Here is a 461373-nt window from a genome sequence, read left to right as displayed (position 1 = left end):
CTCTCCGAAAACGAGCGTTACAGAGACTCCTCGCAAAAGAAAGAGGAGTCGGCTGGACCTGAAGAAGAGACCGATGGCATTCCAGCCAGATTGGTCGATATTTTTGTGAAAAATACGATAGAGGGTTTGGGCCAATACATGGTTCAGGCCCAGCCTGGTAATCCTTGTGAAAAGGAAGAGGTAAAGGGAGATCTGGTTTCATCGATTGAATTATTGGATTCAAAATCGGGAATCAAATTTCACCTGACTCTTTTGTTTCCGAAAAAATCAGCCTGCACCATTTACGAAACACTGTTTGGTGAGGTCGATATGGATATGGTGTGTGGAATTGTTGGTGAGCTCAATAATATAATTGGGGGGGCGGTCAAGCCACATTTAGCAGAGATGGCCAATGTTTGCCACCTGCTGCTGCGTCCGGAAGGAGATCCATTGGTGGAAGGAACAGAACTCGAATTTCAGCTAGGGTTTCCAGATTCAAAATGGCTGGAAGCGGGAGAAATTGGACTTCCCGAAAATACAGGGCATAATTTTATGGTCCCCTTCCAACTGGATGATGGGAAACTTTTTCTGAGTGTTACCCTTCAGACTGCTTGATCCCCTTTTTTCAAACTCAATTGACGTAGCGCTTCATACAGGACAATACCCGCGGCTGTTGAAAGATTGAGCGACCGCACTCGGTCATCTGCCATAGGAATGCGTAAACAGATCCGGTCTGGCCCGTTTCGAAAATCGTCCGGGAGTCCCGATGTCTCATTTCCAAATACGAGATGAGTTCCTGCTTCAAACTTGTGGTCGTAGAGGGAGCGATCCGCCCTTTTGGTTAGCAGGACGAGCGGTGCCTCGGGTGGTTTTTTGCTTAGGTACTGTTCCAGGTTTTTATGGCGAAGGAGCGTGAGATGTTGCCAGTAATCGAGACCAGCGCGTTTGACCTGGGAATCCGAAATATCAAACCCCAGTGGGTCTACCAGGTGGAGAGGAGTTCCAGTGGCAACGCATAAACGGCCAATGTTGCCTGTGTTGGGGGGGATTTCTGGAGAGACCAGAACAATGTGAAACGAATCACCCGGAGCCTTGTTTCTCATTTCCGGCCTTAAAGTATCTGGAATAGGTGCCTGGAGGCGTATGTCACAGGGACGACTAAGTGTAATTCTTGTTGTGCGGACAGATTCGGTAGTAGTAATTCTGGTGGCGTGGAAAACTTCCGCTTCTCAAAACACCGAGAAAAACCTTAACTCGCTCGATAGTCAGCTCGTCAAGCATGGCATCAAGTTCTTCCTGGTCGACATCTTCCCAGTCCTGGCAATCCAGCGAGCGTTGAAGAGGGAATTCGGAAACACCTTCGATCTGAATGTGGTGGCTATCTTCCCGCATGATTTCCAGAATTTACACCTTGTGAAAAGGTTATTTTAATAATATATCCTCTGTTTTCCTTTTTTACAGGTGCGCATTATACACGGAATCTTTTTTTAATCGAATCTGACTCTGGATATTTTACATGTAGAAAAATGTTTTTTCCTTTTTGAATGTAATCAGAGAACGTAAATAAATTGTTTGCGGGCTTTGGTTCGGGTTGTCTATCGTTGTATCATATTTAAGTTGATACCCGAACGCTATCGGATTCTTACCAAAATAATATGAAACTTTTCTGGAAAATTGAAGGCAAAGGGTTTTTTGGGGACGTATGGTGTTTGCAGACATTTCGGAAACCTGTGAGGGTTTTTGATGAAGTTTAAAACCACTGTTGGTTTTAACAATATAAGTGGTGATGTTTTTGGTGGAATAACCGCCGGAATTGTTGCTCTGCCTCTAGCTCTGGCCTTTGGTGTCCAATCTGGACTGGGCGCGATTGCGGGTTTGTATGGCGCTATTGCGCTTGGGATCGTTGCTTCGCTATTGGGTGGGACCCCCTCCCAGATCAGTGGGCCTACGGGGCCGATGACGGTGGTCTGCAGCCTGATAGTGATCAGTGCCATTGAGCAGGCGGGTTCTCTTGAAGCGGCATTTGGCACTATTTTGGCCATATTTGTTCTGGCTGGTGTTTTCCTGCTGGTGTTCGGGTTATTGAGGCTAGGCGTTTATATTCAATATATTCCTTACCCGGTGGTTTCCGGTTTTATGTCAGGAATCGGGGTGATCATCATCATATTGCAGGTTTTCCCCTTCATGGGGCAACCCTCACCTAAATCCATCGTCAATGTTTTTAAGGAATTGCCGGCAGGCCTGTCCCAGTTAAATATTGAAGCGGTGTTGGTGGCCTCTGCCACTATCGCCATCATCTACATTTTCCCAAGAATCACGAAAGCGGTGCCCAGTGCCCTGGTGGCTTTGCTTATTATCACCTCACTTTCAACCTGGGGGGAATTCAACGTTCCCATCATTGGCGATATTCCCAGTGGTCTGCCTGATATAAAACTGGGGGAGATCCATTTTTCTGCGCTGGGGACGGGCCTTATCATCAAATTAGCCCTGACCCTGGCTCTTCTAGGAGCCATTGATTCCCTTCTCACTTCGGTGATCGCAGATAATGTTACCAAGACCAAACACAACAGCAATCAGGAATTGATCGGTCAGGGGCTTGGAAATATACTGGCTGGAGCCATTGGCGGGTTACCAGGAGCCGGGGCCACAATGCGTACCCTGGTCAATATCAATTCCGGCGGCAAAACCGGATTATCTGGTATGGTTCACGGCGCTGTCCTTTTGGCTGTTCTGCTTGGGCTCGGTCCTTACGCATCGCTGATCCCCCTGCCTGTTCTGGCGGGTATTTTGATCACAGTCGGCATTGGAATCATTGACTACAAGGGCCTCCGTCATTTGAAACAGGTGCCTCGAGCAGATGCCATTGTGATGATCCTGGTACTCGGCCTGACAGTATTTGTTGATTTGATTCAGGCCGTTGCTACTGGAATGATCCTGGCCTCGATTCTTTTTATGAAGCAGATGAGCGACCAGGTTACAGCCGAAGTGAAAATCATTCCTTTAAGAAATTTTGTTCCTGAATTCGACTGGGACGATGAAAAAATTCCTGAAAGCATTTCCAACAAAATTTATGTCAAACATTTTAATGGACCTATCTTTTTCGGATTTGCCCCAGCGTTTCAGGAAATAGCCAAAAAACTGCCTGATATCCGCGTCGTGATTTTCAGGATGAAACGGGTGCCGCACATTGACCAGACCGGTTTGTACGCTATGGAGGAAGTGATCCGGACTCTTGAAGGAAGAAAAATTGCCGTGGTGTTTTCAGGATTACAGGATCAGCCCAGGCGGATGTTGCACCGTATCAATATTATCCCGAGTCTGGTTCCTGAACATTACTGTTTTGAGTCCTTCCAGCAATGTGTGGATTGGATCGAAAGGGAACTGACCGATACCCATTTGGATGATATGGACCGTTTTTTTGATGAACTTGGTGAAAAAAGTCACAGGTTAGACCCGAGATTTAGGCTTTGATTTTTCGGGATGGAGAGGCTGTTCTGAATTATGCAAAATTCATTCTGTTTGAAAAGGCGGGAAGCGCGAAAACCCGGGCGGGAAGTGCCTTTTATGATCTGGACACAGACCGGGCTAAACTAGTAGAATAACAAGCCTTGCACCGTTGTCTTATGCGTAAAAGGGGTAATTGTCCTATAGTGTAAATAAGAATTTTTAACCATAGGAGAAATTTGTGCTGTCTTGGTTCCTGAATATGCGGATTCGAACAAAAGTATTTGCCGGCTTCACTCTGGTCACCCTGATTTTGCTGGTGGTCATTTTGGTGATTATTCAACTGGTGAAGGAAATCGAGTCCACCACGCACCGTGTTGTGGATCTTAGGTCCCCGACTGCTCAGGCAAGTTTGATGATGCTCAATGGAATGAACCATTCACTGGCATCCCTTAGAGGCTGGGTCATTCTTGGAGAAGAGCAGTTCAAAAAAGAACGCGAGGATGCCTGGAAAACACAAATTGACGCTTCCCTGAAACAATTGAATATCCTGGCAACTGAATGGACAGACCTGGAAAACATCCAGAGGCTCCAGAAAGTCGGAACTGATATTGATATGTTCCGGATGTATCAGGAAGAGATTGAAGACATTGCACAAACGGAAGAAAATACCCCGGCGCGAAAAATATTTTTCAACCAGGTGGATCCCCTGCAAAAGGTGATTGTGAGCAATTTAACCAGAATGCTCAAGCTGGAACTGAAAAATCCGCATACTGTGGAAAGGCGCGGGCTGGCTTCCTTAATGTCCGATATTGAAGCGACTACAACCCTGGCCATTGAAAAAATTGAAGAGTACCTTTTGTCTGGCTCGAATAAATTTCAGGAAGAATTCAAACACCATTGGAATAATAACAACAGGCATTATATGTACCTGGAAACCAAGGCTTCGATTCTTTCAGACGAGCAACGGGTTGCACTCAAACGGTTGAGCGAAGCGCGTTCAGAGGTGGCGCCGCTTTTTAAGAAAATTATTGCGATTCGGTCCAGTGACGACTGGAACAAGGCCAACTATAAGCTGAAGACGCAGGCTGCCCCGATTGCAGCATCAATCAATCATTTTCTAAATGAAATGGTGACCAGTCAGAATAAACTTTTAAAAAAGGAACTGGCCGCTGTTAACAAGCAGACCCATTTTTTAATAGTCATTTTGGTGGGGTGGTTCATCGTTGGGGGGTTGATTAGCGGAGTACTGGGGGCAACAATCACACGGGGAATCAGTGTGCCCCTTGAAGGTTTGAGTAGAATCATGAATGGTTTGAACAAAGGGGATTTCAGGCAGAAGCCGCTAGATGCTCTCACCAGGGATGAATTGGGAGAGCTCATTTTAAAATCCAACGCTTTGGTAGAAAAGTTAAGAGTTTTCCGTCGTCATTCTGCAAATCTCCTGTCGGGCAATCTTAAGGTTCAGGAGTTTGATCTTGAGGGAGATTTCAAAACCCTGCTTGATGGAATGGTTAAACTGGCCCGTGAAAAAGAAAACAACCCCGCCTCTGACAAGCCAGAATAAAGAGTCGACCCGGAAAATTCACAGGTTTTCCCTGTAACCGGGTACCGGGAATTGTTCCTGCCATTTAGAAACCTTTCAGGTATTTTCCCCTACGTTCCCATTGGCCTGATAGCGTTCCAAAATCACTCCTGTCTTGAGGTTACCAGGGTGGGGTGAAGCCTCCCTTCAGTTCGATTTTAAAATTCTTTTTTAAAAGTCGGTGGTATTCCTCCAGCGAATGAGCCTTTTCTGAAACAGATTTCCCATTGGCCGTGATGGTCAGGTGTTGATTCCGTAGTTGGATAAAACCATCAGTGGTGGGCATAGTGCAAAGAGTAATTCTTGTGAACAGGGACTCCGGCGAAGTGGAGTGATAATAATTTCCCGGTATGTAATCAATAGGCCGGTAGGGTGCCAGGTTGAATTCATACTGAGGTTCCCAGTTTTCCTCAATCAGGGTTTGCAAGGTCCAATGGTTCTCCGGAGTTTCTACCAGACGAATGGTGTCAGCGAATTGTTTTTCCGTTTGTTTGTTCTCAATGGGTATGGGAGCCAGTAAACCGCGTCCGCCATACCCCACGTCAACCAGCCAGTCGCGTCCATCTACATGGACACACAACACATGGTGGTTGCGAGGTTCCGGTTTCCTGTGAATCAGCACCCGGGCCATTAATCCCGTAACCTTGAACCCCAGTTCTTCAAGAATATAGGCGAACAACCCATTCAATTCATAGCAATACCCTCCCCGGTTTTGGCCGACTATTTTCTCAAACAGGTGATCAGGGTCCAGTGAAATGGAGTGTCCCAGATGAATGTCCAGGTTTTCGAAAGGGATATTCAGGCAATTCCCTACATGAAGGCCCTGGAGGGTTTCGATAGAAAGATCCAGAGAACCCTTATAGTGGATTCTTTCCAGGTAGGCATCCAGGTTTTGTGATGGGGGCATGAGAAGGGAGAGGGTTGCAACGCTGAACAGTATGAGTTTGGACTACCGTGCGTTGGAGTGACCATTAGGTTATTGGACAAAAAAACGTCTCAGCCTAACGGATTTTAATGTAAGTGGGAAGTCGGAAATAGATTTCTATTGAAGGGGGCATTTTCGTTGGATTTGGCTTATATGACGTTTGTTCCCATTTCAAGATACCCACTCCCCTCTGGAGACCTTTGAATAATCCTGATGTCAAAGCAGTGGCTGGTCTTTAGCAATTTTGACAAAAAACTCGTAATCGCGAGTGACCAGAGAGCGTGGCGATCCAGAGGTCTGGATTGCTTCGTCGTAAAGGCTCTTCGCAATGACGAACACTTTTTTTCAAAATATTCCACTTATACAAAGCTCTCTCCCCTGTGTGGGAATATGCTATCTGATCGAACCGGGATTTCATTAAAACCCGTTTGAAAAATCTGATTTTTGCACGAAACATCGTGCGTACGAAAAGACGTTTATACGGTTTTCCCTACGACTTGGAAATAAAAAAAAATCCACGAAAACCCTTAACCTCATTCTTTATGGTGGTTTTCTCTACTCCGACTAGTGTTTTTTAATTTGGCATAGGGCTTGCAGAATTTAAGTACCGAAAAGATTTGGGCCAATATGGGGGTTGCCCATTCGATCCAGGTTTTGACAAACGCTAACGCAGGTTGCTTCTTGATCGGAGGTGGAAACATGTTGTACGAGGTGCGCATAAAAGAACCTAACGGATCACTCAAAAAAGTTCTCCCTTCTCAATCCCTGTCAAAAAATTTCTGGCAAAACTTTAATGACTCCGAAAACAGGATCAGCCTGATTTCAACTGGTCAGAAATCGGTTCCAAAATGGGTAAAAAAGAATCTGGATCTTCTGTATCCGGAGACTTTTGAAATCAATTATTATTAGGGACACCTGCCAATTAATTTTTCAATAGACAGGAAGCCTGATTTCCTGTCTTGCCTCTCAGGCACTATACAGGAGCCGAAATTTTCGGCTCCTGTTTCTTTTTTGATCAAGGTTGGGTAAAGTAGGCCTGCACCCATTAGCATGCAGGTTTCTTAAATGGCACGTCCACAATCCGGAATAGTTCCTCCACCACTGTATCACAATCGCATACAGGTCTTTGAAATCCTCGACCTTCCCATGACCTCAATGACTGTGGGACAATTTTCAGTCATGATTCCGGGTCTTGGCCACCAGCTTGCACAATCGAATTCTCCAGAGGAAATGAGAGTTACTGTTGGGTTTGGTTTCATGTTCTGGACTCTGGCCTGGCATGGAATGACTCCCCGCCTGTTCAAGCCTTTTGAGACGCTGGAGTCGGGAGACAATGAAATTATAGAGGTGGAGGGAGACCTTCTGGTTCATTACACATCTTCCAGCCAGAAGCTTATCGAAGAGTTGATTCAGAAGGTGGAAAACAATCTTAAGGGGCTGGTCGACCTGGTCGTGGATCATGAGTTGCATTGGGATAAGCAATTGGATGCGGACCAAAAGATTCCTGGAGATATCTGGGTTTCCAATGATGAGGCTGAGTTTTCAAAGGGGACTTTCATGTTGCACCTGGAAATGGAACACCATCATAAGTTTTCAAAACCTCTGGTGCATTCCCTGTATTCTTTGCTGGAGGCTCGGGAAATGTCCGATCGTGTCATGATCCGGGTAATGGATATAAACGAGGATGAAAAAAAAGGGACCTATTTACAGTTGTTTCATCAGAATTCGGATAAACTCGATGCATTTTTGGAAGACTGGCTTGAACAAGACCAGCCACATGTGCTCGGAATAGGAGAGGGAGAAATTTCTGTCCGAGCCATTCGTTTTTTTGTCCCTTCCCTGGATGTTTTGACAGGGTTGAGACAGGGGGGTATTCGAATGAACCGGTTCTCCCAGACTCGGCAATGGAAGGAATAACTATTTTGAAAGGTAACTTGTGAGTGACATTGAAGAAAATCAAAGCCCGGTCCCGGAATTGAAAAAGGCGACAGAACAGGACCCGGAAAGTGCAGGCGCCTGGTTAGCTTTAGGCCATGCCTTTCTTGCCGAGCTTAAATTTGAGGAGGCCCTGCCTCCGTTTCAGAAAGCCGTGCAGCTTGAACCGGAAAATGCTCAAGCCCATTTTGGACTGGCCAAGGCTTTTGATGGATTGAAACGGTATGATGAGATGATTGACGCCTTCCAGGAAGCTTCCTATCTCGCTCCGGATTGGTCAGAATCCCATTATAATCTTGGATTGGCCTATATGCTTGTAGGCCAATATGAAGATGCTACTGATCCCCTGAAAAAAGCTGTGGAGGTCCAGCCTGATTTTGCCGAAGCACATAAAGTGCTGGGGGTTATATATTCCCTTCTGGGAGATACCGGGTTAGCTCAGAAATATTCCGAGGAAGCAGCCCGCCTGAACCCTTTGTATAAGAAATAGCGGCCTGGCTTGTGACTGATCAAGACAGGAGCTTCCGAGGTTGGCCGCGGACAGGGAAAACCCTTTAAATTTGAAGGATTAACAGTTTCTGCGCTTCTTGACTTCTTCCATCCCGATGGTTGACAGTACCCCAAAATTTAGATAAAAAGGTTTGATTCAAAAGCGATAATCCGGGATCTGGTGGTAAAGCAGTTTTACTGGTTGTTACCCTTTGGGGAAACATGCCTGTCCGCTAACCAATGCGTCTTGGACCTTGATCAATAAATACTTTCAGGAATAAAACCTGTTTTTTCAGTGGGTTTTTTATTTTCATGGCCAATCCACCCAAAGGTGTTGCGCAAACTCTTACAGATGTCCTGACCAATCTTCAACAATCGTTGAAGGACCGTACTCGGGAACTGGAGGCTGCGAAGAAAAAACTCAAGGAAGAAATGACTGCGCGTTCCGCCCTGGAAGAGCAGATCAAATCCGGTACCTTGGATGTTGGCGGGGATTTTGTTCCAAAAGGAGAGTTGGAAACAGCGGTCAACGCCCAAAAAAACCTGGAAGAACAACTTGCCAATGCGCAGGCGCGAATTGAATCCCTTTCCAAATCCGGTGGGGAAGGAGGCGGTGTTGGTGTTTCCAGCGCCGAGATGGAAAATGAGATCAATAAGCGACGGCGCGCGGAAGACCAGCTTTCCGAAAGAACAGAAAATGTTTACAAGCTCACCCGCGAATTACAAACAGAGATAGATTTAAGACGTAAGCTCGAAGATCGGTTGAAAATCCTGGCACTCAAATCCAAAACGGGTGCCTCCGACACTGAGCTCAAAGATGAAATTGAGAAGCTGGAAGAAGCCCAAAGCTCACTCAAGGCCAGCACCGAAGAAATTTACAAGGCTACGCAGGATCTGCAGTTTGAAACGGATATGCGTCGGCATCTGGAAGAGCAGTTACGCGAAGCCAGAGAACAGATCGAGCTGGCTCAACTAAGCGGGGCGGTGGAAGGCACTGCCAATACTGAAATCCAGAAGGAACTCGAGGAACTGCGTTCTCAACAGGAAGGGATTCAGCTGGAACGCGACCGGTTGGAACTGGAACTTAAACAAGTTGAACAAAAGCATCTGGAAGAAATCGAAAGTTCCCGGGAAAAGTATGAATCCGAATTGAAGGAAACCCGGTTCAAACTGGAAGCTGCGCAGAAACAGGCAGCGGAAGGTGCGGGGATCAGTGACGCAATTCAGAAAGAAGTCGAAGCTCTAAGAAAATCGGAATCAGAACTTAAAGATAAAGCGCTTGCTGATGAACAGGATTTTAAAACCAAACTTGAGGCCATAGAGAGCAGTAGCAAGCTGCAGCAGGAGGAGTTGGAAAAAACTCTGGGGGGCAAGGTTCAGGAACTGGAAAACCAGATCAACGATTTGCTGGAGGAAGGATCCAACCTGAACAAAAAAGTCGAGCTTGCTGAGTTGGAGCGAAAAGCGGCTGAAGAAAAGGTGGAAGAGATCCAGACCAGGCTTGAAGAAGCCATGACCGAATCCGCGAAAGAAGCGGGAGCGGCAGATGTACTTCGCACGGAACTGGAAGAGCTGAAGAAGGCCCAGGAAGAATGGGATGAGGAAAAGAAAAAGCTGGAGGACGAAGTTCGCGAAGAAAACGAAAAACTGCTTGTGCTGGCAAACCAGATTGAAATTGATTCAGCAGAACGTGACAAACTGAAAGCGGAGATTGAAGCAGCCAACGAGCAGGCTGAGCAGGCACTGAAGGAATCAGCAAAAAATGCGGGAGCTCTTGAAGCCCTGCAGCAGGAGGAGGAAACCTGGAAAAGAAAAGAAGAAGAATTCAAAAATGAAGTTGAAAATTATGAACGTGAGATTCGTGAACTGAACACCAAGCTTGACGAAGCCTGGAAGGAGTCAGCCAAGGGTACTGGAGCCGCTGAGGGCCTGGAAAAAGAAATCGAAAAATTGCAGCAGGATAGGGAAGCCTTTAAAACTGAAAAGGCTACCATGGAGGCCGAGATCAAGGCAATGCGTGGGCAGTTGGATGAAGCGGCCAAAGGGTCTGGTGCCGCTGATGCCCTGCAGAAGGAGCTGGATCAGGCTAACGAAAGCCTGGAAAAAATCAAGAATGAAAAAGAGGAACTTGGTAACCAGTTGAAGGAAGCAAAATCCCGACTTGAAGAAGCAATTATGGAGTCAGCTCAGGATACCGTATACGACACGGAGTTGAACCAGGAAATAGAAAAGTTGCAGAAATCCGAGGAAGCATTGAAAGGTGCTCGGGCCCAGTTGGAAGCACAGGTAGCCAGCCTGACGACAGAACTGGAGGAAACTCTAGCTGCATTAAAAGAGGCACAACAGGAATCTGCAAAGAAGACTGCGGCACCTCCGGCAGCCCCGGCCCCAACTTCGGCGACGGCACAACCGCCTGCCGGACAACCTGCTCCGGCGGCTAAACCTTCCCCTGCTGCGGGTTCCGTGGATATGGAAATCGCCAAGCTAAAACAAGTGTTGGCCAAAAATCCACGGGAAGGAAGAGCGTTGTACCAGTTGGGCATGGTTTATATCAAAGCCAAACGATACGAAGAGGCGGTTGATCCGATGAAAATGGCAGCCAAAGTAATGCCCAGAGAAGCGGAGATCCATTTTCAACTGGGGGATGTTTACTATAAATTGCAAAATTATCAGGAAGCCCTGGCACCTTTTAACCAGGCGGTAAGGATTAACCCGAAACTGGCTAAAGCCCACTATAATTTATGTATGATAAATGAACTCGTAGGCAATGAAGATGCTGCACAGAAACATTACCAGATGGCTATAAAGCTCAACCCAAATATTGAAACTGAGATGGGCGGATGAGGAGCATCGGGATCGTCTCCTCTCAGTGTTCCATTGAATTTTTTGTGAAATTCACTTAAATTAATTAGATGCGGATTGCACATAGGTCCGTTCAGGCCTGATTTTATGGAGCGGCAATGGGGGTCTTTGTAAGACGGAAAATCTCCAAAGGAAAATACATTATTCGACAGGGAACACATGGAACCAGTGCTTTTATTATTGAACGCGGTACGGTTGAAGTGTTTCAGATCGATGCCAATGGTGATAAAAAGGAATTGGCTGTCCTGAAAGAGAAAGATGTCTTTGGGGAAATGGCTCTGATCTCAGATTGTGTACGCACCGCCAATGTCCGGGCTTTGGAAGACTGTGTTGTCTCTGTTCTGACTCAGGAAATTTATAAAAAACTTCCGCCGGATAACCCTGGAATCAAACGTATTCGGTCAATCATGACCTCCCGTCTAAGCCAGATGAAAAACAAGAGTAATCCTCAAACACAAAATCCGGAAGAGCCTGCAATTTAAAATTTCCTGACCGTAATTTCAGTTTTTCCCCTCAAGATTTAATGAATCATCCTCAAGGCTTTAATGTGTGCAAACACCGTTTGCCCCGGCTCCAGTTTTAAAACCGAAAGCGATTTTTTTGTGATGGTCGCCAAAAGTGGCTGTCCGATGTCTATCATGACATTCACCGAATGATCCTCCGGTTCTCCTGCTTCAATAGCAGTCACTCGTCCTTCCAAAATATTCAGCACACTCGTCTGGATGTTGCGTGGACCGGTTACCAGACTCACATCCCGGGCCAGGACATGCAGGCGCAAGGTACTTCCAGCTTTCAGGTTTTGTTTTGGAACGTGAAGGGGTTGATCACCAAAAGTCAGCCGTGTGAGTTTGTATTCTTCTTCGTGGTCAGTGACAATGGTGTCCAGCAGGGTACCTGCAAGAGCGGGAGGCGGTTGCTGGCCCGGTGATATTTCGGCAAGCACTTCCTGAGCCTTACCCGCAGCTTGTACGCGACCGTCCTCCAGTAAAACAAGCGTGTCGACCAATTGCAGCACCTCGTCGAGTGAATGGCTGACGTAGAGAATGGGAATATTGAGTTCGCTGCGTAGTCTGGAAAGGTACGGCAGGATTTCCTGTTTGCGTGGCATATCAAGATTTGCCAGTGGTTCATCCATCATCAGGATACGCGGGCTGGTCAATAAGGCTCTCCCGATCGCCACGCGTTGTTTTTCTCCCGCCGACATATTTTTCGGAAAACGGTCGAGCAGTTTGGAAAGTCCCAACAACTCGATAATCTGATCCGGTGCAATCCGGCGTTCTGCCTGCGGGATTCTCTTGTAACCGTAAAGCAGATTGTCACGAACATTTTTATGAGGAAACAGGCGAGCGTCCTGAAAAACAAACCCGATGGGTCGTTTGTGAGGGGGCAAAAATTCTTCGCCATGTTGCCAGACAGCATCACCAAATGTAACGGACCCTGTATCCGGTTTTTCCAAACCGGAAAGGCAGCGCAACAGGGTGGTTTTGCCGCAACCCGAGGGGCCGAAGATTACGGTGACCCCATCAAGAGGAAGAGATAAATCCGTATCCAGTTGAAACCCGGGATACTGTATTTTAATTTTAGCTTTTAATTGTGTGCTCATGAGAGATGAACCGGTAACCGGCGATTCAGCGTGTAGACCATTAATAGAACAAGAAAGGAGAAAGCCAGAAGACCGGCGGACAAGGCATGTGCCTGCATGTATTCCAGGGATTCAACATGGTCGTATATGGCGATGGAGATGACCCGGGTTTCCCCCGGGATGTTGCCTCCTACCATCAGGACGACCCCGAATTCTCCCAGGGTGTGTGCAAACCCGAGAACTATGGCGGTGATGTACCCCCGCAGGGCCAGGGGAGAAGCGACGCTCATGAAAGCATCCCAAGGAGAAGCACGTAAGGTCCAGGCCGCCTCCAGAGGGGCCCGGCCAACCGATTCGAAGGCACCCTGCAAAGGTTGAACAACGAATGGTAAGGAGTACAGGGAAGAGGCAATGACAAGGCCCGTGAAAGAAAATGCCAGGGAATCACCGGTCACCGACTGGAACCATCCTCCGATGACTCCGTTGGTTCCGAGGGCGATCAGAAGATAAAACCCAAGCACCGTCGGAGGCAGTACCAGGGGAAGAGCGACAACCGCCTCTACCAGAATGCGCCATTTCTTTTTTGTGTGGGCCAGCCACCAGGCAACCGGGGTTCCGACTGCCAGCAGCAGAAGAACCGTGACCGCTGCCAGTTTCAAGGTAATGAAAACCGGTTGCCAATCGAGTGAAGTTGCTTCCATATTAAAAAAATTTGAAAAGAGTTTTAAAAAGCAGATTAACGTTATATATCATAAAATATAACGAATGGTCAAGGTCTTGTCGGGATTAAGCCAAAGGGAATCGTGTGGTCAAAAAATAAATTCGCAACGTTGTGCAAGAGGATCATTGAAAACTGGAGGTCATGGCATTAACATAGTCCGCATGGCTAAAGACTTTGAACCACTCAAAACAAGACTTCTTGTGATTGCAGACCGTCTGGATGAAGACGAGCAGGCTTATTTCCGTCCTCTTGTTGAAAACTTTTCCGGATCGGTTTCCGAATTCCAGCGCATCATGCGGGATCTGGGGAAATTCGGTGGAAAAATTGGAGACGGCAGTAAGTTTGGAATTTACCGGGAGGTTCAGAACCTCTACGACCAATGCAATCGCGAGATTTAAATGAAATAAAAGCCGCACGTCTGGTAGTTCGGGGAAAGGTTCAGGGAGTGTGGTTCCGAGCCTCAACCGAAAAGGAAGCCAACCGTCTTGGCGTTACCGGGTGGGTGCGTAATTGCCCGGACCGTACGGTCGAAATTCTTGCAGAGGGGGCAGAGCTGGAAGAGTTCATTGCCTGGTGCCGGCAGGGTCCTCCCCTGGCCGAGGTTGACGCTGTGGACATAGAGTGGACCACTCCCCGGGGTTTTGACTCCTTCGAAATCAGGTGATTCCTTGATCCAAATCCAGGAACTGGTCAAAAACTACGGCAATTTCACCGCCGTCGACGGGATTGATCTGGAAATCCCTGCCGGTCAGTTTTTCGGCTGCCTTGGCCCTAATGGCGCAGGCAAGACCACCACCATCAAAATGCTGGTGGGCATTCTCAAACCCACTCGTGGAAAAATATTTATTGGTGGCAAGAATGTCGTTGAGGATCCGGTCCAAGCCAAGGCGATGATTGGATACATACCGGATCGCCCCTTTATTTATGACAAGCTCAGTGGTTTGGAGTATCTGGCCTTTATTGCAGACATTTACGGGATGGATGCTACTGATGCTGAAAAGAAAGCCCAGCGCTTTCTGGAGTTTTTCGATCTGGGCCGACATGGCGGGGAGTTGATCGAAGGCTATTCCCACGGGATGAAACAGAAACTGGTGATATCAGGTGCTCTGTTACACGAACCAAAAGTCCTCATCGTGGATGAGCCCATAGTCGGCCTCGATCCCAAAGGCGCGCGCCAGGTGAAAGACCTGTTCACCGATGTTTGTCGCAAGGGCGCCACCATTTTCATGTCCACCCATTCCCTTGGCATTGCCCAGGCCATGTGCGACCGCATTGGAATCATCCAGCATGGAAAAATGATTGCGCTGGGGACTATGGAAGACCTGAGGCGGCAGGCCAAAAAAAACCACGAGGATCTTGAGGATTTATTTCTCGAACTCACCGGCGACACCGATCTAGAAAACCTGGTAAAAACAATGACAACTCCCTGAAAGTAGTAGCAGAGGGCAGAAAGAGAACTTGAATTAGTCTAGCTAGATAGTTAAGTATATAGTGTGTTCCATGGTTCCAAGAGGAGATACCAACGCCCACGATTTTTACATTTTAATTCACTATTCGGTGGAAAAGAATATTGAGTATTTATTGGGCGGAAAGAAACCTTTTGATTGTTTTATTAATGATCGGGGTTTGTGCGGAATCGGCCCGGACCATAGCCCACATATCAGAACTTATTCCCTTGAGTTCTCCAAGCCGGATAAGTTTTTTCTGTGATAAAGCTTCGGTCACCGTATTTTGCGGTAAAACCGCCACGCAGATTCCTCTTTCCGCTCCCAAACGAAGCAGGGTCACATCATCCGCCTCTCCAATAACCTGTGGATTGATCTGGTTCTGGTAGAAGTAACTTTCAATTTCATTTTGAATCTGACTGTGCCTGGTTAGTTGAAAAAGTGGAGCTCCGGAAAGTGAATGGGGAAAATTCTTTCTGAGATATGCAAACTTTTCAGAACCCACAGCAACAATTTTGCGCGGTCTTAAACGGTAGTTTGTGATTTTTTTGTATTTTTTATCGACTTCACGGTCACTCAGAACCATTTCCAGTTCATTCTGGTCTAATTGATAAATCAATTCATCCAGGACCCCTTCTATCACAACAACCGACACAGACTTGTCCTTTAACAAGGGGACCACGAACTCATGAATATGGGAAGAAGACAAGGAAGGTAAAACACCCACCCTTATGCGAGACCTGCGTTTTGGATTTTCCTGTTTTACAGCCAGGTTTAATTCTTCAGCCAGATTAAAAATTTTGTTGCAGTATTCAAAAACCAGCTTACCGGTGTCATTCAAAATTAACTTCCTGGCTTTTCGTTCAAACAGACGTTTATCAAAATTTTCTTCCAACAGCCTCAATTGTTCGCTTAAACCGGATGGAGTCAAATTCAGTTTTTTACCCGCTTTTTTAATAGATCCTTCTCGGGCAATAGCCCAGAAATAGTAAAGATGACGAAAGTTGGGCAGATTATACATAGACATAAATCCTTGTTTGATTAGTGAGTTTGAATCATGAATCAATATTTTTGATTTATTTGTAAGAAAAAATCAACTTAATTTAATTCAAAATTTATGGATAATGGGTTATCTGAACTTTCTGGAGGGTTTAACTCAAACTTGTTGAAGATACGAAAACCTTCTTTAGAAGACGGGCCAAAAATGTTTGAGCTGGCCCGTACCGCAGGAAATCTGGATGTTAACTCCTGTTATCACTATATTCTGCTTTCTTATAAATTCACAGATACGTGTGCAGTCGCGGTCCAGGGCGGGGAATTAGCGGGCTTTGCGACAGGGTTCCGAGATCCAAACCATCCGGAGGTCCTTTTTATCTGGCAGGTAGCGGTATCAAATAAATTTCGCAATGGTGGAATTGCCAAAGCCATGTTGAAACATATTCTCCAACGAAATTTCAATCCGTCAATTCGATTCCTTGAAGCCACTATTACTCCCTCGAATAAAGGATCACAGGCCCTTTTTCAGAGTCTGGCAAATGAGCTGAATTGCTCAGTTAATAAGGAATCCTTAATTTCAGCGTCACTTTTCCCAGAAAACGGGCATGAGCCTGAATCTCTGTTTTGCCTTGGACCGTTAGGCGATCGCTGTACAAAAAAGGAATATATTTAATGGAAATTTTTGAAGAGATTGAATCTAATGTCAGGTCCTATTGCAGGGCTTTCCCGGCAATGTTTCAAAAGGCCAAGGGTTGTTATGTTTTTGATCAAACCGGACAACCTTACCTTGATTTTTTTTCAGGAGCTGGTGCATTGAATTACGGTCACAATCCAGATCCAATGAAAGCCAGACTTCTTGATTACATTGAACAAGATGGCATCGCCCACAGTCTGGATATGGCTACGGAGGCTAAGGGAGTATTTCTCGATAAATTCAATGAAGTGATCCTTAAGCCTCGTGACATGAAATACAAGGTCCAGTTCCCTGGTCCTACAGGGACAAACTCCGTGGAGAGCTCTTTAAAGCTTGCACGGAAAATAACCGGGCGGGACAAGATTCTGTTTTTCACTCAGGCTTTCCACGGGATGACGTTGGGCTCACTTTCCATATCCGGCAATTCTTTTAAGCGGGACGGGGCAGGCCTGTCTTTGACAAACTCAATTTGTATGCCTTACGACAGTTATTTCGGGAATGATGTCGATACCATCGAATACATGGAGCGAATGTTGGAAAGTAGTGGCAGCGGAGTCGACCTTCCGGCCGCTGCCATCGTAGAAGCCGTGCAGGCGGAAGGTGGGATCAATTCCGCAAGTGGTGAATGGCTGGAGAAACTTCAGGAGCTTTGCAAAAAATACGGCATGTTGTTTATCGTGGACGACATCCAGGCCGGATGTGGCAGAACAGGAACATTTTTCAGTTTTGAAAATATGAACCTCACCCCCGATATCGTCTGTCTTTCCAAGTCCATTAGTGGATATGGCCTGCCAATGGCACTATGTCTCATTAAACCGGAGCATGATAAATGGGAGCCCGGTGAGCACAATGGAACTTTTCGGGGAAACAACCTCGCTTTTGTGACGGCTACTGAAGCGTTGAACTTTTGGAAAGACTCTGCATTTTCCCGTGAAATTCTTCGCAAGGGCGAATTAATAAAAGATCGTCTCGAAAATTTGATGGAATCTTTTCCTGAAGAAATCAGTGAAACCCGGGGCCGGGGCATGATTCAGGGGATGGTTTTCAGGGAAGACGGGCTAGGTTCTCACATTTCCTCAATCTGTTTTGAAAACTTTTTATTGGCAGAAACGTCTGGTTCGGATAGTGATGTTCTCAAGCTTTTACCCCCTCTCAATATCAATGAAGAAGATTTAAACAAGGGGTTGGATATTATTGAGGCGTCGTTGTCAGAAGTTGCGGCCAAAGCAATGGCTTAAATTGCTGGGAACTTTAACACTAGGATTAAGAATATGATCGTTCGAAAACTTGAAGAAATTACAGGTACCGACAATGAGGTTTCAGCGGAGAACTGGTCTAGCCGCAGAATCCTTTTAAAAAAAGATGGAATGGGGTTTTCCTTCCACGATACAAGGATACTTCCGGAAACAGAGACCTTTATGTGGTACCGCCACCATGTTGAAGCTGTTTATTGCATTGAGGGGGAGGGCGAGTTGGCCGACTTGACCACTGGCAAAACCCACGCCCTTGCCCCTGGAACTTTGTACGCGCTGGATGGGAATGAAAAGCATGTCCTGCGAACCAAAACGGGTATGAGGATGATTTGTGTATTCAATCCCCCTCTGAACGGAAACGAAGTTCACGATGAAGAGGGAGCGTACCCTCTGGAAGAGGTATCGGAAGAATCCAGATAGGAAAATTTTTTATGACACAGCAGGCAACACTTCAGGATAAATACCCCTCTCGAGGGGATGTTCCAGGTATTTTAGACCGTAAGGATCCCGTGATTTACGGTTCCAGTTCTTCAGGGCCGGATGCCTACTTAGATAATGAACAGTTGAGTTTTTATGAGAAGAACGGGTATCTCATTTTAGAATCCTTTTTTTTTCGAGAAGAGGTCGAAAAACTACAGGAGGAATTGAATTGCCTGAGGAGTGCTGAAGGTGTAGAAGAAAATCCGGAATATATTCTGGAGCCTTCAAGCCGGGAAGTCAGGTCTATTTTTAATATCCACCGAACGAATGAGTTATTCAGCAAACTTTCACGCGATAAACTGATATTAAAAATTGTAACCCAATTATTAAATAGCCCGGTTTATATTCATCAATCGCGAATCAATTACAAGCCGGGTTTTGACGGGAAGGAATTTTACTGGCATTCGGATTTTGAAACCTGGCACGTGGAGGACGGAATGCCGCGTATGCGGGCTATCAGTTGTTCCATCACCTTAACCGATAATAATGAATTCAACGGTCCTCTACTGCTGATTCCCGGGTCGCACCAGCAATTTATTTCCTGCGCAGGGCAAACCCCCGAAAACCATTTTAAACAATCGTTAAAAAAACAGGAATATGGTGTGCCTGATTCCAGAATTCTAAAACGCATTGCAGACCAGAACGGTATGGTCTCTTTTAAAGGTAATGCAGGCTCTGTTGTGTTTTTTGAATGTAATGTCATGCATGGGTCCAATGGAAACATTACCCCCTGGCCCCGAAGCAATATATTTTTCGTTTACAATAGTATGGAAAACACACTCGTTGAACCCTTTTGTGGTTTGAAACCCCGCCCAGACTATATTGCCAGCAGAGAGTTTTCTCCCCTGGAACCCGAATAAAACCTGAAATGCAATGGCATCGCTGTATTTTGATTTTAGCCGTTACCCTGCTTTTTGGGTGTCAGGATTCTCAACCTGGTGATAAATCAAACTCGATCGCGCAAACTACCCTGGAACAGGCCCGAGCAAAAGGGTCCCTCAGGATAGGTTACGCCAATGAAGCCCCCTACGCCTATTACGATCCGGAACAGGACCGATTAACGGGAGAAGCCCCGGAAATTGCACGCCTTGTGTTGAAGGAAATGGGAGTCAAAAATATCGAAGGGGTCCTGACAGAATTCGGAGCCCTGATTCCAGGTTTAAAGGCCCGGCGTTTCGATATCATTGCCGCTGGAATGTATATCACCCCGGAACGCTGCAGGGAGGTGGCTTTTTCAAATCCTACCTATGGAGTTGGTGGAGGGTTTATAGTTAAAAATAACAACCCTAAGAAATTACACAGTTATGAAAACGTAGCTGGACAAAATAAAGTTAAACTGGGCGTGGTGGCAGGAACGGTCGAAATAAATTATGCTAGAAAACTGGGAGTTCCTGATGACAGATTGCTGATTTTTCCTGACGCCCTCAGTGCTCTGTCGGGTGTTAAAACAGGAAGAGTCGACGCTTTCTCAGCCACCAGCCTGACAATTCAGACTTTGTTGAACAAGGCAAAAGACAAAACCATTGAACGCGCCAGACCCTTTCACGACCCGGTCATTGATGGAAAATCAATCAAAGGGTTTGGAGCATTTGCTGTGAGAAAAGAAGATCAAAATCTGCTGGAGGCACTAAACCGGGAACTGGCCAATTTTATTGGTTCGCCGGAGCATATTCGAACGGTGCATCCTTTCGGCTTCTCCAAAGGAGACCTGCCCGGAAACGTGACCGCAGATCAGGTTTGCCGTCCAGAAACCCGCCAGTTTGAATAATCGAGAATATTATTTGGAGGCTGACGGTTGTTCGATTTTTTAAACTGGATTCCCGCGTTGTTGAGTGGGTTGAAATGGACCCTGGCCTTAACTTTTGGAGGGGCCCTGATTGCCTGCGTTCTGGCATTGACAGCCGGTCTCCTGCGTCTTTCAAGAAACCCTCTGCTTTTCTGGCCAGCCGCCTGTTACATTGAAATTTTTCGCGGCACCTCGGCTCTGGTTCAACTGTTCTGGTTTTATTACGTCCTCCCCCATTTTGGATGGAATTTGACAGCGTTTGCAGCAGGTACCCTGGTTCTCGGTCTGAATATTGGCGCTTATGGGGCCGAGGTGGTTCGTGGAGCCGTTCAATCTGTACCCAAAGAACAATATGAGGCTGCAAAGGCTTTGAGTTTTACAAAAGCTCAAACCATGAGGCGGATCATATTGCCTCAGGCATTTGTGGCTATTCTGCCGCCAGCCGGAAACCTTTTAATCGAATTGTTGAAAAGCACTGCACTTGTTTCCATGATCACTTTGGCTGAACTGACCTTTAAAGGACAAATGCTGAGGGCCGCCACCCATAAATCGACGGAAATTTTTGGATTGGTATTGATAATTTATTTTATTGTTGCCCTGTTGCTTTCCCAGGGGGTCCGCAAGCTGGAACAACGCTTTTCTTATCTAAGGGACTGAGGGTGGAAGAAAAAATTTTTGATTGGCATTTTGCCTGGAATTTGATGCCCGATCTTCTGGATGCCTTGATGGTCACTGTCCTGGCAACCCTTCTGGGAATGGGGCTGGCCATGATACTGGGCCTCGTATGGGCAGTAATGCGAAAATCAAAAAACCGCGTGGTGTTTTGGTTTGCTACTATTTTTGTGGAGTTTTTTCGAAGTACACCCCTGTTAGTTCAGATCTATTTTTTGTTCTATGTGTTGCCGGATGCGGGGATCCGGTTGAGTCCTTTCCAAACTGGAGTTCTGGCTCTGGGACTCCACTATAGTGCCTACCTGGCGGAAGTGTACCGGGCAGGGATTGACAGTGTTCCGGAAGGACAATGGGAAGCGGCTCAGGCCCTTAGCCTGAGCAAGGTTCATACGTTCAGGGCTGTCATCCTGCCGCAAGCACTTCCGCCTGTTATTCCTGCGTTGGGCAATTATTTAATCGCCATGTTTAAGGACACACCCATGTTGTCTGCCATTACTGTATTGGAGCTATTGCAGACCGCCAAAATAATCGGTGCAGACACCTTTCGATATATTGAACCTCTTACCCTGGTCGGCATCCTGTTTTTAACACTCAGTCTGATATCAGCACGAATTATCCGGCAATTGGAGCACCGTTATATTCATGGATACTAAACCAGCCTGGTCAGTTGAAATGCAAAGAGTCTGCAAAAGCTATGGCAACCTATTGGTTTTGAAAAATCTGGATTTGAGGATTAAACCTTCAGAGAAAGTTGCTTTGATTGGGCCCAGTGGATCAGGAAAGTCAACCATACTCAGAATATTGATGACATTGGAAACGATAGATTCCGGACTTGTAAAGATCGAAGGCGAGAAACTTTATGATATTAAGGAAAGTGAGAAAAGGGAGCCTTTGTCTGAAAGTCAGGTTTCAAAAATCCGTTCCAAAGTGGGAATGGTGTTCCAGAGTTTCAATTTGTTTCCGCACATGACGGTTTTACGCAACGTCACGGAAGCGCCTGTGTATGTTTTAAGACAATCCCATAAAGAAGCAGAACAGCAAGCCGAAAAAATTCTGGACCTGGTAGGTTTGAAAGACAAAATCGAGGCTTACCCGGCCCAACTCTCTGGCGGGCAAAAGCAGAGGGTAGCTATTGCACGGGCTCTTGCCATGCAACCCCGGATCATGCTGTTCGACGAAATCACATCTGCATTGGATCCTGAACTGGCAGCAGAGGTTTTGAGTGTAATAAAAAACCTGGCCCGTGAAACCGATATGACAATGTTGATGGTGACTCATCAAATGCAATTTGCCCGGGAGTTTGCCAACCGCGTCATTTTTATGGAGCATGGAATCATTTTGGAGGAAGGGACTCCCGAAAAAATATTCAATCAACCCGAGGAGGAACGAACCAAAAGCTTTCTCAAAACTGTTTTGGAAACCACCTGAAAAATAATGGACTTACCCTGGAAATGAAGGCTTTAACCATATGATTACCCAGCTTTATACCCTTTGGGCGCTTTTTTTTGGAATTGCCCTGATCACAATTGGCAACGGTCTGCAGGGCACCATTCTTGGCGTTCGTGGAACGATGGAGGGGTTTTCTGTTGGAACCCTTGGCTTCATCATGTCCTCTTATTATCTGGGTTTTTTGTTGGGATCATTTTATGTACAAAAATTAATCCTGAAGGTGGGGCATATCCGGGTTTTTGCAGCTTTCGCCTCTGTGGCTTCGATTTCCATTCTGGGGCATTCCCTGATTTTTGACCCTCTGTCCTGGGGATTGTTTCGGTTGATATCCGGTTTTTCTTTTGCCGGTATTTTTGTTGTAGCTGAAAGCTGGTTAAATGATCAGAGCCAAAATGAAGACCGGGGAAAAATATTGTCCATTTATATGGCTATCAACCATGGTGGCTTTTTAATAGGCCAATTGTTTCTCAACCTGGCACACCCCGGGGGCTTTACCCATTTTATTTTAATTTCAATTTTATTGTCTTTTGCGTTGATACCCATACTGGTGACAGCGAGCCCATTCCCCTCATTTAATTCCTATCAGCCAATGAGTGTTTCGGAGCTTTATCACAACTCACCCACGGCTTTGGTGGGCGGAATTTGCGTTGGGGTTGCGCATGGATGTGTCTGGGGACTGGGCCCCGTTTATGCCTTTAAATCTGGTTTTGATGTTTATGGTGTTTCCATATTTATGGGAGTATTTTTATTGGGAGGATTTATTTTTCAGTGGCCAATTGGGATGTTGTCAGATAAGTTTGACCGACGTTCCGTTCTGTTTCGAGTCGTTTGGTCGGCGGCAATTTTTGCCCTGGCTTGTTCTTTTTTTTCCGAAACTAATTCAGATCTGTTGTTGTTTCTGATGTTTGTTTTTGGTGGTTTGTCCTTGCCTTTGTATTCTCTTTGCATTGCCCATGCAAATGATAAGCTGGACCGTTCTCAAATGGTTTCGGGAAGCAGTACCATGGTGCTGATGTATGGCTGTGGAGCTTTGTTTGGCCCGCTACTGGGTTCACTGAGCATGGAACTATTTGGGCGGATTGGCTTTTTTTATCAATTAACGTTTGTCCATATAATTTTGGGAATTTTTGTATTTGCAAGAATTAAAAAATCAGCACCCGTTCCTCTTGTAGAACAGGAAGAGTTCATTCCTGTGCCATCCACAACATCGCCCATGGTTTCTAACTTAGCTCCAAATGCTACCGATGAATCCCCTGAATCCACAAATGAATAAGTTTATTAGTTCTTTTGAAAGGAAGAGACAATGAATGAATTGACGAAACCCAAGCATCAGCCCTTCACTGAAAAACTGGTGGAGGATCATTATAAAAATCTTTCCAATAGTTATGACGACTATTTACTTTACTCCCCCCAGTTTGTCCGCCTGATGACAAAAAAAATGATCCAGATGCTGGATTTAAAAAACAATGATGTTTTTGTCGATCTGGGTGGAGGGACCGGGATGTACACAAAGGATATTCTGGAACAGGTTGACCTGAAAACGCCTGCAATCCTTGTCGATCCATTTGCAGAAATGTTGGGGCAGGCTGACTCGCATCCTCAGATTGAATGTAAACAGCACGATGGCCTGGCTTTCTCAGAGTTGAAAGGAGACTACGACAAGGTTTTGATGAAAGAAGCCGTTCATCACGTTCAGGACAAGAGCCGGTTGTTCGGGAATTTGTTTGAAAGGCTGTTACCCGGAGGGAAATTGTTGCTGGTGCATGTGCCCCCGGAACTGGACTACCCTATATTTGAAAAGGCTCTGGAAAGAGCCCGCAACTGGCATGCCGACCCGGAAGATCTGCGTCGGTCCCTTTTCGAAACGGGGTTTCAGGTGGAGCACGAGTTTATTAAGTACCCTCATTCTATTTCAAAAGAAAAATATATCAGTATGGTACGGACTGGCTATATGACCGTATTATCATCATTCAAGGATGAAGAAATCGAGGAGGGTATCAGAGAGATGGAAACTAATTTGGCAGGGAAAAGCACTCTGGAGTTTGAAGATCATTTTGACTTTATCCTTGCTTGCAAACCTGCTTAGCAAAAACACTTTTCCATTCACGTGGCCCTGGGAATCCAGATAGAATTTTTGGAGTCAGGTTATTAAAGAAACATTGGCCTTAATGGGTTCCTGAATCTGGATCCGAAGGAATGTCAAAGACTCAAAGGGACCCGGGGCTGGTTTGCCGTAAAGTCCAGTTCTCCCAGGGGAAAACTCAATGAACTCGTGAGGCATTTCCCCCCTGGACGATGCGATCACCAAATCCACTTGAGTAAAGTTTCACTTGTTAATCGAGTGAAATCTGTTCAAGAAAGCACCCGACACCATTGAAGGGTGTCGGGTACTTGAGGTTGTTTACTCAGGGAAGGAGTTCGGGGCGGTGGCGTGTTGCCAGCCTTCTCCATTCAACGTGCGAAGCATTTCTACCAGATCCTTCTTTTCCTCTTCCGTCAGTTTCAGGGGAATGATCTGGTTATCCTGGAATGGGTTTTTGACTCCACCCCGGTTGTAGTGGTTGACGACTTGCATTAAGGTCGAAAACCTTCCGTCATGCATGTAGGGTGCGGTCCGTGACACTTCCCTGAGAGTGGGTGTTTTGAATGCCCCAATGTCCTCTTTCTTTTTAGTGACATGGAACCGTCCAACGTCCAGGGTTTCTCCATCCCAACCAATTCCAATGTTGTGGAATTTTTCATCAGAAAAATTGGTTCCGAAATGACACAGGTTGCATCGCGCTTTGCCAAAGAAAAGTTTTCGCCCTCTTTTGGCTGATTCGGAAATGGCTTTTTCATCACCATCCCAGTCGAAGCGGTCAAACGGGCTGTTGCCGGAAAGAAGTGTCCTTTGAAAAGAGGCAATAGCTTTTCCAATGTTCTGAACTGAAATGTTCTCTCCAAACACCTTTTGGAACAGTTTTTTGTATCCCGGAATCTGGTTTAACTTGGCTACCAGTTCCTCGTTGCTCTGGAACCCGTGTTCTACAGGGTTGAACAAAGGTCCGACAGATTGCTCTTCCAGAGTTCCGGCGCGGCCATCCCAGAAATGGGAGTTTCCAAATCCGCGATTGATTGAAGTTGGAGCACTTCTGCCTCCCTGCTGGCGATGGATACCGGTCGAAACCGGTTGCCCATCGGTGAATGCGAGCGACGGGATATGGCAGGAAGCACAAGCGATGCTTCCATTTTTCGATAGCCGTTTGTCAAAAAAGAGCAGGTGTCCCAGGTCAATTTTTTCCCTGGTTAGAGGATTTGATTCAGGAACCTGGAAAGTGTCTTCATCTAAACCCAGAGGAAATTCCAGTTCAAATTCTTCCTCAGTTACCTTTTGTGCTTTGGGAGCGGCACCAGCTAAAAAAAATGCAATTCCTAAAAGGGTCAGGCCCAATAAGATGAGCCGTTTGCTGTTTTGATTCTCCGGTTTTTGCCTGTTTGTTTTCATGTTAAATTTTCTCCCTGTCTGGCCAATATTTGTAATGTTGATGACTCCATTATCGGACAGTCGGGTTGATAGGTCTAATCGAATATTGTTATTATCTAATAGATGAAATCTATTACACTGACCCAGCTCCAGTATGTTGTCGCAGTCGACCAGAAGCGGAATTTTGGTTTGGCTGCCCAGGCCTGTTTTGTTTCTCAACCCACTTTGAGTATGCAGATCCAGAAACTGGAGGATGACCTTGGCGTTTCCTTGTTCGACCGGTCAAAAAAACCGGTAGAGCCGACCGATATAGGAAGAAAGGTGGTTGCGCAGGCCAAGGTTGTGCTTCAGGAGGCTTTGAGGATTGAGGAATTGATCAAATCAGAAAGAGGCGAGATCCGAGGGGATTTTTTTCTTGGAATCATCCCGACTCTGGCGCCCTATTTATTGCCACTGTTTCTCGAAAAATTCATAAAAAAATATCCGTTGGTTAACCTGATTATAGAGGAACTCCAGACTCAGCAGATCATAAACCGATTAAATGATGATCAGTTGGATGCGGGACTCCTGGTAACCCCATTGAATGTTCCAGGAATAATCGAGAAGCCATTGTTTCGCGATCCATTTCTGGTTTATTTGTCACCCAAACACCCTTTACTCTCAAAAAGTAAAGTGACACATCAGGACTTGAGCCTGGAAGATGTCTGGCTGTTGAATGAAGGGCATTGTTTCCGGGAGCAGGCGATCGAAATCTGTGGAAGAGTGAAAAGCAAAAATTCAGGTAAAAAAAACCTGACCTTTGAAAGTGGAAACCTTGAAACCCTGAAACGGCTGGTCGACCAGAAATTTGGATACACCCTGCTTCCGTCATTAGCCATATTGGGAATGAGTGCTACTGAGAAAAAGAAAAAAGTACGATATTTTAAAGCTCCAATTCCGACACGTGAAGTCAGCCTGGTCTACAGTCGTTCTTTTCTTAAGAAAAGCATCATCGATGCCCTGCACAACGCAATTTCCTGCTCTATACCAACTGAGTTGACCAAAGCAAAAGCCCACGAACAGGTGATAGGAGTTTCTTCCATTAAGGGTTAAATCGAAAAGGTGTTGGGCAGGTTGGCCATGGGTGAAGTAAAGATAACGGGGAAAAAGGGTTTTTGGCTAGCCTTTCCCTTTTCCTTTTGTGCCTCGCAGCAAGGGCTTTTGTAGGGCACTCCTTCTATGGGCAAAGACCCAACGGGAGGGAGGTGCTGCTGGAGCCCGGCTTGCCAGCTTGTATTGGGCATAACTTTCCGGTTTTGGGATATTTCGCCCAAGCTTGGCAAATTCTACAATAGGAAAGTGGAATGTGTTGCCAACCGGTTCATCACCGAAGGGGTTTTCCCTTCTTAAAGCAGGATATTCCTTGGCATCGATATCCGTAAACAGGGCGTAGCACTCCTTTGAAGGGGCGTAATCGATAAGAATGGCATTGCATACAGCCTGAAGGTCGTCAATATTGGGTTTATAGTGACCACTGTTATTGGAAATATAGATTAGTTTTCCTTCGATCACCTCAAGGGTTCCTGCGCACATAACATCGGCACCGGAGAGGAATGATGAGTGGTGCATGGCTGCCCTATCGAATTTAAACCCCATTTTCTGATAAAATTTTTTGAATTCCTTACTTGCGTCGACATTACCAGCAGCAAAAATTTGACCTGCGGGATTGGCGGCATAAATGTTTTCATTTTGTTTTGCTGTTGTATAGAGCTTCTCTCTTCTTCGCACCGTGTTTTTTGCGAACGTTAATTTATAAGCGCTGCGTTGCTCCTCATTCATGTAAACAAGGCCCCACCCTGCTATTCCAGCTGTATTCCCGCGTGCTTCTTTGATCAGTTTTTTTAACATGTAATAATCCTGACCATCGTCCCCCGTTAGCTTGAGCTCGTATTCCTGAAGAAGTGTTTTCGCATATTCAGCATCATTATCAGACAATTGGACAATATCATCACCGCGCATGCCCGGCAGCCCGGGTTTATTTAATTTTTCATACCTGAAAATTCCTTTCAGACCTCGGCGCCCTGTTGCAGCGGTGAGATGTTTTTCAATGGTTTTCGCGCGGGCCTGTTCATTCTTGATTTTACCTATACAAAAAGTACCCAGGTTTTTGACGGCTTTAACGTGAGGCTTGTCGTCTTGTTCCGCCATGCCCGCTCCTGCGCAATCCGAACAGGCTGTTCTAATTTCCATTAGAATATTCTGTCGTTGTGCGACATAATATTTAGCAAAACTGTGATATTTGTCGATGAGTCGACAGATAGTGTCTACATAGGGCAAAAATTTTTTTTTCAGTTTTGACTTTAACTTTAAGGTATTAACCTTGTTGCGAAAATCCGCAGAAGACATCAAGGTGCCTGTATATTTTCCCATGTCGCCTCCGTTGCCTTTTTGTTTGAAAAGTGTGAAGTGGGCTGGATATGAAAAAGCCCGACTTTCTCAAACTTCAGACGGTTATATTGTAACCCATTGTTTATATTGGCTCAATTTGTTTCCGGCAGGTTGTGGAGGGGGTGGTCCAGGGGCTCCGGCTATTCTTAAGTGTTAATTAACGCTTTGTGAGGCTGACTTGAAATGTGAGCAGAACAGTCTGTGATATTCTTGGAAAACGGATGGATGGAAATAATGATTGATCTCAGATCGGGTTGTAAGTTGTTGTTGGCAACCTCGACCAACCAGCAGGTAAAAAACGCGGCGTTTTAAAATAAATTCCAGGCTCTTGCAGCTGATATGAAAAAAAGGACAAGGAAAATGAAAAACTCCAACCTGATATCCATAATTTTTGCGGGTGTAGCGGTTCTGGCGCTAACCAATTTAAGCGCGTTCTCAATGGGAGAAGAACCCGTTCAGCAGGTTAAAAAGGTTTCTAGTTCAAATTTACAAAAAGCGACTTTTGCCGGTGGTTGTTTCTGGTGCATGGAGACACCCTTCGAGGAGATCAATGGAGTGGGTCAGGTCATCTCAGGTTTTACGGGTGGAGAAAAGAAGAACCCTACATATAAAGAAGTGGCGCGAGGTCAAACCCGGCATCTGGAAGCGGTGCAGATCACCTATGATCCGGAAAAAGTCACTTACAAGGACCTGCTTGAAATTTTCTGGCGGAATATTGATCCTACCGATGATGGTGGTCAGTTTGTCGACCGGGGTCACCAGTACACAACAGCAATTTTTTATCATGACGATCATCAGAAAATGCTGGCCGGGGCTTCAAAAGACCGTATCATTAAAAGCGGTCGTTTTGATGGTAAAATAGTCACCCCCATTGTTAAAGTGAACGAGTTTTACCCGGCGGAAGAATATCATCAGGATTTTTTTAGGAAGAGCCCGGTTCGATATCATTCTTACCGGTATGGTTCCGGGCGCGACCAGTTCATCGACAAGCACTGGGGAGAAGACCGCGAATATAGAATCCAAAAGGCTTCATTTAAATCTCAATCTTCAGCAACGGCTGCCCGTGCAGGTCTGTCTCGGAAGAACCAGTCCTTATCCAAAACCAATGTTGAAGGTGTACCAATAAAGGTATCTACCATGAAAGATTCCTATACAAAACCGTCTGACGATGAATTGAAAAAGCGGCTGACGGATTTGCAATACAAGGTAACGCAGAAAGAAGGCACCGAGTCTCCCTTCAAAAATGAATACTGGGACAACCACGAGGCTGGCATCTACGTTGACATCGTGTCCGGTGAGCCGCTGTTCAGTTCTATCAACAAGTTTGAGTCCGGTACCGGCTGGCCTTCCTTCGACCGCCCGCTGGTGGCTGAAAATATCATTGAGAAAAAGGACTCCACCTTTTTCATGGTACGAACGGAAGTCCGTTCGAAGCACGCCGACTCACATCTCGGTCATCTGTTTGACGACGGACCCAAAAATACCACTGGCCTGCGCTATTGCATCAATTCCGCCAGTTTGAGGTTCATCCCAGTGGACAAAATGGAACAGGAAGGTTATGGCGAATATCTCTCGCTGTTTCCCAATGCAAAGAAATCGACCTGAGCGAGTCGACAAAAAAAAGAAAAAGAGTCTGAGCCTTCGGGCCCAGCCTCTTTTTTATTTGGAAGGTGATTTTTTTCCTGCGCCCAGCAAAGGAAGGTGTTTAATGCGGTGATAGGTCAGGGTCATGGCGATGCAATGTTTTATTTCCTTGATAGGAATCTCGTCATCTTCGTTAAAAATAATTGCCCGGTTTCCTTCAAAATTAAACTTGTCACAATAAAGTTCTTTAAAGGTATCTACCAGTTTTGTCTGGCAATGGAAATATAAAGCATATTGATTTGGTTTTGATTTCTTGTAATCCATTCGGAGTGTGCTGCCACTGTTCGAAATATAACTGGGTTCGCCCCATTTTAAGGTTTCTTCCAGGTTTTCTATTCCTTCGGCTTCTTGCACAGTGTCGAACACCAATTGCCGGAGGAACAGAAGTTTCGATTGAAAGGGCTCAGGATAGGATTTAAATTTTTGGTAAACGATAGAGTTTTTTATCGCTTTCATCTTTTTATCACAACAAGATTATTTCCCTTTAAGGTTGCCACTGAGGGTATGAGGCTCGTCTCCTCTTCGAACTCTAACAGTCACTGCATCGCCATTAGATTTTGTCTTAAGTAATTCACGCAAGTCGTCAATGTTGGTGATCGGGCTGCCATCCATGCTGACGATCTTATCGTCTTTTTGTATTCCCAGGCGCTTCCCGTTTGAGCTTTCCATGACAGAGGTGACCCACAGTCCGTCGTCTTCTTTCTCCTGCAGCATCACACCCAGTTTGATTCCATTGTCCTGTTCCACAACATAAGAAACCGCCCATACAAAATCGGCACTGTAGAGGGGAATTGAAACCGGGTCGACTTTCATTTCACGATCTTTCAATTCTTCAGGTGTTTGGGTGATGTGTGGCAAAACGATTGTATAGGCATGGGGCACTCTTCGAAACGCGCGCTTGGGTATTCCATAGCCATACTGGACATGAAAACCACCCGCCAGCACGACCAGTTTAAAGTCCGCATATTCCGGATTTGATAAAAACTCCGCTACCGACTGGGCCATCGATTCTTCCCACAGCACCAGCATCTGGTAAGGTTTCAGAACCTCGGGCGCATGATCCTTGTTTGCACCGAACAGGGACATCGAGTAAGCATTGTGATACGGATCAGTCAAATCGAGTGTGGGTAGTCCAGGCGTGTTCAGTCCCTCTTCCCTGAGCATTTGTTCAGTATCTGTGGAGGATTTCAATCCGATTATGGGAATTTGACTGCTTTTCATAAAATCAGTAATCGGCAGATACAGCCGGTACCCACCTCCCCAATTTTGCCTAAACAAATTGTTAAATTCTTTGTCCGGGACTTGCCCTCGGTGCCATTGGTCGAGAACAGGTTGAGCGGACCGCCGAAACATTTCCATCCCGACCGCCACCTTGCCTGGGAACCGGTCTGAAACGGCTTTCAGGATTTCAAGCTGCACACGGTGTGCTTCGATATTGTCGTGCGTTTCACCGATATAGATGACCCGGGCGGCCGCAATCGTATCCAGCATCTGTTTTTTGGAAACCAGCACACCAGTGGGAAGGTGCAGGATCTGGTTGTCCTTTAAGTCAGATAAGCTGCGGTAAGGGGAACCGCCGTTGGGGACTGCGTAATCCTCTCCCAGCGCCTGCAAAGGGAGGAACATCAAGTAATACAACAGGTAAGTGAACATTAATGGACGGATCATGGTGTCACCGGAGGCTCGTTATATTGACATTATTCTTTTGATGAAAGATAATACCCACTTCGATTTTCGATCACAGCGTGTCCCAGGGACGCCTGCCGGGTGAAGCGGGAAGAGGTTAACTCTTACAGACAGCTTCCCACATTAAAGCCCGCTATTCCATAATAAAGGAGGTTGTTGCTTTTTGCTGGAAGTCACAGTACACCAGAATCAGGTTGATAAAGCGCTGAAGGCGCTCAAGCGCCAGATGACGAAAGAAGGATTACTCAAGGAATTAAAACGTCGGCGCTTTTACGAAAAACCTTCTGTTAAGAAAAAACGGAAGCAGAAGGAAGCCAAGAAAAAACGCAAGTCCGCCATGCGGCGCGGGGGCGGCGGTATGTAATGTAAGAGGTAAAAAAGAAAACTGGAAAACGGTCGGGGCAGATTGCTCCGGCCGTTTTTTTATTTCCGTTTGCCGCAGGCTTCGTAAAAAACAATGGCTGCAGCTGCGGAGGCGTTTAAGGATTCCACCTGTCCTTGCATGGGAATCTTGATCGTTGCGTCGCAGGTTTTTTTGAGCAGAGGACGAATCCCCTTCGCCTCTCCACCCAGTACCAGAGCCAGGGGAAAATTAAATTCAAACGATCCACAATCGGTTGGGCCCTCCGGATCTAGACCGACCACCCAGTACCCGTTTTCTTTCAGTTCTTCCGCTGCTCGGACCAGATTGGTGACGGTGGCCACCGGCAGGATTTCCAATGCGCCGGAGGCGCATTTGGCGGCAGTGGCATTGAGGGGTGCTGCCCGGCGGTTGGGGATAATCGCGCCCTGCAAACCCAGCACTTCGGCTGAGCGAAGCACGGCACCGAGGTTTTGTGGGTCCTGGATCTCATCCAGGATAACCACGATGGGGTTTTTATAATGTGAAGTAGCTTCAAGCAGTTCTTCCAGATTCTGGGATCGTCGAACCGCGAAGTATCCGACCAGGTTTTGATTATTTTTATCCTTATATCGTTTCTGGAATACTGAAGGCGAGAGGGTTTCCACCGGAACGCCCTTTTTGCGAGCCAGATCCAGAATCGGATGCAGCCTGTTTTTCGGGCTTCCGGAAGCGACTACCAGTTTTTCGCAGGCGCGATTACCCGATTCCAATGCTTTGCGGACAGGGTGAAGTCCCATGATCATTTCAGTTTTGGGTGAAGCGGTCATTGAGTTATCCGTTGAAACAGGGTTTTATATTAAAATCAAAACCTTAGGTAGTCATCTCCAAGGCGACGGGGTCATTGAATATTAGCTGCCATCATTTTATACTGTATTAAGACATCCCAATATGATTTTTGGCAAGGAACGACCTATTTTTTAAGGGTTCCCGGCTTGCCGAAGGGAAAGCAATTGAATCGTTCGAGATGTCCGGTAGTAATCTGTCCGACCCCTGATCAATCATTCAAGAATTACCTTCACTGTTCCGGTTCAGGATCGGGTCTTCCACAAACCTAGCAGACTTTTGTCTGGAAGTTGAAAAAACTTTCAGGCCTTCCATGGGTTCCGTGCCCCTAATTACCCGTAAACGTTTTTATAGTGTTTTCTTTGGATTGATCGGCCTTGTCGCTATTGTAGCAGGGTTGGTGTATCTGCAATTCCGCGACCTTGAAAATTTAAAGATGTTGGTGGTTGAACAACTTCAGGAACTCACCCAACGGCAGGTCAATATAAAAACCATCAGCCTGGATTTTTCTGAAGGTGTTGGGTTGAAGTTGCACAACCTTGTATTAAGCGATCCAGCGAAACCGTCTGAAACGTTCACTGCAGTCCAGGCAGGTGTGACCATGGGGCTTTGGTCACTTTTAAATCAGAATGCCCAAATCCAGAAAGTCAGTTTTCATGGTGCCAGGCTTAAGGTCACGCGGCAAGGCAGACGTGGCTGGGCTATTGAAGGGTTAGGGGATTTTCGCACCGATACTATGAACGCTAAAGGGAAACTGGGAGAAAACTGGAAGCGTGTGCGTCGTCTGGATATTAAAGATGCAACACTGATATTTGTTGATCCCTGGATTTCTGAAAAAGCTCCTATCCGGTTGGTGGCGGAGAATGTTAATGCTTCTCTATCAAAACCCATCCTAGAATCAGCCCTGTTGTTTTCCCTTGAGGGCAATATGGATGGGCCGCATGATTTGAAATCACCCTTTAGAATAAACGGGCGTTGGCAAGAATCGGATGAAAACCCGGGAGATCCTGAATTGCAGGGCAGCCTGCAGCTGGTTGGTGGTCACATCCCTTTGTTTGGAAAGTATCTAGATAAGGTGTTTGCCATTCTTCCAACCGAAAAATCCTTGTCCACAGATTCTGAGTTCGTCTGGAATCCTGGAAAGAGCGTGAACTATCAAGGCAAAGTTTTTATTTCCCGAAACCATAAGGCTCTGTCTCCAGAACGGTTTCGATTTCCTGAATCTCCAGAGAGTGCTATCGATTTTGACGTGACCGTCAAACCGGATCTTGTTGAGTTCAATCGCCTGGACTATCGCTTTGGCGCCTTTGACTTCAAAGTCAAAGGGGCTTATGCAGGCCACTCAAAGAAAAACCCGGAGGTGAGGTTGAAAGTTTCGAGTACTCCCTTTGCTGTCGAGAGAACCCAGGAGCTATTGCCTTTTAAATTATTTTTTCCAAAAACACACACCGCATTTCAGAAACGATTTGAAAAAGGAATGCTTGAAATTCGATCGTTTGATTTTAACGGGACTCTTGACCAGTTAAATCATCTGGCCCGTCCGGAAAACCTGAAACGTCTTAGCGCGGAACTGGTTTTGAACAAGGTCGATTTTGGATCAGAACTGCCAAAACTGAAGCAGGTAACGGGCGGACTCAAGTTAATGCCGGAAAAAAATGCTATCAATATCAGTCAGGCCCAATATCAGGACTTCCTGATTTCGGGTTTATCGGGAAATGTCACATCGGTGATGAATCATCCAGTAGTGAGCTGGACTGTTGACGGGCAATTCAAACTCGAGGAGTTGAAGGGCATTCTCCGGCAGGTTATGGACACGCGGTCGTTTGAAAATCAACTTGCCTTTTTCAAGGACTTGAAAGGAGAGGGCAGTGTTCACTTGCATTTCCGGGGACCCCTTGAAGAACCGAATAAACTGGAAATCGAAGGAGCGATGCTACTCGAGAATGCTTCCTTTAAACAGGATCAACTGACCAAGCCATTTGAAAACATCAATGGCAGGATTCGATTCACTAACAGGCCGGATAATATTGTATTGAAAGAGATTAATGATGCTCCTCCCTGGGAAGTTAAGCTTGAAGGTTTTTCCGGAAATCTAGGGCCACACAAGATCGTTGACCTGGCAGGTGAGACAACGCTTGCAAAGGGAAGCCCAATACGCCGGGTTTATGGCAAAGTAAAGTTGGGGTTGCTGGAAGCGGCAGAGCTGGCATCTGATTCACTGCTGGGAAGGTTTAAATCAGTACTGGAAAATGTAAGTTTTTCCGGAGGTGAAGTGCTGGTTGATTTTCGGGGTCAGGGTGCCGAATTCAGTCTGGAGCCATCAGGGCCGCTCGGGCTTGTGGAATTGAAAAAAGTCACCATGCAACATAAATCCGGATTCCGACCTCTGATGGGTGTGTCCGGAATTTTATTTTTTGACAAGAACAAGATACGCGTAGAAACCAAAGAAGCCTGGTACGGGGATTCACCAGTAAAAATCAAGGGGCAATACCTGTTCATGAATTCCAAAAATCCGGAACTGGTCTTGCGTGCAAGTTCATCCGAGTTTAAGCCATCAGACTTCACAGACATACCCTTTCTGGAAACGCTCAGGTACGATGGATTTGCCAAAATGGAATTTATCTGGCAGAGCAATCGGCAATACAAGAAGTTTGAAAATCATGTCGACCTTTCTCAGGTCGATTACCGTTATGGAGACTGGTTGGTCAAGCCCAAGGGAGTGCCAAATAAAATAGCCATGATAGGTCGCGTGTTGCCAGATGGTGGATTGAATATAAAGGAAATGACGTTTGAACTTGAGGATAATAAGGTTTCCGGTCACGCTCGCATCGCGCAGCCATCCAACCCGCAATTCTCAGCCCATCTGGAGGCGAAGGATTTTAAAACTCTTCCCATGGCACCGTACATTCCGGCTTTGCAAAACAATTTTGGTGGGATCGTGCAAATGAGTCTTGATGGGCAGGGGAATGTGAGACGATTGGAAGATGCCTTGTACAAAGGAACCGCTACCCTGAAACAACTGGAATTTAAGCCGGAAGGTTTTTTGAAAAATTTTACGGTGGATGGGGATGTCAAGTGGACGGGAAGTAATGTTGAAATAAGTAAAGGGCGACTTGAATCGGGTAAAACCCGGACCGAATTCAATGGTCGCTATTATGCAGGCCCTGCCCCTCAACTGGAATTGAAATTGCGGGGAGACGGTGTTTACTTCAGTGAGCTGTTGCCTGAACCTGGAACACGGGAAGAACTGGAACAACCTGGCTGGTGGCGTACCTCAAAACTTTTGAGCAAGGGTTCGGGGTCTGTGGATATTGAACTGGATCGGTTCAATTTCAAAAAATGGACCCTGAAACGACTGAAGGGCAATATGTCTTTCAAGGGTAAAGTTTTTGACTTCAAGAAGCTGAGTGTTGGTCGGACGAATAGAGACCAGATTGAAGCACAGGGTACCGTTTCTTTAAAAGATCCGAAACGAATCGAGTTTGATGGGCTGGTGCTCGCAAGTAATATCAGGGCCGAAGGGTTCCTCGGCATCTTTAGTCCCATATTTGATGACAGCCTGAATGGTCAGCTCAACTGGTTCAAGGCAAAGCTGGACAGCAAGGGTAAAGATTTGAAGGAAATGTTCAGCAACTTGAATGGAGAAATAGCTTTTGATATTTCAAAAGGTGAATTGCAGACGTACCGGTTGCGCCATGGGTTGAACGAGCTGTTCGGGTTTTCGGGAAATATCACACCAAAGCAGATGAAACTTCCACCGACACCCTACGTTGATATTTTTGGGAACTTTGTATCTAAAAGAGGACAGGCGCGTACGGAAAATTTCATGTTTGAAGAGCCGGACCAGCGCATGTCGATGGTGGGTGATTTTGATATGGGGCGATTCCGAATGGACACAGTCGTGGGTGTCGCTCCCTTGCGGGAACTCGACCGGTTCCTCACCAAGATTCCATTGGTCGGTAAAATCATTACCGCAGGCGATGAACAAAGCCTGTTTAAAAACTATTACACAGTCAAAGGCAGCTTCCACAACCCGGAAGTCTACCCAATCCCCTTCACATCACTCGGCAAAAAAGTGGTTGGCATTTTCCAGGGCATAATCCAGTCTCCCACCGACCTCATTCCCGATTCGCCAACGACAACAGAGTGATTACCAATTTTTTTAACCGGTATTTTAATCCGGCGCAAATCCTTTTAATTATTTGAGCCGTTTACAAGGAGAGTTTTGCTTGCAGGTCATCGAGGTTCTATTTCGAGGAGTTACTGCGACTGGACGTTGGTGATCTGGATGGATTGCGGGGATTCGCCCCGGTGGTGAGCGACGGCGACGTGGATGGCGGCGAGGACTTCGGATTCCTCTTCAGAGCCTGCTCCCCCTGCAGTTGTTCGCGAAGAGGCTGTTGGTGCTTTTGCAGGTGGCTCCTGGTAAGGAATAAATTTTACGAGGACCTGGATCACCCCGATGAGAATGGTCAATACGGTAAAGATCACTCCCATTGCAAGGATTGAGACTTGAACTGCCTGCGCAACCATAACTTTATTCTCCTGCCGTGAGAACCATCGCAGTATGGGCGGCTCCACCAACATCACCGCCGAATAGAGACAGGAAAACTCCCGCCGCCACAGCACTGCCGATCACACCCGCTACGTTTGGTCCCATCGCGTGCATCAAAAGATAGTTCCCTTTTAACTCCTCCGCGCCAACTTTTTGCGAGACGCGTGCCGCCATCGGTACGGCAGACACACCCGCCGAACCAATCAGCGGATTGACCTTGCCCTTGGTGACGTAGTACATAAACTTTCCAAATAAAACACCGCCTGCTGTTGCAAAACAAAAGGCGATCAAACCGAGAACGATGATCTTGATCGTCTCTATGGTCAGGAATGATTCGGCGGTCATGGAAGAACCGACTGAAAGCGCCAGCAGGATTGTGACAATGTTGATCAAGTGTGTTTGCGCGGTATCACTGAGGCGCTGGGTTACACCGCTTTCGCGAAACAGGTTGCCCAGCATCAACATTCCCAGCAGTGGAGCAACACCCGGGAGCATCAAACAGCAGATGAGAGTGACCGCTATCGGGAAAATAATTTTTACATGGGGTGAGATGGGCTTGAGCTGCTCCATTTTCACCTGGCGTTCTTTTTTGGTAGTGAAGAATCGCATGATTGGCGGTTGGATCAACGGCACCAGCGACATATAAGAATAAGCTGCAACAGCGATTGGTCCGAGTAGATGTGGCGCAAGCTTGGCCGCCAGGAAAATCGAAGTCGGTCCATCTGCGCCACCAATGATGCCTATCGCGCTGGCTTCCTGCATATTGAATCCGAGAACAACCGCGCCGATGAGTGTTGTATAAACACCCAGTTGAGCAGCAGCTCCCAGTAATAATGTATAGGGATTTGCCAGCATGGGGCCGAAGTCCGTTAACGCCCCCACCCCAAGGAATATCAGAGGTGGCAGAATTTCATGCTTCACACCGAAATAGAAATGGTAAAAGAGGCCACCCACATCGGTATTGGCCAGGCCACTCATGGGAAGATTGGCCAGCATGCACCCCATACCAATCGGCAACAGGAGAAGAGGTTCAAACTCCTTATAGATGGCCAGGTAAAACAGGACACATGAAATTACCAGCATCACCGCATGCCCGCCGGTCAGGGCAGAGAAACCCGTCGATGCCGCAATTCGCGACAATGAATCTGAGAGTGTGAATTCCATTAGACGATCAAGACCAGTTCGTCACCGGTTTGAACATTGGCACCCTCCTGTACCAGGATGGCATCAATACGACCGGATACGTGAGCATGAACTTCACTTTCCATTTTCATGGATTCCAATACGATTACAGCATCGCCTTTATTGACCACTTGGCCAACCTGACATTTCAGAGCGAAGACTGATCCCGGTAATGGAGACGTGACTGCTGATCCACCACCTCCACCACTTGCAGGTGCGGCTTCCTGGGCCGTGGCGGCTGCAGGTGCTGCCGCGGGTGCAGGGGCTGCGGCAACGGCTGTTCCTGCCGGCGCAACCTGAACGTTGTAAGGTTTGCCATTGACATGGACGGTGTAGGCTGCAGGTCCCTGGGTTGCGGCAGGCGCGGGTGCCGCGGCTGGTGCTGCTGCCGGGGTTGCGCTGGACCCGTTGGATGCGGGCGCTTTTTCAGGAAGCGGCTTGCCACGTGTTTCAAAAAACTTGAGCGCCACTTTGGGAAACATGGCATAAGTCAACCGGTCCTCATCAGACGTGTGCTTATCGCCCAGTTCCTTGCAGAGGTCTTCCCACTCCGGTTCAAGCAGGTCGGCAGGCCGACAGTCGATGATTTTTTTCCCCTCGCTTACTTTTTCAAGCAGGGTCGGTTCAATTTCTGCAGGAAGTTGCCCATACTTTCCCATCACACAATCACGGGTTTCCTTGGTGATCACCTTGTAACGCTCGCCGGTCAGGATGTTCAATGTGGCTTGCGACCCTACAATCTGACTCGTAGGAGTTACGAGAGGGGGATACCCCATATCCTTGCGGACGCGCGGTACTTCAAGGAGAACATCGTCAAGCTTGTCGATCGCGTTTTGCTCCTTGAGCTGGTTTTCCATGTTGGAAATCATGCCGCCTGGAATCTGTGAATCGAGGATTTTGACATCGACGCCTTTGAAGTCGCTTTCAAATTCAGCGTAATGGGTACGTACTTCCTTAAAGTAGTCAGCGATTTCATGCAACAGGTCGAGGTCCAGACCCGTGTCGCGTTCGGTTCCCTTAAGAGCAGCCACCAGACATTCCGTGGGGTAATGAGAGGTGCCCATGGACATAGCAGAAATCGTGGTATCAACCATGTCCACTCCAGCGTCGATGGCACGCATGAAGTTCATGCCAACCAGTCCTGTGGTGGCATGCGAATGTAAATGGACTGGCAGTTTGACTGTTTCCTTAATTCCTTTGATGATGCCCGCGGTTGTTTCAGGGGTCAGCAGTCCCGCCATGTCTTTGAGGCAGATGATGTCCGACCCCATGTCTTCCAGGACTTTGGCCATCTTGATGTAGCGTTCTACCGTATGAACCGGGCTGACGGTGTAGCTGATGGTTCCCTCTACAGTCCCGCCGTACTGTTTGGCCGTTTCCATGGCTTTCCGGATGTTGCGGAAATCATTGAGTGCGTCGAAAATCCGGAAGATGTCGATACCGACATCGCAGGATTGTTTGACGAACCGCTCAACAATATCGTCTGCGTAATGACGGTAGCCCAGCAGGTTCTGCCCGCGCAGGAGCATCTGGAAAGGGGTATTGGGTGCTTTTATCTTGAGTTGACGTGCCCGGTCCCAGGGGTCCTCGTTGAGGAAACGGACACAGGCATCGAAGGTCGCGCCTCCCCACATCTCGAGTGAGAAGAATCCCACCTGATCGAGCTTGCCCGCGATGGGGAGCATGTCTTCGGTTTTCATCCGGGTGGCGAGCAGGGACTGGTGTGCATCGCGCAGGATGACATCGGTAATCTTTAGCGGGTTTGAAGCGGTCATCAGCAATATCCTTATTTTTCCGGCCCAAACCTGAAATACCTCGGAGAATGGAGCCGGGAAGATTGAATTTCTTCCAAGGGGATAGACCTTTCCAACGCCCTGTTTGGACACTCACCTTTGACCAAAACCGTTTAAAAATCAGGTCATAGGTGAAAGCCCAAACTGGGATTGGAACTGTGGAATACTATAAGATTAGACTCCCAAAATCAATTCAAATGTTAGGAAATCGGAGGTGAAGAGAGGCATACTCAATCAGCCGGTTTTTGTCCGATTTTCCACTTTTTCTTCGGAAGCGGGATTAAACAGGGTTTATAAGGCCATTCAGGGGCAGTCCCCAATTGGGGGTTATGACCTCGATTCCCAGGGATTTTCTCCGGAGGCTGTCATGAAAAAATGGGGTGGATCTGGTTTTAGAGGTTAAAGAGAGTTTCTATAGCCAAATTGGGGTTCTGGTTCTATCTTTTTTAGTTACCCTGGTTGTTTCCACATTATATACCCATGTCCACATTCCAGCAGGGCACAACGGGTATGTCCGGAAAGTGCCCCGAATTTTTGGCAAGGGCGGTAATGCGGGCTCGGTTCCCGGACCCGGTAATTGCGGGTTTTCCCTGTTTCGCAACCGGGCGACCAATATCGACATGCGCCCGGCAACTTTCCACGGAGCTTTCAAGATTCTGACGATGGACGACCTGATGGTCACCTCCCGGTCCAGATGATTGCCCAGATCGAACCGGATAAATCCAAAGAGGTGGTGGAGAACCTGGGCGGTAAGGAAGTCGCCCGCAAAATCACGCAGAAGGAGGCGGAGATTCGTGTAGAAGAAGCGCGCGTCATTGCTGAAGCGCAGAAGATCATCAACACCACATTGACCGAACAGTACCTGCAGCACGAAGCCATACAGGCACAACTCAAAATGGCCGACAGCCCGAACCACACGACGGTCTACATCCCGTCCGGCACCAACGGAATTCCCGTGGTTAAAGTTGCTAAATGAGGGGTAGGAAATTTTTTAAACAATAAGTTTGCTTGATAGCGGCACTAGCTACGTTTAAGGCAATGAGATCACAACGTGCCACCATCGGGCCAGTTTTTCCAGTGCGTGTTGGGTTCTAATGAGGGTTGGTACATGGAAACATCGCCGGATTCCAAAACCTTGGAAATTTGTTGAAAGGTTTCTGTTTGGCTTGGGAGTTCTTCTTCGACCAAATCGGGGTGATACCATTCTTCAATCTGTAGTATCTGTTGCATCGAAGGTAAAATACTAATTCTCCTCTCTTCTTCGGTGGCAAGTATTGCTTCCCTTTCTATTGCTGCCAAATAGCGGCAAAACTCAAATACTTGAGGTCTTTCATTTTCAAGTGTTATCTCCAGTTCTTGATATTTTTCTATGGGTGGTAGGAGAATTTCTTTTCTTCTTAAATTACAAATACCTTGATCATTAATAGATTCAGGATCCTCCTGGTTTATCCAGTTGTCATTTTGATAGGGTAAAAGAAACGAAATTCATCGTTTGGGTGGTTTTTTAAATAATTTTCATAGGCTTCGTGAGAAGAGTAATCGGAAGCTTTATCCCTATTATTTAATTTGCTGGAAAAATTGTAAATATGAAGGTCAGGTAACCCTGAACGTGGTGAAAAACCAAATACTTCAATTGAAAGTCCCCAATCTTCTTTGGAGAAAAAAAGTGACATTCGTGTTGCAGCAAGATAAACATAGCCATTGTCCAGCATGGGGAAAGTGTTGTTTTCCGCACATAGATCTAGAGTCTGTAGGATTTTTTCCGAAGACCAATTCATAATTTTTTCAGGGAAAAAAGGACAAAGGTTTTTATATTAAATCAAAAACCTGCACGCGAATATTATCGTAGTCGGCGACGAAAAGTTGATTGTTTGAAATTGAGAGGCCGCCAATTCTAAAAACCTGTCCGCCGCGTCGGCCGGTCTGGTTGTGAACCCACTTAACATTTAAATCCAGGTCGAGACAAAGTATCTGGCAGTTGAAGGTGTCGGAAACAAACAATCCATGATCCGGGTGATGAACCAGACTGTAGGCTTCTCCCAACGTGGCTTGGGTCGTGTCAACCGATGTCACCAGTCCTCCGTCCTTATCGAATCGTTTGAGGATGTATTCCGATCGGTCACTGACTATGAATCCACCATCATCAAGCGGACACACTGCGGTGGGATTGTCGAGGTCAGTTGCGGTGTCGTTTTCTTTTCCAAAAACTTTTTGCAACTCTCCTGATGAAGAGAACACCTGGATGCGATTCTTTTCGGTGTCGGGTACCCACACGTTGTTTTCGGAATCTACAGCAACACTGTAGGCCAGACCAATGCGGTTTTCTTCCGGTCCCGTGTTGCCAAGGGAGTTCAGGAAATGTCCGTTGGCATCGAACGCGGTAATGCGCCGGTTCCCGTTGTCAGCGACGTATACAGTCTGGTCTGGTGATACCGCAATGCCAAAAGGCGAGTTCAGTGCGCCGGGTCCGTTGCCGAACCGTCCGAAGTTTCCTTGATAAACACCTTCGGATGAGAACCGCATCACGCAATGTTTCTTATTATCGGTGGCGAGTAGTTCGCCATTTTTCAGATGCGCCGCACCGAACGGATACAAAAATCCGCTGTCGGCATGACCAAAACTCCCAACGTAATGTGAAAAAGTGGGAGCGCTTTCAGCCGTTGCCTCAGGATTCAACGCGTCATCCAGTTTTTGCAGAAGTCCGGTTAGGTTGGCCTGCCGGTAAACGGTCGCAGTTTTTTGCAGATAATTGAAATCCGATTTGGCCACCTGGTTCTGCAGTGCTTCAATTTCTTTGACCTTTTCCGGTTCCAGTTCATTTGAAATGCCTGCCAGCCGTCCCTGCAAACCGGCGTGGAACAGGCCCACTTCTTTCCATTCCTGTTTGAGTTGATGCAACTGTTGTAATTCACTTTGAACAAGTTTATTAATCGAAGAAGGCAGGTCGAGTCCGGCCAGTATAGCTTTGCCAGCATCCGTCGAAGCCAGCAGAGCGGCCCCGATGACCAGCCGGACGAGGTTGTTCATCTCGTTGACCGCGAGCGTCTGGTTCATGCGTTGCAGCAGATTGATCTGGAAATCGATCACACGCACGTTGTTGCCAATTTGCACGGGGGTGGCCTTGTCCCGCACGTCGACAGAATGCAGGCGCGTTTCAAGTTCCAGTTTCTGTTTCCGCAAATCCCCGGACTGTTTAAGGACATCAATAATCTTTTCGCTGTAGACACTCTGGTTCTGCAGAATACTTTCAAGTTTTGCACCCACGTCGCTTTCTTTTCCGGCAACCAGCCCAACAGGGTACAGCTCGCCGCCCAACAATACTCCATCAGGTTGAATCTTAATTGGGCTACCGCCGATGCGATAGGATCGAGTCAGTTCCGCAGGCGATAACTCTTCGCGATCAAATTCGAATGCGGCGATGTCCTCGGTGGAAAAGGAGGCGACCGGTGGTCCGTCGTTTTCCGTCTGCGTTTTCCATCCATCGAGAAGCCCCATGAAGATGCCCTGCATATGGGCAACAAGGTCCGGGTCTTCCTGAAATCCCAGCAGGACCTGTCCAAACAGGTTGACTGTGCCTTCATTCCATAAAGTCGACCGGAGGGTTTCTGTTACAGGTTTACAATTCGAAAATCGTTTTGCAGCCGTGTCGAGCAGTCGTGCGTGTGCCAGGAACTCGACGATCAACTGTCGCACCTGTTCGGAAATCCGGTTGCTGATGCTGTGGTTGGCCACAAACTCGGCCCAGTGTTCCTGGGCGCCGCGTTCATCCTGTAAAGTTTTGATGAGGAAGGTCTCACTCTGTTCCTTGCGCTTTAGTAATTGCACAAGAAGTTCGCCCACATCTTCAAACTCCTGTTTGATCTGGGCCATCAAGGGTATGAGAAACGGATCCTCAAGCGGTAGCAGGAGAGTTTCACGAAAAGCGTTTTCCAGTCGGGCAACCGACTCCCGGTACTCAACCATCGCAAGACGGGTGCTGCGGAACAGGGCTTTGTCCTGGCTTTTCATATTGAAAAGCTCGCGGTCAAACTCCAACGGATCTTCATTGTGATTCAGGATATTATTTTGCTCTTCCACCAACCGCCCACAGTAGCTCGGCAGAAAATCTGTCCATTCCTGAAATTGTTTAAGAAGGTGCCCGCGCCGGTTAGCGTGTATCAGCCCCAACTGAATAAGAGTGCCCAGCAGGGGTTCAGTCGATTCCACTTTGCTGGCAAGGTTCGACCAGGTGGCGGGCAGAGTTTCAGCTTCTTTTGAAAGAGGTTTTGTCGCCGTAAGGTCGAGGGTCTGTTGACACAGGTTTAAAGCGGCCTCTCTATGTCCACTGTCTTCAAGGTGATGGCTGTGTGAAAGTCTGATTTCGGCTGAATCGGGTTGTAAAGCAGAAAGGGCCTGGTAGGTTTTGTCCGAAGTGAGGGTGGGGGATTGAAACCTGTGTAGAGTGGCATCAAGAGTGAGTGCGATCACAAGCGCTCCGTCTTTCCCTGCAAGGACCAGTCCTGGCATTTTTAATGCTGCGCCGCCCTGGCCTTCGGAGAAAGCTTCAATGAAAACCCCTTCTCCGGTAAACTTCTGGATGCGGTTGTTGTTTAAATCCGCAACGTAAAGGAGTCCGCCATCATCAATAGACAAACTCAGGGGGTATTGAAATTGTCCGGGACGATCTCCCTGACTGCCAAAACTTTTTATTAGATTCCATTCACTGTCAAACTTCAGAATTCTATGATTGGCGCTGTCTGTGAGGAAAAAATTGCCGAGAGAATCTTCGTCCAGGCAGGTGGGAAACTCCAGCGCCGGACGCGGTGCCAATGCCGCGGATGTTTCATAAATGAACGCCAGCTGATCTTCGAACACAGTTGCGCGTTGTCCGGTCCAACCCAGTGAATTGCCATCCGAATCAAAAAACTGAAGACGATGGTTGTAGCGTTCCACCACCACTATGCGTCCGGTAGAATCCACCAGCACATCCCAGGGCTCATTCATCTGGCCAGGGCCTTCACCAAATTCGCCGAACGCGCCGATAAAATTTCCTTCGAGATCAAATTTCTGGACGCGGTGGTTCCATCCGTCGGCTACATAAAGATGGCCCGCCGGGTCCAGTGCAATGCCTTTGGGATATTGAAACTCGCCCGGATTTTTCCCTTTAGAGCCAAACTGAATTTTGAGGCTGTGGTTCGCATCGTAAACCTGGATACGGTGGTTGAAGTCATCCGCAATGATCAGGCCTCCATCAGGAGCCCAAGTCATTCCCGAGGGCGGAGAAGGTTTGAGACCACCTTCAACTTTACGGCAAAACGGTTCGGGCGTTTCGACCACAAACAGATCATTGAGGGATTTTAAAACTTTCTTTGCATCGTCCATTCGCTCTGGAGGAAAATCGGAAGCCGAAACTTTTTCCCGAAACGCGCCCAGAAAAGCACGTGCCTCTTTGGAGGTGGTGCTGGACGCGAATTCGCTCAAAAAGAGGGTAGCGATTTCTTCCGGCGACAGATTTTTGAGACGTTTTGAGGGATGGGTCATAGGATGGGGGCAGGCCGGTTAATTTTGCGGCGCTGACCGGTTATTTAATCATAATTCAAAATGTTATACAATCCTCAGGAAGTCTTGTTTTCCCTCTGGGTTTATCTGTTCAAGGCCCCCTGCGCCCCTAAAGTCTCCCCATTTTTATGTCGATAAAGTCAATTGAGGGTCCTTTGTCCTTAAGGAGATAAAGGCCCTCGCCAAAACTGACAATAGCCTGTATCCGGAGACCCGCAATGCCCTCGCAAGAAGTTCTTGATCTGCTCATGACCGACCAACTGGAAGAGGCTGCGTGTGTACTGGAAAATGAAAGTGGGCCGGATTCCATCCTGAGAGACCTCATATACCGGGCATTGGGTTGTGAAAAGCCGTTGGCTTCCATGACGGCAGACTTACCCGACTACGTAGTCGTCAACCCTTCATATACCTGCAACATTGGTTGCAAAATGTGCATCACGGGGTTTCACAATAAAACCGAGCTGGATCCCAATTACAAATACCTGTCGCCGGAACAATTCGAAAAAGCCAAATCCTGGGTCCGTACCGGGACTCACGTGTTCTTTGTCGGAATCGGGGAAACGCTCGACTCTCCCCATCTCTTCGATTTTCTGGATGACGTGGATGGTCCGGTAAAAGTCGTGACTACCAGTGGTGTCCCGTTAACTCGGGAAAAAATCCGGAAGATGATCGAGACTGGTGTCCAGATCCTGAATTTTTCTTTCGACGGTAAAACATCGGTTGGGCATGGCGACGGCAAGGACACCTACATCAAAAATATCTGGAGCAAGATCGACCTGGTCACCCAGGTAAAAGAGGAAATGCACAGTGAAAGCCCGGTGATGGGTCTCAACGTTACCGTGAACAGCGAAAACCTGGACGATCTTGATAACCTTTTTGCAAAAGCAAAAGAGCGCAATATCCGAGACATTCTGCTGCTTCCCATGTCTGTGGTAGAGGACAGCGGAGAGATCAGTCCCATGCTCTATGAAAAATCGTTTGGCCCGGATTTCGATCGTTGTTCTACGGAGTTCAAAAAACTGGTTGACCATTGGAACCGGAACGGGCTGCGCCTGCAGGTGAACGCCTATCCCGAATATCATGAGAAAGCTCCGGTCTGCAGTTATGTCGATAACACAATTCAGATCCATGGTCTTTCCAGTGGTCCCAACATCTGTTGTGGCAAGATTGAGATGCCATTGACGTTTTGGGACACACCGCCAGAGGATTACTGGAACTCATTTCCGTTTCGGTATTTTCGCTATCTGCATTTTGTTGGCGAGCGGGCTGGGTTGCCGCGTGAATGCCAGGATTGCTGGATCCTTGAGACACGAAAATATTACAAGTCCTGCGGTGAAGCGTTGGATACCAGACCACCAGCGATGGACCCGGTTTCTATTTATCAGGAAGGGTCGCGATTAAAACGTGAGGGCTCGTGGAAGGAAGCGGAGTCCCGCATGCAGGAAGTGTTGGAACTGAGTGATGACGATGCCTTAAAAGGCAAGGTCTATTTTCACCTCGCTGAGATTGAACTGGCACGCGCCAATGATGGAGCTGCGCTCGACAACATCCAGAAATGTATCCAGCATAATTTCGATCACAGGCGCGGTTGGGCGTATCTGTCTTTGTTGACCCGCATCACCGGTCTCCCAAAGGTCGCTAAACGACAGGACAAATTCCCTCTTTCCTATCATCCGGAAATCAAACCGGGAGGCCTCCTCGTATGAATGAAGGCCAGCGCATTGAGCAAAAAGCAATTCGAAACCTGGATCAGCTTAAGCAAAGACTGTTTGATCACATTCGTGAACATCCCGGTACCCGGGTTGCGTTTTATGGATACACGTACCAGACAGCATCTCTCGTAAACGAATTCTATTCAGTGCTTGGCGGTCGGTTTGTTCCCGTCTGCATCATTGACAACCGTAGGGCCGGAGAGCCTGGTCCTGTAAAGTCCTGTGCCGTTTTATCGTTTGAAGATGCAGAACATCTTGAACCGAAAATCGATCTGGTCGCTGTATTGATCGACAGTCCGTCCTTGACCGGGGTTTTAAGCCAGTTGGCTTTTTCGTCCTTCAAAGCAAAAGAGATACTGTTTGTTCATCGGGAAGCGCAACCCCTTGCCGAATTAGAATTCGCTGCTTTGGCCGAGGAAACGACTGAGGCACTGAACCGCCATGGCTCGGTCTGGTATACAGAGGAAAAAAACTGGTATTGCTGTTACCAATATTTGAAGCAGGCCGCTACACTGGAAGGTGATGTGGCGGAGTTTGGAGTGTTCCAGGGAGGCAGCGCTTACTTTTTTGCGAAGGCCATGCAGCACTTCGGACTCGATGAAAAATTGTTGTTTTTGTACGACACCTTCAATGGAATTCCCCAAAGCTCAGCGTTGGACCTGGTGGATGTCAACGATTTCTCAGGGAACAGTCTGGACCGTGTTAAAAATTTGCTGGGCCATTTTAACAACGTGCGATTTATTCCCGGGGACGTGACCACAACATTTCTCGCCTCAGGCGAAGGTCCATTTTGCCTGGTACATGTCGACTGCGATCAGTTTGAGGTGACACGCTTTTTGTGCGAACAGCTTTATCCGCGAATGGTTCCCGGTGGTATCCTCATGTTTCAAAATTACAGTTTTGGAGCGACCCTCGGAGAGCGTATTGCAGTCGATCATTTTTTCCAGGATAAACCCGAAGCAGTTCTTTTGGGTTATGATGGGGCAGCCTTTGTAATCAAACAATAGAGTTGTAGGAATTAAAAAGACTTATGCTTCAAACACCAGCCCAGCCCATTACCGAAAAAGAATTGCTGAACCTGATATTGAATGATCGTGTCAAGGAGGCTCTACAGGCGATCGACAATTTTGAAGAAAATGCGGACCCGTTACGAACCCTGTTGAAACAGGCGGCGCATCGCCCCAATGTGTTCCCCGAATTGACTGCGCCCTATCCAACTCATTTTGCAATCTCCCCTTCATACACCTGCAATATTGGCTGCGAGATGTGTAATGCTGGTTTTCATATCAGTCCCCAACCTTATGGCGGACGTGATTTTTTATCGCCGCAATCGTGGGAAGATATTCTGCCCTGGATTAAAGAGGCTACGCACTGGTGCTTCGTTGGTGTAGGTGAAACTCTGGACAGTCCTTACCTTAACGATTTTCTTGAGAAGGGTATGGATAAGTACACGCTTGTGACGACAAGCGGAGTGGGGTTGACGCGTCGACGACTCGGAGAATTGATGGACCGAAAGCTGGATTGCCTTCAGATATCTTTCGAAGGAAATTCCGCTGTCGGTCATGGCAGTGGAAAAGCGGAATACAGTCGGAACCTGTGGGAAAAGATTGAACTGGTGCAACAGGTAAAACAGGAGCAGGACTCAAATACTCCACACCTCGAACTGCACATCACGGTGAATCTTGAAAACCTCGAACAAATGAACGGCTTGTTTGAAAGAGCGCAGTCACTCGGTGTGGAGCATATTGTGTTGTTTCCTATGTCAATCAACCGGGATGCAAGAGGTCGTCTGGTTAAAAATGTTTACGAGGCTTCTTTCGCAGAAAACTATGAGGCCTGTCGGTCCTATCTTAACGAAGTGTCTGACCGTTGGCGGGAGAGAGGACTCAAAATTTCTTTTAATGAATATGGAAAACTGGAAGAGGCAGCGACGCCCTGCTCCTATGTCGACAATACCCTGATATTCAGCGGACTGGATGTGCCTCCCAAAGTGTGTTGCGGTAGCCTGGATTTGCCGCATATGCCCGACGGGGCAGGAGCGAAGGCATTCTGGAACTCTTTCCCTTTTCGCTACCTGCGTTATCTGATGTTTTGTCAGCCGGAACAGAGGCAGCCCCGGGACTGCCAGGAGTGCCTGGCAACCCATCCTGCACGATACTTTCAAACTATACGTGAAGAGATGGGCAGGGAGAAGGTGGAAACGGCCGCAATCTATCGTCAGTATCAGGAGGCCTCTGTAGCCCGGAAGAGTTTGAGATATGAAGAGGCGAGGTTGCAGTTTCTCCAGTTGCAGGAGAGGGATCTGCCACAGGATTTAAGAAGTGGAGTGTGGTTTCATCTTGGAGAGCTGGAAGTTATACGAGGGGAACTTGTGGCTGCGCGCGATTGTTTTGAAAATGCCATTCGCGAAAACTTTTCGCATAAAAAAGCTTTCGCTTTCCTTTATCTGGTGTATCGAATTCAGGGAGCCCCGGATTATCTGGAGAGAACACCCAGAACACCTCTCCGAATTCGATCTTAAAAAGTTTTCCGAAAAAACCGGTCTATTATTTTTTGCGTGCAATCAGCAGGCTGGTTTTCAATTCTATTTGTTCAAAATTTCCTGACCATATTATCTTTTCATTAAGTGCCTTCAGGCAATCCGGCTGGGTTTCGTAGTAATCGTGTAATGCGATAATCCCTCCCGGCATCAGAACGCTGGACCACATTTCAATATCCTGAATGACGGCAGGATAACGGTGGTCGCCATCGATGAACAACATTCCAGCTTTGTATTTTGCCCTTTCTTTTCTCCAGCGTTCAAAGCCGGAGCGCGAAGTCTGGTCCCACAATTCGACAAAGTGCGAAACACAATGTGCCTTGATTCGCTCTTGAATATCCGGGGCTGAAAAAGGATCAATACTGATTACTTTTCCGAGTTTGCTGCTTTTAACACCCTGGCCTAGTGCGATTGTAGACCGACCGTAATAGCGACCGATTTCAATCACGGTGTCCGACGGAGGCCGGGTTCGGGCCAGCCTTTCCAGATGAGCGAGTTCTCGACCGATCATCAAGCCAGGACAATTCACCGTTAAACCAGCGTCCTTGAGATGAATCGAATTTTTCCATATGGCAATTAGTTCATTGACAGGTATGATCTGGAAGTTGGCATTGAGGAAGGCGATACGGTGGCTATCCCCAAAAATGCTGAGAAGCGGCATTAAATCGACCACTTCGAAGGATTCGGAGGACTCGTCATTCTGGATCAGCAGACTGTCAAAACTGCCGGACGACACGACTTTTTTAAAATCAAATTGGGTTTCATTGGAAGTGGTTTCACTCAAGTCCAGAGAAATAATTTCCATATTTTGAGGAACGTCAAGCGAAGATGAGTTTCCGCGCAGGATTACAGTCAGTTTTTGTGAGCCGTAAACTTTAGAGATGGTGTTCAGGAAAAACTGGGTTTTAGAATGGTGCGCCGAATAGATGTAGAGCGGTTTTTGATAGTGCTCCTGATTTCCCTCGAATAGATGCAACAGGTTCATGCAGAAGTGCTCACAGATTTGGTTTCCATGGTATTGGAAGGAACTTCATCCAGAAGATATCCGGAGCCTGCGAAACGCGCTGCGGCAGGTTCGATCTTAAATTGTTCTACCTGACCCACAAAACGCAACAATCCGCGGTGAGACAGCTTGGTCAAGATGTCACTCATCTCGTTCCATTCCACACCAAGCGCGGAACGTAAATTTTCCGAAGTCATCGGCTCCCTACATTTTTTAAGAGCGGAAATTTCCCGACCTCGCAAACGAAATATTTCACCCGACATCTTGTGATAAACAAGGGTGAACGGTTGCGGGGGCATTGAAAAATCCTGAGTGAAATCGCGAGGAAACTGTTTTAATACTGCAGCATCATTGAATACTACATTGGTTCTTTTTAAATCTGGAATGTGTCGCACGATGGTTCCGGAACGATAGGCTCCGGTAAGCTCCACCAGTTTTTCTGGGCTATGGTCGGCATATAGCAGGTAGCCACCATGATGTAGCAGTTTAGAGTCCGAACGTGCTTCGTAGGCCTGATGATACTCGGTCTTGTCGTAAGGAGAGGACCCATCCAGGTAGGTATAAACGTAACCTCCGTGTTCATTCTGCTCAACTTCAATGCCAAGCTTTTTCTGATGGTAGAACAGGGGTTGATCTGGTAACAAATGGTAGACCCCGCAGTAGGCTGACAAAGCAATATTGGGTCCGTGACTGCGAATATAATCAAAGGTCAACCGGGCTTCGCCTTCGGTCTCTGTTGGGAAGCCAATAAACCACGTCATGCAGGCCATGATTCCTGCATTGGCCATGTTGTCCAGAACCTGATCCACTTCCTTCAGGTCGTTGTCCTTGTCGATGAGATCGAGTACCCGCTGGCTGGCCGACTCAAACCCGAATTGCAGGAATCGGCAGCCGCCATCTGCAAGATTCTGCATGAACTCGGGTGGAAGGTAGGCCTTCTCCATCTTGGTTTCTGCGAACCAGATAAAGGGAAGATTTTTTTCTTTAACCTGTTCGGCGACGTACTTGAGTGTTCTCGGCGGACACAGGGAGTCCCAGAAATAAAAATGACGGATGCCGGTGGTGTTGTGAATATGGACCATGTCATCGAATACCCGTTCCGGCTTTCTCAAACGGTAATTCTCACGGAAACTCTCCGAACAGAATGTGCATTTTCCGTAATAACAACCGCGGGAGGTCTGGAACGTTGCCCCCACCTCTGGCGCAGGATAATCGGTTAAAGCCATGCCGGCAAAATCCGGAGCAGGAAGTGAGCTCAAATCATTCAGTCGTTCGTGAACTGTAAACGCCCAGTTTCCTTTTTCATCTTTATAGTAAAGGTTCGACACCTCTTTAAGGTCGCTGCCGTTTTCCAGAGCGGTGGCAAGGTTGGGAAGTGCAAGGTCTCCATCTCCGACCATGACAAAATCAAAAAGCTCAAACAGACGTGGATCGCCGGTGAAAATCGCCTCATGATTTTCGATGAGGGCACCGCCAATGATGATTGGAATATGCGGTGCTTTTTCTTTGAACAATTTTGCGAGACGCATTCCTTCCCAGTAAGACACCATAAAGGGAATGCTGATTCCAATCAGGCCGGGCTTTTCTGTAAGTATAGTGTCGATGATCCCGTTTTGAAGTGCAGTGGTAATGGGATCATCCATCGGTTGCTGCAGACGGTCCATCAGCCGGTTGACGACATCCGGATTTGCCGCATTGTCGAGAGGGTGCTCCCCGAAATAGAACCTGAGAGTAGAACGCAAATCATCGTAAGCACGATTGAACTGGTCAGGTTCGTAAAACGACTCTGCATTTTTCATTATCTCCAGACCAGCTTGTGCGTTTTCCAGACACTCTCTGGGGATCGATAGTTGTTGCACCAATGACTGGTATTCTGTCGCTTCGGCAGGTTCGAGGGAGTGTTTGATGCCCAGATAATGCATGCGTTCATTCAGCCGGTCATAATGTGATGTCAGCACGTCCGTGTTCACAAGTTCGAGGAACACCTCCAGATTCACATCATGCAGGGCGGTGTCGTGGCCTTTTTCCTTTAAGCAGGATGAAAGTGCCGGCAGACTGGAATAAGGGTTCCCCGGGAAGTTACGATCCGGTGGATAAATAAGCGTCACCTTCATGCGGCCTCCCTTTCTTTTTCCATGATCTTCTCCAGGCCAGAGTCAGATAGGATTCTATTATTCTGGATCCGGCTACGGCTTTTCAACATGGATGGAAATTGCCTGATCGCGTCGAGTTTGGCTTTTAACAACAAGCCGCCTTGTCCGCGAGAAGAAAAGTAGCTGGTAGTCCGGATTTGATAACGGATGATACCCGGCAGGTGCCGGAGAAAATGTTTCAATGGCAGATTCTTCAGCATCACGAACCATTCGTTGCGGTGTGCCTGATACACATAACGGTCACTGTACCGGCCAAGTGTTGCTGAGCCAATATGGAAAACCCGTGCCTTTGGAAAATAAAAGGCCTTGTCTCCGTTAAGACGGGCTCGAAGATTCAAATCAACATCCTCGGCCAATGAGTGAAACCTTTCGTCAAACAACCCGACATCATCGAACAGGCTGCGTTTGTAAACGGCCGCGCCAGCACAAACGCCCGGAACCTCAACCTCGGTATCATATTGTCCAAAATCTATTTCACCTTCGCCACGCGACTTACCGGCGCCCCAGGCAAAGAATCCATCTCCAGCATTGCAGAACTGGTCGCGGTCATCCCGATACATCATACGAGAAGCGCCCATGCGGCAATCTGGATGCCGCTTCATACCCTCTACCAACTCACGAAGCCAGTCTTGTTCGACTTCGATGTCGTTGTTGAGTAATACAACAAAGTCGCCCTTTGCATTGCGGATGCCCTCATTGCAGGCAGGGGCGAATCCATAATTTCGATCAAGCTGGATTAGATGGACTTGTGGATAGCGTTCACGAATCAAAGCAGACGAGGCATCTTCCGATCCGTTATCAACCACAATGGTTTCAAAATCGCTGAAGCTGGATGCCAGAAGGGAGTCCAGGCACATACCGAGTAACCGCGCGCCGTTCCAGTTGGGAATAATTACCGAAACCTTCATGGCAATACCGCCTCCTTTTTGGGCCGATAACTTTTATCTGAACAAGACGTCCGGCGCCTTGCGATCATTATTTCCCGGTGGGCCATATCGCTGCCCATAAAATTAATATATTCACAAAAAGAGGGGGCGAACCAGGCTTTCAGTTCCGGCATCAGTCGGTTTTTGCTGATAAACCTTCTAAACGAAAGGGCGCGTGCTGGCAGGTGAAAATGGAACTCATCATTGGTGATGTCGGCTCGATCATGATGCATGCGCCGGAAAAGTGTTCGTTGAAATTTTAAGGTGCGAACAAAACAATCGACCATGGACAGGTTGTGGGAGTGCGCTACCGGACCTTCCGGTGTGTAGACGGTTTTAAATCCACGTTGATGCACCGCATGGGCCCAGACCTGATCCTCACCCCAGTCGATGTTCTCGTCGAAAGGAACTTCAAGTGCCAAATCGCGTCGCATGGCTGCGTTGGCGTTGGAGAAAAAGAAGGATTCCGTCATCACTCTTTTTTCCAATCGAAACATATCGTGCAAAAGCTTCCTTTCAAACGGGCTGGCCCAGTCTTTTATAGGCACTTCACGACCGCAGACTCCCGCAACGTTTTCATCTGTCTGCATGGGTTCGATGAGTTTGGCCAGCCAGGTATCGGTTTGAGGGACCGCATGTGCGCTGAGATTCACCAGATATTTTCCACGAGCCAACCGGGCACCAAGGTTGAGAGCGCTCGAATAATGAAACGATTCTTTCGATATTCCATACACCCTCACCGAATGGGAACAGGCAATGGTTACAGAATTGTCTGTAGAACCTGAATCGATGACGATGATTTCCCGCGTCGGACCTTTTTGGCGGCCGATGGCTTCAAGTGTTTGACCCAGGTATTGAGCTTCATTGAATGTCCGGATAATGATAGAAGCCTCGGGAGGCTCTTCATTGTAAAAATCCTGGATGGTTTCAGGTTGTGCTGGTGGCCTTGAGTTGCTGGTTAAGGGAGGTGCTTTTGTGTTCAACCACAAACGTAAAACAGGTGCGATACAGTCGAAAAACCAGATCAGCCCGGTGTGCCAGATGATTTCCTTTTGCGATAGTATTTTTCCGATGGACGTTTTTTCTTCTTTACCAGAGGGAGGTATTTCTATCGCCTGGTCTGAAAGTCCAAGAGCGAACAGTCGCAACAGCCCATATCCTGCACCACTCTCATTGTTGAGTGGCAGGATCACCTTCGAAGGTGCAAATGATTTCAATCGGAAAAAATGACGGAGGGCTTTTGTCAAAGTAAAGGGCCCCTCACCCCAACCAATAAAATTATTTTTTCCGGCATTGTTAAACGGAGATGAATCGGGACCGAAAAAACGGACATTGTCTTCGGAATTTCCTGCAAGGGAAGACGCACGATGGACCTCAGCTTCCCGTGCGGTACAAAAAACAATGCAGGTTCCAGGCATATGGACGGGCTCGGGTGTGAGGGTCAGGAAACCACAGCCGGTTCGGCTTCGGGTATGGTGTCAGGAATCAATTGCCAGTATTGCTTTCTTGCTTCCTGGTGGTCGGGACTCAGGTGCATGCACATTTTGAAATGCTGCAACGCTTCGTCGCGTTTGTCTTCTTCAATGCAGATCATACCGAGTCGGTAATGTGCACCGGCACCAAACATCAGGGCATCATCATAGTCGACCGCAGTTTTGTAAACGTATTCAAACTGCTCGCGCGCCTGTTGAAGTTGACCTTCCAGCACAGCCACTTTTCCGAGAACATATCTTGGGCTCAGTAATTGAGGAAATTTTTCAAGAATCATTTCTGCCTCTTCTGCTGCACCTTTGGGGTCGGATTCAAAGCGGGCATTCATCGATTTAACCAGTTTGTCGATTTCCGGCTTGTCCTGTTTCAGGATGGCGGTTTTCTCAGCTGCCAGCGATCGTTTGGGGCGAACCGTTTCCTGCACCCTTGCATCGCGGAATTCACGACTCATTAGTTGCACGGAATCCATTATTTGCTCGCTGGAATAGTTCGGGTAGCTGACCACAGTACCGCTTGATCCGTTGAAAGATTCCAGGTCATTGGTCGCCAGCCATCCATTCTCCTGAGCTTTCTTATGAAAGGTGGTGCCCGGATGAGGAACCGAGATGGAGCACTGCCAGCTTGAAATCAGATCTTCCGAGATCAGTTTTTTGCCGTAGTCGATGGTCTTGCGATCGCCTTCAGGTGTTGACCCGGAAGCCCCGATCATGAAGGTGCCGTAAATTTCTATTCCCAGCCGTTTGGCAGAGCGTAGCAATTCGTGCAGGCGATCAGCTTTGGTTTTGCGTCCAATACTCTTCCCGGTTGCCTCGTCGATGGTTTCAATGCCCAGTCGCAGTTTGTAATAACCGGCTTTTTTGATCATCTCGAGAATTTCTTCATCGATGCGTTGATGGTTAGCCATCGCTTCATAGCGCAGGTCGTTATTCCCGGAATCAATCAGTGCCTGACAAAACGACATGATGTCCTTTTTGCGGATGATGTGGGTTTCTTCGTTGAACCAGCAACCCTCCATCTCGGGATACTTGCGGCGCAGGTTTTCTATTTCGGCTACGATGCGTTGCGGGCTACGAAACCGCCAGTTCTCTTTTTCATAGTAAACCGTACCCGCTACACAGAAATCGCAGGTGTACGGGCAGCCGCGGGAAGCGTGGACTTCAATTTCGCGATATTTGGTCCAGCGGTGTCCACCACAATAGCTGTAGTCGATGCGTCGGATATCCTCGTCTTCCGGATCGGGTAGTGAATCGATGTCCAATACCTTGCGATAGCTGTTTGGATAAACACCGGAAATGGTTTTGGGGTCCAATCCATTCAGAATGTCAACCACTGCATATTCGAACTCGCCGATGCACGCATAATCCATTCCGTCTGCAATGACACTTTCCGGAAAGGCTGTCGGGTACTGGCCTGTGATGATCACCCGTGTTCCGTACTTGGCTTTCATGGCCTTTGCAATACGCAGGCTTTCTTTATAGGTCACTGTATCGACTTCGAAGATCAGCCAGTCTGGTTTTTCCTGGTCCAGATACTGAATATAATCCTCCGCCGTGAAACGCAGGTATGTGCCGTCGATCAGTTTGACGTAGTCGTCAGGGAATTCCCGTTTGAGGAGGGTGCTCAGATAGGCAAGCTCATACGGGTAATAGATGAATACCGGATAGCCCTGGAACATACTGGTCCAGCGACTTGGAAATGGACAGACGTAACGATCACCGGGAAATCTTCCCGGAGGCTGACAAACGAGGATTTTCATATCGAGTCCTGACCTGCGGGGGAATTATTCCGCCACTAAGTCCCTTTAAATTAATTATAAACAAAAGAGTCTACCCTAAAGGGTAATTCAGTATCTTTTCGGATTTTTTCAGAAAAATCTTGAGGAAAAGGGATTTTTAGAAAATTATAGGGAGCGAAGCAGGTCGCGTGCTGCCCGGTGCCCGGGATGAAACGTCAGGCACTTTCTAACCATTTGTTTTTGCTTGTTTTTTGGCGATAAGAGTGCCAGCCGGTACCATACGCTGCCCAGAATGGAGCGATCCTTGAATGATGTGGTAAAGCCCTCAAACATATTGCGGGCTTCCCTTTTTTGACCTTGCCGTTCAAGCGTTGAAGCCACGGCATAAGCCAGGCGCTCGTTTTCAGGGTCCCGACTCAGGCAATGGTGGAGAGTCTCGATTTCCGGTTTCCGGTCTTTTTCAAGTTTAGCCAGGTTGAGAGCAGCAACCACCCTTATCCAGCCCTCGCCTGAAGTCTTGCCATTTTGTTTCCAGGCGGACTGGTAAAAAGTTCTGGCAGTTTCATCATCGCCATTTTGTTCCAGTCGTTTGCCATCCAGTTCCAGTTGAGAGGCCACCAGATGAGCCAGGGTTTCGTTGGTACGGTCCCTTTTAAAATATTTATTCAGAGTTTCCAGTTCAGGCCGAATTTCAGCATCCATTTTAGCGATCGCAAGGGCAACCCGGGTACGCAACCACTCTTCTCCTGAGTGTGGACCGGTTTGGGATTCGCGCCAGATTTTTGTATACAGCTTGCGGGCTTTGCTGACTTTTCCGCATGCCACGAGGCTGTCGGCCAAAGGCAGTAAAAACGGTAAATGCCCCGGTAGGTTTTCCGCTACTGATTGAAAAGGTTCCACAGCTTCAGCATGCAGGCCTCTATGCTGGTAAATAAGGCCCTGCAGGAAAATCGCTTCTGGACAATCGCCAAAAAGCGACAATTCTTCTTCGACCAGCGCCTGGGCCCGATCTGCGTCATCAGCGTCCAGCGCCAGTTTAGCCTCCAGCAATTGAGCGTGAGGGTGATCCGGGATCAGTTTTTTCAATGACTCAAATGGAAAGTCTGTAGAAAGTCCAAACAGCGGGTTTTTAAAAAGGGAAGTCTCCAGCCCGGTGCCATATAAATCCAGGTACTCCAGAAGGTGGGCCGCGGCGGTGTCTGCTTTCCCTTCCTTATGAGCATGATTTGCAAGGGTGAGTCGCATTGCAGGATGGCCGGGTACGGTCTCGGCAAATTGATTGGGATCAAAAACAAAGGTGGACGATTGCTGTTTGCGGTCATTGGGAATGCCTTGATCATCGAACAGAGATGCGGCGCGTCTGGGTTCATGGCAAAACCGGACCAGAGGTTCGAGAACCCTGGACCAGTGAAAACCTTTTTTGACCTCCTGAATATTCCTGCGCAGTATTTCCATTTCAGCCGGATTATTCATCATCCACTCAATGGATTTCGCAAGTTCTCTCTCGTTTCCGAAAGGTACGACGCGTCCCAGTTTTTTTTGTTCAATGAGAGCACTTTGTGTGTTGCCGGGATTGGTCAGGATGGGCAGGTTGCCCCAGAGATAGTCGAGCACCCGGATGCGGAATGAAAAATGGTTTTCAATGTGATCGTAAAAGGTAGACACTCCGGCATCGGATTCTGTCAGGTACCTGTCGTGTTCTTCGTAGGGCACCCAGTCTGAAAAAATAAAAACATTTTGCTCGAACATTTTTTTCTGTTTGGAAAACTTAACCACTTCCTGGTAAGCGTCGGGTAATTTCCCCCATACCGGGTGTTTGCTTCCAGTGAAGATCAGTTTGAGTTTCGGGTATTTTCTCTTGAGCCGGGCGACTGCTTTAAGCGGTGTCATGGCATCAAACCAGTTGGCAAGCGACCCTCCCCATAACAGGATGAAATCCTCGGCACCGACATTGGGTAACTGCCCTCGAAATAACGGTTGTCCCTTCCGCGGTTCATGGTCAGGAATTCCAAAAGGAGCCACATCGATCAGCGATCGAAATTTGGGGTCGTGCTTGTAGTCGTCCGGGCGCAGGCGACCCAGCATGGTGAGTTGGCCGAGATAGAAGTCACGGCCCCGCTCAGTCGGTGCCAGAAAAAAATCGGCAGAGTTTAATAGCCGCGCGGTCCGGGAGATGGTGTTGCCGAAGCGTTCGCATTTTTCCTGTGCATGAAAAATATCAAGGGGCATCCCTTCCAGATTTTCAAAGTATTCAGGGACCAGCAGGTCTGCCGCCACCGGTTTGTTGTGTCGCTTTGCCACTGGCAATACAGACAGGGCGATGGCATAAATCGAATCGGCCCACTTTACATGGGGGGAAAGTGTCGAGGGTTTTTCGTAAATGATTTGCTTGATTGGAAAAGGTTCGTTGTGCGCCGTGACCTTGAATGGTGTGAGCAGGCGTACTTCAAAATGCCGGGACAACTCCCGGGCGACTTCCAATTGACGTACACCCAGCCCGCCGATTTTCCCTGTTACCGGTTCGGTGGCAAAAACCGCCACGCATTTTCTAGACCGGGACATTGCTTTCCTCCCAAACCGTTTGCATTTCCTGTGCGGCATAGTGGTAGGGGTTACGTCGGATACACTCTTTTAAACAGCGTTCACGTTCTTCCCCTTCAGATAACCGGGCAAGACGAAACCAGGCGCTGGCTTGCAGGGTGTCGGTTTGCATTTGACTGGTCAAAAGTTGAAACAGGTTGCGCGCCTGATCGGCTTGTCCTTCACGTTCCAGTGCAGATGCATGCGCGTAAACCAGGGCTGTATTGTCCGGGGCCTTATGACAGAAGTCCCCGAGACTGGCCGATTCCGGATTGACGATTGATCCGATGCGGGCCAGTCCCACAGCCGCCTGGGCGCGGAATCCGTCTTCATTTTTTTCCGTAGCCCCTTCCCATACCTGCAGGAAGCGTTTTCGAGCCGAAGCAGGTTCTGTGAGACGCTCATAACAGTCGGCCTGTTCCAGACGGAGGTCCCAGCGTTCAGGAGCGTCGACAATGGCATTCTGGAAATGGTCGATGGCCTTGCGGAATTCGCCGGAAGCTTTTTCTAGACGGCCAAGAACCTGTGTGGTTTCGGTGGAGGATCCGAACAGTTTGATTTCATCTTTGATCAGGAACCGTGCTTCCTCGAGTTCTCCGAGAACAATTTTTTGACCTGCCAGCATCAGGCGAATGTGTTTTAACTTTGGATGATGCGCGACCACCCACTCGAACATGGAGGCGGACTGTCGGTGCAGGCCAAAGCGGCTGCACAGTTCTCCCAGAAAAATTCGTCCATCCCGATCAGAAGGATTCAGGTTAACCAGCTTGCGGCATTCCGTGAGGGCTTTCAGTTCCCGTCCACGTGCAAGATCGGTATCCGAAATGCCCGGCATGTGACGACCCTGGGTCAGTCGTTCCATCAAGCCGCATTTTTCCATCCAGGTCAGTTTGAGTGGGTCCTGCTTGGGCGTCGTGGAATTTTTCAGGCTATATATCGGGTAACGTGCCAGCACGGTTTTAATGAGTTCGTATTCGAGGCCGGTGATTTCTTTCAGGAGTGTCGGGTCGAAGTCCGGATAGGCCTGAACCAGATAGGTTGGCTTGTGCCGGATCAATCCACCAATGATGGAATCAAAAATAGGTTCGAGTCCAGAATTCAGCCACGGGCCCATGGCGTAATAGACATAAGAGTCTGCAGCCGGGCAATCAGAATAATGATAAAGCTGGGTGAAATTGCCCCAGACGTAAAGGCGCCCCTCTTCTTTGCCTTGAAAGCGCATCAACCTCTTCAACAGTTTTCCAAGATAAGGCAGGTAAATCAGCTGTTCAAACTTCCCGTAGGTTGCGAGTGTTTCTTTGTCCTGCGGCTTCAGGTAATAGGGAAGTTGCCGTTTGACCGTGAACAATAAAGTGACGGCCCAGGCGGAAATGATCAGGGTACCCAGCCAGCCACCCAATTCAATCAATTGGGCGAGGCCAAGCCCCGTGGCTATGGTCAATATTGCGATGAGTGGCGTGTAATGGTACCGGGTGAAGGCGCGTTGGGCCATCAGTACGAACAGGGTCATTCCGGTGAGAACCGCCAGCCAGTGACCTTGCGGTGCTACGATTGCTCCTGCCAGCGCGGGAAGTCCCAGCAGCCACACCGGCAAGGTTTCGGCACCGATCAATTTTAGATCACCCAACATCCGGGGCAACATGGGGTCGCGTTGCGCGGTGCGCAGGGTGGCGATCATGCGTGACTTGATTTGTCCCAGTGATTCAACATCGAGAAATCCCCGTGCGGCATCGAAGGCTGTGGAGGCTGCGACAACCAGTCCTGCTGCCATAAAGGCGTTGAACGTAGGCTCTGCTCCCTGCTCCAGCCACATCAGAATCAGGAAAGCCGGTACGTAGACCGCGGTGGTGAGTTTTCCCACGATCATCAGTCCCCAGGCCAGGCCCGCGAATACGGCGTAGGCCGGGTCGAGCAGGGCAAGCCAGAATCCGGTCAATAAAAATGGCAGGTAACAGGGCTCAGTGTTGAAGGACTCCGCTTCCAGAGAGGGCGAAGTGAGGAAAAAGGCTGAAAGCAATCCTGCGATAAACCCTACCCAGAAATTGCCGGATAAAGTGAAGACCAGTCCATAGGTCACGATTGATGTGATGACATTATGCGCCGCAATGAAAAGCCGGACCCGCATCGGGCCTCCCTCGGGCTTGCCATAGATGCGATCGATCAACTGCAGACGCCAGATCGGGTAAAGAAAAAGGAACGCGTCTCGCTTCCACTTAAGACCGCGATGCCGGAATCGTGCGATGTAGGTGTAGGTCGCCATATCCTCGTCCAGCGGGAACCGCAAATGCGGCCAACGCAAGACAAAAACGGCGGCAGCGATCAGGATGGGGAATACGAGGTGCAGGGTATTCATGCAGTCACAATGCAGGCCGGGTGCCGACAAAAAAACAGGAGACCCGATAATTAATCAGAAGTGCTTTTTGGAACTTGCCCACTAGCTTTTTCGGATTCCGCCGGGGATATCTTGAGTACGGGAAAAATGCAGGTGGCGGAATGCCGGGATGGATTTGAAAACATTGCAGATACAGGGCTATACCCACCACAGCAGTATAAAGAACCCGGCCATGCGGGTCAACTGTTTGAAACGGTTACTCCTTCTTGCAATCTCTATCTGGATTGGCGACAATACCGCCAGTTCAATTTTTTTTAAGGATTACCATGTTACTTGAAGAGCTGAAAAAACAAACCCAGGACCTCGCCACGCGAATCGACCGCATCCGGGGGTTTCTTTGACGTCGATCAAAAACAGCAGGAAATCGCCTCTCTGGACGAGCAAATCGCCGCTCCCAACTTCTGGGATGACAACACCGTAGCCCAGAAAACTCAACAGCGTCGTTCGACATTGCGGCGCAGTGTCGAGATCTGGGAAAACCTGCATAAAGAAAACGAAGACCTCGAAACGCTGGTGACCATGTCCGAGGAGGAGGGTGACGACTCCATGCTCGACGAATGCACCGGCATGATCGAAAACCTCGAAAAAATGCTGGCCGAGGCGGAACTCAAGGCCATGCTCTCCGGAGATCAGGATTCCAACAATGCCCTGGTGTCCATCAACTCAGGCGCAGGGGGAACCGAGTCGCAGGACTGGGCCCAGATGTTGTTCCGCATGTACCTGCGCTGGGGAGAGGTGCGCGGCTACAAAACGGAAGTGCTCGACATGCAGTATGGCGAAGAGGCTGGCATCAAGAGCGCAACGGTGCATATTATTGGTGATTACGCCTACGGCTACCTGCGTTCGGAAATTGGCGTTCACCGTCTGGTTCGTATTTCCCCGTTCGATGCCAACAAACGACGACACACCTCGTTCGCTTCCGTTTTCGTTTACCCGGAAGTGGAAGACGATTTTGAAATCGACATTAAAGAAGACGATCTTAAGATCGACGTGTATCGCGCTTCGGGGCCTGGCGGGCAGGGGGTTAACACCACCGACTCTGCCGTGCGTATCACCCATAAGCCGAGCGGGATTGTGGTGCAGTGCCAGAATGAACGCTCTCAGCACAAGAACAAGGCTTCGGCCATGAAGGTGCTCAAGGCACGCCTGTTTGAAGTGGAACGTGAAAAGCAGGAAGAAGAAAAAAAGGAAATGGAGAAGCAGAAGAAAAAAATTGAATGGGGCAGTCAGATCCGCTCCTATGTTCTGCATCCTTACCGTATGGTCAAGGATCTGCGCACCGGTGTGGAAAGCGGCAACGTCGATGCGGTACTCGACGGCGACCTCGACAAGTTCATCGAGGCGTTCCTGCTGGGTGTGACCAAGGAAGGGGATTCCGGTTGAGTCCCGGGAAATTCCAACTAATAGAATGAAAACAATCCTGCAAGCCAGACTGGTCAATAATCCGTTGGGTGACCCAGGGCTTTTCGTCGAGTTTCTTTACGAAAAGCGGGCCATGCTGATCGATCTTGGAGAGATCCACCGGTTATCTCCGTCCAATTTACTCAAGGTGTCCGATGTGTTTGTCACCCACACACACATGGATCACTTTATTGGATTCGACCGCCTCCTGCGTGTGGTGTTCGGGCAGGGCAAGACCATACGCTTATACGGTCCGGTAAATTTTATCGAGAACGTTAAGGGCAAGCTCGCCGGTTTCACCTGGAACCTGGTGGATCGCTATGAAGAATCGGTCAACCTCGAAGTGACCGAGGTGCACCCGGACCGCCTGCTCAAGGCAACTTTCAGGGCGCTCGATCGTTTTGAACCATCGAATGAACACGAGGTCCCCTTTGATGGCAAAACCCTGCTCGATGAAGAAACCTTCAGGGTGGAGACGGCGATCCTGGAACACCGTGTGCCTTGTCTGGGATACGCCATGATCGAAAAACCCAGAGTCAATATTGATAAAGATAAACTCGATACGTTGAAATTGTTTCCCGGTCCCTGGCTCAGCAGGTTTAAACAGATCATTCAGGAGAACGGAGCGGCTGAAGCCGATTCGCTGGAGGTCACCATCCTCGACGAACAGGGACGGCGTAACGAGCAACGCTCGGTTGAGGAACTGAAACGCGAACTGGTGGTGACGACTGAAGGGCAAAAAATCGCCTACATTACGGACACGGTTTATAACGAGGAGAACAGTGCGCGAATCGTCGACCTCGTTCAGGGAGCCGACCGGTTTTTTTGTGAGTCACCCTTTTTAGCCGAGGAAGAAGACCGGGCGCGTGACCGTTGTCATCTGACCTCAGCGCAAGCCGGGACTCTGGCCCGCCGCGCCGCTGTGCGCAACCTGCACGTGTTTCATTTTTCTTCAAGACACACGCATCAAACCAAGCGTCTCATTCAGGAAGCCCTGGCAGCCTATCGCCAACCGCCGGTTACCACTGAATAAGTAAGCCATTTTTGTTCCCTCTTCTCCCAAGAGTGCTTTGTCTAAGGGAAAAAACTTGGCACTAAGTTTAAGTCATTGCGAGGAGCGATAGCGACGAAACAATCCAGACCACTGGATCGCCACGCTCCCTCTGGTCGCTCGCGATGACGGGTTGATGATATCAGATCGGCAGTGCTTTGATTGTCTGGTTATGCAAAGACCTTTTTCCGAAAGGCTTCTTCCTTTCACCTCTTTTGATTTTATTGGAATTACTGTGTTGGAGGTTGCCTTCCAAGATAAAGTTTTTCTGTTTCCCCTCCCCTGTTAAGGGGACGGTGCGGGAGGGGTTATGAATACAACCTCCCCTATATCCCCTCCTTTATTATTCAAGAACGCGAACAGCGATTCTTGAACAGGGGAAGAACATTGCGAATGATCAATCCATAACCACTATGGCCCTTTTCGATATCGCCATTCTCTTTGCAGCGTCCTACCTTCTGGTGATGCGGCTCCATGTGATCGTCGCCCTCGGGGAGCGTCTTGCTCTGGCCCTGTTTGCATTTTTTCTGCTCAAGGGACTCGCAATGTTTGTGCTCGTTGCCCTGGGGTCTACCGGTTTGATGGAGCAGACATTTGTCAGCGTGGTGTTTCTTGGTTTTTCCCTGGTAATCCAATTGAGCCGGTCGCGTTCCCTTGTGGATGTGGAACCCGCGAAGATAGTCATCGCTTCGCGATCCTTCAAATTGAAGGTCGCATCAGTCGTTGCCATTTTATTTGTCGCTTCCCTTGCCTCGGCACTCTGGTTTCCGGTCTCGGCACCGGATGGCATCTGGTATCAAGTCCGCGCCTGGGATTTTCTTCACGAATCGGGATTCAGCGCGACGCACACCGCCACCCAGTACCGACAATACCCGCCACTGGTCCCCTTGTTGTTTGCCTGGCTGGAGTCCGCTGACTGGTCCCTTGTGAAAGTGCTGTTTCCTCTGACGTATCTGGGGCTGGTCGTCATTATTTATTACCGGTTGCGCGAGACCACTTGCAGTGAAGAGCTGGCGGGATGGATGGCTCTGGTTTTTGCAACGACCCCGTATTTCTGGTGGCACAGTCAACTGGGCCTTCTGAATTTAATGAGCGGCGTGTTTTTTGCGCTGGGTGGATTGTACTGGTTCACGTTGGTGGCGAACTGGACGGATAGTGAAAGTGTTGAAACACCGCTGCTGCCCTGGGCTTTTGTTTCGGGGATGTCCTTCGGCGCCGCCTGCTGGGTGCGCCCGGAGTTTGTCATTTACTCAGGCATCGCGCTGGTCCTGCTCATGGAGCTGACGCATCGGTTTCCGAAGAACCAGCATCCGGATGCTGACAACGTGTTCCCCGTGTTCGCGGTTTCTGCATTGGCGTTGCCGACTCTCTGGTCCTCCGCGCTGCTGGCGGTTGTGGCCGGTGTGCACTCGACCGGCATGGCGATGATCGGCATGGTGTTCTCCGGCTGGATACTGGTGCTGCTGTGGGGTATGGGCTGGTTTCGAGGATCCGCGCGTCAATTGACAGTCCTGGTGATGGTGAGTGTGGTGGGTTTTGTCGTCCTGATGTTTACAGGGCCACAAACTTCTTTGACCCCGCTGAAAGCGTTTGCTCTCGGATTTTTCCGCACTTTCGGGTTTCAGGTGTTTTTTGCCTTTACGTTTTTACTGTGGGCTCCTGCGTTGACCGCACGATGGAGCCGGTTGGCGATGGCACAACGCTACCTGCTGTTATTGCTTGTGAGCTACCTGGTTGTCCACATGATGATGTATACCGTGCTGCCTATAAAGTCCGAGACCGCCGTGCAGTTTTTTGACAACCTGATGATCTCTCCCGGCAACGCCGTCAACAGTTCGGATACGCGCGAATACCTGGCGTGGTTTCCCCTGTTCCTGTTCTGGGTGGCCTGTCTTCCCAAAATCAAAAAGGCGTTTCGATGAGTGAGTCGGGTGACATCAAGGGATTTTTGAAAGCGGTGGTGTGGCTCAACCTCGCGACCCTGCTGGTGGTTTTTCTTGGGCCACGCCTCTGGTTCATGATTTCCCATCGAGGCATGACCCAAAGCGAGTATTCCAGAACTGCCGGTACGTATGATCTGCCTAATATTTACCGACAGTCGTTTGAACTGGCAGAAGCGATACGACTGGCAACACCAAAAGATGCCAATATATTTTTGCCGGAAGCGGGCGGACCTGCCCTGGAACCGTCGGCTTTGCTCAGGACCCTGCTGCCACGTCATCTTTTCTTTGAAAGGACAGCGGAGTATCAACGTTTTCACGGTGCAGCCCCTCTGCTGTCACGTTCCTGGCGTGTGGTGAAGGCGGATCAAAAAAAATCTTGCCGAAAAAAGGGAAGAGAACAACTCGCCGACACCGGATATTGGCTGTGCCGCATAGACCGCTAGGGCCTTGCGGTCAGCCAACGAAAAACCTTCCTACCGGAGAGGCGAAAGTGAGCATTCTCGTTCTCAGAAAGCATTAAAGTCTGATTTTGAAAAATAATTTTACACTACTGGATCTCGATCTAATAAATAAAGGTCAGGATTTTTTTCTTCAAGAAAAGTTTTAGAATAATCCCCACCAATGGTTTGCCAGTCGAAGTGGTTGAAGGAGTTTTTTGATTGATCGAAAAAGGTTTCGGCGCATCGTTGCAGAATTTTCCAAATTCCTTTGGCAGGGCCCGCCGTATTTTTTAACGTAGTGCGGGATGAAAAAATTTAACCCCGTATCAGCGCGTCGTAATCCCTGCCGCCGTAAAAAATATTGAGAATGGTGACGCTTTGATTTTTTTCATCGATTTCAAAAGCCGCGACCGCTTTTTCGTCGATGGCGACAATCCTCAGGTTTTTGCGCAGATCATCCCGCTTGTTACCCCGCAGGGGAGCGGTCCGGAGATCGAAACACTTTTCTTTTAGTCTTTCTATGTAGCGCCAGGCCACTTCGGGGAACCCGCTGGCCTCGGCGATGAAATCATAAATATTTTTAAGGTCCTGGATCGCGTCCGGGGTGAGGAAGACATCATAGCTTTTCATTTTGAGCATTCATGCGTTTCTTGTGGTGCTTTTCTATTTCTCCAAAAGCGTCTTTTATGGGCACCTGCTTACCACTTTTGGCTGAGTGTTTCAAGCGCTTGCGAATGGAAGCGATGCGTTCCTGATGTTCCTCCTCTTGTCGTTGCCACAACCGCATGGCTTCCCGAATGACTTCACTCGTAGAGCCGTAATGTCCTGCCTTCACCTGTTCTTTTATTTCATTTAACATTTCTGATGGAAGGGTGATGCTGATTTTTTCTGCTTTGTCGGTCCGCGCCATCGTCTATACCTTGTTTTTTTTATTTTAGTAGGATTTTATCCTACCAGGGTGGGAAATCACAAGCAAAACCTGAATATCGCGAATTAAGGGCCCAAAAACAGGTCGTTAAAGGTTTTAGAGTAATCCTCGCTAATGGTTTGCCAGTCAAAACGTTTGACGGAGGCCATGGCACCCTCAGAAAATGTTTGGGGTCCGCGTTGCAGGATTTTTAAAATCCCCTCTGCGATGGCATTTGGATTTTCCGGCTCGACGGTGTATCCGTTTTCTCCGTCGACGATACACTCCGGTATGCCGCCAAGCCGGGTACCGACCACCGGATTGCCGGATGCCAGGGCTTCCAGCATGACCACGGGGAATCCTTCGACCTGCCCGTTGGTGTCCTGAATTGAGGGGATGACGACCGCATCACAAACCTTGAGATAGTCGCGTACTGCTTCCTGATTTTTCTGTCCGACAAAGCGAATGCGGCTGGCCTCCTCCAGCTTTCCAGCGGCTTCTTTTAATGCGGCCTCTTCAGGACCCGATCCTACTATCACGAGAGTCGCGGCAGGGAACTGCTTCAACACCTCCGGCCAGGCTTGAAGCAGGAATCGCACGCCCTTGATGCGGCTAAGTTTGCCGACGAATAAAATGATAGGTCCCTCTTGCGGCAGGTTCAATTTCTGTTTCAGTTCAGCCGGGTCGCCGCCTTGTCGATAGTATTCAGTATGGATGCCCATGGGGGCGATGGTGGCTTTGACGGGTCGTCTCACCAGATCTTCCAGCATGCGATGATTGTTTTCGCTCACGATGTAAAGCGCATCGGTGTGTTTCAGGATGTGCCTTGCGAACCGTTTTCCCAACGGGATGCGACGGAGCAGGAAGAGTCCTGCACTGTGTACTGTTAACACGTGTTTAACATCTGGAGAATTCAGCGACCACGCGGCGACCAGTCCCTGCGGCACCATCCAGTGACTGTTGACCACATCAATGTTGAATCGCTCGACTATTCCAAGGAGGGCGCGCCGTTGGTAATAGAAAAACGACGGTACCTGTAGCCAGGCGGTCGGGTGCTCGCGCAGGTTATTGGTCATGCCCGTACCATAGGCCAGGCGCTGACTGGAGTCTGGGAAGGCGTAGCGGAAGCGGATCACCTGCATGCCGTCGAGATTCTCTTCGAGAGCAGCTCCCTCGGTGTGCGGTGCGAGTACGTGGACGTTGTGGTGTTGGGTCAGTTCGCGACCGAGGTGGTAGACAAAACGCGGCGTGAGCGGGTCGTCCGCCGATTTTGGAAAAGTTGAAGTGAAGAGCAGGATGTTTCGCATGTTACCTGAAAGGAAATTCTGTTATTTGGGTTGTTTTGCTCCCTCTCCTTTGCAAGCAGGGGGTACGGGGGAGGATGAATTAAATACCCCTCCCTGACCCTCCCCTAAAAAGGGGAGGGGAAAACCTGGAATTTCTTTGCCGAGGACATCTTTGTATAACCTGAAAATCAAAGTCCAGGGCGAGATTCTTCGCTTCATTCAGAATGACATGCATTGATTTTCTTATGTAAAAATGAGAATCGTTGGACCGAAACTACTTTTAAATTATAAACCACTGCCGGGCAGGAGCTTCCTGTAAAGCTCAATATAGTGTTGGATAACGTTGTCCCATGAATACTGATCGGCTACCTTTCGGCGCAGAGCTTCGCCCATTTGCTGACGGTCTGTTGAGTTCTCAAGTTGTCTGATCTGGTCGCTCAGGGTATCAGGATCATCGTCTATAAAAAATCCCGTCTTGTTTTCTTCGATCAATTCTGCGGCGACTCCGACCTTTGTGGAGAGCAGAGGGAGTCCGTGTGCCGCAGCTTCCAGCAGGGGCTGGCCAAAATTTTCATATTGGGACGTGTAAAGGAAGATATCGGATTCAGTGTAGAACGAAGATAACTGTTCGGGTGCGACGGAGCCCGCCCAGTGAATATTCCGGGTGACCCCGAGATTATTGGCCAGAGTTTTGAGTTCGTCGAGATACCCGCCGCGCGTCATGCTGGATGTGCTGGCCTCGCCACCGACGATGGTCAGCTGCCATTCCCGTTTCAATCGACTCGCCGCCTTAAGAATAATTTCAAGCCGACGCACACGCGCGATGCGTCCGACAAACAAAAGCTTTAAGGGACGATCTACATTTTCAAAGGTTGTGTCGATCTCAGGGAGGTCGATTCCCATCGGGATGACATGCAGTTTTGAAGGTTCAACACCGAAGCGTATTGCATCCTGATACTCAAGCTGGGAAGAGACGACTATGGCCTGTGCGCCGAGCACCGGTTTTTTTTGCATCAACGTATCGTAAATACGATAGGGCCAGCGTGAGTCGGTTGGAAGGTAATGCTTAAAGCCGAGCAGGGAGCCGTGAGTATTCAGGACAAACGGAAGTTTCCGGTTGCGGGCAAAAAAAAAGCGCGGTCGGTTTGGTAGTTTCGGTAATTGTGGCTGTGGATCAGGTCGAAGTCATCCATGTGCGAAGACATGCCTGGTGTCAGCGCGTAACGCATGAGCTTGAGAGAATAGGGTAGACGCGTGACCTGTACATTGCCGATGGTTTCCTGTGGCGGGAGATCGCGGCCAACATCCAGTGTGGAAGTCAGGACTGGTGAGTCGATCCCTTGTTGTTCCAGCCGATGGGAGATGCCCCAGGCCTGGCGTGCAGGTCCGGTGATGCAGGGCAAAAAGGATTCTATAGTGCGGAGGATCCTCAAAGGTTTTCCATCTGGGTGGGTTCAGGTTTTTTTTCGACTTCAGTCAACCGCTCTTTCAGGGTCTCGCGTTCCTTATACAGAATGCCAATGTCCTGCGTAAGAGTGCGGACCTGATTGGTGAGTGCCGAGATTCTAATCGAAAAGTGAAGGCAAATGACGACTAGAAACAACAGCCCGAAAAAGAACAGGGTAGACGTGTACAGAGTTGCCCCAACCAGTCGGGAGATGCCTTGCAACAATTCATCCGAGATGGAAAGCACCAGCATCAGGACACCGGTGACCAGCCAGGTCACGGAGTATTCTTCATTCAGGTAGCGCCTCCGGACCAGCTCGAAAACGTAAGCCAGCAGGAAGATGCAGATCAGAATTGAGATTATCTGAATTCGGGGAGGCATATCAGAAGCGTTCGGGTTTTTGTCTCACCAGGATTACAAAAATCGACAGAAGCATTTTGAATACATAGTAAACGGTTTTGGAGCCATAGTGCATCGATTTATTTTCAGGGCTTGGCCGCATCTTGACCGGAACCTCGCGAACCGTGATCCCGCATTTATTGAGCAGAATTAAAAAATCTGCGTCCGGGTAATCCGGTGGATAGAGGTCGCTGGCGGCAAGCCTCAGGGCCCTTCCGCGCAGTGCCTGGAAACCTGAAGTCGGGTCGGTCACCTTGCGGCCGGTGCAAATGGTGGCGAGCAAAGCGAACATCCACATGCCGAGCCGTCTTGGAAAGGACGGTTTGTAGTGATCAGTTTTCAGGAAACGGGACCCGACCACAACATCGACGCCACCTTTCTGGATCTCATGGATCAGCCGGGGAATCTCGCGGGCATCGTGCTGGCCATCGGCGTCCATTGAGACGGCGACCGTGATGCCCTGCTGGACGGCGTATCGAAAACCTGTCTGCAGGGCGACACCGTAGCCATTGTTATAAGGCAGCGGAATGACCTGGGCTCCATGTTCTCTTGCAACTTTGACAGTGGCATCTCGGGAGCCATCATCGATTACCAGTATCGGTATTTTGGGTGCTTCTTGACGGATCTCATCGAGGACTTTCCCGATACGGTCAGCTTCATTGAACGCAGGGATAATGATGAGTAGTTTTTCAACGGGAATGCGGCCGACGAATGAAGCTTCATCCCTGGTCTCGTTTTGAAGACCGGATGATTGGGTTTTCGATCGGGTGTCTTTTAAACCAGCTCGCATGGCCCGTCCGCAGTTTTGATTTGCCGGGTGGTCCCAGATTCTCCCGAATCAAGCGATACGGTAGCGTGGGAAATATTAGTACACCCTTACTTAAACGGCTTATTTGCTGCTAAACATTATGCCTATTTAAACAGGCAAATATTAAGGTTTTTGCCTGGGGCAACTGAATGAGAAACTGGATTCGGGTCTGCGACCCGTCTGCGTTTTCAAAAATTGATAAATTTATTGTAGAGGATTTGGTTTCAGGAAACAAACAGATGAGGCCGGGGTAGCCCGTTTCAACGGCCAGTGGAGGTGTGGGGTGAGGTTCCCAAGACTAATTAAGGGCTGATAGGCTGAGGCATTTCCTCGTTCAGAAGGGGGCTTTCCTCAATGAGGTCCGGTTTTTCTTCCACTATTTTTTCGGTTATTGGTGAAGGGTCGATATTCCCTTGCGTTTCACGCTTGAGAGTCCGGCGCAAACGCATGGACATGACCTTCAGTATGGGCATCAGAGCGTTGGGATTGCGACGTGACAGGCTGTCAAAATCATCTTTGGTCACTACGGTGACCTGACTGTCTTCAAGTGCTGTCACAGTAGCCGAGCGGGGAAGACCGTCCAGAATGCCCATCTCCCCGAAAATATCATTTCTCTTGAGAATGCCAATGACCTTATCTGCGCCGTTGTGGGTTTTTTTGGTGACTTCAAAGGTGCCGGCCTCGATGATGCAAGCGGTGTCACTGAAATTTCCTTCTGAAAAAACGACTGTCCCTTTATTAATTTTGCGAGTCGTTGTCATGGCGATTCTCCGGTCATACAATTTTTATTGTTTACACTTTAATTAGAGCAATAACTCTGCCAAATCCGTTCGAATAAGGTGCTTTTATCATAACTATATGATTTAAAAGAGTTATTTGTTGAGTAGGAATTGTTTGGTCAACCAGAAAAGTGCATTTTATCTTTAAAAATAGATAAAGTTGGGTACTTTTAGATACATTTATATTTTGTGTGAATAAAATATAACCCAAGTGTTGGCTAACTTAACCGGTAAATCAGGATCAGAGTGTTTTGAGGTCTTTATTGATGCGAAGGATCAACCTGTGCAATCTGGCGAAGCTTTTGTTGTTAAATTTGAAAAACAAGCGTGGAAGACCAGGGAATTCTCCGTTTTCTGCCCGCAGGCTGGGCCCGGTTTTCATTTCACCCTGAGTGATGATGTCCTTGAACTCCTGGCTCCATTCACGAACCTTGTCGGGTGGTGGGGTCTGGTTTAAGCGGATGATCACGGACTCTCCCAGATAGCGCATAGAGTGAAATGCCCGATAATAATCCTGCAAATATTCAACTGCCTGATGGTTGTCGTGCACGATTTCAAACAGGGTCAGGTCGTCTTCCGAGATCATTTTTTTCTTCAGGAGTTCCTGCTCGGCAAATTGCATCCAGGATTTCCAATAGGTGCCGCCTTCCGGTTCCATCAGCAGAATGGGGCGTGGTTCAGCTTTTCCGGTTTGCACCAGTGTTAGAGTTTCGTAACCTTCATCCAGGGTGCCGAATCCTCCGGGAAACAGGATAGTGGCATCGCTCTCCTTCATAAAAGAAAGCTTTCGAGTGAAGAAATAGCGGAAATGCATCAGGCGGGGATTGCCCTGAATATACGGATTGGCCTGTTGCTCAAAGGGGAGGCTGATGTTGATCCCGAAACTTTTATCCGGGCCCGCGCCCCGGTTTCCCGCTTCCATGATGCCGCCACCGGCACCTGTTATGGTCATCCATCCGGCTTTGGTGAGGAGTTTCGCTGTTTCCATAGCCATCTGGTAGCTAGGGTCCGTCTCCGGGGTTCGGGCTGAACCGAAGATCACTGCACGGCGGGTATCCTCATATCCGCAGAAAACCTTGAGGGCATAACGCATCTCCTTAAGGGAAGAGTTGATCAGTTTCATTTCACCCACATTTTCGGTTTCCAGCCCTAATTTGACTGAAGTGGTGAGAATTTCCCTGAGCAGGTCGCGGATTTCGTCACGCGGTTCGCAAAATTCGACCAACTCCTCAATCAGCTTGTCCGCTTTTGGTTGACCTACGCTATAATGGTTTTTCGATTCCGGCATTTTTTAATTGATGTGTTGGAGTGGTTAATAGAAACCGGCTTCAAGCTTACCCTGGTGGTTTTAACTCATGAGTGAAGACGACGGCAAGGAAAAAAAAGAAGAACCGATAAATACCAAGGTGTTGATGATCGCCATCATTGGCATGCTGGCGGTTGGATTTGTTGCCGTCATGTTCGTGGCAGTGCCTTCATTTTTTTTGGGTGGAGAAGGGTCCTGGAAAGAAGGTATTGTCGAAGATATCGTGATTATCCTGACACTTTTCATGTTCGTGTTCGGGTTTTACCAGAACACGAAAATGCATTGAGGCCTTTTTCAGGCAAGTTGCTTTATGGAAAAATGGGACGATGACGACGAAAAATCGCCGATCAGCCACAAGCTTCTGATCTCTCTGTTTGTCGGATTTTTCGTTTTTATTTTCATCGCGGTCCTGTTCATCATGGTGCCGTGGTTGAACTTCCAGGAAAACACAGATTGGACTTCGGTGCTGATCGACAATGCGATCATTTTAGTCATCGGCGGTGTGTTTTTCTTTGGCATGCTCATGGCAACCCGCATGCGATAGAGGTCCCTTCCCGAATTTGAAAACCCTTAACGTGTTGGAAAAAATTTATGGCAAAGAGTTGTTCATTTGATGTGGTTTCCCCGGTGGATTTCAGTGAAATCCAGAATGCCATCAACCAGGCTGAAATGGAAATCAGGCAGCGCTTCGATTTCAAGGGGAGCAAGAGTGAGTTCCAGCTTGAAGAGAAAAATCATCAACTGACTTTGATTTCCGACGACGACCATAAACTGAAATCCGTGGTCGATATCCTGAATGGAAAGCTGATCAAACGCGGCGTATCTTTGAAAGCCCTCGACTACGGCAAGGTGGAACCGGCCGCGGGCGGTACCGTACGGCAGATCGCGAAAATTCAGGACGGTATACCGCAGGAGAAGGGCAAAGAGATCGTCAAGTTCATCAAGGGGCTCAAGATCAAGGTCCAGGGCCAGGTGATGGACGACCAGGTGCGTGTTACAGGCAAGAACCGCGACGATTTGCAAGCGGTCATTGCAGAACTCAAGGCCAAGGATTTTGGCGTGGCCATCACTTTTGGAAACTATCGTTAGCTTGTTGTAAATGCCTCCGGGCGTTTGAGTTTGAAAACAACAATACCCGCCAGCGCACCGGTCAGGGCCATTCCGCAAAGACCGAGCACCACCTCGCCGATATAAAACGTCACCGCCAGATTGAACGCCAGCACTCCGAAATAAACACCGGGGCCGAGTAACGCCTGCGCCGGAACTTCGCGCCTGCCGCCATCCCGTTCCGCACTGTAACCGCCAAAGGCCTTGTCTATTCTGGTAAACAGGAACAGCACCACGGTGCCGACAAGCAGCCAACCACCAAAATTGGTTAGTGGAATATTGAAATATTCTCCAGCTTCCTGATAGGTATAGATTTTCCCCAGGAACCAGCGGTCCCCCCGAAAAGCTACCGGATCAATCACCACGTCGAGCAGCATGAAAAATACCGCACCGGTCAGGACGGTTTTGAGGGTATGGCGAACGTGTGTATTTGCGCCCCAGCGTGCGTCCCAGCCGTTCACGCGTAAAGGTGAATAGACGAACAGGCTCATGGTGTAGCTGATGTAGGTCAGGAAAGTGTATGAAAGGGAGTCCATGAACGGAACGTTGGCGACCCACAGTTCCTGGTCGCGTGTGGTTTCGATGTAGGAGTAGAAGCCGTAGGGAAAACCGTTGCGTGTTGAGGAGTATTCCGAGAGAAAAGCAACGCAATAGGCGAGAACAGTGAAAATGAGGGTTCGTCGCCTTCCCATGTGCCAGATGGCGAGGGTCAGGTAGCAGGCCAGGAACACAAACACGTAGGGCCGGAGTAAAACGGTACCGCCCAGCAGGGAAAGAAACTCCATATCAATACATCAATTCTGATTAATGAGGTGATCCTGGGTCCAGCGTACCGCATCTTCCAGGGCACGCTCGATCCCGTTTTGAGGTAGGCCGAGCTCCTGCACTGCCTTTGCAGGGGTGAAATACATATGGTGCCGGGCCATTTTGACGCCACCCAGCGGGATGGCGGGTGGTTTATGCGTCACCCAGTCGGAGATCGCCTCGCAAACCCATCCTGCCGCATAGGCAACGGCATAAGGCATCTTCACTGATGGCGCCTTGAGCCCTGTGAGGCCTGCCAGTGTGTCCAGGATTTCCTTGAGGGACATGTTGCGGTTACCCAGAATATAGCGTTCCCCTGCCGTTCCTTTGGTTTCCGCCAGTATGTGGCCGCGCGCGCAATCCCGAACGTCGATCAGGTTCAACCCTGTATCGATATATGCCGGCATCTTGCCCAACAGAAAATCCAGAATGATCTGGCCGGTCGGCGTCGGTTTGATATCGTTAGGACCGACAGGAGCACTCGGGTTTACGATGACCACCGGCAGTCCCTCGGCAGCAAACTGATGGGCTACCTGCTCCGCCTGGTACTTTGATCGTTTGTAATCGTTGACCAGCAGAGCGTCGTCAAACGGGGTGTTTTCGTCGGCCGGGGTACCATCGGGAACCAGACCAATACATCCCACCGTGCTGGTGTACACCACTCTGGGGGTTTCTGCCCTTTGGGCCGCTTGAAGAATATTTCGCGTGCCTTCTACATTAATGTCATACATAGTCTTGCTGTCCCGACTCCACAGGCTGTAATAAGCTGCTGCGTGGTACAGGCTTTCGCAGCCCTCCATGGCGGCTTCGAGAGATGGCTTATCGCGCAGGTCACCAAAAGCGAGATCGACATCGAGTCCTTCGAGGTTGCGCCGATCCGCTTCCTTGCGCAGCAGGACGCGCACCTTACGTCCATCTTGTAACAATTCGCGGGCAATGGCGGAGCCCAGAAAACCGGTGGCACCGGTAACGAGTGTGGTCATGAAGTTTGGGAGCAGGAATCTGGCATCGGGTTAAATAAGGCGGTAATGAAAAATATTTTTCCGGAGTGGGGAGTCCAATCCTAAAAAAACTGCTGGATTTTTGCCTTCGCTTTCATTGTTTTTAATTCTGCGTCACGGGCTTTTTCAAGCTCCTGCTTGAGTAGATGGTTGAGGATATCAGATTCGACATCCTTCAAAGGGACAATTTCCTTTGGCAACCGGGCTTCCATTTTCATAATGTGGTAACCCAGAGGAGTTTTGATGGGTTCACTGAACTCTCCTGCCTTTAGTCGCGGTAACCAGGCAGACATTTCAGGAAAAACGGTACGGGGGACCACATCACCCAAAAGACCATCCTTGTCTTTTGAATTGCTGTCTTCAGAGTACTCTTTTACCAGCTTTTCAAAAGAACTTCCGGACTTAAGCTTTTTGTACGCCTCATCGATTTTATTTTTCGCATCATCGAGAATCATTTTTTGGAGCTTCTCGGCCTTTTTGCGAATAGCCGGGCTGACATCCTTTCTTGCATGGGGGGGGGATGCCAATGCAGAAACGAATATATGTTTTATTGTAAACCGTTCTGGTTTTTCAAACTGTTTCAGGTTGGCTTGGTAATAACGGCTCGCGGCATCTTTAGGAAGTTTTACATTCGGTGCAATTTTTTTCCGGAGAAACTCATCGTCGATGAATTTTTTGACCAGGCTGGTTTTGAGCATATTCATATCGAGCCTTTGTACGGACAGGGCATTCAGGAACAGTTCCTTTGAGGGGAATTGGCTGGCGATCCGCTCGATTTCCTTATTCACTTTTTCGGGGTCCGCTTTGAGTCCGAGTTCTTTTCGTTTCTGGTACAGCACTTCCTGGTCGATCATCCTATTCAGAGCATCTCGGGCAAAAGCCTCTTCATCAGCAGGAGTTGGGGGAACACCCTGTTGTTTGAGTTGCATCCTGTAGGCGGCTACCTGGTTTTCAAGAAACTGTACAGGCAGGTTCACTCCGTTGACCACAGCGACCACCTGGGGAACGGATTTACCATTTATGGAAAGTGTAGATGCAGAGTCGTCGTCTGCAAGGGAAAGGTTTGTTGACAGAAGGATAGTGAATAAAACTGAAAGGCAGTATTTTTTGAAAGCCATCAAATTCTCTTTAGGTGAGTGAACGATACATTCATTATAAAAATTAAAGGGAACACTCACAAGGAAAAGGCGGGAAGTAAAAGGCAAAAAAAAACCCGGGCGGGAAATCCCGCCCGGGTTGGAAGTACGCTTTACTTAGAACTTGACATCAAACTGTACATAAGCCCAGTTCGCATCGTCGTCGTTGGTGGAGTTCGGAGGAACTGCCGCAGACGTGTTCCGTGCATTGACGAGATGGAAAGTGTCGTCAGCCCAGAAGTGCGAGTAACCAACAGAAATCGTGGTGTTTGGGTTGTACTTGTAAACTGCAGTCAGATCGAGCTCTTCACCCAGGTGGCTGTCGAGATCGCCAACTACAGTGGTGTTACCAGCAGCCAGACCACCAACCGCGCCCAGAGCTGTAACAGCCGCAGTACCATTTGCGATACCGAGGTCGTTCAGGTCATCAGCGATGTCAGTTTCTGTCCACATAGCGTGGATGTCAGCCTTCAAGGTCAAGTTAGCCATAGGCTTGATGGACATCTTGGCAGCAAGATCCTGCAAACCAAGATATGCGGTATCCGCACCGTTCGGGTTGAGATACAGATCCATGAAACCGTAGAACTTATGACCGGTGTCATACAGAGTGTCGAATGTGGAAAAGTCGTTATCAGCTACGTCATCCAGATCGGTACCAGAAAGGTGATCGTACCAGAGAGTGAATGAAGGCTTCCACATTACGTTGTTGAAGGTCTTCCCGATACGCGCACCAAACATGTATGCGCCACGATCAACACCAGAAGTTCCGCCAGCACCGTAGTTAGCCAGCTGAGTCAGGCCAGTAGCGCTAGCAGTCGTCAGACGTGCATTCAGCGGGTTAGCAGCAGTACCAGCAGCGGTGGTCAAAGCAGTTGAGAAAGCAGTTGCCGTTCCCAAAGCTCCACCGAGAGCGCCACCAGCGGCAGCAGCTACACCTTCAGCTTCACCAAACTGGTAGTAACCTTCGAGGCGATAGTCGATACCGAAGAGCTGACCAGCCTGACGTGCACCAATGGTGTAGATGTCGTTATCCATGTTCAGGCCAGAACCAGGCAGAGCTGAACCAGGAGTCAAACCACCAGCAGTCAAAAGAAGTGGTGCGTTGAAAGAGTTATCGTCGGTAGCAACAAAGTACAGAGACAGTGCGCCGCCGAGGATGCCTTTCAGGTTAGCGTGAACAACATGGTCGTTCCGGTCACAATCGTCATCAATGTCTGTGCCCGCGCCGCCACAAGTACCAAGTCCGAAAATAGCTGCACCAGGAGCTGCACCACCGAGAGCCGGAGCACCTACGTTAGCACCAACAGTTGTTGGTACCGCTGCAGTGGTTTCAGTTCCCTTGATGAACATGTAGGAAATGGTGTGCTCACCATGGTGATGATCCAGGCGGATTGCATCGTGGGTCTGTGCACCCTGGGTCCAACCGGTGTTACCGAACAGGCGGTGACCGTCGAGTACGATTTCCTGACGACCGAATTTCAGGTCAACAGGAGCGCCGAAGAAATCATTCAGGATGAAATAAGCCTGATGCAGACCTACATCGGTCACACCATCACTTGGAACTGCGGCATTACGGTCACCGTGCAATGGAGCAGGGATACCGCCAGCGGTAATACCACTACCACCAGCACCGTAAACACCACGCGCCTGCATCTGAATGAATGCGCTGGTCTTGTCATTAATCTTTGCGTTGACGTTCAACCGGATCCGGGTACTGATCATGTAAGTCGGATTGGTTACGTCATTGAAGTCGTTCTGCTCGAAAACTTCAAAGCGAGGCCGCAACTGACCACCAAAGGTGATATCAGCCGCCGCCGCATTTGCGACCATGCCACCGACCATAACTACGGACAGAGACAGTGCGGTCAAGAAATTTCTTTTCATACTTTACCTCCTCCAAATTGAGCTAATAAAGGCAGATGCAAACTCAACAATTAAAAAAAGTTAAACTCCCACTATTCAAAATTCGAAAAAAGATTGATCGAATTCATCATCGAATTTCTTTTTGCTACTTAAGCTTTTGAGAAAGCTGAACTTACGGCCACGCATATTGGGATGGCAAACAGCTTTCAAATAGTAACCTAATTTAAAACTAATTACCAACTATAAGTGAATATCGTGCTGATTTTTTTCCCCAATCCAAGATCCCCCAGACTGGCAACATGGACTGAGTGAACCCATTTTCTGGATGGGTTAGAAGCAGGCGCGATCCCATGGGCGGCCAGATAGCCACTTTGTTTTCGAGTTTCGAAAACCTTGTGGACCCCCTCCCGGTCAATCCCCAGGACCACCAGACTGCTGTTGTTCACCACGGTCATCCTGTCGACAAGACTGCCCCCGAACCTGTGATTGTGCGGGATTAACAGGAACCGTTGCTTGCCCTTATGCGACGCGGAAAGCCGCCCCCTGTAAGGCACAGCCTGTACGTCACCATCCGAGTTGTGTATCCCCGGAATCTGTTCTTTCAGAGCAACATCAATGACACGTGGGTCATGACCGTAATACTCATCCGATTTAACAAGAAGACGGCCTTTAGCAGAGTATACGCGCAGGTGATAATTACTGTCAAGGAAAATGGTTTCTAAGGCCTTGGTAGGAGTGATGTTAGCCAAGGTGAACCCATAGATGGTAACCAAAGGTCGACCTGGGATATGCGGAAGTTCCAGTTCACGGATTTCCTCATACTCGTCTCCTTTCCAGCTGTATTCAAAAATCGACGGACGGAAGGGACGGTCGTGACCGGGCTCCTGCACGAGCAACATCGGTTTCCTTTTTTCGGGCTTTATAACCCGAAAATACAGGTTCATTTCATCTTCTATAAGGGTAAACCTTTTCTTACCTTTTACCAATTCCAGTACAAACGATTGCAGCCGTTGACCTACATTGCAGGTAACGAAAATCTCATCTCTACCATTTCCATTGATGTCAGCCACATCTACGGAAATAAATTGCGAGCCTTTTTCTGGTGCCCGATAAACTGAGACCTGTTTGAACTTCTGGTCGACAAATTTATAAAATCGTACGCGGTCCGGGCTGATGAAAACATAATCTGTTTTGCCATCACCGTTTACATCCCCGGTATCCATGTCGACGATTTCAAATTCAAACTCCTGTTTGGTTGCAAACTCAAGCGGTCCATCCCCATCACCTCCAAAATCAGCCTGCACGCCTCCGGAGCGTGGTGCCTTTCTGCGTGCTTTGCGGCGGGTCTGATCGGTCCGTGCTGATTTTATGGGCGCGTCCGTCATGAGGCGTGATTGCGCAACCACATCCCCATCAACAGCGGACACCAGCCGGTAGTCCATCACAGCCTGTTTGCCAGCCCCAGTGACGCTTGGCATCAACAGGTAATCGACATCCACTTCTGACTGCAAAGCGAGCAGGTGTTCCGGCCCCGGTATCTGGTTGAACGTCACTTTGTTTTCCCGTGCCCACACTCGCAGGTCAAATGTTGGAACCTGAAAGCGAGGATGTTCGTTCAATCGTGATTCGATTTCAAGCCCAAGTTCTGCAGCATCCACCTTGCTGCCTTTAGGGGTTCGAATGGGAGACACGAGGATGGAAATTTTCCTGAAGAAACTTCTTACGGCGTCTCCCTTTTTAACGGGAACACCAGGATTATCCATTCGGGCTATAGAGTAATCCTTGCGAACTTCTACGACTTCGGCGCGTCCAAGGTCGGTCTCACGTCGCCCCAGTTTTTTCTTTGTGACCGGATGAATAATTTCATCGCCCAGCCGCATGACTTTTAAATGGTCGCCGGGTTTCAGGTCCTGCCCCAGTTTCAAATCAAGAATCAGTTGCGCTCCCTGCACATCGACCACGTACCCTTCAAGTGAAGGGAATTTGGATTCTATTTGACTGATCATGCGATCCAGGCCGGCGGCACTGTCCTGACCTAAGGCGGGTAGGGGAAAACACGAAAGGAAAAGCAAAGTTATGAAGAGAAGGGGAAGGCGGATTCGATTCATAGGTTCAAGCCTCAAGCATCTGTACGCTAACGGTTTCGCCGCTTTTGATTTCTTCCCGCTCCAGCGGGAAAACCAGGAGCCCGTTGGCGTTCATGGCCGACTTCAGTACACCCGAGCCTTGTTCTTTGGCGGGCGATACGCTGTACTCGCCGTTATCGGATTCCAGTTGGGCACTCATAAAGTGAAGTCGTTTGGTGCGTTTGGTAATAGTTTCCGTCAAACGGGCCTGCACCTGTTTCAAGGTGAGTTGACTGGCGCCCATCATTTTACGGAGAGCAGGCCTTACAAACTGTTCGAACGAAACGAATGAAGAAACGGGGTTGCCGGGCAGACCGAATACAGGACGGGGTCCGATACGGCCAAACGCCAGCGGCTTGCCAGGCTTCATGGCAACTTTCCAGAAAGACATTTCGTTCCCCAGCTTGTCCAGGCTGGCTTTGACCAGATCGTAATCACCTACCGAGACACCGCCGGAGGAAACGAGCACATCACATTTGAGCGCCCATTCGAAATGTTTCATCAAGTCTTCTTCAGTATCCTGCGCAATTCCAAGATAAACGGGATCCGCCCCGGCGGCTTTTATCTGGGCCGACAACATATAACCGTTGCTGTTGTATATGCGCGGGCCGGTAGCGTCGCCATCCAAATCAACAATTTCATCACCGGTAGAGAGCACAGCAACTGTGGGTTTTTGTGCAACGGCAATGCTGGATCTTCCGACCACCGCCAGCATCCCGATATGGGAAGGCAACAGCTGTGTGCCTTTTTCGATGACGGTTTCACCGACTCTGACATCTTCGCCGGCACGGCGGATGTTTTCTCCGATATCGGCTTTGTCGAGACACAAGATGTCGTCGCCGTCTTTTTCAGTATCTTCCTGCATGATGACGCAATCGGCTCCCCGGGGAACCGGTGCACCGGTCATGATGCGGAACGCTTCTCCCCTCTTAAGCGTTCGGTCACTTTCATAACCCGCTGCGATGCTGTCGGACATTTTCAGGCGGATCGGGTTTTCGGGTCCGGCATCTTTCACGTCCTCCGCAATGAGGGCATAGCCGTCCATTGCCGAGTTGTCGAGTGGCGGGTTGTTTCGGCCCGACACCACGTCTTCAGCCAGGATGCGGCCCAAGGCCTGCTCAAGCGAAACGCGTTCGATCCCTTTAAAATTTATTTTTCCAAGGATGCTGGCAAGCGCATCCTCTACAGTAATCATGCCCACGGATTTTCCTTATCGATAATTGATGATTGAAATGTGATTGGAGGCTGACTCCTGCAAGTGGGAGTCCGTACTATAAAGATTACACTTTTTGCTGCCGTTTTTCCCGTGCCATTTCATATTCTTCAGGCGTGTTGATATTAAGGAAGCTGGTGCGGTTTTCTTCGGGAACCTTGACCAGTTTGAAAGGCAGTTCGTTGATGATGCGGGACAGAGACAGTTCACGCCGACTCATGGCTTCGAAAAGAGGCACGATGAATTTGGGTTCGTAGATGGCGCACATGGTTTCGACCCCCAGTCCTCCTTTTTTTGTAAAACAGGTGCCGTAACGCAAAGGATCGCGTTGGCTGACAATATATTCGAGAGAGGCAGCATCGAGGAATGGCATATCGCACGCTGCGACCAGCCACGCTGCATCCGGATGGGTTCCCATCAGGGTTGCAAGGCCACCGACAGGCCCCAGGCCGTAGTGCTCGTCATTGATCCGCCCCGTATTGGGGATGTTTCCAAGCGGGGCCAGGTCCTGCTCGGGTCGGGCCGAGAGGAACACTTTGTCTGCAATTTTACCAAGGTGCTCGGCCAGTCTTTTGGGTTCTGCAATGCCATCGTAATCCAGTGAAAATTTGGGCCGGCCCATGCGCTTGCTCTGCCCGCCAATAAACACCGCGCTGTAAAGGGGGCTGGCACAGTTGAAGAAGTGCTGCTTCACAAACTGGTAAATGGGTTCGATTTCGTCGCGGTTAAACAGCGGAACGGTCAGGTTTTTTACCAGTTCATCGTTGATTACACCCTGGTGGATGATGGCCCGGATATGTGGATCATCAGCTTCAATGGGCAAATTCCCTTTGGCATCCAGAAAAACGATTTTATTAAAAGGAGACTTTTTATAGCCCTCAATCAGAATACAGTCGCATTGTTCCAGGGCGTGGGTGATGGTCCTCTTCTTGAAGGGATTATCAGCGATCACAGCGAAATGCTCGGGATCATTGATGGTGGCAATGCCGGCTCCTGCCTTCTGGCAGCGCCAGGTGTCCTTGCCCTCTTTGTCCATCCGGAAGCGATGGGCGTCGTGCTTGTAGTAACCGACACGAATCCGGTCTTCCTTGAAGCGGCGGATCATATGCTCAACGAGAGTGGTCTTCCCAACTCCGGAAAAGCCGGCAAAACAAAGGAATGGCGTTTTAAATCGTTCCCAGTATCTGTCCATAGTGATGGCCATTGTACCCCGTTGAACATATGACAAACAATATAGAAAGAGGAGGAAATAAATCTGAGGGATCGTTGAATCATTTTAATAGTGTTGAAATATTGCATAACTGTTGCAAAAATATTTATGAAACAGGTTTTTCGGCATATTTTTCTATTTTCAGCTAATGGAAAACGATAACAGCCTGAAATAACAGTCTAATCAAGGAGGTTTTGCCAAACTACTTCCAGTTGGCATGGGATTTGTAGATGGTTGCAGGTGAAGAAATGAAATGTAACCTTCTAAAGCTGGAGAATTAGAGATGCGGGTCAGGAACAATTGGAAAACAGGTTTAATTGGAATTTTGGTTGCTATTGGATTGACGGCTGGTGATGCACTGGCGGGCGGGGGTCCTTTGGCATCGGCGCCGAACGTTCCAGACCCTGTGGGCAAGCGCGGCCCGATGAAAGTAATCATGAATTTTGAAGCGAAGGAATTTACCGGTCCTATTGCGGACGGTGTTGAATACGATTTCTGGAGTTTCAATGGCACCGTTCCTGGCCCTATGGGCCGTGTGCGTGTTGGTGATACGGTGGAGTTTCATCTGGCAAATCATAAAGACAATTCGCAGGAGCACAATATCGACATCCATGCCGTGAATGGCCCGGGTGGGGGTGCTGCGGTGAACACGACCAAGCCGGGCGAGGAAAAAATATTTACCTGGAAAGCCCTTGCACCGGGGTTATTTATTTACCATTGTGCGGCGGGTTCGATCGTGGATCACATTTCTAACGGTATGTATGGCCTGATCCTGGTGGAACCGGAGGGGGGGCTGCCCAAGGTGGACCGGGAATACTATGTGTTCGAAAGCGAATTTTTTGCGAATATCAAGGACGGGAAAGCCAAATTCAGCCTGGAGAACGGACTGGCTGAGCATCCTGCGTATGTGGTGTTCAATGGGCGCAAGGGCGCTTTGATGAATGACAATGTGCTCACAGCCAAAGTTGGCGAAACCGTACGTATCTTTTTTGGCAACATCGGGCCCAACGGGATTTCATCGCTTCATATCATCGGTGAAATTTTTGACAAGGTGTATGTCGAGGGTGCGATCGGCGGAGCGGTGAACCGCAACGTGCAAACCACGGTCGTGCCCTCGGCGGGTTCCGTCATCGTCGAGTTTAAAGTCGATGTACCGGGTGATTACACACTGGTCGATCACAGTATTTTCCGTGTGGCCAAGGGTGCGATCGGAATACTGGAAGTCGAAGGAAAAGAAAATCCGAAAGTGTTCAAGGCAGGGAAATAAATTCCCGGCTTTGTTTCAGTATTTATTAAAGTAACTATTTCCTTTAGGGAATCGCGTTTGCGATTCTTTAGCGCGCCCTCCCCCCCGAGGGAACCCCGGACCGCTTGTGTGGTCCGGGGTTTTTACGTTTTAAGTTCCAGTTAAAAAACAAAGGCGAGATTCTTCCCTCCGCCGGGTTTCGTTCAGAAGGACAAGCTGTGGTTATGCGGCCTATAAAATACCGCAACCTGCTTGTCCACATGATTCAAAGCAAATAATTATCGTCTCCGGAGAATAGTTCCCAAGTCGCTATCAGGGTTTACAGCATCATTTTATATTTCTTCAAGAAAGTTCATCCAGTGCCTGAAGAAGAAAATTTGTATTTATCCTGCAATATTATTTTCTTTCATCTTGCGCCAGAGGGTGATGCGGTGGATGCCGAGCTGTTCAGCAGCGCGGGTCTGGTTCTGGTCGCATTCCCTTAGGGTTTCTATAATCTGCTTTTTGGTCAGCCGGCGGCGTGGTTTGCGCATGCGGGCGGGACCGCTGGTTTCTGTCGCCGTATGAAGTGTGCTTGGCAGGTCGGATGGTTGTAATTCCTCGTCGCCGGTTTTAACGCAGGCGTGCTCAATTGTGTTTTCCAATTCACGGATGTTGCCCGGCCAGGGATGTTCCATGAGCAATCCCAGGGCCTGGTTGGAAATCCCTTCGATTTTTTTGGTGTGCGATCCGTTCCAGGTTTTTATGAAGTGGTCGGCCAGCATGGGGATGTCTTCCCGTCGTTCCCTCAAGGGCGGCAGGTGGAGGGGGATTACGTTCAGCCTGTAAAACAGGTCTTCACGGAAACGTCCTTCCGCCACTTCTTTCTCCAGGTTTTTATGCGTGGCGACGATGATACGCAGGTTGACCTTGCGGATCATATTTTCACCCACGCGTTCAATTTCTTTTTCCTGCAGGACGCGTAAGAGTTTCACCTGTACACGCTCGTTGAGATCGCCTATTTCATCAAGGAACAGGGTGCCGCCCTCCGCTTCTTCAAATTTTCCCCGCCGGTCACGCACGGCCCCGGTAAATGCGCCTTTCACATGGCCAAATAGTTCTGACTCCAGCAGGTGGTCAGACAACGCTGAGCAATTGACCTTGACCAGCGGCATTTCGGCTCGCGGGCTTTCATAGTGGATGGCGCGCGCCACCAGTTCCTTGCCCGTGCCGCTTTCGCCAAACAGGCAGACGGTGGAATCGTATTCCGCAACGTTGCGGATGGATTGATAGAGGTCGCGCATGACCGGGCTTTTGCCGACCAGGTTGCGAAAGGAGTGGATCGATTTCAGTTCGTTGCGCAGTCTATTAAGTTCGGTGATGTCGTTTAACGATACCAGCACATGCGGTTCATCGTTAAGTGATAATGACAGGTGCCCGGCCTGGAATTCGCCCATCCGCCTTGTGCCGTCGCTTCGCATGAATGGGGAACGGAATTCCACTTTCTGGTTTTCTCCATCCTTCACTGTCATGCACAACTCGCAATTATTGATACAAAGTCCTTTGTCGAAAATGACTACGCATTTTTCCCCCAGCACCTGGTTCTTCTTATGGCCGGTTATTTTCTCAGCCGCGGCGTTAAAATGGGTGATCCTCATATCCGGGTTGTAAACAAACACAGCTTCATTAAGCAGGTCTAACACCGTGTCAAGATTATCGTGGGTCATGATTTCCATTTAGTGGGAGCTCCGTGAATATGCTTAACAAAAATTCTAGGAGAAATGGGGGTGTGTTGCAAATATATTATGCAACAAAAACCGGGGGCTTTTATTATGGCGCTTAAAGAGGGAGAAGACTGCCTGAAATTGGTAAGAGGGACAGGAGATCAGTCTAAAAAGGAGGGGTCAAGAAGATACGACCCTGTTACGTCCCTGTGATTTTGCCTGGTAAAGGCGGTCGTCTGCGAGTTTGATGTACTTTTCAATATTGGAATCCGGGGTTTCTATTTCACAGACACCGAAACTTGAGGTGATACTGATTTTGTGCCCATCAAATTCAAGGCTCATACTTTCTATGGAGGATCTCAGTTTTTCAGCGTATAACCGGGCGCCGCTGATTTCGCTTTCTACTAGAAGAACCAGGAATTCCTCTCCTCCCCAGCGGCAAACGGTGTCCATTTCCCGGGTATTGGCTTTGAGTTTGCGGGACAATTCTTTTAATACATAGTCACCGGTGTTATGCCCAAACGAGTCATTTATTTTTTTGAAATGATCGATGTCCAATATGAGGATGGAAAAAGGGCGATGATTTCGACGGAAACGAGCCCGCTCATATTCAAGCCTCTGGTAGAATCCCCGTCGATTCAGGAGCCCGGTTAAGGAATCCGAAAGAGTTGCTGTCTCCAGCTTTTCAATGAGGTCTTCTTTTTCTTTCAGCATTTGTTTTTGCTGTCGGATATCGCGGGCTATAGATGAAATACCAATAATTTTGCCTTGAGAATCATGAAAAGGGGACAGGGTCAGGGCGACTTCGATTTCCGTCCCATCTTTACGGAGTCTTTTCGTTTCGAAATTGGTCAGAACCTGTCCCCGTTTTACCGATTCAATAAGGTAGGCCGGTTCATTCTTATATTCCTCTGGAACCAGTTTGGAATAATGTTGTCCGATGATTTCTGTTTCGATGAATCCAAAAACGGTTCTGGCAGCACGATTCCATAGAGTAATCGTACCGTCGAGGAGAGTGCCAATTACAGCATCGTCTGTATTTTCAACGACAGAGGCCAGCCTGGCTTGCTCTTCCATGGCTTGTTTCAGGCTTGTGAGGTCTTTTGTAATGCCAACAAACATTCGACCCTCGTCGGTGGTTATTTCGGAAACACCCAGTTCCATGGGAAAGGTAGAGCCGTCTTTTCTCTTGCCAATGACCTCCCGCCCGATTCCGATGATTTTGGCTACTCCCGATTTCAAATAGTTTTTCAGGTACTCATCGTGTTCAGCAGAGTAGGGGGCCGGCATCAGCATTTTGACATTTTTACCAATAACGTCTTTTGATGGGTAGCCGAACATCTTTTCTGCGGCTTTGTTTATTTGCTTGATGTTCCCGGATTTATCAATCGTAATCAGGCCATCGATGATTGTGTCCAGTATGGTTTCCAGTTCCTTCTCGCGGGTGTTGAGTTTTAAAAGTGCCTGATTGCGCTCTCCTTCTGATTTTAGTTCTTTTTCGATACTTTTAAATGTGACAACTACTCCAATGACTTTGTTTTTTTTTAATATGGGGCTACTTTTGTACTCCACAGGGAGCGGGGTTCCGTCCTTCTTCCAAAAGACCTCATCGCAAATATGGTGTGCCTGTCCATCACTAAAGGCGGCATATATGGGGCAGTTTTTGCGGTCGTAGGGTGTCCCGTCAGGATATTTACTATGAATGAGAATGTGCTGGGGTTGCCCCAGTATTTCAATTACCTCATATCCTAATAGTCTGGCTGCCTGTTCATTACAAAAAGTGGTTTTCCCTTCAAGGTTCAACCCAAAAATCCCTTCATCAACTGCATTCAGGATCATCTCTACGGTTAATTCGGGAATATTTTTTGTGTCGAAACTCAAATGCAGGGCCAGAGGTTTTTGTCTAAAAAGACAATTTTATAATCAAAAAAATACTTTGTATATGATCTAATTCTAAAGAGAACAATATAGAAATCAAGCCCTTATATGTTTTTGATGAGTGAACTCATATGATGCTCCTCATCTTTTTCCAGAGGTTTTCCAGCGTACCTCGATTTTTCATAAATCTGTGTTATTTCCGAGACTCGGTTTTGTTCTTCGGGAGTCAAGGCGTCTAATTTGGAGATAAATTCCCGAGGGGTCCAGCAGGCCTCTTTAATAACCCCCTTTTTCTCCAACCTGGAAAGCATTCGGTTGTATTGGATGGTTGCCGTAGTGGCCTTCTCTTTGGAGACAAGTCGCGATTTCCTGCTTTTTTTTAAGGCCCAAATCAAAATAATCAACGTAAAAAGGCAGCCCAGAATTTTTCCAAAATTTCGTTTCAGGAAGGGCAGTATCGATTGTGGAGTGAATTGAGGGAGCGATTTGAATCCATCGAGAATATCCCGGGTTGAGTCGCCAAAATATTCAGCCATTCTGGTTTGATCCGACAGATTATATTTGACTACATACCGTTGCCAGTTAAGGCGCAGCAGGTCCATGTACAATGAAAATCGGCTGGGTGATTGGGCGGCACCCGTGGGATCCGGTGGAGTAGGATCAAATGTTACCCATCCCTTTTCAGGAAGAAAAGCCTCCACCCAGGAATGCGCATGAGTTTGCCGGACAATCATGTATTCACCCATTTCATTCCATTCCACCCCCATAAATCCATTGACGATTCTGGCGGGTATTCCTGACTGGCGCAGCAGAATGGTCAGTGCTGTAGCAAAATATTCACAATGCCCGGCTTTTCGGTGAAATAAAAACTCATCCAGGTAGGCCCTTTCGGTTTCCTTCATTTCCAGTGAATAGGTAAACCCTTTACTGAAATGGGCTAACAAGGCGTTTGCTTTTGCCTCCTCCATTTCAATATTTTTGGTAATTTCGAAAGCGAGTGACTTGATTTCAGGACTAAGCTCGGGTAGCTGCAGGTGCAATTTGCGTTGCCTGGGATCAAGGTGACCTGGAAGAGGAAACGCCACATGGGCTTTGGTAGGGCCGATATCAGCCACGGCGTAAAAACGGCGTGGCCCTTTGGTTTCGGATTCGGTTTTGAAGGAAAATGCAGAGTCCATTTCCAGCACTTTAAAGGTGCCGTCAATAGAAAGCGGTAGTCCATAGGTGAACACCACCGGGGTTTCGATATTTTCCATAAAGATTTCTTCGTGGACCACCATTTCCTCAGGTTTCATAGCGAAAAGTGTCAAAGGCCGGCCTGGCCTGTGATTGTTGGACCAGAAATTTTGAAGAGTAGACGTCCAGGTTTTGCCGTCGAAATTATTTAAAGCTACGCCGCGCCACAGGGCGGGTATTGGAGGACGAAAAGGCCTGCCGTTTTTCGAAAACTGCACCCTCAAAACCACTGTATCGTTTTGTTTCAGGAGTCCAACTTCACCGAATTCCACCCGATCGGAGAATCCGCTGATAGGCACACCGCCTTTGTTCAGGGCAACTATTCCGAGTCCCATTCTGGGGAAACTGATAAAGATAAGGGAGGTCAAGACCAGACTGAAAAGGACGAGGATAGAGGTCAACCCGAGTATGCTCGAATTGAGCCGTGCGTCAATTTGCGCTTCACGATACACCTGAGGGGGACTGCGGCTGCCGACCTGCTCTGCCATGAGGTTGTAAAAAATCAGGCTCCAGCACATCACCAGGAAAAAACCGAGAAAAAGGAAAGCGAAGGTTAAATCCTGGATAAACAAGGCTCCAATCAATAGACACACGATGGCTATCAGATGGCCATACAGAAAGTCATTGAATTCGGACTTAAACACAAACCGGGTGATAAGCACAAACACAAGAAACCCTGCCAGAAGGTTGGGTATTTCAGGGTTCAGTAAAAAATAAAGTACTGGCAGGACAATAATAGAAATGGCGATAAGGGAAAACCATGCCGGAGATTTCAGCGGGATCCTTCGTTTCCACTCCAGCCAGCAGAGGAAAACAAGAACTGCGATTACGGTTTCCCCTGTTGGGAAGGGGAACAATCCTGCTATCACAAGGCAGGTTGCCCCGAGAATGGCCATTAGATAATTAAAAAAAATGAAACAGAACCGGACCGGCATGGCGGTATCCCTTACGAACTCGGGGAAAAGTCAAGTTGCAGATACCCTCAGTTTGGCTGAGTTATCCAATGGTCACAAAAAATAAATTGAAAATCCGCAGACCTTGTTCAGGAATCTATATAAAAGGGGCTTTAAAAACGGATGGGTTCTTGATATTTTGAAGCCTGCACCGTTTGAAAAAGGATCCTCGGGTCGCGCGTTATTTTGCTTGCAGGGCAACCTGCAGGCTTTTACTATAAGGGCCGCCTGAGGTGAAATGTACCTGTTGGGGCTACCTGAAATTCGATCCCGGATTTATCCATTTTAAGCATTTCGGAGGTTGCATGCAAAAGTTTGCGTCATCATTATTTGCCTTATTAGTATTTTGCTGTATGACCGCGGGTTCTGTTCTGGCGGAGGAAATCGCTGTGATGGAAACCGCTCACGGAACAATAAAAATCAAATTTTTTCCCAAGGAAGCTCCCAACCACGTGGTGAACTTTAAAAATCTCGCCAAAAAAGGATTTTACGATGGAACCGTTTTCCATCGAGTGATCCCTGGATTCATGATCCAGGGGGGCGATCCCAACTCAAAGAGTACCGATCGTTCAAAGCATGGCACAGGAGGTCCGGGACATTCAGTGAAGGCTGAATTCAACAGCATCAAACACGAGCGTGGGATATTGTCCATGGCTCGTTCCTCGGATCCGAACAGTGCGGGATCCCAGTTTTTCATTGTGGTGAAAGACTCGTTTTTTCTTGATGGGCAATACACCGTTTTTGGCAAAGTGATAAGCGGTATGGATGTCGCAGATAAAATTGTGGCTGAACCCAGGGATGCACGGGACAACCCGCTGCGCCGGGTGGCTATCAAGTCCATTAAAATTGTAGAAAAATAATCCAATCCGGGGATTCCTATTTAACTTTCTTTTTTATAAGGGAGGCGGGAGCCCCGGATTTTTAACTTTTCCAATGAAGGAATACAGAATGGCGGAAGCAAACGCGGTAATTGAAACCGATCATGGAAACATAGAGATTAAGTTTTTCGAAGACAAGGCTCCAGGTCATGTTAAAAACTTCAAGGATCTCGCAGAAAAAGGGTTTTACGATGGAACAACTTTCCATCGGGTTATCCCTGGATTCATGATTCAGGGTGGGGACCCGAATACAAAAGAGGAAGACAAGTCCAAACACGGGTTCGGCGGTCCCGGTCATACCATCAAGGCAGAGTTTAACGATATCAAGCATACGCGTGGAATTCTTTCAATGGCCCGTTCCTCAGAACCAGACAGTGCGGGTTCCCAGTTTTTCGTCGTGGTGCAGGATTCGTTTTTTCTTGATGGGCAATACACGGTGTTTGGAGAGGTGGTATCGGGAATGGAAGTGGCGGATAAAATTGTCAACTTGCCTCGCGATGGACGTGATAACCCGGAAGACCGGGTAGAAATGAAAGTCAGAATTCTGGGTTGACCCGCGAGTTCAGGAAAGGCGTTTTAAAAATGGAAAAAGAAATCACCATCAAATTGTTTGAAATTGTCAAAACCAACCTGCCCCAGGGCCGGGAATCCACGGCAGATCAAGTAGGAGGGAATGTTGTCCGGGAGATCATTGAAGATGCGTGGGAGAAGTATGAAAAAGTGATGATCTCGTTTGACAATATTGTCAAAATGACCCGGACCTTTTCCGATGAAGCCTTCGGGAAACTGCTCGAAAATCACTCCCTTGAGGAGTTCAACCAGAAGGTCTATTTTCCCGATGCGAAAGAATCAATCGTCCAGGAACTGAATGCGGCAATGAAACTCCGGATGAAAATCATTGCCTCGGCCCGCGAGCGCGAGAAAGACGAACTCGGAATTTAGCAAGACAATCCGTACAGGTTTCGAGTTGTCCGTGGGATTTGTCCGTGGTTTGACGAGATCACTTTTCTTTCGTTTTTGCGATTTCCTTAATCACTTCCTCGCAAAACTCATCCATGGCTTCAGGACCGGAAGCGGTCACAATACGGTCAAAGTTGGATACGGGTTCGTCTGACAGTATGGCTGCAGCTTGTTCAAGGATTGGCCGGGTGTGCTTGTCAATCGCGGCAGAAACTTCCATGTTTCGGATCAAGTCAGCTTCTGCAAGACACGGGACGGAGTTGCCAATCGCACCAACAACCATTCCACTCTTGTAGCGATCGGTGAAAAGGAGCCGGACCAGCTTTTCTTTCCAGAGCGTTTTACGTGCCCCTTTCCCCCCTACGGCAATAGTGCCATGGAAAATACCCTTGACCTGACGTACCCCTTTGCCTGAGGAAACATACGCATCGCCGGTTATACCTTCGATAGCATCTACAACCAGCATATCAGGCATATGGCGTCCGTTTTTCATGCCAACAGCTTCTTTGAATTTAGTGGATGCCACCCTCACATCGGCACCTTCGGCTTGAAGCTTTTCCAACAGGGGTTCCAATTGGTCTTCGTCATAATGATCACGAGGGATGATGACCAGAATATTTTTGCCTTCCAGGCGGTTTCCAGAATCCATTGATTTCAACTCCAAAAAAATGCAACTGCTTTAAAATGGGTGGTAAGGTTCAAGTTCAGGTGTTTCCATATTACTCATGCTAAGGCATTTTGATTGTCTTATTTTAGTAAAAGACCCCTGAATGGGAAAAATATTTTTGAAATGGGCTTCAAAAATGACGGTCAGTTTAGCACAAGGGCCAAATACTGGCACTCCCTTCGGAATAGAGTTTTTAGTCAGAAATGCCTGTATTCAGGGAAGAAAGGCTTTTGCAGTTATAGAGTCCTCTAAAAAATACCAGACGTTACGCCTTGACCGTTTTTGATTAAACAATCTCAGTTCTTTTTGGATGATTTTTTTTGAATATGGATTTGTGCTCATTGCGGGAAAATTAATGTTACACTCATAAAAACAGTAATGTATCTGGTTTTAAAAAGTGATTTTACCGTAGCAATTGTGACCGTTTGTCGGGATAATTTTATGTTGACAGATGCCCCATATAGAATATAATCTGCTCTCATTTTGAAGCCTGGGATTCCGAGATTGTTTAGGCCGGACCTTTGGCCGTTAATTTAAAATTTTCCGGTGTCGAACTTAACCGTCTCTCCAATATTTTTCCCTAAGTGTTCATTAAACAGAAAGGATTGGGCAATGAAAAAAACGATGACTTTACTGGTTGCTTTGATGGCAACTCTCCTGCTGACCAACACCGCGTTTGCAGCCGCAAAATGTCCTCAAAAACGTGCCACCAAAAACGCACCAGCTAACATTGCTGGAAAAGACAACACAGCCAAGGCAAACAAGGCAAATGGTGAAAAACTGTACCAGAAAACCGCCAAGCCTATGGCCTGTCAAATGTGTCATGGTAAAACTGGTGGCGGAGACGGTAAACTGGGTAAGGCCCTGAAGCCTGCACCTCGCAACTTCGCTTGTGCTGATACCATGAAAGACGTTTCTGCCGGACAGATGTTCTGGATCATCAAGAACGGTTCCAAAGGCACCGGCATGGCTCCAATGAAATTGAAAGACAAAGAAATCTGGGATGTTGTTAAGTACATTCGTGAAGACTTGATGAAATAAGTTCTTCTACAGGATTTTTCAAGGGTGAGGCCTTCGGGCCTCGCCCTTTTTTTTTGTCTCATTGTATTTTCCTCACACCAATCTGGAATATCAATTCCATCTCATCGGCATTTGATAGCTGGTTTCGGGTGATATAATGCACCTATGAAAGCAAATAGACTTCTGCCCTGCCCGTTACCTCCTAAAAAAACAGTTTTCCTTCGAATAATTTTTTCAACCTTCCTTTTTTTTATTAGCTTTGCTTCGGCCCAGGCTGGAGAGTCATTGGGTGGTCCCGATAACCCGGTACGCATGTTGTTTGTACCCTCCGGGGAAGCTCAAGTTATTCTTGAAGGTGGCGAAGAAATCGCCGCCCTGTTGGAGCGCGAGACAGGTCTTAGTATCGAGGCCTCGGTTGCCACCAGCTACGCTGCTGTGATCGAAGCCATGGGAGCAGGGAAGGGCGATATCGGCTGGCTGCCTCCATTCAGTTATGTCCTGGCGCGGGAAAAATATGATGTCGAATTGCTGTATATCGTAGCTCATTTCGGCCGCCCGTTTTACCGCGGCCAGATCCTGGTCCGCTCAGACAGTGACATCCAGACTCTGGGAGATCTGGAGGGGAAAAGTTTCGCTTTTGTTGATCCCGCTTCCACCTCAGGCCACCTGTATCCAAAAACCCTGCTTCTGAAAAAAGGATTCAACCCGGAAAAATTTTTTAAACAATCGCGGTTTGCCGGATCCCACAATGCCGTGGTGTTGTCTGTCATGAAGGGCGAGGTCGATGCTGGAGCGACGTATGAAGGTGCGCGCGCGGCTGTGGCAAAAAGCTTCCCTGATGTCTACACAAAGCTCCGTGTGATTGCCTACACTCCGCAGATTCCCAATGACACCATTTGTGCCCGCAAGGGCCTCGACAAAAACCTAAAGGAAAAGATTCGCGCCGGTCTTCTCACCATCTCAAAATCTCCAGAAGGTGCGAAGCTCATGAAGAAAGCATACGGGATCAGCGGGTTGATCGACCTCGACGGGATGTTCGATTCAGTGCGGGAAGCCCGTCGATGGCTAAAACAACAGGACGGCAAATGAGCGAAGCTCAGGTTGTTATTAAAAACGTGTCAAAAACTTTCGATAACGGAGGGACCCAGGCACTAAAAGAATTGTCTCTGGAAATTCAGCCTGGAGAGTTCGTGGTTACACTGGGTCCCAGTGGCGCAGGCAAGTCGACCCTCCTCAGGACTCTCAACAGGTTGATCGAACCGAGCACAGGCCATATCTGGCTGGACGGTGAGGAAGTGACCGGTGCCCCACCTGCTCGACTGAGGAAAATCCGACACCACATTGGGATGATCTTCCAGGAATTCAACCTGATTGATCGGGCTTCGGTACTGACCAACGTATTGGCAGGATGCCTGGGAGATACTCCAGCACTCTGGTCCTGGGTCAACCATTTTTCTAAAGAAAACTGGCGCACCGCCTTTGATCATTTAAAGAGGCTTGGGCTTGAGGGGTTCTGGGATCAACGTGCCGACAGATTGAGCGGTGGGCAACGTCAACGGGTGGGGATTGCCAGGGCGCTGATGCAGAAACCGAAGGTCCTATTAGCAGATGAACCCGTGGCCAGCCTTGATCCTTCTTCAGCCAGGGGAATCCTGGATCATCTGAAAGACATCAACCGGCAGGATGGGGTGACGGTTATCTGCAACCTGCATCAGCCGGAACTGGCGCGAGAATATGCAGGACGTATTCTGGGCCTCCGTGATGGAGAGTTGATATTTGATGGTCCACCAGGCGAATTTAAGGATGCCCTCCTTGAACAATTGTATGGTGCCGAAACAGCGGCCTGAAGGTTCCCGGAATTTCCGTTTTGTACAGGCCATTGGTTCTGGTGTGCTGGGGGAAATAAAAACTTTATTTTTCAGGGCATTATAGCATTTAAAGAATTTTACTTGTGCCGATGCCGGGTTCATATTATATATAGGCGGCACTCCCAACAAACAGGACTCTGATGGAAAAAATCCACAAGGAAATTCTGGGCATGATGGGCAAGATCGATATCGACTGCCGCGACGAAGCGGGAGTCGTCATCATCGACCTCAAAGGCCAGATGGATGTTTACAACTCGGGTGAGCTGCAGCGGCTAGTGGATGCTTACATCGCCCGTGGTTTGTGTCGTTTTGTGGTGAATCTCGAAAAGGTCACCTATATGGACAGTTCCACCATCAGTGTTTTCCTCCATTCCCTGCAAAAAGTGCAAAAGCTGGAAGGTCGTTTTTTTCTGGCCTCCATCACCGGTGCCCCCAAGGAAGTTTTCGACATGGCCAAGCTGCATGAAGTGTTCAACGTTTACGATGACGTCGCCGATGCCATAGACGCCCACGACTCCTGATTCCCCCTTTAAATTTATGAATAGCAGTGTTATCGAAGGTGATCTTTACGATCCCAAAATAGCTTATTTCAGTATGGAGATAGGCCTCGAAACCCAAATTCCGACCTATAGCGGTGGGCTCGGTGTTCTTGCAGGCGACACGTTAAAATCCTGTGCTGACCTTGGTTTGCCAACCGTGGGGCTTACACTATTGTACCGTCAGGGCTACTTTCGCCAGGAAATTAATGCGGAGGGACGGCAAGTGGAACGCCCTGTAGAATGGGATCCCTCTGAAAAACTGATCCTGCTGCCGGAAAAAATAGTTCTGAATGAAATAGAAGGACGGGACATTCTCGTTCAGGCCTGGGTCATTCTTTATCGCGGGATACGGGGTGATCGTATTCCAATTCTGTTTCTAGATACCTGTATTGAAGGGAACCGGGACGAAGACAAAGAGCTTTGCTCATCTTTGTATTCAGGAAATCGTGAGTTTCGGCTGAAACAGGAGATTTTGCTCGGGATTGGTGGGGTCAAGTTTTTAAGGGCACTGCGGTTCCATAACATCAGAACTTTTCATATGAATGAGGGCCACTCTTCCCTGCTCACCGTAGAGCTGCTCCGGGAAAACCAGCGGGCATTGTCCGAAACCTGGGACGAAACCGCGCAATGGGATTTGGAGTCGGTTCGCAGCAACTGTGTATTCACCACCCACACACCCGTGGCTGCAGGGCACGACCGTTTTCCGTTCGATTTGGTGGAGCGTGTGTTGAAAACCGAGATCCCGCTGGATCTGTTACGCGAATTGAGCGGTGAAGACCAGTTAAACATGACCACTCTCGGTTTGAACCTGAGTCGGTTCGCCAATGGTGTGGCCAAACGGCATGGGGAAGTATCGAAAGAAATGTTTCCTTTGCACCTGATCGATTTCATCACAAACGGCATCCATACCTACACCTGGGTGCATGATCAATTTGGTAAATTATTCAACCAGCATATACCCCTTTGGCGGGAAGACCCGCGTTACCTGAGGCAGGCTGAGATTCTTCCAGAAGAAGAAGTGTGGGACGCCCACCTGGATTGTAAAAGGGAGTTGTTGGAGCATCTTCCTGAGGGGGCAGGTTTTGATCCAAATTTACTCACCCTGGGTTTTGCCAGACGGGCTGCAGCATACAAGCGGGCCAACCTGATGTTTCAGGACCCGAATCGTCTTATCAAGTTAGCGGAGGATTCACCTGGTCTCCAAATCGTATTTGCAGGCAAGGCGCATCCCAAAGATGAAGCGGGTAAAGAAATCATCCACGATATTCACGAAAAAATAGCTATCCTTCAAGGCCGCTCGAAAAAACTGAAAATAGTTTATCTGCCGGATTACACGATGGACCTCGGCTTCGCTATCACAGGTGGGGTGGATGTCTGGGTGAACAACCCGATCCGTCCGTACGAAGCTTCCGGTACCAGCGGGATGAAAGCCGTACTCAACGGTATTCCCAATCTCAGTATTCTGGACGGCTGGTGGGTAGAAGGATGCATTGAAGGGGTTACCGGGTGGGCGATAGGAGGTTTGGACCCACACTCTGAATTGCCGGATGAGGAACGGGATGTGCTGGACGCCAATGCGCTTTACGACAAACTGGAGCAGAAAGTGATCCCGACTTACTACCAGGACCGGCCTGCCTGGGTGGCTATCATGCGTCACGCTATTGCGCTCAACGCTTCTCAGTTCCACACGCAGCGTCAAATGGAGCAATATGTAACCAAGGCCTATTTCAGGCGTTAAATTGATTTCTGTAGACCGAAATTAACCATCCCCCGGTATTTCCTGATTAGCCTTTCGTGAGGCTCCCAAAGTATGCTACCTTAAACTAGGCGACTGACTTATCACTCGCCAGAAGGGGGATGCCCATGGTTAGTTCAAGGAAAGAATTCTGGAATTTCCTGGTACTGCTCCTGTTTATTGCCGGGATGTTTGAAGTGTCGGCTTTTGCTCAAGACGGCCGCAGTTTTCGGTCAGAAGACGAACAACACGCGGATCAAATCCCAAAAGAACCCGGGTGGAAAGCACCAAGCTACCGGGGTTGGGAATTACTCAGTATTCCCGGTTTGATTGCAACCTATTACGATATTGATCTGGATGGCCAGCTCGACTATGCGGTCACCCGTAAAATCATAAAAAAGGTGCCGAGTGCAAAGGTGACGATCAAGGAAGCGATCGCCATTGCCAAGGTAGATTCCCTGGCTATTTATGTGTCGCACCCGACCATCTATTTTACGAAAAAAAATCCCCTGTTTTATTGCCGGGGAATCGACTTCCGCAAAAACTGCCAGAACATCTGGGTTGATGTTGGCGAGGACGGATTGAATGGAAATGAAACGCTTTATACCCTCTCCGTGCCGAACTTCCCGGTTCGTTAATGCCTTCCCCAGCCTGTTATTAGGTTTTTTCCTGATTTCAGGAACGGCTTTCGCCCATTCCAGTTCCCCTGCAAAACCGGAGAAAGATCACGGACATCACGGCGGGAACCACCAGAGCCACGGTGAAGGTGGAATGATCATGCGCGATGGCAAGCAGTATCGCCGGGGTGCAGGGGAAACAGTCTACAAACACATGTGTGTGTTTTGCCATGGAGCAGATGGCAACGGAGGGGGAAGAGCCACAAGTTATCTCTACCCCTGGCCACGTGATTTCCGCAAGGGAATCTATAAGCATCGCAGTACACCCAGTGGGTCCCTGCCGGTCGATGAAGATATCTACCAGACCATCATGAAAGGTGTGCCGGGAACCGCAATGCCCGCCTGGAAGAGCGCCCTTTCTGAAGAAGAAGCCTGGTCGGTCATTGAATACATTAAAAAATTCTCTCCCAGATTCGAAAACGAAAAACCTAAAGAGCCGATCAAGATAAATCAGGTTCCGCCCACCACAACCGAAGCTTCGGCTCATGGAAAGAAACTATATGAGGAATTACGCTGCCAGCGCTGTCATGGCACCGACCTCAAGGGTGAAGGGCCGATGGCGAGTGACTTGTTTGATATATGGGACCATCGGGCTTTTGTCTATGACCTGACCAATCCAAATACCTATAAATGGGGTTTCAATAAAAAAGAAATTTTCATGACGCTCAGCACCGGGGTGGATGGAACACCAATGAAATCGTACCATCACCTGACCGAATCTGAACGCTGGGACCTGGCGGCATTTGTTGAATCAAAGGTTAAAAAAGACACCTTCCAGCCCGCCGAATACGAAATTGACTTGAATGTAAAAAAAATCACCAGTGAATTGGATGACGAGCCTGAGAACACCATCTGGAACGATGTGCCGATCAATGAAGTCAAGCTGGTCCCTCTCAATGCCAGAAGGGATCCGATAAACCGGGTCCAGTTACAGTCCCTGATGAATGACGAGGACATCGCATTTCGGGTTTCCTGGGATGACCCCGTCCCCAACCATACTTCGAGCCGGCATCAGGACTTTAAAGATGCTATCGCCCTGGAGTTCGCACTGGGTTCTGTGACGCTGCACACCCATGGACATAATGAACCTTTTTTTGGAATGGGGAATCGTGGTAAACCCGTCAACATCTGGCAATGGCGGGCAGATTGGCAAAAAGAAATCGAGACCAAAAAAGCCCTCGAATACGCTACAGATGAGCATATGGACATGGATGTCATGATTTTCGGGGGTGAGGTCAATCCGGTAGATTCCCTGTCTCCCTTCAGGGAGGTTCCCATTGAGGAATTGAATGCCGAGGGTTTTGGAACCCTGACACCTCAACCGAAAACCAAACAGAATATTACTGGAAAAGGGGTCTACAAGGACGGAAAATGGACTGTGGTTTTCAGACGAACTCTTGACTCCCTTAACAAGTGGGATGTGAAGTTCACTAGTGGTCATCCAATTTTGATGGGATTTGCCGTGTGGGATGGAAAGCTGCAGGACAGGAACGGTCGAAAAACCATTTCAATGTGGCAGAGACTCAATTTGCCATAAACCCTGTTCAGGGTTATGATATGGGGCATCGAGCTACGATGAGATTGAGAAGGTATCTTACCGGATCATGGAATGTTTCCATGGTCCCGTTTTTGATTGGGAGGTAGGTTAATGTCCGACGAAGAAAAAGAGCGGGCCGGAGAATCAGAAGAGGCACTGGAAGTAGCCGATGATGCTCTGGAGGAAGAGGAAATTGAGGAGGACGCTCTTACTGAAGAAGAGATGGACGAGGTCGAGGAGGTTGAGGAAGAAGCCGAAGTAGAAACCGGCGCTGTTCTCGTCTTGGGTCAGAGTGACTTTGAAACACGGGAGGCAAACCGCGGAGCGGACGACCCGAGTGACAATACATTGATGGAACCTCAATTCGTCCACCGTTTTGGGGATATGGTGTTCGTTTCAGACCGGGGCAATCACCGGGTGCTGGTATGGAACACGTTGCCAGAAGAAAACGGCGAACCTTCGAGCCTGGTGCTTGGGCAAGAGGATTTTGCGGATTGTCTGGAAAACAGAGGAATCACCACCACTCTCGATGAAATGACATCTGGTCTTGGTGATGAAAACCTCGAAGGCTTCACCATCAGTAAACCGGAAGAAGACACCCTTTCAGCTCCTGCTGGAATTTGGGTGGTCCAGAACAAACTCTATGTCTCAGACAGTGGCAACCACCGCGTGCTCTGCTGGAATGGTATTCCTGTAGATGATGGGGAGGCGCCTAACCTTGTGATGGGGCAGGATAACCTCGATTGTGGCGAGGCAAATCGCCGCGGTCTGGTTGGGTCCGGTTCCTTGTTTTTCCCATTTGGTATGTGTTCAGGGGACGACAACCGTATTTTTGTTGCGGATAAAGACAACCACCGTGTGTTGATCTGGGGCAAGCCACCTTTCAATAACGGTTGGAATGCAGACGTGTGTCTTGGGCAGACTAGTTTTGACGAGCGCGAACCCAACCGGGGTGATTTCGATCAGGTTACGCCAGAATCGCTTAGCTTCCCGACCAGTGTGTTCTTTCACGAGGAAACACAAAAACTGTTTGTGGTGGACCAGGGCAATAATCGGGTCCTGATCTGGAATAAAGTGCCGTCCGAAAACGGAGTTCCCGCAGACCTGGTTCTTGGTCAGCGTGATTTCTATTCTCGGGATGTGAATATGGGGCTGGGCAGCAGTCGGGCTAATGAAGCCAGCCTGTTTTTTCCGACCGATGTTGTTTACGGTAGAAAAGGATTATTTATCTCCGATTCAGGAAATCACCGTGTTCTGGTTTGGAAAGAATTGCCTACCGAGAATGGGCAGGCAGCGGATATTGTCATTGGCCAAAAAACATTCTTCGAAAGTAAATTCAATAGATGGGATGAGGCTACCGCTTCGACCTTGAACGATCCATATGGAATGTTTCTGGAAGAAGACCCTGAGGATGAAGAAGATCAGGGACGTCTATGGATTTGTGATCGAGGGAACTCCCGGGTTGTGGTGTGGGACGAACTTCCAGATCCTCCAGGTCATGAAGAGGAAGAAGAAGATCTGGACAACCTGCCACCCGAGGTGGAAGACAATGAGCTCCTCATGGGTTACGACGAAGATTTTGAAGATGATGACGACTTCGACGATGATGATGAGGAAGAAGACAAGGAACTTTCTTCTGCCTGATCCCATAGGATAAAAAAGGATTCAGTTAATTAAACCCGGCGGGGCTTTGGCCCTTGCCGGGTTTTTCTTTTCGTGTCTGGCTTGTTTGGAGAATCTTATTTACAAAAATTGATATGAGCGAAGGCGACAGGGGGAGGCGGCGTATTAAAAGCGGTTTCGATATCCTGCTCGCGGTAGCCGATTTTTTTTAGAGGTGTCAGGGCACCCCGGGCTTCTCCAAGAGTGATGTAGGCGACGGTATCGGGCACTCCGGTACCACTCAGTTGCTTGACCATTTCGGCAAGTCGCTTGCGTTGTTTCTTGGGCGTGCCTTGAACCGGTGGATAATCCAGTTTGAGACGGTAGGGGCTTTTGTAAGTCTGGTTCAGGGAGGCCAGAGTCTGGATCATCAACAGGTCTACATCCCAGGGGTCCAGCCTTCTGATATTGGGATGTGATTGGACCAGGTCAACTGCACTCAGAACAGGTTCCCCCAATTGGTCGGATACGAAACTCTGCTGGGGGGCAAGCGTGATGCGAGGGAAGCCAATGGCTTCTCCGATGCTTTTGAGCAAAGGGAAGTTGACCATATTGGTGTATTGTCCGCCATACAGTTTAAAGTATGGTCGGCCCACCCGATTCAATTCCTCGTAACCCAGCATGCCGTAGTCAAACCCCGTGTAACCACAGGAAGATTCTGCCAGCAGATTGTGTGCATTTTTTAAGGTGTTAAACGCCCCCGTGTTGACTGGCACCGGAATTCTGTCATCGATTTTTTCAAAATGGTTTTTTATTTCACCTGAATGGGGCAAATCGGCTATGTCCGTTTTACGTAGCGTGCGTTCCCAATGAATGTGTTCAAGAAAAGACGGCAGGGTTTTCAATTGGTCCAGGTCTTTTTCCCGGAAAGCATCTGCAAAATCATCGAAAGCCAGAGTCACTTGTGCAGGATCGAGATACGGCTGCAGGTATTCTTCTAAAAACTCTCCGTTTAATTTGACCAGCACCTTGGTGGCCAGGTCGTCCCAGATTTCATTTGAGATGATCTGATGAACCGGGGCATCAGACTCTACCTTGCCCGATTCAGCGTTTACCTGGACGAACTCAATGAGCTCCAGGTGGTCTTGAAGACGGAGTTGATTGCGGGCTCCCTTTAAAATTTCCTCAGAAAAATCACATAGGTGGTAGCGCAGTCTCGGGTAGACCCGGCCTTCGGAGTCGTGTGACTTCAGAAATGATAGAAATGATCCTGCCAGGTTCCCGTTCCCAATACCCCATTCCATGACTCCCAGTGGACCCGATATCTGGTTGCTGCAGACTGAATCATAAAACTGCTCGGCAAGCGCGTGAGCAAGACGATGGTCTCGACTGACGAAGGTTTGGAAATGATCGTGGATTCCCGGTCCTTGAATACCATAAAAAATGGTATTGGCATGGGTTTGCCAGAAATCTGCCGGTTGAAAGTCGCCAAGCGGACGGACGTTGGGTGGTGGCGGTCGCATGCGGTCTCCTGGTCAGTAAAGACCGCGCGGATTATTGATCGGTTCCTGCAGAGTTCCCGGTGGTGGAGACTCCACCTGGAATTCCGGAAAAGTCGGCTTTGTCACCGCCTTCAGCCGGTTGTTCGCGGATCAACTCTTCGTACCTGGCATGGGCTTTCATGGAGTCGTCATGGCGGCCAATGTCCTTATAGCATTTGTAAAGATTGAGCCAGGCCATGGCATCTCCGGGATTGAGTTCCGTGCCGATTTTATATTCTTTAATGGCTTTTTCAATTCGACCGACGGACGCGTAAAGGCTGCCCAGATTGACATGAGGCACTGCATATTCCGGTTCCAGTTCCATGGCGCGATTGAACGCCGAGATGGCATCGTCCACCATATTGCTGGCAGAGTAACAGCTGCCCAGGTTGCACCATGCCTGGGGATCTTTTTCGTTGAGGTCTACCACATAGCGGGCAGCGGTCAAAGCCTCATCGAAACGACCGTCGTTGAAATAAGCGGTACTCAGGGCGGATCGGAGCTCCAGGTTTTCAGGATCAAACATCAGGACCTTTTTAAGAACAGAGATTTCCTCGGTATACATCTTCATGACATCGTAGGCCGCTGCCAGGTTGGCGTATGCCATATTGTCACTCGGGTCGATCTCCAGGACTTTTTGAAATTCGCGCGCGGCACTCTCAAAAAAATCTTTGAGCATGAACGCGCCTCCCAGGTTGAAATGGACTTCTGCATCACCGGGAGAAAGTTCGGATGCCCGTGACAGAGCACGGATGGCTTCGTCTTCGTGATTCGACAGGGCATAGGCCGTTCCCAGGATCTTGTGCGCTCTCCCATGGGAACTGTCTTTCTGAATAACCTGATTCAGCAGTTTGATGGATTCATCGTAGTTTCCGCCATCAATATAAAGGGTACCGAGCTCAACCTGAAGATCGAGATTGTCCGGGTCATTACGCAATTCCTTTTTGACCTGCCGCGTTTTTTTCATAATGGCGGTCTCAAACTTGATCTGCTCCGGATCGCGAACTCCCAGATCTTCAAAAATCTCGGGATGTATTTTCATGGTGACCCAGTCCGATTTTTTCTTGCTTTCCTGATCGTCCCGGAAGCCCTCGACGTCAAAATCCTCATTTACATCAATTTCAGCCATGTGTCCTGTCCCTTTTGATGGGATTGCATCCACAACCCCGGATTTCAATAGAATAGTACGATTCTATGTTATCCCGGCACAAGGTGTCAAACCCTTAGAAGGCCTTTTAAATTATTGTGTTGTCCATTCAAAAAAAAACCGGCCTGGCTAACCGGCAAGGTTTTGGGACCATGATTTTCTTCTAGAAAAGATAGAGGCCTGTTTTCCAGAGTAGTTCTGTTTTTTACTTCCTAGAATTAACATGATTCCGAAAACAGGTTGGGCCTGAAGGCCAATTCGCCCCCCGGTTGTGTTTACCCCATCAAAAATTCATCAATTCGACAAGCGGTTATTTTCAGGTGCCCTTGTGGTGGAAATTACATAAGTGGTTGGTTTTTCTGGGGTTGTTTTGTTTTGGAAGGAGTTTTTTTATATGCCGAAAAACCAGTTGGCCAATTGTTTCTTCTGACCCAGTCATTACCTGTCCCGGTCCAGGACATGACTGATATTGATGAGGGGATGGAGAAATTTGGAGGTGATTTCGGCTTTGTTAACAGATGAGGATCGAAAGCGGCAAAATAAACAAAGCGCAAGCGAGCAAAACCGGGAAGACATACGGATCAAGTTTCAAGAAAAGAGACAAAAAACTCTTGAACAAGCGAGCCTGTCTCCGTAGAACCCACCTGGCCAAGGGAACCCCCCGCTGTGGCCTCCTCTGCCACCTCCTGGCCTCCAATAGAACAGGGTGTTGATTGGCACATGCTCCCTGATCTAGTCTGCGAAAAGGGAAAATAAGGATATTTTTGGTTTTAGGCCGGGAATTTAAACTTCTAGGGCTTCGATGAGGGATTCGTCCTGGGCCATGGCAATTACCTTGTCGCGACCGAATCTGTCGAGATAGAGAAGAAAATGTTCCCTGGAGAGGAATTTCCAGATCTTGTGGGAAGGGAAGTTTTCCTGTATCAAACCATCAAAACGTTCGTACACATCCTGCACTTCATCGCGCGGCATGCCCTTGTTGATTTCGTAGTCAAACATGATCGCCATGTCCCGTTCCGGGTCGTGGACAATTTTGTCTATGGAAAACCTGCCGGGATTGTGGAAGATCGCGGAGTCTTTTTCCAGGGTGAAAGTGGACTGACCTACTGAATGGATACTTCCTGTCCCGAGTTCACTATGGCGTAAGGTGAATTCAATCGTATCTTCTGCTTCATGGCGTTCTTCCGTTGGGAATCCAAAAAACAGGTACAGGTGGTTCCAGATGCCTGCGTTGGAGCTGTTGGCGAGCACCATCTCTTCTGTTTTCTGATCACAGCCCTTGTCGATCAAATCCAGTATTCGATCGTTTGCGCTTTCCAGCCCGAAGAACAGCATGATGAAACCTGCTTTGAAAACATCGTGAAACAGGTCCTCGGTTTCTACCGAATCGGCTTCGAACTTGAGCATGCCCAAAGCACGCATGTCGACCTCTTTTTTTAAGATGGCGCGGGACATGCGTTTGAATGCATTTGGAGAGATGGCTTCGTCCGAGAAAGTGAAGTAGCGCGTGCCGTGGCGCTTTCCAAAATAGTCGAGGTCTTCTGCCACTCGTTCTTCGTTATCCTTGCGATAGTAGGACTCATATATATGGCTGTGAGTGCAGAACGTGCATTTGCCCCAATAACAGCCCCGGCTTGCCATGTAGGGAAGTACAGGGTAGGGCATGAAATATTTGTTGAGAGGCAATTGATCAAAGTTTGGCCGAGCCAGGTTTTCATAAGAGAGTGACTCGGCTTTGGAATTATGGATGACCTGGCCATCTTTTAAGTGAACCAGGTTGGGAACGCTGTCCAGAGAGGATTTCTCCTTTACCGCTGTGACAAGCCTCTCCAGCGGGTGTTCACCTTCGAATAAAATCAGACTGTGGAAGAACTGTTCGAACAGGATTTGTTTGTTGTCCAGGATGTCGATATGTCGGGTGAAAACACTGCCCCCCACGACCACGTGCAGGTTTGGAAATCGCTCGCGCATCATGCGAGCCAGAGTCAATCCGGCGATGACCTGCCCGACGTGGATGATCGATATACCCAGCACCCCATATTCCGCCCAATTAGCGCGGTCCATGAACTTTTCTTCGAACAGGCTGAGATAAGGGTTAGCGATGCGGTCGGCAGTTGCCGTTAAAATGCCACCGAGATGCTCTTCAGGATTGCCCTGCATGAAATATGATTCCAGATCGATCCGACTCGGGAAGTGAGCGTAGGAGATCAGCTTCATCGCAATCTTAAGCGTGGTGTAGGCCTGCTTGTAAACCGGGAACTGGAAAAACATGTCTTCATCCCGGAGTGCATTCTTGGCATCCTCCACACCATCAAGTACAGAATCCAGAAACCCTCTATCGCCCAAAATTTGACGGTAGACCTTTTTCACTTCGTTTTCTTCCGGGGTATAAGCTGGGGAATCAAGGCGCTGCCGGATTTTTTCCACACACTTAAGCAGGTAATCTTTGGTGAGGAAAGTGTCGTAGGTTTCCAGATTGAAGTCGAACTGGTCTGCCTCATGTCCCATTTTTTCCAGATACCCTTTGAGCGTGGGCAATGCCAGGTAAGGCTGGCTGGGAAACCATTGAGGTGGAAAAACCAGGGCAGTTTTCATCGAGACTTTCTTTTGTTGGATTTCTATCGCTCTTTATCTTATGTGAGGGGGACGAAGACTGTCAATGTGAAGAGGCCGAATTTGGAGGGTACAAGCGAATTTTTCTAAATCATTAACCTTATGGTGGTTGCTGGTTTTTAAAGAAAAATAAGACTTATGGCAAAATACTACCAAAATTGCTTTAAGTTTGGATTTGAAAATAAAACCGGATTTTTTATTTATTATGAATATTTCCTTGAAACATGAACAAGCTGAAATAGTAATAGAAAGTCCTGCCTCCAATAATATCAACCGGATCCAGGTCAATCCATTTCGTGATGACTTATTCATTCCTGTTAGAACATGCGAGACCCGTTATCCGGTTGAATTGATAAAAAAGATACTCGAGGTAAAGGGGCCAGCTTATCTATGTGATGAAATCGTGAGGGAGGAATCTCCGGGTTATGTGCAACGCAGTTTGCATTACGATCTGCTCAGTTATGTGGATTTGAAACAATTTTCAGGAAAAAGAATACTCGACTTTGGTTGTGGGAGCGGGGCATCGACGATGATTCTTGGGAGGATGTTTCCAGATACAAAAATAGTAGGCATTGAACTGGAAGAAAGCTTATTGTCTATCGCCCGATCCAGGGCCCACCATTATGAGATGGATAGCCACATTGAATTGCTGAAGTCACCTAATGGAAACAGTTTGCCTCCGAATATAGGACGGTTTGATTATATTATTTTAAGTGCTGTGTATGAGCATTTGCTTCCATCGGAGAGAAAGAAGTTATTACCTGTTTTGTGGGATCGTTTAAAAGAAGGCGGAATTTTATTCCTGAACCAGACGCCGTACCGATGGTTCCCAGTGGAACTTCATACTACCAGTGGCTTGCCGTTTATCAATTATCTTCCCGATTCCCTGGCGCATGTATATGCCCAACGTTTTTCAAAAAGAAACCTCCAGGGAGTGGATTGGAGTACACTTTTGCGAAAAGGGATCCGCGGAGCAAGCGTTGGGGAGATTTTTAAAATTCTAAAGGAAAATAACGCGTCCCCGGTGTTATTGCAGCCGGACAAAGAGGGGAGCAGAGACCGTGTTGACCTTTGGTATGTAAAATACCGCAACTCCAAAATGGCAATTGTAAAGGTTTGCTATTATCTCTTTAAAATCATTAAGATGGTGACAGGATTGGTCCTATCGCATAACCTGTCATTGGCGATACAGAAAAAAGGTTGAAAACGTATTATTTTTAAAATGCTGATATTAATTCAGGAAAAGGGGCTTTGTAGGGCCAATTTCAATAATTAATCTCCAAGCAATAAGCTTGACACCCTGAATCCTGGCGGGATATAATTCGCAATCCTGCCAAATCGAAGTTAACGCCTTTTGTTTTATAGGGTTTATGCATTTGGTCCATCCGCATTTTTGAAGGAGAGAATACCTTGAGCGAAGAAGAGGCTAATCAGGATCCGGCGCAGGCAACCGGAGAGGAAGCTGAAGATAAAGACCAGAGTGCCCGTTCCGACGATCCTCTTTCGGATCTTTCGGAACTTGAGAGAATAAAGAAAGAACTCCAGGAGGAAAAGGAAAAGGCTGCCAAGGAACTGGAAGAGGGCGAGGAAGAGGAAGACCTTCGTGAGGTCGATTACCTCCAGAAACTCATCACCCTTTGTGTTCAGTTCGATCATCACGTTGGGATGTTTCTCATGCCGAGTTACATCGACTGTGGGCTTAAATACAATCACAAGCTTGCCGACAGCTACATGAAACATCTGGTTACCATTCAGGGTTTCCTGCGGTTGCTCGAAAAAGTTGATGGTGTGACGCGCGAAGCCGTGACTAAAGACTGCATCATCAGGTTGCGAAATGTGTTGCTGGAAATCCACAAAAACATGGTGAAGCCATTGTATAAAGAAGTCGGGCTGATGAAGAAGAAACCCAAAATGGAAAACCTGGATAACTTCAAGAACAGCTGGAACGAACGGCTTAATGAAATGCAACAGGCCTGTGACTTCGAATACCAGAAGCTGGATGTAAAAGGCCTTACCATAAATTAACTGGAGGGTACCTCTAAAAATTGTTCCTTGCCCGGTGAGCAGGTCCAGTTTGATTCGGAGTCTGCCAATTACCGGAGCAGAATTATGGGATTATTGGGGGTCCTCGTAAAACCAGTGAAATCCGTTCCCTGGGCGCGGCCAATACGGAGGTGCGGGGCCAACGGTTCTCACCAGACATAAATTGCGGAAGCGCCCGTGGGGCCTTCCGCTATTTTTTTGCCCCTGGACTTGAAGGGGTGAGGTGACTATGAGCGAAGAAAAAAATGAAGAGGTTTTGGAGGAAGCTCCCGAATCACAGGAGCTGGCGCTTAAGGACGAAGCGGGAATAGTTCCCGAAGAACGCCCGGCGTGGATGGATGTCGACCATTCCAAGCTATACGTATGGGTGGCAGATTCCGGAAATGACCGTATTCAAAAATTCGATGGTAATGGAAATTTCCTTATGGAGTTTGGTCAATCCGCCGGGACCCGTGCGCCCTATGAACCGGGCCTGTTTAAGGGGCCGTTTTCAGTGGCTGTTGACATGGAAGGAAATATCTGGGTGGCCGACACGGGTTGTCATCGTATCCAGAAATTTGATGAGGATGGTGATTTTCTCCTGGAATTTGGTACCGAAGGCTACGGGCAGGACAGGTTTTACTGGCCGGAAAATATCGTTGCTGAACCAACCGGTACAATTCTGGTAGCGGACACAGCCAACCACTGTATCAAGCGATTTGATAACGACGGCGACTTTTTAATGGGGTTCGGGTTCGCCGGAGATTTCGATGGTTTTATGAAATTTCCCACTGGCCTTTCCCTTGATGAAGAAGGCAATATTTATGTTGCTGACCGCGACAACCAGCGGGTTCAGGTTTTTAACGAAGAAGGTCAGTTCATCACCAAATTTGGTGAATACGGAACTGAGGAATCCCGTTTTAATTTCCCCAATGATGTCGCTGCCCGGCGAGATGGTACCTTGCTGGTTGCAGAAAAAAGTCAGAACCGGGTCCAGCAGTTTGACCGTGAGGGAAACTTTTTGGCTGTCCATGGAGAATTTGGGAAACGGGATGGGCAATTCAACTGCCCGATGGGAATAGTTGAAGATCCTTACGGTTTCGTATTCGTGGTCGACACTCTTAACCATCGACTTCAGAAGTTTGACCCCGAAATGGGTTTTTCCAGGAAATGGGGGACGGTCGGCGGAGAGCCGCGCCAGTTTCATAATCCGGTAGGCGTGTGTTTGTCCTGGGAACCCGATTGGGCACCGCAGGATGAAGAATAGCTCGTTTGGGTTTGATACAATATTGACCAGCAGTTTAATTTTCTAGAGGGCCATGCTTGAGATTTCATCAAAGCTTAAGAAGACGGGAAGAGTAGTAGTGTTGTTTGCTTCCCTGGTTTGTGTATTGGCGGGGCAGGTTTGGGCCGATGGATCTAAAACCGGGTTTGATCCCGGGTTCGATGGCCAGATACTCTCAATGACCAAGCCTAAGGCTGAGCTCGCGCCTTCCACCAACCCTCGTTATCAGGACAACAAGGATGGAAGCGTGCTGGATCTAGTCACTGGGGTGGTCTGGGCAAAAGAGGACTCCTATCAGCGAACCAGAGACTGGATAAACTGGAACGATGCACAGACGTACATAAAAAAACTCAATAAGCAGAAATTTGGTGGGTCATCCAGCTGGCGTCTGCCCAACAAGGAAGAGCTTGCCAGTTTATTTGATGAAAGCTCCTCTATTCCCTGGAATTATTACTGGACCACGAACGAAGTACACCTGGACCCGATATTTGGGCACAGTCATTGTTGTTATTGGTCCGAAGAAGAATATCGCAAGGAAATGGCCTGGGGTTTTAATTACATTCGAGGTCGAGCTTATATCAGCAGCAAGGGGGGCATACAAAAATCTCTCACTGCAGTACGGCCCGTGCGAGACTTGACTCCTGAAGAAAAAAACAAAGCGGATGCTCTGCTTGCGGAACTTGGCGATGCTGTCCGGGGTCCGGTGGAAAAAAAATATGAGTGACGAAAACCAGCAGCCTGATGCTTCTTCTGATGAAGAAACTTCCCTGAACTCAGATCAGTCAGAGGATGATGTCAGTAAAAACTTCCAGGAAAAAGAAGATGATCCGCTGGAACGGGCCCAGAAAGAGGGTGGTGAAGAAGCGGAGTTTGACCTTGAAGCCCAGATCGCTGAATTTCAGTACCAGATAGAGCAGGAGCCTGATAACCCGGTTCACCATTATAATCTGGGTGAAGCCCTGGAAGAGTTGGGCGAAGTCAAGGAGGCTCTTGAAGAGTACGAATTGGCGCTGATGTTGGACACGGAGAAAGACTTCCACTCCATCATCCACTTTGGAATGGGGAACCTCTACTATCACGATCTCTTGTCAGGCATTCAATCGGTGGTGGTGAAAAGTTCGGTTGGTTTGCATTCAGCGCACAAGCCAGGGGATCAGATCACAGAGGTCAATGATGATGATTACGATATCCCGCTCGGTCACTTTGAAAAGGCACTCGAGTTCCTGGATCAATTAAAAGCGGATGACGATCTGGTTGAGTACATCGCCAAAGAAACACCTGGTCAGATGGCGAACCTGTATTACAAGTGGGCGTCGGACCTTATTGACAAAGCGCGTCAAATCACCCATTACGGTAGTGAAAAAGACGATGTGAAGCGGGCCTTACGCTATTTAAAAAAGGCACTCGATATTGACCCAAACCACGCTCAGGCAGGATTGATGATCACTTATGCGAAGAAAATGCTGGCTATTGGGTGGACCATTTACGATGAATATGGATTTGAAGCCAAGCAAATAGAGGGTGAAGGCTGACCTCCTCAACCCCGAAAAAATTAAAGAGAAAGACAAATCATGGCCGATATTGAAAGACTGATTCGCGACAACCTTAGCAAGGACGGGCAGATCCTCAATCTCAAAGCAAAGTTTATTCGGGAAGTTGGGGCTCGAGAACTGGCAAAAAAAGAAGAATTGTCAAGCTTGAGGGCGCTTGATCTTTCCCAGAATGACATTGGAGACGAGGGGGTCAAGGCAATTGCAGAGTCCCCGGTATTCTCCAATCTGCGTCAATTGAACCTGAAGTCAAACCAGATAACCGATCAGGGTGCTGAATACCTGGCTAATTCGTCAATTCTCGAGAACCTGAGGTCGCTACAACTGGTAGTAAACGACTTGTCGGAAGAAGGGGAAAAAGTACTCAGAAACTCTCCTAACCTGATGAGTTTGACATCTCTGAAATTCAGGGTTTGAGCAGGGTGAAAATTCGCACAAAAACCCCCAAAAAACTCTTTGTAAAATAAGGGGTTGTGTGGGGCTGTCGGAAGGAAATTTAAACCTTGACTTAAGGCAGGGGTTTTGATATTTTCTCGAAAACCTTGAAAAGTGCTCAAGTGCAAGGTTGCACCGGCACTGCATATCTCTTAGAATGTTTGTTCATGGGAGATGGTTTTCAAAAACAGGGAATCAAAGTTCAGATTTCTGGGACTTCTTCATACGCTTGCTTTTAATAAACTTGAAAGGGGGAGCACAATGAAAAGAATTATCGGTCTGATGACTGCCTTGGCTTTTGTTGGCTTTACTGGTGTAGCCAGTGCTAACGAAACTACCTTGGCACCGGGCGAAACCTCCGAATGCGTTAAAGCCGGTTGGATCGCTTACAACACCAGCGAAACTAAGGACACGACTCTGGAATTCAACATTGGCCCGTACGCTTACAATTGGGGCAAAGTCCAGAAGGTTGAACTGGCACCAAGTGGCTTTGAGTCTAACGCGATTGCTCAAAAAACTACTTTCAAAAATAATGGCCCTGGCAACGTAATTGTGAACTGTCAGCGTCAGCGTTTTGATCGTCATGACTGGAAAATTGATGCGGGTTCCGGTAAGACCTACCAGAACGAGTATCATCTGGATCATGTTCAGCCTGATACCTATGTAGAGCCGGGGCTGGGTCTTCCGGTTGGTACCGAGCGTGGTATTTTCGGTACTCAGGGACAAAAGAGTGAAGTCGGTCGTTAATCGATTAAAGTGTTTAAGCCGGGAGGTCCCTAGGGGCCTCCCGGTTTTTTTTTGAACCTTTTTGGACCAGCCGATCTTCTAAATAAGTGTTACCTGAAAAAATTGGGGTTTGGTTCCAGGGTATTTCCAAATTAAGAAAGTGAATTGCCTGTAGTTGTCAGGCTGTTTCTTGTGGGGTCTTTTTAGGAACCTTAATTGGGTCGTTTGGAATATATGGAAAACAGATTTACGGACAATGGGAATGGTACGGTTCAGGACAATTTAACAAAACTTGTCTGGAAGAAAGAAGATTCTTTCCAGGAGTTTAAAAGGTTCATCACCTACCGGCAGGCAAACAAGTACATTGAGAAGTTGAATGAAGAATCCTTTGCTGGTTGGGATGATTGGCGGTTGCCGTCCCGTGAAGAGGCTCATTCCTTGTATATCCAGGACAAATCGCAAAAGGTGCTGGACAAATATGAAATGGAGCTTTTCATCGATCAGGTGTTTCCTGCAGGATGTGGGTGGGACACCTGGACAAGCAACAAGCGAGGGAAAATCACAGCTTACACCTACGCATTCAGCAGTGGGACGGGTGGGCACAAGGACGTAGACGATAACCTGAATTCGAGTCTTCGACCCGTTCGCGGAACGGCAGATGAAGCGGTCTTGAAATCCTTTGGGAAAATCAAACCACGAAAAGGAATGTTCGTTTCAGATCAGCGCTGACCTTATTCTAAAACCAGTGATAACACTGTGTTTTTCAGGCATTTGCGGTAAAGCTGGGGATTGATAATTAACTCCCCTGATGATATTGTGAAAAGATAAAACGGCCGCATTGCAGAGGGTTTTGAACTGTCCTGATTGGGGAAGAAAAGGGGAGTTGTGTGGTTTATTTTAATAAAACGATTTACTGGAACCTTACATGAGTGAAAAAGAATCCCGGTTCATTGCAAATAAGGATGGAACAATTACCGATAATGAAGAAGACATCGCATGGGCAAAAAAAGATTCCCGCCAGGAGCTGGGGCGGTGGCTCAACTGGGACGAGGCCGTGGCCTATCAACAGGCATGCAATGAACAAAAATACTGTGGTTACAACGACTGGCGGCTCCCCACAAAAAGTGAACTTCGTGGTTTACTGAAAAATACAGAAGTTTACTGGACAATGTTTATGAACCTGCCGCCCAAGAAGAAAAGGCAGGTTTCAGATTATCAGGCCGGAGGAGAATGGAGTTTATGGACCTCGGAGACCCGTTATGATTCTTACGCCTGGAAATGTTATTTTCCATCAATGAAAGAAGTCTGTGTCGACCAGCAGGTTTCCACAACAGGGACCTCGGTACGACTTGTACGGGATGCCTGATGATCTGCCTCAGGTTCAATAGGAGATAGGGGTAATGTCTGAAAACGAAAACCAGGAAGATACAACAGGTGAGCTGGAAGATGTAGAAGAACTCCCCGGCGACGAAGGGCTTGATCTGGATGAATCCCTGGACCTGGAAGAATGGTCAGGGGATGATGACCTTGAGGAAGAGGAAGAGGAAGGCAGCCGGTTTGATGGGCCGCAGTTTGTAGATAACGGGGATGGCACGATCAGTGATTCCCGCCGTAATTTGATGTGGCAAAAGAAAGACTCTTTTTTTAATTTTGGTTATGGGATCAACTGGTACGAGGCTAACGATTATATTGAAGAACTCAATGAAAAGAAGTTTGCAGGATTTGACGACTGGCGGTTGTGCAGCTTCGATGAAGCCCAATCCATGTTCTCGTTCTCTGTATCCAACCGGGATAAAGACGGGGCCGAAATTCATATCGACACCTTGTTTGAAGAAGGGTGTGGGCACAACACCTGGACCTACGAGGAAAAACCCGATTACTCCCAGTATGCGATGAATTATAATTTCATCACCGGAAATGAAAAATGGGAGCACAAGGATAATGAGTTTACACATGTTCGTGCTGTCCGTGATGAAGTGAAAGAAGAATGGGAGCCAGCCTGGCGGAAGCAGACGCGCAAATTTGATTAACGGAGCCTGGTTGTTACGGGACTTGTAAGAAAAGAATACGATGTCGCATTATCTGATATTAGGAAAAGACGATTGCCCGCACACGCAAAAAGCGCGGGATGATTATAAAAAAAAGTGCATTCCCTTTTTGTACGTCAATGTTGAAAAAGACCCGCGTGCCATGGAAAAACTTCTCGACTACACGGACGGGAAATACATGATACCGGTGATTGTAAATGTTGATAAAGGGGATGTGGAAATCGGTTACACCGGGGAATAGCCATACCGGGATAGACCTGAAAGGAAAATAAATGGGAGTTGCAGCCGATTTGGATCCGGGTTCCCCAGAGGAAACCCCCAAGGATCAACAGTCATTGCAAGTTACGAAAACTGCTGAAGGCGGAATTGAAAAAGTTGAAGATGAGGGCCCGAAGCGGTTTGTGGAAAAAGGCCCTCATGTGCTTCAAGACACAGAAACCCGGATTTTTTGGATGAAAAAAGATTCCTGGCTCGACAAGGGGAAATATTTCAACTGGCATGAAAGTAAGGATTACGCCATAGCCAAAAACGTGCGGAAGATTGGCGGGTTTGACGATTGGCGTCTGCCCACGCCTGAAGAAGCGGCAACCCTCTACAATGAGGAGTTTGAAAACAAAGGGAAGGGTGATATCAAAATTTTTCTTGATAAAACTTTTCCTGAGGGCACCTTTAAAATGCAATGGCTGATGGCAGATACGTCAACCAAGCGTCCCCGCTTTGATTACACCAATGGGAAGGTCATGCAGGCCGATGAATACGCCTTCGGAGCGGTTCGGTTGTGTCGGCGCGAGCCTGTGAAAAAAGACGACCGTCGGATTAAACCGGTACGGAGATAACACCTTCATGAATGAAGTGACTAGTAAAACCCGCTTTAAGGACAACGGAGACGGTACTGTAACCGATCTTGCCAGGAAGCGTATGTGGTTGAAGCAGGATTCCTGGGGGTACAAGGGAAATCGTCTCTCCTGGTGGCAATGCCAGGAGTTTTGCGATGAAATGAATAAAAAAAAATTCGCAGGGTTCAGTGATTGGCGTATCCCAAACGCGGGAGAAGCCAAGGAACTGTTTGATCCGGCTTTCAGTAATACAGACATGGAAGGCTGCGAAATTCATATAGACCCTGTATTTTCTGAAGGCTGCGGTTACACAACCTGGACTACTGAATCCCGCGGAGCTAAAGCTGCGATGGGCTATGATTATCGCTCCGATTACGAATACTGGCTGGCAAAGGAAAACGATGGGTTCCCAAGTGCCGTCAGGCTGGTGCGCACACCGGGAAAAAACAAAGCCACATTAAACCCGGAAGACCGGTTTCAGATTCATAAGAATGGGACCATCAGCGACTTTGAAAATAACCTGATGTGGAAAGCCAGTGACTCCTTTTTAGATCTTGATAAATGGGTGAGTTGGGAAGAGGCGAAGACCTATATTAAAGACTTGAACCGTGACCGATTTGCAGATTACAGCGACTGGCGAATGCCAACCAGAAAAGAAGCACAGGCAATTTACGATGCTTCCAGTCCGGTAACGGATAATTTTGGAGATACGGTGTATATCCCCAAAGTGTTTCCGCCTGGATCAGGCCAAACAACCTGGACTAAAACACTTCACAAGACCGACCCCAGTATGGCAATGCGGTTTCATTATTACAATGGCGACCACAAGTTCCATAAACGTGGTCTGAGAAGCCATGGGGTCCGGCCCGTGAGAGACTTGAAACCTGATAAGGATGAAGCATCATGAGTCGAGGTCGCCAGGGATGACTCAGGAACAACCGGTTGAGCAACCCGCTGCTGAACGTTTTGTTGAGGGTGACGATTCAACGGTAATCGACACTCGGCGGCGTTTGGTGTGGATGAAGTTTGATTCCTGGCAGATAAAGCAAAAATGGATAAACTGGAACGAAGCCAGGGAATTTTCAGATGAGATGAACAATATCCAGTTTGCTGGATATAATAACTGGCGGCTCCCGACAGCCGATGAAGTAAAAAGCCTGTTTGATAAAAAGCTGGTTAATGAAGACCACATGGGGCAAAAAGCATTTTGCTCTCCCCTGTTTCCAAAGGGGTTCGGTTTTCTTTGCTGGACCGGGGATGTGCGCTCCAAGGTGCAGGCAGTCCGGGTCGGGTTGCGCAAAGGAGGGGCGATGTACGACAATATTTTTCGTGTCTCGCGCGGGGCTGTCAGGCTGGTTCGTACCATTCAAAAAGGTCGTTAACGACAGGCTAATTTTGTAGTTTTGGATTTTGAGGGAAGATGGAAAAACGATTTGTGGATCTCGGTGATGGCACGGTAGTTGACCGGGAAGAAGGCTTGATGTGGAAACAGACCGATGGCTTCCAGGATTTAAGCACCTGGTTTGACTGGTTTGCCGCTGAAAAATACATTACCGCTCTTAACAATGAGCAGTTTGCCGGTCGGCGGGATTGGCGTATGCCTACACTGGAAGAAGCAGAAAGCTTGTTTGATGAAACCACCTCGATTCGCGACTGTGACCGTTTCGAGATATTTATTGACCCGACATTCTCCCCTGGTTGCGGACATTCTGTGTGGACCATGACCCTGAAACCGCATAATGGAGCAGTGATTTTTTATTATCGGTACGGCCATCCCAATATCAACAACCGGGATGATCCATCCAAAGATTCAGTTAGAGCCGTACGCACTTTAACTCCCGAGGAACGCAAGACCCACGGGGTCGAAGACTTGTGATCGTCTTGTCTTTCGAGCGGTGAACGGCAAAGAGACCTGAAAGGTTGCCGCAAAATTAAATACGACCTTCTGGTTTGATAAAATAAACCCTTCCGGAGAAACGCCGGGAGGAAAAACAGAAAACTATTTCGACTTGGAGACCGGGTGATGGAGTCCTATAGCATCATCAACGCATACAGCCTGATAAATCCGCAGGAAAGCCAGAATACGATTCTGACCTACCGGTTTGAAGAAGAAAACTACAAGAATAAGTATGTTCTTGAGGATTATTACGATACTAATCCATTCAACGATAACCAGTCGGCGGTTTTATCTTTTCGCAATCAGGATAATCCCGAGCACCGGATTTCATTTGTTTTTAATTTCAACCGCACACGCGGGGTGGTCCCCAACCAGAAAAAGTTGACAGAAATAGAAACCCAGATTGCGGACAATTTTGTAAAGGAAATGGCGGAAGAGCTGCTGGTGCTTTTCAAGCAACGTTATCTTGAGGCCAAAGCCTATGGGGAGAAGGAGCCTTATTCCTATCTCGTGTTTGATCCAAAGCGTTTCGTGAATTATATGGAACTGGCCCCGAAAAACGGACAGCTACTCGACTTCTCAATGGAAGATCAAAAATACTTTGCAGAAGATGCCTACAACCTCGACCCGGAAAGGGCGAACCGGAACGTTCGGTTAACTTTTTATAAACTGGACCCCAACGAGGACAAGTTACCGCCGATTTTTCATTACACGTATTATTTCAAAGAGGAAAAACGTGCAACGGAAGATGCCAAGCTTAGCCCGGAGCAGACAGAAATGATGGTCTCCCTCAATCATTACATCCCTAACCTGTTTGAAGTCCTGAAAAAACGATATAAGGAAGCCAAAAAGGTAGGGGAAATGCTGCAGGAAAGCCAGTCAGATGTGCAGGTGAATTAGGCTTCCAAATATATAGCTACTTGGGCTCCGAAGACAGGGTTCACTAAAAATGGTTTTGGAACAAAAAATAGCAACAAGTCTGAAAAGTTTTAGCGTTTCAATTAGGGTTCAGGCTGAACTCCGGTTATTACACGGCTTCTCGGCCTTAAAATAAAGGAAAAGCACCATGAGTGTTGGTGAAAAGCGTGTGAAAAAAATCCAGGCCCGGCATATTCTTGTGGCGGACAAGGAAAAAGCGGAAGAGTTAAAAAACCGAATTGTTGAAGGTGGCGAAGATTTCGCGAAAGTTGCTGAGGAGCACAGTGAATGCCCTTCTAAAAAAAGAGGGGGAGACCTTGGATGGTTCGGCAAAGGCTCCATGGTTCGTCCTTTTGAAGTAGCGGCATTCTCTGCCCAGGAAGGGGATATCGTAGGGCCTGTCAAAACTGAATTCGGTTGGCATGTCATTTATGTTTACGAAATCAAGGACGATATTGACCCGGATTCCGGACCCCCGACCGGTGACGAGGATGCTGATGAAAAAACGTTGATTCTAGTGGCGGAAAATTATGCGCATGAGTTCATGATGCTGGGGTATTCGAGCAAAAAGGTGTTGAGCCTTTTTACCAGTCCGCATTTTAAATCGGCTAATGCTGTTTATAACATCCTTGGAGAAGAGCCGATTCTGAAAGTGATTGCCCAGGTGTTTGGCCAAAAGTACGAGCCGCCACCTAAAAAAGATGAAACGGCTGAAAAAAAACCTGAATAGGGTAAGATTGGTTGTAAAAAAAACGCCCCGTCGGTATTCCGACGGGGCGTTTTCTGTTTCTGGTCGTTATTTATAAACCAACTGAGTAGACCTCAATAATATTGGATATTTCCCGAAGTTTTCTCAAGGTTTCCGAGGTTGGAGGGGTGTCGATGTTGATCACCGAGATAGCATCTCCTGAATCCAGGCGACCCAAATGGAAACCAGCGATATTGATTTTATTTTCACCCAACGCCGAACCGAGATTACCGATCACACCCGGAACATCCTTGTTTCTCAGTACCAGCATATGTTTGGTGATGAGGGCTTCGAAACTTGTGTCGTTAACTTTGACGATGCGGGGATCACCTTTCCCGAAAATACTTCCTGCTACCGTCCAGGAATTTTCTTTGGTTTCCACCGTCACCTCGATTACATTCGTATAGTCCTTAATCTCGTTGCTCTTCGTTTCCTCAACCTGGACTCCGCGTTCCTTGGCGAGAAACGGTGCGTTGACCATGTTAACTCCATCGATACTGCTTTCAAACAAGCCTTTCAGTACGGAGATGGAAATAGGCTGAACGTTTAAATCGGCCACTTCTCCACTGTACTGGATTTTGATTTTGGTAACGGCACTTTCAACGAGTTGGGAAACAATTTTTCCAAGGTCTTCCGCCAGCCCTAAAAAGGGTTTGATTTGTTTTAGAGTTTCTTCGTCAATTGATGGCATGTTGACCGCGTTCCTGATATTTCCAAACTTGAGAAAATCGACCAATTGGTCGCACACGGCAACAGCCACTTTTTCCTGGGCTTCTCCGGTGGAGGCACCCAGATGGGGGGTGCAGATGATTTCGTCAACATCCAGCAAGGGACTATTTGGATCCAGGGGTTCCTTTTCGTAAACGTCAAGCGCGGCCTGGGCGACTTTCTTTTCCTTAATAGCTTCAATCAGGGCATCGGTATCTATCAAAGGGCCGCGGGCACAGTTAACGATTCGCACCCCCGGTTTCATGATGTCGAACTGTTCTTTCCCCAGTAGGGCTTTGCCACCTTCCATTTTTGGAGTGTGCAATGAGATAAAATCAGAGCGCTTAAGCAATTCGTCGAGATCGGCCAGCTCCACGCCCAGTTTGTCAGCGCGTTCCTTGTTGATGAAGGGATCGTACCCAAGGATTTTCATGCCAAAACCTTTGGCACGTTCTGCGACAACAGCTCCGATACGGCCGAGACCGACTATGCCCAAAGTTTTCTGAAAAAGCTCCACCCCCATGAAGGTTTTGGGCGACCATTTCTTATCTTTTTTGAGTGACCACATAGCGGTCGGGACGTTGCGGGACATGCTGAGCATCAGTGCAAGCGCGTGTTCTCCGGTGGTGATGGTGTTACCATCGGGTGCATTCATTACGATAATGCCTTTTTTACCTGCCGCTTCCAGATCGATGTTGTCGACCCCGACACCCGCTCGACCAATTACCTTGAGCTTATCACTGGCTTCAATAACATCGGCCGTGACCTTGGTGGCGCTCCGTACCACCAGCCCATCGTATTCCGGGATGATTTTAATAAGCTCCTCTTTTGCCAATCCGGTTTTGACATCGACCTCAATGCCTCCCGCTTTCTTTAGAATCTCCACCCCGACGGGGGACAGGTTATCGCTCACCAATACTTTCATTCACTCAATCTCCAGATAGTTGCGGGCTTTGTGCCCGTTCAGTTTTTGTCGGACGGTATATTTTTTAGTACGCTTCCAACAGGATTTCCTGAGCTGCGGCAACGCCTTTACCCAATGCGACATCGTGCCCGAACTTTTTCAGTGCCATTTCCAGTGCGGCGATTGCAATGATGGTGTCAAAGGTGTCGACATAGCCCAAGTGGGCGATACGTACAACCTTTCCTTTCCAGTCATCCTGGCCACCGGCAAGGGTGACACCAAAATCGTCGCGCAGGCTTTTAACCAGCTTGCCTCCATCAATGCCTTCAGGAACAAAAAGACCAGTTGCGGAATCTGCCGGAGAATCTGGAGCTACCGGGGTAAGCCCCAACGCCTTTACAGCAGCCCGGGTGGCACGTGCCAAACGGTTGTGTCGCTTATGAACATTTTCAATCCCTTCTTCCTTGACGCTTTTGAGAACGCCCCGTAACCCGGTGACCAGAGAAACTGCCGGTGTGTATGCGGTGGTTTGATTAGCCAGATTCTTGCGTTCTTTTTTAAAGTCAAAATAGAAACGCGGGCATTTGGAAGATTCATTCGCTTTCCAGGCTTTTTCACTCAAAGCCACTAAAGCGAGACCAGGGGGAAGTTGTAAGGCTTTTTGCGATCCAGTAATGACAGCATCAATCCCCCACTCATCCATCGGCAGGTTGTAGACGCCGACTGCTGTAATCCCGTCAACGATAAGGAGAATGTCGTCTCGGTCGCGAGTCAGTTTTGAGATTTCTTCTATTGGATGAGCAACGGTGGTCGATGTTTCACTGGCCTGGACCAGAATTCCCTTGATGTCGGGTTCTTTATCAAGAATGGTCTTCAGGTCTTCAACTTTTGCAGCCTGTCCCCATTCCACCTTGTGCCATACCGGAACGAGACCATATGTCTCTGAAATTTTTCCCCAACGTTCACCAAATTTTCCACCGTTGATTACAAGTACTTTGTCCCCAGGAGAGAACAGGTTGGTGATGCAGCCTTCCATGCCACCTGTTCCGGTTGAAGCGAGGATCATTACATCCTGTTTTGTCTGGAACAGGTATTTAGCATCCTCTGCCGCCTCAGCGAACACCTTGCTGAATTGTGGGGTACGATGATGGATCATCGGTGCTGCCATTTCGAGGTTAACTTTTTCGGGAACGGGGGTTGGCCCTGGTGCCAGCAGATACGTCTTTTTCATGAGTGCAGGTTCCTGTTTTTTGTGTTTAATTTAAATAAAATTTGTTTTTGTTGTTTAAGCTTTGTTGATGAGTGGTCTAATCTATTTATGAAGTGGCTTTACGAATCACCACTGTATTAAAAAACTTGTCATGCCAGGCTTGTCGCCAACGGTCCCACGCCGCCCAGGAATAAGATAACCCAAGGGTGAAGGTACCGAAAAGCAGGCTGGCCCAAAATCTTGCCAACGCTGTAGCGGGCTTTATAGAAACCCCGTTTAAGTGACAAACTCTAAGCCCGAACAGTGCTTTGCCTGGGGTTCGGTCCGCGTACCCGTTGAAGCAGGTAAAATAAAGAGACCAGAGTACAGCCCCGATTCCCAGGTAACTCAGGATCAGAACAGGATAAATATCGGATGCTGAACCCGTGACAGTATCTGCGGGAACTAAAACCCGGCCTCCCCTAAAAATCCCGACAAAGGGAGAACTGACCAGAACCCCCAAAATTTCCAGAAACAGGGCATCGACGGCAAAAGCTAAATATCGGCGCCCAAAACCAGCCAGTTCCATAGAGAAAATTTGATTGGAGCCGGGGGCAGTCATTTTAAAGGGCCTCTAACAGCTCGATATTTTCCGTCCTGGCATATTCAAGGTCTTGGAAAATAAAAGCTTGCCGTAACCAGACCTTATTTATGGAGGCGCCCTTTACCAGCAGCCACAAAGGGCTAAACAATAACCACTGCCCCAATGGGAGGGTTGAAATCCGGTTTGGTGATCGTCCTGTTATATAAAAAAACAGGCCAAAAATCTATTGAATTAATAGTTAGGAAGCAAAAAACGTACAGGCGTTTCGGAAATTTTGAAGGGGAGGATGAAATTACTTGTCGTCGTCTGTGCCAAGGTCCAGATCGAGTTCCAGACCCTCAATATCCAGGTCAAGACTATCATCAGATAGGGCAGGTTCATCAGTTTGGGGCTTATCCACAGGGGAATCATCACCGCCGAGATCCAGGTCAAGGTCCAGGTCCAGATCAAGTTCTGGCCCTGAATCTTCAGAAACAGTATCGTCTCCCAGATCAAGATCAATTTCGGGCTCATCATCCAGACTAATTTCCGGGGTCAGCTCACCATCATCGTCGCCACCCAGGTCCAGATCTACAGTCGGTTCGGTGTCTTCCTGACCTAAATCCAGATCCAGCCCAGGGGATTCTTCGGGAATTTCGAGATCAATACCCATTCCATCTACATCGACATCATTGAATTCCCCGGTTCCCAGATCAAAATCAAGCGTGTCCTCGACGGCAACTTCAGGCTCGGGATCTGCTGCAGTTTCACCCATCGCGTTGGTGTCCGTTTTGGCATCAGAAAGATCAAGATCGAAATCGTCGGAACTTTCCTGTTGGTCGAAGGAATCAGCTTCTGAATAGAGGGATTCACCCAGTCCCGCATCGCCTCCAAAGGAATCGCCATCATCCAGTCCAAGCCCGCCACCTGCAGCCGCAGCATAGATAGTGAACTCTTCGTCTGGTTGTTCCGCAAAGGAAGCCCGGCTTAGCCCCCCATTACAACTGGGGCACTTTTTCGCAGGCCGGAAGAAAATGAAATTGCAACTTGGGCACTTCATGCGAATAGTATAGAGAGTTAGCGCTGTAAGGTCAAGGAAAAGAATCAATTAGAGGATAGAGTCCTGGGCTGACCAGAGCCTGTTGAGAAAAAAGATGGGATTGGCCATTTACCTGAGGTTGAAAAAAACGGAGCGGAAAACAGCTTGAATTTGAAAAGTTTCGGGCTCCGAAAATAAGTTGGTTGAATTTTTTTTGGAAATACAGAGCAAAGTATTTCGGGTGAAAAGCCGATAATAATTGACGAGACTCCTATATTTGGCTAGAATCTTTTCCATCCGACAAATGGAAAATTAAATCCGCTTGGCTGGTCCGTGTCGCGGCCTTGCCATTGGGGTATTATGCTCTCATCTGGAAGTATCAGGACCAGAGATCTTTTTCGTCGTCTTTCGTTTCGCATGGGCCGGTTGTGTTTCCCTGCATTGGAGCCGGTGAATGTGTTTCTGGAGAACTGGAAGCCGGAAGTCCGGCGCCACTTTGACCAGGCTATTCGCAGCCTGGAAAAAGACAATATTGCAGTGGCGTTGCTCAACCTGAATATGGTGTTAAGCCTGCGCCCGAACCACTTTCTGGCCCGGGTATACCGGGGGCGAATTTACCTGCGCGAACTACAATACCGGCTGGCATCTGAAGACTTTCTGAAAGCAAACAAGATCAGCCCGTTCCGCTTCACCCATTATGGTCTTTACCGTGAGTATCTCAACTCGGTTACAGAAGGGATGGGGAGCCTGGGCAATACCATGGCAAACCGTTTTCGGCAGAGTCTGCAAAATACGCCACCGGCATTAGAAATCTCACCTGACTCAGATGCTCTCGAGATTCCTGAACAAGTTGAAAGCCAGTCAGAAATTGATTGCTATTTGGAGTCTGTGAACTCGGCGGAAGAGATGGACCTGACTCAGGAAGAGGCTTTCAAGTTTCAGAATATGGGGTCGATTACTGAAGAAGAGCTGGGGGAAACAGACTGGGATGCTCTGATTCGGAAGTTGAGTACCTGACAGGATAGGTTGCCAGTCTTATATTTTTTGGAAGTTCTACTTTAAAGCATTCACTAATACTACTTTCTACTTCTCGTCTTATATAACCCTCAAATTTGTTTAAAACTCCTAATAAGTTTTCTTCTCTATCAGAAGCCCGGTGACTTCTTTGCTGCTCACTGGCGGGCTGAACAGATATCCCTGGCCTTCTTCGCAACCTATTTCAAGTAAGAACTGTTTTTGTTCTTCAGACTCGATACCTTCTGCGATAGTTTTCAACCCCAGGCTTTGACCCAATCCGACAATAGTTTTGGTGATGGCGGAGTTAGTGCCCTGGGAATAATCCCGCACAAAGGTCCGGTCGATTTTGAGGTAGTGAATAGGAAGGTTCTTCAAGTAATTTAAAGAGGAGTATCCTGTTCCGAAATCGTCAATAGCCGCCTTGATCCCGAGCTCTTCCAGTTGACGAAGTATGTCTGCGGCCAGATCCGTGTCTTTCATCAAAATAGTTTCTGTTATTTCAAGCTGCAAATAGTCCGGGCTGACGTCAAATTCATGTAGTGATTTCCGGATTTCTTTCAATAACTGCGGATGCGCGAACTGAACACCTGAGAGGTTGATGGCAATACTGACCGGGGGCAATCCAGCGTCGATCCATTCCCTTATTTGCTGGCAGGCTCTTCTTATAGTCCATGAGCCTATCTGTATAATAATCCGGGTATCTTCTGCTACAGGAATGAAAGCCACCGGCATCACCCGACCAAGCTCCGGGCTGTCCCAACGCAGAAGTCCTTCCAAGCCAACTATTTTACCTGTAGCAAGTTCAACCTTTGGCTGAAATACGAGGTCAAACTCTTCACGTTCCACCGCCTTGCGAAGATTTTTTTCGATGGCCATCCGTTCCATGGCCTTGAAATTGAGCGCTGGGGTGTAGAGTTGGAAATTGTTTTTTCCACGATCCTTCGCACGGTACAAGGCCATATCGGCATTTTTCAGCAGGGTCTTGCTGTCAGTCCCATCCTCAGGGAATGTTGAAATACCGATACTGCACCCCACAAATAATTCCTGGTTTTCAATGACAATGGCATCCAAAAACTGGTGCAGGATTTTCTGGGCAAGGATGCCTGCATCTTCAGTCGATTTTATTTCCGGAGCCACGACGATGAATTCGTCTCCACCCATGCGAGCAACCGTATCTTCCTGTCGTAAAGTGTGCTGCAGTTTTTTCGCGACATCTTTTAGCAATAAATCCCCCATGTCGTGACCCAGGGTGTCATTGATCGTTTTGAAATTATCCAGGTCGAGAAACATGATGGCGACTTTTTCGCCATTGCGACGCGCCCGCGCGAGGGAGACGGCTAGCCTGTCGTTGAGCAGGTTCCGGTTGGGGAGCCCGGTCAATGGATCGTAATAGGCCATTTGACGGATGGTGTCTTCGATATGTTTTTTCCCGGAAATGTCGGATACCCAGGTCATGATCATGGGCACTGCGTTGTTGGAATTTGTTGGCCGTATCTTGATTTCTACCGGCATGGTTTCGCCGTTTTTTTTCTTGATTTCGGCTTCTATGGAAGACTGTGATCGGGTCTGATTGAGTATAGGGGCGATGATTGTTTTAAGAGACGATTCATCGAATTTCACTAAACAGTCAAGGAGGCTCAGGTTGCTGATTTCCTCCTGGCTGTATCCAAACTGATCTATTGCAGGCGGGCTTCCTTTGATAATTTTGAAAGTATTTGCATTTACCAGAAGAACCGGGTCCTCCATGTGGTCCAGCCTTTCCAGAGGATCGATTTGATCTTCAATCATAATAGGGGCTACTGGATTACCAAGGGATCTCCTGAAGCGGGCGGACATAGTTTTCATAAGGGCCATGAGGACTTGAGGTTGCCCGGCAAAATAACGCTGGAACTGCTCTTCGTCGATTTCCAGAAGTTCGACCTGCCCAAGCGCTTCTGCACTGGCTGATCTCGGTTGATTCTCGATCAGGGCCATCTCTCCAAAAATGGATCCCGGTCCCATCACAGTGATGTCCAGTTCCTTTTTAAAAATACGGATTTCTCCTTCGAGGATGATGTACATCGTTTTGCCCTCTTCACCCTCAATGAAAAGTTTTTCTTTGGGATGGAGGAACATCTCGAGACTTTCTTCAGCCAAACGTTCCAAAGTAGCCTCGTGGAGAAAGCTGAGAATATCGATCGATTTCAATATTTGAATTTTTCTGGAGACTTCCATCGGGAATCCGATCTATATCGGTTTTCCTGTAATAAAATTTGCCAGGAAACGGGACATAAAACAACCAAACGTAGCAGATTATATCAGATTTACCCGATATTAATGGCTAAGTTTAGTCATTAAAAACAAGCTGATATTTAAATAGAAACAGGGTTTTCGGGGGCTTCTTGCGGGAAGTTAAACTAATAGATCTTCTTGTTTCGTTATAGCAAAAGAGGTTTTTGGGGAGGATTTAAAAAAAAACGATCTGAAGCTTTTGAGCAAAGCAAGAAGGTCAGGCAAAAAAAACCGGGTAAGCGCGACCTTACCCGGCAAAATAGAGAGGATACAATGAACCAGGACTGCTTGCTTGTCCTCTAATTAAGATGGAACTTATGCTGGTGGGATTCAGAAATTTTTGAATGGAGGTGGCAACATTTTTTCTGATTAAGATGCGTCCGAAAGTTTGTAGGAGTGGGAGTCGTATTCTTATGGGAACAAGAATGAAATTCAGTTGAGAGAAATCTGATTTTTCCTTGACGGATGTCAACTCCCCAGGTCTATTAAGATGAAACCTTTGCATAACATGAAGATCAAAGGCAAAGGTCAGGTTCTTCACGGAGTTTGCCCCGAACCCGCCGAAGGGAAAGGAATCTCCTTGCTTTTCCTTCTCCGAAGTAGAGCTTTTCAAAAAAAGAATATTTAGAACAAAATGTGCGTCAATGCGAGGAGCTTTTGCGACGAAACAATCCAGCCGGGCAACGCCCGGAAGGAATTAGAAACCCTATCTGGGTCTGCCCCTTTTGGGTACGAATGCTTAGGAAAAATACCTTGGCGGCGCTTCCTCTAGACACTCGCGATGACGGATTTTTTTCATAATTGATATAGGTCAGGCACTGCTTTGATGTCGGGGTTATGTAAAGGTCTCTTTAAAAAGGCGCTTATGCAAAGCTCTCTTTTAAAGTACTACCCATTTTTTTTCTACGAGTCAGGTCCCCCCTCACCGGCATCTTTGACTTTTTTGGTAGCATATCCCAAAATAGAACTTCAAAAATTTTTGGATGGATCCGGGGCTCTGGCCAAATCCAGGCAACCCCCTGCAATAAAAATTGAAAGGGATTTCCATGCATTGTCCCTCCTGTGAAGAGGACCTGAGCCTTTCCGCAACGCGTCCTAAACCCCGTCGTCTTGATTGCCCTAATTGTAAACAAGCATTGAGGTTTTACATGCCTGCACGGCAACGGGCGGTCTGGATATGTCTAGCGGTATTTTTCCTGACTACGGCAGGATTAATGGTGTTTGAGGGACTGGTCTTTTTATTTTCACAGTCAGTGATCGATGGGGAGTCGACTTCAATGATTCCCCTTTTCTTTTTGTTTTCCGGGGTCATGTTTTTTGCAGGTGGGACTTTATTTCTTTTGTTCTTTGAAAACAGCAAAGGACAGTATGTTACCCCGGATGATTCCAGAATCAATTTTTCAAGTGCTTTTTCCCAATTGCCACAAGCGCTGGCCGCAATTTTCCTGGGAGCCCTTTTGACTCTCCCGGTTTTCCTGATTTGGGGGCCCAACAAGCATTGGGCTCTTTCAGTGGCTGCCGGTTGTTCAGGACAGGAGACCCCTCCGAGTTCTTATAATGACCTGTGTCAAAACCTGGCTCGAATGGCGATCATAGCAGGCGGTAAAACCGGTTACACATTTCCTCTTGATGGAATACCCCCTCTTGCAAACGCATTAGCTACGGAAAATCTTCCCATGGTATTCCTTCTGATTGACCAGGGAGCAAATGTGAATCAGGGCAAGGTTGGAGGGTTATCCCCAATGTTTGAGGTGGTAGATGACCTCGCCATGTTTCAGTTGTTTGTCAGAAATGGTGGAAGGGTTGATGTGATGGACCATGGTGGCAGGTCTCTGCTCTGGTATGCTTCTGCACTTGGTGATTTGCAAGTGGTCAAAGAATTAATTGCCATGGGTAACCAGGTAAATCAAAGTGACCAGACTGGAACCAGCCCGTTAATGGCCGCAATATTGGAACACCACTGGGATGTTGCTGAAGAGTTGATAAAACGGGGAGCCCATATTGACCAGCGGAACAGCGAACGAAAAACGGCCTTGATGATGGTGGTCAATCGTGGCCTGATTTCTGCTGTTGAAAAACTGGTAAAGCTGGGTGCGGATATACATCTTGTCTCATTGGATTATGATAAAAACGCGCTCCATATGGCAGCAGAAGCGGGACATCGGGAAATTGCGGAAATATTGTTGAAGAATGGCGCACAAATCGATAAACCCGATAAAAACGGTGTGACTGCTTTAATGCATGCCGCAGCCAAGGGTCATTCTGGCGTTGCTGAGTTGCTGCTTTCCCGTGGTGCCGATGTAAATCTTTATGACAACGGCGGATGGAGCGCATTACACTGGAATGCCGGAACACCGCAGTCCGGAACGGAATTGACAAATCTGCTGATTCGCTACCGCGCCAATGTACACGCCAGAGGGAGCGCGCCTCCCTTGCCGGGAGAAACAGAGAGGTCGACCTGGTATCAGACGCGCAAAAATAAGCCCCGAGACTGGACCCCTCTGCATCTTGCTGCTTATAATGGACAGGATAAAATTGTGCTTGAAATTTTGCAGGCCGGAGCCGATCCAAACGCTTTGACAGGAAACCATCAATCTCCATTAAGTGTAGGTTCCCGCCCTGGAGGATTGGAGTCTGTTTTGCTTCTGCTTAACCGTGGGGCTTCGGCAAACTTTCCCGGCCAGATGGAAACTCCGCTTCATAACGCAGCTGCAAGTGGTGCATTGGATGTGGCACGGGTGTTAATCGATCACGGAGCGGATATCGAAGCAAAAAATCCACGGGGGTTGAAAGCATGGGATCTTGCTATGCTGAGTGTCGACAGCCAGGATCATCCTGTCTGGAGCGAACTGCTCAACCCTTTACAATCCCAAAATAACTAATTCAAAAAGGACACTATGAACGATTGCCCCTGCGGACAGTTTTCTCCATACACTGATTGTTGCGGCCCCTTTCTGCGCGGCATCTCCTATCCGGATACTGCGGAGGAGTTGATGCGCTCGCGGTTTTCGGCCCATGTTAAAAAAAACTGGGGATATCTTTTAAAAACTCTTTGTGCCGAAGAGAGAAAACAGGAATCGGTGAAGGACATGGACTCCGGGGCGACCTGGACCCGTCTTGAAATTAACTCGACTTCAAAAGGAGAAATCGAGGACAGCCAGGGAGAGGTCGTGTTCACGGCCCACTTCCATCAGGGGGATGACCGGGAGCAAGTTCACCACGAGACCGCCCAGTTTTTCAAGGAGAATGGGCGCTGGGTTTATACAGGGGAAAAATCAGATATTAAACCTCCTGAAAATCAGGAAGGGTTTGAGCCGGTAAAAACTTTTGTGCGGGAGCAACCAAAAGTGGGGCGCAATGACCCCTGCCATTGTGGAAGTGGCAAAAAATTTAAAAAATGTTGTGGCAAGTGAACTTTTTTATCTGGAGGGTTCACTCTCAGTTCTGATTTTTGTAGATCCGGCCCGGGGGGTAAATATTAGTGGTCTGAAAATTGATTGATCACAATTTCACCACCTGAGATAACCAGATCAGGGTATTCTAATATTTTCAAGTTGTGGATGGGGTTTCCCTTTACCGCAATTATATCTGCCATTGCCCCTGTTTGCAGGGTTCCGAGCATTGGGATTTCGAGGTGCTTACCGGCTTTTGAAGTCACCATTCGAAATATATCCAGAGAATTCATTTTAGCCAACTGCTGTAAATAGAGTAGTTCCTGCGCATCAATCCCCCACGGAATATCCGGATGAGCGATTTCCGCTCCGTATAAAATCTCGCCTCCCAGTTCTTTCCATTTCTTCGTATTGGAAACGATGCCGGAACATTTGGACAAGGTGTCGAGAGTAGAAACAATTTTCACTCTCTGTGATGCGGCCAGTTTTAACAATGTTTCAGGTATTGTATTGCAGGGCATGTGAGCCCATTCATCGACTCCGGAATTGATAGCGATTTGTGCACCCCGTTCTTCGGCCAGGTGCGCGGTAACCCTGCGTCCATTTTTGTGGGCTTCATCAACGATTGTTTTGACAATACTCTCGGATAGTAACGGCCATCCTTGCGAATGGTTTCCAGTGGAATGCGATGCATGGCCATGATCAAGAGTATGTTGTCTGGCATGTTTGTCAGTCGAATGGCCCTGATCAAGAGTATGTTGTCTGGCATGTTTGCCAGTCGAATGTCCCTGATCAAGAGTATGTTGTCTGGAATGTTTGCCAGTCGAATGGCCATGGTGCCCGTGGTGGTGGTGAGTTGACCAGGGTGCGCCGGTTTCACCACCGGGTTCCAACGCGATTTTGATGATCACCGCTCCTCCTGCGACTAGATCTCGAACAGTTTTCCGAGCCTCTTCTTCATTGGAAACGGCGACCGCGATATTTTTTGCGCCCATCAATGGGATAGGATAACCGTGTGGCGCTGTAATGATTGGTCCGGCAGTTAGAACTCGTAAGCTTCCTTTTCCACCGTAGGGCTGATGCAGGGGACCTCCCAGGTCCCGGACCGTTGTAATCCCGTGTTTTAATACTTTATCCGCTTGAACTTTGCGGTAAAGGAGATGGGCATGGAGTTCAATAAAGCCTGGCAAAATGGTGGCATCACCTAAATCAAGGATTTTTGTGTTGGAGGAAGGTGCCGCTACATTGATCCCTGTTTTTGAAATTTTCCCGTTTTCTATTAGTACGGAATTATCAGATAGGAAATCTTGTCCGTCGAAAATGCGTGCCGCTTTTAAAAGAACAGGATCGGGAGTTGTGTTGCCAGCCCACACAGTCGCAACAGTCGAAGCCAATAATGTGATTCCAAGGAAAAATAATTGGAGAAGGGTGGACATGGAGAATCTTCCTGTCATTTTTTGAAACCTCTTTTTAAAACAGCTGTTTTTGTGCAATTCAAATCAACCCTTGCAGCTCTGTGATCTTCTGAACTACAAGGGTTGAGCCTTAATATAGGTCTGACGGAATTTAAAAGTTAACCGTTACTCCGCCAAACAGCCTTCGGTCATCCCCTGGAAAAAATGTTGAAGTGTTGAAGGGATTTGGGCTGGCAATGGTCGAAAAGGTGGCAGCATATTCTTCATCCAGCAGATTGCGACCACTGACAAACAGGTCGATATTTTCATTGACGCGATACCCTGCCGTGAAACCCATTATGGCGTAATCAGGAGCTTTGAGGGTGTTGCTGAAGTCCACAAAGGCTGAACTCGCCACTTCTGCATTTGGCGCAATGTACCAGCCATTTTTATGCTCGTAACGTAATTCAGTTTGAAAAAAGTGAGGGGGTTGCCCTGCAATGGTGTTATTCCCGTATTGGACATCGCCATCAAAGTAGAAATCGCTGAAAGTGTAGGCGTTACTCCAACGCAGGCTATCACCGCCCATCAGGAGATTTTGTCCTAACATAAAATTCAGACCGACCTCGATACCCTGATGAATGGTATCGTCTGCGTTAAAGGTTGAAGCTGGTATTCCGGGACCGGTTGCGAATTGCAATAGTTCATCGTCGAGCCAGGCCCTGTAGAAAACGAGATCCCAGGACACGGGGCCGTATTGCCCGCGTGTTCCTATTTCACCGGTCCATGCACGCTGTGCATCCAGTGGAATGAAGCCCATAGTCCCGGCCTGGGTCAGGTTGATGAAATCAGGTGGCTCGTAGCTTCGGGTGATATTTGCAAAAAATTGAATTGAGTCAGAGTGTTGATACAGCAAGCCCACACGGGGATTGAATGTCGCGTAGGTTTCCGAGTCGCTCCTCGCAGGCATCAAATTGTTATCTGCCTCTCGACCGGCAACAACGATTTGACCCCCGGTGATTAAAGCCAGCTCGGGGATGACAAAGAAATGATTCTCTCCATATATAACAGCCGTTTGGGCGTATTGATCCTGATCGGATCTCAAGGCTCCCCGTTGTCCTCCAATATTTGAGAACAAAAGAGCATTTGTGTGTCCAAACTGGGTTGTGAATCCTGCTCGGAAATTGTTTTCGAATTGTCCAATGTTATAAGAGCCATACCCTTGAGCAAAGAAACCGAAATCTACACTTTCCTGGTCAATCACTCCAACAAACCGGGTGATCGGGTGGAATAGGTTTTTGTGATTTATGAAGGCCCCCACATCCACAAAGCGTCCGTTACCCAGGTCAAAGGTGGTTTTGTTCGCAAGTCTGACCGAGTTGATGTCGCGTTGCCAGTCAGAGAGGATAGCATCGGGGTTTGCTGTTTCGGGAAGAGTCAGGACTGTATTGATCGGAATTTCTCCAGGAAGTTCTTGAGAAATAATGTTGGTCGTGAAGTAAAACCGGCTTTCGACCTGGTCTGAAAGACGTAGACCAAAGTTTCCATTAAATTTGATATTTTCTTGTTCGGAATGATCTCGAAAATCATCACTTGTTGTGCCGGACAGGCTGAGAAATAAATCCGAACTCTCAAACTCATGGCCGGTTTGCAAGTGGAAGCGGAACGTATCATCCGATCCGGTTTCAAGTCGGACTTGCTGGCCTGGGTGGCTGATGCCATTTTTGGTAATCATATTGACTGTTCCCCCCAGGGCGGTCCCTCCGTACTGAAGCGAATTGCCTCCTTTGTAAACCTCGATTCGCTGTTGTGCCAGAAAATCAGATTCCTGGAAGTCACCGCTTCCATCCGCTAGATTGAAAGGGATGCCATCCTGCAATAATTTGATCCCCAGCATATGGAATCCACGGGATAACCCGGAACCCCGCATGGAAAACCTCACCTCTTCACCGAATCGTTTTTGGGCGTAAACTCCTGGAGTGAGAGCGAGAGTATCGGCAAAGCTCTGTGTGTATTTTTTCTCAAACTTCTCCTCAGCAACTATGTTGGCACCCCCGGGGGTGCTTTGGATTTCTTTTAAAGCATCCTGATTGCTGGGGACAGTTAATGTGCTTTTGATTTTTTCTTTATCTGCAATAACCTGGACTTCTTTTAATTGGATAGTCGTATTGTTTTCTGCCGCTAAAATTAAGTCGGTAGAGGCTCCCAATAATGCAACTGTGAAAACTGCAAGAACCGGTAATCTTGATAGGTTGTTCATTCTAATCTCCCTTAGAGGCAAGTTCACCAACATGACAAAATCAGGACCTGAATACGCTCAGGGTGTAAGCTGGCCGCAAAGCATTACGGTCCTTCACATTGAGCCTGCCAATGCCAACAGGCAGGCTGATTTGAAAAAGTTAATCTAAAATTGAGGAGGAATTAGAGAGCTTTGGGAGGAGGGTCTGTTGCGTCCTGAATCATAATTTCAGGAAAGAGGGGCGTGTCTGGATGAAAATATTTTTCATGCGCTGGAAATCCCATTTCGAAATAGGATACATCCCAGGCTGTGGGAAAGTTCAAAGAAAGTGAATGCGGCATTCCATTTGGCAAGGGTTTACAGCCTTGACTAATGATGCACTTGGCTGGTATTCCCCTATGCCCGAGAATGAGATGAGGGCAAAGTCCCTGCAGGGGGTTTTCATGGTGGGGGCAATGAGCCATATTGGAAGAGCCTGTATTTTGGAAGGGGTTTTCTCCCTTGTGGGCATGAGGGCTCGCCATTCCAAAACTGACTGTGGCTAGGAACCAGACAACAAGAAATAGAAATATGGTAGTGGCTTTGGTCATGCCGGGCAAAATAACAGACTCTTTTTATAGAGTCAATTGAGCGCTGGGACATTTTCAGGTCATAAATTCAATATTGTAGGAATATCTGAGTCAGATTGTGGGTATTCTTCTCCTCCCGTAGGGGCCAGGACCTTTTTCTAAAGGAGTGTGCCCATTACAAATCGGCAAAGTTTGTCATCTTCTTTTGACGATCAACATCTCGTCCCCGCCGCGTTGAAGTTCGTAGGGTACTTTAACTATTTCGACGTGCAGATTTTTTTGCTTCAGGTGATGGATCAATTTGTCCAGGTGCGGATATTTTTCCAGCATCAAGCTGAGCAAGGGGAAAATTCTCACTTCATTCCCGACCCGTATCATTTCCTTGATCGATTTTAGATGGAACTCATGGTCCAGTTGTTTTGAATAAAGAAACAGGAAATGCGAGCAAAGTACCAATTCAAAAGTTTTACCAGGAAAGTTTAATTCCGGTAAGGCTCCCTCCTTGTAGGCCAGGTCCCTTCGAACCGATTGATAGTCTTCCTGAAAGAGGTTCAAAACCTTTGTCCGGGTTTTTTTCAGGTTTTCCGGTGAACCGTGATAGTTCCACACCCAGTCGCCCGGTGACTGTTTCACCTGATCAATGATATCGTCCACAACCTCAAAAAACCGGTTCCTGATTTCGAGAGCATCGAAGCGGTAGAGCGGATCCAGAGAAATAACCGATTTATTAATTTTCGCCATTTCTGCATTGAAGCTGGCGGGTCCGTCCGCCACGCTCAGGATTGATTTCTCAATGTCGGCTTCGGTTAAATTGAACATCAATCGGTACTCTTCCAATGATCGACCAAAAGGCACGACTTCTTTGAGTTGCATAGCCATAGAGGTAAATTTTAGGGCACTCTGGACCAGAGGAGCAACAGAAAGAGTGGTTTTATGCAGACGATGAGCGATAGGCCCCGCAAAAGTTTCTTTTTTCTCGTTGTCAGAAGATTGTTGAGGAGTTGAAAACGCCGGGACCTGCGGTTAAGATTAATTCCACAGGCCATACATTAACCATCAGGATTTGTGTCTACCTTTTGATTTCAAATGCCCAAACTGTTGCTGGTTGAAGATAATGAAATGAATCGCGATATGTTGTCGCGTCGTTTGATAAGGCGCGGATTTGAAGTCGTGATGGCGGTTGATGGCAGGGAGGGAGTTGAAAAGGCAGGGTCCGAACATCCTGACCTGATCCTGATGGATATGAGCCTGCCGGTCATGGATGGCTGGACTGCCACCAGTCTGATCAAGGCAGATTCCAAGCTTGGGAGAATTCCGGTTTTGGGTTTGTCGGCCCACGCGATGTCTGGCGACGCAGAAAAAGCGCTGGCCGCCGGTTGCGACGATTACGATACGAAACCTGTAGATATCAAACGATTAATGAGTAAAATTGAAGCGTTGCTTAACAGGCAACCTGCCAGATAATTTTCGAGGTGTTTTGAAATGAGACTGTTACTGATTGCAAAGGACCTGGAGGTCGTTGCTGCCTTCAAGCCCTTGGTGTCGTGGGGGCACGAAGTCTGGGTTTGTGAATCGTTGTCTGGGGCAAAGAAAAAAATTGCCGAGACTCCTTTGGAGTTGGTGGTGGTCGATGAGGATATTTATCGGGAAAAGCCCGAACACCTTGCAGAAATGATGACTGAGTTGGGTGAGTCAGGGAACCTCCTGCCTTTGGCGACGGTTGGGTATTCTACAGGAAAGGAGTTACACAGCCTGAAACGACCCCCGAAGGAAGACGATCTGTTCGAGTTCGTGGTGAAACTGGCTCCACAGTTGGAACCGGTTGCGCTCAACAGCACTGCAGCAATGTTGCAGTGTGATGATGACGAAGAATTGTTGCATGATATCTCAGAGGTTTTTCTGGGAGATGCTCCCAATCAATTGGAGAAAATTCGCGATGGGTTTCGGCAAGACAATCTAGGGCAGGTCAGTAGTGCAGCGCATTCATTAAAAGGTGCTTCGGGTAACCTGGCTGCAGAATGTTTATATGAAGCAGCCCAGCAACTGGAACGGGCCAGTCATGATCGGGAAAGTGCCATCTCCAGAGCCTGTTTTGCCCAGGTGGAATACCAGTTTATTCGTCTCAAACGCCATCTAAAAAAAACCGTATTGGCAGACACGTAAACTTTTAATGTTTATATTCGTCTTGTAAAATTTCAGCCGGAATGGGCAAGAAATTTATTCAGATTCTGAGTTGAAAGGTATTATCTTTCGGCACTTTTGTCCGATAATATAAGTAGAGACCATTTATCAAGGCAGGACATCATGGTAGATCCCATCGGAGAAATATTAAAGATTTCACCCAAACCTCCCGTCAGCGGGGATTCCAAGCCATCGACGTTTAGTGTTGCAGATTTAACAGAATCACTGAAAGGGGATGAGGTGTCATTGAACTCCGATTCCCTCCTGGAAGCCATCCGGTCTGAGACTTCGGGGCTTGCCAACGATTTACCCGGTCTTGTGCAACAGGCCTTGATCGCTCCTCAAGCTGATGCCGCAGTTCAGCAGGAACCACTCAATTCACTCCTGTTTCGGCTGCAAAATCCTCTGGAATCCATCCTGGGTTCGGTTGACGATGTGCCGGAAGATTTGATCGTTAATATCGAAAAGGAGCTGGAAAGCTTCAAACTGGTATTCCCGAAAGTTCAGAACAGCGATCTTCTGCTGCCCCTATTGAATAAGGATGGCGCTTCAGATCGACTCCAAAGCCTCATCGGCGGCCTCACCAACCAGGTCGATAGCCTCATCGGCAACTTGCGCAATATTTAGCCCTTAGCATCATTTGGGCCAATTTCTTCTTTGTTTTTGCCCCGGTTTTGGTATAAAATCCCTGTTTCGCTATTTGTCCTGCCCGCTAAGACGGGTGTTTATCCTATTTGGAGGTTTGTTCGTTGGCCAATCATAAATCGGCGCTCAAGCGTCATCGACAAAGTTTGACCCGTTCCGCACGCAACCGTGGTTTCCGCACACAGTTAAAAACTCACACTAAAAAAGTGTATGCAGCCGTTGAAGAAAATAACGGGGAAGATGCAAAAAAGGCTCTGCACGATGCACAGAAGAGTATCGCCAAGATTGCAAGCAAAGGTGTGATCCACAAACGTGCCGCTGCCCGTAAAATTTCAAGCCTTACCCGTCGGGTCAACGCGATGAGCGCATCAGCGTAATTTTTTTAAAGATTGCGAAGTCCCTGAAAAAAGTATCCAGAATATATATTTGGTGTTAGCTTTTTTATTTGGGTAGGTGTTTAGAATGTCTGCTATTTAAACTCAGCTCGCCAGTTTTAGTACCAGTGTTTCCATAATACCAGCAGGATCTTTCCCGCTGGTTTTCAGTTCGCGGTCCGCCCAGGCGAGTGACCGCAAGCCTTCCTTCAGCTGTACTTCCGAAAAATTGCGCGTGTAACGTGCCGCTTTGTCTACGACAAAAGGTTTTTGTCCCATAGCACGGGCGATGCCAGCGCTCGGCATGTTTCTTTTCTGAAAATGTTTCACCTCCCAGATCATGCGGAATTGCCAGGCGATGGTGCCCAGTAGTTTGAGAGGTTCTTCACCGTGTTTGAGTTGGTTGCGTAATAGCGACAACGCGCGCCCTGCATTCTTTTCCTTAAGCGCGTCGGTCAGGGCGAAAACGGTTTCGAGACGGATATCACCTACAACGGTCGTGACATCTTCTTCGCTCACCTTTTTATTTTTTCCTGCATAGGTCAAGACCTTATCCAGTTCCGAGATCAGTCGCCCCGGTAGGGGGCCAATTCGTGCGACCATCCTGTCGGCGGCGGCCACACTCAGCGTATACCCTTTCTCCTTGGCGCGATCCCGTAGCCAGGGGGACAGCATACCTTCATGAGGGGGCGTGCACTCGGCTGCACCGGGCAAGGCACAAAGGGCCTTGTATACTTTCCGTTTCCGGTCCGCCTTGAGCGCAGTCATGACAAGACAGGCTTCCCGGACCGGGTTTTTGGCGTATTCCACCATCATAGCGATACCCGCATCATCCCACGATGCGCCATCAATTCCCTCAACAACGACCAGTTTGTCCCCTCCAAAGAAGGACATGGTTTTAGCAGAATTGATCCAGTCGGAAGGTTTGGAGGAAGCGCCATCGAATGCTTCAAAATTGAAATCGCGGTTGTCTTCGGTGACCAGTTGTTTGGTGAGCAGGTCGATGATTTCGGTGGCAAGGAACCGTTCGGGGCCATACAGGAAGTAAACCGGCAGGCGGTTGTCTTCCGTCAGTTTTCCCTTTAGCTCAAAGGCGTTCACGGTTTCAGATCAGAACTGGTCAATGATCAGGCTGACCAACCGGATAGAGACATCGCGGAAGGCCTCGTCGAGCGCTTCCTGTCTGTTGGCTTCGGCGTTGACCACATTGGCAGTTGGACGGTAGTCCCAGCGGGTACGCAGGTTTTCCTTCTGGAAGGTCTTTCCCTTTACCCGGTCTTTTACATCCACATTGACCCCCAGATACACCCAGTATTCAATGGCCCGGTCATTGACATCGAATGTGACAGCGCGAAGGTCGTAGAATTCGAGGATACCGTTCAGTACAAGGTGAGCTTTTTTGGGGTCGTCCACCAGCTTGAGTCGCCCGTCAGTTAGAAAGGCACGTCGAATGGTATTGGTCAGGCGCGGATGAATGGTGGGTTCACTCGACTTGTTTTTGAAAACCGGGATAGCGATGGTTTTGATATGCGGTGGCAGTGAAGAGCCGGTGCCAGACAAACGGTAACCGCAACCACTGATAATAAGCAAGCTGATCAATAGAAGGCATTTCAACAGCCGAAAACTCCAGTCAGGGATTACCACATTTCGGTGAGCCAAGTGAGTCTCCTTCATACGACGATATTGACGAGTTTCCCGGGTACCACGATGGTCTTGCGCACGGTTTTGCCTTCAACCCAGGGGAGGATCTTCTCATCTTCCATTGCTTTGGATTTCAGATCATCCTCGCTGATGGCTTTGGGTACAGTCAGTTTTTGCCGGACTTTACCATTGATCTGCACCACAATGGTGATTTCATCCGCCTGCATCAACGCTTCATTATAAACCGGCCAGGCAGCCCGGTCTGTCGTCTCAGCATATCCCAAAGCGGACCACATGTCCTCTGCAATGTGCGGAGCGAAGGGGGCCAGCAGCAAAACCAGGTTTTCCAATGCCTCTTTCACAACAGCCCGATCCTCCGGGGTGGGTTCGGATTTCGCCCATCCATCGCGGAAATTGTAAAGATGGTTGACCAGTTCCATGATCGCAGCGATCGCCGTATTGAACTGCATGCGAACCGCAGTATCGTCTGTTACGCGTTTGATGGTTATGTGTGTCATGCGCCGCAGGTCTTTTAAGGGTGGGGAAATGTCTGCATTGGCCTCTGGAAGTTCACCCGCCTCCCTGATGCTTCCCGCCAGTTCCTGGAAAATGACCCACACCCGTTTGAGAAACCGATAACATCCTTCGACCCCCTGGTCGCTCCATTCAAGGTCTTTGACAGGAGGGGCCGCGAACAGGATGAACAACCGGGCTGTGTCGGCTCCGTATTGTTCAATGATGCGGTCCGGGTCGACCACGTTTCCTTTAGACTTCGACATCTTGCTTCCGTCTTTGATAACCATTCCCTGGGTCAACAGATGGTCAAAGGGCTCGGGAGAATGCATCAACCCCATGTCGCGGAAAATGTGATGAAAAAACCTGGAGTAAAGCAGGTGAAGGATAGCGTGTTCGATGCCGCCGATGTATTGATCCACCGGCATCCAGTATCGGCTCGCCTCCGGATCAAAGGCATGCTTCTCGTCATGCGGGGATGTGTAGCGGTCGAAGTACCAGGACGAACAGATAAAAGTGTCGAGTGTGTCGGTTTCGCGCCGGGCTGCTGCGCCACATTTTGGACAGTCGACTTTGTAAAACGATTCGAGCGTGTGAAGCGGCGACTGTCCACCATCGCCGAGGTCAACATCAGTTGGCAATACTACCGGCAGTTGGTCTTCTGGAACCGGTACCGTGCCACAGGATTCGCACAAAACCATCGGTACCGGTGTCCCCCAGTAACGCTGGCGGGAAACACCCCAGTCGCGCAGACGAAAGTTGACCGTGGCTTTGCCGATGCCCTGCTGGTTGAGGTGGTCGCATACGGTTTTTCGCGCTTCCTGTCCGGCGAGCCCGTTAAAATCTCCGGATTGCACCATGGCACCATCTGAGACAAAAGCTGTTTCGAGTTCATCAGCATTGAGGTTGCCATCTGCCGGAGTGATAACCACGCGGATGGGCAATTTGTACTTTCTGGCAAATTCAAAATCACGTTGATCATGAGCGGGGACCGACATGATCGCACCAGTTCCGTAGTCCATGAGAACAAAGTTGGCTGTCCAAACCGGGACTGGATCTCCGGTGAGCGGGTTAATGGCATAAGCTCCAGTGAAGACGCCATCTTTTTCGCCGCCTTCTGCAGTGCGGTCTTTTTTCTCCATCCGCTTCATGCGTGCGACAAATTCATCAACCGCCGATTCCTGATCCGTTCTGCGCGAGAGTTGCGTGGTCAGGGGATGTTCTGGAGCCAGCACCATGAACGTTGCGCCGTAGAGGGTGTCTGGTCGAGTGGTGAACACCAGGATCGATTCATCCTGATCCTTTACTTTGAATTCAACCTCAGCACCGAAACTTTTCCCGATCCAATTGGACTGCATGGTCAGGACCTGTTCGGGCCAGGAGCCGGAAAGCTCCTTGCAACCTTCCAGCAGACGGTCGGCGTATTCGGTGATTTTGAAAAACCAGCCGTCCTGTTCGCGGTCGATGACGGGATTGTCGCAGCGCCAGCATTTACCATCCACTACCTGTTCATTGGCGAGCACCGTCTGGCAGGGTTCGCACCAGTTGACGATGGATTTTTTCCTGTAGACCAGTCCGCGTTCGTGGAACTTGAGGAAACACCACTGGTTCCAGCGGTAGTATTCCGGTGTGCAGGTCGCGGTTTCGCGGTCCCAGTCGTAACTCAACCCGAGGCGTTTGAGCTGGTCGCGCATGGTGTCGATATTGGCCAGCGTCCATTTCCAGGGGTGAGAATTATTTTTGATCGCTGCGTTTTCAGCGGGCATGCCAAACGCGTCCCATCCGATGGGATGCAGCACATTGAATCCCTGCATTCTTTTGAAGCGGGCCAGGGCGTCCCCGATGGTGTAATTACGAACGTGTCCCATGTGAATACGCCCGGACGGGTAGGGGAACATCTCTAAAAGGTAGTATTTGGGCCGGTCTTTATCTTCGCGGACGCTGAAGGATTTATTAGTATCCCAATAAGCCTGCCAGCGGGCTTCAATGTCTTTAAAATCGTACTCCTGCATGTTTCGGGGGTCCTTGGAAAAAGCGATGGGCGGATATGGACGCCTAGTTTAGCGAAATCCGTTAAGGGTTGCCAGAGATTAACGCTTTTTACAACACTCCCAGAACAGTCTTTAGGCTCAAGGTGACACATAAATTTATAGGATTGTCATTCTGATAAGCCTTCAGGCGAAGAAGAATCTCGCCTTTGTCTTTGGTTTTTGGTTTATCCTGAACCGCATGACGGAACTCACCGGATCGATACTCGTTGTCTTCTCCCTGTTCGTTGTGGCTATGCTGGCCATTGGCTGGGTCACTTCGCGTTCCACAAAATCCCCCGACCAGTTTTTTCTGGCGGACCGGTCCCTCAAGGCATGGGTCACCGCGGTATCATCGACGGCCTCTTCCGAAAGCGCCTGGGCGGTGCTGGGTACGGTGGGGCTGGCTTACAAGGAAGGGCTGTCTGCGATCTGGTTTCTGCCGGGCTGTCTACTCGGTTACTGGATTAACTGGAAATTCATTGCTGAACCGCTCCGAAAGCATTCGCACGAAACCGGCGCCATCACCATTCCCGATTACCTCGAGGCCCACTTCGGCGACAGCTCGCATCTTTTGCGCTGGGTGTCGGTCATCATCATTTTTTCCTGCATGATGGCTTATGTCGGAGCGCAGTTCACAGCGGTCGGTAAAACCTTCGATTCCATTTTTGGTGTGTCGCACACCTTGAGTATTCCCATTGGCGGAATCATCATCCTGACCTACACAATGATGGGCGGGTTCCTCGCCGTGGCCTGGACGGATTTTGTCCAGGGTCTGATTATGGTTGGGGGTCTGGTGATCTTGTCTCTGGTGGCGTTGATTGAGCTTGGCGGATTCTCCGGCATGATCACCCAGGTGAATGAGGCTAATCCTGGAACGCTTGCCCTGATGGGAGGCAAAACCCTGCCGGCGTTTCTGGGAGGCGTGGTGGGCCTGCTGGGGATTGGTCTGGGTTACCCGGGACAGCCCCACGTGCTCAACCGCTACATGGCTGCGAAAAATGAAAAGGTGATCCGTGATGGCTGGTGGATTGCCCTGGGGTGGGGTGGACTCATTTACTCTTCAGCGATCCTGCTCGGGCTTTGCGGTAACGCGCTTTTTCCGGGACTCACTGATCCAGAACACTTGTTTCCGAGGGCAGCCGAATCGCTTTTGCCCACTGCATTGACGGCCATCGTATTAACCGGCGTTTTGGCGGCGATCATGTCAACGGTCTCAGCGCAGATCATTGTGGCAGCATCCTCGGTCGCCCATGACGTTGTTGAAAAGATTTTTGGTGGTGGAGTGTCTAATGAAAAGATGCTCTTCATCAGTCGTGCCACCATAGCTGTACTGGGTGTTGGCGCGATGTTGATCGCACTGGCCAAGACTCAGGTGATTTTCTGGTTCGTATTGTTTGCCTGGTCTGGCCTCGGGGCCAGTTTCGGCCCGCTTATTTTGTTTACCTTATATTCGAAACGGGTCACGCGCCAGGGCGCCATAGCGGGGATGCTCACCGGGTTTGCGGTTACCATAATTTGGAAAGTGAGTGGGCTTTCAGAGATGCTGTATGAGTTGGTCCCAGCTTTTGCCCTGGCTTCCCTGACAATTTATTTTGTATCCGCTAAAACGGAAAACAAATGAATTCCCATGGAAAAACTGTTTGATAATATTGGCTAAAGGGTAGATTTGCCCAGCTCCATTGATAAAATATTTGAAAAATCGACATTTAGTGTATAATTTAGCGCAATAAATTTTTTAAAATTGTGAAAAAGAATAAAGTCTTACCTTAAGTCGGGGAAAATGAAACAGTTAAAACGCTTTCCAAATATTCAAACTCTGCGCAACTTGTCGTCCATGTTCAAATCCACGCACCGTGGAAAGGACAAGTTTTTTCAGGTTTTGCTTGAGCTTGCAGTCCAGACCGTTGGCGCTCGTAATGCGGCTATCCTTATGGTGGATGAAAAATCGGGTGCATTGAGTTTTTATCTGGCATCTGGTGACAAAAGTATTGAACTGAAAGAGGTCGACATTCCACCTGGTCAGGGAATTGCCGGGGCGGTTGTGGAAAGTGGAGAGCCGGTGGTGTCGAACGATGTGAGCACCGACAAACGCTGGTTTTCCCTGGCCAGTGAAAAAACCAATACCGATGTGAGGGCAATTGTTTGCCAGCCCATTTTTCTGGATGACAAGGTTATTGGAGCGGTTGAGTTACTGGATAAAGAGGACGGTACTAAATTTGATGATGATGATGTTGAGACGCTTGGTCATTTTGCCAATATCTTGTCGATGGCGTTTGGTGTCATTCGTGGCAAGGATCAACTCAAAAATCATTTTGACAAATTGCAGGAGGAATACCGGCAGCGCTATACCATTGTCGGAGAGAGCGGAGTACTCAGGCAGTGTATTTACCAGGCGCAACGGGTGTCCAATTCAAAGGCATCGGTGCTGATTTCAGGTGAGAGCGGGACGGGTAAGGAATTATTTGCGCACTTGATCCACGATCGCAGTCCACGACAATCCAAACCATTTATTTCAATCAGCTGTGGCGCACTTCCTGCTTCAATTCTCGAACGTGAGTTGTTTGGTCATGAGAAAGGCGCCTTCACCGGTGCCGATTCACGGAAGATCGGCCTGTTTGAGGCGGCCGATGGTGGCACTTTGTTTCTGGATGAAATAGGGGAAATGCCCCTCGACATGCAGGTGAAATTGCTTCGGGTTCTGCAGGAAGAATCGTTTCTGCGTCTCGGCGGTACACAACCGATTCAGGTGGATGTGCGTCTTATTTCGGCCACGAACAGGGACCTCGACAAGATGGTGCAGGAGGGTACATTCCGTCAGGACCTTTTTTACCGTATCAACGTGATCAATCTGTCCCTTCCTCCTTTGCGCGAGCGCCCGGAGGATATTCCTGATCTGGTGCATTATTTTATTCGGAAGCACAATCCGCCGGGTCAACCCAAGCCCAAACTCGCGAAGGGGTTGCTTTCGCATTTGAAAGGGTATTCCTGGCCCGGCAACATCCGCCATCTTGAAAATGCAGTTGAGCGCGCCATAGTGTTTCAGGATTCAGGGGAGTTGACGGTTGATTCGTTTCCATTTGAATCATCGGATTCCCAGATCGAAATCAATGTTGGAGCTTCCCTTAAGGAAGCGAGTGATGCGTTTCGCAAATCTTTTATAACCAACACGCTGAAATCCACTGCCGGCAACCGGACCAAGGCCGCAAAGATCCTGGATGTCCAGCGGTCCTATTTATCCCGCCTCATCAAGGAACTCGAGATAGATTGACTTTGGTTACTTCAACCCAAAGGAGGAGGACACTTGGAGTATAGCCAGCCTGAAGATTTTCTGGCCGGCAGGGACCAGGTATTCAGCCTGCCTGCTGTTTTTTACCAGTTGCAATCGGCAATGGCAGACCCCGATAAATCCTTTTCTGATTTCGGCGAGATCATCAGTCATGACCCGGGACTTTCCGCACGTTTACTGAAAGTGGTAAACAGTTCGTTTTTCGCCCTCACCTCAAAAGTCGATACCGTCAGTCACGCTCTCACTATCATTGGCCTGGACCAGATGGTCAACCTGACGATGGCAACGGCGGTGATCTACCAGTTCCGTGGTATTCCCAATACCTTGTTTAATATGGAATCGTTTTGGCGGCACAGCATTGCCACGGGCATGGCAGCGCGGACGATTGGCATGGTACGCGATGATGGAAATGTAGAACGGCTTTATCTTGCTGGCGTTCTTCACGATTTGGGCCGATTGATAATCTATATGAAAGAACCCGGATTGGCACGTGAGACATTGACGGAAAGCAAGGAGACCCAGAGCAACCTGAGCCAGATTGAAGAAAGGAAAATGGGTTTTGACCATGCGGCGGTTGGGGGTGCTTTGCTTCGTCATTGGGAAATTCCCGAGCGTCTGGTCAACGCTGTGGCCTATCACCACGATCCGGAAAGCGCGCCAAAATTTAACGAAGAAGCTGCTATTATTCATACAGCGGACTACATTGTCCACGATATGAGCCTGGCCCAAACCGAAGAATTCAGTATCCCCCGCTTGCAAAAAAATACCTGGGACCGAATCGGGGTGGACCCTAAGAAACTCGCTCCAAAAATAACCCAAATGTCGGAACAGTTTGACGAAGCTGTTAGAATGTTCCTCTGATCGTTCTTCCTTCTTACAAAGAGACCATGCACAATGACACTCATTGATGGAAAAGTAGTATCGCAAACAGTTAAGGACAGGGTAGCGGCCGAGGTGGCAGCGCTCAAAGCTGAAACCGGCAAGGTTCCTGGTCTGGCTGTTGTCCAGGTAGGAGAAGATCCTGCTTCTACCGTATATGTCCGTAATAAAAACAAAACCTGCGAGAAAATGGGTTTTAATAATTTTTCGCTTCATCTTGATGAAAACATCAGCCAGGCAGAATTGCTCGGAAAAATAAAAGATCTCAATACTCATCCGGAAGTAAACGGCATTCTGGTTCAATTGCCTCTCCCCGATGGTATCGACTCCCAAAAAGTTTTAGAAGCGCTTCATCCGGCGAAAGACGTTGATGGGTTTCATCCAGTAAATGTTGGCTATCTCGCCACAGGAGGGGCCAAGCTGGTGCCATGTACTCCGGCAGGCATCATCGAGATGCTCGACCACTATAAAATCGATATTGAAGGTAAGCATGCCGTTGTTCTTGGACGGAGCAATATAGTGGGTAAACCTATGGCGCATCTTTTACTCGGACGAAACGCTACTGTCAGCATTTGCCATTCGCGGACCAAAGACCTTCCGGCCATGGCACGTTCCGCTGATATTCTGGTTGCGGCAATTGGCAGACCCAAATTTGTTACTGCCGATATGGTGAAAGACGGCGCGGTGGTCATTGATGTCGGTATCAACCGGGTTGATGGCAAGCTGGTAGGGGATGTCGACTTCGATGCAGTCTCGAAAAAAACTTCCTATATCACCCCGGTGCCTGGTGGTGTCGGCCCCATGACCATTGCCATGCTCATGAGCAATACACTTGAAGCTTTCAAAATGGTTTCCGAAAAATAACGGCAGGATAGGAATCATGAACGACCCCTACGGCGGAACAAATCTGTTCTCGCATCCAGAAGAGCCGGATGATGAGATTGAAGAGGAACTGGAAGAAACACCCTCCGTTTACACTGTCTCCGAACTGACTGCCGCTATCAGCGGTGTGCTCGAAATGAATTTTGACTCCATCTGGCTGGAAGGAGAAATTTCCGGGCACAAAGTAGCGCAGTCCAAACATGCCTATTTCACTCTCAAGGATGACCGCTGTCAGATCCGCTGCGTCATGTTTCGCGGTTCCCGTTCGGGTCTCAAGTTTGAACCGGAAGATGGAGATCAGATTCTTTTGTCCGGACGTGTTGCCGTTTACCAGGCGCGCGGTGAATACCAGATCATCGTCGACAGCATGGAGCCACGCGGCCTCGGTGCTCTTCAAAAAGCGTTCGACCAGCTCAAAAAGAAACTGGAAGAAGAAGGGTTGTTTGCCGCCCAGCATAAAAAACCCCTGCCCCAGTTTCCCTGGAAGGTCGGGGTGATCACATCGCCCACGGGCGCGGTGATCCGCGATATCCTGAACGTTATCAAACGACGCAACCCGAAGGTCTCGGTTCTGCTAAATCCTGTCAAGGTGCAGGGCGAAGGCTCTGCCATTGAAATAGCGAAAGCGATTAAAGAGATGAACCTGCGACAGGATCTTGATTTACTCATTGTCGGACGCGGCGGTGGTTCGATTGAAGATCTATGGGCTTTCAATGAAGAGGTGGTGGCGCGGGCTATTTTTCAGTCCAGGATTCCCGTGATTTCGGCGGTGGGTCATGAGGTGGATGTGACTATTGCCGACTTTGTGGCGGACTTGCGCGCCCCTACACCATCAGCGGCGGCCGAAATCGCTGTGCCTGTGCTCGATGAAATGCTCGATTTGTTGCGCGGGCTCACTGAAAACATGATAGGCCAGATTGAGTGGCAGTTTCAGGATCGACGCGAACGACTGTTGTCGCTCATCGACCGGCGGTTTTTCCGCGAACCCGCGCGCATTCTGGAAAACCCCGCGCAACGCTTGGACGATATGTCTGCACGATTAACGCGCAGTCTTGAAACATGGTCCCTGGTTCAACGCGAAGGGTTGAATTCCAGGGTCAAGCGACTGCTCTCTGCTTCTCCTGAAAGAAAATTGATCCAGCAGCGGGCTCGTCTCGAAAACCAGGAACAATTGCTTGGTCACCTGATGATGAGCCGTGTGCGGCTTGAACGCAATCGACTCGACCTGTCGCGATTGCCGAGAAGTCTGGATTCCTGGTCACGGGTTCAACGGGAGACCTTACGGTCATTGGTAAAACGGTTGCTGTCTGCTTCGCCGGAGAGAAAACTGGCCCAGGCACGCTCGCGATTTGACAGCCAGAACCATCTGCTGGCTCACCTGATGACAGGTGGATTGAAAACAGAGCGTAATCGTTTCGATGCGATCGCCCGGCAGCTTGATTCGCTGAGTCCCTTGCAGGTGCTGGGGAGGGGTTACAGCCTCACCAGCAAGAGGGAAACGGGCAAAGTGGTATTCCGAAAGGACCAGGTTAAACCGGGGGATCGGTTGCGGATTCGCCTTTCGGATGGAGAACTGGACGCGACTGTTGAGGATGGGTAGAATGATGGATGCCTTGACCTTGTGTAAATAAAGGCCAGAAGAAACGGGAGACATTATGGCGGAAAAAAAAGACATCAAGTTTGAAAAAGCGATGGAACGGCTCGAAAAAATCGTGCAGGAGCTGGAAAAAGGCGAGCTGGACATCGACAAGTCCCTTCAGATTTTTGAAGAAGGCATCCAGATGTCGCGGGTGTGTTCTGAAAAACTGAAAGAGGCGGAACAGAAAATCGAGAAGCTCACCAAAAATGGCAAGGGTGATCTTGCTGCGGAACTGTTTCCTTCCGGAGGAACCGATGGGCAAGGCGAGTAAACGTGTCCGCGCGGATGAGTTGCTGGTAAAAAAAAACTCGTCGAATCCCGCCAACGTGCCCAGGCGTTGATTCTCGCCGGACTCGTGCGCTCGGGGCCGGATGTGGTCGATAAACCGGGACGTATGCTCGACCCGGATGAGTTGTTGCTGGTGTTGGAAGACCCGAACCCCTATGTCGGTCGTGGTGGATTAAAACTGCAGCACGCACTGGAAACGTTTGGAATAGACCCAACCGGGTTTGCCGGAATCGATATTGGTGCTTCCACCGGTGGCTTCACGGATTGCCTTTTGCAAAACGGCGCTGAAAAAATGGTGGCCGTCGATGTGGGATACAATCAGCTCGATTACCGGCTGCGACAGGATGAACGGGTTAAGGTGCTGGAACGGAAGAATGCCCGTGAGCTTAAGCCGGAAGAGGTGGGTGGGCGTACCTTCGATATCGCAGTGATCGATGTTTCGTTTATTTCGCTGAAATTGATTCTGCCGCAGGTTTTCCCCTTAATTAAAGACAACGGGCATGTGGTGGCCCTGGTCAAGCCGCAATTCGAAGTCGGGAAAAATGAAGTCGAAAAAAAAGGAGTGATCCGCGATCCGGCCAAACACTATTCGGCAGTGGTGAAAATTGCGGCCTGTGTTGAAGAGGCGCGGTGGGGTTTAAGCGATGTGACCCTGTCACCTATTGAAGGGCAAAAAGGCAATCGGGAGTTTTTCCTGCACTGCCAGGCCGAAGCGCACGGGAAACTCTGGGAACCAGGTACGCTGTGGTCAAAAGTTTCCCCCGAAAAAGAAATAGAAAACCTGGAGTGATTTCAAAATGCGTCAAAAAAGTCAAAATGTTCATTCGAAATTCACTGGCTTAAAAATAATCTTCGGTTTAATCGCTGTTTTGATTTGGGTCAATACGGCGCAGGCGGCACCTCGGTTTAAATCGCCAGGTCATGTCAAACGCTGGATGAAAACCTACTATCTGAAACCGTCTCCTGGAAAAGTTGCAACCGCAATAAGATACATGAGTGCATCCGGTGTTCTTGATAAGAAAAATGCGATATCTCCGGTCTTCGGATTTCTTTCCGGTGTATTTCAGCAGAATCCAGGTAGAGTCAATGCGATAATCCGGAGCCTTGATGGTGTGAAAGAACAACATCTGGGTGTGGTTGTTTTTGGCTTGTGGTATTCGGGGCTGGATGATGCGCGTGAACGAGTGGATAACCTGTTTTCCGCTCATCCTCAACTGGCAAAAAACTTTGCTTTCCTTACCAAAAATGATCCGCGCCCTTTGATCGAATTGCCTCTTGAAAAAGGTGAGTGGATTCTCGATGCGTTGTGGGGTCAGTTTATGGCGACGGGTTCGCCTGACCCGGTGCGTCGTGTGATTTCGACTTTGCCCTGGGGCCAGAATAAAAAAGAAATGGAAAAGTATCTGGTATCGAGCGCGGCGCGGTTTTCCCTCACTGCCAATGCGGGGCAACACCGAAAGGTAAGAGAGATCATCAAGGCTGAGCTGCCTCTCCAGTCTGACGGGGTTCAAGCGGCACTCAAAGAGATTTTAAAAAAGTCCTCCCGCAAAAAGAAAAAGTAGTTCCTTAAAGTTAAAATTTATTTTCCAAAATTATATTCCCGGGCATTTCCCCATCAATTCCGACAATTTTGCCATCTTGTAAAATATTCCATATTTTTTCATTCATGTAATTGTTTTGAGCGTAGGTCCGCCGCCACTCTGTTAAGAGTGGGTGAAGGATTTGAAGAGTGCGGTGAGGAGGCGGGGGTCGAAGTGTCCTTCCATATGGTCTTTGATTTCGGTGAGAGTTTCCACCACCTTGGCGGGTTTGCGGTAAGGCCTTTCGCAGGTCATTGAATTGAACACATCCAGAATTCTGGCAATGCGACCGTTGAGAGAGATCTTCTCATTGGTCAGGCCGAAGGGATAACCGGAGCCATCAAAGTTCTCGTGGTGTTCGGCTACCATGCGCAAAATATTTTCCGAATAACATTTCATATCGTTCAGAGTTTTGCGGCCGCTGGACGGGTGTTTGCGGATCACCGACCAGTCTTCATTGCTCAATTCTTTTTTCGATTCGAGGTGCTCTGGAAAATCTTTTTTCCCGATGTCGGAAAACAATCCACCCAGGAAAATTTCTCTCAACTCCTTTTCATTAAAATCGAGTATCTTTCCGAAATATAGACTGTACATCCCGATATTCGTGCAATGGGTTTCGATCTTGCCGTCTTTAAAGGTGATCCCGGCCAACGCAGGAAAAGGGATGGAGTTATTCTTAAACACGGGGCACAGAATATCCGGTAATTCATCCAAAGCGCGGAACATTCTGGAAGAAATTTTAAAGTCCAGATAGTCACTCAGGATTCTGCGAATGACCGGGTAGGTGCGGCGCACCAGCTCCAGTGAATTTGGATTTTCTTTTTCAATTTTTTCTCGAAGGCGGACCATGACGCACTGTCTGTAATAACGGATCAGATCGTTTTCATGTATATAAAATTCCTGGCGGTCGCCTTCCTTCATAATTTTTTGCAGGCGTGTGTAATCCCGCGGTGTGTATTCAGCGAAGGTGAGATAACTTACTTTTTTCCCCTCCCAGGATTTGTAATAGATAGTGAAACCCTCGACCCATGTTTTATCCAGAAACGTGTGGTTGATAGGCTTGAAATAATGTTCAATTGTATCTGACATAAATGCAGTGGCTCCCGGGCCATCTGTTTGGGGGGCGTAAAAACTTTTCTTTAGATTAACAGGCCACATATTTTGCCTCAATTGACAATTTCGTCAACTTTTACCAGCCTTTTCTCGACAAAATCCGGTATTTTTTTTAACATGGCGGCAGAAGCGGTCGAAGTGCCTGCAAACTTTATTTCGTTATAGTTAAGAAAGGGCGGTCCCATGTACAAACTGGTGTTGATGCGGCATGGTCAGAGTGTCTGGAATCTGGAAAACCGGTTCACCGGCTGGAAGGATGTGGATTTAACAGAACAGGGAATCGGGGAAGCACAGGCCGGAGCCAAACTGCTTAAAGAGGGTGGTTATGGTTTCGATATCGCTTATACCTCCGTCCTCAAACGTGCGATACGTACTCTGTGGATTACCCTGGATGAAATGGACCTGATGTGGATTCCGGTAATCCGGTGCTGGAAACTGAACGAACGCCATTACGGAGCTTTGCAGGGACTCAATAAAGCAGAAACTGCAGAAAAGCATGGAGCCGATCAGGTCAAGATCTGGCGGCGCAGTTACGACATCCCGCCACCTCCATTGGAGGAAGACGACGAACGCCATCCGAATAACGACCCGCGTTATGCCGAACTCAAGCCTGAGCAACGGCCCTGCACGGAGTCACTGAAAGAAACCGTGGCGCGGATGGTTCCTTACTGGTTGGAAACGATTGCGCCGGACATCAAAGCGGGCAAGCGGGTCCTCATATGTGCACACGGTAACAGTCTGCGGGCGTTGATCCAGCATCTGGATAACATCAGCGAGGCCGACATTACCGAACTCAACGTCCCGACCGGTATTCCACTGGTTTATGAACTGGATAAGAATTTAAAACCGATCAAACATTATTACCTGGGAGACCCCGAAGCTGTAGCGAAAGCCGCCGAAGCGGTCGCCAAACAGGCCCAGTCGAAAACCGGTTAAAAAAGTGAGTAATCATTCTATGTCGGCTACCTGCTTTTTTTATTTTCCGGCCTGGAATTCTTTTTCTGCTTTTTCCCAGGCTTTGTGAAAGGCGGAATAGGAATCTGAAAAACCTTTTTTCATGTGGTCCCAGGCATTACCAGCACTGTTTTTTAAACTACCATAACGTTCCGCCAAAAGGACCCTCTGCTTGCGCAGAATTTTTAGGTTTTCTCGGGATTTTTCACGAGCTGTTTCTTTCATGCTGTCCCAGTTTTTATCGATCCGTTTTTCCAATGCATCAATTCGCTGATCCATTTTGTCCAGGGCGACTTTTGATTTTTCAATCAATGCATCGCGTTGATCGGCACTGTAACCTTTTATCGCTTCCATCAATTCCTTTGTTTCCTTTTTAACATCGTCAAAAGAGGAACCGGCAAGACAGATTGATGACATACCAATGACCAGAGTTCCTGTCATCAGGAATACGAATTTTTTCATATGATTAATATTCATTGGGTTCTCTCAAAAAGTGTTAGAGCCTCTTAAATTAGGAATCCCGTTGATTATTTAAATCGGGAGACTGCTGATTTGATGGCCTGGCCTAGAGAATCCCAGGAGGTTTCAATGCCTGCCTTGATGTCTTCCCAGGCATCTTCACTGGCATTTTTGAGTTCACTCAACTTTTGTTCCACGTTTTCTTTTTTTGCTCGAAGCTGTTCAATCTCATTCTGATATTCAATTTTTAATCCGGCTTCCGCCTTTTCTGCTTTGGCTTTCAGTTTATCTAAATCAGCGGACCACTCGTCCAATTGGGCTTTTAACTTTTCCTGATAAGCTTCTTTCTGACTCATTATGTATTCCTTCCCAGACCTTTTGGAAGAGTCTGATTATTTTTTGAAATTAACTAGATAGCTATTGCGTCCCAGAGTTTTACGCAAGGACTAAAAAAGTAGATACTTTGAGACTAACATTTATTTGAGATTAATTTAAACAGGAATAATATTTTCTATGAAAGAAAGTATTCGGAAAATTTTCAGGAAAGGGGTTTGAGGGATTCACAAAATTGCTTTAGTCCCTGATTCTCCGCTTTTAAACTTTTTGCTACCAGCAAATTTATGATGGGACCCAACAAGGTGATCAGCAAACCTTCCAGCTCAATTCTAAGAACGCTGGTGACGGTGCAGTCATTTGCCGGGGTGAGGATATGAGTGGCGGTCATGTCGGTTCCCAGGGCTTTGCCCTTCCAGGTGAAATGGTTTCCGGTACTCAAGTCTGTCACCGTCCATCGTGTTTGAGGCATTCCTTCCTGTTTGATGAGGGCACTGCTTCCCAACTTGAATTCACCTGCGTCTTCGCGCTGGATATGTTTCATAGCGGATGACCATTTTGGCCATGCTTCGACATCAACGGTTACCTGCCACACCCGCTCTTTGGGAGCGTTGATTTCTATTTTATTTTCAATTAACAACATATCCCCGGATGTGTGAAAGAGATCTAAACGCCGATTGAGATATCATTCATTTTCATATTTAATTTGCAGGTCGTTGAGGCTTTTTTGGGCCATCCTGGCGAGATCTTTCCGGTTTGTGGCCTGAAACAGGCGGTGAGCACCTTTGGTATGTGAGATGGCTTTTTTCCCGTCCTCAATCTGATCGTACATCAACCCGAGTCCAAGATGCGCCTCGGCGTAGTCCGGGTTGATCTCAACAGCTTTTGAAAAACTTTGCACTGCATCGCTGGCATGACCTAAGGAGGCCTGTGTTCGACCCAGGTTGTACCAGGCTCCTGCAGCACGGGGTGACAGTTTCACAACCATCTCAAAAGCGGTCAATGCTTTTTCGGGGCGGCCCAGCATTTCAAGCAGGACACCCAGGTTCATATGCGCTTCCGCATTTCCGGGATCGTTTTTCGCCGCTGCCGCATAGGTTTTCCTCGCTTCTTCAAGCTTTCCCTCAGATTCAAGCTGTTTCCCTTTTGACAACAGGTCTTTCGCAGATTGTGTTTTTGCGGGCTTCCTTTTTGCGACAAAAGGTTTTGCTCTAGGGGGTGTTTCGGATCTTACAATCTCCGTTTTCCTGGAAGCGCCTTCTGATTTGGCTGGGGTAGCGGGCTCGATCTTTTTTGCCCTTTCAGGTTCCTGTGGGACTTTGGTTTTTCCTGGAGCAGCGGGTCCATCATTTTTTGCTATTTGAGTATCGGGTGCATTCCCTCGCGACATATCACGAGCGGAGAGTAGTCCTTTTTTGGCATCTGAAAGTGAAGGATTCAGCTCCAGTGCTTTTTCAAAAGACCGCGCGGCGAGTTCCGGATTTTTCCCTTTCAGAAAAGTAAGGCCGAGTTTGTAGTGCGCTTCGGGAAGCTCCGGTTCCAATTCAACGATGGCCTGAAACTCTTGTGCAGCTTTCACCAGCTGTTTCTGGTCCAGTAACAGGTTGCCGAGGTTATAACGGGCCAGCAGGTTTTTAGGGTTGAGTCGTACCGCTTTTGAAAAAGCTTCCACAGCGGCGCCCTTATGATCCAGTTGGCGATGAGCCAGGCCGAGGTTGTTGAAGGCGAGATCGTACTCAGGGTTGAGAGAAACTGCCTGTTGCGCGTGGTGAACGGCTTCTTCATACTGTTTAAGCATCACGTAGGCGACACTCAGGTTGTAGTGGGCCTGAGGTGAGTCAGGTGTCGATGTCACCGCGCGTTTGAGTGCGTTGGCTGCCTTTTCATGCTCACCGGATTTTCCATAGGCCTTTCCGAGTGCTTCCTGCAATCCGGGCCTTCCGGGCTCGAGGGCTTCGGCTTTTAACAGGGCTTCGAGACCGGATTCGATATTGCCCATTTGGACGAGGCTTTCCCCAAGCCCGTACCAGGCTTCCGAGGAACGAGGAAGCAGTTGCGATGCCTGATTGAATTCCCTGACAGCGTCACTGTAACGGCTGAGCAGGTGGAGTAACTTGCCAAGCTTGAGGTGGGCTGCCGGGTTTTTCGGTTCTATGCTGAGCGCTTCCTTTAAAACACTGATGGCATCCTTCTGGGAGTTGAGCGCAACATATGCATCGCTCATGTGGACACGGGCACCAACATTGTAAGGATCGGCACTGATGGCCCGGTTAAATTCGTCCAGTGCCCGTTTGTATTCACCTTTGTCGAGAAGCGTTGTACCCTTTTCGACCAATTGCCGGGCTTTTTGTTCAGATGATGCGGCAGCGAATGCGCTGGAAACCAGGAGCAAGGCAAAGCTCAACGCGATGAAGAGAGCTCGGGCGTTCATGGGGAAGGTTCTCCGAGGGAGGGTTGATGGAATGTTCTGGTTGGTTCGGGTGTGCAGGACTTTTTATTAAAGCAGATGTTGCGGGAGGAAAACGAAAAGCTGATTCAGTGATTCAGGTGAAACCATCACCTGATAAATTCAAACCTATTTTATCATTTCTTTGGCATGTTCCAACGTTGCTTTTGTGATTTTTTCTCCGCCGGACATGCGGGCAATTTCCTCCACCCGCTGGTCGTAGTCGAGTTCCTGGATGGTTGATTGTGTTCTTTTGTCGGCAACGGTTTTGTGGACCCGGAAATGAGTACCACCCAGTCCTGCAATTTGAGGAAGGTGTGTGATGCAAAATACCTGTCGGTCCTTTGAGATTTTTTTGAGCTTGGCCCCGACTTTTTCCGCCACCTTGCCGCTGATTCCTGCGTCGACTTCATCGAAGACCATCACTGGAACTTTGCTCTGCTTCTGCAAAATCGATTTCAAGGCGAGCATGACCCGGCTGATCTCACCACCTGATGCGATTTTGGCAAGAGGTTTTGGGGTTTCGCCCGGGTTGGGGGAAAACATGAACTCCAGCATTCCGAGTCCGTTTGGGTTGAGGCGGACGGGCTCTTTCCTGAATTTAACGAAGCTGTTTGGGTCGGTCGGATAATCGAACCGGACTTCAAACACGACATTTTTCATCTCAAGGTCCTTAAGCTCTTTTTCTGCTCCTTTTTTTAGTTTGGCTGCTGCCTGTTCGCGATCTTCTGCAAGTTTGCAGGCCATTTTGGCTAATACAGATTCAGCCTGCTTTAATTCCTTTTTCAGATCTCCGACTTGTTCTTCCGACAAGGACAGGCTATCCAGTTCTTCACCGATCGTTTCCCGGTATTCCAGGATGGAGGGAATATCGATTCCGTATTTTCGTTTCAAACCATTGATTTCAGCCAGCCGGTCTTCAATTTCTTCAAGGCGTTCCGGATTGAATTCGATACTTTTCAGGTAATCCCGGACTTCTTCGGCCAGGGCTTCGGCTTCATAGAAGGCATTGTTGCTGCGTTCATCCAGGCTGGACAGTTGCGGGTCTATTTCCGGCAACGGTTCGAGGTCGCGACGGATCTGTCCTAAAACTTCGAGGACAGAACCGGGAGTTTCGGACAAGGCGTTCAGTGCCTGATCCATTGCTCTGTGAAGGGTTTCTGCGTGGCGCAGTTTATTTTTCTCAGTAGAAAGTTCCTCCTCCTCATCCACGTGCAGGCCGGCGGAATCAATTTCTCCTATCTGGAATTTTAAAAGGTCCTGCCGCTGCAGGCGGTGGCTCTGGTTTTTTTCGATTTGTTTCAGTTTACTCGCGAGCCCCTGATGAAGACGGAAGGCTTCATCAAATTCGTTGCGCGATTGTTCGAGACCACCAAACCGGTCCAGAAGTTCAACGTGGGTTTCGGGATGAAACAGGGACTGGTGATCGTGTTGGCCGTGGATGTCGACGAGTCGCCGCCCAAGTTCGGTGAGTTGTGAGACCGTTACAGAGATGCCATTCAGGAATACGCGGTTCTTATCTTTTTGTGACAACACCCGGCGGACAATCAGGCGGCCTTCTTCGGGTTCAATGCCCAGGTCCTGCGCCCACGCCACGGTTTCCGGGTCGTCAATTTGGAACACCGCTTCCACCGTGGCAGAATCCTGACCAGTACGAATGCTATCCGTATCGGCGCGTCCCCCGACAACCAGATTGAGCGCTCCAATGATGATGGATTTGCCAGCTCCTGTTTCACCTGTCAACACGTTGAGACCTGGATGAAAACCTACCTCAAGCTGGTCGATAATGGCAAAATGTTTGATGCGGATTTCTTCGAGCATCGGGTCAGGGGGTGCCTGTTTCTTCCTGGATTTCCCGGATCAGTTCCTGCACATGTTTTCTTCTGGCTTCTACTTTTGGGTCCTGGGTTCTGTTGAGAGTTACTTTCATGAACCGCGCCAGAAGGGGACGAGCCTGTTGAGGACGGTCATCCTCAATATAGGCTTCTCCCAGGAAAAGCAGGTTTTCCCAGTTTTCAGGATCATAAGTCATGGCTTTCTCGAGGTACTGGATAGCGTTTTTAAGGCTGCCTCCCAGAAGTCCCGGAAGTTGAAAATAAAAACGACCTAACGCGCGGTAGGGTCCGCCTCCGTCGAGACTGGGATTCAGTTCCACTGCCCGCTTCATGTTAAATTCAAAATGGTCCAGAATTTTGAGGCTCGACCAGACTCCATTCAATTCCCCACGTTTACCAAGACAAAGGGCTTTCATAAAATAGGCTGTTCCCGCTTTAGGGTTTCGGGCAATAGCGGCATCGGCGTATTCGATGCATTTCTCGTATTCCAATTCCTGAAATTGTTCGCGAACCTTACCGGCAATTTTGTAATGAATATGGGATAGCTGGCAGTATGATTGAATATCATCCGGAGCCTTTTTGATTACCTGTAGAAACCGGACTTTGTGATATTGCAAATCGTCCAGGCTGGATTTCCCCTTATAGAGATTACAAATCATGGCTGAAGCTGGGGTATACGCTATCAGGATTGCAACTCCCGCTACGACCAATAGGGGAAGTATTTTTCGTAAATTGGGTCGCATAGAATTGTTTGCTCTTCGGAAACTTTTATTTAACAGGAGCTTACACTGGGTTGACCCAAGGTCCTATTCAAAAGTAAACTGAGTTATAATAAGAACCTAAGTTGATGTTACCTGAAATATCATCTCTTCGTAAACTGGAAAATCTCTTTCAATCTAACACACCCCATTCTATGAAACTGACACGATTCTGGCTCCCTGTGCTCATTGCCCTGACCCTGTTAACCACTCCCGCCTGGTCGATGGGAGATTCCCTTTCTCCGTTGGAAACCGTAAAGACGCTCCTCAACACGATCCAGAAGATTGAAAATGGGGACAAGCTGACAGACAAGCAGCAGACGGCCAATAAGAAGAATTCAGAAAAAGCTGTGACCATTCTTGATGTCGAACTGGTCAGCCAGAAAACTCTTGGGAAATACTGGGACAAGAGGACTGAACAGGAACAAGGGAAGTTTGTGACAATCCTTGGTGAGTTGTTTGAATGGGTGGCCTTTCCAAATTCAGCCAAGTTTTTCAGCGAATTGAAACTGGAATATGGCGAGACCAAAGAGAAAAAAGGGATCGCGACAGTTCCGCTTACGGTGACTCATAAAGAAGAGGGTGAGGTCCAGATCGATTTTGTTCTGAAAAAGAACAGCCAGCGCTGGCGGGTTGTGGACGTGGTCCTTGACGGGGTTTCCATGCGAAGCAATCTGCGCACACAATTCTACAAAGTTCTAAAGAAGAAAAACTATCCTGAACTGGTGCGGCGCATGTTGAAGAAACTTGAAGAAGCGAAAGGGTAACCTTTCACATTCCCACCTGAATAAAATCCGCGCGTTATTTTGATGTCATCTGGAAAACGCCGTCCCAATCGTCCGGCAAAACCCGTGCTTTGTCTTCCGCGCGTCTTGCAACTTTGGGACCTGATGTGAACTCTTTGCAGCGTTCAATAAAAGTTTGTGAGGGTTGGTCTCCTGGAATGATGTCGATCACCTGATGAAACGTTTCAATAGCCCGGTTCCAATCCTTTTTCCGGTAGCAAGCCAGTCCCTCATGAAACAGTTCAATTCCTTGTACTAAATTTTCGTCAAGCGTTCCCCTTTCGCCCAGGACTTCATAGATAGCAACCGGTTCAGCTTTGCCTACCACCCGGATCAGGTCGAGTTCCCGGCACTCCAGTTCTCCCTTGATGTCTTCATAAGTGAACTGGCTGATCATGATGTTGGTCCCGTAAACTTTGTTAACTCCCTCCAGGCGGGAAGCCAGATTCACCGAATCTCCCATGATGGTGTAATCCATTCGGTTGGACGAGCCCATGTTGCCAACAACCATACGGCCGGTGTTGAGTCCGATTCGAACGGTGAGCTCATCCCGGTTTTCTTCACGCCACTTTTCCCTCATGACCTTAAGGGTGGCTTGCATTTCAAGAGAAGCCCGACAGGCCAGTAAGGCGTGGTCCGGCCGGGTGATGGGGGCACCCCAGAAGGCGATGATGGCATCGCCCTCGTACTTGTCGATGATGCCTTCATGTCTTTCGATAATGCCTTCCATCGCCGACAGGTATTCGTTTAACAGTTCAACCAGTTGCTGCGGTGTGAGATGTTCTGATATTCCCGAGAAGCCTGCAACATCTGAGAAAAACGCGGTCATGCGTTTCTGGTCGCCGCCCAGGGCTAGCAGGTTGGGATCGTCTACCAGACGTTTGACAACAGTCGGGGAAAGGTACTGGCCGAATGCTCCACGAATAAACTGCTTCTGTTTGCTTTCGCGGAAATAATTGATTGCCGTCATGCTGAGGTAAACCATTGCGATTTCGAATGACGGGTACACCAGATTCAGCAGGTAGGCTCTTTCAATCAGATCATATTTTATAAACATCCCTGCGGCCTGGTTGATCAATGGAGATCCCATGAAAAACTGCAGGTTGATGAAATAGTATCCGACGAGAAAACCCACGGTCAGGAAAAACCCACCCACAGCACTTAGTCTATCGAGAAGCGGAGTGAGGATAAGGCCTAGAAGAAGGATCACCCCGAAAGTAAACGTTTTGCCCCAGGGAGGCGGTTCAAGGAATCTACTGTGAAGGATGTTGTCAATGATGGTGGCATTGATCTCAACTCCGGGGTAAACACGTTCAAAGGGTGTAGCTCTCAGATCGAAAATACCCTTGCCTGTTGCTCCAATGAGAACGATATTGCTGTCAATATCATCCGGGGAAACTTTACCTTCAAGAATGTCTGATATCGGATGGTGTGTGAAGGTTTGAGCGCGTCCGTAATAGTTGATGAGAAACCTTCCGCGATTGTCGACAGGGATTTCAAGGTCCCCTGCCACAATTTGCAGGTTATCATTTTGATCAAAATAAAATTTGGGGTTTGGTTTATTGAGGTAATTGGCAATCATGTGCAGCCAAAAGGGCGCGTAGTAATATCCTCCTGCTTTCATGATTAACGGGTAGTGCCGCATGATTCCGTCATCATCGGGAGTCAGGTTGAAATAACCCGCCTGGTAAGCCGATCTGGCGAATATGGGGAGATTATCTTCCACTGCCGGGCGAGAAAACTCTCTTTCAAGCATTTCCATGTTTTGTGGATCAGTGATTTCAAAATCCTTATAACGGAAGCGTTCAATATTTTTAAGCCCCTTGGCCATTTGTTCTCCGCTCAGGTGTTTGATGTCTTCAGGATCATGGAAGAGCATACCCAAAATGGTGTTGCCGTGATTTTTTAAAGATTCCGCAAACAGTTCATCGCCGGTTTTTTGATTTTCAAAGTTTTTACGAAGTTTGGCAGCAGCTTCCGGAGTCAGTTCCCCCGATTCCGCCTGTTGTTCAATTAGCTGGACTGCCTGGTTGTAAACATCTTCCCCACTTTCGGAGAACACCATGTCGAATCCAATGGTGTAAGCGTTATACTCGGTCAGTTTGTTGATCAACTTTGCCATGATAGAGCGTGGCCAGGGCCATCTTCCCAAAGCGTCCTGACTTTTTTCGTCGACCACGGCAATAACGACTTCTGGGCCGGGGTTTAAGGGGCCACGAGCTTTGAAGCGGAGGTCAATCATCTGTAACTCGAGGATTTCCAGTGCATATGGCTTGGTAAGGACGAGCAGGCACATCCCCAGGGTGACCAGCAACCCGGCTTTGGCTGGTGTCAGTTTTAAAAAGCTTTGCAATCGTTCTTTAATTTGCATAACCTAATGATGTCAGTTAAAAATCAGATGGTTCAGACACGATCACTCAAGAGCCAACAGGAATTTGCCGAACAGAAAACTGTGTGCAAGTTGCTTGCTCGAACGGCTCGAAAAATCACAGAATTTAGTTGAGATATTTAGTTCATATTGACTAACCATTCAACCGTCGAAACTATGAGACCCTATTCTAAAGCAATCCGCAACCGGTTTTGGTCCTTCACTGTTTTCCCGTTTCTTGTCCTGAGCTTTTTCCTGATTCAGGAAGGGGTTGCGTTAGCCCAGAAAGCGGCCACTCTGAGCAAAGTTCAGGGCAATGTGCGGGTTTTTGAGGCTGGTTCCAACCGCGGGAAAAAAGGCAGAGATGGAATGGCCCTTTTTGTCAATTCCACCATCAAGACCCTCGGTGCAAATTCCCGGGCTGATATCATTTATATCAGGGGTGATGTGGTACGTGTCATGCCGAATACGGATGTTACTCTTGGCGATACCCGCCTGGAAGAGGACAAGAGTACCACCAAACTCAAACTGGCTGCCGGAAAAATATTCAATGTGGTGAACAAACTCACCGAAGGGTCGACCTACGAGGTACAGACACGAACCGCGACGGCGGGTGTCAAAGGTACCGTCTGGTCGGCTGAGACCGCTTCTCAGGACACTTTTATGGTTAAAGAGGGAAAGGTAGAAGTCGATGCTGCTCAGCAAAAGGTGTTGGTCGCCGACTTGAAAAAGAGCACGGTTCAGGGTGGTCAACCGCCGGGTGATCCTCAGGATTTGTCACCTGAAGAAATCGCGATGTTTGATATCCTCGATGACCTGCTCGAGTCAATTAAAACGGATATAAAGGAAGAAATTCAGGAGTCGATTAAAGAAGACATTATCCAGAACGCCATTGAAAACGAAATGGACATGGATATGCACTAAACTGAAATCTGCAATCGCCAACAGTTTTCCAACCCGTCACCCTCACCAGGGGTGGCGGGTTTTTTTGTGAATTAATGAGTTGGATGGAAAAAACATTGCTTTGGGAAAGCTCCGGGGTGGAAGCTTCAACGGCCTTTATTATGGTTTCTGGCCAATCGATTTATGATGGGGTCGGTAGAGGTAATGAGGGCAAAGGCCTGATCTCGCCGGTGTTGTCTTTGTTTACCTTAAAGTCAAGGGTGGTCATCTGGCCATCGGAGAGGATAAGTGGAGTTGGTCCAGTGTCCTCCAACTGGGATGGTGAAAAAAGAGCTCCCTTGAATATGAATACATAGAATTCACATGGCCCGTTATTACAGGTGATTTTCAGAGAGCGGGTAGAGTTAGCGGGAAATGATCCCAGATTAAACTGATAGCTCCCTTCATCAAATGAAAACGAAGGTGTGATACCCGATACATTTATCGAAATTTCATTGGCTCCCATAATATATTCGTGGACAAAAAACAAGACATCGACCTGCCCCGGCTGGGAATTGGAGATAGCCGTGTCTTCGCGCAGGGCTTCATTGGTTGTGGTTTTATTGTTTTGCTTGATGTCTTCTTTCCCGCCGAACTTGAAATCCTGATCCAGTCCTTCCATGACATCGTCAATGTCCTGGGCATGAATGGGGCCAGCAAACAGAAGTAATCCAGCAACAAGTGCCGTGATCAGAATGCGAAAGAGATGTTCGAGTTGAAAAATTTCAGGTGGGTTTTTGGAAGGGTAGGCAGCACAACCTGCAAATCCAGAAGTATTTCGGGATGCCATTAATAGTCCACGGCTAATTAAAAATCTACTTTTGGAATTTAGGGTGCTACCAGTGTGCTACAAGTCGTGGAGACTGTAGATGTCATTGTTGTCGGGATAGTCCCGGTTGCCAGGGTGCAATTAATCACTCCAGACAGAGTCAAGGTGGCGTTACAGGGGCCCATTGTACAGGTAAGTGACAAACCCAGAGTAAAGTTTACTCCCGACGGGACTGTGACATTTGAGATGGGTACCGCGACAGTTCCTCCTGGGATGTTAATCCCCGCTATATTCACTGGAACGTTTGTTCCATCAACGATCAAGCTGTTCAGTGTGAACTCGTTGGTAGGAGGTCCTGCAGCAAAAGTGATATTCAGATTTCCGGTAACCGTTGGGGCATCTGCATGCGCAGCCTCGTTTTCCTGAATCTTGATGTCTTCTCGATTTTGTTCGTTGGCAGTAGCAACGTTATCCTGTTTAATATCCTGTTTGCCGCCAAAGCTGAAATCCTGATCAAGGCCTTCAATAACATCGTCAATGTCCTGTGCTGGAAGCTGGACTGGAAGAACTGTCAGCATAACTCCAAGGCCAAACAGCAAGGCGGCAGCAAGGTATTTTTTCTTTTTTAAAAGTTTCATATAGTTTTTACTTGGACGAAAAGAAAACGTATAGAGGGGTGTCTTTGTTCAACTGGTTTCCTGAAACAGGCCAACCCTAACTTCACAAACTATCACCACCTGGATAAAAAATTACATTTCAGGTGATGTGGATGGTTTGCCCTCTATTCTCAGGTCGAACAGGTGGCCGTAAAAGTCTGGGTTGAACCATTTGCAAAGGGGCCAGTAGTGACGAGAGGACATGTGATTCCTCCACCGACTGAGAAGCTCACATTACAGTTTGGGGCGGTGTTGCAGGTCAGGCTAATATATAACGGAGTATTGACCAACCCGGGGTTGATGCCTGTAACGATAGTTGCTCCGACAACTCCAGATCCCACTACGTTTAAAGTTTCACCTACGGGAAGAGTGGTGATTCCATCCGCAACAGAGTTAACCGTAATATTACTGGGGTCAATGATCGCATTGTAGGTAATAATAACATTGGTGTGCGCAGCCGCGGCATCCAACATTTCTTTGGCTACAATCTGGATATCTTCCCGGTTTTGTTCGTTTGCTACTGCCTTGTTACTTTGTTTGACTTCCTCTTTACCACCAAAACTGAAATCCTGATCAAGCCCCTGGATAACATCGTCAATGTCCTGAGCAGGGAGTTGAGTGGGCAGTATGGTGACCACAGCCCAGACGGCTGCAAGAAAAATAACAAGAAGACTGGTGTAACGGGTTTTCTGGTTTGAGCGTTTCATCATCGTTCTTTCCGGTTTTTAAGTAGGAGTGATTAGAATCGGGCTTCGAGACCGCCCATAAAGCGGTTGCTGTGGTAGTCACGAACCAGGAAGTTTGATTCATTGTTCTGGTGATGGTAATCAATCCGAGCAGTTACCTTGTTGAGCATCCCGAGGGTATCCCACAGAACCTTGCGAAACCGGAATCGGAAGTTGTGCTGTTCGTCATCACGAATAGCACCCACCGTGGTTGCGGCGAAAGTGTCATATTCACGATAGGAAAACTTATATTCTCCGTTTAACTCGATATCCATCGGGAGCACGATGCGTCCCAAAACCTTGAAGTCGTGGATGGTGCGGTCGAAACGTCCAACCGTGTCTTCATCTGAGATCTGGTATCCGGCACCAATGTAGTGGCGGCTGTTCGGGATCAGATAAATGTGGGTGAGACCGCCCCCATGCTGGTCGCCGTCACGAGCCTGATTCACGAAGTTGTCTGTGTTTTTGAAAAAGTAATGAACGCGGGTGAGACCGAATTTCTTGTGCAGGTAATTGAAGCTGGGATTGAGGTAATTAACGCCACTGAAATCATTTCCGCCGGCAATATTGCGCATATAAAAATACTGCATGTCGACAAACATATTTTCGCTAAACTTGTATTTGGGTTTGATCCCGCCCATGAATGCGATCAGGTCGTATTGACCAAGGTCGGAATAAATTGTGGCATCAATATCAATATCCCCTGCCAGGCTGAATTTGTTGTTGAACTTGTGGGTGTAATTGAACGCTGCACTACCGTTCCAACCATTGTCGGAGTCGGGGTTTGCCAGAACCGGTGGTTTGTCTGGGTTCTGTGCGACGTTATCGTCATGGAGAAACTGGGACTTCAATTGAAGCTTCCAGGATTTCCCTCCTTTATTGACTGAAACCTGCCCAAAAACATGGGTGGGTAACAGGAGCAGAGCAATCGCGACAACAAACAGGTAATTCCGGCCGGAGTTGGTTTTTTCTTTCGACATGATTGAGTTATTTTCCTCTTATACACAATATTGAAAGTGCAACTATTTTCCAGAAAAACATGCTTAAGTCAAGGTATTTCTAGCGTTTTTGTAGTGATTCCTGCTACAGCATGAGTCGGACCTTCTTTGTTTAAAAGGGATTTCGCAGTTTCGGCTTTTGAACCCTTTGGTGTATGATTAAAACCCTTTTTAAGACCTGTTTTTTGGATCGGAATGTCAATTAAATGAAGAAAATTGGAATGGTTAGCCTGGGTTGCCCCAAAAACCTGGTGGACACAGAATCGCTTTTGGGGGACCTCGCCCTCAACGGATACGAGATGACCCCGGAACAGGAGGAGGCCGAAGTCCTGATTATCAATACCTGTGGGTTTTTACAGGCTTCGGTGAAAGAGTCTATTGAGACCATTCTGGAAATGGCAGACCATAAGGAAAACGGTTCTTGCCAGAAGCTCATCGTCACCGGCTGCCTGGCGGAGCGTCATCCGGAAGAATTGCTCAAGGAAATTCCAGAAATCGACCACCTGCTCGGGACCAAACAATATCCCCTTTTAAAAACCCTGCTGAACAACAGGGATGGAAAGCGTAACCTCACGCACGAACCTGCTGTGTATTTTGAAAACTACGGACAGCGCGTCCAGACCACCCCGGATTTCACCGCCTATGTCAAAATTGCGGAAGGGTGCTCCAACCAGTGTGCCTTCTGCATTATCCCCAAACTGAGAGGGCCCATACAAAGTCGCTCACCAGAATCTATCTTGAAAGAGGTCAACCTGCTGGCACAAAATGGGGTACGCGAAATCAACCTGGTCTCACAGGACACCACGCTGTACGGTTATGACCTAAGGCTCAAGGAGGGGTTGATCGACCTGTTGGAGCAGATCAACGGAGTTGAAGGCGTCGATTGGATCCGGCTGTTCTACTGTTACCCCACAATGGTAACGGAACGCCTGATGGATGCCGTTGCCAGCCTGGAAAAAGTGGTTCCTTACATGGATATCCCTCTGCAACACACGCACGATTTTATGCTGGGCCATATGAAGAGGCAGGAACGCGAAGCGGGTGTTCGAAAAATGCTGGAACAATTGCGGAAACGTATCCCGGGTGTAGCACTGCGCACCACATTTATCACCGGGTTTCCAGGTGAGACGGATGAGCATTTTGAACACATGCACCAGTTTATTAAAGAGTTTGCATTCGATCATCTCGGTATCTTTGTTTATTCGGACGAAGAGGGCACAACCGCGTTCGACTATGCTGACCGCGTCCCCAAAGAAATAGCGGAGCAGCGGCGGGACACTCTGATGGAAACCCAGTTGGCCCTGATCAAAGATAAAAACGCGGAAAAGATTGGATCCGTCCAGCCAGTTCTGATCGAAGGGCTCGATGACGACAGCCTCCTCACCGGTCGGCTTTCCACACAGGGCCCGGATATAGACGGGCAGGTGATTGTCGAAAGCTGCGATGCGGAACCGGGAACGATTGTGCCTCTTAAAATAACCGGAACTCTTGATTACGATTTTATCGCCTCCCCCAAGGAAGAGCATGGCCCTTAAACGTGTTGGTATTCTGACCGGTGGCGGCGATTGCTCCGGGCTCAACGCGGTCATCCGGGCCGTCACACGTGCCGCAATCATTGAATACAATTGCCAGGTGATCGGCATCGAAGATGGCTTCGAAGGCCTCATCGAAAATCGGACGCAACCACTCACCATCCGGGCCACTCGAGACATCCTCCCTCTGGGCGGTACCCTGCTTGGCACCACAAACAAGGGAGATCCTTTTGCCTACCGGCAAGTGCAGGACGATGGCAGCATCGAAACCGTCGACCGCTCGCAAGACTGCGTCGATAACTTTCACAAGTTGGGACTCGATTGCCTGTTTGTGGTTGGCGGTGAAGGAACACAGGAGATCGGTTTCAAACTGCATCAGGCTGGCTGCCCGGTGATCGGGATCCCCAAGACCATCGATAACGACCTGGAGGGCACGGACTACACCTTTGGTTTCCAGACTGCTGTGCAGGTTGCGGTGGATGCACTCGACCGGTTGACGACAACAGGCAAAAGCCACGATCGGGTGATGATCCTGGAAGTGATGGGCCGTAACGCCGGATGGATTGCACTGGAGGCGGGTATTTCGGGCGGTGCCCATATCATTTTAATTCCTGAAATTCCCTACGACCTCGCCGAAGTTGAAAAGAAAATCCGACTACGTGCAGAAGGCGGTAGTCCCTTTTCAATCGTGGTGGTGGGGGAGGGGGCACGCGAAAAAGGTGGTGAACAGATTATCTCGCAAGCTGCCGCTACGCGCCTGCAAGGAGTTGCCCAATTGGGGGGAGTTGGAAACTACATCGCCAGTCGCCTCGGCCAGAATATCGACCTGGAAGTCCGCTGCACCGTACTCGGACACGTCCAACGCGGAGGCACACCGACTTCATTCGACAGATTATTAGGAACGAGACTTGGACAACGTGCGGTGGTTGCTGCGGCTGAAGGGGACTTCGGTAAACTGGTCGTCCTCAATTCCCTCGCCATTGACCTCATTCCCCTCGAAGACATCGCCGGAAAAGTCCGCACGGTACCAGCTGACCACCAGCTCGTGCGCTGCGCCGAATCTATCGGTATTTCTCTCGGCCGGTGCTAGGCCCCCGGCCAACTGGGAAACCTTTCGGACATGTGGTTCAAAACTATTGCTATCAGGTTAGCGGTTGCCCGTCGCCTCTGTGACTTGAATTAGATTTACATTTGTGCTATGGTTTTCCGATAATTTATCTCTATATCCAAAAAGGTTGCCCTAAACCATGCATGTTGAAGCCGATTCCAGCTCCCATTCTTTCAAGCGGTTTTTTAAGACCCTGTTGATCGCAGGAGTTCTCTTTACTTTTGCGGGAAGCGTCCAAGCCGAAGGCCCTGCCGTGTCCTCGATAAACGGAAAAATTGAGGGTTTTGGCGGCGCGGCCAACGACAACGCTTCGGGTGGTGGTGCGGCCAGTATTGCATTGCCTTTGCCGAAGCTGAAAAAATTTGGTGTTCAGCTTGATGCACTGGGTGGGAAGTTCAACACTCTGGAAACGGCGGCGGGTGGTCTTCATATGTTCTGGCGGGATCCCGAAAAGGGACTTCTAGGCGGCACCTACAATTACACGGATTTCGATATTGGAGTTATGCACCGGGCTGGGACCGAGGGTGAATACTATTGGGGCGACTTCACCTTTGCCGCGAATGCTGGTTGGCAAAGTGGTGACAATGTTCCCAATTCCGGTTATGGCGGGGTTAGCTTCTCCGCCTACATTACAGAATATTTTATGTTGCAGGCGGGATTCCAGCATGCCTGGGACACCAGCCTTGGATACATTGAGGCGGAGTGGCAACCCGATCTTGGCATCGCTCCCGGACTCTCAGTATTCGCCAATCTTGCCGGGGCGAAAAATGATTATGAGCATGCCATGATGGGAGTGCGTTATTATTTCGGTTCAGAAAAATCTATAATGAAGCGTCACCGCGAGGACGACCCGGCTAATAATTTGTTTTTGGGGTCCACAATTGTGGGTAGTGCATTAAGACAAATAAATATTTTGAAAGCCAAGGAAAGTTTAAGGGTTTTAAAAAATTTTTTTGAACGGTTTAAAAAAACAGGAGATACATTTCACCCGGGAACTAGTCAAGCGGGCGGTAACACTATTGTGATTTCTCAAGGAACCGGGGTGACCACTGTTACCATAACAAATCTTATCACGGGCGAAGTTGCTATCATTACCATTCCAACTGCTCCCTGAATAAACATTCCGTTAATAAGGATTGGATACGCCGGTGTGTGATAGATTCTTGGTGGTAGGAAAAGAATTAATGACCTGAATAATGTGAAGTCGCTTACAACTTTCTAGCTAAAAATATAATTTTAAAAAAAAATAAAGAAGAAGGCACTGCTTTTTTCCAAATTAGGTCAAGTCAAAATCCAGGGCGAGATTCTTCTTCGCCTGACGGCTCATCAGAATGACATGCAATGGTTTTCAGAGGCTTGAATATTTATTGATGTTTTTACAGGTTTAATCATTTTCCAAACCTAAAGACTTTAGGCAACGCTATTATCATTTCTAATGAATTGGGAATAAATGTTTGCCAGATAAATACCTGAGAAAAAACAACGACTCTATATTGTCATTCTGAGGAACCCGAAGGGTGACGAAGAATCTCGCCTCGAGGGTTTTTGTTTTAATGCCAGCCTTCACTTAAATCTCGCCAATCGGGATTTTCTGATTCAATCAACTCGACCTTCTTTTTGCGCAACCAGCCTTTGACCTGTTTTTCCCGGGCGATAGCAGACTTTACTTCATTGCTTTTTTCAAAATAAACCAGGCGTCCCATTTGGTAGCGACGGGCAAACCCTGACATGTCGCCAGACCGGTGTTCAGCTATTCGCCGTTCGAGGTTGTTTGTTACGCCAGTATATAAATTGCCCGAAGCATTGGTGAGGATGTAAACAAAGTATTCTTTCATCTAGTTTAGAAATTCAAAATCCAAGGCGAGATTCTTCTTCGCCTGACTGCTCATCAGAATGACATATGGTAGTTTTCAGGGGCTTGGAAATTTTTTGGTGTTCTTTAGAATTGTATCTTTTCTCCGATCCAAAAACCTTACGCAATGTCTTAATTTTTTCGGCCCGCCGGGTTTATTGCAAACCAATCAATAATTACTTTGAAATTCAAACAATACCAGTCTGTCATTCTGAGGAACCCGAAGGGTGACGAAGAATCTCGCCTCGAGGGTTTTTGTTTTAATGCCAGCCTTCACTTAAATCTCGCCAATCGGGATTTTCTGATTCAATCAACTCGACCTTCTTTTTGCGCAACCAGCCTTTGACCTGTTTTTCCCGGGCGATAGCAGACTTTACTTCATTGCTTTTTTCAAAATAAACCAGGCGTCCCATTTGGTAGCGACGGGCAAACCCTGACATGTCGCCAGACCGGTGTTCAGCTATTCGCCGTTCGAGGTTGTTTGTTACGCCAGTATATAAATTGCCCGAAGCATTGGTGAGGATGTAAACAAAGTATTCTTTCATCTAGTTTAGAAATTCAAAATCCAAGGCGAGATTCTTCTTCGCCTGACTGCTCATCAGAATGACATATGGTAGTTTTCAGGGGCTTGGAAATTTTTTGGTGTTCTTTAGAATTGTATCTTTTCTCCGATCCAAAAACCTTACGCAATGTCTTAATTTTTTCGGCCCGCCGGGTTTATTGCAAACCAATCAATAATTACTTTGAAATTCAAACAATACCAGTCTGTCATTCTGAGGAACCCGAAGGGTGACGAAGAATCTCGCCTCGAGGGTTTTTGTTTTAATGCCAGCCTTCACTTAAATCTCGCCAATCGGGATTTTCTGATTCAATCAACTCGACCTTCTTTTTGCGCAACCAGCCTTTGACCTGTTTTTCCCGGGCGATAGCAGACTTTACTTCATTGCTTTTTTCAAAATAAACCAGGCGTCCCATTTGGTAGCGACGGGCAAACCCTGACATGTCGCCAGACCGGTGTTCAGCTATTCGCCGTTCGAGGTTGTTTGTTACGCCAGTATATAAATTGCCCGAAGCATTGGTGAGGATGTAAACAAAGTATTCTTTCATCTAGTTTAGAAATTCAAAATCCAGGGCGAGATTCTTCTTCGCCTGACGGCTCATCAGAATGACATGCGGTAGTATTTTGTGGCTCGGAGTTTTACGATGTTTTTACGAGTTGCATTTTCCCCAGTTCAAAAACCTTACGCATTGCCAATATCTTTTTAGCCTTCAGGGTTTCGGTGTCAGCCTAAGAAATCCTAAAAATAAAAAACAAACAATACTATCCTGTCATTCTGAGCCGTAGGCGAAGAATCTCGCCTCGAAGGTTTTTTAAAGTTGTCTGAGGGTTTAGTGACTAGCCGAACGGATCCCAAATAAAAAATTAATGATGTTTTTAAAGATAAATCTTTTGAAACCAGTTTTCGCAATCCGACCACTAGTCTTAGTGGGCGCTCATCGCAAGGGTAACAGCAAAAACTTTTGCGAAGCACTTAAAAATAAATCTACCCAAGACAGTTCAAGCCAGCCAATTGCAACATCCTAGTGGTGATCCATGGCTCCGTGATCCATGTGTTCGCCGTGGCCACTATGCCCCCCGTGGCCGCCATGACCTCCATGCCCACCACTGGAAGATTTTTTGGCAAGGGCCTGGGCTTCGGTCATGCCTTCTTTCAGTACGTGCAACCGTTGCCACACACTGATGACCTTGCGTCCATTGCGATCTTCCTGGTTACCATCCCATACGGCGAAAGCGATCAGGGCGGGATCGATGCGGTCGATAAACTTGGCGTCCCATTTACTGGTTGAATCCATTTGGCGGGTGAACACGACGGTCCATTCCCCATCTTTCCATTCACCGAACCCTTCCACGTTTTGCAGTTCGGGTCGCTGTGGTGTGATGGTGCCGAACCCTTCAGAGTTGAGTTCTTCCACCTGGGTTTCAGAAGTATTGTTGAGCCGCGAGATGGGGTTTGACATGATGCCACCGAAGATGAGGGCGTCCATATCGACACCGCCGGTTGAGTACTCGGATTCTTCTGAGGCCTCCAGCGTTTCTTCGAGTCCCGCTTTCCAGTGCCAGATGTTAACCGGTTTCCCACGATTGCCCATCCCGAAAAACGGTTCGTTGTGTCCGTGCGTGTGCAGGGTCACCGCACCCAGCGCTACCTGGATGGCAACGCCATCGCGGAAAACATCGCCCCGGTTTTCGACGAAACCGTCCTTGGTAGGATCTTTCCACTTCAGGCGGAAGGCGATGGTCTCACCGTTGTTGACAGAGGCAACGTTAATGATTTCCACTGCGCCACGCCGTGCGGATAAAGGACGCAGGTGGAGGTCGATGCCTTCGACGTTGTTCCAGACCTTGCTGCCGGGTTCAGGCAGGATCTGCTGGTCGATATAATGGCTGAACAGGTCGGTTTCATAGCCGGCAACCTGATAATCATTCTGGAATTTTGAACGGACGTAATGTACCAGTGCCCAGCGGTCTTCAGCCGGCAGGTGCGAGAAAGATTCCATCGGTGTGCCGTCGAGACCCGTACTCAATGTACGGAATAATTCTTCCGGTGAATGTCCTGATTTAATGGTATTGGGCTGGGTCAGATCGTGGACGAACACGGCGTGTTTCCAGGCGTCCATCAGGGAGGAGGCGTGTTTGCCATCTCCTTTAAGAGATTCGCCGTGACAGTCGACGCATTTATGTTTGGTGAACAGGGCTTTGCCGCGTTCGATCAGTTTCGGGCTGGATGGAATGGGGTTGACCTCGACCGGCTTGCCTGCGGGTTCGTGGCGGAAGCGTGGTGAAAAACTTTTGATGAGGTTGACCAGTGCCCAGGTGTCCTGTGGCGAAAGCGCGTCTTTCCAGGCAGGCATGGAAGTGCCGGGGACACCCTTCACTATCGTGCGATAGATGTCTTCATCGCGGGGCAGGGTACCCGTGGGTGTTGACCGGAATTTGAAAATGCCTTTTCGAAAATCGCGTGGCCAGGGGTAGAGATAATCGGTTGCCGTGCCGCCGCCGTTGCCGTCTTTGCCGTGGCAGTACACGCACATATGGAGGAAGATGTTTCGACCACGAGCGAGCAGCGCCTGTCCTTTGGTCATGGGTTTGATCTTCATGCCTTCCTTATGTGCACCGCGTGTGAAAAAGGCATCATCCAGATGCAGGCCTTGAGACAGGTCGGGGCCGCTCTCTTCTTCCTGGTCGGCGGCGTACTCCGAGCCGGGGGCCTTGTTTTCAAACTCAATCATGCCTTCGGGTTTGGGCTCGAGTTTGTTGAGGTCGTGTTGGCCGGCATCTTCACTGTGTGCGGCGGCAATGTTTGGAAAAAGCAGCAGAATGGCGAGAAGAACCAGCCAAGTGTGTCCCTTTAATGAAGGAGCGTGCGGCAGCGTGATCATTTCGGGTTCCTCTATGTGCGCGGGGAAGAAAACCCCGGGTATTATTTTTTGACGTCCCGTACCATTTTGACACCCTGGTCCAGATCGCCCAATTCTTTCAGATTAAAATAGTCCTCGCGTTGACCCAGGCCAAAGTACCAGACATTGTCCAGGTTGCGTTCGTCACTGGACCAGAGGTAGTAACTCCCGCCCGAGACAAAGGGTTTTGGCAGGCCGATGGGTTCGCCGTCTTTGCTGAGGTGTGGCCGGTTTTTATCCCACAATTCGGAGAGTTCTTTCATGCTTGGAAGTCGCCAGTCGGAATGGCCTGCAAATTTTTCGTTGTTTTTTCGGTCCACGTATTCCAGGGCATCGTACCAGGTCATCCCTTTTTTGAGTTCATGAAAGGAATCGCCTTTTTGCCACATTAACTGGGATTTGTGGTCGGTAACGGTTTCGCCATCAACAGTGAATCGATCGGCAGATAAAGCTGTGCAGGGGATGGAGATGAGCATTAACAGAAACAACATAGTGAGCGGAGATCGCATGGTATTCAACTTATAGTAAGGTAAGGTTCGGATTTTCCTTTGCATTATGAATAGTATACTAAAAGCGGAAACGGCGGGCCAACCGCTTTTTACCAACTCTTTTTGCGGGAAATTGGAATGCGTGTGGTGATTCTGGGGTCAGGCACTGCCTACCCGAGTCTTGAACGTAATTCGGCTGGTGTTCTCATACAGTACGAGGGAACAAACTCAGTGGTCGATTTTGGTTATGGCAATGTGCGGCAGCTGCTGCGACTGGGCCTGACCTACCACGATATTGACCGGATATTCTTCACGCATAACCACCCCGATCATATGTGTGATCTGATTTATTTCCTGTTCAGTACACGTTATCCCCCAGAGGCAAGAACCCGGGATCTGGAAATTATTGCTGCACCCGGTTTCCGCACCTTCTTCGACGGCCTGATGAAGGCATTTGGAACCTGGCTCGTACCGGATACCTACAACATCAACATTATCGAGCAGGATGAGGAAACCTGCCTATATGATGGATTAAAAGTGACCTCACGCCGGGTAAACCATATTGAGCTCAGCCGGGGTTACCGGTTTGAAGGTAAGTCAGGGCATTCGGTCGCTATATCCGGGGATACTGATTATTGTGACGGAATCGTAGAGCTTGGACGGCAGGCGGATGTCCTGATTCTGGAATGCAGTACCCCTGACGACACCAAAGTAAAGGGACATTTGTCTCCAACCCCGGCCGCCAGGATTGCCCACGAGGCTGGATGCAAGACCCTTTGTCTCACTCATTTCTACCCTCCGATGGAAAAAATCGACCCAAAACCGGTGATTTCGGAAAAATTTAAGGGGAATCTGGTATTGGCAGACGATTTGATGGAATTTTTCTTTTCATAAAAAGGTCTTAGTTACTAGGGATTTCTGTGAATTTTGGATGAATATCTCGCAGATTCCAATAGTTTTTAAGTTTGCCAATAGTTTACGTGTTTCTTCGAGGGGGAAGGACTATGAGGAGGAGAGTTTTATCTACGGTTGTCGCATTGTTTTTGTTGTTGCCGGGTGCAGGTTCTGCCAGTGCTTTTGATTTTAATTTGCAGGGGTCATTGAAAGAGGGCGGACTTGGCCATTATGTCCCTCCACTATCCAATCCCCTGTTTAATGAGACGCCTTACATCACAACCGAGTTTAGGCCGATTTTTATCTACCATGATATTTCGGATGATTTTCTTACCGGTGGTGGCCGAATCCATGTAATTGCGGCAGAGGCACGTGTTGCCATCACCGACCGGTTGGGCATTATTGCTTCCAAAGATGGTTATTTCGATCTGGATTTTGACGGCGTATTGCAAGACGACGATGGTTTTGCCAATATTTCACTGGGTGTGAAATACGCTATTGTCAACAATCCTTCCGAAAACAGGATCGTGACTATAGGTCTCGAATATGAACCGCCTTCAGGAAACCTGATTACCAGCGGAATTCGCATGCAGGGAACGGCAGATGGGTTCCTTGATATGTTCATTTCTGCTGCTGACACCTGGGGCAAGATAGGGATTGAAGGAAACATTGGCCTTAACCTGGCGATTGACCCTGACCGCAACTCCTCTATGATTCACGCCTCGGCCCACGCGGACTATGAAATCCTGCCAGGGCTCTTCCCGCTTGCGGAGGTCAACCTGTTTTCAGTTGTGGACGACGGTGCGCGGACGCCAGTTACCTTTGAAGGTGTTGATATTGTCAACTTTGGTAGTGGTCCCACAGGTCCGGGAACAAGTGGAGCTGGCGCAAGCACTCTGATCACCATGAATGTTGGTGGTCGTTATCACATCATGGATCACATCATGGTGGGTGCTGGTTACGAGTTCCCCGTATCTTCAAACACTAATGACTTGTTTGGATGGAGAATGACATCAGATATTGTCATCTATTACTAGAGGCTGTCTGTAGTCGCAAAGACCGGAAATGTAAATAGCGACTCCCCTGGACTCAAAAGAGTTCGAAAAAAGCCCCCGAAGCCTGCTGGCTTCGGGGGTATTTTTTGTTTAATTATCTTTGGGGTGAGGGTTAGATTGATATAAAAGTTATCTCGTTTATAAAAAAGTGACCAATTCAGGATTCCGATAAGGCTTGTTTTTGGCCTGGTCAGCAAAATGTTAAGAAATTTTTTGACAGGGGGTATGGTCTAAAAACCCTTTAAAAACAGTATGTTAATTTTCATATAAAAATAAAAGATCGATTTTTTGTGGGAGAGGCGTCGTTTTTGGAACGGGTATTGCTCTAAACAGGTTGAACTTAACCGAGGAGCTAGAAACCCGATGACACCGCAAGCGATGATAAAAAAAATGTTCTGGATCGGCCTCTTTAGCTGGATGGTATCCGGTACGGCCAAAGCTCAATGTATCCATGAAATCGGTGCGGGTGGAAATGGCAGCTCCTTCACATTACTTCCAACGCCAACGCAGGGTGACTTGCTGGTTTTCGGGCTCACGGTTCTCATACTCTGGGGATTTTCCGCCTGGATGATGAACCAGTTTTTCCCGAACAGGATTGCAGGAGCAACCCCAAAAGCCGGGATACAGAACCCGGAGCTTTACGGACTCAAATCCAGGACGGATGAGGCACTTGAGCAGGTGGAAGCTGAGTACGAAGAGATGATCCTGAGCCGAATGGATCAGGTGGAAAATAATAAGGCCTCTCATCAGGAGGCGCAGGAATTTCGAAGCCAACAGGCAGCTTCGGTTTGATCGTAGCAAGCTTTAACGCTTTACCTGTAGTTCATGTTTTACCTCTGGAAGGGAACACCCCCTCAGTTCCCTTTCATACCTCCCAAAGGGTGGGGAGGGGTTTGGCAGAGCCCCTCCCCCCTCCTCCATTTTTCCTCCTGATAACAATTTAGAAATAAATCAAAGTTGCAGCCGGGCAGGGTCTATCCTTTTGGATTTCTTTTTTTGGCGTAATTAATTTCACTAATATGCCTTTTGGTGGTTTTTGTTTTTTTTCTGGAATATTCTCCCGTTCGTATATCGCGAGGGCTTTCATGAAAGACAAAATAGCCTTGCCGTAATTTCCCTTGGACCAACATACCAAGACAAGAAGTTTGTTTTACTATCGAGAACCTAGGGGGACGTTTACTTATAAAAACTCATATTGTGTAGCCCGCTCTATGGGGGGCGTGCGTTCCACTATTTTTTTGAAACTTGTAGTAGATTTATCGTTTCTCGATATTCTCTCGCTTCTGCAAGTTTGGTGAATTCAATTTCTCCATGTAAGTTTTTCACTTTTTGCTCAATTTCCTTTAATGTGATATTAAAAAATTCTTTTCTAAAGTTAACTTTATTTACGCGTTTTTCGTCAAATTCGCGATGTAAGTCGGCTTCAAGTTTTGGAGCATTTTCTGAAAATATCATAGCGTGAATATCAAAAGAAAAAGGTACCGATGCGTCTCCCAACTCTTTCACACGGTCCAGTGGGTCTAGTCTTCGTGTCATGCCTATTTTAAAGACTTCGTTTCCAAAGGACCCTAAATTAGAGATGACATAGACATGGCCGCTTTTAGTTTGTTGAGCCCTTGAAATTGCACGTTCCTTATTAGAGTGAGCTTCATTTAGTTGTTCCTCAAGCCGTTTTATTTTTTCTTCGAAAATTTTCGCTTCCTCCCCATGTGCTGTCTGCAGTTCGGCACGCGCTTTATCCAAAGCATCTTGGTATTGGGCTTCTTCTTTTTCTGCTTTTTTTTGCATGTTTTCAAATTCCCGAATTGCTTTCTGCTCCTCTCTCATTTCGGCTTTTATCCGTTTTTGTTCTTCCTTCTCATCAAATATCTTTTGTTGAAGTTCCCGGGTTAGCCTTAGCTCGGCAAGCTTTAATTTTAGGTACTTGTCTTGGATTGTGATTTTGTTGGGTTTTCCAAGTTCATTTATTATTTCGTATGATTTAATAATCCTGTTTTCCAGTTGGGAGGCATTGTTCCATTTGACTTTTAAAACTGCCGAGTCACATTCATTATTAAAGGCCCTAATCATCAACTTCATATTCCTTTTAGTCATTTTGGCCCCTTCTTTTTTACTTCCTTCTAGGGTCCATTCTGTTGAGCAGGAAATAGCAACTCCGTCTTTGATCATTTCCTTTTGTTTTGTCCTGATATTTGACATTTCAATTTTATATTCTTCAGATGTTTCAAAGTCATAATGGGGTTTGTATAGACCGAAGCTATTCATTTCAATATTGTCTTCAATCTCTAGAATGGTTCTTTGAAGCTTTTGATAGACGTCTTTCTTTTTTTCAAAATCCTCTTTAAGTTCTAGAATTCTTTTGTTGTATTGGATAGCCAGTTTTTTTCTTTTCAGAACTTCTTGGTCCATATTAATAATATTCTTGTATTTAATTTGAAGGTGGGTTGCTAACTTGGACTTTTCTCTGAGTGCACGAGAAGTTTCTTCCACCTCATTTTTTAGGCGCGAAATTATTTTTCTTCCAAAATAAATAACTAAAAAAACGGATGGAATAAGAACTAAAATAGTGATTTGAAGACCATTGCTCATAAAGAGGCCTATTTTTTTTAAGTGTTTTTGTTTTGGATCTGGGATATTTTATAGGAATTGAAATAAATAATCAAAATTTGAAAGCGAAGCGTATTTTAAAGGGATTGAATCAATCCGAGTGGGTTGTCGCCTGTCTGGTCAACTAATTTGAAGGGAAGAAAGATGTTGAGAAAACGTGTGTTTGAGATCCTGGAGGTTTCCGAGGGCGACCGGGTGAGTCGTGGTTTCGATATCTTTATCCTTACGTTGATCGTCCTCAATATATTCGCTTTGATTCTGGAAACAGTGGAACCGATCTACAGGTTGAGCCCGGTATTTTTCAAAACGTTTGAATGGGTATCGATGGTCATATTTTCCGTCGAGTATGTTTTGAGGATCTGGGTTTCGGTTGAAAACCCTGAAACTGAAGGCTCGATTAAAAGCAGGTTCAAATACATGACGTCGTTCTACGGCCTGGTGGACCTGCTGGCGATCCTTCCCTTTTATTTGCCTTTTATAGGCGGAGATTTCCGGTTTGTCCGGGCGGTTCGTTTGTTCCGTTTATTTAGGATATTAAAACTGGCGCGTTACTCTTTTGCCTTGTCAGGTTTGAAGCGGGTCCTCCATAGAAAAATGGAGGAACTGATTTGTGTCGGTTTTCTCCTGGCGTTGCTGTTGGTGATTGCCTCTTCATCCATGTACTTTCTTGAGCACGAAGTACAGCCGGGAGCCTTCTCCAGCATTCCCGCTACCATGTGGTGGGGTGTGGTGACACTCACTACGGTAGGTTACGGAGATGTTTACCCGATAACTTTCATGGGGAAAATCCTTGGAGCCATGATCGCTATTCTGGGAATTGGATTGTTCGCTTTGCCGGCCGGGTTGATTGGTGGTGCGTATCTGGAGGAACTGGAAGAACGAAGAAACAAAAAAAAGATGGCGGCAAAAACCGGAGGTCCCCGGTCTGGGGTCGATAGGGAAACCGGGATCAAGCAATGGATGTTTGATGTCCAGTTGCAAGGTGCATCATGGAAAAACTCTGTCGAGGTTATCCGGAAGTTTTTAGGGCAAAACTTTATCGAGGCTCAGATTGATAGTTCAGTGGGAGATGGGAAGAGTTTCCAATGTTGGCAGACATCCGACCATTTAATCACTATTTCGAAAATGAAAGGCGATGAAAATTTATTCTTTCTGGATTGGCGCACCCGAAACCCGGACTGGAATTTTAATTTTTGCAGGGATAATTTGTTAGATCTATTGAATGTAGTCGATTACGCAGAAACTCTGATGTCTCGTGGTGCGTTAAAATGAACGGAGTTGCTGATACAGCTGTTTTTGTGTCTGCCGTTATTATAATTAGAATTGCCGGAAGGGTTGCTTTGTGAGGCAGAAAATCAGGAACTGCGGATGGTGTTGAGGCGGTCCTGATATTTTTTGTTGGAAGGATTGATCTTGACTGCTTGCTGAAGAGATTCTATGGCGGATTTTCTATCTTTTATCTGTAATTGAGCTTCTGCCAGTTGGAAGAACGTTTCGCCCTGAAAAGGATTGACCTGTCCGGATTTTTTCAATGCCGCAACGGCCTCTTCCCATTTATTTTGATCCCGGTAGAGAAGCCCAAGATGAAAATGGGTGAGCATGCCGTTGGGATTCAGGCCGAGACTTTGGTTTAGCAGGTTTTCAGCTTTGTTGAGGTCCCCGCTTTTACGATAAGTGTCCGCAAGGTTATTCAGGTAGAGTGTGTTTTGTGGTTCCAGTTTTAATGCCACTTGATATGCTTTTACAGCTTCGTCTAAACGGTTTTGATGTTTGTACAGGTTGGCCAGATTGTTGTGTGCTTTGGAGTCGTTGTCTTCAGGTGTGAGTGCTATCGCTTGTTCCCAAAGCTTTTCTGCCTTGTTGAGGTCTCCGCTCGAAAAGTGCGTCATACCAAGATTGATATGCGCTTGTAAATGCTTTGGGGATCGCTGGATCACTTCCTGAAACAAACGGGCAGCTTTTTCATATTCCTTCATGCCAAACAGCACCAATCCCTTTTTGTTATACGCTTCGACGTTATCGGGATTGGTTTTGATGGCGAGATCAAATTCTTCAAGAGAGTTCTGGTATAGCCGGTACTGGGCAAACTCAATGCCCAGGCGGAAATGCTCATTGGACGCGTTGACATCTACGGTCCGTTCCTGTGATGAACAGGCAGGAAACAGGGCAAAGATTAAAATGAAAATGGCAAAGCGCAGCTTCATATGTTCTTTTTCGGAAAAACGGGGAAACCTCTTTAGTCAAAAATAAATTGTGATGCTGATTACAGGGTAACGGGGTTCAGGCTAAAAAAAAAGGCCGGTCCCGAAGGACCGGCCCTGGAAAACCTTTTAAGCGGCAATCAGTTGATACCCCGACCTGTGGTCAGGCTCACTGCGTTACTGCCGTTGCCATCTGGGAGTACCGTCGAGTCGTGCATGTCGCCGATAAACTCCATGGCAAAACCTGCTCCATTCGCCTCGTGGAAAATAACACCCCACATGGAGATCTGGTTCAGGTTGTTGAATTTGCCAGAGCTGGCCACCGTTGGTGTTGTGTTGGTGGTCAACACCCGGATATTTCCGGAAGGCGCTGAAGATGCTGACGTGGCAATGAAGTGATCCCGCGAACCAAAGCTGGCAGCGTTGGAAGTTGGGTTGATCACCGGATGGTTGGTTGCCACGATGAACAGTTTATGGGTTTCACCCGCGCCAATAGTGAAGGTCTCCGAACGGTCTCCGGAAGGTTCAAAATTGGCATCTGTAGGTCCTTCCATTGAAACCGTAATTTCAATCTGGGAAACCGCAGTAGAAAGCGACGGATGTGTAAAAGCAAGAAACGTGTAAAACGAGCCATTTCCACCGGTCGGCGGCACAATCTGTGCGAACGGCGACACGGCGACACGGCTTCGGTCAATGGTCTGAGCCATGGATGTTGGAACAAACGCTGCCCACGCCACCAGGCCGACCAACCATGTCAATACAATCTTTTTCATGAGTTGTTCTCCTTATTGTTTCCTAAACATGGATTGTTCAGCTGCATTGGACACCGCTAATTAACACCGGATGGAAAACGACCAGAGGTCATATCCGGATGAGAAGAGGAGTCTGTTGCATCGCCGATGAATTCCATGGCGAATCCGGTATTGCTTCCTTCAAAAACCACTGCACCCCAGTAAGAGAGCATGGTGATATCCTGAAAGCCGCTTCCCGAATTCGTTTTAGGGTTGGAGGCGATGGGATCAAAACGTAAATAACCGGTACCTGGGTTATCGGTCCCAATGATACCGGATACAGTAGAGTCGGTATTAATAAGACTGTTGATACCCGGAAATGCACCACTGGTTTGTGGCGTACCGATGATAAAGAGGCGATGCGTAGTACCCGCGCTGACTGTGAAATCGGTCGATGTACCGTAGGTATTGGTGGTCGATCCGGTTCCGAGATAAGCTGTTGCCGTCACCCCGATTTGCGAGCTCATGCCTGCAAGAGAGGGGTGAGTGATGGCCACAAACGTATAAGTTAATCCGGCCGATCCAGGCTGCGCCTGCCAAAAGGGAACTACAACCTGGCTGGCATTGTCCACCTCGGAAGACAGGGTATTGATGCTTTGGGCATAGGCGGGTCCTGCTCCCACAACCAGGGAGGTCAGAACGGCCAACGCCGCAATGTATCGGAAGACCCGTTGTTTATTCATTGTTGTTCTCTCCTTTATATATGCCTTTTCCCCAATCCTGCCGGGGAGAGTGTTCGCAGTTTGTAAATCAATGAGTTAGCCAGGCAACCTCCTTTCGAAATATAAACCTGTTTTGTATGGTTAAATTTATTCTAAGGGAACGATTTTACCCTGTCAAACAAGGGAACTACGAAGGCTTGTCGTTCCATAAAGCTCTAGTTCTGGTAGTTGGCCCGAGGCTAGATGTCGTTTAAAAAGTGACAAATATAACCAGAAGCACAAAAACTTTTTCCAATAATTTTGCCGCGAATACCCCAAATGGGGGTCAAAGTAAAATTATGGGCACCTGATTTATCGGATGATTGGGGTGAAATCTTTAGAAAAAAATAGGGGTATTGAAGAAGTTTTTTTACATTAAAAAAGGGCTGAACGGGGTCTTGCTTGTATTAAATTAACCTTTTGATATAATTGGTCTAATTTTATTCGAGCCACTCCCGATAAGGAGTCACATGGGACCCCACCGTAACATTTTTGGCTACATTTCCAGGATTGGCCTGACAGGAGTGCTGTTTCTGGCTCTCTTATTAACCGGATGTTCTTCCACGCCTGACAGGGAGGAAAGTCAGGACCTGGCTAGAAAAAGTTATGAAGAGGCTATAAGTTTACAGTCTCTGAAGATGTATGACGAGATGACGGCCAAATTGCGCGAAGCGGTAAAATGGGATCCCGAGGAAACCCTTTATCAGATGACACTGGCCAATGCTCTGTTTTTTCAAGAAAAGCTGGATGAAGCGGAAAAACACTACAAAGAGTCTATAAAAATCAATCCGCAATTGACAGACGGTTATCGTCAACTTGGGCGATTGTATATGCAGCGTGGAGATTGGACAAATGCACAGATCTACCTTGAAGACGCAATTTCCAGACCTGGCCTTTCTCAACCTCATGAACTTTATAACTGGTTGGCAGTTACCTATTATGCCCAGGGCAAATTCAGTGATGCAGAGCAAAAGTGGCAGGAGGCTCTAAAGATAAAAGAAAACCATCAGATCCGTTTGAACCTGGCGCGGGCTTACCGAGATAATGAACTGTTTGACCTGGCTCAGGAATCTTTGGAAAAAGCACTTGAGGTTAAGCCTAAGTCGGCCCGGGCTCATTACGAATTGGCCCAGCTTTACCTGAAGAAAAGGGATTTTGGGAAGGCGAGAGATTCTTTTAACAAGGTGATTCGTCTCGACCCCTTAAGCGAAATGTCCAAATCCTCGCGTAAATATCTGGAATTGATGCCGCCGGGACCAAAAAATGGCAGATGATTTTGGATCTCACCTCAAGCACCAGCGTGAACTGCGCGGTATCTCTCTGGATGAAATCGCTTCCATCACCAAAATACACCTCCGTTATTTAAAGGCTCTCGAGACCAACTCTTTCGACGAACTTCCCGGTGAAGTCTTTATCAAAGGTTTTATCAGGTCGTACGGACGTGCCATAGGCGCCAATCTCCCGGAGCTGATAAGTGCCTATGACGATACTGTTGGTAAGGAGAGATTGGAAACCCGTCAGCAGGCAGAAAAAGAAAACAATAGCGAAAACCACAAACAGGTATTTCTGGTTAATACAATCGTCGGTGGTTTTCTGGTTCTGTTCATCCTGTTTGCTGTCTGGTATCTTTTTAAAAATCCTCCAAAAGAAGCTCCCAAAAAAACCAGCAGTATCCAACAGACAACGCGGTCCTCGAAATCTAAAGACAGGCCTGCGGCTCCACCTGCGGGAACTTTGAAAAAAGAGAAAGAACCCGGGTCTTCGGAAAAGACGGTATCAGCGAAACCGGGCTCAAGTGAGTCGGGTTCCCTTCAATCAAAGAAGCCAGTGGAAGCCGGGGAAGGTGAAAAAACGGAAAAACCTGCCGAAGTAAAACCGGAAAGAGGAACATCAGATTCGGTTTCCAACAAACCGAAACCCGCACAGACTGAAGACGATTCTCAAAAACCGGTAGCCGAAAAAGAAAATAGTGCTATAATAGAAAACCAAAAAGCCCAACAAGTTCAGGGGGATAGCGGTTCATCGCCAGCCCCTCAGGAAAAGGAAGCCAAACTCAGGTTGAAAATCCGTGTTTCGGAAAACGCCTGGTTTAACATGGCGGTAGATGGAAACGCTGAACGCGATTTCATTTTGCCTGCTGGCGAGGTAAAGGAATTTGAGGGGAATGAAGAAATGGTGATAACTATTGGTAACCGTCGAGGGACTGAACTGAAACTCAATGGAAAAGAAGTGGCGCTACCCACCACTCCAGACAATGTGGTGCGGAACTTTAAGGTGAACTTAAAACTGATCGAGTGAACTCATGGCCAAAATTGATGCCTTTTTTAAGTTAATGAATGAACAGGGGGCTTCCGACTTGCATCTTGTATCGGGATCCCAGCCGGTGCTCCGGGTTCACGGTGATATGGAGCGCGTAAAGTTCAAAGTTCTTGAGAATGACGAATTGAAGGCCATGTTGTATGAAATTGCGCCGGAAGATAAAATCAAAGTTTTTGAAGAATGTGGTGACATCGATTTTGCCTATGAGATACCCGGTCTTGCCCGTTATCGCGCAAACTATTTCATGCAGAAGTGGGGAGTGGGCGCAGTCTTTCGTGAAATTCCCAGTGAAATTCTAACAGCAGAGCAATTAGGTCTGCCGCCAGTCTTAACCAAGCTTTCCATGTTGCACAAGGGAATGGTATTGGTGACCGGCCCAACAGGTTCCGGTAAGTCCACTACTCTTGCTGCGATGATGGATTATGTGAATAAAAATAAAAAGAGTCATATCATCACCGTTGAAGATCCGGTGGAATTTGTTCACAAAAGCCAAAGCTGCGTCGTCAACCATCGTGAGGTTGGAATTCACACTAAAAGTTTTAAGGCTGCCTTGCGTGGGGCGTTACGTGAAGATCCTGACATCATTCTGGTGGGTGAGATGCGTGACCTGGAAACCATTGAGCTCGCCCTTGAAGCAGCGTCTACGGGGCATCTGGTGTTTGGTACCTTGCATACGCAGAGTGCAGCCAAAACCGTGGATCGCGTGATCGACGTTTTCCCGGCAAACCAGCAAGCCCAGATTCGAACAACTCTTTCTGAAAGTTTGAAAGGTGTTGTTGCGCAGAACCTTTTCAAGCGGATCGATAAAAAGGGCCGAATGGCTGTTCTCGAGGTTCTGGTCGTGACCCCGGCGACATCGAATCTCATTCGCGAGGGAAAAACTTTCCAGATTCCGTCGGTGATCCAGACGGGGAAAAAATACGGGATGCAATCTCTGGATGATGCCATTCTTGAGGCCTTGCAGGCCAAGAAGATCAGTCCGGAAGATGCTTATGACAAGTCTATCGTCAAGGAACGGTTTGTTCAGTATCTGAAAACGCCGCCGGAGTTCATCTAGGCTGATTCAGTTTTCAGGAATAGAAATGGGCACGATAACAGGACCAGACAAGAATGCGAAAAGCTGAGATCGACCACATTCTGACAAGCATGCTGGAGGCTCACGGAAATATTTCCGATTTGAACATCACTGTCGGTCGTCCTTTTCAAGTCGAAAGTTCAGGTAAATTGAGCGGGGTGGAAATGGTGCCTCCCATGAAGGAGATCACACCCTTTCAGTCAGAAATCTTCGCGATGAATCTGATCAATATGGATCGTCGCTTGACAGATATCCTGATCACTCAAGGATCCTGTGACTGTTCCTATTTTGTGCCCGGGAAAGCGCGTTTCAGGGTGAATATATTTTCGCAGCGCGCCAACTACAGCATTGTCCTCAGGAAACTGGAAACCCGTATTCCAACTATTGAAGAGTTGAAACTGCCACCGCAGTTTGCAAAGGCTGCGGAGGAAAAAAACGGGCTGGTGCTGGTAACAGGGTCAACGGGTAGTGGTAAAACCACAACGCTGGCTGCGCTTCTCAGTAAGATCAATGATGAAAAGTCAATCCACATCATCACACTGGAAGACCCGGTGGAATTCGTCCATCCGCACCGTAAGGCCACATTTAACCAGCGTGAACTCGGTCAGGATTTTGACAAGTTCTCCACCGGCCTTCGAGCCGCCTTGCGTCAGGCTCCCAAGGTTATTCTGGTGGGGGAAATGCGCGACCAGGAAACAGTGGAAATTGGGATGTCGGCCTCCGAAACCGGTCACATGGTGATGAGTACGCTTCACACCGTGGATGCAGGACAGACGATCAACCGTATTCTGGGTATGTTTCCTAAGGATGAGGAAATGCAGATCCGCCTCCGTTTGGCAGATACACTGCGCTGGATCATCAGTCAGCGGCTGGTGCCAAAAGAAGGCGGAGGTCGTATCGCCCTGCTCGAAATCATGAATAACAATATGCGAGTCAAGGATGCCATCATCAATGGTGAAGAAGAGGGTAAAACCTTTTATGAAATCATTACCGAAGGGGATGCTTATGGCATGTGGACATTTGACCAGCATATTTTGAAATTGTTCACAGAAAAGAAAATTTCGGAAGAAACTGCCATGAATTATGCTTCACGCAAGGCTGTGGTGGGTCGCGGAATCGATACCATTAAGTCGGGACGTGGAGAGACCACGACAGATATCGAAGGCCTGGACATGGACGATTCATTTCAGGATGTGGGATCGCCTTTCGCCCGAAAAAAGAGACGTTAAAAGAAGAACCGGGATTCAATTATGAAAATCAACTGCAGCGCTTGTCAGCATGAGATCAATATCCCTGACGATAAGGTGCCTGAAGGCCAGGCGTTTAATCTGACGTGTCCCAGTTGTAAGGAAAAAGTCCGGGTTGACCAGCATTTAAAGTCGGATGAGCCGGAAGAAACGATTGATGCTTTCAGTTTTGCGACCTCTGATGATTTTGAAGAAGAAGAGGTCCTTGAAATATACGATGAAGATGACAAGGTTGCGCTGGTTCTGGATCAGGAGAATGGAGATTTCTGGGTCAACACCCTCAACGAAATGCATTTCAAGCTGCAAACAGCCAACTCAGAAGACCATGCGATCCATAAAATAAAATTTACCGAATTTGATTTAATCATTTTGCATGAAAATTTTCAGGGAACTCCTTTCCGCGACAGCCCGGTATATAAATACCTGATCAATCTTCCAATGAACATGCGACGGCACATATTTTTTGTATTGACCGGGAAAGAATTCAAATCCATGAACAATATGGAGGCGTTTGCGCTGAGTGCCAATGTGCTCATCAATGAAAACGATTTTGACAAGGCAAAAGTTATACTGAAAAAATCAATGTCAGACAATGACCAGTTTTATAAGGTGTTTCGCGAGTCCCTGAATGCTCACGGAAAAGTTTAACTGTAATAAAAAGGTAATTTATGAAATTCAGTGATACTCCAATTGTTCAGCGGTTTTCTGATGGTGATGTGATTATTTCCGAGGGCATTGTGAGTAACAATGTTTTTATAATTCTCGAGGGGAAGGTCAACATCACCAAGAAAAGTGACAAAAAAAATGTTCTTGTTGCCCAACTTAAAGAAGGTGATGTTTTTGGAGAAATGGGCCTGATCTCCGGAAAAGTACGCAGTGCAAACTGCACCGCTGTAGGCAACGTTACCATTGGAGTGATTGACAAGGAAAAGTTTGCTGAACTCATTGATAATCTGCCGGAAGACTTGCAGGCGGTAGTCAGGGCGTTAGTGAACCGGCTGAGATTCACTACGGAACAGCTTTCCAGGATCGGGACTGAGCTGGACAAAACCCGCGCTGTGCTATCGGCATTTTCGATAGACATTGATACCTGATAAAAAGTTTTCTAGGTCTTGAGGGGTTTTGCGGTTTAATAAAAATGCCCTAATGCTTTTGCTTTAACAGATTTCAAGGATCAGGTAAAAAGGCTGCAGCTTGCGGTCTGGACTTTTTTAAAGTTGATCCTTTTGGCCATCGGAAAATTTTTGGCCGAAAAAAAACCAGGAAGACACTTTTCATATCGGGAAATGAGTCATGACAACTTATACCTATAAGACAACAATTAATGGCAGGACCACCAAGGGCGAAGTCGACGCTGAGACTGAAGAAGGTGCGTTGGCGAAACTCAAACAAAAGAAAATCAATGTCGATTCCATAAAGAAAAAGCAACCCCGACCCTTCAGTAAGGAGGGGAAAGAAAAAATCGACGAACGGGATATCGTGATTTTCACCCGTCAGTTTTCCACTATGGTGGATGCGGGCCTCCCTCTTGTCCAATGCCTCGATATTCTGGGTAAACAGGCTGACAAAAAGTCGTTCTCCATCATTATTCTCGATGTTAAAAACGGTATCGAAGTCGGTGGCAACCTTTCTGATTCCATGCGCAAACACCCGAAGGTTTTTGACTCCCTTTACTGCAACCTGGTTGAAGCAGGGGAAGCCGGCGGTATTCTGGATGTCATTCTGCAAAGACTGGCGGCTTACATCGAGAAAGCTCTTGCCCTGAAGAAAAAGGTCAAGTCGGCGATGGTGTATCCAGGGGCTATCGTTACGGTTGCGTTTTTAGTTGTTTGGTTTTTGATGGTGTTTGTTATCCCGACCTTCGCAGAAATGTTCAGCGGTCCCGGTGTAGAACTCCCTCTACCCACCGCAATTGTTATGGGCATCAGTGATTTCTTCAGGGAGAAATGGTATTTCATCATTGGTGGCCCTGTTGCTTTCTTTTTCCTTTTTAAAAAAGTGTATGCCACTGAAAAAGGACGAGTCGAGGTTGACCGGTTTGCTCTAAAATTTCCAGTGGTTGGCATTTTGATTCGTAAAGTGTCTGTCGCCAAATTTACCCGAACACTCGGGACTCTGCTTTCCAGTGGGGTGCCTCTTATTGAAGGAATGGATATCTGCGCCAGAACCTCGGGTAACAAGATCATGGAATTCGCTATCCTGAATACAATTGAGTCGATCAAAGAAGGTGAAACCATTGCAGCGCCGCTTGGAAGAGAAGGGGTTTTCCCTCCAATGGTAATCCAGATGATTGATGTCGGTGAATCATCAGGCTCGTTGGATAGCATGTTGATTAAAATTGCCGACTTTTATGACGAAGAAGTCGATACAGCCGTCGCGGGGCTGACCTCGCTGCTGGAACCCATGTTGATGGTATTCCTGGGTGTGATCGTTGGTTTCATCGTGGTGGCCATGTATTTACCCATATTCAAGATGGGCGAAACAATTTAAAGAAACCAGGAAACGAAAGGTCTTGTTTAGGTATTTCAAAAGATCTTTATATTGGTTCCATAAGATACCTGAATAAGTTTTTTGTACTTTACTCCGGAATAATTTCCGGTCCGGGGCGGATCTGTTTTTGAACGGATTCGCCCCACTTCCATTACCACTTTGAACCGGGGTTTCCCGGGGAGCGGCCATTGATCACGCCGCCAGAAAAAAAAAGACAGGATTCCGAGCTTTTTCTCCGCATAAAAACACTGATGGTGTTGCGGATGATTTTCCTCACCGGGTTCGTGATCCTGCTCATCACCTTTGAGCAAAACGCGGTTCGTCCAACCCCCGTTGTTCCTGTCAGTATTGTCCTCTGTACAGCCTATTTTTTTGCTTTAAGTTATGCCTTACTGTTCCGTATCGGAATGAGTCTGGGCGATCTTGCCTGGATACAAGTGGTTGGAGACCTGCTTGTCGTGGGCGGGCTCATTTTCACCACAGGTGGGATCGATAGCCCTCTTTCCTTCCTGTTTATTTTTGTTGTTATTGAAACCAGCGTTATTCTTCCAAGGTCCGCGTGTTACAAAGCTGCGGCGGGCGCCAGTATAATTTACGGCCTTTTGGTTGATCTGGAGTATTTTAACCTGATCCAGCCTGTATATTTTTTCCCAAAAACTGAAGTTTCCTACCAGGGTGCCTACCTTTTTTACACAGTGGTGATGAACCTGGCGTCTTATTTTGGAGTGGCATTTTTAAGTAGTATTCTCACTCACCGCCTGCGTTTAATTAAAGAAGAGCTCGAAGCGAAAAATATCCAGATGGAAATTCTTGAAGCATTTCATCACCGGGTTATTCAACAAATGGGAAACGGGTTGATGACGACCGATTCCCAGGGCCGTATTACTTCCGCAAATACCGCGTTTGAAAAGATATGTGGAAACAGTGAGGAAGAATTGCAGAACCGGTTTTGTTATGATGTCCTCAATATTGATATGCTTCGGGAGTTTTTCCGGACAGCAAAAGAACAGACGCTTCCCTATCATATTGAAGGAGAATGCCGGGACCGTAATGGGGAGCCGCTTCGGCTAAGTGTAAAGATCAGCGGTCTCAGTCGATCGGATAGTGGGTATCAGGGTTACATCTGTGTATTTGAAGACCTGACCGAAATGAGAAAAATGGAAGAAAAAGTCATGCAATCCGAACAGTTGGCCGCCGTGGGCCGCTTTTCAGCCGGCCTGGCACACGAAATCCGCAATCCACTTGCCTCGCTCAGTGGTTCTATACAGTTCCTTAAAGAAGGCTTGGAACTGGATGGCACTCACCAGCGGTTGATGGATATTGTCCTCAACGAAACTGAGAGATTGAATGAAATTGTCAGTGGATTTTTAAACTTTTCTTTACCAAAGAAAAAGAATTTGGTGGTAGTGGACCTGACAAAGTTGCTTGAAGACTGCGTAATCCTTATGAAAAACAGCAACGAATACCATTCCTCAATTCAGATAAAATTAAAGCTTCCTCAGGACAGGGTGTTGATTGAAAGTGATGAGGAACAATTGAAGCAAATGATCTGGAATCTTTGTATCAATGGGATCCAGGCGATGGATGAAGAAGGCACTCTCACTATTTCCTTAAAAGAGGTGAAAGGATTTCAACACCCTATGTTCAATACCGTTCGGAAAGGACTTGTGCTCAGGGTTCAGGATGAAGGGCGTGGAATAGATGAAGAGGAAATCAATTTGATATTTGATCCCTTTTTTACTACAAGGGAAGAAGGCGTAGGGCTGGGGCTTGCGACCGTGAAAAAAATTGTGGAGCAACTGGGAGGGAAAATTGGACTTACCAGTCGAAAAGGGCAGGGCACGGTATTCGAAGTCTTTTTGCCACAGGAACGTTCGCTTATCAATACCACCAAACCAGACAAGGAAATGCGGCAAACAGCCGCTTCCTGATCCAATCAGATTTAAATGAAGCCAAAAAAAGAACCGTTGGTTATAAAAGAAGAGGAAGAGCTGGCTATTTGTACCTGCGGTCAAAGCGGGCATTGGCCTCTTTGTGATGCTTCGCACCACAGTCTGGGCGGGGCAGGTCCCGAACTAATTTCTCTGGATAAAGAGAAAACCTACTTGTTGTGCCAGTGCCATCGCACTAAAAACCCTCCTTATTGCGATGGATCCCACAACTCAATGTAAACACTTTTTCCGAAGTGGCAAAATGGTAAAAATTTTTTTTTCAGGGTTGATAACTTTTCTTTCGTTTGTTTTCTTTTTATCCGGATGTGTTTCAATAAAAACATCCAAAGAATATTTCACGACGATGGTCGAAGTTCCTGCCGGTCTTTTTTCGATGGGAGCGATAATCGATAACCCAAATGAATGGGGAGATACGGACGAAGAACCGGTGCACGAGGTTTATCTCGATAGGTTTTACATTGATAAATTTGAAGCGACTGCTGGCGAGTTCTCCCGGTTTTTAAATGATAACCCTCATTATGCCCAGGCGTTTATCGAGACCGGGCCTGCGGTGACCATTGAACTGAAAGACGGGGTTTACAAACCCCGTGAAGGTCTGGAAAGGTATCCTGCAAACCGGATCTCCTGGTATGGTGCTGACGCCTATTGCCGTTGGATGGGCAAGCGTCTGCCCACGGAAGCAGAATGGGAAAAGGCCGCTCGCGGTTCTGATGGAAGGACGTTTCCCTGGGGGAACAAACATCCCGACAACACATTGGCTACCTATCGCCGCCCGTTTGCCAAGCATGGATTCCAAGCCATGGAACCGGTTGATTCCATGCCGCAGGGAGCTTCTCCATACGGCGCCCATCATATGGCGGGGAATATTTGGGAATGGGTCAGCGACTGGTACGAAGATATTTATTACGAACACTCGCCTGAGAAAAATCCTCAAGGACCCGAGACTGGCGATCACAAGGTGATGCGTGGAGGGAACTGGTATTACAAGGCCTACTACATGCGCACGACTTACCGGTTCAACGATCCTCCTGAAACATTCAAAGTCTGGCAGGGGGTCCGCTGTGCAAAATCAGCAGGAGATTGAGCCCCTTCAGAAGCCAATTCTGTTTTAAAAAAAATTCCTCAAGACTTTGGGTGAGCAAGCCGTAATCTGAGGTTTCCCTCAAAACATTGGCGTACGCCCAGAAGCACCACGGTGGAGCAGGAAATCCCGGCGGTTCCGGCGATCATGTAGACAATCGCAATCTGGAATTTCACCGCTTCCAGCGGAGATCCTCCTGCAATTAAAAAACCGGTCATGATTCCAGGTAAGTGGACCAACCCGATGGTTTTCATCGAATCGATGGTGGGAATCAACGCGGTTTTCACAGCCTGTCTGGCTGCCTCCTCTCCCGCCTGGCGGGAATTGCCGCCAAGTGCCAGTAATAATTCGATCCGTTTTCGTTGATGTTCCAGTTCGCCAAGCAAACGGTTCATTCCAAGTGAGGTAGCATTCATTGCATTGCCAATGATCATGCCTCCAATAGGAATGACATAGTGTGCTTCATTCCGGATAACACCCGTTGCGTAAAGGACCAGAAAGGTAACTATTGATCCCAGGCCGATTCCCAAAAATGCTATTCCTTTGGCGTTGGGTATCGCACGGCCACGGTTCCCACTTATAATCGCAGCCACACCTGTCATGAATAACAAGACCAGGAAAAACCATTGTGGTTTTTCAAGCGCAAACACCCATTTCAATAAAAAACCCATCAAAATCAACTGGGCTGTTGCGCGTAGAGAACTTAAAAACAAATCGCGTTCAATGCCAAGCTTATTGGAATAGGACAAGCCGATGGTTAGGGCGACAAGCGCGTACACCCATAGAAGAACTTCAAATCCCACTTGATTCTCCTTCTCCGTTTAACCGACCTTCAAAAAAACGCATCAGTGTTTCGCTGGTTTGATCCGCGATCAATTCCTTAATCGGTCCATTCGCGATCACTTTACCTTCAAGCAGGATAAGTGTCCGGGTATTCAACCGCAGAGCCTGCTCAACATTGTGTGTGACCATCACGATGGTTCTATTCATTTCACGATGAATTTTTTGAATCAGTTTCTCAATGGTGAATACCGCACTTGGATCCAGGGCCGAGGTCGGCTCATCAAGCAATAACACTTCCGGATGATTTGCCAGGGTTTGTGCAAACGACACGCGTTGTTTCTCTCCAACTGAAAGTGTTTCTGCATCTCGGAGCAGCACTTCCTGGTCGAGTCCCACATTCGTAGCTAATTGCTCCAGGTCATTTTTGGAAACCACTTCGCCTCTCAAGGCTGGACCCTTGGCAATATTATCTTGAACAGTCCCGCGGAATAAAGTCGGAGTTTGAAACACCATGCCAATACGACGTCGCAGGTTGGACACGTCGAACTGGTCAACGTTGGTTCCTTGAAATTCGATTGTTCCTGTATTCAGGGGTTGGAATCGATTTAAACAGCGTAGCAATGTTGATTTCCCGGCACCGGAGGGTCCCAGTACCAGCAACATGTCTCCGACCTTTAATTCAAATGATATGGAACTTAGAATGGACCTGCCCTGTACAACCGAGAGATTATTTACATTTAACAATGAGGCCATGAGCGACCGGCTGGGTCAGGAATCTTTTTTAAGGAGTGAAACAGAAGGAAAAAATCAGTTGCCAGCATAATGAAACATACGCTCCACGCAGGCGAGAGCACGTTTCTGTACTGGAGCTTCTATATGAATGATGCTTTCGGGCAGCGGATTCTCAAGAGTGCTGGCAATGTGAGTCAGACAATTCGATTTCATGTATCGGCACATTGTGCAGGTACCGACAAATTGTTTTTCAGGAAACTCCGTTTGCAGGATTCCTGTGAGTCCACACTCAGTCAATAGGAAAAATGAGTCCTTTTCCGACTGCCGGACATGCTCCATCATGCCTGTTGTGCTGCCGACATAATCTGCTTTTCCCACAACAGGCGGTGTGCATTCAGGATGGACCAGGATTTCGACTCCCTCATTGTTCTGCCGGATAAAATCAATGGACCCTGGTTCATACTCCTCATGGACATAACAGGTGCCGTCATAAAAATCGACCTGCTTGGACGATCCTTTTTCTTTTAAATATTCGATGACATTCTGCGCCATCAATTTGTCCGGGAGGAAATATATTTTATCGTTCTCTATCGCTTCGACAATTTTATAGACATTGGACGAGGTGACGCACACGTCACATTCTGCTTTGACTTCTGCCGTTGTGTTGATGTAGCAAACAAATGTATGGTCAGGAAATTCACGTCGCAATTGCTTCACGATACCTGCATTGACGCTGTCGGCAAGGGAACAGCCCCCATTGGGGTTTGGATCCAGCACCGTCTTATCAGGGTTCAGAACTTTTGCTGTTTCCGCCATGAAGCGGACCGCAACGAACACGATCATATCCGCATCTGATCCCCGCGCCTTTTTGGAAAGGCCGTAGGAATCACCCGTGTAATCGGCAACACTGAACAAGACTTCCGGCGCGACATAATTGTGTGCCAGAATAATCGCGTTCTTTTCCTGCTTGAGGCGTTCTATTTTTTCGATGTAGGGGAGCATGCGGGCGCAATGCTCCACGGTAAATTCACAAAGGGGACTGCCGACGCGGTAATGCCGCAGCTTTTCGTAGAGGGATTCTGCCGTGACTGTCATGACTCATCCGGGAGGCCATTGCATAGCCCGCCCCGCCAGTAAATGAAAATGAATATGGAACACCGATTGCCCTGCTCCTGCCCCGCAATTGACTACCAAACGAAATCCGGATTTATCAAAACCGTTTTCCCGTGCAAGCTTTCCTGCCAACTCGGGCACCTGACTCATCACTTCCCGGTCCTGCTCTTCCAGATCCAACAGAGTGGGGATGTGGCGTTTAGGAATGATGAGCAGATGGGTTGGTGCCTGGGGATTAACATCCTTGATGACGAATAAACCCTCGTCCTCAAAAACTTTTTTCGAGGGAATTTCACCCTTATCAATTTTGCAGAAAATGCAGTCTGTCATGTTCCTGGTTTTTCAAAAGTAAAAAATCTATTTGCTTATCCCTTTTATCCCGGGGATAACGAGGGCATAACAAAACGTTTTTTGTTTTCCATCCGCCCGGGATTTAACGGAAGAAGGAGTCGCGGTCATAAGGTTGTTGCAGGTCGAGGTTGTTCAGGTAATTGCGAATTTCCTTCTTATAGGAAATGAACGGGTCAAGCATCAAAAAAGGTTCCTCTTTGTTAAGCCGGAAACCAATCCAGTCTATCAAGTAGCCCGTCTGGCTCTGTGCAAGTGTTTTGACCAGTTCGCCACGACCATCGGCCCGGGTGCCTTTAGGTGCTGTGCTCTTGGCATGTTCGACCGCAGAGTCCGTGGTCCTTCGCCAAGCATCGCCTGTTTCCTCTAATCCCCAGTATAAACCTTTTTGACGGTTCAGGTTGTGGTATTCCAGGTCCAGACTTTTGACCCAGGGGTCCTGCCAGGAAAGGTCCTGCGCTTTCATGAATTCCGTCAGCATCCAGTATTTACTGGCCCAGTCGACCCGTCCCAGCAAAGCTTCCGGACCTTTGGGGATGTCTTCCAACACCGACTCCCAGGCTTCGATCACCCAATCTGTATCGGTAGAACTACCAGTGAGATGTTCCTTTGCGCATTTCAACATTTCCCATTGCAATTCCAATGCAGTCGATTTTTTGCCGTCCCGAAGTGTGATTTCCCATTTAAATTCAGGGTCACGCGAAATGTCCCGCATAGTTGAAACAGAATCTGCCAGGATCCAGTCCGGGTTGGCGACACCCATTTCGATCAGTTCCATCAACACAGCAGTCGATCCCATTTTAAGAGCGGTGGCGAATTCACTCATATTGGAGTCACCTACCAGCAGGTGAATTCGACGGTACTTGCTTGGGTCGGAAAGGGGTTCATCACGCGTATTGACGATAGCGCGGTTGTACTGGACCCACCGATAAAACTCGTTGGGAATATGGTCGGCACGTTGGGAAATCTGGAAATCGACTTCCTCCTGATCCTTGCGTTGAGGGCTTACCTCGTCCCAGTCGCGAAAGGGTTGGGGGTTGCAGGCGCCCGTTCGTCCGGCTCCGGCGTAAATCTGCCGTGTGACCAGAAAGGAAGCCAGCATACGCAGATTTTCACGGTTATCGAACTGGAATGCACGGCTGACCAGATAGTTTTCGTGGCAACCGAAGGTCGCATTGGTTTCAAGGTCGACATTATTTTTGATAATCGATACCTGATCGCTCCACCCCATTTCCTCGACAGCGTCCTGCACCACCATATCGCCGGCACGATCATAGGTGACAAGATCCATTAGATTGGAGCATTCCGGAGACGCGTATTCGAGGTGGCCCATGTCGAGATAGACCCGACCGCCGTTTATCAGAAACCCGCCATTTCCCGGGGGTTCGTCGTTGGCGCGATAGTGCAGGTCCAGCACACCGGTCTTTTTTTCAAAAATGTGATTCTTGACACGCACTGCCACATCAACAGAACCGTACTTGAAGTCCTCTCCTTTTATTAAAAGGCCGTATTCTGTTTCGATACCGTAAATTCTTTTTTTCATGACAGGCAGGCCATTTTAAGTTTTTCGATTTCATCAGGAGAAAGAGAACGATAGAGGGCCCGGCGTTCAGTATCAGTAGATAGGACGGCCGCCTCCAGTGTCCATTTTTCGAATGCTTCCTTTAAAGTCAGGGCTGGATCGTCCGACTCCTCATCGGCAATATCCTTCTTGGCTTCCTCCCAGATGCGACAGGCTTTCAGAAGTGCATCATCTAGTGAAAGCGAGGTAAAATCTGTTGATTCTATTTTTTCTTCGAGGGCATCTGATAGCTGGGTATCTCCCGCGATCACGGCACCTTTTTTAAAGGTTTCCCAATGTCCATCGTAGTTGACTCGAAAGAACGAGGCCTGGTTGTTGAAATCAATTTCCATTAAAAGAAGTTGAATCAGATAGGGAGCGCGTACGACTTCTTCAAAATTCTGTTTGAGTGACGGGGCAATACCGAATTGGAGAAGCCGGGCGATCGTCACATCTTTTTCTGATCGGTTGAAACCTTCCAGGTGAGCCATATCGAGCAGGGTCATGCGCAGCCGTTCGACATCTGCGGGATGTCCCAATCCCCCGAGGGCGATGCGGTCATAGAGTTCAAAAATCTTTCCAGGTTGCGGCGAAAAGCCCAGCATAAGGGTGCCGTACTGATAAGGCACCGCAATGACCGGCTGTCCCTTTTTCAGCTTTTCCTGGACGTAACTGTGTCTGGTTGAAATGGCCTCCAGCCAGCGAAATGGTTCTTCAAACATAATTGTCTCTTGATTTAAGTGCGCTGAATAGCCTGTTGGAAAAGCGACGCCACTTCTTCTTCGGGAAGGAAGCGATAACCCTTGGCCGTAATACAGGCGATGATGGGGAAAATGTTGTCGTCCGGCCGGGCTTGCCCGGTTGCGGAATCAAATCGCCCTGCTGTTTGCAACAGGCGGATTGCCAATAGCGATGCTTCTTCCTGGGAACGCTGGTTCAGAGGATTCTGACCCCAAAGATCTTCGTGCTCCAAAACGCCGCGTATAACAGGTGAACCAGACCCTGTAGCTGTGTGAGTCCGAATTTCAAACTGTGCCCCAAGCAGATCGTAAAAATAAATCATCGGGGCATCACTTTTTAAATTGTAAGTGGCAAAAATGGGGCTCACCGCGCCAACACCCTGCATGGCCAACCCCATGTTGTCCTTAAGAAGACGCGACAAAGCACGGACTTTACCTTCTGTGGAAAGCGATTGTAACTGGGAACGTCGGTAATATTCAAAGTTGTGCGACAGCACGCGCGCCATTTCAAAGGCGGTAGCCGGTACCCCAGCGATTGCCATGAGCGAATAATCATCGATAGGGATGACCTTGTCGCAGCGTTCGTACATGATCGCGTTGCCTGCTGTGGCCCGTCGGTCACCTGCAACCAGAACGCCATCTTTATAGTGGAAGGCGAGTACAGTGGTGCCCTGGGTCAGACTGGCCTTGTCGATTGCCGGCATTCCAGTGGCATCCGGCCAGGCATAGCCTGAACGATTGAGAAGATCTATGAAATCACCCTGCTGCTGATTTTCCGGGTTCAATAGGTTCATTGACCCGTGCGCTGCTTGTATTTTTCAGATTGCTTTGGGTCGACTTTCTTCATTCGTTTGAGGAGATCATCCCGACCCGGGCGGGATACATCCGGACGACTGGGTCCGGCATCCTTATGATCTGGTGAAGGATCCTTTTTCTCCTCACGGCGAAGCGGATCGCTCATTTCAATTGATTGAATCGTCATGCTAACTGCTCCTTGCGTGATTGCAGTTCAAGTTCCACGTCATTTTGCGTGATGATGTCCGTCAAGTCCAGCACTTCTCCATCGATTAATTCTATGCCGGTCCAGTGAACTTTACGTATTCTATCTTTATATAATTGTACCATTTGTCCGCGGATTGCGGCACGGGTATCCTCCGGCGGGCAATTGATGGCGCTTTCCACCCGATCCCGGGGAATCAGATTTGTTATTCCTTCCTGCGTTTGCAACGCAGTATACAGGCCACGTTCCGGGTCCAGGTTGTGGTATTCCAGGTCCAGGCTTTGCATTACGGGATCATCCCAGCTTATATTTTCGGACGCCATGAAGTCACGGAACAGGCTGCGCTTAATGGCCCAGTCTATTCGGTCGTCCAACTGGTCCGGGTCTTTTTCAAGATCATCTAAAGTACGCGTCCATTCGCGTACGACCCATTCGTATTCAACGTGTTCGTTTTCATCCTCTCCGGGTGGGTGTTCTGCAACCTGTTCAAGATAAGCTCGCTGGATTTCGATTGGTGTAATTGTGCCGGATTGTTTTCTATTGAGCAGCACTTTCCCCGAAAGATCCCGAGAAACTGTTCGGCAGTCGTTTACCGGGTTTTTAAGTTCCGGAAAATCTTTCAATTTTTCTTCCCCGATCAGGCGGAGCACCTGGCGGGTAGAGCCTACTTTAAGCGCGGTTGCATAGGAAGACATGTTGGCATCTCCCAGTATAAGATGAAGCCTGCGGTAGAGAGAGGAGTTTGCATGAGGCTCGTCGCGTGTGTTGATGATAGGCCGTTTGGTCATCGTTTCAATGTTCATGATCGCTTCCATGAAATCGGAACGTTGAGCAAGCTGCAATCCAGTGAACCCGTCAGCATGAGCCCCTTCAGCTCCAATCTTGCCGGCCCCTGCGTAAAGCTGGCGAGTCACAAGAAAAGCCAGCAGAGCATTGGCCCAGGTTTCAAATGGAAGCGAACGTTGGATGAGGTAATTGTCGTGGGTGCCGTAACTGTGCCCACTGTAGTCGGTATTGTTTTTGAACACCTGTAAACCGTCAGTTCCAATTTCTTCGTTTCTCAACCGGACACAATCTCGGACAATGTCTTCGCCAGCCATATCGTGAGCTACAAGATCAAACAGGCTGGCACATTCGGGTGTTCCGTATTCAGGGTGCGTGTGGTCGTTGTAGAAGCGGGCACCGTTAGTCAGGACCCGGTCGCTTTTCATATCGAGGTAGGTGTAGGGACGCTTGCGGTCTTCCTCGCAGAACTCATCCTCTTCTTCATCCTGCGCGAGACGGTCCACCGTGAAGCCACGCATGTCGAGGTGCGTTCGCTCTTTGCGGTAATCCCACTTTTGGAAAACTCCCGGTTGCTTGCAGACTCGCAGCAACTCCATCGATTCTTCAACAGGATCAGAAGTCTCGAGGTCCTCGCGGATAATGCCGTACTCGGTTTCAATACCAAGCAGTGGAACTTGCTGACTCATATAATGGAACGACGCATGGTCTTGTGTGTGGCTTGATCAGAGTCATCCGGTCGCCGAACGCGGGCCACATGTTTCGGATCGAAGTCGAGTAATTGGAGCCAGTCCTCCATGTTGGAGTCGGCCGGCAGGACACTGTTGTCCTTGAATTCGACCCGGAGGGCATCTGTCAGGTCATCGACTTTGATTTTCAGGTCTTCTCCCTTGATCGCACGTTCGATAGCGGTTTCCTTGGCGCGGCTGACTATGCCCTCAAGGATGGCACCGGAAATAAAGTCTTTCCAATAGAGCTTTTTGAAATCACCGCTTCGAAGCGTCAGGACCAGGGCAACCTGTTCTGATTTACGGGCGAACAGCTTATCGAGGAACGGTCCTGTAACGTTTTCGAGGCTGTCTTCCAGTGGAAGGTTTGGTTTCAGATAAACTTTCAGGATTGCTTCACAGTCATCGCGATTGGGACGACTGACTTTTATTTTTTTATCAATACGGCCCGGTCGCAAAATGGCGGGGTCGATGAGGTCAGGCCGGTTGGTGGCGAGAATCACGACCATGTCGCGCACGGATTGAATGCCGTCCATTTCTGCGCAGAACATCGGCACCAGCGTGTTTGAAATATTGTGTCCGCGCCAGGCCTGCCGGGTGCCGAGTACCGATTCGGCTTCGTCGATAAAAATGAAGGGGAACTGTCCTTTTTCTTTATAGTCCCGAGCTTTCTGGAAGACCTCCCGTACCTTGCGTTCGGATTCTCCGAGCCACATGTTGAGAATTTCCGGACCTTTCACGTGGATGAATCGGCCTTCGAGTTCTCTGCCGTTTTCTTCCTCACCCATTTCACCTTTCAGTTTTTCGATGATGTCTGAAAGGATGGCTTTGCCGATGAGGGTTTTGCCGCAGCCGGGAGGGCCATAAAAAAGGAAACCCTTTGGCATTTTGTATTCCATCTTCTTTAAAATTTCTGAGTGGAGGATGGGGTATTCGATGACTTTGCGGACTTCTTCAACAACGTGCTCCTGTCCGCCAACCTGGCTCCAGGTAACGGGGACGAAATCGTCATCGATCGCGTTTTTGGATTTGCGTTTTGGAAGTCGGGCGACCATCACTTTTTGCGTGGGATCGAGGATAACTTCATCGCCTTCGCGCAAGCCTTCCGTATCAAAATCGTCAGCTGGCTTGACCATGCTCTCGGCGTTGCCGGTGCCACCTGCGATCATCCATTGGCCATCGGCTAATCGCGATGCGATACGCCCGACGGGTCCCATCTCCGGCTTCGGCAGTTTCTGGATGGCGACAAATGCTTCATTGACTGCAACAATATCCCCTACTTTAAGAGGGCCTTCTTCCAGAATTTCCGGGGATGCTGCCGCCTGGTATTCAGTGCCGCCTACATTGAGACGATATAAATCGTCGAGACCTTCTCCAATGATCGTGCCGATACGATGTGCGGGTTGTTTGAGTTTCTGGATGGTTTCTTCCAGTGTTCGAATCTTCAGCGCATATTGCTGGGCTGTCTGCTGGGCTTGCAACAAGGCATCGCGTAAGTCAAAAACCTTTTGCTGCAGTTCCGGTTGATCCGTGGTTTCTTCCAGAATCTGATCAATCAGTTCTGTTATGTGGCTGGGGTCTCCCATTGTGGCTCCGTCAGGTCTTGACGAGTTCCCTTTTCTTTATGGAAAGGGAACTCAATCTACAATCGTATAAATTTATTATGTTGGAAAAACTGAGTATTTCAACCCTTTTCGCGCATTCGGGTGACAGTGGTTAAAACGATGGTTTTTTTACCAGTGCAAGCGCACGGCAAGTCTTGCCCTTTACGACGATAAGTCTATAATATTCTATACGTTTCCAGGAAATTATACAAAATCTCGTAAGAATTTCATTGAGAAGGTCCATTTCCGTGCGCAATCGCCCCACAATCGAAAAATGCATTCTAAGTTTCAGCCACAACCGGTATGAATCCAGGCGGGAAGCCGACCGAATTGGCCTTGGCAAGGCACGGCGGGAAATTGCTCAAGGCAAGCGCGGTATAAGTCACCTGATCCTCAGGGCGGAGGATGACAGGATTGATCGTCTCAAATTTCTTTTTTTGATAAATGGTATTCCGTTGATGTGCTACGCCCTGGGCAATGTGCTCCTGTCTAGCGTACGGGAAATAGCGGTGGTGGGTTCGCCGGAAGTCAAAGCGGTGCTGGATCTGTTCAAGGAAACAATTGACTGTCGCGGCAAGACGATTCATTACGTCCCCGAAGATCCGGACAACCTGATGCTGATCAGTACCCTGCTTCGTGGTCGAGATGCCCTGACGTTAGAGAAAAACGAACTGGTATTATTCCAGCCGGGAGACCTGCCATTTCTCTATGAGCTGGAAAAGGTTGTAAAAGACAAGGACGTCCGTTCCAACAACCTCATCATGTGGCTCAATTCACGAGAAGCGATGTTTGGAGATTACCTGCGCCACCCGGAGTCGGAATTTGTCCAGCGCAATTATCATTACCGCTGTATAGAGGAAAAGGAAAATCGCCTGCACGATGTTAAGGAACCCAATGTTTACCCAATCAACCTGACTGCGATCGAAGGGGACATCATAGAGCTGCTACACGAAACGCGAAAGGATGGAAAAATTTTGAACGCGTTTTTGAGTAAAGCTCTGCGCGAACCGAAACGGATGCTCAAGATGCTACCGGTTGTAGCAATGCATTTTCGAAAGTTTGACAAGGATCTTAAAAAGTTCAGGCAGGAAGACGATTTCAAGTTTGGCATGCATCTCAAAAATTTTAACCGAGGCATGTCAACGTTGCTCAATACCCAGGCCACATCAAAGTTTCACAACGACCCGGCGTTCGTTGCGGATGTCGATGCACTTGAGGATTGGGAAGATTACGAATCGTTGGTACACATGGCAGGGATGAAACATGGAGATGAAGGTCTGGTCAAAATTCATCCATTTGGCCGGGAACTTTTAGCTTTTCGCGAAAAAGCGATGCCGCGTCTGAAATTGAAACTGCCTATGTACACCGATTTTTATGGGTACATAAACGAAATTTACCGCACCCAGGAAATGGGTTACATGCCTTATGACAAGGAAGGTCGGTACGATACCCCTAACCTGCACACCCCCATGGTGGAAGAGGCTTATAGATGGTATAGCTCACGGGCATCTGTTTTTTTACCCTAGTAGTTGGAAAAAAAAACATTAATGAAACTTACCACTTTGATTTTCATTCTGACTTTTCTTTTGTTCCCTTCACTCGTTTTTTCAAAAAATTCAAATGAGGTTCAAATTCCATCTGGAGAGTTTTCTGCGGGACCACCGGGGAATGGAAAGACCAAAAGCTTGCCTTTCTTTTATATTGATCGCACTGAGGTGACTCAGAAAGATTACCTGAAAGTGGTAGGATCCAATCCATCGTTCTTTAAAGGGGAAAATCTCCCGGTAGAAAAAGTGACCTGGTTTGATGCCCGGGACTATTGTCTTGCTGTTGGCAAAAGACTGCCCACTGAGTGGGAATGGGAGAAAGCTGCGAAGGCTGGCAGCACTACCCGGTTTTTCTGGGGCGATGAGGTGAATCCCGAGTATGCCTGGTATAAAAAAAATGCGAAAAAGCGGACTCATCCGGTTGGATCAAAAAAGCCGAATGCTTTGGGTCTGTTCGACATGGCCGGAAATGTGTGGGAATGGACTTCCAGTAATGCGGAGGGGTTGGGGAAGATCATGCGTGGGGGTTCCTGGCGAAACAAGTCCCGCAGTTTGCGTTCACATCACAGAATCACCAGCCTTCCCCACTTTAAATACCACTATGTGGGGTTCCGGTGTGCCAGGGACGATCAAGGCAGCTAGCCGAAACGCGCCAGCACTTCCGGGGAAAAGTCTTGCCCGATGCGGGTTCCAGCGGTACCATGAATGGTTAATTCCCTTGATTTAAAAGGGGAATCTGATTTAGCAATTTTCATATTGATCGGTTAAAAGGTAACATCAAAGCATGGCACGAGCTGCAACCCCATACATGTTGTCGGAGAATTTCCATCGTAAAAATGATCTGACCCGTTTCATAATCATATCGGCCATAATCCATGCAATTGCCATCATCATGCAGGGTATTATGCCTGCCAAGATGGCCGACCCGGAAGTGAAACCACCGATCAAGGTGAAGTACATCCAGCCGGAAAAAAAGCCTGAATCAGTCAAAAAGCGTAGCACTCTCATTGATGCACCCGAGCCTGCAAAAGTAGAAGCGCCACGATCTTCGGAATTGCTGGCAAGCCAGAACAGCCGTGCCCACTCCAATAACCAGACCAAAAAGGCTGAAAAGTATCAGGCCAAGAAAACTCTGGTTCCCAAACTGGATGGTCAACGCATGGCTAGACGGAATCCGGTGAAGACTCCGGTATCCAAACCGGTACCCCAGCCAAAGCCGAAAAAAAAGTACATCGAAAAAACGCCAAACTATCCATTGTCGGACCGGGGGTTTATTACCCAGGAAAAAACCAGGTCAGTACCCGCGCCACCCACGCCTCAGCAGCAAACCAAACCGGGCAGTGCGATGTCGCTTCTGGATGGATTCGACCCTTCAAAATACGCTTCGCTTGATACAGGTTCCTCAGTGGACGAAGATGACGACGAACCTATTTCCCTCGACACCAAAGAAACCAAATATGCATCTTATTTTGCTCGGATAAAGCATCAAATTGAACGGGTGTGGGCCTATCCTGAAGAAGCGGCGAGACGCGGAATTTCAGGTGAATTGACACTCAGGTTTCAAATCCAGAGAGATGGAGATTTGATGGATGTTCGGCTGATAGAAGGGTCAGGGTCCGAGTTGCTGGATTTTGCGGCCCTTCGTGCGATCAAAAGCGCAGCACCGTTTTATCCTTTCCCCGTGACGATTGAAAAAAATAAAATTTCGATACTGGCCACTTTTATTTACAGTCCAAGCTATGGAGCTTCGCGTCGGGCTGGTGGCCCCAACGTACGATAGTTGCCATTAGCGCAGGTAAAGTCATCCACAATTATATATCGCCTGAAAGTGTCATTTGATTTGCTCCGCCACGGAGTGAAAGATTTGGTAAGTAGACGACACTTATTTAGTCCCGTTTAAATAAAAATTTACGCAGGAGTTGGAGGAGAACTCATGAGTGCTGGAGGTTCGACAAAGGTCATCGTCATCGCGATGGTGGCCAATCTCGGCATTGCGATCGCCAAGTTCTTTGGTGCGTTTGTTTCGGGCAGCTCATCCATGCTGGCTGAAGGCATCCACAGTGTGGTCGACACAACCAACCAGGTGCTGCTGCTGGTTGGGGAAAAGTCGGCCAGAAAGAAACCGACCGACCAGCATCCTCTGGGCTATGGCCGTGAATCCTTTTTCTGGTCCTTTGTCGTCACCATTCTCCTGTTCTCCCTCGGTGGATTGTTTGCCATTTATGAGGGAGTGCACAAAATGTCCGAACCGGAACCGATCAGTAATTTTAATCTGGTGATCGGTATTCTCTTGACCGGTATTGCCCTTGAGGGGTATTCATTTTATTCGGCATTGAAAGAGATTCGGGCGCAGAACCGGTTCGGCCGCCTCAGTACCTGGTTTCGAAGAACGACTTCCGCCGGCCTGCTTGTAATTTTTACAGAAGATGCCGGAGCGCTTATCGGGCTGGCTATGGCAGCCTTCTGCGTGACCATGGCCAAAGTGCTGGATAACCCGGCGTGGGATGCCTATGGCTCGATTGCGATTGGAGCTTTGCTCGTTGTTCTCGCCTGTTTTCTTGCTGTGGAGATCAAGTCGCTCATCATTGGTGAAGCGCCTTCCCGAAATTACCGGCCCGATGTTGAAAAAATTTTAAGCGAACGCATGCCGTCAGCGAAAATGCTCCGGTTTCTGGCACTTTCCATTGGGGACCGGGAGGTACTATTGAGCTACAAAATCCACCCGGGTGAAGAGAGGGATGTGAACAGCCTGATCGAAGATATCAATAAGGTGGAAGCCGAAGTGAGAAAACAGAATCCCGAAGTCAAATGGCACTTTGTAGAACCGGACTACAAGGCCTGAAAATTACTTACACACAGTTGGCGGTTCATTTGTATCCTGCCCAAATGATAAAAAGTGACCGTCCGGGTCTTTCAGCGAAAATTCCTTCATCTGGTAAAACGTCACGATCAGGTCGGTGACGGAGTAACCCTCCTGTTTAAGTTTTTCGTACAACGACACCACATCATCCGGGTAAAAATAAAAGACTGTATTGAAATCGTGTTCGCCTTCCGGGTGAACCGGGCCACCGTTTTGCGTCAGCATCAGGGTTACATTATCAGAGCGTAATTGAGCCCACTTCCATTCCTTCAATTCCTTATCTGAATTTATGCATTTGAAGCCGAGTGCTGCCTGATAAAACTCCAGGCTTTTATTTATATCGGCTACGCTCAACATAGGTTGCATGGCAGTCAGTTTCATAGCTTGTTCATCCTCATGAAGGAGTTTGCAGTTTGGTTGTTTCGGGGGCCGGAAAGGCTTTGTTATTATACCCAGAACCAGATTTTAAAAAAATTTGCCGGGAACCCCCACTCTAAAGAGGATCAAGTCCAGGCTTTGCCTTGCTTTAGTGGTCTGTCAGGCGTACGATTGCCTAATCCTTCAAAAAAATTTTCCAGTTGACAGGCTTTTTGGCAAATCTGTCGTGAAAAGGATTTACATGAATCTACCCGGGTCAAACGGAGAACATTTTCTTCAAGACAAGTTCAATACCCGTGAACGGGCTTTGGCGTTTTATGAGCAGCAGGTTCTGGATCACCTCAACCCGAAGATGATCGAGTTCATTTCAGTGCAGACCATGGTATTCATTGGCACTGCGGATGCCAAAGGGGAATGCGATTGCTCCATTCGTACTGGGGGACAAGGCTTTGTCCGGGTACTGGATAAAAAGACCCTTTTGTATCCTGAATACCCGGGTAATGGGGTTCATGCCAGCATGGGAAATATCCATGAGAATCCACACGTGGGAATGGTTTTCGTCGATTTTTTTAAAACCACCCGGGGCCTCCATGTGAACGGCAAGGCTGAGATCAAAAGCCGGAAAGAAGTAGAAAAACTGCTTGAAACCTTTTTACAGAGTGTTACGGAAAATGACGAGGGGAAAGGGAAGATTCCGAAGCGTTGGGTTATGGTGAATGTGGAGGAAGCGTATATCCATTGCTCCAAAAATATCCCCTTGTTAAAGCCAGAGGAAAAAACGAAAAGGGATACTGACCGGGATTCCATCAAGGACGGTGATTTTTTTCAGGAATGACCAGGACGTGCTGGTTTGAAATCCGGTGCAATAATTAAGGAAATAAAGCTGGCAGGCTTATTCGTGCACGGAAATCAAGATTTTGTCTGAAATAGGCGGGTTGTAAGGAACGTGGTTGCCATAGGCAAAGAGGGCCAGTAAGGAATGGGTTCCTGGCGCGAGGTTTAAGGTGTGGCAAGCAACTCCGCTACCCATATGGATCACTTCTTGTTTCCCCAGTGGTTTGCTCAGGTCTTTGGGTAAAGAAGAAAAAAGAATATGATGGTGGCCTTTCCCTTCGTTGACTCCCATTTTCGCGGGTTCTAATTCCAGACCTTCGACTTTAATGCAAACTTCAACGGGTGCCCCAACCGTGTCCCCGTTTAAAGGTTTGATAATAGTCACCTTTCTTTCCTGAGCCTGCGATTGGACGATACCCAGAAAAGTGTAGAATATTAAAAGTGTATAAATGCACTTCTTTTTCATCTCCACTTCTCCTTGAGTATCAGAGCGGAAGTCATTCCTATAGTCAATTTTTCAAACCCGGATACTCCTTTGCAGGGACTCAATCCCTCGATCTTTTTTTAGATTAACATTGAAGATCAGACGTCTGCGAATTCTTCTTTGATTTTTAACACTTCCGGAACAATCTTTTTGAATCGATTGACGAGCGCGGGTTCAAAATGTTTTCCACTGGAACTTTCAATCAATTCCATTGTCTTGTTGATTGGCCAGGGATCTTTGTAAGATCTTTTGGATGTCAAAGCGTCAAACACATCGCAGATAGCAATGATCCTGCCTTCAAGAGAAATGGCTTCTCCTTTTAGGTTATTCGGGTAACCCGAGCCGTCCCATTTTTCATGGTGATGGAGAGCAACGATTTTTGCCGTTTTCATCAAAGGGGAATCATCCCTGGACAGGATTGTTGCCCCAATCGTTACGTGGGATTTCATGATTTCCCACTCTTCTTCATTAAGTTTTCCTGGTTTAAGCAGGACATTGTCCGGGATTCCTATTTTTCCAATGTCATGCATGGGGCTGGCATGGAATAGCAGGCTGCTTTTTTCCTCTGACAGTCCAATCGTTTCGCCTAGCAATCTTGCGAAGTGGCTCATGCGCACCACATGCATTCCGGTTTCATTGTCTCGAAACTCTCCTGCCCTGCCAAGACAGTTGATCACTTCCAGTCTGGTGTCATGAAGCTCCTTGGTTCTTTTTTTTACGGTGTCTTCAAGAGTCCTGGTGTAATTTTTTCGTTCATTGATTAATTTGTAAAGCTGTATATGGGTTTTTGCTCTGGATAGCACCTCTTCCCTTCGAAAGGGTTTGGCTATGTAATCAAGACCACCATGATCAAATCCTTTGCAGATGCTATCGACATCATTTAAAGCGGACATGAATATTACAGGGATATCTTGCGTTTCCAGACTGTTTTTAAGCGCTTCACAGGTTTGAAAGCCGTCCATTCCCGGCATCATAATGTCCAGAAATATAAGTTCAGGTGAAAAACTGTTTGCTATTTCAAGAGCAATTTCTCCGCTGGGAGCGGTTGAAATTTCATAACCTTCTGACTCCAGAGTATTTCCCAGTACCCCCAGGTTCGCGGGAGTATCGTCCACTATCAGAATTTTACCTGGGGCTTTTACATCCATGATTTAAAAGTTCGATCCTTTAGTTTGAATTTTAAGGTTAAATACTGAATATATGGTGGTCAATGTTTTGCCGTTTTTTCAAGCAAGGATAGAATGGCTTCTGTGTCGTAGCTCCTCGCAAGTTTCATAAGTTGGTCATGTAAGGGTTTGTATTCGCTTCCCAGGTCTTTCAGTTCGGGAAGAACCTTTTTTAATTTAGTGATATTTCGAGAGCGTGCGATTTCCAGTAATCGGGTGTGAATACTATTTGGAATGGAGCCGGTGAATGGAGAATGGGAGTCACCATTGACACTGGAAGATGAGTTTTGCTTCGAAAATTTAGTTTTGTTACTCTCCTGCACTGGTTCTAAGTTTATCCCCAGAACTTTAGTCAAGCTTTCCACGATTGCGCCGTACCGGAACGGTTTTTTAATTATATTATTGCACCCCAGTTTTCGGTAACGCTCTCTTTCATGCTCCAGGACAGAAGCTGAAACAACCACGATCTTCAAATGATCCGGGCCGAAAATATTAATAGCTTCTTTCATGAATTCTTCCCCACCCATGACGGGCATTCTTATGTCCAGGTAAATGATGTCCGGTTTAGTTTTTTTAACCTGGTCCAGCGCCTGTTCCCCGTTTTCTGCTTCTATTACCTCTGCACCAGTTTTTTGAAGCATTTGTGAAAGTAGGCTTCGGTTAGCCAGAATATCGTCGACAACCAGAGCTGTAATTTTTAAATCTTCCGGTAATCGCATAAACCCATCGAATCTTTTTTGTCTGGCGGGAACTCTTTTTGTGGCTGGAGGCAAAGTGAGGGCAAAAGAAAATTCACTGCCTTTGCCCACAATTGATTTTAATAAAAGTGGACTGTTCATCATTTCAAGTTGCTTTTTCGATATAGCAAGTCCGAGGCCTGTCCCTCCTTTTTTAATGCCTTCGCGGTCCTGTCGGAAGGGTTTGAATATCTCCTCCTGAGCTTCTTGTGGAATCCCCTGGCCCGTGTCTGTGACTTCAAACCGATACCGGTTTTTTCCCAGATTTTCCAGAGTTAAGGATATTTCCCCGGAATCTGTGAATTTGACTGCATTGCCCAGGAGATTGGTAAGGACCTGACGTATTTTTCCTTCATCCCCATTGACCATTAAACCCGTCCCCTCTACTCCCTTAATATTCCACTCAATTTTCTTTTCCTGGCAGCGAATTTTGAACATCATGGACAACCCATTTAATAATTCCTTGAGGTCAAAGTCGACTTTGTGGAGTTCCAATTGGCCAGCTTCAATTTTAGAAATATCGAGAATATCGTTGATTAATTCAAGTAGGTTGTTGGCACTGCTATTGATAACATTTATGGGTTCAAGAGATTTCTTGTCGAGATTCCTATTCATTAATAAGAGTTGTGAGTAACCCAGAATCGCATTCATCGGTGTCCTTATTTCATGGCTCATATTGGCTAGAAAGACACTTTTAGCTTTGCTGGAAGATTCCGCAAGTTTTCGAGCTTTTTCCAGTTCCAACTGCGTCTTTTCCCGTTCTTCAATAGATTGCTGGAGATTCCTTACCATGGTATTGAAGCTTTGCGCCAAGGTGCCGATTTCATCATGGGATTTAATCTTAGGCAGGGTGACCTCCAGATTGCCTTTTGAAATTTCATCCGTCGCTTGCGCCAACTGGACGAGAGGTTTTGTGTTGTTGTTACAAAAAATAATTGAAACCATCAATCCCAATGCAAAAATAAATAAAGTGATGTAAAAAGTTTTGAGCTGGTAGTTTAAAAGGCTTTCAGATAGTTTTTCGAGTGAGTAACCCAGTAAAATTCGTCCATGGTAATGGCTTTTATATTCAATAGGCGTGGAGTAAAAAATGAAATTCCCATCATTAACTGTTCCCAGTTTTTGTAAAAGGTTTTTGATATCGGGTTTTTCATTTCCAGGGCTGAATTCAGCGATTGGTTTATTTTTAGAATTAAATATTCCGAGGTAAGCAAGACGGGGATCTTCTTTTGCGAGGTCGATTGCAACGCCTATACTTTCCAGTTCGATTAACTCCAGGCTGGTGGCGGTGGAAAGCGCTAACAAATTTGCTGTATTTCGGACGTGGTTCTCCAGGTTTTTTATCGCCTGGTTTTTATAAATGGCCGGGAAATAGATAAAGTTGAAAACGGAGATGGCCATAAAAATCCAGGTGAAGTTCGTAATGACTTTTCTTTTAATTGAAGTTTTTCGAAGGGAGTGTGAAGTGATTTCCATGAGATAAGTGGCAACGAACGCGAGCGAATCGACTCAACTCTCAGGTGAAAAAAACTGCGATTAAACTTCCTGGAAACGGTATTCTAACGTTAACTGTTTGAATCTTAGATTTAATTCTATTGGAAGGTAGTGCTGATGGGGAATCAAGAAAATAATGAGGGAAATTTAATACTCTAAAGGTTTTGGGGTAAATTGAGGGAAGGTTTTGCGTGAATGTAAGAACCAGCAATTTATCGAGAATTTCCGCTGGCACAGGCTACACAGCAGGTACTTTCCGGCATGAGCATGATTCTGCCGTGAGGGATGGGCTCTCCACAACGCAAACAAAGGCCGAAATCCGGATCCTCCACCTTGGCCAATGCGGTTTCCAGTTTCGAAAGCTTTATCTGCGCAGAATTCAAAGAAGCTTCACTGACCCCCTTGCTGACAATGGCTTCCATTCTGGTGAGGCGCCCAATAGCGTTGTCTGGGGCAACTGGCTTGGAGGTTTCGGTAAGGCTCTGGATAAGCGTTTTCTGTGCCTCGATTTCATCCAGAATTTTCTGCTTGAGTTGCTGACGGTTATCCGGTTTCAATATGTTCTCCCTGTGACATGAAAAGTATCTACCAGCGTTGCCCGCGTGAGCTCAATTTATTTTGCGCGTTTTTTTCTCCCATACGCGCTGCCCTGCGGAAAGATTTGAGAGCTTCTGAATAATTTTTTCCAATTCCATTTCCGGTTTCATAAGCGCGCCCCAGATTGTAATGGCCCAGCGCATAATTTTTGGCAACGGCCTTCTGATAATATTCCACTGCCTTTGCCGGGTTTTTGGAGACACCCTGGCCAAGTTCGTACATCACACCGATATCATTCAAGGCTCCAACATGGCCCTTATCCGCTGCGTGCTGAAACCAGTCCAGAGCTTTTCCGTAGTCTTGCGCAACCTTATCGCCCTGATAATACTTTGCACCCATATTATAATTTTCTTCGGCAGATAAGGAAGCCCATTTAGGCGGTTCGGGTGCCTGGGGTTTTGGAGGGGCAGGGGGGGCAGATGGGGTTACCGGGGGTGTCGCAGGTGTTAAATGTGTTTCCACCATTGCCGAACCGCTGCCAAGCTCCGCATTGGGTGAACGGATTGAAGCGACCATGTTCACTGCGGCCCCGCCGTTTTTGAGATCCACAATGACACCATCCTCCGTCACCTCGCGTACCACCCCAGACCCGATCACGATACGTACCGGATCTCCAACTTTAGGCCGCCACTGGCCTTCAGGTTTGACCCTGAGCGAATCGACTTTCACATCGACCACCTTGCCAGTGATCTCCATTTCGAGATCGCCGCCGTCGTCCAGTTCTCCGAGGCCACCTAGATCCTGAGCGAAATGAGTTGATGGAATCAGTAAGAATAAAATTAACAGAGGAATGATAGAGTTTTTCATAGCGCTTCCCTGACAGGAAATTTGTTATTGAGGCTCCCTTTCGCCTATTGTACCGCTGAATGAATCGAGAATGAAAGGGCTGAGTCAATGGGCTGATTTGCCTTGGCTAAGGCATTGTGAACAAGTCTCTTCGTCAAAAGTTATTTTTACAAGTGCGCAGCCATCGCTTGCTATTTTGTCCATCTTTGGGTGGATTTAATGACTTGCAGGCTGAAATTTCTACCGGTGAAGAAGGTGGAGGATTAGATGGTGCGGTGGGCAATTCCAAAGTTCTGGCAATACCACACAACCAATAATCGTTGTCGGAGTATTGACGGCATTTAACCTTATCACCATAAACGTAGCTTCCGGAATCAGATGGGCAGCTATGCCAACGATGGCATCCATTACGATGTGCCCAGCTTAAATTGACAGAAATAAAAGAAATAAAGAATACGCAGACAGGGATTTGAAATCGACAATGTCGAAATTATAGAAAATATGAGATCAAATTATTTTTTCTTTCCTTCTTTCCCCTCGTTCCAGTCGGCAATTTTGGTCGCGAGAATTAAAACTCCTACGGCGATAACTCCTCCAACGACCAGTTGCAGAAGTGGGGGCAGGTTGGTGACAAAATTTCCTATGTCTTCAAACACGAAAAAACCTCTTCATGATCACTTCAAAAATATTTCGGTTTTTTCCGTATCCAGATTGATCTTGAGGATACGGTGATTGTTGGTGTCGGATACGTATAAATCTTTTTCAAGGCACAGTACCCCCGCAGGTTCCCAAAGGCGCGTGCAACTGTCATCATCGCAGATGATGTCCGCAGAAGCTTCTACGGTATGGACCTCCTGCGTATTCAAATCCAACACCTTTATTTTGTGGTTGTAGGAGTCCGCAATAAATAGTGCTCCGTCAGCGTAATGAACACCCAGTGGATGCTGCAGGACCGCCTGTTTGCCTTTGCCATCCTTGTCACCGAAGTCAAACAACCCGGTACCGACATAGGTCGCTGTGAGCCCGATATCATCCAGGCGAATGGAGCGTATGGCACTGGTTTCACTGTCTGCCAGGTACAGCTTGTCGCCGTTGACCGAAAGTCCACTGGGCTGCGCAAAGGTGGCGACCAGTCGGGGGGCATCGGTGAGTGATTCCTGTCCGGTTCCCGCAAACAGGGCGGTTTCCTTTTCCTGGATATAGTAGACGCCGATCTGATGCGTTCCGGCATTGGCGAAGTACAACCAGCCGTCTTTTAAAGACACATCCCATGGAGAGGACAGGGCGATTTCCAACGCCGTCCCGGTGCCTTTAAGAAAGGCGCCTTGAACGCCTGTGCCCGCGACAGTTTCGACTATTTTGTTTTCCAGATCGATTTTTCGCAGCAGGTGGTTTTCTGTGTCGGCAACCCAGATGATGTTGTCTTCGAAACACAGTCCCTGCGGACGATAAAATTCTGCTTCTTCAAAACTACCATCGGATTTTCCGATTGTTCCTGCCCCAATACGCCGCGTGACGTTGCCTTCCAAGTCTGTGGTGACGATCTGGTTGTGGTTGCTATCAGCGATGGCGAATTCGCGATTGGTTTTGCTGTAAGCGATTTTCCCTGGAAAACTAAGTGCGCCTGTTTCCGTGGACTTCATGGGAGCGATCAATTCCGCAGCGCCTCCCGAAAGTGTGCCGTTTTTCTTCATCTCGGCAACCAGATGGGTCAGGCTTTCTTCCAGCAGTTTTGGGTCGGGTTCACCCGGAAGTTGGCCCAGAATGTACCCATCCGGAGAAACAAACATCAAGGTGGGCCAGGCATTGACCGCGTAACGTTTCCAGATGCCAAAGTCGACATCGTGCACGATTGGGTGCTCGATTTCGTAACGGTGAATGGCACGTTCCAGGTTGTCTGTTTCTTTTTCGCCACTGAACTTGGGCGAGTGCACTCCGATCACCACCAGTTCATCCGGGAACAGGGCTTCGATCCGTTTCAGGGTCGGGATGATGTGAATGCAGTTGATGCAACAGTAAGTCCAGAAATCGAGAATGACGATTTTGCCGGCAAGGTCATCCAGGTCCAGTGGGCGCGGAACATTGAACCAGGGCAGCCCGGCAGCATCAAGTGCGGGGGCCCGCACGACCTGATCAGGCATAGGCTTCTGCAATGGCGTTTTTCGCTGCTTCCAGGATTCCGTCCCATTTAGCTTCCGGTGATTTGGTCACTGTAATAAAGTCCGCCATCAGGAAAACGCTGGTGACTCCTTCAATGCCAAACAGGGCTTGCGCAACCGGGCAGTCGCTGGCTTCCTCGGTTTTACTGTAGGTTTTATGACCTTTTTCAATGACCTGCTTCCCAACGACCGTGTACTTCATTGCATTTTCATTGGGGCTGGTATCAACTACTACTTCTGCTGCCATATTGACAACCTCCTCTTGTTTGAGCCAGATGATATTAATTGTTCATAGTTTTACTTTTATAAACCATTTTGGTTTGATTTGTCCGAAATCAGTAATGTCCGAGCAGGGCTCGCATGTGTTTGGTATCAGACCTTAATCGTTGGTCGTCTGCTGTAATCCCAGGTTCCTCAGCTTCCGTTTTTGCTTTGGCATAACTGACCCCTGCCAAAGAAGCCACACAGGCAATACCGCACCCGGTTTTTTCCTGTTGCAGGATCGGTTTCATTCCCACCACTTGCTTTTACTTGCCGGGCCGAAAGATACCAAACGAACTGGTATAGCCATGTAAAAAGGTTGTGTTTCCGACAGGCCCGATTTCCCCGTTACAAAAGAATCCACCGAGCGGAACCGTCCCCATTTTGTCCTTGAATACGCCAGAATCGTGGTTGGGTTTTCCATAAAGGTATTCACCGCGACCCAGACAGGAAAATAATAGAGCGCCCGCTGCCTGGGTGGGCTGGGCTTTGTCGGTGTAGCGGGTCAACATCATGCTCAAATCTTCGGCAGACATGACCTTGTCTCGAAGATGGAACTGAACCAGTTGACCTTCGCGCAGAATGGCACCAATCGACAATGCGCCGGAATCCCGATCCACGCCCATAAGATTGCGTATTAAAAAGTCTCCCTGCCCAGGATCGTCTTTCAACGGGTCCATTTCGATACCAAGAAACAGTGAGGTCTGCATCAGCTTGCGGTCGTATTCACTCATGGTTTCGACCATTTCTTCCAGAAGAGTCAGTGGAGATTTGTTTCCGACTTCCATCAGCAGGGTCTGGTCGCACCTCGTGATGGGCATGGGTTCGCCAATCGGTCGGCAACCTTGCGCCACGATGGTATCGAGTTCGATATTTCCAGAAAGCGCAACCCCAATTAAACCGGCATTGTGGATTTTATCCCCGAGGTACAGAGCATTGCCTCCCTGGAAATGAGCACCGGAGGCCAGCCCGCCAACTTTTGCAGATTGCGGATAAGCGAAATCGATTCCCATCAGGAATTCTTCTCCCCTGAAGGTGAAAGGGTCGGCCAGAAAAATAAACTGGGGATTTTTTTCGACCGGCACACCGACCCAATCGCGCCAGACACTTGGAGACGTGTCTCCACCGGGAAGTGCAGTGGTGTCTGATTGGATTTCCTGGATTTCAACGTCCGGAAGGTGGGCACAGGTCAGGCTGAATGCGTGTTTCTGCTCGACTTCATTGCCTCCGCCAATGATCCCGCCACCACTGCAACCAAGCAAAATACCGGGAGACAGCTGTTCCCTGATAAGGTTGGGTATCAGGTCGTATTGGGATTTAAAATGGGGTGAGACAAACAGCACTGTAAGGTGGATGGGCAGATCCCCCATTTCCTTTTTAATGGCTTCCGTAACTTCTTCTACAGCTTTATCTATAGTGGTCTCAGTGGAAATGCTTGAGGACCATTTCATATTATTCTCCTAACCGGCAGCCTGTCAGCGGCCAGAACTCAGTTGTCGGATTGTTCCCTGGAAAGATAGTCCAGAATTTGTTCGGTCACTTCAGTTCCATGGGCGATGCAATCGGGAATGCCAACACCCTTAAAGGCACTGCCCGCCATGAACAAACCCGGATGGTTTTTCAAATCTTCTTCAATGGATACCACCAGTTCCTGATGGTGAACCGGGTATTGAACATTGCCTTTTTTATATTGAAAGACATGCTCGAACTCCGGTGTTTCGGTTATTCCCATGATATAGCGAAGCTCACCTTTAACGTCCTTTAGTATCTGCTCCGGTGTTTGTTCCGCCAGTTCCTGCTTCAAAGCTCCTCCTACAAATGCCCGTAACAGAATAGTATCGTCGGGAGCGCGACACGGGAACTTGGAAGACACCCAGGTGCAGGCGGTGATTTTCCGGCTTTCTGTTGCCGGTACGACAAACCCAAAGCCCTTCAACGGATGTTTAAAACCATCCCGTTTAAATCCCAGCACCACCCCGGCGGTAGAAACAAAGGGAATACTGCTCAGTTTTTCAGAGACCTCTGGTGCAATTTTTTGAGTCAGGCGTGCGGTGACGTTGGCCGGCGTGGCCACCAGGACTGCATCGGCGTTCATCACTTCCCCTGATTCCAGAGTGACGGCAACTCCATCCCCGGATTTCTCCAGGCCGGTTATGGGTGCGTTGCTTTTGAATTCGATATCCGGACATTTCTCCATGAGCGTTTCAACCAGTTCACTCATCCCGTTTTTCAGGGTGACAAACATGGTGTAGGCCTGGTAGCCAGCGGGCTTTTCCGGTTTTCTTTGCAGCATGGCCTTTTTGGCCGCCAGCATGCCAACGATCAGGGAGCCATATTTTTTTTCAGTTTCAAGAAACCGCGGGAACGTTGCCCTCATGCTCATCTTTTCAGGGTCTGAAGAATAAATGCCCGAGAGCAGGGGTTGTGCCAGGCGGTCTACCGCTTCCTGTCCAAATCGACGCCTTACGAAACTGGCCAGGCTTTCATCACGTTTGCTTCGTCGCCTCGGAAGTATCAGATCCATTCCCATACGGATTTTCCCGGGCCAGGTGAACAGTGATGTGGTGATAAATGGTAGGAACTTGGTCGGCACCATCAGGCTGAGGCCATCCGGCAGAGTCAACATGCGACGGTTGAGGTAAATGAATGTTTTGTTGTTCTTGCGGGTACCGACAATGCGGTCCCCCAGCCCCAGTTTTTTGCACAGAGCGAGCGCCTGGGGTTTCTGGGTAATGAAGGAATCGGGGCCGCTTTCGATAATGCAGCCGTTTTCCCTGCGGGTGTTGATTTTCCCTCCAAACCGGTCGGAAGCTTCCAGAACGGTGCATTTTACTGGGACCCCTTGCCCAATAGCTTCCTGCACGCGGTGGGCTGCTGCTAACCCTGCAATGCCCCCGCCAATGATGATCAAATGACGCATGAGGGCATTATATAGAGAATTTGCCTGCCGGGACAACAACCGTTTACGCAAATCTCATTGATTTGCCAATTCCTGCACCTTGTGTTGCCAGGGGGGTTTTGATAATATCGTTGGATTCAAGACCCGAATTTTAACCTGTAGGAGACCACAAGATGTCCACTGCCATCGCAGCCCTGAAAGAAGCGGTTGAACTTGAAAAAACGGCCCTGGAAAAGGTCCGCACCGCGATTGGATCTGCCAAGCACGATCAAACCAAATCCGTTTTAGAGAAATATGTTGCTGATAAAGAGCAAAAAATCGACACCCTGACCTGGATGGTCATGGCGGAATCCGGAGAAATACAGCCGGAAGCGATGACTGAAGAAGAAATCGCAGAAGCCAAACCTGCAGGCAAATGCCCCTTCACCGGTCAGTTGGCTGAAATGGGAATCGATATTTCCAAAATGGGCGGCAAGCCTGAAGGTATGCCAGGCCACGACTAGGTACTTTGCGCACGCAAGGATAAAAGTAAAATACTTTCATGTTTTTTTGAAAGAAGTGTAGCGGAGTGAAGAATCCCGTCTTTGTTTTTGGCTTTGGGGGTATTCAAAGCTACGGTCTTTGAATTCCTGCGTGTAAATTTAGTTCTAGTTGATCGACAACCTCCGGGAATATGGGAAACTATGGCATTTCGGGAACCAAGAGATTTACTCATTGAATGCGGCGGTTGTGGAATCGAGAATTTGTTCACCGATTACACACCGGCGATGCCTGCAGTTTGCAACCAGTGCCGGGAACGGCAGATCTGGCCGAACTTCAATGAGACTCATCACGAGTACCGCTGCCAGGATTGCGGGATCTCGATCTGTCTGAAGCAGTCCACAAAGTTTGATGAAGGGAACACCCCTTGTCGCTGTGGTGGATTAAAAGTCAGCCGGGTCAACCCTTCGACCATTCCTCAAGATGCCGAAGAAGCAGGTGCAACAGAACTTGAGGAATCCAATGCCTCTGATGTTGATCCCGGCTTCGACTGGTTTCGATCCGAGCCGGAGCAGGGTCAATCGGATTACAATGAATTGTTTGACCAGGACCCGGGGCACAATTGACCCTCGTCCTGCCTGCCTGATCGCCTCACCATTTATATCAGGAGTGAGGTAAATCATTTATGATCAGTAAACTTGCGGTTTCCAGCGAAGCCTGGGGACCCGCCCTCAGCCAGAGTGCGTCCTTTTTGCGCGGCCATTCCGGGTTCGTGTTTTGCGGGTACCCGGATGCCGACGCTCTTGGGTCAATGTTGTCGCTGGCCCTTTATTTAAAGGAATTGGGCAAGCGAGTGTACATCGTCTGGCCCGGACCTCTGATCGGAAAGACTGATTTCCTGGAAGACATTCTGCGGCACAACCGCGTGCCTTTGTTGGGCACGGCAGAGCGTATCAGGGAATACTCGGAAAAAGTGGATGCGCTTGTTGTTTGCGATACCGCCAACCGGAAACTGGTCCCTCTATATAAAGAACTCAAACAGCACATTCTGGCGAAAGAAACACCAGTACTCGAGATCGATCATCATTTTGGAACAGACAGTGAGCCGGTCCACCCTGATGGTCTGCATTTGTTCCGGGAGGCCAATTCAACAACAGAGATTGCGGCAGAGGTTCTTGAAGCCTATGCAAAGGCAGATTCCGAAGCCCCGGACCCCTTTAAACGACGCAATATTCTGGTCAGTCTGCTGACGGGTTTGATTGCAGATACCGGAGGCGGCAACGTTTCGATTCGGCCGGAGGATTATGATTTCTGGGTGAAGCGGCTGGGTGACCGTCTTACGGAAAAAACGAGACGGGGCAGGGTGGATACGGATCAGGATGTACCCCACTTTTCCAGCCCGGAAGATATTAAAGAGTTTCTGGTGAAATTATCTGACTCGGAAAGGCAGGGCGTTGAGCGTCTCCAGGAGGAGATCGTTCATGAAAATGGAGTGGGTGTTTTGAATCTTCTGGACGCGACACGCTCCAGGGTTGAAGCGTCCCTGCAATTGAGCGCCGCAGCCTGGGCACAAATCCTGGAGACCATGGCCAATGCGATTCCGGAGGTAGCCGGTCGGGTCGGCATGGTTTATTTCCACGACAAGACTGCGGAAGGTGAAGATTGTTATTTCATCAAGTTGAGACGGGCACAGGAATCGGCGATTGACCTCAGAGAAACCGAGAGCGACATCCGTTCTGCTTTTGAAGACGGAGCCGTGCTCGGCGGGGGCGGACACCCGAATGCAGTCTCATACCGAGTCCGCCTCATCCCGGAAGACCAGTTTCTAAAAAGCGTCGAAAAGCTTACAAAAACTTTACGGGAGAGTTTTTAAGTCAAATGATGTTTGGGATCAGTTTAATGTAGATCTCTTTATATTGTTTTCTGAGAACAAAATCAGTGAAAATTATTTAAAGAAAACAGGAAATGACGAAATGTCTGAATCAAATATGACACAGCGCGAAGCGGCGGAGGCTGGGAAAGCAAATCTGCAAAAAGCCAACCTGCTGGGGCATGATCTTCGCGAAGCTGATTTGAGCTCGGCCAATCTCCAACATGCCAACCTGCGGAAAAGCAAATTGCAGTCGGTAAACTTAAGCGGCGCGGACCTCAACACGGCAGCACTCAGCACGGCTGATCTCACCGACGCTGATCTCACCGATGCCGACCTTTCACACGCAGAATTAATCGGTACGCGCCTAAACGGTGCTCGGCTCGCTGGTGCCAGGTTGCATCGCGCCACGGTGAGCAAAGCCGATATGACGGAAACCGACTTGCGTGAGGCGGATTTATCCGAAGTGATCAACCTCACCTGCGAACAATTAAAATCCGCCATGATTGACCGCAGCACAAAACTCCCTGAATATATTAAACTGGTCTGGAGTTCTGATACCGAATTCGATTGCCGCGATAACAAACGCCGCATTGATGAAACGCTATAATTGACTCCTGTTGTTTGGCAGACTTTTTTATTCTGGCGATCGGCTTTCATTTCTAACAATTTTAGTTTCCTGGCATGTAATCACTCTGGAAGCCTGGATTATGATATGAAATCTACTGTCTCCTTTCGAGGGGCTCAGGGTGATGACAACGTTAAGGCTTCCAAGAGTGGGAATAGCACTCAAAAATTATTTTTCAAATCAACATGGACTACTGGGTTCTAAAATCATCCCCATTTATTGTTTGCCTGGTCCTGATCGGGTTCGGGATCAAGCATCTGGTTACAGGCAGAATCTATGTTGGCTTTGGTGAGCGTTATTTGTATGGAAGGACCTGGGTGCGCCGCGAGGAGGATCCCATTTTATTTTGGGCGATAGCCGGGTCCTTAATCGCGCTTGGTCTCGTCTACCTGTTTTTTGCTGCCAGTGTTTTATTTTTCTCTCCCATAGCATAGCGAGGTTGTGGCGAAGGCGGTTGCTCCCTTTCCAAGGCTTTGTCATAATGCCGCGATTTTATTGAAACTCACTCAACTTACTTCTATGACTTCCCACGTTGACCGCGCAGTTATCATACTCACCCCGCCCGAAGGTGGTTGGCGCTGGCTTCTGGACAAACCCCTAGCGGGTGTTCCGGCTTTGCAGCGCCTGGTGTTTACTATGGGGCGGGCAGGTATAGAAAAGATTTTGATCCTGAGTGAAGACCTGGATGCACACCGGCGATTAAAGCTGCAGGAAAATTTTGCTGCCGATCCCAGAAGCAGGGCTGAGGTTTTGATTCAGGACCGCTATCAGGAAGGAGAGGTGGGCGAATTTCTGCAACTGGATGAGGCCATGGACTCGGCTCCTATTCTTCTGGCACCCGGTAATCTGGTAACCACCACAGCTAGTTTGCGGAAATTTCTAGGTAAAAATTCTTTTAGCGAACCAGATGGCAATTCGGGCGATGATGAATACTCTTTGCCCGCCCTCATTGCTTCCTCAAAGTTAAAGCGGGTAAAGGCGGATAAGATGGTTTTTTCGAAAGAGCCTCTCCCGGCTATTTCTCGACCCGGTGCCAAAGGCGAATCTTTTTTTCGTCTGGTAGAAGACCACCGCCAATTTCGTCGATTGGAGTCGGACCTCATTCATCAGCATCGGCATCATTACAGCCAATTACTGGATGTTTATTTCAATGTCCATTTTTCACTTCCGATCTCCTCCCTATTGATTCGTCTTCCGGTGACACCGAATCAGGTGACTATTTTCGGCCTGGTGATCGGGGCGGCAGCAGGCTGGCTGTTTTCCCTCGGTGATTACATGAGCGGTCTCGTTGGAGGGGTTTTACTGGCTTTCACGGCTATCTGGGATTGCTGTGATGGCGATGTGGCGCGAATGAAATTCATGGAATCCGATTTCGGTGAAACCCTGGATACAGCATGCGATAACATCATCAATATTTTTATATTTTTAGGGCTGGCTTTCGGGGTTGCCAAGGTTCACGGCTGGGGGTATGCGCTGTTACCCTTCGCGCTGTTGGCTTTGGGCGGACTTAGCATTTTTGCCCTGATTTATTTTCCGGAAGGGGGTAAAGGAGATTTTTTCAAAGGAACAAAGATATTTGATGTCATCGAGCTATTAGCAAGCCGCAACTTTATTTACATAATTCTTGGGTTCTCAGTGTTTGGTCGGCTGGACTGGTTTCTTTGGCTGGCTGGGTTCGGGTCGCTGATTTTTGCGCTGATCCTGTTTTATGAGAAACAAAGGATTCAGAAAACCCGGTCGGTAAAACCCGTGGAAAATGGTCGCGCGTAGCCGGTTACCTGAACCCGTGTAAACCATATAACCACTTGATTTTTTTTCAGTTTTTGCTACCATCGGACAATCTTTTCATCATTTTCAAGGTATTCTTGGTAACGATAGATCGAAGGGGGTTTTTTCGATTTGTTTAGGGTCTTCGAATTTATGGCCTTTTGATTGTCGTAACACAAGGACCTTATAGGAAAACAGGTTTCCGCTTTTATGGCGAACCTTATTGAATCAGCTTTAGAAAACGGGTCCGATAACGCTCGAGTTGTATTGATCCTGAGAGATCCCCCGGCCCCGTACAAGCTGGAAGACTGGTATTTGAAGCCGATTACGGGCGTTCCGTTTGTATTATTGAACATCCTGAATCTGCAGCGGGGCGGGGTTGAGCATCTGACCCTTTATCACCCGAACCTTAAGGCTGGTAACGGCGATTCCTGGGTCGAACGGGTAAAAGAGGATAAGCGTTGCAAGTTGGAATTGAACATCGTTTCTGACCGCGACGGCCTTAAAAAAGCGTTGGAACAAAGTCCTTGGGTAGTTAATGGCGGGGCATTGCACCGGAAACAGGAAATTGCAGTCCTTCTTTCTGGGGCAACGGACCAGGGATGGGTCGAGCAAGTAAACATTGATGAAGTTCCAGCGTTAACAGAATTCAGAAAGACCTCGCTGTCAGGAGACGGCGAGAAAGATATTGAGGATGCCGGGGCCCTGGTATATTTTTCCGGCGCGAAAGACAGGCAATTGAGTCAAAGACGGGATTTCCGTCGGCAATCGGCAGTTCTGCTGGCAGAAAGTGGATTGAGCAATGACAGCTTGATGGACCGGCTGGTCACGCGTCAGATTTCGCGGCAGTTCACCCGTTTTTTAGTCATGACTCCTCTGACGCCTAATCAGATCACTTTCATCGCCATGATAACAGGGTTGATGGCGGCGGCCTGTTTCTGGTCTGGAGGGTATGAAGGGGGAGTTGCCGGGGCCGTGTTGCTTCTTGTTTCGGCTTGGATCGATTGTGCTGATGGAGAGGTGGCGAGGCTGAAGTTTCTGGAATCCCCCTTGGGAGGAATTCTCGATATCTGGGCGGACAACATTGTTCACTCCGCCGTATTTTTTTCAATCGGGATGGGGTTGTTTTTCTCGACCGAAAACGGTATTTATAAAATTCTCGGAACTTTGGCGGTCATTGGCACGCTGATGGCGTTCGCCCTTTTGCAATCAAGTCTTATCGAAAGCAAAATGAAGGCGACTGAGGAGGTTTCGGGGAAAAACGAAAAGGAAAAAGAAGACACGTCTCTGGTCGATCAAATGGCCAACCGTGACTTCATTTACTTTCTGTTTGCTCTGGCCCTGGTTGACCAATTGGGAATTTTTCTTGCCCTGACTGCGATTGGGTCTAATGTTTTTGCTTTATGGCTGGTGTTCCTGCGTTATCGCGGGGCGTGGTCTTCATCCACCGACTTGTGTTCCAAAAACTCAGAAAAGCTTAAACGATGAGTCTTCATACTGCCGCCCAGAATACTGCTTCCAAAATAAATAAATCCGATGGGCAAGGTGCCATCCTTGTTTTAGGGGAGGCATGCTCAGAGCTTTCGGGGCTTCCGTCCAGCGATGAGTTTCTGGAGATAATCAAGGCGACCTATCCGGATGCCCATGAAAAAGCCACCACCAAAGATCTGATTGGATGTTGTTCTGAGTTACCCGATAGTGACCGCGATGATTTGCTGGCCAAGCAGGAAAAAAAGGCGAAGATTAACTGGGCTCATCTCGCTGTTGCCTTGTTGATGAAAAAGGGCCTTGTGTCCCGTGTTCTTACCTTGAATCCCGATTCCTTGTTGCTTAAGGCCTGTTCGCTGGTTGGAGTTTTTCCACACGTGTTCGATTGTACGCTTTCAACTGTTTCCTCTTCCCCCAGGATTCCAGAGAATGCAGTTTTTTTCCTGAATGGGCGGAGCCTGGGGCAGGCGACAGGAAACATGGATGCCGCTTTGGCAGGGTTAAGTGATCATCAGGTTGTTGTCATCGGGCACAAGGCCGAGGCCAACGATGAGGTGGCAGGGCTTTTATCTAAATCGGGTCCATTTTCAAAAGGGTTTCTATGGGTGAAACACGGACAGGGTGGGGTGCCGGAATCTATTGATGAATTACTCGAAGATGATAATGGGGATTGTGTAGAAAGCCCTGACCCGGATACTTTTATGATTGCCCTGGCCCAGCAGCTGGACGCTTTATCACCCAACTTTCTGAATTTCCCCTTTACACATCTTGGCGGGATGCTTAAATCGATTGCTCCGTTTCCTGTTGAGGGTATTGATGCCGGAATTCAAATAACAGACATCCCCCTGTTCCAAACCCGTCAAGCCATTCAACAGTTTGAGGGAGAAAATCGCGGGCAGGATGTTGGTGCCCCCAGCCTTGAGAGTCTCGACAGTCCTGAAAAAATTCAGGCTGTAAAAGCTGCACGTACTGCACTTGTCGAAGGCGACCTCAAAAAGATCCTGGATTACCGCCCGGAATACGATCAAAACCCGAACTCGGCCCTTGGGGATTTGTTGTCCCTGGCTTATCTCTCCCATGGAGACGCCTTGTTGGAGCAGGCTCAGGAAAAAGGGGGCGATGCCTCTTTCGACCTGTTATCGCAAGCAGGGGAGCAATACTCCGGTGCGCTGGAAATCACACCCGACAATCATGAGGTTTTATTCAAGCTGGGCAAACTGCTGGTCGAGCAGGCTAAACTGAAATCCGGAGCTGATGCGGAAAACCTGTTTGGTCAGGCAGCGGAAAAATACCAGAAAGCGCTGGAACTGAAACCGGATCTGCATGAAGCAAATTATGGTTGGGGATTTGCCCTGCTCGAGCAGGCGGCTTCCAGAACCGACGAAACGGTAGATCAGTTTTTTGCGCAAGCGACAGAGAAATTTCAAGCGGTTTTGAAGGCTGAGCCGGAACACGGAGGGGCGGCATATGGTTGTGGGTTTGCCCTGTTCAGTCAGGCTCGCAAGAAAAAAGGTGCGGAAGCACTGCGTCTTTATGGTCAGGCTGCAGAAAAGCTAAACACTGCACTCAAGGTGGATCCACATAACGCTGATGCCTTGTTGCACATGGGGCAATCCCTGCTGGTATTTTCTAAATCGAAAAAAGGTGAAGAGCAGGATCGCATGCTGGCCGCTACTGCGGAAAAATTTCAGTCCTGCGTCAAGCTGCGACCCAATTCTCCTGAAGCGTTCTTTGGTTGGGCCGATGCCCTTCTTGAACGTGGGCTGGCGCGCGATGATGGCCAGGGCGAGGAATATTGTTCGCTTGCGATGGAAAAATTCCAGACGGTACTGGCGCTTAAGCCGGATATGCCTCGTGTGAATTTCCGCTGGGGGGTCGGCCTTTTAAGAATGGCACGACGAAAAAGCGGCGATGCAGCAAGCAAGCTGCTTAACCAGGCAGCAGAAAAATTTCAGAATGCGATCCGTATTGTGCCGACCAATCACGAAGCTTTCACCAAGCTGGGTAGCGTCTATTCCCAACTTGCACAAGGCAAATCAGGACCTTCTGCCGATGCGCTGCTCTCCAATGCGGTGGAAAATTATGAACAGGCGATCAAAATCCAGCCGAATAACCCGGAAGCCTTCACTCTTTGGGGCAACGTGTTCTATCAACTCGCGGATGGCAAGCAGGGTATTGAGGCTGAAGCTTTTCTTTACAAGGCAATTGAAAAATTCCAGGAAGCGATCAAGATCCGGGCGGATTATCTGAAGGCGATCAGCAACTGGGGTAATGCTCTGTTCAAGCTTGGAAAATCCAAGGGGGGCGAGGAAGGCATGTTGCTGCTTTCGCAGGCGGAAGGAAAATATGAAGCAGCCATCAAGATCAAACCGGATGATCCGTTAGCCCTCACTAATTTCGGAGGCATCCTCCTTAAAAAAGCGCGTAAGGCTGAGGGGGGCGATGCGGATTTGATGATTGAGAAGGCACAGGATTACCTCAAGCAGGCACTTGAATACAATGAGGACAACCCGGATGCGCTTACCTATATGAGCGAAGTGCTGATGGAGCAGGCCAAATCCAAAAAGGGTATTAACGCTCACCCCTTATTGGCTGAGGCTAAAGCAAAATTACAAAAAGCGGAAGAACTCCAACCCGGTGTTGCGACCTACACCATGGCCAAGCTCATGGGGCAACTGGCAAATGAATCGGGCTGCCGCGAATGGTTGCAGAAATGCAAAACCAACGAAAACCTTCCGCCTCAGGAAGAACTCGATAATGAACCGGCCTTCGCTAACATGGCCCAGTCCAAGTGGTTTAAAGGGTTGTGGCTCCCCGCCTCAGCCAGGGAAGCTGAGCCCAAAGAAGGAGACGAAGGCACGGCTGGGAAAGAGAAAAATTCCAAGGCTGAAAAGCCCAAGTAAACGCAATATTCAAGACCCCTCCCTTTTGATCATCGGGTGTTGAATCCTGAATTAAACCCACCATACTTTAAATGGAAAGTGAAAAGTTTTCCATGATATCGAGGGCTACGGGGTTGGGTATTTTTCGAATTCCTGCAATAAGCCAGAAATTTTCCTGGATTTCCGGAAGGGTGCCGATTTTGATCAGCTTTTTTTCGTCTACCAGTTCTTTTCCTGCAAAATCCGGAAGAGGCACCAACCCCATCCCCTCTGTTCCCAGCAGCTTTTGAACACTCGTGTCCTGGGTTTCGATGGTGATATCGATGGAAACTTTATTGGCTCGGAAAAAGTGATCAAGGTCATGGCGCAGCTTGCTGTGAAGGGTTGGCAGAATAAAAGGCTGATTGATTAGGGATTGGGGAAAATTGGTTTTCAGGTGGCGGTAATTGCCCGTCCCGAAAATCGAAATGGGAACACTGGCTAATAACTGGGCATCGAATTGTTCGCTCAAATCTACAGTGGGCGAATAGTTGGTCAGGAGCAAATCGATCCGGTGCGCAGACAGCTCCCGAAGAAGATAATTTCCATCACCTTCCAGAACGGTGGTGGCGCAATTCCGATTTGATCTGGCAAAACTGACCAGTTGATGGATCAGACGTTTGGGCAGACTTTCCAGTACTCCAATCCGTAAATGGGTCCGCTTGTTAAATGTTCCATTACGAACCACTTCCTGAAGTTCATCCCCCATCGCAAAAATCTCATTTGCATACTCCAGCACAATTTTTCCTTCCTCAGTCAATATCAGCTTTTTATTTTTGCGTTCAAACAATTTAATATTAAGATACTCTTCAAGGCTTTTGAGTTGAGTGCTCAAAGTGGGCTGGCCCAGTCGAAGGGTTTTGGAGGCCTTTGAAATGCTGCCCTCATTGGCAATCGTTTGAAACAGGTACAAGTGGTGATAATTTAACCAGGACATGAAGAGCCTCTTTGATTGATTTTATTGAACTAATAGTCAGCTTTAGCCTGACTTTTCAAATGAAAGAATATGTGTTTTGTTTTAGTGAGTATTTTGGGTTTTTCGTTTTATTTAAGAGAGGTTTAACTCATTTTTTATAAATTTTAGCGTCAAGTTCAAATTAATTTTTTATGAATTTTAAGTTCATGCAAGTAATTTTGAATGTAAATTCTATTTTATTCGTTTTTATAGATAAGAAAAGAGGAAATTATTAAATTTTTAAAATTAATTTCCGGGGCTATCAGGTTCTTTGGAAAGGATACCGGGGAGGAGCGAAGTTATTCAAGTTTTTAGTCCAGATTTAATGAATGGAAAGGGGTTTCGTTAATCCGTAAAGTTTGTACCATTCAAATGCTTTGGTCCGCACTTCCTCATCGGAAAACTCTGGATGATGTCCTTTGACGATTTCTCCCAGACTTTCGGTTAGATATTTATTCGAGATACCGAGACTTTTCCGCATGGCATCATCGTAAAGTGCCCACCTCCAGTTACGGGATGATTTTACTTGTTCCGGATTTAAACCCTTCACATTTGCAAAGTAGGCAAATTTGACGTCTGCATTTTTCAACCTGGTGCCTTGCATATTTGAACTTTGAAAATCGACACCAACCAGGCTAGCCGCAGTCAAATCCAAATCCTGTAAATTAGCGTGCCATATATCAGTTCCATCTAAAATGGCATCATTCAGGCGCACGCCGGTTAGATCAGCATTCATCAATATCACATTTTTCCAACTGCAATAAAAACATGTCATTAAAGTCATTTCTGCTTTTTCCAAAGTGGCTCCGTCAAAATTGCTCAAACTAAAATTTCCCGAAACCATTCGAGCATTTTTTAAATTTGCCGCACGAAAATCAGAATCGGAAAAGTCTGATTCTGATAAATCCGCATTTTCCAGGTTAGCTTTTGCCAAAAAAGCACCTGTTCCAAACGCTCCTTTCAAAGTAGTTCCTTCGAGGTTGGCTCCCTTGACGCCGACCAGTGGGTGCTGGGGGTCCCAGTTGTCTGGACGAGAAGACACGTCCTGTCGACTAAAGTCCGCGGTAAAAAGTGAATGGGAAAGGGAAGGGTTGATGAGTTTCCCATTGTATTCAGGAATCACAATAAGATACGCCGAGGATACGAAAACGACAAATCCCCATAGTAGCCGGAAGGCTTTGCTTTGTAATCCGAGGCGGACTCGAAATATTTTTTCCTCCAGGATTACCAACTGGTAATAGGCCAAGGTCAAGGTTGAAAGGGTAAGCCAGAATTGATATTGGGATAGCGTAGAGTTTTGGTTGACTGCGTAGCGGCCCATAAATATGAGAAGCAAGGTCGGGACCAGCATCCAACCTAGAAAGACAACGATGCCATACGTCAAGGTGTCTGCCACTTTGTCCTGGGACCTCAGTTTTCGGTAAAAAACCTTTACCCAGGTGTTGAACATCCACGGAAAAAGACGTTCGTCGAATGGGGTTCCATCAGGAAAAACAGCCGGGAGCTTGGCGATCAGGCGATAGTGTTTCATTAGATATAAATGGAAATACAAAAACAATCCGGCAATGCCAAACGGAGCGATCAAATAAAACTGCTGAATCGAAACCGGGGTTCCGATGATGGGAAGTGGAAAACTGGTGGAATTGGTTAGCAACTGCACGTCGGTGGTCGAAGCAATGGTCAGTAAGGAAAAGGCAACCACTGATACCATCATCAGGAACAAGGTGCGTAACAATTTGGAGGATTCTTCTATAATTTTCAGTCCGGAGAAATCTTCCACTTCATCGGGTAGCTTTGCATTGGTAAGGTTCGCCCCACCGATGTTCATGCCAAGCGTGACGGCTCCGGTCATGTCGGTTTTGATCAAATCGGCTTCAAAAAAATTTGCTTGTGTGAGCTGTGCGTTTTTCAGGTTGGTTCCCGAAAGATTGGCTCTTTCAAGATTGGCATCAGTGAAATCGGTAGAAGGCATGCCCGCAGAGCCTAGATCGGCCCGGGTTAAATCGGTTTGTGTGAAATTGGCCCCTTCCGCCTGGGCTTTGCTTAAGTCGGCGTCAACAAAACTGGAGTTAGAAAAATCCGCATTAAACAGAGTTGTGCTTTCTAAGTCAGCACTGTCGAACTTGCACTCGCTGGCATCAGTGGCCATTAAAGTTGCCTTTGAAAGGGAAACCTGGGAACAGTCGGATCCTGCTAAAGTTGCCTGCGTCAGAACAGTGCCGGTAAGATCGGCCTCTTTCAGGTTGCTTCCTGAAAGGTTTGCTCCTTTAAAGTGGCAATGCTGGAGGTTTGCCAATTCCAGATCTGCTCCGGTCAAATCACAGCCTTCGAAAATTGAAAAAGACCAGTCTTCTCCCTTCGAAAACTTTCCGGTGAGGTCCATCGTGGTGATCGAAGGTTTGGGCAGGCCGGAACCTGTTCCACCTGCAGCCATGTAAGCCTGCCGCTCTTCTTTAAAACGGTTCCATTCATTTTCGTCAAAAGGTCGAATGTCGCTCATGAATTCTGGAGAAAAAATTGAAATTTAATATTCTGTGATCTCACCGCCAGCGATTCGATGCGGTTGCTTATCATACTCCAGGGGATGGTCGGTGCCGGGAAGAATCGTGCCGTCGGTTGAATACGGGCCGATCTTGCTCCATGTGCCCCAGACTTCCTGCGAAACAAATTCAATTTTCAAAATCGCTTTCGGATTTTTATAACCGTACTTCATTGGGGCGATCACCCGCAAGGGAAATCCGTGTTCATCCGTTAGCGGGACACCGTTCATGTGAGTCACCATCATCGTGCGCGGATGACGCAGGGTTTCAAGGGACAGGTGTTCGACATATTCATCTGCGCAGTGAAAGGTTACCCCGATTGCATCTTCCATGGGCTGGACACGTCGCTCAATCTCGGCAAAGGAAAACCCGGACCACCTGGCACGCGCTGACCAGCACTCGACGCATTTAAGACGCGACTCCTGGTCGCGATCCGGAATCTCAAGCAACTCTTCAAGTGAGAAGCGTCCGGGTCGTTGGCACAGTCCGGTTACCTCAAGCGACCATTTGCTGGCATCTATTCGTCGATGGGGCTTCCAGTAGTTGATATAGAAAGTTTTAAAAATTCCGGTACGATTTTTTCCGACAAAATCGGTCCCGGTAAAATAATCGATGTCCGCTCCACGTCCCAACCGAGGCGTGACGACCAGTGCCAGAACCGAAGCCAGAAAGATCTGTCCCGTGCGTATCAGCCATGTCCTTCTTGCGAACGAAATTATTTTGCGCATCGGAAGCCAAGGAAACTGAAACGTTCTTCTGGAGGGATGATATTTTTCTGCCAGGTCTTGCTGAATTCAAAGTTGAGGTGCAGGTTCCATAATCCCCCACGCACAATTTTGCCACCCTCGCCTTCATCTGCGGTCCATTCCCATAACGAACCCGCCATATCGTGCACACCAAAGGGGGAAACGTCTTTTTTGTCCGTGCCCGGCTGGCGCTTCACCACGCCACTGAATTTCGGGTGGGGCATGCGCTTTCTAACCTTGTCGCCCCAGGGAAAGCTGCGGCCGTCATTGCCTCGTGCGGCTTTTTCCCATTCGGCATCAGTGGGCAGGCGGTTGCCCGCAGCCTCGCAAAAGGATTTTGCTTCTTCCCATGTCACATGGGAAACTGGATGATTGCCCGCGCCAGGAGGAATATTGTGATTAGGAACCACAGCGGCGTATTCGTTGTTCGTCACTTCAAACATGTCGATGGAAAATCCACCGAGCATGTAACGACGCTCTGGTTTTGCCAGCAGGTCTTCGGGGTGCCCCATGGTGAAAGGGCCCGGAGGGACAGTCACCTGCTCCGATGCAATTGCAATGGCAGGCTGAGCAAAAAGAAATAGCAGAACCACTACTCTCTTCATAGCACTCAGTATACCACCGCTAAGCGCGGGGCCAATGAAAACCACTGCCTTACAGTGGGTGATAAAAAGAGCAGGCTCGGGGACAATGCATTCCCGATCTTTTTGGAAGACGATAAAATTCTTGCCGGCCGGTGGGTCAACGATCACCTCACGAAACCGCAAAAAAGATTTATGAAAACTGATTATTACAAACAACTACTTTGGGAAGGACCAACAACTACCTCCCGAGAGGGAAGGAAAAGTTTAGTAGTTTTTATTGAAGAAATTGTTCATGTTTTTAAAAAATCAAAAGGATCATGAAGATATTTGCCTGGCATTTATTTTCTGTTTCATTTGCCTGGCGGCAAGAGCGTAGCCTCCATTGCCCCCATCGACAAAATGCAGATGCTCCTGGTTGTAATTGAAGATCATGCAGGTGACCAGGGCTCCGGGCGCCACATGGATGCCGTAAACCAGTTCCCCTTTCTGGTAGCGTGATTCAAGATAAGTTTCAAGGGATTTTCTGTTTTTTATTTTGCCAGATAATACATAACGCAGCACGTCATCAAATTTTCTAAAATCACTGTTGGCAACGAAATCCGATTTGTAACGACTCCAGTCTACTCCTGCAAACTGTGACTTGCTGTCGACAACAAACCAGCCGATTATCTGTTGGATCCACAGATCGAACCAGTAGCTAACAGATGAGAAAAAATTATGTCCCCAGGTTCGAATGCGGAATTCGTTTCCAAGCTGGCGATTTGATCGTGTCAGGTTCATCAGTTGGGGGCGGATAGGGTGATGTTCCGCTTCATCTCCAAAAAGTTCGGCAATTTTTGAAAGTGTTTCTGAATACACATCTGCATTTTCCTTTGGATCTTTGGATGTGGCCTGCACCATTAAAGTGATGGTTTCTTCATGCGGGCTGGGAATCATTTCCCAGCGACATTCGAGGCCAGTAAAATCTCCCTCGACCCCGACCGAGTCCGGATTTAACAGAAACTCTCTTCCGCGTTGAGGATCCTTGAGTATTGTTTCGGCGTAAGTGAGACCACCACCGGAAAATACCGCTTGAGTGACAATGGGTGAAACGCGGACTTTTGCGACCTGAACTGAGAACTCTGTATTGCTCAGTGTTGAAACAGGCAGTGTTCCCACACGCAGTTCCAGAGAAAACGCGTCCATTGCCATTTGTTGGGCCGCGCATAACGCACGTTGCACCTGGGGCAAAACACTTTCCGGAACACACAGGATTGCACCATCACCTCCAAACACATATGGAATCTGCAACGGTTTCACCGCATTGATCACAGCCATGATCGATGAGGCGCCGATGTTATTGACATCCTTGTAGCGCCCCTTTTCTATAGCCTGGGTTGAACCGCGGATATCAGCGAAGGCAATGTGCCAGTCATTGGGAACGATCTGAAAATCTTCAGCGTGGGTCAGGTCGTTGAAATTATCTAAAGTCGGGAGGTCGCGATAAAAATTATCTGATGACATGAGTCGATTATATCAAACATAAACTTTCGCTTGAATTTGATCGGGATTAAATGCTTTTTTCTGTACCCTCGGTTTTACCTGCTTGTAATTGTTCACGGGCCTTAGTGGAGATACTCACCTGATCCTGCTGCTGCTGAACAGTTTTCAGGCTGGACTGTCGATTGAGCTCGGCAATCCTTTCCTGCTTTCGATAGGTTCTGAATATCTGTGATACTTTCTGTATTGAAAGATCCATGTCAGTCCGCCTTCTTGAAATTGTTCATTTTGTTTGATTTACGCATTGCCTTTAAATCCGCCACCCTTTGACGAGGATGGATCCTGATAACCTTTGAACAGGTTCTTCGTTTTTTTGAACTGTTTAATCTGGTCTTCCAGTTCGTCTCGTTGTTGCGCGATGGCTTTTCGGGATTCCTCCTCACCGGCGATGAGCTTTTCAATGGAAAGGACAATTTCTCCTCGCAAAGTTTCTGTTTCCCGTGCTACCTTTTCGCGCTCGCTATCCCCCATCTGGTCCAGTCGAGTATTCATTTCCTGCTCAAGCTTATGGAGAGCCTGGACGTATTCGTTCTTTTTCTTAATGGCATTCATCAGCCCTTCATCATCCTGATTTGCGACCGCCTCCTGCTGTTCTCCGAGGTGGATCAGTAATTGCTGGTAGCAGTTTTTTTGTTGTTTTAAATTTTCAAAAATGATTTCCATTGAGTCCTCTGTTAAATCACACGATTGCGAGCAGATTGCGTTCCTGGTTTAGTTGATCCAGAGAATCGATTACTGCCCTTAACTGGTTGAATTGGTTTGTAGGGGGTTGTGTCGTTGATTCGGCCGGATCACTGGATAAGGCCAGTGGTCCGAAGTCGGTGTTGAGAAGTCCTTCCAGCTTTTCCTGAATCTGAGGTAAAAGGCCCGTGGCCTCATTAAAAAACAGATCCCGCACCTGATCAAAGTCGTTTTGGAATGCCTCCTCGAGAACAGGTTTCTCAATTTCCAGGGTTTCATCTTCCAGAAACCGGATGCCTATTTTTTTAAATAGATCTGGCAGAAGGCTGGTGTTTTCAGGCGGCTCGGTGCGGATGCCGTCTTCAATCGATTGCGCAGAATCAGAGATAAAAAACTCTCCGAATTTGAGGACACCTGCATCCTTCAATGGTTGACCGGAAACCGGGGGCGTGATGCGGTCGAATGTGTTCAGGATGTCTTCGGGAGCAGAGGCATCTTTAGAATCAGATCCCTCGTCCGTGCCCTGAGTCAGGGTATTTTGTACCCTGGTAATTTCCGGGTCGTCTACAACAGGAGGATTGCCCTCTTCAACACGGCGGGTTTCCCGGATAACCCTGTTGAAATCATCCGCGATACTGATGATTTGCTCTACGGCATTTTCAGAGTCGAATACCACACGCACTTCTATGTCGTTATCGGAAGTTTTCTTTAATTCCACCACCGCGTCTTCAATAGATTCGGTGAAATCATCAGTATCACTTTCCTGAGTGACTCCATTGATCTCAAGACTCGCGGTCTGTGGTGTAGTGTTGAGATTGGTGGGTGTTTGCCGGTCGAAATCAAATTGCGCTTCCTTCTGGATGGGGCGTCCCTTGGCGTTGAGCTCGAAAAAACCCAGCGCCAGTAACACACCGTCCGGATCACTGAGAGCAATAGCCGAAGTACCTCCGGTTTCACTGCTGAGAATCAGGCGGTCGTTGGTGAGGCCAGCCACCACCCGGTTTTCCTCTGTGCCCCCATCAAGCCGGTCATTATTGTTCCTGTCTTCATCCGGGTCGAGCACCCCGTTGCCGTTTATATCCTCGACAATGAACTTTCCTGGACCCTGTTCACTGCCTTCAACATCGATAATATCGATCTGATTGTTGGCATTGAGATCTTCCGGCCCATCGAGGATTCCGTTGCCGTTGGTGTCTTCACCTCGATTGATTTTGTCGCGGATGTTGGACAGCCCATCCATGGATTCCACGGTTACGGTCACCCCATTGATTCCAAAACTGCCGTTTAAGTTCAGCGCAGAACCTGAAGTGAACCGGTCGGAAGCCAGCACTTGTCCGCTGGACAAACGAGTCGAGCTGAAATTGAATTGATCGAGGGGAGTCTGATTGCCGGGAGTGACGTTTAAAACTTCGGGAATGGAAATTCGGGTATTTCTTGTGGTGAAATCTCCTTCACCCAGCAGAGCGCCGACCCTTTCACTCAGGTCTTCCAGACGGTTGCGTATGGATTGCCTGAATCCGTTTTGGGCGGACTCCACCCGCTGCGGATTGAGGGTAGCGGAAACGACTAAGGTATTGGGGTTTCCGGAGGAATTAGAATAAAACGGGAGCGCAGGGAGACTGACACCCGGGCGATCAGTTGATCGCGGTGCAGGAGTTGTGCGGGTTGTTACCTGACCGAATCCAGCCGTTTCGGCATCTCCCGTATTACGTTCACGAGATATGGGAGCCTTCAGCCGGGATAAGGGCAGACCGGTGACGCTGGGTATTTGCATGGGCCGAAAAATCCCAGGGCTTGTAATCGATTGGGCGTAAAGATTTTTCTCGCCACAGCCGATATAGACCCTGAGAGGGTGATGGACACGCCCGCGACTTCAAGCCGAAGAACGGTTCATCACCCAAACGACCCAGGAATAAACATTCCAATGCCTATATAAGACGGTCGGTGTTTGGACAATGCTATGCGCACCGTATGCCGGCGTGCTCTTTCCTCCCCAGTACCGGAGCACGCTGGCACGTCTTTACTTCGGCTCAACTACCAACGTGTCAGTTGAACCTCAAAAAAACTGCCTTTCAATTTTCAAGTTACTGCTTTCCCATTTCCTTTTCTATAAAACAGTCCTCAATTTATTAAACTTAAGCGGTCCTTTTCTTCAATTCGTAACTTGATCCTTTCATTAGACCAGACGGTCAACGTTCTGTCCGCGGTTAGTCACTTCACTTTCCGGCTCGCGCTGACTGTTTTCCTGACTTTCCTGATCAGCCCTTTGCTCAGCGTCTTCTTCCACTGACTGTCTTAAAATTTCATTGTTTGCATTGGGTCGGCCAGTATTTGTTGCAGCAAGTCCGGCATCAGATTCTGTGAGGCCTTCGGCGCTTCCACCCTGGACCGGGTTATTGGCCGGTCCGGTATCTACCTCGTCAACAGGTTGAGAGGCAGCGGGTTCCAGAACTTCGAGGGAACCCTGGGCCCCCGCCTGTTGTTGAACACTTGCTTCGGCTGCCGCTTCGATCTGCGCTCCGCTGCCGCCAACGTTTTCTGAATCCGGATCGGGAGCGGCCTGCTCAAAGGCCTCGTTGACATTTTCCGGTCCATTCTGACCAACTGCAGCCCTGTCATTTACTGGGGAAACGGCGTTAGTCAGGTCCGCAACCGATTGGCTGAATTCGAAACGATCATCAATATTTTGTCCAAGGTTATCCTGGATATCCTGAGAGGGCACGTTAAGGGTTTCCCCTTCCACCCTGATTTCCTGCTGTTCAATGGCGCCGGGTCCATTTTCATTGACCGAGACGATATCTTCCTGCCTAATTTCTGCTTGTCGAGCTTCTTCCGCACGATCGTTTTCAATCTCTTCATTCTGGACATCTTCTTCCCGAACCTGCCGAGCGTTCTCAAGTCCCGGAATATTGATATTTTGGTTTTGAACCGATAAATCACCTGTTTCAGCCATGATCTTGTCTCCCCAGATATTGCCTCGAAGTACTCTATGACCCCGGGGGCAGTTTCTTTAACTTTATAAAAACCGTTTTTAAAATCCTTGATTTATGGGTATTTCTTCTATTTTTTTCAAGACAGCATTAAAGTCTTTTCTTCATGCGCCGATAAGTTGTTCAGGGCGAATGGAATCCTTTTTCCCTCCCTCACCTCAAAAAAATAAAAAGGTAAAGGTTGAAATACAGGGACACATACAAGCCGTCAAACTAGGTTACACGGTCTCCTGACGTTCTTATCGGCAAAAATAATGAAAACTTTAGGGTGGGATGATGATTTTTTGGGTGTTTTTTTCTTGAACGCTAGAAACTAATTAAAAAACAATTAGTTGGGCTGGGTTGGGGGTAGAAGTTTTGGGAGCAGGGTTTGCCATTCTTCGTAAAAGGGAGTCAATTCATATTCCAGAAGGTCTGCTAAAAGGACCCAGTCTCTATTCTGGTTGGCTTCCACCATCTGGGTGGTGTAGCCAAGCAGGCGTTCTTTTCGGCCCTGGAGTGTTTCTTTGCCCAAATTCAGTGCGGCTGGTTCCTGGCCAGTGGCGTCTATTATCGAATCGACTACTTCGGAAAACCATTCAATGCCGTCAATAATTTCGAGGAAAAATTCGTTGGCTTCCTGTTCGTTGCCCATACGAAACAGTTCGGCGGCTTTTTCAAAACCCGGTAAAAGACGCTCAAGGTATTCACTGGCATTCTCTATATTACGGGCAATGAGCGCCTCAATAGGTGCGAATTCGACTTCAATTCGATCTTCAAGATTGAGGGGTAATTTAAAAACTCCTTCACTGTCAATAGCAATTTCTTCACCGTTCAATCTGAGACCCATAATATGGAGGCCGAGGGATTGTCGTTCCTGTAAGAGCCTCTCTAATAGAGGGCCCAATTCGGACTCGGCAACCGTGTCAGAGATTTCTTCACCATTAATAAAAAGTTTCATACGAACCTATCGAAAATGATTGAAAACACAGGCTATTGTATCGGGCAAACCGCGCGTTTGCAATCTACACCTTATGGAAGATAAGTCTGACACATTACAGGTTGCCAAACCCTTATAGAGGAGCTGGCGTGCGGGGAGTTTGACAATAAATCAGGTCAGCCTATAATTTATTAGAAACCTATTTCATCAGAAGGTGACGCTATGGCAGGGATCATTGATTCCGGATCCACCACCCGGATCCTGAACACTATCAACCGAAATCAGGAGGGGCTTCTCACTCGCCTTTCACAACTGGCATCAGGCAATCGCCTGGTCAATGCCAGTGTAGATGCTGCGGGTCTTGCCATTTCCGAAGGACTGCGGTCAGATATCGCCGCCTTGAGCCAGTCAGTGCGAAACATCGAAACCGGAGGAAATTTTATTCGCGTCGCTGAAGGGGGACTGTCGACAATTTCCGATTTGATCGGCCGAGGTAGGGAACTTGCTATTCAAGCGGCCAACGGAACGCTGGGTGATGCGGAACGGGAGACCATCAACGCCGAGTTTTCCCAGATATTGACAGAGATCGACCGGGTATCGGGAACTCAGGAATTTAACGGGCAAAATATTCTCGACGGGAACCTGGCGCCGAACTCTCCCAACCAGGTCGACATCCAGGTGGGTATAGAGAGCGGGCCGGAAAACCAGATCAACCTGAATGTGATTGATGAAACCAGTACCCAAAGTCTGGGTATTGACAACCTCGACGTATTGACTTCGCAAAACGCCTTGCAGGCATTTGATCAACTGGGCCAGGCCCAGCAGACGGTGATCAACACCCGGGGGGAGGTAGGCGCTTTGTCCAATCGTCTCGAAATCACCTCACGCAACACGCGCAACACGCTGGTCAATCTGGAATCGAGCCGCAATGAAATCGCTGGAACCGACATCGCTGCAGGTATTTCAGAATTGAACAACTCCCTGCTGCGTATAGAATCTTCCGTGCGTGCATTGGCCCTCCAGACTCAATCGAACGAAAGCAACATCGGCCGCCTGCTCAACATTAACACCTGAGTCCTCGCCTGACGGGCAGCGGGCTGCATCCTTCATGGGCAAGAATTCCCCTTATTTTGCTATCCTATACTCCCATCATAGCTTCAAATAATTGCCGTGGAGTTTGGGCTTGACCCATCTGCCTCTAAATGATAATTAAGAAGGTCTTAAATAGTTTGATTTATTCTGTCTGGGCCACCTGCAGCTTTCTGGAAACCACGAATCTGCACGAGGCCGGAAACAGTTTTTATAAGTTCCCAGAAATACATCCTGAAAGCTGCCTAAACCGGAGAGTGTTCAATGGAAGTCAATACTATCAAGGTTGAAATTCGGAAACATCATGTGACCCCGGGTGTTAATGTGCTGGATTTGCACATCGATGCCAACGGGGAAAAAATCATCAAACAGACCCAGCACAAGGACATCGACCGGGCATACCAGAAGTTTGTCGAAGAAATCATCCGTGTGTCTAAAGAGCTGGCAGAAGCGCCTCTTGAAGGCCACAAGATGGAAGAAGTTTAATCCGGATTATTTTTATATAGTTTAACGAATCACCCGCAGGTTAGCCCAGTGGTTAACCGGGACGGGTGATTTTCATTTTTTTGAGCTTCTCTACCAGGGTCGTGCGGTTCAGTCCAAGAACCTGTGCGGCTTTGTTCTTGACCCAATCGGTCCTGTCCAACGCTTCCACGATCAATTCCTTTTCGAATTCCTCCACCACCTGTTTCAGACTGATGCCTTCTTCAGGTAAACCCGAAAAGTAGGGTTGCTGCCGATTGTTCCGTAAAAATTCCGCGGGGGAATCTCCCGGAACCTCTTCTTCATGAGGTGCCCAGTTTTCCTGTGGCGTGTCACCGAGAACTTTCGCCGGAAGGTCGCGCGGGGTGAGGGTGCCCGACCGACTGAGGACCACCATCCGCTCTACAAAATTGGCGAGTTCGCGAATGTTGCCCGGCCAGGGATAGTTGCAGAGAATCTTCAATGCCTGGGGATCGACCCCGGTTACATTCTTTCCCTTGGATTCGTTGAACACCTTGAGGTAGTGGTTTACGAGATGAGGGATGTCTTCCTGCCGTTCGCGTAATGGAGGCAGGTGAATCGGAATAACATTCAAACGGTAATACAAGTCTTCGCGGAATTTTTCGTTTTCAATGGACGCCTCCAGGTCGCGATGGGTCGCGGCAATGACACGGACGTCGATGGGAATAGGGCGGGTGCCGCCCACCCGGTCGATTTCACCTTCCGCCAGCACCCGCAACAGTTTGACCTGAAGCGTGGGGGGCATGTCTCCTATTTCATCCAGAAACACGGTGCCATCGTGCGCCAGTTCCAGACGTCCGATGCGCTGGTTGATCGCGCCGGTGAAGGATCCTTTTTCATGACCGAACAGTTCAGATTCCAGTAACTCACCCGGAATAGCACCGCAGTTTACCGGCATAAAGGATTGTGTTGCCCGGCCGCTATTGTGGTGCAAAGCCCTTGCAATGAGCTCCTTGCCAGTTCCGGATTCACCGCAGATCAGCACGGTGCTGTCCGAATCGGCGGCCCGCTCCACCATATCAAACACTTTCTGGATGGCAGGACTTTGCCCGATGAGGTGATATTTCCCGGTTTTGAGCTTGATCGACATAGTGATTTATTATAATGCCGAAGCAGGAAATGTCAAAAAATATATGATTTAACTAGTTGATTTTATTTGCCAATACAAAAATCGTCAAAAATCTGATCTAGAAGGTCGGTGGCGTAGTCCTTGCCGGTGAGGCTTCCAAGGATTTCCAGAGCCGAGTTCATATCTACCGCAATGAGGTCCTCTGACTGGTCCTCTTCCAGCGATTGGCAGACCTGCTTCAGACTTTCCAGGGATCGGGTGAGTGCCTGGTGGTGCCGTTCCCGTGTGATGATGAGGGACTCGCGCGCCAGGTTTCCTCCTGCGGCGATACCGTAAAGATGATCTTTCAGTCTATCCAACCCCTCTCCAATTTTGGCTGAAAGAGAGATTTGTTTTTCCGTTTTAAGGGAAGCGGACAGATTGTCTGTTTTTAAAGTCTGTGGAAGGTCACTTTTATTGATGATAGCGCAACGGTTGATTTCCTTCGTTTCCTCAATCAAGCGCCGGTCATCGTCGTCGAGTGTCTGTGAGCCATCGAGAATGACCAGCGCAAGGTCGGCCTGTTCCAGCGCACGCCGGGTTCGGGCGATGCCTACTTCTTCAATGGATTCAGGATGTTCGCGGATCCCGGCTGTGTCGAGTATCGTCAGGTGCAGGTCTTTCAACTTGATCCGTTCTTCCAGCACGTCGCGCGTGGTGCCGGGATGCGGGGTGACAATCGCGCGGTCTTCATCCAGTAGCGCGTTGAGAAGACTCGATTTCCCAACATTGGGTTTTCCAACGAGAACAACCTTTAGGCCGTCGCGAACGATTCGTCCCTGTTTGAAAGTGTCGGCTAACCTTGTGATTTCATCGGACACCTGCTGGACATCGCAACGCATTTTATTTTTCTGATTGAACTCAAGTCCTTCTTCCGGAAAATCGATGGCCGTTTCCAGATGAGACAACACACCCAGCAAGCGGTCGTAAAATCCTTCCAGCTTTTTTGACAGGCGGCCCTGCAGGTGGGAGAGGGCATTGGTGCGGGCTCTCTCGGATGCGGCGTGGATGAGGTCGGTCACCGCTTCTGCCTGGGTGAGGTCCAGTTTGCCGTTGACAAAAGCGCGACGGGTGAACTCCCCTGGATCCGCAAGCCTTGATCCGCAATGGAGCAGGACCTGCAATATCCCCTGTGAGACCAGCACACCACCGTGGCAGGAAATTTCGACCACGTCTTCGCCGGTGAAACTGCGCGGACCGGGGAACCAGGTGACGAGCCCGGTATCGAGCAGGTCGCCCGAGTCGGGGTTGTTGAAAGTTCCCATGGTGGCGCGGCGACCCGTGATCGTCTCTACACTTTTGCCCGTTGCAGGTTTGAAAACCTGCTTGAGAATTTTCAATGAATCGGGTCCGCTCAAGCGGATGATGTGCAGCCCTCCTTCTCCAGGAGGTGTGGCAATTGCGGCGATGGTATCAGGCATGAGGATGGTGATCGGTAAAATTAATTTTGGCAATGACTTCGGCTAACTAAAGCCTCAACACATCTTACTTCACTTCGACTGTTTAATCGGACACTTTATCTATTTTTTTCTGGGCTTCATGCGAATGCGATTTCTTCATATCCAGAGGTTTTTGATCTTCGCTGGATTCAGGTTCATGGTTCAAGGTAATGCAAAATGGAAAATGGTCGGAACCGAAATACGGTAGAAGCCCAATTGAAGTCACCGTGAAATCGTTTGTGTGAAAGCAATGGTCAAGAGGCCAGCGAAAAAACCTGTATTTGGCGTTGTAGGTGTTGAACATTCCACGTCCAATGCGGGGATCAAGCAGACCACTGACTTTTTGAAATAACGTGGTGGTTTCCGACCAGGCCACGTCATTTAAATCGCCGGTCACAATGGCCGAACACTCCTTTTTCATAACCGATTTTCCCACGATCAAAAGCTCCGCATCCCGTTTTTTAGAGTCTTTCTTTTCTGTAGGGCTGGGGGGTGCAGGGTGTAAACAATTCAGATGGATGGGATGCCCTGAACGTAGTTCAACCTTGGCCTGCATCGAAGGAATTTCATCATCAACCAGATATTCAACTTGTGGGTCGGTTAAAGGAAGTTTTGAATACAGGCACATCCCGTAAAGATTGTCCTGGGGACATTTCAAGTTGAATCGGTATTCGCTTTCAAGTTGGCTCAATTGGTTTCCCCACCAGCTATCGGTTTCCAGGGCAAGAACAATATCGGGGTTCTCTTGACTAATAATGGAAAGAAGCCCCGCAGAATTACGGTTGGATTGCAGAACGTTGGCGACTACCAGGCGGATGGTGTTGTCGGAAATGTTTTTTTTTGAATCGAGAACCTGCTTGTTTGCAAAGATTGTATAAGGAAAAATGGTGTAGACATGAAATGAAACGCAAGCCAACACCAGAATCATCAGGGCAGCGTCCAGAGAGCTCTCAAGAAAAAAAGTTGTATAGGTCAAAAACAGACAGGTACCCAGAAAAACGATCTGAACTCGGGGGAAATCAAATGCGCGAACAGTCCAGTGCGACTTTTTGGAGAGAGGAGTCAGGGCCAGCAAAATAAAAAGTCCCGACAGAATGGCAAAAAGCAGCTTTAGTGGTGTCATGGGGATAGCGTCTGGTAGAATAAATTGATCAAACGCATTTTTTACCTATGGTTGTTTTTTGAAGTGGGCATTATAACTGCTTCTTGAAGGACTCCAATAAACCATCCTGTTTTTCTTTTTGGTGTGCAGGTGTTCAGGTAAACAAATCCTATGAAAACTCCTTTTAAAAAAGGTTTTACAATCAAAACAGGTTATCTTTTTGCTGCGTCCATCCTGTTGTTTGCTTTGGGTGGTTCAGGTGCTTACGCAATGGCAGAGGACAATCCGCCGTCAAAGATGAAACTTGAAGGGGTCGAATGGATGCTGGCATCTTCAGGAGTCAGGACGTACGCATTTATTGATGTCTACCAGTGCGCGCTTTATTTGAAGGAACCTGGGAAAGTCCGGAAAACGATTCTGGAGCAAAAGCAACCCGTGACGATCCGGATCAAGATTTTAACTTCCGAACTTCCGGGGCAGGTTCCCGATGCCTGGAAAGAAACTATCAAACCCGAAGTGTCGGATAAAGTCTATAGGCGATTCAAAAAAAATTTCAAAAAACTTGAAGAAGGAGATGAGCTTCTATTTTCCTATACGCCTGGCCAGGCGACCCTTCTTTATCTGAACCGGGAGAAAGTGTTTTCTGATCCGGGGGCGGGGTTGATGTATTCTCTGCTGGATCAATGGGTCGGGGAAGAGCCGATATCAGATGATTTAAAAACAGCGCTTGTTCATGAGTGAATAATTAAAATTTTGACAGCCTTTTATTCAGTAGGGCCCTGTTGATAATTTATTTCATAAACTATGCTTTAAATTGCTATTTCTAAACGGTCCTGGTTACACCAATATTCATCAATCTTGCCAAAGTCAGAGTACTTTGAACGATTGAAGCCGTCTTCTATATCGTTAAACCACAACTTCATAACCCATAAATTTTTTTAAATGGTAATTTTAGGGTGGCTATTTATTCCCTCTCCTTGAAAGGGGAGGGTATGGGAGGGGGCATAAATACAACTTTGCCGGTATCCCCTCTTTTTTTATTCAAGAACGCGAATAGCAGTTCTTGAAGGGGAAAGTATTGCGAGTAAACCGGGGCCTCTTCTGGAGTTATTCAAATGTCTCCATTTGAAGTGGGTTGCCAGTTCACAGTATTTGTCCGAAAAGCTTGTTGTTTAATATTGATTAAAAGGAAATCGTAAAAGTTGTTCCAATAACATTTGCTTCGTATAAAGTTTTCGCTTGAAGGGTCCAGTACATATAGTACAAACCCATTTTCACACCGGGGAAAATTTCCTTTATTATTCCTGCCTTTGCCCGGTTTTGATTGTAATCGTCCACATTGGTGTCATAGAAAAACTCGTTGGAGATGTAGACATCGAAAGCCATTTGATTGAGTTTAAAATCTTTTTTTATGGTGATCCGTTCTCTAAGGCGGAGGCTGTCATTTCCATCAATGCTACGGAACTCGAGTCTGTTTCGTAGCGCGAATTGGAATCCGAACAAATCAGCTTTGAGATGGGGAATTATTTCGAATCGATTTTCCTCAGTCCAGGCGGTGAATAACTTGAGCTTCTGGTAGCGGTAATTAAACTCGAGATCGAAATATTTGGATTCATGAAAGGTGAGGCCGGAGGTGAAGTTGTAGAGGCCCAACCGGCTCACATCCCCCAGGAACCATTCTTCACTTTTGAAATGGACACTCAGGTTTTCATCGATTTTATGCTTTAAAACAAATTCATTCCAATAGCCGAAGTCCTCTGCTTGTGCCCGATCGCCCAGGCTGAAGAGTAAGGGGCCAGCCAGAATCAAAGCTATAAAAAGTTGACGTGCAGAAAATTTAATTCCTGGAATCATTTAGAATCAGGGGATGCAAAATGTTTATTGGAGAAAAACGAAATTAAATTGACTATATCTTTTTATCATACTCCCCTGTTGTGGCCTAGATTAGTGATCCTCTCAAAACTCATTACCACTTGCTGGTGTTAAAATCTGTTTCAGGAACTTTAGGGGATTTGTACTGCTCAAGGGGATGATGTGGAATCCCTCTTCTCCCGGAGACTTCGTGAATCTGGATGCTACCAGGAGATATTTTTATCGCTTGCTGTATATATGGGGAACCCGCGTTTTCCAGTGAACTTTTTTTTGTCAAAAAAATCTTGTTCCAGACTATAAAGTCTCCAGCAATCTGTTTTATATCCATTCAATTTTTTATTCCAGCAAGGAGGAGAGTTTGATCCGGCGGTGTTCCAAAAGCTCATCTTGTATTTCGTTCCCTTCCGCGGAACATAAAATAACCCCAAGCTTCCCCGGCCACGCGTATGGTGCATTAAGAAAACGGCATAATCTGACCTGATATTTAATAAGCCAAGCAATTTTACCGAATAGGGCCAATGTGTTCCTGTTTTATCATCAGATAGATAAAATGAACTCACAGACTTTAACCTTTCACACCAATCAAAATCACCTGATTTACTCGCTAGTTGGCATAAATTAGGGATATTAGCCATATCGAAGGGTTTTCTGGATTTTGCATTTGGTAACCCCGCAATAATTTTATTTCTGAGATCTGTTTTTTTTTCAAAATTGTAAGATACATCGGTTGAAACTGGAAAACTGGAATTGAATTCAGGGAAAATGAATGAGTTTTCAAGTAGCTTTTCTAATACTTCGGTATCCTTTACTGTGATTACTCCATTACGAATTAAACTGATGATGGGAAAAAATTCTTTCCTCAAGAATGTATCGTGATGTCCCCCGAATCTGTGGTCATCAATGTGAATTGCCATCCCGAACGCTGTGATAATAGAAATTATATCTTTTCTTTGGGCTTCTGCTGCAAGCCAAAACAAAGTTGTATAAGCGTCGTTTTTTAAATAGATACGGTTGTTAATGTTTATATGTTTTGAAATTTCCCTTAGGAATTTGGATAGATCAGTTATTATTACTTTCTTAAAGAAACCTACTCCAGAAAGGTTGTTTGTATTACCAAGGGCGAATCCCTGAATGATAGTTTCAGCAGAGACTCCTTTTTTTAAAGCTTTAAGAAGTTCTTTGGCTTTTCCTTGTCGTACTATTGAATCGAGTGGGAGATCATTAATATAGCAATTTAGTCTAAGGCTGACAGCTCCTGCTCCTTCGGCCTCAAAAATGGCAGGACTGCAATCGCCCCTGGTTTTAATTTCTTGTGCAAGGATAGGAGTGGTAAACAAAACAATAAATATTATTACTCTAATCAACGTCAACATTTCCCTTGTTCCCATATATGACAGGACTATTATCTCCAGAAGTTTGGATGCTGGGGGATGTTTTTTCTTCCGATAGAATTTGATTTACCCCAAATCCTACTGCAACTAAAACAGAAATGATTCCTGCAATTGCTGCGATTGCGTTCCAATTAATTTTTTTCTTTTGGGACATATTTTATTATCTGAATATTAAAAGGTTTTTAGCAAGATATTTGTTCTTACAATGTTGTGGAAAAGACTTTTTACACTTCAGATAAATTCATTTGGCTGGTTTTTTTTTCGATACCGGCTAAAAAATAATATTTTACAATTTTTACTCTCCATCAATGATATCGGGTTCTACTTTCCAGACTCTCCATCTGTGTGAGCTGTCTTTTATGGAAATGAGGAGGCGTTTCAGGAACTTTTCGTCTGGTTCGCCATGTTCCATGATCAATCCGCAGGCCGGATCTCTCCCGGTAACCTGGGCATGGTACAGGGCCAACCCGATACACTGGGCCCACTCGTCGGCATATCCGAATTCGACGGCATAATCTTCCAATAGGCAGTCTACGCGGCTTCCTTCTGGTAATGGGTATCCCGCCACTCCGTTTTTGTCCCGGCACCATTCAATTTGGTAATGGGACTTTTTGTAAAGTCGAACGGCTGAATTGGCTGCTGCAGTTGATGGGAACAGGCTGACGATAGCAAAAACCAGAATAAGCTTTCTCATGGAGAATCCTATTGGGTTCAGTTTTTTAGATAGGTTCAGGCTAATTAATGGAGGCGAACAAGTCAAGGAACCCGGTTCTCTGTCTGGCCTTTGGTTTTTGGGGTGAGAAAGACCAGGGAAATGCGTTTATATGGTTTCGTCAGGGCAAGGGCGATAAGTTGGAATACCTATAATTTGTTTAAATTTAATATTTTTTCTTTAAAAGTAAAGTTAAATTTTATATAATTGGATATCCTTGTTTTTACAGCCGTTAGAGGCGCAATTCTTACTTTTTGCTGAATTAAATCATGTTGCGAAATCTGTTTTCGTTGAAACTGATTGCCGTTGTGGTCGGGGTGTTTTGCATCCTGGTGCTTTCAGGTTGTGAAAAAACCGATCCCACGACGAACACCCTTGGCGGTGTCATCGACCGTAAATAACCCCTCCGCTTAATTCTTCAAATCAATTTTCTTAAGGTACATCAGCTCCATAGAGTTGAGCTTGAATCCCTTGACGTGAGGTTTCACCAGCATATTTTTGGTTGTCACGAAGAATGAAATTATGGGCACGTCCTCTTCAACCAACAGCTTTTGCGCTGCATCGTAAAGTTTTTTCCGTTTTGCCGGATCCTGCTCTGCCGCCGCCTCGGCGATTAACCGGTCGTATTTCGGGTTGGCCCAGTGGCTATGGTTGTTGCCACTGGTGGACGTGAACAGGTTCATGAAGTTGTCCGGGTCAGGAAAGTCTGCCCCCCAGCCAAGCCGATAGACGGGAGGCGTGTCCACCTGCAATCTTTTTAAAAACACTTTCCATTCCATTTCCTCAAGACTGACCGACACATTGAGGTGTTTCTGCCATTGGGCCTGGATGAACTGTGCGATGAGTTGATTGGTCGGGTCTGAATTGTAGTGGATTGAAAAAGTCGGAAAGTTTTTCCCGTCAGGGTATCCGGCTGTGCTCATCAGCCGGCGAGCCTTCTCCGGATTAAACTTTGGGCCAATATCCGGATTGTAGGCGAACATTCCCTTGGGTATCCAGGATGAGGTCGGCACCTCTTCTCCTTTAAGGATGACCGGAAACTGTGACCGGTCGATGGCGTGCCCGAAAGCCCGACGCACACTGGCTTTGTCGAACGGCGGACTTTGCACGTTGAAACCATAATAATAACCACGCAGCATGGGTTGTTTCACAAACTCCGGATGGTCGCGAAATTGCGGAATGGCAAGCGGTGGCAATGATGTCATGTCCAGTTCCCCGGTCTCGTAGAGGGTCAGTTCGGTTGTTGCATCCCGTACCAGAAAAACCCGGATTTTGTCGAGTGCGGGTTGTCCTTCAAAATAATTGGGGTTTGATTCAAGCAGGAGTTTGTATTCGTGGTGCCATTGTTTTAAAAGAAAGGGGCCGTTTGTGACGATATTTTCTGGATCGGTCCATCGGTCACCGTGCTGTTCAATGACATCCTGCCGAAGTGGGGCGGTGACCATGAACGTGGTGATGCTGGGGAAGTAAACAACCGGACGTTTCAACCGTACTTCCAGCAACCGGTCGTTCACCGCTCGAATGCCAACCTGCTCGGGGTCGCGTAAAGTGCCGGAATTGTATTCGGCGGCGTTTTCGATATCGAACAGAAAATAGGCGTACTCGGCAGCCGTGGCAGGGTTGAGCAGGCGTTTCCAGGAATATTCGAAATCGTGAGCGGTCACCGGTTTTCCATCAGACCAAACCGCATCCTTTCTCAGATAAAACCGTATGATCCTGCCATCGTCAGAAAATTCCCAGCGCTCCGCCACGGCTGGAATGGGGCGAAGTTCATCGTCGTATTGAGTAAGCCCTTCCATTAGATTAGTCAACAGGTCGAAAGAAACGTTATCCGTAGCCAGCGAAGGGTCCAGCGTGGGCGGCTCACTGCGCAAGGCAATCCGTAGCACTTTCTCGTCTGGATTTTCCGATTCAGGCACCCTGGAGCAGGCCTGCAGCAGGGAAATCGTCAGAAAAATCAAGGCAATGGCGTTCAGAATGGAGGTTGAAACAGGGGGCTTTCTCATTCCGTTATATTAGCATTCCCCGAGTGCTGTTCAATCGGGGATTCTGCTTTACATTTCAGCCTGACCCGATACAATTAGCCTCTTGTGCCGAGATGGTCGGAAAACGAGTCGCCCTTGTTTCATAAGGGGATGTGCTTGTAAAATTCGGCTGCCCGGATAAAAATATTGAATCCATTAAGACGCTCAGGGGTTGCCCCCAAACTTTTATGCCAAAACAGACCGATGACCTGAACTGGATCCGTCGATGGATCAAGAAGGGTCTCAGCAAAGACAAAAAGACACTCGATTTTTCCAATCGCCGTATCACTCTCGAGGTGGCTATAGACCTCGCCGAGAATCTCGCCGTACCGGGTGTTGAATACCTTCATCTTAACAATTGCTGGCTGAAGGACTCCCATCTGGAAGAGATGGCGGATTCGGATATGTTTCAGGAGCTTAAGGAATTGTGGCTCCACGACAACCGTTTGCACAGCGAAGGCATGGAGTATCTGGCGGATTCATCGAAACTGGGCAAGTTGAAAAAACTGGTGTTGTGGAGCAATAAGGTGGGGCCGGAGGGGGCCGAATTTCTTGCAGGCGCGGAAGGGTTGGAAAACCTCGAGTCGCTTGACCTTTCCTTCAACTCTATCGGAGATGCAGGTGCAATGGCTCTTGCTGAATCCGATGTATTCGATAATCTCAAGATACTTCATCTGGATGCTAACGGAATTGGAGCAGAAGGTTTGCTCGCATTGGCGGAAACCAAACGACTCCGCAACCTAAAAGAATTGCACGTGACCTACAACCGGTTTGAACCGGATGTTTACGATCGCATGTTTGCTGCGCGCAAGATAAAAAACCTGCGCGTGTTTAAATCCGACGCTGCGCCGCCGGAAGATAAGGAACCGCATGGAACACGATACCCCAGACGCCCGTCTCGTCCGCCGCCTGCGTGATGCTGTAGCTGAAAAGGACGCGACGCTTGATTTGAGATACGAGCGGATGGGAGATGCAGGTGTTGTGCTCCTGACCCGCTTTTGTGATTTGTCGCACGTGCGCCTGCTCAACCTGGGCTGGAACGGTATTACCGATATCGGGGCGCGTGCGCTGGCCGAATGCCCGTCACTTTCCGGCCTCACTCATCTTCAAATCGATACCAACCAGATAGGCAACGAGGGCGCGCAAGTAATAGCGCAATCGGAAAACCTGGGTGCCTTGCAGCTCATCAACCTGACCAATAACCGGGTAGGGGATGCCGGTGCGCTTGAATTGATCAAGTCCTCAAACCTGACCAGTCTGGCATATCTTGAGCTCGAGTTGAACCGGCTGGGTTTCAAAAGGCTTACAAAATTTCCAGACGGTCCTGCCAACCCCAATCTGCGCTGGCTCAACCTGCGTCGCAATAAAATACGTAATGAAAGTTTGAGCGACTGGGTGCAGACCGGAGCGTTCATTCCTCTGGAACACCTCAACCTGGGCTGGAACTATATTGAAGATGCCGGGGTGCAGGCGCTGGCGGCATCGCCCTTCAAACGACTCAATCACTTGTTGCTCGATCGCAACTGGATTGGCGACGCTGGAGCAAAAGCGCTCGCGGCCTCAAAAAACCTCACAAACATTCGTCACCTTTATATGTATGATAACCAGTACAACGGTGAAGGCGAACGTCTGTTGATGGATCTGCGCATCCGCCAACTTGTGAAAACGCATCTAAAGGATGGTCATTTAAATTTAAATGGACAGAAGCTGGAGAATGGCGGATTACGTGCATTGGCCAGATCGGAAGCCTTGCAAGGTGTGAAGTCACTTTCCCTGCGCAATAATTTTTTTGATCATACCGGGCTTGCAGAAATCGCAGCCTCGCCTCACCTGAAAAATCTGGAAGCCCTCAACCTGATGGACAATGCATTTAAGGACAAAGGTATGGTGGCATTGTGCGAAGCGCCCACCTTCCCAGGGCTTAAGTCCCTCAATGTCGAGGGCTGCGGGATAAAAATCTCAGGGTTGAAAGCGCTGGCGTTATCCTCTTTGAAAAACCTGGAAACCCTCAATATCAGTGGAAACGATCTCGGTGATGAAGCTGGTAAGGTCCTTGCAAACTGCGAAACCTTTTCGGGATTAAAAACACTTCTGATGTGGAGCACCTGGACCCAGGATCTGGGTTTTAAAGCCCTGTCATCGTCCAGGCAGCTTGGTAAACTTGAGGAGTTGCGTCTTTCAAAAAATAATATTGGTGTGCTTGGCTACCAGGCGTTCAGCGAGGCAGAAGGCTTACCTGCTTTGAAGGTGCTGGATTTGAGACGCAATCGCCACAGCGCCAATTCCTATATCCTGTTTCAGGAATCCCCTCGTTTCACCCGCCTCAAAGAACTCCAGGCTTAAACCTTCTGCGTAAGTTTTCCAAAAATATAAAACGGCTTATTGCCCGGACTGGTTTTTGGCATGCATGAATTAGCCGGTTTGGGATTTATGGATGTCCACAGTGGTGAAACCAATTCCGGGGGAGCAGTTGCTGCAATCATAATCTGCTTTCAGGGTATGAGTGCCAGGTTGTTGGACCCGGAAGAAAAATCCACGGTGTTTCGATTTGACTGTGTCAGCCCGGGCAATGATCTCTTTTCCATCGGGACCGGTAACGGTGTACATCAAATCCTGAGGGGTTTTTGTTTTCAGCGCAATGGCGATACGTTCGCCTGTTGTGGAGGCTTCAAAGCTCACCGTTTTTCCAAGTTGCAGGGAGCCATAGTGAATCTGATTGCGTTGGGCAAATTCAGTGTTGTTGTAGGCTGCAATGGCGAATACCACTACACATCCAATGATGAATCGCACCCGTTTGGATTTGATGGACCCCATCACCGTTTTCACCCTACCTTTGAAAAAGAGAGCCGCGCTACAACTTCAGGACTAAAGGAAACTGTGGGGAAATTCAAACGATCTACTGAAATTTAATGGTGAGTCCGTATTTCGTCTGCGGCTGATTTAGCGAGGATTTTTTGGACTGTATTCATTTCGCTGAGAAAATCGTCGAATCTTTTTTTATGAGCTTTGCTCTTCTGGATTTCCTTCAGATACTCCTGAAGCCCTTCCCAGTTTTCGTGCTCCTCGACCTTTTTCTTCAGGCTGGCAGCAAGCACCTCCTGCTTGTGGAAAACGGGATCTGATTTTTCCAGTTTTTCAGAAAACTCGGGAAACCATTCCAGGGTTACGAATGCTGGCAGTCCCTTGTCACGCTCGATTGTGTCTGCACGGTGTTTTTTAAGATATAAAAACTTCAGCGTGTCGAGTTTCATCTCCGCCAGTCTCCATTGATAACTGAGGTCGGCGATGCCTTTAAATTTTTTCCGCTCTTTCAGGACCAGGTCGCGCAGTTGGCGCGTCCAGTCTGTTTGCAGCTGAATGAAAGCATCCCAGGCCTTATCTCCAGTTTTAGCAATGGTCTGATCTCCTGCATGAGCCGGAAGGGCTGACAGGAAAAGGACCAGAAGGGCTAAGGGCAGGAATTTAATGCGATGCATAGCGATCTCCGAAAGGTTTCTTTTTTCTGTTTCAAATTCGTAGTTCCCAGTTTACCGCAGGCAAAAAAAATGTCCACAGGGCGGGAGGCCCTGTGGACGATTATGAAAAACTTTTAATTTGTTACTGGATCGCGAGGAAGTTACAGGCCTGGTAGCACGCGTTGCAGTTGATGCAAAGATCCATGTCAATATGGGCCGCAACTTTCTTGGTGCCTCCGGTGATAGCACCTGTGGGACAAGGTTTGATACAAGCCCCGCAGGCAACACAGTCCTCTTCTTTGACCACGTATCGGTAGAGTCCGGTGCATTTCGCAGCATCGCAGATTTGATCGACGATGTGCCGCTCAAATTCTTCCCGGAAGTAGCGAATACCGGTGAGGACCATGTTGGGTGCTGTTTCTCCCAGCCCGCACAGGGAAGTCACTTTGATTTCGTGGCACATGGCTTCCAGTTTATCGAGATGTTCCAGCTTGCCGCGCCCTTCCGCGATATCGTCGAGGATGTTGCGGATCAGTGTCATTCCGATGCGGCAGGGAGTGCACTTGCCGCAGGTCTCGGATTCGTTGAAACCGATTGAAAAGCGGCACAAGTCAATGACGCAAGCGGATTGATCGTAAGCTGCGAAACTGGCCTGCCCCATCAGGGCTCCCGCTTCCTTTAGACTTTCGTAGTCGGTTTTGACATCCTTGCATTCTTCGGACAGCAGTCCACCGGTAACACCACCGACGTGCATGACTTTCAGTTTTTTCTTTTTGAGGATACCGCCGCAGTAATCGTCGACTATTTCACCGAGCGTGGTGTTCATGTCGAGTTCCATGATGCCGTTGTATTTGATATTCCCGGCAATCGCCCAGCTTTTACAACCCGGAGCGTTTTCCGGACCCATGCTGGTGTACCAGTCGGCACCATTGACGATTATTTTTGGAACGGTGGCCCAGGTCTCGGCGTTGTTCAGGTTGGTTGGGTTGCCCCACAATCCTTTTTCAACCGAGTGCGGTGGCTGTGCTTTTGGGAAAGGCCGCTTGCCTTCAATGGAAGACAATAACGCGGTGGATTCCCCACCGATAAAGGCTTCCATACCCTCGTGAACATAAATGTCGAAATTAAAGCCGGTGCCCATGATGTTTTCACCGAGCCAGCCTTTTTCCCTGAGGTCGGCCAGAGCCTTGTTCAGTCTGTGGACAGCGATAGAGTAATCGGACCGGGTATAGATGATCCCATCGGTTCCGCCAATGGCAAAAGCGCCGATCATCATGCCTTCGATAACCTGATGCGGGCACCCTTCCATGATGGAGCGGTCCATGTAGGATGCAGGATTGCCTTCGTCACCATTTACAACGATGAATTTTCTTTCAGACTCCTGATTCGCGCATTTTTCCCATTTCTGTCCTGTATAGAATCCTCCGCCGCCCTTACCGCGAAGACCCGATTTCTTGACCTCTTCGATCACTTCCCTGGGCTGCATGGTGGTGAGAACTTTTCGTAACGCTTCATAGCCCCCGACTTCAATGTAATCTTCAATTTTTTCGGGGTCGACATTCCCCCCGTTTGCGAAGGCGGCACGGGTTTGTTTCTTCAAGGTTTCGTAGTAGTCGGCTTTGGCTGCGAGACGGTTGAAAGGTTTGCCGCCGATTATATGGTCCTTCATGATCTGGGCGACACTTTCAGGTTTGACCCGTTCGTAAGTCACCCGGTCCTGACCCGGGACGTAGACATCGACCAGGACGTCTTTACTGCAATATCCGCGACAGCCAACCTGGCCTAGAGAACATCCACCTCGTTCCTGCAACTCTGCAGTGGCAGCGTTTTCTTCAATCTGCTTTTCAAATTCCTTGTACACCTCCATGCCTCCCTCGGCCAGGCCGGAAAGGCTCAGGCAAACAGTGACCTTAATGGTGCCTTTTTGTTCTTCCGTTTGCGCAGATTGTTCTTCAACCGCTTCCATGTTTCCTCCGCTTATAATGAAAACTTCCCCTGGTAACGGGGTAGCTGTCTAATATTCTCTTTATCCGGAAAAAAGTCCGGAAAGCCTTATTTCACACTCTTTTGAGAAGAAAATCAAAGGTATTTTGGGGAATTTTAGGAGGTTCCGGAGATTTTGTCAATTGAGGGAATTATCTGGGGGCATTTTACTTCCTTTTCTTTAATTTGTGTTCGTTTTACGGCCGGAGTCAATCCCCAAAAGCAGCCAGTATATGGCGCATGAAATGTTCCGGGACTTTGAATTTTTCCGGCATTTTTATTGTTTCGGGAGTGTATCCGGGTGGGGTATGGGGGGTGAAGGGCACACATTTAATACAATATAAAAACAGGACTTATAGGATTTTTTCAGGATGTGGCGGATTCTCCTTCACCCGTAGGAAATTCTACAGAAAATGTGCTGCCTTTTCCAAACTTACTGGTCACCTGAATGGTCCCCCCGAGCATATTAGTCAGGCATTTGGTTGTGGGTAACCCAAGCCCCGCAGCTTCTCTATTCAATTCGGTTTCATCAAAATTTTGGCCAGGTGCATCGAAAATAGTAGGAATTCTGTTTTTCTGAATACCAATTTCAGTATCTTCAATTTCTATTTTAGTTCAACCCAAATCCTGTCTGCTTACTTTTAAAGCGACCTGGCTGGTTAATTAATACCGGATTTTTCTGGTGGTTTCGGATAACCAATGTATATTGATGGATTGGTTTTAGAGAAGACCGATATTTTCAATTGATGATGCTGATGATGATTTTGATTTAAAAATGAACGGTAAGTAGTCGAAATTTAAGCCCTGATATTTTTATTATCCAGGATATGGTGAACTTAAAGGGGGCTAGCTTTATGCCAAAACAGAACAGGGCAAAAGAAAACCCACACGGACAGGAAAATCAGCCAGAAAATAAATACAGGGTTCTCATATTGACCTTTATGTTGATGGGCGTTGCTGGCTATGCTTTTGGAAAACATCCTGATCTGTTTTTTGGACCCCCCGAGCAGACGTTTAAAAAAGCGCAACTTGATTTGACTCCAGGGGTGGTATCCGCACCTCCTCTGGAAATGGAAGAAGCCATTGCCGCTAATTATCGGTTGAGACCCGACAAGCGTTTCCTTCTGGCGGTAGAAAAACTGGTGCACCTGTTAACAGGAAGTTTGGGGAAAGTTGATGCCAGGTTCCAAAATGGAAACTGGGTCCTTTTGCTTAATGGAGAGGTCGCCGGAACAATTCCGGAAATTCCTGATTTCCCGGACATCCTTAAATTCCTGAGAAACAATGCACAGTTGTTGAGTGACAAGTATTCGACATTTATTAGAAATGGAACGGCCTTGGATTCCGGTTTTAAACTTAAATCCACACAGGCACTGGAAAGTTTCCAGCCTAAAGCTCTGGCGCACCATCTCAGGGAAATCGACTCTCTTGTAAATGAAGGTACCCGACGGCTGGACCTTTTGGTTCCTTCTGCAAAGGCACTTTCAATCCTGGCATTTAATGGCCTCGATACCTTGGAAGTGGCCGATGATGTTCCTGCGCAGGCTCTTGCTGTTCTGGCTGCTGCGCAAGCGCTCTCGGGTGAAACGCTTGTTAAAGAAGAAGCCCGGCTCGCTGAAGAGATGGGCTACACCACCCATGCCCGGAAGCTGGTCCGACAATTAAAAATTTCCGATCCGCTGCGCCAGTACGTTCTTCAGGATACAATTGCGTTAAAGGCCCTGGCGGTAAAGCAAACAAGTGATTGGGAAACGCGTTTTCTTTACCTGTTGCGCCTGGCAAAATCCAGGGATAATTCTACTTGGGAGCAATGGTACGACGAAGGTTTCCCCCAGGAGTTTGAAGATACGCTTGCTCTGTTCAAGACGGGTCTCATTCTCGATAGTTTTTCGGATAACAACTATTACGCGCGCAACGTTCGTCAACTGATTTTTGAAGCGCTAAAACTCGAACTGGAAGGTGCTCCTTCCAGAAGTGCGTTGGGTGAATTTTTTGGGGAAATCCTTTCACTAAGTCAAACAGCCCAGCTTTTTAGCTCCCTCCAGGAAATGTCGGATGAAGCCCTTGAGGTCGATGAATTGGAATCGGATCTTTCGGAGCTGGATGACCTGTATACAGGGCCATTCCTCGATTCCGGAACCTACCAGAGTTTTTTTCGAGGACTCTTTTACTCTTCCTTGTATACCAATGGGCGGCAATACCTGGACCGTTTTTCATCTCTTCAGGATGCGGAGCAGTTTTTACTGGATACAGGGACCTCTGCCACTGACGATTCCGGAGATATTCGACTGGGAGCGAATTTCCATCAGTGGTTTTCCTTTTGGATCCAAACCACAAAACGGACCGTCCAACCCATGCAGGTTCTGCAAATGGTGGAAGGAATGCCTCTATTTCAGGGTGAACCTGTCCATAAGGCTTATGAAGAGGCAAGGCCGTTCATCCCCTATGGCAGCCCGATAAAACTTAGAGTCCTGAAGCGTCTGGTGGCACGGCTGGACACGCGTGTGCCTCACCGGGAGCATATGCGGTGGCTGGCTCTGGAAGATTTGCAGGACCCAGCCATGTCGGAACATTTCGCCCGAAGTATGTACGATTCAGGAACAGGACTTTTCCCATATCAGGAATACTGGTACCTGAAATTTATTGGCGACTCCAAGACCCTGTTAAATAAGCTGCGTTCAGGAAAGGGGTCTGTGAAGTCCCGCGTCTGGATACTGGGATTCCTGGAGGATATAAAAACTTTAAAGGACCGTACCCTGATTCGGGAGTACCGCAAACTGGTTAAAGAGGATCCGGAAAACTGGCTCGTTCGCCAGCCGTTTGTTAAATTTCTGATAAGAAAAAAATATTTTAAAGAAGCACGCAGACATTGTCTGGAGTGGCTCGAAAAAGATGTTGAGGTACCTGGGCTGGAAAAAGTAGCGGCGCACAATTTTGTGGCGGAATCGTTTTTAAAAGAAAAAAAATACCTCAAAGCTTATGAGGAAATATCCAAGGTAGTACGCGGGTATCAGGGGAAATCCCTGCGACTGGCCGGGCAGATAATGGATAAACTGGGGAAACATGGGAAAGCGGAAAGCATTTTCAGGAATGCCATCAAACGCTATCCGGGATCCTTCAAACAAACCCAGAACCTGATCAATTTTCTCTGGAGTCAGAAAAGATATAACGAGGCCTTGCAGCAGATACAAAGTTTCCCGGGTGGATTGTCCATGGAAAACTGGCGGTCTGATCTTGCCCTGGGGTTTTACGAAACATTCAAGGATAGGCCCGATGAAGAAGCGATTGCTGCCTTCGAATCCATGCTAAACGGTGGAATCCCTTCCTCCTACCTTGGATATATTCCAGGAACCCTGCAGAAGGGAAACTTCTCCAGGCTGGCATTTAAACTACAGACCAGATTGAAGGGGAAAAAAAGCCAGCAACTGTTTTTTGAAGTGAAGGCCTACGATTTTCTGAAAGCGTGGAAGGGCAGTCGCGCTGCTTACAAATGGCTCAAATCACGAGACCCTGGCCGGTATGGAATCCATTCCGCGAATATATTTTTTGAGCGGAAAAAATTCCCGATGCTCTGGGATCTGATTCCCCCCAACCCGGAACCTCAGGTGTGGCTCCTGCGCGCTGCAGCCAGCCTCAGTTCCAGGCCAACTGTGGCGCAGCGTCGGCAACTCCAACAATATTTCAGAAAAAATGATCCCTCCTCAACACGCAATCAGATGGGGCGCTACCTGCTGGGGAAAATATCAGAGGAAGATTTGCTTAAACAGGCCAACGACCCGGTTAAGCGGTTGGAATCTGCTTTTTATATTGCCTGGAAGGCCAGAGCCAAAGGTGATTGGTACAAGGCAGCCCGCTGGTTCCGCATTGCGATTGAAACTGGAGAGAGAAGACATTGGGAATATGGCTGGGCCGGGAATCACCTTTCCCGTTGGAAAGAAATAGGATTCGCCTTGTCTTACCTTAAAAAACACCCTGAATTGTTGTAATTGAAGATTCCCCTTGTCCGGCTCTAGGGAATTCATTAAAATTCAGGAATCACTCTGCGTTGGGAAAGCCTTCCCGCGTTTTCCGAAACCTTCCCGGAATGGCCTTTAATGAAAACCCTGATCAAAACTCAAGACCCACTTGCGATACAGACGGACTGTCTGATCCTGTTTTGCACTGAAAAAAAACTATCCGGCCTGCTGAAAACATTCGACCAGCTTTTGGGCGGTGCTGTGACGTCTCAGATTAAATCCGGTCGTTTTGAAGGTAAGAAAAACCAGACCTGCCTTCTCGATTCGCGCGGTGCGTATCCCGCTGAGCACCTGTTGGTTGTTGGCTTGGGCAAGCAGAAAGATGCGAACCTCGAGTCTCTAAGGCAAGCGGCAGGCACGGCCATCAAGCTTGCAGAAAAATCCCGATTCAAAAAACCAGTGGTGTGTTTCCCGGAAAAAGACCTGGGGAAAATAGGCGGCGGAAGGGATACCGATCAAAACACACCATGGCAGGTCATCGCGGAAGCAGTGAACCTGGCACTGTTTCATTTCGATGAATACAAAAGTCAAAATGAGGAGGACGAGAAAGACGCGTCCCCTCGTCTCGACTCGGTCACCCTGTTATGTCCAGCCAAGGCACGGGAACGGGCGATTAAAAAAAATGTAGATCAAGGCCTGAGGTTGGCTGAAGCAGTAACCGTAACGCGTAATCTGCAATGGCAACCGGGCAACACAGCTACTCCGATGTACCTGGCGAGTGAAGCGAAAAAGCTGGCGCGCAGGCACAAGTTTTCCTGCAAGGTTCTGGGCGAAAAGGAAATGAAGAAGCAGGGCATGGGGTCGCTTTTAGGGGTCGCCCAGGGTAGTGAGAACCCTCCAGCGTTAATCGTCATGGAATATTCTGGCGGCAAAAAGAAACAGGCACCGGTTGTTATCGTCGGTAAAGGCATCACCTTCGATACGGGAGGCATCTCGCTCAAACCGGGTGCCGGCATGGATGAAATGAAATACGACATGTCGGGAGGGGCGGTGACCATTGGCGCCATGTGCGCCGCTGCCAGTCTGAAACTTCCTGTCAATCTTGTAGGCATTGTGCCCGCGGCTGAAAACATGCCGAGCGGGCGCGCCATTAAGCCAGGCGATATACTCACCGCTTCCAACGGAAAAACAATTGAAGTGCTCAACACCGATGCTGAAGGTCGACTGGTCCTGGCTGATGCGTTGGTCTACGCCCAGAAATATGAGCCCCGCGCGGTGATCGACCTGGCGACCTTGACCGGGGCCTGCCTGGTCGCTCTTGGACACCAGGCTGCAGCAGTGGTCGGGACCGATCAGAAACTGATCGACAAACTGACGGAAGCTGGAACAGCAATTGGCGAGAGGGTCTGGCAACTGCCGCTTTATGAAGAATTTGAAAAGTCGGTTAAAAGCGATGTGGCGGATCTGAAAAACATCGCCTCACCGGGGGTGGGAGGTGGAACCATTGTCGGTGCGGCGTTCCTCAAAAGCTTTGTCGGTGATTTCCCCTGGGCCCATCTCGATATTGCAGGCACGGCTTGGACAGGGGAAGAAAAACCCTATGTTCCAAAAGGCGGTACCGGATACGGTGTGCGTCTCTTAATCGAAACTCTGCGCTCCCTTTAAAAAATCAACCATCCTGAAGCTATAGAATTATGGGAAATGCGATCATTATTTTTGTTCATGTCATGGGGGCGGCTGTGGCCATCGGGGCCGGAGCGCTTGCACTTTTCGTTCTCCTGCCTCAGGCACGGTTGCGGGAAAAAGACAGCACACCGGATGAAACATCACTGACTTACCTTTTAATGGACCGTCTGGCCCCAACAATGTTCACGGCTATACTTGTTCTGGTGTTCTCTGGTATTTATTACCTCATGGAAAACTACACCGATCAGGTGAATCTGCGTGAGGGGTATTACAATGTCCTCGGTGTAAAACTTATTTTTGTTTTGCCGGCGTTTTTCTTCAGTGCTTATCAAACTTTCATGCTTAAGCCCGATATTTCCAACATTGATCTTCAGCCTGAAAGGCGGAAGCGTATACCAGAAGTTCTCAAAAAAATGGAAACCACCGGCAAGGTTGCGTTTGCGGCTGTTTGTCTGGCCGTTTTTATGGGAATCTACCTGGCGCGGTATTAGGATACGATGGATCAGGATGCATTGGCCGAAGCGTTTTCAAAAATAAAAACGGGTGCCCAATCTTTAAAGGAAGTCGCACAAAACCGGCATGATCGCGATTTTGATTCCTGGCAACGGCAGTCCCGAAACCTGCTTTTACGCTACGCACCCGTAAAAATACCTGCCTTTGATGAAATCCGGTTCGCCTCCGATTTTTTTCTGGGAAAACCGGAATCGGAGCAGATTGACATCAATGATCGAATCGCTCTGATTTCAGATATCGACCTTGCCCTGGAAATCCTCGAAGCCGCCAGAGAGCATGTGTTTGAGGAGTTGCGTTTAAAGAAAAGCCGCGAGAGAATAAAAGGCGGTGCTACGCTGGAACTGCCGGAAGAATGTGAATCCGTTTCAGCTTCCTTGCAGAATGAATCAAAGAAAGCTGAAAACCTGTCGTCTTCAGGACTCGATTCATTACCTGCCATTATTGAAGGGCTGGAGGATTTTACCCGGCGTGAAAAAGAGGAAGCCCTGGAAGAAATCAATCGAGTTCGGCAGGTTCTGGATAAGGAACACCCTGACTGGGATCGTGTAAAACGAACCATCAAGTTTTTTCTCGATTTTGACAAAACCCTGGCGCTCGCCGCTGTTCCCCTGATTTTAAAACGCTATCAAGACCTCACCAACCGGTAACCGCAAAGGACATCCTAATGGAAGAGACCAATCCAACCCCTCCGGAAGAAGCCACTCAGGCACCGACTTCAAATGAATTGGAACAAGAAAGCAAAAAGGGATTTCCAGAAGAAGGGATACCCAAAGAAGAAGAGATTGACCTCAATGAGATGTTTCCCGGGGAAGATCAGGATTTAAATGACCTTTTCCCGGAAAAAGAGTTGAAGACCCTTTTACACAAGGTACATAAAAGCCAGAAGGACCTTGCCAAAATCAATGACCGTTTCGTCGACGATACCGAGAATGTTGTTCCAAAAACATCATCCGGGGACGAAGAGACAGATCCTTCCAGCTAGCCCCATCCTCGCGGATTAACCACATTTGACATTGAAGCCCTGGGTTTCGAGTGGTTGCCCGTCGAGCAAAAGCTTGACTCGCCAGGTGCCGTTGAATCGCGTAGCGGCAGGGTTCACATCCATCATACTGCTGGCGGTGTGGACGTTTAAAAATTCCAGTGCCAGCCAACAGGCAACCTCTTCCCCGCCTTCAAAATCGAGATCGTGTGCGTCCTCCTGTTTTCCCTGGGGATTGAACCAAAGCGCCGTAACGCGGTGAGTCCCGGGAACGCGGTACCAGGTGATGTAGATGTAGACACGGTTGTGGCAATCGAATTCAGTAACCGGGACCATTTCGGCCAGATTATTGAGAAGTATAGCGGAATAGGCGGGAGGTTTTGTGGAAGCGGGTGGAGGTGCTGGTGGTTCTTCCGCGAAAGCCTGCGGTGGAAGGAGTGCCAGGGCAAAAAAACCGATAGCGATTAGACAATAATTTTTAAGGGAAGAACAATCAAAACCTGGAAATGCCATGGAATAGTTTAGTGCGTTTTGTAACCTTGTTTTTCAAGGTCTTCGTCCCGCACTGCGTGATTGTGGATGCGGGATTTATCATTCTCCAGCCTGAAGATCACATTGGTCATATGTTCGACGCCAAGTCCATAATTTAAATGTGCGTAAACCTTTTTAGCTTCCCCGAACGCTTTGATTGCTTCGATTAGGTTTTTGTTGGCCCAGTAATTGTGACCGCGAGCTTCCTGGATCTGACCGTGGACCCGGTTTATTTTCACTTTGGTTAAGGCCAGTAAAGATTTCTTAAACCAGAGTTCCGCCTCATCAAAGTCTTCCGCTTTTTTATGGATCTCACCAATCTCCAGAAGATCCTCCGCCTGACCCATTGGGTTTTGTACCTGAAGGTGAACGTTGGCCGCCTGTTGATAATTCTTTATGGCTTCTTTGGGTTGGCGCGCCCAGACATATAAATCACCCAGGCTATGGTAGGTTTTTGCAACCTTGGGAAAATCATTGCGTGACTCATAGATTGCAATGGCCTTCCTGTAATTGTCTGCACCCTTTTTGTATTCCCGGTAGAAATAATTTTCAGATGCTTTTTGAATAAATTGTGCCGCTTCGTCTTGAGGAGCCGGGTATGGGTTGAGCGATGGGTCTCCAATCTTTTGCGGTACTTGAGGTTGCTGACGAAACGCAGCGAAGGGGAGTATGAGCAATAAAATAAAACCGAAGGTGATCCAGCCGATCTTGGTTTTGGGTTTCTTGTCTTGCATGACTTCGCCTTTAAGCGAGGGAGCCGTCAATTATTTTGCACCACTTTATTATAACCAAACCACCGAACAGACCCTAAAGATATCTGGAGTTCCTACGTTTTATTTACGCTTCACGTACCGAAACTGACAATCCACGTTTGACAAAGCGAAACGGCAATACGCGTCCGCCTTTTGATTCCAATGCTGAAGTCACTGACTCGCGGGCGGAGGGCTTTACAAAAAAGGCAACACAACCCCCGCCGCCGGCACCACAAACTTTGGCGGCCAGGGCACCCTGCTGCTTGCCGGCCCGGATAAGGGAGTCCATTTCCGGTGTGCTGATTCCTGGCGCCAGCTTTTTACGAGCCTGCCATTCCGAGTCGAACAGAGACTCAAAGTTCTTTAAGGAACCTCGAAGAAGCTGCTGTTCCATAGAGACACTGGTTTCCGCGATGGTTCCAAGGTGGCGACGTGTTTTTTTATCCTGGTCGACAACATCCTTGAATACCTGCCAGTTGTTGATGCCTGATGCACGTGGCTTGCCTGTGTAACACAAAACAAAACGACAGGTGAGTTCTTTCAAATCCAGAGGAAGCGGCTGGTTGATGATCCGGTCGTATGTGCATCGAATGGACTGCGCTCCGCCTTTGAGGGCTGAATAATAGTCCTGGATCCCCGCAGGCACCTTGATCACCTGTGTTTCGATATTCTTTGCGATCTCGACAAGAGTTTCGCGCCCATAGCAGTTACCTGTCAACCGGTTGAGGGCTCCGTTCAAGGCAATATTGAGTGCTGAAGAACCACCAATTCCAGACCCGGCGGGTGCCTGGCAATGAGTGGTGATTTCAAGGCCCGTTGCCGGTTTGTAAAACCGGATGAGTCGCAGGATAAGTTGCAGAGGATGATCTTCCGGAAAACTTTTTATCGAAGAGAATCGTGCCTTGAGACCAAGGTCCTGGGATTCGATCACGACAGCCCGGTCGCGCCGGGTCTTCAAACTGACCCGTGCGTAAAGATCAATAGCAGCATTGAGAGTGGGTGGATTGTCAAAGAATAGATGCAGTGGCCACAAATCAAGCGTTCCGCCTGCAAGATCAATTCTGGTGGGAGCGCTGCTTTCGATGATCATGTGGAAGCCGGAGAGAAAAAGAAAAGCCGGTGGAAAATTCCACCGGCTTTTTTAAGTTGAGCGGAATGCGTAACGGGAGACTAAAGCTTGTCGTTTTTCTCCCCGCCATTTTCAAGGTCACCTACCTTTTCAGACATTTTGTTGAGCAGTGTCTGGAAAGAGTCTTTACGGATGATTTTGGAGAACTGCGACCTGTAATTGCGGATCATGCTGACATCTTCAATAACAAAATCGTAGACGCGCCAGTTCTTGCCACCATTGATCAATTTGTAATCAACATTGATGGTGTCGTCCTTACGGATGATTTTAGTTTTCACCATGGCGTATTTGCCTTTAACTATTTCGTCTCCGTATTCAATTTTTTCGTCCTGATAGGATTCAATCTTGCTGGCATAGGAGTTTTCCAGCAGTTTTCCAAACAGGTCGATGAACTGTTGGCGTTCACCTTTATTACGCGCCATCCAGTCCTTCTTGCCCAGCGCACGTTTTCCCATTTCGTGATAATTAAACATGGGATTGATGATGTTCCTTAGTTTTTCACGCCGGGTGGTCTCGTTTGATTTGTATTCAGGATTGGTAACGACTTGAATTACATTGTCGATTGTGGATTTCAAATCATCTTTAATGGCAGCAGCGCGAACCGAATACGCACTTGATGCGAGAACGGCAATACAAAGGGCAAAGAGGCTGAGGTAAGTTTTCAGGCTGAACTGTTTGCGTCTCTTCATGGGAGAGGCATCTCCATTTATCAGGTTGACCGATTAAAGCAGGTTACTGCCTTTAAATTTACCAAAGTTGCTATCAGGTTACAAGCAATGGTTGTTCCCACCACTCCCCCCTCAGGAAAAGGAGAAATTCCCTGGTTTTTGAGGTTCCCTCCGGCACTTTGACTCTGGTAATCTTGGATAATTGTTGATGTTGATTCTATAGGTGTTTGACGCCCAGAAACCCTGTGTGCCAGAGCCAGGGTAAGGGTGGCTCCTGATTCTATAACCCGTTAAGTTTGAATGGGTAACGGTTTATTTTATGTGGGATTTTTAGGGCTTAATTTTAACAAACTATCACAAACTGATTGACAATAATGTGGGCCTCCACTATAGTTGGAAACACCGGGTTTTTTCGTCATAATTCGTTGAAATTTATGGACTTAAACCGATTATTTCTGGCGGTGATTTCATGTTGATACGCCGCACGCTCCGATTTTGTCTGATTTCGGCTGCCCTCTTCCTGAGCGCCTGCACCACTCCGGATATCCAGATGGTACGGCCCCTGGCGGAAGCCTCTGACTCATCCACCGTGGCGGTCCTTCCCTTCACTCTGGATGTGGAACTCGATGAAGGGGAACGACCCCAGTATATTTTTCGAAAAGTGTTCTACAGTTATTTTTCCTACCTGGGTTACCGGGATCTCAAACTTGAAGAAGTCGACCGTCGCCTCCGCAAGGCCGGTTATAAGAGTGCCGCCGCCATTCGAAATATTCCACGACCAGAGCTGAAACGTATTTTAGGAGTCGATGCAGTGATCTACGGGCGAGTGATCGATGCGAATAATTTCACCGCCGGTGTGTATGCCGAAACCCGCCTGGAAGCGGAACTGGAGTTCTGGGAACTCACCGCTGATAAACCGCTGTGGGTTCTGGACCATCACGAAATTGAACTGTCTGGAATCGCCACCTCCACAATTGTCAATATTGTGCAGGATCAGTTGAACAATTCTGAAACCGATATGGCCTACTACCGCTCTGCCGAGGCGTTTGCGGTGAAGGCGATGAAAAAAATTCCGGACCCGGCCCGTTTGCACCGAAAGCATGTGCATCCACCCAAAATCAAAAGTCTGCAGGCCAACCTGCGTCCCGGACAAAAGTTGAAAGAGGGTGATGTGATCGAGGTCATACTGGAGGGCCCGAAAGGGTTGCAAGCGTCCTTCGATATTGGCAGTGCCCGCACCTATCAGGTCATGCAGGAGATCGCGCCGGGTGTTTATCAGGGTAGCTACAGAATTATGAAGGAAGATCGCTTTGATCGTGCCCTGATCATCGGACGACTTCAGGATAAAAAAGGTCTCATCGGCAAAAAAATTCTCAACACACTGGTGACCAAAGTTAATGTTTAAGAAAATTTTTAAAAGTTCAATATTGGTCGAGCCGACAACTCGCTCGCCCTTCTTTAATCAAGGCCGGGAATTTGGCGGCTCCCTTCCATTCGATAGGCTCAGGGTGACATTATGAAATGCTGCATTGTCATTCTGAACGAAGTGAAGAATCTCGCCTTGGATCTTGATTTTGGTGTTATGCAAAGGTTTCTGTTTAATAAGGGCGGCTCGCGGTCGCGAAGCATTTTTGATATCGCCTGTTGCAGAAATGTTTTCCGCGTAACGGTTCTTCTGGTCTCCGTTCTGGTGACCGGTTGTACAGGCCAGTTGCAGACCAAGATTTCCGGCAACCTCAACCAGTTGTCGCGCCAGCAGGTCGTCGCTGTTCTTCCGCCGGAGCTTACCGGGGACGGACAAAAGGGCGCAGGTAAAATGTTCCGGCAAAGTCTTTACGCCAATCTGCAGCACGCGCGGTTTCGGCTGATGGAACGGCATGTGGTCGATTCCCTGCTGCACCAGAACCGGTTGACCAAACCCGCCGATCTGAAAAAAATAAGCCCGCTCCGCCTGGGGGAGGTGTTGGGCGCTGATGCGGTGGTGATCACCCGCATCAACAAGGTCAAGCGTTCCTATCTCGTGCTGCATTCTTCTATTGAAGTCGATATCTCGGTGGAAATGGTGGACACGCGCACCGGGGAAGTGCTGTGGCGCGCGGAGCAGACCGAATCCGATTTCCAGGGCCTTGGAAAAATTCCGACGGGAATGAGTTCCGCGGTGCTGGCACCGATTCAATTTGTCACCAATAAGCTCAACCTGAACCGGATCACCCATGCGATGGTGACCAAACTCACCAACCTCGTCAAGCGACCGGAACGGGCAAAAGAAGAAGAGACGTTTGACGAAACAATCATCGCCAGAACCGCGCAACGCGACCTGGCCTACCGCGAAGCCCATCAAAAGGCGAGCCCGAGAAAAGTGGTGGTGGCGAAAGTGGCTCAAAAAATGGCAGGGGTGAAACCCAAAAAGATGTTCACGCCCACCTCCGGTAAATTAAAAAGAGCATCGGCCACGGTTAAGAAATCCGCACCAAGCCCTGCTCCTTTATGGGAACCGATGGACCTGAGTCCGCGGCAGAGGGGAGAAGTGCAGCGTCCCGCCCCTGTTCCTATGGCGGCTCCGGGTCAACAGCTCGCTTCCATTCAAAAACCGAGTGCAGGGCCGGCTATGGTGAGCACGCTGAAAAGACCGGCACCGGTGGCAAGAAAACTTCCGGTCAGAAATCTTGAAGGCGTACGGATTGGATCGACTCAACAACCGCCCTCGGGTGTGCTCTACACCTTGCAGGTCGGCGCTTTCAAGACCAAAGCTTTTGCGGAGCGGGCGTTAAACTACCTCGTCAGCAAGGGGCACGATGCGTTTGTCAGCTGGTTTAAAAAGGACGATGAGAAAATCTACCGGGTTCATGTCGACAAATACAAAGACAAGAAAACCGCGATCCAGGCTTCGCGGGAATTGAAAGCCAAAGAAAACCTGCCCACCATCATCAGTACGGTTTACCCGAAGTAAGACGGTACTCTCCGGCGCGATCCCTTATTCCTGTTCCAGAAATTCATCCAGTAGATTAAAGAAACGGTCGACTTCGTCCTCTGTGTTGTAGAAGTGAGGCGAGATGCGGACGATGCCGTCCCGTACTGTTAAGGTCACGCTGTGGTAGGCCATGAACTGTTCCAGCCGGTTGAGATCGCCTTTCAGGGTGAAGGTGATATTGCCTGATCGTTCGTGAAGTTCGGTGGAACTGACGACTTTTATATTGCGCTTCCATAAATGATCGAGCGCCCGGTCGCCGAGATGCAGGATGCGTTCGGAAACGGTTTCCATTCCCACTTCGTGAAACAGCGACAGCGCCGCGCCGAAGGCGTGAATGCTGATCGTGTTGAAACTGCCTTCCTCAAAGCGTTGGGCTCCCGGCCGCAGGGTGAAATCGTAATCCATATAGTTGCGCGCATCGACCACGCTGTCCCACCCGACATTGACGACACGTATTTTCTCCAGCACGTCTTTCGAAATATAAAACCCGCCGAGTCCTTCAACTGAAAGCATCCATTTGTGCCCGTCCGCCGCGAGGAAATCGATGTGGTCTTTTTTGACATCCATCGGCAGCACCCCGAGACTCTGGATGGCATCGACGCAGAAGTAGATCCCTTTTTCTTTACAGAACGTACCGATAGCCGGGAGGTCGTTGCGGAAACCGCTGTTGGCTTCCACCGATGAAACCGAGATGACGCGCGTGCGGTCACTCACCTGCATGCGGATCTGTTCAAACGGAACGCGCCCGCGTACGGATTTGGCGAAACGCACTTCAACACCACGGTCCTTGAGGTTCATCCAGGGGTAAACGTTGGCCGGGAACTCGATGTCCGGGATGACCACGTTGTCGCCGGGTTGCCAGTCGATGCCATTGGCGACGATGGAAATGCCTTCAGATGTGTTCTTGATGAACGCAACCTCGTCGTCGCCTGCTCCGATCAATTTAGCGAAACTTGAGCGGGCGCGATCGATTTCCTTCATCCACTTCGGGTAATTGGCCGTGCCGTTTTCATTAGCGTCTTTCAGGAACGCTTCACAGGATTCGCGAACGCGGCGGGGCAGAGGAGCCACCCGGGCATGATCGAAGAAGATACGGTGCTCGACTACCGGGAATTCATGTCGTATTTTTTCAAGATCCATGATTATTATTTAGCCGTTAGGGATGTATTAGACGAATGCCAGACTATAACCTTCTTTTAAAAAATTGGAAAAGGATATCTTGGGTTGGTTTGAAGGAAAAAATAAGCAAAGGCGAGATGCTTCGACAGGTTCAGCATGACGGGGCAATATTTTAGGTCATTCTGAGAAGCCGTAGGCGACGAAGAATATCGCCCTGGATTTTAGAAAAGCTACCTTGTCGGGGAGCTATTCTTTTTCAACTATGAAGGAAGGCTGTTGAAAATATTAAAATGGGGTGTGTTGGATTGTGGGTTGCCCTACCGGACCCTGCGGTCGACCAGTGGAAAGAATTCGGCGAAGCGCTCAAAAAATAAATGTGTTCGGAAAAGTTTCAGCACATTGCCCCCACCGCAAGGTGGCACGCCCGGAGGGAGTCGAACCCCCAACCCTCGGAACCGAAATCCGATGCTCTATCCAGTTGAGCTACGGGCGCCCGATCAAAATATAAAAAATAAAAAGGGGTGAGTGACGGGACTTGAACCCGCGACCACTGGAGCCACAATCCAGTGCTCTACCAACTGAGCTACACCCACCGTAATTTTTGTCCGGGATGACTTGACGGGATGACCTGATACGAAAGCCAGAATACGGAGTTTAAACCATTGTGCCGGGTCACGACAAGTTTTTTTCGAGCCGCTCCAAACTGCCTTCAATGTTCAATGCCGCTGCCCCCCTTCGACAGGCTCAGGGTGACAGCGGAGATGCTAATTCCTGTTTACTGAATGTTCAATCCCAGAGTTTGCCGGAAGCTTGCCGAAGTGGTGCATCCTTATGATTTACCTTTAAAAAGGCAGAAGGAGCAATACCCGTTCTCTACTTGATCACGCGTAAATGGCTGCGGTCGCGGCCGGATTTGCCTTTTTTCACGGTAGGTTTGGGGGGCGTGGTCTCGGCCCCGGCGGCCTGTTGCGGGGCTGGCTGTGGCTGGGGTTGCGGCTTTAAAGCGGGTTTTGGCCCTTTGCTGCTTTGGGAGGTCAATTCCAGCGCCTGTCCTTCCAGCTCCAGGTCATCCGGGAGGCTGTTTTCCCACACCTGCCCGGTCTGTGTGCCCGGCACGTAAATGGCCCAGACCGCTTCAAACGGGATCACGCATTTGTGGGGACGGCGGTCGAAGGCCAGAGTGGCGTAAATGCCATCCTCCATCACCTCAAACGGCCTTCTGAAATTCAGGTTGAACACCAGGTTCAGCATCGGGTTATTCCGATGGGCTGCAGGCACATCCACCGCCGGGTGACGCGAATCCAGGCACACCATCGCATCGCCTTCCTCCAGCAATTTCAACAGGTATTCAGACTTATTTTGGTTTTCCGGGTCCATTCCACGTAAAATAACATAAACTGGGGGTTATACAAAAGACCCCGGGATGCCCCGGGAATGTCGCGTAGTCCTATCAACCGGAAAGGAAGTTGTTTGATGCTGAAACAGATTTTATTGATTGCGGGAGTTGTGCTGGGTCTGGTGTCCCATGCGGTGGCGGATGAATACAAAACGAAAGAAGTGCTGCCGGGGATTTATACTGTGATGCTGAAGTCCGGGCCGGGTCCCAACTCGACATTCATCGTGACGGGGGAAGGGGTGATCGTCATCGATCCCGGATCCAGTCCGGAAGCGGGGGAGAGGCTTAAAAAAGAAATCGCCAAAGTGACGCAGAAACCGGTGGTGTATGTTATCAACTCGCATTACCACGGAGAACACACATTTGGAAACGCGGCGTTTGAAGGTGCCCAAATTGTGATGACCGCCCAGGCGGGCAAGACCATGCTCAATTCTCCAGGCGACCGCGAGCGGAAAAAATGGGAGAAAAAGCACCCGGGCAGCAAGATCAGGGCGCTGGAACCGAACCTGACTTTCCAGAAGGAGTTGGGAATTAAACTGGGAAAATATTACTTGAGATTGATCCATCCTCCGGCATCGCATACATCAGGCGATTTGTATATCTACATCGCATCCTATCGGGTGATCATTACCGGTGGCATGGTGGTTGCCGAACAAATTCCGGACATGCGTGAAGCCAGCATTTCAAATTGGATTGAAGCTTTGAGGAAAATGGAAGACCTCGATGCCGAGATTATTATTCCGGGCAATGGTCCCGTTGGGAATAAACCACGCGTGACGCTGATGAAACATTACCTGATGAATCTCCGGACCTATGTGGAGGATGCCCTGCTGGATGGTGGTGCCCTGCCGGACATTCAGAAAAAAGTTGGAGAGAAGCTGAAGAAAAAATTCAGTGGGTGGGCAAACCACGACCGGCTCGACCAGAACATCGAGCGTGCTTTTTTCGAATTTGTAAGGAATTAATCAATTTGGAAAAATAAAAAACCCCCGCGCCACATGGCACGGGGGTTTTTGTTTTTGGCTTTGACCTGGTTTTACCCTTTGTAGCTGAAACCTTTTTTATCCCAGTATTGACGCAGGTTCGACTTGGCATCCAGGATTGAATCCAGATAAGTTCCGCCGCCCGGGATCATCGGGATAACGTGTCCGTGGCTCTGGTCGTTGTATGGGTACTTAACATCCAGTACATACGGTCCGTTGAACTCCAGCATACGTTTCAGGGCAGGTTCAACTTCTTCCGGTTTGGTGATGGTTTCACCTGCGACACCAAACGCCGCTGCGATCTCTGCAAAGTTGGCATCTCCGATGAAGGTATGACCGCGCAGTGAGTCGTAGAATCGGTCTTCCCACTGGGCCACCATGCCGAGATGGGCGTTGTTGAGAACGATGTTCTTGACCGGAATGTTCTCGATCTTCAACGTCTGCAACTCCTGGATGTTCATCAGGAAACAACCGTCGCCGTCAATGTTGATGACCTGCCGGTCCGGATGCGCCACCTGGGCTCCCATTGCCGCTGGCAGTCCAAAGCCCATCGAACCGAGTCCGGAACTCGACATGAACGTGCGTGGTGAATGGAAACGCCAGAACTGTGCCGTCCACATCTGGTGTTGTCCAACCCCGACGCTGACAATAACATCATCATCTGCCAGCCGTTGTGCTTCGCAGATAACGTGTTGCGGTACGATTGCCTTTTCGTTTGACTCATAAGACAACGGAAATTCTTTTTTCCAATCCTGCAGTTGCTTGAGCCAGCCGTCGATATCTGCCTTTCGTTCTGCCTGTTTGTTCATCATTTGAAGAGCGAGTTTAACGTCGCCCTGAATCGGGACATCAATCGCAATGTTCTTGTTGATCTCGGACGGGTCGATGTCAACATGGATGAACCGGGCGTTCGGGCAGAATTCTGCGAGCTTGCCGGTGACCCGGTCATCGAAACGGACACCCAGGGCGATAACCAGGTCTGCATGGTTGATGGCGATGTTGGCATAAACCGCGCCATGCATGCCCAGCATGTGCAGGCTGAGCGGATCTTCCATCGGGAAACTGCCGAGCCCCATTACGGTGTTGGTGATGGGCAGACCGGTGATTTCGATAAACTTACGCAACTCTTCCGATGCTTCACCGGTGATGATTCCACCGCCTGCATAGACGATAGGCCGTTTAGCTTCGCGAATGGCGTGCATCGCTTTTTTCACCTGCTGCGGCGATGGCTTGTAATTCGGTTTGTATCCCGGCAAGTCGAGCGAAACGTTGAAGTTCGGAATCGTCTCCTGCTGTTGCAGGTTTTTCGGGATATCGACCAGAACCGGACCGGGCCGCCCCGTGGTCGCAATGTGAACCGCTTCCTGGATGACACTTGGAATATCGTTGATGTCGCTGACCAGGTAACTGTGTTTGACCATCGGAAACGTTCCGCCAACCACATCGCATTCCTGAAAGGCGTCGCTGCCGAGGACCGGAGCCGGTACCTGGCCGGTGATGGCCAGAAGTGGAACGGAGTCCATTTTGGAGTCCATGATCCCGGTTAACAGATTGGTCGCGCCGGGACCACTGGTCGCCATACAAACGCCAACCCGTCCGGTGGTGCGCGCATAACCTGCCGCAGCAAAGGCCGCGCCCTGCTCATGACGTGGCAGGATGTGTCGGATTTTCTTGCTGAGTGTCAGCGCTTGATGGATTTCCATGGAAGCACCACCCGGATAGCCGAAGATCACTTCCACGCCCTCGTTTTCGAGGGATTTTACGATAATATCCCGTCCCTTCATGGGCAATCCTGCCGATTGTTTAGCTTGGTCTATGTCGATGATTTTTTTTGAGGATGTCTGTCGGCTGGCCATGGTAAACGCGTCTCGTTTTTTGGGGGCCTCTTAACTATGATTTGCAGGGGCCTGCTGCCGGATTTCGGAAGTCAGGTGGTGGCAAAAGTCGGGATTTTTTTATAGAGGACCGTTAAATTAAAAGATAGATTAATCTACAAAAATATCGTAATTACAAGGGGATGTCAATATTTGGCCGGTCTTGAACCCCGGTTGGGATCAGGTTGTTTGTTTTGCGGCAATGGCCTGCGCCCGGAGCAGTAACCCTTCCCTCAATGCGTATTCGCTGACTGTCAAAGTATCGCATTCAAAAGCCCGCATGGTTTCGAGAGCCACCGTGGCCCCTGCGATGATGAGGTCCTCGCGCCCCTTTTCCAGGGGTTGCAACTTCACCCTTTCTTCAAGGGTCATGGCCTTCAAATTTTCCAGCAACTCCTCAACCCGTTTTATGGAAAGAGTCGACCCATGAATTTTTTCTTCATCATAAGGAAAAATATTCAGGTCCAGAGCTGCCAGAGTGGTTACGGTTCCGGCAGTTCCTACCAGTTTGCCTGTAGGTGGACTCCCAAGTTGTTGCTGAACTTTTCCCAGCTCATCCGACAAAAATTCGGACAGGGCCCGATGTTCTTCTGGATCGGAAGGGTGGTGAGTGATAAATCGTTCGGTCAGGCGTACCACGCCCAGCTTTGTGCCACAAGAAGCGAGAACCTCACGTCCTCTGGACAGAATGTATTCCGTACTGCCGCCTCCAATGTCAAACGTGATGAACGGGTCGTCTCCGGGAGACAGTTTCCAGAGGACACCGTCGAGAGTGAGGGATGCTTCTTCCTGCCAGGGGATGACCTGGAGGGACATTCCGGTCTCTGATTTAACCTTTTGGACAAATTCATCGCGGTTGCTGGCATCCCTAACGGCGCTGGTCGCCGCCGCATAAATAAAAACCTCTCCATATTCCGAGCATATTTGACGAAACTCGTTCAGGGTATCGATAGCCAATTGCATGCGGTGATTGAGCAGGCGTTTTTCCTTGTGCAGTCCTTCACCCAGGCGAATGATCCTTCTTTCCTCACGGAGGATGGCCAGTTCGGAACCCGGCGGCTGTTCGCCCACCAGCAATCTTACAGTGTTGGATCCCAGGTCAATGGATGCGAATCGTTTCATTAAATACTGGCTTATATTGGCAACATGCGTTCGCTGTCCATCGTGAGCAGGAGATAAAGCCCAATACAGATGAACAGAAAGCACGGTCCCCACGTGGCCATAATGGGATTGAAGGTTCCACCATGTCCCAGCGAGATGCCCATGGCGTAAATGAAGGAGAAGACGAAACCAATGGAAAGGCTGACCGAAACGCAAAACAGGATCCCTCCGGTCCGGCTGGACCTTATGGAAAGGGGTATCCCGATGAGCGCCATCACCACTGCGATAAAGGGGTAGGATAGTTTCTGGTGCAAATCGACCCAGTTCTGGTGCGTGTCCAGGCCTTCGGTTTCGTTGGCTTTTATTGTGCGGTACATTTCGCGCAGACTCATCTCTTCAGGGCGCTTTTGTATTTTCTTGAAGTCCTTGGGCGATTCCAGAACAGGGAAGGTTTCCTTTTCAAAAAAATCAGTTTTGTTCAGACTTTTACTGGTGAAATAGCGTATGGAACCATTCATGAATTCCCATTGTTTGCCATTCCAGAGAACCAGTTCAGCATCGACCCGGCGACGCATGTACAGATCCTCTTCGTCGTAATAGAGCAGACTCACACCGCGCATCAGGGATTTGTCCGGATCGTAAAAACTGATGTTCCAGATAGAACCGTTACTCGAACGGAGCCAGATGTTGTCGCGTTGCAGGTGGCCCTGTGACTCCATCCCGCGCACTTCGACATAATAAATATAGTTCATCCGTTCGCTGGTGATCGGAGCGACGAATTCGTTTAACAACACCACGAAAAATGCGATTACAAGCGAGCAGCTCAAAATAGGGAAGGTGATGCCGGTAACACCAATACCGCAGGCTTTCATCGCCGTGAATTCATTGTTGCGTGCCAGAGTAGCCAGGGTGACAACAGTCGCCAGCAAAACCGCTTGCGGTGCCATGAAAAAAAACACGAACGGAATTTTATACAGGTAATATAAAAACAGGAAAGACATCGGGGCATCACGCGAAACAAATTCATCAATCCGCTCAAAACAGTCGATGATAAGGAACATGCTGATCAACGCACCCAGTGTGAGCAGGTAGGTTTGCAGAAAATATTTCAGGACGTAACGTTTTAAAATCATAAGAGGTCCGCTGAGTTTTGAAGCGGAGGTAAGGCTTCCTGCAAAGCGTTTTTTAGTTTCGTCAGTTCTGGGCGACGACTGAGTGCATGTTTAACATTGGGCAATGTGCCAGCGATACAAGGTTCGTAGCGTGCATTGCCTAGTACGGTTTTCTGATACGCGAAAGTGCCGATTGCCTTCAGCCCTCTTTGAATGGCCATTAGATCAAAGCCGACTAAAAATTCTTCACGATCAATAGGCTTGTTTTCCAACGCTTCTTTTTTTTGGAGGAAGCGCTCGGTTTTTTTCCGGACTGTCGATTCAGGCAGTGGATGGTACGAGTCTCGCAGGAGTGAAACCAGGTCGTATTGCGGAGGCCCCAGTCTTGCGTCCTGGAAATCGATCAATACCAGTTGGTCGCCCCGTACCATCAGGTTGCGGCTGTGATAATCGCGATGGCAATAACAGGGAGTAATGGCCTCAAGCCGGGTACACAAGCTGGTCATTTCAGCTCGCAACTTCTTAAGCAGCCCTTCGGGTGGCGGGTTCCCCAGCAGTCCCACAGCATAATGTTCCAACATGAAATCGAATTCCCACATCAGCTTTTCGACATCGAACCTGCGCTCGAAAGCAGGGGATTTTGGTATTACGGCCTTGCTTTGTAGCGTGGCAATCAGATCGACTGCCTTGTCCATCCACAAATCTACCTGGGAGGGTTCTGCATCCTGGAGGCGTTGTTCGAGAGTGATATCCCCCAGGTCTTCAAGCACGAGAATGCCATCTTCCTTGAAGTAATCATAGACCTTGGGAACGGGGAGGTTAAGGTTGGCCAGGTAATCCTGAATGAGGAGCCAGTCCATTTCCCCTTGCTCGGGTTCATCCAATTGCATCGCCATGAGAGTGTTTGAATCATCCGACGCTATTCTGGTATCGAGGATCAGTCTGAAATAACGGCGCGTGGAAGCATCCCCCGTGAGTGGTTGAATTTCAATCTGGGAGGGATGCACCACACCCTTTTGGCTCAGGCGGTTTTTTATTTCATCTGGTGAAAGGCGCATCAACGCTGTTTTGGAAAGGGGAATACTCATGAAAATCCGGAAGGGGTTAAAAGGCCTTCAACAAATGCGGAGGCCTTTAAGTTTTTTATTTTACTCTCTCCCATCCGGCGGGGCAACAACCTTACGGTGAAGGTATAGGGTGAGCTGCGGGCGGGAGCCAGCTAAATTCGGAACACAACCTATGTTTCCTGAGTATGAGGGGGCATTTGAAACAGACTCGGAGCAGGTTTCATGCTGGAGACTGATTCGAATTGTGCAGGAAGGCATCTCATGATAAGGTTTCTTTTTTAATTTTTTCCTTTGGAGGAGGATTCATGCCGAAACCTGCTTATCATATATTCGTTTGCAACAACACACGTCCACCGGGCCACCCTCGGGGTTCCTGTGGTGAAAACAACGCCATGGCCGTTCTGGAAAAATTTGGAATGGGAATCGAACAACGCATGTTGTTTGGAAAAGCGCTATTGTCCAACACCGGCTGTATGGGCCCCTGTTCCAATGGTCCTGTTGTGGTCGTTTATCCCGATGGTGTCTGGTATAAGGGGGTGCAGCCGGATGATGTTGATGAAATCCTTGATTCGCACATCGTCAACGGCAAGAAAGTCGAACGGTTGGAAATCCCTGACGATATGTGGGGGTAATAATTTTTCAGGTGTCAGGATGCAAGGGGCCGAATTTTAAATTTCGTTTGGGGGGATGGAAGAAGTCGCTTCTGTGGTTTCTTCCAGCAGGAAGTTTCTGATTTTCCCCCAGAGGATTTTTCGGCCCAGGTCTGACTGGCTGGAATAGGCAATTACCTGTTGTGTCCCTTCCGGATCAAATTCAGCTTTGATTTTTTTTAGTTGGCGCGCAGTTTCTCCCTGCTTGAGTTTGTCTGCTTTTGTGGCGACCAGAAGGTAGGGGATCTGGTAGTGCTCCAGCCATTCCTGCATTTGCAGATCGAGGTCCGTCGGGTTTCGGCGAATGTCGAGAATGAGAACCACCAGCTTTAACGGTTCACGGCCGGTCAGATAACGCTCGATCATCACACCCCATTTTTTTCTCACCGATGACGGGGCCTTGGCAAATCCATAGCCCGGCAAGTCAGTAAAAATCCAGCGGCTATTGATATCAAAAAAATTTATTTCCTGAGTTTTACCCGGAGTCGAGCTGGTTTTCACCAGCTTTTTCCTGTTCAGCAGGGAGTTCAGCAGAGATGATTTGCCGACATTGGAACGTCCGGCGAATGCCACTTCCGGTAAAGCCGTGTCGGGATATTGTTTGGGTTGCACGGCCCCCGTAATAAATTCTGCGCGATGGATTTTCATGTCTTGAATGCGTTGATGACGAGTCCCGACAGCAACTTTGGATAAAAGTAGGTCGCTTTCTGTGGCAGGCGGATTCCTTTTTCAGCCATCTCCCGGACCTTTCCTATAGGTGTGGTGTTCATAAAAATAACCATATCCTGTTGCCCCGCGTCTATATGTTTCCGGGCCTCTTCTGCTCTCACATTATATTGCAGGTGAGCCTGACCCTCCGGTGTGCGTGTATTGATTCCCAGAATGTGTTTCAGAACCAGGGTGTGTAATTGATAAACATCCAGTTGCAGCAAGTCTTTCGGTTCGTCCTTTTCACGCAATGGACTGGCGAGGTCTATATTTTTCAGGCGAAGAATTGATGCCTCACCCGCGCCGAAATAAACGCAAAATGAAATGTTCGCTTTTCCCTCATTGGCCAGTGAACTGAGTAGTATTGGCGTGGTCGCATTTTTTGGCTGGGGAATGATTTCAAAAAATTCCTGTAGTCTGCTTTCAAATTCCAGCCGGTTAAAGGTCCCCGGTACCTTGATTTGCCGATGGGTGGGGTAAATGGCGAGGCCGTCTGCCTCAAGATTGGTGAGAAACATGAGCACCCACCCGGCATCCGGCACTTCTTTCCCATGCTCTTGAAAGTAACCCAATGCCGTTTCGTATCGATGGTGTCCGTCTGCTATGGTCACCTTGCAGTTTTGAAGTTGATTGGATAGAAACGCGAGGGTTTCGGCATCTGTGACGCGCCACAAACGGTTTTGAATTTCTTCATAGTGGACCTGATAATCGGGATCGGCTTTCATGGCTGATTGTAACCGCTCATCTACCTGTTTGGATGGATCCGAGAAGAGGCCGAATATCGGACTGAAATTGGCTTTGCAGGCACGGATAAGCTGAGCCCGGTCCTGCTTGGCTTTGGCCAGCGTAAATTCGTGGGGGCAGATATTGCCCCGTTCGAATTCTTCCAGTTTGACTCGAGCAAAAAAACCGGTACGCGTGATCGATCGGCCTTCGAATTCGTATTTCTGACTATGAACATAAAATGCGGGAGACGCATCCTGAACAAGAATTGAATTCTCTTTCCAGGAATGAAAATTTTTTGCCGCGCGTGTGTATCGGTTGTTGGTGTCAGTGTCTTCCGGGAATTGCTTCCCAAGGATGAGTCGGACCACGTTGAAGGGATGACGGTTGTAAAGAGCGTCCTGCATTTCCGGACGGATCACATCGTAAGGAGGGGCTATGACTTGTTCCAATCCTCCCGTCTTGTCCCGGTTGTAAAGAAAACCTGAAAATGGTACAACGTCAACCATTATTGGCCTTATAAAAATGTATGATCGCAAGTTGCATATTACCTGCAATCCGTTACCCTTATTGAGATTCCCGAATTTTGTGGAACCCAAAAGGTCACTATACACCTTTCGGGTTTTTGATCAAAATACCGACTTTATTTGACAGGTAAAAAAATATGCGTGTACTCCTCCTGCAGACCCTGGTTTTTCTCTCATCATTTCTGATATTCCAAATCGAATTGATCCTTGGGAAGTCGATACTCCCTGGATTCGGTGGTGGTTATATGGTGTGGGGGATCACTCTGGTTTTCTATCAGGCCTTGTTGTTTATTGGGTATGGTTACGTTCACTTAATGAACGGGCGCCTGTTGTTCACCCGATTTCGAATGGTGCATACCTACCTCGTCGCGTTGTCGTTGCTTCTCCTGCCGATAAATGTCGACCGCATGGCGGAACCCACTTACCAGTGGCCCATTGTGGGAGAGATTGTTTTCCTCCTCACGCTCACTATTGGTGGGCTTTTCTTTGTGCTGTCTACCTTGTCTGTTTATCTTCAGGTACACCTTTCGGATTCACATTTGGAAGCGCGTAAAAATCCCTATGTGCTATTTGCCGGATCCAATCTGGGAGCCTTTGCCGCGCTTTTGAGTTATCCGTTTTTCTGGGAGCCCTATTTTGACCTGTCCGAGCAGACGCGTATCTGGGAGTTTGTATACGCATTAGTGGTTGTGCTTTTTATTGCCATACAGTTATTGGTTCCTATCAAGAAACAGGACAAACCAACGGGAATATCACTTCCCTCCGTACCCAGTAGCCAGCTTTTAAAATGGCTCTTGCTGAGTGCAGCACCCTCTGCATTTTTTCTTGCGGTGACCAATGAGCTGACTTTGAATATCGCTCCGGTTCCCCTCTTGTGGATACTTCCGCTTGCCGTTTACCTGCTGACTCTGGTCCTCAGTTTTAAGAAAAATCCCTTTTGCCCGAAATGGTTTCTGGATTATATCCAGTGGTTCATCGCACTGGGTGTCATCCTCTTTTTCTTCAACATGATGGGGCAGTCTCTGATGGAATTGGGACACAACACCATTGCGAACTGGTTCCCCGACCACCAGATGTTGGCCAGGTCCGTTGGGCCGGTATTAATGCTCAGTCTGTGTTTTGTTTTCTGCCTGGCCTGCCATTTCCGTTTGAACCAGGCCAAGCCGGAAGACCCAAGTGGATTGACAGCCTATTACATGGTGTTGTCAGCCGGCGGTTTTGTTGGCGGTTTCGTTGTCAACTGGGTAGCGCCCTGGGTTTTCAACTTGACCCTTGAAACACTTATCTCTTTCGCACTAGGAGCATGGGGGCTTGCTCTGGGACAAAAAGAATGGCAGGGAAAAAAATCAATATTCGTTTTTCAGTTTCTGGCAATCCTGGGAGTGACCCTGATGTGGCCCGTGTTGCGGAAAAGCATTGCACCTGAGGGACGTTTCCTGGTAGACCTGGGCGCGGCAATGGTTCTCCTGATTTTATTTGGCAGCCTGGGGACGAGGCTGAAACAGCATGCCGTGGTTCTGGCGGGATTGGTATTGTGGGTGGTAATCCTTGACGCTAACTTTGTCCAAAAACAACTGGTGTTTAAAACACGCAACCACTATGGCGTCCATACGGTTCATGAATTTAACGGTTTTCGCATGATGAAACACGGCACCACCATGCATGGCGCACAGATTCTCGATCCGCGTGGAAAGAAAATTCCCCTGACGTATTTTCATCCCGGTTCTCCCATGGGATTGCTGTTGACGCAAAGACAGTTGCCGATGCAACGAGTGGCACTAATGGGTTTGGGTGCAGGTTCCCTTGCGGGGTATGCAAAGGCAGGCGATGAATGGGAATATTTTGAGATTGATCCTATGGTAGGTCATATTGCGCAAAACTATTTTACGTTTTTAAAAGATAACCCAGGCAAAGTTGATATTGTTTACGGTGATGCGCGGGTCACCATGAGAAAACAACCGGATCAGACTTACGATGCGATAATCATTGATGTTTTTAACAGTGATGCAATTCCTGTTCACCTGTTGACCGTTGAGGCGATGAAGGAATACGACCGCGCTTTAAAAAAGGGAGGGGTGATCTTCTTTCATGTTTCCAACCGGTTTATGAACCTGCTGCCCGTTATCTATAGTAACGCCGAGGCATTGGGCTGGCACTTCAGTTTCAAATTAAACCCGGAAGCAAAACCTCCGTTAAAAGCCGCTACAATATGGGGGGCGTTAACAAAGTACCCTGAGTCTCATGAGATATTGAAGAAGGAACAAAAGTGGCTATCAGGCAGGATAAAACAAAAAATCCGTCCCTGGACAGATCAATATTCCAGTATCTGGCCCGTCCTGAATCAGTAATAAATTCTCACAAGTACTCGCATCCGCATAATTCACGGATATAGTTAACCAGTGAATGGATCATGTTGTCATCCAGAGTATGCCCCCAGCTCGGCATACAGGGAGCACGGCCACCGGCTAATCCACCAAACTTGATGACGTGGAACAACTGTTCGTCACTTCGCGTTTCCAGATATGTGGACTTGGTGTGGTCGCGTGGTGGTACCGCAGTGTGGGGCGCATTGATTCCGTTTCCCTTCCCTTTAATGCCATGACACTGGGCACAATACCATTGGTAGGTTTCACGGGTTTTGGCCGTTACCGGATGAGCTTTCACTACAGGTGAAGGTTCTGGTTGCAGTGATTCAGGAACGGGTTCTGTTGTCTCTGTTGCCGGGGGCTTTTCAGTTTGTTGGTCATCTTTTTTTTCTCCACAACCACCGGCAAACAATGGAAAGAATAAAAGCAGTGCAACCAAAGCGGCCTTTTTAAAATTTAAACTGGACATTATTTTTTATCCCCGCTTTTTTTGTGCCACATAACGTATCGAGTCAGGGCCTTCAATTCCTCCTCATTCAACTTGAACCGTGGCATGCGTCCGCGTTTTTCAAACACCTCGGGGTTTTTCAGCCAGTGGTATACCCAGCCTGCGTTTAATCGGTCACCCGCGTCTAAGAGTATTGGGCCGGAAACACCTCCACGAGGTTGTCCCGCCAGATTTACAGACTGATGACAGGAGATGCAGCCATACTCTCTTTCAAATAATATTTTAAATTTGAAACGCTTGCCTTTACTGAGTGGTTCTTCCAGTTCAGCTGTGGGGGTATTTTCCAGCGCACCTGATTTCAATTTCATCAGATTTTCCACGATGGTTTCCGCTGATTCTTTTTCGAGCTTCGGGTGGGGTGTCGCGATGGATGGTTTCCCTTTTAGAAATCCCGCGTCGGCGATGAAGCCTGAGAGGCGGATCGGGTCAGGTTGTTGCAGCCAGTTGACAAGCCAGGAGGCCTGGAACTTGTCTCCAGCAAAAAACAAGTCGGGTCCCTTGCGCTGTTCCAGGGGGGTGTCTGGGCTCAAACGGTGACATTGGGTGCATTTGTTCTTTTTGAAAATTGAATCTGCAGCAATGGATTGCCCGGTAAAACTGAAACTCAGGCATAGCATAACAATGAAAGCCTGCAGGAAAAAAATTGTTTTCTTTAGAACATTGTCCATTTACTTTTACCTTGGAGTTTCAAACAACAGGCTAGTCAAAGGAAAACTCATTGGACTCTCTTGTGTCCTGTGAGGCGCTATCCAGCGGCAAAGACGTTTCAAACTGACCTGTTTCCTTATTGTAGTATAGATCTTCCTGCCGTGAAGGTTCACCGTATTTTCGTTTCTTCAACTCATGCAATCGATCATAAGGAAACGACTTTCGATTGAGTAATACATCAAGATTTTTTTCCTTAAGGTCAAGATAGCGACTCACTTCATATTTTTTACTTGGTTTCAGCAGACGCTGGGCTTCCTTAAGGTTCAAGGCGCGTGCCGGTTTGGGTAGAACAGTTTGCAGTGCCGTACCATCTTCTGCAATGCTCTGGCTAAGCTGAAAATCGTCTGGAAGCGTTCCATCCTCTTTCCATTTTTCGAAGAAGCCTTTGCCTTTATCGACGTTCTGCAAATAATCAGCACCCAGTCCAACGGCTTCCTGGTTTTCATGACATGCCTCGCAGGTTCTGGCAGTTGGCCGAATGGTGTGTGGCGCATGCGGGGTCAGCACCAGCGCTGGTTTATCGGATGTGTGAGCAGGAACGCTGGCCTGGCTAGGTGTTGTGCTCTCATCAGATGCCGGGTTGGTTACAAAATACTGGTGTCTGGGTTTCAGTATGGTGACTTTGCCTCGTTTGTTTTTTCCCAGAATCATCGTGGACCAGTCGGATCGGGCTAGAAGGTTTATCCAGAGACCCGGTGACCATTCACCTGTAAGAGATTCGCGATTGCCTTTTACAGTAGGCCAGAGCAGGGATTGGCTGGTGTCCGTTTCCCGATTGAGGTTGTTCGAGAGTTTCAAATGATTCAGAACGGGATCCGGAAAACTCCAATTTTCCCACTGGGTAATGTTGAATTGGTTCTCTTTAATCGTGTGCAGGCCCCATTCGCTGGCAGACCACCGTGCATGACAGGCATGGCATTCTACTTTTTGAAGATGCTGACCGACCCGATGGGCGACCGGCCGTGTGTCCATATCCTTTAATAATGGAATGGTGTGTCGTTTGCCGGTGACTTTGGATACCAGTTCCCATTTATTTTTCCTGATAAAAATATGGGGCATGGGGTGGCCCGCTTCCGTTATCAGGATGGTTTCCTTGCCTCTTAACTTACGATTGAGATTGGGATTTAGTCGCGCCAACTTTACCAGTCGATTGTCACCCGTGTTTGATTGAGCGAGTTTTCTTCCTGTGGGCCCCTTTTCATGAGTCCCATGGCAGTCTTCGCAACGGATAGTCACCGTGTCATGCAGGGTTTCGCTTTTTTCCGGAGGAGATTTCATCTCATTCGCAGAATGGCAGTCGATGCAGTGCATGCCGCGTTCCCTGTGGATGTCGGGGACTAAAAATTCATACTGTCTTCCGTGCAATACCGGATCATCCTGTCCAGTCAATTTTTGGGAATCTTTAGGTCGGGCGGGTGTAGCAAACAGGCCTTCGTATTCATTTCCGACACCGTTATTCTGGTGACAATGCTCGCATTGCACGCTTGGCACGGCCACTGTGAGCTGGTGCACAACAGGGTAGGCTCGTTTTTTTTCGATGGCGTTTTCCGCCTCTTTGCGGAGGAATCGGGTACGGACTTCCTCTCCACCTTTAATGGATCGCTGCACAGCGCGGTCGCGTGTCAGCGTGCTGCCGTCATTGGTGTAAACCATATGACAAGCCGCGCAACCTGTGGAACGGTAGTCTCCTGTACGCCGGGGAGCTTCGGAACCCAGATGACAACGCAAACATTTTTTATCGAGAAAATCCTGAGCATGGTTTTTGACAAGGCCTGATGGTACGGGGGTTGCTTCACTGGAAACCTTTTGTTCAGAATTTTTGGAGCTCTTTGTTGAATCATCAGGTTTGTCTGTTTTTTTGGCGGATTGCTGAGTTTCTTTGGCTGTTGTTTTATTTCCTGAGGGATGACCCCAGGCACGATGTGTCTGGTCAATGATTCCTTTCGCTGTAGCCATGAGGGATCTTTCCATCCAGGCAACCTGATCGGCATGGCACTTGCCGCAATAGCGGGCGGCGTGTTCCGGCGATGAAGGATTGGACGCCATGCTTTTATGGGCACGGCTTCTGTTGCGAGTTCCCGAATTGCCTCCATGGCAGTCGGTGCATTCAAGCTTGTGGCTTGAACTGATCTCTTCAATACCATGATGGCAAAACTGGCAGCCTTCATCCCGGTTGTCGACCCGGATTTTTCCAAACACATCCTCAAGAGAGAAATTGGAATCCTGGTAAAATTTTAACTCCGACTCCTCTGAGTCTGCATAACTGTTGAACCGGATACCGTCGATAGTGACACCAGGTTCAAGAGCATCCTTGGCATCTTCCCGATACCCACGTATCAGGAAAAAAGGGTCGCGTATGTCCCCGGCTTCAACTGTCCGGCGAGGTGGTGGAGGTGGTATCTCTACACTTTTTTTAAGGAATCGTTTTTCCATAGGAAAAACGGGTGCCGAAGTGGGTTCCTGATTCTCCGGTGTTTCCGAGGGTTCGGGGTCGGGTAGATTCTCTTCGCTAATGGTTGGAGGGTTTTCCGGTTGTAGGCTTCTGGATCCGGAAAAGTCGTAATCAAATAGTGATCCGCCACCAAATTCCTGGGCGTTCAAGCCTGTGAAAGAAAACAAAACCATCAATACCAGGCAAAAAAGAACCCATCCTCGCTTTGCAATCATCGCTGGCCCTCAGCTTTTTTAATTCGGGCGCGATGTTTTTTAAAGGTTGCCAATTTGTAACTCTTTTCGATATTTTTATAAATCGGATCGGATTCCCTGTCATGACAAGGAAGACAGTTGCCGACTTTAAGGATTCTATTCAGTTCTTTCTGGTTGAAGGAACGGGTGCCGGGTTGATGACTTCCTGCAACGGGTTGGCCCTGTATCGTTCCTTTGGGCAAGGGTGACCTTTCTCCCAGTGTACCGTATATATTGCCCTGCATCACCGGCTTTGCTGCATCCCTTTTGCCTGAGGATTTCCGGCCTATTTTCAGATCAGACGAACCGAGTCCCAGCGCTTCAGTGGAAAGGTGGCAGGATGAACACGATCGGACTTTTGGGCCTACCGAATGTGGATGGGTTGCGTTGATTGTATTTGCTCCGGAATACCCTCTGGGGTTAGTGAAACCAAATTTACGATACCGACCCTGAAAATCCCCTTCATCATTTATTACAGGAAGAGAATTCCCCTTGGGATCAAGAGCGGTCAGGGTATTGAGAGGCATCGCGTGTGCCGGACGCACCTTGGAGTCAGGGCCGATTAGAAGGGTCGGTTCTTTGTAGTTGATTTCAGCCTTGTATCCTGTCCATGGGGATGGCTTTTCTTTCGGATTAAAAACCAGGTGACAGCCTTTACATTGCGGTACCCACGAAGAGTGGCAAGCATTGCATGCAAGTTTTTCATTGTGTCTCGAAATACGATGTACTGACCCGTCTTTGATTAAAGGAATTTTCCAGGATTTCTCTCCGCGCTTGGAGAAAACGGTGATGTTGCCATCATGCATTTTGATATTTGAAAGTTTTCTCCCACGCCGTGATACAACTGCCCAATCCCCTGGCTTTATGGGATTATTCAGGTAATGACGGTTCTCCCTTAAAACACGCAGATCGTTTGAATCAATTTTTTCAATTTGAGGGTGGCGATCAACCGTTCCATGACAGGTTTCACAACCAATTTCAACCGCCTCATACTGGCGCGAATAGAGATTTCCATCTCCCATTACATCGAATGAACTGTGACAGTCTATGCATTCCATTCCTGCCTGGGTGTGTACATCCTCAACTGGGTGACCCTTGGCAAAAGATGGAATGGATTTTATCAGGGTTCCGGGAATACGGGTTTTATCCATGCCCATAGACTTATGGCATTTCGTACAGGTCGTCTTCTCCGGCAGGGCTGTCATCCTGTGACGGGAGGGATGTCCGGTTTGGTCCTTCGGGATTGTCGGATCCATTCCCTCGTAGGTTCCCTCCCTGGAATAAGAAACGTGGCAGGCGGCGCAGCCTTGAGAGCGGTATTCACCGGATACAGGTTTCCCGTCGAGGTGACATTGAAAGCAGGTTGACCTTAAAACTCCATCTGCAGGATGATGCGATACTTTTTCTGAGCCGGTAGCTTGTCCTTGTTCAATTTGTTGACGGCGGTTTTTGGCCAGGAAAAATGGAAGAGGTTCCAACTCTGGTTTTAATTTTCCCGCAAGTTCATCCTCAGTGTTATTAGGGGCAGGAACCCGTGATACTCCGTATTGAGCCTGGGGTGTTGATTGCGCTGCCCATTGATAGCGTAAACCAGCAATCATTCCTGAAAGGGTTCCCATCATGGAACGGCGTACACGATGGATATGGTTTTTACTGGAATCGGTGTGTCCCGCATGGCAGCCAATTTGCCCGCAACTGAGATGAACCACCGACAAGGCTGAGGGATTGCGTTTTCCAGTTCCGGTTGTAGAATCATAAATCATACTGGCATGAGCTTCGGTTTTGTTGAGGGAGGTGGCATCCCCTCCATGACAAACGGTACAACCGAAGGAAGCCGGGTGAGAAGTGCTCATGGGTTCAATGCCATCATGGCAGGTCAGGCACATTTCTTCCTTATTTCCACGCAGATCGCTCACTACCAACTCTTTATTGTCCCCCAATCGGGCGGTCACCTTGGTGCGTTTGATTTCCGGCTCCTTTGAGAGCCAGGCTTTTTTTTCACTTTCGTTTTGGGTCAATTCGGACTGTGCCTGGTGATAAAGATTCTGCCAGTATTCCCAGTTGTCCGTTTCCTGAGCCCACGCAAGCCAAACGCCGCCAAGTATAAGGCAAAGGCTGAGAATGAAGGTACGAAGTTTAAACACAGGGTTTGAATCACCAGATGTTATGTGCCAGGCAGGGTTTTAAACGCCCGACAAAGTGAAGGGAACATCCTAAAACGTGAGGACTTCCAATGCAACCACCAGGAGTGGACAACTTGATCGCCATTTAAAGGAAACGAGAGCTTTAAAGTGCATTGCATTTTATTTTCTGGTAGGCAGACCCTGGATGCAGCCTGCAGGTTTCCGGAGATTTTTCGGTTTATCCTTATGCTTCTTCAAGTATCGCAAGTGATAAGGGTTGCAGGTGGAAAATCTCCGATGCCATCTGCGGTTTTTCCGGGCTGAAAGTATCTATCAGGGTATTCCACCTGTTTTTTCTTGTTGCCGGGGCAATTTTAAAGTCTACTCCATAATTTTCAGACGAATGAACCAATAGAAGCAAAGCGGCGCTTTCCCGTTTTTTTTCATTACGGATTTTTACCCCGACAGTTTGAAGAGACCCATCGGACCAATCGCTATCTTCAATTTCGCGGCCATCTGGATGTAACCAGGTGAGGTCTTTTTCATTGTCGAGGGTTTCCCCGCTGAAATAATGATTTCGACAAAGGGCCGGGTGAGTGCGTCTTATATAAGAAAGCTTCTTTATAAAATGCAGGAAAGATTCCTGCGCAGGATCAAGTCTCCACTCATAATAATTAATTTCGTTGTCCTGGCACCATGAATTGTTGTTGCCCCATTGTGTTTTTCCAAGCTCATCGCCTCCCAGGAACATGGGTGTACCAAGAGAGAGGAACAGGGTTGCTGCCATATTGCGTTTCTGGCGCTGCCTGATTTCGAGAATATCCTGTTTGAGTGTGGTTCCTTCCTCACCGTAGTTTTTGCTCAGGTTGTTGTTATTACCGTCACGGTTTTTTTCGCCGTTGGCATCGTTGTGTTTGGATTCGTAGCTCACCAGGTCCTGTAGTGTGAAGCCATCGTGGCAGGTGATGTAATTGATCGATGTTCTGGGTGGTCGATGCTGGGGGCCGAAAATATCTTCACTGCCGGAGAGTCGCCTGGCAAACAAGCCGGCGTGGAGCTTTTCCCCTTTCCAGAATTTCCTGATGTCGTTTCGGTACTGGTCATTCCATTCAGAAAATTGCTTTGGAAAGTGTGCCAGCTGGTAGCCTCCTTCGCCAAGGTCCCAGGGTTCCGCAATGAGCTTAACCTGAGACAACACGGGGTCACTTTGCAGGGTTTCAAAAAACGGATGATGGGAGTTGAATCCTGATGAACTCCGTCCCAGGACAGTTGCCAGGTCAAAACGAAAGCCGTCGACATGCATTTCTTTTGCCCAAAAGCGAAGACTGTCCAAAACCAGCTTTTGAGCGACGGGGTGGTTGATATTCCACATATTGCCGCATCCGGTGAAATCCTTGTAAATCGAAGGATTCGCTTTGTCGAGCCAGTAATAGGCTTCGTTATCCAGACCGCGGTAATTCAAAAGGGGACCGTGAGTAGACCCCTCGGCGGTGTGATTGTACACAACGTCCAGGATGACCTCGATTCCGGCCTTATGCAGAGCTTTTACCATGGATTTGAATTCGCGTGCCGGATCAGTTGGGGAAGTCCTGGCGAATCGAACATCCGGTGCAAAAGGGAGTAGGGTATTGTAACCCCAGTAGTTGACGAGGCCGTTTTTCCGACAGTGCCATTCATCGAATGCTTGATGAACCGGCAGCAGTTCGATGGTTGTGACGCCGAGGTTTTTAAAGTGGTCCAGTAAAGGTTCGCTGGTCAGTCCAAGAAAACTGCCGCGCAGGGATTCGGGGACATCCGGGTGGCGGGCGGTGAGGCTCTTAACGTGGGTTTCATAAATAAGAGATTGTTCCCAGGAAATACGGGGTGCCCTGTCGCCTTCCCAATCAAAAGAAGTGTCCGTAACCCGGGCAAGCGGAGCGATGTCCGCATTGTCACGGATGTCTGGTTTGGTGATGTGCCGGGAATTGCAGCCGAAGAGTCGTTCATCCCAGACAGGCGCCCGACCGAGAGCATGTGCGTAGGGGTCGATCAGAATTTTATTCGGATTGAAAAACCGACCTAGCGCTGGATCATAAGGGCCTTGGACACGATAGCCATAAAGTGTATCGGTGGTAACATCCGAAACCAGAACGGACCACCATCCGTCGCCTGCCTGAGAAAGCGGGATCCGTTCAAACTCGGTTTTGCTTTCGGAGGATTCAAAAAGGCAAAGGTCAACACCTGTGGCCGAACCTGAGTAAACCGTGAATCTGATTCCCCCGGGTTCCACTTGGGGACCCGGAGAAAGCTCAGTGTTCAGGACCATACGGTGTGGATTACCGGATATTTTTAGTAGACAGGATTGTGAAAATAGTACAAAGCATCGTCGCCGGGGACGATGGTGTAGTCTGGCAAGCTGGAACAATGCTCGTGCGCAATTTTCCAGGAGCCGCCTGCATTGAGAAAACCATAGGTGCAGACGCTGTGCTGCCGCTCGTCAATGTGTCCGGATTTGGAAGTGACGCTGACCATTTCATCGACGAGGATAAACGCACTTTTGCTACCCAGACCCTTGCTCAGGATTTTTCGATCTACGGTGCATTTCAGGCCAACAAGGTCGGACATCATGCCTTCGTAGTCTTTGATACGTGAATCAAGCATAATGCGCTTGTCGTCAAAAATGATGACCATTTCTTTAGTGTAATACTGTTTGAGGTCTTTTGGAGCGGTACACACCTTGGCATCGACCTGTGATAACACTTTGGTCATAGCATCAGTATCTCCAGCAAAAACAGGTTGGGTGAATCCTATTAGACAAACGCTCAAAAAGAGCCCGGTGACGATAGTTCGGGATTTCAACATGAAACCACTCCAAGCATTTCGGGGAGCCTCCTGAAATTTATTGATTGTTTTGGGGACAGTTTGCCCGGGCATAAAACGTTTAGCCTGGGGTAGGGTCCGCACAAACTCTGGAGTCTCACTTTGGTTATTATTAACGAATTGTAAAAAGTTGTTTTGTCCTCGTCAGGTTCTAGGGAAAATTCTGGAAATAAATCTGGACCTCTTCACCTTCATTGGCCCACCCAAAATGTCCACTGCCCGCAAAGGTGGTGATGATTCCTTTATTATCGACCTTGCGGATACGGTTATTTCCCATGTCAGTGATATACATATTGCCTTTGGAGTCAAATGCCAGACAAGTGGGAGTTTTCAGCATCGCTTTGGTAGCCGGTCCCCCGTCTCCAAAATACCCTTGAATACCGGGTCGTCCTACCACGGTCGAAATAGTTCCGTCTTTGGCAATTTTTCGGACCGCATGAGTACCCGATTCCACGATATGCATTTCGCCCGATGGCGATATTACGATATCGTCAATGGATTTGATCCCGGCTTTGATGGCGGGTCCACCATCTCCACTGTCTTCAAATCTGGTGTTCCCGGCAACGGTGGTGATGATACCGTTTTTGTCAATCTTCCGAATGACATTGTTGGCAGCATCTCCGACATAAATATTGCCATCCTTGTCCATCTCCAGAGTTCGTGGGTCGCGAAATGCAGCTTCTGTCGCAGGACCTCCGTCTCCGTAATAACCGGATTCCCCGGTACCGGCGATGGTGGTGAATTTTCCGGAAGCATCAAATTTCCTTAGCTGATGATTGATGCGGTCGGCAATGATGAGGTTGCCCTTGCCGTCGGGGAGAATGTCCGAGAATTGTGTGATCGCAACAATATCAGACTGTGAGGATGCGCCAACGTGTTTGCCAGTGCTCACGCCCTTTTGATATTCCCGGTCGCTGGTCGACAGGGCAAGTTCAATTGTTCCATCAACCTTAAGCTTGCGCACAATGCTCACAAACCCACTCGGGCTCATGAAATAGATCTCACCTTTTTTATTTTGTGACAGGTAAGTGGGGTAAACGGAAGCTTCGAGGGCCGGTCCCCCGTCACCGATGTTTCCTCGAATCCCGTTACCTGCGATGGTGTTGATAATTCCATCGGGAGCGATTTTCCTGATTCGGAAGTGTGCCTTGTCGGCAAAAATGACGTTGTCGTTCTTGTCGACGACAATCCCGTGAGGGAAGTTGAGGCGCGCGCCCGTTGCGGGCCCGCCATCACCACCAAACATTTTGACACCGTCACCCGCAACAGTTTCCACCTTGCTACCCTGAGGATCAATTCTGCGAATCCGGTAATGGGAGCGGTCCGCCACAATCAAATTGTCGTTTTGATCAATAGCAATGGCGAACGGCTTTCTAAGATTGGTTTCCCGGGCGACTTCCGAGTCCCCGTTATATTCCTGGGTTCCCGTGCCGGCGAAGGTCCGGATCATACCGAGGTTGTCGATGACCCGCACGCGATTGTTGTAGTTGTCCGCGATGAAGAGGTTGCCTTTTGAATCGAGAGCAACTCCTGTGGGGCCTGCAACGCTGGCCCTGTATGCTGGTCCATTGTCTCCAATAAAATAAAAGCCACCGTCTCCCCCGATGGTGGTGATGATGCCGTTGGGGGTTACCTTGCGAATCCGGTTATTGCCCCGGTCTGCAATGATCAGATTGTCTTTGGGGTCCATGGTAATACCAAAGGGCTTATCCAGCGTAGCTTTGAGTGCAGGACCGTTGTCCCCAACATAGCCTTCATTGCCGTTACCAGCATAGGTGCTAATGGTGCCATTGGTATCGACCTTGCGGATACGGTTGTTGGATCTGTCGGAAATGTAAAGATTACCCTTACTGTCCGAGGTCACCCCGGAGGGCAGGTTAATGCTGGCCTGGGTGGCCGGTCCACCATCGCCGCTGAATCCTGCGGTACCATTCCCTGCAATAGTGGAAATGTTGCCATTGGTATCTACTTTGCGCACACGGTGATTTTCACGGTCTGCAATGTAGAGGTTACCCGCTTTGTCAAAATGCAGGCCTGCCGGCATTCTCAGGAGTGCTTTGTTGGCCGGCCCACCATCTCCGGAGAATCCGGACTTACCGGTTCCAGCTATGGTGTGAATCAAGCCTTTCGAATCGACGCGAGTGACAATGTTGTGATCGCGCTGGGAAATATAAATGTCGCCGTTTGGAGCAACAGCAACCCCATCAACCAGGGAAATTGAAGCTTCTGTCGCTTTTTTGGCAACGCTGGCAACAGGAGCCGCTGCCAATCCGAAAATACAGATAGCAGTGACTAACAGACTATTTCTAAAGGTATTGAACATAAATTCCCTCAAATTCAATTTGAACAGGGCGGAAATGGCACCAGCCAACGCCAGAGCGATTCCTTTTGTTTACTGTATGTCAAGATTACCATGGCTCAGCCCCCGAAAAACAACTGCAAAAATGGGTTGAACTGAAGAAAATGGTATTTATTTTTCAATTATAATCCCGTGCCGTTATTCCATGTTGACGGGACCTAACTACTGAATATTTAGGCGTTTTGCGGATTATACGGTAGAGGAGCATCCTGTCAATGGATTTTGGAGTCTAATGTAGATGATTCGGAATTTTCAAAGTAATTGTGCGCAATTGGAGATGGATTCCCTTCGATTTTTAAAAAAGCTGAGCCTTTCTCGCTCTTGAGTTAATATTGTAGGAATATATGTAATTTTAAAGTAGGAAAAACTCTATTATAGCAGGTGGTGCGGAAAAAGGATTTTTAGCCTTTGTTGTTTTTTATCGAAGTAAGAATGGAACCCGAAGAGGTAAAGGTACGCCTGCACGATACATGATCTTCGCGCATCCGCCAGCAGGAAGCATTTTGGCCGTTTGCATGTGGTGCCCCCATGGCCAAACCCGGAACTCTTATCAAGAAGCAATTCAATCTGGTGATAGCAAGTGATTCAGATCCTGGACGATGAGCCCAGGCACTATAAACAAAAAATTGAGTTCGTGAAACGGGACAGGAACTGATGACGCAGATCCGGTTTATTATGCGCAACTCTTCCACCAACGGGCTTTCGATATTCTGAAGACACAGTCTGACCGCAACCTCATTTAAAGCGGTAGCTTCACTTCAGGTTCCCAAAAGTTTTTGCCAAAAAAATCTATCAGGAGGCTGTTATGGATATGATTTCGTTTTTAATCATCGGTGCCATTGCCGGCTGGCTTGCAGGAAACTTCATGAAAGGCAGCGGTATGGGGCTGGTCAGCAATATGGTTGTTGGTATTATTGGTGCTTTTATTGGCGGCTTTGTTTTTGGTTTGCTCGGAATCAGTGCTGTCGGGATGATCGGGTCCCTCGTCACTGCCACGGTGGGAGCCGTGATCCTGCTCTTTATTGTGGGAAAATTAAAAGGTTAAAGAAAGCAAACCTTCCCTTACAAACCCTTTACAAATCCATGTCCGCGAAATGCCGGATGTACAGGATCAGTTGCCAGATTTGATCGTCGTCCAGATTGGTGAAGGCTGGCATGGCAGTGCCCTCCGAACCGTTTTTGATGATCCAGAACAGTTGTCCGTCGGGAATATTTTGCATAGTGTGATCGCAGGTAAAGTTTCGTGATCCCGGGGACAGTTCGCGAAACAGTATGCCAAGTCCGTTTCCGCTGATACCGTGGCACAGCCGGCAGGGTCCCGGTTCGGCATCGAAGTGGAACAGGGTTTGTCCCGCGAAAATATTTTCGCGCGAGGCCTTGAGCGGGTTTTTCAGATTGTAGATTTCATCCGGAGCTTTTTTAGTGTTACGGATTTGCGGGCAGGCGGGTTCGAATTCGATCCCATCACTGGTTTTTTTGCCAGGATTGGCCGAAAGGGTCCAGCCTGATGCATTGGTTGCAGATAGAATGAACATCAAAGCAAAAAAACCGGTAAAGAATGGGGAAATGCGACGCATAGTGCCTCTCCTTATAAATCGAAATAATAGATTCTCCCTTTAGTATAACTCCGCAGTCCTCTGTATAAAAAGATCGCTTGCCGATATTTTTTATTCCATCTTATGCAGTTTTGTCAGGCAAACGATGAAAGCAATGGTTCCGATAATGCCGGTGCCGACGATAACGCCTACAAGAAAGTATTCAAAGTTCGGGATGCCCACCGTATTTTCGTAAATGCCGCTGGCGATCAGGGGAACGATAAAAAACGCCAGATAACGGGTGACGGGTATTTCATCAGCAAGTTCAGTCAGCAGGTTTCCGGTTTTCTCCCTTTCTTTATTTTTTCTGAGAGCAAAATACATCAAGGCCAAAAGGGGCGGAAGGATGAGAACGGCCATAGGGCGTTGGATAACGGTAACCGCACCGAACCAGAGAAGGGTGATGCAACAGGCGGCCCGGACTTCCCACTTGTTGAAGGAGAGGGGAATGCGGGCGTTTTTCTGCCAGATGAGGTGACCCGTGACGAATAGAAAAATGAGTGTGAAACTGTATGAGAAAAAGGACTCAGGATTCACCTGAATGGTTGGATCGGCAGTGCGCCAGGTGGAAGCCCACAATCCCCAGAATACCCCGATGAAGGCAGCCAGCCGGAAAGTGCTGGCCGTTGTTTTCAGCGCCCTGCGGGTGGCGTACAACCCGACCATGACCGTCAGCAGAGCATGCCAGGAGAGTCCGGTCACCGGTATGGAATAGGGGAACGGTGTATCGGGCACACCGTACATCGTGTTGACCAGAACGCCTTCAACCATCCAGCCGAAAAATCCACCTGCGATGAACAGGGCCGGCAGGTTTCTTACATTAAAGTGCGAGACCACGATTAAAAAAAGCCAGGCGGAGTAACAGTAGATCGCCCCGGTAATGGCATATCCAAGGGCGGAATCCGTTGGCCGCATCAGGCCGTAGAACAATCCCTCCGACACGAGCCAGAAAATAAGCCCCGTTGAAAAAATGAGGGAGCACTTTCGGGTGAAAGATTGAAAGCGGGAAGTTGTTTCTGATGTCATACCGTTGTTTTTCTAGCTTTGGGAACGGGTTTTTAGTAATCAGGGATCAAGACTTCTCGTTAATGATGTTCCACTGAGCTTGTCGAAGTGGGGCATCCTAAATGTTCAATGCCTTCTTGTTTCTACAGCAATGAAGGATGGTTGTCACTTGATTGTCCGAATCCCGCTGCCGCCCTTTTCTTCGATAGACTCATGACAGGCTTCCGTGTAAACGGTAGTGCCAGTGGTGCATTCCAAATTCAATACTCTTCAAATCATCAACCAAGGGATAACCCTCTTCTTCGAGCAGTTTCGAATACTGGCTAGCTATTTCCTTGGAGTAAGTAAGAATGGCGATTCTTTTATGGTTTGAGATTTTTAGATTGGCCCCCCCTTCCTCCGGATAGGAGGTTAAGGTAACAAATCCATTTTGAATCGAATTTTTTTGATTGCCTCCTATGTGCTCTATAATTTTTTCAGAGGTATTCAGGTTTTCGTTAGTAAAGAATTGTTCCTAATCTTCTTTGTGTTCTTCATCATGCAACACATACCAGAAGACTCGTTATTCATTTTTTTTTTGCGGCATCCAGAATTTTCTTGATGGCCTCGCCCATGAAGCTTGCACGCGCCCAATAGGTTTGGACGAAAGCTTCTTGCTCATTCTGACTCGTAACCATGCAAACGTATAAGTTTTTAATCATCGGTGAATCATTAAAAATTATCGGAATGTCAAAATAGTATGCTTCCTGGTAAATATTCAGGTAAATTATTTTAATCGGCTTCTATTCAAAGGTCTGCTTCACCTTAAATCCTTGAAAATGGTATGATGTGGGGCATCTGAAACGTAATTCCGGACTTGTATGAAAGTTCTTCTTATATTTCCACCAGACTGGCTTCCTTCCGAGCCGTATCTCAGCCTGCCGGCGTTGACTTCAGTTCTCCGTCCTGCAGGTCACGACGTGGTGCAATACGATGCCAATGTTGAGATGTACGATCTCATGTTCTCGGAACCGTTCCTGCGCCACGCCCACAAACGTATCGCGTTCGAGTTGAATCATCTGCAGCGGGTCGCGGGTGAGCAGGGACTGGACCAGGAAGAGCAGGAACTGTATCAGGCATTGATCGCCTGGGATGAAAAAGCTGTCCGCAAACAGGCGCTGGCGGTGGCGCGGGCCAAGGAGATTCTGCGTGGTGAAGAGTTCTACGACATCGATCAATTGGAGTGGGCCACGCACACACTGCACCAGACCATGGCCTATATCTCGCTGGCCTATTACCCGGCGCAGATCTGTTTCCCGCCCATCGAAACCGATATCGTTTACAAACCGTTCATGTCGACTGAGATTGTCGAGGCGTTGGACGACACCCAGATCAACGTCTACCGCGATGTGTATCGATTCCTGATTGAACCCCTCATCGCTAAAGAGCAACCTGACATCGTCGGTATCTCGGTCGTTCAACAGAAACAGCTCATCCCGACATTCACCTTCTGCAAAATGATCAAGGAGCAGAAGCCGGACACACACATCACCCTGGGTGGGAATATCATCACCCGTGTGCGTGATGTGATGAAAGACATACCGCTGTTGTGGAAACATTTCGATACCGCTGTGTTGTACGAAGGCGAGAGCGCGTTCCTGAAACTGGTCGATGCAGTAAAAGAGCCGGAACCAGACTACGCTTCGCTGCCGAATCTCATGTGGCAGTTGCCGGATGGCAAGATCACCACCAATGAGGATGTTTTCTCGGAGGATATGGACAAGTTACCGCCGCCGGATTTCGATGGCCTATCGCTTGAGAAATATTTCGTGCCGGAATTAATCCTGCCGTATCTCGCTACACGCGGATGCTATTGGGGAAAATGTACTTTCTGCGATCACTTCCAAGGGTACGTCGAGGGTTACCGCACCAAGCAGATCAAGCAGATCACCGAGGAAATCCAGTTTCTGAAAAACAAGTATGGCAACCATCATTTCCATTTTACGGATGAATCGTATCCACCGGCGCTGTTTCGCAAACTGTCGCAATCACTGATCGACAACAAGGTCGATATTGCCTGGACCACGCACATGCGTTTCGAGGAAGTGCTTTTGGAAGAGGAGGTCTGGAAGACTGCTGCGGAATCCGGGTGTCGTTACCTTCATTTTGGATATGAGTCGGGTAACGAGCGCGTGCTGAACCTGATGGATAAGGCAACCAACCTCGATGCGATCCGCACCAATCTGGAAATGGCATCGAAGTCGGGTATCTGGAACCACATCATGGGATTTTTCGGATTCCCCGGTGAGACCAATGCCGAAGCAGAGGACAGCAAAAAATTCGTCCACGAAAACCGGGCGCACATCCATTCCCTGGGATTCATGACTTTCGTGCTCGGAAAATACAGTCCAATTGCAATGGAGCCGGAAAAGTACGGCGTGTCATTTTACAAGAACCCGGAATGGGACCTGGCGCTGGATTATTATTTTACCGTGGATGAAGGCCTGAACATTCAGGAGGCCCTGGATGTCTTCGATAACTTTGAGCGCAACCACGATTCGAAATGGGACTTACGCACCGCGGTCCGCGAATATATTTTCTTATACGTTGATCGATTCAAAACCAACGACCTCACCATGCTGCATGTAAAAGAAGGGCAGGGCACCGCCGTTTACAACAACCCCGTTGGAATGGTGTAGTTCAGGGATTTCCAATAGAAATACGTACTTTTTCCATCCCTTTTCAAGAAGATCTTTCCATTAATAGAATATTTTGGAACATAGTCCTCGTCATTGCGAGGAGCCTTTGCAAATGTCTCTTGGAAAAGGAGAGGGAAAAGTAAAATATCCGAAAAATGAAATTAATAGCTTTGGCCTCCCGTCTGTAGACCGTCCCAGGTTTGCCAGCCATCTTATAATTATGGAGCCGGGCAAGATCGGTTCCGCCTTCAAAGGAGTCCATTAATGAAGCCGCTAACCTTAAATCATCTATATCGGTTGGAAGAGTTAAATCCCCGAGATTTTCACTTCGATGTAGCATCGGTACAACACGCTGACCTGATACAGGCCGCTTTGCGTGGGGAAAGATGGCAGGGTCCTTTACAGCAAAGGCATTTGCAATATGAGCGTCTGTTGAAGAAGAAACCCCTAATTTTGCAACTTCAGAGCGGGTAGTCTTCCCAAATTTGGCCGGGTCGAAATACTCAAAATCCTCTAGGGCTGTAGTCCCGTGATATAACGGTGTGTCAAGGTCAAACCCCATAGCTTTAGCCCGATCCCTATTTGTATTGTTGGGGGGCAACCCAAGACCCCCTTCCTCAATAGGCAGGGCCGCGTTTTTTTGGGCGACAACCATGGCTTTCTCTTTGTCGTCAACTGTTTTTTGTAGTTTTGTTTTCCTGCTTCTACGTTTAGGCACCGCGCCCATCCCCAGTGCTCCACCTAGCACCTCGCCCGCTACCTTGCTGGACAGCACCCCCCTCCTGCAACCTCCAGCCCCATATTGACGACATCATCCATACTAGCATTCACGCCTCGGTAAACGTGAGAAGGGAGTAAAGCCGCTTTGAGGGCATCCATCGCCATGGCAGGAGCCGCAAATTCAACGCCACCCTGCCTGGTCTTTGCGATGGATAGAAATCCCATCCGGAAGGTGTAATGCATTTGCTTGCAAAGTAGCTGGAAAACGTTTACAAAACAAAATCCCGTACAACTAAATATTATTAGGCATTTAAAGAAGCCTTCTATTTGATGATAGAGAAAGAGATTTCATTCTTCTCTGTGTCAAAAAAATGAACCCAAACGATTGTGAAAAAATGAAAACCATGTTCTTGAAACTAACTCCAGGCTTCTTTGTCTGCTTGTCGTTCGCTTGCCTTGTCGCTTTTCCAACCTCTGTACTTTCAAAGCAGAGTTCAGGGTGTGAAAACTTATCCAAAGAATATATAGAGTGGAAAGAAAAAAGCGCAAAACCCATGGATGAAAATGGGCTGGAAAATTTTATGGTTTGTGTTGATAGTGAAATAAATTCGAAGAGGGAGTTTGAACAGAATATTGCGAACAAAGACATAAAAGTGTTGTCTGACTGTAAGCAGGTGTCCAATGCCTTTGCGAATAACCCCAAAGACTTGTCTATGGATTCCTTGAGCAACTTTATGGAGTGTCTTTCAGAGGACTACAGAAAGGTCCTGGAGTCCAAAGGGGCAGGGGCAGTGGTCGGAGGAAATATTTCTGCACGAAAAGTTGACGGGAATATCCCGACAGATCCCCTGGATGATTTCTGGAAAGAGGGTTCGTTTGTGGCTTTCGAAATGGACCCGCAAATGATCACCAATCCCATGTGGCCCAATCCTTCCACTCGCTGGATTCATGTCAAGGCGGCGCGCAATGACAAGGACATTGCCGTGATGGTGAGCTGGATCGACTCAACCCGAAATGATGAAATGATCCGTTCCGAACAGTACAAGGATCAGGCCGCTATCATGTTTCCCGTGAATCAAAGGGGTGAAGAACCGTCTTTCACCATGGGGGGTGATGGAGAGGAAGTAAACATTTGGCAGTGGAAAGCGACCTGGGAAACTTCAGCTGGAAACGAGGGAGAAAACTACTACCCCGTTCCAGATATGGACATGGAAAAAGGGTTTGCAAAAGATGTGGAGCCCTATAACCCTGGAAAAGTTTCTGGAAATATATTTGCCGACTCTTCCATGCGTCGGTCTCCGATTGAAGATCTAAATGCTGAGGGGTTTTCTACACTCACCACCCAGGAACAGCAGGATATTGATGGGCAAGGCAAGTGGCTCAACAACCGGTGGTCCGTTGTGTTCAAGCGCTCCCTGAAAAATAACGATGATGGCGATACCCAGTTCAACACTACCCGGACTCCGATCGCTTTCGCCATCTGGAACGGGGGAAACAAGGAGCGCAACGGACAAAAAGCCGTCACCCAGTTTTATATTCTGGAGTATTAAACCGGATAGTTCTATTGGGAAGTTGCCAAGTCTATTGATAGGGTTTTAGGTTACTGCTGGAAGTCGCTTTTTCCTGAAACCCCATTCAGTCATAAATTATCCAGAAGTCCTTTTTTCTTCATTTCTTTTAATTTCTTTTTTCTTTCCCGTTCCATCCTCATCTTAGTGTACTTGAGCATTACCGGGTCCGGACCAACATGGGAACGGCTTCCAAATGGGTCCGATTGGGTGTGCGCCTGTTTTGCTTTTCGCTCTTTTTTTTCCGGTCCGAGGAATCGTGAAGAAGCGGTAGTGCTTGGGGGAACGTGTGTCGCTGGAGGAGGTGCTCCGATTGGAACTGATGGGGGAACAAAAGTTGGCGGGAAGAATGCGGGTCCTGATTGTGGCAGGCTGACGGTTGCCGGAGTTGATGTGGGCGGAGGGGCTCCGAACCCTGATTGGGGTGGAATTACCGGACCCGGTGTTGGGAGGCTTGTTGAGGCCGGAGTGGAAGTGGGTGGTGGAGATGAGAAAATAATTGGAGGGCCCGTGGGGTTTAGGGCTGCAAGCCAGCTTTTTGTCGGATCTACCGAATCCTCCCGGGGAATGCCGTGGGTGCTCAATTCCTTGATTCCTCCCAATGGTGTGGGCAATGGAGTGGCAGGTAAAGCGGGTTGGGGGTAGGGACCTACTGAATACTGAGCCTTCATGTAATAGTAATCGTACATGAAGGTATCCATCGCCAGTGTTTCCTGCGCACGGACGAATATCTGTGCTGTCCAGCCATTCGATGCTCCTGCAGAAAGTTCGAGCCAGCTCAGAACCGCACTTCGTTCCAGGTATTCTCCCCTCACTCGAACCCAACCCGGTGCTTCTGGAGTGCAAAATCCGCTCATTGTTGTGATGGCGCTTTCCAGAGGAATCATCCAGGTGTTGGCATCGAACGTGCCAGCACCGAGATTAAACATGGCATCGGCTCCTCCAAGAGCATGCCCGATTAGATGCAGCCATTCGTGGCGATTGAGAGCCTGCCCGCTCCCCATTTCCTCAATCATGACCGGGTGGGCGGAAACCTTCATTACGGATTTTGTCTGCTTGCGCTTGCCCACTTTTTTAACCGGCCCTGTGATCGTGTAACGGGCGTCAAATCCAGATCGAGACTGAATCGCGGGGGCTACCTTTCCCAGGGCTCCCTTTTCGGCTTTTGATTTCGGATGAGGATCACGCAGGGTCAGAGGTTTGTCCCTGGATGCGGGATGCAGATAAATACAATCCGGTTCGATTAAGCGGGGAAGGTAGCCTTTCTCCTTCATCTCCAGAAAGAAACCCGAAAGATCCACGGGTATGGAGGAAAGTTGATTGATGTCTGCAATATCATTTTCTTTGGCTAAAAGTGCGATCGGGGGTTGCGTGGTGTATACGACGGCACCTTCCGGTGGTTTGATCGCCCGACTGCGCATGTTGAATGCTTTGGTTTCTTTAACCTCCGGGAGTAGCTGAGGCTCCATGACACTTGAACGAGTGACCCGAATTTCAACCAACTCCGTGGCATTCTTTTCAACATAAACCTTTTTATCCGGTCCAATAAACTTTCCGTAACCGACATGAGTGAAAATCAGGGCATCTTTGGGAGGAGTTCCCGAGGCAACCCAGGTGGGGGCCACCGTTCCAGAAACCCAGATATATAAAAAGTTGTCAGTGTCGAAAGGGATCCACATAGGGATTTATAAAGTTTAGAAAGTTTTAAGCAGGAAAGGTATTTAAGAAAACGAATGGATTAGGGAAGGAGCTTATTATCGAGTTTGCAAAAGTTGTTTTTATTATATCCGAATTGCAATAAAATCAATTCATTAAGATTCATCAGGATTATACGGCTCATCGGTTTCGCGTTCGGCGCTGATGGTGCGGGCGATGATGGCAACAGCTTCTTCAGTGTCGCTCATGTTGATCGGCTGATGGGGTACGCCGGGTGGTATGTATAAGAAATCACCTGCTTCGGTGATGATCGATTCCTTCAATCCATCTCCATAGAAATTTTCAACGCGGCCGGAGACGATGTAAATCACGGCCTCGAAACCAACATGACTGTGTGGCGCGGGTTTGCCACCTGGCGGAACCACCACACGGTTCATTGAGATGCCCTGGGATCCGGCGGTGTTCTCTGAAATACCGGTAAAGTAGTTCATGGTGCGCCGGGTCTCAAAATTATCGTCTCCGGGTCTCACTCGCACAATTTTATCGGGATAAGATTCTGGCATAGCGGCCTCCTTTCCCCCAGTTTACCAAGCTTTGCCGTTTGAAACCAAATGCGGTAGAATCCATCTAATTAATAATGACACTTTAATTTCCAAAGAGATACTTGTGAATATTCCATTTACTAAAATGAGCGGAAGCGGCAATGACTTTGTCGTCATTGACAACCGCGAAAGCCTGATCGCCGATGACATCAAGGTTGATTTCGTTAAAAAAGTTTGTGAGCCCAAAAGCTCTGTCGGAGCGGATGGTGTGATCTTTGTCGAAAACTCAGACAAGGCGGACTACAAGTGGGACTTCTATAACAATGATGGGTCGTCTGCTGAGATGTGTGGCAACGGAGGGCGGTGCGTCGCGCGATACGCCTTCGAAAAGGGGTTTGCTCCGGCGCAGCATTCTTTTGATACGGTTGCCGGTATTATCAGCGCGGATGTAAAGGGCCCAATGGTGAAGGTCAAGCTTACCGCACCGCATGGTCGCAAAAAAGGCCTGGATGTTGCGTTTAATGGACAGCAATACGAGGTGGATCATATCAACACAGGTGTTCCCCATGCCATTTTGTTTTTCGATAATGTGGAAGAACAGGATATCAAAGGAATCGGGAGCGGTGTGCGGTATCACGATGTTTTCGCCCCGGCAGGCACCAACGTCAACCTGGTCGAAAAGAAAAACGGATCGGCATTAAAAGTCCGGACCTATGAGCGCGGGGTGGAAGATGAAACCCTGGCCTGCGGAACCGGTTGTGTGGCCTCTGCCCTGTTGGCCTCGGCGCGGTTTCAAATCGAGTCTCCTGTGGAAGTCGAAACCCGTGGTGGGGAAACTTTAAAAGTCCACATCGAAAACGGGGGTGACTCCGAACCCGATGTTTATCTGGAAGGCCTGACCAAGATCACATTTGAAGGACATATAGTCGAACTCTGAATAAAGTTATATATGTCTCGCACTCTTTATTGAACTTTCAACCCACAACGCCATCATGAGCAATTTAATGACCGGTTCTTTTGTCGCCATTGTCACCCCATTCAAGGACGGTGGATTGGACGAAGAAGCGTTTCGTAATCTACTGCAGTTCCATATCGACAATGGCACCCAGGGCATTGTGCCCTGTGGCACAACCGGAGAGTCTGCGACTCTCACCCATGAAGAACACACACAGGTGATTAAGATTGCCGTTGAGATTTGCAAGGGCAAGATACCCGTTCTGGCGGGAACCGGCTCAAACTCCACCCGCGAGGCCATCCAGCTCACGCAGGCGGCTCAGGAAGTGGGGGCCGATGGTTCGCTTCTGATCACGCCTTACTACAACAAACCGTCGCAACAGGGGTTGTACGATCATTTTCGAGCCGTTGCCAAAGAAACAGATCTGCCGATTATTTTATACAACGTACCGGGACGCACTTCAGTCGATATGAAAGCCGATACGGTTGCACGCCTTGCCAGCGATACTGGTAATATTGTCGGCATCAAGGAAGCGTCCGGTGATCTCATGCAGATCAGCCAGATTGTCGATTCCTGTGGACCTGAATTTTCTGTCTTGTCCGGGGACGATGGCCTGCTCTGGCCGATCCTGGCGATCGGCGGGAAAGGGGTGATTTCGGTGACAGCCAATGTCCTGCCACGACAGATGGCCGACCTTTGTTCCGCTGCCTCTGAAGGGCGAATCGACGATGCAAGAAAACTGCACTTTGATCTGATGCGAATGAACAGGGATTTATTTATCGATACGAACCCGGTCCCGGTGAAAACGGCGTTGTACCTGATGGGAAAGATCGGACCAGAGTTGCGTCCACCCCTCTCACCATTGTCCGAAGAGCACACGAAAATCCTCAAAAAAACGTTAGAGGCTTACGGACTGGTGATGTTTCTATAAGTTTCAGGTCGTCCGTTTTTGTTTAAGTTTAGGAAGTTAGTCCAGAAAATTTCTACAAAAGGGTCTCTTGTTAATTCATCGGTCGTTCATCGGGTGAATTTAAGCAAGCGGCCTTTTTTTTTCGGACATTTTTTCCGGCATTGAGCAACTTTCAACAGGTCGCCGGTTTTGCTAAGATGGAACCGGTTTACAGTTTTTAACTCAGGAGGCATTGTGGTTAAAGTTGCAGTGGTGGGAGTAGCAGGTCGCATGGGCAAGGTCATTTCGTCCTGCATTGTCGATTCACCGGATACGGAGCCTGGAGGCGGTACCGAGATGGCTGGCCATCCAGCGCTGGGGCAGGATCTCGGCGAGGTGGCGGGCCTTGGTAAAAACGGCCAGGTCATTCTGGAAGATTTGTCGACCGTTCTCGATGGGGCCGATGTGGTGATTGATTTTTCGACGCCGGATTCCAGTATGAAGACACTGGATGCAGTCGTTGCCAAGGGCAAAGCCGTGGTATTTGGGACCACCGGGTTTTCTGAGGACCAGAAGGCAAAAATCAAGAAAGCCTCCGAAACCACCCGAATTGTGCTGGCACCCAACATGAGTATCGGGGTCAACGTGCTATTCAAAATCGCGGGTGATGTGGCCCGTATCCTGGGCAACAATTACGATGTCGAAATTGTAGAAGCTCACCACAAATTTAAAAAAGACGCTCCCTCCGGGACGGCAGTACGATTGTCTGAAGTCATTGCCGATGCACTCGACCGGAACCTCAAAGAAGTCGGTGTTTATGGCAGACACGGATTTTCTGAAGGACGTACGGTGGAAGAAATCGGCGTCCACACAGTCCGGGCAGGCGATATTGTCGGTGAACACCGCGTGATATTTGGCGGGATGGGTGAAACGCTGGAACTATTCCACAAGGCGCAAAGTCGCGACACCTTTGCCCGCGGTGCGGTGCATGCAGCGGCGTGGCTGGTGAACCAGAAGCCGGGTCTCTATGACATGCAGGATGTCCTGGGGCTGCGAGAAAAATAATGAAACCCTGGTGGGCCAGATTACAGATCGACCGACGGACATTGCTCAAGGCGATCTCCCTGGGGTCCCTCTCATTGCTAAAGCCAGCATCATCCTCTGCCACCATAAAATTTCAGAACGATAAGAATATCCCTCCGAATTATCTGCAAAACCGTGACATTCCCGGATTCTATATCAGAAGTGCCGTGCCCTTTGAAGGCGTCGACATGAGTGCCTGGCGGTTGAAGGTTGGCGGACTTGTCGATTCTCCTGAAAACTTTGCGTACGAAGATTTGTTCGGGTTCAAGCGGGTGAAACAAACCTCGCGCCTCAAATGTGTGGAATGCTGGTCGGCCAAGGCGCTTTGGGAAGGGTTCCGGTTTCAGGAAATAATAGACCACGTAAAACCCGACCCCAAAGCGCGCTATGTCTATTTTCAGTCAGCAGACACGTATTACGAAAGTTACCGAATCGACGAGTTGTTAAGGCCGCGGGTCTTGATGGTTTTGAGGATGAACAGCCAGCCCTTGTCGGCAGACCATGGTCACCCTCTGCGCCTGATCGCTCCCTATAAATACGGTTATAAAAATATAAAGTACATCACCTCGATCACATTCACCGAGGACCGCAAACGCAATTACTGGGCCGACACAGGGCCCTACTCGGTGGACGGCACCATCCAGCCTGGAATCGATCATCCCCTTGATTACGGCAAACGGCCACTTCCCATCAGCGGTGGGGAAGTGTTCCATTTTTTCGATAAGCGGCCGGATTCAAACCCCACTCATGAAAAACCAGTTGATACTCCGCAAAATAAAAAGTCATGATTCCCCGAAAGTGGGTTGTCGGGTTTGCACTGATTTTTCTGACTGCCTGTGGTGGCGAAAGCGTCGAGCAGATTCAAGTGTCAGTGCCGGAAGGGGTGACAGTACCGCAAGACATGGTTTATATTCCCGCTGGAAAATTCATCATGGGGTCTCCCAAAGATCCCAGGACATTACTCGGTAAGAAGGTCGACCAGCCGGCGTTTTTGATCGACCGGTTTGAAGTCACCCGCGAGGATTTTAAAAAGTGGGATAAGGATTACCCACCGTTTGCAGGAAAAGGTAACTACCCTGCGCAGGAAATTACATGGTCCCAGGCTGATCAATATTGCAGGGCGCAGGCCAAACGCCTGCCAACCGAGATCGAATGGGAAAAGACAGCGCGCGGGACGGATGGTCGCAAGTGGCCGTGGGGTTTGTATCAGGATCACCCCAATAACGGGTTCTCAGGTTTTCTTCCCGAAGAAGTAGATGAGCGTCCGGAATGGATCAGCCCTTACGGGGTGTATGGCATGGGGCACAATGTGTGGGAATGGACCGCTTCTGATTGGGATTATCCCGGTATGCCCGAGGCGGAACGTAACCAGTTCAAGGTGATCCGCGGCGGTTTGTACCAGTCGCATCTGAAGATTGATTATTCACCCACCTACGCTCGCAATTTCATGGCACCCGATGCCCGTTACAATTTCCTCGGGTTCCGCTGCGCCAAAGATGTTGGGAAGAAATATTGATATCAGTACAGTTTCTCTGGAATGGGTTTTCAATAGATAATTTTTGAAAAAAAACCGATGGCATCCTTCAGAAAACACTGTTAGCCTGTATCCAATTTCAAAATTAAATCAAGTAATTTTTCATGTTACCAATATTTTCAGGGGGTGACATGTTTATCCGTTTCCGCGTGGCGACAACCGTTTTTATCCTTTCCTTCTCGCTGTTGTTTTCAGCATGCACCTCGGGGGTTACCCGAGCGACATCGCTGGGAAACCCGCACCTGAATGCGGCCCGGCAATTAAAGGATGCCGCAGTTTCTTCCTTCCCCCAGTGCAGTAACAATGGAGCTTTAATCGACTATGACAACACGGAGGGCATTACTTATGTCAAAAACAGCTGTGTGCTCAGGAACGGGAAGGTGTTCCGTGTCCGCAAAACGTTCGTTACCAACGGTAACCCGAATTGGGCTCCCTATGTTGAGGACAATGAAGGCCGGATTGCGGTGTTGTGGGAATGGATTGGAGAAGTGTCGACACCTCCAGTGACGGCAGTGGATATCACCATCACCGCACCCTCGGATCAGGGAGTGATTGAACGATCAGATCAGGACATCGTGTTCAGTTATGGAGACGGGCTTGGTGTTGTTCAAAGCTGGATAGCCATTAGCGTGAACGGCAATGTTGTGCCAGTCAGTTGCAACGTGGGGAGTGCGTCCGCCTCGTGTCTTCCGGCGGACCCGTTGCCTGCAGGGGAGTACACTATCATCGTGACCGTCACGGCTCCGAGTGGTGCGAGCGATACCGAACAGGTGGCGTACCGCATTTTGGATTTACCGCCGGACCCCGGTGAAGCGGGCAAAGCGACCCTGCTCGGCATAGACTCGGACAACGACGGCGTGCGCGACGACATCCAGCGTTATATCGAACTGACCTACCCCGAATCGGCTAAAACAAGAGCCGCGTTAAGGCAGTACGCTAAAGCTGCAAACGATGCTCTTGAAAACGCTGAGGATAAACGAACTTCAATAAATAATGCCTATAAAGCAAATCGCTCGCAAGAGTGTCTTTATTTCATTTTTCGAGAAAAAGAAGGTTCGGCTGATTCAGCTTATAAAATTCGACGGACAAGAAATCGTAACGTTCCCGGTGGCGGGGGACCTCCTTAATTTCATGGATTGAAATCTGCGCCGGGATTGCAGGGGAGCAGGTAAATTTCAATTCGTCCCCGGTTGTTGACACCGTTACAATTTTTGAGCAACTGGCCTTTGTTGCCAATTCGGGATTTCGGATTTCGATGGGCAGGAAAACCTGCGCGAATTTAGGTTTTCGATCCACGCGTTATCGAATCCTCCGCACTTCATAAGCAATTTTTAAGAGATGATGAAGGTTCCCATCCGGACTCAGGTATGACCTGAAAAAATTTCAACAAGAAGTTTATAAAATGGCTTGACCGGTCTCCAAAAATCCCGTCAAATTTGAATATAGACTATTATTATTCTGGAGCTGGCAATGGAATTTGTATTGGTAAAGTTTGCAGGCCGCAGGCGGGTTTTAGTGGACGACGAAGGTATGGGATACAACCGGGATGAATCCGGCCAGGAACAGGTGCTGGAAATTCCCGGCGGTGTGCACAGCGTTCGATTGGGTGGGCTACACGATTACCTTCCTCTGGCCCATGATGTGGATATCAATCAGACTACTCGTGACAATCCTTTGGTGCTTGAGTTTTCTTCCACCTCATGCTCCAGCCAGCCTGCTGAAGAAATCTGACCTCAGGATAAATGTTCAAGGATTTAATTGATTCCTTACACGGTACTCCCAGCCTCTATAAAAAGATAAGCTCGCGAACCAAAATTAATTTAGTGGAGTTTTAAAATCAGGTCGTTGGTCGGGGATCCACCGATAGAGGTTCTTTGGCTCTCACCTGTTCGCTGGAGACTTTTAACTCTGTGACAGCCTTGTCGAAAAACAGGTCCAGTTTGCTTTTCATTTTAGCGGTGAGAGCCACCAATCGTGATCGAGCATCCTTCGGGTTTTCCTTTTCTAATAGAAACCCGCGTTCGATTGCTGTTTCCAGATACTTTGAAGCGGTTTGCGCGCTTTTGATTCCCAGCATCAGGCGTGTTGCGTCGGTCTTGCGGGCTTCACCTCCCTGTTTCCAGATACCGGTTAACAAATCCCAGTACGCGGTACTGTAAAAGTCGGAATCTCCCTCAAATACTTCAAGCCAGTTGCGCCCGACCCGATCGATCATGTTCAGATATTCTCGACGCTGATCCTCGGTGTATTTTAATTCGTCCTCAACCATAAATATCCTCTCCTCTCACTTCAAATGATCCGCAGGGAATGGCGAATCGGCAGGGTAAATACTAAAAAAGGGCCTCAATGTATTGTTATGGGCACCTTTATCCATATATATATAATCCAAAAGCCTTGAAAAATGAATAAAAATTAATTTATAAATTTGATAATAAAATTGACATTAAAAATGGTGGGGGATATATTTAGAACTGAAGGCAATCCCGGCGCACCAAAATCAACCGCGCTGAACATAGGAGGACTCGCCATGAAGACCAAATGGATCATACCAGCGGCTCTACTATTAGCACTCACGTTGACATCAACCGCGAATGCTGGACCCAATTATAAGGTGAAACAGGTCGGAGGCAGTCATTTTGGTTTCTTTTTCGGGTCTCCGGGTTTTGGATTTAATTATGGTCGCAGTTATGGGCCGCGTCATTTCCGCCCCTATAAACCTTGGAGACAACATCCTCGCCATTGGCGCCACGGAGGATTGCGTGGTGGGTGGCGTGGATGGGGGCCAGGACCCCGGTTTTATCGACCGCGACAATATTACTCTGAGCACCATCATTATTACAATGATCGCCGAACCTATTCCGCACCGGCGCCGGCACCAAGACAAAACAATTATTACCAGGATACCCGGCGTGACCGGAGTTACAACGACGGGCCAGCGATGCATTTGCACATGCGCCGAGATTAAAAAGAAACAGTTCTTAAAGAAATCTTCACACTTAGTGGTGTGAAGCCTCCCCCCTCAGCCCTTCCCTGTGAAAATAGGGAGGGGTTTTTTTTATTGTATTTTTGTGTTTCTTTGGGTCGTCTTTCCCAAATCTAAAATAAGTTGAGACCAATTCGGATATTGTAAATCAGAATGCCCAGACAGTTGTAAAGAGATCGGAAGAATTGAGCGCAAGTATTCAGGGAATTTCCCAGAATGTCACTCAAGCTGCGCAACTTTCACAATCCACTGTGAGGGTTGCACAGAGTACGAATACGACGATTGCTGAACCTGGAGGGAGCAGTCAGGAGCTGGGTAATCACTGAGGGTTTGCAAAATGCAGTGGAACAATTTCGAACCTAGAAATATTTGTTCCAGATAATAATAGGTAAGCCCTGGGAACGAGGTGGGGATTGGAGTTGGTCGGGGTGAGGATCGCGAATGAGCCTGAATCGCTTGATTATGAGTTCCCGGTGTCAAAGGAGAGCAGGCAGCTTTTTTTAACTGATGGGATTAAATCAGGGTTATGTCGCGTTCGCGACTCGAAGTGATTTCATTAGCTAACTGCTCCAGAAAATCTTCAAGAAGATTTATCTGATGCTCATTTAGCTTAACCATTATTTCGTCGAGCTGGTCGAGCCATTTTCCATCAATATTATTAGTGGGACTGATTCCAGAGTTGGGTTCCTCGTTACTTTCATTCATCAGCTCGAGGAACAGTAATCGAGTTTCTTCCAATTGTTCGGCGGTTCCCTGCAGTCGGATTAAATTAAGATTTCTTTTTATAGGATCCATGGGTTGTGTTCACCCTCATCAATAACCCTTCATGTGATTGAGGATCTCTTCTGCTGCCTGTTCGTATAAAGAACTCTCGGAACCGCCTGTTGGACCACTGTTCACCCAGGCATCGACTTCCCAGGCCGTGAGCATTCCGCGTTCATTATACAAGGCGACCTTAACGGTTAGCATGGCGCGGGACTTTTCGTGGATGCCGAAGGACAGCATTCGCTTCCAACGGCTTCCTCTTTGAAAATCAACCACCTTGTATTTCAACTGGTAGTGCGCTTCACGATTTTCAACCACAACAAATGCTGAATCCTGAAACGCATCTTCTATAGCGAAACCCAGGTCGGATCCGGCATCTTTCAAATCGCCTTTATTGGAAGTCAGGTCGACCAGTTTGACGGTGGTATCTCTATTCTCCCAGCGTTTTTTAGTAACAGACTCGGCACCGGTGCAGGCGGTGAGCGCAAGCAAAGTGAAAATCAGCAGGATATGTGAAATGCGCATGGTTTCAACTCAAAATGGTTTGCTTTGGTTCGCTTATAGTAACAAAATCTTGAAAAAATAATGTGAAAAAACCAATCAGGAGATCCAGTCGACTACCGCTTCTTCCAGTCCATTAAACCAGACCTGCAATTCCAGAGGAATGAGGTTGTTGAAATAGGTGAGATAACCCAGACTGAGTGCGAGGCCGAGGAATATTAAGAGGAAACCGCTGAACAGGTTGGTGGTGTGCAGGATAAGCGGGTAACTTCCCAGATGCACAGTCCATCCTTTACCGCGAAGTAACCGCCAGAACAAGCTGTCCTTACTGAGGTTGCTGCAGAAGGCAGCGATCACGATGAGAGGTAGGCCCAGTCCTAAAGCAAAGAAGAACAGCAGAGCCATTCCCTGCAGAATGGTTCTATCGGAGGCAGCCAGAATGAGGATGCCGGAAAGAATGGGGCCGACGCAGGGGGTCCAGCCCAGAGCAAAGGTTGCTCCGAACAGGAAGAATCCCGCAAATGTAGTTGCAGGTCGGGTTTTCATGGTTGCGCCGGAAAAGCCCTTTCCAAATAGAGTCATCAAGCCAAAAATGGTGACAATCACACCACCCGCCACGGTCAATTCGTTGAGATAATCACGCAACAGGCCACCGAGGTAGCTCGCAGAGCCTCCCATGATTACAAACAATGCGGCCAGCCCGCAAAAGAAGGCGATGGAGTTCAAGGTCATGCGGCCGCGGTCTGTCTGTGCGGTCACGGCAAAATAAGCTGGCAGGATAGGTAAGGTGCAGGGAGACAAAAAACTGAACAAGCCTGCTACAAAAGAAAGCAGAACAAGAACCAGAATTCCAGATTGCGTTGGCAGGTGAGTTTCCGGTTGGAAGGGATTGAATCCACTGGATGACGAATCGGTTGCACCGGTGGTTTCTGTGGTGCCAGAATCAGAGGTGCCTGAACCTCCACCAGCAAATGCTGAGCCTCCTGGATTCCCCGGAGTGGCACCCGCTTTGGCAAAGCGCAGGCCTTCCGTGAAGCCGGGTGGTTTGTTGTCACTGGCACAGCGGAACCCAACATCAGATGCTCCGACATCCGGGTCACTGAACTGACGGAATCCCGAGCGGGCAAACTCTTTAAGGACCTTGTTGTAGGTTTCTCCCGGGAAGTGTCCAATGTAGGCTGAAGATTGCCCACGCAGCACCTTGCTGCCGGTTTCAAAGCCATCGCTTTTAAAAGTGCTTCCCGCGTAGGGAAGATAATCATCGTTGACCCATTCCCAGACATTGCCGATTAAATCCTGTACACCTTCCGGTGAAACGCCGGCCGGGTAAGAGCCGACTTTTTGTAATGCGGTTTTGGAACCGGCCTTATCTGAAAGATTCGCAGACTGTGGTTTGAAGTCGTTGCCCCAGGGATATTCGTATCCGTCTTTTCCACGTGCAGCGCGTTCCCATTCTTTTTCTGTAGGTAACCGTTTCCCGGCCCAGTTGCAGTAGTTGGCGGCATCAAACCAGGTGACCCAAACGACCGGTTGGTCGGCCTGGTCTTCCGGGTACATTTTGCCTTCCCAATGCGGAGGCTTGAAATAGTCTACCGCTTTGATGAATGTGGCGTACCTCCGGTTGGTCACCTCATGTCGGTCTAGGTAAAAGCCCTTTCCAAGGATTCGCTGTTCAGGTTGTTCGTCTCGATAAAAGGGCTTGGGTACCCCCAGTTCCAGAGCTGCTCCAGTGTCTTTTTTATTGGTACCAAAGACGAAGGGTCCGGGCGGGATAAACACCATGTCTTTTTCAAGGTTTTGATCCGGCAAGCGGGAAGGATCCGTGTCGTGGGGTTCTTCGCCATGCGCATTGGCGATTGTCACCTGACACAGCAACACGAAAAGCAAAAACAGTCCCCTGAATAAAGAACCCTTCATTAAAAGTCACCTGCGCTTTGGGAGCGCTTAAAGTTAGTGTTGTTTGAGTAGATTTTCAAAATACTGGAGTGTTTCCGGGGAGGACCAGTTTTCTGCTCCGCTTTGTTCACCGATGATATTGCCATCTGGATCGATCAGGTAAGTCGAAGGTAATGAAAGCACATGGAAGGAATTGCTGACATCCGAACCGGGGTCGAGCAGGACGGGAAAGGTCAGGCCTTGTGATTCAACATAGGGTTTTACCACTTGAGCTCCGAACATATCGTTGGATACACCCACCACTGCCAGTTTGCTTGCCTGAAATTTGCGATACAGGGTTTCAAGCGAAGGCATTTCCACCTTACAGGGGCCGCACCAGGTGGCCCAGAAATTGAGCAACACATAGCGTCCTCTAAAATCATCCAGACGAACGGGATCTCCATATAAGGAAGGAAGAACAAAACGCGGCGCAGGTTTGGCACCGGCTCCAGCATGGGCCGACTTAAAACCACCGGCTATTAGACAAAATACCAGAATGAAGCAGGAAAGAACCCAGCGGTTTGGGCGTCTTGTTTTAACAGCAGGATCAGGTATGGAGGTGGAACAATTTGCGTCAATCATATTCACTCACTCAAGAAGGACGAGAGAAACTATTCATCAACAGCTTCTATACAGCGTACCATGGGAATGGCCTTTTTCAAGGCCCGTTCTATACCCATCTTGAGGGTCATAGCTGAGCTGGAACAGGAACTGCAGGCACCGACCATTTTCAATTTAACCACCCCATCTTCAATGTCAATCAACTCGACATTCCCGCCGTCGGCCATCAGGGTAGGTCGAAGGGTCTCCAAAACGGATTCCACCTCATCTCGCATTTCTTCATCCATACAGGACACCTCAAAAAATTAATTCTGGCCGCGAGCCACCTTTTTTTTAAAGAAAGCTTTGCATAAGTGTTCATTATAAGGCAGACAATAAGGGGATTTCCCTTAACTTCGGCGGGCTCAGGACAGGCTCTCTTTTTCAAGAACCGCTACTCGCGTTCTTGAATGTGACGCATTAAATCAACAGCATGTCATTCTGACAAAGCCCCTCGAAAGGTTCAGGATAAACTCCGAATCTCGTCTTTGCGTTTCTACTTATACAAAGGTCCCTTTTAAAAGGGGGCGAGTTGCCGAAATGTAAAATATCGAATTACTAGAGGTTTTTTAAAGGGTCTCTAGTCTATTCCGATCAGTCTTCGCCAACCAGGTTTTTCTTTTTCTCGAGCAGTTCTTCTTCTGTTTCGACGTGTTCCGGGTCTTTCGGAATACAATCTACCGGGCACACTTCGACACATTGCGGGTCTTCATACCAGCCGATGCATTCGGTGCATTTTTCCCAGTCGATGTAGTAGATTTCGTCCCCTTCGAAGATCGCTTCATTGGGGCACTCCGGTTCACAAACGCCGCAGTTCACACAGTCTTCAGTAATCATTAAGGCCATGACTATCTCCTCCAGGCAACAAGCTAAGGACCTGTTGACGGATTATTTGGAATTAAGGGCACCTCTGCAAATTGTTTTCTGGCTACGAGCCATCTTTGATTTAATAAGGTGGGCAAGTTGCCGGAAGAAGACATCGAAATTTGAGAGGCTCTCTTAGATTGTTTCTACAGGGACCTGTTCGAAGGTTTTAGAAGCATGGTTCCATTCAAACAGGGCCTGTTCTTTGATCGATTTATTATACACCGAAATCACGAGATACCGTGCGTCCGGGTAAGCCGGTTCGTCAAAAAACAAGGCTCGCCGGATATCTTCCTCTGAAAAATAGGCGTCGTGTTCCGGGTGGGAATGGTAAAAGAGTTTGATAACCAGGCCCTGGTCATACGCTTCCCGCGTGATATGGAGAAGCTCTTTCTCATCTATGAAATAGGCAGTCCGGGCATCCCGGGAATGGGTTTTGGGATCCATTTTGTGCAGTTTGTTCTGAATGTTGGTGCAGCGGAACAGCTTGTCCGAGGTACTATTTTCGGCGTTGCCGATGACGATCCCGCAACATTCAAAAGGGTAATCCTCGAGGGCATGATCGTGCATTTCATCAAGGTGATCGGAGATAATGCGGAACACGAGAAAATCCTTTTTACCTTAATCAGACCTGGGAGCGGACAACCAGGTTGTCTTCAACCTTGATCTGGCAAGCAAGCCTGAGGTTTGGGTTCTTCTTCAACGCTTTCTTCAGATTGTTGTCTTCAACCTCATTTCGTTCACCGGCATTGCCGGAAACGATTTCCACGCGACAACTATTGCATAAACCTCGCCCCCTGCAGTTGAGCAGTTTGAAGACATGGGAATACAAACTGATTTTGTTCGCAATGGCTGCTTCCCTGAGGTTGGTGCCGGGTTCTACCTGAACTTTTCTTTTTACATTTTCAAACAGTATTTCTAGCATGCTTCCACCTGGACGAATTGACCCAAGGCACCTTTTCCAAGATAACCGTGGAAGGCACTGCCTACGCTGGTGCACCGGGTCGTCATGTGAACAAACTGCCGTTCCCCGTTGTCTGCTTTCAAGACGCCGACCATTGAGTATGGAGGAATTTTGCCGCCACAATTGGCGCAAACAACCGAGTGGCGTCGACACAACTCAAGAAGGCAGGTTGAGCAAATAATCGGATCGAAGAGGAAAATTTCTTCGCCTTCGTATTCCACAAAAGTAGGACGCTCAAGCACGGGCTTTCCGCATTCATTACAAGTTGCTTGATTGGGTCGGGCCTGGGATTCCTCACGCATAACGAAAGCAGGAACAGGTTTTCAAAATAGCATTATTTGACGAGGCTGATTTTAACCCAAAGCGTGGTTCAATTGATACAGACTTTTCGCATTTCCGAGAAGTTATCGAGCACCGCGCCGGCTCCCTTGACGATACTGAGCAATGGCTGGTCGGGAACATAGGTCCGCAACCCGGTCCGTTCCTCAATCAATTTATCCAGACCCCGGATCAGGGCGCCGCCACCGGTGAGATAAAGTCCATTTGAGTGGATATCGGAGGAAAGTTCCGGCGGGGTTTTTTCCAGAGCCCGCATCACGACCGATACGATACTGGCGACTGGCTCCCGCATGGCTTCACGAATCTCCGTATCATTCACTATTATAGAAGTCGGGACTCCGGTTTTGATATTCATACCTTTAACTTCAGTGGTCTGCTCTTCCTCAAGTGGATAGGCGGAGCCGATCTCGATCTTCACTCGTTCCGCTTCAAAAATGCCTATATTCATATGATGTTTCAGACGAATATAGCGAACTATCGCTTCGTCCATTTCGTCACCTGCAATGCGGATCGATTCACCATAGGCAATAGCGGAAAGAGCTGTGACAGCAACGTCGGTGGTACCTCCTCCAATATCGATCACCAGATTGCCTTCAGCTTTGTGGACAGGAATGCCCACTCCAATGGCGGCAGCCATCGGTTCTTCTATCAGGTAAACTTCCCGAACCCGCGCCAGTTTTGCTGCATCAATAACCGCTTTTTTCTCAACTTGCGTAATACAGGTGGGCACACCCACCACCATGCGAGGCCGGAGAAACCAATATTGGCTCATCACCTTGTTGATGAAGGTGGTGATCATGCTATTGGTCATGTTGAAATCGGCGATCACACCGTCTTTCATAGGACGGATCGTTTCCAGTCCTGCGTGGGTGCGTCCAAACATTCTTTTTGCTTCCAGTCCCACCGCTTCCACGTGGCCTTTCCCATTCCCATTCGTGCTGATAGCAACTACAGAGGGTTCATCCAGGACGATGCCGCCATTTTTCACATAAACCAGGGTGTTGGCTGTTCCGAGGTCCATTGCCACATCGGAGTTAAAGAGGTTCTTAAAATTTTTGAAAAGTCTGCCAAACATAAAAAGGACCTTCAGTTGCTGGTGGCGCGTGCCAGTGAAATACCGATCAGGCTGTCAAGGTTGTCACCATCTGCAGGGTGAAATGACAACCCAAGGCTGACCTGGGCTTCCATGGGTTCGTTTTCGATCATAAAGGGTTCTTGCGTGAAAATCTGCCGGAGACGTGTACGCAGGCCCCGTGCCTCTTCAGAGTCTATGTCCATCAATACCATGACTACAGAAGATTCGGTGTATTTGAAAATATATTTTGGACTGGAAACGGCTTGCGCCAGAATCGAAATCACTTGTTTTAAAAAAAGGTCACCCGTCTCGACTCCATATCGGCTGTAGATAACGTGTAGATTTTTCATCAGCGCGGTCAGGATGTGGACTGATCGACCTTCTCGAAAAATTTCAGTTTCCACCGCTTCAAGATAGGTGGAAAGGAAACGATGATTTGGAATGCCTGTTACCTGACAGAGATTTTTATCATATTCCCACTGGGTCTGAATTTCCGCGCACTTTAATGCATTGGCAGAAAATGCGGCGATGAGTGTCCATATATTCTGATCTTTGGCGGAAAGCCCGTAAGGCTCATGAGTGCCAACAACGATCAGGCCGTGCAGTTGGTCGCGTATGAGAATTGGTACCGATAGCAGCGACCCCATCGGCTCGTGTTCTTCTTTTTCAGAAAAAACCACTACCTTGCGGTCGCTGGTGCTGCGCATCAGAAAGGGTTTGCAGTTCTTAGCAGAGGACCCGGCGAATCCTTTGCCAGGTTCAACTCGAAAGGCGCGCAATTCCTGTTCCCAACCCCGGAACCTCTGGACGCGGCCTTCCTCTCCATTGAACCAGATCACGGCCACAGCATCACAGTTTGAAACAGTCTCCGGAACCTGCACCAGCCGGTCAGAAAGCGCGGCTCGGTCTTCCACTTCAGAGAGGGTTCGGCACCATTCCACTACTTCCGAAAAGTTTTTTAGTGCTGTTTCATCGGAAGGTCCGAGTGAGGATCGTTCACGACTCAGGTGCCAGGCCATTTGTTCGGCAATGCTTTTGATGATTTTCTGTTGTTTGGTAGAAAATCCGAATTGTTCTTTGGTGTCGATAACAAGAACACCTTCAAGACCCTGTGCAACTACAGGGACAGCCAGCACCCCCTTGACTTCTTCTGTTTGCAAGTATTGCGGGAGCTGGGGGATTTCTCCTTCTGTAAACTCCACATGCCAGGCGCGTTTGTCTTTTGCTACCTGGCCTATTGGGCCTTGTCCAATGGACACGACCGATTCCTCGTTGATGTTGGGGCTCATGGACCAGTGCTCGCGCAAGGCCAGCGTTCTCTGGTCCGACTGGGCAACATAAAGTGCTGTCGTGAAAGCATCGCTGACATTGCAGGTCAGCTCGATAAGACGGGATAATACATTTTGTGAAGTCATCGTGGTGGAAACCGAAAGAGGGATTCGGAAATAAGAAGAGTGCCCAATCGGGCAGGTTAAGCGTTGGTAGATACCAGTTGATATCAGGCGGTTGAACCAGGAGGTGATTTCGAGGGGGTAGGACTGTTATCGAATACCTCCCGAATCGGGAAATACGTCCTTCGACGACTCATAGTATCTTCACCCAAGGGTCGTGTCAATTGTTTATAATTCAAGGATTTTAAGTGTCGGGGGCCTGGAAGATGCGGGTTAAGAAGTCGGCGGACCAGGGGAAGGATATTCAGGCAAAATCAGCGAATTGCGCGGAAGGACCACAGTGTGTCCTGCACCGAAGGAAACGAGGAGGCGAACTGGATTTCGATCCTGACCTGCCGGTCCAGACGACGTGGAATTCCGAGACGGATGACCCCATCCGGGGTTTCCCATTCGTAAATCCGGATCAACACATCGTTGTTGATATCCTGCATCAGGTTCGCTGTGAATTGTCCTTTTTCGAAGAACGAGGTGAACCTTCCGTAACGTGCCAGCAGTGCTTCCTGGATCTGTTTAAACGTTTGCCGGAAGGTGTCGACATTCCCGATATCCTGGAACTCGACGACCAGGCCGGATCGGGCTACTTTGCCCCGCCTGTTTTCCAGTACCAGACGCTGACGCTGGTCTATGTTTTTAAACCATCGGACTTCGTAAACCTGGTAGGGGTCTTGAGGTGTCGGGCTCCCCATTCCTGAGATACGAACCCGGCGGGAAGCTTCCTTGAAGTTCAGACCCGGTGATAGATCGGCAAAGGTCAACTCGTCGCCCGTAAACCCGGTAGAGGGTTCCGGTGCTCCCGGCCTTGAAATTTGCGATGAAGGGCGCGCTGCCACACGGGCGGGTTTGTCAAAAAACCAGGTCCAGAAAGCGCCAACCCGAACAGAATCAGTGCTTTGTCCTATAGTTGGGTCCCGGTTGATATTGGTCACTTCAAGGCCCAGAGTGTGTTGCTCCATCCGGTACCGGTAATCCGCATTAAAAGTAAACGTGTTGATGTCGGCCTGGACAATTGGGTGCCGGTTCTGGTTGCGGAACTCGCTATTGAAACCGAGATGATGCCGTCCATTTTCCAGAACCGCGGCCAGGGTGGGGATGACATCCGTGCTGCCGCTACCTTGCGGGACATGAATTTCCCGCATTGCGATCCCGGGGGTGATCGATCCTTCCCATCCCCACAGGTTGATGGGATGATCGGCGCTGACCGTCACTACTTTGGTTTCGGTATTGGCAGGGCCCACATGGTCATTGGATTTTTGCCAGAAGAAATTGAATCGTCCGTTCCAACCCGCTACCAATGGTTTTGAAAGATCAAGGTTGATGGTCTGGATGGTCTGATCCACCGATCCCGTTTCATTATCGACATCCTGGATGAAAGCATTCAGGTTGGTGGTCAGGTTGCTCAACCATCGGCGGAAAATCGGTCCGTTGATTGATAACCCAAAAGTACGGGTGGTGTTTGAATTGGCCGTTTCCAGCGCTGTCACAAATTGCTGGATGCGGAACCTTGCTTGCAGGCCCGAATCAAATCGCCAGCCTGTGTGTCCTTCAACCGTTTGCCGGTCAGGGGTCACGACTGCCCCTGCCGGACGAAAGTCCTGGCCGTATCTTTCATAACGGACCCGATAAGTCAGCGGTGATTCGCTATTTCCCGACAATTGAAAGAACACCCCCGCGTCGCTTTGATCCTGACCGGATGCGGCCCCTGCAATTCCATTGTGGTCTCCTGAGAATCCGGCAACTTCCAGCTCAGTATTGATATTTTGCGATCCGAGCAGCCACTTTTTCTCACCCGCAAGACTGAAGACTGCCTGACTGCGGTCCAGTGTTCCGAGCTGGTTGTTTCCCTGGCGGTAGTTGTGAACAAAATTCAGTCCCCATCTTCCAACAGTCTCGGATTGGAAAAGATAGGAGGCGCCGTTGTTGTAATTGTCGGACAACTGCATGCGTCTCCAGGAGGATTGCCGGGCTCCTGAAAAAATCTGGATGGAATGATTCGGTGCCGGTTGCAACTCCACCTGGGCGCCTTTAAGCGAACTTTGCAGGGTGCGGAAACTGAAAAAGCCAAAGTAGTCGCCGACCTGTGCCCGGTGGGGGAGGGCGGAATCTCCTTTTTCTCTGAACAGGCTCAGCCGTTCCGGAACAAAGCCTCCTTCATTACTGCGATAGCTGGACCCATTGAGCACTCCAAAAATCTGACCCTGCCAGCGTTCATAGGGAGAGATTCGACGATCCAGATTGATATTGAACTCATCGAAGATCTGCTCATCGTCAAAACGGAAAGGACTGGCTGCCTGATTGCCGTCGACTATGTAATGCTCATAACTGGCCGTGTTCTTGCCATGGATATGCCAGGGAGCTGCAACATCTTTTGCCATCTGGTACAGGTCGACCGGGTCCTGCGCATGGGCCAGGTTGAATACTGCGGACAGGAAAAAACCTGCCGCAATCAGCGACAATACTCTGGAGACCTGTAAATATTTATTTTGCAAAATACTCATTGAATTTGGCAATTTGAACACTGTTGTCCGTTAAGGATTCAGGTTTTGTTTGACTTGTAAAACGTATTCATTCGTTCCAGGTATTCGCTGGAAACCAAGCTGAAGATCATTGAATTCGATTTGCGTTCTTGCGGTTACTGAAACCCGGCTGACCACCTGCTTCTTCCCTGTTTTAGGATTTTCCATGATGTGTTGATTGAGGGTTTGCATTCCCTGCAGGCCCAGTAGTCGGAGCTTCGCATCGCGCGGAATTTCCGTCATTTTAAATTCGAGACGTAGCCGGTCAAAAAAGGTTTCACTCAATAATTTTGTCAGGTCGGGTCCGTTCCAGGCTGAAAACAGTTTCTTCATAATCAGGCGAACCAGATCGCGGTCCACAGGCCTGATCTGGTCTACTGCCTCAGCGCCCTTTGGCAGCGAGTTTGCAGGAGTGCGGATGGGATTGAGCAGGCGAAATTCTGAAGCTTTTGCTTCCGGAGCAAAGCACCAAAGTGCACTGCATAGGAAGCAAACTCCTGTTATGAATGTTACCCGTTTCCCTGACATTCCTTGCTCTCCAGGCACGCTGACTTTATGGACAGGTGCCGGTAAAGTTGGTCACCCCTGTAAATGGGCCATTGATCCCGGGGTTAATACCGGTAAACGCCAGGCCTGGAGGGGATACCGCCCCAAGGTTCAACTGGCAGTTGGTTGCCGTGCAACTCAGTGTCAAAGTGATCGTGGTTCCCTGAACACAGGTCTGGTTGGTATTGCCTCCAGCGAAGACAGGTGCCGCTCCCGTTACAGTACAAAAAGCGGTCCCGTTCAGACTGAGTGTGCTGGTTCCGGCTCCTGCATTGACATCGCAATTGGCGGCAACCGCGATGTTTGTCAGGACGGCAGGCACTAACCCACCGCCTCCACCCACTACGACGGGTGCGCTGCCACCCCTTTGGGGTGTTACAGGTGGAGTGCCATCAACACCGATTATGATGCCCGGTTCCTCGATAACATCATCACCTTCCCGGTTCAACGGATTGCGTGGATCGACCGGATTGTTTCCAGTAATGTTGAAGACCTGTTCCAAAAGAAAACTCACCCATTCTCCGTTGTAAAAAACAGAGCCACCTTCATCGCTCGGTGGTTTAGTGCCGCCACCGACTGCGGTGCCTCCGCCGACCACAGTGCCTCCGCTCCCACCTGGAATTCCGGTACCGGATTCCTTTTCACGTGAAACGGTAATCGTAACGGAATGGCCTTCTCCGGGAAGTTTAGGTGGTTGAATCTGTCCTTCACCTCCACCGACAGCGATGCCTCCGCCTCCCCCTGGAACCCCAGTCCCTGTACCCTTTTCGCGAGCCACAGTAATTTTTACTGAATGTCCATCAGAAGGGAGGGTTGGCGGTTTGATTCCACCTTCGCCACCTCCGACGGCAATACCACCTCCACCACCACCGGGAATACCGGCAGGAGGCTTATCGCGTCCCACAGTTATTGTGACGTCATGACCGTCTTTGGCAGTAGGAGGGGTCAGCACGCCATTTCCGGTTATGGCAACACCCGGTTGTCCCGCAACCCCTCCAGGAGCTTTATCTCGTCCCACAGTTATTGTTACTTTATGACCGTCTTTCGCAGTTGGTGGAACAAGAAGGCCTTCCCCTGTCAGGGCGACACCTGGCTGAGTCCCAACACCAGCCGGAGGCTTGTCACGTCCCACAGTTATTGCGACTTCATGACCGTCTTTTGCAGTTGGTGGAACGAGAAGGCCTTCCCCCGTCAGGGCGACACCTGGCTGAGTCCCAACACCAGCCGGAGGCTTGTCTCGTCCCACAGTTATTGCGACTTCATGACCGTCTTTGGCAGCTGGTGGAACAAGAAGGCCTTCCCCCGTCAGGGCGACACCTGGTTGAGTCCCAACACCAGCCGGAGGCTTGTCTCGTCCCACAGTTATTGCGACTTCATGACCGTCTTTGGCAGTTGGTGGTTCAGGGATACCCGGAACGCTGCCTCCACCTTGTGGGGTTATGCCACCCCCTGGAATACCACCACCGACAATAATACCTCCTCCGCTTTTTCCGCCAATCCCTGTACCTTTTTCGCGAGCGACTGTGATCGTTACTGAATGTCCATCAGAAGGGAGTGTTGGCGGTTTGATTCCACCTTTTCCTCCACCTACCGCAATCCCGCCGCCTGTTCCACCGCCAATACCTGTATCTTTTTCACGGGTGACTGTAATAGTTACTGAATGTCCATCGGAAGGAAGCGCGGGTGGTTTGAGTCCGCCTTCGCCTCCGCCGATTGCTATTCCTCCACCCCCGGGAACACCGCTGCCCGGTTTGTTTTCACGTGAGACGTTGATGGTGAGTTCGTGTCCTGCGGGAGGTTTTGGAATGCCCGCTACATTGCCCCCTCCAACCGCAATGCCCCCACCACCGGGGCTGCTACCCGGTTTGTTTTCCCGTGAGACGTTGATGGTGAGTTCATGACCTGCGGGAGGTTTTGGAATGCCCGCTACATTGCCCCCTCCGACCGCAATGCCCCCACCACCGGGGCTGCTACCCGGTTTATTTTCCCGTGAGACGTTGATGGTGAGTTCGTGTCCTGCCGGGGGTTTGGGGATGCCAGCGACGTTGCCACCACCGACAGCGATGCCGCCGCCAGATTCATTGACTGTTCCTCCGTTACGAGAAACCTGGATTTTTACGGTATGACCGTCTGCCGGTTGTGGAGGAATGAAATCAGTTGCCGGGTACTCTTTGGGATTGCCACCAACCACGATGCCACCACCGGATTCACTGCCCACTTTTTCTTCCCGCGAAACCTGAATATTGACTGTGTGTCCATCTGCTGGTTGTGGAGGGATGAAATCAGTTGCCGGGTACTCCCTGGGTTTGCCGCCAACGGCAATGCCACCACCGGATTCACTGCCCACTCTTTCTTCCCGTGAAACCTGAATATTGACCGTGTGTCCATCTGCTGGTTGCGGGGGGATGAAATCAGTTGCCGGGTACTCTTTGGGATTGCCACCAACCACGATGCCACCACCGGATTCACTGCCCACTCTTTCTTCCCGCGAAACCTGAATATTGACCGTGTGTCCATCTGCTGGTTGTGGAGGGATGAAGTCAGTTGCCGGGTACTCCCTGGGTTTGCTGCCAACGGCAATGCCACCACCGGATTCACTGCCCACTCTTTCTTCCCGCGAAACCTGAATATTGACTGTGTGTCCATCTGCTGGTTGCGGCGGGGTGAAATCTGAGACACCAAAAGTTTTGTTAGCAGAGGAACCAGATAAGGGAGGATTGTGAGTTACTTTGGGTGGTGCGGAATAGGCTGGCATCGCAAAAATCAACAAAACGGGAACGCTATAAAGCAGCACCTGGATCCAACGTGGGCGGCTTTTATTTTTTTTTCTGCGAAACTGTTTGTTTTGCGATCGGGTCATTAAATATTCGGTTATTTGCCGTTCGAAAAATTGGGAAGCAGGCGTTTGGCTTCTTTAACTGGATCCGGAGAATTTACCATCTGTTGAGCCAATCTTTTTATTAACTCATTCCATTTGACGAGTTGATCCCTTGTGTAGCAGTGTTTGACCGACTTATAGATCGTCATGCCGGGAGAGGGGTTGAATTGACCGTATTTCGGGTCTTTGGCATGTTCAAAGTTTTTAAGTGCGTAATCTCCTTCCAGGTTTTCAAAGGCAACTTTGGCCGTAGCACGCTCAAACTTTAAATCCTTTTTTCCGCCCATACCAGTTATATAAGAGTCTAATTCTTGTCCAATAAATGTTGCTAACGACTCGTTAAGGCAATACCAGCCCTGGAGTTTGACCCAGATAGGTGGAGAACCTTGTAGTAAATTAAATTTCCCAAGAGTCCTGGGGGCGGGCACTTCCATCATATTGCCCTGTGCCTGGGCCGAAGAGGTGATTAGCAGTAATAACACCAGGATCAGGGCCAGCCAGGAAAACAAACGAAAGGTTTTTACAGTGTTCGATTGATCAACCATCACACCCTCCAAATGGGTTTGTGCGTTTTTTCAGTTATTTTTTAAAAGATGAGGTTTGTCGCTATTTCTATTTTTAAGGGAACAACCTTTTAACTTCAGCCACAGGGTCGCTGTGGGAGCCAAGGTGCTTAAACATCCCTTTTATATAGGCAATGAACTGATCTACCTCGGCATCTGTGTAACAGTATCGGACAGTTTTGGTTTCTGTTTTACCGAAGGGAGGGCTGAAAATGCCGTGCTTGGGGGATTTTTTCATTCCCCTCCTAACATCCTGCTCTACCGTTTTTAGGTAAATATCAAAATGTTCCTTGGCACCTTTTGCAGCTTTAGCTGATTTTCCATATTTTCCCCAAACATGTTTAAATCCATTGATTGGGCCCTTGAGAGTGTCACTCCAAATGGAGTTGTCCCGGCAGTTCCAGTTCAGTAAAGTTACGTTGATTCCCGGATCGTTGTACTTTAACTGCCACTTGCCGGAAGTCTTGGGGGCAGGAATGACTTTGTCATTTAAGCCAAGTGCGTTTAAAAGATGTGCCCCGCCTAGCAGGTTCCTTCCGGAACCGCTAGGACTCCCTTTAGCGCCGGAGGTTCCTCCGCCTCCTGCAAAACCCTGCATGGAGCTCTGGGCGATAGCTTGATTCGCTGTGCTCATCAACAAAAGAGCCAGGGCTATTAAACCAGTCGACTGGATTAAATTTTTTAAATTGAATTTCATAACGCCGGTCTCCTTTCTTACGAAGAGCAAATTTTAAAATATTATTGGACACCATACAGAGCACGCCGGTATTCAAGCATGGCCTCTCCTGTGGGGTCATCCGGCTGTCCCCGGTAATAACCCTGGTCTTCCAGGTATTTATCGAAATCCTTGCCAAATTTTTCTATCTGGTCCAGTTCGGCTTTGGTGTAGCAGGTTTTGTGGACCGATTGTTGAAAGTTGCCAGGCAGCGGATTGAAATATTGGGGATTGCCCATTTGTTCCATTCTTTTTGTCTCATCTATCAAATCACTTGAGAAATTGCTTAGTTCTTGTATCTCTGAAGGGATTGGTGCCCTGCCAAGTTGATTGGTATCCCCGATTGTTTTATCGATGATTTTTTTTAAACGTTCTTTAAAGGGAATTGAGGTGCAGTACCAGTCTTTCAATTTGACGTAGATACCCGGGTCTTTTAATTTGAGGGTTCTGTTGTAAACAGTTTTGGGAGCCGGAACAATGTCGGTGTTGGAATTGTTTGGGCCGGGACCCATTTCCGGGTTGCCAAAATTGCTTTGTCCAAAGGCCATCGAACAGGAAAAGAGTAATGGCAGGGTAATGGCGAAGACCAGGAGACTTGAAGCTTGTTTTAGTTTATTTGTTTTTGGGTACATGGTATTGCTCCACATTCAATGTTTCGCACCAGGCGTTAAAATCAGGCGCTATTAGTGAGTGGGAATTAAAGTTGGGTCATCATTCTCTTGGCATCGCCCACTGGGTCTTTACTGTTTTTCAGTTGCTCCAGTAGTTTTTTCTGGAAATCAATGTATTGCCTGATTTCACTTTTGGTGTAGCAGGTTTTGATTTTATAGGTTCTGGTTGATCCGTGCGGGGCATCGTAGGGACCCACTGTGAGGGACGGAAAAGAGATAGCCCAGCCATAATTTGGTTGGTCTTTTTCAATTTCTTTTAGCGCCTCGTTCTTCATTCCTTCCGGATTATTGGGAAACGATGCATCCAGATCGGCAATGCGTCCAATAACCGACTTCACTTCATCCATAAGTGTGCCATCGAAATCCAGATTGGGTCCGTCACCGGTACATCTCCAATCTTTAAGTTGAACCTTTGCCGGCGGATCGTTCCATTTTAATTTTATGGAAACAGTGTCCTGGGGGGCAGGCATCACGGTATCCGCACCCAAAGCAGATGAAGTGCTTATGGTTGCTAAACAAAGGAAGGCAAAAGCCGAAGATAAAACTCCTCTGAAACCTGATAGACCTTTCCCGGTGAAAGTTTGGTTAATCATGCACCCGCTCCCTCAATTTAGATTTGTTTTCAGAAACTGGATTTTCCAGCCTGATTCAATTCTGACTGCCCGTAGTCATCAGGCCGAAAGTGGTAATGCAACCACAACTTGGAAATTGTCTACTACGACTGGTAGTTTTTTTGCCGAACTGCATTGAATTCTATGGTATTCCAAATCATTGTCAAGGATAGTCAGGCTTTGGGCTTATCCTTTGCGGGGGGATAAATGAGGGTTGGATATAGTCCCACTGTTCTCAATGCTTTTGGAGCCAACAATTCTGTGAGAAAATGAACAGGGTGGTTGGAAATACAGGAAGCTTGAAACCCATTTAGCGGACCGTCAGGAGATAATTCGGAATGTCATCAATTGGAAATAACTCCCCCCAAGAGGATTCCGACGAAAGAATCACCGGCGAATACCGGGTTCTCCACAATGTGGCTCAGATTTTACAGACCAAGGGTGATCTGATCGAAATGCTGCAGCAGGTCATGCGGGCGATTACGCATTTTGAGGACCTGAAAGTGGAAAACAAGGCCGGGATATTTCTTGCGGATAACGAGGCGAAAGTTTTGCGGCTTTTTACAACCTTCGGAAATTTTTCGAACGAGTTCCTGGAAAAGGAAAAAGAGGTCCCCTTTGGCAACTGTTTATGTGGTCGGGTTGCTGAATCGGGTGATTTGTTGATGAGCGAAAATTGTTTTACTGATCCGCGTCATGAGCGAGCTTACGATGACATGACTCCGCATGGTCATTACATTGTTCCCTTGAAAAGTGGAAATGAGCTGGTTGGGATACTTTTTCTTTACTCCAACATTCATCCAGCCTGGTACCAGAACAGCCAGGAAGTTCTGCTTTCGATCGGTGGATTGATTGCGGGAGCGATACAAAAAAAACAGGTTGACCTGGAACTGGCGGCTTATCGGGACCAGTTGGAAAGTGTGGTGGAGTCTCGAACTGCGGAGCTCAAGGCGACAAATGAAAATCTGAAACGATCCAGGGACCAGCTCCGTAAACTGGGAAACCAGGTGCAGGAAATACGGGAAGAAGAGAAGTCTCGAATTGCCAGAGAAGTTCATGATCAATTGGGGCAGGCGTTGACTGCGTTGAAAATAGACAGTATTCAGATCGGGAAAAAACTTCCAGAGGAGTTGTCCAAATTGAAGACCCGGGCAATCGCCATGACGGGAGTTATTGACGAAACAATCCAATCTGTTCAGCGCATTGCCACTGAACTGCGTCCGCCCATCCTGGATGCTTTTGGGTTGTGCGAAGCAATTGCCTGGCAGGCGAAAGAGTATGAAAGCCGCTACCATCTGAAATTTGATGTCGACGATCTTCAGGATTCCATAGAAATGGATAAGAAGATGCAGGTTTCCCTGTTCAGGGTCTTCCAGGAAGCGGTGTCAAATGTTGTCCGCCATGCAAAGGCGACCCAGGTCAAAGTGAGAATTCGTCTGGAAGAGGGTGAGCTGGTTTTTTCTATAGAGGATGATGGCATCGGCATCCGCGAAAAGGATGTCGCGAACTTTGAATCCATTGGACTGATCGGCATCCAGGAGCGAATCCTTCCGTATAATGGGCGTGCTGAGTTCCTTGGCACGCCAGGGAAGGGAACGGTAGTTGTGGTTCGAATTCCTCTGGCTTCGGGATAGGCGACTGTCAATGAGCACGAGGGTTCTTTATTTTTGTGAAGAATTTTTTAACGATAGGGTTTTGAACAGGAATGGCAAATACCAAAGAAAATAAAATTCGAATATTGATCGCCGATGATCATGAAGTGGTGCGCAAAGGGTTGAAAACCATTATTGCGGATCACCAGGATATGACTGTGACCGGTGAGGCAGAAAACGGAAATGATGTTTTAAATATTGTGGGGAAGCAGGACTTTGATTTAATCCTGCTCGACTTTGACATGCCGGAAAAAAACGGCTTGGACACCCTGATTGAGTTGAAGGCGCTTTATCCGAAATTGCCTGTAATTATATTAAGTATATTTCCTGAAGATCATTATGGAACCCGGTTTCTAAAAGCCGGGGCATCAGGTTATCTCGGAAAATCGAGTGCATCGGACCAGTTGGTGGAAGCGATTAGAAAGGTTGCCTGTGGTGGCAAGTATGTATCACCCAATCTGGCTGATAAACTGGTTTCGGATCTCAACCGGGACTCTGACAAACCTCTGCACGAAACACTCACGGACCGAGAGTTTCAGGTCTTCACCATGATTGCCGGTGGGAAAAAACTGAAACACATCGCAGAAGAACTCTGCCTGAGCATTAACACGATCAGTACTTACCGTGGGCGTATCCTTCAAAAAATGGATATGAAAAGTAATGCCGATGTGATTCATTATGCTATCGACAATCACCTTATCGCCTAGTTTTTTACCTCCTCATTTCCCTGGCCTATAACCTTCCAGCCCAATCCCGATGGCCACTCCTGCCTCCTCTCCTGTAGTAGTTCTGTTACAGAAATTGTTGAAAAACCACCTCCTGATCTTAGTCGTTTCAGCGATTACCCCCAGCGCTGTTTTTTTCTACACTGATCTCAGTTGAAAAAAACTTTTTAGCATTACTTAAATATAAAACTTTACCAAGGGGGTTCCAATGCCAACAGGAAAAATCATGATCGTAGACGATGAGCAGGATGTACGTGAAGCAATGAAGCTACAACTGGAAGGACAGAAATTTCAAATTCTGGAAGCTGAAGACGGGGAAGAGGCCATTCGGGTTTTGCATGAAGGGGATCATCTGAGCAACCTGGGTCTGATTCTTTGTGATATTCGGATGCCTAAAGTCGACGGTGTCGAATGTATTGACTACCTCAAGAAGAATGCGCCGGGGATTCCAGTGGTGGTGGTAACGGCTTTTCCTGATGGCGAACTGGCGGCTTCCTTAATGAAAAAAGGAATCAAGGATTACCTGGTCAAGCCAGTGAATAAGGAAAAACTGATCAGTACGGTGGAGCAGGTCCTGGATACAGGAAAAGACATCGGATTGTAGGGTTGCCGATGGGCTTGTCGGTTCCGGTTCTCCATTTTCTGGATGCTGTTATCTGGATGTTGCACGGCGATAAGGGATCGGCAAGCCTTACAAAAGTAACCATTAAAAACAGGAGGTCATCATGAAACAGAACATTGGACAAACAGACAGGATATTAAGAGTGACGGCAGGTGTTTTGATGATTGGAGGCGGGGTTTTTATGGGTGGAACAATTGGGACTGCTTTAACTGTAATCGGTCTCGTTCCGTTGGCTACCGGTTTAGTAGGAAACTGTCCGCTCTATGGAGTTTGTAAAATCAACACTCACCATACTTGATTAATGGAGAACCACTGCGATGGACCCCGTCAACAAAATTGAAAAAAGCACAGATAAAATCGAATCTGCAGAGGAGGAGATTCGCCAGAGAACTGAGGAGTATCGGGTTCTCCACGAAGTTGCCAAAATTCTGCACAACGCAGAAGGGATTCAGGAAATGCTGGAAACGGTGATGATCACGCTGACCCGATTCCGTGAGTTGGAGGTGGAGTGCAAGGCAGGGATCTTTCTCGCAGATGAGGAACAGCGTGTTCTTCGCCTGTTCAGCACGATAGGGGAGTTTTCCGATGAATTTCTCGAAAAGGAGAAAGAGATCCCCTATGGCAATTGTCTGTGTGGGCGGGCTGTAGTGTCCGGAGAAATGATTATCAGTAACAACTGTTTTTCGGACAGCAGGCATGAAAATCGATTCGAGGGAATGACCGCGCATGGGCATTATATAGTTCCCTTGAAAAGTTCGGGTAAAACTCTTGGAGTCTTGTTTCTTTATACAGACGAGAATCCTCCATGGTATTGCCGGAGCCAGGAGATCCTGCTTTCGATCGGTGGTTTGATAGGAGATGCAATCGTCTCCAGGCAAAGGGAAGAGGATATTAAAAGGAAAAATGAAGAACTGAAATCATTGAATGAGATGAAAAATAAATTCCTGGGTATTGCCTCGCATGATCTTAGAAACCCTTTGTATCTTATTCGGTCTTTCAGTGAGGTTATGAAAGAAGGCAGCGTGGGGGATGTTAACTCGAGGCAAAAAGAGTTACTGGGGAAAATATTTAATGCCAGTGATTTCATGAAAAACCTCCTGGAAAACCTGCTCGATGTTTCCAAAATTGAAAGTGGAAAAATTGAACTGGAGAAAAAAGTCCAGGATTTAAATACGACTGCCCGGCAACAGATTGAGCTGAGTGAATTGTTTGCGAGCAAAAAAAATATAAGCCTGATTCCAAAATTGGGAGATATTCCACCCATTTCCTTTGACAGCAGCGCCATCACACAGGTCGTGGGAAATTTTCTGACCAATGCCATCAAATTCTCTCCACCGGAAACAAAAGTGGTTGTGACGACAGAAATGGAAGGAAATAATGTCCGGTTTTCTGTCAAGGACCAGGGGCCCGGAATTTCTGAGGAGGATCAAAAGCTATTGTTTAAAGAATTTCAAACACTCTCGGCCCGGCCAACAGGAGGGGAAAAATCAACTGGTCTGGGGTTGGCAATTGCTAAAAAGCTGATCCAGTTGCATGGTGGCAGTATTGGCGCGTCCAGCAAACTAGACGAGGGGAGTACGTTCTTTTTCACTTTGCCCATGGACTGAAGTTTAAATGTTGTTTAAAGGAATTTAATTTCAGATTTTTTAGAATTTCCGTTCGAAATGAGGAAAAGATGAAAACAAAACATATAGGGTTAATAAAAAATTCAGTATTTCTGGTCGCTTTGGGGATGCTTTTTTTGGTTGTGGAACCCGGGTCATCATTTGGGGGAATTGCCTGCAACCTAAAGCCCAACAATATGTGTCAGCTTGAAGGTGAGGAAAGTTTTTTTACCGAAAAGGTTGAGTCGATAAGGGAAAATAAAAAGGACATATACGAGTTTTTGGCTCATCGGCATGGTGGGTGCGGTCCCGATGCAATGGAAACAGAAGAAGAGGGTTGCGGGCACGGAAAGAAACACCGAGGTCGCGGAAGGCACGGGATGCATGGCCGCCACCACCAAATGGGATCGGAGGGTTCTGCCCAATGCCCCCAGGAACGTCAAACCACTTCGGCTCCTTCACAATTTCTAGATATGAGAAATCCCATGGAAGCCAATTCTGAAAATATTGAACAGGGTCGGTTGCTGTTTCATCAAAAGGTAGAACCTTCCTGTGCCATTTGCCATGGAGTGAATGGCGATGGAAGAGGTCGAATGGGAATGGGCTTAAATCCTCCGCCCCGGAATTTCACCTGCCAGGAAACCATGAAGGAAATCAGCGACGGACAATTATTCTGGATCATAAAAAATGGTTCTGAGGGAACAGGAATGCCAGCTTTTGGGTACTTGGAAGATGAGTCAATCTGGAAATTGGTTTTATACCTTCGCCAATTTATTAATAATTAGTTGCATGGTATTTTTTGTTTTAGTTGGAGGGGCGGAGTCATGATTTTAAAAACAATCTTCTCTTGCCTCTTAACCTGGGTAACCGTCTCTGGAATCTTAATTATCGGTCCGATACCAGGATTTGCAGGTGACTTGGGAAAACAGTTGGTTGAAAATCAATGTTCCAACTCCCATCGGCTTGAAGGAAAGCCGGATTCCCGATTCAATCTCAAGGCTCCCGACTTAATGTGGGCAGGAAGCAAATTTCAGATTGGAGCCTGCTAAAAAGGCTGTCAGGAAAGGAAAGTCACTTTTTACAAGCAGGGCCAAACCACTGGCTAAACATTGTCATGGAATAAAAGGGGATGGGAAGGGATATAAAGCTGTCAATATGGTTCCACCTCCCAGAAACTTTACATGCTCCAAAATCATGAAGGGATTGACGGACGGACAATTGTTCTGAGTGATTAAAAACGGTTCTAAAGGAACCGATATGCCAGCCTGCAACAATATGAAAAACAAACAAATCTGGCAAATGGTTCTATTCATACGTCAGTTGGTAAATTGACGATTTTTTCAACCTGAAACTCAAATGGGTGCCCTTTGACTGATATTCATGAATCCATTGTTTCTCAAATCAACAATCTTATTCTGATTGTTAATCGGGATCTGAAAGTGGAGTTCGTCAATACAGGTTTCGGAAAATTTATGGAAAGGCGGACTTCTGACTTTATAGGAAGTCCATTGAGAGATGTATTGGAAATTTCGAAAGAACAGTGGGAGTTTCTTGAATCTGAATTACAAGGGGAACTTTGCACTTTAAATAAAGATACCCATAAAGAATCACGTGTTCATTCTTCCGCCAGCATAGAAACGCGGGATCCCTTGAAAGGATCGCATCACCAAAAAAATTCTGAAAACCCGCCATCGGTTATCACATTAGGAGAGAAAATATTCACTTATCAGGTCTTTGCTTTGGAGTTCAATAATAATTCCTGTCGAGGTCTGATATTTAATGACCTCACCAGGGAAAAACATTTTCTGGATCGAATGACGCAGGCGGAAAACATTGCCAGTCTCAAAACTTTGGTCGCTGGAATTTCACATGAAATCAATAACCCGCTTCATTCCATATTGAGTTTTGCCGAGGCTATGGAAAAGGAGCAGGATATAGGGAGAATGAGGGATTTTGCTTCCAGGGTGGCAAAACTTTCCTCCAGAATTGGAAAGAAGTTTGCAGAATTTTCAGGTTATGTTCAAGGGAAGGGGGCAGGGGCTCCGGAATTGATTGACATAGAGGAAACTTTAAAGAAAGCATTGAATTTGATTCTTCTGCCCCTGGAAAAAAACAGTATCGAGGTGGAAACGGATATCTCATCCCTGCCAAAAATTGAGGGTGACTTTGAAGAGATTCAACAAATCTGGATGAACATTTTAAACAATGCCGTACAGGCCATGGAATGTTGTGGGAGGATTAAGATTCATGGTAGAGAATCCAATGGGGTCCTGACGATTATTATTAGTGATAATGGCCCAGGGATGACACGGGAAACGTTGCGAAGGGTTTTTAATCCATTTTTTACAACCAAGATGCAGGGGGAAGGAACCGGGCTTGGCCTGAGCATCACAAAGCGCCTGGTGGAAAAGTATGGTGGATCGATTGACCTGAAATCGCAAGGAGGGCAGGGGACCACGGTCTCTATTTCTTTTCCAGCTAAAATTATCATGAAAAAAGCAGGATTTTTTGAATCTCAGTAAAATTATGACGGGGGCGTTTTGACAGCAAAGCGGATATTGATCATTGGAGGTGTTGCCGGTGGAGCTACTGCGGCCGCTCATTCCCGGCGACTTTCCGAGGAGGCTGAAATTATCCTATTTGAACGGGGTCCGCATGTTTCTTTTGCAAACTGTGGCCTTCCCTATTTTATAGGCGGAGAAATCAAGAATAAGGCAGACCTCCTGGTGCAAACACCAGAAGGCCTTCGGTCAAGATTCAATCTCGATGTGCGGGTGATGACCGAAGTGGTAGAAATTAATCCTGCCGAAAAAAGTATCCGTGTTTTGGATAATGTAAAGGGAAAGGAATATACGGAAAAATACGACGCATTAATCATATCCACAGGTGCAAGCCCTATCAAACCTCCCATTCCGGGAATCCATCATCCCGATCATTTTTCGTTGAGGTCCATCCCCGATGCTGAAGCAATTCTGAAAAGGGTCGATCTGCCGGATACCCATAAAGCGGTTGTCGTAGGAGGGGGATTCATTGGCCTGGAAATAGCAGAACAATTGCACAGGCGGGGTCTTCAGGTATCTATAGTTGAAGCCCTCCCTCAGGTGATGGCTCCTTTCGATCCCGAAATGGCCGCAGGTCTTCACCAGGAAATCAAAAAGAACAATGTGGACCTGCATCTTGGTGATGGGGTGTCTCATTTCGATTCCCTCGTGGCTGATGAAAATGGGCAGACCGTCGTTGTACTTAACAGTGGCAAACGGTTGACAGCAGATTTGGTGATTTTGGGTGTTGGGGTGAAGCCCGAATCTGAGCTGGCCAAAAAGGCAGGATTGCAAACAGGCGCCCGCGGCGGGATAGTGGTGAACGACACTCTGCGTACCAGTGACGGGAATATCTGGGCCATAGGTGATGCCATTGAGGTCCGAGATTTTGTCACAGGAGAAAAAGTGATGGTGCCCCTGGCGGGGCCTGCCAATCGGCAGGGACGAATAGTCGCTGAAAATATTTTTGGAGGGTCCATGAAATACCCGGGGACTCTGGGCACCGCTGTATTGAGGATTTTTGATTGCGTTGCGGCTTGTACCGGTGCGAGTGAAAAAACGTTGCGCCGATTAAACATACCATCTGAGAAAGTTTATCTTCATCCGCCATCACACGCATCCTATTATCCCGGTGCGCACTCCATTGCCATGAAATTATTATTTGATCCAAAAAACGGAAAAATTCTGGGGGCGCAGGCTCTTGGAAAGGACGGAGTCGACAAAAGAATCGATGTCTTGGCGACTGCGATTAAAGCGGGAATGACAGTGCATGACCTTGAGGATCTTGAACTGGCTTATGCTCCACCGGTTGGTTCAGCCAAAGACCCGGTTAATCTTGCCGGAATGGTAGCCCAGCATGTGGTCCGTGGCGATGTAAGAAATGCGCATTGGGATGAGTTGGAGGACTTGTTGGGAAAAGGCCATGTGTTGCTGGATGTTCGTGACACCATGGAACGTGCTGAGGGTTGTATTGAACCCTCTCTGCATGTTCCTCTTCCAGAGCTACATGAGAGGATGCAGGAGTTGCCAAAAGAAAATGAAATTATCGTGTATTGCCAATCGGGCCAGCGATCCTATTTCGCTTGCCGCCAGCTGGCTCTGCACGGGTATAAAGTTAAAAATCTATCTGGCGCCTACAAGACATGGAAAATGTCCCGGGATATATAAAAATATCCCGGGACAAACTTCTAACCAATTTGAACCCTCCAGAAAGACTCGGACTCCTGATGAAACTCTATCGGGATATCGAGAAATTTCTGAATGACCTCTTTGTTTGTCAGGGTGTGCATTGAAGGCAGTGTTGTCGAAAAGCTCCCTTCCCCCCGCCTTCACCCTGAGAGCCATCTATCATTATCATGTCGTCACTCACTGGTCGCCACTCTCATTTTATAACTACCCTTTTACACAAACCACCTGGTGCAGTTTATGGACAATTTCCACCAGGTCCTTCTGCGCTTCCATCACATCGTCAATGCTTTTGTAAGCTGCAGGTGTTTCATCGATCACATCGGCATCCTTTCGGCATTCAACGCCTTCAGTGGCATCAATGTGGTCCTGGACAGTGAACTTCTTTTTTGCTGCCGCGCGGGACATAATCCTGCCAGCACCGTGACTGCAGCTATGAAAACTTTCATCATTGCCCAGTCCTCGAACGATAAAGGAACTTGCACCCATGCTTCCCGGAATAATGCCGAGGTCACCCTTCCTTGCGCGTACTGCACCTTTACGGGTGACGAGTACGTTTTTGCCGAAATGGCTTTCCCGTTCGACATAGTTGTGATGACAATTCACGGCTTTGACTTTGGCCTCAAAAGCTGGAACTCCGGCAGTTTTCTTCACCGCCGCAATCACCGCCTGCATCATGAGTTCCCGGTTGATTCGCGCAAAGTTCTGCGCCCAGCCAACTGCAAAAACATAATCGTCGAAATGATCGCTGCCCTCAGCAAAGTACGCCAGGTTTGTATCCGGCAGGTTGATAAACCATCGACGCATATCCTGCTTTGCCAGGTCGATGAAGTATGTCCCGATCCGGTTGCCAATTCCGCGGGATCCGCTGTGCAACATGAACCAGACCTGATCTTCTTCGTCCAGGCACACTTCAATGAAATGGTTTCCACCGCCGAGTGTTCCCAGATGGTTGACGTGATTTGGTCCGCGCTTTCCAATCTTCGGATGTCGGCTGACGATCTCCTTATAATCCGTTTCCAGGTTTTGCCAAACCTCGGCCTGGGCATCGGGAATGTTCGACCATGCACCCCGGTCCCCCGGTCCGCCGTTATTGGTTCGACCATGAGGCACGGTTTTTTCGATGTTGATACGCATTTCTTTCAGGTTGTCTGGCAGTGAGTCCGCTTTCAAACTGGTCTGCACCGCCATCATGCCGCACCCGATATCCACTCCCACAGCTGCTGGAATGATTGCACCGGAAGTTGGAATTACGCTGCCGATGGTCGCTCCCAGGCCCCAATGGACATCTGGCATCACCGCAACATGACGAAAAACGAATGGCATTTTTGCGACATTCTTCAACTGTTGCTCTGCCGCCTCTTCCAGTGGGACCCCTTTGGTCCATGCCTTAATGGGAACCCCTTTGTTAGAATGAATTACATTAAAGTTATCGGCGGTCATGAGTCACAATTTCTTGCCAGAGTCCCTTTGTTTGTTTTGGATCGTCAGAAAAATTTACATCGAGACTACTGATTAAAATTTAATTTCCTCCCATCAACCATTGGCTTCGGTCTGCAGCTATTTCTTTCCCATGTTCGATGGCTTTTTCAATCAACCGGGGTGAAAACTTGGTGGAAGAGTTTTTATTTCCTTCCTCAGCATTTTCATCGAACCAGACCTGAGGGGCCAGTACGTAAATTTTCACCTTCCTCTTGTGTACATCCTGCAGAGCTTTGACTACGTTTGTGATTCCGTTGTTGATTTCATCCGGAATCCCCTGAGTCGCCTTCTGAATATTTTCCAGGGTATTTATGGCTTCAGCAACAGTGTTCCAGTTTTTAGCGCTTTTTATATCTTCCAAATAAATTTCATCGGTGAGAATATCCAAAGTGCGCTCCAGAACATCCAGCCCACCCACACTTGTGCCGAGCCAGTTGTCGTTCCATTTTTTATAACTGTGATGCTCCGCTCCTGAAGAAGGCAAGCCGTCAGGTTTTTTTTCCAGTCGACTGGTGAGCAGCACATAAATTTCATCAGGTTGTTCCTTGAAGGCACTGGATAAAGGAGTGATGTTGCGAACGCCTCCATCCACGAGCACATCTTCTTCACTGGGCACGTCCACAAAAGGAAATACGACCGGAATGGAAGCAGATGCCATTATCTTTTCAAAAAATTCGTTGTCCCCTGGGCCCCATTCCTGGTAAAGGCTGGATACGAGAGAGACAGTTCCAACTTTAAATTTGCGATTTGAGGCTTCGACCCGATCTATATCGAGTTTCTCATCCAAAAGGGTTCGAAGCGGTTTCAATGAATAAAGGCTATCGCCGCCAGCGATCAGACCTGCAAAGCCCGCGCGATTCGAATAAACACTCTGGTTGCCCTCAACATCATCAAGCCATAGACTTTTTAGAGCCCTGACTTCATTTTTTAAATTCTCAACAGATCCCGGATCGTTTTCAATAAAATTGGCTTGTGATAAAAAGCTTGCGTTCAGCGCTCCAACGCTCACTCCCCGGATGACTTCAAAGTCCAGTCCCTGATTGATTACCAACTCTTCCAGCATCCCTACCTGAAAAGATCCTCTTGCTCCACCACCAGACATCACCAACGCTCTTTTCATTGTTCTGTCCTCGCAAATAAGGTTTGATGAAATAATATCGAAAGTTTACTTCTATGTTAGTTTTGCTATTTTTTCAAGTATTTGTACCATGCAGGAGTAAGTCCAGAGATCTGGATTGTTTTGTTGCAGTGGCTCTTCGTAAAAATGTATACACTTTTTTAAAATCTCGACATATGCCGCGATTTCTTTTTTAGATGGATTAAGGGATAGATCTATGGATGGGATAGCTGGAAATTTTTCAACATAATTGAACCTTGAAAATCATTTTTTGAAGGGAAAAATCACCTGCCCCCATAAAAAAAGGCCCGGCAGAAACTGCCAGGCCTTTTCATATATAAATGGGCCCACCTGGATTCGAACCAGGGACCGACCGGTTATGAGCCGGGGGCTCTAACCAACTGAGCTATGGGCCCTGATTTATCCTTCGATGAAACTTTTCAGTTTTTTGCTACGGCTTGGGTGCCTCAATTTGCGCAAGGCTTTCGCTTCGATCTGCCGTATGCGTTCACGGGTGACGGCAAAATCCTGTCCGACTTCTTCCAATGTATGTTCGGAGTCGAGACCGATGCCAAACCGTTTGCGCAGTACTTTTTCCTCCCGCGGTGCCAGGGTAGACAGGACGCGCAGGGTCTGATCTTTCAAATTCTTTTTCACCACGGCGTCGATGGGGGACAGAACTTTTTTGTCTTCAATGAAATCCCCAAGATGACTGTTCTCTTCTTCACCAATTGGAGTTTCAAGAGAGATCGGTTCTTTCGCGATCTTGAGCACTTTACGTACCTTGTCTACAGGCAGGCTCATTTTCACCGCGATCTCTTCCGGGGTAGGTTCACGTCCCAGTTCCTGCACCAGATGACGTGAAACCCTGATCAGCTTGTTGATGGTTTCAATCATATGGACTGGAATACGAATCGTTCTCGCCTGATCCGCAATGGCGCGGGTGATGGCCTGGCGAATCCACCAGGTGGCATAGGTGCTGAATTTGTAACCGCGACGGTATTCAAATTTGTCGACTGCTTTCATCAGGCCGATGTTACCTTCCTGAATCAGGTCAAGAAACTGCAGTCCCCGGTTGGTGTATTTTTTTGCGATGGAAACAACCAGACGCAGGTTGGCTTCCGCAAGTTCGCGCTTGGCGGTTTTGTCTTTAACCCGACCGCGCGCAATGGTGCGAACGGTGGACAAAAGTGCGTCTTTGGTGCTGTTGGTTTCACGTTCAATTTTCCGGACTTTCCGGCGTGTGGATTGCGCAACCTTGTAATATTCGTCGTATTGCTTTTTGGTGACCACTTTGCCCTGGGGAAGTTTGACACTTTTTTGTTTTGCCCAGTTTTTGGCCAGTTTCTTAATTTCAGCTAGCGGCATTTTCAATTCTTTTTCGATCAGCCGTTCTGGTTTTCCTGCTTCGCGAATCTGGGCGGCGATTTCATAGATCCTTTCGATAATAAGGTCCATGTAATTGAGGCTCAGGTTCATGTTGAAGAAGGTGTCGTCCAGTTTTTTTGCTGTGTCGGCGACTTCTTTATCCCACTTTGCTTTCATTTTGGCTGAAAGCTTTGGTGTCGCTGCCTTTTTGGCAGCCTTTTCCAGTTTTTCGTGAACCTTGACCAGTTCCTTGATGTTTTTGGTCAACCGTTTGATTTCGTCTTTTTCAGAAGGCTCTTTTTTCGCTTCGGGATCTCCGGCATTCACTATATGAAAAACGTTGGCCTCTCCTTTTTTCAATACCTCAACAAGATGGAGCAGTTCATGCAGAGTTACAGAGCAATTGGCCACAGCGTTTATCACTTCGTTTTGCCCGGCTTCGATACGTTTGGCGATTTCGACTTCACCTTCACGTGTGAGCAGGGAAATGGTGCCCATCTCCCGAAGGTACATACGGACCGGATCGTCGATACTGACATTATCCGGTTTTGCCTCTGGAGCGGCTTCTTCTGCCGGAGCCTCTTCTTCTGTTTCCGTATCTCCGGTGTTCGCAGCTTTTTCCCCTTTCATTGCCGTGTCGACGATATCGATTTCGTTTTCACCAAACAGGTGCATCAGGTCGTCGATCTGGTCCGGGGCCACCAGGTTGGAAGGTAACACGTCATTGACCTCTTCATAGGTCAGATAACCCTTTTCCTTACCAATGGTAATGAGCTGATTGATTTCGGATACGTCCGCGATTTTGTCAGCGTTGGACATAAACTCTTAGTCTCCTTGGACTTTAATAAATGGGTAACCTGTTAATATTGGATGCAAAAACCTCATCCTGGGATTAAAGTTTCTTTGATTTCATGTACTTTTCTGTTCAATTCCTCAAGTCTTTCCTGCTGATTTTCTCGAAAAGCGATCTGCCTTTCCATTTGCAGGGTTTTCAACCGGTCCCGATAGGGTCGCTTTCTCAAAGTCGTGACGCATTCCACAATGGCCCGTGCCGGATTGTCGAACTCCAGAGGCTCAATGGCAAGGCGAGCCAGTTCGGATTTTGATTCTGGTGTTTCGACCCGGTCGAGCAGGCGGTCAACCCTCAGAATCTCCCCTTCATCCAGCATCTCGTAAGATTTTTGGGCCAGTTCACGGTAACGCGATTGATCGAATTCCTCAATTTTTACCTGGCGCCTGATATCGCGAGCCAATTCTTCCCCGGAAAGCATGAGTTGTAGAAGAAAAAATTCGGTGTCAAACCCTGAGGCGGATTCTTCAGTTTCACGAGGAGCCTCAACCCTTGTCCGGTTTTGTGCCAACGTGTTCTTGAGTTGTTCGAGGAACGCCCGGTCATTGATATCGAGTTTTTCGGAAATCTGCCTGACCCACTCGGTGCGCTCCACCGGATTTGGAACCTTGGCCAGAAAGGGGAGCAGTTTGTTGACTACGTTGATTTTGCCGTCCAGACTGTTGTCGTTTGTCTCTTCGCGGGCACGGTCCAAACGATACGTTAAGAAGGGAGGTGCCTGCTCAATCATTTTTTCAAAAACTTCCCGCTGACCTTTTTTAAGATAGGAGTCCGGGTCTTCCCCATTTGGCAAAGCCACCACATGGACATTAAGTCCCTGGTTTGTAAGGATTTCAAAACCCCGGTCCGCGGCCGCTTTCCCGGCTGGGTCGGAGTCGAACACCAGTACCGTGTTGGCTGTGTAATGTTTTATAGATAATCCCTGGGCGGGAGTCAGTGCTGTTCCGCAAGTGGCAACAGCATTTTTGATACCAGCCTGGTGGCACTGGATGACATCGAAATAGCCTTCAACGATTAAGGCCTTGTCCTGTTTGCGAAACGCATCTTTCGAAAGGTGGTGCCCGTAAAGATGCTGTCCTTTTTTATAAACAGGAGTCTCAGAAGTATTGAGGTACTTGGGTTCTCCTTCGCCAAGGACGCGACCGCCAAAACCGATAACTCGATTCTGGCCTTCAAAAATGGGAAACATCAAACGACCGCGAAACCGGTCGTAGTGCGAATCCTTTCCACCTTCTTTTTCTTTTTTGACCAACAATCCGGCGCTAACAAGGATGTCAGCGGAAATTTTTTCTTTGGATTCGAGGTGGGTCTTGAGACCGCGCCATTCATCGGGTGCCCAGCCGAGTTTGAATTTTTCCAGTGTTTCACGATTGATCCCGCGTTCTTCAAGATAGTCGCGAGCTTTTTTTCCTCCCACTGAGTTCAAGAGAAGGCCGTGGTAGTAGTCAGCCGCTTCCGCGTTCAGTTTGTAAATGACCTCTTTCTTGTTCCAGGCTTCTGCATTGCCCAGTGATTTCGAGGTTTCCGGGATGGTGACCTGGAAGCGGGCCGCCAGCCTGCGAACGGATTCAATAAAGGGTAAGTCTTCCATCTGCATGAGGAAACGAAACACATTTCCGCCTGCACCACAGCCAAAACAGTGGTAAATCTGTTTTTCACGATTTGCAGTAAAGGAGGGGGTTTTCTCCTGATGGAACGGACAGAGGCCTTTGAAATTTTTACCGGCAGCTTTAAGTGGGACGTAGTCAGAGATCACTTCAACAATATCTGCCCGGCTTCGAACTTCTTCTAGAATGTGCTCAGGAATAAAAGATTTCAATGTTTCTCAATGTTGAATTGAAAACCTGAATTAGCTGGTCAATCTTTCCTGGACCAGGGTTTTAAGTCGACTGCCATCTGCCTTGCCTTTAAATTCTGCTGCCAGGGGTTTCATGATTTTCCCCATGTCCTTCATTCCCTTTGCCCCGGTTTCCTCAACGATTTCATTGATGCGTTGCCGTAACTCCTCGTCGGTAGCCTGTTTTGGCAGATAAGCCGAAAGGATATCTGTTTCTTTTTCCTCTTTCTCCTTTAGGTCGGCTCGTCCTCCCTTTTCATATTGGGCTGCAGCTTCCTTTCGTCTCTTGATTTGGGTGGTCACCAGACCGAGAATTTCTTCATCGGAAATAGACTCGCGCGTCTCAATCTCGCGGTTCTTGATTTCCGAATTCAGGATGCGCAGGGTGTCGACCTTGAGGGAGTCTCTCGCCTTCATGGCCTCCTTAAGGTCTGAAAGGAGTTTTTGCTTCAAATCCATCGTATTATGGGAGTCTCTTGGAACTATTTCAGGCCCCGGTTCGCCCGAATGTATCGGGTGCCCAAAGGGTCATTGCAGGAAATACGGAATAGTGGGAGGTCCCCCTAAATACGTACTAGAGAAAGGAAATATAGGAACCGTGAGGTGGTTTGTCAATAGATTGGGCAGGGATTTTTTAAAGATATATGAAAAAAGAACGACAGGAGGTCACTATCAGCCTGGTTGAAGAAAATGGCCTAATTGGGGAGGCTTGAGCCCCCCCAATATTGTGTTGGCTAAAACCACCAAATGCCGGGCAACCAGCAGGTTTTACCAAAGCATCAGGGCAGTTTCTCCGGCGGAACTGCTGTAATACAGTCTCACCCTGACCACATATTCGCGTCCTTTGACCAGACGGAACTTGATTTTGGCGTTGTAATCCATTCCGCTGTCGTCATCTCCAGCTCGGTACTCAAGGTCCCCGCCCTCATTTTCAAAAAGGACCATAACCGAATCAGATTCGCCAAAAGTCCCGATATTAAAATTTCGTGTTGATTCGGGTTTGATGACAAAGTTTTTTTGCTCCCCGGGATTAATAGACAGGAATTCAGGTTTGAAAGGTTTGAGTTCCGGGTGTTGGGGTTCCAGGGGAGGGTAGAAAAACTTGACCTGCGTTTTATCGCGATCCGACAGGCCGGGATTGGGTGAAAGGCCATTCTGGAATCTGACAGGTTCTTTTATCATTCCCCTCCCGAACGGGTAATGCATGATCGAATCGGGATCCCAGTTTGAACCCTGCACTGTATCAGGCTGTATTTTACGGATAATATTATGAAAGGTTTTTTCACGAGACCACCTGTTGGGAGGGCGACTGAGGCTTCTATAAACGGCCTCTTCATTCCATATGATGCCCGCATGGGGATTCTGGTGCTCGTGGGGGAATCCCAATGTGTGACCGATTTCATGCACGGCGGTGTCAATTTCCTGCGGCCCTCTGGTCAGATCCCAGCCAAAGTTCATTGTCCTTGCATTTGGGCTCTTACCCTGTATCCCTCGGCCCAGATAAGACCATGCCCCATCTCCACGTTGAAAACCGATTCGGATATCAGCGTCGTGACGTGAATTGACTTCCTTGAATTCCAGACCGATACCCACCTGTTTCCAGATATCGAACGCCTGCCGCACAACATTCATTTCGGCTTCAGTGGTAGTCCAGGGCCTCCACTCGGACCCTCCGTTGGAAAGGAAAACACTCTGGCCGTCGGATTCCCTGTCAAAAAAATAATATTTTAATGTGGTTCCATTGACCCACTTGCTTCGATTGACCCGTATGAGGGAAACTCTACCCTCATCCAATCCGGGGTCCAGAGCGGGTTCATCACCATCCGGTTGCTCGCAATAAAAATATTCTTCGGGAGTTTCGCCGTCACCTTCAGGTCCATCCACGTTTCCTTCCAGCTCATTTAACCGTTTTTCAACAATTTCCAATCGAGAACTCAAAGATTCTTCGTAGTCACTCATTTCTTTTCCCTTCCCTCATTTATAACTTTTGATAACATTCCACCCCTTATAAAAGTTACAGGCAATTAAAAAGCCGAAGTATTTTTAAATACATTTATTGTGCATGAAACCATTTTGTTACGTTTTATGATTATGTCAAGCCAAAACAGATATGGATAGAAGGCCAGATTTTAGAGCACTAAAAATTAAAGATTTTTTATTTCAAGTGGAGGAGGGCAGCGGCTGTGGAGGAAGCAGGTCTTCTAAAAATAATGCTGAAAGTTCCGACCGGTTGGCAAGACCCGACTTTTGATAGATACATTGAGCCTGCTGCTGCGTGGTTTTAATTTTTGTGTTTCGCAGGTCAGAGATTTCCTTAAGCGAGAACCCTTTTATAAGGAAAAACCCGACTTCCTGTTCCGCTGTCAGCCGGTCCATGTCTTGCTGGAGAGAGCGGATTCGGGTATTGGCCTGCTGAAGTTGTCGCGCACCGTAAATGAAAAACCCGGCTGAGATGGTGAGGAGCAACCCTTCAACGATCAAGTGAGAACCGCTTCCTCCTGAGGAAAAATCAGTTATCAGGTCAACGCCAACCAGTATGGAAAAAGCACTGGAAAAGATGAGGAGAACTTTATAAGCTTTTTTAGGATCGTCCATAACCCCTATACCAATTGTAAACCACTATAAATAAAGACTTATAATATAGGTCAAAGCCCGGATGTTCTTTTAAACAATAATGGGTGACTTTGGGGAAAACAACCTGAACCAGGAGATTACCATGTTTGATTTACCCTTCCATCCAATCACCGTACATTTTGCGATCGCAGTGGGCTTTGCCGTTCCTGTTTTTGGATTTGGCTTGTGGTATGCGATCAAAAAAAACTGGGTTGAAGATAAAGGCTGGCGCGTGGTGGTCGGTATGGCCTTCCTGTACACCTTGCTGGCGATTGTCACGGTTCAGTTGGGAGAAGTGGATGAAGAAAAAGTTGAAAAAATTGTAGCGGAAGATGTTATCGAACACCATGAGGAAGCAGGAGAAGCGATTCCCTGGATTGCAGGTATTTTGTTTGTTGGAGCTTTGGCAGGTTGCCGCGGAAAAAAGGCACGAAAGTTTCAATTGATCTTCAGCATCGTCGCAACCCTGGCTTTGATCCCGTTAGGCAATGCCGGACATACCGGTGGTGAACTGGTTTATGAATACGGTGCAGCGAATGCTCACCTTTCACCGGAAAGATGGGCCGAACTTAAGAGTGGTGTGAAACCTGCCGGTGAGCATGGAGACCACGACCATGATCATGACGACGATGATTGATTGAAGTTTAGGGAGAGCGGGTAAATACTTTGGGGATATTAAGAACAACTGCAAGCTTGTTAATGTTTGAATTGGTTCTGGTTTTGGGATTTAGCGAGGGTAAAGTTTTGCAATAAAGGCCTTGTCGCTTTCTGAAAGGGTCTTTCCTTGTTTCATTTCAAAGTCGCCCTTGAAAAAGGTTTTTGGAAAGTTGAAGCCCATAATTGAATTTGGATCAAATTCCCTGTAGTCAGGCAAACTCTCAACTGGTGTGGTACGAAAAAAATTCATATCGATTTGTTGGCGGGACCAATTGTTGGGAGGTTTGGAATAGACCTCATACACTTTTTCTTTATCCCAGGGAATGTTTGCATTCGGGTTTTGGTGCTCATTGATCAGACCCAGTGCGTGGCCGAATTCAGAGAGGATCAGTTGTCTGTCTTTCGGTGTGATGGTGGCTCCGGGAGTAAGCCATCCCAGGTTCATGGTTGGAGAGTCCTTCGAAACGGCCAGGCTTTGGGTTCCTACGTAGGACCAGGATCCCATATTTTTTTTAAATCCTATTCGTATTTGAGCATCGTCCGATTGTACAAATTCGAAATTCAGGTTGGCATATTTTGTCCATTCTACAGCGATTTCTTGCACTTTTTTATGAAGACGCTCGTTTCCTCCTATGAACCCGATTTTAATTGTAGCTCCCGGCTCCCAAAGGTTACCGGCCTTGGACCCGGTCCGGACTCCTTTAGCACCCCTGGCTTTTACACTTTCGTATCGACTTTTTTCATCTGGGTTAAGATTACGAATTGAATCAATATGTTTGTCAGATTCTGCCCGGTTTTTTGCAATGGCTTCCAGGTCGTCTCTCGCCTCTTCCAGTAGACCACTTACATCCTGTTTTAACAGCGCGACTTCATCGCGAGCATTGACCAATGCTTCTTTTGATTTATTTATATCGGTTTGAGCTGACGCCAGGTTTGCCTTCGCTTCCAATAGATCAGTTTTTGATTCTTTTAACTCTTTGACGGTTTGTTTGATATCAATTCCAAAGAAAAAGGCACCCACCAGAATAAAAATAGCGAGGACCGCTGCTGCGAATTTGCCGAACCTGAGAAGTCCGCGGTCTACGATATAAGTGACATTGCGATCATCGTCTTCTTTTTCTTTGGGTGGTGCCAGATCTGGAAGAAGCATGGACTGGCAATACCGACACTTGATAGCGGTGTCTTTTACTTCTTCTCTGCAGTAGGGGCACTCTTTCATTTTCAAATCTCAAACTGGGAAAAAATACTGGGCCGAATCGAAATCAAAATATTAAATGCACGGTCGATATTCTATCATTCCGTTAATGAAGTTTCTTTTTAAAGTTCTGGGGGGGGGGAGGTAGATAGTTTTAAGGGCGTACTACCTGGTATAGGAGTGACTGCTCACGATGATCCTTGAAAATTTTGATTTCGGCTTCATCGTGCTGGTTTGGATTGGAATCAAGAGGCTGCCCGTTATCGATCCATTCGCGGAACCCGGAATTGCCGTAAAGAAGATCGATTGCAGGCCGGTCGGTTACATATTCATATCGTTCCGTCCGCCATTTAAATTCTTCAGGGAACAGGCGGGCGAACGTTTCGATCATCACCAATCCGGTGACCCAGGGTTGAAATTTATTGCGATCTGTGACGTGGAGAAAAACGCCACTGCAAACAAGTCCGCCATGTTTCTGAAATTTTGGTTTGAATTTGCAAGGTTGGAATTTGATTCCCGGAAGGTCAACCTTGTTCAGGGTTTCCGCCAGGGTAAATCCATCAATACCCGGTGCCCCGATTTGTTCAAAGGGTTTGGTGGTGCCGCGTCCCTCGGATAACAGCGTACCTTCAAAGAGGCACATGCCGGGGTAAACTGTGGCCGTATCCAGGGTCGGCATGTTGGGGGAAGGGAAGACCCACGGCAATCCTGTTTCATCGAACCACATGCTGCGTTGCCAGCCTTCCATCTGCAGAATGGTCAATTCGCAATCAATTTTAAAATGGTCCCGGAACATGACTGCGAGTTCTCCTGCTGTCATGCCGTGACGTGTGAGGAGCGGGTATTGCCCGACAAACGAGAAAAATCCATCCTGCACGATATTGCCTTCCAGTTGGATTCCGTTGATCGGGTTTGGTCTATCGAGCACGATCACTTCTACACCGGCTTTGCCTGCGGTTTGCATGCAGTTGGCCAGAGTGTAGACGAAAGTGTAATAGCGCGAACCGATATCCTGAATATCGTAGATCACCGCATCCAGCCCATCGAACAAGGCCGCATCAGGGGTCAGAGATCCTTCATCTTCCCCGTACAAACTGAATATGGATAAGCCGGTGGCCGGATCAGTCTCGTGGGTAACGTGCTCCATATCCTGGGCCACACCGTAAAAACCGTGTTCGGGAGCGAACAACTTCACAAGTTCCCCAATGGGCAGATCGTAAAGGAGCCTGGTGGATGGGGTCAGGTCTGGGGTGACACTGGTCTGGTTTGCGAGCAAACCAAACCGTTTGTTCTTCAGGTATTGATCGGGGCGGGCCAGGAGTTGTTCCAGTCCGGTTTTAACTTGAGGCACAATAAAATAGACCTTTTATAAGGAGTATTCTGTCGGTTTATTGTTGCGAAGATTGAGGCGGTTGGAAACAGGAGCGCAATTCGAATTGCGATCTAAAAACGTTTCCGATTATTTGTTACGGCTTTTCAGCTTTGATACAAGTCTCTCACTAGATTTGGTGGCCCTTGGAAATAACGATGATATTGGAACTTTCGTCAACGTAAAAACGTTTTTTATCCTCTTCAAGATTGTAGCCGATGGTTGTGTTGGGTGGTACCACAACATCTTTATCAATGATGGCCAGGTTGATTTTGCATCCCGGATGAATCACAACACGATCCATGATCAGGGAGTTGATAACCGCGGCCCCCGTATCGACAAACACGCCTCGTCCTAAAGTGGAGTCCTGAACTATACCGCCGCTGATGATGCTGCCTTCGCCGACCAGGCTGTTGATGGCCTGTCCTCGTCGCCCGTCTTGATTAAATACAAATTTTGCCGGGGGTAATCCGAGAGACACGGTTTTGATAGGCCATTTACGGTTGTACAGGTTGAAAATGGGTTTCACATTTCTCAAATCCATATTGGCTTCCCAGAAACTCTGGATGGTGCCCACGTCCCGCCAGTATCCGATTTCTTCTTCAGTAATGCCCGGGACCCGGTTTTGCGCAAAATCGTAGGCATAAAGCGGTTGACTTTCGTAGAGTGATGGCAGAATGTCTTTGCCAAAATCATGTGAAGAGGTTGGGTCCTCTGCGTCCTTGTGCAGGACCTCCAGAAGAAACTCCTTGTCAAAAATATAGTTGCCCATTGAGGCATAAGCTGTGTCAGGTCTTCCAGGAATGGGGATGGGGTCTTTCGGTTTTTCCTGAAACCCAACGATTCGGCTTTTTTCGTCTACCTGAATGACCCCGAATTCCGTTGCCTTTTCGAGTGGGACAGGGATTGCCGAAACCGTAACCCTTGCTCCATTCCTTTTGTGGAAGGAGACCATCTGCCGGATGTCCATTTTGTAAATATGGTCTGCACCGAAAACGCAAACAAGATCAAAGTCACGATCCTCAATCAGGTTGATATTTTGGTGGATAGCATCGGCAGTGCCCCGGTACCAACTATCACCCGTACGCATTTGAGCCGGAACAGGCAGAATAAAATGATTGGGTAAAAGGGTTCCGAACTGGAAACCTTCCTGAATATGTTCGGTGAGGGACTGGGATTTGAACTGGGTCAGGACAAATATGGAATAAATTCCCGAATTGATGAAATTACTCAGGACAAAGTCGATGATTCGGTATTTTCCACCAAAAGGGACTGCCGGTTTGGCGCGCTCTGCTGTCAAAGGGTACAGCCGCCTTCCTTCCCCACCGGCCAGAATCATTCCCATTATTTTCATTGAATCGCCTTTGTTGAAGTATTAACAGACCTGAAGGGCCACCCAAAAACACCAGGAAAAGACAGGCCAAAACACTGAAAATCAAACAATAATAACATAACACCCTTATGTATATTTTTGACTAGAGCCAGGGTTATTTTTTGAAAGAAGTTTTTTCCAGTTTTAGATATTTTTTGGGGTCATGACTGGAACAGAGGGTTGTTTTTGGTGATTGGAGTTTATAGTGACCCAGGTCTTTGTTGCTGATTGACCTTCTTCCCAAAAACTGGACGGTTTAAAGTAGAGTTTCCTGTTTAGATTGACCTTATACTGCGGGATTTTATGAAGATGAGTCGTTATTTAAAGGAACGATATCAACCCGTACGAAAATCAGGATGCGTAACATCAACTCCGGCCTGATAAACTGAATTTTAACTTCTTATAGAATTTACATCTGGAGAATAGGGACACGTTCGTCCATTGACACGGAGCCTGCTAATGGGTGACCCTTTTACTCTGTGAGGGCGAGGGCTCTATTTTCTTTTCAAATAGGTTTTGTTCCAAGATTTCTTCTAGAGTTTTAATTTTAGATCTGATGGCCGTTTGGCCGATTCCGAGCTTCTTTGCAGCACCCTTAATACTTCCTTCTTTTGCTGTAACCCAAAAACAATATAGGTGATGTTAGTTTATCCAGTTCATAATTGGAACGCTTTCTCAGTTTATTTAAATCAAACGTTTTAATAAATATTATCGATTTATATTGATATTGTTTTTATAGTACTATTTTGCTAGTCACTTTGAAAAAATAAAACTTAGAGATTGAGTTTGGTCGTCCAGGTCTCAAGTGGCCGAGGTGGTTCCTTCCTTACACCCCGGCCCTTCTTTTTCAGGAGACTGGATTTAAAGTTAGAGGCTTCTTGTTCTGAGAGTCAGTGCCTTTACAGCCTGAATAGAGGAGCCGTTGAGTTTTTTAAACGTGTTACGGAAATATGGAAAAGCTTGGTAGTGTGAACAATTTATAGGATGCGAAATACATATTCCTGAATTTCTCTTAGTAACATTATTTCGCCGCCCATGAGGCTTCTATGAGTAGAAATGTCCAATTATGTGGCACGGGTTGCTGTTATTTTGGCGGGTGCTCTGATTTGGTATTTTCTGAAAACTTTTTGGAGAAATTTTGGCTCTTTCGGAATCCTTAGCATTTGAGCAATACAACCGGAAATACAAAGGCTCGAGTATTCGAAAATGCGTTCTACCGGGCCGCCGGAAAATTGATGGAAAAGATAAAATTGCCAGGTCGCAAGCCTGGACCGTTGGATAATGCAGGAACCCATGTTTACTTGACGTGTTTTTGGGCGCAAGAGTTGGCCGCGCGAAAAGAGGGCGTGGTTCTTAATTAGCATTTTACTCTTGTGGCTAAGTAGCTTGAGGAAACACTGGGTGTTATTCTAAAAGAGCTGAATGCCGATTCGGCCCTCAATTAAGTGGGCTACACAAAATAACCTGACCCAAGGAATAGAATAAATGGAAGATCATAGGAGCCGGATAATGATGGGCATTTCTTTTTCATTCTTTAAAAATATACTTTTTCTTTTTATATTCAGCATTTTTATGTACCCGGTTTTAGGGGTTGCAAGCGTGATAGATGAAACTCTTAAAGGTGACTTTAAATTGGCCCAAGGAGAAATTCAGGAGGCGGAAAAACACTACGCCAAAGCCCTGGAAATGGATCCTGAAAACTGGCGGGTCCTGCGTTCTTTGGCTGAGGTCAAGTTTCAACTGAAAAAATACAAAGAAACCCAGAAATTGGTGGATCGTATTTTAGCCAAAGAAGTGATTAAGCGAAATAAAGTAATGGTTACGGTGGAGGGGGGGGCGGAACCGTTCGAAGCAGAAATTGTTGATGAAAAAGTCGTCATTGCTGACAGCCAGATAAATAAAGAAAAGAAATTAATGGATGGCAAGGCTTCTAAATCTAATAGTTATTACCGCCTCTTCAATCTTAAAACTGGACAAATGCTCCTGGTTCCACACGAGTCTACCAAAATTCAATATAAAGGGGTTCCTACCAGAGTCTATGCTTATGTGCAGGAACTGCATGCCAAAGTTGAAAATATATTAATTAGCAAAGCCAAAACAAAAGGTCCTGTGGAAATGGTGAGGCTTAAGGGCGGCTGTTTCAAGATGGGAAGCAATAATTATGCAAAATCTGAAATGCCCGTCCATGAGGTCTGTTTGAAACCATTTAAAATGGATAAGTTTGAAGTGAACCAGGCTGATTTTCAGGCGGTAATGGGGCACAATCCTTCCCGGTTTAAAGGTGCCGATCGGCCAGTTGAAATGGCTACCTGGCACGAAGCAGACGAATACTGCAAAAAAACCGGTAAACGTCTGCCGACAGAAGCAGAATGGGAATATGCCGCCCGTGGCGGAACAGATACAGAATATTACTGGGGCAACGAATTCGATGCCTCAAGATCAAATTTTTGTGACAGTTCCTGTTCCCGCAACCTTCGTTTTAAAGATAGTTCGGATGGATTCGAATACACAGCTCCGATAGGTTCCTTCCCGGCCAATCCGGTTGGACTCCATGATATGGCCGGCAATGTTAATGAATGGGTGTCAGATTGGTTCGAGATTGCATACTACAAGAATAGTCCAAAAGACAACCCTCAGGGGCCTGAGCGCTCTGACCCTTCTGAACGACGTGGAGGAGGAGTTCAAAAAACCTTTAGAGGCGGAGCCTGGCAAACAGACTCGAACAGCCTGCGTCCGGCCTGGCGCAAAGGATTTGAAACGGACTATCGTCTAGACGGCACTGGCTTCCGTTGCGCTGCTGACCTTCCCATCAAAAACTAATCCATTTGTTGTATTAGGATTTTATCTTAAATTTTGATAATTAAGGAGGAGGTATTAAGGTCCAGGAATCTCTATTGCTTTGGGTTAGGCGGTTAGGGCCAACCTACCATTCATCAAAATCGCGAATTCAACCCATAAGTGCAATTCCAGCTTATTGATCGGATTGATGATAACTTTTTTGGCAAAGGGATACCTTTTCGATGACAAGAGTTAGTTTAGAGGGAAATACCGTTTCTAATGGAGAATTAAGAATTGAATGTGAATACAAAGTCAGGCAGGCTCTTATTGTTAAAAATGTAATTGTAGTTTTATTGGACCCAAATGAAAATTTAGGAAAAGAAGAGCAGTTTAAAAACTTATTTGGTTACAATTTAGAGGGTAAACAATTGTGGGTGGCAGAATTGCCGACTTCAAAAAAAGCGGATGTTTATTATAAAATCAAGAAAAAAAGAAATACATTGTCTCCTTGGACATTTTCTTTGATTGCGTATTCATTTTGTTCCTATGAATGCGAAATTGATATTAAGACCGGAAAAATTATAAAATCTGTTTTCTATAAATAATGTAAAGCAAAGGGATCACCCATTAGCAGGCTCCGTGTCAATGGACGAACGAATCCTTTGCTCCCAATAGACTTGTCTACTGGAAGTTATTTTCTTTTAAACAGGCCGGAGCTGGTTGATGCGCATCCTGGTTTTCTTTTTTGTCGCCTCTCTTCTTAGATGCACCCACTTTGATTTGTTTTTTGGGGGAAGAAGCTCCATCTTTGGGTGTAATTCGTGTGTAATCCTGCCTGGAAATCTTCAATATCTCCCATCATTTCCCGGAACTATAGAGAAATGGTGAGATTCCAAAAGCTGAACAATATAAATGATTTAGGAAGAATCTGGAACTAAAGCAAAAACCTGAATTGAATATTTGTAATCAGTAGGTCGGGTGCGGTTTCCTTGCATCCTGTGTGTTTACGATACACAAATAAAAATAAAGGGTTTGTGGTTTCCATCGGTGGTTCATTTTGCTTTGGGTGGCAAATTTAACGGTTATAATGCAAACTCCAGAAGAAAATTAGGGTGCAGATGCATCTAATCCAACAGCAGGCCAGATTTTCCTGGGAAACCACTATTCACTTGAGTCGCGGTGAATTTTTGAGGGCGTCTAATAGAGGGAGTCCTTTGCAGAACTCGAAGATCAAAAGCAAAGGCGAGATTCTTCACGGTGTTTATCCTGAGCTTGTCAAAGGGAAATGCGGGCTCCTTAATTGTTTCCATCCAGGAAGCGCTTATGCAAAGCTCTCTACCAGAGGTTGGAAATTGGCCGGTGTGGTTCTCTTAATGGGGACTGCTTCTGTGTTTTGGGAAATCAATCAGCATGTTGCCGGGTATTCGCTGTAACATGAAATCGAACCCCTGGTGTAATAAATCCACCAGGAAGGCCGGGGGTGCTATCACCGGCTTAATAAAGGAATTTTGAAATAATGCGTTCAAAAAAAGTTGAAGGACTCGATATTCCCTGGACGGCCCTGACCCTGGGTTGTTGCCAGATTTCCCCCAGCGAAGCCTGGGGAGATGCGTGTACGGCCGAAGAAGCGGACCGTGTAGTGAAGACCGCTCTGGAGGGCGGCATCATGGCGTTTGATACCGCTGAGGGTTATGGAGATGGGGAATCTGAGCGCCGTCTCGGCAAAGCCCTGGGCTCTCGCAAAAATGATGTCATCATCGTTTCAAAAATCTGGCCAGATGCCGATTTGAAACTCGAAGAATATCAGTCGCGTCTGGAGGGTACGTTGAAAGCTCTTGGGCGGGATTATGTGGATGTGTATATGGTTCACTGGCCCGGCATGTTTTTAGACACCATGTTAAAGACCGGAAAGATGTGCGACATCATGGGTGCTCTCAAAGAAAGCGGCAAGGCCCGTACCATAGGGGTCTCGAATTTCCGGGCGAGGGACATAGGTTTGATGACAGGAAAAGCTTCAATGTTTACCGCCAATCAGGTTCCTTATAGCCTGCTCCAGCGCGAGTATGAAGGAGAACATATTAAGGAATGTGAAAAAGCCGGCATCGGTTATATGGCGTATTCACCAAGTGCCCGTGGTCTGTTGGCCGATCGGTTGGATGAAGAGGCCTTAAAGGCACAAGCCCGTCGGGAGTATTACCTGTATACGCACCCTTATCTTGGAGAATCGCAAGGTGTGCGGCGCACTGTTCAGGAAATTGCCCAGGAAATCAATACGGCCCCCATCAACGTGGCCCTGGCCTGGGTGACCCAGAAACAGAATATAATCACCGCTGTGGTGGGATCACGGAAGGTGGATCAGGTGAAGGAGTTTTGTGCCGCCGGGGATATTACACTGACTGCCGATCAACTGGACCGACTGAACGTGGAGAGCGCTGAGTTTCATATGACCACCAGCGGTATTAAGGTCTCTTGAAGAATCGAAAAGCTTTAAAGCTGAAAAAATTCAATTCTTCTGCCGGGAACTTTTCTTAATCCGGACCGTTTTACTTTTTATCAGGAATACGTAGTTCATTTCGCGCAGCGGAACCCGACATTAAATGCGCGGTTTTTGGGGTAGAGAAGAAGCCGGCTGGTCGAGGTGACCAGGTTTGCTGATACATTGAACGCGCCTCCACGGGCTACCTGCTTTTTGATTTTTTCGCTGGAGACATTGCTGTGGACCTCAACCTTGGTGGATGTCCATTCCCAGACGTTGCCCGACGTATCAAATAATCCGTAAGCATTGGGTTTCTTTTTGCCTACCGGATGGTGCCCCTCATCGTAATGCCCGCCGAACCAGACATAGGAGGCGTCTGGATTATTCCCCCAGAAATAACGGGTTCGGCTCCCGGCTTTCGCTGCTTTTTCCCATTCCTCTTCAGTAGGTAGACGTTTTCCCACCTTTTTGCAATAGTCCCGGGCTTTGAACCAGGTAACTTGTTCCGCTGGATGGTTTTCCTGTTTCCAGTAAAAGTTGTGAGGACCCATGACGTTCACGTATTCCTTCTGGGTCACTTCCCTTTCATCAATATAAAACTCATCGAGATGAGTCTTGCTGGAAGAGACGCTGGATTGAAAGTCTCCGGCAGGCACCTTCACCATTCCAGCTTCCTGACCTGACACAGGAGAGACCATCAAATTGAATCCGATGAAAAGGGGACAGAAATAAACTCTGGAAGACATGAAATAATTATGGCTTAAAATTGAAGAAGGATACAAGCTCAAACCTGATTAATTAAAAAATGTTATTTTATTATTATGAAATTTCAACACGCCATTTGCTGGATCCGTCGCGATCTGAGGCTCTCGGATCACCGTGCCCTTTATGAAGCCTGTCGTGTTTCAAAACAGGTCAGTGTGGTGTTTGTCTATGATGAAACGATCCTGAAAAAACTTAAGGACCGGGATGACCGTCGGGTTACTTTTATTTATGAATGCCTGAATGAAATTGACAAAAAGTTAAGGGACAAGGGATCGGCTTTGATCACGGTCAAGGGAGATCCCTGCGTTGAGATTCCGGAGCTGGCTGCGGAACTTGGTGTGGATGGAGTTTTTTGCAATCGCGATTACGAACCAGCGGCGAAAGAAAGAGACGAGTTTGTTGGAGATCGTTTGAAAGGTTTGGGAATATCGTTTCAAAGCTTTAAGGATCAGGTGGTATTTGAAAGGTTGGAAATAACAACCCAGGCAGGTCATCCCTTCCGTGTGTTTACTCCTTACAAAAATGCCTGGCTAAAAAAAGTGACGGAGGAAGGCTATCGGGAATATCGTCCGAACCTTAAAAAACTATCACCGTTAAAAAATATTAATAAATTTGTTAAGCCCTTTGACCTTAAATCAATTGGTTTCGAGAAAGCATCCTTATGGATTGAACCGGGCGAGCAGGAAGGTGGAAAGCGTTTCAGAAAGTTTTTGAAATGCGTGGGGCAATATAATGAGTCGCGCGATTTCCCGTTCATCAATGGAACATCCGGATTGTCTGTCCATTTAAGGTTTGGAACGGTTAGTATTCGCAAGCTTGTTAAAGGCGCTCTTGAACAAGACTCCAAAGGAGCGCAGGTATGGCTTTCTGAATTGATATGGCGTGAATTTTATCAAATGATATTAGACAGATTCCCAAGAGTGGTCGAGCAGACATTCATTCCAAAATTCAATCAGATCAAATGGTCGGGTGGTGACAGGTTTTTTAAAGCATGGTGTATAGGCCAAACAGGGTACCCCCTGGTAGACGCTGCGATGCGGCAATTCAACGCAACAGGTTGGATGCACAACCGGCTTCGTATGGTGGTGGCTTCTTTTCTTGTAAAAGACCTGCTGGTGGATTGGAGGAAAGGGGAGGCTTACTTTGCCCGTTTTCTCCTCGACTTTGATCTGGCAGCCAACAATGGTGGATGGCAATGGTGCGCTTCTACAGGGTGCGATGCTCAGCCCTGGTTCAGAATTTTTAATCCGATAACCCAGTCCACACGGTTTGACCCGGATGGAAAGTTTATCCGGGCAAATGTGCCGGAACTGAAGAACTTTTCCAATAAAGAAATTCACTTTCCATCTAAGTGCAGGAAAGAGGCCCAGCTTAAAGCAGGTTGCTTGATCGGAAAGGATTATCCTGAGCCTCTTGTGGATCATTCGACTCAACGGCTCCTTGCTCTGGACTTGTACAAGAACTTCTAAGGGGATTCCCCTGTTAACATTAAAAGATTTGTTCCCTGAATGAGGAGGGGGTAGGGGAAGAGTATGATTAATTTAGCCTTTTAAGTTTTGAAAACTGGGGGCTACAGATTGTCCCGGTTTGAGGGACCCTTTACATAAGTTGATTTCCCTTGAAAAAGGTCTAAATTTGACCTAAATTTCATTCACATCGTTAAACCTAAGAAATGGCCAGCTTACTGCAACCTGTTCGGGAAAGAAGTTTTAAGGAGAAATAGAATGTATATGAAATTTCTAGCTGCTGTATTGGTAACACTTTTATGTTCTGGATGCTTGAGTTCCATCTTTCCCGGTAAGGATAACCCGAATTCAGGGGATACCTCTGGACTGGTTTATCTGGATCAAGGTTGGGACCAAACAAATAAATTTCGAGAGCTTTCTTATTACACTCCGCAGGGTTCACACCTGATTCCCTATAAATGGTTTCTGGCTTTGGAGCAACCTGGAAATGAAAGGTTAATTCGAGATCCATCCAACATGAACCGTTTGCGGTTCCTGACACACCGACCTCAACCGGAAGAAGATGGAGCACTATATGAACAACTAAATCCGGATGGCCTGCCAGTCGGGTTTGTGAAAGATCCGCCCTTTAAAAAAGGAGCACCTGATAAAGAGGGTTGGATGGGATTCAATTGTTCCGCCTGCCACACCAATCAAGTCAATTATAAAGGCGTCGGCATTCGGGTTGATGGCGGTCCTTCAATGGCTGATTTTCAGGGATTCCTGGAAGAAGTACGCAATGCCCTCAATGCAACTGTGGCAGATAGTGCGAAATTTGATCGTTTTGCCAAAAGGGTAAACAGGGAAGACTCATCTGTTCTCAAAGAGGAGTTAAAGAAATTCACGGAAGGTTTCAATGAACTGGTTCGCAGAAACCATTCGCCTCTGCGTTACGGTTTTGCCAGGTTGGATGCATTTGGCGCGATCATAAACGAGGTCGCTAAAAATATGGGGCAACCTCAGGATATTCTTCCAGCCAATGCACCGGTCAGTTATCCTTTTATCTGGGATGCGCCAAAACTGGATTTTGTTCAATGGAACAGGTCTGTTGACAACCCGATTGCGAGAAACGCGGGAGAAGTGGTTGGTGTGTATGGAGAAATAACCCCACAGCTATCTAAACGACCTCCCTTTAAATCGAGTATACGGTTGCATGACTTGTTTAATCTGGAGCAGTGGCTGGTGAAACTGGAATCGCCAAAATGGCCGGAGGAGCATCTGCCAAAAATTGACAGGCCAAAAGCGGAGAAAGGTAAAAAGCTTTATGACCGTTATTGTAATGGATGTCACGCCAATGATTTGAGTAAAAATATGACTGACCCCAAAGAAAATTTTGCGGGAAAAACTTTCATTAAAACCAATGGAATTTACATTGAAAAAATGAGAACGGATCCGAGGATGGCTACGAACTTTGCTGGTCGGTTCTTTGAGACGGGTCCCGTAGTAAAAGCATTAATGCCGGAATGGAAAGCTGAATGCGGAAAGGTTCCGGCAGGAATGGTCCTTGGAAAATTTATCCGGGTATTAGTCGGGCCGGAATTGTTAAAACTCCCTCCTGAACAGTTTCTGGAATATACCGGCTATCGAGTAAACCCCAAGGATCCGGAAGCACCGGTTGATTGTACCAAGGCGACTCCAGAAATAAAAAAAGCCATGCTGAAAGAGGTTCTGGTGTATAAAGCGCGTCCCCTAAACGGGATCTGGGCAACTGCTCCCTATCTTCACAATGGTTCCGTGCCCAATCTGTATCAGCTCCTACTAAAAGAAAGTGAACGGGATTCGGAATTTTGCGTGGGCAGTCGAGAGTTTGATCCGGTCCATGTCGGTTTTAAATACAAACCCGATCCTCAAAAAGGTTGTGGGAATGACTTTACGTTTGATACGAAATTGCAGGGTAACCTGAACACGGGGCATAACTTCACCTCCCGTCTGGAGGAAGAGGAAAGATGGCAACTTGTTGAGTACCTGAAAACATTGTGAAGCTTGAGAGTTTTGGGATGCGTTCAACTGGCCGTTGAAAGGTTGTTGGAGTTATGAATTGACGAATCAGAAATAGCGATGTCGGAAAAAATAACTCTTCTTGGGGAGACAGACCTTGTTTAATAAAACAATCAAAATGTTCTTTTCGGTTTTTGTGGGGCTGGCCGTTATTGGTCTCAGCTCAGGTTGGGCCGCAGCAGAACTTTATTCCCATAAAATTAAACCCACCAGGCACGAAACTGTTGCAGCTGGGGAAGAAGAAAATATTAAAAAAATTGTGGAAGCTCAGGGGGTATTGCAAGGTTTACGATATAAAGACAAGAAAAAGCTCAGGAACGTTCATCCAAAGGCGCATGGGTGTGTTAACGCGGTCTTTATCATCAACAAGGATATAAAAAAAGAATATCAAGTAGGTCTTTTTTCCCGGCCTGGAGTCGCCTATCCGAATGTGAAAATCAGATTTTCAAATGCAACCACTGTGGTCAACCCGGATTTGGACCCCGCTACGGGTGCGAACAGAAGCAGAGGGATGGCCATCCAGATTCCAAATGTTGAAAAAATTACGAGGCAGAAAGTAATCCAGGTTCCGAACCATAAAGGAACCCAGGATTTTCTGATGATCAACCAGCCTGTTTTTGCTATCAAAAATATTGAAGACTATCTTGAGATCACAAACTTCCAAATTGAAGAGTTAAAAGGAAATGCGGTCAATCCAGTGAAAAGATTTGTGACAAAGGGTCTGCCGGAAAACTCCAAGCTAAGAGGGCGGGAAAGGCAAATCGTTGGTTCAATTGTTAAGGCGAAAATGGAAAGTCCATTTGATGCGCAATATTTTTCAGCATCTCCTTTTCTTTTGGGGCCTGATAAGGTAATGAAATTTTCGGCGAAACCCAAACAATGCAGGAAATCCCCGGATTACCTCCGGGAAGCTATGAGAAACCAATTTGGTTTAAATACTGGAAAGAGGGTTTGTTTCGACTTTTTGCTGCAAGTGCCAACAGACCAAAAGGATCTGGGGATAGAAGATGCTACTTTTGAATGGATTGAGGATAAATCGCTTATTGGGGAGTTTCCAGGGAAGATGAAAAAAGGGGTGCCATATGAAAAGGTCGCTGAAATTGTAATCCCGGTGCAAAACTTTGATAAGCCGGCGGCTAATACAGCTTGCGAAGAATTGGAGTTTAATCCCTGGCATTCACTGGAGGCTCATCAGCCCTTAGGTGGAATCAACAGATTACGAAATCCTGTGTATCTGGAATCAGCCCGTGGTAGAAAATAACCAATAGAAATATTAATTCCACTCTGGAGGCATTATGAAAATGCATCGCATGATATTAACTGTAGCTCTTGCCTGGATGGTTTCATTCGGAGCACCGCAAATAGTTTATTCAATGGATAAAAAATGCGTTTCGACTATGTCAAAAGAAGTAAAAGATAAAATTATTGCCATGGCGGAAAAGAGCAAGAAAGATAAAAAAGGGCTTACCATCTACCTGTCCGGTCAGAGTGTTGCGGTTGTTGTGACTGAATTAATTGGAACAGAATTAATAGTTGGAAAAAACCGGGAATATGATCAGGTAATGATTCGGGTGGATCAAATTTCAGGCCTTGCAATGAATTGACTTGATCCGAAAGCCGAGAAAATCGAATCTGCATATAAAGAAGATATTTTTTTCTTAAATTTTGTCGAGCCAGTAGACTGGTATTTTAAAGATTTTGTTCACCTGAATATTTTATTTAAAAAAATATAGGCCAGTATAAAGCAAGGGATCCCAAGCCTTAAAATGACCTTTAAAAAACCTTTTGTTCCTGCTTTTAATAAAAAGAGGATGATTGGGTTGCCTATCTTTTCGTTGACTTAAATTTTTGATACAGATTGAGGAACCCTGAATTATTTTTTCAAAGAGTTTTCCGTTCATCGTTGAATGCAGCTAAAAATATTTACATTTATTGTTGGAAAAAAGGGGCTTTTTTCGGGGTCGAATCAATTATTGGAGATAGAGACGGGTTCGTGTGGAGTGTTGCTAAACACTTTGTTTTCAATTGAATAGGGGGCATCGGTCTTTTCGTGGTACGGAGATACCTGATTGTAAGGCGTGGCGTGGATTTAAAATGGACTTTTTATGAGGCATCCCTTAGCTTTTAATTAAGAGTTAAGTTCAGAATAAGGATCAATATTTTATTGGTTCTGGGAATTATTCAAGTGGTTAAAAAATTATAAATTGAAAAATTTAAAGAGTAGTTTTTGGAAAAGTAAAATGTGATGGCATGTTGTGATGGCCCATATAAAAATCTTGAAAAAGTATTGATTTGGTCTGGAGGCAAGAATCAAAGATTTGGAGGGGACTTGTCTGCGACTGGCTGTGGATGGGGTTGCTTCTTTCCAATGCAGGTTTTTATTGATGGAGTGAAGAATTGAAAAGTCCAGAGCAAATAGATGCCCACCTTCACTGGTTTCACTGGGTGATCGTTTCCTTGTCAATAATTTTGACGATGCTTGCCTGGTGGTTTACCAAAACCCAGGTTGATGAAAAAATTGAAGGCAAATTTCGCAGGGAATCACAGCAGGCGATAGAATTGATTTCAGAAAGAATGCAGAAATATGAAGATGCGCTGTGGGCCGGAGTTTCAGCTATCCAGGCAAAGGGGGGTGATATTTCTGCGGCCGAGTGGAGAGTTTTTGAGCAAAGTTTTGGTGTGGAAGTGAAATATCCTGGTGTATTGGGTCTAGGTGTGATTTTTTACGTCCCACAGCATAAATTAAAAGGTTTTCTTGAGAAGCAAAGAATGGAGCGGCCAGACTTCCATATTCACCCTCCTCATGATGAAAAGGAGTTTTTCCCAATAACCTATATTGAACCCGTAGAGAATAATTCTAAAGCCGTTGGTCTTGATATGGTTCACGAGACCAATCGTTACACTGCAGCAAAAAAAGCACGTGACACAGGGGAAGCACAGATAACAGGCCCCATTGTTCTTGTTCAAGACGAAAAAAGAACGCCCGGTTTTCTGTTTTTTACTCCATTTTATGCCGGGGGGAAATATGAGTCTCTGGAAGAGAGGCGAAAAAATTTTATAGGAATGGTTTACGCCCCTTTTATAGCTGAAGTTTTAATGAATGGGGTGTTGATGAAGGAAGAACTCCATGTCGGTTTCAGGTTACGTGATGGGAAGGAAACTTTGTATGACCAGTTTGGTGAAAACCAAAAAGAATACGATCAGAACCCTCTCTTTAAAAAAACAATTTCAATAGACTGGTATGGAAGGAAATGGGAGTTTGATATACAAACGACCCAATCTTTTAAAAAAGCCACGGATAGCTTTCAACCCCTTACAATACTTATTGGAGGGATTATCATTGATGCATTAATCATTTTTTTGATTTTGGCGTTATCGAGAACAAATAAACGAGCTATTGATTTTGCAAATTCCATAAATAAAAAATTAATTGACCAGGCGGTTTTTCTTAAAAAATCAAATGAGGATTTGGAGCAGTTTGCCTATGTGGTTTCACATGATTTAAAAGCACCTCTCAGAGCAATCAATAATCTTTCCGATTGGATTGCTGAAGATCTAGGCGAAAACCTGGAGAGCGAGACTAAAGAAAATATTGTTACACTGAAGAACAGAGTCGCAAGAATGGAGAATCTTATTCAGGGGATTCTAAACTATTCACGAGCGGGGACGGCCGGGTCAGAGAAAATGTATTGCAATATAGAAGAAATTGTCAGTAATGCGCTTTCCCTGATGGAAGGGTACACCAATATCAGTATCGACATTGGTAAGAATATTCCAAACGTTTTCGCAGACCCAACCCAATTAACTCAGGTGTTTGTCAATCTCATATCGAATGCCATCAGGCACAGCGATGCGCCAGGAGGCAAAATAAAGGTGTCTGCAAAACAATACCAAAAAGATGAACGCTATATTGAAATTTTAGTGGCGAACGAGGGCAAGAAAATCCCACAAGAATACGCTGACCGAATATTTAAAATGTTCCAAACCCTGGAGGCACGGGATGAAAAAGAAAGTACTGGGGTGGGATTGACTATAGTGAAAAAAATCGTTGAAAACCATAGTGGCAGGGTGTGCCTACTGGACACCGCTGATTTGTTGACAACTTTTCAGGTTTTATGGCCAAAATGTTTTCAATTGGAAGCCCCATTGGCCGGGCACTAGTTGCGTTTCGTTTTTTCAAGGAGACGGCATGGTTGATTTTGGACAACTCAAATTTCTCCTGGTAGAAGATGATCAGGTCGATGTGAAAAATGTCAAAAGAGCTTTTAAAAAAAATAATATAACCAACCCGCTTTATATTGCAGGAAATGGAGAAGAAGCCCTGGAAATGCTCAGGGGGAGTAAAGACGGAGAGCCGGAAATTCCTTCGCCGCATATTATTTTGCTTGATCTGAACATGCCAAAAATGAACGGTATTGAATTCCTTCAGGAATTGCGTAAAGACCCAAAGCTGAAACCCATTTCCGTATATATTTTATCCACTTCGGATGAAGAAAAGGATATTCTAAAAGCCTATAACCTTAATGTGGCCGGGTATATTTTGAAGCCTTTGGATTTCACTAAATTCATTAAAACTATATCTACATTGGATTCATTCTGGAAACTTTGCCAATTTCCAAAAGAAATAAAACCCGAATAAGAAGTTGAGGTTATGCAAAAGTTCCTCAGAGTTAATCTGTTTTCAGAGAGCGCTGGAATTATAAAGAATAATAATACTGGTTTTCTAATCTTAAATTTTATTTGTAATGCAAATAACAGTTGATTGGGAAATATAAAAAATGTGGTTTGAGGGGAGTCATGAATAAAACCTTTAATTTATTGCTTATAGAGGACGATCAGGTAGATCGTATGTCATTCCAGCGTTATTTGAAAAAAACCACTTTATTGTACAAAGTGGATGAATATGCCCTCGGAAAACCTTGTATAGAAAGCTTTGAGGAGGGTAAATACGATATTGTATTCCTGGATTACAACCTCCCTGATATTAATGGTATGGATGTTCTGGATCAGTTGTTAAAAATTGATCCCTATTGTTCAGTTGTTTTGATGACGGGTGAAGGGGATGAACTCCTGGCGGCAAAGGCTATTAAAAGTGGGGCGGCTGATTATTTACCAAAAAAATCCCTGTCTGAAGTTGTTTTAAAGCAGTGCCTTGAAAATATTGAAATGCGCAAAGCCATGAAACTGGCGGAGCAGAGTAACAAGGCCAAAACCGAATTTCTTTCCCGCATGAGCCATGAGTTGCGAACCCCTATGAATGCAATATTGGGTTTTTCCCAGGTGTTGATTCACAATCCGGCCCAAAACTTAAGCGATGATCAGAAGGAAAGCGTTGAAGAAATACTTAAAGCGGGTAAACATTTATTATCACTCATTGATGAAGTTTTAGAGCTATCTGAAATTGAATCTAGAGAAATTACTCTTTCCCTTGAATCCATTGAAGTCAAATTGGTTTTGGAAGAAGTGTTAAAGCTTCTTAAGCCATTAGCGGATCAATTGGGAATACAAATCCAAAATGATATATCTGGAGATAAGGATTTTTGGGTGGTTGGGGATAGAGTTCGACTTAAACAGGTTTTAATGAACTTGATTTCCAACGGGATCAAATATAACCGTGAATATGGAAGAGTAAAAATTTATGGTAAAAATAACTTTCCAAATTCAGTGAAAATATTTGTTGAGGACAGTGGAATGGGGTTGTCCAGAGAAATGCAATCAAGGATATTTACACCCTTTGACCGTCTTGGGAAAGAAAATTCTGAAATTTCAGGAACAGGTATCGGGTTGACAATTTGCAAGGATCTGATGGATCTCATGAGGGGAAGCATTGAGGTTAGGAGTAAAGAGGGAGAAGGGACATGTATGATTATTGAGTTGCCAATGGGAAGAGAGGAAGACAGCTATGGAGGCGGGAGTTTGAGCGATATTGGCATGGATAGCGATGAGTTATCCGGATATAAAAAGACAGGAAGCCATAGTCTTTTGTATGTGGAAGATAATCCCGCCAATTTGAGGCTAATGGAATCAAAATTTTCAACTCGAGAGGATATTTCCTTGTTAAAAGCCTCGGATGCAAAAACGGGTATTCAATTAGCTCAAACCCACCAGCCCGACCTGATTTTAATGGACATCAACTTGCCTGGCATAGATGGAGTGCATGCTTTAAAGGAATTGAAAAAAATGGAGGAAACCAAAAATATTCCGGTTATTGCTATTAGTGCAAACGCCATGACAAAAGATATTGACCGTGCTCTTTCTGAAGGGTTTATTCACTATTTGGTCAAACCAATTGATATGGAACAATTATTGAGGGTTGTAAAACAGGAACTTGGAAGTTGAAAAGCTTATGTTTTTTATAGTCGTTGGAAAAATAATATTTTTGAAGTAAGAACAATTGGCAGGGGACATATATGCATAGAATCGAAATAGGAGCCGAGGGGAAAGACAATTAGATCTGCATGGTCTGAAAAGTGCCAACAAAAAACATCCGAGAAGGATTAAAGCCCACTCACTGCCCAAAAATTATCAGACTCTGTTTTTAACAGCTCAATTTAAAAGTGGTATTTGGTGGAGGAAATAATGGTTGGCTTGCAAAGCGTACTGTCGGATTATTTATCTTCATGATGATATTTCCATTTAGCGATGAATTAATACATTGAATTTCCTTATAATAATTGGCATAAGGAAAAAAAGAGATTGAAAAAAATTAGAAATACTGTAAATTAAACGACTTATTCCCTTAATAGTTTTACAGTAAATCTTTATGGATAACTCAAAAAATAAAAAGTTGCTGTTAGGGCAGCGATTAAAGCTTTGGCGAAAAGAGCATTCCTTAAAAGGTAACAAACTAGCCAAAGATATTGGGATCTCTCCCGGCAGCTTGTCTGAAATTGAGAATGGTAATTGCCTGCCTTCAGCAGAAACTCTGTCCAAGTTGCATGAATTCACTAATTTGGATGTTCTTTGGTTGCTGACTGGAAAAGGGGATATGAATAAAGGGCAGGCGGAAATTATCCGGACTGGGGAATATGAAAACCTGGACCAGGCTCAATTTGGAATTGATCCTAAAATTTTACATGATGAAAAGCTTAAAGGGTTGGTTGAGAAACTGGTAAAAATATACACCAGTGCTTCGCCAGTCCAAAAAGCCAATATATTGGGTTATCTTTCCGGGGTGGACCACCAGAACTAGTTTAGATTGTCCTTCTTTATTTTTTTCAAATCCAGACCTAAAGATGTCGCGCACCCCGGGCAAATGCAATGGGATGTATCATCAATTGTCTTTTGGCGGATAAAGATTTCTATATTCACCCATTTCTTCTGGTTGGGGTCATATATTTTTTTGCACCACGGGCACATTTCAATGTCTAAGGCGGGTTTTACAATTTGGTTGATTAATTCGCAAAGATTGTTGTTGAGCTGATTTTGCTCAACGATTTCCATTTTTTCTTCTTCCTTCTTTTTTAATACCAGGGCACCTCCGATCAGTTCTTTGTCTTCATTTATCAGAGGCTGTAAAATCACTGAAGCCCCATTTACCTCCTTTCCAAAAGCCTTAATATTCATCCAACCAAAATACAACATGTTTCTTTTTCTTAGATTTTGCTGGACATCTAAATTGACGTCATTTCCTAATGGGTTGGATATCTCAATTATGCTTTCCAGAGGCGAACCCAGGAACTTTTCCGGTGAGACCTCAAAAAGGTTTTCAATAGATTTGGTAGCGATCTGAATTACCCCTTCCGGATCACAAGCCAGAAGGGGGCAGTTTGCGCTATTAAGAATTTTTAATATCCAACCGTAATCCTTGTCTTTTTTGTCCTCACTTTTGAAATTGTGCAACGCTAATTCAATTGTGGTTTTTAAATCCTGATCCTTGAAGGGTTTTGTGAGGTATCCGCTCGGTTCGGTCAATTTTGCTCTTCCCAGAGTTTTATTGTCTGAGTAGGCACTTAAATAAATAATCGGGACCTTATGCTTGTTTTTTATTTTTTCTGAAGTGGAGATTCCATCCAGTTTCCCATCAAGCATAATATCCATTAATATGAGGTCAGGGGTATCCTCGGATAAGTGGTTTAGGGCCTTTTCTCCAGACCCCACCGTATCACTGACTTTGTAGCCGAGGTTTTCCAAAGACCTTTTTAGATGCAGGGAGACAAGTGTTTCATCCTCAACTATCAGGATTTTGGTTTCAGTAGTTTCCATGGTTGGTAGAATCCTTATTAAATTCGATTGAAATTTGGGTTTTGCCTTTATTGCTCAAGGAAACGTTTCCACCTAACTTCTCTTTAGTTAAAGACTTTACAATATCTAATCCTAAAGAAGAAACATTTTCGATGTCAAATCCTTCGGGAAACCCGATGCCATTATCGGTAACGCTTAATATCACTGTTTTTTCGTTTTCACAATAGCCGCAAATTTCGATTTCTCCCTTTGTTTTTCCCGGGAAGCCATGCTTGTAGGCATTGGAAACAAGCTCGTTCACAATTAATCCGCATGCCAGAGTCCTGTCCATATCGAGATGAAATCTGCCGCATTTAACCTCCAAACCAACCTCTTTACTGTTTTTAAATAAAGCATTTCCCAATTCATTGGAAAATTCGTTCAAATAATCTCTCATGTCGATTTCTTTTAGGTTGGAAGATTCGATAACCTTTTCGTGTACCAGAGCCATGGAGCGTACACGGTTTCCAAACTCTTCAAACTTTTCAGCACAACACCTGTCTTCCATTTCCTGGGTTTGGAGCCAAATTAAACTGGACAAAATCTGCATATTATTTTTTGCGCGATGTTGAACCTCTTTAAGTAATATTTCCTTTTCATTCAGAGAATGCCCAAGCTTGTTCTGGATTACTTTTTTTTCCTCAATTTCATTAACCAGCAATTCATTCGTTTTTTGCAGGTTTTCGGTTCTTTCTTTAACCATATCTTCTAAATGGTTTTTATAATCCAGCAACTCCTCATCCCTTTTCTCCAGCTCTGATAGCATTGAATTAAATGCAGAAAATAAGGTTCCAATCTCTCCCCGGGTCTTTGATTTCACTCTTAAGGAAAAATCAGGATTTTGGGAAATTTCTCTGGCTGTGCTCGCCAGGGATAAAATTGGAGTGGATATTATCTTGTGAGTCTTTATGGCAAAAAACACAACCAAACCAACGATTCCCCAAAAAGTAATAGCCACAAAAATCAGATAATTCTTAACAATATTCTGGTATTCATTTAACTCTCCGTATAAGACAAGACGTCCGATCACTTTTCCCTTCAATGAAACTGGAGTATCGAAATTGAAAAAACCCGGACCAAAAATTGAATAATTATCATTTTGTTTGATTTTGAATTTTTCAGAATCAAGACTCCCAAACTCCTGGAAGATTTCTCCGGCGGAGTTATATAAAGCCGCATAATGAATTTGTTTTTCTTCTTTTAATGAAGAAAGAATTTTTTCAGCGGCTTCTTTGTCTTCGAAAAACAAAGCGGCTCGGCTTGAATGACCGATAATGGATGCCATATTCGACAGATTATTAAGATAGATGCTCTTGAAAAGGCTTAAATCCTTGTACACAAAAACGAAGCAAACGATTAGAAGGGAGAATACAGAACTCACCACAATTAATAATATGATTTTCCATTTTATTGAAAGTGAGTTGAAGAACTTCATTATTCCAGAACCCTGTAGGCCAAACCTAACAATTCTGAAGAAACTTTGAGGTTTTTGGCTCTTAAAGATTTGCGGTTTATTTCAAATCGAACGCGATTTTCTGCAATGAGAAAGTTAATCCCGACGCCTTTTTCAAGGTTGCCAGAGGTGTCCCCGATAACCAGTACAGGTTTTCCTCTTACCATTGAAACCACTCTTTCAATTATCTGTCCCTTTTGGCCCGATATAAATAAAATATGACATTTCCCATAGTTTGAGTAGTTTTTTAAGTCATAAAAATTAAATGGAACCAGATTAGCGGTATTTTTTTCAAGGGCCTTCCAGATATTTCTATAAGGGTCATCTGATGGGACACAAAGATTCATCGGGCTGCTTTCAATTGGCCAATTGATGAAGGCAGGAAATTTTAGAATAAAACTGGCCTTAATAATATATTCTCTCCTTTGGGTTTCATTTCCCAAGCTGTACCGGGTGAAAACCCAAAGGTCCGCAATAAAAAATATTAAAATAATGAGTAACGTTTTGTTTAATATCACGTCAATTACTAATTGAAAAATTTCTAATATTAAAAATTTACTGTCGCTTTAAAGTAATAACTTCTTTCTGTTTGAGTAGCTCTTTCCAAAAGTTCGTTTAATTCAAAATGTTTTTCATCAGCAATGTTCTGCCCCACCAATGAGAGTTCCAGTTCTTTTATTGGCCTCCAGCCTAACCTCAGGTCGAGCCTGTGATAGGAAGGAATTCTCCTTATCGAATTGTTGGAAGTGAAATAATATAAAATATCAAAATCAAGGTTTTTAAGCAGGTTGATGTAGGCCCTTGCAGACAATACGTGGTTGGGGTCGCCCTCGGCATCCAAATCGCCTTCACTACTAAAGTCCTGAGGAATAAACGTGTTGAATTTGGTAGGTTTCAAATCTACATCAAGATAAGAATAACTTCCGGCAAGTTTTAATTGAGGCAAGATCTGCCATTGGCTGGCTAATTCAACACCGTAGGCTTTTCCCTCGAGGGAATTTTCATTTTTTGCAGTAATTTGCAAGTGGGAAGGGAAGGGCATAAACCGGAATGATGGAGGCAACTGAGTGAACTCAATAATATCGTCGTAGTCAAAATAAAAACCTGAAATGTCAAAGTAGAATTTGGAATTCAATTTAAACCTGTAACCGGCTTCATAGGCCAGTAAACTTTCTGCGTTCAGGTTTCCCTGGTTTTCTTCCCTGAGCAACAGAGGCAGGGGCAATCCTCCTCCTGGAGGAACTAAGGCTCGGTTAATCATGGCCGCCTCTTCCGAGATGGTTGGAATACGAACGGCTCTCGACACTGCCGCCCATACAGAATGTTGTTCGGTGAATCGTATGTTTGTCCTTATATTGGGTTGAATTTCCCAGCCTGAAAACTGATTGTGCTCAAACTTAGAGCCGACAATAATGTTCCAAAAATCCGAAATCAGTGATATTTCATCGTGGACAAAAAAACCATAGAGGTGTGTCAGGTTATTGGGAAAGTCCACAATATTGGTGCTGGTGAAATTGAAATTTGAAAGGCGATAGTTTGCTCCCCAGGAAACCCGGTGTCTATCCTGGAATTTAAAGTCATGCTGGAATTCAAAATCAAACTGATCGACTACATTATCGAATGGAACCGAGGATTCCCTTTCAAGCCGATCATAATAAACTTGAGCTTTTAACTTTGATTCATCTGTAAAGGTTTTACTGAATCTGGATAAGAAATTTCCCCCTTTTTGCGTGGTGATTCCTTGAAAAGGGATGGAGCCTTGTTGAAGAGAAACAAAACGGCTTAAAAAATCCAGTCCTGCATCTGCGTTGTAAATATCCCCCTGGAAGGTGAGATCAGTATCATCATCAACTTCCCAATCTGCGCGAAATCCCCCCTGGGCTATTTCTTTATCATCAATACCGTCTGTGCCATTTAGGTTTTCCCCCCCATCGCGTGATCGGTATTTTCCGTAGACCCTGAAATCCAATCCTTCACTAATGGAACCCCCGTATCTAAGAGAAGAAAAACCTCTCTCCTCATTCCCTATCCCGCCTGACACGAGAGCTCCCTTAGTGTCATGAGAAGATTTGGTTTTTATATTAATTACACCGGCAACAGCGTTGGAACCCCATAAAGAAGCACCCGGACCTCGAATTACCTCAATACGATCAATGTCCTCTAAAAGAGTGTCTTGCCCCAGCCAGAAAACTCCCGCAGCAGATGGGCTGTACAATGTCCTTCCGTCCATAAGAACCAGAAGTTTGTCTGAGCCTAAACGCCTATTGAAGCCCCTGATGGAAATTGCATAACGATTTTGATTGATCTTTGAGACTTGAACACCAGGAACAATTCTCAGGGCTTCCATTATATTGACTGCACCACTTCTCCTTATGTCTTCCTGAGTGACTACAAATACGGCAGAGGCAGTTTCATCAATTTTTTGCGGTTTTTTGCTTACCGAGGTGACCACGACGTCCATTTGGAGTAATTCCTGGATCCCCATGTTCAAAATTCTTTTTTCCTCTTCAGATAAATTCTGGAAGTTTTCTTCGGCGATTAAGAACTTTGTAGTGCAAAATACGCAAAGGAAAGTAAGAAAGAGTGAGAGGAGTGCAAATTCAAACAGTGCTTTAGGAAAACTTTTGGTTGAAAACCGAAATTTCCCAAGCCAATATTTAAATATCCGAATTAAATATTTTAGCATAGCAAATTTTTTTCCTTCGGAGGCGAATGTAGCTACATTATTAACTTATTGAATTAATTGCAACTAAAAACTTATGGCTAAATCCGTGTTAAAATGGTAAAGATAAGTCGATATTATTTTTATTAACTTTGCTTAGGAGGAATTCATGAACTCGACTTTATTAGAAGATGCCATTGAAAAAGTGTCCCGGGACGAGGACTACAAAAATTCCATTTACAAGGATCCAGGAAAGCTTATGCAGGACTACCAGCTTTCTGAAGAATACCTGAATGGTTTTGAAAAGCATGGGGACGCTACACACGAAATTAAGGAAATTCGACCCACAGCCTATTGTTGTACTTGTATTGCACCCGCGTAAAATTTACAATCTAGGTAAATGAGGTTCTTAATTTTACCTTCCCTCTCAGTCCTTTTCAGGCAATGGAAGATACCGTACTTAATATTCTCGATAATTTAAAAGTACAGTTGCCAAGAATTCCCAAGTTGGCTGCTTGGGCTTCCGTTGTTGATGTGGGGGATTCTCGCCTGCAGTTCAGAGGAAATGATTTTATTTTTACGCTGGAAAATGAACTGTTTTTTAATGTATTCAAGAAAATCCACACCCAATTGGACGGGAATCACTCTTTGAATGATATTTTGGATTCAGGGAGTGATTCCTTTCGTCCCACTACAATTGAATTTTTATTAAAAACGCTGTATGCGAACGGACTCATTCACGAAAACAAGGATCCAGAAAAAACTCAGCAAGAAAACTGGGCTCCCTTTTCCTCTCAGATAAATTTTCTTTCACGTTTCACTAGTACCCCTCTGGCGGCATTCCAAAAAATTCGATCTGCAAAAATTGTAGTGACTGCTCAGCCTCAATTACAGAAGAATTTTAACGCTTGTTTGACAGGAATGGGGTTTAAAGAGGCACTTTTTTTTAATAGTTTCGAAGAACTAAAACCAAGTTCACCTGATTTTGAAGAAACGAATATCGATCTTTTAATTCCCGTTTCTGAAAAGCTGGACTTTAAACTTTTTTCCGACATCAATTCTTTTTGCCATGCCATGGGGATCAAGTTTTGTTGTATGGCGATCGAAAGTGATAAGGCGTTGTTAGGCCCCATGGTAATCCCTTTTCAAAGCCCCTGCATTGCCTGCTTGAAATCCAGGTATTTTGCCCACGAAAAGGCTCTCCCCCATTTAAACGATATAAAAAACTCAGAGGAACGAGAGATCAATATCGGGATATCTGAGAATATTGATCCCTTTGTATCCGTTATGGCAGGGGAAATGGTATTGGAAATTACTCGATATCTTACAGGTATCGCTCCACCAAAGACGATTGGCGGGGTTTATGAATATAGTGGGCTTTCTCCCATTCCCAAAAGGCATCAGATTTTCAAGGTTCCCGGCTGTATGGAGTGCTCCCACAAAACTCCCAAGACTGCTATTTGGGGATCATGAATCCCCTCGTCCAAAGAAGAGAAATTTTTTGTGAAACCCTTCCAAACCTGGAAGCCTGCGTCAAACGGGCTATGCAACTGGTTGGCCCAAAATACGGGGTAATCGAAAAATTTGAATTCGAGGATTTGGAGCCTGGGGAGCCGCCTGTATTTTTTGCCCGGACCTGTCCCTCAAAATACAATCCTTTAAATAATTCCTTATCAATAAACTACGGAGACGCGGTATCGACAAATCGCAACCGGGCCTTGATGAAATCGTTGGGAGAATGTATCGAACGCTATTCATCCGCCTTTATCGATAAGCAAAAACTAATAAAGGAAAGTTACAATGGGTTGAAGGATAACTATCCGGAAGCTGATCCGATTGATCTCGAGGATACGAAGTATTTTCTACCCGGCCAGTATGGTTCCCCGGGATTTCCATTCTCAGAACTCTCCCCAGATAGAAAAATTCATTGGGCTCAATGCTGCTCATTAAAAAATGGGAAACCTAAATGGGTTCCGGCACAATCAATATTTATTCCTTTTCCAAGTAAGGAATACGGGGATTTGCCTTTTTGTGACCAGATATCTACTGGAATGGCTTGTGGCCCGGATAGAATTTCTTCTATCTATAAAGGAATACTCGAGGTAATTGAGCGCGACGCTTTCATGGTGAACTGGCTTAATAGAATTTCTCCACCGGAAGTCGAAATTTCAACTATCAGAAACCCGTTGGCCAAAGAGTTGTTCGAAACTTTATCAGACCTTCCTGTTCATGCAAAAATGTATTCTCTGACATTGGACATAAATGCTTATGTTTTTCTGATGGTGCTGGAAAATAATTCCGGTGTGGCACCACATACCGTCATGGGGCTGGGGGCTGACCTGGACCCTGACAAGTCACTAATTCTGGCGCTTGAAGAATCACTTCTTACCTTTATTGGTATGGGGCGTTATGCGAGGGCGAAACCAGACTTTACTCCTGATCCCAACTATCAAAACATTACGACACCCACCTTACATGCTTTGTCCCATGCTTTATGCCCTGACCTGAAAGAGGGGTTAGAGTTTTTGAAATCACCTCCAAAAATATTAAAATTTGAGGAATTTAAACCCCTGGCCGATATGAGCGACCTTAATAGTGGCGTAAAATTTCTTGCCAATGAACTTGAAGATAGCGATCTGGAGCCCTTTTATTTTGATTTAACCACCGATGACATTAATCAGGCAGGTTTTAAGGTGGCTAGAGTGGTGATTCCGGGAATGCAGCCGCTTGACATCAATTATAACCAGAAGCACTTGGGGGTGAAAAGGCGCTGGGAGGTGCCCGAAAAACTTGGATTGGAATGCAATTTGGAAAAAGATGTTGAGGTGAATCCTTTTCCTCACGCTTTTCCATAATAAAGGGGAGCTAAAATGAACTCCAATGATCAAAACCTAGACCAGGATATATTTAGTACAGATATTTTTTCCATATCAGAATTGTTTCATGAAAACACTAAACTCCACCTGGATACGGGTTTTCTTCTTGCTCCCAAATCAGATTTTACCCGGTCCGAATTACGGAACATGGCAAAGGGCTATAAAAAATACCCTTACGCAAAAATAATAAGTCTGCCGGGCAAGGAAACCTGGCCCAACGGAATTAATGACTTTGACCAGGTAATAAAAGAAAGAAGATCGGTGAGGACTTTTGGTGAAAAGCCCGTTTCCTTGCCTGAATTATCTAAAATACTATTCCAAACCTTTGGGATTTCGGGAGAAATTCCCATTCCCGGCGGTGGTGCTCAGTATTTAAGAACTTCTCCCTCTGGAGGAGCGCTCTATCCTGCCGAAATTTACCTCGCTATTCGAAATGTGGAAGGTCTGGAAAAGGGATTGTATCATTACCAGGTTTCAAGCCATTCTTTAGAGGTTCTTGAATTATTAGATCCGACGGAAAAACTGAATGAGGCTTTATGCGGACAAGAGTATTGTGAGCAAGCATCCATTGTTTTTCTTATATCCGGATTTATAGCCCGTACCAAGTACAAATATGGAGAAAGAGGATACCGTTACGTCTTGCTGGATATAGGCCACCTGGGTCAAAATCTTTATTTATCATGTGCGGCCCTTAACTTTGGAATCATGACGACCTGTGGATTTTTTGATGACCTGGTGAATAAATTTCTTAAAATCGATGGTACCTCCGAAGCCATGATGTACGCCGCTTTTGTTGGTAAACAATAGAGGTTTTTTAGATGGACAAGTATCAGGATTCCTGGAAGCCGGTTGTCGAGAAACTGGGTCAAATAGATAAGAAAATTGAAGAACTGAAATTACAGGCAGAATACAGTCCGGATTTCCAGGAGGCAGAAGGTTTAAATGAATTTTCCCGGGTAATAAAAATATCTTTAGAAGAATTGCACCAGATAGCCCAGGGAATACCCTTTGAGGCACACCAGTTGAATTTGATTCTGGAAATTGCGGATAGCTACGAAAAGAAAATTGAGGCTAAAGAGATTCCGGGAAACCATTTACTGCAAGAATACAGACAGGAAAAATCGGGAAAGTTGTCGTTTTTTGAGGCCGTGAATTGCTCGGTAAACTTTTTACACAAGGCCATTTGCGATAGCCTTTAGTTTGCTTTGTGTATTCTAGAAGTTAAAAGCCGGCAAAGATCCTGGCTTCTTTCCCCTGATTAAAGTTTCTGTGTCTTTTCTTTTTTATCTAGACTATGTTGTTCTCCCGGTTGGTTTTTTCTACAGACGTTTATTTTAAACCTTTCAAATGAAAGAAGGGGGTCGCCATGGCAAACTTTGAACAGGCATATGAAATTACCATGGGGCATGAGGGGGGGTATGTGAATGATAGAGATGATGCGGGTGGGGAGACCTACAAAGGGGTTGCCCGAAAAATGAACAAGGGATGGGAGGGATGGAAAAGGTTGGATGAGCTAAAACAGGAAGGAGCAGCCTTTCCAAAAAACCTGGATGATGATGAGATCTTCCAGGAAGATATTCGCAGGTTTTATAAACAACGTTACTGGGATCCTTTTTGGGGTGATGATATCCCCAACCAGTCCATTGCCAGTGAAATGTTTGATACCGGAGTTAATATGGGAGTTGGACGCGCAGTAAAGTTCCTGCAAAAAAGCCTCAATCTGCTAAATCGAAACGGCGCCTTATACAGGGAGCTTGTGGTTGACGGGGCCTTTGGGGGAAACACCCTGGAAGCGCTCGAGACCTACCTGGAAAGGGACCATCCTAAGTACCTGTTCAAACTGATGAATATCCTGCAAGGACAACATTATATTAACTATATGACCAAAAGCCCTAAACAGGAAAAATACGCGCGAGGCTGGCTGAACAGGGTGGAGTTTATTAAATCACCGGCAAGCTAATCCAAAAACAATAATTCTCGATACATGGTCTAATTTTCTGGAGGATGCAATGAATAACTTTAACCCATATAACACCCGGTTCTGCAAAACCAACGCACTGGGTATGGCCCGGGCGGCAGAATTAGCGTATGAAGACAGGGAAATTGTGAAGGAAAAAGTCACCCAATGGGGTTTTGAAAAGTTTGAATTTTTTGATAGCAATGAAACCCAGGCCTTTATTGCAGGCAAGGAGGATATGATACTGGTCTCATTTCGGGGAACAGAGCCAAAGAAGGTTCAGGATTTATTCACCGACGCCCAACTTTTCAAGGCACCTGGCCCAGGTGGAAGGGTTCATTTTGGTTTTTTAAAGGCGGTTGAGCACGTTATGGAAGGCGTTCATTGGAAAATTAAAGAGTTCAAGGACTTTTTTATCCAGCGGCTCGGGGACGACCATTCCAAACTTCCCCCCGCCCTCTGGTTCACAGGGCATAGCCTGGGTGCCGCCCTGGCCACACTGGCTGTTGCCAAACTTAGAATTGACAAGGATCACCAGGAAGAACCCATTCACGGGCTATATACATTTGGCTCCCCTCGAGTGGGCAATCCCGACTTTGCAGACAAATTCAATTCCAATTTTAAAGACCATTCTTACCGGGTGGTGCACAACAATGATGTGGTTACCCGTGTGCCCCTGCGTGCGCACTCCTACCGTCATGTCGGTCAGTTCTGGTACCTGGACACAGACGGTGAACTTGCAAACGATCCCGGTTGGTGGTCTTTAAAGCTGGATCGGATAAAAGGGCGGATAGAGGATTTGGGTAAGATCGGTCCGGATGGATTAAAAGACCACAGCATGAAACATTACATTAATAAGCTGGAAGGACTCGTAGAAAAAAAATAGTATGGGTATTTAATTGCCGGCCAATGATAGATACCACTTGGCATCCCGGGGAAATAGCAAGTCGAGAATCATTCAGCCCGGTTTTCGTGCGAATGGCAAATTCTTTTCCCGAGCTTGCATTGGGTTATGATAAAACTATCCCGATTGAAATGGCGTTAATTTGGGTAATAACTTTTGATTCAACATCATTGACCGAGAATCAAATTTGTCCAGGACAATGAGAAAAATATTGTATGTTTCCGGCACACGAGCTGATTTCGGTTTGCTTTCGTCCACCTTAAAGCTGGCTCACCAGGATCCCGGTTTGGAGATATCTGTGTGTGTCACGGGCATGCATCTCGCCCCGGGTTACGGGAACACTGTGAATGAAATTGAAGAATCGGGCCTAAGGATTTGTGATCGCATTCCTGTTTTACTTGAAGACACCTCAGGGGCTTCCATGGCGCGGGCTCTGGCGGATGAACTGGCGGGTATGATTCCGGTATTTGAAAAGGAACGTCCTGACCTGGTGCTATTGCTGGGGGATCGCGGAGAGATGCTTGCAGGAGCGTTGGCTGCGATTCATCTCAATCTCCCTGTGGTTCATATACATGGTGGCGAAAGGTCAGGTACAGTCGATGAACCGGTTCGCCATGCGATTTCCAAACTGGCTCACTATCATTTTGCCGCCACGGAAAATTCCCAAAAACGACTGATTCAAATGGGAGAGGCGGAGGAAAATATTTTTATCACGGGTGCGCCCGGGTTGGATGGGTTGAAGTCGCTGGCTCAAAAGTCGCGGGAACAACTATGCTCAGAACTGAATTTTGATTCTAATGTCCCGCTCGCGCTTGTTCTGTTTCATCCTGTTTTGGCGGAAGAGGCGGCAGCAGGTGATCAGATAACCTGTCTGATGGATACTCTCCAGATGTGCAAGACTCAGAGCGTGGCCTTAATGCCAAATTCCGATGCAGGAGGAAATCGTATCCGAAGCGCTCTGGAGAAATATCGCGGGAAAGAGGGAGTGAATTTGCAGGTTCATTTGCCCCGAATCGACTTTGTGTCCCTCATGAAAAATGCCGACATCATGGTAGGGAACTCGAGTAGCGGCATTATTGAGGCTGCAACGTTTGGTACCCCGGTGGTCAATGTGGGGCAGCGCCAGCAGCACCGTGAACGCAATGCCAATGTTATAGATGTGCCGGTAGAGCCAACAGCAATTGCGAATGCGGTGAGGCAGGCTTTTACCAGGGGACGTTTTCCAGAAAAAAATATTTATGGAAATGGGGATGCGGGTACAAGGATAGTCGATCTGCTTAAAACCCTGCCCATAACACCGGAACTATTGAACAAAACAAATGCTTACTAGGCCAGATGATGGGTTTTCATGAGACTAATGAAATCGTGTTATGAGTTATGGCTCCGGTGCAATGATTTTTGCAATGGGTGTTGTGAAGTCTCACAGCAGGTAACCCAAGGTATTTTTCTCATCAACACCCTTGGAATCTGAAGTAATTGAAAAGGGAAGGGCCATTATCATAAACAGAATCATGGCCACTTCCGTATCATAAAAATGGGATTCAAAGATACAGGCAATCAAAAAAGCTGCAATGGCCCAGATACTTCCATGGATCAGCCATCTATCAGGGTGATCCTCGTTGAGGGCCTGCAACCTCAATATGGATAGCCAGAAAAACACAACCCAGATGCTTATCCATGTTAATAACCCAACGGAACCCAACTCCACTGCAATTTGCACGAAGTTATTGTGGAACCCTCCCGCCCAGGTTTGTAAAAACTTTTCATAGCCACGGTAATCATTGGCAACGAATGAGGAGCAATTGTATCCACATCCAATAACCGGATAATCCTTGAAAATTTCCCAGCCCCCTTGCCACATTTGGATCCGAAGTTTGAGGGTTTGTTGTGAGAAGTCGGTCATTGCCAATAACCGTTCCTGGATCGAATGAGGTAAAAGAACCAGGATAAGAATGAAGGTCAGAGGAGCTATCACCGCCAATAGAGGTTTTCTGAAAAACAGCATGCCTGAAATAGAAATGGTGAACCCCAGCCAGGCTTCCCGTGCAAGAGTAATAATGAGGCAGGACACCAGGATTGAAAAAAGTAGTCCTGATAACACCCGGCTTTTCCTGGAGGAGTAGATCAGGTTGGCAAAGGCCAGCAGGGAAAGCATCATCAAGATCACTCCCCACGAAATGGGATTGTCAAAAGTTCCCACCACGCGATGGGGCAGTTGAATGCCATGCAAAGAAGCCTCGTAAAAACTGTAGAGTGCTGCCAACACGCCCCACAAGGTAAACAGACGCACCAGATTTTCCCCGTTTGAGGAGAGCGGGTTTTCCTTTGTGTTGTTGAAAAAAAAGAGGCGATTTATGAATGAAGGGGCGGAGCCTATTGTCCGTAATGCATTTATAGCCCAGAAAAATATAAGGATTTCAAAAAGTTTTTTTAGAGTTTTTATACTGACTTGCCAATCGACTGAAAAAATGGTCGAGCAGATGGAAGCCCCTGCAAACAAGGCAATGGGCAGTAAAACCGGGATTTGAATGCGTTCCCAAAAACGGGTGATTCTCAATTGCATCAACCAGGTCAGGAATCCTGCGAGTGCACTGATTTGAGCCAGGGAAATTGATACAAAACAACCGACGGAAAATAGAATCAGGCATCCCCACTGCATGCGGTCAAGGATTTCAGGAAAAGCTTTTTGGTCGGGGGCTATTTCTGATTTTTTGTTGGGAACCATAAGGTGCTAAGGCAAGCCTGCAGGTCTGACTGGAGGATATAAATGAGAAATCACATATGGTTTTTCGATGATGCTCTAAACTCCGCCTCTGCAACGTGACAGTTCCAGGCAAAGGGCACCGCTATTGTACAATTTAATCCTTCTGTTTAGTAAATTTTCGGCTGAAGGTTTGCTGGGAAGAGGAGCACAGAGGGGTTATTCCCCGTTTGATTTTGTGCTAGAATTTTTACCGTATTGCGGCCTCATCCGCTAACCAGACCTGCCTCATACATTCCTTGGTAAATAGAAAAACCCTGAGCAAAATTTTCAATGATCCAGGGTGTCTTATTACTCTTTCCCCATAAACCAGACCGGCGCGTTGTTTGCCCGAGAAAGAAAAAACTGAATGCCCAGCTATTCGATGAAAAGGCTGTTGACGGCAGGTCTGCTGGTTTCCGGAGGCCTTTTTCTTGGTCGGATAACAGGGTTTGTCCGTGAGGTCACCATAGCTTCTGCATTTGGGACAACGGAGGATGCTGATATTGTCATCTTCACTCTCACGTTGCCTGACTTCATGATCAATATTCTCATGGGGGGTGCTTTAGCAGCAGCTTTAATTCCCGAATTAAAAAAACTGGATCCTCCAGGTGCACACCAGCTTTTTTTACAATCAAGTGTGGTTGCTGGATTGGGATTCTCGGTTCTCGTCGGAATTCTAATGATCTTTCCCGATTTTCTGGTCCTGCTCTTTGCCCCGGGGTTTACCGAGAAGGCGGTAGAGGTCTCCAGCCAGTTGATTCGTTACTCCCTTTGGGTTGTTCCTCTTACAGCCTTGTCGGGGGTTACAACGGCCTACCTGCAAGCGGAGAACCGTTTTGGCATTGCCGCGCTTGGCACTCTGATTTTTAACACCACCCTGGTGATCGCATTTTTACTGTTTATCAACGATACAAGCGAAATATATTTTCTCGGATGGGCCGTTATTCTGGCTGGTTTGATCAGGTGGATTTCCCAGTGGATTGCTTCCATGCAAATCAAACCACAGGGTTCTGCTCCAGCGGGGTGGCGTATCGACAAACCCTTGCTGGTTCGATACCTTCAAGCTTTGGGATCCGGGAGTTTGCTTCTGGTGATGCCGATCATTGCAAGGACTCTGGCTTCGATGGAAGGTTCTGGATCATTTGCCACCATCAATTATCTCACCAAGCTGGTCGAATTACCGATGGGAATTTGTCTGGGAGTTTTTGCTGTTGTTCTGTTTCCCACTTTGTCCGGCCTTTTCAGTGAAGGGGAAAATGAAAAAGGTCTGGAGATTGCCAGAATTGGGGTGATGTCTCTATTCATTGCCTCTTACTCCATAGTGCTGGTTTCCATCTGGTTTAGTGAAGACCTTACCCGCATTGTGTATGAATGGGGTAAAATGGGCGACGGGTCGCTGGTTCAAATCGCCGGTTTATTGCAAATTGGTATTCTGGCCCTTCCTGCCCAGGGGCTTTCAGCATTGATGACTTCCGTTTCAAACGCGAAAAAAGACACGAAGCTTCCTTTGGTCAGCAGCCTGATTGGGGTGGTGCTGTTCGTTCCCCTCGCCTTGTTGATGTCCCGGGTGGCCAATCTGGAAGGCATTGTGTGGGCTCTGGTAATTGTTTATTGGCTGGTTCTTGGTATACAGGTTTTTCTTCTCCATAAACACCACGGTTTTAATTTTGTACCTATGGAATCAATAAAGGACTTCCTGAAAGTAACTATTCTGGGAATGTTGCTGTTTATTCCATTTGCGTGGTTCTCAAGTGTCTTCGAGGGAAGCCAAACGGTCAGTTTTATTCTGGCGGTTCTGGCTTCACTGGTTATTTCAGGGGGCGCTTTGTTTTCGATCCAACATTACCGGGTGTATTTTCTTCAACAATTGAGGAATCGATTGAATGCTTGATTTAATGCTGATAACGAATAAACCAAAATTTGCCAAGATCGCGGCGGATGCCGGGGTGGATCGGATATTTGTTGACCTGGAGATTTTGGGCAAGCAGGACCGGCAAGGTCATCTCGATACGGTGATCAGTGCCCATAACATGGGAGACGTTCCCAAGGTAAGGGAGGCCATTCCTGATGCAGACATGCTGGTTCGATTAAACCCATTGCATGAAGGAACCTCAGAGGAAATTGAAACAGTATTGAAATACCAGCCGGATTTTTTAATGCTTCCGATGTTTCGAACCCCGGAGGAACTCAGCAAATTTTGTGAAATGGTAGACGGCCGGGTTCGGGTTATTCCCCTGGTGGAAACGCCTGAGGCGGCGGAAAGCCTCGACCAGTTGACAACGATAAAAGGGGTCCATGAAATTTATATTGGGCTGAACGATCTACACCTGGGATTAAAGCTGAATTTCATCTTTGAGCCCCTGATCAATGGAATGGTGGATCGAATGTCGGCCACCATAAAAAATGCCAGATTGCCTTTCGGGTTTGGTGGAATCGCCCGAATTGGAGAGGGCCAATTGCCCGGAGAACTGGTGTTGGGCGAGCATTTGCGTCTTGAATCTAACTCAGTTATCCTGTCCCGGACATTTCACCGGGGCATTCTTTCCGATGATCCCGCCCTGACAGGCAAGTTGAAATACGAAATTGACAAACTGAGGGAAGTGGAAGAATATCTTGGCGATAGAACTCCGGATCAGGTTGAGCTCGACCGGAAAAAAGTGGCGCAGATTGTGTCACTGATCATTGCCTCCCGGTCCAACCCCTGAGGTCTATCGTGAAGCGCGTTTTTGATCTAGTGCTCAGCCTTCCCATGTTATTTTTTCTTTCTCCTGTTTTTCTTGCTATCTCCGTCGCCATTTTGTTGAGTTCTCCGGGGGGAGTGTTCTATTTTCAAACCAGAGTGGGGCGGTTTGGGAAGCCTTTTAAAATGTACAAATTTAGAAGCATGGTGCCGGAGGCGGATAAAATTGGGTCCTATCAGACCGCGGTTGGGGACCCCCGGATAACCCGGGTAGGCAGGATTTTAAGGAAAACGAGTCTGGATGAGCTTCCACAGATTTTAAATGTCATCTTGGGAGACATGAGCCTGGTTGGGCCCCGCCCTGATGTGCCAAATCAAAAGGAAAGTTATTCTGAAGAGGATTGGGTGAAACGCCATAGCGTTAAACCTGGAATTACCGGGCTTGCCCAGGCGACACTGAGGTCGAATGTGACCTGGGAACAACGTAAACAGTTAGATTTTGAATACATAGACAATATGGGACTTTGGATGGATATTAAAATACTTTTTCTTACTGTAAATCAAATTGTCACCAAAGGGAGCCACTAACTATTTATGTGTGGAATTTTTGGTTATTTTGACCGTGACAGGGAATCTCTGAGAGCCGAACAATTAAAGGCCATGGGCGACATCCTTTTTCACCGTGGGCCAGATGATTCCGGTGTCTTTTCTGATGATGGGATTGGTCTGGGTAATCGACGGCTTTCAATTATCGACCTGGATCAGGGCCATCAACCGTTTATCTCGGATGATGGTCAGATTGCGGTGGTTCAAAATGGAGAGATTTACAACTACCAGGAACTGGCTCTCGAATTAAAAAAAGACGGGTTTCCTTGCCGGACCCATTCAGATACAGAAGTGCTCCTGCGTCTTTACGAAAGGGATGGAATCAATTTCATCTCAAAATTGAATGGAATGTTTTCTATTGCCATCTATGATAGGCGCGAAGATGTTCTGCATATTGTCAGGGATCGAATTGGAGTCAAACCTCTTTATTTTTATGATGATGGTAAACGCCTGTATTTTGCTTCTGAAATTAAAGCCATCCTGAAGATGGGGGTTCCTCGGGAAATGGATCTGGAAGCACTCGATTATTTCCTGACCTTTAATTATGTTCCCCCTCCTCTCACCATGTTTAAAAACATCCGGCACCTGCCCCCCGGGCACCGCTTTGTAATTCACAGAAAGCAGGTCGAAATCGAGTGTTGGTGGGATTTGGCTCAGAATCAAATTGAAAAGGACCGGCGGGAAGAAGACTGGATCGAAGAATTCAATGCCATTTTAGATGATGCCGTCCGGCTTAGATTAAGGTCGGATGCCCCATTTGGTGCGTTTTTGTCCGGGGGGGTCGACTCCAGTTCCGTCGTCGGGTTGATGGCGCGACACATGACCCGGCCTGTCAAAACCTTCAGCATTGGGTTTAACGACGAACGCTATGACGAAACCCCTTTTGCCGAACAAGCCGCAAAACGGTTTCAAACCCAGCATGTGAATGAGAAGGTTGATTTCAATATGCTGGATTTGTGGCCGCTGGCAACATTTCATTGTGATCAGCCCCATGGAGATATATCTTTTTTACCAACCTACCGTGTTTCCCAACTGGCCAGATCGCAGGTCAAAATGGTGTTGACTGGCGATGGAGGCGATGAGCTGTTTGCGGGTTATGATAAATACAGGGATTTTTTCAAACAACAGCAGATTGAGACGATTGAAGCAGGGGAATTTCAAAAAGCTTATTTTGAAAATATCAGTCTGTTTGACCCCGGGATAAAAAAGAGATTGTTTCACAAACATCTGGTCCGTCAGCTTGATGGTGTCGATGCATTTCAAGTGGTGCAACCGTTGTATAAAAAAGCATCTCATATGGATCGGATCAATCAGGCACTCTATATTGACATGATGCTCTTATTGCCGGGAAATAACCTGGTAAAACCGGATCGGATGGGGATGGCTGTTTCTTTGGAGGCACGCACTCCGTTCCTGGATTATCGAATGATGGACTTTGCTTTCCGAATGCCCGGTCATTTCAAAATTAAAGACAACGAGACCAAATATCTTTTTAAAAAAGCCGTGGCACCGCTCATTGGGGAAGATCTGGCGTATCGGAAAAAGCAGATGTTTACGGTTCCGGTGGGTGAATGGTTTAAAGGAGAACTGTTTCAGCTTACCCGGGACATTCTACTGTCAGACCAGGCTATGGAAAGGAAGTTGTTCAATAGGGAAGAAATCGATCAAATGCTTGATGACCACCGTGATGGCAAGCATAATTTTACCAGGGAGATTCGGGCATTGATGGCACTTGAAATCTGGCAACAAACCTTTCTCGACTCTGAGGCTCTCGTGCCAAAAGAGATTGAAGGTTTGAACGTTCTATAGTAGAAATGGGATTGGATGAGGGATATGGCGACATCAAACTGCCTATAGAGCAGGTTTCCGGAAAGAGAATTAATTCGTTGATTTTCAAAAATAGACACCATCGGGTTGAGTAGGAAAGTTAAAACGATCTCCATATAATAATAGCCACATGATTTTTTTCCTGATCCTGAATAAACGAAATGGGAGTATCTGAATAAGATGCAGCATAAATTAAGACCGATAAAGTTAATGGAAGAATATAATAAGCTTCGAGCACAAGATTTGACGGAATTCCTTTCACGTTTTCATATGAGTGAAGGACATTTAAACAGAAACTGCCCTGTTTGCTCCTCCGGGCAGGCTTCCAAGGCTTTTGATAAAGAAGGATTTGATTTCGTCACCTGTGATTCCTGCGATTGTTTATATGTAAACCCGGTTCCAACGGACGAGTTGTTGACAATGTATTATGATGGTTTCAGTTCCATGGAATTTTTTCATGAAAAGATATTGAAGCCAACTGAAGAGGAAAGGAAAAAAATTTTTTACCGCCGGGCACAGGATATGAAGCCCTTTGTAAAACCGGGCGATAAAATCCTCGAAATCGGATCTTCGATAGGTTTTTTTATTGAAGCCGCCTTGAAGGAAGGGTGGGATGTTTCGGGTGTAGAAATAAATTCAAATTTAGTTGAATACACTCAAAAAAAATATAATGTAAAGATTTATCAGGGGATGTTTGAGCATGTCAACTTTGACCATTGCTATGATATGGTTGTCATGTGGGAGGTCCTGGAGCACATTGTCGAGCCCTGTTCCTTATTGAAAAAAATTGCGCAAGCCCTGCCAAAGGGTGGTCGATTTGTAGGAACCTTACCGAATATTGAGGGAATTGAGTTCAAGGTCTGTGGAAAAGAGCACGAAATGATAGAGGCTCCGGGGCACTTAAACTACTTTTCCATAAAAACTCTTGAGAAGCTATTTGACCGGGCTGGCTTCAAGCTCACTTATTTTTCGACGCCGGGAATTCTGGACTTTATAAACATAATGAATGATATCCATAAAGGCGAACGGGATAGCATTGGTGACTCGTTTCTAACCCAGTTGCAGAATTCGATCCCTAATGAGGACTGGGATGAGGTGGATGCTGTATTTACCAAGGTGATCCAGAAAAATAAACTTTCTGGAAATATTTTCATTGTTGCTGAAAAGCTCTGATGAATCTGGGAGAAGACATGGCAAAGGTGATTTTAGAAGAAGACTTTCTAGCGGAAGATTTTGATTCGCTGACATTCTATGACTTGTTGCCAACCGATGATGTGAAAATTTCCCATCAGGGGGGCAAAGAGCCCGTCGGTAAGCTGGCAACAAATCTTATGCAGACCAACCTTGAGGATCTGCAAATTAAGGATCTTGATGATCTTGCCATTGGTTTGATTAACGGCTGCACTTCCTTCAATGATTTTTCTGATTGGCCCGCCCTGGCAGACAAAATGGCCATACAGTATTCAGAACTGTTGCTCAATGAAGAGGCACGAGAACTTCGTATGAAGTTGTCCCGGTTAAATTATTTTATCAGGGCATTATTGGATAAAAACATCGAGGTTCAGGCTGTCGATGAGTGGTTTATTGAAGCCAGAGGTCCCTGGGATTTCATCAGGCAGAACGGAAAATTAATGTGGATAGACTGCGAAGAAAGTAGTTTGAAAGTTGAAAGTGCCAGTGGCACTTCAAGCTACACATGCGGTCTGCCAACACAAATTGACAAGATTACGGGGACAGAAATCGGAATTGGATCACACTATTCGAATGGTGGATGGCTCTTGAATGGATCTGGATTGAAGGAAGTGATCCATTCCAAACCAATTGTCACATTTTTTGTTTGGGAGGGTGCCACCTGTTATCTGGATGTAGATGGATTGATTTTTGAAAAAGGGAAGGGCGTTGTGGGCAAGATTGATTTGCCATTTACAATGATCCACAAATGTCGCTTTTTTGATGACAGGTTGGTTTTCTTTGATTGGAGTCAGCCCAAAAAAGGATATATTTATAATCTGGATACAAAAAAAGGTGAATGTCTGGAATTAGAGGCTGTCATTGTCTGCAATGACATATGTTTTCATTCAGGTTTTTACTATCTGATTGATAAAGAACAGGGCCACGTATTCAAGTACGACCAGAGCTTTAAGTTGATAGCCAAGGAATCTGGTCTTGGGCGGGGAAAAGGCAAGTTATATGACCCAATTTCTATCAGGCCAGTGGATGGAGAGCTTCAGGTTTTGAACTGGTTTAGTGGAAAAGTCGTTAGTTTCAAGGGCTTTGTGAGCAATGACCGAATAGGGGAGACCCGGGTAGGAAGCCAATTGAATGAACACGCGAAATTACTTGCAGAAAAATATCTGGACGTTGTCTACAACGAAGAGGTAAAGCCTACCGGGAAATACCCTGATATTCTTGCCAGGTGGTTGTCGGAAACTCATTTGAAAAAAAAGGGTCGATTACTGGATATTGGATCAGGGAGAGGGGAACATTTAAAAGCTTTTTCCAAATTAGGGTATGAAGTAGCCGGTTTGGATATTTCCAAGCGCGCTGCCGAAATGTGCCCGGAGTATGATGTCAGGATTGCAAATATTGAGTTTGAGGAAATGCCTTACGAGAACGAATCTTTTGATTTTATTTTTAGTAAATCAGTTATTGAGCATACTTATCAGCCCGCAATGATGCTCGATAGAATGTTGTCTGCAATGAAGCCTGGAGCGAAAGCGGTTGTCATGACTCCAAGCTGGATTCACACATATAAAGTTTTCTATACCGAGTACACGCACGTCCGGCCTTTTACAAAACAATCACTTAATGATGCTATGAGGATGGCCGGTTATGAGGATGTAGAAGTGGATTATTTTTACCAGCTCCCGCTTGTTTGGCGACAAAAATGGCTGATGCCTTTTGTGAGGTTCCTGGGGATGATGCCATTGCCCTATCGCCCGATTCAAAGTGCTCCATGGCCGGACGGATTGAATAAAATAATCAGGTTTACTAAAGATGTTATGTTGATAGGTGTGGGAACGAAGAAAAACTAGCCCCTATAAAAGTAGAGCGACTGCTTCCGGATACTGGATTTGATTGGCATTAATTTTTCAGGTCATGACAGGAACAGGGGGTTGTTATTGATGATTTTGATTAGGAGTTTATAGAGGTCCTGGTCACTGTAGTTGAATCTAAACTCATACTATTTATAGATTTGTTCACGCCTCGATACTCTACCAGGCGAGTTTTGGAGAATCCCCAAAATCCTTCAATGTTATTCACATAGTGTGTCTCTTTACGAGTTCATCTTTTTCATGAATGACGCGAAGGTGTTTTCGATAGCCAACATCAGCTAGTCCATTGTAACCACGCCAAACGTCAGAATAGATCACGCATTCCAGGGAGGCACGACCCTTGGTGTGGGCGTAGTTCCCTCAGGTTTATACCAAGCGTTTTCTCTTTTTAGTTGAATTTAGGCGAGTTAGAGGCAGATTTGGTTCAGCTCTTTAATTTTAAGGAAAAAATGTAAAAGTAAATCTACCCCCTGGCCGTTAAGTAGTTAGGAAGGACACTGAATTTAGTTTTTCGAGGAAAAGATTGTGAAGTTATCTCAAACCGGCCAACATAAAAAGGAAAGTGGTTTCACTTTGGTTGAGCTGATTAGCGTGATTGTCATAATAGGGCTTTTGGCTGGTGCTGCCGCACCCCGTTTTCTAGACCTGAATGAAGACGCACATACTGCGAGCGCAAGTTCTGTTTACGGCGCATTTTCATCCGCCACTAAAATTTTTAATATGGGTTGGCGAACCAATGGAAGTCCGGCAGCCCCAAGTGTGGTCGATGGGGTGGCCATGAATGCAAGTGGCTGGCCGGGACCACCCGGAGCCACCAATCACAGTGATTGTGTGAATATCTGGCAAGGTATTACTGATACTTCCCTTCCAATAGTCCCATGGACGGGTTCCTGGACTGTAGGTGATCGAAGCTGGGTCGCTTTTGGCAGTGGGGGAAATTGTATATATATTTTTTTGGAGGATGTGTCTCCACTTCGTTACTTCTTTTACACACCAGCTACAGGAAATATCATCCCTGTAAATATATAGATTGGTTTTTTAGTTCCCTAATCCATGTCGGGGTAGGTGGCGCGGACCCGGCGCTTGAGGCGTGATCTTGGCTTGGCCCGGCGGACGGTTTTTTCAGATATTCCTTTACTTCTTTTCCGGAAATAATCTTCAAACAGGTCAAAGCCATCCACCCACTGGAAGGTGATGGCGTAGACTTCAACAGTTTCATCCAGAACCCATTGCTGGCGAAGATCAAACCGCATTGAAACACTCTCTGCCAATTGCCAGATTTTGTAGACTCCGATTTCCTGAAATTCTTCCGCTCGATATAATGGATTGCCTTTGGCCAGAGCGATGCCCGGTTGCCCGAGGTCACCCCGACGCGAATTGAAGTTACCACCGTCAGCATTCCAGAAACGGCCAACCAGATTGACCCCCCACAAATTAACCCAGGCTCGGACTGCGACTCCCCGTTCGTCCAGTTTGATGACTCCCGCAGGTTCATCCTCCTGATAAAGGTAGTGGACACGGAATCCTGCCTCTTTGAAAAAAGAAAATCCTTCAATATCGGGAACCAGAGTGTACCCGCCACCAAAAGCAATGCTCAGGTTGTTGAAAACCCCGGGACCCCCATTTTGTTGGCCCCCTAAATGGGCCCACAATAATTGTCCATCGAGGCTGAACCCATTCCATCGCAGTTCAGTAACGTTGCCTACGGAAAATCTTTCACGAACACCGGTCGATTCGCGCCGCTCCCAGGCAATCCAGAGGTCCTGTTTCACGTGTTTGGTATCGCCCTTGAGCTGGAACCCCTGTTCAATAGGGTCGATAAAGCGCAGTGCTTCCCAGAATATACCGTCATGGAGAGGGTGATTCCGGTCAATCGTACCTGCAGTCACTTTCCATCCGGGGAAAGCTCTATAATGCAGGGCAATTACAGGGTCTACTTCATCAATCCGGTCATCATCGCCAAACGGGTGCTGTAAGAGGGCACCCCCTTGAACATAGAGCCGTTTGTTGAAATGGTATTCGAAAAAGGTCTTGAGGATATTGCCGATGAAGGTTTCCCCTTCGACGATCGAATCAATTCCGGTCCATTCCAGGTTGTAGGCAAAAGTCTGGTTATCGACTTTGAATTGTAAAGGAGACCGTGCCTCAGACTGCGGAGCCCAGCACAGGAGAAATGCAAAAAATAGCAGAAAAGCCGGGATAAAAAAGAGCGGTTTTGGTCCTGATGGGGATGGAAATGGACTTTGAAAGCGTTGCTCCCCAGGGTAATTTTGAGCAATAAAAAGTCTTGTAATTCTAATAATCGCCATAAAATCAATTATTTAAGTTGATGTTTTCTGCGGTTTGCTGATCTGGATAATCCCTGAAAAGTGGACCTTTCTATATAGGGAAGCTTCGGCAGAAAGGGTCTCAACCTTAACCCTTGATCCGAAAAAAAGAAACGTTTCAAATCCTGAACTCATTTAAAAATAAGAAGTTATGAGCACCAAGGTCAGGGCGGCCGGGGTTCTGGAACAAATGCGGCCCCCCCATCGGGTATCCCTCTCCAGCGCGGCGACTGATCGAATTCATTAAGATGATCAGTCTTTCTAAGTTATTGATTAACAAGATATTACTCGTAACTCGTTGATTTGTCAATTCTTATTTAGATGGATCTGTCAGTGGGGGTGGTAGGAGTGGTTTTAAGAGGGAGAGGATTTTCCGAAGTATCAACGATCTGTGGTTTGGATCCAGGAAACGGTGAAAAACAAAATAAGGGAAGGCGCATTGCACGCCTTCCCCTGGATGTTTTCATAAAAATAGTGCCAGGTATTTTAAAAATCTTCGAACAGGGACCCCGCTCTCCAGTCATTGTCGCCCGTTGCTGCACGGATGGATCCTCCACTGACACTGGATGAAGTGCCTGTAGCGAGGTTGTTACTGCCACCACTGATACTGGATCTTGCACCACTGGCCAGGTTGGAAGCGCCACCACTCACGCTGGAATTTTGTCCTGAAGCTGTACTTGCAACACCCCCGCTTACGGAGGAGCGGGTCCCGGAAGCCGTGTTACCAAACCCGCCGCTGACACTTGAACCATTACCGGATGCTTCGTTCTCACGACCACCACTCGCACTGGAATAGAAATTAGAGGCTGTGTTCAGGAGCCCCCCACTCACACTGGAAAAGTTTGCGGTCGCCTGGTTGCGATTGCCTCCGGTAACTGATGCGTAGTCTCCATCTGAAACATTGTCGAGTCCGGCAACCACAGCTCCAAAGCTTGAATAGTTGTGTCCCTTGCCTACGATCAGATTATGCGAACCGGTTTTGTTGTTTGCAGGAAGCCCGCCGCCAAGAAACGGGAAGATGGATTCGTTGTAACCGATGATGATGTTGCCTCGTCCGTTGACTCCACCGTCCGTTGCGCCGGAACCGGAGAGCACCTGCAAGTTCATGTTGGTGAAACGCAGCGTGGTGCCGACACGGGTCACGCCGTTGAAGCGGGTTTGTAATTCGCTGATATCAGACTCTGCATTGTTTATGTCATTATTCTGGGTGCCATTGACCGATTGAATCTGGTTGATATCGTTAAAAATTGTGTTGTGCGTATTGTTATTGAGGGTGTCCTGCAAGGAGTCTTTTGCCTGCAGGTTCGCGATATCGTTATCAAGTGATGTGTCTTTAGCCTGTAAGGCAGAAACATCTCCGTCGAGAGACGTGTCTTTATTTTGAAGATCGGCAATTTTTCCGTCGTGCGTGACATCCTGCGCCATCAATGCTGTGTCTTTTGCTTGCAATGCAGAGATGTCGTTGATGTTCGCAGTCACGTGGGAATTCAATGTGTTGATGCCGTTGGTGTTGCTGGTAGTTTGGGTTTGCAAAGCAGTCAAATCCGCCTGCAGGGTTGCGACATCGAGTTGTTGGGTGGCCAGAGCATTCAGAATGGCTGTGATATCCGGTTGTAATGCTGAGAACAAGCCGAACAATTGTGTTGAGAGTAACTCAACATTGGCCATGGATGTTTCAAGAGCTGTCAATCGTTCTTCAACAGTTTGTGCCTGTGCGGGCATGGAAACGGCGAGCATAAAAAGGAAGAAAATGCCGCCTGTGATTAATCTCTTCATTTTACTTTTCCCCTCTCAAAATGAATAGTCAGATACCCCGCAATAGAAGCAGGAAAATGGTTTGTTATTTACATTGCTGTAGGGGAAACTATGATAGTTGGTTGGTGTCGTCAATCAAAATAAGGGATTTTTATGTAAAGGAAAGTTCGAACCTGCTTTAACGTTACAAAATTCAATGGATTTAATATTAAAAAGCACACATTCTCCACTTTAGTATAGCGGGCAAAATAAAAAAACGGGGAAGACGCAACGCGTCTTCCCCGAGATTTAATATAGAACCGGTTTAATGCTTACTGAGTTTGAAACAACGCACCGGCTCTCCAGTCATAGAGGCCAGTGGAATTTCTTTGGAATCCGCCCCCTACAGTTGATCCTGAACCGGAAGCCGTATTTTCCCGGCCACCACTCACACTGCCGTTAACGCCAGAAGCTGTGTTTAACACACCGCCGTTTACACTGGACCGGTCACCTGAGGCAACGTTATTTACTCCACCGTTAACAGTGGCGCGAAACCCGGATGCGGTGTTACTGTCTCCACCATTCACTGTGGTGTGTGAGTCCGTCATCGCTCGATTGTCCAATCCCCCATTAATACTGGAGTTTTCACTAGAGGCTACATTACTTTCTCCACCCGTCACACTTGCTTGAAGACCGGATGCGGTATTGATTTCTCCACCACTAACACTGGAATGCGTTCCTGAAGCGATATTGCTTCTTCCGCCGCTGACGCTGGCCGTTGTTCCCAAAGCCCTGTTGCCATCGCCACCACTGACATTCGAGTTCCTTCCCGAGGCCAGGTTATTTCGGCCACCGCTGACACTGGAATAGAAATCGCCGGTATTGTTTAACTCTCCACCGGCAATGCTGGAACCATTGCCAGCTGAGTTATTCCGAAGTCCCCCACTGATGCCGGAAAAATTTCCAGTCGCCGTGTTGAGTTGACCCGCCATCGCCGAGGCGTATTGCCCGGAGGCGGTATTGTTCAGTCCACCGGTAACACTGGAGAATATATTGGAAGCGGTACCACCGCCCCCTGCACTAATATGAGAATGGTTTCCGGTAGCGTCGTTTAGTGAGCCTCCAGATACACTTGAGAAATTGCCTGTTGCCCGGTTGCGATCCCCGCCGGTGACTGAGGCATATTCTGCACCGGACACATTATTCAGTCCGGCCACCAACGCACCAAAGCTGGAGTAGTTTAAACCCTGGCCTACAATTAGATTATGTGAACCGGTTTTGTCGCTTGCGGGGAGTCCTCCACCAAGAAAAGGAAAGATATCCTCGTTGTAACCGATGATGACATTTCCACGTCCGTTAACGGCGCCGTCTGTTGTCCCCGAACCGGAGACCACTTGCAGATTCATGTCGGTGAACAATAAAGTATCTGCAGAACGGGAGACTCCTAAAAAGCGAGTTAGCAGGTCATCCACGTCGGTGGTCAACCCGGATATGGTTGTATCTTGTGCGGCATCGTTGGTTTGTAGAGCCGTGATATTAGTGTCCTGTGTTGCATCGTTTGTTTGAAGAGTACTTACATCCGTTTGCAAGGTCGATATATCGGTATCCTGGGTTGCTTGGCTGGCTTGCAGAGCGGTCATGTCAGCCTGCAATGTTGCCACATCCAGTTGCTGGGTAGCTAGTGCATTGAGAATCGCTGCTATGTCTGGTTGTAAGGCAGAGAATAACTGGAACAATTGTGTCGATAACAGTTCGACATTGGCCATCGATGTTTCAAGGGCTGTTAATCGCTCCTCGACCGTTTGTGCCTGTGCGGGTATTGATATGGCTAGCGCAAGAAACCATGCCAAACTCCCCAGTAGTATCTTTTTCATATTGTTTTCCTCTCAAAATTAAACGGCTATGGTTGAAGGAAATTCAACCATCTTCACCATTTGGACAAATCTCCCCCAGAGACGTTACGAGCGATTATGAAGAGAGATTAAATTATGTCAAGTGAGGAGTTTTTGGAGAGTGACCGCGGGAAATGAATGCGATTTAAGTCGGCTAAATACAAGGGATTTAATCGCTACCCTCGGCTTGCTCATGACCCGGAGGCATACGAAAAACAGGGAAGGCGCATTGCACGCCTTCCCCATGATTTAAAAAATCCCAACAGTTTCAAAGCCTACTGAGTTTCGAACAAACTACCGGCACGCCAATCATAGATTCCACCCTGAGCACGCTGAAAACCACCACCTATAGTTGACGCGGTGCCGGAAGCGGTGTTTTCTCTGCCTCCACTGACACTACTATTTGACCCTGTGGTAGCGTTTTGAATCCCACCACTAATAGTGGATCGGTCACCAGAAGCTATGTTGTTAAATCCTCCACTTACATGGGAGTAAAAAGCTGATGCTGTATTGCCTATTCCTCCACTTACACTGGAGTGAGATTCAATTGAAGCCGTGTTACCTGCCCCACCCTGGACACTGGAAAAATCACCGGAGGCTGTATTGTTTTCCCCTCCGGTAACACTTGAACTTAAACCAGATGCCAGGTTGCTATTCCCGCCACCAACACTGGCGTTAGTTCCTGAAGCAATATTGTCTTTCCCACCACTGACACTGGCTGTTAGTCCCCTTGCTTTGTTGCCATCGCCTCCACTAATATTCGAGTATCTTCCTGAAGCCAGGTTGTTTCGACCGCCACTGACGCTGGAATAAAAATCGCCGGTAGCATTTAACTCTCCCCCGGAAATACTGGATCCATTGCCGAGTGAGTTATTGCTAAGCCCGCCACTGATACCGGAAAAATCACCGGTTGCTGTGTTGAATTGTCCAGCAGTGGTTGAAGCGTATTGACCCGATGCCGTGTTATTGAGGCCGCCGGTTACGCTGGTGAAAACATTGGAAGCGATGCCACCACCGCCCCCACTTACATGGGAATGGTCCCCGGTAGCGTCGTTAAGTGAGCCTCCAGAAACACTTGAGAAATTGCCTGTGGCTTGATTACGATCCCCGCCGGTGACGGAGGCATACTCCGCTCCAGAAACGTTGTTCAGTCCGGCTACCAACGCACCAAAGCTTGAGTAGTTCAATCCTTTACCTACGATCAAATTATGCGAACCTGTTTTGTTTCTGGCCGGAAGGCCTCCACCGAGAAAAGGGAAGATGACTTCGTTATAACCAATGATGATATTTCCACGTCCGTTAACGGCACCGTCTGTTGTTCCCGAACCGGAGACCACTTGCAGGTTCATGTCGGTGAACAATAAAGTATCTGCAGAACGGGAGACTCCTGTAAAGCGGGATTGAAGATCGCTGACATCCGTGGTCAATCCGGAAATTGAAGTGTCCTGTGTTGCCTGGCTGGCTTGCAGGGCTGTCATTTCAGCCTGCAAGGTTGCCACATCCAGTTGTTGGGCAGCCAGTGCATTGAGGATGGCGGTGATGTCAGGCTGCAAGGCAGAGAACAATTGAAATAATTGGGTTGATAACAGTTCGACATTGGCCATGGATGTTTCCAGAGCCGTCAGTCGTTCTTCAACTGTTTGCGCCTGTACGGGCATTGAAGTAGTGAGTGCAAAAACCAGGGTTGCACCCACCCTGAATAGTTTTTTCATTTGAATTCTCCGCTATTAGTATTGAGTCTGCTTTGCCTGGGACATCTCTGAGTGTGGCTGAGATAAGCTACGTAAGGGAAAGCATGACAGTTGGAAGACCATGTCAATTCAATGGGATGTTTGAAATTAAAAAGAAAAGGAGTTTACTTTTATAAGGGCCGAAAAAAAAGCTTTAACTTTTCAGATACACATCGGGTGTGATGAATAGAGCTGTTGAAGGTTTGTAAAAGAAAGGGGAAGGCACAACCTGCCTTCCCCGGTGTTAAAAACTTTAGATGACGCAGTTGGCATCAATTGTTTGAAGCCTGACCTCCGGCGCGCCAGGAATTTGATCCTGCAGTGGACCGGTTGGCTCCGCCGCCGATAGTCGAATTCACACCAATGGCTTCATTGAAGAGTCCGCCATTGGTGGTGGCACGATCACCTGAAGCTTCATTGCTCCTGCCTCCATTGACACTGGATTCGAGACCAGTGGCATCATTGCTTAGACCACCATTGACACTTGAACTCACTCCCGAAGCTTCATTGTCATTGCCTCCGGTGACACTTGAATGCTGGCCGGATGCGATATTGGCATTTCCACCACTGACACTTGCTGTAGTGAATGAGGCGGTGTTGCCATCTCCTCCACTCACACTGGATCGTGTGCCGGATGCGGTATTGCCTTCGCCACCACTCACGCTGGAGTTTCTGCCATTGGCCAGGTTGTTTCTCCCACCACTGACGCTGGAATAAAAGTCACCGGTGGTATTGAGCTCGCCCCCGGAAATACTGGAGCCGTTGCCAGAGGCATCGTTTCTCAGACCGCCGCTGACAGAACTGAAAGGTCCTGGAGACACATTTAACTGACCTCCAAGGATGCCGGAATATTGACCGGTTGCCTCGTTGCGGAGTCCTCCGTTGACACTGCTGAAAATATTGGAAGCGGTATTTTCACTGCCACCGGTGATACTCGAATGGGTTCCGCTGGCTTCATTTAAGGAACCGCCTGAAACGCTGGCAAAGTCGTCTGTAGCCTGATTACGTTCTCCTCCTGTAACTGATGCATATTGAGCATCTGAAACATTATCAAGGCCTGCGACAATGGCACCAAAACTGGAATAGTTGGCGCCTTTACCGACGATCAGGTTGTGAGACCCGGTTTTGTTACTGGCAGGCAGGCCGCCACCAAGAAACGGAAAGATGTCTTCGTTGTAACCGACGATGATGTTTCCTTTTCCATTCACGGCACCATCGGTGTCTCCAGAACCGGAAACCACCTGCAAGTTCATGTCAGTGAGTAGCAGGGTAGAGCCGGAACGGGTCACTCCCGAGAAACGGGTCTGCAAATCACCCACATCCGTTTGCAGGTTGGTGATATCGGTTTCGATACTTGTAACGTCATTTTGCAATTTGATGATGTTAATATCCTGTGTCGCGTCATTACTCTGCAAAGAGGTAATGTTGGTGTCTTGAGTGGTGTCATTGGATTGAAGTGTGCCAACGTCTGTTTGCAATGTAGAGATATCAGCATTCTGTGTAGCCTGGCCTGCCTGCAAAGCGGATTGACCGGTCTGTAAAGTCACTATATTGGCAGTCTGGGTTGTGTCAGAAGTCTGCAGGTTAGCCACATTGGTTTGCAATGCAGCTAAACTTGTCTGAAGGTTGGTAACATCCAACTGTTGAGCTGCCAGCGCATTCAGGATGGCGGTGATGTCAGGTTGCAAGGCAGAGAACAATTGAAATAATTGGGTTGATAACAGTTCGACATTGGCCATGGATGTTTCCAGAGCTGTCAGTCGTTCTTCAACTGTTTGCGCCTGTACGGGCATTGAAATAGTGAGTGCAAAAACCAGGGCTGCACCCACCCTGAATAGTTTTTTCATTTGAATTCTCCGCTTTTAGAATTGAGTCTGCTTTGTCCAGGACATCGCTGATTGTGGCTGAGATAAGCTACGTAGGGGAAAGTATGACAGTTGGGAGACTATGTCAATTCAATGGGGTGTTTGAAATTTGAAAGAAATCAGGGGTAGTTTTATAAAGGCTGAAAACAAAGATTTAACTTTTCAGATTCACATCAGGTGTGACGTATTGAGGTGGTAAGAAAAAAAACGGGGAAGGCGCAACGCGCCTTCCCGGACGAAAGGATTGCCTTTTTCAACTGCTATTGTGTTTCAAATAAACTGCCAGCACGCCAATCGAACTCGCCCACAACACTTCGGCCAAACCCTCCTCCTACTGTTGACCTGAGACCTGCTGCCGCGTAATTTGAGCCGTCACTGACACTTGAATACTCAACGGATGCCAGGTTGTTTTCTATACCGATGATGCTGGAACGTGGTCCGCTGGCTTCATTCCTTTGACCTCCGGAAATGCTGCTGAAATTCCCTGTTGCCTGGTTTCGGTTTCCACCGGAAATGGAGGCGTACTCTGCATCCGACACATTGTCCAGACCGGCAACAATTGCGTCGAAACTGGAGTTGTTGGCTCCTTTGCCCACAATCAGGTTATGCGATCCGGTAATTTTACTGGCAGGAAGACTTCCGCCCAGGAAAGGAAAGATGTCTTCGTTATATCCGATGATGATATTTCCGCGCCCGTTTACGGTGCCATCGGTTGCACCAGAACCGGAAACCACCTAAAGGTTCATCTCTGCAAAACCAGATTGTCCTCGGTTCGCGTAATACCATTAAAGCGATTCTGTAAATCCGTGACGGATGTTTGTAATGTAGCTACCTGCCCCTGTTGTGTAGTGAGCGCATTCAGGAGAGCCGGGATATCACGCTGCAAAGCTGAAAACAGTTGGAACAATTGAGTCGATAACAGTTCAACATTGGCCATTTGGCCTTCAAGAGCTGTTAGTCGTTCTTCAACCGTTTAAGCTTGAGCGGGCTGAACTTATACAATAGAAAAATACAAACAGCGATTCCCAGTGCAATCCTTTCATGACAATCCTCCCTAATTAGACTTTGTTGCAAGGTGCACCGGAATCAGGGCCTGCCAATATTTTTCTCAGAGCTATCTAATGGAATTATGCAAGGGGTTATGTTCTGTCAAGAAATAGTTGTGTGAGATCGTAAAGCCTGGATAGTGGCCAAAAAAAATGAGGAAGACGTGAAGGACGTCTTCCCCGAGTTTATTGATTTTAAAACTTAATCCGGTTTAAAAATCTTCAAACAGGCTACCGGCTTGCCAGTCTGAAGGACCCGAAGCAGAACGGGATGCACCTCCACTGACAGTAGATTCGTCTCCCGAAGCTTCGTTGCCCATCCCGCCGCTCACGCTGGAGTTTTGTCCCGAAGTTTCATTGTCATATCCCCCGCTGATGCTGGAGTGTAATCCGGCGGCTTCGTTATCCATTCCCCCACTGACTGTTGAATAGAGTTCAGAAGCGGTGTTGGTAAGACCACCGGAAACGCTGGCATTTGCAGAAGTCGCATCATTGCTTTGACCGCCGGTGACGCTTGCGGATATACCCGATGCGTGATTAAAATTTCCCCCGGAAACACTGGCAAATTCAGCAGAGGCCCGGTTGCGATTGCCTCCGGTTACTGCTGAATAGTTTCCTGCTGAGACATTGTCTAGACCGGTGACAATGGAACCGAAACCGGAATAATTCAGGCCCTTACCGACAATGAGATTGTGGGAACCGGTCTTGTCGCTGGTCGGGAGTCCTCCACCAAGAAAAGGGAAGATGTCTTCATCGTAGCCGATAATGATATTGCCGGTTCCATTGGTTGTGCCATCGGTGGAACCAGAGCCCGAGACCACTTGCAGATTCATATTGGTTAATGTCAGCGTGTCGGCATTCCTGGTAACTCCGAAAAGGAGAGTTTCGAGATCGCTCACATCGCCTTCCGTATCAGCAATTTCAATGGCCTGTTGGGTATTCACATCCTGGATTTGTGCGTCAGCCGTTTGCAGGTTGGTGATATCGGTTTGAATCCCCGAGACTGAAGTCTGCAGGGCAGTCACATCTGCCTGTTGTGTGGCCAGGGCGTTGATGATGGTGACCAGATTCGGCTGAAGGCTGGAGACCAGTTGGAATAACTGGGTTGTCACCAGTTCAACATTGGCCATTTGTGATTCGAGAGCGGTCAAACGTTCTTCAACCGTTTGTGCCTGTACGGGAATGGAAATAGCAAGTGCGAAAATTAATGCAGCACTTCCCGGCAACAACCTTTTCATGGCAGACTCCTTCATTGATTTGGAATACAAAGACGGCAGATAGAATGTAAAAAGATAATTCGCTTTCCCCAGGCGATATTGTGAACCGTATGACAGTTGATTAAACTTGTCAATATAGGAAGGGAGTAGATTCCCGAGGGGAAATGAGGGATTGAGTTAAAGAATCAAAATTCAAGGAAATTTAAAAAAAGGGAAGGCGCATGACACGCCTTCCCGGTCTGGTGAAATGGGATGTGGAAAAATTAGAAATCAATTGGTCTGGAACAATCCGCCTGCTCGCCAGTCCTGGACCCCCAGAGCTTCACGACTAAACCCTCCGCTCACGCTTGAAGAATCGCCGGAAGCGGTATTGAGTTGTCCGCCGCTCACTGCAGAATAAATAGCCGACGCTTCATTGTTTTGTCCGCCACTGACAGTGGAATAAATTCCGGAAGCCGTGTTGTTGAATCCACCGCAAACCGTGGCATCGGTGTTGGAGGCGTCCCCACCAAAGCCCCCACTGACACTGGAACGAATTCCGGATGCCGTTGCGGATTCCCCACCACTGATGCTCGCGCTGAAGCCTGAAGCCAGGTTGCTTTGCCCGCCACTGACACTTGCCTGGGTCCCGGATGCTTCATTCAATTGACCTCCGCCAACGCTGGAATGAAAACCGGAGGCAATGTTACGTCGTCCACCGCTGACGCTGGCGTAGCTTGTCGTCACCTGATTATTTTGACCTGCCACGAATCCATATCTTGCTCCGAGAACGTTATCAAGGCCCAGGACGATTCCACCCCAGTCGGTATAGTTGTGTCCCCTGCCGACTACCAGGTTATGTGAGCCTGTTTTTTCACTTGCCGGAAGTCCTCCACCAAGAAAGGGGAAAATGTCTTCGTTGTACCCAATGATTATATTTCCGCGCCCATTCACTGCACCATTGGTAGAGCCAGATCCTGAAACCACCTGCAGGTTCATATCGGTGAAAAGCAGTGTGTCAGCCGTTCGCGTCACTCCGGTGAATCGCGTTTGCAATTCACTGACATCAGAAGTTAATGTTGCTTCACTTGCCTGTAAGGCGGAGACCTCTGTTTGCAGGGATGAGATGTTATTGTCCTGGGTGGTGTCGTTGCCTTGAAGTGCAATGATATCGTTTCCGTGATCCACCACCCGGGTTTGAAGGGATGCGATATCGCCATTTTGAGTGGTCTGGCTGGATTCCAATGCCGTTACCGCTGCCTGAAGAGCAGCGACTTCCCCCTGTTGTGTTGCCAGGGCATTGAGGATGGCAACGATATCCGGCTGTAGGGCCGAGAACAGATCGAACAGTTGAGTTGATAGCAGTTCGACATTGGCCATTTGAGTTTCCAACGCCGTGACTCTTTCTTCCAGGGTTTGTGCCTGTGCAGGCAAAGCAATGAACAATAAACAAAGAAAGGCTGCAGCCACCAGTAAGGACTTTTTCATGATGGACTCCTTTTATATTTAAAGAGAGTTTGTGTTTTATGGAGCTGAGAGGTCGTTAGAAGGAAATTTAATTTCTTTTTATAACTAGATGGATTATGTCTGGAAAGTGGAGATTGTCAAGACAGGGGAGAGGGGCAACGCGCTACAACAGCAAAATACAAAGAAAAAACGGGGAGGGCGCATAGCGCACCTCCCCAGTGGAGGTGAGTCGTTTAAGTCTTTATGAAAAGCGTCTCGATTAATTTACCTCGAATAAGCTACCGCCTTGCCAATTCTCTGCTCCGGCGACCGAACGGTAAGCTCCACCACTAATACTGGAGTCCTCGCCAGAGGCTGTATTCACTTTACCTCCACTGACACTGGCTGTAATTCCTGAAGCGGTATTTTCGGTCCCACCACTGATACTCGAAATTAAGCCAGAAGCTTCGCTGTTAAATCCACCACTGACACTGGCTCCTTCTCCAGAGGCAATATTCACTTGGCCACCACTGGCACTAGCCGTATATCCTGAAGCACGGTTGTTTTGTCCTCCGCTGGCAGCAGAGCTGGTACCTGAGGCAATATTGAGTTGTCCTCCGCTGACACTGGCGCTGGTTCCAATTGCACGGTTGCGCTGACCGCCGGTAACCGTGGCATAAGGACCGAATCCCCAGTTATCGAGTCCGGCAACTACTGCTCCATAACTGGAGTAGTTATGACCTTGTCCTACAATCAAGTTGTGGGATCCAGTTTTTTCACTGACCGGAATACCGCCACCGAGATAAGGGAAGATGGTTTCGTTGTATCCGATAATGACGTTACCGCGTCCGTTAATCGGCCCATTGGTTTCACCAGAACCCGAGACAATTTGAAGATTCATATCTGTGAACAGCAAGGTATCGCTGGTGCGGGATACGCCGACAAAGCGGGTTATTAAATCAGTTACATCAGTGTCGAGGCTGGCTTGCGTATTCTGCATATTTGTTATCGCTGTGTTCTGGTTGGTGTTTTCAGACAGCAAACTGGTTACAGTGGTCTGCAACAAGGTTATATCGTTGTCCTGGGTGTTGTCATTACTCACCAGTGTAGCAATGCTGGTGTCCTGTGTTGCCTGGCTTGTTTGTAGCGCTGCGATATCTCCAACATGATCAGTGGTTAAATCTCCAAGGGCATCCAGGGTAGATTCATGGGCCACATCTTTAGCTTGCAGGTCAGTGACCGCGGCCTGCAGGGTGGCAACATCCAACTGTTGGGTGGCCAGGGCATTCAGGATGGCGGTGATGTCCGGTTGCAAAGCTGAGAATAGTTGAAACAATTGGGTTGATAACAGTTCGACGTTGGCCATCGATGTTTCGAGAGCTGTTAATCGCTCTTCTACAGTTTGCGCCTGTACGGGCATGGTTATAAAAATCATGACCAGTAATGCCATGCCAGTTTGAATCACTCGTTTCATGACAGACTCCTTCCCTCAAAGGAAACAGAAAAGAAAAATAGGATTGAAAATAGATCGCCCCCAGGCGTTACAGGGAAAACTATGACTAATAGGTAGGTTTGTCAATATTGAGATAGAGTTTTAATTGGTTAAGACAAGTATGTTCACATGATTTTGAAAGGGGAATTGAAGCCGGGGTTGATGTCTAAAGGGTAGGAGTGACCTTGTGCAAAAAAAGAACCCCCGGCCCAAGTGGACCGGGGGTTCTGGTAAAACTTTATGGAGCGCAGATTACATCATGCCGCCCATGCCACCCATTCCGCCCATACCACCCATGCCACCTCCTGGAGGCATTCCGCCGCCAGCGCCTTCATTTTCGTCAGGCAGGTCAGTGATGAGTGCTTCGGTCGTCAGAAGCAGCCCGGAAATACTGGATGCATTCTGCAATGCGGTACGGGACACTTTGGCGGGATCGATGATTCCAGCTTTAATCATGTCGCCATAGGTGTCGTTCTTGGCATCGTAGCCCTGGTTGCCTTTGAGAGTTTTAACTTTCTCAACAACAACAGTGCCTTCCTGGCCTGCGTTGGTCGCGATCTGCCGGCACGGTTCTTCCAGCGCGCGTTTGATCAGTTTGACTCCGAGCAGGTAATCGTGATCACCCTTGAGTTTGTCGAGAGCAGGCAGGGTACGGAGATAAGCAATTCCGCCGCCAGGCACGATACCTTCTTCAACTGCGGCACGTGTCGCGTGCAGTGCATCTTCAACGCGCGCTTTCTTTTCTTTCATTTCGGTTTCAGTCGCAGCCCCGACTTTGATGATGGCAACACCACCGACCAGTTTGGCGAGACGCTCCTGCAGTTTCTCCCGATCGTAATCGGAAGTGGTCTCTTCAATCTGGGTACGGATCTGTTTAACGCGGGACTGGATTTCCGAAGGCTTGCCCTTACCATCAACGATTACGGTGTTTTCCTTATCAACCGTCATACGCTTGGCGCGGCCCAGATCATTCAGCGTGATGTTTTCCAGGCTTACACCGATGTCTTCGGTGATGACTTTACCCCCGGTGAGGATAGCGATGTCATTGAGCATGTCCTTGCGGCGATCCCCAAAACCAGGCGCTTTAACCGCGCAGACATTCAGGGTGCCACGCAGTTTGTTGACTACCAGAGTCGCCAATGCTTCACCTTCGATGTCTTCGGCGATGATCATCAGGGGCTTGCCAGCTTTGGCTACCTTTTCAAGAACCGGCAGCAGGTCCTTCATGTTGGTGAGTTTCTTTTCGTTGAGCAGGATATAAGCGTCTTCGCAGACAGCTTCCATGCGCTCAGCATCGGTAACAAAGTATGGGGAGAGGTAACCGCGGTCGAACTGCATACCTTCAACGATTTCCAGAGCCGTTTCCATACCTTTGGCTTCTTCAACCGTGATAACACCGTCTTTACCAACCTTGTCCATCGCTTCGGAGATGATGTCACCGATTGCCGTGTCGTGGTTAGCGGAGATGGTGCCGACCTGTGCAATTTCTTTTTTATCCTTGGTGGGTTTGGCCTGTTTGTGGATTTCATCAACGATGAGTTCAACCGCATCTTCAATACCGCGCTTGATGTCCATCGGATTGGCGCCAGCGGTCACATTCTTGAGGCCTTCGCGGAAGATCGCCTGGGCCAGAACGGTTGCTGTGGTGGTGCCGTCACCGGCGTTGTCACTTGTTTTGGAAGCGACTTCGTTTACCATCTGCGCTCCCATGTTTTCAAAAGGATTTTCCAGTTCGATTTCCTTGGCCACGGTCACACCGTCTTTGGTGATGGTCGGGGAGCCAAATTTCTTATCGATAACGACGTTCCGGCCTTTCGGTCCCAGCGTCAATTTAACCGTGTCTGCGAGTTGATTGACACCTGCCAGTATTTTGTGGCGGGCTTCCTCGTTATATACAATCTGCTTTGCCATGTGATGAACTCCTTGCTAATGAATGTATAGTTTGGTTGATTTTTTGTTAGATGAAACGGGGCGGGTTCTATTCAACAACCGCCAGGATGTCGTCTTCACGCATCAACAGGAGATCCTCTCCATCCAGTTTGATTTCAGTTCCACCATATTTGCTGTAGAGCACCTTGTCGCCGACCTTGACGTCAGGTTTGTGGCGCTTGCCGTCATCCGCCAGTTTGCCTTGGCCTACAGCCTTGACACGGCCTTCGATCGGTTTCTCTTTTGCCGAGTCGGGGATGATGATGCCACCCTTGCGTACTTCTTTCTCAAGGATCGGCTGGACCAGAATGCGGTCTTGCAACGGACGAATTTTCATAACCTTCCACTCCTTTATTAAATGATGTTACACTTCAAAATTGATTAGAAATAAATAAACCCACCTGTCCTGGCGGTAAATTTAGCTGTATTTTGGGATGAACCCGTCTTAAAAATTTTTTGAGGCCCCGAATAGGGTTTTAGCACTTGATACAGGAGAGTGCTTATCTTAAATAAGACGCTGATTCTGGATGGCAAGGTGAGGTTAAAAAATTTTTGATTATTTTTTGATTTTTTCATTTAAAAATAGAGAATAATCTCAATCTGAATATCACAAGTTTTTGGAGTAAAATCAATAAATGCCTAAAAAACAAGCATCTAGGGATTTGGAAACGTTCCCAAATCCGCATACGGACCGGGATTATGATATCCATATGGAGTGCCCAGAGTTCACCTGCCTGTGCCCGATGACGGGCCAGCCGGATTTCGCCACGATCGACATCGACTACACTCCGAATAAACTTTGCATTGAGTTGAAATCATTGAAGTTGTATTTGTGGTCCTACCGTAACGAAGGGGCTTTTCACGAGGCGGTGACCAACAAGATTCTGGACGATATTGTCAAAGCCATCAAACCCCGACGGTTGCGTGTGATTGGCGACTTTTTTGTACGCGGGGGAATCCACACCACGGTGACTGTGGACTATCCCGGAACCAGGCCGAAAAAACGGAAAAAATCCTGAATCAGGGGCATGTGAATATGTGGGTACGCGAGGGGGAATGCCATCAATGTGGGGAATGTTGCCAGACGGTCAACATCACAGCCGTGCGCGATGTCACCCTGCGTCAACATGGCAGCCTGGAAGAATTGCGCTTATATATGAAGTATCGCGGCATTCGAGTGGTTGGGGAGGATGTAGAGAAGAACTCCCTGTTTTACGAAATCAGTATTCCCTGTGATCAGTTGACGGAGGATAACCAATGTAAAGTTCACGACTCGCCAGAAAAACCGCTCCTCTGTCTGAAATATCCAGAAGAACCCGGTGATATCCCGCAATGCGGTTACCGTTTTAAAAAGGATTCCTTTATATAATGAAAGAACGTTTCGAAGATCACGGCAATGGCACCATTCGCGATGCTGACACAGGGCTGATGTGGCAGGAAAGCTATGCTTATGGGGAATTGGGAAACTATATGACCTGGTACGATGCGGTGAATTATATTTCCCGTCTCAATAGCAAGGGATTGGGAGGCTATAAAGATTGGCGGCTACCCAACCGGTTGGAGATGCAGAGTCTTTATCTTTTGGGGCGGACGTTTGAATCGCGCGGGCGCACCTTTGAATTGCACATCGATCCCATTTTTGAATTCGGCTATGGCAGTTGTTTCTGGACCTGGCGCGAATGGTTATCGGGCGCACTCAGTTTCAGTTTCGATCAGGCTTCCCTGCGCTGGTTCCCGAAGGGAAGTCCTTCGGCGACAGTTCGAGCGGTGCGCGAAAACCTGAACCCATCTGTTTTATTGAAAAATTTGGATGGAACAGTCCATGGCGCGTAGACAAGCAGGGAAGGGGCCAGGCGGTCCAGCTCCGGAAACGATTAAAAGGGAAAAGGAACGTGCGCGCGAGATGCGAAAAACCACGTGGTGGCAGAACCTCGTCAACGATGGTGTTTGCCATTATTGTCATGGCACGTTCGAAGCGGATTTGATCACCATGGATCACGTGGTGCCGTTGTCTCGTGGTGGCAAATCTACCAAAGGCAACATCGTTCCCGCCTGCAAGGAGTGCAACACCAAGAAGAAACACGCCACCCCGGTTGAAATGATTTTGTCAGGTACGATCAAACCAGACCTGAAGCTGTAAAATAATTTTTAACGGTTTTTTCGGGTAAGGTCAGACACCACTATTATGGGGTCTTCTCCCAAAATAAAAGACACCCACTATGTTGTTGAAATCCAGTTAATACCAAACCCTGATAATAGATCATGAGATGATTTTCACTATCCCGATAATCGGAACTGTGGAAAAGAAGAAAAATAAGTAACCCAAACCCTTTATCAAATTCGAAACGACCGCCTTAAGAAGAAAAACAGGTTTTGCCTATGAATGTAAGGAAGCGTTGGCAGTTCCGACACCACTTCCAGGATCTAGTAAAATAATAGCCTGAAAAACCATTCACCACCTTGGGAGGGATTCTCATGAAATTGGCCGCGATTGTCTTCTCGCTTATTTTTTCATTATTTGCTGGTTCAGCACAGGCTCAATCGTTCAAAAATGTTTTATTGAAAGTTACCAATACGAGTAACGCGATTTATTTCGCCCCATTGGCCGTAGCGTCTCATGCTTTCCCAAACGCAATGTTCGAGCCGGGAACCGCGGCCACACCTGCTATTGAAGCCATGGCGGAATTTGGAAACACCGCCCCGCTGATTACGGACCTCACTGCAGCCGGTGCTTTCGCTGTCACGGCAGAAAATGCAGTAGGAGCGTTGGCTCCGGGAGAAAGTATATTCGTAGGATTGGTCGTGGGCCCCGGCCTTGATTATATTTCCATTGCTGGAATGCTGGTACCCACCAACGATGGTTTTGTCGGCTTGAACTCCTACCAGGTTCCCTTGAACAGTACCGGACAAATTACATTGGGGATGGACGGCTATGATGCAGGAACTGAACCAAACAATGAACTCAGGAGTTGTCCCGGGCAACCTCCCTTTGTAGGCGACCCTCTGGATGACCCCAATGTGCCGGGGAACCCTGGGTTGAACGGTGGTGTGTGTGGAACCGGAGCGCAGGGTTCGCCGGAAAGTCCATTGATCCATGTTCACAGGGGAAATTTAGGTGATCTTGACCTTACGGGTGGAGTAAGCGACCTTGACAGCCGTGTTCACCGTTGGCTGAACCCTATCGCAAAGGTTACGATCTATTATTGATTCAGTATTTTGAATTCAAATTTAAAAGCGTCAGCCGGCTTAAGTCCGGTTGACGCTTTTTTTATTTCTGGGTTCTTGCCAAGCTGGTTTGGTTGAGGTAAAAATAGATTTTTCGGTTCTTTGGTTAAGGGGGGTGTCATGGACAGCGATAAAATGCTGGTCGTCATGGGTGGGATCGTTGCATTCAGTGTGGTCCTGGGCGTGATCCTGTTCATTTTCAAGACGTAATTGCGGTTTTACTTTTGTTTCTACGTTTGCAATATGAGGGTTTATCTTTCCCATTTATATTAACTGGGTATTTGCATATCGCTTCCGGGTTCGCGTGTTTCGGACCGGTCTCGTTCCAGCATCTGAGTCAATCTTGGATCCATTTCATCTTTTTCCTTTTCTACCTCCCGCGTACTGATTTTGGTCTCGCAGACTAATAGCAGGTGATATCCCAGTTTCGTCTTGAAAGGTTTGGGAACAGACATCTTTTCCGTTTTTAGAATCTCTTCAATCAATTCCGGGGTGAGGGTTTCCGGAACGGGCATTTCCTTGTAAATCCAGTCGAGGTCTCCCCCCACAAGTTTGCTCATACATAAACTGTATTTTTTTGCGAGTCGTTTGAAAAACTTTTCAGTCTTGTCGTAGTCTTCAAACACCTTGTCCGGATCTTCGGAGGGTTCCTTTGCAAGGTCTTCCTGGAATTCTTCCACAATATTTCGCAGCATTTCGGCAGCTTCTTCACTTGTTACCAGAATGTGGCGTGTCCGATGTTCTATCGGCTTTTGAGTTTTTGCTTTTACTTTTTTAGGAACAAAAACCTTACGCGGTTTTATTTTTGGTTTGGGAGCGGGTTTTTTGGCCTCCTCCTCCGCTGCTTGTACACGTGGCTCTTTAGCAGTCTTGTCACGTTGATAAACAGTATCTTTGGATTCTTCAGGAAATTGCTCTTTATCTTTCTTGTCTTCAGCCATGAGGTATTACCTTATTAAATTGTCTTTGGTGGGTGCCACATATATTACGATGCGCAAAAACGCTTTCAGGATTTACCTATTTTATTCGTTGTCTCCTGAAACGGCAAGGCAGTCGTCAAAGCTCCAGAGATTCCAGGTATTGAAGGACTCCTTGTTCAGCGTTGGATGGAATGATTTCATCGGCCACTTGTTTGACTTCAGCCAATCCGTTTTCAACGGCCAATGCTTTTCCGGCAATTTTAAACATTTCAAGGTCGTTCAGGTAGTCACCAAACACCACCACTTGTTCCAGCGGAAACCCTTGTTTTTCGGCAAGACGTTTGACCATACTGCCTTTGTTGGTTTGTGCATGGAAAGCTTGAAGCCAATAATACCCCGGGTGACATATGTCCTCAGCAAAATAAAGGTTTAAGTCTTCCGGATAGGTGGAACTGAGGTGGTCGTGTATAGGATCAAGCTTGTCTTTTTTGTCTATGACCAGGAACCCGGCGATGCGTTCACCATTTAAAAACTCATAGTGCTCAACCTGACACAGGCGACGATCTGTTTCCAATGTGTCCAGATAATTTTGCGCTCCCTGATTACTCGCTTTACCATGCATTACCCGCGATTCATCACCGTATATATAGACAAACGGATCCATGTTTTGTGGCCGTAGTAGTTCCATGGTTTCGTGTACGACCTCGTGACTGATGAAGTCCGTTTCTATCAGGTTATGACCGGTATGAAAATCGGTCAGAAAGACACCGTTGAACAACACTGCTGGATGATTCAGGAGAACATTTTTTAAAAGAGGGTGGGCAGAATCGTATGTTCGAGCTGTGGCAATCGTGAAGTTGAGCCCGCGTTCGATGAGTGCGTTGAGTCTTTTTACAGAATTTTCGGGGAATATACTCCCCGGCTCCAGCAGGGTTCCATCAAGATCGGAAATAAACAAACAATTTTTTGCGTCGATTGTCATATCGCTAAATAACCTTTAATCGGGAGGAGGGGGCAAAAACCCCCGATCTCCTGTAGATTTAATTATTCAAAAATCACGACATCTGGAAAACGTGAACATCGCGTTGTGGGAAGGGAATGGAAATCTTGTTCCGGTCCAGTTCAAGTTTAACCTGTTCCTGCATGGCGAAATAAACATCCCAGTAGTCGTCTGTTTTTACCCAGACGCGAAACACGAAATTTACAGAGCTGTCTCCCAGGCTGGATACCGCTACAGTTGATCCTGGGTCTTTGAGAATTCTTGAATCCCCATCGATAACACGCTGTAGTGAATTTTTTGCTTCCTCAATATTATCACTGTACCCGATGCCGAAAGTTAAATCGACCCTTTTGATTGCCAGGCGCGATAAGTTGACAATTGTTCCATTGGCGATGGGGCCATTGGGAAGAATAATGGTTTTCCCATTTGGTGTGGTGAGCACCGTACAGAACATCTGGATTTCGTCGACAACCCCGAGGTGACCACCCAGTTCAACCAGGTCGCCTGTCTTGAAGGGTTTGAATGTAAGAATTAAAAAACTCGCAGCAAAATTCCCCAGAGTATTTTGAAAAGCCAGGCCGATTGCGAGCCCCGCGGCACCAATGATGGCAACAAAAGAGGTGGTCTCAATACCCAGAGTCCCGGCAACTGAAATAAGTAGAAACAACTTCAGTAAAAGGGTGCTCACGCTGAGGATGAATCCTTGCAGAGAGGGTTCCATTTCTTTTTTCTTGCAGGATGCTTCCAATAATTGCATTGCCCATTTAATAATTTTCATCCCAATAAAACAGGTGAGGATGGCAAGTATAAATGAGGGCAGGAAATTCATAAAATAAAGAATAGCCGTGTTTTGCCATGAACTGATGTCCAAGGAATTAGCCATTTTGGGATCTCCGGTTTAATTGGGGTTGGAACGCTGGGACTGGGAATAGTAAAAACTTGATTGAAGCTCTATTTGAATGGCCACCTGAGCAGTACAAAACTCAAATAATCACAACTGGAAAAAGAGGTTTGCCGGTATTTTAAAATCAGGACAGATAAATCTGTCCAGAGTATAAATTAGAAAGTCGAATTTATAAGTTAAGATTTCTTAATTTGAAACCAGGCCTCTTTTTTGTAAGGATGTGAAGGTAGGGAAGACCTAGCCTGTGAGAGTTATTTCTTAATGGTTTAATTGAGGAACTTGATATGAAATCCAAAACAAAAATTGTCGGGTTGTCCTTTTTGTTCACTATTTTATTGGCGAACCATGCTTTGGCTTTTGATTTCTCTGGTTGGGACGCGTTGCTGAAAAAACACGTTAAATCGACCTCAATTGATGGGGTGAAACTAAATGGAGTCGATTATGTAGAGATTAAGAAGGACCCGGGCTATATAAAGCTAATTGCTGGTTTGAAAGTTTTTTCTCCCAAGGCCTTGAAAACCCGTAGAGAAAAACTGGCGTTCTGGATAAATACCTACAACGTTATGGCGGTAAAGATGGTGTTGGATCACTATCCAGTCGAAAGCATCAAGGATGCTGGGGGAATTTTTTCATCTGTCTGGAAGAAGAAGGTTGGTCAGGTAGGTGGCAAGGATGTCACCCTGAATGAAATTGAGCATGAGATATTGCGGCCCATGGGCGAACCGCGCATTCATGTTGCGATTGTGTGTGCTTCGGTCAGTTGTCCTGATCTGCGTCCGGAGGCTTATAAAGAAGATCAACTCGATGGGCAACTGAATGATCAAATGCGTCAGTTCCTTGCCAATTCAAGTAAAGGATTGAAAGTGAGTGGCAAGGATGTTTATATCTCGAAAATTTTTAAATGGTTTGAAGAGGATTTTGAAGTTAAGGGAGGCGTCAGCAATTTCCTTTATCCTTATGCGCCTAACTCAACTCGGGTTGCCCTGAAGAACGTCAGCTTTGATTACCTCGATTACAACTGGAACCTGAATAAACTGTGATCGTATAGAAAAAGAAACCGCCCAATCCGGGGAGTCCTCGGTTGGGCGGCTTTTTATAGTTTTTACTTGTTACTTCTTAAAAAAACAAATCTTGTTCAGTCAGCATGTTTTCTTAGAAATGTAGGGATGTCAAAATTCGCCGCATTGGCCAGACTTCCCGCAGCTTCTTTCTTAATGCTGTTGGCCAGCTTTTTGAGGTTGTTGCGTTTGAAGGTAGAGAGCGTCTCTCCTTCTTCCGCAACCGCATCAACCGGTTCCGGTTCTCCTCCGACCACTTTTCGGAGCGGCATGGGAGATTCCTCTGCGGGTCCTGCTACGAGCTCAAGACCTTGTGAAGAAGTTTCCTGAAACCCGGTAGCGATAACAGTGACCCGCATTTCGTCCTGCAGGGATTTGTCGATCACCGAACCGAAAATAATGTGAGCATCTGGATGTGCTGCTTTTTGTACCAGCGTGGCCGCTTCGTTTACATCATGAAGCGTGAGGTCTTCGCCGCCGGTAATGTTAATCAACACACCTTGTGCACCATCGACCGCTGCATCGTCGAGTAACGGACTCGAGATTGCATTCTGAGCCGCATCGACCGCACGGTTCTCACCCGAAGAAATACCTGATCCCATCAACGCCTTACCCATACCGGACATGATGGTTTTCACGTCGGCAAAGTCAAGATTGATGAGTCCCGGAATGACGATCAGGTCGGAGATGCTGCAAACCGCCTGACGCAGTACATCGTCCACTTCCTTGAAGGCATGCATGAGGGACGTTTGCTTGCCGATGAAGCTTAAGAGTTTTTGATTGGGGATCACGATCAAAGTGTCCACCGCTTTTTTCAATTCCTCCAAACCCTCATTGGCCTGCTTTTGTCGCCGGTTGCCTTCAAATTCAAAAGGACGCGTGACGACCCCAACAGTGAGAGCTCCCACTTCCCGGGCAATTTCCGCGACAATCGGCGTGCCACCGGTCCCTGTACCGCCACCCATACCGGCGGTGATGAACACCATGTCAGCACCTTCCAGCATGCCGCGTATCTGGTTCTTGCTTTCTTCTGCCGCGAAGCGACCGACTTCCGGATTCGACCCCGCACCTAAACCTTTTGTGGAATCTGAACCCAGTTGTAATTTGTGCGTGCACGGCGATGCTTCCAGCGATTGCACATCTGTATTGGCGACGATGAACTCCACGCCCTGAATGTGCGACCGGACCATTGAGTTGACGGCATTGGTACCTCCACCGCCAATTCCCACGACCTTGATGCAGGCCGAGTATTCACTTTCTTGATCAAATTCAATCAGACCCATGTTGTCCTCCTTTTTGGCTAAAAAAATTCTTCCGCCCAGCCTTTCATACGGCTGAAGATTTTATCGAATAAATTGCGACCCTGTAATTCCTGAACGTTGCCTTGCCTATGACTGCGTACCCCATAGTGGATCAGGCCTGTGCTGGTAGCGTAAACCGGACTGTTTACCACATCGACCAGCCCGGCGAAGCCCGTTGGTGTGCCGACCCGAACCGGCATTTGAAAAATTTCTTCTGCCAGCGCTGCCATACCGCGCAGGCTTGAAGTACCACCTGTCAGCACAATCCCTGATGAAATCAAATCGCGAAAACCGGAAGTTTCAATTTCATGATTGAGCATCTCGAACATCTCCAGAGTCCGTGCTTCGATGATCTGGCTCAGGATATGTCTTGAAATGGCCATGTCGTTACGTCCACCTACACCTGGAACTTCTATGTGATCGTCTTCATCGACCAGGGCAGAATAGGCGCACCCGTGTACATGTTTGATTTTTTCTGCTTCCGTATTGGGCGTTCTGAGACCGATGGCGATGTCATTCGTCATTTGAGCTCCCGCGATGGCCAATACCGAAGTGTGCTTGATAGACCCTTGATAAAAAATTGCGAGATCCGAGGTACCGCCACCTATATCGATGATGGCCACTCCCAGTTCTTTCTCATCCGCTGAAAGGACCGATTCGCTGGAAGCTAATTGCTCCAGCACGATATCGGTGACGCCTAACCCAGCACGATTGACACATTTCACTATATTCTGCGCCGAGGTGACCGCCGCGGTGACAATATGAACCTTGGCTTCCAGACGCACACCGGCCATGCCCAGGGGAGTTTTAATACCGTCCTGATTGTCGACAATGTATTCCTGAGGCAGGACGTGAATCACTTCACGATCGAGCGGAATAGCAATGGCCTTGGCGGCTTCTATCACGCGCTCCATATCCTGCGCGTTGATCTCGCGATTTTTTACCGCGATGATGCCATGACTGTTTAGACTTCTGATGTGCCCTCCGGCGATACCGACGAACACGGATTCCACTTCGGTGCCAGCCATCAATTCGGCCTCTTCAACCGCATGTTTGATGGATTCGACCGTACTTTCAATGTTGACCACGACCCCTTTGCGCAAACCCCGCGAAGGCGCCTGGCCGAGGCCGATGATTTCTATATCACCATGCGAGCTGACTTCGGCAATGATACAGCAGATTTTGGTGGTGCCGATATCAAGACCTACCACCAGTTTGTGATGTTTAGACATGGGTGCGACCCCTCCTTTGGTTCAAGCTTTGCGGCGATGGCCGGAACCCTTGTTGCCGGGTTTCGGTTGGATCACCACTTTGTTGCGAAACGATAAATCGATAATGTCGACGCCGTCCCGTGTCGGGTTCAATGCGTCGAGGATGATTTTAAAATTTTGAAAACCGGCCTGTACATCATTGGCCGCCATCCGGATCTTTAAACCTTGTTCTCGTGTCGAAAAGGTCAGCAGACTGGGCCCGGTAATTTGTACCGAGGTGACTGGGTCCTTTTTAAAAAATGGCAACCTGTTCAGGTAATGCATGGCCCTTAAGCCTTTAAGAATTTCGTTCGATACCACCCGCTGTCCCAAATCAGGGGCTTCATTTAAAGTTCCTGTGATCAAGGGAAGGTGCAGGAATTCATCCTGGGAACGGGTGACCAGAATTCCGAAATTGTCCATAACGTAAATATCGTCGAGTTGTATCCGCGCATAGGGTTTGCGTTCTGCAATTTGAATCGTTACAGCGTTTGGCCATTTGCGTTGCACTGACGCTGCGCTCACCCAAGGGTGACCCGTTAATCGCTCCGTTATGCTTTCCAGGTCCAGCAGGAACAAGTTTTTTCCTTCAATCAGAGGCATTGATTCCAGCAACGATTGCTTGTTCAATCGGTCCAGTCCTTCAATGGATATCTGCGAGACAGCAAACCGGCTTGAAGAAGTCAGAAACAGGTAGCCGTGAAAGGCGCCGTAACAAAATGCCAATACCAGAACACCGCGAGCGAAGGTTTCGGCTGCTGTTTTAAAGAGTGCAGCAAAATCCAGATCGAAAGAACGTATAGCCGGTTTTTCTTTCTTTTGGGTTTTGCCCTTACGTTTTTTGGGACCTTCCTGGAGCCAGCGTTTGCGGCCCGGGTGCGTCAGTTTACGTTCGGCGATAGCGAGACTCATCAGTTAGTCTCCTCCGCATAATCGAGTTGCGCGGTCTTCGCGATTTCAAGAACCAGCGTGTCAAAATCAAGTCCGCTTTCCTTCGCTGCCATGGGTAGCAGACTGAGCGGTGTCATCCCTGGGACAGTGTTCATTTCCAGGACATAAGGCACACCATCCGGTGAAAGAATGACATCGACTCTGGGAAAGCCCCGTCCACGTAACACCCGAAAGGTGTTGCGCGCAACCTTGCGGCAGGCTTCTTCTTCTTGTTTTGAAATCAACGCAGGACAGACGTATTCTGTTTTTCCTTCCGTGTATTTGGAGTCAAAATCGTAAAAACCTGACTTTGGTTTTATGTGCACAACGGGCATGGGTTCACGCTCTTTCATACCAATGGCCAGAAGTTTGCCATCTATAAACTCTTCGACCAGGACTTCTTCTGAAAGTTCAAACGCCAGACTCATGGCCGGCTCCCACTCTGATTCTTTTCTCACAATGCTGACACCGATGCTGGAACCCTGGTCCGAAGGTTTGACCACCACGGGCAAAGGAAGCGAGTGAGCCCCCGGTCTGTGGCTATCTCGGTAGTGCACTTCGTAGCGCGGTGTCGGTATCCCCGCCTGATCCAAAAGGTGTTTGGTAGCAACCTTATTAAACGCAAGAGCACTGCCAAGCACCCCAGAACCCGTATAAGGAATTCGCTGGCATTCCAACATGCCCTGAATAGCTCCGTCTTCTCCGAAAGTACCGTGCAGGGCAATGAATGCGAGGTCCGGGTTGATCTCGGCCAACCGGCTTGCAACATTTCGGTCGACGTCGACTTTCACCGCCTTCAAGCCCTGGCGCTTGAGTGCTTCCAGGATTTCGGTACCCGTTGTTAAGGACACTTCCCGTTCAAAGGAGAGACCTCCCATCAGCACCGCTATATTTTTGCCTTTCAACGAATTCACGACCATTGTTGCCTTTCAAAAATTGGGGTCCGCCCCGGCTTCGGGTCAGGAGACCGGGACCAAAGGAAGGAGGGTAACCTTTGATTCGCGGACCAAAATAATTTTCAAACTTTCTCCAGTTTTCATCCGGGTTCCTCGCTTATCCCGGTGTGACTTGTTTACCAGTCTCCTGCAATAATGACTTCAGTTTTTAATTCAACATTGAACTGTTCTTTAACTGTTTCCTGGACGTGTCCGATAATCGAGTGCACATCGCTTGCGCTGGCTTCCCCTTTATTCACAATAAAATTTGCATGCTTGATTGAGACCGAAGCTTCACCTACCGTGAAACCCTTCAGCCCGGCCTGCTCAATTAATTTGCCAGCTTTCATTCCTTCCGGGTTTTTAAATACCGATCCGGAATTGGGCAGAGAAAGAGGTTGGGTCTGGCTGCGTTTCTTTAGGTAGTCGTCGATGCGACCCTGGATTTCCGCTGCGTCACCGGATTTCAGCTCCAGTTCAGCGTAGACGATGACGCAGGGCTTTTCTGGAAATGTCGTTTTTCGGTATTCAAATACCAGTTGCTCGCGGTCGTAGGTCACAAGATCACCATCTTTCCGAAGGACTGTGATGTTTTTGACAACATCGCCGATTTCGGTTCCTTCCGCGCCAGCATTCATGATGAGAGCGCCGCCGAGAGACCCTGGAACTCCAACAAGAGTTTCAATGCCTGTCAGTCCATATTTCGCTGCGAATTTGGCCAGGTATGACATCTTCACCCCAGCACCGACTTTAAGGATGGCGCATTCTTCATCTTGTGGATTATTGAAAAACTCCGGCAGGGTGATTTTTTTGAAGCCTCGTTTCAATGACACCACAATTCCGCGCACTCCTTTGTCGCTGATCAGCAGATTGGAGCCTTCTCCGAGAAAAAACAGTGGAGTGACGCCGTGGTTGCGCAGGATCAATTTCAAATCGTCAAGGTCCTGAGGCAAAATAAAGAGGTCCGCTGGTCCGCCGATTCTTAACGAGGTGTGTTGAGACATCATTTCACTGGACCGGACTTCTCCCTTAATCTGGTTGAGCCAATGGCTGGACTGGGTCATGGGTTTTCTCTTGTAAAGGGTCCGGCCCAGGATGGTCCGGGAAGATTGCGAAGCAGTTGCATGCTGAGTCGGTTGCCCGTATGCCTGCAGATGGGCAAAGCGGAAGAGACGGGTTTTCCAGGTATCCTGTAGCATCAAAGGTTATCCTTTTCAGGCGGCCCTTGGCGGAGTGCCTCGGGGAGGTTGGCAAGCAGTTCTTGCTCCAGTTCCCAAACATTCCCGGCACCAAGAGTCAGGACGACGTCGCCGGGTTGAAGGTTCTGCAGCAAATGGTCCAGTGCGTTCTGAACCGTGGGGAGGTAGTGCACATCCTTGTGCCCGTATTCCATAACGCCCTCGGCAAGTCGATTTCCATCAATGTCTGGAATTTTTTCCTCCCCGGCGGGATATATATCGAGAACCAGTAGATGATCCGCATCGTTGAAGGCGGAGAAAAACTGGCCGAGTAAATGTTGGGTACGTGAATAACGATGCGGCTGGAATACCACCACCAATCGGCGATCCGGCCAGACATCTTTTGCGGTTCGGAGCGTCACCTGAATTTCTGCCGGGTGATGTCCATAATCGTCGATAACGATCAAAGCATCTGAATCGTGAATAATTTCAAAACGCCGTTTGACTCCTTTAAATTCTTTCAATGCAGATGCGATCGCATCGAAAGAAAGATTCAATTCCATACCGACCGCTACCGCCGCCAAGGTGTTCAGGACATTGTGCCGACCGGGTGCAACGGAGTGAATTCGCCCAAGCTCTTCTCCGTGATGGTGTACATTGAACCAGGTGTCCAGTCCCTGGATCTCAATCCCTTTCGCGGTATAATCCGCCTGGCTGGTGAGGCCATAAGTGATATGCCGCTTTTCAAGCTTAGGAATGAGGGACTGAATATTGGGATCGTCCAGACACAAAACAGACGTTCCGTAGAACGGCAGTCGGTTCAGAAAGTCCAGAAACGCGTTTTTTAAATTGTCGAGTGTCCCGTAAAAATCCATGTGCTCTTCATCGAGTGTGGTGACCACAGCAATAGTTGGAAACAGTTTGAGAAACGAACCGTCGCTCTCGTCTGCTTCCGCCACCAGGATTTCGCTTTGTCCCATTTTGGCGTGACTGTCCACGCTTTTGAGTCGGCCACCAATGACCACTGTAGGGTCGAGGTGCCCACCCGCCAATACTGTTGCGACCAGTGAGGTGGTTGTTGTTTTGCCATGAGTTCCGGCAATAGCGATTCCGTATTTCATCCGCATGAGCTCGGCCAGCATTTCTGCGCGTGGGATCACCGGAACCATCCTTCGTCGGGCTTCCAGGACTTCCGGGTTGTCTGCTTTCACTGCACTGGAGGCGACCACGACCTGGCTTTCAGCAATATTTCCCGCTTCATGACCAAAAAGGATTTTTGCTCCCAATCCTTCGAGTCGATCGGTGAGCGGAGTGCGCGACAGGTCTGAACCGGTCACTTCGTATTCCAGGTTGATGAGCACTTCAGCGATGCCGCTCATACCGGAACCTCCGATTCCAATAAAGTGAATGCGTTTTGTGTTGCCGAAAAACATGCTTCATTGTTCCAAACCACCTTGAAAATCAGGCGGCCTTAAGGTTAATCAATTCCAGACATTCAGTCGCCACCCGGTGGGTGGCATCGCGTCGTCCAAGTTGATAGCTTGCAAGTGCGCGCACATTCCACCTGGATGGATTTTCGAGTGCGTCGATTACTAATTCCGCAATTTTTTTTCCGTCGACTTCACGGTCAAGAAGCACTACACCAGCGTCGGCAGCTTCCAGGACACGTGCATTTCTTTCCTGGTGGTTGTGGGTAGCAAATGGAAACGGAATCAGGATGGATGGCTTCCCAAGGGCAGTGACTTCAGAGAGTGTTGTGGCACCCGCACGTGCGATCACCAGGTCCGCTTTTTGATAGCGCTCTTCCATGTCAAAGAGAAATGGAGCAACCTCAGCCCTCCAGTTTTGTTTCTGGTATTCGCTTTTCACTTTTTCTAAATCGTTCTCACCCGTCTGATGCACCAGTTGTATACGTTCTTTATATTCATCCAGGTGTTGAAGAGCTTCGGTCATGGCCTTGTTGATCGAGCTTGCACCCTGACTGCCGCCCAGAATAAGGACGTTTAGTTTTTCGCCCGCGTCTCTTGGTTGAGGTTCGCTGGCTTCGGAAAATGTTTTTCGGATCATGTTTCCAGTCAGCACGACTTTTCTTTTCGGGAAAAATTGTTTTGCCTCTTCAAAGCTGATGCAGACACGTTTAGCCAATTTGCCGAGCATCCGATTGGTCACTCCCGGGTAGGCGTTTTGTTCGTGGATCAACGTTGGAATTCCAAGCAGACTCGCCGCAAAAACTGCCGGGCCGGAAACGTATCCGCCAACACCCACCACAAGGGCAGGGCGGTTACCGGCCAGATAACCCATGGCCTGCAGAACACCGACTGGCAGTTTGACCAACGATACAATTCGACTCATGCCGCGTTTGCCGACCAGTCCGGCTGATGCGATAGTTTTCAAAGGAAACCCTTCTTTGGGTAAAACTCTGGATTCGATTCCTCGTTCCGTTCCTATGAAAGTGATTTCCATATCGTGTTCCATCAATTTTCTAGCCAGAGCAATGCCGGGATAAAGATGTCCTCCCGTACCACCGCCAGCAATCACCACCCGTTTAGGCATTGCTGCCTCAAGCCCGGGTGGCGTGTTCTGAAATATTCAACAGCACGCCCATCGACAACATGCTCACCACCAGGGATGAACCTCCCAGACTGATGAAAGGCAAAGTCAGTCCCTTTGTGGGAAGGATGCCAGTCGCAACTCCCATGTTGGTGAGGGCCTGTACCCCGATGACTAAAGTAAGACCAAAGGCCAGATGCGTGCCAAACAAGTCGCGTGCTCTAAACGCGGTGCTGAATCCGCGCCACATGAGTACGCCAAACAAAACCAGAACCCCCAGGGCTCCGATGATTCCCAATTCTTCTCCAATAACGGAGTAAATAAAGTCTGTATGCGCCTCGGGCAGGTAAAACAGTTTTTGACGACTGTCACCGAGGCCAAGTCCCCAGATACCACCTTGTCCAAACGCCAGAAAAGATTGCACTGCCTGAAAACCGGAGTCCGCACGATCCTGCCAGGGATCCAGAAAAGCCATAATGCGCCGTGTCCGGTACTGGTGACTGAGCACTGCAGTCAATAGGAAGGGCAGCACTGCGAGTACGGAATAAACCAGAAACTTTGGACGAACACCGGCCACAAACAGCATGGTGAAAGCGACGAGAGAAATAATCATGGCCGTACCAAAATCCGGCTGCAGCAGAATCAGAGTAAAGAAAATACCGAGGACGATCAGATTTGGAAGATAACCGTAGGCAAAGTCGCGTAGTTTGTCTGCACGTTTAACCATGGACCGGGCAATGAACAGGATGACCGTAAACTTGGCTAACTCGGACGGTTGAAAGGTCAAGGGTCCCAGACTGAGCCAGCGGCGTGCGCCACCGGCTTCCATACCAAGGCCGGGCAGCATCACCATCAATAAGAGCAGCAGTGTCAGGGCCATGGCTGGATAAGTGAGCGCGTGAAGTTTGTGGTAATCAACCTTGAAAGCCGCCACCAGAACTCCTGATCCTAGAAGCACCCAGGCAAGATGACGTTTCAGGAAGTAAAGAGAATCCTGGTACTCCTCCTGCGCATATACGGCACTGGCGGAATAGACCATCACAATACCTGTCAACACGAGTGCGCCAAGGGTCAACGCGAGGAGAGTGTCAAAGTGCTGATTTTTGTTATTGGATGAACTCATAAACTTTTATTAACCAACCTTGTTTTTACAGCTTGTTAACGAATTCTTTAAATTGCCTGCCGCGGTCTTCATAATCGCGAAACATATCGAAGCTTGCGCATCCTGGTGAAAGCAAAACCAGATCACCGGGCTCTGCATGAATAGAGGCAACGCGTACGGCCTCTTCCATCGAATCGGCATCTTCGTATGTGAAACTTCCGTTTAGCGTGGCTCGGATTTTTTGACGGGCCTCACCGATGAGGACCATGTGCTTGACTCGTTTTTTGAATAGTGGTTTTAGAGTCAGAAAGTCGCTTCCCTTGTCCTGCCCACCCATAATGAGCACAACCGGGCGATCGAAACCGCTTAAGGATTTTTCGAGAGCGCCCAGGTTGGTTCCTTTGGAATCGTTGACGTAGTCGACCCCTTCAATGTTGCGCACCCATTCCAGGCGGTGTTCCAACCCTTTAAAGTTTTTGATAACGCGTTGCATGACCTCAACCGGTACTTCAGCTTGATGGGCTATGGCGATTGCTGCCAGAACATTTTCCAATTGGCTTTTTGCCGCAGATGGCAGGGCCTCAACTGAAATGATCGGCTGTTCAAGTTCGTTTTGGTAAACCATGATCTTGCCGTCTGATACACAGGCACCTTCATTGGGTTTTTCAGTGAGACTGAAATTTATAAGTTTTGCTTTAGAGTTCATTCTCATTTCAGAAACGTTTTTATCGTCAGCATTCAGCACAAGAACATCATCCAATTGCTGATTTTCAGTCAAACGTTTCTTGAGTGCGGCGTAATGTTCCAGTGATCCGTGACGATCGAGATGATCCGGTGTCAAGTTCAGGATGGCAGCTATTTTGGGTCGGAAATCTCGAATCGTTTCCAGTTGAAAACTGCTCACTTCGATTACGGCAAAGTCTTTTGGCGGGTTCTTGAGTAGCTCTGAGAATGGAGTCCCGATGTTGCCGCCGACTGCGATGTCCAGACCAGCTTCTTTTAATAATTCCCCAACCAGCATAGTGGTGGTTGATTTGCCATTGGTTCCCGTGATTGCGATAACCGGAGGGTTGAAAAACCGAAATGTCAGCTCCAGTTCACCCACGATTTCAATTCCCTTTTGTTTAGCCGTGTCAAGGTCAGGGGACTCTATGTCGATACCGGGGCTGAGCACGACAAGGTCAGAATCTATTGCAGGAACGCAAGAGCCATAACAAACGTCGACTTCTTCAGGCAGAAGGGCTGCACGTTCTTTGAGTTCCTCTTTGGATTTGCTATCAAACAGCGTGACGTAAGCGCCTTGTCGGATCAGGAATCTTGCTATAGATATTCCCGACCGAGCCATCCCCAGTACACTGACTTTCTTACCTTTAACGTCCATACTCATCTCAGTTTTAATGTGCTAAGACTCACCATTGCCAGCACAACAGCGACGATCCAGAACCGCACGATAACTTTTGGTTCTTCCCAGCCCGACTTTTCAAAATGGTGATGCAATGGGGCCATTTTGAAAAAGCGTTTGCCTTTCGTGTATTTGAAATAGGCCACCTGAATGATGACCGACAGCGCTTCGATTACGAAAATTCCTCCGATGAGGATCAGCAGTAATTCATGTTTTGAAATGACAGCAAGCGTTCCCAGAATTGCGCCCAATGAAAGAGACCCGACATCACCCATGAACATCTGGGCCGGGTATGCGTTGAACCAGAGGAACCCCAGACTTGCACCGACCACGGAGGAGGTGAGGACAGCGACTTCCCCGGCATCTTTAATGAAACGAATGTTGAGATATTCGGAGAACTTGAAATGCCCACACAGGTAAACAATGACGGTATAGGTCACCATCGCGATAATAATTGGGCCGATAGCAAGACCATCAAGACCATCCGTCAGATTGACTGCGTTGGAAGTCCCAACGATCACAAGAACTATCAGAACCAGATAAGCCAGCTCACCAATGTCCGGAGTGAAATCCTTGAGGAACGGTACATAGAGCACAGTTGAGAAAGAGGCACGGTTGGGGTCAAGGTAAGTCAGGAATAGAGCGACACCGAAACCAAGCAGAATCTGAAAAATCATTTTGGTGCGAGCCTTCAAGCCATCGCCGCGTTTAAGTTTGGCCCAGTCGTCGTAGAAGCCAAGTAAACCGTAACCGGTAGAAACAAAAATCATCACCCAGATATAGGTGTTGGAAAGGTTGGACCAGAGCAGGGTCGATAGCAGGAACGCGAAAAGGATGAGCAAACCGCCCATAGTGGGAGTGCCGGATTTTACCTGATGAGCTTCTGGACCATCTTCACGAATGCGTTCCTTGATTGAAAGTTTCTGCAAGAGCCGGATCATCGCCGGGCCCACCACCAGGCAAACGACTAGCGCCGTGATCCCGGCATAAGCAGAACGGAAGGTGATATAGCGGAATACGTTGAATATCGAGTAGTCCGCACTCAATGGGTAAAACAAATGGTAAAACATCGAATCAATTGTCTCCGCAAAAAACTTTCAGGACCCGCTCCATCTGTGCGCCCCGTGAACCTTTAAATAAAATGACATCTCCGCTTTGCACCTGATTTTGTAAAAAGCGCGCCGCTTCCTCGTGAGTTTTGAAAAGAATCGATTGTTCTTTTGGCTGTCCTGCCTCAATTGCCGACTCAACTGTCAGTCCGATCAAATCTCCCACTCCTACAAGAAAATCAATAGAACCTTTGGCCACCTGTTCTCCCAGGAGCTGGTGCGCCGCAGTTTCATTGTTTCCGAGTTCAAACATGTCGCCGATGACAAGAAAACGCTTTCCAGTGGAATCCAGACTGGAAAGTGTTTTGATGGCTTCCAGCATGGAACGGGGATTGGCGTTGTAGGTATCGTCAATTAATGTCACGCCTTTTTCCTTGCGAACCTGCACACGTTGCCCAAGGAGCTTTGAGGTCTCGAGACCTTTCACAATTTGTTCGGGAGCGAGGCCAAGCGCGAAACCAGTAGCGGCCGCAGCAACTGCATTGAGGACGTTATATCGACCAGGAAAGGGAAGGTGGACAGGATGCTTGCCACTCGTGGTCGCAAGGGAGAACTGGTAACCGAATCCTGCGCTCTGGCGAATATCCAGTCCTCGTACGTCAGCGTCATTGTCTACGCCAAAAGTGATTTTTTTGGACCTCAGGTTTTTTGCCAGTTCCAGGACAAGTGGATCGTCTGCATTCACAATGGCGCAGCTGGTTTCGTTTAAGGAAGAAAACAATTCTCCTTTTGCAGATTGAACATCGCGCACCGTGGGGAGGTGCACCATGTGCGCCTCTGAAATATTGGTGATCAAACCGATATCCGGTTCGGCAATCTGGGCCAGTCGCGCAATCTCCCCTTTGGCACTCATTCCCATTTCAAGTATCGCCACCTCATGCTGTTTATTCAGACCAAGGAGGTTGAGGGGGAGTCCAATGTGATTGTTAAAATTGCCGTGGCTTTTTAGTGTGTTGAATTGTGTGCTGGAAATCGAAGAGATCATTTCTTTAGTTGTCGATTTTCCATTGGTTCCTGTGATGCCGACGACTTTCAGCGAAAATTGTTTTCTAAAGTAATGCGCAAGAGCTTGCAGCCCCAGCAAAGTGTCCTCAACCCGGACTACGAACGGGCCTTCACCTTCGACCATGCCAGGTAATTTATCCAGGCTTGAGACAATCAATCCGGACGCTCCTTTCCTGACAGCATCAGCAAGAAAATCGTGCCCGTCGAAACGGTCCCCTGTCAGGCAAAGGAAGAGCTCTCCTGCTGCAAGAGTCCGGGAGTCTATAGACAACCCGCTGAACTCATGGTCGCTTCCCCGGTGAATCAAATGACCTCCGGTTGCGGTTAATACTGTTTCAAAGTTTTTTTTCATTAATTCTTAATCATCCAAAAGTGCCCGGACAATTTCCCGGTCATCAAAGTGAAATTTTTCGGTTCCTATGATTTGATAATCCTCGGCACCTTTTCCTGCCAGAATCACCGTATCTCCGGACTCAGCCAGTTGCAGGGCTTTTTCGATAGCCTGCCGGCGATCCGGAATAATCAGGTAATCTTTTTCTTCAACGGCTTTTTCGGGAAGCCCAAGACTGATGTCTTCAATGATCTGCCGTGGGTTTTCTGTACGTGGATTGTCCGAAGTGATAATGGCCAGTTCGCTATTGTCCACGGCCACTTTTCCCATCGGACCCCGCTTTGTGCGATCCCTGTCTCCGCCGCAGCCGAACACAACCACCACTCGTCCGGTAGTAAATTCCTGGACCGCTCTCAAGGCGTTGTAAAGAGCGTCATCGGTGTGGGCAAAGTCGACTACCACAGTGAAACCGCGATTGTTCTGGATTTTTTCAAGTCGACCAGGAACAACCGAAAGTAACTCGATTCCCGAACAAACCGCATCGAGTGAAACCCCTTGAAACAGGCCTACAGCAGCAGAGGACAGAAGGTTGAGTATGTTGTGTTTGCCCAAAAGAGGAGAATGGATGTTGCGGCTTCCATAAGGGCTTTTTAGATTGAATCGAACACCGTGGTCAGATAGCTCAATAGATTCTGCTCGGATATCCGCTTTGGACTCGATCCCTGTGGTCAACGTAGGACGTGAAGTTTCAGCCAGGATTTTGGCGCCCATCGGATCGTCAAGATTGATCACTTGTTTCTCTACCCGCTCATCCCGGAACAAACGCATTTTGGTTTGACGATAGGTATGGAGATCGGAATGATAGTCAAGGTGGTCGCGCGTCAGGTTAGTGAACACGGCCAGATCGAAATGCAACCCGTTTACTCGCTTTTGTGCAAGCGAATGCGAAGAGACTTCAAGGAAGCAATCCTGGACACCGTTCGTGACCATTTCAGCAAGCATACGGTTGAGGTCAAGCGATTCCGGAGTGGTGACATTGGCTGGGTAAAGAGTGTCGCGATAGCGGTAATTAATTGAACCGATAACTCCGCAGTCTCTGCCCGCAGCACTAAACAGAGATTCCAGGAGATAGGTTAGAGTTGTTTTGCCATTAGTCCCTGTGATCCCAATCAGGTTGAGTGAGCGTGAAGGCTGGTTGTAAAAGCGACCTGAAAGCCATGCCAGCGCATGCCGGGTATCTTCCACATGGATTTGCGTGATTCCATTAATACCAATGCCCATTTCAAGCAACTGCTGAGGAGAAGACTGGGTGATGAACGCCGCGGCTTTTCTGCGGATGGCTTCCGGGATGTAACGCGCTCCATCCTCCTTCGTTCCGGCAATCGCCACAAACAAACCTCCAGCCTCTACTTTTCTGGAATCGTAGGCGATGGAGGTGATCTCACGATCAAGAGTTCCCAATAAGTTAACGACAGGATACCCGCTCATCATGTCCGACAATCTACTTGCCATTCCTTCTTTCAACTCCCCGATAAAATTTTCCGGAAATACTTTTTTCATGCGCGATCCAGAACGAAAACCCGCTCACCCCGGGAAGGAACGTTGAGATACCTCAGGGTTTCCCGGGCAATCTCACTGAACGCAGGAGCAGCGACTTCTCCACCCCAATACTTTCCTTTTGGCTCATCAATCATCACCAGAATGACTAGCTTGGGCGAATCTGCAGGGACAAACCCGATGAAAGACGCCAGGTAGTTGTCTGCTGAATATTTGCGTGTGTCCGGATCAATTTTCTGTGCAGTGCCGGTTTTTCCGGCTACCTCGTATCCTTTCACTGCTGCTTTTTTTCCGGTTCCCTGGCGCACCACCTCTTTTAAAATACTGACCATTTTTCGGCTTGTTTTGTCCGAGATCACCCGCCTTAATTTTTCAGGCGGGAAACTGTCTACCTGCCGACCGTTTTTCCATACCCCTGATGCGATCCTTGGCTTAACCAAAACGCCACCGTTTGCAATGGCCGCCATAGCGGTGACCATTTGAAGCGGCGTTACAGAAATTTCGTGGCCGAACGAAATGGAAGCGAGAGAAAGACCTGACCAGTTTTTTAAAGGCCGGAGCATGCCAGGAGATTCACCGGGCAAATCAATGCCGGACCGGGTTCCAAACCCGAAGCGTCGGATGTAGTCGAAGAAACGTTGACTGCCAAGGGTCTGCGCAATTTTGATTGCGCCGATATTGCTCGAATGAATGAGGATGCGGCTGAGAGACAACCAGCCAAAACTGTGGTTTGCCGCCTCACCAATTTTAGATCTGCCGATTCTCATTTGTCCGTTTTCGCAGAAGAAGATATCTTTTGGCTCAGCGGTGCCTTCTTCCATCGCGGCAGCAGCGACTATGGGTTTAAAAATGGAGCCCGGTTCGTAAGCGTAAGACACAATTTTATTTCGCCAGGCTTCAGGGGCGGAAGCACTGTATCGATTCGGATTAAAAGGCGGATAGGTAGCGAGCGCCAGAAGGTCACCTTTTTCAGGCTCCATCACCACTGCAACGCCACCCCTGGCTTTGTAGCGTTCAACCTGCCGGATCAGAGCAGACTCCGCGTGAAACTGAATCACTTCATCCAGGGTCAGGACCAGGTCATGACTCGGGGAAGGAGTGAGCACCCCTTCCTCAGAATCCAGCAGGGGACGACCACGCGCGTCGCGTTCAACATAAGTTTTTCGCGTGGTGCCCTTGAGAAGGTCATCGTAATAGTGCTCAAGTCCTTCCAATCCCTGGTTATCGAGACCGACAAACCCAAGAGTGCTTGCGGCCAATGCCCGTTTAGGATAAAAACGCCTGCTTTCCCGAATGAAACCGACACCGGGTATCGATTGGTTTTTCAGTCGGGCAGCCTCCGGCAAAGAGATTTTCCGCTTTAACCAGACGAAATGTCGTCGCGACCCCAGCTTCTCTTTCACTACTCGCGGCGACAACCCGAGAGAGTTGGAAAGTGCGCGTTGTGTTTGTTTGAAATCGACGACCTCTTTCGGGTTGAGATAAACCGACTCAACATCCACATTGGTAGCCAGAGGGTTATGGTTGCGATCAAAAATTTTTCCTCTTCCAGTGTTGATCTCCACTTTCTCGACGTACTGTTTTTCAGCTTCGGCCAAAAGCTCTTCATGCTGGAAAACCTGGAGATAGACCAGGCGTGCTGTAAGCCCGGCTCCATACATAGCCAGAAAGAACACGACCAGCCCCAACCGGTTTTTGAATCCGGCAAGCGGCGCTTTGACATTTGAATTTTTTGGTCGGCTCATTTTTTTGTCTTCCGGCATGTGTTGCCAGGACAAGATTTTTCAGGTTGGCTAACTGCAGATCGCCCTTTAACAAGAAAGCTGTAGTCGTTAACCGGTTTTCGAGGGTTCTTTCAGGAACACGGTGACAACCTGGCCCGGCGCAGGCGTTTGCATTCCCAAGTCTTTTTTGGCAATCGGAGCAATACGGTCAAGCGCCGTCAGACTTTCACGCTCCAGTTTTAAAATTTCATTTTTGCTCAACAATGTTTGATGCACCCTCTGCTGTTTCTGGAATTCATACGCCAGAAGCACCATGCGAACATTGGGCCAGACGTAAGTGAGCGCGGCCAGCACAAACGGGATTGAAACCAGGGCAACGACTCGGAATTCGCGCGGGGTGAGGCGCACCCAGTGGCGCATTTTTTTTAAAAGCTCAAGCAACGTTTACCCTTTCAGCCGCTCGCAGCCTGGAACTCGAGGCGCGCGGGTTATTGCGGATTTCCTCGGCAGTGGGGCGCACCACCCGGCGCGTAAGAATATTCAGTTTTTTAACCTGACCACAAACGCACACCGGAAGCCTGGGCGGACAAACACAGACGCTCTCCTGCGTACGAAAAAAGTTTTTTACCCTGCGGTCTTCGAGTGAATGAAATGAGATGAGGACAAGGCGGCCGCCAGGGCTGAGGTATTCGAGAGATTCCTGGAGGCAAGCCTCCAGGTGTTCCAGTTCAAGGTTTACCGCAATGCGCAGAGCTTGGAAGGATCGTGTCGCGGGATGAATTGAGGATTTACGCGACGCATGCGCCGCGCTGGAGAGGAGTTGTTCTAGGTGGTGGGTTGTTGTAATGGGGTGTTTGCTCTGCGCATCGCGGATTTTCCTGACAATTCGTTTACTGTTTCGTTCTTCGCCGTATTCCTTAAAAACCCTTTCAAGTTCCTTGTCAGACAAGGTGACCAGTAAGTCTGCAGCGGTGGAAGTTTCCTGCCTGTTCATTCGCATGTCCAATGGCCCTTCGTGTTGAAAACTGAAACCCCGTTCGGGGGAATCGACTTGAAAGGACGACATGCCGAGGTCCAGCAGAAGACCATCAATTTTTTTTATCCCGTTTTCACGGAGAATCCGGCCCAGCTCACTGTAGTTACCGTGCGCCAGAACCACTCTGTCGCCAAAAGGCGACAGCCGCTTGCGGGCTCGTTCCAGAATTTCCGCGTCCCGGTCAATTCCGAGGACCCGGCAATCCGGCCCGGAGTGCTTCAAGATCAACTCTGCATGTCCGCCATCTCCTAACGTTCCGTCTACAATCAAACTTCTCTTCTCAGGCTCCAGATACTGAAGTACCTCCGAAGGCATGACGGAAACGTGATATTTCGTCATCGTCGCTGACCGTCATTGTCGGCCTAGCTTCGGCCAGCCGGCTTCCACTTTTCCGCCGGCCAGATTTCAAAAGTTCTCGACATCCCCACCAGAACCAGTTCTTTGGTTAGCCCTACCGCTTCTCTTTGGAAGGCGGGGATCAATATTTTTCCAGACTTCACTTCACAGTCGCTGGCACTGGAGAGATAGGGCCGCACCGCGTCCCGTTCCTCGGGATTGAGAGGCGACATTTCATCCATGCGGTTTTCATTTTTCTCCCATTCCTTATGGGGAAAGACAATGAGGTACCCCTCCATAGCAACGGTCACCAACTGGCCTCCGTATCTGCTCTCGAGAGTGTTTTTGAATTTGGACGGCACGTTCAGACGACCTTTCTCGTCGAGGTTTACCGTGTATGTCCCTAAAAATCCGCTCATTACCCAATGCCCGCTATTAAATGAAAATCAAACCTATTTAAACACTATTAGACACAATTTGACACTATCGTAACACAACAAGACATACTGTCAATAAAAAAAGGTGGGAATTTCAGTGGGTCGAGTTGCGGGCTTGTTCATCCTAACTCTATCTATTTTAGGAGGTTATGGTTGCAATCGTGACTCTGGGTAGGAGCGGATATTGGGCAAATGACTGTTTCTTCCGTTTGACACTTTTTTGAGGGAAAAAATGACCTTGCAAGAGGCATTTGGGGAGGGGGATTTCACAAAAATGAGCAAAAAATCGACCCAATCAGGTAAGTTTTGCCGGGAAAATGAGACTAATATTTGAAGGCTTCTTCTATTTATATAGAAGGGCTCTTGAATATCTTTGACATGTGGAAAAACCAAATGATAATATTTTTACATAGACCTTATGGGTCGGGTATAATCCATTTTTCTTTATTGACTTACGGCCACGGACCCCAAAATGCAGCATAAAAAATTAAAATTCGCGCTGGGCAGTCTCCTTATAGTAGGGGCGATCGGGTTTCTGATCACCTCCAGCATTAGCAGTACCTCCAAATTCTACTTCACAGTCGACGAACTTGCGGCTTCCAGTCAGGTTTCCCCTGGAACCGGACTCAAAGTGAAGGGCAATGTCGTTCAGGGTTCTATTTCACGCAATCCGGATGATTACCTGGATGTAGCGTTTTCCATTGAATTTAAAAACGCCACCCTGCCAGTTAAATACAGCGGGGTAACGCCGGATATGTTCAAAGATGGAAATGAAGTTGTCGTGGAAGGAACGCTTGATCGGCAAGGCACTTTTCACGCAAGTACACTCATGACGAGTTGCCCGTCTAAATATGAAGCGGAGAAAGAAGCAGGCAAATCTCATCCGGGAGATATCCCGATGACTGGGGAACAAGTTCCTGATAGGCCCGCACCGGATTTCTCCTCGAAAACAACGATATAAAAGGAACTCTGTATTAAGGTCCTTCGTCGTCGCTTGGTCGCCTTCAGGAATTGAGTGGCAGGCCTGTTTCGAATCCGGTTTATTGAATCATCCTTAATCATCCGATGCTGAGCCGGTTGCAATTTGTTATGTGCAATCGTGCTCGCTCTTGATAGATACGGAATTGTAATGAATGAATTAGGCGAATTTGCATTGTTGATGGCACTGGTCACGGCCCTTTATGGTATCGCGGGCTATGTCATGGCGATCAGGCAGAATCGGGTAGACCTTTATTTCAGTGCAGACCGCACCCCGCTCATCGTTTGGGGCTGCGTAATGGTTTCTTCCATTGCGTTGTGGAAAGCTTTCATAACAGACGACTTCAGCCTGCAATACGTTTGGGCCTATTCCAATCGCGACCTCGACATTTTTTACAAGATCTCCAGTTTCTGGGGAGGGCAAAAGGGATCGTTGCTTTTCTGGACCCTGCTGCTGACCACCTACATGATGGTGGTCCACGTCCAGAACCGTAAGCGCGATCTGCGGGTGGTTCCCATTGCCATGGTAGTGATGCTGGTCATCACGCTTTTCTTCCTGTGCCTGCTCAACTTTTCTACACAGCCTTTTGAAATCATTCCTGTTCCTCCGGAAGACGGTCGCGGCCTGAATCCGCTTTTGCAAAACTACTGGATGGTGATACATCCCCCAACGTTGTATCTGGGGTATGTGGGGTTCACCGTGCCGTTCGCCTTTGCAGTCGCCGCATTGCTGACGCGCAATCTGGATGACGGTTGGATCCGCATGACTCGCAAATGGACTCTGATCTCCTGGTTTTTTCTGTGTATGGGTAATCTGTTTGGTGCCCAGTGGGCGTATGTCGAACTGGGTTGGGGGGGGTACTGGGCATGGGATCCGGTCGAAAATGCAGCCTTCATGCCCCTGATGATTGCAACGGCTTATCTGCACTCCGTGATGATCCAGGAAAAGAAAGACATGATGAAGGTCTGGAACATGGTGCTGATCCTGTTGACCTACGTCATGACGATCTTCGGCACGTTCATCACAAGGAGCGGGTTGATTCAGTCTGTGCACACATTTGATGAAGCAACTTTGGGCTATTACTTTCTGGCGTTTCTGGGAGTTGTCACCATTTTTTGTATTGTACTGATCATACGTCGACTGCCGCTTCTAAAAAGTAAAAACGAACTGGATTCATTCCTGTCGCGGGAAAGCAGCTTTCTCTTCAATAACCTCTTGCTTCTGGGCATCGCTTTCTCTACATTCTGGGGAACCATTTTTCCCATCATTTCGGAGGCGGTGCGAGGTGTGAAGATCACCGTCGGGCCTCCCTTTTACAATCAAGTCAACGTTCCAATCGGACTGGTACTGCTGGCGTTGATCGGTATTGGTCCCGTCATTGCCTGGCGGCGCGCGACCTGGTCGAACCTTAAAAAGAATTTTGCGATACCTGTTTTAGGTGGGCTTGTCTGTGGTGCCGTCGTGTTTCCTTTTGTGCCGATTACGGACAAGGCCGAGACATTGTCGTTTATTGCGTTCATGCTGTGTGCATTTGTTTTGACCAGTATCTTTTTGGAGTTCTGGAAAGGTGCGTCAGCAAGAAAATCGATGCATCATGAATCGTTGCCGGTTTCTTTTTCCAACCTGGTCTGGAAAAACAAGCGGCGTTACGGGGGCTATATTGTACACATCGGCGTTGTTTTTATTTTCGCCGGGATCGCAGGTTCGCAAGCGTATAGTGTTGATGTTGAAAGACACCTCAAGATTGGCGATACGATTCAACTCAAAGGTTACGACCTGACCCTGGAAAAGGTTATCTGGATCAAGGCCAATGAAACCAAGGAACGTTTGATCGCACAGTTGGCTGTGGTCAAGGATGGAACCCGTATCTGGACCGGAAAGCCTGAGAAAGAATTTTACAAGGGGCAGAATCAGCCGGTATCGGAAGTTGACCTGCGGTCGACTTTAAAAGAAGACTTGTATTTGATTCTGGCGGATTACCGGGGCGAACAGTTCGAACCGATGTCTCCGACCATGGCGACAATTAAAGACGGAGAAGCGACCATCAAGGCGCATGTGATGCCGATGGTGGCGTGGATCTGGTTGGGGGGCTGGACCATTGCTTTTGGTACCGTGATCGCAGCCTGGCCGGATCGTGCAGAAGCACGCCGACGACTCGAACGTATGAAACGGATGGAAGGTATCTTTGCTCCGGCTCAACAGGAATAATTTGACGATGACCTCATTGGCTGCTAAAAATTTTCTGAATGCGAATCGACCTGTTTATTTCAAACAGATCGCGCAAATCCTATTGATGTCTATCGTGTTGGCTTTAGCGGTGGTTCCTGCCATGGCGGCCTCGCAAATGGACAACCTCGAAAATGAGTTGATGTGCAATTGCAAGGATGAGTGCGGTAAGGTGCTCATCAACTGTACATGCGATCACTCCAAGAAAATGCGCAAGGAACTCAAGGCGCAGCTCGACTCCGGCCTTACGGTGAAACAGATCGTTCAGGCCTATGTAAACGAATACGGTGAGACGATTTTATCCGCTCCCACCAAATCCGGCTTCAACCTTTCCGCCTGGGTGACTCCATTTATTGCCCTGGTTATCGGTGGAGTGGGAGTGCGCACGGTGATGCGAAAATGGATCAAGCCAGCCGACAAACAGTCTGGTAAAAGTGCAGTGGCATCTTCTGGTGCTGATGAGGCGTCCACAACGGGCTCCACAGATAATGATGAACCTTCCTCAGAATATTCAAGCCGTGTAAAACGCGAGCTGGACAATCTAGAAGACTGACTGCATGTCCGGTATTAAATTTGTAGAATTTATTTTCATTGCAGTTGTCCTTGTCCTGGTCGGGATACCCCTGTTCAAAAAATTTCCTCCACGACGTCTGTTTGCGCCACTGGATAAAGAAACAGAAGAATACAAGCATTTGCTGGTTCGCAAGGAAGAGGTGCTGCTTGCGATCAAAGAGGCGGAATTGGATTTTAAGGTCAACAAAATGTCTCAAAAGGATTTTGATATTATCCGACAAAAGCTGGAAAAAGAGGCGCTGGACGTGATGGAAAAAATCGATGCTCTCGAAAAAGTTTTGAAAACTAAAAAGCCAGCGTCCCGCTCCGTCGATATCGCCTGACTCCCACGCATCCTTTTATGGGACCCGCTATGGCCGCCTCCCCACCTGCCAATGAATTTGCAATCGAAACCAAAGGACTGGTCAAGCAGTTTGGCTTGATTGAGGCACTCAGGGGAATCGATTTCCAGCTGCGTTCCGGCGAGTTTTTAACCATATTCGGGCCCAACGGGGCAGGCAAAACCACGCTGCTCAGTATTCTCGCCTCGCTCACAAGGCCGACGATGGGCGAAGCCCGCGTTGCCGGTTACGATGTTGCGGAAAGCGATCCACGCATGCGGCGTGAGATCGGCGTAATTTCCCACGCGTCATTTTTGTATCCGGACCTGACCGCGCTGGAGAACCTCGTATTTTACGCAAGGCTCTACGGCCTCGATCAACCGGAACAGCAGGCGCTAGAGGCTCTTGAAGGTGTTGAGTTGTCTCTGAGGCGGCACGATAAAGTCGGCACGTTCTCACGGGGGATGGTACAACGGGTTTCCATTGCGCGCGCCATGATCCACAACCCTTCCATTTTATTTCTCGATGAACCCTATACCGGCCTGGATCAGCATGCGTCGCTACTGCTGGAGAGCCATCTGAAGAAACTGAAAACAGAAAAACGCACGGTGCTCATGACCACCCATGACTTTGGTCGAGGACTCGAAATGTGTGACCGTGTTGCGGTTCAGGTGAAAGGCCGGTTTGCACTCAATCGTTTGCGTGATGAGATCGACGCCGCTTCCTTCGAGCAGCTTTATATCGACACAGTGGAGCAGGCGGCTTGAACAGTTACTTCGGACAAATCAAGGCCATCGTCTGGAAGGATTTCCTGACCGAATTTAAAACCCGCGAACTGTTCAGTTCGATGTTTGTTTTCGCGGTGCTGGTGATTCTCATTTTTATTTTTTCTGTGGATCTCAGCCTGGTCAACAGTAATGAAGTTGGGCCCGGTGTGTTGTGGGTGGCCGTGATTTTTGCTGGAACACTGGGGCTCAACCGTTCGTTCACACTGGAAAAGGAACACAGCGGCCTCCAAGGCCTGCTGCTGGCACCGATAGACAGATCGGCTATCTATTTTGGCAAGATGCTGAGCAACCTGATATTTTTCCTGGTTATGGAGGCGTTCATTCTTCCGGTGTTCATGGTATTCTTCAATATCGACCTGCTCGCCAATCTGGGACCGCTGCTGTTTGTCCTGTTTATCGGAACTTTGGGTTTCAGCGTGCTGGGAACGCTCCTGTCTTCGTTGTCGTCGAACCTGAAGACGCGGGAGATTATGCTTCCGCTTTTGTTGTATCCGCTGATGGTACCGATCGCCATCGGCTCGGTGCGGTTAACGGCGCAGGTGCTGAGAGGCGGAGAACTCGGCGATATGATGAACTGGGTCGGCATGATCCTGTGTTTCGATGTGATTTTTCTGGCGGTGTCGATCATGACTATCGACCATATTCTGGAGGAGTAGATGAAAAACTTGGGATTCCTGTTCGCGGCCAATCTCGCGGTCTGGGGAGGTATCGTGTTCTATGTGTTCACGCTGATGAAGCGCCACCGCGCACTTCGCCAGGACCTCGACCTTCTTAAAGAAACCCTGGACAAGGAATCAGGAAAATGAGTGCTGTTGAAGAGACTCTCGAAGCCGGAGAAACAAATGATGAAGGTCCGGGGTTACTGCTCTGGTTGACGGTTGCCGGCGGCATCGCCATGCTGGCCGCTATATTTGTTTTTGTTCCAACTGAACGGACCGAAGGCATTGTCCAGCGCATCATGTATTTTCATGTACCCTGCGCCTGGGTGGCATTCTTCGCATTTTTCATCGTGTTCATTTGCAGCATCCTGTTTCTCTGGCGCAAGGAAAGGGAATGGGATATCTACGCACACGCGTCGGCAGAAGTCGGCATGCTGTTCTGTTCGCTGGTCCTCATCACAGGTCCCATCTGGGCCAAGCCGATCTGGGGTATCTGGTGGACGTGGGACCCACGTCTCACACTCACACTGGTGCTCTGGCTGATCTACGCGGCCTATCTCATGCTGCGACTGCAAACCAATGAAGGCTCCACCCGCGCCAAGTATTCAGCCATCATCGGCATCGTCGGTGCGCTCGACATTCCTTTAATCCACTTTTCCGTATTGTGGTGGGGGTCGCAGCACCCGTCGCCAAAAATCATCACGTCGGAAGGCATCGGTACCGGCATCGACACCTCCATGGGGGTCACCCTGCTGGTGGCGCTCGGCGCGTTCACGCTTATTTATTTTCTACTGGTCAGCGTGCGGGTCCGAATTGAAAAGATGAAAGATGAAATCGATCGCCTTAAAAAACAGCGACTCTACTCTAATTAAAAAATACGCGGCGATATTCGTCCTGTGTTTTGTGATCGCCATTCTCCTGTTCACCGAGCACTTCTTTGAAGATGCCGTGACCCGAGAGGGTATCGCGGACAATGTGCACAAAGGTGAGGTGAAGGCTGAAGAAGGCTACATCGCGCCTGATTTCACCGTCAGCGATCTTGAGGGGAAACGCGTGCGTCTGTCGGATTTTCACGGGCAGGTGGTGGTCATCAACCTGTGGGCCACCTGGTGTGCACCGTGCCGGGTGGAGATGCCGAGTATCGAAAACCTGTATCGCCGTTTTCGATCAGAAGGATTGACCGTGCTCGCCGTCAGTTTTGATAAAGGGCGAGACGAGGCCGTGCGCGCATTTGCTAAAGAGAAGAATCTGTCGTTTCCAATTTTGCTCGACCACGATATGGAAGTTGAAAATAAATACCAGACCCTGACCATCCCGTCGACCTTTGTGGTCGATAAACATGGCATGATCGCCGCCCGAGTCGACGGTGCTAAAAACTGGGAGAGTCCAGAGACGTTTAAAGCGATTGAGTTTCTGTTAAACAGGAAGCCCTGATCAGCAGCTTTTTTCTGTGCCTGTTGAAGGGGAGGGTGAGATGATAACGCTTTTTTTAGAAGTATGCGAAGCGGGGTAATTTTAAAGTACAGTTAGCTTGAGCCTGTTATTTTTATCCAGGTAAAAATCAGAAGGAAGAAGCCCCCCGGCCCCCTTCGGAGAAGGGGGAGAAAAGATTAACCAAAGGTCAAAACCAAAGGTAAATTTCCAATGAACGTAAAGGTTGATGTATTCCATGCGAACCAGAGTTTTTATGATGCGTTCAATAAACAGAACCTTGAGGCAATGCACGGGCTTTGGCTGGAAGGCGACGAACCCATCTGCATCCATCCCGGTTGGCCCGTTATCAAAGGGCACGACAAGATCATCGACAGCTGGGGCGGTATTTTCGAGAACACCGATCACATGGAAATCAAGTTGTCGAACACAGAGGTGATGGTTTCGGGCGGGATGGCCTGGGTCAGTTGTCAGGAAAATTTATTTTCAATACACGAGCAGGGCGTACAGTCGTCTGCCGTCCACGCGACCAATATATTCAGAAAAGAAAACGGCAACTGGAAGATGGCTCTCCACCACGCCGCCGGTATCCCGCCTAAAGAAGAAGGGTGAGAAAAGTTATTCCTGTAAAAGCAGGTGGGAGTTTTGGGCGATCTTTAGTTTTTTATTTGTCCACGAAAAAAATCAGCGGGAAACTTCCAGCTTTTATCTTCCTTGCTGGCAAAATAATTTGTAATGTCTTGCCAGTAACTATCGTCAGGCCAATTCCTCTTTAATACTTTAAGTTTTTCAAGATATGTTGTCCTTTGCTCTCCATAAATATAATAAAGGTAGGTGGCTAGGCTTTTCGCTAATAGCTCCCTGATTTGGTCATCTTCTGGTTCTGTCTCATGAAGGTTTAATAGACGTATTATAAGTTCTTGGAAATCTAGTGAACCAGAAGCTCGAGTAAATTCATATAGACAACCTGCTAACGCCATCCCACCCATTTGACCATCAAGATCCCTTTCATAGAGGTTTTCTACTTTTCTTAAAATTTGTTGTTTTAATTCCAGGTCTGCATCCACGCTTAAATTGTAGAGACTTTTTGCTAAATATTCGCCAATGGTGAAATTTTCCGGTCCCGAATCGAAAAGCTGTTGAAGTCTGGAAATAAATTCTGTCACTGTTTCTATGTCAGCATATACACTGGCATTATACAGGCAGCCAGCCAGCAATTCTTTGATGGAGTTATTGTCTGGGGCGCTCTCATGCAGGCGTTGAATTTTATCAATAAAGATAATGGTCTCTTTACCATTATAGTCGAATGAAGCATTGTAAAGGGCAATTGAAAAAGACTCTTTGATCTCATCATTTTCCGGGTCTACTTCGAACAAGGATTGTAATTTTTCAATTAGCATAAATTGACTTTGGCTGTCGCATGAAACCGTTGCTTTGGAAATCACATCTGCAAGAATTCTTCTTATTCCTACATTATTTTGGTCAACTTCATAAAGATTCTGGATTTTTTCAAAAAATACTAAGGATGAATTCTGGTTGAAATCTATAAAGCCATTTGCGAAAGCCTGGGCTAAGTATTCTCTAATTGTGTGATTATCAGGTTCTTTATTGTAGAGTGTCTCAATTTTTTTTGAATTGGATAATATTGCATCTTGATTTGTTTCCCAGGTGATATTCACCAGTCCATACGCATATGCTTCCCTGATAGTTGAATTTTCCTGATCTTTTTCATAAAGAGATTTTATTTTTTCAACAACCTCTTTGGTTAATTCCAGGTCTGTTTCTAAAGTATAACTGGCTAATGCCAATGCGAGTTGAGTTCTAATAAAAATATTTTTCTCGTCTAATTCATAGAGGCTTTGGATCTCATTTAATAGATTTTCTGGTTCTTCAGGTTCTTCAGCCTCCAGGGCAAGCCTCAATCCGATCGCAAAAAGTTCTCTAATAGTGGTGTTGTTTTTATCTAATTCATAGAGGTTACGTATTTTTTTTAGATAGGAAGTTAATTCATCCTTATCTCTTTCTCCGTTGAAAAGTTCCAAGAAGAGCTTTTCTTTCAATTCAACATTTTCTGGATCGGCATCGCATAGCTCCTTGATTTCTTCGATGGTTAAATCTTCTTTCATAAAAGTCCTTGGCTAACGAATCTTTCAGCTTTAATTTCCGCGAAATGAAAACTCAAAGAAATAATCATGGTTTTCAAGCATTGATATACCGAATTATACAGATTTCAGTTCTTTAGGGACCATAATTTGGGACGCGAATCCCTGGCTCTAAACGAGAAAGTCCTTCAAAACCCCCGAATTTGGCGCACCCTAACCCCCTGAAAATATAAAATCTTAAAATATTTTTATCATTTAACCCATTTAAAAATAAATAGTTATGTTTTTTCTTTTATTTTGTCTAAAAAATTAGTTTGACATAATTGGAAGATAGTCTAATATAGATTCTAGACAACGAATTGATTTCTGGAATTGCTCAATCATCCAGTTTTAAAAAATAAAAAGAAAAATCGAAACTTAAGGAGAAACGCCATGACAACCCGAAAGATCACCAAAATCATCTGCGCTCTCGCAATCGCTTCTTTCCTCAATGCAGGAAATGCTCTGGCTCACCAGGGAACCGGTCACGATCACCGCAGCATCCCGGTCGGCTGGACTTTTGACCAGAAGGTTGCCGACAGGATCCAGCGCGGTATGAATGAAGGAAACGAAACGGTTGGTCTTTCAGGTTTTGAGCAGAAAACTCTCAAGGAATATGGAATCCAGGTAGGCAATCGTTTTAAAACCCGCGTCGGTGATCAAATGATTGAGGTCACCCGAACGTCCTCCGGCCTTCATATTGAAGGCCCGACTCTGGGCCATGATGATGCCCCTCAATGGAATCTGCCCATGAGTTCGACCCATCAGGTGATCAAATCATCAATGAGGGCAGCGCACCCAGGGCATGACCATCGCCATCTGGATTTCGAATGGGTGTTCAGTCTGGATGCCCAGAAAAAGATCGCAAACAACCTGACAGGAAACAACCCATCCGGAGCAATCGGACTCAGTCAGGGCGAACAGAAAATGCTGCAGCGTTACGGGATCAAAGTGGGCAATACGTTTAATACGCTTCTGGGTGGGATGGCCTTCACCGTCCAGCGTACTTCCATGGGACTGCAGGTTCTCAAGCATGTGCAGGGCATGCCGATAGCAGCGGTTCCGGGTGAGAACGTTGGACGGTACTGATCAGGGAGGTGGGTTTGGATGCTTGGGCAACCGAACCATCGGGGTTTCGAGAAGTCCTTCCCTGAAGCCCCAGGGACTCCACCGGGTTCAAGGAGCCGGCCGGGTGGGGTCCTCCTCCCTTTTTTCTTCCATTGGAAAGTTTGTGGAAACAGGCTATTCTTTTACCGGCGAGAGGCAAAAATGTTGTTCGCAGAACATGAAGAGGAGAGGATGAGCCAGGATACCGAACCAGATAAAACACTGACCATCGGGCAGCTTGCGCAACTCACTGGAATTGGTCAGCACACCCTCCGCGTCTGGGAAAGACGCTATGACGCTCTTAAAGTATTGCGTTTGCCCTCCGGCCATCGGCGCTATCCACATGAAGAGGTCAAGCGACTGCGTGCGGTGGCCTCGGCAATTGACAAAGGATTCCGAACGCGCAAGGTGGTCAACAATTCTCTTGATGAGCTTGAGAAACTGCTGAACCCGACCTCTGCTAATCCATCCCTGGAGAACACAGAGCATCCCGTTTCAACTTTACGAGACACGCCCCTGATTCTGGAGTGGGTCACTGCATCCCGACACTATGATGAAGGTTATCTGACCGCCCAGTTTTATCATGAATGGGGATTGCGGGGTCCATTGCCTTTTTTAAGCGAACTGGCAGTTCCTTTTCTAAAAGAAGTGGGCCAGCAGTGGGAGGATGGTGAGCTGACCGTTTCACAAGAGCATTTTGCGTCTGAAGCGTTAAGCGATTTTATGGGAGGCCAGTGGCGCAAGCTCAATGAGCGAAATGTAGGCGGATCGTTTGTTCTCACCACACTTCCTGGGGAGCAACACAGAGTCGGCATCCAGATGTGTGCCCTGACCACAGCATTGGCCGGTAGGCGTGTGGTTTTTCTTGGGAAGGACACTCCGGTAGTAGATACGGTATCGGCCGTGCACCGGTCAACTTCGCAGGCGTTGGGAATCAGTATTTCTATTTCTTACCCTGTGAAAGAAGCCCTGAAATGCATTCTTGAATTAAGAAACGAATTGCCTGAAAGGGTGCACCTTATTCTTGGCGGGGCGGGTGTCGGAAACATTCCCGAAAAGAAAATTCCTGAAGGGGTTAGTGCATTCACCTCGATAGAAGATTATTTTCTCTGGCTCAATAATAGTTCCAGAACCCTCAGTGGCTGATAAACTTACTTGTGTTTTTTCATCTCTCTAAAATTTAATTCTTTGTTGGAAAAGTGGTAGGTTGAGCCGGACTTCGTTCAGGCTTGTGCCGAGCAGCATCCAGGAGATGTCTGAGATGCCCTGCGATTGATTTCCTGCCTGTCGCATCCGAATATTTTGCTGGCTGTGTTGGCGCAGCAGGGCGATGAGTCCCGAGGAATAGGGTGATGAGGGATTAAGCCGCAAAGCTGATTTAAAAACTTCCAGTGCCTGGAAGGGTTGTTTTTGAAAATCGAGCAACTGGTATCCTCTTCTGACTTCGTTCAAGATAGTGACATCCTGTTCGTTCTCAGATTTTTTCCTCATGATTAACCGGACCCTCTCCAGTTGTACCCGGGCGGGCGTGTTGTTATCTCGCAGAATCGCCTGTTGGTAAAACTGTTCCGCAGTCGGCCAGTCGCCCTGCATGAACGCCAGGTCGCCCCGAATCCGCCAGGTTTCGGCTTCCTGCGGATTGAGTTTCTCTGATTTGTTGAGGAGTTTTTGCGTTGTTTCAGTGTGAGCCGGATCCTTAAACCATTTGCTGATAGCGGCAGTACGGTATCGTTCTGCTGTTTCCTGGCGGGGAAAAGCAGGGTGCCTGGCGATAATCCACAGGGTGAGCACGATACAGAAAATACCTCCAAAGCTGACAACGTTTTTTCGCAGACTGTTTCGCGAGGAGGAGGGAAGTGGTTTCCAGGAAATCGCTAGTGCGAATATACAAAGGACGACTGTCAGCAGGGGAAGCACGACGAGGAAAAACCAGTCCTGTGCTGTTCGCAAGCGGAGCTCACCGGAAGCCCATAAATCCAGGAATGTGGTTGGACGAAAAAATTCCGGGCGATTCATCAGGTTTGGCAATCCTTGCAGGGCATGCCACAAAAACTCCGGGTCGTTGTGGGGCAGAATCACTTTGTAATTCAGGATGAGAATATAAATCCAGAGACTTCCTGCAATGCCAGCAGTGAAAATCAGTCGCCACTGCTTGAGCCGGCTGAGAGTTTCTGTGAGTTGGGCCAATCCCCAGGCCAGCACAGGCAGGGCCGGTAATAGATAGCGTTGTCCAAAAGTCGCGGGATCCATGATGACGATTTGCGGCACACAAAATCCGATAAAAACCAGGGATAGCATGATTGCCAGAGTCCGATCGCGCTTCCAGACCAGGGGAAGACCACAAAGGCCGAGTACCCAGATAAATTCCATTTTCAACAATCCGCGGGTACCGTTGAAAAACAATTCTCCAATGGAGTGGAAGACACTGGCAACTGTTGGCTCGACCATAATGGAATAGGGGTTCAGAGAGGAAAATGAACCGTGGATACGGAGCCAGAAAGCCGCTTGCGGAGAAAAGGCAATCAGGAAGCCGACGATACCCCAAACCAGACCTGTCCATAAAGAAGTTCGGGATGTTTTGGGGAGTCTCGCACCGTAGACCAGCATTTGCCCTACCGGAAGAATTGCGTAAAGAATGCTGATGTATCGGAGGTCGGTGAGCAGGCCAAGCAGCAGTCCCCAGGCAATAAAAAACCAGGCCGGTTGGCGGCGGTTCTCCCGGTAAGCTAGAAAAAAATAGAAGAAGGCAAAGGCGATAAAAACATCACCGCTGTGGCTCATCCTGTTTCTGATAAAAGTGAAATAGGGCAGGCAGGTTGCCGCGAAAACCAGTAAGGTGGTTCCCAGCGCAATTTTTTCATGAAAGTGTTTACGCAGACAGGCAAAGCAAATCAGCAGACCGGAAAGGGAAAGGAAGGCGGAGCCGATGAAGGTCATGCCTTTGTAAGGCAGCGAGTAACCGTCCAGCGAGAAGGGGATTCCCAGCGACTGGTAAACCAGTGTGATGAGGTGTCCTGTCAGGAAAAACGGGGCCCACAGGATGGGGGCACCAATATACCAGTAGTTGGCTGTGTAACCGGTGTCGACCACTGAATCAAAATGCCAGAAATATTTTTCGTTGAAAAAATCGAGGTCGCCATCGATTACTGTTGATCGGACATAGGCGTAGTACCCGGAATCATCACCCGGGTCAATAGTCCTGATGGAATAGTATCCAGGATTGAGGTCTTTGATTGTGGGAAGGTCAATGTGTCCTAGTGGTGTCAGCAGGAAGCCGTATATTAGAAAAACAGCGGTGATGATCAGGGACGGTTTGATTTTCAATGTATTTTCTGGAAAAAGGAATCAAGGAAATCAATGTTTCCATTATAAGTTTATCGCAGGATATTTTCAGAATTTCCCTTGGAAGGTTCATTGACAGAGGATTGTCCCGAGACTAAGATGACCTCTTTTGTTAAAGGGAAAATGAAGAGAAGAAAGAGGAAGTAATATGCTGTTGTACAGTTGGAATATCAATGGTATCCGCGCTGCCACCAAAAAAGGGTTTGCGGATTGGGTGAAAAAAGAATCGCCAGATATCGTGTGTCTGCAGGAGGTGAAGGCTGAGGTCAACCAGGTCCCGAAAGAGGTCCTTGAAATTGAGGGATATCAGATGGATTGGAATCCTGCTCAACGGAAGGGCTACAGTGGAGTCGCAACCTTCACAAAAAAGAAACCCAAAGCAGTTCACCATGGAATGGGGATTGAGCGTTTCGATTCTGAGGGACGAATTCTCAGGCACGAATTTGCAAAATTTGATTTATTCAATGTGTATTTTCCCAACGGAACCAGTGGGCCAGAGCGGTTGCAGTATAAGATGGAATTTTACGACGCCTTTTTGCAGCATTGCGAGGATCTGCGAAGTGAAGGAAAAAACCTGGTCATCTGTGGGGACGTCAATACAGCGCATCAGGCCATCGACCTGAAAAACCCGAAACAGAATGAAAAAAACTCAGGGTTCCTGCCGGAAGAGCGGGCCTGGGTCGATAAATTTCTTTCTCATGGGTACATCGACACATTTCGCCAGTTGCACCCCGATGAGTCGGACCATTATTCCTGGTGGACATACCGCGCCAACGCAAGAGCCCGGAACATCGGTTGGCGTATTGATTATTTTTTTGTGACCCCGGACCTGGTCAAACAGGTGCAGGATGCCTTCATTTCCCCGGAGGTTATGGGTTCGGATCATTGCCCGATTGGTCTTAAGCTGAAATAGTCAGCAACCATCGAAAACTCTGTTGTGTTGTTTATTGATTTTGGAGTTATGACAATATTGGTTCCCTTTCCCGGCTATGGTATCCTTTACATTCTTGCCTGAAGAAGTAAAAAATGACTGTTTAGTTTGCCTGAATTAACCGGGGTCCCGGCAAAACCGCCCCTTTCAAATAAGAGAATCCAAGTGAAAATGGAATTAAACGATAGCTTGCACGGATTTCGGCTGGTCCGGCGTGAGCCCATAAAAGAAATCCAGGCCGAAACCTTGATGTTTGAGCACGAAAAATCCGGAGCACAGTTAATGTTCATGGATTGCGAGGACGACAACAAGGTATTCAGTATCACCCTGCGCACTCCGCCGGCAAACGACCGCGGTGTAGCCCACATCCTGGAGCACAGTGTTTTGTGCGGGAGTAAACAGTTTCCAGTCAAGGAGCCATTTGTCGAATTGATGAAAGGGAGTTTGCAGACTTTTCTGAATGCGATGACGTTTCCGGACAAGACCATGTACCCGGTGGCCAGCCGGAATGAAAAGGATTTTTTGAACCTCATGCATGTTTACCTGGATGCTGTTTTCTTTCCACGAATCACGGAAGAAACTTTCATGCAGGAAGGCTGGCATTATGAATTGACGGACAAAGATGCGGATCTTGAATACAAAGGAGTTGTATTTAATGAGATGAAAGGAGTGTTTTCCAGTCCGGAAAATATTCTCGATCGTTACCTTGCGCATTCCTTATTTCCTAAAACTACATACGGCTACGAATCCGGAGGAGACCCCAAAGACATTCCGGAATTGACCTATCAGGAGTTTAAGGATTTCCACACGCGTTATTACCATCCTTCCAACAGCCGGTTGTTCATTTACGGGGATTGCGAGATCGCCTCATGCCTCAAGTTCATCGATGAACAATACCTCAGCCGTTTTTCTAAGCAGGTTGTAGATTCCACCATCCAGTTTCAACGAAAATTCAGCAAGCCTAAACGCCGCGAGATTTCATATGCAGTATCCAAGGACGAGTCTCTGGAGAAGAAGACCTTCATAGTTCTGGGAATGAAGCTCGGTAAATCGACCAATCATGAGCATTGCATGGGAATGGAGATTCTCAGTCACATTCTACTCGGAACAGCAGCATCGCCCCTACGCAAGGCCCTGATGGAATCAGAACTCGGGACAGAAGTCATTGGCGGTGGGTTTGATGATAACCGAGCCGAAACCATGATGGCGGTGGGATTAAAAGGTACGGAAGCTGAGAACGAAACCAAAATACTGGATCTGATCTTCAGCACATTAAAAAGCCTGGCAGAAGATGGGATTGACCCGGATGTGATCAAGTCATCAATCAACACCATCGATTTTAAACTGCGTGAAGCCAACTTCGGTGGTTTTCCAAAAGGGATTGTGTATAACATTCACGCCCTGGGTTCCTGGTTGTACGATGAGGATCCCATGATGCATCTAAAGTACGACCGATTGATGAAAAAAATAAAAAAGCGGGCTCCAGACGGTTATTTTGAAAAACTGATAGAAAAATACCTCCTCAATAACAAACATCAAAGTATTGTTGTGCTCACACCCAAGCCGGGTCTTGAAGAGAAGGAAGCCGCCAAGACCCGCAAACGTTTACGTGAAGTGAAAAAGACGATGAACGATCAGCAACTCGATCAACTGGTGGAAAAAACCCGAATCCTGCAGGAAATGCAAATAACTCCAGACCCACCCGAGGCACTGGAATCTCTGCCCACTCTATCTTTGGGAGATTGTAATCGGGAGTCCCAGGAATATCCGCTGGAAATTAAAAAGAAGGGCAGTCCACAGGTGTTGTTTCACGATCTGTTCACCAACAAGATCGCGTACACCCAGATGTGTTTTGATACTCGCGCAGTACCCCAGGACCATATTCAGTATCTTCCCCTGCTGGGACGACTCATTCTGGGTATGGGTACGAAAAAGCGGGATTACGTCGAATTGTCAAAGCAGATTGGAATTAACACAGGCGGGATGTCGGGGGCACATTATTCCTTTTCTCCATTGGCCGACCGCCACAAGGTCAGGTCGTATTTAAATATTTCAGGCACCGCATTGATGGAAAAGTCCGGGGAACTGTTTGATCTGTTTCAGGAAGTTTTGGTGGACCGCAGTTTTAAGGATCATAAGCGGCTACTGGAAATTTTGAGGAGCACTCGGGCGAACCTGGAGGCATCTATTATTCCCCATGGCAACCAGTACGTGTTGGCCCGTTTGCAGGCCTATGGATCCAACCTGGGGCGTTTCGATGAAACAACCGATGGGTTGACCTATCACTACTTTATCAAAGAGCTTTTGGAACGGGCTGAAAAGGATCCGGCTAAAGTGGCTGCCGAATTTGAACAGGTCGCGGCCTGGGTGTTTACGCAAGACAACCTGTTGGTCAACCTGACAGCGAAAGGAAAGGATCTCAACAAGCTGCAAAAAAGTGCAGAACAAATGGCTGATGTTCTTCCTGCCGGTGTGTCCAACGAGGAACAATGGAACGTAAAGGGGCCATCAGAGGACGAAGCTTTTCTTACGACAAGCACGATTCAGTATGTTGGCAAGGGAATAAACTTATACGACCTGGGGTTTGAATACACAGGGAAATTTGAAGCCGTTAAAGCCATTTTACGTACCGGGTATTTGTGGGATCGGGTTCGCGTTCAGGGCGGGGCTTATGGCTGTTCTCTGAGTTTTGATTCTTTCACCGGAGACCTTGGGGTGGTTTCCTACCGTGACCCAAATTTAGGTGAGACTCTGGATGTGTTTGACGGGATAGGTGATTTTCTGGAACAGCTTGAGTTGTCTAACAAGGAGTTGGAAAAGATTGTCATCGGAGCTGTCGGGCATCTTGATCCTCCATTGACTCCTGATCGTAAAGGGGCGATTTCCAAGACGGAATACCTTACTGGGTTGTCCCGTGATATTCGACAAAAACGGCGCGACGAGTTGTTTTCAGTTACATTGAAAGATGTGAAGGAGTTCGCGGGATTATTCAAGCAGCTTAGGGATGAAGGGCGAGTCTGCGTTTTGGGAAATGAATCAAAAATAAAAAAAGAAAAGAAACGCTTCAAGCATCTGGTGCAGGTTTTTAATTGATAGGGTTTGTTTTTCTGATGGTTCAAAATGGATTTTGAGAGTATCAAGCCAAAGCTAGTGAGACTGATGGCCTTTGTGGTTGGAGGGGCCGCATTTCTATGGGCCTTATGGTTTTTCGGGATGTCGGATTCGCTGACCACGGGTATGAGCCCCGTTGCAAAACACACTCTTGAAGTTTTTGTCTCTATTGGGGTAACGGCATTGGCATTGCTGGGGCCTTCCGCCGCGCTCATGAAAATGCTGATGGAGGATTGGAAAGAAATAGAAATACAGGCTGAAAAAAATGCGACGCGTTACAGGACCATTGTCGAAAATTCCTACGATATTATTCTTGAAGTGGATGAAGAGGGAAAGATTTTTTTCGCCAACCCTGCGGTTTCCCAATTGGGTTATGAGCGTGAAAATCTTCTGGGTAAGTCCCTGAAATCTCTAATCCCTGAAAAAGATCATGAGACAAAATTACCTCCTATCACCACTCGTAGAATCGGACCCCGTGCGACTATCAATTTCCCTGTGACTCTTTTAACAAATGATGACTCTGTCCTTTCCTATGAAGTGCCCTCAATGGAGTTTTTAGTGGATGCTTCCGGGCTTTGGAAGGAATCGGATGAGGTTGTTCGAATCAAGGGGTCGGAAAAAACTTTTATAGGCACGTTGTTTATTGCACGCACAAAAAGCGATAACTGAGTTCCTGCATAAAGCGCTTATCATCAAAACTCCACAATGGTGACACCGTCTCCTCCCTCCTCGCGTGAAGCCGGCTCAAACTTTTTTCCGATTCCCGTTGACCCCAGATAATCCCGCACAAGTTCTTTGACTTTGCCCATTCCATGTCCATGGATCAACCGAACTCGTGGACATTTATTGACCACCGCCTGACTCAGGAAAAGTTCAAGCTCCTGCAAGGCTTCTTCAACTGTTTTGCCTCTAAGATCGCAGGTGGTCTTGGGTGCCTGATGTGTTTCCGTCTGAATACTGACTTGAGGGGTTTCACTCTCCCTTGGTCGAGTCCGGTGTCCTTGTGTGTGACCAAACAACCGTTTGACTTCAACTGTAGTGAAAAAGTTACCAAGTCGAACCTGTACTTTGCTTTTACTGATCGGGTCTTCCTCCAGAATCCCGATTGCGTCGTAACCATCGACTATAACTTCGTCCCCTTTTTTGAGTTTACTGGCCGGTATTGTATAAAGAGCCCGCCGCTCTGATGGGATGTTTCCCGCCGCTCTTCCCATGGCTTGTAAACGTTTTTCCGTGCCTCGCAATTGTTTTACGCTTTTGGTTCCGCGTGCCTCTTCAATCAATTTACGGATTTCCTTCTTTGAGTCGCGCAACTGAGCCTGTAACTTCTGGTTTTTCTCCCGCTTGAAATCCACTTCCTGTTTTCGCAATCGGGCCCGTATCTGGTTTTGTTCCTGTAAGGCCTGGCGGGTCTGCTCTTTCTGGTCCTCCAGCTCCTTGAGTTGATATTCCAGATTCTGTTTTTGGAGTGTGAGCTCATCAAGTAAGACCTCTGCGCGATGGTCTTCACGATCGTATAATTCACGTGATTTCCGGATGATTTCAGGGTCAAGTCCAAGCCGCTCAGCGGTTTCAAGAGCGGCACTCTGGCCTGGCGCGCCAAATACCAGTCGGAACGTGGGGGTCATCGAATTCAGGTCAAACTCCATGCAGGCATTGGTAAACCCTTCTGCTGTCTGGGCGTAGACTTTTAAGGACAGGTAATGGGTCGAGACCAGTGTCATCAGGCGTCGGTCTTTCATCTGCATCAGGATCGCCTGGGCCAGGGCAGCTCCCTGTAATGGATCGGTGGCAATCCCCAACTCATCAAGAAGAATCAAGGCACCGGTTTCGGCTTCATCCAGGATGTGGGTGATCTTTTTTAAATGGCCGGAGAATGTTGAAAGATCCTGGCTCATATCCTGTTCATCGCCGATGTCGGCATACACCTGTGGAAAGAATGGGATGCGGGAACCTTCATCCACGGGGAGCAACAGGCCGGCACGTGCCATGAGTGACATGAGTCCCAGTGTTTTCAGGGTGACTGTTTTCCCTCCGGTATTGGGTCCGGAGATGATAACCACGCGAATGTCCGGATTCCACTGCAGGGAGTTGGGAACTACATTTTTCCCTGAAAGTAGCAGTTCCGGGTTGCGCGCGTGCCTGAGCTCCACCTCGCCAGATTGAGATAACTCGAAGGGCCCGGCCTTCATCGCCCGGGCAAGATTGGCGCGGGCATGGATCAAGTCCAGATCTGCAAGGTTTTCCAGGTTTCTTAACAACGGTTCTTTTTCTTCCAGAATGCGTTCGGCGAGTTGTGCCAGAATGCGAACCCGTTCGCGTTCCACATTCATCCGGGCAATTTTTAACTGATTGTTGAGTTGGACCACCTGTGTTGGTTCGATGAAAAGCGTCTGGCCACTTCCTGAACTGTCGTGGACAATTCCCTCCACACGTCCTTTGGAATCGGAACGGATGGGCAGGACCGCGCGTCCTTCTCGTTCGGTGATGTAACCATCCTGCAAAGAGTCTTTCCAGGCAGCGGATCCCATAATTTTTTTTACCTGTGTTTCCAGTTGTTGCTTCGTTTGTGCCGCATCCTTGATCGCTGCTTTTAATTCCGGTGATGCGCTGTCGCGTACTCCATCTTCAGGATCGAGACAACGATCAAGCTCCGAGAGCAAACCAGGCATGGGGTTTAATCTCGTGCCAAATATTTTGAGGATATCCGGTGTGGTCTCATTTTTTAAACGCTTGCGAATGCTTTCAGTCAGCCTCAATAGATCCAGCACCGCAAGGCCCTGACCCGGATCGATCATCCTGTGTTGTTCGGCTTCCTGAAGGGTTGGGTCGATATCGGCGAAAGTCCTTAAAGGAAGCCCCTCTGCAGTGTCGAGCAGAATTCGCATGGCCTCTGTTTCTTTAAGGAGTGTGATGGCGGATTCAAAACTTGTTTCGGGTATGAGAGCAAAACAACGCGCGCGGGTGACATCTGACAGGGCATGTGCAGACAGGGAACGGCGAACAAGATCCCAGCCCAGAAGGGACATGGAACTTTCCAAAGTGAACGGCAGGGAGGGAATGCTTTCTTCCGGGGGGGTCATGGAACGGCGGCTATCTGGACCTTTTCTTCGACAGAAATCGGGACAATGGCTTCATGCAAGAGATCAGGGTCGCGCCGCTTCTTGTAGCTTTGAAGCAGGGTGTTGATATCAGGATTCACCTTGCCTTCAAACGAAACACCTTTTGGAACGGTAACAAGTTTATTGCCTTCCTGTTTGATCTCGATGAAGGTGACCTTGATGGGTTTGGAAAAGTCGACCAGTTCCGAGTTCAGCAGGAGTTCGTGCTCCAGCAGATTTTTCCCCTGGATTTCAAACTGGTTGTCGCCGGTCTTGAGCCCGATGAGGGTTGCGATTTTTCCATCTTTAACATTTACGGGTTCCTTTTCAGGGCCGGGAAGTTGAAGGGCTGCCAGTTTGAGTCCTTTCGATACTCGAGCCCATTGTACCGGTCCCATGTGGTTGCTTTCACGGACCAGCCGCACCACTTTCGGGTTTGGTTTGCGTCTTTGATTTTTCATCCAGGTGACGAGCGCGGGGATTTCATTTTTAGGGAGAAAGTGCCCGCCATGAGCCGATATTTTCTGGTCATGCTCTCGGAATACAGCCGGGTATTTCATTGTTGTCATGATTTTCCGGATACGTTGGGAAAATTTTATCGGGAAGATTGGATCATGTTCTCCCTGTATGGAATAGATAGGCGTATTGACCATGTTGACCAGAAAATGCATGTAACGTTCGCTGATGGTTCCTGCGATAGGGACAACGCCTGCAAAATAGTCCGGGTAAAACATGCCCAGCATGTAAGCGCCGACCGCTCCATTGGACATACCAGCGAGCAACACTCTGTTGGCATCAATAGGATAATTCAAACGCAAATGCTGGATCAGGTTCAACACCATAGCTTCGGCCCGGAAGGACCACCAGGCACCCATAGGATAACTTGGGCAGGCAATGATGAAATCATCGCCCAGACGTTTCACCCACCGGGTGAGAGTCGATTTGCCATTTCCTCCTGCACCGTGGAGGATGATAACCAGCGGGTATTTTTTTCCCTTTTCCATGGGTGGAGCAAACAGTGCGAAGGGATATTTCTTTTCCCCGGACATTACTGGCTGATTGATAAAAGTACCGGCCTTCCCTGTGTTGCTTAAAGGCCTTTTGCGAATCAACTCACGCAACTTCACCGTTGTCACACCGCTGCTTTTCAGGTCAGCGACGACCTCTGCCTCTTCACCGGGATTGGTGGTAGACAGGTAGCGGTCAATCTTCTCCTGAATAACGGAATCATCCTGAGCCGTTTCCGGTGGCGTTGAAGTAGTGGTGGAACACGCCGTCAGAAAGACCAGGCCAATAATCATCAGCCATCTTGTTTGCATGACATCACCTTACATAAATCCACACGCAAAGTAAAGGTCCCCAGGTACTATGGGAATGAAACATTTTGAAGTTTTTTTCTGTTAATTTTTTGCCTGAAAAAGGAACAAAAAAAGCCCGGCTATGGGTGGAAAAAGTCATTGAATCTGTTGCCTCAAAAGAGGTAAACTCCTGTAGCTATTGTCCAACCTGAATTTCCCACCTTCACTCTGAGACATCATGGAATCCACCTCCGAAAGCATGACGATCCCGAATCTGAATACAGGAACCGTTTCCCTTGGAATTGGCGAAGAGGACTTTGAAAAAGACGTCTTCAAGCTTTTGTTCACCTGCCGCAAAGGTGGATTTGATTTCCTGGGCCAACTTCGTCTGGATAACAGACAAAACCGGGTGGATGTTGAAATGTTTAATGAAGGATATTTTGGTTATTTTGAGGATGAAAAAGATAACGTCATGATGCATCTTGCGGCAAAGTCGCTTTCAGGATTGGAGCGCCATAGTATCGTGCCGGAAAAGTTCCGTGAATTGGGGAAAGAACATCTACTAAACTTGAAGAAGACCACCCCAACCATCACTCGTAAGGAACCCGAAGTCGAGGAGGAAGAAACCGGATTGCAGGGGATATTTGATCGGTTGAACAAGGAGTATTTTAAAGGCAGGCTGGATGCCCGTATTGAATGGGGCCGGGAAGTCAAGACACCCAACAAGCGTTCATTCAGGTTTGGTTCATACGATTCAGCTAAAAACCTGATTCGAATTCATCCCAGGCTCAAACAGGAGTTTGTCCCGCATTATGTTTTGGAATCCACTATTTTTCATGAGATGTGTCATCAAGCCTGCCCACCTGTGAAGCGGAATGGCCAGTGGCAGTCTCACCATCGTGACTTTAAAAAGAAAGAACGGGAGTATCGCCATTACCGGGAGGCGGTCAAGTGGGAGAAAACCCATTGGGCTAAGTTGCTGACTCCGGCTCCTGCAGGCTGACTGCCTGTTCACAGGGAAATATAATCATAAAGCGGGCTCCCTGCCCCACATCCGATTCAACTGTGATATTTCCTCCGTATTTTTTTACGATCCTGTGAACCAGATTCAATCCCAACCCTGTTCCCTCTCCCTGAGCTTTGGTCGTGAAAAAGGGATCGAATATTTTTTTGGCAAATTCTTTCGGAATTCCAGGGCCATTGTCCTGAATACTGATCACCACCCGTTGCCCGTCGAAATGTGACGACATTTTTATCTTTCCTTTCCCCTGCATTGCCTGCACAGAATTGCGAATAATATTGTGAAGGACTTGCTGGATTTCCTCAGGCTTCGCCAAAATTAAAGGCAAGTTTCCCAATGTTTGCTCCAACTCAATATCGGAGGAATAGGAAGCGAGCAGTGCCATTTCAGTAGCCGCTTTTAACTGTTCGTTAACATCCACGGGTTTGGGTTCGTCGTGCCCGTTGGACCGTGAATAACCCGTGAGGTTTAGAATGATCGAAGCCATTTGTTTTGAACGGGTCAAAACTTTATTGGCATATTTATTGATGTTTGCAGGGTCGGTTTCATCCTTGATTGCTTCTGTATACCCCATGATCGTGTAAAGAGGGTTATTCATTTCGTGGGCGATGCCTGCTGCCAGAGTGCCGAGCCCTGAAAGTTTGTCGGCGAGGGTCAACTGGTCCAGCAGCTTTTTCTCCTCGGTAATGTCCTTCATGATAAGTCCAAAACGTTTTCCTTCATGGCCTTCTATGGCTACATCGAAAAAGACATAAGCAAAAATTTTGTTTCCGATCTCTATATTGAGAGGATGATCTTCTACAGACTCATTGCCGGGGGAGAGGGGGTCTTTGGCCAGGTAATTGTGCTGTGCACCAGTGCGACTGTTAGTTTTTTCCCTGGAGCCTCCTTCCTGGAACAGGACCAGTTCTTTTTGAACCTGTTCCCATTTTTCTGGTTCCTCCAGAGGCAGGTTGCCCAGGGATTGACCGTGGAATTTGTCAGCGGTTTGACCGCAGAGTTTTTCAAAAGCGGCATTGCCATATTCTATTTTGAGTTCCTCGTCAAAAATAATTATGGTTTCAGGCACACTCATCAGGATACAGTCCGTGTACTCCCGCAGGTAATCGACTTCCCTGGATTTTTCTTCTACCTGTTGCTCAAGCCCGGAAAAAGCCTTTTGTAACAGCCCATTCATGGTGTTGATTTCTTCAGCCAGCGTTTCGATTTCATCCCCGGTTTTTATTTTCAAGGGTTCAACCTTTTCTCCCCGTCCTATAGCCTCGGCAGTGTGTTTTAACTTTTGAATGGGTTTGACCATTCTCCGCGCCGCAACTGTTCCGAGTAATCCGATCATGATAATCGAAAACAGGCCGGCAGAAGCAATCCATAGGAACAGGGTTTTCGTTGGTGCAAATAGTTCTTCAGAAGATTCCCAGGCGAATGTGTACAGGCGTTTGCCGTTTAATGGTTTGATTCTTTCATTTATTTTTGAAAGGGGAGAGAAACCGATGATTGAAAGCTCCGGGCTTCCATGCCCGTTACCTTCGGTTTCAACCCATGCTGGAGCGGGACCGGTTACAGCCTCGACCAGAGCCGGGCTGTCCAGCTTGTGCCCTGTGGGGAGTATTGGACAGGACATGACCACCCCTTCCGAGTCGATCAACATCACGTGGCCGGTTTCCCCAAACCGGATGTCTTTGATAGAAGGCGAGAATAGGGCTTTTGCATCAAAAACAAAATGGAAGGCCCCCTGGATATTCCCGGAATGGTCCAAAAGCGGTAAAGCTACTTCAATAGTGTGGAGTTGAAGCTTCGGGTCGCGTTCAAGATCGCTGAAAAAAATGGCAGAGGAATTTTCCCGGACAATAGTTATCCAGGAATTTCGCAGCTGGTTGGAAAATTGAGGGTAGGTGTTTGAACTTGCGACAAGTTGGCCTCGCAGGTCCGTTATGAAAACACTTTTGATCGTAGAAGAAGAGGGATGCTTTTGTTTCAAAAATCCTTTAAGAACCCGACTGCCGGCATTGTTCAAAATTTCCTGCTGAATGGGGCCTCCTTCATTCCATTCAGTCGATTGTTTTTTTTCAAGATCCTCACTAATGATTGTTGACTTCAGGTAGCGATTCCTTTCGCGTACTGCCAGATTCAAGGTAGGGTGCCGGGAAAGTTGAGAGATCCGGTTAATCGTTTCCTCCAGATCACGGTCAACCTGTGTGGCGCTACTAAATGCCAACGCTTTAAAACTTGAGCCTATCACTCCGCGCAGAGATTCATTGCCTTGAAGATAAGCCAGGACCATCGCCAGAACCAGGGGGATAGTTCCGACTGCGATGATTATCTTTAGAATTTTGGCGACCAGTCCGGTTTTCTGAAGATGCCCTGCTCCGTCGCCTTCTGGAGTTGCGCTCATGAGGCACTCCCATCATTTTTCCCTACCTGACTAATTAATCTGGGAACCTTTGAAGCGGTTGTCAACAGCTTGGGAAATAATAGCTGAATGAAACTAGATAGATATTTAACTCGACTAAAGAAAAACTGGCGGGATCAAAACAAAGGTGCCTATATTATTTCAAGACCCCATGGGAGGGGTTCTGGTTAGAAGAGAATCCTTCACCAACAGGGTGGCCTAAAACAGAAATCGGTTTTTCTTTGAAACCGGAAGGAGGCCCAAAATGGCTAAAGGAAAAATTTTAGTAATTGATGATGAAGAAGATGTAAGAGAAGTGATTCGGCTTCATCTTGAAAAAGGCGGATTTCATGTAATTGAAGCGACTGATGGTATGGAAGGGATATCCCTTCTAAGAAGCGGTGACAATCTTGTCAATGTAGGCGCTATCCTTTGCGACATCAGGATGCCAAAGATTAATGGTGTGGAAGCGATAGAGGTGTTTAAAAAAGAAGCAGCAGGTATTCCCGTCATTGTTGTGACTGGCTATCCGGATGCAGAACTCGCCGTTTCCCTTCTAAAAAAAGGAGTGAAGGATTATCTGGTCAAGCCGGTTGATCGTGAAAAGCTTTTAGAGGTTGTCGAGGAAGCCGTGATGGCCGGTAAGGATTTTGATTTTTAGACCCGGTTTCAGAGTCTCAAGGGCGGCTCAATCAAAGGCTGCCGATGTCTTTGAATAGTAACCTTTTCCTTCGTAGGACAAAAATTTCCTGGGCTTTGCAGGCATTGCTTGCAAAGCCCTTTTTTTTCGACTAGAGTATTTACTCTTATGAAGATGATTCGTTGTTATATTCGATATGAAAGTCTGGAAGCTGTGCGGGAAAAACTGTTCGCACTGGGCGCCCCGGGTCTGTCTGTTTCAGAGGTTAAAGGAATTGGCAAACCTATGAGCCAGATGCGGTCGGGATCCGATCCCAATGGGTCTGTGTTGCCTCAGTTTCTTCCCCGGGTGGAAATCACCGTAGTCCTCGACGATGAAGGTGTGAATGAAGTGGTCGACGCTCTGGTTCAAATCCTGCGTACTGGTAAGCAGGGAGATGGAAAAATCTTTATCCTGCCGGTTGATGAGACGATACGAGTCCGGACCGGCGAAACGGGCGAGCAGGCACTTTACTGACGTTACCTGCCTGACGGATTCTACTGGTTAAAACAATTCCTTGTTTTCCAAAAACCTTGAAGCCATTCAAAAGCGCATAGCCTCGGCAGCCAACCGTGCCGGACGGGACGTGTCGGATATCAACCTGCTGGCGATCAGCAAAACTTTTCCTGTAGACTCCATTCGCGAAGCTATTGAATGCGGGCAGCTTGTGTTTGGGGAAAACAAGATTCAGGAAGCGGTTGGTAAAATTGAAGAGTTAAAAGACGCTGGTATCGACTGGCATTTCGTCGGGCATCTGCAAAAAAACAAGGTAAAATACGTTCCGGGTCGATTTTCCTTGGTGCATTCTATCGATTCTCTGGAGCTTGCCCATAAGCTGCATCAGGAAAGTGAAAAGCAGGGGCTTGTGACCCGTATATTGATTCAGGTCAACGTTTCAGGTGAAGCGTCCAAGTCGGGCACTCCGCCCGAAAATTTAAAGGTGATTTTGGAAAGGGCACGGGAGTATTCGGGAATTTCAATTGAGGGATTGATGACGATTCCTCCGTTTGATCCTGATCCGGAAAGTGCCCGTCCCTGGTTTCGTGAACTCCGGGAACTGAGAGATGATGTGAACAAGGTGTTCGGATTGAACCTGAAGCATTTGTCCATGGGAATGTCGCGGGATTTTGAAGTGGCCATTGAAGAGGGTGCCACCTGGGTGCGGGTGGGGACAGCCCTGTTTGGCGGGCGAAGTTAACCGGGTTTTATAGCCAGAACTAATGGAGAGCGCTTGTGCTTAACAAAAGGAAAATAGGATTTATCGGGGCCGGCAATATGGCGGAAGCTGTTATCAAAGGGCTGCTGAACGCAAATTTTCTTGAGCCCAAATCCGTGTGGGCCACCGATGTCCGGCAGGAGCGCCTTGACGACCTCCATTCCGACTTCAAAATTAAAGTGACAATGGATAACCGCGAGGTTGTAAAGAAGTGCGACATTCTGGTTCTGGCCGTAAAGCCCCAGGTCATGAAAGATGTCTGTCATGAGATCCAGGACCTGGTGACCGATCAAAAACTGGTGATCTCGGTTGCCGCCGGCGTGTCTATCGATTCTATCGAAGACTTTTTGCAATTAGGGAAGAAAAAGAAAATAGGGGTAGTGCGTACCATGCCGAATACTCCTGCGGTAGTCCAGGAAGGGGTAACCGCTTTGTCAGCAGGGAAACACGTGAAAAAGTCTGAGATGCAGGTGGCACACCGCATTTTTGAAGCCATTGGCAAGACAGTCGATGTCGCCGAACCTCATCTGGATGCGGTAACTGGCCTTAGCGGCAGTGGACCCGCCTATATTTTCACCATCATTGAAGCCCTCTCCGATGCCGGAGTTAAAGTCGGGTTATCCAGGGATGTGTCCGATATTCTGGCCTTGCAGACGGTCGTGGGTTCGGCGCGGCTGGCGCAGGAGACCGGCAAGCATCCGGGCGAACTAAAAGCGATGGTGACCTCTCCTGGAGGCACAACTATTTACGGGGTGCATGCATTAGAAGAGGGGGGCATCCGTTCGATTTTAATGAACGCTGTAGAGCAGGCCACCCGGCGTTCCCGTGAGCTTGGTCAAACCGCAGAAAACAAGAACGATAAAAAAGAGAAATAACCTGGGAAAAAGATATCTCCAGGTTGGACGGAAATGCCGAATCGGCGCATTTGTTATTCCCCTGGACTTGACAATTTTCTGGAAGGCTCCATATTTCTATTTGGAACTGGTTCCCCAAACCCCCCGGTGTCGACCTTGGGCATCCTTCCACCGGGGTGACAATGAGGGGTTGCTTCTCAGGAGCTATGGAGCTCCTGGGAGGCAACCCCGGGTTGAATCCCATTTCTATTCCTGAGCGATTCCCTCAGGTTTCAATTCTGAAGTAAAAGTATTCAATCCTTCCTTCCCAAAAGTTTCTGCGAAAGATTGCTATTGGTGAATCCGGGGTACCGGATTAGTATAAATATTGACCCTGGTTATTTTTCCCTGCGTGGTATTCTAAATTTAAATATTTTCTTAGCTGACGAACTGCTTATGCAAATTGTAATGGAATTTTCGCCCAGCACCTATTGGTTGGTTGGTGGAGCTATTCTGATTGGCATGGAGATCATGGTACTGCCCGGTATTGGCGGACTGTTTTCAGGCCTTGGGGCGCTCACTGTGGGGGCGGCTTTACTCGCAGGGGCTATTGAAAGCACGGTATCCCAGTTCACCCTGTTTTTCCTTGCCACCGGATTATGGACCATTCTCTTGTGGAAACCCCTGAAGGAATTCATCAAGGGGAAAGGGACGGGGTTCGACGATATGGTCGGTAGCACCGCTATCGTTTTCGGCAGTCCCCTGGAAAAGGGCAAGAAAGGAAAAGTACGTTGGTCGGGCACCATTATGAGTTGCCAGATGGAGTCTGGAGAATTAGATAGTATCGATGTCGGATCAGAAGTCACCATTTCCCGGGTTTCCCAGGGTGTTCTGATTGTTCGATCGAGCCAGGAGCCGGGTTTGCCTGATAAGGCATAAGGATTATTGTCGTTATCGGTTTTTGATTTTGAAAAATGTTGAAACGAGATTTGTTTCTGAATCCAGTTTTTTCAGATCCACAAATGCACTGAAATTATCTGGACACATTCCAGGGAGGTATAGGTTATGGAAGTAGAAATTATTGAAGGGTTTGATCTTTTTTACCTGGCGATCGCTTTTGTCGTCTTTGTCGTAGTATCCGCCGGGGTCAAGCTGGTTCCTCAGCAAAACGCATTTGTTGTGGAACGGTTGGGTAAGTTTACACAAACCCTCAATGCAGGTCTTCACTTCATCATTCCGTTTGTAGACAAGGTGGCTTATAAACACTCCCTGAAAGAAAATGCAATCGACATTCCAAGCCAGTCTGCGATCACCAAGGATAACGTAACACTGGTGATCGACGGAGTCCTTTATCTAAAAGTAACGGATCCCAAGCAGGCTTCGTATGGAGTGGGCGATGCCCGCTACGCGATTTCTCAGC

428 protein-coding genes, 3 tRNA genes and 1 pseudogene (2 of these 432 only partly in view) are annotated in these 461373 nt (G+C 47.7%); 209 read left to right on the top strand and 223 right to left on the bottom strand.

Features of this window, described 5'->3' with window-relative positions; translation table 11 throughout:
* Positions 1 to 594, top strand: partial view of a response regulator gene (locus G3M70_03690; GenBank protein ID QPJ61038.1) — the 3' portion only. 414 nt of this gene lie to the left of the window's left edge; 594 of the gene's 1008 nt are visible here — the last part of the coding sequence; its start codon lies off the left edge, out of view; the stop codon is at positions 592 to 594.
* Here G3M70_03690 and G3M70_03685 read toward each other — a convergent pair.
* The gene (locus G3M70_03685) at positions 582 to 1082 is read right to left on the bottom strand and encodes a tRNA (cytidine(34)-2'-O)-methyltransferase (GenBank protein ID QPJ61037.1); all 501 of its coding nucleotides are present in this window, start codon (positions 1080 to 1082) and stop codon (positions 582 to 584) included. The two genes, G3M70_03690 and G3M70_03685, sit on opposite strands and share 13 nt — an antisense overlap.
* A 55-nt stretch (positions 1083 to 1137) precedes the next feature.
* Positions 1138 to 1371 carry a hypothetical protein gene (locus tag G3M70_03680; protein QPJ61036.1) on the bottom strand — a complete coding sequence of 78 codons (234 nt, stop codon included), beginning with the start codon at positions 1369 to 1371 and terminating at the stop codon, positions 1138 to 1140.
* Positions 1372 to 1722: 351 nt separating this feature from the next.
* Between G3M70_03680 and G3M70_03675 the strand changes: the two genes are divergently transcribed.
* Both G3M70_03675 and G3M70_03670 read left to right on the top strand, forming a co-directional pair.
* Positions 1723 to 3450, top strand: coding sequence for a SulP family inorganic anion transporter (locus G3M70_03675; protein QPJ61035.1), 1728 nt, complete (start codon positions 1723 to 1725; stop codon positions 3448 to 3450).
* A gap of 214 nt (positions 3451 to 3664) precedes the next feature.
* Positions 3665 to 4990, top strand: coding sequence for a hypothetical protein (locus G3M70_03670; protein QPJ61034.1), 1326 nt, complete (start codon positions 3665 to 3667; stop codon positions 4988 to 4990).
* Between the two features lie 139 nt (positions 4991 to 5129).
* On the opposite strand, the gene G3M70_03665 is transcribed toward G3M70_03670, so the two are convergent.
* Positions 5130 to 5915: an arylamine N-acetyltransferase gene (locus G3M70_03665; protein ID QPJ61033.1), complete on the bottom strand. Its 786-nt coding sequence runs from the start codon at positions 5913 to 5915 to the stop codon at positions 5130 to 5132.
* Positions 5916 to 6632: 717 nt separating this feature from the next.
* On the opposite strand from G3M70_03665, the gene G3M70_03660 reads away from it, so the two are divergent.
* The 5 genes from G3M70_03660 to G3M70_03640 all read left to right on the top strand — a co-directional run bounded on the left by G3M70_03660 (position 6633) and on the right by G3M70_03640 (position 11701).
* Entirely contained in the window at positions 6633 to 6842 is a 210-nt protein-coding gene (locus G3M70_03660; protein QPJ61032.1) for a hypothetical protein, read from the top strand.
* Between the two features lie 156 nt (positions 6843 to 6998).
* Positions 6999 to 7850 (top strand): hypothetical protein, encoded by an 852-nt coding sequence (locus G3M70_03655; protein ID QPJ61031.1) that lies wholly within the window; start codon positions 6999 to 7001, stop codon positions 7848 to 7850.
* Between the two features lie 19 nt (positions 7851 to 7869).
* Positions 7870 to 8358 carry a tetratricopeptide repeat protein gene (locus G3M70_03650; protein ID QPJ61030.1) on the top strand — a complete coding sequence of 163 codons (489 nt, stop codon included), beginning with the start codon at positions 7870 to 7872 and terminating at the stop codon, positions 8356 to 8358.
* Between the two features lie 311 nt (positions 8359 to 8669).
* Entirely contained in the window at positions 8670 to 11201 is a 2532-nt protein-coding gene (locus tag G3M70_03645) for a tetratricopeptide repeat protein (protein QPJ61029.1), read from the top strand.
* Between the two features lie 116 nt (positions 11202 to 11317).
* A complete protein-coding gene (locus G3M70_03640; GenBank protein QPJ61028.1) occupies positions 11318 to 11701 on the top strand; it encodes a cyclic nucleotide-binding domain-containing protein in 384 nt (127 codons plus the stop codon).
* Positions 11702 to 11739: 38 nt separating this feature from the next.
* Here the strand turns inward: G3M70_03640 and modC are convergent, their stop codons facing one another.
* Complete coding sequence (gene modC / locus G3M70_03635) at positions 11740 to 12822, bottom strand: molybdenum ABC transporter ATP-binding protein (protein QPJ61027.1); 1083 nt, start codon at positions 12820 to 12822, stop codon at positions 11740 to 11742.
* Positions 12819 to 13502 carry a molybdate ABC transporter permease subunit gene (gene modB / locus G3M70_03630; protein QPJ61026.1) on the bottom strand — a complete coding sequence of 228 codons (684 nt, stop codon included), beginning with the start codon at positions 13500 to 13502 and terminating at the stop codon, positions 12819 to 12821. The genes modC and modB overlap by 4 nt, the downstream gene beginning before the upstream one ends.
* Positions 13503 to 13683: 181 nt before the next feature.
* On the opposite strand from modB, the gene G3M70_03625 reads away from it, so the two are divergent.
* Genes G3M70_03625 through G3M70_03615 form a run of 3 tightly spaced genes read left to right on the top strand, consistent with a single transcriptional unit; the run spans position 13684 to position 14952 of the window.
* Positions 13684 to 13920: a hypothetical protein gene (locus G3M70_03625; protein QPJ63698.1), complete on the top strand. Its 237-nt coding sequence runs from the start codon at positions 13684 to 13686 to the stop codon at positions 13918 to 13920.
* The gene (locus G3M70_03620; GenBank protein ID QPJ61025.1) at positions 13902 to 14186 is read left to right on the top strand and encodes an acylphosphatase; all 285 of its coding nucleotides are present in this window, start codon (positions 13902 to 13904) and stop codon (positions 14184 to 14186) included. Before G3M70_03625 ends, G3M70_03620 begins: the two co-directional genes overlap by 19 nt.
* Positions 14187 to 14190: 4 nt before the next feature.
* Positions 14191 to 14952: an ABC transporter ATP-binding protein gene (locus tag G3M70_03615; GenBank protein QPJ61024.1), complete on the top strand. Its 762-nt coding sequence runs from the start codon at positions 14191 to 14193 to the stop codon at positions 14950 to 14952.
* Between the two features lie 148 nt (positions 14953 to 15100).
* Here G3M70_03615 and G3M70_03610 read toward each other — a convergent pair whose 3' ends face one another.
* Positions 15101 to 15988, bottom strand: coding sequence for a LysR family transcriptional regulator (locus G3M70_03610; GenBank protein ID QPJ61023.1), 888 nt, complete (start codon positions 15986 to 15988; stop codon positions 15101 to 15103).
* 183 nt (positions 15989 to 16171) lie between these two features.
* Between G3M70_03610 and ectA the strand changes: the two genes are divergently transcribed.
* The 10 genes from ectA to G3M70_03560 are packed head-to-tail and all read left to right on the top strand — an operon-like array spanning position 16172 to position 24383.
* Positions 16172 to 16636, top strand: a complete 465-nt coding sequence (ectA, locus tag G3M70_03605) for a diaminobutyrate acetyltransferase (GenBank protein ID QPJ61022.1) — start codon at positions 16172 to 16174, stop codon at positions 16634 to 16636.
* Positions 16636 to 17895, top strand: coding sequence for a diaminobutyrate--2-oxoglutarate transaminase (gene ectB / locus G3M70_03600; protein ID QPJ61021.1), 1260 nt, complete (start codon positions 16636 to 16638; stop codon positions 17893 to 17895). Before ectA ends, ectB begins: the two co-directional genes overlap by 1 nt.
* A 33-nt stretch (positions 17896 to 17928) precedes the next feature.
* Entirely contained in the window at positions 17929 to 18330 is a 402-nt protein-coding gene (locus G3M70_03595; protein ID QPJ61020.1) for an ectoine synthase, read from the top strand.
* 11 nt (positions 18331 to 18341) lie between these two features.
* On the top strand, positions 18342 to 19250 hold the full coding sequence (gene thpD / locus G3M70_03590) for an ectoine hydroxylase (protein QPJ61019.1): 909 nt from the start codon (positions 18342 to 18344) through the stop codon (positions 19248 to 19250).
* Between the two features lie 8 nt (positions 19251 to 19258).
* The gene (ehuB, locus tag G3M70_03585; GenBank protein ID QPJ61018.1) at positions 19259 to 20158 is read left to right on the top strand and encodes an ectoine/hydroxyectoine ABC transporter substrate-binding protein EhuB; all 900 of its coding nucleotides are present in this window, start codon (positions 19259 to 19261) and stop codon (positions 20156 to 20158) included.
* 27 nt (positions 20159 to 20185) lie between these two features.
* Positions 20186 to 20833 carry an ectoine/hydroxyectoine ABC transporter permease subunit EhuC gene (ehuC, locus tag G3M70_03580; GenBank protein QPJ61017.1) on the top strand — a complete coding sequence of 216 codons (648 nt, stop codon included), beginning with the start codon at positions 20186 to 20188 and terminating at the stop codon, positions 20831 to 20833.
* A gap of 2 nt (positions 20834 to 20835) precedes the next feature.
* Positions 20836 to 21501: an ectoine/hydroxyectoine ABC transporter permease subunit EhuD gene (gene ehuD / locus G3M70_03575; protein ID QPJ61016.1), complete on the top strand. Its 666-nt coding sequence runs from the start codon at positions 20836 to 20838 to the stop codon at positions 21499 to 21501.
* Positions 21502 to 21520: 19 nt separating this feature from the next.
* Entirely contained in the window at positions 21521 to 22276 is a 756-nt protein-coding gene (gene ehuA, locus G3M70_03570) for an ectoine/hydroxyectoine ABC transporter ATP-binding protein EhuA (protein QPJ63697.1), read from the top strand.
* A 40-nt stretch (positions 22277 to 22316) separates the two neighbouring features.
* Entirely contained in the window at positions 22317 to 23570 is a 1254-nt protein-coding gene (locus G3M70_03565) for an MFS transporter (protein QPJ61015.1), read from the top strand.
* Between the two features lie 30 nt (positions 23571 to 23600).
* Complete coding sequence (locus tag G3M70_03560) at positions 23601 to 24383, top strand: methyltransferase domain-containing protein (GenBank protein QPJ61014.1); 783 nt, start codon at positions 23601 to 23603, stop codon at positions 24381 to 24383.
* A gap of 315 nt (positions 24384 to 24698) precedes the next feature.
* On the opposite strand, the gene G3M70_03555 is transcribed toward G3M70_03560, so the two are convergent.
* Positions 24699 to 25781, bottom strand: coding sequence for a cytochrome-c peroxidase (locus G3M70_03555; GenBank protein ID QPJ61013.1), 1083 nt, complete (start codon positions 25779 to 25781; stop codon positions 24699 to 24701).
* 111 nt (positions 25782 to 25892) lie between these two features.
* Here G3M70_03555 and G3M70_03550 point away from each other — a divergent pair, with 111 nt between their 5' ends.
* Positions 25893 to 26852: a LysR family transcriptional regulator gene (locus G3M70_03550; GenBank protein QPJ63696.1), complete on the top strand. Its 960-nt coding sequence runs from the start codon at positions 25893 to 25895 to the stop codon at positions 26850 to 26852.
* Positions 26853 to 26918: 66 nt separating this feature from the next.
* Here the strand turns inward: G3M70_03550 and G3M70_03545 are convergent, their stop codons facing one another.
* Positions 26919 to 28169, bottom strand: a complete 1251-nt coding sequence (locus tag G3M70_03545; protein ID QPJ61012.1) for a hypothetical protein — start codon at positions 28167 to 28169, stop codon at positions 26919 to 26921.
* A gap of 378 nt (positions 28170 to 28547) precedes the next feature.
* On the opposite strand from G3M70_03545, the gene msrB reads away from it, so the two are divergent.
* Positions 28548 to 29792 (top strand): peptide-methionine (R)-S-oxide reductase MsrB, encoded by a 1245-nt coding sequence (gene msrB, locus G3M70_03540; GenBank protein ID QPJ61011.1) that lies wholly within the window; start codon positions 28548 to 28550, stop codon positions 29790 to 29792.
* A gap of 54 nt (positions 29793 to 29846) precedes the next feature.
* Here msrB and G3M70_03535 read toward each other — a convergent pair whose 3' ends face one another.
* Both G3M70_03535 and G3M70_03530 read right to left on the bottom strand, forming a co-directional pair.
* The gene (locus tag G3M70_03535) at positions 29847 to 30287 is read right to left on the bottom strand and encodes a DUF1801 domain-containing protein (GenBank protein ID QPJ61010.1); all 441 of its coding nucleotides are present in this window, start codon (positions 30285 to 30287) and stop codon (positions 29847 to 29849) included.
* Positions 30288 to 30305: 18 nt separating this feature from the next.
* Positions 30306 to 31499: a PDZ domain-containing protein gene (locus tag G3M70_03530; protein QPJ61009.1), complete on the bottom strand. Its 1194-nt coding sequence runs from the start codon at positions 31497 to 31499 to the stop codon at positions 30306 to 30308.
* A gap of 184 nt (positions 31500 to 31683) precedes the next feature.
* Between G3M70_03530 and rpsU the strand changes: the two genes are divergently transcribed.
* The gene (gene rpsU / locus G3M70_03525) at positions 31684 to 31881 is read left to right on the top strand and encodes a 30S ribosomal protein S21 (protein QPJ63695.1); all 198 of its coding nucleotides are present in this window, start codon (positions 31684 to 31686) and stop codon (positions 31879 to 31881) included.
* A 59-nt stretch (positions 31882 to 31940) separates the two neighbouring features.
* On the opposite strand, the gene rlmB is transcribed toward rpsU, so the two are convergent.
* On the bottom strand, positions 31941 to 32687 hold the full coding sequence (rlmB, locus tag G3M70_03520) for a 23S rRNA (guanosine(2251)-2'-O)-methyltransferase RlmB (GenBank protein ID QPJ61008.1): 747 nt from the start codon (positions 32685 to 32687) through the stop codon (positions 31941 to 31943).
* Between the two features lie 338 nt (positions 32688 to 33025).
* On the opposite strand from rlmB, the gene G3M70_03515 reads away from it, so the two are divergent.
* On the top strand, positions 33026 to 36853 hold the full coding sequence (locus G3M70_03515; protein QPJ61007.1) for a hypothetical protein: 3828 nt from the start codon (positions 33026 to 33028) through the stop codon (positions 36851 to 36853).
* Positions 36854 to 36963: 110 nt separating this feature from the next.
* Here the strand turns inward: G3M70_03515 and G3M70_03510 are convergent, their stop codons facing one another.
* The 3 genes from G3M70_03510 to oadA are packed head-to-tail and all read right to left on the bottom strand — an operon-like array spanning position 36964 to position 40215.
* Positions 36964 to 37236, bottom strand: a complete 273-nt coding sequence (locus G3M70_03510) for an OadG family protein (GenBank protein QPJ61006.1) — start codon at positions 37234 to 37236, stop codon at positions 36964 to 36966.
* 4 nt (positions 37237 to 37240) lie between these two features.
* Positions 37241 to 38422: a sodium ion-translocating decarboxylase subunit beta gene (locus G3M70_03505; GenBank protein ID QPJ61005.1), complete on the bottom strand. Its 1182-nt coding sequence runs from the start codon at positions 38420 to 38422 to the stop codon at positions 37241 to 37243.
* On the bottom strand, positions 38422 to 40215 hold the full coding sequence (gene oadA / locus G3M70_03500; GenBank protein ID QPJ61004.1) for a sodium-extruding oxaloacetate decarboxylase subunit alpha: 1794 nt from the start codon (positions 40213 to 40215) through the stop codon (positions 38422 to 38424). Before oadA ends, G3M70_03505 begins: the two co-directional genes overlap by 1 nt.
* Positions 40216 to 40613: 398 nt before the next feature.
* Here oadA and G3M70_03495 point away from each other — a divergent pair, with 398 nt between their 5' ends.
* Together G3M70_03495 and G3M70_03490 are read left to right on the top strand one after the other, a co-directional pair.
* Positions 40614 to 40931, top strand: coding sequence for a hypothetical protein (locus tag G3M70_03495; GenBank protein QPJ61003.1), 318 nt, complete (start codon positions 40614 to 40616; stop codon positions 40929 to 40931).
* Complete coding sequence (locus G3M70_03490) at positions 40928 to 41209, top strand: hypothetical protein (protein ID QPJ61002.1); 282 nt, start codon at positions 40928 to 40930, stop codon at positions 41207 to 41209. Before G3M70_03495 ends, G3M70_03490 begins: the two co-directional genes overlap by 4 nt.
* Before the next feature lie 68 nt (positions 41210 to 41277).
* On the opposite strand, the gene G3M70_03485 is transcribed toward G3M70_03490, so the two are convergent.
* From G3M70_03485 to G3M70_03475, 3 genes are all read right to left on the bottom strand, one after another.
* A complete protein-coding gene (locus G3M70_03485) occupies positions 41278 to 41532 on the bottom strand; it encodes a hypothetical protein (GenBank protein QPJ61001.1) in 255 nt (84 codons plus the stop codon).
* A gap of 146 nt (positions 41533 to 41678) precedes the next feature.
* On the bottom strand, positions 41679 to 42011 hold the full coding sequence (locus G3M70_03480) for a hypothetical protein (protein QPJ61000.1): 333 nt from the start codon (positions 42009 to 42011) through the stop codon (positions 41679 to 41681).
* Positions 42012 to 42042: 31 nt separating this feature from the next.
* A complete protein-coding gene (locus G3M70_03475; protein ID QPJ60999.1) occupies positions 42043 to 45753 on the bottom strand; it encodes a hypothetical protein in 3711 nt (1236 codons plus the stop codon).
* A 236-nt stretch (positions 45754 to 45989) separates the two neighbouring features.
* Here G3M70_03475 and G3M70_03470 point away from each other — a divergent pair, with 236 nt between their 5' ends.
* Genes G3M70_03470 through G3M70_03460 form a run of 3 tightly spaced genes read left to right on the top strand, consistent with a single transcriptional unit; the run spans position 45990 to position 50004 of the window.
* Complete coding sequence (locus tag G3M70_03470) at positions 45990 to 47477, top strand: radical SAM protein (protein QPJ60998.1); 1488 nt, start codon at positions 45990 to 45992, stop codon at positions 47475 to 47477.
* Positions 47474 to 48490: a hypothetical protein gene (locus G3M70_03465; protein QPJ60997.1), complete on the top strand. Its 1017-nt coding sequence runs from the start codon at positions 47474 to 47476 to the stop codon at positions 48488 to 48490. Before G3M70_03470 ends, G3M70_03465 begins: the two co-directional genes overlap by 4 nt.
* A gap of 23 nt (positions 48491 to 48513) precedes the next feature.
* Entirely contained in the window at positions 48514 to 50004 is a 1491-nt protein-coding gene (locus G3M70_03460) for a hypothetical protein (protein QPJ60996.1), read from the top strand.
* Between the two features lie 25 nt (positions 50005 to 50029).
* Here the strand turns inward: G3M70_03460 and G3M70_03455 are convergent, their stop codons facing one another.
* The 7 genes from G3M70_03455 to G3M70_03425 form a co-directional block, all read right to left on the bottom strand.
* Positions 50030 to 51007, bottom strand: coding sequence for a class I SAM-dependent methyltransferase (locus tag G3M70_03455; GenBank protein QPJ60995.1), 978 nt, complete (start codon positions 51005 to 51007; stop codon positions 50030 to 50032).
* Complete coding sequence (locus G3M70_03450; GenBank protein QPJ60994.1) at positions 51004 to 53139, bottom strand: B12-binding domain-containing radical SAM protein; 2136 nt, start codon at positions 53137 to 53139, stop codon at positions 51004 to 51006. The genes G3M70_03455 and G3M70_03450 overlap by 4 nt, the downstream gene beginning before the upstream one ends.
* Positions 53136 to 54086, bottom strand: a complete 951-nt coding sequence (locus G3M70_03445; protein ID QPJ60993.1) for a glycosyltransferase family 2 protein — start codon at positions 54084 to 54086, stop codon at positions 53136 to 53138. Before G3M70_03445 ends, G3M70_03450 begins: the two co-directional genes overlap by 4 nt.
* On the bottom strand, positions 54083 to 55522 hold the full coding sequence (locus tag G3M70_03440; GenBank protein ID QPJ60992.1) for a glycosyltransferase family 2 protein: 1440 nt from the start codon (positions 55520 to 55522) through the stop codon (positions 54083 to 54085). The genes G3M70_03445 and G3M70_03440 overlap by 4 nt, the downstream gene beginning before the upstream one ends.
* Positions 55523 to 55545: 23 nt before the next feature.
* Positions 55546 to 57351, bottom strand: coding sequence for a radical SAM protein (locus tag G3M70_03435; protein ID QPJ60991.1), 1806 nt, complete (start codon positions 57349 to 57351; stop codon positions 55546 to 55548).
* Positions 57352 to 57495: 144 nt separating this feature from the next.
* On the bottom strand, positions 57496 to 59892 hold the full coding sequence (locus G3M70_03430) for a tetratricopeptide repeat protein (GenBank protein ID QPJ60990.1): 2397 nt from the start codon (positions 59890 to 59892) through the stop codon (positions 57496 to 57498).
* Complete coding sequence (locus G3M70_03425) at positions 59879 to 62263, bottom strand: hypothetical protein (protein ID QPJ60989.1); 2385 nt, start codon at positions 62261 to 62263, stop codon at positions 59879 to 59881. The genes G3M70_03430 and G3M70_03425 overlap by 14 nt, the downstream gene beginning before the upstream one ends.
* A gap of 111 nt (positions 62264 to 62374) precedes the next feature.
* Here G3M70_03425 and G3M70_03420 point away from each other — a divergent pair, with 111 nt between their 5' ends.
* From G3M70_03420 to G3M70_03400, 5 genes are all read left to right on the top strand, one after another.
* Positions 62375 to 62560 carry a hypothetical protein gene (locus tag G3M70_03420; GenBank protein ID QPJ60988.1) on the top strand — a complete coding sequence of 62 codons (186 nt, stop codon included), beginning with the start codon at positions 62375 to 62377 and terminating at the stop codon, positions 62558 to 62560.
* 8 nt (positions 62561 to 62568) lie between these two features.
* A protein-coding gene (locus G3M70_03415; GenBank protein QPJ60987.1) for a peptide chain release factor 2 occupies positions 62569 to 63685 on the top strand; the annotation gives its coding sequence in 2 pieces (ribosomal slippage) (positions 62569 to 62640 and positions 62642 to 63685; 1116 coding nt in all).
* A 25-nt stretch (positions 63686 to 63710) separates the two neighbouring features.
* Positions 63711 to 64736 (top strand): ribonuclease Z, encoded by a 1026-nt coding sequence (locus G3M70_03410; protein ID QPJ60986.1) that lies wholly within the window; start codon positions 63711 to 63713, stop codon positions 64734 to 64736.
* Between the two features lie 431 nt (positions 64737 to 65167).
* Positions 65168 to 66676, top strand: coding sequence for a hypothetical protein (locus G3M70_03405; GenBank protein ID QPJ60985.1), 1509 nt, complete (start codon positions 65168 to 65170; stop codon positions 66674 to 66676).
* Positions 66673 to 67140, top strand: a complete 468-nt coding sequence (locus G3M70_03400; GenBank protein ID QPJ60984.1) for a hypothetical protein — start codon at positions 66673 to 66675, stop codon at positions 67138 to 67140. The genes G3M70_03405 and G3M70_03400 overlap by 4 nt, the downstream gene beginning before the upstream one ends.
* 312 nt (positions 67141 to 67452) lie before the next feature.
* Here G3M70_03400 and G3M70_03395 read toward each other — a convergent pair whose 3' ends face one another.
* From G3M70_03395 to G3M70_03355, 9 genes are all read right to left on the bottom strand, one after another.
* Positions 67453 to 67767: a type II toxin-antitoxin system RelE/ParE family toxin gene (locus tag G3M70_03395; protein ID QPJ60983.1), complete on the bottom strand. Its 315-nt coding sequence runs from the start codon at positions 67765 to 67767 to the stop codon at positions 67453 to 67455.
* A complete protein-coding gene (locus G3M70_03390; GenBank protein ID QPJ60982.1) occupies positions 67754 to 68047 on the bottom strand; it encodes a type II toxin-antitoxin system ParD family antitoxin in 294 nt (97 codons plus the stop codon). Before G3M70_03390 ends, G3M70_03395 begins: the two co-directional genes overlap by 14 nt.
* Positions 68048 to 68130: 83 nt before the next feature.
* Positions 68131 to 69351, bottom strand: a complete 1221-nt coding sequence (locus G3M70_03385) for a glycosyltransferase family 4 protein (protein ID QPJ60981.1) — start codon at positions 69349 to 69351, stop codon at positions 68131 to 68133.
* A 264-nt stretch (positions 69352 to 69615) separates the two neighbouring features.
* Complete coding sequence (locus tag G3M70_03380; protein QPJ60980.1) at positions 69616 to 70344, bottom strand: glycosyltransferase family 4 protein; 729 nt, start codon at positions 70342 to 70344, stop codon at positions 69616 to 69618.
* 80 nt (positions 70345 to 70424) lie between these two features.
* A complete protein-coding gene (locus G3M70_03375; protein QPJ60979.1) occupies positions 70425 to 70763 on the bottom strand; it encodes a hypothetical protein in 339 nt (112 codons plus the stop codon).
* Positions 70760 to 71158: a DUF2304 domain-containing protein gene (locus tag G3M70_03370; GenBank protein QPJ60978.1), complete on the bottom strand. Its 399-nt coding sequence runs from the start codon at positions 71156 to 71158 to the stop codon at positions 70760 to 70762. The genes G3M70_03375 and G3M70_03370 overlap by 4 nt, the downstream gene beginning before the upstream one ends.
* A 1-nt stretch (position 71159) precedes the next feature.
* Positions 71160 to 71966: a glycosyltransferase family 2 protein gene (locus G3M70_03365; protein ID QPJ60977.1), complete on the bottom strand. Its 807-nt coding sequence runs from the start codon at positions 71964 to 71966 to the stop codon at positions 71160 to 71162.
* A gap of 320 nt (positions 71967 to 72286) precedes the next feature.
* Positions 72287 to 72745 (bottom strand): cyclic nucleotide-binding domain-containing protein, encoded by a 459-nt coding sequence (locus G3M70_03360; GenBank protein QPJ60976.1) that lies wholly within the window; start codon positions 72743 to 72745, stop codon positions 72287 to 72289.
* 259 nt (positions 72746 to 73004) lie between these two features.
* Positions 73005 to 74051, bottom strand: coding sequence for an LOG family protein (locus G3M70_03355; GenBank protein ID QPJ60975.1), 1047 nt, complete (start codon positions 74049 to 74051; stop codon positions 73005 to 73007).
* A 67-nt stretch (positions 74052 to 74118) separates the two neighbouring features.
* Between G3M70_03355 and G3M70_03350 the strand changes: the two genes are divergently transcribed.
* The 3 genes from G3M70_03350 to G3M70_03340 are packed head-to-tail and all read left to right on the top strand — an operon-like array spanning position 74119 to position 75158.
* The gene (locus G3M70_03350; protein ID QPJ60974.1) at positions 74119 to 74355 is read left to right on the top strand and encodes a hypothetical protein; all 237 of its coding nucleotides are present in this window, start codon (positions 74119 to 74121) and stop codon (positions 74353 to 74355) included.
* A 24-nt stretch (positions 74356 to 74379) separates the two neighbouring features.
* Positions 74380 to 74613 carry a hypothetical protein gene (locus tag G3M70_03345; protein QPJ60973.1) on the top strand — a complete coding sequence of 78 codons (234 nt, stop codon included), beginning with the start codon at positions 74380 to 74382 and terminating at the stop codon, positions 74611 to 74613.
* Positions 74614 to 74660: 47 nt separating this feature from the next.
* Complete coding sequence (locus tag G3M70_03340) at positions 74661 to 75158, top strand: YajQ family cyclic di-GMP-binding protein (protein QPJ60972.1); 498 nt, start codon at positions 74661 to 74663, stop codon at positions 75156 to 75158.
* On the opposite strand, the gene G3M70_03335 is transcribed toward G3M70_03340, so the two are convergent.
* From G3M70_03335 to mobB, 7 genes are all read right to left on the bottom strand, one after another.
* Positions 75155 to 75961 (bottom strand): carotenoid biosynthesis protein, encoded by an 807-nt coding sequence (locus tag G3M70_03335; protein ID QPJ60971.1) that lies wholly within the window; start codon positions 75959 to 75961, stop codon positions 75155 to 75157. The two genes, G3M70_03340 and G3M70_03335, sit on opposite strands and share 4 nt — an antisense overlap.
* Positions 75962 to 75970: 9 nt before the next feature.
* Positions 75971 to 76963, bottom strand: coding sequence for an NAD-dependent epimerase/dehydratase family protein (locus tag G3M70_03330; GenBank protein QPJ60970.1), 993 nt, complete (start codon positions 76961 to 76963; stop codon positions 75971 to 75973).
* 80 nt (positions 76964 to 77043) lie between these two features.
* Complete coding sequence (locus tag G3M70_03325; protein QPJ60969.1) at positions 77044 to 78099, bottom strand: hypothetical protein; 1056 nt, start codon at positions 78097 to 78099, stop codon at positions 77044 to 77046.
* Positions 78100 to 78234: 135 nt separating this feature from the next.
* Positions 78235 to 80001 carry an alginate export family protein gene (locus tag G3M70_03320; GenBank protein ID QPJ60968.1) on the bottom strand — a complete coding sequence of 589 codons (1767 nt, stop codon included), beginning with the start codon at positions 79999 to 80001 and terminating at the stop codon, positions 78235 to 78237.
* Between the two features lie 212 nt (positions 80002 to 80213).
* Complete coding sequence (locus G3M70_03315) at positions 80214 to 82088, bottom strand: VCBS repeat-containing protein (GenBank protein ID QPJ60967.1); 1875 nt, start codon at positions 82086 to 82088, stop codon at positions 80214 to 80216.
* A gap of 4 nt (positions 82089 to 82092) precedes the next feature.
* A complete protein-coding gene (locus tag G3M70_03310) occupies positions 82093 to 83301 on the bottom strand; it encodes a molybdopterin molybdotransferase MoeA (protein ID QPJ60966.1) in 1209 nt (402 codons plus the stop codon).
* Positions 83302 to 83386: 85 nt separating this feature from the next.
* Positions 83387 to 84511, bottom strand: coding sequence for a molybdopterin-guanine dinucleotide biosynthesis protein B (gene mobB / locus G3M70_03305; protein QPJ63694.1), 1125 nt, complete (start codon positions 84509 to 84511; stop codon positions 83387 to 83389).
* A 301-nt stretch (positions 84512 to 84812) separates the two neighbouring features.
* Here mobB and nirK point away from each other — a divergent pair, with 301 nt between their 5' ends.
* On the top strand, positions 84813 to 85796 hold the full coding sequence (nirK, locus tag G3M70_03300) for a nitrite reductase, copper-containing (GenBank protein ID QPJ60965.1): 984 nt from the start codon (positions 84813 to 84815) through the stop codon (positions 85794 to 85796).
* Between the two features lie 362 nt (positions 85797 to 86158).
* Here the strand turns inward: nirK and G3M70_03295 are convergent, their stop codons facing one another.
* From G3M70_03295 to G3M70_03285, 3 genes are all read right to left on the bottom strand, one after another.
* A complete protein-coding gene (locus G3M70_03295) occupies positions 86159 to 87490 on the bottom strand; it encodes a PAS domain S-box protein (GenBank protein ID QPJ60964.1) in 1332 nt (443 codons plus the stop codon).
* 168 nt (positions 87491 to 87658) lie between these two features.
* Entirely contained in the window at positions 87659 to 89359 is a 1701-nt protein-coding gene (locus tag G3M70_03290) for a PAS domain S-box protein (GenBank protein ID QPJ60963.1), read from the bottom strand.
* Between the two features lie 101 nt (positions 89360 to 89460).
* Positions 89461 to 91527 (bottom strand): DUF3488 domain-containing transglutaminase family protein, encoded by a 2067-nt coding sequence (locus G3M70_03285; GenBank protein ID QPJ60962.1) that lies wholly within the window; start codon positions 91525 to 91527, stop codon positions 89461 to 89463.
* Positions 91528 to 91898: 371 nt separating this feature from the next.
* Here G3M70_03285 and G3M70_03280 point away from each other — a divergent pair, with 371 nt between their 5' ends.
* The 3 genes from G3M70_03280 to G3M70_03270 all read left to right on the top strand — a co-directional run bounded on the left by G3M70_03280 (position 91899) and on the right by G3M70_03270 (position 93365).
* Entirely contained in the window at positions 91899 to 92405 is a 507-nt protein-coding gene (locus G3M70_03280) for a peptidylprolyl isomerase (GenBank protein ID QPJ63693.1), read from the top strand.
* 88 nt (positions 92406 to 92493) lie between these two features.
* Positions 92494 to 92976 carry a peptidylprolyl isomerase gene (locus G3M70_03275; protein ID QPJ60961.1) on the top strand — a complete coding sequence of 161 codons (483 nt, stop codon included), beginning with the start codon at positions 92494 to 92496 and terminating at the stop codon, positions 92974 to 92976.
* 29 nt (positions 92977 to 93005) lie between these two features.
* Positions 93006 to 93365: an STAS-like domain-containing protein gene (locus G3M70_03270; protein QPJ60960.1), complete on the top strand. Its 360-nt coding sequence runs from the start codon at positions 93006 to 93008 to the stop codon at positions 93363 to 93365.
* 58 nt (positions 93366 to 93423) lie between these two features.
* On the opposite strand, the gene G3M70_03265 is transcribed toward G3M70_03270, so the two are convergent.
* Positions 93424 to 94032, bottom strand: a complete 609-nt coding sequence (locus G3M70_03265) for a DJ-1/PfpI family protein (GenBank protein QPJ60959.1) — start codon at positions 94030 to 94032, stop codon at positions 93424 to 93426.
* A gap of 630 nt (positions 94033 to 94662) precedes the next feature.
* Here G3M70_03265 and G3M70_03260 point away from each other — a divergent pair.
* The 8 genes and pseudogenes from G3M70_03260 to G3M70_03225 all read left to right on the top strand — a co-directional run bounded on the left by G3M70_03260 (position 94663) and on the right by G3M70_03225 (position 103070).
* Positions 94663 to 95091: a cytochrome c gene (locus tag G3M70_03260; protein ID QPJ60958.1), complete on the top strand. Its 429-nt coding sequence runs from the start codon at positions 94663 to 94665 to the stop codon at positions 95089 to 95091.
* Between the two features lie 144 nt (positions 95092 to 95235).
* A complete protein-coding gene (locus G3M70_03255) occupies positions 95236 to 96159 on the top strand; it encodes a phosphate/phosphite/phosphonate ABC transporter substrate-binding protein (GenBank protein ID QPJ60957.1) in 924 nt (307 codons plus the stop codon).
* On the top strand, positions 96156 to 96917 hold the full coding sequence (phnC, locus tag G3M70_03250; protein ID QPJ63692.1) for a phosphonate ABC transporter ATP-binding protein: 762 nt from the start codon (positions 96156 to 96158) through the stop codon (positions 96915 to 96917). Before G3M70_03255 ends, phnC begins: the two co-directional genes overlap by 4 nt.
* A 161-nt stretch (positions 96918 to 97078) precedes the next feature.
* Complete coding sequence (locus tag G3M70_03245) at positions 97079 to 97459, top strand: STAS domain-containing protein (protein QPJ60956.1); 381 nt, start codon at positions 97079 to 97081, stop codon at positions 97457 to 97459.
* Positions 97460 to 97475: 16 nt separating this feature from the next.
* On the top strand, positions 97476 to 99215 hold the full coding sequence (gene glgP, locus G3M70_03240; protein QPJ60955.1) for an alpha-glucan family phosphorylase: 1740 nt from the start codon (positions 97476 to 97478) through the stop codon (positions 99213 to 99215).
* 251 nt (positions 99216 to 99466) lie between these two features.
* Positions 99467 to 99850, top strand: a pseudogene (locus tag G3M70_03235) (hypothetical protein).
* The gene (locus G3M70_03230) at positions 99804 to 101426 is read left to right on the top strand and encodes a c-type cytochrome (protein ID QPJ60954.1); all 1623 of its coding nucleotides are present in this window, start codon (positions 99804 to 99806) and stop codon (positions 101424 to 101426) included. Before G3M70_03235 ends, G3M70_03230 begins: the two are co-directional and overlap by 47 nt.
* Positions 101427 to 101537: 111 nt before the next feature.
* The gene (locus G3M70_03225) at positions 101538 to 103070 is read left to right on the top strand and encodes a hypothetical protein (GenBank protein ID QPJ60953.1); all 1533 of its coding nucleotides are present in this window, start codon (positions 101538 to 101540) and stop codon (positions 103068 to 103070) included.
* Between the two features lie 95 nt (positions 103071 to 103165).
* Here G3M70_03225 and G3M70_03220 read toward each other — a convergent pair whose 3' ends face one another.
* The 3 genes from G3M70_03220 to G3M70_03210 all read right to left on the bottom strand — a co-directional run bounded on the left by G3M70_03220 (position 103166) and on the right by G3M70_03210 (position 108311).
* The gene (locus tag G3M70_03220) at positions 103166 to 104551 is read right to left on the bottom strand and encodes a hypothetical protein (GenBank protein ID QPJ60952.1); all 1386 of its coding nucleotides are present in this window, start codon (positions 104549 to 104551) and stop codon (positions 103166 to 103168) included.
* Between the two features lie 31 nt (positions 104552 to 104582).
* Positions 104583 to 105698 carry a tetratricopeptide repeat protein gene (locus tag G3M70_03215; GenBank protein ID QPJ60951.1) on the bottom strand — a complete coding sequence of 372 codons (1116 nt, stop codon included), beginning with the start codon at positions 105696 to 105698 and terminating at the stop codon, positions 104583 to 104585.
* A gap of 801 nt (positions 105699 to 106499) precedes the next feature.
* Positions 106500 to 108311, bottom strand: coding sequence for a radical SAM protein (locus G3M70_03210; protein QPJ60950.1), 1812 nt, complete (start codon positions 108309 to 108311; stop codon positions 106500 to 106502).
* A 235-nt stretch (positions 108312 to 108546) separates the two neighbouring features.
* Here G3M70_03210 and G3M70_03205 point away from each other — a divergent pair, with 235 nt between their 5' ends.
* The 17 genes from G3M70_03205 to G3M70_03125 all read left to right on the top strand — a co-directional run bounded on the left by G3M70_03205 (position 108547) and on the right by G3M70_03125 (position 120776).
* Positions 108547 to 109533, top strand: a complete 987-nt coding sequence (locus G3M70_03205; protein QPJ60949.1) for a class I SAM-dependent methyltransferase — start codon at positions 108547 to 108549, stop codon at positions 109531 to 109533.
* A gap of 206 nt (positions 109534 to 109739) precedes the next feature.
* Positions 109740 to 110354: a hypothetical protein gene (locus G3M70_03200; GenBank protein QPJ60948.1), complete on the top strand. Its 615-nt coding sequence runs from the start codon at positions 109740 to 109742 to the stop codon at positions 110352 to 110354.
* Positions 110355 to 110601: 247 nt separating this feature from the next.
* Positions 110602 to 111618 (top strand): hypothetical protein, encoded by a 1017-nt coding sequence (locus G3M70_03195; protein ID QPJ60947.1) that lies wholly within the window; start codon positions 110602 to 110604, stop codon positions 111616 to 111618.
* 52 nt (positions 111619 to 111670) lie between these two features.
* Positions 111671 to 112360, top strand: coding sequence for a DUF1566 domain-containing protein (locus G3M70_03190; protein ID QPJ60946.1), 690 nt, complete (start codon positions 111671 to 111673; stop codon positions 112358 to 112360).
* Positions 112353 to 113168 (top strand): tetratricopeptide repeat protein, encoded by an 816-nt coding sequence (locus G3M70_03185; GenBank protein ID QPJ60945.1) that lies wholly within the window; start codon positions 112353 to 112355, stop codon positions 113166 to 113168. The genes G3M70_03190 and G3M70_03185 overlap by 8 nt, the downstream gene beginning before the upstream one ends.
* Positions 113169 to 113204: 36 nt before the next feature.
* Entirely contained in the window at positions 113205 to 113603 is a 399-nt protein-coding gene (locus tag G3M70_03180; GenBank protein QPJ63691.1) for a hypothetical protein, read from the top strand.
* A 279-nt stretch (positions 113604 to 113882) separates the two neighbouring features.
* Entirely contained in the window at positions 113883 to 114368 is a 486-nt protein-coding gene (locus G3M70_03175) for a hypothetical protein (GenBank protein ID QPJ60944.1), read from the top strand.
* A gap of 213 nt (positions 114369 to 114581) precedes the next feature.
* Positions 114582 to 115076 carry a DUF1566 domain-containing protein gene (locus G3M70_03170; protein ID QPJ60943.1) on the top strand — a complete coding sequence of 165 codons (495 nt, stop codon included), beginning with the start codon at positions 114582 to 114584 and terminating at the stop codon, positions 115074 to 115076.
* Between the two features lie 196 nt (positions 115077 to 115272).
* On the top strand, positions 115273 to 115713 hold the full coding sequence (locus tag G3M70_03165) for a DUF1566 domain-containing protein (GenBank protein ID QPJ60942.1): 441 nt from the start codon (positions 115273 to 115275) through the stop codon (positions 115711 to 115713).
* 34 nt (positions 115714 to 115747) lie between these two features.
* Positions 115748 to 116377: a DUF1566 domain-containing protein gene (locus tag G3M70_03160; protein ID QPJ60941.1), complete on the top strand. Its 630-nt coding sequence runs from the start codon at positions 115748 to 115750 to the stop codon at positions 116375 to 116377.
* A 52-nt stretch (positions 116378 to 116429) separates the two neighbouring features.
* The gene (locus G3M70_03155) at positions 116430 to 116636 is read left to right on the top strand and encodes a hypothetical protein (protein QPJ63690.1); all 207 of its coding nucleotides are present in this window, start codon (positions 116430 to 116432) and stop codon (positions 116634 to 116636) included.
* Between the two features lie 31 nt (positions 116637 to 116667).
* Positions 116668 to 117231, top strand: a complete 564-nt coding sequence (locus tag G3M70_03150; protein QPJ60940.1) for a DUF1566 domain-containing protein — start codon at positions 116668 to 116670, stop codon at positions 117229 to 117231.
* 7 nt (positions 117232 to 117238) lie between these two features.
* Entirely contained in the window at positions 117239 to 118138 is a 900-nt protein-coding gene (locus tag G3M70_03145) for a DUF1566 domain-containing protein (protein ID QPJ60939.1), read from the top strand.
* Positions 118139 to 118154: 16 nt separating this feature from the next.
* Entirely contained in the window at positions 118155 to 118613 is a 459-nt protein-coding gene (locus G3M70_03140) for a DUF1566 domain-containing protein (protein QPJ60938.1), read from the top strand.
* Between the two features lie 38 nt (positions 118614 to 118651).
* Positions 118652 to 119107: a DUF1566 domain-containing protein gene (locus G3M70_03135; protein QPJ60937.1), complete on the top strand. Its 456-nt coding sequence runs from the start codon at positions 118652 to 118654 to the stop codon at positions 119105 to 119107.
* Positions 119108 to 119254: 147 nt separating this feature from the next.
* The gene (locus G3M70_03130; protein QPJ60936.1) at positions 119255 to 120028 is read left to right on the top strand and encodes a hypothetical protein; all 774 of its coding nucleotides are present in this window, start codon (positions 119255 to 119257) and stop codon (positions 120026 to 120028) included.
* Between the two features lie 166 nt (positions 120029 to 120194).
* Positions 120195 to 120776, top strand: coding sequence for a peptidylprolyl isomerase (locus tag G3M70_03125; GenBank protein QPJ60935.1), 582 nt, complete (start codon positions 120195 to 120197; stop codon positions 120774 to 120776).
* Between the two features lie 70 nt (positions 120777 to 120846).
* Here the strand turns inward: G3M70_03125 and G3M70_03120 are convergent, their stop codons facing one another.
* From G3M70_03120 to G3M70_03105, 4 genes are all read right to left on the bottom strand, one after another.
* Positions 120847 to 122427: a phosphoglycerate dehydrogenase gene (locus tag G3M70_03120; GenBank protein QPJ60934.1), complete on the bottom strand. Its 1581-nt coding sequence runs from the start codon at positions 122425 to 122427 to the stop codon at positions 120847 to 120849.
* A gap of 64 nt (positions 122428 to 122491) precedes the next feature.
* Positions 122492 to 123637, bottom strand: coding sequence for an alanine--glyoxylate aminotransferase family protein (locus G3M70_03115; GenBank protein ID QPJ60933.1), 1146 nt, complete (start codon positions 123635 to 123637; stop codon positions 122492 to 122494).
* Between the two features lie 85 nt (positions 123638 to 123722).
* Positions 123723 to 124217 (bottom strand): RDD family protein, encoded by a 495-nt coding sequence (locus tag G3M70_03110; protein ID QPJ60932.1) that lies wholly within the window; start codon positions 124215 to 124217, stop codon positions 123723 to 123725.
* A 274-nt stretch (positions 124218 to 124491) separates the two neighbouring features.
* Positions 124492 to 125238: a hypothetical protein gene (locus G3M70_03105; GenBank protein ID QPJ60931.1), complete on the bottom strand. Its 747-nt coding sequence runs from the start codon at positions 125236 to 125238 to the stop codon at positions 124492 to 124494.
* Between the two features lie 339 nt (positions 125239 to 125577).
* Between G3M70_03105 and G3M70_03100 the strand changes: the two genes are divergently transcribed.
* On the top strand, positions 125578 to 126234 hold the full coding sequence (locus tag G3M70_03100) for a hypothetical protein (protein ID QPJ60930.1): 657 nt from the start codon (positions 125578 to 125580) through the stop codon (positions 126232 to 126234).
* A gap of 108 nt (positions 126235 to 126342) precedes the next feature.
* Here G3M70_03100 and G3M70_03095 read toward each other — a convergent pair whose 3' ends face one another.
* The gene (locus G3M70_03095; GenBank protein QPJ60929.1) at positions 126343 to 128448 is read right to left on the bottom strand and encodes an EAL domain-containing protein; all 2106 of its coding nucleotides are present in this window, start codon (positions 128446 to 128448) and stop codon (positions 126343 to 126345) included.
* A 1205-nt stretch (positions 128449 to 129653) separates the two neighbouring features.
* On the opposite strand from G3M70_03095, the gene G3M70_03090 reads away from it, so the two are divergent.
* Positions 129654 to 131387 (top strand): hypothetical protein, encoded by a 1734-nt coding sequence (locus G3M70_03090; GenBank protein QPJ60928.1) that lies wholly within the window; start codon positions 129654 to 129656, stop codon positions 131385 to 131387.
* A 15-nt stretch (positions 131388 to 131402) separates the two neighbouring features.
* Positions 131403 to 131918, top strand: coding sequence for a hypothetical protein (locus G3M70_03085; GenBank protein ID QPJ60927.1), 516 nt, complete (start codon positions 131403 to 131405; stop codon positions 131916 to 131918).
* A 65-nt stretch (positions 131919 to 131983) separates the two neighbouring features.
* On the opposite strand, the gene G3M70_03080 is transcribed toward G3M70_03085, so the two are convergent.
* Together G3M70_03080 and G3M70_03075 are read right to left on the bottom strand one after the other, a co-directional pair.
* A complete protein-coding gene (locus G3M70_03080) occupies positions 131984 to 133333 on the bottom strand; it encodes an amidohydrolase (GenBank protein QPJ60926.1) in 1350 nt (449 codons plus the stop codon).
* A gap of 130 nt (positions 133334 to 133463) precedes the next feature.
* Positions 133464 to 135551: a TonB-dependent receptor gene (locus tag G3M70_03075; protein QPJ60925.1), complete on the bottom strand. Its 2088-nt coding sequence runs from the start codon at positions 135549 to 135551 to the stop codon at positions 133464 to 133466.
* Between the two features lie 311 nt (positions 135552 to 135862).
* On the opposite strand from G3M70_03075, the gene G3M70_03070 reads away from it, so the two are divergent.
* Positions 135863 to 136075: a hypothetical protein gene (locus G3M70_03070; GenBank protein QPJ60924.1), complete on the top strand. Its 213-nt coding sequence runs from the start codon at positions 135863 to 135865 to the stop codon at positions 136073 to 136075.
* A gap of 219 nt (positions 136076 to 136294) precedes the next feature.
* Here the strand turns inward: G3M70_03070 and G3M70_03065 are convergent, their stop codons facing one another.
* Positions 136295 to 136978: an SAM-dependent methyltransferase gene (locus G3M70_03065; protein QPJ60923.1), complete on the bottom strand. Its 684-nt coding sequence runs from the start codon at positions 136976 to 136978 to the stop codon at positions 136295 to 136297.
* A 207-nt stretch (positions 136979 to 137185) separates the two neighbouring features.
* Between G3M70_03065 and G3M70_03060 the strand changes: the two genes are divergently transcribed.
* From G3M70_03060 to G3M70_03045, 4 genes are all read left to right on the top strand, one after another.
* The gene (locus G3M70_03060; GenBank protein ID QPJ60922.1) at positions 137186 to 137563 is read left to right on the top strand and encodes a response regulator; all 378 of its coding nucleotides are present in this window, start codon (positions 137186 to 137188) and stop codon (positions 137561 to 137563) included.
* Positions 137564 to 137581: 18 nt separating this feature from the next.
* Complete coding sequence (locus G3M70_03055; protein ID QPJ60921.1) at positions 137582 to 138262, top strand: Hpt domain-containing protein; 681 nt, start codon at positions 137582 to 137584, stop codon at positions 138260 to 138262.
* Positions 138263 to 138403: 141 nt separating this feature from the next.
* Complete coding sequence (locus G3M70_03050; protein QPJ60920.1) at positions 138404 to 138907, top strand: hypothetical protein; 504 nt, start codon at positions 138404 to 138406, stop codon at positions 138905 to 138907.
* A gap of 122 nt (positions 138908 to 139029) precedes the next feature.
* Positions 139030 to 139302: a 30S ribosomal protein S20 gene (locus G3M70_03045; GenBank protein QPJ60919.1), complete on the top strand. Its 273-nt coding sequence runs from the start codon at positions 139030 to 139032 to the stop codon at positions 139300 to 139302.
* A 102-nt stretch (positions 139303 to 139404) separates the two neighbouring features.
* Here the strand turns inward: G3M70_03045 and holA are convergent, their stop codons facing one another.
* The 3 genes from holA to G3M70_03030 are packed head-to-tail and all read right to left on the bottom strand — an operon-like array spanning position 139405 to position 143465.
* A complete protein-coding gene (gene holA, locus G3M70_03040; GenBank protein ID QPJ60918.1) occupies positions 139405 to 140400 on the bottom strand; it encodes a DNA polymerase III subunit delta in 996 nt (331 codons plus the stop codon).
* Between the two features lie 9 nt (positions 140401 to 140409).
* Positions 140410 to 140973: an LptE family protein gene (locus G3M70_03035; GenBank protein QPJ60917.1), complete on the bottom strand. Its 564-nt coding sequence runs from the start codon at positions 140971 to 140973 to the stop codon at positions 140410 to 140412.
* Entirely contained in the window at positions 140970 to 143465 is a 2496-nt protein-coding gene (locus G3M70_03030) for a leucine--tRNA ligase (GenBank protein ID QPJ60916.1), read from the bottom strand. The genes G3M70_03035 and G3M70_03030 overlap by 4 nt, the downstream gene beginning before the upstream one ends.
* Before the next feature lie 217 nt (positions 143466 to 143682).
* On the opposite strand from G3M70_03030, the gene G3M70_03025 reads away from it, so the two are divergent.
* The 8 genes from G3M70_03025 to G3M70_02990 all read left to right on the top strand — a co-directional run bounded on the left by G3M70_03025 (position 143683) and on the right by G3M70_02990 (position 152019).
* Complete coding sequence (locus tag G3M70_03025; protein ID QPJ60915.1) at positions 143683 to 145104, top strand: sodium/proline symporter; 1422 nt, start codon at positions 143683 to 143685, stop codon at positions 145102 to 145104.
* Between the two features lie 159 nt (positions 145105 to 145263).
* Positions 145264 to 146751, top strand: coding sequence for a GAF domain-containing protein (locus G3M70_03020; GenBank protein ID QPJ60914.1), 1488 nt, complete (start codon positions 145264 to 145266; stop codon positions 146749 to 146751).
* 33 nt (positions 146752 to 146784) lie between these two features.
* Positions 146785 to 147630 (top strand): HDOD domain-containing protein, encoded by an 846-nt coding sequence (locus G3M70_03015; protein QPJ60913.1) that lies wholly within the window; start codon positions 146785 to 146787, stop codon positions 147628 to 147630.
* A gap of 33 nt (positions 147631 to 147663) precedes the next feature.
* Positions 147664 to 148512, top strand: a complete 849-nt coding sequence (gene folD, locus G3M70_03010) for a bifunctional methylenetetrahydrofolate dehydrogenase/methenyltetrahydrofolate cyclohydrolase FolD (protein ID QPJ60912.1) — start codon at positions 147664 to 147666, stop codon at positions 148510 to 148512.
* Positions 148513 to 148528: 16 nt separating this feature from the next.
* A complete protein-coding gene (gene xseA, locus G3M70_03005; GenBank protein QPJ60911.1) occupies positions 148529 to 150130 on the top strand; it encodes an exodeoxyribonuclease VII large subunit in 1602 nt (533 codons plus the stop codon).
* 55 nt (positions 150131 to 150185) lie between these two features.
* Positions 150186 to 150440 carry an exodeoxyribonuclease VII small subunit gene (locus G3M70_03000; protein ID QPJ60910.1) on the top strand — a complete coding sequence of 85 codons (255 nt, stop codon included), beginning with the start codon at positions 150186 to 150188 and terminating at the stop codon, positions 150438 to 150440.
* Between the two features lie 66 nt (positions 150441 to 150506).
* Positions 150507 to 151247, top strand: coding sequence for a TlyA family RNA methyltransferase (locus G3M70_02995; GenBank protein ID QPJ60909.1), 741 nt, complete (start codon positions 150507 to 150509; stop codon positions 151245 to 151247).
* 7 nt (positions 151248 to 151254) lie between these two features.
* Positions 151255 to 152019: a hypothetical protein gene (locus G3M70_02990; GenBank protein ID QPJ60908.1), complete on the top strand. Its 765-nt coding sequence runs from the start codon at positions 151255 to 151257 to the stop codon at positions 152017 to 152019.
* A gap of 141 nt (positions 152020 to 152160) precedes the next feature.
* Here the strand turns inward: G3M70_02990 and G3M70_02985 are convergent, their stop codons facing one another.
* Positions 152161 to 153126, bottom strand: coding sequence for an HD domain-containing protein (locus tag G3M70_02985; GenBank protein ID QPJ60907.1), 966 nt, complete (start codon positions 153124 to 153126; stop codon positions 152161 to 152163).
* Positions 153127 to 153333: 207 nt separating this feature from the next.
* Between G3M70_02985 and gpmA the strand changes: the two genes are divergently transcribed.
* Positions 153334 to 154086, top strand: coding sequence for a 2,3-diphosphoglycerate-dependent phosphoglycerate mutase (gpmA, locus tag G3M70_02980; GenBank protein ID QPJ60906.1), 753 nt, complete (start codon positions 153334 to 153336; stop codon positions 154084 to 154086).
* A gap of 39 nt (positions 154087 to 154125) precedes the next feature.
* Here the strand turns inward: gpmA and G3M70_02975 are convergent, their stop codons facing one another.
* The 6 genes from G3M70_02975 to G3M70_02950 all read right to left on the bottom strand — a co-directional run bounded on the left by G3M70_02975 (position 154126) and on the right by G3M70_02950 (position 159920).
* Positions 154126 to 154566, bottom strand: coding sequence for a hypothetical protein (locus G3M70_02975; protein ID QPJ60905.1), 441 nt, complete (start codon positions 154564 to 154566; stop codon positions 154126 to 154128).
* Between the two features lie 65 nt (positions 154567 to 154631).
* Complete coding sequence (locus G3M70_02970) at positions 154632 to 154919, bottom strand: coiled coil domain-containing protein (GenBank protein QPJ60904.1); 288 nt, start codon at positions 154917 to 154919, stop codon at positions 154632 to 154634.
* 182 nt (positions 154920 to 155101) lie between these two features.
* Positions 155102 to 155539, bottom strand: coding sequence for a hypothetical protein (locus G3M70_02965; protein QPJ60903.1), 438 nt, complete (start codon positions 155537 to 155539; stop codon positions 155102 to 155104).
* 42 nt (positions 155540 to 155581) lie between these two features.
* Positions 155582 to 157327, bottom strand: a complete 1746-nt coding sequence (locus tag G3M70_02960) for a tetratricopeptide repeat protein (protein QPJ60902.1) — start codon at positions 157325 to 157327, stop codon at positions 155582 to 155584.
* A 144-nt stretch (positions 157328 to 157471) separates the two neighbouring features.
* Entirely contained in the window at positions 157472 to 159163 is a 1692-nt protein-coding gene (gene recN / locus G3M70_02955) for a DNA repair protein RecN (protein ID QPJ60901.1), read from the bottom strand.
* 4 nt (positions 159164 to 159167) lie between these two features.
* A complete protein-coding gene (locus G3M70_02950) occupies positions 159168 to 159920 on the bottom strand; it encodes a tetratricopeptide repeat protein (GenBank protein ID QPJ60900.1) in 753 nt (250 codons plus the stop codon).
* Positions 159921 to 160090: 170 nt separating this feature from the next.
* Here G3M70_02950 and G3M70_02945 point away from each other — a divergent pair, with 170 nt between their 5' ends.
* A complete protein-coding gene (locus G3M70_02945; GenBank protein QPJ60899.1) occupies positions 160091 to 160702 on the top strand; it encodes an ABC transporter substrate-binding protein in 612 nt (203 codons plus the stop codon).
* Positions 160703 to 160736: 34 nt separating this feature from the next.
* Here G3M70_02945 and G3M70_02940 read toward each other — a convergent pair whose 3' ends face one another.
* Positions 160737 to 163091 (bottom strand): adenylate/guanylate cyclase domain-containing protein, encoded by a 2355-nt coding sequence (locus tag G3M70_02940; protein ID QPJ60898.1) that lies wholly within the window; start codon positions 163089 to 163091, stop codon positions 160737 to 160739.
* A gap of 174 nt (positions 163092 to 163265) precedes the next feature.
* Here G3M70_02940 and G3M70_02935 point away from each other — a divergent pair, with 174 nt between their 5' ends.
* Positions 163266 to 164012: a FecR domain-containing protein gene (locus tag G3M70_02935; protein QPJ60897.1), complete on the top strand. Its 747-nt coding sequence runs from the start codon at positions 163266 to 163268 to the stop codon at positions 164010 to 164012.
* A gap of 160 nt (positions 164013 to 164172) precedes the next feature.
* Here G3M70_02935 and G3M70_02930 read toward each other — a convergent pair whose 3' ends face one another.
* The 4 genes from G3M70_02930 to G3M70_02915 all read right to left on the bottom strand — a co-directional run bounded on the left by G3M70_02930 (position 164173) and on the right by G3M70_02915 (position 167160).
* Positions 164173 to 164820 carry a hypothetical protein gene (locus G3M70_02930; protein ID QPJ60896.1) on the bottom strand — a complete coding sequence of 216 codons (648 nt, stop codon included), beginning with the start codon at positions 164818 to 164820 and terminating at the stop codon, positions 164173 to 164175.
* A 38-nt stretch (positions 164821 to 164858) separates the two neighbouring features.
* The gene (locus G3M70_02925; protein QPJ60895.1) at positions 164859 to 165437 is read right to left on the bottom strand and encodes a hypothetical protein; all 579 of its coding nucleotides are present in this window, start codon (positions 165435 to 165437) and stop codon (positions 164859 to 164861) included.
* Positions 165438 to 165586: 149 nt separating this feature from the next.
* Complete coding sequence (locus G3M70_02920; GenBank protein ID QPJ60894.1) at positions 165587 to 166165, bottom strand: hypothetical protein; 579 nt, start codon at positions 166163 to 166165, stop codon at positions 165587 to 165589.
* A 29-nt stretch (positions 166166 to 166194) separates the two neighbouring features.
* On the bottom strand, positions 166195 to 167160 hold the full coding sequence (locus tag G3M70_02915) for a DUF560 domain-containing protein (protein QPJ60893.1): 966 nt from the start codon (positions 167158 to 167160) through the stop codon (positions 166195 to 166197).
* A gap of 224 nt (positions 167161 to 167384) precedes the next feature.
* Between G3M70_02915 and rimO the strand changes: the two genes are divergently transcribed.
* From rimO to G3M70_02900, 3 genes are all read left to right on the top strand, one after another.
* Positions 167385 to 168713: a 30S ribosomal protein S12 methylthiotransferase RimO gene (gene rimO / locus G3M70_02910; protein ID QPJ60892.1), complete on the top strand. Its 1329-nt coding sequence runs from the start codon at positions 167385 to 167387 to the stop codon at positions 168711 to 168713.
* Positions 168703 to 169800, top strand: coding sequence for an ATP-dependent 6-phosphofructokinase (locus tag G3M70_02905; GenBank protein QPJ60891.1), 1098 nt, complete (start codon positions 168703 to 168705; stop codon positions 169798 to 169800). The genes rimO and G3M70_02905 overlap by 11 nt, the downstream gene beginning before the upstream one ends.
* Positions 169801 to 169957: 157 nt before the next feature.
* Positions 169958 to 170932: a hypothetical protein gene (locus G3M70_02900; protein QPJ60890.1), complete on the top strand. Its 975-nt coding sequence runs from the start codon at positions 169958 to 169960 to the stop codon at positions 170930 to 170932.
* Positions 170933 to 171368: 436 nt separating this feature from the next.
* On the opposite strand, the gene G3M70_02895 is transcribed toward G3M70_02900, so the two are convergent.
* The 5 genes from G3M70_02895 to G3M70_02875 all read right to left on the bottom strand — a co-directional run bounded on the left by G3M70_02895 (position 171369) and on the right by G3M70_02875 (position 175638).
* Positions 171369 to 171653: a GIY-YIG nuclease family protein gene (locus G3M70_02895; protein ID QPJ60889.1), complete on the bottom strand. Its 285-nt coding sequence runs from the start codon at positions 171651 to 171653 to the stop codon at positions 171369 to 171371.
* Positions 171654 to 171930: 277 nt separating this feature from the next.
* On the bottom strand, positions 171931 to 172215 hold the full coding sequence (locus G3M70_02890; protein ID QPJ60888.1) for a GIY-YIG nuclease family protein: 285 nt from the start codon (positions 172213 to 172215) through the stop codon (positions 171931 to 171933).
* 277 nt (positions 172216 to 172492) lie between these two features.
* Entirely contained in the window at positions 172493 to 172777 is a 285-nt protein-coding gene (locus tag G3M70_02885) for a GIY-YIG nuclease family protein (protein ID QPJ60887.1), read from the bottom strand.
* Positions 172778 to 173251: 474 nt separating this feature from the next.
* The gene (locus G3M70_02880) at positions 173252 to 175111 is read right to left on the bottom strand and encodes a c-type cytochrome (protein QPJ60886.1); all 1860 of its coding nucleotides are present in this window, start codon (positions 175109 to 175111) and stop codon (positions 173252 to 173254) included.
* A 41-nt stretch (positions 175112 to 175152) separates the two neighbouring features.
* Positions 175153 to 175638, bottom strand: a complete 486-nt coding sequence (locus G3M70_02875; GenBank protein QPJ60885.1) for a DUF1566 domain-containing protein — start codon at positions 175636 to 175638, stop codon at positions 175153 to 175155.
* A gap of 132 nt (positions 175639 to 175770) precedes the next feature.
* Between G3M70_02875 and G3M70_02870 the strand changes: the two genes are divergently transcribed.
* From G3M70_02870 to G3M70_02860, 3 genes are all read left to right on the top strand, one after another.
* Positions 175771 to 176511 carry a ribonuclease Z gene (locus G3M70_02870; GenBank protein ID QPJ63689.1) on the top strand — a complete coding sequence of 247 codons (741 nt, stop codon included), beginning with the start codon at positions 175771 to 175773 and terminating at the stop codon, positions 176509 to 176511.
* A gap of 110 nt (positions 176512 to 176621) precedes the next feature.
* Positions 176622 to 177548 (top strand): hypothetical protein, encoded by a 927-nt coding sequence (locus tag G3M70_02865; protein QPJ60884.1) that lies wholly within the window; start codon positions 176622 to 176624, stop codon positions 177546 to 177548.
* Between the two features lie 381 nt (positions 177549 to 177929).
* Positions 177930 to 178358: a hypothetical protein gene (locus G3M70_02860; protein ID QPJ60883.1), complete on the top strand. Its 429-nt coding sequence runs from the start codon at positions 177930 to 177932 to the stop codon at positions 178356 to 178358.
* A 438-nt stretch (positions 178359 to 178796) separates the two neighbouring features.
* Here G3M70_02860 and G3M70_02855 read toward each other — a convergent pair whose 3' ends face one another.
* A complete protein-coding gene (locus G3M70_02855; GenBank protein QPJ60882.1) occupies positions 178797 to 180155 on the bottom strand; it encodes a DUF4041 domain-containing protein in 1359 nt (452 codons plus the stop codon).
* A 162-nt stretch (positions 180156 to 180317) separates the two neighbouring features.
* Here G3M70_02855 and G3M70_02850 point away from each other — a divergent pair, with 162 nt between their 5' ends.
* Complete coding sequence (locus G3M70_02850) at positions 180318 to 181445, top strand: ion transporter (GenBank protein ID QPJ60881.1); 1128 nt, start codon at positions 180318 to 180320, stop codon at positions 181443 to 181445.
* An 83-nt stretch (positions 181446 to 181528) separates the two neighbouring features.
* Here G3M70_02850 and G3M70_02845 read toward each other — a convergent pair whose 3' ends face one another.
* From G3M70_02845 to G3M70_02835, 3 genes are all read right to left on the bottom strand, one after another.
* Complete coding sequence (locus tag G3M70_02845; protein QPJ60880.1) at positions 181529 to 182377, bottom strand: tetratricopeptide repeat protein; 849 nt, start codon at positions 182375 to 182377, stop codon at positions 181529 to 181531.
* 137 nt (positions 182378 to 182514) lie between these two features.
* Positions 182515 to 183147: a hypothetical protein gene (locus G3M70_02840; protein ID QPJ60879.1), complete on the bottom strand. Its 633-nt coding sequence runs from the start codon at positions 183145 to 183147 to the stop codon at positions 182515 to 182517.
* Between the two features lie 56 nt (positions 183148 to 183203).
* Positions 183204 to 183848, bottom strand: coding sequence for a hypothetical protein (locus tag G3M70_02835; GenBank protein QPJ60878.1), 645 nt, complete (start codon positions 183846 to 183848; stop codon positions 183204 to 183206).
* Between the two features lie 488 nt (positions 183849 to 184336).
* Between G3M70_02835 and G3M70_02830 the strand changes: the two genes are divergently transcribed.
* The 10 genes from G3M70_02830 to G3M70_02785 all read left to right on the top strand — a co-directional run bounded on the left by G3M70_02830 (position 184337) and on the right by G3M70_02785 (position 194033).
* A complete protein-coding gene (locus G3M70_02830; protein ID QPJ60877.1) occupies positions 184337 to 185140 on the top strand; it encodes a tetratricopeptide repeat protein in 804 nt (267 codons plus the stop codon).
* Complete coding sequence (locus tag G3M70_02825; protein ID QPJ60876.1) at positions 185130 to 186164, top strand: helix-turn-helix domain-containing protein; 1035 nt, start codon at positions 185130 to 185132, stop codon at positions 186162 to 186164. Before G3M70_02830 ends, G3M70_02825 begins: the two co-directional genes overlap by 11 nt.
* Positions 186165 to 186168: 4 nt before the next feature.
* Complete coding sequence (locus G3M70_02820) at positions 186169 to 187242, top strand: type IV pilus twitching motility protein PilT (GenBank protein QPJ60875.1); 1074 nt, start codon at positions 186169 to 186171, stop codon at positions 187240 to 187242.
* A gap of 53 nt (positions 187243 to 187295) precedes the next feature.
* Positions 187296 to 188489, top strand: a complete 1194-nt coding sequence (locus G3M70_02815) for a PilT/PilU family type 4a pilus ATPase (GenBank protein QPJ60874.1) — start codon at positions 187296 to 187298, stop codon at positions 188487 to 188489.
* 21 nt (positions 188490 to 188510) lie between these two features.
* On the top strand, positions 188511 to 189155 hold the full coding sequence (locus tag G3M70_02810) for a hypothetical protein (GenBank protein QPJ60873.1): 645 nt from the start codon (positions 188511 to 188513) through the stop codon (positions 189153 to 189155).
* A 20-nt stretch (positions 189156 to 189175) separates the two neighbouring features.
* Positions 189176 to 189601: a cyclic nucleotide-binding domain-containing protein gene (locus G3M70_02805; GenBank protein ID QPJ60872.1), complete on the top strand. Its 426-nt coding sequence runs from the start codon at positions 189176 to 189178 to the stop codon at positions 189599 to 189601.
* A 199-nt stretch (positions 189602 to 189800) separates the two neighbouring features.
* Entirely contained in the window at positions 189801 to 190997 is a 1197-nt protein-coding gene (locus G3M70_02800; protein ID QPJ60871.1) for a type II secretion system F family protein, read from the top strand.
* A 188-nt stretch (positions 190998 to 191185) separates the two neighbouring features.
* Positions 191186 to 192928, top strand: coding sequence for a PAS domain S-box protein (locus G3M70_02795; protein ID QPJ60870.1), 1743 nt, complete (start codon positions 191186 to 191188; stop codon positions 192926 to 192928).
* Between the two features lie 15 nt (positions 192929 to 192943).
* Complete coding sequence (locus tag G3M70_02790; GenBank protein ID QPJ63688.1) at positions 192944 to 193168, top strand: CDGSH iron-sulfur domain-containing protein; 225 nt, start codon at positions 192944 to 192946, stop codon at positions 193166 to 193168.
* 22 nt (positions 193169 to 193190) lie between these two features.
* Complete coding sequence (locus G3M70_02785; GenBank protein QPJ60869.1) at positions 193191 to 194033, top strand: formylglycine-generating enzyme family protein; 843 nt, start codon at positions 193191 to 193193, stop codon at positions 194031 to 194033.
* A 38-nt stretch (positions 194034 to 194071) separates the two neighbouring features.
* On the opposite strand, the gene fetB is transcribed toward G3M70_02785, so the two are convergent.
* The 10 genes from fetB to G3M70_02735 form a co-directional block, all read right to left on the bottom strand.
* Positions 194072 to 194833 carry an iron export ABC transporter permease subunit FetB gene (fetB, locus tag G3M70_02780; GenBank protein QPJ60868.1) on the bottom strand — a complete coding sequence of 254 codons (762 nt, stop codon included), beginning with the start codon at positions 194831 to 194833 and terminating at the stop codon, positions 194072 to 194074.
* The gene (locus tag G3M70_02775) at positions 194823 to 195566 is read right to left on the bottom strand and encodes a phosphate ABC transporter ATP-binding protein (protein QPJ60867.1); all 744 of its coding nucleotides are present in this window, start codon (positions 195564 to 195566) and stop codon (positions 194823 to 194825) included. Before G3M70_02775 ends, fetB begins: the two co-directional genes overlap by 11 nt.
* Positions 195567 to 195620: 54 nt before the next feature.
* A complete protein-coding gene (nadA, locus tag G3M70_02770) occupies positions 195621 to 196547 on the bottom strand; it encodes a quinolinate synthase NadA (GenBank protein ID QPJ63687.1) in 927 nt (308 codons plus the stop codon).
* Between the two features lie 96 nt (positions 196548 to 196643).
* Entirely contained in the window at positions 196644 to 196988 is a 345-nt protein-coding gene (locus G3M70_02765) for a histidine triad nucleotide-binding protein (protein ID QPJ60866.1), read from the bottom strand.
* A gap of 103 nt (positions 196989 to 197091) precedes the next feature.
* Positions 197092 to 198549 (bottom strand): proteasome accessory factor PafA2 family protein, encoded by a 1458-nt coding sequence (locus G3M70_02760; protein ID QPJ60865.1) that lies wholly within the window; start codon positions 198547 to 198549, stop codon positions 197092 to 197094.
* A complete protein-coding gene (locus G3M70_02755) occupies positions 198546 to 199289 on the bottom strand; it encodes a proteasome subunit alpha (protein ID QPJ60864.1) in 744 nt (247 codons plus the stop codon). Before G3M70_02755 ends, G3M70_02760 begins: the two co-directional genes overlap by 4 nt.
* 14 nt (positions 199290 to 199303) lie before the next feature.
* The gene (locus G3M70_02750) at positions 199304 to 200101 is read right to left on the bottom strand and encodes a proteasome subunit alpha (GenBank protein ID QPJ60863.1); all 798 of its coding nucleotides are present in this window, start codon (positions 200099 to 200101) and stop codon (positions 199304 to 199306) included.
* Positions 200098 to 200274 (bottom strand): ubiquitin-like protein UBact, encoded by a 177-nt coding sequence (locus tag G3M70_02745; GenBank protein QPJ63686.1) that lies wholly within the window; start codon positions 200272 to 200274, stop codon positions 200098 to 200100. The genes G3M70_02750 and G3M70_02745 overlap by 4 nt, the downstream gene beginning before the upstream one ends.
* 11 nt (positions 200275 to 200285) lie before the next feature.
* Positions 200286 to 201779, bottom strand: a complete 1494-nt coding sequence (locus tag G3M70_02740) for a proteasome accessory factor PafA2 family protein (GenBank protein ID QPJ60862.1) — start codon at positions 201777 to 201779, stop codon at positions 200286 to 200288.
* On the bottom strand, positions 201776 to 203404 hold the full coding sequence (locus tag G3M70_02735) for an AAA family ATPase (GenBank protein QPJ60861.1): 1629 nt from the start codon (positions 203402 to 203404) through the stop codon (positions 201776 to 201778). Before G3M70_02735 ends, G3M70_02740 begins: the two co-directional genes overlap by 4 nt.
* A gap of 266 nt (positions 203405 to 203670) precedes the next feature.
* Here G3M70_02735 and G3M70_02730 point away from each other — a divergent pair, with 266 nt between their 5' ends.
* From G3M70_02730 to G3M70_02715, 4 genes are all read left to right on the top strand, one after another.
* Entirely contained in the window at positions 203671 to 204948 is a 1278-nt protein-coding gene (locus tag G3M70_02730; protein QPJ60860.1) for a hypothetical protein, read from the top strand.
* A 21-nt stretch (positions 204949 to 204969) separates the two neighbouring features.
* Positions 204970 to 205611: a formylglycine-generating enzyme family protein gene (locus tag G3M70_02725; GenBank protein QPJ60859.1), complete on the top strand. Its 642-nt coding sequence runs from the start codon at positions 204970 to 204972 to the stop codon at positions 205609 to 205611.
* A gap of 142 nt (positions 205612 to 205753) precedes the next feature.
* A complete protein-coding gene (locus G3M70_02720; protein QPJ60858.1) occupies positions 205754 to 206749 on the top strand; it encodes an energy transducer TonB in 996 nt (331 codons plus the stop codon).
* 153 nt (positions 206750 to 206902) lie between these two features.
* On the top strand, positions 206903 to 207811 hold the full coding sequence (locus G3M70_02715; GenBank protein QPJ60857.1) for a cation transporter: 909 nt from the start codon (positions 206903 to 206905) through the stop codon (positions 207809 to 207811).
* Between the two features lie 3 nt (positions 207812 to 207814).
* Here the strand turns inward: G3M70_02715 and G3M70_02710 are convergent, their stop codons facing one another.
* Positions 207815 to 208210: a hypothetical protein gene (locus G3M70_02710; protein QPJ60856.1), complete on the bottom strand. Its 396-nt coding sequence runs from the start codon at positions 208208 to 208210 to the stop codon at positions 207815 to 207817.
* 238 nt (positions 208211 to 208448) lie between these two features.
* Here G3M70_02710 and G3M70_02705 point away from each other — a divergent pair, with 238 nt between their 5' ends.
* Positions 208449 to 209042, top strand: a complete 594-nt coding sequence (locus G3M70_02705) for a pyridoxamine 5-phosphate oxidase (protein ID QPJ60855.1) — start codon at positions 208449 to 208451, stop codon at positions 209040 to 209042.
* A 57-nt stretch (positions 209043 to 209099) separates the two neighbouring features.
* On the opposite strand, the gene G3M70_02700 is transcribed toward G3M70_02705, so the two are convergent.
* The 5 genes from G3M70_02700 to G3M70_02680 form a co-directional block, all read right to left on the bottom strand.
* Entirely contained in the window at positions 209100 to 209507 is a 408-nt protein-coding gene (locus tag G3M70_02700) for a DUF4399 domain-containing protein (GenBank protein QPJ60854.1), read from the bottom strand.
* A 116-nt stretch (positions 209508 to 209623) separates the two neighbouring features.
* Positions 209624 to 210673, bottom strand: coding sequence for a two-component system response regulator (locus tag G3M70_02695; protein ID QPJ60853.1), 1050 nt, complete (start codon positions 210671 to 210673; stop codon positions 209624 to 209626).
* A gap of 59 nt (positions 210674 to 210732) precedes the next feature.
* Positions 210733 to 212829 (bottom strand): response regulator, encoded by a 2097-nt coding sequence (locus tag G3M70_02690; protein ID QPJ60852.1) that lies wholly within the window; start codon positions 212827 to 212829, stop codon positions 210733 to 210735.
* 305 nt (positions 212830 to 213134) lie between these two features.
* Complete coding sequence (locus G3M70_02685) at positions 213135 to 213479, bottom strand: hypothetical protein (GenBank protein ID QPJ60851.1); 345 nt, start codon at positions 213477 to 213479, stop codon at positions 213135 to 213137.
* 28 nt (positions 213480 to 213507) lie between these two features.
* A complete protein-coding gene (locus G3M70_02680; GenBank protein ID QPJ60850.1) occupies positions 213508 to 214326 on the bottom strand; it encodes a sel1 repeat family protein in 819 nt (272 codons plus the stop codon).
* Positions 214327 to 214442: 116 nt separating this feature from the next.
* Here G3M70_02680 and G3M70_02675 point away from each other — a divergent pair, with 116 nt between their 5' ends.
* On the top strand, positions 214443 to 214622 hold the full coding sequence (locus G3M70_02675; protein ID QPJ60849.1) for a hypothetical protein: 180 nt from the start codon (positions 214443 to 214445) through the stop codon (positions 214620 to 214622).
* Between the two features lie 195 nt (positions 214623 to 214817).
* Here the strand turns inward: G3M70_02675 and G3M70_02670 are convergent, their stop codons facing one another.
* The 6 genes from G3M70_02670 to hemG all read right to left on the bottom strand — a co-directional run bounded on the left by G3M70_02670 (position 214818) and on the right by hemG (position 219645).
* Positions 214818 to 214961 carry a hypothetical protein gene (locus G3M70_02670; GenBank protein QPJ60848.1) on the bottom strand — a complete coding sequence of 48 codons (144 nt, stop codon included), beginning with the start codon at positions 214959 to 214961 and terminating at the stop codon, positions 214818 to 214820.
* An 18-nt stretch (positions 214962 to 214979) separates the two neighbouring features.
* Positions 214980 to 216446 carry a redoxin domain-containing protein gene (locus G3M70_02665; GenBank protein ID QPJ60847.1) on the bottom strand — a complete coding sequence of 489 codons (1467 nt, stop codon included), beginning with the start codon at positions 216444 to 216446 and terminating at the stop codon, positions 214980 to 214982.
* Positions 216439 to 216711 carry a scaffolding protein gene (locus G3M70_02660; GenBank protein ID QPJ60846.1) on the bottom strand — a complete coding sequence of 91 codons (273 nt, stop codon included), beginning with the start codon at positions 216709 to 216711 and terminating at the stop codon, positions 216439 to 216441. The genes G3M70_02665 and G3M70_02660 overlap by 8 nt, the downstream gene beginning before the upstream one ends.
* A gap of 88 nt (positions 216712 to 216799) precedes the next feature.
* Positions 216800 to 216976, bottom strand: a complete 177-nt coding sequence (locus G3M70_02655; protein ID QPJ60845.1) for a hypothetical protein — start codon at positions 216974 to 216976, stop codon at positions 216800 to 216802.
* A gap of 15 nt (positions 216977 to 216991) precedes the next feature.
* The gene (locus G3M70_02650) at positions 216992 to 218176 is read right to left on the bottom strand and encodes a hypothetical protein (protein QPJ60844.1); all 1185 of its coding nucleotides are present in this window, start codon (positions 218174 to 218176) and stop codon (positions 216992 to 216994) included.
* Between the two features lie 38 nt (positions 218177 to 218214).
* On the bottom strand, positions 218215 to 219645 hold the full coding sequence (gene hemG, locus G3M70_02645) for a protoporphyrinogen oxidase (GenBank protein ID QPJ63685.1): 1431 nt from the start codon (positions 219643 to 219645) through the stop codon (positions 218215 to 218217).
* A 152-nt stretch (positions 219646 to 219797) separates the two neighbouring features.
* On the opposite strand from hemG, the gene G3M70_02640 reads away from it, so the two are divergent.
* From G3M70_02640 to G3M70_02605, 8 genes are all read left to right on the top strand, one after another.
* Entirely contained in the window at positions 219798 to 220127 is a 330-nt protein-coding gene (locus G3M70_02640; GenBank protein ID QPJ60843.1) for a hypothetical protein, read from the top strand.
* A gap of 180 nt (positions 220128 to 220307) precedes the next feature.
* Positions 220308 to 220730: a hypothetical protein gene (locus G3M70_02635; GenBank protein QPJ60842.1), complete on the top strand. Its 423-nt coding sequence runs from the start codon at positions 220308 to 220310 to the stop codon at positions 220728 to 220730.
* A 59-nt stretch (positions 220731 to 220789) separates the two neighbouring features.
* Positions 220790 to 221977, top strand: a complete 1188-nt coding sequence (locus G3M70_02630) for a hypothetical protein (GenBank protein ID QPJ60841.1) — start codon at positions 220790 to 220792, stop codon at positions 221975 to 221977.
* Positions 221978 to 222077: 100 nt separating this feature from the next.
* Entirely contained in the window at positions 222078 to 222584 is a 507-nt protein-coding gene (locus G3M70_02625) for a pentapeptide repeat-containing protein (GenBank protein ID QPJ60840.1), read from the top strand.
* A 203-nt stretch (positions 222585 to 222787) separates the two neighbouring features.
* The gene (locus G3M70_02620) at positions 222788 to 223036 is read left to right on the top strand and encodes a hypothetical protein (protein QPJ60839.1); all 249 of its coding nucleotides are present in this window, start codon (positions 222788 to 222790) and stop codon (positions 223034 to 223036) included.
* An 85-nt stretch (positions 223037 to 223121) separates the two neighbouring features.
* Positions 223122 to 224372 carry a CDP-alcohol phosphatidyltransferase family protein gene (locus G3M70_02615; GenBank protein ID QPJ60838.1) on the top strand — a complete coding sequence of 417 codons (1251 nt, stop codon included), beginning with the start codon at positions 223122 to 223124 and terminating at the stop codon, positions 224370 to 224372.
* 207 nt (positions 224373 to 224579) lie between these two features.
* Positions 224580 to 225857 carry a CDP-alcohol phosphatidyltransferase family protein gene (locus tag G3M70_02610; GenBank protein QPJ60837.1) on the top strand — a complete coding sequence of 426 codons (1278 nt, stop codon included), beginning with the start codon at positions 224580 to 224582 and terminating at the stop codon, positions 225855 to 225857.
* Positions 225854 to 228760 (top strand): tetratricopeptide repeat protein, encoded by a 2907-nt coding sequence (locus G3M70_02605; protein QPJ60836.1) that lies wholly within the window; start codon positions 225854 to 225856, stop codon positions 228758 to 228760. Before G3M70_02610 ends, G3M70_02605 begins: the two co-directional genes overlap by 4 nt.
* A gap of 67 nt (positions 228761 to 228827) precedes the next feature.
* Here G3M70_02605 and G3M70_02600 read toward each other — a convergent pair whose 3' ends face one another.
* The 10 genes from G3M70_02600 to G3M70_02555 form a co-directional block, all read right to left on the bottom strand.
* Complete coding sequence (locus tag G3M70_02600; protein ID QPJ60835.1) at positions 228828 to 229715, bottom strand: LysR family transcriptional regulator; 888 nt, start codon at positions 229713 to 229715, stop codon at positions 228828 to 228830.
* Between the two features lie 340 nt (positions 229716 to 230055).
* Entirely contained in the window at positions 230056 to 232233 is a 2178-nt protein-coding gene (locus tag G3M70_02595) for a pentapeptide repeat-containing protein (GenBank protein ID QPJ60834.1), read from the bottom strand.
* 24 nt (positions 232234 to 232257) lie between these two features.
* A complete protein-coding gene (locus G3M70_02590; protein QPJ60833.1) occupies positions 232258 to 233001 on the bottom strand; it encodes a molybdopterin-dependent oxidoreductase in 744 nt (247 codons plus the stop codon).
* Positions 232989 to 233786 (bottom strand): formylglycine-generating enzyme family protein, encoded by a 798-nt coding sequence (locus tag G3M70_02585; protein ID QPJ60832.1) that lies wholly within the window; start codon positions 233784 to 233786, stop codon positions 232989 to 232991. The genes G3M70_02590 and G3M70_02585 overlap by 13 nt, the downstream gene beginning before the upstream one ends.
* Positions 233787 to 233918: 132 nt before the next feature.
* On the bottom strand, positions 233919 to 235106 hold the full coding sequence (locus G3M70_02580) for a DUF3095 domain-containing protein (GenBank protein ID QPJ60831.1): 1188 nt from the start codon (positions 235104 to 235106) through the stop codon (positions 233919 to 233921).
* Positions 235107 to 235152: 46 nt separating this feature from the next.
* Positions 235153 to 235341, bottom strand: coding sequence for a hypothetical protein (locus tag G3M70_02575; GenBank protein ID QPJ60830.1), 189 nt, complete (start codon positions 235339 to 235341; stop codon positions 235153 to 235155).
* A 38-nt stretch (positions 235342 to 235379) separates the two neighbouring features.
* Entirely contained in the window at positions 235380 to 235805 is a 426-nt protein-coding gene (locus G3M70_02570) for a flagellar protein FlgN (protein ID QPJ60829.1), read from the bottom strand.
* A 16-nt stretch (positions 235806 to 235821) separates the two neighbouring features.
* Positions 235822 to 237597, bottom strand: a complete 1776-nt coding sequence (fliD, locus tag G3M70_02565) for a flagellar filament capping protein FliD (protein QPJ60828.1) — start codon at positions 237595 to 237597, stop codon at positions 235822 to 235824.
* A 402-nt stretch (positions 237598 to 237999) separates the two neighbouring features.
* The gene (locus tag G3M70_02560; protein QPJ60827.1) at positions 238000 to 238776 is read right to left on the bottom strand and encodes a hypothetical protein; all 777 of its coding nucleotides are present in this window, start codon (positions 238774 to 238776) and stop codon (positions 238000 to 238002) included.
* Positions 238777 to 239141: 365 nt separating this feature from the next.
* Complete coding sequence (locus G3M70_02555) at positions 239142 to 239753, bottom strand: hypothetical protein (GenBank protein QPJ60826.1); 612 nt, start codon at positions 239751 to 239753, stop codon at positions 239142 to 239144.
* A 201-nt stretch (positions 239754 to 239954) separates the two neighbouring features.
* On the opposite strand from G3M70_02555, the gene G3M70_02550 reads away from it, so the two are divergent.
* Together G3M70_02550 and G3M70_02545 are read left to right on the top strand one after the other, a co-directional pair.
* Entirely contained in the window at positions 239955 to 240806 is an 852-nt protein-coding gene (locus G3M70_02550) for a flagellin FliC (protein QPJ60825.1), read from the top strand.
* A gap of 279 nt (positions 240807 to 241085) precedes the next feature.
* The gene (locus G3M70_02545; GenBank protein QPJ60824.1) at positions 241086 to 241307 is read left to right on the top strand and encodes a hypothetical protein; all 222 of its coding nucleotides are present in this window, start codon (positions 241086 to 241088) and stop codon (positions 241305 to 241307) included.
* Positions 241308 to 241359: 52 nt separating this feature from the next.
* Here the strand turns inward: G3M70_02545 and G3M70_02540 are convergent, their stop codons facing one another.
* The 3 genes from G3M70_02540 to G3M70_02530 form a co-directional block, all read right to left on the bottom strand.
* Positions 241360 to 242415, bottom strand: coding sequence for a sigma-54-dependent Fis family transcriptional regulator (locus G3M70_02540; protein QPJ60823.1), 1056 nt, complete (start codon positions 242413 to 242415; stop codon positions 241360 to 241362).
* 62 nt (positions 242416 to 242477) lie between these two features.
* The gene (gene mnmE, locus G3M70_02535; protein QPJ63684.1) at positions 242478 to 243854 is read right to left on the bottom strand and encodes a tRNA uridine-5-carboxymethylaminomethyl(34) synthesis GTPase MnmE; all 1377 of its coding nucleotides are present in this window, start codon (positions 243852 to 243854) and stop codon (positions 242478 to 242480) included.
* A gap of 82 nt (positions 243855 to 243936) precedes the next feature.
* A complete protein-coding gene (locus G3M70_02530) occupies positions 243937 to 244995 on the bottom strand; it encodes an endonuclease (GenBank protein QPJ60822.1) in 1059 nt (352 codons plus the stop codon).
* A 150-nt stretch (positions 244996 to 245145) separates the two neighbouring features.
* Here G3M70_02530 and G3M70_02525 point away from each other — a divergent pair, with 150 nt between their 5' ends.
* The gene (locus G3M70_02525; GenBank protein QPJ60821.1) at positions 245146 to 245715 is read left to right on the top strand and encodes a hypothetical protein; all 570 of its coding nucleotides are present in this window, start codon (positions 245146 to 245148) and stop codon (positions 245713 to 245715) included.
* A gap of 441 nt (positions 245716 to 246156) precedes the next feature.
* Here the strand turns inward: G3M70_02525 and G3M70_02520 are convergent, their stop codons facing one another.
* The 5 genes from G3M70_02520 to G3M70_02500 all read right to left on the bottom strand — a co-directional run bounded on the left by G3M70_02520 (position 246157) and on the right by G3M70_02500 (position 250955).
* Positions 246157 to 246828 carry a DUF2490 domain-containing protein gene (locus G3M70_02520; protein ID QPJ60820.1) on the bottom strand — a complete coding sequence of 224 codons (672 nt, stop codon included), beginning with the start codon at positions 246826 to 246828 and terminating at the stop codon, positions 246157 to 246159.
* A 221-nt stretch (positions 246829 to 247049) separates the two neighbouring features.
* Positions 247050 to 248219: a hypothetical protein gene (locus tag G3M70_02515; GenBank protein QPJ60819.1), complete on the bottom strand. Its 1170-nt coding sequence runs from the start codon at positions 248217 to 248219 to the stop codon at positions 247050 to 247052.
* Positions 248203 to 248391: a hypothetical protein gene (locus G3M70_02510; GenBank protein ID QPJ60818.1), complete on the bottom strand. Its 189-nt coding sequence runs from the start codon at positions 248389 to 248391 to the stop codon at positions 248203 to 248205. The genes G3M70_02515 and G3M70_02510 overlap by 17 nt, the downstream gene beginning before the upstream one ends.
* A gap of 141 nt (positions 248392 to 248532) precedes the next feature.
* Entirely contained in the window at positions 248533 to 248931 is a 399-nt protein-coding gene (locus G3M70_02505) for a hypothetical protein (protein ID QPJ60817.1), read from the bottom strand.
* A gap of 428 nt (positions 248932 to 249359) precedes the next feature.
* Positions 249360 to 250955, bottom strand: coding sequence for a peptide ABC transporter substrate-binding protein (locus G3M70_02500; GenBank protein QPJ60816.1), 1596 nt, complete (start codon positions 250953 to 250955; stop codon positions 249360 to 249362).
* A 206-nt stretch (positions 250956 to 251161) separates the two neighbouring features.
* Between G3M70_02500 and G3M70_02495 the strand changes: the two genes are divergently transcribed.
* Positions 251162 to 251890 carry a hypothetical protein gene (locus G3M70_02495; GenBank protein ID QPJ60815.1) on the top strand — a complete coding sequence of 243 codons (729 nt, stop codon included), beginning with the start codon at positions 251162 to 251164 and terminating at the stop codon, positions 251888 to 251890.
* Positions 251844 to 253316, top strand: coding sequence for a hypothetical protein (locus G3M70_02490; protein ID QPJ60814.1), 1473 nt, complete (start codon positions 251844 to 251846; stop codon positions 253314 to 253316). Before G3M70_02495 ends, G3M70_02490 begins: the two co-directional genes overlap by 47 nt.
* A 69-nt stretch (positions 253317 to 253385) precedes the next feature.
* On the opposite strand, the gene G3M70_02485 is transcribed toward G3M70_02490, so the two are convergent.
* The 4 genes from G3M70_02485 to G3M70_02470 form a co-directional block, all read right to left on the bottom strand.
* Positions 253386 to 253787: a hypothetical protein gene (locus G3M70_02485; GenBank protein QPJ60813.1), complete on the bottom strand. Its 402-nt coding sequence runs from the start codon at positions 253785 to 253787 to the stop codon at positions 253386 to 253388.
* 92 nt (positions 253788 to 253879) lie between these two features.
* Positions 253880 to 254449, bottom strand: coding sequence for a hypothetical protein (locus tag G3M70_02480; GenBank protein ID QPJ60812.1), 570 nt, complete (start codon positions 254447 to 254449; stop codon positions 253880 to 253882).
* A gap of 121 nt (positions 254450 to 254570) precedes the next feature.
* The gene (locus tag G3M70_02475) at positions 254571 to 256394 is read right to left on the bottom strand and encodes an NADH:ubiquinone oxidoreductase, subunit F (protein ID QPJ60811.1); all 1824 of its coding nucleotides are present in this window, start codon (positions 256392 to 256394) and stop codon (positions 254571 to 254573) included.
* Positions 256395 to 256777: 383 nt separating this feature from the next.
* Positions 256778 to 257020 carry a hypothetical protein gene (locus G3M70_02470; GenBank protein ID QPJ63683.1) on the bottom strand — a complete coding sequence of 81 codons (243 nt, stop codon included), beginning with the start codon at positions 257018 to 257020 and terminating at the stop codon, positions 256778 to 256780.
* 245 nt (positions 257021 to 257265) lie between these two features.
* On the opposite strand from G3M70_02470, the gene G3M70_02465 reads away from it, so the two are divergent.
* From G3M70_02465 to G3M70_02445, 5 genes are all read left to right on the top strand, one after another.
* Entirely contained in the window at positions 257266 to 260397 is a 3132-nt protein-coding gene (locus G3M70_02465; protein ID QPJ60810.1) for a hypothetical protein, read from the top strand.
* A gap of 108 nt (positions 260398 to 260505) precedes the next feature.
* Positions 260506 to 262032, top strand: a complete 1527-nt coding sequence (locus G3M70_02460; protein QPJ60809.1) for a leucyl aminopeptidase — start codon at positions 260506 to 260508, stop codon at positions 262030 to 262032.
* A 29-nt stretch (positions 262033 to 262061) separates the two neighbouring features.
* Entirely contained in the window at positions 262062 to 262544 is a 483-nt protein-coding gene (locus G3M70_02455; protein ID QPJ60808.1) for a hypothetical protein, read from the top strand.
* Positions 262545 to 262550: 6 nt separating this feature from the next.
* Positions 262551 to 263213 (top strand): hypothetical protein, encoded by a 663-nt coding sequence (locus G3M70_02450; protein QPJ60807.1) that lies wholly within the window; start codon positions 262551 to 262553, stop codon positions 263211 to 263213.
* Positions 263214 to 263230: 17 nt separating this feature from the next.
* Positions 263231 to 263548, top strand: coding sequence for a hypothetical protein (locus G3M70_02445; GenBank protein QPJ60806.1), 318 nt, complete (start codon positions 263231 to 263233; stop codon positions 263546 to 263548).
* Between the two features lie 15 nt (positions 263549 to 263563).
* Here the strand turns inward: G3M70_02445 and G3M70_02440 are convergent, their stop codons facing one another.
* From G3M70_02440 to G3M70_02425, 4 genes are all read right to left on the bottom strand, one after another.
* On the bottom strand, positions 263564 to 264058 hold the full coding sequence (locus tag G3M70_02440; GenBank protein QPJ60805.1) for a hypothetical protein: 495 nt from the start codon (positions 264056 to 264058) through the stop codon (positions 263564 to 263566).
* An 8-nt stretch (positions 264059 to 264066) separates the two neighbouring features.
* Complete coding sequence (locus tag G3M70_02435) at positions 264067 to 264810, bottom strand: tetratricopeptide repeat protein (protein QPJ60804.1); 744 nt, start codon at positions 264808 to 264810, stop codon at positions 264067 to 264069.
* Positions 264811 to 264913: 103 nt separating this feature from the next.
* Complete coding sequence (locus tag G3M70_02430; GenBank protein ID QPJ63682.1) at positions 264914 to 265915, bottom strand: GHMP kinase; 1002 nt, start codon at positions 265913 to 265915, stop codon at positions 264914 to 264916.
* Positions 265916 to 265998: 83 nt separating this feature from the next.
* On the bottom strand, positions 265999 to 266646 hold the full coding sequence (locus G3M70_02425) for an ABC transporter substrate-binding protein (protein QPJ60803.1): 648 nt from the start codon (positions 266644 to 266646) through the stop codon (positions 265999 to 266001).
* Positions 266647 to 267094: 448 nt separating this feature from the next.
* Here G3M70_02425 and G3M70_02420 point away from each other — a divergent pair, with 448 nt between their 5' ends.
* Together G3M70_02420 and G3M70_02415 are read left to right on the top strand one after the other, a co-directional pair.
* On the top strand, positions 267095 to 268030 hold the full coding sequence (locus G3M70_02420; protein QPJ60802.1) for a hypothetical protein: 936 nt from the start codon (positions 267095 to 267097) through the stop codon (positions 268028 to 268030).
* A 111-nt stretch (positions 268031 to 268141) separates the two neighbouring features.
* Positions 268142 to 269575: a hypothetical protein gene (locus tag G3M70_02415; GenBank protein ID QPJ60801.1), complete on the top strand. Its 1434-nt coding sequence runs from the start codon at positions 268142 to 268144 to the stop codon at positions 269573 to 269575.
* Positions 269576 to 269599: 24 nt separating this feature from the next.
* Here the strand turns inward: G3M70_02415 and G3M70_02410 are convergent, their stop codons facing one another.
* The 4 genes from G3M70_02410 to G3M70_02395 all read right to left on the bottom strand — a co-directional run bounded on the left by G3M70_02410 (position 269600) and on the right by G3M70_02395 (position 272092).
* The gene (locus tag G3M70_02410) at positions 269600 to 270736 is read right to left on the bottom strand and encodes an aminotransferase class V-fold PLP-dependent enzyme (protein ID QPJ60800.1); all 1137 of its coding nucleotides are present in this window, start codon (positions 270734 to 270736) and stop codon (positions 269600 to 269602) included.
* Positions 270737 to 271131: 395 nt separating this feature from the next.
* Positions 271132 to 271208, bottom strand: a tRNA-Arg gene (locus G3M70_02405).
* A 27-nt stretch (positions 271209 to 271235) separates the two neighbouring features.
* A tRNA-His gene (locus tag G3M70_02400) sits at positions 271236 to 271308 on the bottom strand.
* A 280-nt stretch (positions 271309 to 271588) separates the two neighbouring features.
* A complete protein-coding gene (locus G3M70_02395) occupies positions 271589 to 272092 on the bottom strand; it encodes a hypothetical protein (GenBank protein ID QPJ60799.1) in 504 nt (167 codons plus the stop codon).
* Positions 272093 to 272188: 96 nt separating this feature from the next.
* On the opposite strand from G3M70_02395, the gene G3M70_02390 reads away from it, so the two are divergent.
* Complete coding sequence (locus G3M70_02390; protein QPJ60798.1) at positions 272189 to 273076, top strand: MBL fold metallo-hydrolase; 888 nt, start codon at positions 272189 to 272191, stop codon at positions 273074 to 273076.
* Positions 273077 to 273147: 71 nt separating this feature from the next.
* On the opposite strand, the gene ilvB is transcribed toward G3M70_02390, so the two are convergent.
* The 4 genes from ilvB to G3M70_02370 all read right to left on the bottom strand — a co-directional run bounded on the left by ilvB (position 273148) and on the right by G3M70_02370 (position 278269).
* Positions 273148 to 274950, bottom strand: coding sequence for a biosynthetic-type acetolactate synthase large subunit (gene ilvB, locus G3M70_02385; GenBank protein QPJ60797.1), 1803 nt, complete (start codon positions 274948 to 274950; stop codon positions 273148 to 273150).
* 198 nt (positions 274951 to 275148) lie between these two features.
* Complete coding sequence (locus G3M70_02380; protein QPJ60796.1) at positions 275149 to 276090, bottom strand: Ppx/GppA family phosphatase; 942 nt, start codon at positions 276088 to 276090, stop codon at positions 275149 to 275151.
* An 11-nt stretch (positions 276091 to 276101) separates the two neighbouring features.
* Positions 276102 to 277202: an LPS export ABC transporter permease LptG gene (gene lptG / locus G3M70_02375; GenBank protein ID QPJ60795.1), complete on the bottom strand. Its 1101-nt coding sequence runs from the start codon at positions 277200 to 277202 to the stop codon at positions 276102 to 276104.
* Complete coding sequence (locus tag G3M70_02370) at positions 277199 to 278269, bottom strand: phosphotransferase (protein QPJ60794.1); 1071 nt, start codon at positions 278267 to 278269, stop codon at positions 277199 to 277201. The genes lptG and G3M70_02370 overlap by 4 nt, the downstream gene beginning before the upstream one ends.
* A gap of 284 nt (positions 278270 to 278553) precedes the next feature.
* Here G3M70_02370 and G3M70_02365 point away from each other — a divergent pair, with 284 nt between their 5' ends.
* Entirely contained in the window at positions 278554 to 278880 is a 327-nt protein-coding gene (locus G3M70_02365) for a (2Fe-2S) ferredoxin domain-containing protein (GenBank protein QPJ60793.1), read from the top strand.
* A gap of 36 nt (positions 278881 to 278916) precedes the next feature.
* Here G3M70_02365 and G3M70_02360 read toward each other — a convergent pair whose 3' ends face one another.
* Entirely contained in the window at positions 278917 to 279546 is a 630-nt protein-coding gene (locus G3M70_02360; GenBank protein QPJ60792.1) for a YihA family ribosome biogenesis GTP-binding protein, read from the bottom strand.
* Positions 279543 to 280838, bottom strand: coding sequence for a DUF1015 domain-containing protein (locus G3M70_02355; GenBank protein ID QPJ60791.1), 1296 nt, complete (start codon positions 280836 to 280838; stop codon positions 279543 to 279545). The genes G3M70_02360 and G3M70_02355 overlap by 4 nt, the downstream gene beginning before the upstream one ends.
* Before the next feature lie 155 nt (positions 280839 to 280993).
* Between G3M70_02355 and G3M70_02350 the strand changes: the two genes are divergently transcribed.
* Positions 280994 to 283204, top strand: coding sequence for a hypothetical protein (locus tag G3M70_02350; protein QPJ60790.1), 2211 nt, complete (start codon positions 280994 to 280996; stop codon positions 283202 to 283204).
* Positions 283205 to 283211: 7 nt separating this feature from the next.
* On the opposite strand, the gene G3M70_02345 is transcribed toward G3M70_02350, so the two are convergent.
* The 7 genes from G3M70_02345 to G3M70_02315 all read right to left on the bottom strand — a co-directional run bounded on the left by G3M70_02345 (position 283212) and on the right by G3M70_02315 (position 294428).
* On the bottom strand, positions 283212 to 283691 hold the full coding sequence (locus G3M70_02345) for a c-type cytochrome (GenBank protein ID QPJ60789.1): 480 nt from the start codon (positions 283689 to 283691) through the stop codon (positions 283212 to 283214).
* The gene (locus G3M70_02340; GenBank protein QPJ60788.1) at positions 283691 to 284398 is read right to left on the bottom strand and encodes a cytochrome c; all 708 of its coding nucleotides are present in this window, start codon (positions 284396 to 284398) and stop codon (positions 283691 to 283693) included. The genes G3M70_02345 and G3M70_02340 overlap by 1 nt, the downstream gene beginning before the upstream one ends.
* A 31-nt stretch (positions 284399 to 284429) precedes the next feature.
* Positions 284430 to 287105, bottom strand: coding sequence for a hypothetical protein (locus G3M70_02335; GenBank protein ID QPJ60787.1), 2676 nt, complete (start codon positions 287103 to 287105; stop codon positions 284430 to 284432).
* The gene (locus tag G3M70_02330; GenBank protein ID QPJ60786.1) at positions 287102 to 289267 is read right to left on the bottom strand and encodes a hypothetical protein; all 2166 of its coding nucleotides are present in this window, start codon (positions 289265 to 289267) and stop codon (positions 287102 to 287104) included. Before G3M70_02330 ends, G3M70_02335 begins: the two co-directional genes overlap by 4 nt.
* Positions 289268 to 289490: 223 nt before the next feature.
* Complete coding sequence (gene glgX / locus G3M70_02325; GenBank protein QPJ60785.1) at positions 289491 to 291551, bottom strand: glycogen debranching protein GlgX; 2061 nt, start codon at positions 291549 to 291551, stop codon at positions 289491 to 289493.
* A 23-nt stretch (positions 291552 to 291574) separates the two neighbouring features.
* Entirely contained in the window at positions 291575 to 292087 is a 513-nt protein-coding gene (locus G3M70_02320) for a nuclear transport factor 2 family protein (protein QPJ60784.1), read from the bottom strand.
* Between the two features lie 169 nt (positions 292088 to 292256).
* Complete coding sequence (locus G3M70_02315) at positions 292257 to 294428, bottom strand: hypothetical protein (protein ID QPJ60783.1); 2172 nt, start codon at positions 294426 to 294428, stop codon at positions 292257 to 292259.
* A gap of 841 nt (positions 294429 to 295269) precedes the next feature.
* Here G3M70_02315 and G3M70_02310 point away from each other — a divergent pair.
* On the top strand, positions 295270 to 295509 hold the full coding sequence (locus G3M70_02310) for a GlsB/YeaQ/YmgE family stress response membrane protein (GenBank protein ID QPJ60782.1): 240 nt from the start codon (positions 295270 to 295272) through the stop codon (positions 295507 to 295509).
* Between the two features lie 28 nt (positions 295510 to 295537).
* Here the strand turns inward: G3M70_02310 and G3M70_02305 are convergent, their stop codons facing one another.
* Complete coding sequence (locus tag G3M70_02305) at positions 295538 to 295999, bottom strand: c-type cytochrome (protein ID QPJ63681.1); 462 nt, start codon at positions 295997 to 295999, stop codon at positions 295538 to 295540.
* A gap of 132 nt (positions 296000 to 296131) precedes the next feature.
* On the bottom strand, positions 296132 to 297085 hold the full coding sequence (locus G3M70_02300) for a hypothetical protein (GenBank protein ID QPJ60781.1): 954 nt from the start codon (positions 297083 to 297085) through the stop codon (positions 296132 to 296134).
* Positions 297086 to 297924: 839 nt separating this feature from the next.
* Between G3M70_02300 and G3M70_02295 the strand changes: the two genes are divergently transcribed.
* The gene (locus G3M70_02295) at positions 297925 to 299742 is read left to right on the top strand and encodes a radical SAM protein (protein ID QPJ60780.1); all 1818 of its coding nucleotides are present in this window, start codon (positions 297925 to 297927) and stop codon (positions 299740 to 299742) included.
* 43 nt (positions 299743 to 299785) lie between these two features.
* Here G3M70_02295 and G3M70_02290 read toward each other — a convergent pair whose 3' ends face one another.
* On the bottom strand, positions 299786 to 300469 hold the full coding sequence (locus G3M70_02290) for a hypothetical protein (protein QPJ60779.1): 684 nt from the start codon (positions 300467 to 300469) through the stop codon (positions 299786 to 299788).
* Between the two features lie 29 nt (positions 300470 to 300498).
* Positions 300499 to 300705 (bottom strand): hypothetical protein, encoded by a 207-nt coding sequence (locus G3M70_02285; GenBank protein QPJ60778.1) that lies wholly within the window; start codon positions 300703 to 300705, stop codon positions 300499 to 300501.
* 491 nt (positions 300706 to 301196) lie between these two features.
* Here G3M70_02285 and G3M70_02280 point away from each other — a divergent pair, with 491 nt between their 5' ends.
* Positions 301197 to 302012 carry a nitrite oxidoreductase, gamma subunit gene (locus G3M70_02280; GenBank protein QPJ63680.1) on the top strand — a complete coding sequence of 272 codons (816 nt, stop codon included), beginning with the start codon at positions 301197 to 301199 and terminating at the stop codon, positions 302010 to 302012.
* 89 nt (positions 302013 to 302101) lie between these two features.
* Here the strand turns inward: G3M70_02280 and G3M70_02275 are convergent, their stop codons facing one another.
* Both G3M70_02275 and G3M70_02270 read right to left on the bottom strand, forming a co-directional pair.
* Positions 302102 to 303709 carry a hypothetical protein gene (locus tag G3M70_02275; protein ID QPJ60777.1) on the bottom strand — a complete coding sequence of 536 codons (1608 nt, stop codon included), beginning with the start codon at positions 303707 to 303709 and terminating at the stop codon, positions 302102 to 302104.
* Between the two features lie 132 nt (positions 303710 to 303841).
* Positions 303842 to 304249, bottom strand: a complete 408-nt coding sequence (locus G3M70_02270; protein ID QPJ60776.1) for a cupin domain-containing protein — start codon at positions 304247 to 304249, stop codon at positions 303842 to 303844.
* A 103-nt stretch (positions 304250 to 304352) separates the two neighbouring features.
* On the opposite strand from G3M70_02270, the gene G3M70_02265 reads away from it, so the two are divergent.
* The 7 genes from G3M70_02265 to G3M70_02235 all read left to right on the top strand — a co-directional run bounded on the left by G3M70_02265 (position 304353) and on the right by G3M70_02235 (position 310420).
* Positions 304353 to 305165, top strand: a complete 813-nt coding sequence (locus G3M70_02265) for a diaminopimelate epimerase (protein ID QPJ60775.1) — start codon at positions 304353 to 304355, stop codon at positions 305163 to 305165.
* A 67-nt stretch (positions 305166 to 305232) separates the two neighbouring features.
* Positions 305233 to 306114 (top strand): 4-hydroxy-tetrahydrodipicolinate synthase, encoded by an 882-nt coding sequence (locus tag G3M70_02260; GenBank protein ID QPJ60774.1) that lies wholly within the window; start codon positions 305233 to 305235, stop codon positions 306112 to 306114.
* 213 nt (positions 306115 to 306327) lie between these two features.
* Complete coding sequence (gene dapB, locus G3M70_02255; protein ID QPJ60773.1) at positions 306328 to 307137, top strand: 4-hydroxy-tetrahydrodipicolinate reductase; 810 nt, start codon at positions 306328 to 306330, stop codon at positions 307135 to 307137.
* On the top strand, positions 307137 to 307943 hold the full coding sequence (locus G3M70_02250; GenBank protein ID QPJ60772.1) for a molybdopterin-dependent oxidoreductase: 807 nt from the start codon (positions 307137 to 307139) through the stop codon (positions 307941 to 307943). Before dapB ends, G3M70_02250 begins: the two co-directional genes overlap by 1 nt.
* On the top strand, positions 307940 to 308671 hold the full coding sequence (locus G3M70_02245; protein QPJ60771.1) for a formylglycine-generating enzyme family protein: 732 nt from the start codon (positions 307940 to 307942) through the stop codon (positions 308669 to 308671). The genes G3M70_02250 and G3M70_02245 overlap by 4 nt, the downstream gene beginning before the upstream one ends.
* A gap of 149 nt (positions 308672 to 308820) precedes the next feature.
* Positions 308821 to 309816: a hypothetical protein gene (locus G3M70_02240; protein QPJ60770.1), complete on the top strand. Its 996-nt coding sequence runs from the start codon at positions 308821 to 308823 to the stop codon at positions 309814 to 309816.
* A gap of 343 nt (positions 309817 to 310159) precedes the next feature.
* Entirely contained in the window at positions 310160 to 310420 is a 261-nt protein-coding gene (locus G3M70_02235; GenBank protein QPJ60769.1) for a hypothetical protein, read from the top strand.
* A 106-nt stretch (positions 310421 to 310526) separates the two neighbouring features.
* On the opposite strand, the gene G3M70_02230 is transcribed toward G3M70_02235, so the two are convergent.
* Positions 310527 to 310958, bottom strand: coding sequence for a MarR family transcriptional regulator (locus tag G3M70_02230; GenBank protein QPJ60768.1), 432 nt, complete (start codon positions 310956 to 310958; stop codon positions 310527 to 310529).
* A gap of 258 nt (positions 310959 to 311216) precedes the next feature.
* Between G3M70_02230 and G3M70_02225 the strand changes: the two genes are divergently transcribed.
* Complete coding sequence (locus G3M70_02225; GenBank protein QPJ60767.1) at positions 311217 to 311654, top strand: hypothetical protein; 438 nt, start codon at positions 311217 to 311219, stop codon at positions 311652 to 311654.
* Positions 311655 to 312185: 531 nt separating this feature from the next.
* Here the strand turns inward: G3M70_02225 and G3M70_02220 are convergent.
* The 18 genes from G3M70_02220 to G3M70_02135 all read right to left on the bottom strand — a co-directional run bounded on the left by G3M70_02220 (position 312186) and on the right by G3M70_02135 (position 328522).
* The gene (locus G3M70_02220; GenBank protein QPJ60766.1) at positions 312186 to 312467 is read right to left on the bottom strand and encodes a hypothetical protein; all 282 of its coding nucleotides are present in this window, start codon (positions 312465 to 312467) and stop codon (positions 312186 to 312188) included.
* Between the two features lie 18 nt (positions 312468 to 312485).
* On the bottom strand, positions 312486 to 312962 hold the full coding sequence (locus tag G3M70_02215; GenBank protein ID QPJ60765.1) for a hypothetical protein: 477 nt from the start codon (positions 312960 to 312962) through the stop codon (positions 312486 to 312488).
* Between the two features lie 75 nt (positions 312963 to 313037).
* Positions 313038 to 314855, bottom strand: coding sequence for an SUMF1/EgtB/PvdO family nonheme iron enzyme (locus G3M70_02210; protein ID QPJ60764.1), 1818 nt, complete (start codon positions 314853 to 314855; stop codon positions 313038 to 313040).
* A gap of 33 nt (positions 314856 to 314888) precedes the next feature.
* The gene (locus G3M70_02205) at positions 314889 to 315455 is read right to left on the bottom strand and encodes a TlpA family protein disulfide reductase (protein ID QPJ60763.1); all 567 of its coding nucleotides are present in this window, start codon (positions 315453 to 315455) and stop codon (positions 314889 to 314891) included.
* A gap of 29 nt (positions 315456 to 315484) precedes the next feature.
* Positions 315485 to 315709, bottom strand: coding sequence for a NifU family protein (locus G3M70_02200; GenBank protein ID QPJ63679.1), 225 nt, complete (start codon positions 315707 to 315709; stop codon positions 315485 to 315487).
* A gap of 358 nt (positions 315710 to 316067) precedes the next feature.
* Positions 316068 to 316319, bottom strand: a complete 252-nt coding sequence (locus tag G3M70_02195) for a YfhL family 4Fe-4S dicluster ferredoxin (protein ID QPJ60762.1) — start codon at positions 316317 to 316319, stop codon at positions 316068 to 316070.
* 153 nt (positions 316320 to 316472) lie between these two features.
* Positions 316473 to 316940 (bottom strand): M67 family metallopeptidase, encoded by a 468-nt coding sequence (locus tag G3M70_02190; GenBank protein ID QPJ60761.1) that lies wholly within the window; start codon positions 316938 to 316940, stop codon positions 316473 to 316475.
* A 22-nt stretch (positions 316941 to 316962) separates the two neighbouring features.
* Positions 316963 to 317262 carry a (2Fe-2S)-binding protein gene (locus G3M70_02185; protein ID QPJ60760.1) on the bottom strand — a complete coding sequence of 100 codons (300 nt, stop codon included), beginning with the start codon at positions 317260 to 317262 and terminating at the stop codon, positions 316963 to 316965.
* Complete coding sequence (locus G3M70_02180; protein QPJ60759.1) at positions 317256 to 317603, bottom strand: hypothetical protein; 348 nt, start codon at positions 317601 to 317603, stop codon at positions 317256 to 317258. The genes G3M70_02185 and G3M70_02180 overlap by 7 nt, the downstream gene beginning before the upstream one ends.
* A gap of 68 nt (positions 317604 to 317671) precedes the next feature.
* Entirely contained in the window at positions 317672 to 318715 is a 1044-nt protein-coding gene (locus G3M70_02175; GenBank protein QPJ60758.1) for a rod shape-determining protein, read from the bottom strand.
* An 11-nt stretch (positions 318716 to 318726) separates the two neighbouring features.
* Positions 318727 to 320130, bottom strand: a complete 1404-nt coding sequence (locus G3M70_02170) for a GAF domain-containing protein (GenBank protein QPJ60757.1) — start codon at positions 320128 to 320130, stop codon at positions 318727 to 318729.
* 290 nt (positions 320131 to 320420) lie between these two features.
* A complete protein-coding gene (locus G3M70_02165; GenBank protein ID QPJ60756.1) occupies positions 320421 to 322661 on the bottom strand; it encodes a hypothetical protein in 2241 nt (746 codons plus the stop codon).
* A gap of 30 nt (positions 322662 to 322691) precedes the next feature.
* Positions 322692 to 323207, bottom strand: a complete 516-nt coding sequence (locus G3M70_02160) for a hypothetical protein (protein ID QPJ60755.1) — start codon at positions 323205 to 323207, stop codon at positions 322692 to 322694.
* 25 nt (positions 323208 to 323232) lie between these two features.
* Entirely contained in the window at positions 323233 to 326085 is a 2853-nt protein-coding gene (locus G3M70_02155) for a hypothetical protein (GenBank protein ID QPJ60754.1), read from the bottom strand.
* 11 nt (positions 326086 to 326096) lie between these two features.
* The gene (locus G3M70_02150) at positions 326097 to 326648 is read right to left on the bottom strand and encodes a hypothetical protein (GenBank protein ID QPJ60753.1); all 552 of its coding nucleotides are present in this window, start codon (positions 326646 to 326648) and stop codon (positions 326097 to 326099) included.
* A 73-nt stretch (positions 326649 to 326721) separates the two neighbouring features.
* Positions 326722 to 327363 (bottom strand): hypothetical protein, encoded by a 642-nt coding sequence (locus G3M70_02145; protein QPJ60752.1) that lies wholly within the window; start codon positions 327361 to 327363, stop codon positions 326722 to 326724.
* Between the two features lie 41 nt (positions 327364 to 327404).
* A complete protein-coding gene (locus G3M70_02140; GenBank protein QPJ60751.1) occupies positions 327405 to 328013 on the bottom strand; it encodes a hypothetical protein in 609 nt (202 codons plus the stop codon).
* 65 nt (positions 328014 to 328078) lie between these two features.
* The gene (locus G3M70_02135; protein ID QPJ60750.1) at positions 328079 to 328522 is read right to left on the bottom strand and encodes a hypothetical protein; all 444 of its coding nucleotides are present in this window, start codon (positions 328520 to 328522) and stop codon (positions 328079 to 328081) included.
* A gap of 34 nt (positions 328523 to 328556) precedes the next feature.
* Here G3M70_02135 and G3M70_02130 point away from each other — a divergent pair, with 34 nt between their 5' ends.
* The 9 genes from G3M70_02130 (at position 328557) to G3M70_02090 (ending at position 337474) form a co-directional block, all read left to right on the top strand.
* Positions 328557 to 328802, top strand: coding sequence for a hypothetical protein (locus G3M70_02130; protein QPJ60749.1), 246 nt, complete (start codon positions 328557 to 328559; stop codon positions 328800 to 328802).
* Between the two features lie 199 nt (positions 328803 to 329001).
* Entirely contained in the window at positions 329002 to 330297 is a 1296-nt protein-coding gene (locus G3M70_02125; protein ID QPJ60748.1) for a GAF domain-containing sensor histidine kinase, read from the top strand.
* A gap of 71 nt (positions 330298 to 330368) precedes the next feature.
* Positions 330369 to 331022 (top strand): response regulator transcription factor, encoded by a 654-nt coding sequence (locus G3M70_02120; protein QPJ60747.1) that lies wholly within the window; start codon positions 330369 to 330371, stop codon positions 331020 to 331022.
* Between the two features lie 226 nt (positions 331023 to 331248).
* A complete protein-coding gene (locus G3M70_02115) occupies positions 331249 to 331644 on the top strand; it encodes a response regulator (GenBank protein QPJ60746.1) in 396 nt (131 codons plus the stop codon).
* A 121-nt stretch (positions 331645 to 331765) separates the two neighbouring features.
* A complete protein-coding gene (locus tag G3M70_02110; protein ID QPJ60745.1) occupies positions 331766 to 331960 on the top strand; it encodes a DUF2892 domain-containing protein in 195 nt (64 codons plus the stop codon).
* A gap of 19 nt (positions 331961 to 331979) precedes the next feature.
* A complete protein-coding gene (locus G3M70_02105; protein QPJ60744.1) occupies positions 331980 to 333269 on the top strand; it encodes a GAF domain-containing protein in 1290 nt (429 codons plus the stop codon).
* A gap of 68 nt (positions 333270 to 333337) precedes the next feature.
* Positions 333338 to 334051, top strand: a complete 714-nt coding sequence (locus G3M70_02100; GenBank protein ID QPJ60743.1) for a c-type cytochrome — start codon at positions 333338 to 333340, stop codon at positions 334049 to 334051.
* 582 nt (positions 334052 to 334633) lie between these two features.
* Positions 334634 to 335788: a GHKL domain-containing protein gene (locus G3M70_02095; GenBank protein ID QPJ60742.1), complete on the top strand. Its 1155-nt coding sequence runs from the start codon at positions 334634 to 334636 to the stop codon at positions 335786 to 335788.
* Positions 335789 to 335806: 18 nt separating this feature from the next.
* Entirely contained in the window at positions 335807 to 337474 is a 1668-nt protein-coding gene (locus G3M70_02090; GenBank protein ID QPJ60741.1) for an FAD-dependent oxidoreductase, read from the top strand.
* Between the two features lie 225 nt (positions 337475 to 337699).
* Here the strand turns inward: G3M70_02090 and G3M70_02085 are convergent, their stop codons facing one another.
* The 8 genes from G3M70_02085 to G3M70_02050 form a co-directional block, all read right to left on the bottom strand.
* On the bottom strand, positions 337700 to 338935 hold the full coding sequence (locus G3M70_02085; GenBank protein ID QPJ60740.1) for an RtcB family protein: 1236 nt from the start codon (positions 338933 to 338935) through the stop codon (positions 337700 to 337702).
* Positions 338936 to 339014: 79 nt separating this feature from the next.
* A complete protein-coding gene (locus G3M70_02080) occupies positions 339015 to 340094 on the bottom strand; it encodes a hypothetical protein (GenBank protein QPJ60739.1) in 1080 nt (359 codons plus the stop codon).
* A 339-nt stretch (positions 340095 to 340433) separates the two neighbouring features.
* Positions 340434 to 340507: transfer RNA gene (locus G3M70_02075), tRNA-Ile, on the bottom strand.
* 4 nt (positions 340508 to 340511) lie between these two features.
* Positions 340512 to 342278 carry an RNA polymerase sigma factor RpoD gene (gene rpoD, locus G3M70_02070; protein ID QPJ60738.1) on the bottom strand — a complete coding sequence of 589 codons (1767 nt, stop codon included), beginning with the start codon at positions 342276 to 342278 and terminating at the stop codon, positions 340512 to 340514.
* Positions 342279 to 342340: 62 nt separating this feature from the next.
* Entirely contained in the window at positions 342341 to 344128 is a 1788-nt protein-coding gene (locus G3M70_02065; protein ID QPJ60737.1) for a DNA primase, read from the bottom strand.
* Between the two features lie 30 nt (positions 344129 to 344158).
* Entirely contained in the window at positions 344159 to 344605 is a 447-nt protein-coding gene (locus G3M70_02060; protein ID QPJ60736.1) for a GatB/YqeY domain-containing protein, read from the bottom strand.
* 309 nt (positions 344606 to 344914) lie between these two features.
* Positions 344915 to 346105, bottom strand: a complete 1191-nt coding sequence (locus tag G3M70_02055; protein QPJ60735.1) for a matrixin family metalloprotease — start codon at positions 346103 to 346105, stop codon at positions 344915 to 344917.
* Between the two features lie 201 nt (positions 346106 to 346306).
* The gene (locus G3M70_02050; protein QPJ60734.1) at positions 346307 to 346741 is read right to left on the bottom strand and encodes a hypothetical protein; all 435 of its coding nucleotides are present in this window, start codon (positions 346739 to 346741) and stop codon (positions 346307 to 346309) included.
* A 121-nt stretch (positions 346742 to 346862) separates the two neighbouring features.
* Between G3M70_02050 and G3M70_02045 the strand changes: the two genes are divergently transcribed.
* Positions 346863 to 347396 carry a hypothetical protein gene (locus G3M70_02045; GenBank protein ID QPJ60733.1) on the top strand — a complete coding sequence of 178 codons (534 nt, stop codon included), beginning with the start codon at positions 346863 to 346865 and terminating at the stop codon, positions 347394 to 347396.
* A 90-nt stretch (positions 347397 to 347486) separates the two neighbouring features.
* On the opposite strand, the gene G3M70_02040 is transcribed toward G3M70_02045, so the two are convergent.
* The 4 genes from G3M70_02040 to G3M70_02025 form a co-directional block, all read right to left on the bottom strand.
* Positions 347487 to 348635 (bottom strand): hypothetical protein, encoded by a 1149-nt coding sequence (locus G3M70_02040; protein ID QPJ60732.1) that lies wholly within the window; start codon positions 348633 to 348635, stop codon positions 347487 to 347489.
* A 130-nt stretch (positions 348636 to 348765) separates the two neighbouring features.
* Positions 348766 to 349962 carry a DUF1343 domain-containing protein gene (locus tag G3M70_02035; GenBank protein ID QPJ60731.1) on the bottom strand — a complete coding sequence of 399 codons (1197 nt, stop codon included), beginning with the start codon at positions 349960 to 349962 and terminating at the stop codon, positions 348766 to 348768.
* Positions 349963 to 350110: 148 nt separating this feature from the next.
* The gene (gene glgC, locus G3M70_02030) at positions 350111 to 351334 is read right to left on the bottom strand and encodes a glucose-1-phosphate adenylyltransferase (protein ID QPJ60730.1); all 1224 of its coding nucleotides are present in this window, start codon (positions 351332 to 351334) and stop codon (positions 350111 to 350113) included.
* A 474-nt stretch (positions 351335 to 351808) separates the two neighbouring features.
* Positions 351809 to 351952 (bottom strand): LysR family transcriptional regulator, encoded by a 144-nt coding sequence (locus G3M70_02025; protein QPJ63678.1) that lies wholly within the window; start codon positions 351950 to 351952, stop codon positions 351809 to 351811.
* Positions 351953 to 352515: 563 nt separating this feature from the next.
* On the opposite strand from G3M70_02025, the gene G3M70_02020 reads away from it, so the two are divergent.
* From G3M70_02020 to G3M70_02005, 4 genes are all read left to right on the top strand, one after another.
* Positions 352516 to 352713 carry a hypothetical protein gene (locus tag G3M70_02020; GenBank protein ID QPJ60729.1) on the top strand — a complete coding sequence of 66 codons (198 nt, stop codon included), beginning with the start codon at positions 352516 to 352518 and terminating at the stop codon, positions 352711 to 352713.
* A 271-nt stretch (positions 352714 to 352984) separates the two neighbouring features.
* Positions 352985 to 354172, top strand: coding sequence for an SUMF1/EgtB/PvdO family nonheme iron enzyme (locus G3M70_02015; GenBank protein ID QPJ60728.1), 1188 nt, complete (start codon positions 352985 to 352987; stop codon positions 354170 to 354172).
* 311 nt (positions 354173 to 354483) lie between these two features.
* The gene (locus G3M70_02010) at positions 354484 to 354735 is read left to right on the top strand and encodes a hypothetical protein (protein ID QPJ63677.1); all 252 of its coding nucleotides are present in this window, start codon (positions 354484 to 354486) and stop codon (positions 354733 to 354735) included.
* Positions 354736 to 355646: 911 nt separating this feature from the next.
* The gene (locus G3M70_02005) at positions 355647 to 356603 is read left to right on the top strand and encodes an aldo/keto reductase (protein ID QPJ60727.1); all 957 of its coding nucleotides are present in this window, start codon (positions 355647 to 355649) and stop codon (positions 356601 to 356603) included.
* 95 nt (positions 356604 to 356698) lie between these two features.
* On the opposite strand, the gene G3M70_02000 is transcribed toward G3M70_02005, so the two are convergent.
* Positions 356699 to 357271, bottom strand: a complete 573-nt coding sequence (locus tag G3M70_02000) for a formylglycine-generating enzyme family protein (GenBank protein QPJ60726.1) — start codon at positions 357269 to 357271, stop codon at positions 356699 to 356701.
* A 156-nt stretch (positions 357272 to 357427) separates the two neighbouring features.
* Between G3M70_02000 and G3M70_01995 the strand changes: the two genes are divergently transcribed.
* From G3M70_01995 to G3M70_01960, 8 genes are all read left to right on the top strand, one after another.
* Positions 357428 to 358840: a deoxyribodipyrimidine photo-lyase gene (locus G3M70_01995; GenBank protein QPJ60725.1), complete on the top strand. Its 1413-nt coding sequence runs from the start codon at positions 357428 to 357430 to the stop codon at positions 358838 to 358840.
* Between the two features lie 255 nt (positions 358841 to 359095).
* Positions 359096 to 360856, top strand: a complete 1761-nt coding sequence (locus G3M70_01990; GenBank protein ID QPJ60724.1) for a cytochrome C — start codon at positions 359096 to 359098, stop codon at positions 360854 to 360856.
* A gap of 115 nt (positions 360857 to 360971) precedes the next feature.
* Positions 360972 to 362135 carry a hypothetical protein gene (locus tag G3M70_01985; protein QPJ60723.1) on the top strand — a complete coding sequence of 388 codons (1164 nt, stop codon included), beginning with the start codon at positions 360972 to 360974 and terminating at the stop codon, positions 362133 to 362135.
* A 34-nt stretch (positions 362136 to 362169) separates the two neighbouring features.
* Positions 362170 to 362478, top strand: a complete 309-nt coding sequence (locus G3M70_01980; protein QPJ60722.1) for a hypothetical protein — start codon at positions 362170 to 362172, stop codon at positions 362476 to 362478.
* Positions 362479 to 363271: 793 nt separating this feature from the next.
* Positions 363272 to 365035, top strand: a complete 1764-nt coding sequence (locus G3M70_01975) for a GHKL domain-containing protein (protein ID QPJ60721.1) — start codon at positions 363272 to 363274, stop codon at positions 365033 to 365035.
* A 28-nt stretch (positions 365036 to 365063) separates the two neighbouring features.
* Positions 365064 to 365513, top strand: coding sequence for a response regulator (locus tag G3M70_01970; protein QPJ60720.1), 450 nt, complete (start codon positions 365064 to 365066; stop codon positions 365511 to 365513).
* A 158-nt stretch (positions 365514 to 365671) separates the two neighbouring features.
* Positions 365672 to 367213 carry a response regulator gene (locus tag G3M70_01965; GenBank protein ID QPJ60719.1) on the top strand — a complete coding sequence of 514 codons (1542 nt, stop codon included), beginning with the start codon at positions 365672 to 365674 and terminating at the stop codon, positions 367211 to 367213.
* Positions 367214 to 367637: 424 nt separating this feature from the next.
* The gene (locus G3M70_01960; protein ID QPJ60718.1) at positions 367638 to 368066 is read left to right on the top strand and encodes a helix-turn-helix transcriptional regulator; all 429 of its coding nucleotides are present in this window, start codon (positions 367638 to 367640) and stop codon (positions 368064 to 368066) included.
* Here G3M70_01960 and G3M70_01955 read toward each other — a convergent pair.
* The 4 genes from G3M70_01955 to G3M70_01940 form a co-directional block, all read right to left on the bottom strand.
* The gene (locus G3M70_01955; GenBank protein QPJ60717.1) at positions 368063 to 369079 is read right to left on the bottom strand and encodes a response regulator; all 1017 of its coding nucleotides are present in this window, start codon (positions 369077 to 369079) and stop codon (positions 368063 to 368065) included. The genes G3M70_01960 and G3M70_01955 overlap by 4 nt on opposite strands.
* A complete protein-coding gene (locus G3M70_01950) occupies positions 369066 to 370382 on the bottom strand; it encodes a HAMP domain-containing protein (protein QPJ60716.1) in 1317 nt (438 codons plus the stop codon). The genes G3M70_01955 and G3M70_01950 overlap by 14 nt, the downstream gene beginning before the upstream one ends.
* A 149-nt stretch (positions 370383 to 370531) precedes the next feature.
* Complete coding sequence (locus G3M70_01945; GenBank protein QPJ60715.1) at positions 370532 to 371068, bottom strand: YfiR family protein; 537 nt, start codon at positions 371066 to 371068, stop codon at positions 370532 to 370534.
* A 29-nt stretch (positions 371069 to 371097) separates the two neighbouring features.
* Positions 371098 to 373011: a TonB-dependent receptor gene (locus tag G3M70_01940; protein QPJ60714.1), complete on the bottom strand. Its 1914-nt coding sequence runs from the start codon at positions 373009 to 373011 to the stop codon at positions 371098 to 371100.
* Between the two features lie 370 nt (positions 373012 to 373381).
* On the opposite strand from G3M70_01940, the gene G3M70_01935 reads away from it, so the two are divergent.
* The 8 genes from G3M70_01935 to neuC all read left to right on the top strand — a co-directional run bounded on the left by G3M70_01935 (position 373382) and on the right by neuC (position 380279).
* On the top strand, positions 373382 to 373594 hold the full coding sequence (locus G3M70_01935) for a hypothetical protein (protein QPJ60713.1): 213 nt from the start codon (positions 373382 to 373384) through the stop codon (positions 373592 to 373594).
* Between the two features lie 62 nt (positions 373595 to 373656).
* The gene (locus G3M70_01930; GenBank protein QPJ60712.1) at positions 373657 to 374685 is read left to right on the top strand and encodes a hypothetical protein; all 1029 of its coding nucleotides are present in this window, start codon (positions 373657 to 373659) and stop codon (positions 374683 to 374685) included.
* The gene (locus G3M70_01925) at positions 374682 to 376067 is read left to right on the top strand and encodes a hypothetical protein (protein ID QPJ60711.1); all 1386 of its coding nucleotides are present in this window, start codon (positions 374682 to 374684) and stop codon (positions 376065 to 376067) included. The genes G3M70_01930 and G3M70_01925 overlap by 4 nt, the downstream gene beginning before the upstream one ends.
* Before the next feature lie 15 nt (positions 376068 to 376082).
* Complete coding sequence (locus G3M70_01920; protein QPJ60710.1) at positions 376083 to 376895, top strand: SagB/ThcOx family dehydrogenase; 813 nt, start codon at positions 376083 to 376085, stop codon at positions 376893 to 376895.
* A gap of 11 nt (positions 376896 to 376906) precedes the next feature.
* Complete coding sequence (locus G3M70_01915) at positions 376907 to 377287, top strand: hypothetical protein (protein ID QPJ60709.1); 381 nt, start codon at positions 376907 to 376909, stop codon at positions 377285 to 377287.
* Positions 377288 to 377454: 167 nt separating this feature from the next.
* A complete protein-coding gene (locus G3M70_01910) occupies positions 377455 to 378048 on the top strand; it encodes a hypothetical protein (protein ID QPJ60708.1) in 594 nt (197 codons plus the stop codon).
* Positions 378049 to 378097: 49 nt separating this feature from the next.
* Entirely contained in the window at positions 378098 to 378931 is an 834-nt protein-coding gene (locus G3M70_01905) for a lipase family protein (protein QPJ60707.1), read from the top strand.
* A gap of 217 nt (positions 378932 to 379148) precedes the next feature.
* Positions 379149 to 380279, top strand: coding sequence for a UDP-N-acetylglucosamine 2-epimerase (hydrolyzing) (gene neuC / locus G3M70_01900; protein QPJ60706.1), 1131 nt, complete (start codon positions 379149 to 379151; stop codon positions 380277 to 380279).
* 90 nt (positions 380280 to 380369) lie between these two features.
* On the opposite strand, the gene G3M70_01895 is transcribed toward neuC, so the two are convergent.
* Positions 380370 to 381674 (bottom strand): O-antigen ligase family protein, encoded by a 1305-nt coding sequence (locus G3M70_01895; protein ID QPJ60705.1) that lies wholly within the window; start codon positions 381672 to 381674, stop codon positions 380370 to 380372.
* Positions 381675 to 382059: 385 nt separating this feature from the next.
* Between G3M70_01895 and G3M70_01890 the strand changes: the two genes are divergently transcribed.
* From G3M70_01890 to G3M70_01860, 7 genes are all read left to right on the top strand, one after another.
* Entirely contained in the window at positions 382060 to 383583 is a 1524-nt protein-coding gene (locus G3M70_01890) for a hypothetical protein (protein QPJ60704.1), read from the top strand.
* A complete protein-coding gene (locus G3M70_01885) occupies positions 383576 to 384397 on the top strand; it encodes an aldolase (GenBank protein ID QPJ60703.1) in 822 nt (273 codons plus the stop codon). Before G3M70_01890 ends, G3M70_01885 begins: the two co-directional genes overlap by 8 nt.
* Positions 384398 to 384402: 5 nt before the next feature.
* Positions 384403 to 384960 (top strand): sugar transferase, encoded by a 558-nt coding sequence (locus G3M70_01880; GenBank protein ID QPJ63676.1) that lies wholly within the window; start codon positions 384403 to 384405, stop codon positions 384958 to 384960.
* 6 nt (positions 384961 to 384966) lie between these two features.
* Positions 384967 to 386787, top strand: a complete 1821-nt coding sequence (asnB, locus tag G3M70_01875; GenBank protein QPJ60702.1) for an asparagine synthase (glutamine-hydrolyzing) — start codon at positions 384967 to 384969, stop codon at positions 386785 to 386787.
* Between the two features lie 228 nt (positions 386788 to 387015).
* Positions 387016 to 387978 (top strand): class I SAM-dependent methyltransferase, encoded by a 963-nt coding sequence (locus G3M70_01870; GenBank protein ID QPJ60701.1) that lies wholly within the window; start codon positions 387016 to 387018, stop codon positions 387976 to 387978.
* Between the two features lie 17 nt (positions 387979 to 387995).
* Positions 387996 to 389840: a class I SAM-dependent methyltransferase gene (locus G3M70_01865; GenBank protein ID QPJ60700.1), complete on the top strand. Its 1845-nt coding sequence runs from the start codon at positions 387996 to 387998 to the stop codon at positions 389838 to 389840.
* A gap of 546 nt (positions 389841 to 390386) precedes the next feature.
* Positions 390387 to 390890, top strand: coding sequence for a type II secretion system protein (locus G3M70_01860; protein ID QPJ60699.1), 504 nt, complete (start codon positions 390387 to 390389; stop codon positions 390888 to 390890).
* A 17-nt stretch (positions 390891 to 390907) separates the two neighbouring features.
* Here the strand turns inward: G3M70_01860 and G3M70_01855 are convergent, their stop codons facing one another.
* The 3 genes from G3M70_01855 to G3M70_01845 all read right to left on the bottom strand — a co-directional run bounded on the left by G3M70_01855 (position 390908) and on the right by G3M70_01845 (position 395796).
* A complete protein-coding gene (locus G3M70_01855) occupies positions 390908 to 392170 on the bottom strand; it encodes a hypothetical protein (GenBank protein QPJ60698.1) in 1263 nt (420 codons plus the stop codon).
* Positions 392171 to 392674: 504 nt separating this feature from the next.
* The gene (locus G3M70_01850; protein ID QPJ60697.1) at positions 392675 to 393964 is read right to left on the bottom strand and encodes a hypothetical protein; all 1290 of its coding nucleotides are present in this window, start codon (positions 393962 to 393964) and stop codon (positions 392675 to 392677) included.
* A gap of 290 nt (positions 393965 to 394254) precedes the next feature.
* Positions 394255 to 395796, bottom strand: a complete 1542-nt coding sequence (locus tag G3M70_01845; GenBank protein QPJ60696.1) for a hypothetical protein — start codon at positions 395794 to 395796, stop codon at positions 394255 to 394257.
* A 156-nt stretch (positions 395797 to 395952) separates the two neighbouring features.
* On the opposite strand from G3M70_01845, the gene G3M70_01840 reads away from it, so the two are divergent.
* Entirely contained in the window at positions 395953 to 396096 is a 144-nt protein-coding gene (locus tag G3M70_01840; GenBank protein QPJ60695.1) for a hypothetical protein, read from the top strand.
* Here the strand turns inward: G3M70_01840 and G3M70_01835 are convergent.
* From G3M70_01835 to G3M70_01795, 9 genes are all read right to left on the bottom strand, one after another.
* Complete coding sequence (locus G3M70_01835; GenBank protein QPJ60694.1) at positions 396090 to 397526, bottom strand: hypothetical protein; 1437 nt, start codon at positions 397524 to 397526, stop codon at positions 396090 to 396092. The genes G3M70_01840 and G3M70_01835 overlap by 7 nt on opposite strands.
* A 290-nt stretch (positions 397527 to 397816) precedes the next feature.
* Positions 397817 to 399391, bottom strand: a complete 1575-nt coding sequence (locus G3M70_01830; protein ID QPJ60693.1) for a hypothetical protein — start codon at positions 399389 to 399391, stop codon at positions 397817 to 397819.
* 278 nt (positions 399392 to 399669) lie between these two features.
* The gene (locus G3M70_01825) at positions 399670 to 400143 is read right to left on the bottom strand and encodes a hypothetical protein (GenBank protein ID QPJ60692.1); all 474 of its coding nucleotides are present in this window, start codon (positions 400141 to 400143) and stop codon (positions 399670 to 399672) included.
* Positions 400144 to 400151: 8 nt separating this feature from the next.
* Positions 400152 to 400346: a hypothetical protein gene (locus G3M70_01820; GenBank protein ID QPJ60691.1), complete on the bottom strand. Its 195-nt coding sequence runs from the start codon at positions 400344 to 400346 to the stop codon at positions 400152 to 400154.
* Positions 400347 to 400667: 321 nt separating this feature from the next.
* Positions 400668 to 401693: a hypothetical protein gene (locus G3M70_01815; protein ID QPJ60690.1), complete on the bottom strand. Its 1026-nt coding sequence runs from the start codon at positions 401691 to 401693 to the stop codon at positions 400668 to 400670.
* 249 nt (positions 401694 to 401942) lie between these two features.
* Positions 401943 to 403139 carry a hypothetical protein gene (locus G3M70_01810; GenBank protein ID QPJ60689.1) on the bottom strand — a complete coding sequence of 399 codons (1197 nt, stop codon included), beginning with the start codon at positions 403137 to 403139 and terminating at the stop codon, positions 401943 to 401945.
* A gap of 238 nt (positions 403140 to 403377) precedes the next feature.
* Positions 403378 to 404571, bottom strand: coding sequence for a hypothetical protein (locus G3M70_01805; protein ID QPJ60688.1), 1194 nt, complete (start codon positions 404569 to 404571; stop codon positions 403378 to 403380).
* 270 nt (positions 404572 to 404841) lie between these two features.
* Positions 404842 to 406500, bottom strand: coding sequence for a chaperonin GroEL (gene groL, locus G3M70_01800; GenBank protein QPJ60687.1), 1659 nt, complete (start codon positions 406498 to 406500; stop codon positions 404842 to 404844).
* A gap of 67 nt (positions 406501 to 406567) precedes the next feature.
* On the bottom strand, positions 406568 to 406855 hold the full coding sequence (locus G3M70_01795; GenBank protein ID QPJ60686.1) for a co-chaperone GroES: 288 nt from the start codon (positions 406853 to 406855) through the stop codon (positions 406568 to 406570).
* A gap of 298 nt (positions 406856 to 407153) precedes the next feature.
* Here G3M70_01795 and queF point away from each other — a divergent pair, with 298 nt between their 5' ends.
* The 5 genes from queF to G3M70_01770 all read left to right on the top strand — a co-directional run bounded on the left by queF (position 407154) and on the right by G3M70_01770 (position 409725).
* Positions 407154 to 407537 carry an NADPH-dependent 7-cyano-7-deazaguanine reductase QueF gene (gene queF / locus G3M70_01790; protein QPJ60685.1) on the top strand — a complete coding sequence of 128 codons (384 nt, stop codon included), beginning with the start codon at positions 407154 to 407156 and terminating at the stop codon, positions 407535 to 407537.
* 17 nt (positions 407538 to 407554) lie between these two features.
* Entirely contained in the window at positions 407555 to 407887 is a 333-nt protein-coding gene (locus G3M70_01785; GenBank protein ID QPJ60684.1) for a hypothetical protein, read from the top strand.
* A complete protein-coding gene (locus G3M70_01780; protein QPJ60683.1) occupies positions 407887 to 408351 on the top strand; it encodes a DUF1566 domain-containing protein in 465 nt (154 codons plus the stop codon). Before G3M70_01785 ends, G3M70_01780 begins: the two co-directional genes overlap by 1 nt.
* Positions 408341 to 408658 (top strand): HNH endonuclease, encoded by a 318-nt coding sequence (locus tag G3M70_01775; GenBank protein ID QPJ60682.1) that lies wholly within the window; start codon positions 408341 to 408343, stop codon positions 408656 to 408658. The genes G3M70_01780 and G3M70_01775 overlap by 11 nt, the downstream gene beginning before the upstream one ends.
* Positions 408659 to 408993: 335 nt before the next feature.
* Positions 408994 to 409725 carry a hypothetical protein gene (locus G3M70_01770; protein QPJ60681.1) on the top strand — a complete coding sequence of 244 codons (732 nt, stop codon included), beginning with the start codon at positions 408994 to 408996 and terminating at the stop codon, positions 409723 to 409725.
* A gap of 287 nt (positions 409726 to 410012) precedes the next feature.
* Here the strand turns inward: G3M70_01770 and G3M70_01765 are convergent, their stop codons facing one another.
* The 3 genes from G3M70_01765 to G3M70_01755 all read right to left on the bottom strand — a co-directional run bounded on the left by G3M70_01765 (position 410013) and on the right by G3M70_01755 (position 412492).
* Positions 410013 to 410684, bottom strand: a complete 672-nt coding sequence (locus G3M70_01765; GenBank protein QPJ60680.1) for a hypothetical protein — start codon at positions 410682 to 410684, stop codon at positions 410013 to 410015.
* A gap of 115 nt (positions 410685 to 410799) precedes the next feature.
* Positions 410800 to 411645: an HAD family hydrolase gene (locus G3M70_01760; GenBank protein ID QPJ60679.1), complete on the bottom strand. Its 846-nt coding sequence runs from the start codon at positions 411643 to 411645 to the stop codon at positions 410800 to 410802.
* A gap of 73 nt (positions 411646 to 411718) precedes the next feature.
* Positions 411719 to 412492 (bottom strand): mechanosensitive ion channel, encoded by a 774-nt coding sequence (locus tag G3M70_01755; GenBank protein ID QPJ63675.1) that lies wholly within the window; start codon positions 412490 to 412492, stop codon positions 411719 to 411721.
* Positions 412493 to 412851: 359 nt separating this feature from the next.
* Between G3M70_01755 and G3M70_01750 the strand changes: the two genes are divergently transcribed.
* Entirely contained in the window at positions 412852 to 413607 is a 756-nt protein-coding gene (locus G3M70_01750) for a DUF547 domain-containing protein (GenBank protein ID QPJ60678.1), read from the top strand.
* 95 nt (positions 413608 to 413702) lie between these two features.
* Here the strand turns inward: G3M70_01750 and ftsZ are convergent, their stop codons facing one another.
* The 16 genes from ftsZ to G3M70_01670 all read right to left on the bottom strand — a co-directional run bounded on the left by ftsZ (position 413703) and on the right by G3M70_01670 (position 431790).
* Positions 413703 to 414902, bottom strand: a complete 1200-nt coding sequence (ftsZ, locus tag G3M70_01745; protein QPJ63674.1) for a cell division protein FtsZ — start codon at positions 414900 to 414902, stop codon at positions 413703 to 413705.
* Positions 414903 to 414925: 23 nt separating this feature from the next.
* Positions 414926 to 416158 (bottom strand): cell division protein FtsA, encoded by a 1233-nt coding sequence (ftsA, locus tag G3M70_01740; protein QPJ60677.1) that lies wholly within the window; start codon positions 416156 to 416158, stop codon positions 414926 to 414928.
* 21 nt (positions 416159 to 416179) lie between these two features.
* Positions 416180 to 417088, bottom strand: coding sequence for an FtsQ-type POTRA domain-containing protein (locus G3M70_01735; protein ID QPJ60676.1), 909 nt, complete (start codon positions 417086 to 417088; stop codon positions 416180 to 416182).
* Entirely contained in the window at positions 417088 to 418026 is a 939-nt protein-coding gene (locus G3M70_01730; GenBank protein ID QPJ60675.1) for a D-alanine--D-alanine ligase, read from the bottom strand. The genes G3M70_01735 and G3M70_01730 overlap by 1 nt, the downstream gene beginning before the upstream one ends.
* A 152-nt stretch (positions 418027 to 418178) precedes the next feature.
* The gene (gene murB, locus G3M70_01725; GenBank protein ID QPJ60674.1) at positions 418179 to 419240 is read right to left on the bottom strand and encodes a UDP-N-acetylmuramate dehydrogenase; all 1062 of its coding nucleotides are present in this window, start codon (positions 419238 to 419240) and stop codon (positions 418179 to 418181) included.
* The gene (locus G3M70_01720) at positions 419240 to 420652 is read right to left on the bottom strand and encodes a UDP-N-acetylmuramate--L-alanine ligase (protein QPJ60673.1); all 1413 of its coding nucleotides are present in this window, start codon (positions 420650 to 420652) and stop codon (positions 419240 to 419242) included. Before G3M70_01720 ends, murB begins: the two co-directional genes overlap by 1 nt.
* Positions 420653 to 420680: 28 nt before the next feature.
* A complete protein-coding gene (gene murG, locus G3M70_01715) occupies positions 420681 to 421772 on the bottom strand; it encodes an undecaprenyldiphospho-muramoylpentapeptide beta-N-acetylglucosaminyltransferase (GenBank protein ID QPJ60672.1) in 1092 nt (363 codons plus the stop codon).
* Positions 421773 to 421779: 7 nt separating this feature from the next.
* A complete protein-coding gene (gene ftsW, locus G3M70_01710) occupies positions 421780 to 422892 on the bottom strand; it encodes a putative lipid II flippase FtsW (GenBank protein ID QPJ60671.1) in 1113 nt (370 codons plus the stop codon).
* A 25-nt stretch (positions 422893 to 422917) separates the two neighbouring features.
* Positions 422918 to 424252 (bottom strand): UDP-N-acetylmuramoyl-L-alanine--D-glutamate ligase, encoded by a 1335-nt coding sequence (gene murD / locus G3M70_01705; protein ID QPJ60670.1) that lies wholly within the window; start codon positions 424250 to 424252, stop codon positions 422918 to 422920.
* Positions 424253 to 424254: 2 nt separating this feature from the next.
* Positions 424255 to 425343 (bottom strand): phospho-N-acetylmuramoyl-pentapeptide-transferase, encoded by a 1089-nt coding sequence (locus tag G3M70_01700; protein QPJ60669.1) that lies wholly within the window; start codon positions 425341 to 425343, stop codon positions 424255 to 424257.
* 4 nt (positions 425344 to 425347) lie between these two features.
* A complete protein-coding gene (locus tag G3M70_01695; protein ID QPJ60668.1) occupies positions 425348 to 426739 on the bottom strand; it encodes a UDP-N-acetylmuramoyl-tripeptide--D-alanyl-D-alanine ligase in 1392 nt (463 codons plus the stop codon).
* A 6-nt stretch (positions 426740 to 426745) separates the two neighbouring features.
* Positions 426746 to 428278, bottom strand: a complete 1533-nt coding sequence (locus G3M70_01690) for a UDP-N-acetylmuramoyl-L-alanyl-D-glutamate--2,6-diaminopimelate ligase (GenBank protein QPJ60667.1) — start codon at positions 428276 to 428278, stop codon at positions 426746 to 426748.
* Complete coding sequence (locus G3M70_01685) at positions 428275 to 430020, bottom strand: penicillin-binding protein 2 (protein ID QPJ60666.1); 1746 nt, start codon at positions 430018 to 430020, stop codon at positions 428275 to 428277. The genes G3M70_01690 and G3M70_01685 overlap by 4 nt, the downstream gene beginning before the upstream one ends.
* A gap of 87 nt (positions 430021 to 430107) precedes the next feature.
* On the bottom strand, positions 430108 to 430419 hold the full coding sequence (locus G3M70_01680) for a cell division protein FtsL (GenBank protein QPJ60665.1): 312 nt from the start codon (positions 430417 to 430419) through the stop codon (positions 430108 to 430110).
* A 13-nt stretch (positions 430420 to 430432) separates the two neighbouring features.
* Positions 430433 to 431374 carry a 16S rRNA (cytosine(1402)-N(4))-methyltransferase RsmH gene (gene rsmH / locus G3M70_01675; GenBank protein ID QPJ60664.1) on the bottom strand — a complete coding sequence of 314 codons (942 nt, stop codon included), beginning with the start codon at positions 431372 to 431374 and terminating at the stop codon, positions 430433 to 430435.
* A 23-nt stretch (positions 431375 to 431397) separates the two neighbouring features.
* Complete coding sequence (locus tag G3M70_01670) at positions 431398 to 431790, bottom strand: division/cell wall cluster transcriptional repressor MraZ (protein ID QPJ60663.1); 393 nt, start codon at positions 431788 to 431790, stop codon at positions 431398 to 431400.
* A gap of 490 nt (positions 431791 to 432280) precedes the next feature.
* Here G3M70_01670 and G3M70_01665 point away from each other — a divergent pair, with 490 nt between their 5' ends.
* The 10 genes from G3M70_01665 (at position 432281) to G3M70_01620 (ending at position 439396) form a co-directional block, all read left to right on the top strand.
* Complete coding sequence (locus tag G3M70_01665; protein QPJ60662.1) at positions 432281 to 432769, top strand: cytochrome c maturation protein CcmE; 489 nt, start codon at positions 432281 to 432283, stop codon at positions 432767 to 432769.
* 168 nt (positions 432770 to 432937) lie between these two features.
* On the top strand, positions 432938 to 434995 hold the full coding sequence (locus G3M70_01660; protein QPJ60661.1) for a heme lyase CcmF/NrfE family subunit: 2058 nt from the start codon (positions 432938 to 432940) through the stop codon (positions 434993 to 434995).
* 7 nt (positions 434996 to 435002) lie between these two features.
* Positions 435003 to 435566: a cytochrome c-type biogenesis protein CcmH gene (locus G3M70_01655; protein ID QPJ60660.1), complete on the top strand. Its 564-nt coding sequence runs from the start codon at positions 435003 to 435005 to the stop codon at positions 435564 to 435566.
* Positions 435567 to 435570: 4 nt separating this feature from the next.
* On the top strand, positions 435571 to 435909 hold the full coding sequence (locus G3M70_01650) for a hypothetical protein (GenBank protein ID QPJ60659.1): 339 nt from the start codon (positions 435571 to 435573) through the stop codon (positions 435907 to 435909).
* 29 nt (positions 435910 to 435938) lie between these two features.
* Positions 435939 to 436673, top strand: coding sequence for a heme ABC exporter ATP-binding protein CcmA (gene ccmA, locus G3M70_01645; protein ID QPJ63673.1), 735 nt, complete (start codon positions 435939 to 435941; stop codon positions 436671 to 436673).
* Positions 436670 to 437350, top strand: a complete 681-nt coding sequence (locus G3M70_01640) for an ABC transporter permease (GenBank protein ID QPJ60658.1) — start codon at positions 436670 to 436672, stop codon at positions 437348 to 437350. The genes ccmA and G3M70_01640 overlap by 4 nt, the downstream gene beginning before the upstream one ends.
* Complete coding sequence (locus tag G3M70_01635; GenBank protein ID QPJ60657.1) at positions 437351 to 437500, top strand: CcmD family protein; 150 nt, start codon at positions 437351 to 437353, stop codon at positions 437498 to 437500.
* Positions 437497 to 438225 carry a cytochrome c biogenesis protein CcsA gene (gene ccsA, locus G3M70_01630; GenBank protein ID QPJ60656.1) on the top strand — a complete coding sequence of 243 codons (729 nt, stop codon included), beginning with the start codon at positions 437497 to 437499 and terminating at the stop codon, positions 438223 to 438225. The genes G3M70_01635 and ccsA overlap by 4 nt, the downstream gene beginning before the upstream one ends.
* A gap of 76 nt (positions 438226 to 438301) precedes the next feature.
* On the top strand, positions 438302 to 438787 hold the full coding sequence (locus G3M70_01625; protein QPJ60655.1) for a TlpA family protein disulfide reductase: 486 nt from the start codon (positions 438302 to 438304) through the stop codon (positions 438785 to 438787).
* Between the two features lie 210 nt (positions 438788 to 438997).
* Positions 438998 to 439396, top strand: a complete 399-nt coding sequence (locus G3M70_01620; GenBank protein ID QPJ60654.1) for a nuclear transport factor 2 family protein — start codon at positions 438998 to 439000, stop codon at positions 439394 to 439396.
* A gap of 44 nt (positions 439397 to 439440) precedes the next feature.
* Here the strand turns inward: G3M70_01620 and G3M70_01615 are convergent, their stop codons facing one another.
* Positions 439441 to 440910 carry a hypothetical protein gene (locus tag G3M70_01615; GenBank protein ID QPJ60653.1) on the bottom strand — a complete coding sequence of 490 codons (1470 nt, stop codon included), beginning with the start codon at positions 440908 to 440910 and terminating at the stop codon, positions 439441 to 439443.
* A gap of 408 nt (positions 440911 to 441318) precedes the next feature.
* Between G3M70_01615 and G3M70_01610 the strand changes: the two genes are divergently transcribed.
* Together G3M70_01610 and G3M70_01605 are read left to right on the top strand one after the other, a co-directional pair.
* Positions 441319 to 442014: a hypothetical protein gene (locus G3M70_01610; protein ID QPJ60652.1), complete on the top strand. Its 696-nt coding sequence runs from the start codon at positions 441319 to 441321 to the stop codon at positions 442012 to 442014.
* Between the two features lie 180 nt (positions 442015 to 442194).
* Positions 442195 to 443178, top strand: a complete 984-nt coding sequence (locus tag G3M70_01605; protein QPJ60651.1) for a MerR family transcriptional regulator — start codon at positions 442195 to 442197, stop codon at positions 443176 to 443178.
* A 27-nt stretch (positions 443179 to 443205) separates the two neighbouring features.
* Here G3M70_01605 and G3M70_01600 read toward each other — a convergent pair whose 3' ends face one another.
* Positions 443206 to 445356 carry a hypothetical protein gene (locus G3M70_01600; protein QPJ60650.1) on the bottom strand — a complete coding sequence of 717 codons (2151 nt, stop codon included), beginning with the start codon at positions 445354 to 445356 and terminating at the stop codon, positions 443206 to 443208.
* 166 nt (positions 445357 to 445522) lie between these two features.
* On the opposite strand from G3M70_01600, the gene xth reads away from it, so the two are divergent.
* From xth to G3M70_01585, 3 genes are all read left to right on the top strand, one after another.
* Positions 445523 to 446287: an exodeoxyribonuclease III gene (xth, locus tag G3M70_01595; protein ID QPJ60649.1), complete on the top strand. Its 765-nt coding sequence runs from the start codon at positions 445523 to 445525 to the stop codon at positions 446285 to 446287.
* Positions 446288 to 446470: 183 nt separating this feature from the next.
* Positions 446471 to 449398, top strand: coding sequence for a peptidase M16 (locus G3M70_01590; protein QPJ60648.1), 2928 nt, complete (start codon positions 446471 to 446473; stop codon positions 449396 to 449398).
* A gap of 27 nt (positions 449399 to 449425) precedes the next feature.
* Positions 449426 to 450085 carry a PAS domain S-box protein gene (locus G3M70_01585; protein QPJ60647.1) on the top strand — a complete coding sequence of 220 codons (660 nt, stop codon included), beginning with the start codon at positions 449426 to 449428 and terminating at the stop codon, positions 450083 to 450085.
* Between the two features lie 23 nt (positions 450086 to 450108).
* Here the strand turns inward: G3M70_01585 and G3M70_01580 are convergent, their stop codons facing one another.
* On the bottom strand, positions 450109 to 452499 hold the full coding sequence (locus tag G3M70_01580) for an endonuclease MutS2 (GenBank protein ID QPJ60646.1): 2391 nt from the start codon (positions 452497 to 452499) through the stop codon (positions 450109 to 450111).
* On the bottom strand, positions 452496 to 453836 hold the full coding sequence (locus G3M70_01575) for a hypothetical protein (protein QPJ60645.1): 1341 nt from the start codon (positions 453834 to 453836) through the stop codon (positions 452496 to 452498). The genes G3M70_01580 and G3M70_01575 overlap by 4 nt, the downstream gene beginning before the upstream one ends.
* A 217-nt stretch (positions 453837 to 454053) precedes the next feature.
* Here G3M70_01575 and G3M70_01570 point away from each other — a divergent pair, with 217 nt between their 5' ends.
* Complete coding sequence (locus G3M70_01570) at positions 454054 to 454818, top strand: SprT family zinc-dependent metalloprotease (GenBank protein QPJ60644.1); 765 nt, start codon at positions 454054 to 454056, stop codon at positions 454816 to 454818.
* Here the strand turns inward: G3M70_01570 and G3M70_01565 are convergent.
* Entirely contained in the window at positions 454787 to 457228 is a 2442-nt protein-coding gene (locus G3M70_01565; GenBank protein QPJ60643.1) for a HAMP domain-containing protein, read from the bottom strand. The two genes, G3M70_01570 and G3M70_01565, sit on opposite strands and share 32 nt — an antisense overlap.
* A 262-nt stretch (positions 457229 to 457490) precedes the next feature.
* On the opposite strand from G3M70_01565, the gene G3M70_01560 reads away from it, so the two are divergent.
* The 6 genes from G3M70_01560 to G3M70_01535 form a co-directional block, all read left to right on the top strand.
* Positions 457491 to 457886 (top strand): response regulator, encoded by a 396-nt coding sequence (locus G3M70_01560; protein QPJ60642.1) that lies wholly within the window; start codon positions 457491 to 457493, stop codon positions 457884 to 457886.
* A gap of 147 nt (positions 457887 to 458033) precedes the next feature.
* The gene (locus G3M70_01555) at positions 458034 to 458381 is read left to right on the top strand and encodes a P-II family nitrogen regulator (protein QPJ60641.1); all 348 of its coding nucleotides are present in this window, start codon (positions 458034 to 458036) and stop codon (positions 458379 to 458381) included.
* A 40-nt stretch (positions 458382 to 458421) separates the two neighbouring features.
* Positions 458422 to 459102, top strand: coding sequence for a YggS family pyridoxal phosphate-dependent enzyme (locus tag G3M70_01550; protein ID QPJ60640.1), 681 nt, complete (start codon positions 458422 to 458424; stop codon positions 459100 to 459102).
* A gap of 77 nt (positions 459103 to 459179) precedes the next feature.
* Positions 459180 to 459995 (top strand): pyrroline-5-carboxylate reductase, encoded by an 816-nt coding sequence (gene proC / locus G3M70_01545; protein QPJ60639.1) that lies wholly within the window; start codon positions 459180 to 459182, stop codon positions 459993 to 459995.
* A 426-nt stretch (positions 459996 to 460421) separates the two neighbouring features.
* The gene (locus G3M70_01540) at positions 460422 to 460892 is read left to right on the top strand and encodes a hypothetical protein (protein ID QPJ60638.1); all 471 of its coding nucleotides are present in this window, start codon (positions 460422 to 460424) and stop codon (positions 460890 to 460892) included.
* 126 nt (positions 460893 to 461018) lie between these two features.
* A protein-coding gene (locus G3M70_01535; protein QPJ60637.1) for a paraslipin crosses the window boundary here: on the top strand, positions 461019 to 461373 show its 5' portion. The gene runs 614 nt beyond the window's last position; the window shows 355 of its 969 coding nt (coding positions 1–355); its start codon is at positions 461019 to 461021; its stop codon lies beyond the right edge, outside the window.

The organism is Candidatus Nitronauta litoralis, assembly GCA_015698285.1.
Taxonomy (GTDB): domain Bacteria; phylum Nitrospinota; class Nitrospinia; order Nitrospinales; family Nitrospinaceae; genus Nitronauta; species Nitronauta litoralis.
The sequence above is the reverse complement of the archived record's forward strand: the minus strand, read 5'-3'. Positions and strand labels throughout refer to the sequence as shown.

Coding starts and splice junctions, on each gene's coding strand:
- G3M70_03545 (QPJ61012.1), bottom strand. CDS start 28,169: ATGGGAAAATATACAGGCACCTTGATGTCTTCTGCGGATTTTCGCAAC.
- G3M70_01540 (QPJ60638.1), top strand. CDS start 460,422: ATGGAATTTTCGCCCAGCACCTATTGGTTGGTTGGTGGAGCTATTCTG.
- G3M70_03400 (QPJ60984.1), top strand. CDS start 66,673: ATGAGTGAGTCGGGTGACATCAAGGGATTTTTGAAAGCGGTGGTGTGG.
- G3M70_02080 (QPJ60739.1), bottom strand. CDS start 340,094: ATGAAAAGAGCGTTGGTGATGTCTGGTGGTGGAGCAAGAGGATCTTTT.
- G3M70_03210 (QPJ60950.1), bottom strand. CDS start 108,311: ATGAAAACTGCCCTGGTTTTTCCACCTCAATGGTTTCCCAGCCAGCCT.
- G3M70_03220 (QPJ60952.1), bottom strand. CDS start 104,551: ATGCGACCGCCACCACCCAACGTCCGTCCGCTTGGCGACTTTCAACCG.
- G3M70_02860 (QPJ60883.1), top strand. CDS start 177,930: ATGACACCGCAAGCGATGATAAAAAAAATGTTCTGGATCGGCCTCTTT.
- hemG (QPJ63685.1), bottom strand. CDS start 219,645: ATGCGTCATTTGATCATCATTGGCGGGGGCATTGCAGGGTTAGCAGCA.
- G3M70_03175 (QPJ60944.1), top strand. CDS start 113,883: ATGAAAAGAATTATCGGTCTGATGACTGCCTTGGCTTTTGTTGGCTTT.
- G3M70_02555 (QPJ60826.1), bottom strand. CDS start 239,753: ATGAAACTTTTTATTAATGGTGAAGAAATCTCTGACACGGTTGCCGAG.
- G3M70_02900 (QPJ60890.1), top strand. CDS start 169,958: ATGCATGTTGAAGCCGATTCCAGCTCCCATTCTTTCAAGCGGTTTTTT.
- G3M70_01805 (QPJ60688.1), bottom strand. CDS start 404,571: ATGAAACGAGTGATTCAAACTGGCATGGCATTACTGGTCATGATTTTT.
- G3M70_03625 (QPJ63698.1), top strand. CDS start 13,684: ATGGCTAAAGACTTTGAACCACTCAAAACAAGACTTCTTGTGATTGCA.
- G3M70_03655 (QPJ61031.1), top strand. CDS start 6,999: ATGGCACGTCCACAATCCGGAATAGTTCCTCCACCACTGTATCACAAT.
- G3M70_03035 (QPJ60917.1), bottom strand. CDS start 140,973: ATGAAGGAGACTCACTTGGCTCACCGAAATGTGGTAATCCCTGACTGG.
- G3M70_03085 (QPJ60927.1), top strand. CDS start 131,403: ATGAACGATTGCCCCTGCGGACAGTTTTCTCCATACACTGATTGTTGC.
- G3M70_03535 (QPJ61010.1), bottom strand. CDS start 30,287: ATGAAAGCGATAAAAAACTCTATCGTTTACCAAAAATTTAAATCCTAT.
- G3M70_03050 (QPJ60920.1), top strand. CDS start 138,404: ATGGTAGATCCCATCGGAGAAATATTAAAGATTTCACCCAAACCTCCC.
- G3M70_02590 (QPJ60833.1), bottom strand. CDS start 233,001: ATGCGCAAAATAATTTCGTTCGCAAGAAGGACATGGCTGATACGCACG.
- G3M70_01700 (QPJ60669.1), bottom strand. CDS start 425,343: ATGTTTTACCATTTGTTTTACCCATTGAGTGCGGACTACTCGATATTC.
- G3M70_02060 (QPJ60736.1), bottom strand. CDS start 344,605: ATGGATTTGAAGCAAAAACTCCTTTCAGACCTTAAGGAGGCCATGAAG.
- G3M70_03255 (QPJ60957.1), top strand. CDS start 95,236: ATGAAAGCAAATAGACTTCTGCCCTGCCCGTTACCTCCTAAAAAAACA.
- G3M70_02840 (QPJ60879.1), bottom strand. CDS start 183,147: ATGAAAAAGATTGTATTGACATGGTTGGTCGGCCTGGTGGCGTGGGCA.
- G3M70_02240 (QPJ60770.1), top strand. CDS start 308,821: ATGTTTATCCGTTTCCGCGTGGCGACAACCGTTTTTATCCTTTCCTTC.
- G3M70_02200 (QPJ63679.1), bottom strand. CDS start 315,709: ATGCGAGATGAGGTGGAATCCGTTTTGGAGACCCTTCGACCTACCCTG.
- fliD (QPJ60828.1), bottom strand. CDS start 237,597: ATGCAAATACCCAGCGTCACCGGTCTGCCCTTATCCCGGCTGAAGGCT.
- modB (QPJ61026.1), bottom strand. CDS start 13,502: ATGGAAGCAACTTCACTCGATTGGCAACCGGTTTTCATTACCTTGAAA.
- ectA (QPJ61022.1), top strand. CDS start 16,172: ATGTTTGAGCTGGCCCGTACCGCAGGAAATCTGGATGTTAACTCCTGT.
- G3M70_02805 (QPJ60872.1), top strand. CDS start 189,176: ATGAAATTCAGTGATACTCCAATTGTTCAGCGGTTTTCTGATGGTGAT.
- G3M70_01580 (QPJ60646.1), bottom strand. CDS start 452,499: ATGACCCCCCCGGAAGAAAGCATTCCCTCCCTGCCGTTCACTTTGGAA.
- G3M70_02230 (QPJ60768.1), bottom strand. CDS start 310,958: ATGGTTGAGGACGAATTAAAATACACCGAGGATCAGCGTCGAGAATAT.
- G3M70_03315 (QPJ60967.1), bottom strand. CDS start 82,088: ATGAATCGAATCCGCCTTCCCCTTCTCTTCATAACTTTGCTTTTCCTT.
- G3M70_02680 (QPJ60850.1), bottom strand. CDS start 214,326: ATGAAAAACTCTATCATTCCTCTGTTAATTTTATTCTTACTGATTCCA.
- G3M70_03345 (QPJ60973.1), top strand. CDS start 74,380: ATGGAAAAATGGGACGATGACGACGAAAAATCGCCGATCAGCCACAAG.
- G3M70_03395 (QPJ60983.1), bottom strand. CDS start 67,767: ATGAAAAGCTATGATGTCTTCCTCACCCCGGACGCGATCCAGGACCTT.
- G3M70_02600 (QPJ60835.1), bottom strand. CDS start 229,715: ATGTCCTGGTTAAATTATCACCACTTGTACCTGTTTCAAACGATTGCC.
- ccmA (QPJ63673.1), top strand. CDS start 435,939: ATGGCCGCCTCCCCACCTGCCAATGAATTTGCAATCGAAACCAAAGGA.
- G3M70_03680 (QPJ61036.1), bottom strand. CDS start 1,371: ATGCGGGAAGATAGCCACCACATTCAGATCGAAGGTGTTTCCGAATTC.
- G3M70_02820 (QPJ60875.1), top strand. CDS start 186,169: ATGGCCAAAATTGATGCCTTTTTTAAGTTAATGAATGAACAGGGGGCT.
- G3M70_03160 (QPJ60941.1), top strand. CDS start 115,748: ATGTCTGAAAACGAAAACCAGGAAGATACAACAGGTGAGCTGGAAGAT.
- G3M70_03075 (QPJ60925.1), bottom strand. CDS start 135,551: ATGAACAACCTATCAAGATTACCGGTTCTTGCAGTTTTCACAGTTGCA.
- G3M70_03360 (QPJ60976.1), bottom strand. CDS start 72,745: ATGACAACGACTCGCAAAATTAATAAAGGGACAGTCGTTTTTTCAGAA.
- G3M70_02305 (QPJ63681.1), bottom strand. CDS start 295,999: ATGTTCATTCTATCTGCAACCAATGCATCAGGCTGGACCCTTTCGGCC.
- G3M70_01665 (QPJ60662.1), top strand. CDS start 432,281: ATGCAGCATAAAAAATTAAAATTCGCGCTGGGCAGTCTCCTTATAGTA.
- G3M70_02775 (QPJ60867.1), bottom strand. CDS start 195,566: ATGGCCTCATTGTTAAATGTAAATAATCTCTCGGTTGTACAGGGCAGG.
- G3M70_02275 (QPJ60777.1), bottom strand. CDS start 303,709: ATGTGGATCCCTTTCGACACTGACAACTTTTTATATATCTGGGTTTCT.
- G3M70_03610 (QPJ61023.1), bottom strand. CDS start 15,988: ATGTATAATCTGCCCAACTTTCGTCATCTTTACTATTTCTGGGCTATT.
- G3M70_01775 (QPJ60682.1), top strand. CDS start 408,341: ATGGCGCGTAGACAAGCAGGGAAGGGGCCAGGCGGTCCAGCTCCGGAA.
- modC (QPJ61027.1), bottom strand. CDS start 12,822: ATGAGCACACAATTAAAAGCTAAAATTAAAATACAGTATCCCGGGTTT.
- G3M70_02800 (QPJ60871.1), top strand. CDS start 189,801: ATGACAACTTATACCTATAAGACAACAATTAATGGCAGGACCACCAAG.
- ftsW (QPJ60671.1), bottom strand. CDS start 422,892: ATGAGTTCATCCAATAACAAAAATCAGCACTTTGACACTCTCCTCGCG.
- G3M70_03215 (QPJ60951.1), bottom strand. CDS start 105,698: ATGGCTGAAATTGATGTAAATGAGGATTTTGACGTCGAGGGCTTCCGG.
- ccsA (QPJ60656.1), top strand. CDS start 437,497: ATGAGTGCTGTTGAAGAGACTCTCGAAGCCGGAGAAACAAATGATGAA.
- G3M70_01980 (QPJ60722.1), top strand. CDS start 362,170: ATGAAAATGCATCGCATGATATTAACTGTAGCTCTTGCCTGGATGGTT.
- G3M70_02185 (QPJ60760.1), bottom strand. CDS start 317,262: ATGCTAGAAATACTGTTTGAAAATGTAAAAAGAAAAGTTCAGGTAGAA.
- G3M70_02415 (QPJ60801.1), top strand. CDS start 268,142: ATGAAATGCTGCATTGTCATTCTGAACGAAGTGAAGAATCTCGCCTTG.
- G3M70_02110 (QPJ60745.1), top strand. CDS start 331,766: ATGAAACAGAACATTGGACAAACAGACAGGATATTAAGAGTGACGGCA.
- G3M70_02990 (QPJ60908.1), top strand. CDS start 151,255: ATGCGTCAAAAAAGTCAAAATGTTCATTCGAAATTCACTGGCTTAAAA.
- glgP (QPJ60955.1), top strand. CDS start 97,476: ATGAATAGCAGTGTTATCGAAGGTGATCTTTACGATCCCAAAATAGCT.
- G3M70_03275 (QPJ60961.1), top strand. CDS start 92,494: ATGGCGGAAGCAAACGCGGTAATTGAAACCGATCATGGAAACATAGAG.
- oadA (QPJ61004.1), bottom strand. CDS start 40,215: ATGACCGCTTCAAACCCGCTAAAGATTACCGATGTCATCCTGCGCGAT.
- G3M70_01910 (QPJ60708.1), top strand. CDS start 377,455: ATGGCAAACTTTGAACAGGCATATGAAATTACCATGGGGCATGAGGGG.
- G3M70_02975 (QPJ60905.1), bottom strand. CDS start 154,566: ATGAAAAAATTCGTATTCCTGATGACAGGAACTCTGGTCATTGGTATG.
- G3M70_03560 (QPJ61014.1), top strand. CDS start 23,601: ATGAATGAATTGACGAAACCCAAGCATCAGCCCTTCACTGAAAAACTG.
- G3M70_02930 (QPJ60896.1), bottom strand. CDS start 164,820: ATGGCATCCCGAAATACTTCTGGATTTGCAGGTTGTGCTGCCTACCCT.
- G3M70_02180 (QPJ60759.1), bottom strand. CDS start 317,603: ATGCGTGAGGAATCCCAGGCCCGACCCAATCAAGCAACTTGTAATGAA.
- G3M70_03595 (QPJ61020.1), top strand. CDS start 17,929: ATGATCGTTCGAAAACTTGAAGAAATTACAGGTACCGACAATGAGGTT.
- G3M70_03325 (QPJ60969.1), bottom strand. CDS start 78,099: ATGGCTTTCAAAAAATACTGCCTTTCAGTTTTATTCACTATCCTTCTG.
- G3M70_02440 (QPJ60805.1), bottom strand. CDS start 264,058: ATGGCATTTCCAGGTTTTGATTGTTCTTCCCTTAAAAATTATTGTCTA.
- G3M70_03640 (QPJ61028.1), top strand. CDS start 11,318: ATGGGGGTCTTTGTAAGACGGAAAATCTCCAAAGGAAAATACATTATT.
- G3M70_03025 (QPJ60915.1), top strand. CDS start 143,683: ATGACGGAACTCACCGGATCGATACTCGTTGTCTTCTCCCTGTTCGTT.
- G3M70_03080 (QPJ60926.1), bottom strand. CDS start 133,333: ATGTCCACCCTTCTCCAATTATTTTTCCTTGGAATCACATTATTGGCT.
- G3M70_01635 (QPJ60657.1), top strand. CDS start 437,351: ATGAAAAACTTGGGATTCCTGTTCGCGGCCAATCTCGCGGTCTGGGGA.
- G3M70_03390 (QPJ60982.1), bottom strand. CDS start 68,047: ATGGCGCGGACCGACAAAGCAGAAAAAATCAGCATCACCCTTCCATCA.
- recN (QPJ60901.1), bottom strand. CDS start 159,163: ATGCTCGAAGAAATCCGCATCAAACATTTTGCCATTATCGACCAGCTT.
- G3M70_02130 (QPJ60749.1), top strand. CDS start 328,557: ATGGTTGCTAAACAAAGGAAGGCAAAAGCCGAAGATAAAACTCCTCTG.
- G3M70_02485 (QPJ60813.1), bottom strand. CDS start 253,787: ATGGGGTCCATCAAATCCAAACGGGTGCGATTCATCATTGGATGTGTA.
- G3M70_02270 (QPJ60776.1), bottom strand. CDS start 304,249: ATGCCAGAATCTTATCCCGATAAAATTGTGCGAGTGAGACCCGGAGAC.
- G3M70_02160 (QPJ60755.1), bottom strand. CDS start 323,207: ATGTCAGGGAAACGGGTAACATTCATAACAGGAGTTTGCTTCCTATGC.
- G3M70_02550 (QPJ60825.1), top strand. CDS start 239,955: ATGGCAGGGATCATTGATTCCGGATCCACCACCCGGATCCTGAACACT.
- G3M70_03480 (QPJ61000.1), bottom strand. CDS start 42,011: ATGAATTGGTCTTCGGAAAAAATCCTACAGACTCTAGATCTATGTGCG.
- G3M70_02055 (QPJ60735.1), bottom strand. CDS start 346,105: ATGAGTGACTACGAAGAATCTTTGAGTTCTCGATTGGAAATTGTTGAA.
- G3M70_03110 (QPJ60932.1), bottom strand. CDS start 124,217: ATGACTGCCCCCGGCTCCAATCAAATTTTCTCTATGGAACTGGCTGGT.
- G3M70_03450 (QPJ60994.1), bottom strand. CDS start 53,139: ATGAAGGTGACGCTTATTTATCCACCGGATCGTAACTTCCCGGGGAAC.
- G3M70_02720 (QPJ60858.1), top strand. CDS start 205,754: ATGGCACGAGCTGCAACCCCATACATGTTGTCGGAGAATTTCCATCGT.
- G3M70_03430 (QPJ60990.1), bottom strand. CDS start 59,892: ATGTCCCGGTCTAGAAAATGCGTGGCGGTTTTTGCCACCGAACCGGTA.
- G3M70_03230 (QPJ60954.1), top strand. CDS start 99,804: ATGAAACGCTTTATACCCTCTCCGTGCCGAACTTCCCGGTTCGTTAAT.
- G3M70_01685 (QPJ60666.1), bottom strand. CDS start 430,020: ATGAGCCGACCAAAAAATTCAAATGTCAAAGCGCCGCTTGCCGGATTC.
- G3M70_01560 (QPJ60642.1), top strand. CDS start 457,491: ATGGCTAAAGGAAAAATTTTAGTAATTGATGATGAAGAAGATGTAAGA.
- G3M70_02245 (QPJ60771.1), top strand. CDS start 307,940: ATGATTCCCCGAAAGTGGGTTGTCGGGTTTGCACTGATTTTTCTGACT.
- G3M70_03295 (QPJ60964.1), bottom strand. CDS start 87,490: ATGGAAATCATGACCCACGATAATCTTGACACGGTGTTAGACCTGCTT.
- G3M70_01755 (QPJ63675.1), bottom strand. CDS start 412,492: ATGAATTTCCTGCCCTCATTTATACTTGCCATCCTCACCTGTTTTATT.
- ilvB (QPJ60797.1), bottom strand. CDS start 274,950: ATGGCCAGCCGACAGACATCCTCAAAAAAAATCATCGACATAGACCAA.
- rpoD (QPJ60738.1), bottom strand. CDS start 342,278: ATGTCCAACGCTGACAAAATCGCGGACGTATCCGAAATCAATCAGCTC.
- G3M70_02465 (QPJ60810.1), top strand. CDS start 257,266: ATGCCAAAACAGAACAGGGCAAAAGAAAACCCACACGGACAGGAAAAT.
- G3M70_02005 (QPJ60727.1), top strand. CDS start 355,647: ATGCGTTCAAAAAAAGTTGAAGGACTCGATATTCCCTGGACGGCCCTG.
- G3M70_01835 (QPJ60694.1), bottom strand. CDS start 397,526: ATGAAAAAACTATTCAGGGTGGGTGCAACCCTGGTTTTTGCACTCACT.
- ehuA (QPJ63697.1), top strand. CDS start 21,521: ATGCAAAGAGTCTGCAAAAGCTATGGCAACCTATTGGTTTTGAAAAAT.
- G3M70_01970 (QPJ60720.1), top strand. CDS start 365,064: ATGGTTGATTTTGGACAACTCAAATTTCTCCTGGTAGAAGATGATCAG.
- G3M70_02965 (QPJ60903.1), bottom strand. CDS start 155,539: ATGTTGTTAATTGAAAATAAAATAGAAATCAACGCTCCCAAAGAGCGG.
- G3M70_02815 (QPJ60874.1), top strand. CDS start 187,296: ATGCGAAAAGCTGAGATCGACCACATTCTGACAAGCATGCTGGAGGCT.
- G3M70_02455 (QPJ60808.1), top strand. CDS start 262,062: ATGGGAAATGCGATCATTATTTTTGTTCATGTCATGGGGGCGGCTGTG.
- G3M70_02210 (QPJ60764.1), bottom strand. CDS start 314,855: ATGAAGGGTTCTTTATTCAGGGGACTGTTTTTGCTTTTCGTGTTGCTG.
- phnC (QPJ63692.1), top strand. CDS start 96,156: ATGAGCGAAGCTCAGGTTGTTATTAAAAACGTGTCAAAAACTTTCGAT.
- G3M70_02605 (QPJ60836.1), top strand. CDS start 225,854: ATGAGTCTTCATACTGCCGCCCAGAATACTGCTTCCAAAATAAATAAA.
- G3M70_02355 (QPJ60791.1), bottom strand. CDS start 280,838: ATGGTTGACGTTGTACCATTTTCAGGTTTTCTTTACAACCGGGACAAG.
- G3M70_02640 (QPJ60843.1), top strand. CDS start 219,798: ATGTCCACTGCCATCGCAGCCCTGAAAGAAGCGGTTGAACTTGAAAAA.
- G3M70_02765 (QPJ60866.1), bottom strand. CDS start 196,988: ATGACAGACTGCATTTTCTGCAAAATTGATAAGGGTGAAATTCCCTCG.
- G3M70_02830 (QPJ60877.1), top strand. CDS start 184,337: ATGGGACCCCACCGTAACATTTTTGGCTACATTTCCAGGATTGGCCTG.
- G3M70_03470 (QPJ60998.1), top strand. CDS start 45,990: ATGCCCTCGCAAGAAGTTCTTGATCTGCTCATGACCGACCAACTGGAA.
- G3M70_03370 (QPJ60978.1), bottom strand. CDS start 71,158: ATGCCTCCCCGAATTCAGATAATCTCAATTCTGATCTGCATCTTCCTG.
- glgC (QPJ60730.1), bottom strand. CDS start 351,334: ATGAAAATAATGGGAATGATTCTGGCCGGTGGGGAAGGAAGGCGGCTG.
- G3M70_01795 (QPJ60686.1), bottom strand. CDS start 406,855: ATGAAAATTCGTCCGTTGCAAGACCGCATTCTGGTCCAGCCGATCCTT.
- G3M70_01750 (QPJ60678.1), top strand. CDS start 412,852: ATGAAATCCAAAACAAAAATTGTCGGGTTGTCCTTTTTGTTCACTATT.
- G3M70_02365 (QPJ60793.1), top strand. CDS start 278,554: ATGCCGAAACCTGCTTATCATATATTCGTTTGCAACAACACACGTCCA.
- G3M70_03455 (QPJ60995.1), bottom strand. CDS start 51,007: ATGAACCTGTTGCATCTATTCGAGGGAAATCAGGAGCACTATCAAAAA.
- G3M70_01870 (QPJ60701.1), top strand. CDS start 387,016: ATGGAAGAATATAATAAGCTTCGAGCACAAGATTTGACGGAATTCCTT.
- G3M70_03440 (QPJ60992.1), bottom strand. CDS start 55,522: ATGCCTGGAACCTGCATTGTTTTTTGTACCGCACGGGAAGCTGAGGTC.
- G3M70_02985 (QPJ60907.1), bottom strand. CDS start 153,126: ATGTCAGATACAATTGAACATTATTTCAAGCCTATCAACCACACGTTT.
- G3M70_02250 (QPJ60772.1), top strand. CDS start 307,137: ATGAAACCCTGGTGGGCCAGATTACAGATCGACCGACGGACATTGCTC.
- G3M70_02905 (QPJ60891.1), top strand. CDS start 168,703: ATGGCCCTTAAACGTGTTGGTATTCTGACCGGTGGCGGCGATTGCTCC.
- G3M70_01780 (QPJ60683.1), top strand. CDS start 407,887: ATGAAAGAACGTTTCGAAGATCACGGCAATGGCACCATTCGCGATGCT.
- G3M70_02655 (QPJ60845.1), bottom strand. CDS start 216,976: ATGAAACCGATCCTGCAACAGGAAAAAACCGGGTGCGGTATTGCCTGT.
- G3M70_02410 (QPJ60800.1), bottom strand. CDS start 270,736: ATGGATCTTGAAAAAATACGACATGAATTCCCGGTAGTCGAGCACCGT.
- G3M70_02360 (QPJ60792.1), bottom strand. CDS start 279,546: ATGAAAATCCATCGCGCAGAATTTATTACGGGGGCCGTGCAACCCAAA.
- G3M70_03350 (QPJ60974.1), top strand. CDS start 74,119: ATGAGTGAAGACGACGGCAAGGAAAAAAAAGAAGAACCGATAAATACC.
- G3M70_02635 (QPJ60842.1), top strand. CDS start 220,308: ATGGCATTTCGGGAACCAAGAGATTTACTCATTGAATGCGGCGGTTGT.
- G3M70_01615 (QPJ60653.1), bottom strand. CDS start 440,910: ATGAAAGAAGATTTAACCATCGAAGAAATCAAGGAGCTATGCGATGCC.
- G3M70_03105 (QPJ60931.1), bottom strand. CDS start 125,238: ATGAAGTGCCCAAGTTGCAATTTCATTTTCTTCCGGCCTGCGAAAAAG.
- G3M70_03150 (QPJ60940.1), top strand. CDS start 116,668: ATGGGAGTTGCAGCCGATTTGGATCCGGGTTCCCCAGAGGAAACCCCC.
- G3M70_02395 (QPJ60799.1), bottom strand. CDS start 272,092: ATGGACCCGGAAAACCAAAATAAGTCTGAATACCTGTTGAAATTGCTG.
- G3M70_01620 (QPJ60654.1), top strand. CDS start 438,998: ATGAACGTAAAGGTTGATGTATTCCATGCGAACCAGAGTTTTTATGAT.
- G3M70_02000 (QPJ60726.1), bottom strand. CDS start 357,271: ATGGTGAAGGTGCCTGCCGGAGACTTTCAATCCAGCGTCTCTTCCAGC.
- G3M70_01965 (QPJ60719.1), top strand. CDS start 365,672: ATGAATAAAACCTTTAATTTATTGCTTATAGAGGACGATCAGGTAGAT.
- G3M70_02750 (QPJ60863.1), bottom strand. CDS start 200,101: ATGAACCTATTGAACCCGGAAAATCAGCAGCAGGGTGATTTCATAGAT.
- G3M70_03330 (QPJ60970.1), bottom strand. CDS start 76,963: ATGACCACACTCGTTACCGGTGCCACCGGTTTTCTGGGCTCCGCCATT.
- G3M70_02285 (QPJ60778.1), bottom strand. CDS start 300,705: ATGCATTACACCTTCCGGATGGGATTTCTATCCATCGCAAAGACCAGG.
- G3M70_02540 (QPJ60823.1), bottom strand. CDS start 242,415: ATGTCGATCAAGCTCAAAACCGGGAAATATCACCTCATCGGGCAAAGT.
- G3M70_02510 (QPJ60818.1), bottom strand. CDS start 248,391: ATGTCCCAAAAGAAAAAAATTAATTGGAACGCAATCGCAGCAATTGCA.
- G3M70_02925 (QPJ60895.1), bottom strand. CDS start 165,437: ATGAAACTTTTAAAAAAGAAAAAATACCTTGCTGCCGCCTTGCTGTTT.
- G3M70_03185 (QPJ60945.1), top strand. CDS start 112,353: ATGAGTGACGAAAACCAGCAGCCTGATGCTTCTTCTGATGAAGAAACT.
- G3M70_02105 (QPJ60744.1), top strand. CDS start 331,980: ATGGACCCCGTCAACAAAATTGAAAAAAGCACAGATAAAATCGAATCT.
- G3M70_01960 (QPJ60718.1), top strand. CDS start 367,638: ATGGATAACTCAAAAAATAAAAAGTTGCTGTTAGGGCAGCGATTAAAG.
- G3M70_02700 (QPJ60854.1), bottom strand. CDS start 209,507: ATGAAAAAGAAGTGCATTTATACACTTTTAATATTCTACACTTTTCTG.
- G3M70_02915 (QPJ60893.1), bottom strand. CDS start 167,160: ATGTCGAAAGAAAAAACCAACTCCGGCCGGAATTACCTGTTTGTTGTC.
- G3M70_02155 (QPJ60754.1), bottom strand. CDS start 326,085: ATGACCCGATCGCAAAACAAACAGTTTCGCAGAAAAAAAAATAAAAGC.
- G3M70_02650 (QPJ60844.1), bottom strand. CDS start 218,176: ATGAAATGGTCCTCAAGCATTTCCACTGAGACCACTATAGATAAAGCT.
- nirK (QPJ60965.1), top strand. CDS start 84,813: ATGCGGGTCAGGAACAATTGGAAAACAGGTTTAATTGGAATTTTGGTT.
- G3M70_03060 (QPJ60922.1), top strand. CDS start 137,186: ATGCCCAAACTGTTGCTGGTTGAAGATAATGAAATGAATCGCGATATG.
- G3M70_02790 (QPJ63688.1), top strand. CDS start 192,944: ATGAAGCCAAAAAAAGAACCGTTGGTTATAAAAGAAGAGGAAGAGCTG.
- G3M70_01855 (QPJ60698.1), bottom strand. CDS start 392,170: ATGGCGATTATTAGAATTACAAGACTTTTTATTGCTCAAAATTACCCT.
- G3M70_02865 (QPJ60884.1), top strand. CDS start 176,622: ATGAGGAGGAGAGTTTTATCTACGGTTGTCGCATTGTTTTTGTTGTTG.
- G3M70_03115 (QPJ60933.1), bottom strand. CDS start 123,637: ATGAAAAAGACGTATCTGCTGGCACCAGGGCCAACCCCCGTTCCCGAA.
- G3M70_02705 (QPJ60855.1), top strand. CDS start 208,449: ATGAATCTACCCGGGTCAAACGGAGAACATTTTCTTCAAGACAAGTTC.
- G3M70_02335 (QPJ60787.1), bottom strand. CDS start 287,105: ATGATTGCAAAGCGAGGATGGGTTCTTTTTTGCCTGGTATTGATGGTT.
- G3M70_03285 (QPJ60962.1), bottom strand. CDS start 91,527: ATGCCGGTCCGGTTCTGTTTCATTTTTTTTAATTATCTAATGGCCATT.
- ectB (QPJ61021.1), top strand. CDS start 16,636: ATGGAAATTTTTGAAGAGATTGAATCTAATGTCAGGTCCTATTGCAGG.
- G3M70_03260 (QPJ60958.1), top strand. CDS start 94,663: ATGAAAAAAACGATGACTTTACTGGTTGCTTTGATGGCAACTCTCCTG.
- G3M70_02040 (QPJ60732.1), bottom strand. CDS start 348,635: ATGAAAGAGTGCCCCTACTGCAGAGAAGAAGTAAAAGACACCGCTATC.
- murG (QPJ60672.1), bottom strand. CDS start 421,772: ATGCCTAAACGGGTGGTGATTGCTGGCGGTGGTACGGGAGGACATCTT.
- G3M70_01655 (QPJ60660.1), top strand. CDS start 435,003: ATGACCTCATTGGCTGCTAAAAATTTTCTGAATGCGAATCGACCTGTT.
- xth (QPJ60649.1), top strand. CDS start 445,523: ATGCTGTTGTACAGTTGGAATATCAATGGTATCCGCGCTGCCACCAAA.
- G3M70_02620 (QPJ60839.1), top strand. CDS start 222,788: ATGGACTACTGGGTTCTAAAATCATCCCCATTTATTGTTTGCCTGGTC.
- G3M70_03065 (QPJ60923.1), bottom strand. CDS start 136,978: ATGGCTATGCAACTCAAAGAAGTCGTGCCTTTTGGTCGATCATTGGAA.
- mobB (QPJ63694.1), bottom strand. CDS start 84,511: ATGGACAGATACTGGGAACGATTTAAAACGCCATTCCTTTGTTTTGCC.
- G3M70_02205 (QPJ60763.1), bottom strand. CDS start 315,455: ATGATTGACGCAAATTGTTCCACCTCCATACCTGATCCTGCTGTTAAA.
- G3M70_03095 (QPJ60929.1), bottom strand. CDS start 128,448: ATGGAAGTCTCCAGAAAAATTCAAATATTGAAATCGATCGATATTCTC.
- G3M70_03445 (QPJ60993.1), bottom strand. CDS start 54,086: ATGAAGGTTTCGGTAATTATTCCCAACTGGAACGGCGCGCGGTTACTC.
- G3M70_01660 (QPJ60661.1), top strand. CDS start 432,938: ATGAATGAATTAGGCGAATTTGCATTGTTGATGGCACTGGTCACGGCC.
- G3M70_03195 (QPJ60947.1), top strand. CDS start 110,602: ATGAGCGAAGAAAAAAATGAAGAGGTTTTGGAGGAAGCTCCCGAATCA.
- G3M70_03145 (QPJ60939.1), top strand. CDS start 117,239: ATGAATGAAGTGACTAGTAAAACCCGCTTTAAGGACAACGGAGACGGT.
- nadA (QPJ63687.1), bottom strand. CDS start 196,547: ATGCTCCCCTACATCGAAAAAATAGAACGCCTCAAGCAGGAAAAGAAC.
- G3M70_02895 (QPJ60889.1), bottom strand. CDS start 171,653: ATGAAAGAATACTTTGTTTACATCCTCACCAATGCTTCGGGCAATTTA.
- G3M70_03020 (QPJ60914.1), top strand. CDS start 145,264: ATGAAACAGTTAAAACGCTTTCCAAATATTCAAACTCTGCGCAACTTG.
- G3M70_03385 (QPJ60981.1), bottom strand. CDS start 69,351: ATGCGAAACATCCTGCTCTTCACTTCAACTTTTCCAAAATCGGCGGAC.
- G3M70_01585 (QPJ60647.1), top strand. CDS start 449,426: ATGGATTTTGAGAGTATCAAGCCAAAGCTAGTGAGACTGATGGCCTTT.
- G3M70_02950 (QPJ60900.1), bottom strand. CDS start 159,920: ATGCGACCCAATTTACGAAAAATACTTCCCCTATTGGTCGTAGCGGGA.
- G3M70_03190 (QPJ60946.1), top strand. CDS start 111,671: ATGCTTGAGATTTCATCAAAGCTTAAGAAGACGGGAAGAGTAGTAGTG.
- rsmH (QPJ60664.1), bottom strand. CDS start 431,374: ATGACGAAATATCACGTTTCCGTCATGCCTTCGGAGGTACTTCAGTAT.
- G3M70_02710 (QPJ60856.1), bottom strand. CDS start 208,210: ATGAAACTGACTGCCATGCAACCTATGTTGAGCGTAGCCGATATAAAT.
- G3M70_03675 (QPJ61035.1), top strand. CDS start 1,723: ATGAAGTTTAAAACCACTGTTGGTTTTAACAATATAAGTGGTGATGTT.
- G3M70_02630 (QPJ60841.1), top strand. CDS start 220,790: ATGATCAGTAAACTTGCGGTTTCCAGCGAAGCCTGGGGACCCGCCCTC.
- G3M70_03490 (QPJ61002.1), top strand. CDS start 40,928: ATGATTGCCCAGATCGAACCGGATAAATCCAAAGAGGTGGTGGAGAAC.
- G3M70_01760 (QPJ60679.1), bottom strand. CDS start 411,645: ATGACAATCGACGCAAAAAATTGTTTGTTTATTTCCGATCTTGATGGA.
- G3M70_02545 (QPJ60824.1), top strand. CDS start 241,086: ATGGAAGTCAATACTATCAAGGTTGAAATTCGGAAACATCATGTGACC.
- G3M70_02920 (QPJ60894.1), bottom strand. CDS start 166,165: ATGATGAAACGCTCAAACCAGAAAACCCGTTACACCAGTCTTCTTGTT.
- G3M70_01905 (QPJ60707.1), top strand. CDS start 378,098: ATGAATAACTTTAACCCATATAACACCCGGTTCTGCAAAACCAACGCA.
- G3M70_02520 (QPJ60820.1), bottom strand. CDS start 246,828: ATGATTCCAGGAATTAAATTTTCTGCACGTCAACTTTTTATAGCTTTG.
- queF (QPJ60685.1), top strand. CDS start 407,154: ATGCCTAAAAAACAAGCATCTAGGGATTTGGAAACGTTCCCAAATCCG.
- G3M70_01765 (QPJ60680.1), bottom strand. CDS start 410,684: ATGGCTGAAGACAAGAAAGATAAAGAGCAATTTCCTGAAGAATCCAAA.
- G3M70_01575 (QPJ60645.1), bottom strand. CDS start 453,836: ATGCAAACAAGATGGCTGATGATTATTGGCCTGGTCTTTCTGACGGCG.
- G3M70_02695 (QPJ60853.1), bottom strand. CDS start 210,673: ATGGATGTAAAAGCCCCAGGTAAAATTCTGATAGTGGACGATACTCCC.
- G3M70_02785 (QPJ60869.1), top strand. CDS start 193,191: ATGGTAAAAATTTTTTTTTCAGGGTTGATAACTTTTCTTTCGTTTGTT.
- G3M70_02175 (QPJ60758.1), bottom strand. CDS start 318,715: ATGTTTGGCAGACTTTTCAAAAATTTTAAGAACCTCTTTAACTCCGAT.
- G3M70_02960 (QPJ60902.1), bottom strand. CDS start 157,327: ATGAACGCCCGAGCTCTCTTCATCGCGTTGAGCTTTGCCTTGCTCCTG.
- G3M70_02845 (QPJ60880.1), bottom strand. CDS start 182,377: ATGAAGCTGCGCTTTGCCATTTTCATTTTAATCTTTGCCCTGTTTCCT.
- G3M70_02810 (QPJ60873.1), top strand. CDS start 188,511: ATGAAAATCAACTGCAGCGCTTGTCAGCATGAGATCAATATCCCTGAC.
- G3M70_02595 (QPJ60834.1), bottom strand. CDS start 232,233: ATGAGCGACATTCGACCTTTTGACGAAAATGAATGGAACCGTTTTAAA.
- G3M70_02530 (QPJ60822.1), bottom strand. CDS start 244,995: ATGACACCACTAAAGCTGCTTTTTGCCATTCTGTCGGGACTTTTTATT.
- G3M70_02715 (QPJ60857.1), top strand. CDS start 206,903: ATGAGTGCTGGAGGTTCGACAAAGGTCATCGTCATCGCGATGGTGGCC.
- G3M70_02315 (QPJ60783.1), bottom strand. CDS start 294,428: ATGTTCAATACCTTTAGAAATAGTCTGTTAGTCACTGCTATCTGTATT.
- G3M70_02300 (QPJ60781.1), bottom strand. CDS start 297,085: ATGACATCAGAAACAACTTCCCGCTTTCAATCTTTCACCCGAAAGTGC.
- G3M70_03410 (QPJ60986.1), top strand. CDS start 63,711: ATGAAAACAATCCTGCAAGCCAGACTGGTCAATAATCCGTTGGGTGAC.
- G3M70_03380 (QPJ60980.1), bottom strand. CDS start 70,344: ATGCAAAAAAAACCGGTGCTCGGCGCACAGGCCATAGTCGTCTCTTCC.
- G3M70_01730 (QPJ60675.1), bottom strand. CDS start 418,026: ATGGTCGTGAATTCGTTGAAAGGCAAAAATATAGCGGTGCTGATGGGA.
- G3M70_03170 (QPJ60943.1), top strand. CDS start 114,582: ATGGAAAACAGATTTACGGACAATGGGAATGGTACGGTTCAGGACAAT.
- G3M70_03245 (QPJ60956.1), top strand. CDS start 97,079: ATGGAAAAAATCCACAAGGAAATTCTGGGCATGATGGGCAAGATCGAT.
- G3M70_01610 (QPJ60652.1), top strand. CDS start 441,319: ATGACAACCCGAAAGATCACCAAAATCATCTGCGCTCTCGCAATCGCT.
- G3M70_01950 (QPJ60716.1), bottom strand. CDS start 370,382: ATGGCATCCATTATCGGTCATTCAAGCCGAGCCGCTTTGTTTTTCGAA.
- gpmA (QPJ60906.1), top strand. CDS start 153,334: ATGTACAAACTGGTGTTGATGCGGCATGGTCAGAGTGTCTGGAATCTG.
- G3M70_03565 (QPJ61015.1), top strand. CDS start 22,317: ATGATTACCCAGCTTTATACCCTTTGGGCGCTTTTTTTTGGAATTGCC.
- G3M70_02725 (QPJ60859.1), top strand. CDS start 204,970: ATGAAACTTACCACTTTGATTTTCATTCTGACTTTTCTTTTGTTCCCT.
- G3M70_02935 (QPJ60897.1), top strand. CDS start 163,266: ATGAGACCCTATTCTAAAGCAATCCGCAACCGGTTTTGGTCCTTCACT.
- G3M70_02150 (QPJ60753.1), bottom strand. CDS start 326,648: ATGGTTGATCAATCGAACACTGTAAAAACCTTTCGTTTGTTTTCCTGG.
- G3M70_02215 (QPJ60765.1), bottom strand. CDS start 312,962: ATGCGCATTTCACATATCCTGCTGATTTTCACTTTGCTTGCGCTCACC.
- G3M70_02885 (QPJ60887.1), bottom strand. CDS start 172,777: ATGAAAGAATACTTTGTTTACATCCTCACCAATGCTTCGGGCAATTTA.
- G3M70_03270 (QPJ60960.1), top strand. CDS start 93,006: ATGGAAAAAGAAATCACCATCAAATTGTTTGAAATTGTCAAAACCAAC.
- G3M70_02280 (QPJ63680.1), top strand. CDS start 301,197: ATGGAGTGTCTTTCAGAGGACTACAGAAAGGTCCTGGAGTCCAAAGGG.
- ftsA (QPJ60677.1), bottom strand. CDS start 416,158: ATGTCTAAACATCACAAACTGGTGGTAGGTCTTGATATCGGCACCACC.
- G3M70_01840 (QPJ60695.1), top strand. CDS start 395,953: ATGCGATTTAAGTCGGCTAAATACAAGGGATTTAATCGCTACCCTCGG.
- neuC (QPJ60706.1), top strand. CDS start 379,149: ATGAGAAAAATATTGTATGTTTCCGGCACACGAGCTGATTTCGGTTTG.
- G3M70_03505 (QPJ61005.1), bottom strand. CDS start 38,422: ATGGAATTCACACTCTCAGATTCATTGTCGCGAATTGCGGCATCGACG.
- G3M70_02825 (QPJ60876.1), top strand. CDS start 185,130: ATGGCAGATGATTTTGGATCTCACCTCAAGCACCAGCGTGAACTGCGC.
- G3M70_03555 (QPJ61013.1), bottom strand. CDS start 25,781: ATGAAAACAAACAGGCAAAAACCGGAGAATCAAAACAGCAAACGGCTC.
- G3M70_02460 (QPJ60809.1), top strand. CDS start 260,506: ATGAAAACCCTGATCAAAACTCAAGACCCACTTGCGATACAGACGGAC.
- G3M70_01890 (QPJ60704.1), top strand. CDS start 382,060: ATGCCCAGCTATTCGATGAAAAGGCTGTTGACGGCAGGTCTGCTGGTT.
- G3M70_02085 (QPJ60740.1), bottom strand. CDS start 338,935: ATGACCGCCGATAACTTTAATGTAATTCATTCTAACAAAGGGGTTCCC.
- G3M70_01925 (QPJ60711.1), top strand. CDS start 374,682: ATGAATCCCCTCGTCCAAAGAAGAGAAATTTTTTGTGAAACCCTTCCA.
- G3M70_02760 (QPJ60865.1), bottom strand. CDS start 198,549: ATGAAAAAAAGAATTTACGGTATCGAAACAGAATACGGCCTTTTAATA.
- G3M70_01865 (QPJ60700.1), top strand. CDS start 387,996: ATGGCAAAGGTGATTTTAGAAGAAGACTTTCTAGCGGAAGATTTTGAT.
- G3M70_02970 (QPJ60904.1), bottom strand. CDS start 154,919: ATGAGTCAGAAAGAAGCTTATCAGGAAAAGTTAAAAGCCCAATTGGAC.
- G3M70_02560 (QPJ60827.1), bottom strand. CDS start 238,776: ATGGCTGAAACAGGTGATTTATCGGTTCAAAACCAAAATATCAATATT.
- G3M70_01735 (QPJ60676.1), bottom strand. CDS start 417,088: ATGAGTCTCGCTATCGCCGAACGTAAACTGACGCACCCGGGCCGCAAA.
- G3M70_01885 (QPJ60703.1), top strand. CDS start 383,576: ATGCTTGATTTAATGCTGATAACGAATAAACCAAAATTTGCCAAGATC.
- G3M70_02370 (QPJ60794.1), bottom strand. CDS start 278,269: ATGAGTATTCCCCTTTCCAAAACAGCGTTGATGCGCCTTTCACCAGAT.
- G3M70_03000 (QPJ60910.1), top strand. CDS start 150,186: ATGGCGGAAAAAAAAGACATCAAGTTTGAAAAAGCGATGGAACGGCTC.
- G3M70_03055 (QPJ60921.1), top strand. CDS start 137,582: ATGAGACTGTTACTGATTGCAAAGGACCTGGAGGTCGTTGCTGCCTTC.
- G3M70_02225 (QPJ60767.1), top strand. CDS start 311,217: ATGAAGACCAAATGGATCATACCAGCGGCTCTACTATTAGCACTCACG.
- G3M70_03070 (QPJ60924.1), top strand. CDS start 135,863: ATGCGGCATTCCATTTGGCAAGGGTTTACAGCCTTGACTAATGATGCA.
- G3M70_02145 (QPJ60752.1), bottom strand. CDS start 327,363: ATGAAATTCAATTTAAAAAATTTAATCCAGTCGACTGGTTTAATAGCC.
- G3M70_02500 (QPJ60816.1), bottom strand. CDS start 250,955: ATGAGAAAGCCCCCTGTTTCAACCTCCATTCTGAACGCCATTGCCTTG.
- G3M70_02340 (QPJ60788.1), bottom strand. CDS start 284,398: ATGGACAATGTTCTAAAGAAAACAATTTTTTTCCTGCAGGCTTTCATT.
- G3M70_02290 (QPJ60779.1), bottom strand. CDS start 300,469: ATGGGCGCGGTGCCTAAACGTAGAAGCAGGAAAACAAAACTACAAAAA.
- murB (QPJ60674.1), bottom strand. CDS start 419,240: ATGCTACAGGATACCTGGAAAACCCGTCTCTTCCGCTTTGCCCATCTG.
- G3M70_01770 (QPJ60681.1), top strand. CDS start 408,994: ATGAAATTGGCCGCGATTGTCTTCTCGCTTATTTTTTCATTATTTGCT.
- G3M70_02350 (QPJ60790.1), top strand. CDS start 280,994: ATGCGTGTACTCCTCCTGCAGACCCTGGTTTTTCTCTCATCATTTCTG.
- G3M70_02945 (QPJ60899.1), top strand. CDS start 160,091: ATGAAACTGACACGATTCTGGCTCCCTGTGCTCATTGCCCTGACCCTG.
- glgX (QPJ60785.1), bottom strand. CDS start 291,551: ATGGTCCTGAACACTGAGCTTTCTCCGGGTCCCCAAGTGGAACCCGGG.
- G3M70_03225 (QPJ60953.1), top strand. CDS start 101,538: ATGTCCGACGAAGAAAAAGAGCGGGCCGGAGAATCAGAAGAGGCACTG.
- G3M70_02880 (QPJ60886.1), bottom strand. CDS start 175,111: ATGATCACGCTGCCGCACGCTCCTTCATTAAAGGGACACACTTGGCTG.
- G3M70_01785 (QPJ60684.1), top strand. CDS start 407,555: ATGTGGGTACGCGAGGGGGAATGCCATCAATGTGGGGAATGTTGCCAG.
- G3M70_01850 (QPJ60697.1), bottom strand. CDS start 393,964: ATGAAGAGATTAATCACAGGCGGCATTTTCTTCCTTTTTATGCTCGCC.
- G3M70_03125 (QPJ60935.1), top strand. CDS start 120,195: ATGAGTGTTGGTGAAAAGCGTGTGAAAAAAATCCAGGCCCGGCATATT.
- rlmB (QPJ61008.1), bottom strand. CDS start 32,687: ATGACCGCTTCACCCAAAACTGAAATGATCATGGGACTTCACCCTGTC.
- G3M70_01605 (QPJ60651.1), top strand. CDS start 442,195: ATGTTGTTCGCAGAACATGAAGAGGAGAGGATGAGCCAGGATACCGAA.
- G3M70_01940 (QPJ60714.1), bottom strand. CDS start 373,011: ATGGACGTCGTGGTCACCTCGGTAAGCAAAAAACCGCAAAAAATTGAT.
- G3M70_02495 (QPJ60815.1), top strand. CDS start 251,162: ATGCCAAAACAGACCGATGACCTGAACTGGATCCGTCGATGGATCAAG.
- G3M70_01555 (QPJ60641.1), top strand. CDS start 458,034: ATGAAGATGATTCGTTGTTATATTCGATATGAAAGTCTGGAAGCTGTG.
- G3M70_03645 (QPJ61029.1), top strand. CDS start 8,670: ATGGCCAATCCACCCAAAGGTGTTGCGCAAACTCTTACAGATGTCCTG.
- G3M70_03465 (QPJ60997.1), top strand. CDS start 47,474: ATGAATGAAGGCCAGCGCATTGAGCAAAAAGCAATTCGAAACCTGGAT.
- G3M70_03100 (QPJ60930.1), top strand. CDS start 125,578: ATGCTCTCATCTGGAAGTATCAGGACCAGAGATCTTTTTCGTCGTCTT.
- G3M70_02570 (QPJ60829.1), bottom strand. CDS start 235,805: ATGGAAATCATTTTTGAAAATTTAAAACAACAAAAAAACTGCTACCAG.
- G3M70_02115 (QPJ60746.1), top strand. CDS start 331,249: ATGCCAACAGGAAAAATCATGATCGTAGACGATGAGCAGGATGTACGT.
- G3M70_02310 (QPJ60782.1), top strand. CDS start 295,270: ATGGATATGATTTCGTTTTTAATCATCGGTGCCATTGCCGGCTGGCTT.
- G3M70_01930 (QPJ60712.1), top strand. CDS start 373,657: ATGGAAGATACCGTACTTAATATTCTCGATAATTTAAAAGTACAGTTG.
- G3M70_01570 (QPJ60644.1), top strand. CDS start 454,054: ATGGAATCCACCTCCGAAAGCATGACGATCCCGAATCTGAATACAGGA.
- G3M70_02940 (QPJ60898.1), bottom strand. CDS start 163,091: ATGCAAATTAAAGAACGATTGCAAAGCTTTTTAAAACTGACACCAGCC.
- G3M70_02220 (QPJ60766.1), bottom strand. CDS start 312,467: ATGGATCCTATAAAAAGAAATCTTAATTTAATCCGACTGCAGGGAACC.
- G3M70_02490 (QPJ60814.1), top strand. CDS start 251,844: ATGGAACACGATACCCCAGACGCCCGTCTCGTCCGCCGCCTGCGTGAT.
- G3M70_02890 (QPJ60888.1), bottom strand. CDS start 172,215: ATGAAAGAATACTTTGTTTACATCCTCACCAATGCTTCGGGCAATTTA.
- G3M70_02120 (QPJ60747.1), top strand. CDS start 330,369: ATGGCAAATACCAAAGAAAATAAAATTCGAATATTGATCGCCGATGAT.
- rimO (QPJ60892.1), top strand. CDS start 167,385: ATGAAGAAAATTGGAATGGTTAGCCTGGGTTGCCCCAAAAACCTGGTG.
- G3M70_01650 (QPJ60659.1), top strand. CDS start 435,571: ATGTCCGGTATTAAATTTGTAGAATTTATTTTCATTGCAGTTGTCCTT.
- G3M70_02580 (QPJ60831.1), bottom strand. CDS start 235,106: ATGTCATCAGATAATTTTTATCGCGACCTCCCGACTTTAGATAATTTC.
- G3M70_02475 (QPJ60811.1), bottom strand. CDS start 256,394: ATGGAAGCGGTTGAAGAACAATCTGCGCAAACGGAAGAACAAAAAGGC.
- G3M70_03140 (QPJ60938.1), top strand. CDS start 118,155: ATGACTCAGGAACAACCGGTTGAGCAACCCGCTGCTGAACGTTTTGTT.
- G3M70_03340 (QPJ60972.1), top strand. CDS start 74,661: ATGGCAAAGAGTTGTTCATTTGATGTGGTTTCCCCGGTGGATTTCAGT.
- G3M70_02690 (QPJ60852.1), bottom strand. CDS start 212,829: ATGGCCATCTCCGTTTTCAACTTTATCTATTTCCCGGCCATTTATAAA.
- G3M70_02610 (QPJ60837.1), top strand. CDS start 224,580: ATGGCGAACCTTATTGAATCAGCTTTAGAAAACGGGTCCGATAACGCT.
- mnmE (QPJ63684.1), bottom strand. CDS start 243,854: ATGCCTGATACCATCGCCGCAATTGCCACACCTCCTGGAGAAGGAGGG.
- G3M70_03335 (QPJ60971.1), bottom strand. CDS start 75,961: ATGGAGTTTCTTTCCCTGCTGGGCGGTACCGTTTTACTCCGGCCCTAC.
- G3M70_01935 (QPJ60713.1), top strand. CDS start 373,382: ATGAACTCGACTTTATTAGAAGATGCCATTGAAAAAGTGTCCCGGGAC.
- G3M70_02615 (QPJ60838.1), top strand. CDS start 223,122: ATGACTTCCCACGTTGACCGCGCAGTTATCATACTCACCCCGCCCGAA.
- G3M70_03165 (QPJ60942.1), top strand. CDS start 115,273: ATGAGTGAAAAAGAATCCCGGTTCATTGCAAATAAGGATGGAACAATT.
- thpD (QPJ61019.1), top strand. CDS start 18,342: ATGACACAGCAGGCAACACTTCAGGATAAATACCCCTCTCGAGGGGAT.
- ehuB (QPJ61018.1), top strand. CDS start 19,259: ATGCAATGGCATCGCTGTATTTTGATTTTAGCCGTTACCCTGCTTTTT.
- G3M70_01845 (QPJ60696.1), bottom strand. CDS start 395,796: ATGAAAAAGATACTACTGGGGAGTTTGGCATGGTTTCTTGCGCTAGCC.
- G3M70_02100 (QPJ60743.1), top strand. CDS start 333,338: ATGAAAACAAAACATATAGGGTTAATAAAAAATTCAGTATTTCTGGTC.
- G3M70_03030 (QPJ60916.1), bottom strand. CDS start 143,465: ATGCAGGAGTACGATTTTAAAGACATTGAAGCCCGCTGGCAGGCTTAT.
- G3M70_02445 (QPJ60806.1), top strand. CDS start 263,231: ATGGAAGAGACCAATCCAACCCCTCCGGAAGAAGCCACTCAGGCACCG.
- G3M70_01695 (QPJ60668.1), bottom strand. CDS start 426,739: ATGAAAAAAAACTTTGAAACAGTATTAACCGCAACCGGAGGTCATTTG.
- G3M70_02390 (QPJ60798.1), top strand. CDS start 272,189: ATGCTGAAACAGATTTTATTGATTGCGGGAGTTGTGCTGGGTCTGGTG.
- G3M70_03355 (QPJ60975.1), bottom strand. CDS start 74,051: ATGCCGGAATCGAAAAACCATTATAGCGTAGGTCAACCAAAAGCGGAC.
- G3M70_03685 (QPJ61037.1), bottom strand. CDS start 1,082: ATGAGAAACAAGGCTCCGGGTGATTCGTTTCACATTGTTCTGGTCTCT.
- G3M70_03665 (QPJ61033.1), bottom strand. CDS start 5,915: ATGCCCCCATCACAAAACCTGGATGCCTACCTGGAAAGAATCCACTAT.
- G3M70_02875 (QPJ60885.1), bottom strand. CDS start 175,638: ATGCGATCTCCGCTCACTATGTTGTTTCTGTTAATGCTCATCTCCATC.
- G3M70_01915 (QPJ60709.1), top strand. CDS start 376,907: ATGGACAAGTATCAGGATTCCTGGAAGCCGGTTGTCGAGAAACTGGGT.
- G3M70_02125 (QPJ60748.1), top strand. CDS start 329,002: ATGTCATCAATTGGAAATAACTCCCCCCAAGAGGATTCCGACGAAAGA.
- G3M70_02235 (QPJ60769.1), top strand. CDS start 310,160: ATGGAATTTGTATTGGTAAAGTTTGCAGGCCGCAGGCGGGTTTTAGTG.
- G3M70_02425 (QPJ60803.1), bottom strand. CDS start 266,646: ATGAAGAGACGCAAACAGTTCAGCCTGAAAACTTACCTCAGCCTCTTT.
- G3M70_01690 (QPJ60667.1), bottom strand. CDS start 428,278: ATGAAAAAAGTATTTCCGGAAAATTTTATCGGGGAGTTGAAAGAAGGA.
- G3M70_02045 (QPJ60733.1), top strand. CDS start 346,863: ATGTTTGATTTACCCTTCCATCCAATCACCGTACATTTTGCGATCGCA.
- G3M70_01680 (QPJ60665.1), bottom strand. CDS start 430,419: ATGCGCCACTGGGTGCGCCTCACCCCGCGCGAATTCCGAGTCGTTGCC.
- G3M70_03530 (QPJ61009.1), bottom strand. CDS start 31,499: ATGATCCGTCCATTAATGTTCACTTACCTGTTGTATTACTTGATGTTC.
- G3M70_02165 (QPJ60756.1), bottom strand. CDS start 322,661: ATGAGTATTTTGCAAAATAAATATTTACAGGTCTCCAGAGTATTGTCG.
- G3M70_02660 (QPJ60846.1), bottom strand. CDS start 216,711: ATGGCAGCAGAAGTAGTAGTTGATACCAGCCCCAATGAAAATGCAATG.
- G3M70_03135 (QPJ60937.1), top strand. CDS start 118,652: ATGGAAAAACGATTTGTGGATCTCGGTGATGGCACGGTAGTTGACCGG.
- G3M70_02835 (QPJ60878.1), bottom strand. CDS start 183,848: ATGAATAAACAACGGGTCTTCCGATACATTGCGGCGTTGGCCGTTCTG.
- G3M70_03130 (QPJ60936.1), top strand. CDS start 119,255: ATGGAGTCCTATAGCATCATCAACGCATACAGCCTGATAAATCCGCAG.
- proC (QPJ60639.1), top strand. CDS start 459,180: ATGGCGGAAGCTGTTATCAAAGGGCTGCTGAACGCAAATTTTCTTGAG.
- G3M70_01920 (QPJ60710.1), top strand. CDS start 376,083: ATGAACTCCAATGATCAAAACCTAGACCAGGATATATTTAGTACAGAT.
- G3M70_01720 (QPJ60673.1), bottom strand. CDS start 420,652: ATGTTTTTCGGCAACACAAAACGCATTCACTTTATTGGAATCGGAGGT.
- G3M70_02850 (QPJ60881.1), top strand. CDS start 180,318: ATGTTGAGAAAACGTGTGTTTGAGATCCTGGAGGTTTCCGAGGGCGAC.
- G3M70_03510 (QPJ61006.1), bottom strand. CDS start 37,236: ATGGTTGCGCAGGCAGTTCAAGTCTCAATCCTTGCAATGGGAGTGATC.
- G3M70_02345 (QPJ60789.1), bottom strand. CDS start 283,691: ATGTCCAGTTTAAATTTTAAAAAGGCCGCTTTGGTTGCACTGCTTTTA.
- murD (QPJ60670.1), bottom strand. CDS start 424,252: ATGGACGTTAAAGGTAAGAAAGTCAGTGTACTGGGGATGGCTCGGTCG.
- G3M70_03310 (QPJ60966.1), bottom strand. CDS start 83,301: ATGATTACTGTAGAGGATGCGCTTGCCAGCATCCTTGGAAAAATAAAT.
- G3M70_02855 (QPJ60882.1), bottom strand. CDS start 180,155: ATGAGCAATGGTCTTCAAATCACTATTTTAGTTCTTATTCCATCCGTT.
- G3M70_02420 (QPJ60802.1), top strand. CDS start 267,095: ATGTTGATACGCCGCACGCTCCGATTTTGTCTGATTTCGGCTGCCCTC.
- G3M70_02320 (QPJ60784.1), bottom strand. CDS start 292,087: ATGTTGAAATCCCGAACTATCGTCACCGGGCTCTTTTTGAGCGTTTGT.
- G3M70_02740 (QPJ60862.1), bottom strand. CDS start 201,779: ATGAGTCAGCAAGTTCCACTGCTTGGTATTGAAACCGAGTACGGCATT.
- G3M70_01955 (QPJ60717.1), bottom strand. CDS start 369,079: ATGGAAACTACTGAAACCAAAATCCTGATAGTTGAGGATGAAACACTT.
- asnB (QPJ60702.1), top strand. CDS start 384,967: ATGTGTGGAATTTTTGGTTATTTTGACCGTGACAGGGAATCTCTGAGA.
- G3M70_02575 (QPJ60830.1), bottom strand. CDS start 235,341: ATGGATCTTTCAATACAGAAAGTATCACAGATATTCAGAACCTATCGA.
- G3M70_02665 (QPJ60847.1), bottom strand. CDS start 216,446: ATGCCTGATCAGGTCGTGCGGGCCCCCGCACTTGATGCTGCCGGGCTG.
- folD (QPJ60912.1), top strand. CDS start 147,664: ATGACACTCATTGATGGAAAAGTAGTATCGCAAACAGTTAAGGACAGG.
- G3M70_03265 (QPJ60959.1), bottom strand. CDS start 94,032: ATGGATTCTGGAAACCGCCTGGAAGGCAAAAATATTCTGGTCATCATC.
- G3M70_02505 (QPJ60817.1), bottom strand. CDS start 248,931: ATGAGAAAGCTTATTCTGGTTTTTGCTATCGTCAGCCTGTTCCCATCA.
- G3M70_03405 (QPJ60985.1), top strand. CDS start 65,168: ATGGCCCTTTTCGATATCGCCATTCTCTTTGCAGCGTCCTACCTTCTG.
- G3M70_03320 (QPJ60968.1), bottom strand. CDS start 80,001: ATGAAAAGAAATTTCTTGACCGCACTGTCTCTGTCCGTAGTTATGGTC.
- G3M70_02050 (QPJ60734.1), bottom strand. CDS start 346,741: ATGGACGATCCTAAAAAAGCTTATAAAGTTCTCCTCATCTTTTCCAGT.
- G3M70_02480 (QPJ60812.1), bottom strand. CDS start 254,449: ATGCATCGCATTAAATTCCTGCCCTTAGCCCTTCTGGTCCTTTTCCTG.
- G3M70_01810 (QPJ60689.1), bottom strand. CDS start 403,139: ATGAAAAAGTCCTTACTGGTGGCTGCAGCCTTTCTTTGTTTATTGTTC.
- msrB (QPJ61011.1), top strand. CDS start 28,548: ATGAAAAACTCCAACCTGATATCCATAATTTTTGCGGGTGTAGCGGTT.
- groL (QPJ60687.1), bottom strand. CDS start 406,500: ATGGCAAAGCAGATTGTATATAACGAGGAAGCCCGCCACAAAATACTG.
- G3M70_03620 (QPJ61025.1), top strand. CDS start 13,902: ATGCAATCGCGAGATTTAAATGAAATAAAAGCCGCACGTCTGGTAGTT.
- G3M70_01670 (QPJ60663.1), bottom strand. CDS start 431,790: ATGAGCGGATTTTTAGGGACATACACGGTAAACCTCGACGAGAAAGGT.
- G3M70_01815 (QPJ60690.1), bottom strand. CDS start 401,693: ATGAAAAGGTTGTTGCCGGGAAGTGCTGCATTAATTTTCGCACTTGCT.
- G3M70_02260 (QPJ60774.1), top strand. CDS start 305,233: ATGACCGGTTCTTTTGTCGCCATTGTCACCCCATTCAAGGACGGTGGA.
- G3M70_03280 (QPJ63693.1), top strand. CDS start 91,899: ATGACCGCGGGTTCTGTTCTGGCGGAGGAAATCGCTGTGATGGAAACC.
- G3M70_01995 (QPJ60725.1), top strand. CDS start 357,428: ATGAAATTTCAACACGCCATTTGCTGGATCCGTCGCGATCTGAGGCTC.
- G3M70_02195 (QPJ60762.1), bottom strand. CDS start 316,319: ATGGCCTTAATGATTACTGAAGACTGTGTGAACTGCGGCGTTTGTGAA.
- G3M70_02515 (QPJ60819.1), bottom strand. CDS start 248,219: ATGTTGACGTTGATTAGAGTAATAATATTTATTGTTTTGTTTACCACT.
- G3M70_02625 (QPJ60840.1), top strand. CDS start 222,078: ATGTCTGAATCAAATATGACACAGCGCGAAGCGGCGGAGGCTGGGAAA.
- G3M70_01820 (QPJ60691.1), bottom strand. CDS start 400,346: ATGGCCAATGTTGAACTGTTATCGACTCAATTGTTCCAACTGTTTTCA.
- G3M70_02170 (QPJ60757.1), bottom strand. CDS start 320,130: ATGACTTCACAAAATGTATTATCCCGTCTTATCGAGCTGACCTGCAAT.
- G3M70_03090 (QPJ60928.1), top strand. CDS start 129,654: ATGCCTGCACGGCAACGGGCGGTCTGGATATGTCTAGCGGTATTTTTC.
- G3M70_03435 (QPJ60991.1), bottom strand. CDS start 57,351: ATGAAAATCCTCGTTTGTCAGCCTCCGGGAAGATTTCCCGGTGATCGT.
- G3M70_01830 (QPJ60693.1), bottom strand. CDS start 399,391: ATGAAAAAACTATTCAGGGTGGGTGCAGCCCTGGTTTTTGCACTCACT.
- lptG (QPJ60795.1), bottom strand. CDS start 277,202: ATGATTTTAAAACGTTACGTCCTGAAATATTTTCTGCAAACCTACCTG.
- G3M70_02135 (QPJ60750.1), bottom strand. CDS start 328,522: ATGCCTGCCCCCCAGGACACTGTTTCCATAAAATTAAAATGGAACGAT.
- G3M70_02525 (QPJ60821.1), top strand. CDS start 245,146: ATGAAAACTCCTTTTAAAAAAGGTTTTACAATCAAAACAGGTTATCTT.
- G3M70_02755 (QPJ60864.1), bottom strand. CDS start 199,289: ATGTTTGAAGAACCATTTCGCTGGCTGGAGGCCATTTCAACCAGACAC.
- G3M70_02450 (QPJ60807.1), top strand. CDS start 262,551: ATGGATCAGGATGCATTGGCCGAAGCGTTTTCAAAAATAAAAACGGGT.
- G3M70_01990 (QPJ60724.1), top strand. CDS start 359,096: ATGTATATGAAATTTCTAGCTGCTGTATTGGTAACACTTTTATGTTCT.
- G3M70_03460 (QPJ60996.1), top strand. CDS start 48,514: ATGCTTCAAACACCAGCCCAGCCCATTACCGAAAAAGAATTGCTGAAC.
- G3M70_01565 (QPJ60643.1), bottom strand. CDS start 457,228: ATGAGCGCAACTCCAGAAGGCGACGGAGCAGGGCATCTTCAGAAAACC.
- G3M70_02140 (QPJ60751.1), bottom strand. CDS start 328,013: ATGTACCCAAAAACAAATAAACTAAAACAAGCTTCAAGTCTCCTGGTC.
- G3M70_02435 (QPJ60804.1), bottom strand. CDS start 264,810: ATGCAAGACAAGAAACCCAAAACCAAGATCGGCTGGATCACCTTCGGT.
- G3M70_02380 (QPJ60796.1), bottom strand. CDS start 276,090: ATGAAACGATTCGCATCCATTGACCTGGGATCCAACACTGTAAGATTG.
- xseA (QPJ60911.1), top strand. CDS start 148,529: ATGAACGACCCCTACGGCGGAACAAATCTGTTCTCGCATCCAGAAGAG.
- G3M70_02735 (QPJ60861.1), bottom strand. CDS start 203,404: ATGGGAGACCCCAGCCACATAACAGAACTGATTGATCAGATTCTGGAA.
- G3M70_03475 (QPJ60999.1), bottom strand. CDS start 45,753: ATGACCCATCCCTCAAAACGTCTCAAAAATCTGTCGCCGGAAGAAATC.
- G3M70_03660 (QPJ61032.1), top strand. CDS start 6,633: ATGTTGTACGAGGTGCGCATAAAAGAACCTAACGGATCACTCAAAAAA.
- G3M70_03120 (QPJ60934.1), bottom strand. CDS start 122,427: ATGAAAGTATTGGTGAGCGATAACCTGTCCCCCGTCGGGGTGGAGATT.
- G3M70_03425 (QPJ60989.1), bottom strand. CDS start 62,263: ATGAATACCCTGCACCTCGTATTCCCCATCCTGATCGCTGCCGCCGTT.
- G3M70_01895 (QPJ60705.1), bottom strand. CDS start 381,674: ATGGTTCCCAACAAAAAATCAGAAATAGCCCCCGACCAAAAAGCTTTT.
- G3M70_02295 (QPJ60780.1), top strand. CDS start 297,925: ATGAAAGTTCTTCTTATATTTCCACCAGACTGGCTTCCTTCCGAGCCG.
- G3M70_03365 (QPJ60977.1), bottom strand. CDS start 71,966: ATGCGAGCTGGTTTAAAAGACACCCGATCGAAAACCCAATCATCCGGT.